Source organism: Micromonospora sp. NPDC049359, assembly GCF_044466585.1.
In the GTDB taxonomy this organism is placed as follows: domain Bacteria; phylum Actinomycetota; class Actinomycetes; order Mycobacteriales; family Micromonosporaceae; genus Micromonospora.
In genome coordinates this window covers 56,220-401,255 of the sequence record NZ_JBITMW010000002.1, presented here as the reverse complement: position 1 = coordinate 401,255, position 345,036 = coordinate 56,220, and the positions used below count along the sequence as shown (strand labels likewise).

Genomic DNA, 345,036 nt, shown 5'->3' with positions numbered 1-345,036 from the left:
CGGGGAGCGGGGAGCGGGGAGCGGGGAGCGGGGAGCGGGGAGCGGGGAGCGGGGAGCGGGGAGCGGGGAGCGGGGAGCGGGGAGCGGGGAGCGGGGAGCGGGGAGTGGGGAGCGGGGGCGGCGGTCAGGGTTTGGTGGGGGTTGGGGTTATGGCCTCCAGCACGGCGTCCACGACGCGGGCGCGGCCCTGGCCGTCCACGGCGGCCCAGGCTCGGGCGGCCAGCGCCGCCCGGCGTCGCGGCGAGCTGAGCAGCCCGTTCAGCGTTCGCGCCGCCGTCGCTCGGGCGGTCCGCCCGGGCAGCCCGGCGGCGGTCAACTCCGGCAGTTCGCCGAGGCCGGCGGCCAGGCCGTGGCGCACCACCCGGGTGTACGACTCGCGCTGGTTGTCGACCACGCAGACCAGCGCAGCGGGCGCGCCGAGGCAGCACAGTTCCCAGGTGGAGGTGCCGGCGGCGCTGATCACGAGGTCCGCCTCGGTGATCAGGGTGGGCAGCGAGCCGGTGGGCGGGACGGGACGCACGACCTGCCCCCGCCCAGGGCTGATCGCCTCCAGCTCGGCCTCGATCTCGGGTCGCCCGACGACGACCGTGAGGTCCAGCGGGTGGGCGGTGGCCAGCAGTACCCGGGTCAGCGCCGGTGCCGCGCCGACCGCGTCGGTGCCACCGAAGAAGGCGAGCACCCGTGGTCTACCGACCGTCGTGGCGGGCCGGGGCCTCGCCGGGCGGGCGGTCACGACCGAGTCGCGCAGCAGGGCGTACCCGCTGCCGGCGAGCAGCCGTCCGGGCAGGTCCGGAGGCCGCGCCCCGAAGTTCTGGTCGAGGTAGAGGTCGGCGTCCTGGCCCCGGCTGTCCCCGTCGATCACGGCGAGGGTGAGGATGCCGGCTGCGCGCAGGGCACCGGCGGCGGCCGGGTCCAGTTCGTACGAGTCGAGGACCACCACGTCGAGGTCGTGTCGTCGGGCCGCCTCGACCAGCTCGCTCGGTGACTCGGGGCCGGGGTGCAGCTTGATGCCGCGCGCGGCCAGTTCGGCGCTGGCCCAGCCGACGCGCTCGACCGTGCCGAACACCGCGACGTGGGCGCCTCGGGCCAGGAACTCCTCGGCGAGGGCCAGGCAGCGGACGAGGTGCCCCACGCCGCGCCGTGGCCCGGCGTCGCAGCGCAGCCCGACCCGTAGCGTGCTCAGGACTCCTCCAGCCGCTTCTGGCGTACGTCGGCGTTGAGCGCGCGCAGCCGGGGTTGCCCGTCGAGCCAGTCGGCGAGCTTGGCCAGTGGCACGCTGACGTCGCCGAAGTGGTCGGCGACGGCGCTCACCAGCGCCCAGTCCTGCTCGGTGTCGAGGGTCAGCCGCAGCGCCGAACGGTTCGGGGTGAGGGTGACCCCGAGCACCCGGAACAGCTCCGGATGGGTGTACGCGTACGAGGTCACGTGCACCCGGTGGTGGCCGGTGGCGAGCCGGTCCAGGGTACGCAGGGCGTCCGCGCGGATGATCTCGACGTCCAGCCCTCGGGGCAGGGTGCGCGCGATCGACGTGCTCGCGTAGTCCAACCCGGGTACGGCCCGGTACACCGAGGCCACCAGCGTGATGATCTCCGGGTCGAGCAGCGGGCAGTCGGCGGTGAAGCGCATGACCGCGTCGCCCGGGTGGGCGGCGAGCGCGCCCACGAACCGGCCCAGCACGTCGTCGACGGGGCCGCGATGGCACGGCACGTCGAGCCGGCGGCACTCGTCGACCACCGCGTCGTCGACCGTGTCGGTGCTCGTGGCGACCACCAGGTCGGCCAGGACGCCGCTGTCGCGGGCGGCGCGGACGACGCGGCCGAGCACGGACCGCCCGGCGAGCGGGCGCAGCACCTTGCCGGGCAGCCGGGACGAGCCCATCCGGGCCTGCACGATGCCGACGATCCGTGCTCCGGCGGCCGCTCCCGCGTCGGCCGTCGCATCCGGACGCGCTGCCGTGGCGGGCGGCGCCGCAGGGTCGGGCCGCGCCGCAGGGTCGGGCCGCGTCGTCGCGGGAGCGCCGCCGTCGTCGGTCACTGCTGCTCCTCCTGCTCCGTGACGAGCTGCTTCGGGGCGAGCGCCGCGCGGGCACGTCGCTTCGCGGCACGCGCACCCCGCTTGGCCAGCCGGGCGGGGGTGATGGCGAGCCGGCCGACTCGGTAGCTGATGGACCCGCTGAGCAGGCCGATCTTCGCCTCGGCCCGGCGCAGCGCCCGTTCCCGGGAGGTGAGCAGCTCGTCGGTCCACTTGGTGAGGGCCGCCAGCCGACTGATCTCCTCGCGTTGGCGCCGCCACGCCTCGCGCAACTGCTGGTAGCTGTGCGCGCCGAGCGGCGGGTCGGTCGGTTCGACCGCCTGCAGGTCGGTGGCGAGGGCCGTGCGGTGCTCGGCGTCCAGGCCGTGCAGGCTGGCCGTGATCGCCGCCTCGACCTGGACCGCCTCGGCCACCGTCGTCCGGTCCAGGTCGTGGCCGGCGAGCCCGCCGAGGACGACGGTGAGGCCGGCGACGTCGAGGGTGGACGACCACGGGTGGGCGTACCCGCCGGTGAGCAGGGCCGCCGCGAAGCGCCACAGCCCGCGGGCCAGCACCACGTCGCCGGGGAGCCGGTCGGCCGCCCGCCAGCTCGGGTCGAGTACCGCGAAGCGTTCCCCGTCGACCACCATGTTGTCGGCACTGGCCAGCGCGGCGGCGCCGGCCAGCCGTCCGTCGGCGTCGGCCTGGTCGGCGAGCCAGCCCGCGTACCCGTGCAGCAGCGCGCGCACCGTGGTCAGGTCGCGGCGCAGCGCGGCGTCGAGCAGCAGGGTGTGCAGCAGCCGCCCGGACGGCACCGGTCCGGTCAGCGCGTCGGGGTCCCGGTACGCGGCCTCGCGGCTGGCGAACGGCGCGCTCGGCGCGCGCGTGTCGGCGGTGGCGACGTGCCCCCACCGCCAGCCGGACGGGCCGTCGCGCACCTCCAGCACACCGATCCCGGGCTGGCCGGACGAGCCGGTCTGCACCAGCGCCACCGGCAGCTCCGCGTCGCCGGGGGAGTCCGTGGGCCCGCCGGGCCGGTGGGCCAGCAGCAGCCAGGCCGGCGCGAGGTCCGCGGCCCGCCCGGCGTGCAGGGCGTCCACCGCCAGCCGGGCCGGGTCCTGGAGCACCGTGGCGGGAGCGAAGGCACCGGCGCAGGCGCCGTGCAGCACCGCGTCGAACAGCCCGCGGCCCGCGCCGTGGTCGAGCTGGTCGGCGTCGAGCAGGGCCGTCGCCGTCGCGCCATCGGGGTACGCGGCCCAGCAGGCGCTCGGGCGGAGCCCGCTGTCGGTGATCCGCTGCCGGAGCTGGTCCCGGTTGGCGGGGTGGGCCGGGTCGAGCACGCCGCCGATGACCCAGGCGGAGTCGTCGCGGGCGGCGTACCAGGGGGTGGTGGCGACCAGCCGGTGCAGCCCGAGCGGGTTGTCCAGGCGCAGCAGCAGCGCGCCACCGGGGCGTACCGCCGCGACCAGCCGGGCCAGCACGCCGTCCCAGCCGAGCCGGGTGCCCTCCACCGACTCGATCGGGTCCAGGCCGGCGGCGGCGATCACCACGTCGTACGTCTCGTCGTCGGGCAGGCCGGCGGGGCCGCCCACGATGACGCGGGTGGCCCGCTGGGCGAGCACCACCGCGTCCGGGTGACTGCGCAGCAGGCAGGTCACCTCGGCGTGGGCGAGCCGGTCGAGCAGCGCCGGGTCGTGCGGGCCGGCCAGCAGGACCCGCGCGCCGGACGGCACGACGCGGGCGGCCAGCGCGGCGAGCGGCCCGCCGTCGGCCAACCGCCCCTTCGGCAGGTCGGACCAGGCCAGCATCTCGCCGCCGGGCAGGCTGATCCGGCCGGCGGGTGCGGTCTCAGTCGTCACTGTCGTCCTCTTCTTCCCCAAGGTTCGCCCAACCCAGCAGCTCGCGTAGCTCGGCCGGGGTGCAGCGGTGGTCGACGCCCAGCTCCGCGCGGGCGATCGAGACGGCGGTGGGCAGGTCGACCCTGGTGCCGTGCAGCTCCGGCCACTGCCGACGGATGCGGGCGGTGCCGCCGAAGGTCGGGTCCTCGTTGGACAGGATCATCGGGTCGCCGTAGACCGCCGGTTCGCAGCCGGCCGCGATGCCGTAGAAGATCGCGCTGGTCAGCCGGTTGGATGCTACCCGGCGGTGCCGGCGCAGCTCGGTCAGTTGCTTGTCGAGGAACTCCGGGTCGGTGTCCTTCCACCAGTGTCCCCGGTAGCCGTGGCAGATCACCCGGAACCCGGCGCGCTCGTAGAGCCGCCGGACGTGGCGCATGCCGTACTCGTGCCAGTACAGGCAGACCGTCACCGGGCCGGGCTCGGTGTCGCGGATGCGGGCGATCAGCTCCCGGTGGTCGCCCTTGACGTGCTGCCCCTCCCAGCCGTGGAACGGGTACCAGATGGTGCCCTCCCGCTCCTGCTCCGGCGGGTTGTCCGGCCGCATCGCCAGCAGGTAGGTGAACGGGGCGCCGATCACGACGACGTTGCGCCGCCCCACCGACCAGGCCCGGCGGCGGGTCTGCTCGGACCAGAGCAGGCTGGGCGTGCGGTCGGCGTACGGGTGACCCGGCGCCAGGCCGTCGCCGATGTTCCAGCCGTGCTGCACGTACCCGTTGATCCGTGGCGGATGCCGGTCGCCGAGACCGGCGTAACGGGCCAGCACGTGGGCGTGGCCGTAGAAGTGGTTCGCGTGGTGCATCAGCTTCCCATCAGGCGGCGGAACGCACCGCGCTGCCCCGCAGGATCGCGGTCAGCGCGTCGATGACGCGGTCCTGGTCGGCGTCGCTGAGTCCCGGGTACAGCGGCAGCGACAGCTGCTGGGCGTAGAACGACTCGGCCACCGGGCACGACCCGCGCCGGTAACCCAGGTCGGCGAAGGCCGGGTGCCAGTGCACCGGGATGTAGTTGACCTGTACGCCGATGCCGGCCGCGCGCATCCGGTCGTAGACCTCGCGGCGACGGCCGTCGAGCACCCGGATCGGGTAGAGGTGCCAGGCCGGCTCGGCCCACGGCTGCTGGACGGGCAGGCGTACCCCGTCCAGGTCGGCGAGCGCCTCGTTGTAGCGGGCGACGAGCGCGGCCCGGCGGGCCACGAACTCGCCGAGGCGGCGCAGTTGGCTGCGGCCCAGCGCACAGAGCACGTCCGGCAGGCGGTAGTTCAGCCCGAACTCGGGGACCTCGTAGAACCAGCCGCCCTCGTCGGGGCGGCGCAGGTCGTCGCGCTCGCGGACCATGCCCACGCCACGGAAGCGGCGGGCCCGCTCCAGGATCTTCGGATCCAGCGCGGCGACCCCGCCGCCCTCGGCGGTGGTGAGGTTCTTCGTCGGGAAGAACGAGAACGTGGTCAGGTCGGCGAGTGATCCGACCGGCCGAGCGTGGTACGTCCCGCCGATGGAGTGCGCCGCGTCGGCGAGCAGCAGGGCGTCGGTGCCCGCGACGGCCTTGCGCAGCGCGTCGTAGTCGGCCGGGTGGCCGGCGTAGTCGACGGCGGAAACCACCTTGGTACGCGAGGTGACCGCCGCCGCCGCGGCAGCCGGGTCGAGGCAGAAGGTCTCCTCGTCGACGTCCGCGAACACGATCTTCGCGCCGAGGGCGACAGCGCTGCTGGCGGTCGCCACGAACGTCATGGGCGGCACCACCACCTCGTCGCCCGGTCCGACACCGGCCGCCGCGTACGCCACGTGCAGCGCGGCGGTGCCGTTGGAGACGGCGGCGACACCTGCCGCGCCGGTCACCCGGGCCAGGTCGGCCTCGAACGCGTCGACCTGCGGCCCGGTGGTGAGCCAGTCGCCGCGCAGCACGCCGGCGACGGCCGCGACGTCGTCCTCGGAGATCGACTGCCGGCCGTACGGGAGCATCCCTGTCATGCGGTCAGGCCGAGCATCTCGCGTAGCTGCTCGACGGTGAGCCACTCGTCGTTCGTGTCCGACTGGTAGGCGAAGCCGTCCGGCACGGGCTCGCAGTCGACCGGCGGCTGGTAGCCCCAACCGGCGATGGTCGGCTGGACGATGTAGCGGTCCTTGGCGCGCAGCGTCCGCCGGCTGTCGTCCGGGGCGATCATCTCCTCGTGCAGCTTCTCGCCGGGCCGGATGCCGATCTCGTGGGTGGTGGCGTCCGGGGCGACGGCCTCGACCAGGTCGAGGATGCGCATGCTGGGGATCCGGGGCACGAACAGCTCGCCACCCTGCATCTGGTCGAACGAGTCCATGACGAACTGCACGGCCTGCTCGAGGGTGATCCAGAAGCGGGTCATCCGCTTGTCGGTGATCGGCAGGCTCTTGCCCTCGGCGGCCAGCCGGTGGAACAGCGGGACGACCGAACCACGGCTGCCGACCACGTTGCCGTAGCGCACGACCGAGAACCGGGTCGGGTGGTGCGCGGCGTAGTGGTTGGCCGAGACGAACAGCTTGTCGCCGACCAGCTTGGTGGCGCCGTACAGGTTGATCGGGCTGGACGCCTTGTCGGTCGAGAGCGCGATGACCTTCTTGACGCCCGCCTCGATCGCCGCGTCGACCACGTGCTGCGAGCCGGTGATGTTGGTGGCGATGAACTCCGACGGGTTGTACTCGGCGGTGTCCACCTGCTTCAGGGCGGCGGCGTGCACCACGTGGTCCACGCCGTGCATCGCCCGCGTGAGGCGGTGCCGGTCCCGGATGTCGCCGATGAACCAGCGCAGGCGCGGGTCGTCGCCGAGCTGCTGGCGCAACTCGTACTGCTTGAGCTCGTCGCGGGAGAAGACCACCACCCGGGCGGGGTCGGCCTCGGTGAGGATGTGCCGGAGGAAGGTCCTGCCGAAGGAACCCGTTCCCCCGGTGATCAGAATGGACGATCCATTCAACTCACTCAATTTGGTGCTCCCGTGATCGTGGATGAACCGGCGGCCCTCGGCCGGCCGACCGGGGTGAGACGCTAACGGCGGCGGGTTAACGCACCGGCGCTCGCGGGTTAACCGCTTCCCCTGCCGTCGTGAATGGCGGGCACCGTGCAGGCGAACATTTCCGACCGGCCGGGAAGCGGGCTGACCAGGGGAGATCCGGCCGCTACAGTGGCCGCGCGAGCGACCCGGCAGCCTTGAGCGCGTCGTGGTTGCCGCGTTCACCCGACATCCGCACCGCCTCGGTGCGAGCGGATCATCCCCGAGCGTCACCAGCCTGTCCGGCGTGCCCAGCGGCCGGTCCGGCCGACGGTTCAGGAGGCGTTGATGGCAATCGGCAGCGACGTGATCGAACGGCCGGCGGTCCCGGCCGGGACACCGCCCGCGACACCCGCACGCCGATGGCTGGTGCCGCTGCTGCTGTTCGTCGGTTGGGTGCTGAGCGTCGCCTGGCGCCTGTGGCTGTCGCGGCACATCGCGCTGCCCATCGCCCACACCGACGAGGACAGCTATCTGAACACCGCCCGCGCCCTCGCCGGCGGTCCGGGCGGGTTCAGCAGCGAGAACGACCTGCTGCGCCGGGTCGGATACCCCATGCTCATCTCGCCCGCGTTCCTCGGCCACCACGACTTCGCCGACAGTTACCGTCTCGTCCAACTGATCAACGCGATGGTCAACTCGACGCTGCTGCCGCTGGCGTACCTCCTGGGCCGCCGGGTGCTCCGGCTGCCCCGCGCGTCGGCGCTGCTTGCGGCGGTGGTGGCGGCCACGCTGCCGGCCACCGCCTTCTACGCCGGCGTCGCGATGATCGACACGGTGATGGCGCCGCTCGTGGTCGCCTGGCTGCTCGCCGTGCACCGCTGGATCGAACGCCCCGGGCCGCTCGCCGCGGCCACCGTGGGCCTGCTGGTGGGGTCGTTCCACCTGCTGCACTCGCGCGGTCTGGTGATCGTGGCCGTGCACGCCGGCCTGGTCCTGCTGCTGTTCGTGCGCCGCCGGATCACCCCCGTCGCGGTGCTCGCGGCGCTGCTGCCGGTGCTGGCCCTGGCGCTGGTCAACGAGGCCGGCATCCGCTTCCTCGGGGACAAGGTCTACCTGCTGGGCAGCACCCCCGGGGGCGGCACGGTCGCCGCCGTCGCCTCCGCCCAGGGGGTGGTCCGCGTCGGGGCGGCCGTCACCACCCAGCTCTGGTACCTCGTGGTGATCACGTTCGGACTGGCCGGGATCGCCTGGGCCGCCGCCGTCAAGGAGCTGTGGCGTCCGCGCCACGGTGACGCCACCCGCTGGACGATGGGGGTGGCGCTGGTCGTGAGCGTCGGGGTCGCCAGCGGCGCGTCGGTGCTCCTGGCCGGCATCACCGGCAAGCCGTTGGACGCGATCTACGGCCGCTACGTGCAGATGCTCGCCCCGTTCTGGCTGCTGGTCGGGCTCGGGGTGCTGCTCACCGAGGAGCGCCGGGTGGCGCTGCGCCGGGCGGCGGTCGCGGTGGGCCTGCTGGTCGCCGGCGGCGCGCTGGTCGCCGGTCGCCTCGCGTACGTGGCCAGCCGAGGGCACTCGCTGCGCTACGGCGGCTTCGGCGCGCCGGACCTGATGGCGTTGACCAACGGTTGGCGCGAGATGCGTCCGGTGCTCGGGTCGCTGATCGGCATCGGCGCGTGCGTGCTGCTGGTGGCCGCGGTCCGGGTGCCCCGGCTGCGGCTGCCCGTGCTCGGCGTCCTGGTCGTGGTCAACCTGCTCACCATGCAGGTGATCGACCAACGGCTGGTGCGGCCGATGGCCGCGAGCACCGCGCCGACCCCCTGGGTCGCCGACGTCGGCGTACGCCCCGGCGAGCGGGTCTGGGCCTCCACCGGTGTGCACTACATCCTGCGGTTCAACCTCAGTCACCAGGTCACCTGGACCGACGTGCGGTGGTTCCGCGAACAGCCGCCCGCCGCCGCGCAGGTGGTGTTCGCCCGCTGGGCGCCCGGCCAGCCGGACGACTGGGACGGCGCGAGGTACGGCTTCGTCCGGCTCGGCGGCAACGAACGGCAGCACTGGGCCGCCTGGCGGCGCGCCTGATTCCGAGCCCATTACCGCCCGGTGGTCACCGCGTTCCGGTGAACGATGGATGTCCACCGGGCGTACGGGTGCCTAACGCTTTACCGCCATTGCGGAAATGCCGGCGGCAATCACCGTTGGCGACGATCCTCACGCGCCAGGGAAATCGGAATGACGGTGATTTCCCGCCCGTCGGACAGTTCCTGCCGTGGCGTGCCCTCGACGAATCGAAAACGTCGGTTCATCTGCCGCACGACGGTGTTGTGCGCCAGCACCTCGCCGTCGAGCCGAGTCAGGTGCAACCCGTCGAAGGCGTACTCCACGGCCTCCCGCATCACCCCCAGCCAGGCCGGCAGCGTCTCGCCCCGCCCGGCCAGCCCGTCGGCGTCCAGGTAGAAGCCCCACGCCCCGGTTCGCGGGGCGTCCAGCCGCAGGTCGAAGAAGGTGACGACACCGCAGGGTCGGTCGTCGTGGACGTACGTCAGGACGCGCCGCGTCGGGTCGTCGCGCACCGCCGACCACCACCGGGCGTGCTCCTCGGCGGTGATCTCGTGGCTGGTCTTGCTGACCTGACGGTTGGTTTCCTGATTACGCCAGGACAACATCAGATGAACGTCGTCCGCCGTCGCTTCGCGTAGCACGTGCTCCCGCTTTCCTGTCTGAACACATCCGGTCGGAGCACCTTACCCGGGCCTACCGGGAAAGCAGTTATCCATTCGCTGGGTTGTAGACTCCGGCGCATGAACGAATTGAGTCGCGCGCAGATCCGCGACCTCATGGCGCAGGTGCTCAAGAACCAGGACAAGGAGCTGCCCGCCGACGACGCGGCGCAGCTGCGGGACATCGGTTTCCGCTCGCTGGACTTCTCCGAGCTGGCCCTGCGCGTGGAGGACGAGACGGGGGAGGAGCTCAACTTCGACGCTCCCGGCCTGCGCCGCATCGCCACCGTCGGCGACGTCCTCGACTTCCTCGTCGAGCTTTCGCAGCAGTGACCGTCGCGACCCCCCACCCGGCCACGGCGGGTCGGGAACCGGCCGGCGTCGACAACCGGCTCGTCGCGGGCGGCGCCGCGCTGACCTGGCGGACGTTGCCGACGCCGCAGCTGCCCGACCCCGCCGCGGTGCTGGCGCACTCCGCCCGGCACGCGCTCGCCGCCGCGCGACAGCACGCCGTGCACGGCACCGAGCTGCTGCTCAGCACCGCGAGTCGGGTGGACGCGACGATGCGCGCGGAGCTGGACGACGCGGGCTTCACCGTGACCCTCCTCGACGACGACGGCGCGCACCCCAGCGCGCCCGCCCGATCGCGCGTCGCCGAACCCGGCCGGCTGTGGCTGCTGACGTCCGGGTCGACGGGCCGTCCCAAGCGGGTCGGGCACACCCTCGACACGTTGACCACCGTGCGGGCCGACCAGCCGGACCGGACCTGGCTGTGCCCCTACGCCCCCGGCACGTACGCCTGGTGGCAGGTCGTGACCCTGTCGCTGACCCAGCCCGGTCAGCACCTGGTGGTCATCGAGCCGGACGAACTGGACGATTGGCCGGCGGTCGCCGCCGCGCACGGGGTCGACGCCGCGTCCGGCACGCCCACCTTCTGGCGGCGCACCCTCTACCGGGACGCCGCCGCGCTGGCCCGGGTGCCGCTGCGTCAGATCACCCTCGGCGGCGAGCCGGTGGACCAGGCGATCCTGGACCAGCTGCGCGAGGTCTTCCCCGCCGCGCGGATCTCCTGGATCTACGCGTCCTCGGAGGTCGGCGCGTCCATTGTGGTGCACGACGGGCGGGCCGGGTTCCCCGCCGAGTGGCTGGACCGGGAAACCGAGGGCCGACCCACCCTGTCGGTACGCGACGACGAACTGGTCGTCACCTCCCCGTACCACGGGGTCGGGCTCTCCGGCCCGGTCCGCACCGGGGATCGGGTGCAGGTGGTCGACGGGCGGGTGCTGATCACAGGTCGCTTGGACACCGACGAGATCAACGTGGGTGGGAGCAAGGTCTCCGCCGGTGTGGTCCGTGGCGTGCTGACCCAGCATCCCGATGTGGCCTGGGCCCGCGTCACCGGCCGCCGCGCCCCGGTGCTCGGTCGGATGGTCGTCGCCGACGTGGTCCTCGCACCCGCCGAGCACGCGGACGCCCCGCTGCCCGACGAGGCCGCGCTGGTCCGCTGGTGCGCCGACCGGCTGCCCGAGCACGCCGTGCCCCGCCGGATCCGTGTGCTGACCGAGATTCCCGTCAAGGAGACCCTGAAGAGCGATGTCTGACCCCGCCGACACCAAGCTCGTTCCCCCCAGCTCCGTGGTCCTCGTCTCCGGCGGTTCCCGGGGGCTGGGCCTGGCCATCGTCACCGACCTGCTCGACGCGGGCGTACGGGTGGCCGCGTTCGCCCGTACCGTCACCCCCGAGCTGGAGAAGCTCGCCGCCGAGCACCCCGACCGGGTGCACGTCGGTTCGGTCGACGTCACCGATTTGCGCGCCGCGCAGGGCTTCGTCCGCGAGGTGGAGCAGCGCCTCGGCCCGATCGACGGCATCGTCAACAACGCCGCCGTCGGGCAGGACTCCCTGCACGTGCACACCGCGACCGACGACATCGCCCGGATCATCGAGACCAACCTGACCGCGCCGCTGCAACTGACCCGGCTGGTGATCCGTCGGATGCTCGGCAAGGGGCTGCGGGGCCGCGTCGTCAACATCACCTCGATCTGCGCGCAGCGTGGCTTCCCGGGCCTGGTCGCGTACTCGGCCACCAAGGGCGGCATGGACGCCGCCACCCGCTCGCTCGCCCGGGAACTCGGCGGCCGGATGCTGGTCAACGCGGTCGCGCCCGGCTTCTTCGCCTCGGAGATGTCCGCCGTGCTCGGCCCGACCCAGCTCGACCAGATCGTGCGCCGTACCCCGACCGGCCACCTGACCGAGCCGGAGGAGGTCGTACCGGTGGTGCGGATGCTGCTGCGCGAGCACACCAACATCAACGGCCAGGTCATCGTGGTGGACGGTGCCGCCTCCATCTGACCTGCGCCCGGTGCCGGGACTGCTCGCCGCCGCCGAACGGCACCTACGCATCGGTACGCCCGCCGACCTGGCCTCGGCGACGACCCGCAGTCACCTCGACGACGGGCGCTGCGTCGGCTGGTACGGCCCGCCGGTGCCGGGTTGGCGAGTGGCCGTCGACGCGGAGCGCGCGAACGCCCCGGTGCCCCCGGCACTGGCCCGCCACTTCGGCGCCGCTGACTTCTGGGCCCGGTGGACCCGGGCCGAGTGCTGCTGCAAGTTGGTCGACGTGCCGATCGCGACCTGGTGGCGTCGGCACGGGCTGGGCACTCCGGTGAACGTCGCCATCCTCTGGAGCACCCTGCGGGTCGCCGACCTGGTGGTCACCGTCGGCTTCGCCCCCGAGCAGGGCGCGGGGCTGACCGGCCGCGACTGACGGCGGGGTGCCGCTGTTGTCGGGCGCCTCCTGTCGAGCTGCCCCATCGGTGGGGCGGGATGGCACCCACGGCACGCGCCCCATTTTCGGGGCAGCTCGACAGGAGGCGCACAGGGCGCTGCCGGCCGCAGAGCCGGGCACCCCGCGGCGCCGCTACCGGCGCGGCGGGGCACCCGGCCGCACAGCGGTCAGATCAGGTCCCAGCTCAGCGGGGTGCCGCGCGGGACGTCGGTGGTAAAGGTGCGGCCCAACACCCTGTCGATCTCGATCGGGGCCAGGCCGCCGGCCGGGCGGATCGACCGGACGTTCTGTGCCGTCACCGGGTCGCCGGCCCGGACGTCCTCGACCACGAACAGCGAACGGCGGAACCGTAGCCCTTCCCGCTCGGCCGGCGTCGGGCCGATCGCGGTGCCGCCCAGCGCCGCGTAGGCGCGGCCCGACTCCTCGACGAGCGCGGTCAACTCCGCCGGGTTCAGCGAGAAGTCCGAGTCCACGCCGCCATCGGCCCGGTCCAGGGTCACGTGCTTCTCGATGAAGCAGGCGCCCAGCGCCACCGAGGCGACCGCCACGCCGATACCGGGCGTGTGGTCGGAGAGCCCGACCGGCACGTCGAACGCGCCGGCCAGCACCGGCAGGCGGCGCAGGTTGCTGTCGGCGGGGGGTGCCGGGTAGGACGCGGTGCAGGCCAGCAGGACGATGCCCGCCGCGCCGCCGTCGCGCGCGGTCCGTACGGCGGCGTCGATCTCGGCGACCGTCGCCATCCCGGTCGAGATCACCATCGGCTTGCCGGTGCTGGCCACCAAGCGGATCAGCGGCAGGTCCACCAGCTCCGAGGACGCGATCTTGTACGCCGGGGCGTCCAACGACTCCAACAGCGCCACGGCGGTCGCGTCGAACGGTGACGAGAAGACCGTCAGCCCGCGCGCGCGGGCCCGCGCGAAGATCGGGGCGTGCCACTCGTACGGGGTGTGCGCCCGCTCGTAGAGGCGGTACAGGTTCTCCCCGCCCCACAGCTCGTGTCCGCCGGAGATGCGGAAGGCCGGGGTGTCGACGTCGATCGTGATCGTGTCCGGCCGGTACGTCTGCAGCTTGAGCGCGTGCGCGCCGCTCTCGGCGACCGCGTCCACGATGGCCAGCGCCCGGTCCAGGTCGCCGTTGTGGTTACCGGACATCTCGGCGACCACGAAGGGCCGCTCCCCGGCACCGACCGCGTGCGGTCCGATCTTGATTGTCGCCGTCATTCCGACCTCTGTTCCCTTACGCCCGCACCGACGTGCGGTGGTGCTGTCGTCGTCCCCCCGAACGGGTGGACGACCTGAAAAACCCCGGCACCCGCCGAACGGGTCACGGCAGGCGGCCACCGGCCAACGCGTCCGACCGTCCCGGCCTGCCGGCGGCGTGCCCGCCGTCCGGCCTGCTCGTCGAACGCGCCGCTCGGGAGGGGTCGTCGGTCGACGACGAGTCGGCGCTGGCGGTCGGGCCGGACCGTCGCCACCGTCCGGTGACCCGGTGCGCCTGCCGCAGCGCCGAGTACGCCAACCAGTCACCCCGCCCCACCAGGCGGTGCTTGAGCCCGCTGACCCCCGGCGGCATCGGATAGCCGCCGGGGGGCAGGTATCGGCGGTAGTGCTCGGCGACCCGGTGGAAGAAGGCGCGCCGCAGGTGTGGGTGCAGCCGGTCGTCGTTGCCGACCACCACCAGGTAGTGGCTGATCATCAGCTCGAACAGCTCGGCCCGCAGGCCCTCGTCCGGGTGCCGGCGGGCAACCCAGTCCATCAGCCGCTCGTACTGGCCGAACGCGTCGAAGTGCCGGCCACTGCGGGTGGAGGTGATGGCGCCCTGGCGGCCCTGCCGGTACAGGTAGCAGACCCGGTCCAGCACCGAGATCTTCTCCGCGCCGATCAGCAGCGGGTGGCTGAACGGGATGTCCTCGTACCAGCCGGGGAAGAAGCGCAGCTCCAACTCGTCGAGAAAGGCCCGGCGTACCACCTTGTTCCACGCCGTGTGCTGCACCCGCAGCAGGTGCGGCTGGTCGGCCAGGCGGGCCACGCCCGGCACCCCGCGCAGCAGGTGGCTGCTCGCGTCGACCTCCCGCCGACCGTCCTCGTGCACCCGCAGGTGGTCCAGCATGAGGACGTCGGGCTGGTGTTCACGCAGCCGGTCCAGCACCGCCGCGATCGTGCCCGGTGGCAGCCAGTCGTCGCTGTCGACGAACCACACGTACCGGCCGGTGGCCACGTCGAGGCCCGCGTTGCGGGCCAGGCCCAGACCCACGTTCTCTTCCAGGTGTACGACGCGGACGTTGTCGCGCCCGGTGGCGTAGGACCGCAGCATCGCGCCGCAGCCGTCCGGCGAGGCGTCGTCCACGGCGATCAGCTCGACCGCCTCCGACTCGCCCGCCGGGATGTCCGCCCGGACCGACTCGAGGCACTGGTACAGGTAAGCCTCGACGCCGTAGACGGGCACGACGATGCTCAGCAGCGGCGCGTGCGTCGGCTCATTGACCACGTCGCCACCTTCGACGACGTGGATGGCCAGCCCCGGAACCACACGTGGCCGCCGATGGTGAAATCCCTGAACACCCGCGAAGCGGAAGGTAAACAACGGCCGCCCGGTTCACCCGGGAGTGACCCGGTAGGGTGCCTCGGCATGACGAGCACCACCGACGCGCCGGCCGCGCCGGCCGCCCCCGCCCGGCTGCCGTCGCTGACCGGGCTGCGGTGGATCGCCGCGCTGCTGGTCTTCGGGTTCCACGCCGGGACGATGCGGATCATCGCCGAGCCGGAGTACAAGGCCGTCGTCGACGCCCTCTTCACCCTCGGCCTGTCCGGCGTGCAGTTCTTCTTCATTCTCAGCGGCTTCGTGTTGGTCTGGTCGGCCCGCCCGGGCGACTCGCGGCTGACCTTCTGGCGTCGACGGGTCGCGAAGATCTACCCGAACCACGTGGTGCTGTGGGCCGCCGCGCTGCTGGTCGCCGGGTGGTTCGCCGATCCCGTCCTGCCGGCCGTCGCCGTGGAGAACCTGCTGCTGTTGCAGGCGTGGGACCCCCGGCTGGGCTGGTTCTACAGCGTCAACACGGTGAGCTGGTCGCTGTCCTGCGAGTTCTTCTTCTACCTCTGTCTGCCGCTGGCGCTGCCCCTGTTGCGCCGGGCGCGACCCGCGGTGCTCTGGGCGCTCGTGGTCGCGCTGCCGCTGCTGATCCTCGCGCTCTGGCCGGCCCAGCATCTGGTGCCGGAGGTAAGCCGCTGGTGGTTCACCCAGATCTTCCCGCCGGTGCGGTCCCTGGAGTTCTGGTTGGGCGCGGTGGCGGCCGAGCTGATGCTCCGGGGCCGGTGGCGCGGGCCGGGCCTGACCGCCGCCACCGCGATCTTCGTGGGCACCTGGGTGGCCGCCGCGCAGTGGATCCGCGCCGAGTTGTGGACCACGCTGCTCGCCGTCGCGTACCTGTTGGTGATCACCGCGGCCGCCGACGCCGACGTGCGCGGCCGGCGCTCGCCGTGGCGCTCGCGTCCGCTGGTCTGGCTCGGCGAGGTCTCGTTCGCCTTCTACCTGGTGCACGTCCTGGTGATGACGAGCGTGCTCCGGCTCAGCGGCGACTGGGGGACCGGTTTCCGGGGTTGGCGGGGTCCGGCGGTGGTGCTCGGATTCCTGCTCGCGAACCTGGTCCTCGCCGGGTTGCTGCACCGCTGGGTGGAGACCCCGATGATGCGCCGGCTCGCGCCACGTCGCCCGGGTCGCCCGCCGCTCGTTCCCCATCAGCGCACCACCTCGTCGGCCGGGAGCGGTGACGCCGGCGTGCCGCCCGTGCCCGCCCGTCCAGACGCGCAAGATCGCGCTCGATCCTGGTTGTAGTGGTCTCGTCAGCCGAGTGAGGCCACTACATCAACGATCGAGCGCGATCTTGACCGGCGCGGTGGCACCCACCAGCGCCGGCTGACGCCACCTGGTCCACGCTGGTCGGACGGGGTCGGCGCGGCGCTGGCCGACACGCCCGTCGCCGATGCGTCCGGGCGGTCCCGACGGTAGCGTGAGGACGTGCTCCCGGTCGCGCTCACCTGTCCCCTGTGGTGGGTGGCGCGCTGGGCGGCACGGGTGCTGACCAGCCTCGCCGTGCTGTCGCTCGCCCTGGGCGCGGCCCCGGCGCTGCTACCGGCATCGACCGCCGCGGCCCCGCCGCCCATCATCGGGTCGCTCGCCCTCGCGGAGCCGCTCGGACCGTCGACCGCGGCCCTCTCCACCGTCCTCACCGACCGCGCCGCCACCGGCTCGGCCGCCACCGACAGGGTCGGCGAGGGACGAGCCGCAGAGCTTGGCGCTGACGCCTCCGCGCGGTCGGTCGAGCCGCAGCCCGCCCGGCACGGTGGTTCGGACGCGTTACCCCGCCCATTGGCGGGCGTGACCTCGGCGCGCACGGGCTCGGAGCGGCCCCTCCGCGCCGCCGGCTCGGCCAGCCGGGCCCCCCGCGCCCCGCCGGCCTAGCGGGGTCAGTCACCGGCGCGGCACGCCGTCCCGCGAGCGCCGGAGTGTGGCGCGCCGAGATCTCCATCACCGGCGACGCCGCCAGACCGAACGCCAGTCACCACACCTGACGACACACCGCCCGCACCCGCCCGTGCGGCATCCCATCGCTTACGTGCTCATGCCGAGGTGTCGATCATGGAAACCGTCGTCTTCTACCAGTTCCTGACCGAGGTGCCCCAGGCCGCCGCCATCTGGTCGGCCCTGTTCCTGCTGGCGCTGACGGTCCTCGCCGTCCTGGTGGCCCGACCGGAGCGGGACTCGCCCGCGGCCGACCCCACGCCGCCGACACCCACCGCCCGCGAGATGGCCGTCGCCGAGATGGCCGACCTGCGCCGGTACGCCGAGGAGGTGGCCGTGGCCGCCGCCCGGGCCGCGCGGACCGCCCGACGGCGGCGCGCTGACTGGCTGGTCGCTCAGGACGAGGCGCAGCGGGCCTGGACCGCGTACGACGAGGCGGACACGGCCGCCCGTCGGGTCGCCGGTGCCGGGGCGTTGCCGACACCGCGTACCCCGCACACCCCCGCCGAGTACGCGGCGAGGGAGCGCTATCTGCACCGTGCCGCCATGGCGGCGCACTGGCGGGGGGAGTTGACCATGGCTCAGCTCGGCGACGTGTTCGGGCACCGGCGCGGCTGGGACCCCCGCCGGCACCCGGTCGAGCAGGAGACGCTGCTCATCCGGGCGATCCGTGACGCGAGGCTGGCCGAGCACCGGACGGCCGCCGAGCGGGAGCGGTCGTCCTGGCGGGACGCCGAGGTGGCCGCCGAGTCGGCGCGCGTCCTCGCCGAGGAGGCGTACGTGGCGGCGGTCCGGTCGCGGCCGAGCCCGGCGTTCTCCCGGCGCACCGCGACGCGGCCGTCGCGTACGGCCCTCGTGGCACGCTGGCGTCCGGCCCGGGCCGGTTGAGCCCGATCCGTTATGTGAGGCGGGTCACCGGCGGCGGGAATCGGGCGGCGGGCATCATCGGCGGCCATTGCGCCCGCGATTGTGGCCGCGTTGTCGGCCACCTGTCCGGTTGTCGCCCACAGGTGCCGGCGGAACCCGTTGTCCCATCGAGTCACGTCAGCGGCAGAACGCGCAGAAATTGCTGGGCCAATCGATGTTTACGCAGGTGGGCGCGGCTTGGCAGAGTGCGTACCGGCCAGTACTGTCGTCCCGTCCGGTGCGGTTACCGATCGCAGGAGGCGACGCCGCGCCGACCCGCTCAATCGTGATCAACGAACCGGGGACCCACAGTAAGTCCGGGGTGAATCCGCGAGCCACGGCCCGCGGTAGGGCGATCTTCCCGCCCGAATCCGTCAGCTAACCCGGTAGGCGGTGACGGAAGGAGTTCCATCCTCGTGCAGCACCCCTCGACCCCCTTGTTGTTCCGCCGCCTCCACGGCGACGCGGTGTCCCCGCTCATCCGCCTCGTGACGGTGAGCTGACCCCCCGGGTCACCGCACTTCCCGCCCGGCCGCGCCGGGCGTTCCCCTGAGCGGCTCATCATCCGCGGGCCACCGCCCGCGCGCTGACGCCTGCCCGGATGCCGGTCGAGCCCCGGTGTGCCGCTCTCCCTGTGAACCGTGGAGGACCTCGTGAAGCACACCCTGAAGCGCCAGCTCCGTCGCCTCGCGACCGAGCGCCCGTACCAAATCGTCGCCGCCTCCGCCGCGGCCCTCGCGATCGCCACCACCGCCGGCGCCCTGGTCGCCGGCGCCGACGACGCCCCGGCCGGCTCGCGTACCCCGACCACGGTCGCCGAGATGCGCAGTGACACCGTCGCCTCCCGTGGCGAACTCCGGTCCGCGGCCCCGTCGGCGAGCGTCGCACCGAGCACCGCCGCCCCGGCCACCACCGCCGCGTCCCCCGCCGCGAAGGCCACGAGCAACCCGGACGTCACCCGGAAGCCGACGCCGCCGAAGCCGCCCGCGACGAAGGTGCTCGACTACGACTACGAGGCGCAGAACACCTACTACAACTGCGGCCCGGCGGCCACCCGCAACGCGCTCAGCGCCAGCGGGATCGACCGCACCCAGGAGGAGCTCGGCGCCGAACTGGGCACCACCGAGATGGGCACCAACTCGGCCGAGGACACCACCCGGGTGCTCAACGCCGAGGTGAAGGGCTCCCCGTACCGCACCCGCATGTTCGCGGGCACGCCCAGCCCGGCCCAGATGGACCGTCTTCAGGCCGACGTCGTCAAGGCCATCACCGATGGCCGGGGCGTGGTGGCGAACGTCGTCGGCGACGCCATCGACACCGAGGGCGGCTATCACTCCTACGGCGGTGGGCACTACATCGCCGTCGTCGGCTACAAGGACAACGGCCGTACGGTGCGGATCGCCGACTCGGCGAACGCCGCCGACCCGGCCTACTGGATCACCACGATCGACCTGGCGAACTGGATCGCCACCCGGGGTTACTCCGCCTGACCAACGCGCGACACCCCACGACGCCGCGGGCGCCGTCTCCCACAAGGGGCCGGCGCCCGCGGCGTCCCCGTGTCGGGCGCGACGCCGGTGAACGGCTCTCGTACCGGGCCGCGAACCGTGGGAGACTGCGGCCGTGGTGGATGAATCGGGTGGTCAAGCTGGCCGGGAGCCGATCCTGTTGCTGCTGCACGGCATGGGGGCGACGGGTGACGTGTGGCTGCCCTGGGCGCCACTTCTGGAGCAGCACTGGCCCGGCCGGTGGCTGGCGCCCGATCTCGCCGGTCACGGTTGGTCGGCGCCGCTGTCGTCGTACTCCTTCGAGGGTTTCGCCCAGCGGGTCGCGCAGGGCCTGGCCTCCGACGACCGCATCGTGGTGCTCGGGCACTCGCTCGGTGGCGTGGTCGGCCTGGCGCTGGCGGCCCGCGCCGCCGGTCCGCCGGTGGACGCGGTGGTGGGCTTGGGCATCAAGGCCGTCTGGGCGCCGGCCGAGCTGGCCCGTGCCGCGGACCTCGCCGCCCGCCCGGTGGGCTGGTTCACCAGCCGTACCGAGGCCGCCCGCCGGTACCTGCGGGTCGCCGGCCTCACCGGTCTGGTCCTCCCGGACCACCCGATGGTCGACGCCGGTCTGCGTCAGGTCGACGGCCGGTGGCGGCTCGCGATGGACAACGCCGCGTTCGCCGTCGGCGCGCCCGACCTGGCGGCGCTGCTCGCGGCGACCGACGTGCCGGTGGTGCTGGCCCGCGGGGAGCACGACCCGATGGTCACGGACGCGCAGCTCAAGGAGTACGGCGTACCGGTCGCCACGCTGCCCGGTCTCGGGCACAACGCGCACCTGGAGGATCCGGCGGCCGTGCTGGCGTTGCTGGACCCGTACCGCTGACCGGTCAGGCGGCTGCGGGCGCGGGTAGTTCCCGGGCCGAGGTCAGCTCGCGGCGGGCGGCGGTCAGGAAACCCTCGGCGTACGACTCGGCCGGGAAGTCGCCCAGGTAGCGGCGGCGGGTGACCCAGCGGGCATCGGCCAGCGGGTCGGTGTCCAGCAGGGCCGTGAGCACGGCGTCCACGTTGGACATGTCGCGCCGCAGCACGTAGCCCGAGCCGGCCAGTGGAAAGCGCTCGGTGAACCGGTCGCCCTCGTCACCCATGTCGGTGACGGCATACGGCTTGCCGGAGTAGAGGTAGTCGGAAATCACCCCGGAGACGTCGGAGAGCAGCGCGTCCGAGCGGTTGACGCACTCGGTCAGGCTCAGCTCCCGGGCGGCCGCGCCGAACACGTGCTGCCGGCCGGTGCGGGCGCGGTCGACGGCCAGCAGTTCGGTGAGCCGGCCCAACTGGCGTGCCGACGCCGGGTTCTGCGCCGTGTACGGATGCGCCCGCAGGATCACCGTCGCGCCACGCCCCAGCAGCCGCCGCAGCAGCTCCTCGGCCACCGGCAGCGAGCAGTAGTCGGCGTCGGCGTGGTGCCCGGTCCAGGTCGGGGTGTAGAGCACCGTCGGGTGCGCGAGGCCCCGCGCCGGCTCCTGGCGCACCTCGATCGACTCGACCTGGGGGCGGCCCACCACGACGAACTTCTCCGCCGGGATCTGTACCCCGGCGCGGGCGTACCGGTCGATCGCCGCCGGCCCGGCCACGAAGATCCGGTCGAAGATGCCCGAGACCGGGTTGGCGCTGGGCGCCTTGTCGCTGTCGCCGTGGTGCAGCTGGACGTGGGTGAGCTGGGTGAACCGGATGCAGTGGCTGTTCTTCGCCCCGTGGTTGACGTAGAAGGCCACCCGCAGGCTCGGCACCAGCGCCTCGTCCATCGCGCGCAGCGTGGGGCAGTAGACCACCGGCGCGTCGGTGGCCGCGGCGATCGGCGCGACGAACTCCGGCTCACGGACCAGCACCAGGAAGGGCCGGCCGATCCGTTCGAGGTACGGCAGCCACATGGTGACCTGGTACTCCGAGCCGGGCGGTGCGGAGAAGTAGAGCAGGAACTCCGGCTCGTGCCGGCGTAGCGCGCGGGCGACCTGCCCACCGCCGGCGGTCGGGCGGAACCGTCGTCGGGCCAGGTCCAGCGCGACCGCCCCGGCGGCGGCGGCCACCAGCAGGCTGGCGGCGAGCGCCACGACGGCCGGCAGGGTCGACGCGGCGGCGATGGCCACCACCGCGAGCAGCCCCAGCAGGGCGACGCCGAGTCGGTCAGCGATCAGCGGGGTCCAGGCGCGTACCGGCAGGTTGGCCGCCCGGATCTCCAGGTTGCCGGCGGTACGCAACGGCCCCACCAGCAGCACCAGCCCCAGCAGGACCAGCGCCGTCGCGGCCAGCGCGGGGTCGAAGCCGTCGTCGAGCCGTCGGGAGTAGCCGACCAGGACCGCCGCGGCGATCAGGGCGGTCTCGGCCACCAGGTCGGCGGCCGGTCGGATCCGCTGCTCAGCGGCCGCCGCCACCAGCGCGGCGACGGCCAGCGCGAGGCCCCACCCGGTGCTGCCGGTGAGGGCCAGCACGACGAAGGCCAGCACGGCGAGCCCGGTGCTCAGGCACCGGGCGACCACCTTGCGAACCAGGTCACCACGCATGTCGCTCCGATCGCCGCCCTCGGTGTCGCGGGGGTGCCGTCGACGTCAGTTCGTCGACGCCGCGGCCGGCGTCTCGGACCGGTCCGGGCCGGCCTGCGCCGGCACGGACGGGCCGTCGCCAGGCGCCCGGCGCACGTCGATGACCTGGCCGGTCAGGTCGGAGATCAACACGTCGAGCGAGGACTGGGCGACGGCCTCCGCGGCCAGCAGGGTGTTCTCCGGCTCCTCGCCGAAGGCCCGCGTACGCATGGGGGTGGCCGTCCGCTCCGGGTTGATGCAGTTGACCCGCACGCCGACGTCGGCCCACTCGTCGGCGAGCGCCTGGGTCAGGTTGACCAGGGCGGCCTTGGTGGACGAGTAGAGGGCGTAGCGGGCCCGACCCCGGGTGTACGAGCTGGAGGTGTAGAGCAGCAGCTGACCCTTGGTCTGCTGCAGGTACGGAAGGGCCTGCCGGGCGATGGTCACCGGGCCGACGAAGTTGACCTGCAACACCCGGTCCATCGTCTCCTCGTCCATCTCGGCCAGGGCGCCCCGCTCCAGGATCCCGGCGGTGACCACCACGTGGTCGATCCGGCCGGTCGCCTCGAAGGCGGTCGTCAGCGCGGCCTCGACGTCCTCGGCGCGCTCGACGTGGGTGCCCGTGGTGGAGCGGCTGAACGGGAAGACCTGCGCGCCGTAGCGCCGCGCCAGCTCGGTCAGCTCGTGGCCGATCCCGTAGCTGCCGCCGAACACCACGATCGTGCGGCCCGTCAGCTCCTCGGTGTAGCTGCGGTGATCGGTCAGCCGGGGCGCCTGCGCGGCCGCGAGCTGGAAGAGCTTGTCCGCCAGGTGCACGTCGACCGGGTGGGTGACCTTGATGTTCTCGTCCGAGCCGTCGATCACCTTGATCGGCGTGCCCGGCAGGTACCGCAGCACCACGCCGCAGTCGTCGGTGGCGGCGAAGTCGGGGTCGTTCTCGGCGATCCGGTACGCCTCACGGATCGTGGGGGAGCGGAACGCCTGCGGGGTCTGTCCCCGGCGGAGCCGGGAGCGCACCGGAATGTCGGTGATGCAGTCGTTCTCGTCTACCTGAATGATCGTGTCGGCGGAGGGGATGGCGACGTCGACGGCGGCGTAGGTCCACAGCGCGTTGACGCACTCGCGCACGATCCGGCCGCTGAGCAGCGGGCGGACGGCGTCGTGGAAGAGGATGTTGCAGTCGGCCGGGCCGACCGCGTCCAGCGCGATCCGGGTGGTCGCGTTGCGGGTGTCGCCGCCCTCGATGACCTGGGTGACCTTGCGCAGGCCGGCCTTCTCGACGATCTGCCGGGCGTCGTCGACGTGACCGGTCGCCATCAGCACGATGATCTCGTCGATCTCCGGAGCGGCCTCGAAGACCGCCAGGGTGTGCTCGATGATCGGCTTACCGGCGATCTTGAGCAGTTGCTTGGGGATGCCGAGGCCCAGCCGGGTCCCGGTGCCGCCGGCCAGCACCACGGCCACTGTCCGCGAGGGCCGCCACGGTGCGGGGGTCTCCGTTGCGGCGTCCGGGCCAGTGGTCTGGTCCTGCGTCATTGCCGGATCCTCACTCTCAGGGTTGCGTTAACGGAAAGTTCCGCCCGAGCGGCGACGGAATGAACCTTAACGCGCGGACCGCGCCGCCCCAACGCGGGCGACGCGGTCCTGGTTGCCGTGTCGATGCCGGTGGTTGGCCGGCACTCTACTTGCTGTTAGCGAACGCCTCGTACGCGCGGATGACCTCGTCGGTCGGGCCGTCCATCCGGATAAGGCCCGATTCCAGCCAGATCGTCCGTTCGCAGGTGTCGCGCACGGAGGAGAGCTGGTGGCTGACCAGGAACACCGTGCCGGCGCCCTCGCGCAGCTCGCGGACGCGCTGCTCGCTGCGCTTGCGGAAACCCTTGTCGCCGGTGGCGAGCGCCTCGTCGATGAGCAGCACGTCGTGCCTCTTGGCGGCGGCGATGGAGAACCGCAGCCGGGCCGCCATGCCCGACGAGTACGTGCGCATCGGCAGGCTGGCGAAGTCACCCCGCTCGTTGATCCCGGAGAAGTCGATGATCCCCGCGGCCTGCTTGGCGACCTCGTCGGGGTGCATGCCCATCGCCAGGCACCCCAGCACGACGTTTCGCTCGCCGGACAGGTCGTTGAGCAGCGCCGCGTTCACCCCGAGCAGCGACGGCTGCCCCTGGGTGTGGATCGCGCCCCGGTTGACCGGCAGCAGGCCGGCGATGGCCCGCAGGATGGTGGACTTGCCCGAGCCGTTGCTGCCGATCAACCCGATCGCCTCGCCCCGGTACGCGGTGAACGACACGCCCTTGACGGCGTGCACCTCCCGCACGTTCGGCGCGTTGGTGCGCTTGACCAGCCGGCGCAGCGCCGCCACCGGAGTGGTGCCACCGGTGGCGCCCTGGTGGACCCGGTAGATGATGTGCGCGTCGTCCACCACCACGGTGGGGATCCGCTCGGGCGTCAGCGTCGGCAGGGAGACGGTCGCCTCGTCGGCGGCCGGCAGGGAATCAACCACGGCCGTACTCCTGTTCGCCGCGCCAGAAGTAGATGTAGCCACCGATTCCGGCCACCACGGCCCAACCGGCGGCGACCAGCCAGAGCTGGGTCAGCGACTCGTTGAGCAGTGGCGCCTGCTCGAGCAGCGCGTACCGGGCCAACTCGATGTAGACCAGCAGCGGGTTGAACTGGACCAGCGTCGTCGCCCAGCCGGGCAGCCGCTCGAAGAGGCTGACGCTGTAGAGCACGCCGGAGCCGTACATCCAGGTGCGCATGACGAACGGCATGACCTGCTTGAGGTCGCTGGCCTTGGAGCCCAGCCGGGCGACCAGCAGCACCACGCCCGCGTTGAAGACCGCCTGCAACAGCAGCGCCGGCACCAGCATCAGCCAGTCCCAGGTGATCGGCTCGCCGGTGACCAGCACGATGCCGACCAGCACCACCATCGACGCCAGCAGCTGCTGGAACTGGGTCATGGTGGTCGACAGCGGCAGGCTGGCCCGGGGGAAGTGCAACGCCCGGATCAGCCCGAGGTTGCTGCTGATCGACTGGGTGCCGGCCAGGACCGCGCTCTGGGTGAAGTTGAAGATGAACAACCCGGTGGTCAGGTACGCGATGAAGTTCGGGATGCTGTTCTGTGCCAGCACCACCCCGAAGATCAGGTAGTAGACCGCGGCGTTGGTCAGCGGGGTGAGCACCTGCCAGAGCTGGCCCAGCTTGGCGTTGCTGTAGGACGCGACCAGCTTGGCGTTGGCGTACGCGGCGATGAAGTGCCGGTAGGCCCAGAGTCGGCGGCTGTACTCGACGAGGGTGGGTCGCTCACCGGCGACCCGTAGCCCGTGCCGAGCGGCCAGCTGCGCCTGGGTCAGGCCCGTGTCAGGGTCGACCAGCGCGGTGGTGGCCATGGAAATGGCACTCCGATCTTTCGTGCAGACGGGTTGCTCGCGACGATGGAATCCTAGTGGGAGTTGTGCGCGGGACGCCGCCTCGTCGCTGCGTGGACAGTAGTCCGAAACACGTCGGGACGCAACCGTACCGTCGTTGCGCTACTCTAGCGGGCGTGACCTGCGAGAAGAGTCCTCGGTGACGACCGAGAAGAGGCGCGTACCGGCCGGCGCGGCGGTGCTGCGCGACGAGATCACCACGGCCATCCGGCGCGCGCTCATGCAGGAGCTGGCCGCGGTCGGCTACGGCCGGCTCTCCATCGAGGCGGTGGCCCGAAGGGCCGGCGTCAGCAAGACGGCGGTCTACCGCCGGTGGAGTTCGAAGCTCGACCTGGTGGTGGAGATCGTCGCCGCCGCCGCACACGGCAAGCTGCCGGTGCTGGACACCGGCACCCTGCGCGGCGACCTCGCGCTGCTGTTCCAGGCCGTGGCGCACGCGCTGCGTCACCCCCTGGCGTCGCAGATCATCCCCGACCTGCTGGCCGAGGCGGCCCGTAACCCGGCCATCGACGAGACTCTGCGTCAGGTGCTGCGCGCCCGCCAGCAGGAGATCGGTGGTCGCCTGGTCATCCGCGCCGTGCAGCGCGGCGAGCTGCCCGCCGACACCGATCCGGACGCCGCCGTCGACCTGATCGTCGGCCCGCTCTACTGGCGGCTCGCCATCGCCCGGTTGCCGCTCACCGACAGCTACCTGGACAACCTGGTCGAATCCGTGGCCGTCGGGCTCGGCGCGACCGGCGTCGTACCCCGGCCGAGGGCGACGCCGGTATCCGGCTGACCCGGCCCGCGACACCACCCACGACGGGGACCTGGCGGGCCACCCGGCTCCGCTAGGCTGCCCCCTTGACACCCGGCCGTCACCGAGCCGACATCGACCTTTCGCCCCCAGATCCGCCTGACGAGAAGGACGCCCGTGGCCAACGTCGACAGCATCGCCGTCGCGCCCACTGACCCGGACCCGACGCCGCGCTCCGAGCCGGTGTCCCGGTCGGGTCAGGGCCCCGACCGTAGCCCCGCCGCCCGCGTACGCGCGTTGGTGGCCGCCGCCCCGACGCTGCTCACCGACGGGGCCGTGGTCGCGTTCGCGCTCTTCACCGTCATCTACCACGCGGCCTTCCTGGCGGATCTGCGTCCGTCGGTGACCTTCCGGATCTGGGTGGTCGCCTGCGTCCTGCTCGCCGTGGTGGCGATGCTGCGTGCCCGACGCCGCTCCGCCGCCCTCCGCGAGGAGAGCGGACCGGCCGAGCCGGTCGAGCCGACCGGGACGCGGCCCGCCGTCGACCGGCGGCTGCTGATCGGCGTGCTCGCCGCCGCCGCAGTAGCCTCGGTCAGCGCCGGAGTCATCGGCACCGGCGCCGCCGTCTCCTGGTGGATCCCGGCGGTGGCGGGCCTGCTCGCGGCGACCGGCGGGATCCTGCTGCTGCGTCGGGTCTGGCTGGACGGCCCGACGCCCACCTCGATCGCGCCAAGGCCCACGGCGGGGCAGTCGGCGTACGCGCTGGTCATCTCCGTACTGGTCGGGATCTCCTCGTTCTTCCTCGCCCGCAACACCCCGGACGACGTCTACTACGTCGGGAAGTCGGTCTGGATCGCCGAGCGGGACCTCGTTCCGCTCAACGACTTCCTCTTCTCCGAGAACGTCCTTCCGGCGATGGGTTCGCAACCCCCCATCCCCTCGATCGAGGTGTTCGACGGCGCGCTCGCCAACGTGCTCGGGATCCACGGCGCCTCGGCCACCTGGTACGTGATGCTGCCGATCATGGCGGTGCTGGCGGTGCTCGCGCTCTGGCGGCTGACCCAGCGCTGGGCACCCCGGCGGCCGGTGCTCGCCTTCACGGTCGCCGTCGCGTACCTGTACCTGGTCGCCGGTGGGGACGCCGCGCTGGGCACCTTCCACCTGCCCCGGCTCTACGAGGGCAAGGGCATGTTCGTCTCGGCCGTCATCCCGCTGATGTGGCTCTACCTGACCGAGTGGTTCGACCGGCGTACCCGGCGGAGCCTGCTGCTCATCGTGGCGCTCTCGATCACCGCCATCGGACTCACCAACACCGCCGCGATCATCCTGCCGATGCTGGTCGGGGCCGCCGGTTTCGCCATGGTGCTGGTCGGGCGCTGGAAGCTCGCCGTGGTGGCGGCGGTGGCCGCCCTCACGTACCCGATCGGGTCCCTGGTGGTGTCCCGGATCCTGCTCGGCGGCCTGAGCGCCGACGGCGCGGACGACGCCTTCTTCGACGCGGCGTACACCTACAAGCGGACCCTGCTGTTCGGCGTGGTCGGCGTGATCTCCGGCCTGGCGCTCTGGTGCGGCCCACTGCTGGCCCGTCGGCGTACGCCCGCGCTGCTCACCGCCGGCGCGACCCTGGCGCTGAGCGTGCTGTTCGTCCCCGGTGTGCTGGAGACGTTGAGCGCGCTCAGCGGCATCTCGGTCGTGCTGTGGCGGGTGCCGTGGCTGCTCGCCCTGCCGACCCTGATCGGGCTGCTCTGCACGGTTCGCGTGCCGGCCCCCACGCCGGTGCTGCGTCGTGCGGCGTCCGGTGGGATCGCGGTGCTGCTGGTCGCCTCGTTCGCGCTCTTCGCCACCCCGATGTGGTCCGCCAAGAGCTGGGTCGACGTGCACGAGCGGCCCACCTGGAAGCTGCCGCAGCAGCGCCAGTCGATCGCTTTCTGGATCAAGGGGTTGGACCGGCCCGCGGGCCTGCTGCTGGCGCCGAAGACCATCATGCGGACCTCGCTCGTCGTCACCAGCCAGGTTCGGGTCGTCCTACCGCGTGACTTCTACCTCGTCGAGTACGACCTCAACTCCCAGTTCGCCAAGGACCGGCTGCTGCTCGCCAGCTTCGCCGACGGCGCCACCACCGCGACGCCGGCGGAGTTGGCACCGGCGCTCGATCGGTTGGATGTGGGCACCATCTGCGTCTACAACGGCAACCAGTACGCCCGTGACCTGGCGCCGCAGCTCGGCTACCAGGAGTTCGCGAAGCGTGGCAAGCCCGGAGCGATGACGTGTTTCCGGCGGGTCGGCTGAGCATTCCGCCCCTGGGTCTGCCGGTGCCGCGACAATGCGGCACCGGCAGTTTCGGTGCGGTGACCGAAATGTGCGCCCGATACCCGAGCGACACCGCTGGGTGTCTTCGCGTTAAGGTCGCAGTCATCACTACCGCCCGCCGTACGGGGTGTGGATCACCACATCCGTGGCCCGCCGCTCCGGCCGCGCGGTAGGTCATGCGCGACGGGGAGTGTCATCGACGCACCACGGGCATGCGTCCACCTCGAAAATCGTAGGGAGCGAACTCGTTGTTCGGCACGTTGACAGGACGCATCGGAGTGGCCGCCCGCAGCGCGCTGCTGGTGCTGGCCTACCTGGTCATGCTCGTCGCAGGAGTCTTCGGTTGGGTCGGCCTGTTCGCCGTCGCCGGGCTGGCGGCGGTGGTCGGGGAGTTCGCCGCCGCCCGCTGGTCCCCGCCGTCGCAGCTGCTGCTGGAGAAGGTCGGCCTGAACTTCTCCTACCGGCAGCTGACCCGTGACCTGTCGGCCGTGCTGCTGGTCGCCGCCCAGGTCGAGCTCGACGGCGTCGAGTTGAGCTTCCTGCTGATCCTGCCGGCGGCGGTGTGGGTCGTCTCGGTCTTCGCGGGCGCGCTCTCCACCATGATCGACCGTCGTAACCCGCAGTCCGCCCTGGTCCGCAACATCGAGCTGGGCCCCCTGCGCTCGGCCCCCCGCCCGCCGGCCTGGGCGGCAGCCGTCGCGGGGGACCGGATGCCTCTGCTGAACCTCCTGCTGGTCCCGGCCGCGGTGGTCGCCGCCGTGCGGCACGAGCCGACGCCGTACTTCGTCGCCGCCGCTCTGACGGTGGCGGCGACCGGGGTGGTGGGCGCGATCATCGCCGTGACGTGGCTGCGCGGTCGAGGCTCCGGCCAGGGACCGCTGATGCCGGCCGTGCAGCGCTGGCTCGACACCCACCGGCCCGAGGTGGCGCTCTACTTCGCCGGCCCGGCCAAGGACGTCTACCAGGCCAACATGTGGCTCGCCCCGACCGAGGCGCTGAACCAGCGCGCGGTGGTGCTGATGCGCAGCCGGGAGGCGTTCTTCGAGCTGGCCGACACCCGGCTGCCGGTGCTCTGCGTACCGGCCGGGGTGGACTTCATGAACCTCGAACTCGGCAGCGTCCGCGCCGCCCTCTACGCCGCGAACGTCGGCGCGAACATTCACATGCTGCGCGAGCCCGGCATGAAGCACGTCTTCGTGGGGCACGGCGACAGCGACAAGCAGGCCAGCGTCAACCCCTACAGCAAGGTGTACGACGAGGTGTGGGTGGCGGGCCTGGCCGGTCGGGAGCGGTACGCCCGTGCCGGGGTGGGCGTGCTCGACTCGGACATCGTGGAGATCGGCCGGCCGCAGTTGGCCGGCGTGCACACCTTCGGGGCCGAGTCGGTGGACCGTCCGTTCACCGTGCTCTACGCGCCCACCTGGGAGGGCTGGCTCGACGACGACCCGTACCACACCTCGCTGGTGTTGATGGGTGAGCGGATCGTCAAGGGCCTGCTGGCGAGCAACCCCGGGGTGCGTCTGGTCTACAAGCCGCACCCGCTCACCGGGTCCCGGTCCAAGGCGGCCAAGGCGGTGCACGACCGGATCGTCGAGGCGATCCGCTCCGCCGGTGGAAACCCCAACGCGGCCTCCCTGGACGGCACCGCGCACGTCGTGGTGACCGGCCGTACCCCCGGGCTGTTCGACTGCTTCAACCAGACCGACCTGCTGATCAGCGACGTGTCCAGTGTGGTCTCGGACTTCGTGCAGAGTCAGCGGCCGTACGTGGTGGCCAACCCGGCCGGCCTGCCGGAGGACGAGTTCCGTCGGGAGTACCCGACCGCGCGGGCCGCGTACCTGCTCTCCGCCGACTGCGGTGAGCTGGAGAAGATCGTGGCGGTGACCCGGGCCGGCGACGACCCGATGACGGAGGCACGCCGCGACCTGAAGACCTACCTGTTGGGGCCGGCGGAGGCCAACCCGATGGACCGGTTCGCCGAGGAGATCACCCGGCTCTGCCGCTGACCGCGCACCACGTCCCGCGCCCGGCCCGACACCTGTCGGACCGGGCGCGGTCGTGTCGGCGGCGAAGGGGTGTGACTCAGTCGAGCAGGGCGGCGACCGCGTCGGCGACCGGAGTGTCCGCCGGCAACGCCCGTGCCGTCACCACCGCGCTCAGCGGCAGCGGCCCGTACAGGTGGGGGAAGAGCTGCCCGCCGCGCGACGGCTCCCAGCGCAGGGCGTCGGCCAGCCGACCCTCGTCCACGCCCAGCAGGGTGAGGCCGGTGACGCCGGTGAAGTGCCGGCGGGCCGTCTCCACCACCTGGTCGGCGGCGGAGAGGTGGATGAAACCGTCCTGGTGGTCCAGGGCCGAGCCGGCGACGGCGCCGGCGACCCGGGCGTCGTCCCACTCGACGGTCGGCAACAGCTTGTAGATCACCTCCGCAGACTACGTCGCCCACGTTTCGGCCGTACCGCCGCCGACGTCGGCCGCCGCCCGTCATGCTCAGGTTGACCCGCCGGAAGGGGATGGACGATGGCGAGCTACGACGACGACTGGACCGACACCCAGCGCGGGCTGTACGACGAGTGCTACCGGGCCGGCGGCGAGTGGGCCGAGGACCCGGACACCCCGTCGGACGACGTGCAGCACGTGATCAACCTGGCCGAGGCGGACGACGACGCCTTCGACGATGCCGAGATCGACTTTCCGCCCCTGGTCGACGCCGTCACCCAGGCCAGCGGCGTCAACGTCACCAGCGTGCCCGCCCGGCACGACGACCCCGGTTTCCGCGGCTTCACCGACGGCGTGCGGGACGCGGTCGCCGACGACACGTTCGGTCTGTAGGGCCTGACCGGAGCCGGCCCTCCCGCTCGCGGCGGCCTTCTGCCACCATTCGCAGGACGGCTGCGACGGATGGGGGCACGGTGCGGATCCTGCTGGTGGAGGACGACCGCCGGGTGGCCGCCGCGCTCTCCTCCGCCCTGACCCGTCGTGGCTACCAGGTCGAGCACGCCGCCACCGTCGCCGCGGCGCTCTCCGCCGCCCCCTGCGACCTGGTGCTGCTGGATCTGACCCTGCCCGACGGCGACGGCACCGAGGTGTGTCGGGAGCTGCGCCGGCGCAGCAGCCAGCTCGGCATCATCGCGGTGACCGCGCGGGGTGAGGAGCGCGACCGGGTCCTCGGGCTGCGCCTGGGCGCGGACGACTACGTGGTCAAACCGTTCTCGATGGTCGAGTTGCAGGCCCGGATCGAGGCGGTGCTGCGCCGGGCCGCCAATGCCGCCCCCGAGCGGCACCTGATCGAGGCGGGGGCGGTGCGCATCGACGTGGCCGCCCGCACGGTGACGGTGGCGGGGCGCGCGGTGACGCTGACCCGCAAGGAGTTCGACGTGCTGCTGTCGCTGGCCCGCCAGCCGGGGGTGGCGGTGCCCCGCGACCGCATCCTGCTCGACGCCTGGGGCACCACCTGGGCCGACCGGCACACCGTCGAGGTGCATGTCGGGTCGTTGCGCGGCAAGCTGGGCGACGCGCGGCTGGTGGAGACCGTCCGCGGGGTCGGCTACCGGCTGCGCGATGCGTGAGGGGGCGCCGTGCGCCGTCGCCTGGTGATCAGTTATCTGCTGCTGATGGTGCTCGTCCTCATCGCGTTGGAGAGCCCGCTCGCCGTCACCCTGGCCAGAAGCGAGACCGAGCGGGTGCGCGCCGACCGGCTCGCCGACGCCACCCGGTTCGCCTCGCTGGCCGGGCCGACGCTGCGCGGCGGCGAGCCCGGCCCGATCGGGGCGGAGCTGCGCAGCTACGACGAGCTGTACGGGATCGGCGCGGCGGTCGTCGACCGGGACCGGGGCATCGTCGTCGACTCGGCGAGCTGGCAGTCCACGGGGACCGCCACGGTGCTGGACGTCGCGCTGTCCGGCCAGCAGGCCAGCGCGCCGGAGTCGGTCTGGCCGTGGTCGGCGGGGCCGGTGGTGGTGGCGGTGCCCATCAACGACGGCGGTGAGGTCCTCGGCGCGGTGGTGATCGTGACCCCGGCCGGCGAGATCCGCCGGGTCGTGAGCATCTGGTGGCTGCTGCTGACCATGGCCGGCCTGCTCGTCGTGCTGGCCTGCGTGCTCACCGCGTTCGGGCTGGCCGGTTGGGTGCTGCGCCCGGTGACCGAGCTGGACGCGGTCACCCACGAGATCGCCGAGGGCGACCGGGGCGCGCGCGTGCAGCACCGGCTCGGCCCGCCGGAGCTGCGCCGACTCGCGGCCAGCTTCAACCACATGGCCGACGTGGTCTCCGACGTGATGGACCGACAGCGCGCGTTCGTCGCACATGCCAGCCATCAGCTGCGCAACCCGCTCACCGCGCTGCGGCTGCGGGTGGAGGAGCTGGGTCCCAGCCTCACCGACGCGGACGGGCGCTCCGAGCACCAACTGGCGCTGGAGGAGACCGACCGGTTGGCGCTGGTGCTCGACGCGCTGCTCACCCTGGCCCGCGCCGAACGGGAGGAGAACGAGCGGGTGACCGTGGACGCCGCCGCCGTGGCCGCGTCCCGGGTGGCCGCGTGGGCGCCGTTGGCCCGGCACCGGTCGGTCGCGCTGCGGCTGGCCACGAGCGACGCCCCGGCGTACGCGCGGACCGTGCCGACCGCTGTCGACCAGGCGCTGGACGCGCTGATCGACAACGCGGTGAAGTTCAGCGGGGCCGGCGGGGCGGTGACGGTGACCGTGGCCCGCCGGGACGGCGGGGTCCTGTTGGAGGTGCGCGACACCGGCCCGGGAATGACCGAGAGTCAACTCCGCCAGGCCACCGAGCGGTTCTGGCGGGCCCCGGACGCGCAGAACGTCGACGGCGCCGGGCTCGGCCTGACCATCGCCGCCGTGCTGGTGGACGCCTCCGACGGGCGGCTCACCATGCGAGCGGGCACCCCGCGCGGGCTGGTCGCCGGCCTGTGGTTCCCGGCCGCCGAGCCGGCGGAAGAGCCGCTGGACGGGGACGGGGACCCGGCCGCCGACCGGTGGCCCACCCCGGCGCGCTAGCGGACCGGCGACTCAGGCCGCGTGCCCGCTGCGGCGACCCGGCAGCTCAGGGCTTGGCGGCCCGGTACCAGGCGGCGGCGCCCGGGTGCAGCGGCAGCGGCGCGGTGGCGATCGCCGAGCGGGGGCTCATCCGTCCCGCCGCCGGATGTGCCGCGCCCAGTTCGGCCCGGCGCTCCATCAGCAGTCGGGTCACGTCCCGGACCAGCGGCTCCGGCAGGTCGGCCCGCACGATCAGATAGTTCGGGTCGGCGACCGTGGTCACCGGGTTAATCCCGTACACCGAGCGGGGGATGTCCCGGGAGACGTAGACCTGCCCGTAGCGGGCACGCAACGGCTCCGTCCACTCGCCCAGGTCGACGATCCGGGTGGCGCTGCGCCCGGCCAGCTCCTCGATGCCCCGCACCGGCAGACCACCGGAGAAGAAGAACGCGTCGATGCGTCCCGAGCGCAGGGCGGTCACCGAGTCGTCCAGGCCGAGCCGTTCCCGGCGTACCGCGTCGCCGCCGAGCCGGGCCACCTCCAGCAGCCGGCTGGCGGTGATCTCGGTGCCGGAGCCGGCCGCGCCCACCGAGACCCGCCGACCCCGCAGGTCGCCGACCGTACGGACCGGCCCGCCGTCGGTCGTGACCAGGTGCAGTTGGTCGTCGTACACCCGGGCCACCGCGTCCACCGAGGGGCTCTGCGTCGGGCTGGTGGGCAGCACGTCGGCCTGGGTGAAACCCAGCTCGGCGGCCCCCGAGCCGACCAGGCGGACGTTCTCCGCCGAGGCCGCGGTGATCACCACGCTGGCCCGTACCCCGGGCAGTTCGCGGTTGAGGATGGTCGCGAGGGACTGCCCGAACGCGTAGTAGACGGCGGTGGGGCTGCCGGTGGCGATCCGGATCTCCACCGGCTCGGCCGGGTCGTCCCGGCAGCCGGCGACGGTCAGGGCCACGACCAGCGCCAGCGCCGCCGCTCCCGGGCGGCGTCGACCGGCCCGAGGAGACGAGGTACGACCCACGCGGTGCACTGTGCGCGCTCCGACGGGCAGGCGCAAGCCCGCACCCGTCAGTACCGCCGGTACGGGCCTGCGCTCAGCAGACCGGGCGGCGGCCCGGCGTCGACACCGCGGCGCGCGCCGGCTCCAACGACGCGCTGTGCAGGATGCGCTCCCGGTCCGGCCCGTCGGCCACGCTCACCAGGAAACAACCGGTGCCCGGGCGGAGTACGGCCGGCACGTCGAGCACGGCCGCGCCGCGGATCAGCACGGCGGCCAACTCCCGGTCGGTGAGCCGCACACCGAGGATGTGCCGGCGCACGTGCCGCCCGCCGGCCAGCAGCGCCGACCGCCAGGCCGCCGCCGCGAGGCGGGACACCCACCGGCGGCGGGCCGGCGAGGCGCCCGGCAGGGGACCGCCCAACAGCTCCCGACGTCCCTGCCACCAGCCGGCATCCATCAGCCGGCCGTACGTGCCCCGGTGCTCCGGCGGCACCCACAGCCGGTGCACCTCGTAGCGGCGGCGGAGTCCGCCGACCGTCACCTCCTGGGTGACCGGAATGTCGAGGCGGGCGAGCAGCTGGCGCATCCGCTGCGCGGCGTCCTCCCGGTTGAACTCGACCCCCGGCGCGAGCGCCGGTGGCGGGGCGCTCGACCGGGCGCCCGTCGGAGGCGCGGTGCAGCGCAGCAGGCAGGACGCCTCGAACGCGTCGCCCAGGGTCAGCCAGTCCAGCGGGGGTGGCGTCGCCGGTGGGCGGGGCCGGTCGAGCAGGGCGGGATCGCGGGCCAACGGGGGCTCCCTCGTCGGAGTCTGGGTTCCCCTACCGTGGCCCCTGCGCGGCCGTTACGGAATGTGTCCCGCCCAGCCTTGAGCAAATCTTGCGGCTCCCGCTGCGCTACAGCTCGGTGACCACCAGATCCACCTGCCGGACCCGCCCGGCGGCGGCCGGTTCCTCCACCACGGTGTGCTTCAGCTCGCGCAGGGCGCCGACCAACTCCCGGGCGGTGCGCGGCTTCGCGCCGGTGAGGAGCAGATCCCGCACCAGCCGCCCCTTGGTCGCCTTGTTGAAGTGGCTCACGACCGAGCGGACGGGCACACCGTCGACCTCCCGCTCGTGCAGCACCCGCACGGTGACCGTCCGTTCGGCCAGCTCACCGCGCGGCGTCCAGGTGGCCGCGTACGCGCCGGAGCGCAGGTCCAGCACCGGGCCCCGACCGGCCGCGCCGGCCAGGACCGGCGTCAACTCCCTGCGCCAGTACGCCGACAGCGCCCCGACCTCCGGCAGGCGGACGCCGATCGGGCAGCGGTACGGCGGAATCCGGTCGGCGAGGCGTACCGCGCCCCACAGGCCGGAGCTGATGAGGATCGACCGGCGGGCCGCCCGCAGCGCCGCCGGTGGCAGCGTGGCCAGCTCCAGCGCCTCGTACAGCACCCCGGTGTAGAGCCGCTCGGCCGGGGCGGTCGCCGCCTCCCGCAGCCGGGCGTTGCGGCGCAGCTCGCCGCGCTGACCGTCGCTGAGCCCGAGCGCGGCCAACGCCGCCTCCTCGTCCGGCCCGGCGCTGAGCGCCACGAGCGCGTCGAGCACCCGCTCGCGGGCCGGGTTCAGCTCCGGCAGTGACAGCTTGTCCGGCGTCCACCGCCGTCCGGTGCCGGCGTCGGCCTTGCCCTCCGAGGGCGGCAGCAGGATGAGCATCGGGTCTCCTCGGACGGCGTACGGCGGCGGCCCGGCCAGCGTACGACCCGTGCTCAGCGCCAGGGCCGCACCGGGGTGTCGGGGTGGTACACGCGATAGCCACCCACCTCGCGGACCGGTGCGGCGTCGGGTCGGTCGGCGAGCAGCCGGCGCAGCCGCCGGTCCATCGGCGAGTCGACCTCCACCACGTAGCCGGGCCGCGCGGCCCGCCCGACCTGCCGCCAGTACGGCCGGTAGCGGTTCTGCCCCGGGGACAGGTCGCCGTCGAGCACCCCGCAGACCACCGCCTCGTCGGTGTTGAAGATCAGCCGGTTGCAGGTCCAGTAGTCCCCGTACACCTCGTGGGGTCCGTCGGCGCGCAGCGCGGCGGCCAACTCCCGGGCCTGGCGCTCCTCGGTCCGCGACGCGGCGGCGCCGCTGACCGCGAAGAGCACGGTGACCACCAGCGTCGTCGCGGTCAGCGCCGCCAGCACGGCGGCGGCCAGCGCGCCGGTCAGCCGGCCGAGCACGCCCACCGTGCCCCGCCAGCCGGCCACGGCCGCCGCCCAGAGCGGCCAGAGCACCGCCGGCAGCGACAGTTGCAGCACCGACAGGTAGCGGGCGTTGTCCAGCGGACTGGTCGCGGCGAGCGGACTGCGCACGTACGACAGCAGGGTCAACGCCGCCCCGACGACCAGCGCGAGCTGCACCACCGGCCCGACCCGCGCGGCCCGTGGCGTGCCCTCGGCCCGGCCGCCGCGCAGGGTGCCGGCGGCGGGCTCGCCGGGTGTCGTGCCCACGGCCCGGCGGTACGCGACGAGCGCGAGCGCCGCGGCGGCCACCAGCAGCGCCGGGTAGAGCAGTCCGAACCACTGCTGCCAGCGACCGCAGCCGTCGACCGGGCAGAGCCCGTGCGCCAGCGGCACTCCCTCCAACAGGCCGCCCCGGATCCGGTCCGACCACGGTGGCAGCGGGCCGGCCTTGGTGCTGACCTCCCGGAACACCGTCAGCGAGTCCTCACCCGGCCCGGCACGCAGGTTGTCGACGATCATCGGCGCGATCCCGACCACGAAACCCGCCACCAGCAGCAGCCCGGCCCAGCCGAGCAGTTCCCGCCGCACCGCCCAGAGCAGGGCCAGCACGGCCACCGCCAGGTACGGCAGGATCAGCCAGTCCGACCAGGCGGCCAGCCCGGCCAGCAGCCCGAACAGCGCGACGGCCAGCCGACGGTGGCGCACCGACCCGGCGGCCAGCCCCACGACGATCAGCAGCATCAGCAGCACCGCCGGTTTGACCTCCGGCCGACCGCCGACCACGGTGAGCTGGTCACGCACCACCCGCTCGGGTCCCAGCGCCAGCAGTCCGACGACGAGGACGGCGAACCACGGCGGGTAGAGCCGGCGGGTGAGCGCGTACACCAGGTAGAGGAAGACCGCGTACAGGGCCAGCATCGGCAGCCGCAGCACCGGCCAGCTCGGCCCGAAGACCGCGAGCAGGGGCGCCGCCAGGTACGACTCCAGCATCCCCATGTAGTGCTGGCCGTAGAGGAAGACGGGGTGTTCCCGGCGCTGCCCGATGTGCAGGGCGGCCAGCCCGAAGGTCGCCTCGTCGCTGTTCGACACCGGGACGGTGTACAGCGTCAGGACCAGCCGGTACCCGATGCCGACCAGCCCGAACAGCAGCGCGACGAGCGCCGGCCGGTCAAGTCGCGGACGCCACCGCCCGCGGTGCTGCTCTGGATGCGACACGACCACGCCCCCGTCGTCGTCCCGACCGGAGTGTTTCACGGACCGACGGTCGGTCGGGCCGCTTCGGCGCAGTACGACCTGGCTGGCGGGCTGCGGTTCGGACCCGCTCGCGTGGCCGTCGCCGACGACGTGTGGCAGGGTTGGCGCGTGCCACCCACACCCGCCGGCGAACTTGCCGTGCCGAATCTGCACCGGGCCGCGCGGATCGAAGACGCCGTGCACCAGCTCGTGGAGCGTCGGCTGCGCCGCACCGGCTGGCGGATGAACATCGTCGCCTACACCGGCTACGGCCGGCCGGGCTGGGTACGTGTGATGTGCCGGGTGCTGCTGGGCCGTCCGGACAACCGCCAGCGGGGTCGGCTGGACAAGGTGCGTGGCTGGCGCAGCTTCACCACCCTGCCCGCCAAGCACGTAACGGTGCAGATCGAGGCCGGCGGGGTACGGCACGAGGCCCAGGCCGACCGCAGCGGTTTCGTCGACACGCTCGTCGAGGCCGACCTGCCACCCGGCTGGGGCACCGTACGCCTCAGCGTCCCCGACGCCGAGCCCGTCGACGCCCCCGTGCGCATCCTCGACCCGGAGGTCAAGTTCGGCATCCTCTCCGACATCGACGACACGGTGATGGTGACGGCGCTGCCCCGACCCCTGCTCGCCGCGTGGAACACCTTCGTTCTCGACGAGCACGCCCGCGCCGCCGTACCCGGCATGGCGGTGCTCTACGAGCGACTGGTCACCGCGCACCCCGGCGCCCCGGTCTTCTACCTCTCCACCGGCGCGTGGAACGTCGCGCCGACGTTGACGCGGTTCCTGTCCCGGCACCTCTACCCGGCCGGTCCGCTGCTGCTCACCGACTGGGGTCCGACCGCCGACCGTTGGTTCCGCAGCGGCATGGAGCACAAGCGTTCCACTCTCGCGCGGCTCGCCAAGGAGTTCCCCGACGTGCGCTGGCTCCTGGTCGGCGACGACGGCCAGCACGACCAGGAGATCTACCGCGAGTTCGCCGCCGCCCACCCGGAGAACGTCGCCGGGGTGGCGATCCGTCGGCTGTCCCCGACCCAGTCGGTGCTGGCCGGTAGCCTGCCCGCCCCGGCCGGACGGCCGTCCTCGGGGCCGGTGGGGCAGAAGTGGCTGTCCGCGCCCGACGGCGCCGGCCTGTGGCAGCTCCTCCGCGACGCCGGCCTGGTCTGACCTCTACTCCCTCCGGCTCAGCCCGCATAGGCGAACCCCCCGGGTACCGCAGTTCGCGGTGCCCGGGGGGGGGTTCCGGCCATTCGGGTTACATCGTGTTCGGTTCTACATCAGCGTGGGCGAGGCCCAGGTGACGGTGCCGGGGGCGCCGTTGCCCGGGTAGAGGGCCAGGGTGCCGTTGCTCCTGCGACGGACCATGAGATCCATCTTCCCGTCGTTGGTGACGTCGCCGAGGCTACTCATATCGAAGTCCTTGCACTTGCCGCAGACCAGGACACGGGGACCCCAGGCCGGCGTTCCGCTGGCGGCCGTGTTGGGGTAGACCCACATGTCGCCGGTGCTGGCATTGCGCATGATCAAGTCAGTCTTGCCGTCGTTGTTGGCGTCCTCGACGCTCGCCTGATCGTACCCGCCGCACAATTCGCAGAGCATGATCCGGGTACTCCAGGTGACTTCGCCGCCTGGAGTACCGCTGCCCAGGTATGCGTACATGTTCCCGGTGCTGTTTTCTTTGACGAACAGGTCGGTCTTGCCGTCCCGGTTCACGTCGCCCAGGTCGGACAGGCCGAAGTTGAGGCATTTGCCACAGACCAGCTGGCGGCCACCCCAGACCGGGTCGCCGCTGGCGACCGTGTTCGTATAGACGTACATGTCACCGGTGCTGATCTGCCGCATGAAGAAGTCCAACTTGCCGTCATTGTTGGCGTCGGCCATGTTGAACGAGTCGTAACCGCCGCACTTGCCGCACACCACCACGCCGGCATCGAACGTGAGCGTGCCGTCCAGGTTCGTTCCGCGGCGCAGCAGCACGTCGCCGTTGCCCTGCCTGACCAGCATGTCGCCCCGGCCGTCGCCGGTGATGTCGCGGACGTTTGGTGCGATGAGCATCTGGGCGTAGTTGCCCGGCGCGGTGGCCTCGGCCGGGTTCAGAGCCCGGTCCCAGTGCTGCACGTTGCTGACCTGACCCGAGTAGTACGAACTCGGCGCGCCCTTGTAGCGGTAGTGACCGATCACGAAACGACCGGTGCTGGGCCAGGACACGGCTGCGGCGTGCTGTGCCGTGCCAGCGAGGTTGTTGTTGACGTACAGGGCCATCGTGCTCGTGGTCGCGTTGTAGGTGGCTACCAGGTGTGTCCAGACTCCGAGCTGGGCGTTGGGCGCGCTGATGGCCTGGTCGTACGCCCAGGCGTCGCTGTCGGATCGGGCCATCCCGAACCGCCAGGTGTTGTCGCTCTGCTCCTGCCAGAGGATGAACCGGGCCGAGCGCGATCCCTCCTCGGAAAGGATGATCTTTCCGGCGGTGGTGGGCTTCACCCAGGCGGCGACGCTGAACGACCTGGTGGTGTCGACCAGCACCGGACTGGCGGCGCTGACCAGGCTGCCGGTGCCGTTGGCGTCCACGCCCGTGCCGGTGGCATCGCTGTTGAGCCGCAGGTCCGGGCTGAAGAGGTCACCCTCGTGCCAGTACGCGTTGCCGGTGCCGGTGAGAGTGCTGCCACCGGTGATGTCGCCGGCGGTGGCCGCGGACGCTCCGGCCGTGCCGTCGTCGAGCGGCCAGGTGTGCTTGGCGGTGACCAGGCCCTGCGCCTGCTGGGTGGCGATGGTGGGCGTGGTGCCCAGGCCGCTCACCAGGTACGCCGTGGTCAGGCCGTTGCCGCCGACGCTCCACAGGTCGGGAGTGCCGTCGGAGTTGGCGTCGGCGGCCCGCAGGGCCAGCGACGCGCCCCGGTTCCAGTTGGTCGAGAGCGTGTACGGCGTGTAGGTGAGCTGGTTGGTGTCCTGGTTGTACGCCAGGTTCGTCCACAGGTGCAGGGCGCCGGTGCTGCTGTTCCAGAGGAACATGGCGGTGCCACCGCTGACCTGGGCGGTGGCAATCGTCCAGTTGTTCCAGTCCACGCCACCGGCCGGGGTGAGCGTCGTGGTGCTGCCCGCGTAGTAGTAGAGGCCGGCCGCGAAGGCCATCGGGTAGTAGTTGAGGAAGTACCCGTTCGTCGCGTCGCCGCTGGTGCCGATCAGGTCCGGGATGGTGCTTCCGGTCGCTCGGGAGTCGCCGGCGTTTGCCAACTGCAGCGGAGCGTTGCCGTTGCTGTCGACAAGCAGTTCGCCGGAGACGCTCACCTGGTTGTTGTACGGCTGGATGACCGAGCCGTCGCCGCTGCCCCGCAGGACGATGCCGTTGCCCGCGTTGACGCCCCCGGTGTAGTAGACGAGGACGTCCTGCAGACCGGAGCCGAAGAAGTGGCCGGAGATGGCCTGGCCGTTGTTGAAGTCGGACGGGTCCTCGTTGCCGGTGACCCCGTTGCCCCGTGCGCCGAGGTCGTTGACCGTGGTGCGTACCGCGCCGCTGTTCATGCCCGTGCCCAGCCAGAGGCCGGCGGGCAGCCCGTTGCGGGCGCCGATGGTCAGCAGGTCGGCAACACCGTCACCGGTGAGGTCCGCGTCAGCCGCCGTGTCGGCGGGATCCGCGTTGAAGGTGATGGTGGCGGTCTCGCCGAAGTTCCCACCGGTCGACAGGCTGGTCACGGCGAGGGTGTTGGTGAACCGGGTCGGCGTCACGACCACCGAGGCGGTGCCGGCGGAGGCGGAGATGCTGACCGGGGGCAGGCCGTTGAGCTGGTAGCTGTAGCTGGCCGGCTGGGTACCGGTGCTCGGCGGCGTGATGGCGAAGCTGACCTCTTCGCCGATCTTCGACTGCCCCTGCGGCTGGCTGATGTCGGGAGCGCCGGTCCGGGTGGGGTCGTAGGTGAAGCTGCAGGTCGTCGACCAGTCGCTGGACGCCCCGAAGTCGGTCGCCTGGACCTTCCAGGAGAAGCTGGTGATGGCGCCGCCCGCGGCGGAGCGCAGCGTGGCGACCGGCACGATCAGCACGCCCGTGCTGCCGGACGAGTACGTGAGCAGGTTCGGGTTGGAGGATGCCAGGGCGGTCTGCGCGGAGTCGGAGGTCTTCCAGAGCTTGAAGCTCACGCCGAGGGTGCCGCCGTCGGGGTCGGAAACCGGGGCGTACAGGTAGACCGGGTTGTCGCCGACCATCGACCCACCGCCGCAGGCGGTGCGCGGTGAGGTGGTCATGCCGGTCGGCTTGTTGGGCTTGTGGTTGAAGCGGATTTCCAGCGTGGGGCTGGTCTCCAGGAATTCCTTCCAGCTCTCATCGTCGCTGGCCTCGTTGCCGCCGATCATCCACAGGGTCCGGGTGGCCTTCTTGTTGGCGACGTCGGTCTTGATCTGGTCGGTGATGTTGAAGGACACGCCCTGGGCGCTACAGCCGCTGTAGCCGTAGGCGAAGCTCCCGGACGCGGCGAGGGGGCCCTTGCTCTGGTCCTCCCAGTAGTCCCAGCTGGCGTTCGACTTCGACAACGTCGTCGCGGGGGCGTAGACGTTTACCGTCTTCTTGGTGCAGCTCCACGACCAGGTGTTAGTGATCTTGAACGTAGCGTCGTTGATCGTCGCGCCCGTGAGGGTGCTGTACGGCACCGGGAAGTTGATGAGCGTGTTCGAGCGCTGCTCGCCGGAGTTGCCCACCTGCATCCGACCCTGCGGGTCGGGCGTGTTGTTCCAGTAGTTCGTCGACTGGTGCTGGTACGAGATGCTGGACCAGCCGGACATCCGCGGTCCGGTGACGCTCCAGTTGAAGCTGGGATCGATGTAGACCGGGTAGACGGTCGCGGCATCGGTGAGCAGCTTGCGGTCGGGCTTGAGAGCGAGCTTGCCGGGGGAGACGGAGACCCCGATGGCGGCGGTGCGAGCCGCCCGGCCCGGGGCCGCGGTCGTCGACGCGGCGCTACTGCGCCCGGTCGGGGCGGTGGTGGCAGCTGCCGAGGAGTCCCACATGGTCGGGGCCGGCGCGGTGATGACCGCATCGCCGGTGCGGTCCCGACCGCTGATGTTGCCGACCGCGTCGGCGTCGAGGGTGAACCCCTTGGCGGTGGTGGCCAACTCGAGCGTGGCCAGCTTCGGGTTCTTCGCCGCTGTCGCGTCCTTGACCACGAAGACGTGGGAGAACCCGCCTTGGGCGTTGACCGTCACGGTCAGGTCCACACCGGGAAGGACGTTGGGGTACGTCGCCGTCGGCCCGGCGAGCGTGGGGGTCGGCAGCGCGACGGGGGCGGTCAGGGTGAGTGACCGGTCGCCGCTGACCAGGTGTGCCATCGGCCCGCTGCCGCCGGCCGACAGCGTGATGTCGTGTGTGGTGGTGGTCGCGGTGACGGCGCCGTCGGCCCGCCGGTACAGGGTGGGGTCCAGTTGCTTCCAGTCGGCGCCCACGCGCTTGCGGTTCGGCACCGCGCTCTGGCTGAGCAGGATCTGGCCGTTCGGAAGGGCGGTCAGCTTCTCCGTCGAGGTGCCGGCGGCGGTCGCCTCGACCTGCTTACCGGTCCGCTTGGCCTGCGCCAGGGCCGCGTCGACGCCGAGTGCCTTCTTCGGATCGACGGCGGGCTTCGGCGCTGCCGGTGCGGCGGCGGCTGGTATGGCGAGCGGCACCGTGGCCGTGGCGATGGCGACGGCGGCCACCGCGCCCGATGCGACGGCGCGTAGGCGCAGTCGTCTCCTGATCATGTCAAGTACTCCCCGTGAGTGACGTGAGCGCGTGGGTGCGCCCGATCGAGCGGCCACAGTGAAGCAGGCGTGGCCGGCTGCGGGAAACGCCCGAGGGTCCTCGACGCCGTCCCTTTGACGTTCAGTGGAGCGCATTTGAGGGCTTTGGCGGCTGATCATCGTTACCGTGTCGTGACCTTGTGGACGGTCGGACATGAAACATTGTTCGCGCCACGGGGGTGCGCGACCCATCACCCTGCGTGGTTTCCATTTCATCGGGCAGAGGTGAGGTCTGCATGACCGTCTACGGGGGATTACGCCTGCTCACACGTCCTAGACGTCTGGCCGCGACTGTCGTGGCCATGTCTGTGGCGGCGGGCTTGTTGTCGGGTGCGCCGGCGGTGGCGAAGCCGAAGGGGCCGGAGGTGGCGAAGGCCCCGGCGACGTCGCCGGGGCAGTCGGTCAAGGGTGTGAAGCCGTTGCCGACGAGGTTCGTCACGCCGCCTGATGACGCGAAGTCGACGTACCGGCCGACGCGTACGGCGTGGCCGAAGGCCGTTTCCGCGAAGGTCGACCTGCCGGCCGCACCGCTTGTTGGGGCGCGGGGCGCGGCTGCGGCGAAGGCACGTGTGGCGGATGCGCCGGTGTGGGTTCAGCCAGCGGGGGAGAAGACGGGCCCGCGCACCCTGGCGGTGAAGGTCGCTGACCGCAAGGCCGCCGAGGCTGCCGGGGTAGACGGTGTGCTGCTGTCGGTGACTCCGGACGTAGCCTCGGGGGCGGTTCGGGTCGGCGTGGACTACGCGGGGTTCGCCGAGGCGTTCGGCGGTAACTACGGGTCGCGGTTGCGCCTGGTGCGTCTGCCGTCGTGTGTGCTGACGACGCCGGCGGCGAGCGAGTGCCGGGTGCCGTCGCCGTTGGTGTCGACGAATGACGCCGGGGCGAGGTCGGTGTCGGCGGAGGTGCCGATGACGACGGACGCGGGTTCCCGGGCGGCGGGCGGCCTGACCGTGTTGGCGGCCGTCGCGGCTGCCGGCGAGGAGGGCGGTAAGGGTGGCACGTATGCGGCCACGGATCTGAAGCCGTCGGGTTCGTGGAGCGGTGGTGGAAGTACGGGGTCGTTCACGTACTCGTATCCGATCAGTGTGCCGCCGGTGGCCTCGGATCTGGTGCCGCCGGTGGCGTTGTCGTACGACTCGGGCAGTGTGGACGGGCAGACGGCGTCGACGAACGCGCAGGCCTCGTGGGTGGGTGACGGTTGGTCCACGCCGCGTTCGTTCGTGGAGCAGACGTTCGCGTCGTGCATGGACGACCCGGGTGGCAGCGCGTCTCCGGTGAAGACGCCGGACCGTTGCTACGACGGTCCGATGCTGACGCTGTCGTTGAATGGCTCGTCGACGGCGCTGGTGTGGGACGCGGCGAAGGAGGTGTGGAAGCCGGAGTCGGACAACGGCGAGGTGATCACCCACGTCGAGAACGCCAACAACGGTTCGGGGACGTACAACACCGACTACTGGCGGGTGACGCTGCGCGACGGCACGAGCTACGAGTTCGGCCGTAACCGGCTGCCAGGGTGGGCCTCGGATAAGGCGGAGACGAAGTCGGTGGACCACACGCCGGTGTACTCGCCGCACTCCGGCGACCCGTGTTACAAAGCGGCGGGGTTCACCTCGTCGGTGTGCACGATGGCGTACCGATGGAACCTGGACTACGTCACCGACACCCACGGCAACGCGATGGCCTACTACTACGACCAGGCCACCAACTTCTACGGCCGTAACAAGGGCGCCTCGGACGAGTCCTACATCCGGGACAGCAACCTGGCGCGCATCGACTACGGCTTCACCGACGGCGGCGCGTACGGCACGGTGGCGAACCGGGTGGTCTTCAACACCGGTGACCGCTGCCTGTCGGGGACGTGTCAGCCGTTGAACTCGACGAACAAGGCGAACTGGCCGGACGTGCCGTTCGACCTGATCTGCGCCTCGGGAACCGACTGTGACGACTGGAGCCCGTCGTTCTTCTCCACGGTGCGCCTGACCTCGATCGAGGCCCAGCAGTACAACACGGCCACCAAGCAGTACGAGAAGGTCGACTCGTACGCCCTGTCGCACAGCATGCCGGCCACCGGTGACGGCACCTCGCCGACGTTGTGGCTCACCGATATCGCGCGTACCGGTCACGACACCAGCGCGGGTGGGTCCACCGAGGCGATCACGTTGCCGTCGGTGTCGTTCACCGGCATCAAGCTGCCCAACCGGGTCGACATCACCGGCGGCCTGCCGTCGTTCTACCGCCAGCGCATCGCCACGATCACCACCGAGACCGGTTCGGTGATCTCGCCGTCCTACGAGTTGCCGGTGCCGTGCACCGCCCCGGTCAGCACCGACCCGGCGGTCAACACGAAGTCCTGCTACCCGGTCTACTGGACCCCGGACGGCTACGTGAACCCGTTCAAGGACTGGTTCAACAAGTACGCCGTCACCCGCGTCACCTCGACGGACCCGACCGGTGGCGCCGCGGCCCTGTCGACCAGCTACAAGTACCTCGGCGGCGCGGCCTGGCACTACGACGAGAACGAGGTCGTCAAGTCCAAGTACCGCAGCTACGGCCAGTTCCGCGGCTACGCCAAGGTGCAGACGTTCACCGGCGACGGTGTCAACGACCGTCGGACCCAGTCCGAGACCGCCTACTACCGCGGCATGTCGAAGAACAACAACAGCATCGTGCTGAACCTGACCGACTCCGTCGGCGGCAACCACGAGGACGTCGACGAACTCGCCGGCAAGGAGTTGGAGACCACCAAGTACCTCGGCGAGAACGGCCGCGTCGACTCCTCCACGATCACCTCGTACTGGGTGTCCGGCGCCACCGCCACCCGCAGCAGGACCGGACTGTCGGCGTTGACGGCGCAGTGGGTCGCGCCGGTCAAGACGTACACCCGCCAGGCCGTCACCAGCAGCGGATCGGTGACCTGGCGTACCACCGCCAGCGACAACAGCTACGACGCGAACACCACCAGCGCCACGTTCGGCGAGCTGAAGAACACCTACACCTACACCGTGCCGGTCGACACGGCGTACAACCAGTGCACCACCTACACCTACGCTCCGGCGAACACCAGCAATAACCTCGCCGGCCTGGTCAGCCAGACCGAAACCGTGGCCGTGGCCTGCGGCGGGTTCACCCAGGGCAGCCCCGCCTCCGAACCCGGCAGCCTCAACACCCTGACCGCCCCCGGCAGCGTCAACCGGCCCGCCCAGGTCGTCAAGGCCGAACGCACCTTCTACGACGACCAGACCTTCTCCACCACGTTCCCGCAGACGAACGCCCCGTCCAAGGGCGACGTCACCCTCACCCAGACCGCCAAGGATTACACCTCCGGCGCGTACGTCTGGCAGACCACCGAGCGGTCGACCTACGACAACTACGGCCGGGTCACCGACTCGTACGACGCCAAGGGCAACAAGACCAGCAGCGGCTACACCATGAACGCCGTCAAACTGGTCACCGCCACCTCCAGCACCAACGCCGCAGGGCACGCCGGTTCCGTCACCCTCGACACGAAGCGCGGCATTCCGCTGGTCAGCACCGACCCCAACGGCGTCGTCACCACCCAGCGGTACGACGCGCTCGGCCGCGGGACGTCGGTGTGGCTGAACTCCCGTGCCACGAGCGTCGGAGCAGACTACAAGTTCGGCTACACCGTCTCGAAGACGGGGGTGTCCGCCACCACGACGGAGAAACTGACCGAATCCGGCGGCTACCAGAAGTCGGTCACCATCTACGACGCGCTGCTGCGCAGCCGTCAGACCCAGTCGGTCACCCCTGCGGGTGGTCGGATGATCACGGACACGTTCTACGACACTCGCGGGTGGACCCGCGCGTCGTACAACGGTTGGTGGGACGACGGTTCGTCGCCGGCGGTCAGCACGCCGGTGTCGGCGGCTGACTTGGGTAAGCAGGTGCCGAACCAGACGTTCACCACCTACGACGGCCTGGGCCGCGCGGTGATCGTGGCGGCGGCCAAGAACGGTGTGACCGTGTCGACGACGACTACGGTGCACGGCGGTGACCGCACCACGGTCGTTCCGCCTGCCGGCGGTGTGGTGTCCGCCACGCTCACCGACGCGCTGGGTCGGAAGAAGGAGTTGCAGGAGTACAGCGTCCGTCCCACGGTGACGACGCCGTCGGACACGTTCACCGGCACGTTCGCCGTCTCCGGCGGGACGGCGACGGTCAGCAAGTACGGCTACGACGCGCACGGCAACCAGTCGACGCTCACCGACGCCAGCAACAACGTGTGGACCTCGACGTACAACCTGCTCGGTCAGGTCGTGGCGAAGTCCGACCCGGATGCCGGTAGCAGCAGCATGACCTACGACGCCAACGGCAACCTGCAGGAGTCCACCGACGGGCGCGGCAAGACCCTGTCGTTCACCTACGACTCCCTGAACCGCAAGACCGGGGAGTACGCGTCGACGACGGCGAACCAGGCGTCGGCGAACCAGCGGGCGGCGTGGGTGTACGACAACAGCAACGGCGTCTCGGGGGTCACCAATGCGCTCGGGAAGCTGACCACCACCATCGCCTACCGCGCTGGGCAGGCGTACACCACGCAGCAGAAGGCGTTCAACGTCTTCGGTAGCTCGCTGGGCACGACGGTCACCATCCCCGCCACCGAGGGCGCCCTCGGCGGCTCGTACGCGTTCGGGCACACCTATACCTCGACGCTGGGTTTGCTCCTGACCGACACCTACCCCGCCAAGGGTGGGCTGCCCGCGGAAGTCGTGATACACGGCTACTCGCCGGATATGGATCTGCCCTGGACGCTCGGTGGACTGCACGGCTATGCCAACGGGGTCAGCTACGACGCCTACGGCCGGGTCAACCAGCAGACCCTCGGCATGAACACGAACCTGGCGTATGTCACCAACACCTACGACCCGCACACCAGCCGGCTGACCAACCAGCTCGTCACCCGCTCGACGGCTACCCCGTCGAATGTCGACGAGCAGGAGTACAAGTACGACCTGGTCGGCAACATCACCCGCAAGACCAGCAAGAGGTTGGGTGCCACCACTCCGGCGGAGACCCAGTGCTACGGCTACGACGGCCTGGCCCGACTCGCCGAAGGCTGGACCGGCACCGACGCCTGCGCCGCCACGCCCACGGACGCCAACAAGTCCATGGTCGGCAACACCATCGGCGGAGGTAGCGCCTACTGGACCAGCTGGCAGATCGACCTGATCGGCAACCGCACCCAGCAGACCGAGCACAACCTCACCGGCGGCACCGACACCAAGACCGTCTACGCCTACAACGGCAACGGTCAGAACAAGCCCCACACCCTGACCTCCACCACCACAACCGGCGGGGCAACCGGCACCACGTCGTACACCTACGACAACGCCGGCAACACCACCGGCCGCAACGCCGCCCAGGGCAACCAGACCCTCACCTGGGACGACGCCGGCAAACTCGCCACCGTGACCGGAGGCGCCAGCGGCGACAACAGCTTCATCTACGACGCCGACGGCAACCTGCTGCTGCAAAAGGAGCCCGGCAAGAACACCCTCTACCTGCCGGGGCAACAACACACCCTCAACACCAGTTCCACGGTGGTGACCGGTAGCCGGTACTACGCCCTCCCCGGCGGCGGCAGCTGCATCCGCACCGGGAGCGGCACGGCGTACACCTTCGCCATCGCCGACCACCAGGGCACCCCGTCGCTCTACCTCGACAACACCGCACAAAATCCGACCTGGCGGCAGTACACGCCGTACGGTGGCGCTCGGGGTGCTGCCGTCGCCGCACCCGACAACCATGGCTTCCTCGACAAGCCGATGAGCCCGACCGGACTCACCACCGTCGGCGCCCGCTCCTACGACCCCATCCTCGGTCGATTCATCTCCATCGATCCTGTGCAGGACGCAGCCCAGCCGCAACAGTGGAACGGCTACTCCTACGCCAACAACACACCCGTCACCTCGAGCGACCCCACCGGGCTGATCCCCACCGACTGCCTCACCCAGGCCAGTTGTCCCGATTACCGCCTCGGTGACGAAAAAGGCAACCGTAAAAACAAGGCCAAGAACTCCGATTGTTGGCCCCGTTGCTTGGGATCTCGGGATCTGACGAAGCCGCGACACTTGACACGGCCGAAACCCAATAAGCTTCGCTGTATGAACTGCAATACTGGGCCAGGTACTCCCGGAGCAGTCGAGTTTATGGAGCCCTGGCCGGGTTTGGTCCACTCAAGTGGGCAATGCCTCTCTCCGACGGCGCCCCCCTCCTGTTTCCGCACCGGAGGCTGGCTCCGAAACGATTGCGGAGTGCTGGTGAGTGACTACAACTCGGCATACGCACCGTGTCAAGTGGCCGCTCCGCGAAGGAAGCCTGTAAAGGAGGAGCCTAAGCCTTGGGGGACGTTGAATATATGCGGTGGACTGGGGGCTCAAATGGGTGCGTCCATAGCGGGGGAGCTGTGCATTGAGGTGGACCGGCATGGGCCGGGATTCGGTGGTGGATTCAAAGTTGGTACCGGCCCTAGTGCCGGCGCTGATGCAACGGTAGGCTTCAACTACTCTAACCAAGATATCGACGACAAAGGCGGGTGTAATCCTTACGGGCAGGTGACCGGAGGCGAAGGCGTTGTGGGCGGCATCAGTGGTGAGGGTGATGGCAATGGTAACTATCAAGGCGGCTTCTCTATTGGAGGGGGAGCTTCTTTCACTCCTGCTCCACCCTTCGCTTGGTCCGGTTCGAGTGGAATCAGTTGCGCAGAAGCTTTCCACCCTTTCAGTCAGTAGTGCCTGCTATCGGAAGTTAGAATATTGGAAGAGTTGAAAGCTATTGTTCGAACATTGAGGTGGCGATTGGCGGTGTGGAGCTTGCGAACTTCACTTGCGATATTGCCATCAATGGTCATTCTGGTTTTAATGGCGGGGATTGATGGTCTCAAGCAGCTAGCTGAGCCGTTGGTGTTGATCCTGTTCTTCATAGCCGCGATCGTATTAGTCATCGGATGGGTGGCGGCGATATTGCTTGCGCGTGACACCACAAGATTAGCTGTAGGGCAGTCAGGGCTTATCGATCCAGGTCGAAGCATGATTATATTGCAGCACCTTTTAAGAGACACCTGCAGCTTCCGTAACCGATAGGACAGGTACATTCCTCAACCATCGGTCTTGGGCGGCGCGGAGGCTTTCGGGCCTGTGGTCGTAGCCCCTGTAGCTAGCTCCTGGTGAGCTACTGATCGTCCCCGGCTGGGGGCTCCCCGAGTGGGGAGTCCCCCAGCCACCCGGTCAAAGCCTGAAGCCGAAAAGAAGGAGTGCTCCGCTTGGTCTCGGGCGCGAGGCCGGCAAGGCGCCCAATAGGACGTACCGTAGTGTCAGGAGTGGGATAAACTCGGCAATTGTGCTGCGGGCACCAAACGAGATGCTAACCGGCGCTGCCGTCCTGGCAGATGGTGTCTGTGTCGCGGCTTCGCAGGCGCCTGCCCTGGTCACTCGCGAGAGATGGAAAAGGGTTCAGGCCGGGCGAAGGACGCTCGGTCGCTCTATGGCGACGCTCGGCATCCCAAAAGGGCATGACACATCGGGGATGTCGAGCGTCCGTCTTGCCTATGAGCCAGCCGCTTCAGCAAGCTATTTCTTAAGCAACCAGATGACGCCCAGTGGGGGGACCTGGAGGGCCCCCGAGGCGACCAGGCCGTGCCAGGGCACGTCCTGGGCGTGCACCTCGCCCAGGTTGCCCACCCCGGAACCGCCGTAGTGGTGGGCGTCGGTGTTGAGCACCTCGGTCCAGGTGCCGCCGGCCGGTAGGCCGATCCGGTAGTCGTGCAGCGGTAGCGCGGAGAAGTTCGCCACGCACACCAGCGTCGAGCCGTCCGGGGCGATCCGGACGAAGGAGACGGTGTTGTTGGCGACGTCGTCGCCGGCGATCCACCGGAACCCGGCTGGTTCGGTGTCCTGCGCCCAGAGCGCCGGGGTGTCCCGGTAGACGCGGTTGAGGTCGCCGACGAGCCGCTGCACGCCGGCGCGGGCCGGGTCGTGCAGCAGGTACCAGTCGAGACCGCGCTCCTCGCTCCACTCCCGGTCGTCGGCCAGCTCGGAGCCCATGAAGAGCAGTTGCTTGCCGGGGTGCGCCCACATGTACGCCAGGAGCGCCCGGACGTTGGCGAGGCGCTGCCAGGTGTCGCCGGGCATCTTGCCGGCCAGCGATCCCTTGCCGTGCACGACCTCGTCGTGGCTGATCGGCAGCACGTAGTTCTCGCTCCAGGCGTACGCCAGGGAGAACGTGAGCTGGTGGTGGTGGTGCTGGCGGTAGATTGGGTCCTTCGACGTGTAGAGCAGGGTGTCGTGCATCCAGCCCATGTTCCACTTGAAGCCGAAGCCCAGCCCGCCGCCGGCGGTGGACTGGGTGACTCCCGGCCACGCGGTGGACTCCTCGGCGATCATCACGACGCCGGCGTGGTGCTTGTAGACCGTCGCGTTCACCTCCTGCATGAGCGCGATGGCCTCCAGGTTCTCCCGACCACCGTACTGGTTGGGCGTCCACTGGCCCGCCTCGCGGGAGTAGTCCAGGTAGAGCATCGAGGCGACCGCGTCGACGCGCAGCCCGTCGACGTGGAACTCCTCGCACCAGTAGAGCGCGTTGGCGACCAGGAAGTTGCGCACCTCGCGGCGGCCGAAGTCGAAGACGTACGTGCCCCAGTCCGGGTGCTCGCCGCGACGGGGGTCGGGGTGCTCGTACAGCGGGGTGCCGTCGAAGCGCGCGAGCGCCCACTCGTCCTTCGGGAAGTGCGCGGGCACCCAGTCGAGGATGACGCCGATGCCGGCGGCGTGCAGGGCGTCGACGAGGTGGCGGAACTCGTCCGGGTCGCCGAAGCGGGACGTCGGCGCGTAGTAGCCGGTCACCTGGTAGCCCCAGGAGCCGCCGAACGGGTGCTCCATCACGGGCAGGAACTCCACGTGCGTGAAGCCCAGCTCGGTGACGTACGCGGTGAGCTGGTCGGCCAGCTCGCGGTAACCCAGGCCGGGCCGCCACGAGCCGAGGTGCACCTCGTACACGCTCATCGGCTCCTGGTGCGGCCGCCGTTCGGCCCGCCGGGCGAGCCAGTCGGCGTCGTTCCACCGGTACGTCGAGTGGTGCACCACCGACGCGGTGGCCGGCGGCACCTCCGCGTACGCCGCCAGGGGGTCGGCCTTGTCCCGCCACTTCCCGTCGGCGCCGAGCACCCGGTACTTGTAGCGGGCGCCGACCCGCGCGTTGGGGACGAACAGCTCCCACACTCCGCTGGAGCCGAGCGAGCGCATCGGCCAGCCGTCGTCCGCGCCCCAGCCGGTGAAGTCACCGATCACGCGGACGCCCTGGGCGTTGGGCGCCCAGACGCTGAACGCCACGCCCTCGTCGAAGACCCGCGCGCCGAGCGCTTCCCACAGCCGCTCGTGGCGGCCCTCGCCGATGAGGTGCAGGTCCAGCTCGCCGAGGGTGGGCGGGTAGCGGTACGGGTCGTCGTGCGTGGTGCCGTCGACCTCCACCCGGTAGTCGAGCACGTTGCCCTCGACCTGCGCCTCGAAGATGCCCAGGTCGTGCACCCGCTTCATCGGGTGCCGGTCGTCGCCGACGAGCAGCGCCACGTCACCCGCGCCCCGGCGCATCGTGCGGATCGTGGTCGACCCCTCGGCGGGGTGCGCGCCAAGCAGCGCGTGCGGGTCGTGCGTCACACCGGTGATCAGCTGGTCCATCGGTCGTCCTTCGAGGCGGGAGCGGTCGGCGCGGGGCGGGACGGGCGGGTGGCAGCCGGGTGGGGCGCGGACGGGCGGCCGTCCGAGGACTGGGCGGCAGCCGCACGGGCCGCGGCGCGGGACGCCAGGGTGGCCGGCGTCGCCGCACTGCGGGCCGGGGTCGCCGCCGCCGCGGCCGGGGCAGATGGCGGGGCGGCTGAGGCAGAGGGCGCGGCGGCCGGGGGAGATGGCTCGGCAGCCGGGGCAGGTGACTCGGCGGCCGGGGGAGATGGCGCGGCGGCCGGGGCAGAGGGCGCGGCGGCCGGGGGCGGCGTCGTGGTGGCTGGGGCGGGCGGCGCGGTAGCCGGGGCGGGCGGCGCGGTAGTCGGAGTCGGGAGCGCGGTCGCCGGCGGCGCGGTGGGCGGGGACGACGGCTGGGTAGCCGAGGGCTCTGCGACGCTGGCCGGGGGCTCTCCGACGCTGGCCGGAGGCGGTGGCTCGGTGGCCGGGGTCGTCGGCGCGGTGCCGCCGGACAGCTCGTCCGGCACGTCGGCGACGGTGAGATCCGCCGGTTCGACGCCGGCCGGCTCGGGCACGGCGGGCGGCGTCGGGCGGCGGATGGTCAGCACGTGCGCCGGTTGCAGGTACGGGTCGAGCCGTACCGCGTTGCGTTGCCCCCAGTCGTAGCTGGTGCCGGTCAGCTCGTCGTACACGGTGAAGCGCTCGTGCCAGTCGAACCCGAGCGCGGGCATGTCGAGCGTGGTGTTGCCCCACTGCACCTCGCGGGAGTCGAACGAGCAGACCACGATGACCGTGTTGCCGGTCTCCGGGTCGTGCTTCGACCAGCAGAGCAGCGCCGGGTTGTCGATCTCGTGGAATTGCAGGTTGCGGAGCTGGTGCAGCGCCGGGTTGTCGCGGCGTACCCGGTTGAGGGTGGTCAGGAACGGCGCGAGCGAGCGGCCCTGCGCCTCGGCGGCGGCCCAGTCGCGGGGACGCAGCTCGTACTTCTCGTTGTCCAGGTACTCCTCCGCGCCGGGGCGGGCCACGTGTTCGAACAGCTCGTAGCCCGCGTACAGGCCCCAGGAGGGGGAGAGCAGCGCGGCCAGCACCGCCCGGATCTTGAACATCGGCGGGCCGCCGTGCTGCAACGATTCGTGCAGGATGTCCGGCGTGTTCGGCCAGAAGTTGGGCCGCATGTGGTCGGCCGACTCGACCAGTTCCTCGCAGTACTCCCGCATCTGCGCGGCCGTCGTGCGCCAGGTGAAGTAGGTGTACGACTGCGTGAAGCCGATCTTGCCGAGCCCGTGCATGATGGCCGGCCGGGTGAACGCCTCGGCCAGGAACAGCACGTCCTTGTCGACCTTCTTGACCTCGGCGATCAGCCAGTGCCAGAAGTCGAACGGCTTGGTGTGCGGGTTGTCCACCCGGAAGATCCGGATACCCTCGCCCACCCAGTGCAGCACGACCCGCAGCACCTCGGCCCGGATGCCCTCCGGGTCGTTGTCGAAGTTGACCGGGTAGATGTCCTGGTACTTCTTCGGTGGGTTCTCCGCGTACGCGATGCTGCCGTCGGCCCGGGTGGTGAACCACTCCGGGTGCTCGGTGACCCAGGGGTGGTCCGGCGCGCACTGCAACGCCAGGTCCATCGCCACTTCCAGGCCCTGCGCCGCAGCGGCCTCGATGAAGGCCCGGAAGTCCGCCGGCGTACCCAGGTCGGGGTGGATCGTGTCGTGGCCGCCCTCGGCGGCGCCGATGGCCCAGGGCGAGCCGACGTCGGTCGGTCCGGCGGTGAGCGCGTTGTTGCGGCCCTTGCGGTTGACCCGGCCGATCGGGTGGATCGGCGGCAGGTAGAGCACGTCGAAGCCCATCGCGGCCACGCCCGGCAGCCGCCCGGTCGCGGTGGCGAAGGTGCCGGAGCGCCCACCCGCTGCTCCTTCGGAGCGCGGGAAGAACTCGTACCAGGCCGAGAAGAGGGCCCGCTTGCGGTCAACCCAGAGGGTGTACGCGTCACCGACCGTCACCAACTCGCGCACCGGGTGCTCCCAGAGCAGGTCGGCGAGGGCCAACGCCGGCCCGACGCGCTGCGGTAACGGCAGATCGGTGGCGGCGAGGGCGGTGAGCGCGTCGGCGACGCTCGCGCGGTCGGCGGCCGGCACCAGGTCCGTGGCGGCGGCCAGCACCCGGGCACCCTCGGCCAGGTCGTTGGCGAGATCCTCCGGGCCCTGCCCGGCGGCGATCTTCTTGGTCACCGCGTTCTGCCACGTCAGGTACGGGTCTCCGAACGCCTCGACCGTGAAGGTCCACGCGCCGACGGCGTCCGGGCGGATCGTGGCGTGCCAACGGTCCTGGCCGGGCTCGCCGGGGCGCATCCGGGTGAACGGCCGTTTCTCGCCGTCCGGGCCGGCCCACACCACGTTGCAGCCCAGCGCGTCGTGCCCCTCCCGGTAGGCGCGCGCCGACACCGGAACCGGCTCGTCGACGACCGCCTTGGCCGGGTACCGCCCGCACGAGACGACGGGGGAGACGTCTTCGATCGGGAACCGTCCTGTCACCCCGCCAACCTACTGTGCGAGATCGGCTCGCGCGCGGCCAAGCACCCGCCCGGTGGGCACCCGACCCAAGATCCGCTCACTTTCGGGGAAACTGCTGCATCGCAGCGCGTTGAGACAGCAGTTTCCCCGAAGTTGCGCGGATCTCCGCGGCTCGGTGGGTAGAGGCGTCCATCTGACCGGCCGCTCCCGCCTTGATCCACTCGCGTTACAGGAAACCGCGGTGTCAGTGCGCGTTCGATGCCGCGATTTCCCGGAAGGCGAGTGGATCAAGACCGTGTGGCACACACGAACGGGCCAGGTGGGGGGTTCTGGAGCGCGGCCCGTGGTGGCATTCGGGCGGCGATGATCGTTGGCGCCTCGGCAGCAATGCGCTCGGCGTGTCGTACCGCTCAGCCGCCAACGATCGAGGGAGCGACGTTGTGCTCGGGCTCAGGCGGGCGGGTTCGGTGCGACGAACGAGCCCTTGCCCTGGCGAGTGACGATCCAGCCTCGCTCCTCGAGAATCCGAAGGGCGTAACGCACAGGCCACGCGCTCGACTGGTACTGCTCACGCATCTCGGCGATGGACGGCAGTTTGTCGCCCGGTTTGAGGGTGCCGCTGCGGATTGAAGCAGCGACGTCATCGATGATCTGCTCGTACAGCGGTGCTTGCGGCATGGTGGCGCCACCTCTCGTCAGCGCACCGATCTTCGCACTCTGGGTAACTCGCCGTGCATGCTCTGTTGACTGTGACGGCAGTGCCTTCTAAGTTGGGATGGGTAGGGGTTCTCTCGTCAGCAACGGAGTGCCTCCAGCCGGGGCGGGAGTGCCCGCAGGTCGCTTCCGCCCCGGGTCGATCGTCCGGTCAGCCGCCGTTCCCCAATGTTCGCCATCTCGATCGCGCTGGTCAGGAGGCACGATGTATGAACGTTCGCCGGATGGGCCGTTGCCACCGGCCAATCCCGTTGCCGGTGCGCGTCCTCGGCTGCCGGACGGGGATCAGGTGCCCTGTCCGCCGCTCCCGGCGCGGGCGTCGCTCACCCGGCGGCAGTACCTCTACGGACTCGTGATCGCTGTGGTCGTACTCCTGTTGTTTGTTCTTGGGGTCGTGCGGTGAGCGCGACGGGCCGGCGGTGAACGAGCTGCCGGTGGGTCGCCGGGTCGCCCAGTGGCGGGTGCGGCGCAACATGACGCAGCAGCAGTTCGCGGACCGGCTCGGCAAGTCGAAGAGTTGGGTGGACAAGGTCGAGCGTGGGGTACGCCGGTTGGAGCGGGTATCGAACCTCCGGGAGGTCGCCGAGACGTTGCGCATCGACGTGGAGGTCCTGTTGGCGGCACGGCCAGTGCGGCCGACTCCGGTCGTGGCCGGGGTGGACGGGGTACGGGCGGCGCTGGCCCGGTACCACCTACCGGGCGCGGACCGACTGCCGCTGGCGGAGGAGTTGCGGGCCCGGCTGGAGCATGCCGAGCAGAGCTATCGCCACGCTCGGTACCCAGCGTTGCTGGCACTGTTGCCCGGCCTGCTCGACGCGGCCCGGGAAGCACACGCGGCTCGCCCCGGCGCGACGGACGCGCTGCTGGTGTCGGTGTACGCGCTCATCGCCCTGGCGCTGGTCAAGGTCGACCAGGGGGACCTGGCCTGGTTGGCCGCCGACCGGGGAATGGCAGTCGCCTTGGCGACCCACGACCCGCAGTTGGTCGGCCTCGCCACCGTGTCACTGAGTCAGGCCCTGCGATCTCGTGGTCGACGACGATCCGCCCTGGACGCCGCGCTCGTCGCCGCGAACACATCGATGTGTCTCGGGCCGGTGACGACTCTCCGGCTGGCGCGCTTCGAGGCGTGCTACTGATCCAGGCTGCGCTCGCCGCCGCGGGTGGCAAGGACCAGGCCCGCGCACTCCGCGCGCTCGACCAGGCCACGGGGATCGCCGGCTGGGCGGTGGTCGAGGCCGCCCGAGTGGTGGCCGAGGCGTCCCTTGGCGACGTCACCACGGCCTCGGCTCGGCACGAGCGGCTGGTAACCGGCGAGGAGTGGCGGTGGCTGCCGCCCGAGCACCGTGCCGCGTACCTCCTCGATGTGGCCCGCGCCTACGCGCTGACCGGCGACATGCTTCGGGCTGGCCGGGCGCTGCTCGACGCGGAACGCACCGCACCCGGCGAGGTGCACGACCGCCCGGCGGTACGAAAGCTGGTCACGGTCATGTGGCGGTCCGCCGACGCGCCAGCCGGCATCGTTCAGCTCGCCACCACTCTCGGTGTCGCCTGACCGCCGTCACATCGTCTTCCCGTCGTCGCCGAGTACGGAGCCGACAAGTGCGTCCAGTCCCGCGTGCCACCGAGCTTCGGGCCAGTCGCGCAGGTGCTCGACCAGGTCGCTGCGGACGGCGGCGAGCAGCGCGTGGGCCAGGTAGTCCGCCGACTGTGGGCCGCGTGCCTCGGTGACGAGGCCGGCGAGCAGGGCGTGCCAGTGGTCGTACGCCTCGTTGCGGTACGGGCTGCCGCCTCCGGCGCTCTCCAGCGCCAGCGTGAGCACCCGGTTGTCGAGCTTGAAGCGCAGCATGGCCCGCAGCAGGTCGACGGCCTGTTCCGCGGCCGGCCGGGTGGGTGACACCGCGAGCGCGTCCCGCAACCGCAGTCCCCGTTGCTCGTAGAGCGCGCGGATGAGCCCGATGCGGTCGCCGAAGCGCCGGAACAGGGTGCCCTTGCCGACGCCGGCCGCGGTGGCGATGTCGTCCATCGACACCTGGTCGGGGTCGGTTGCGGCGTCGAAGAGACGCCCGGCGGCGGCCAGCACCGACTCCCTGTTGCGCAGCGCATCGGCCCGCATCGGACACCCCTCTCGCCAAACGGACTGCCGGTCCGTATAGTCGAAGCGGACCGGCGGTCCGAATCTTATCGTGGCCGTGCCGGACGACGAAAGGACGAGATCATGTCGGACCACCCCACCGCGGTGTTCCATCGCGCCATGGAGCTGCTGCTCGCCAAGGACATGGCCGGGTTCATCGCGCTGTTCGCCGAGGACGCGGTGCTGGAGCTGCCGTTCGCGCCGCCCGGCCAGCCGCGCCGCGTAGCCGGCCGCGCCGAGCTGCACGACTACCTGATCAACTACCCGGCCCTGCTCGACGTCCGCGAGATCCACGATCGAACCGTGCACGAGACCACGGATCCAGAGGTCGTCGTCGTCGAGTTCGCCGCCTCCGGTGTCGTCGTCGCCACGGGTCGGCCGTACGAGGTGCGCTACATCGCCGTGCTGACCATTCGCGACGGGCGGCTCGTGCGCTATCGCGACTACTGGGATCCGATCGCCGCCCAGGAACTGCTCGGCGGCGGCCTGGTGCGCTCATGATCCTGGTCATCGGTGGCACCGGAACCACCGGCCGCATCGTCGCCGCCACGCTCGCCGAGCGTGGTCACCCCACCCGGATCGCCAGCCGACGCCCCTCGACCGGAGGATTCCGCTTCGACTGGTACGACCCGACCACCCACCCGGACGCGCTGGACGGCGTACGCGCGATCTACGCCATCCCCCCGGTCGGCGAGGTCGATCCGGTGCCGGTCATGCTGCCCTTCCTCGAACGAGCGCGCAGCGCCGGTGTCCGCCGGGTGGTTCTGCTCAGCTCCTCGGCCATTCCGCCCGCCGGACACGGGCTGGGTCTGGTGCACGTGCGGCTGGGTGAGCTGTTCGCGCAATGGGCGGTACTGCGGCCGTCCTGGTTCATGGAGAACTTCGTCGGTGAGCAGCCGCACGCCGTCAGCGCTCGCGAGCAGGGCGAGATCGTCAGCGCCACCGGCACCGCCCGGGTCGGCTTCGTCGATCCCGCCGACATCGCCGAGGTGGCGGTGCGGGCTCTCACCGACCCGACGCCGCACAACACCGACCACCTCATCACCGGACCGGAGGCGCTGAGCTACGACGAGATCGCCGCCGTCCTCACCGAGGTCGGTGGCCGGCCGGTCGAGCACCGTGCGATCGACACGGCGGAACTGACCGCCCGCCACACCGCGAACGGCATACCGCCGGACTTCGCCCGCTTCCTCGCGAGCCTGGACACGGCGATAGCGGCAGGGGCGGAGGACCGGACGACGTCGACCGTCGCGGACGTGACAGGTCGCCTGCCCCGAACCTTCCGGGACTTCTGCCGGGACCGGCTGCGCGGCGACCGTCCCGGCTGACGCTCGATCGGCGTCTACTCATCACAAATGGCGTAGCCTCCGCTCATGATCAAACGGGTCAGGGTTGCGGTTGTCGGTGTCGGCAACAACACGTCGGCGCTGGTGCAGGGGCTGGCTCTCTACCGCCAGAGCGGCAGCCTGGTCGGAATCCGCAGAGAAATGATCGACGGGCTCGGGGTGGGCGACATCGACGTCGTGGCGGCCTTCGCCACCTCCGAGGAGAAGATCGGTCGGGACCTGACCGAGGCGATCTTCCTGCCGCCCAACAACTTCCCCCGACTGAGCTGCGACCTACCCCGAGCAGGTGTGCCCGTCACGAAGGGCCTCGTCGACGCGACCGGGGTGGGGCGGGTGGCGGCGGCGCTTGCCGAGGCGGAGGTGCTGCTCTACTCGGCGCCGAGCGGCCGGCCGGAAACCGCTCAGGCGTACGCCGAGGCAGCTCAGACGGCCGGTGTCGCCTTCATCAACACCACCTCGGACCCGGTCGCACGCGATCCAGGTTGGATCGACAGGTTCGAGGCGGCCGGGCTGCCGCTGCTCGGCGACGACCTGGCCAGTCAGTTCGGCACCTCGGTACTGCACGACGCGCTGCTGCGGCTGCTCCAGGAGCGGGGCCTCACCCTGGACAGCTCCTACCAGGTCAATTTGGGCGGCACCGAGGACTTCCGCAACCTGGTCGAGAACCCCAACACCAAGAAGCAGTCCAAGCTCAATGCCCTGTCGGGCGCGAACGGCGTCGAGGTCGCCCCGCTCGGCTACCTCCCGCATCTCGCGTCGCAGAAGGTGGCCCACCTCAACCTCGAGGCGCGGGGTTGGGGTGAGACGGCGGTGAGCCTCGACGTGAAGCTGAAGGTGCACGATCCGAGTGGCGCTGCGGGAGTCAACATCGACCTGATCCGCATCGCGGCCAGCGCGCTTAGAGGCGGGCGTGGTGGTTACCGCGCCGAGGCGACGTCGTTGCTCAAGTCCCCTCCCGGGACGGCGGTTTGAGCCCGGCGGTGAGGAGGCGTTCGATCCGGGCGTACTCGGCGGCCATCTCCGGGGTGGCGAGGACGTCGTCGAGGTCGGCCGAGGCCTGGAAGTCGACCTCCTCCACCGAGCGGATGGCCAGCTCGTAGATCTCCCCGCGCGCGTTCTCCTCCAGATAGGTGGTCCAGTGCTCCAGCGCGGTGAAGGCCGTCAGGAGACCCTGATCGAGGTCACTCTCGGCGAGAATGCCCTCGTCGATCCGTACCAGCAGCGCGCGCAGCTCCGTCGCGTCGGCCGTCGGCACGTTCTTGCGGGCGCTGGTGAGCGCCGCCCACCCGTCCTCGGTCATCTCGTCGTCGACGGCGGTGTCGAGCAGATCGTCCCGGGTCAGCCGGGTGACCGTGTCGAGGCCGAACGCGCGCAGGTCGTCGTCGCCCGCCGCGACCACGAGTGCGAGGATCGCGGCTTCGAGTTCGTCGTACCGCATGTCGTCAGCGCCCGCCGACGGAGCGGTACACGTCCAGGGTCTGCCGCGCGACGGCATCCCAGGAGAAGTGCTCGACCGCCCGCCGTCGACCGGCCAGGCCGAACCGCTCGGTACGCGCCGGGTCGGCGAGCAGCGCGTTGATCGCCGCCGCCAGGTCGGCCACGAACGTCTCCGGCTTCAGCGGCGTCCCCGACCCGTCGGTGGCCTGCTCGATCGGCACCAGCAGCCCGGTGTCGCCGTCGGCCACCACCTCGGGGATGCCGCCGGTGGCGGTCGCCACCACGGCCGTCTCGCAGGCCATCGCCTCCAGGTTCACGATGCCCATCGGCTCGTACACCGACGGGCAGACGAAGACCGTCGCGTGCGTGAGCACCTGGATCACCTCGGGCTTGGGCAGCATCTCGGCCACCCAGACGACGCCGGAGCGGTTGGCCCGCAGCTCGGCCACCAGCTCCTCGACCTCGGCGGCGATCTCCGCCGTGTCCGGCGCGCCGGCCAGCAGCACGAGCTGGGTGTCCGCCGGCAGCTCCCGGGCGGCCCGCAGCAGGTAGGGCAGGCCCTTCTGCCGGGTGATCCGGCCCACGTAGACGACGCTGGGCAGCGCCGGGTCGATGCCGAGCCGGTCGAGCACGTCGGTGCCGGAGTCCGGGGCGTACTGCACGGTGTCGATGCCGTTGTAGACGACCTGGACCTTCGCCGGGTCGATCTGCGGGTACGCGGTCAGCACGTCGCCGCGCATCCCACCACTGACCGCGATGATCGCGTCGGCCGACTCGTACGCCGTGCGCTCGATCCACGAGGAGAGCGCGTAGCCGCCGCCGAGCTGCTCGGCCTTCCACGGCCGCAGCGGCTCCAGGCTGTGCGCGGTCACCACGTGCGGCACCCCGTGCAGCAGCTTCGCGGTGTGCCCGGCCAGGTTCGCGTACCAGGTGTGGCTGTGCACCACGTCGGTGCCGGCGGTGCCGGCGGCCATCTCCAGGTCCACGCCCATGGTCCGCAACGCGGCGTTCGCGCCGGTCAGGCCGGGCGGATCGGCGTACGCGGTGACGCCCGGCTCGGTGCGCGGCAGGCCGAAGCAGTGCACCCGGACGTCGGCGAGGCGACGCAGCTCCCGGGCCAGGTACTCGACGTGCACGCCCGCGCCGCCGTAGACCTCCGGCGGGTACTCGCGGGTGAGCAGGTCGACGCGCAGCGGGGTGGGTTCCGTCATGACCCCGCACCCTAGTGCAGAAGACTCCCCGTACGAGTGGTGAAGTGGCACGCGGGTGGATAGCGTCGGGGCATGGCTGCCAAGGTTCTCGCGATCGTCCTGGCGGGTGGTGAGGGCAAGCGCCTGATGCCACTCACCACGGATCGGGCCAAGCCGGCCGTCCCGTTCGGCGGGATGTACCGCATGGTCGATTTCGTCCTCTCCAACCTGGCAAACGCCGGCTATCTCAAGATCGTCGTGCTGACCCAGTACAAGTCCCACTCCCTCGACCGACACATCACCAAGACCTGGCGGATGTCCACGCTGCTCGGCAACTACGTCACCCCGGTGCCGGCGCAGCAGCGTCGCGGCCCGTGGTGGTTCGCCGGCTCGGCCGACGCCATCTACCAGAGCTTCAACCTCATCAACGACGAGCAGCCCGACTACGTGATCGTCTTCGGCGCCGACCACATCTACCGGATGGACCCCCGGCAGATGGTGGAGGACCACATCGCCTCCGGCGCCGCGGTGACCGTCGCCGGCATCCGCCAGCCGCTGTCGATGGCCGACCAGTTCGGTGTCATCGAGGTCGGCGAGGACGGCCGGAAGATCCGCGCGTTCCGCGAGAAGCCCACCGACGCGGTCGGCCTGCCGGACGCGCCGGACGAGATCTACGCCTCGATGGGCAACTACGTCTTCACCACCCGGGCCCTGTGCGAGGCCGTGGAGCGCGACGCCGCCGACAAGAGCAGCAAGCACGACATGGGCGGCAGCATCATCCCGATGCTCGTCGAGCGGGGCGAGGCCAACGTCTACGACTTCCGCGACAACGAGGTGCCGGGCAGCACCGACCGGGACCGGGGCTACTGGCGGGACGTGGGAACGCTCGACTCGTTCTACGACGCGCACATGGATCTGATCAACGTGCACCCCGTGTTCAACCTCTACAACTTCGACTGGCCGATCTACACCGAGCAGCCGCCGTGGCCGCCGGCGAAGTTCGTCCACCAGTGGGGTGAGCGGGTCGGCCGGGCGGTCGGCTCGATGGTCTCGCCCGGCGTGGTGATCTCCGGCTCGCTGGTGGAGAACTCGATCGTGTCGCCGAAGGTCCGGGTGCACTCGTGGGCGCACGTGGAGGGCTCGGTGCTGATGGAGGGCGTCGAGATCGGCCGACACGCGGTGGTCCGACGGGCGATCCTGGACAAGAACGTGTTCGTCCCCGAGGGCGTCGAGATCGGCGTCGACCTGGAGAAGGACCGCCAGCGCTACACCGTCTCCGACAACGGCATCGTGGTCATCGGCAAGGGCCAGAAGGTCGAGCCGTGACCGACCCGCACACACCGAGGAGGATCCCGCAGTGACCCACCCCCGTGCCGGCCAGCCCGCCGAGCCCGCCGACCTGGTCGACGTGCCGCGCCTGGTGACCGCCTACTACGCCGAGCATCCGGACCCTGCGGACCCGGCGCAGCAGGTCTCCTTCGGCACCTCCGGTCACCGCGGCTCCAGCCTGCGCAACGCGTTCAACTCCGACCACATCGTCGCGGTCACCCAGGCGCTCTGCGACTACCGGCGGGAGCAGGGCCTCGACGGCCCGCTGTTCCTCGCCCGGGACACCCACGCGCTCTCCGCGCCGGCCGCCGTGGACGCCCTCGAGGTCCTCGCCGCCAACGGCGTCACCGTGCTGGTGGACAGCCGCGACGGCTACACCCCCACGCCGGCGCTGTCGCACGCGATCCTCACTCACAACCGGGGTCGTACCAGCGGCCTCGCCGACGGCATCGTCATCACCCCGTCGCACAACCCGCCGGACGACGGCGGCTTCAAGTACAACCCGACCAACGGCGGGCCCGCCGACACCGACGTCACCCGGTGGATCCAGGACCGCGCCAACAGCATCCTCGCCGCCGGGCTCAAGGAGGTCCGCCGGATCACCTACGCGCGGGCCCGAGCCGCCGACACTACCGGGGAGTACGACTTCCTCGCGCACTACGTCGACGACCTGCCGGCCGCGATCGACATCGACGCCATCCGAGCCGCCGGCATCCGTATCGGCGCGGATCCGCTGGGTGGGGCGAGCGTGGCGTACTGGGGTGAGATCGCCGAGCGGCACCGACTGGACCTGACGGTGGTCAACCCGACCGTCGACCCGACCTGGCGGTTCATGACCCTCGACGGGGACGGCAAGATCCGGATGGACTGCTCGTCGCCGAACGCGATGGCGTCGCTGATCGCCGCCCGCGCCGACTACCAGATCTCCACGGGCAACGACGCGGACGCCGACCGGCACGGCATCGTCACCCCCGACGGCGGCCTGATGAACCCCAACCACTTCCTGGCGGTCGCGATCGGGCACCTGTTCCGCACCCGCGCCCACTGGGGGCCGGCCGCCGCCGTCGGCAAGACCCTGGTCTCGTCCTCGATGATCGACCGGGTGGCCGCCGATCTGGGTCGGCCGCTGTTGGAGGTGCCGGTCGGGTTCAAGTGGTTCGTGCCCGGCCTGCTCGACGGGGCGGTCGGCTTCGGTGGCGAGGAGAGCGCCGGGGCGTCGTTCCTGCGCCGTGACGGCTCCACCTGGACCACCGACAAGGACGGCATCCTGCTCTGCCTGCTGGCCTCCGAGATCCTGGCCACCACCGGGCGCAGCCCGAGCGAGCACTGGGCGGAGCTGGCCGAGCGGTTCGGCGCCCCCGCGTACGCCCGGATCGACGCCCCGGCGACCCGCGAGCAGAAGGCCGTGCTCGCCAAGCTCAACCCGGATCAGGTCACCGCCACGGAGTTGGCCGGCGAGCCGATCACCGCGACCCTGACCACCGCCCCCGGCAACAACGCCCCGATCGGTGGCCTGAAGGTCAGCACGAAGTCCGGCTGGTTCGCCGCTCGTCCCTCGGGCACGGAAGACGTCTACAAGATCTACGCCGAGTCCTTCCAGGGCCCCGACCACCTCAAGAAGATCCAAAAAGAAGCCAAGAACCTGGTAGACCAGGCCCTGACCCAGGCCTGACCCCTCCGGCCGCGTTGATCAAGAGGTTTGCGTCACGACGCCCGGCGTGTCGTGACGCAAACCTCTTGATCACGCGGCAGGTGCGGTGGGCGCGGCAGGTGCGGTGGGCGCGGGGGGTCAGCAGGGTGGGGGGTCGGCGGGTGGGGGGAGTTCCTGGCTGCGGCGGCGGAGTTCTTCGGGGAGTAGTTCGCGGAGCTGCTCGGGGAGGAACGGCAGGTCGAGCAGGGTCATCTTCAACTGGTTGCGCTCCTGGTAGCGCAGCGGGTCGAAGCGGACCACCAGGCCGGCGTCGCGGCGGTACGAGATGTCCACCGCCCCCTCCGTCGCCGCGTCGCGGAAGACCAGACCGTCCATCTCCACGACGACCGGCGACGAGTTGGGCTGTAGCTCCAACCGGATCTTCTCGTCCGGGGAGAGCACCACGGCACGGGAGATACCGGCCATCGGCGCGGCCGGCGTGATCACCACCGAGTCCGCCGCCGGGGAGATCAGTGGACCGCCGGCCGCGTAGCTGTACGCCGTCGAACCGATCGGGGTGCTGACCACCACGGCGTCGCTGCGGTAGTAGCCGTACTGCTGGCCGTCGATGGCGAGCGTGACGCTGACGAAACCGGCGCCCGGCTGGCGGACCAGCGCGATGTCGTTGAATGCGACGACGTCGTCACCGCACACGTCGCAGGCGAGACACGCGTGCGACTCGACGGTGAAGTCCTTCGACAGCAGCCGGCTCAGCGCGTCGGGCAGTCCCGGCGGTTCGATCTCGACCAGAAACCCCAGACGACCCAGGTGTACGCCGAGCACCGGCTTCGGGTCGCGGACGGCGGAGCGCAGCGCACCCAGCATCGTGCCGTCACCGCCGATGCTGATCAACGCGTCGGCGCGGGATGCCACCTGGTCCGCCGGCACCGGTTCGACAGAGGACGGGACGCGGTGCTGGTCCTCCTCGGACACGTACAGCGTCTTGCGGTGACGCGTCGCCCACCGTTCGATGATTTCGACCACCTCGGTGACATCCCGGGTGGGGTGCAGCACAAGTCCCAGCCCCGACACCCGTCCAGCTCATCACATCGGTGCGGGGCGCACCCGGCGTACGCCGAAGGTGCGCCGACGGTCCGTGGACCGCCGGCGCACCTCGCCGCCGTCAGGGGCGGCGTTGACGGGTGAGGTGGGTCAACGAGCGGGCGACCAGGTCATCGCGGGTCGCTGGGGAGAGGCCCTCCAACCCGAAGCCCAGGTACACCGTGTCCCCGGTGACCACCACGGAGCCCTCCTCGAACGCCTGCTGGCTGCGCGACCAGTCGTTGGCGTTGCCGCCGGAGCCGGCCGGCGGCCCGGCCACCGTCCAGCCGCCCAGGTCGGCGGACTCGAACGAGGTCTCCGCCACGGTCGCGGAGTCGACAATTACCCGGGCGTCGTCCAGGAAGACCCCGAGCCCCTGGGCCCCCCAGTCCGAGGCGTACGTGATTGACACCTCGACCTGCTTGCCGGCGTACGCGGTCAGGTCGACCACGAACTCCTTCCACCCACTCGACGTCCCGGTCGCCGCGTTCCAGCTTCCGGTGCTCCCCGAGGGGGAGCAGCCCGCGCCCTGGTAGTGGGCGAGGAAGGGGTGCAGTTGGCCCCAACCCGAGGCGCAGCTCTCCCCGGTGACCGTGCTGGTCTTGCCGTTGACGTCCGGCAGTGTCGTCCAGTTGTCGCTGCCCACCTCGTGGGCCTCGACGAAGAGGAAGTCCCAGTTCTGCTCGATCTCGTACGAGGTGAAGAAGCGCAGCTCTGAGCTGGTCGCCCCGCTGAGGTCCACCGTGCGGGTGAGCCGCTTGTACGACTCGTTGGCCTGCCCGCTGTACAGGTACCACTCACCCGTACGCGGGTCGAACGGCGCGCCGCCCGGTCGGGTCCAGCCCACCGGCGCGGAGCTGGCGAACTGCGGGAACTCGTCCGGCGGCAGGAAACTCGACGTGGTCAGGAACGACGCGGTGTGCCCCTGGTTCTCCGCCGAACCGGCCGCGTTGAGCTGCCCGTTGAAGCCGGTGAACGTGCCGTCGCGGCCGGCGGCCGGGAACGGCTCTCCCTCCGGCGCGGTACCGCCGTCGCTGACGTAGGTGTGCGCTCCCAACCAGTACTGCTGGAAGTCGTTCAGCAGCGGCAGGCAGGCCGGATCGTCGGCGTTGGTGCACTCCGGCGGCGCGTCCGGGTGGTAGACGTACGAACCGTTGGCGCCCTGGGCGTACAGCGCGTACTGGCCGCTGACCAGGAGCTTGCCACCCTCGTTGAGGTAGTCCCGCACGGCCAGTTCGGTGTCCAGCGCCGCCTTGGCCGCGGTGCCGGCAACCTGGCCGGGGGAGCGCATGATCACGTCGTCGCCGGTCTCCCACACCACCGCCTTGTAGTGCGACAGCACGCCCAGCGGATGGGGCGCCTTGCGGCCCATCGCGTCGAAGTCGTACACGTCGCTGCTGCGGCCGGCGGCGCTCAACGATGCCGCGACCTCGTCGGCGTACTTGGCGGTGGTGCCGGTCTGTGTCGGGCTGAGGCCGGTGACGTCCTCCATCGCGAGGACCAGCACGTCGCCGCCGATGTCGGTGTGCACCTGGTAGGTGAAGTGTTCGCTGGCGACCACCCCGGACCGGGGTTTGTTGCCGGTGAACCAGACCTCCACCCGGTCACCCGGTTTCGTGCCGCCGACCGTGCCGCGGAGCTCCGCGTAGTAGTCGTCGTGAGTGTCGCCGTACCGTTCGCCTCCGCGCCACTCGCGGACCGCGACGGTCTTCGGTCGCCCGCCGTTGACCGTGTAGTGCATCTTCACGTTCTTCAGCGCCCGCCGGGTGATGGCGGCGACCTGCTGGGTGCGCCCGTACGAGGTGTCGAAGGCGTCCACCACGAAGTCCGGGGTGCTCCGGCCGACCACCGACACCGGCTCGTCCGGGTGCGCCGCCGACTTGGCCACGGCGAGCGCGAACGGCAGGTTCTTGCGCACCTCACCAGCGATCAACGTCTCGTCGTCGGGGAAGATGAAGCCGCTGACGCAGTCCTCCGGGCGCCACTCGTCGTCCGGGTCGACCGCCGAGGCGGCCTCACACGTGGACATCTCGGGGGTGAAGCCCAGCGCGCCGTACCGGACGGTGGCGTGGCTGTCGGTGTCACCGTTGGTCGTGTACAGCTCGGCGGAGATGTCGGGGTCGTAACCGGGCACCGCCGGGTGCGCGTCGTCCCCGGCCATCGCCTTGTAGATCTCGTCGTCCGGGCTGGGGGTGCTCACCTGCCAGCCGATCCCGTAGAGCAGCAGCTCGGCCGCCGAGTGGTAGTTGACGAAGAACTCGAACCCGACCCGCTTGAAGAGCTGGTCCAGGGCCTTGGTCTCCGGCTCCGAGTTGGGGCCCGGACCCCGGTAGGTCTCACTGTTCGGCTCCGGTGACGAGCCCTCGTTGTCGTACCCCCACTTGTAGGCGAAGTTGCGGTTGAGGTCCACGCCGTCGCCGGAGGTGATCTGCCCGTCGCCGTTGTTGTCCCGCAGGTTCTTGCGCCACAGCCGGTTGCCGGTGGTGAAGGTGAAGTCGTAGCCGTCCGGGTTGGCCACCGGCAGGAACCACAGCTCGGTCGTGTCCAGAAGTTTCGTGATCTCCCGGTCGGTGCCGTAGCTGTCGAGCACGTGGTGCATCAGTCGACGGGTCATCTCTGGCGTGATCCACTCACGGGCGTGCTGCGCGCCGGCGTAGAGCACGGCTGGCCGCTTCCCGTCCGCGACGGTCCGCGCGTTCTTGGTGACCTTCACGGCGACGATCGGCTGGCCCTGCTGGGTACGGCCGATCGTCTCCACCTTGGTCAGCTTGGGATAGCGGGCCGCCGTGGCGTTCAACTCGTCGCGCAGACCGCCCGGCTCCCCGTAGGGCCGGAACGCCGTCCAGCCCGCCGCCGCCTGCTCCCGCAGCGCCTGGGACGCGTCCTTGCCGCGCACCTTCTTCACCGACAACGGGACGCCCTGGTCGGTCAGCCGCTTCGCCTGCCGGCGACTGAGCACCGTCTCGACGGTCGTCCTGCCGGTCGAGTCGGTCTTCGCGTCGTGGCCGAGGTCGACTCCCGCCGCGCGTAGCTGGTCCCGCTGTTTCGCGTCGACCGTGCCGACGTAGACCTCCAGGCCGTCGCGGGCGCCCGGTTCGGACGGTGGCTTCGCGCTTGCCGGCGGGGTTAATGCGAGTGCGCCGAGCAGGGTGACCACGCTGGCGATCGCCAGTCGTCTCGGTCTCATCGCGCCTCCTTGGGTGAAGGACCTGTAGGCGCGAGCTTTCGGTGTGGCGTGATTGATGTCAATCGGTCGATGGGCGGGTCGTTGCTGTCCGCGTCGATGCCGGAGCCAGCTGTGACGGGTGGCGAGTCGGGTGGGAAGGCTCCGTCAGCTCGCGCCGGGGCCGACGCGGGGTGTGCGCCGGCCCCGGTTGCGACGGCGTCAGCGGGCCAGCGGGATCCCGGTGCGGCGGTCGGAGAACGGACCGGGCAGGATGCCGCAGAGCCGGGCTAGCTGGTCGGTGACCTTGTCGGGTTCGTCGAACGGGTCCAGTCCACTCACCTCGAAGGGGTCCAGGACCGGTACCGTCACGTGCGAGATCAGCGGGTGCAGCGGCCGGCGGTCCGCCTCCCCCTTGCCGAACAGGTCCTCGTGCAGCTTCTCCCCGGGTCGTAGCCCGGTGTAGACGATCGGGACCGGGCTGGCCGCCTGCTCCACCATGCGCCGGGCGAGATCGTCGATCCGTACCGGTTCGCCCATGTCGAGGACCAGGGCCTCCCCGCCGCGCCCGATGGCCGCCGCTTGGAGAACCAGATGTACCGCCTCCTGCACCGTCATCAGGTACCGGGTCACGTGCGGGTCGGTGACGGTCAGGGGCTGTCGCGCCTCGATCTGCCGCTGGAAGGCGGTCACCACGGATCCCCGGCTGCTCAGGACGTTGCCGAACCGGACGCTCAGGAAGGTGCCCGGGTACGTGGCGGCGGCGTGCGCGGTCAGCATCTCGGTGATGCGCTTCGAGTAGCCGAGCACGCTTATCGGGTTGGCGGCCTTGTCGGTGGAGATGTTGACGAAGCGGGTGACATCCCGGCAGGCGTCCAGGACGGTGAGCGTCCCCCAGACGTTGGTCTTGACCGCCTCACCCGGGTGGCGTTCCAGCAGGGTCAGATGCTTCAACGCGGCCGCGTGGAAGACGATCTCGGGGCGGCGCTCCCGCATGATGCGGCGTACACCTTCGTCGTCCCGTAGGTCGGCGAGAATGAGTTCGGGGCCGTCCAACAGCGCGCGCCCGGTGAGCGACATCTGGAGGCTGTGCAGGGCCGACTCGTCCCGGTCCAGCATCATCAGCTCACCGGGGTTGGCGCGCATGATCTGCCGGCACAGCTCCGATCCGATCGAACCCCCGGCACCGGTGACCAGTACACGTCGGCCGGTCAGCCCGTTGTCGTCCAGGGTCAGGTCGCCGACCACCTGCCGGCGGCCGAGCAGGTCGCTGATCTGGACGTCCCGTACGTCGCTGACGGTGATCCGGTGATCCACCAACTCCCGGACCGGCGGCAGCACCTTGAACGCCGCCCCCGTGCGTAGGGTCGCCTCCCGCACCTCCCGGATCAGCATGGCGTCGGCGTTCGCCACGGCGAAGATGACAGTGGTGGCGCCGGTGCGCTCGATCACCTCGACGAGGTGCTGCCGGCCGCCGAGCACCGGGACACCTGCGATGCGCAGGTCGTGTTTGCCCGGATCGTCGTCGAGCGCGCCGACGGGAAGGTAGCGGCCCTTCGGGTCGCTGAGCATCGCGCGTACCAGCCCCTGCCCGGCCTCGCCGAAACCGAAGAGGAGCACCGGGGTGGCCGAGCGGGCATCGGGTCGCATCGCGCGGTCGCGCCGGTGGCGGTGCAGAAGACGGCAGCTGAGCATCAGCAGCAGCGCCAGTGCGGCACCGATCACGGGGGTGCTGGCCGGCACTGGGCGTTCGCCCATCGAGAGGAGGGCGACGAGGACGATCGCGGCCGTGGTGGCGGTGGTGCCGGCGAGTCCACGGACTTCCTCGACGGTGCCGAGAGGCTGACGACCGGAACGAATACGACGCAGTGCGCTGACTCCGACATGCAGCACGGCGGCACCGCCACCGAGCAGTACCGCATTGACCGCTTGGTCGACGGTGAGGGCCATCTCGTACCTGGCCCAGCCCGCGACCGTGAACCCGCCGACCCAGCCGAGGGCGTCGGCGGCGAGGAAGATGGCAGTCCGACGGCGGCTCACCCTGGCCCGGCCGGTGGCTGTTGACGCCGTTGGCTCAACCCGTTGCATCTCCGGGGGCATCTACGACTCCCTGTCCTGTCCGTGGCCGAAGATGACCCAGGGCAGGTCAGGGGGCCACGGCCATCCGCTACCTGCTTAGCGGAATATGCGGCGCCGAATCCGGTTTTCACATTTCTATGACCGGTTGTCTGATTTATGGTCGGGAAGTCCGACGGGTCTACGCGCGAGGCTCGCGTCCGCAAGGGCGTTTCGCCCGGTCGGTTGGCTCGTTGGGTCAGGAGCGACCATCCGTATCTCGAAGGGGGCCCGCGCGCAATGACCTGGCCCGGGGCTGCCCTCTTCCCCGGCGGGGCGACCGGTGCGACCGAGGCGCGGACGGACCACCCACCTGGGAACAGGGCTTCGGGCGCCCACCGGGACCTCGTCGGTCGGTTGCTCCGCTGCTATCCGGTGACCGTCGTCGTGCTCGCCCCGTACGCGTTGCTGATCCTGCCGATGGCGGTCTACTACCGGAATCCGGAGACCGGTTTCATCGTCTATCTGGTCGGGCTCGCGTTGCTGGGCAGTGTCGCCGTGGAGACGATGGCCAGCCTGTTCGGCCGTCCCGACCCGCGCTGGCGCGACGGCTTCCGGCGCGCCCACGCCCGCTATCCGTGGCTGTACCCGATCGCCATCGTGGTCACGCTCACCAGCGTCGCCGCGAACTTGCTCGCGGCGTACCTCGGTCGGGGCAGCATCGTCAACCAGATCTCCGGCGATCTGTCCGACGGACCGCTCGCCATGGTGAGCACGCTCTTCTCCGGCTGGACGGCTCTGGGCTTCGCGTTGCTGGTGGCCAGCCATCTGAGCGGTCGGCTGTCGCGGACGAAGCTGTACGGCTGGTTGGCCGTCCTCGTCGGCGCGGAAATCTACGTCGCGGTACTGACGGCCCTCACCGCTCCGCTTGTCGCGCTGGTGTTCTTCATGGCGGCCACCGGGGCGCTCTGCGGCGTCTTCCGGCTGCGTTACCTGGTGCTCTGCGCGGTCGTGGTCTTCCTCGCGTGGCCGGCGGTGTTCGAGCAGCGCAACAGCATCCGGGAGGATCGCGGCGTCGCGGTGGACACCAAGGTCACCGCCACGGACCGGCTGCGGCTGGACAGCCAGCTCAGTGTGGTGGCGGGCTTCGACGTCCCGGTCGACCTGGGCCAGCCCGTGGCCACCGACTACCTGCGGTACGGGCTGGTGCCCCGGGTGCTCGATCCGGACCGTCCGGCGATCTCCACCGGGCAGCGGATCAACCAGTACATCGGCGGTGGCCCGACGTCGGCCTACACATTCCTGCTGCTGGGCAACATCTGGTTCTTCGACGGTCCGGCCGGCGTGGTCGCCGTGCACGCGTTCTGGGCCGCGGTGGCGGCGGTGCTGCTGCGCTGGCGGGGCGCACCCGGCCCGATCCGGCTGAGCCTCTTCTGCCTGGTGCTCTTCGACCCGCTGCTCTGGTCCAACACCTACCCGGACTCCACGATCAGCTTCCTGCAACACGTGGTGGCGGCGATCCCGGTCTTCGTCCTCCTGGCGCTCAGCCGCCGCTCCCTGCACGGGGCCCGCAGGCGCCCGGAGCCCGGTCGAACACCCGCGATCCCGGCCGCGCGCCGGTGACCGTACGGGTGGGCCGGCACGCGGTCGGTCGCGCCGACGCCCGAGAGGGTCCACGGACCGGACGTCGGGCGCTGCTCGCGCTCGTCGTCGGCGGGCTCTCCAGCGGCGGCAACCTGCTGCTGGCGATCACCGTGACCCGACTGGAGTCGGTCGGTGGGCTGGGCCAGTTCGCCCTGGCGTTCTCGTTCTACATCGTCGGCTCCGGGCTGGTCCGGAGCACCGTGACCGACACCGTGCTGGCCACCGGCGTTGGGGTCGCGTCGGCCTCCCGGCGGGCGATCCTGCTCGGCCTCGTCGGTGGCACCCTCGTCTGCGCGGCCGGCGTGGCATACGGCTCGCCCTACCTGCTGTTCGCGGGCCTCGCCCTGCCCGGCCTGGCCCTCTACGACTACACCAAGGCGGTCGCCGTCGGCATCGGCGCTCCCTCGGCGGCGATGGCCCAGGAGATCACCTGGGCCGCGCTCACCGGGTGTGCCGTGCTGGCCGGCCTGTTCCGGGTGATCGACCCGCCATCTGTCTTCGCCCTGTGGGGCGGCGGCGGCGCGCTGATCGGCCTGGTCGTCGCGGCCCGGCGCCGGTACGCGCTGGTGCCCGGCTGGCGCGTCGGCCGAGCGGAGACCCGCGTCGCGGTGGGATTCGGTACGCAGTTCCTGCTGACCAATGGTTCCGCGCAGCTGGCGCTGACCGCGGTGGCGCTGGTCGCCGGCACGGCGGTGGTCGGTGCGTTGAGCGCCGGGCGCACGCTGCTGGGGCCGGTCAACCTGGTGCTGTCCACGGCGGCCACGCTGGTCCTGCCGCAGTTGGCCCGCACCCGGGCCGAGTCCCGCACGGTGCGGACCCGGGCGGCTGTCCGGCTGGCACTGCTGGTGGCCGCCGCCATCGGGCCGTTGACAGTCGCGGTCGCCCTGCTGCCGGACGCGGTCGGCAGGGAGCTGCTCGGCTCCAACTGGAGCGTCGCCCGGAGCCTGCTGGTCTTGCTCGCGCTGGAGAGCCTGCTGGCCGTGCCGGCCACCATCGGCTTCGCCGGGCTGCGGATCGAACGGGCGAGCCGGCGGGCCATCGTCCTCGGCCTCCTGCTCGGCGGGCTGCGCGTGCCGGCGGTCGTCGCCGGGGCGGTTCTGTTCGGCGCGCCCGGTGCGGCCGGCGCGCTGGTCCTGTTGGCCCTGGCCAGCGCGGTCGCTTGGGGCGGCAGCTATCTCCTGCTGCTGGCCGACCGTGCGGCCGACCGTCCACCGGCGGTCCAACCGGTCTGACCGCCGGACCGGCGCCGACCCGGTCGGGCGCCGGTCCGGCGGCGGGTCAGGCGATGGTCGCCAGGGCAGCGCGGACGCGCTCCACCACGGCCTTGACCGCCGGCTCGCTCAGATCGGCGTACGTGGGCAGATTGAGGCCGCGCCGACTCAGGTCCTCGGTGACCGGACAGTCCGCGCCCGGATCGTGATGCGCCGGCAGGTCCGGGATCGGCACGAAGAACGGGCGGGTCTCCACGCCGAGCCGGGTGAGCGCACGGGCCAGCGCATCCCGGGACGTGGCGTCCCCCTCGGCCCCGACGAGGAAGGCCGCCATCCAGGGCGCGCGGCGGACCCCGGCGGCCACCGGCTGCGCCGACAGCGTCGGCTCGTCGGCCAACTGCTCCTCGTAACCGGCGATGACCCGGTCCCGAAGCGCGATGATCTCGTCCGCGCGCTCCAGTTGGGCGCAGAGCACCGCGGCGCACAGGTTCGTCATCCGGTAGTTGTAGCCGAGCACCGGGAAGTAGTACCGACGGTGCGGATCCATGCCCTGGTTACGGAGGAGACGCATCCGCTCGGCGAGGGCCGCGTCGGAGGTGGTCACGCAGCCGCCCTCGCCGGACGTGAGCACCTTGTTGCCGAAGAACGAGAAGGTCGTGACGTCGGCGAGTGAGCCGGTGGGCCGCCCGTCGAGGGTGGCGCCGAACGACTCTGCCGCGTCGGCGACCAGGAGCAGATTGTGCTGGTCACAGAGTTGCCGCAGGGCGGAGTAGTCGGCCGGATGTCCATACAGGTCGACGGCGATGACCGCCCGGGTACGCGGGCCGATCGCGGCGCGTACCGCCGCCGGGTCGACGCACCAGCTCTCCGGCAGGACGTCCACACAGACGGCCCGCGCACCGCAGTACGCCACGGCGTTGGCCGTCGCCACGTACGTCAGCGCGGGGACGACCACCTCGTCCCCCGGCCCGATGCCTGCCGCCGCCAGGACCAGGTGCAGCGCGACCGTGCCGTTGCTCGTCGTCAGCGCGGTGCCGGCGGCGCAGCGACTGGCGAACCGTTCCTCGAAGTCCCGCAGGTACGGACCCTGCGAGGAGATCCACCCGCTCCGCAGGGCGTCCAGGACGTACCGCTCCTCCAACGTGGAGAGGCTCGGTCGGGCCACCGGATAGGTGTCGTCCGCGATGCTCATGGCCCGTCACCTCCGCTGGGCGCGGCGTCGTTCGCCGCCGTGACGAAGGGGGAGCGGGGCACCGGGCCTGATCCGCCCCGCGCCGCCCAGGCGAGGACGTCCAGGTAGTCGCGGCCGGTGGCCGCCCACGTGCGAGCGGCCAGCCGGTCGTTCGCCCGCCGGGAGGCCGCGGCATAGCGCTCCCGGTCGTCGAGGAGGTGCCGGACCGCGTCGGCCAGGGACCGCGGATCCCGCGCCCGGAAGACCGCTGCCTCGGCGTGGTTGAACTCCAACTGGTCGAGCAGCGGCTCGACGTCGGCGCAGGCGACCGGGAGACCCCAGGTGAACGCCTCCAGCATCGCGCCGCTGGCCGCCTCCCAGAGCGAGGGTACGACCACCGCGTCCGCCCTCGCGTAGATGGCGTTCAGCTCGTCGAGGCTGACGAAGCCGGGAAACGACACCCGGCCGCGCAGGTCGGCCTGCGCGGCGCGGGCGAGCAGTCGGCTCGCCTCGGGCTCGACCAGCGGTCCCGGGCAGATCAGGCGGCAGTCGGGCAGCAGCGCCATCGCCTCCAGCAGCGTGGCGTGGTTCTTGTGCTCCGCGGTGGACGACGGGTAGACCAGCAGCCCCGGTTCGGGCCGCGCGTGCGCGCGTTCCGGCGCCGGCTGGAACGCCGGGGTCGGGATGAGCACGGTCCGCTCCGCGGCCTCCGGGAAGAGACGCAGGGTTTCCCGGTACGGATGGGGCCAGGTGACCACGATCGCCGCCGCGCGGGCCACGTTCTCCCGGACGACCGCCGCGAAGCCGGGGGCGTGAAACTCGGTCCGCAGGTGGCGTGTGTCGTGCAGGACGACGACCGAGGGGCCCGACCCGATCGGGGCAGAGTGGAACGGGAACAGGGTGACGTCGGTGTCGGCATGCCGTACGACCGAGCGTTGCCGGACCGCGTTGACCGCCGTGCGGACCGTACGGGAGTTGCGCACCACCGTCGGTGTCCACCTGCGCAGCAGTTGGCCGGTGGGGTTGTCGGAGCGCAGCGGCTGGGTCACCTCGGTCCAGCCGATGCGCGCGACGGGCACCTGTTCCCGCCACTGGTCCAGCGTGCCCCGCAGGACGTTCACCCGCAGCTCGCAGGAGTCGTCGGCGGCCATGCCGGTCAACAGTCCGTAGGTGAAGGCTTCCAGCCCTGCGGCGTGACCGGGACGGATGGGTGCGGCGTCGACCGCGACCCTCACCGGTCCACCCGGATCAGTCGCCCCATCCGCTCGTCCTCGAGCAGTTGCCGGTCGGCGTCGACCATGATCCGGACCAGGTCGCTGAAGAGCGTCTTCGGGGCCCACCCCAGGGCGCGCCGGGCCTTCGAGTAGTCGCCGACGAGGGCATCGACCTCCGCCGGGCGGAAGTAGGCGGGGTCCAACTCGACGTACCGCTGCCAGTCCAACCCGACCCGGTCGAACGCGGCCTCCACGAATTCGCGCACCGTGTGGCCCTCACCGGTGGCGACCACGTAGTCGTCCGGGGTGTCCCGCTGGAGGGCGAGCCACATCGCCTCGACGTACTCCGGTGCGTAGCCCCAGTCCCGAACGGCGTCCAGGTTGCCCAGGTAGAGCTTGTCCTGGATGCCGGCCTCGATCCTGGCCACCGCCCGGGTGACCTTGCGGGTCACGAAGTTCTCACCCCGGCGCGGGCTCTCGTGGTTGAACAGTATGCCGTTGGCGCAGAACATGTTCCAGGACTCGCGGTAGTTCACCGCCGACCAGTAGGCGTACACCTTGGCGCAGGCGTACGGGCTGCGCGGGTGGAACGGGGTCTCCTCGCGTTGCGGGGGTGGGGTCGAGCCGAATATCTCCGACGAGGACGCCTGGTAGAACCGGCAGCCGATGTCGGCGGAGCGGGCCGCCTCCATCATGCGCAGCGCCCCGAGGCCGGTGACGTCCGCCGTGTACGTGGGGATGTCGAAGGACACCCGGACGTGGCTCTGGGCGCCCAGGTTGTAGATCTCGTGAGGGCGGATGTCCCGGATCAGCGCCGTCAGCGAGGCCGGGTCGGAGAGGTCGCTGTAGTGGAGGAAGAGGCGGGCGTCGCCGCTGCGCGGATGGACGTCCACGTGGTCGATCCGCTCGGTGTTGAAAGAGGACGATCGCCGTTTGATGCCGTGCACCGTGTATCCCTTGTCGAGCAGGAACTCCGACAGGTAACTGCCGTCCTGCCCGGTGATACCGGATATGAGCGCCGTTCGTGACATGAAGTCCCTCTCCTGCTGGGCCAATTTCCCCCGCGCTTCCTTATATCGCTCGCGACGTCGGCGTAACTCGGGTTTCAGGTAACTGGCGGAATTTATTCTTCCCGTCCAACCTCCCAGCTCAGTGGAGAGAAGGATCAGTCACGTATCGAGCTTTCGATCGTTGGGTGAATTGATCCTGTGGCACGAGCGAGGAGTGCGGATGGTTGGCGACCCCACCCCCGCGGCGGACGCCCAGGAACGCTTCGCATCGGCTAACGCAAACAAATTCCGCGTTCTTGTCACCGCCGGCTATTTCGCTCCGGGATGGCGGGCCGGAGGGCCGGTCCGGTCCATTGGCGAAGTGCTCGCTCTGGCCAGCGACGACATCGAGACGTCGATGTTGACCCGCGACCGCGACCTCGGATGCCGCGACCCCTATCCGGGGCTCTCCGGGCGTTGGGTCCGGGTCGGCCGGACGAACGTCTTCTATCTCGGTGTGCGTCGGCCGGAGCAGTGGCGGTCGCTCTGGCGCTCGCTGCGCGCCGACCGCTTCGACCTGCTGTACGTCAACAGCGTCTGGTCGACCTTCTCCATCCTGCCCATGGCGGCGGCCCGGCTCGGGTTGCTACGGGCGGGCCGCATCCTGGTCGCCCCCCGAGGTGAGTTCGGCGCGGCCGCGCTTCGGGTGCACCGATTCCGTAAGCGGATCTTCCTGGCCGCCTGGCGGTGGATGCTGCTCGACCGTCGGGTGCTCTGGCACGCCACCACGCCGGTCGAGGCCAACGACATCAAGCGGGTGCTGCCCCGGGCGCGGATCGGTGTCGTCGCGGTCAGTCGTGGCCCCGAGCCGCAGACGGAGCCGGTCGAGATGCTCTCGACCCACCACGCGCGGCTGGTCTTCATCGGGCGGATCTCGCCCATGAAGAACCTCGACCTGGTGCTTGCCGCGCTCGCCTTCGTGCCGGTGCCGGTGCGGCTGGACATCTACGGCCCGGTGGAGGACCCGGCGTACTGGCGACGGTGCCGGGAGCGCCTGGCCGAGCTGCCCGACTCGGTCGCCGTCAGCTACCGGGGTGAGCTGCCGCCCGAGCAGGTCTGTCCGACCTTCTCCCGCTACGACGCCTTCGTCATGCCGACCCGCGGGGAGAACTACGGCAACGCCATCGCCGAGAGCCTCTCCGCAAGCTGCCCGGTGGTCTGCTCCGACCGGACACCGTGGACGGGCGTGCTGCGCGACGGCGGCGGACTGGTCCTGACCGAGCTGACCGCGGCCGCGCTGGGCGCCCTCGTCACGCAGGTGGCGACCGCCACCCCGGAGCAGCGACACGCGGCCCGGATCGAGGCGGGCGCCGCCTATCGCCGGTGGCGGGCGAGCAGGGCGCCGATAAGCGTCCTCGATCAGGCCCGGCGGGTGATCCACGACCCGGCGCATCGGGAGCCCTGTCCACTGCCCGCCCAGCGGGCCGAATCCGTCCAACTGCCACCAGGAGGCGTCAAGTGACCCGCGTGATGACCGTCGTCGGGACCAGGCCGGAGATCATCCGGCTGGCCCGGGTGATTGACGCGCTCGACCGGACCGTGGACCACACCCTGGTGCACACCGGGCAGAATTGGGATCCCTCGCTCTCCGACGTCTTCTTCAGCGAACTGGGGGTCCGCGCGCCGGACGTCTTTCTGCGGGCCGACACCCAGTCTCTCGGCAGCCTCCTGGGTGCCGTCCTGGTCGGTACGGAGAAGGCGATCACCGAGCTACGCCCGGACGCCCTGCTGGTGCTCGGCGACACCAACAGTGCGATCTCGGCGCTGATGGCCCGGCGGATGAACGTGCCGGTGTACCACATGGAGGCTGGCAACCGCTGCTTCGACCTGAACGTGCCGGAGGAGACCAACCGGTGCATGGTCGACCACATCGCCGACTTCAATCTGGTCTACTCGGAGCACGCCCGGCGCAACCTGCTCGCCGAAGGGCTGCACCCGCGTCGCATCCTGCACACCGGCTCACCCATGCGGGAGGTGCTCGACCACTACCGGCGGCAGATCGAGGGGTCCACCGTGCTGGCCCAACTCGAACTCGAACCAGGCGGCTACTTCGTCGTCAGCGCGCACCGGCAGGAGAACGTCGACCACCCGGACCGACTCCGTCGACTGCTGGAATGCCTGCGGGCGGTCCGCGACCAGTGGCGGCTGCCGCTGTTGGTCTCCACGCATCCGCGTACGCGCAAGCGGCTGGAGGCGCTCGCCGGTGACGGCCTGCACCTCGACGGTGTGGCGTTCCACGAGCCGTTCGGCTTCTTCGACTACGTGACCCTGCAACGCAACGCCCGATGCGCCCTCTCGGACAGTGGCACCGTCAGCGAGGAGGCCGCGATTCTCGGATTCCCGGCGGTGACCCTTCGCGAGTCCATCGAACGGCCGGAGGCGCTGGACAGCGGGGCGATCGTGATGACCGGCCTCGATCCGGACGGGGTCGTCGAGGCCATCCGGGTGGTGGTGGCGCAGGTGGCCGAGGGCTCGGTCGCCTGCCCGCTCGACTACCAGGTCCCCGATACGTCACGCCGGGTCGTCGACTTCATCCTGTCGACCGTGCGCCGCCATCACGACTGGGCGGGCATCCGCCGCTGACCGCTCCACCGGTCGGGCCGGCACACCCGTCACGACGACGCCCGGCGGTACGTCGCGGGTCACGCAGGCGCCGGCGCCCACGGTGGCGTCCCGGCCGACGGTCAGCTTCGGCAGGATCGCGGCAGTGGTACCCACCAGCACGCCGTCCTCCAGCCGGCAGTACCCGGAAACCGCGGCGAGCGGATTGACCGAGACGTAGTCGCCGAGCACCGTGTCGTGCCCGACCGTGCAGTTCTGGTTGAGGTGCACGTGCCGCCCCACCAGCACGTTCGTGGTGACCCGGGCGCCACCGGCGGCGAACAGTCCCTGCTGGTGGACGCAGTCGGGGGCGATCTCCGCGGCCGGATGCACCACCGTGGCCGCCGGCAGGCCGTACCGGGAGATGGTCTGGTCGGTCTCGCGGCGCAGCCGGGGGTGCCCGACGCCGAGCACCACGTGGGTGCTGGCCGGTTGGGCGGCCAGCCAACGGGTCGGACCGAGAAAGGCGACGCCGAGGCGGTGTACCGACTCGACGTTTCTCTCGGTGGGGTAGTCGTCGACGAAGCCCAGCACCCGCCAGGATGCCCTAGCGCCCGAAACGGTATTCAAAAGGCGAATTACCCCATATACCTCTCGGCCCATCCCGCCGGTGCCTACGATCACTACGTCGGTCGTCAACCGCGGCTCTCCCTCGGCTACGGAGAACGCTGGCCGCTCTCCGTCATCTGAACCGGTTACCGGTGCCGATGGTGACGGGGTGAGCGGCGGCGCCCTGGCCGATCCTCGCGCGTTCCAGGTGCGCAGACGTGCCCGCACCGACGCCGGAACAGGATTTCGGAAGGTGAGCCCAAGGTGAACGAGCTGGCAATGACGCGTGCGCCCGACAGCACCGGAACGCCGAGGAACACGGCGCGATCCACGACCACGACGGGGTACCGGGTGCTCGCCACCGCCCGCGTGTTCGAGCCGGGCTTTCGTGGCGGCGGGCCGATCCGCTCGCTGCGGTTCATCCTCGACACCCTGCCGGACGACCTCGACGTCACCCTGGTCACCGCGGACCGGGACCTCTGCTCGTCCACACCGTACCCGGGCCTGTCCGGGCGGTTGGTGCGCCGCGACGACCGCTGCGCCATTTTCTATCTCGGCGCGTTCGCGCTGCGGCACTGGGTGCGACTGGCGCGGCACGTCCGGTCCCGCCCACTCGACCTGGTCTACGTCAACAGCCTCTGGTCGCTCTTCTCGGTGCTGCCGATCCTGGCGGTGGCGCTGCGGCTGGTGCGGGTCCGCTCGATCATGCTGGCCCCGCGCGGCGAGCTCTCGCCCGGCGCGCTCGCCATCAAGGCCCGCAAGAAGCGGCTCTTCCTCGCGGTCTGGGCCCCGTTGCTGCGCCGGCTCGACGTGCGGTGGCAGGCCTGCAGCCGGCTGGAGGAGGACCAGATCCGCGCGAACATGCCATGGGCGCAGATCATGGTTAACGGCAACGAGTGCCCCATCCCGGAACAGCCGGCACCCCGAGCCGTCGCGCACGACGGGCCGTTGCGGCTGGTGTTCGTCGGCCGGATCTCCCCGATGAAGAACCTGACCAGGGCGTTGGAGGCGGTCGCTGGCGCCACCCGCCCGCTGGAGTTCGACATCTACGGTCCGCGGGAGGACGAGCAGTACTGGGCGTGCTGCCGGCGACTCATCGACGCGATGCCCGATCATGTGCGGGTCCGCTACCTCGGGGAACTGGCGGCGGACGAGGTGATGGCGACCTTCAGCCGGTACGACGCGTTCCTCTTTCCGACACTTGGCGAGAATTACGGGCACGTCATCCTGGAGAGCCTCGCATCCGGCTGCCCGGTGGTCTGCTCCGACGCGACGCCGTTCAGCGACCTGATCGCGGCCGGTGGGGGAGCGGTGGTCCGGCCGGCGTCGGCGGCGGGCCTGAGCGAGACCCTCGACCGGCTCGCTGACCGGTCCGCCGGGGAGCGCGCCGAGGCGAAGGAGATCGCGGGCCGGCGATACCGACTCTGGCGACAGCAGCTCCGCGAACCCAACGTGCTGGACCACGCCCGACAGTTCTGCGGCTGATCCGGCGGGCCGCGCCCCTGCGGCTGGCCGGGACCGCGTCACCCCGGCCGGAGCTGGTTCGTTGCAGTGGCGGGTCCGCGTGGGCGGGTCCGTCGTCCGCCACCCCGGCCGGCTCCGATGAGCGAGGACAGCAGGTGCCCAGTCGCGTTCGCACGATGGTCCGACGAGTCGCGGACCACCTGGCCGCCACCCGGAATCCCGAGGCCTTCGCGCGGTCCCTGGGGGTGAAGCTGAACGGACGGGTCCGGTTCTACGGGATCAGCCGGGCGATGTTCGGCTCGGAGCCGTGGCTGATCACCATCGGAGACAACGTCTACATCACCTCTGAGGTGCAGTTCGTCACCCACGACGGCGGCACGCTGATCCTGCGCAAGGACCACCCCGACCTGGACTGGACCGCGCCGATCACGATCGGCGACGACGTGTACATCGGTATGCGGTCGATGATCCTGGCCGGTGTCACCATCGGAAACCGGTGCGTCATCGGGGCAGGTTCGATCGTGACGCGCGACATCCCCGACAACACGGTGGCGGCCGGTGTCCCGGCACGCCCGCTGCGGACCACCGACGAGTACCTCGAACGGTTGCAGGCCAAGTCGCTGGGCATCGGGCACCTTCCCGTCCCGGAGAAGCACGAGGCGATGAAGAAGATCTACGGGGTGACGACGGTCTGAGTCCCGCCGGCCCGCTCAGGCACGCCGGTAGGCGACCCGCGGTGGCGGCAGTTGGTGCACTCCGGCGATGGTGATGGCCCCCAGTGCGCCGGTCGTCCCGGTCACCTCGTAACCGAACCGGTCGCCGGTCATCGCCGCCGAACTGGTGCCGAGATTGAGGCCGGTGGCCGCGCCGGTGCTGCTGGCCCGCAACGTGGGCGGGGTGACACCGCTGGTCTGCCACACATGCCCGTACCAGTGCCAGCCGGCGGGCAGCAGCACGGGGACACTCAGCACCGACTCCCGGACCCCGACGGAGGTGACGGCGACGTTGCCGAAGTCGGCGATCGGGCCGAGCAGGGCGGGACGACCGGTGGTCGGATCGTGGGCGTACACGCCGTGCCGCAGCACCCCCGATCCCGCGACGGTCACCTCGACGCACACCCGGTCGACCGGGGTGGGCTCCGCCAGGTACACCGGGTGCAGCAGGAGCGACTGGTAGGCGCCGGCGTAGGTCACGTTTTGGGTCGGGCCGGCGAGGGCCAGGAAGTAACTGCCGCGCGGGCAGGTCGTCCCGGGCAGTGGCCCCACCTGCGCCGGGCCGGGCTCCGCGCGCCACATGCCGTACCCGGTGGGCACCGCCATGGCGTACGAGATGCCGGCCACCGCGACCCGGTCCGGCACGGTGAGATTCGTCGGCCCCGCCGGGACCAGTAGCCGGTGGAACAGCTGCGGCGCCGCCATCTGGGTCTGGGCGACCGCCTCGACCCGTTCGATCATCACGAAGTCGTTGGCGGAGTCCGACACGACGATCTCGGTGGCCGCCGAGGGCGGCGCGAGGTAGCGCCGGTAGGCGGTGCCGGTCACTGATTCGCCGGCGTCGAGGGTGCGACCCCACACCAGCTGCGGGTAGTTCTTCTTCAGGCTGGAGGTGATGAACCAGCCCTTGGCCGTGGTGTGCCGGGACCGGATCTCCGGCACGCCGTCGGCGACCGGCAGCAGACCGACGGCGATGCCCCACTGCTGGACCTGGCCGCTGTTGACCACCCACTGGGTCATGCTGCTCGCCGGCATCAGCCGGTTCGTGAGGGTCGCCGGGGTGAAGTCGGTGAGGGCCGCGAGCGTGTCGATGTTGGCCCACACCGACCAGTTCAGACCGCCGGCCGTGCCCACGTTCGGCATGAACTGCCGGCGGGTGCCGCCGGCCACCGGGGTCAACGGACCGCACTGGGTCACCCCGGCGTTCAGCGCGAAGCGTTCCAACGCGGCCACCGTCTGCCGGACCAGCAGACCCCCCTGCGACCAGCGGTAGACGTTCGAGATGCGGCACAGGGACGGGATCCGCGACATGATCGTGGCGATGGGCGTGCCGACGTTCGCCCGAGCGGTGTCGATCATCCCCTGGTAGGACGGGATCACGTAGGACTCCCGGATGGTCAGCTCCTGCCCCGTGAACCGGCCGTCCGGCACCGGCCGTCCGTCGAGCTCGACGGTCACCGTGTGCGAGTGGGTGGCCGGACGGATCTGCACGTCGGGCGTCAGACCCGTGATCGGCACGGTCGCCGTGTGGGTCGCCCCCGAGAGGTGGGTGAGCGGCGCGGCCGGCTTGACCCGGGCGCCCTGCGCGATGCCGTCGACGATCGTGTACGGGTTGCCGAAGAGCAGGCTGTCCGCGTTGGTGATGGCCAGCAGGGTGAAGGTGCGCGTCCCGTCGGTCCACTGCGAGCCCACGTCGACTGTCGTCTTGCCGTGATTGGCGACGGCGATCTGGTTGCCGACGTTGTAGCCGTGGTTGCCGCCGACGTACGACCAGCCGGTGTTGATCGGGCAGTTGTCGTCGGCGGTGTCGTGGATCTTCGTCCCGATCGCGGACATCACCGGCCACACCTGGGCGTCGGTCGCGGTCGAAGGCACGAGGGTGACCTGGGGTAGACCCGAGTGCCACATGCCGACCATCGCCTCGGCGTACGCCAGGTTGGCCGGCATCACCAGGTCCCGCGTGCCGTCGAAGCGGGACCTGACGGACATCAGGGCGTTGGATCGGTAGACGATCAACTCGGGCATGGTCGGCACCTCCGCCGCGAACGCATGACGATGAACTTCACTGTGCGCCGCCGCGGCGAGGCTGGCCGTTTTCGGTCAGCACCCGGACAGGGTGAATTTCCCGCTGTCGCCGTCACGTGTCCCGTGTTCACTCGATGAACAGGTGATCGGCGTAAACGGGGGTTTTCATGCGCATTCTGATCACCGGCGGAGCCGGTTTCATCGGGTCCAATCTGGCTCGCGCCGCGATGGTCGAGCCCACCATCGGCGGGGTGACCGTCCTCGACGACCTCTCGGTCGGACTGCGGACCAACCTCGACGGTCTGCACGTCGAGCTGATCGAGGGCTCGATCCTGGACCCGGCCGCCCTGGACGCCGCGATGACGGGCCGCGACGCGGTGGTCCACCTGGCCGCGTTGCCCAGCGTTCCCCGGTCGCTGAGTGACCCGCTGGCCTCCCACCACGCGAACGCCACCGGCACCCTCATGGTGTTGGAGGCGGCGCGACGACACCGGGTCGCGCACGTCATCGTCGCCTCCTCCTCGTCGGTGTACGGCATGAACCCGGCCCTGCCCAAGACCGAGCTGACCTGGACCCGCCCGATGAGCCCGTACGCGGCCAGCAAGCTCGCCACCGAGGCGTACGCCCTGGCCCACCAGGCGTCGTTCGGGCTGCCGACAGTGGCTTTCCGCTTCTTCAACGTGTTCGGCCCGGGGCAGCGACACGACCACGCGTACGCGGCTGTCATCCCCCGCTTCGTGCACGCCGCGCTGCGCGACGAACCCGCGGTGGTGCACGGCGACGGGACGCAGTCGCGTGACTTCACCTACGTCGGTACGGTCTGCGACGTCATCCTGGACGCCGTCCGCCGCCGGGTACACCACCCGCACCCGGTGAACCTCGCCTTTGGCGCGCGCGCGAGCCTGCTGCGGGTCCTCGACGAGCTTGAGTGGTTGTGCGGCCGGCCGATCGTCCGCGAGTACGCGCCGCCACGCACCGGCGATGTCGCGCACTCCCTCGCCGACAACGCCGCGCTGCGTCAGCTCTTTCCGAACGTCGCACCTGTCGCCCGTGCCCAGGGCCTGCGGGCGACGGTCGAGTGGATGGCCGGTCGGTTGGACGCCGAGCGTGCCGTAGCCGCCGCGCCTCGGTGACCCGGGCAGCGAGTCGGGCCGTACCGGAGCCGCTGGCCCGGGTGCCGGCGGCCGCGCCACCGACCGGCAGCACGCTCGCGCCCGGCGAGCGGCCCTCGGCGGCGTCGAAGGATCGGGATCGCTCCGTCACGGTGGGCATCGCCGCCGCGATGGTGGCGAAGGGCATCGGCCTGGGCGCCCCGCTGGTCATCACCCCGGCCTGCTTCCGATTCCTCGGCGACCAACGGTACGGCCTCTGGATGGCGGTCACCGCCCTCACCGGGATGGCCTGGTTCGCCGATCTGGGACTGGGCAACGGGCTGCTCACCCGGCTCAGTCACCTGGCCGACGACCCCCGGCAACAGGCCCGGGAGGTCTCCAGCGCGTTCGCCACCCTCGGTGTGGTCGCGCTGGCGCTGCTCGCGGGCCTCGTGCTTGTCGTACCCGTGGTGTCCTGGGCCGCGCTGTTCAACGTCACCGACCCGGGCGTCGCCGCGGAGGCGCCCGCGCTGGTCCTGCTCTGCTTCGGCGCCTTCGCGGTCAACATTCCGCTCTCGCTGGTCCAGCGGGTGCAATACGCCCGTGGCCAGGTGGTGCAGAGCAACATCTGGCAGTCGGCCGGCGCGCTGTTGGGCATGGCGGCCGTGCTCGGCGCCATCGCCGCCGGGTGGCGACCACTGGCGGTCATCGCCTGCGCGGTGCTGGCCGTGCCGGTGACCAACCTGCTCAACTGCGTGACGTACTTCTGGTTGCAGGATCGCGGACGGCGGCCGGGCCCGAAGCTCGTGCACCGGGCCACCGCGGTCGGCCTGCTCCGGCTGGGTCTGCGGTTCTTCGCGCTCACCACGATGTCGGCGATCGCGCTGAACGTGGACAGCCCGCTCGTCGCGAACGTCCTCGGGGCGACCACGGCGGCGCACTACGCGGTGGTGGGGAAGCTGTTCGGCGTCCTCTCGATCTTCGTCGGGCTGGTCGGTATGACGGTCTGGCCGGTCAACGGCGCGGCTCTGGCGCGGGGCGAGGTTGCCTGGGTGCGTCGCAACACGCGCCGCATGGTGCTGCTCTACGGGGGAATCGTGGGGGCGGTCGGGGTCGTGCTGGTCGGCTACGGCCACCGGCTGATCGACCTGTGGGTGGGCGGCATCGACCGCAGCGAGATCCCGGTCGCGGTCCTGGTCGGTTTGGCGAGCTGGTCCCTGCTGATCGCGGTCACCTCACCGCTGATCCTGGTGCAGAACAGCATCGGGTTGCTCCGGCCGCAGTTCGTCGGCTGGGCCGCGTTCCTGCTGTTGGCGACCGCGCTCAAGGTCTGGGCGCTGCGACGGTTCGGGCTCGCCGGCCTGCCGGTGGCCGCCTGTGTCGCGTACGTGCTCACCATGTGGCCGGCCGTGTTCGTGGGGTACCGGCGGGCGGTCACCAGGGGAGCGTCGACGTGACCGGGGAGTGCCGGGTGCTGCGGGTCGTCGGCGAGCTGAACTTCGGCGGCACCGAGATGCGTACCGCCGAACTGCTGCCCCGGCTCTGGGCCGCCGGCGTCCAGGTGCACCTCGCGACGCTCAGCGACCACATCGGGCCCGGCCCGCTGGCCGGTGTGGTCCGCCGGCACGGCGGCACGGTCACCCCGATCCCGCTCGATTTCCGCTTCGCCGCCCGCTTCCTCGGACTGCTGCGGCGGCTACGCCCCGATGTGGTGCACGTCGACTGCGCCAACTTCTCCGGGGTGCTGCTCGCGCTCGCCGCCCTCCGGGGTGTGCCCGTCCGCGTCGCCCACTTCCGCGGCGACGACAACCAGCATCGCGATCTACGCCGACGTGTCTACCGCCGGGCCTTCAGACGGTTGCTGCGGGTCTTCGCCACCGACATCCTGGGCGTCTCGCCCAGCTCGCTCGCCGTCGCCTACGACCCGCGCTGGTACGACGATCCCCGCTGCCGGGTGGTGCTCAACGGACTTGACCTGGACCGGCTGCGTCGCCCCAGTCGGGACGACCTACGCGAGTTGATCGGCGCGCGCCCGGCCGATCTGGTCTGCGTCAGCGTCGGCCGGGCCTCGCCGGAGAAGCGGCGCTGGCTCCTGCCGCCGATCCTCGCCGAGTTGCGGGCCCGGGGAGTGCGGGCCCACGCGGTCCTCGTCGGGCCGGGCGACGACGTCGACGACGAGCGCGTCCGGGCGGCGGCGGTCGCCGCCGGTCTGGCCGAGCGGGTGCACCTGTTGGGCCCGCGCGACGACGTGGGCGGCCTGTTGAGCCAGGCCGACGTGGTCGTCCACCCGTCCTGCCTGGAGGGCCTGCCCGGGGGCGTGCTGGAGCCGGTCGCCCTCGGCATCGGCACGGTGGCCGCCGACCTGCCGGGGGTGCGCTTCATCAACGAGCATCTGCCCGGCGTGACCATCGTCGACACCGAGGCGGCACCGGGGCAGTGGGCGCACGCGGTGTGCGTGGCGGCGACGTACACCGAGCAGACCTCGGCCTCGACGGCGGCGGAACGGTTCGCGCGCAGCGTCTTCGCCATCGACACGGCGGTCACCACCCACCTGGCGATCTACCGCCGGTGGGTGTCGCGCCGCCCGGCGCGGCCCCAGCCGCCCGCCTTCTCGACACGGGGAGAGAGATGAACGATCAGACAACGGTGCTCGGCCGGCAGCCGCGACCGGCGGCGGGGTCGACCGCCCGCACCGCCCGGCCGCGTCCACTGCTGGTGGGCGCGTACGCGTTCCCGTACGGGGACGCCACCTCGAACCGGCTGCTGCAACTCGCCCGTTGCGCCGCGCCCGAGGGTGCGCGCACGCTCGTCGTCAACGACTGGCCGTGCGAGGTGGCCTTCCCGGCCGGGCAGCTCGGCGCGGCCGGGATCGACCTGGTCACTCTGCGGATCCGAGGTCGACACCACCTCACCCGCGCGTCGGCCCGGCTCGCCCGGCCGCTGCGGGTCCTGCGGGCCGTCCGCCGGGCGCGGGTGGGTCGCGGGGACGTGAGCGTCGTGCTGTTGCCGATGGCCCTGCTGACCCTCGGCAACTGGGCGACCCTGCGCCTCGTGCTGCGCTGCCCGGTGGTGGTGGACGCCAGCGAGCGCCACGACCGACGGCAGTTCCGCCGCGGCTGGCTCACCCCGTACTTCGTCCGGCACCGCTGGTCGACGTTCCTGGCGACCCGGCTCGTGGATCGGGCCACGGCGGTCTCCACCACGCTGGCCGACTACCTGACGGGCCACGGCCTGGACGTGCTGGTGGTGCCGCCGCAGGTGGACTGCGACGAGTTCCGGGCGCCGCAACCACCCCCGATCAGCGCGGGCCTGCGCCTGCTCTACGCCGGCACGCCCGGGCGTAAGGACATGCTCGACGTGATCCTGCGGGGGCTCAGCCGGCTCACTCCGGAGCAGCAGCGGCGGGTCAGCCTTACGATCGCCGGGGTGAGCGCGCGGGACGCCGCCGCCCACTCCGACCTGGACCTGACGGTGCTGGACGCCGTCTCGGCCGACGTGCGGTTCCTCGGCCGCGTTCCGCGCGAGACCGTGCTGACCCTCCTGTCGGAGTCGCACTTCTCGATGCTGGTCCGCCCCACCGGCGGGTACGCGGCCAACGGGTTTCCGTCCAAGGTGCCGGAGAGCCTCGCCGCCGGGTGCCCGGTGCTGCTCAACCACACGAGTGACCTGGCCGCCTACGTCCACGACGGGATCGAGGGTCTGGTGCTCGACGGCAACGGCCCGGACGACGTCCGGGTGGCCATCGAGCGGGCGTTGCGGCTGCGCGACGAGGAGTGGACGGCGATGAGCGGAGCTGCCCGTTCGCGGGCCCGGGAGTCGTTCGACCACCGTTCCTGGCGGGACCGGGTCAGCGCCTTCGTGACGGCGGGCCGGGGCGACTGAGGCGACGCCCGCCCGCCGAAGGCACGCGCCAGGGCATCCCGGGGCGGCCGTCGGCGCTGCCGGCGGGCACTCAGCGCAGCAGGACGATGGGTCGGCGCGGTGTGGCGTCGTCGAACATGCCGGCCCGTTGCCGGCGCGCCTCCGCGTGGGGCGGGTTGGCCTGAGCGGCGTCCCGGCCGGCGGGGGCCCGATCCTTCGGCAGGTGCAGCAGCGCGGCGGCGACCACGGTCCAGAACACGTACGGATAGGTCTGGCCCGTGCCGAACATGGCCGACTCGGTGACCTGGATCAGCAGGCCGGTGACGACGAGCCAGACCAGCCCCGCGTCGGCCCGCCGCACCGGGGCCCGCACCGCGACCCGCCCGGCGGCCACCAGCAACACCACCAGCGGTGGCACCGCGACGAGCCCCAACTCCAGCAGCAGCTGGAGGTAGCTGTTGTGCACCACGCTGACGCCGGCGGTCCCGAAGAACTCGTCGGCGCTGGCCAGCTCGAACAGGTGATTCCGCGATGCGTACCCGAAGCCCAGCGTGGGCCGGTTCTGCCACCACAGGTCGATGGTCGTCTGCCACATCTGGGTCCGCCCGTTGGACAGGTCGCCGCCGGTGGGGTCGGTGAAGCGCATGACGAACTGGCGCATCCAGGGTGCGGCGAAGATGGTGGGCAGCAGGTTGAGCAGGTATGCCACCAGCAGCAGGGCGGTCGCCCCGGCGGCCAGCCGGACCACCCGGCCGAGACCGTGGCGCACCACGAGCCAGAGCGCGCCGACGAGCACGGCGATCAGCGCGGTACGCGACTGGGACAACAGGAGGCTGGCGGCGGCCGGCGCCAGGCCGAGGAGCGTGACGGGCCGCCGGGACTGCCGGTGGACGGCCCAGCCCAGCGGGATCGTCAGGGCGCAGACGATGCCGAGCATGTTCGGGTTGTTGTAGAGGCCCTGGAACCGGGCGACGCTGGAGGTCGCCGCGACGAGCGTGCCGTCGACGAACCCGATGCCGAGGCTGACCACGATGGACGCGGTGAGGACCAGGTAGACCACGCGCAGGTCGGCCATCATGACCGCACGATCGGGCCATCGACGCCGGACGAGTACGTGCACCAGGGCGGCCAGGAGCAGCAGCGCGACGCCCCGCTGGAGGGTCTCCATCGGAACCACCGACCAGGCGAAGCTCACCGTGGCGAGACCGGCCATCGCCCAGAGCGCGCCGACGAACACGCTGGTCCAGGCATCGCTGCGGGCCGGCGTCCGGACCGGGAGGCAGAGGCCCCAGAGGACCAGGCCGCTGACCGCCGCGTACCGAGGGTAGAAGCTGGCGTCGACGAGCGCCGGCACGTTGGACGAGGCGCACACCAGTAGCCCCATGGTCAGGGTCAGCATCCACCGCCAGCCGTCGACCCGCCGGCTGAAGGCGAGCAGCAGCACCAGCGCGACCAACCCGGTCGCGACAAGCGGGGCGGTGATGGCGGCGACGGTGGTGACCACCACCAGACACGTCGCGACGACGAGCAGGCCCAGTTGGCCCATCCGGTTTCCCACGTGATGTCCTTTGAAGTCCGGCCGCCGGCGTTGCCCGCGGTCGTTGGGTGGACCGCCCTCAGCGAGGCAGGTCCTGTAGGCCCGGTTGGGCCGTTTCGGCAGCCCAGCGGGCCCTGGCGGCGTGCATCGCCCGGATCATGTCCGGCCAGTGCGGCGGTCGGTACCCGGTGGCCTTGGCGAGGGCGTCCGCGTTCATCGACCGGTCGCAGGTGAACTCGTCGTCCGGGACGATGTCACCGGGCCACCCGTAGACCTCGGCGACCAGGCGGAGCAGGTCGTACTTGGAGATCGGTTCGGCGGCGACGTGGTAGAGCCCGGCCAGCTCCGTCCGGGGCAGGATCACCGTCCGGAGCAGTCGGGCGAACTCGACGGTCGTCACGCCGCTGTAGATGGCCCTCGTGAAACCGCGTACCTGGCCTCGCTGGGAGAGGAACCAGTCCACGAGGGAGCGGTTCGTGTCCAGCTCGTGCCCGATGATCGAGGTGCGGAGCGTGAGCGCGGAGACCCCGCGCGCCTCACCCAGCAGCTTCGACCGCCCGTACAGGTCCGGCGGGTCCGGCAGGTCGTCCTCGACGTAGCCACCCCGCCGGCCGGAGAAGACACAGTCGGTGCTGACGTGGATCAGGCGACTGCCGAGGGGCCCGCAGGCCTCGGCGAGCAGATGGGGGAAGAGCGCGTTGAGGGTGACCGTCTGCACCGCGTCCTGCACGTCCGGCCGTTGCTTGATCACACCCACGCAGTTCACGACGACGTCCGGCCGCAGGTCGTCGACGATCTGCCGGACCTCGTCGAAGCGGGTCGCGTCGACGGCCGGGGTGATCCGGTCGAGCAGACGCGGCGGGTACCACCCCGCGCGGTCCTCGATGCTCCGGGCGACGCCGTGGACGTCGAGGTCCGCGTCGTCGCTCAGCTCCCGCAGGACAGCGTGGCCGAGCATGCCGGTGACGCCGACGACGAGGACCCGTCGCGTCGGGCGCGGCTCGTCCGCGCCGGGGCCGCTGCGTCGGCGGGGGACGAACTCCGGTCGCCGGCCACCGGTGCCGGTGCTCATGCCGTTACGACCGCCGCCGCCGCGGCCTCGACCTGCGCCCGTACCTCGGGCAGCGTCAGCAGCAGCGCCTCGATCTCCGGTACGGACAACCGCCGGGCGTTGTGCGAGTGGAAGTCGGCCATGTTGCCGCTCTCGACGTCGCCCTCCTCGAAGTAGAGGGAGTAGTTGAGGTCACGACTGTCCACCGGCACCCGAAGGAACTCGCCAAGATCCTCGACGTGGGCGAGTTCCTCGCGGCTGGCCAGCGTCTCGTACAGCTTCTCCCCGTGCCGGATGCCGAGCACGTTGAACTTCGCCGGGACGCGGAACAGGTTGCACAGCGCGGTGGCCAGGTCGCCGATGGTGCAGGCGTCGGCCTTGCGGATGAAGACGTCGCCTGGCTGGCCGTACCGGAAGGCGTGCTCCACCAGGTCGACCGACTGCGGCAGGGACATCAGGAACCGGGTCATCGACGGCTCGGTCACCGTCGGCAGGCCACCGCGCAGGATCTGGTCGATGAACAGCGGGATCACCGATCCGCGCGAGTACATGACGTTGCCGTAGCGCACGCAGCAGACCCGGGTACGCGCTTCCGGATTGTTGCGGGAGTGCGCCTGCGCGACCTTCTCCATCAGCGCTTTGGTCATGCCCATCGCGTTTACCGGATAGACGGCCTTGTCGGTGCTCAACAGCACCAGCGCCTCGACGCCGACGCGTTCGCAGGCGTCCACCACGTTCGCGCTGCCGAGCACATTGGTGCGGACGGCCTCCAGTGGGAAGAACTCGCACGAGGGGACCTGCTTCAGGGCTGCGGCGTGAAAGACGAACTCCATTCCCCGCGCGGCCTTGAGCACACTGTCGTAGTCGCGGACGTCGCCGACGTAGTAGCGGACCCGGTCGTCGCCGAGGCGGTGCCGCATCGCGTCCTGCTTCGACTCGTCCCGGCTGAGTACGCGCACCTCGGCGGCCCCGGCGTCGAGCAGTCGGGAGACCATCGTCTGACCGAAGGATCCCGTGCCACCGGTGATCAGGAATCGCCGGTCCGAAAGCGAGGAAACCACATCTTCTCCTGCCTGTTTCCCGAAGGCCATCCTCGGGATTCGGATTCTCGTCGAACGCGACCCTACGCTGGCCTTGGAGGTGTCGTGACCGCTTCCGCCAAAAGCAATTCGAGTCGCGTTCACCTCTAATGGAGCCGACAAATACGCGAGCAGGGCTCGGCGCGCCGAAGTGGTCGCCGCGCTCCATTGTCGACGCGCCGGAGCGCCCTATCGTGAAAGTCGGAAGTGGTGCTCGAAATGGTGGTATGCGTTGTCCATGGCAAAAGTTGCTCTCCATGCGGCACATACGCGCGCCGGCACCTCCGGCCCGACGACCGGTCGGGAGACACCTCGGGACGGCACCACGACGCGCCGACCGTACGATCGCTGGAAGCGGCTTCTCGACGTCATCGGCGCTCTCCTCGTCCTGTCGCTCGGCGCCCCCGTACTGGCCGTGGTGGCCCTGGTGGTGCTGGTGGCGCACGGGCGGCCGGTGCTGTTCCGGCACACCCGCCCGGGGTTGCACGGCGAACTGTTCGAGGTGGTCAAGTTCCGGACCATGCGCCACCCCGATCCGGATCGAGGGCTGGTGAGCGACGCGGATCGGCTGACCCGGGTGGGCCGCTGGCTGCGGGCCAGCAGCCTCGACGAGCTGCCGGAGTTCTGGAACGTGCTGCGGGGCGAGATGAGCGTGGTCGGTCCCCGCCCGCACCTCGTGCGCTACCTCAGCCTCTACAACCCGGAACAGGCCCGACGACACGACGTGCGACCGGGCATCACCGGGCTGGCCCAGGTGCGTGGCCGAAACGCGCTGGACTGGGACGCGAAGTTCACCTACGACGTCGAGTACGTCGACCGCCGCTCCTTCCTGCTGGACCTGCGGATCGTCCTGGCCACGATCTGGGTGGTGCTCAGTCGCCAGGGCATCTCCGCGCCGGGCGCGGCCACCTGGCACGAGTTCACCGGTAACCCACCCGCGCAGCCGACCGTCGACCACGACTCCGCCCACCGGCGATGAACCGGGTCCTGCTCCTGGGGGCCGGTGGATTCCTCGGCCGGCACATCCGGACGGCGCTGGCCGCCCACGCCACCGTCCGGTCGATCACCCGCGCCGAGTGTGACCTGGTCCGGGTCGAGCTGCGCGACCTGACCGCGCTCATCGCCCGGGAGCGACCGGACACGGTGGTGACGGCGGCCGGACGGATCGTCGGCTCCGGCCACGACTTCGTGCAGGCGCACGTGGTGGCGACCGCGAAGCTGATCGAAGCGGTGGCCGCCGCCGCCCCCGGGGCCCGCCTGATCCGGATCGGCTCGGCCGCCGAGTACGGCGCCGTGCCGCACGGCCTCGCCGTCACTGAGGAGTACCAGGGCACGCCCGTCAGCGAGTACGGGCTCAGCCACCTGGCCGCCACGCGGTTGGCGGAGCTGGCCGGCGGGGCGGGCCGACTCGACACGATGGTGCTGCGCATCTTCAACCCGGTCGGGCCCGGCATGCCGGCGGGCAACGTGCTCACCCGGGTGACCGCGATGGTGAGGTCGGCGGTCGCTACCGGATCGGAGGACATCGCCGTGGGCCTGCACGACACGTACCGGGACTTCGTCGACGTCCGGGACGTCGCCTCGGCGGTCCTCGCCGCGGCGAGCTGCCGCCCGGGGCCCGCCCGGGTCTTCAACGTGGGCAGCGGTAGGGCGGTGGCGACGCGCGACGTCGTCCGGTTGTTGGCGGAGGTGTCGGGCTTCACCGGTGACATCCGGGACGGCAGCTTCGCGCCGGACGCCGATCGCTCAGCCGCCGTGCCGTGGATGTGCGCCGACATCGAGCGCGCGAACCGGGTGCTCGGGTGGACGCCCGCACACGACCTCGGTGATTCGCTGGCAACACTGTGGCAGGCCGACGGCGACCAGCCCGCCCGTCCGGTCGCCGGCTCGGCAGCGCGGTGAAGCCCATGCGGATCGGCATGCTCAGCCAGTGGTTCGACCCGGAGCCGGGCGCGGCGGCGCTCCCCGGGATGCTCGCTCGGGCTCTCGTCCGCCGAGGACACGAGGTCCAGGTCCTCACCGGGTTCCCCAATTACCCGACCGGCGAGTTGGCGCCCGGCTACCGGGTGACCCGTCGGCTCGACGAGGTCGACGGGACGACCCGGATCCGCCGGGTGGCCCTCTATCCCAGCCATGACCGCTCCGCGCTGCGCCGGCTGGCGAACTACGGCTCCTTCGCCGCCTCGGCGCTGGTGTCCGGCACGTCGGCGCTGCGCGGCGTGGACGCCCTCTGGGTCGGCAACTCGCCGATCAGCGTCGCCCTGCCGATGTGGTTCACCCGGTACGTCCAGCGGGTGCCGGTGCTGCTGCACGTGCTGGACCTGTGGCCCGACAGCGCGGTGGCCAGCGGCTTCATCGGCACCGACCGGGTGTCCCGGATGATCGAGCGGGGGATGAGCGGCTGGTGCGGTGGGATGTACCGCAGCGCCGGCCGGGTCGCCTACGTCTCGCCCAGCGCCGCCGACCTGCTCGCCAGCCGAGGCGTACCTCGGAAGAAGCTCGTCCACATTCCGGTGTGGGCCGACGAGACGCCGAGGACGGGCGTCGCGGACCTGCGCGCCGAGTTCGGGCTCCGCGAGGACCAGGTGGTGCTGGTGTACGCGGGCACGCTCGGTGAGGCGCAGGGGCTCGACTCGCTCATCGACGCCTGCGCCCGGATCAACGATCCGCGACTGGTCTGCCTGATCGCCGGCTCCGGCACCACCGAGGAGCGGCTGCGCCGTCGGGCCGAAGAGCTGAACGCGACACACGTGCGGTTCCTGGGGCGGCTGCCCCGGGAGCGGATGCCCGCGTTGATGGCCACCGGTGACGCGCACTACGTGAGCCTGCGACCCGGCGGCATGTCGGCGTACACGATGCCCAGCAAGGTGCAGGCCACCCTCGCTGCCGGGCGGGCCCTGCTGGTCGCCGCGCAGGGGGACGCCGCAGCCGTCGCGCACGACAGCGGCGCGGGTATCACCGCCCGACCCGGTGACCCCGACTCGATCGCCGACGCGCTACGGGAACTCTGCGACCTGGGCCGGGAGAAGCTCGAGCTGCTCGGTCAGGCCGGCCGGGCGCACTACGACCGGGTCTTCTCCGTCGCCGCCGGCGCCGAGCGGGTCGAGCAGGCGCTGGGCGAGGCGGTGGAGAGCCACCGACGGCGCTGACCCGCTGCAGCACGTTTCAAAGTGGGCGGCTCGTCCAGACTGGTGGCGCGCGCGGCCACCGTCCGAGCGGGGTGAGTCGATCGCGGTCTCCGACCAGGCCGAGGCTCCCGTTGTGGCCTCGGCCTTGTGCAGCTCCCGGCCTCGACGGGGCGAGCTGTAGAGTCGCGACGGCCGGTCGGGCGAGGGAAGCACCGACCGGACCGGCGAGGGGATGGCGCGTGCTGCACCTGAGGGTGATCACCCCGGAGAGCAGGACGACGGATGTCGTCGACCTGCTCTCCGCAGAGGCAGGAGTGACTCACCTCGCCGTGCTGCCGGGTGCCGCCCGGCAACCGCGGGGTGATCTCATCCTCTGCGACGTGGTGCGGGAGAGCGCGGACCGTGTGCTGCGGGAGTTGCGGCGACTCGGCGTGGACACCAGCGGCGGCATCGCGGCCGAGGACATCGAGCTGACCATCTCCGCGGCGGCGGACCGGGCGGCGGACCGGGCGCCGGGCAGTGGCGCGGACGCGGTGGTCTGGGACGAGATTGCCGCGAAGACCGGTGAGCAGACGGAACTGTCCGGCACGTACCTCGTACTGATCGTGGTGGCCACCATGATCGCCGGCATCGGGGTGCTGCTGGACCAGCCGATTCTCATCGTCGGGGCGATGGTCGTCGGTCCGGAGTTCGGCCCCCTCGCCGCGCTGTGCGTGGCGTTGCTGCGCCGCCGGCTCGGGGTGATCGGCCGCTCGGTGCAGGCTCTCGTGGTCGGCTTCGTGGCGGCCATGGTGGCGACCGTGCTGAGCACCTGGGCGCTGACCGCCGCCGGCCTGGTCAGTCGGGAGATGCTGCTCGCCGAACGCCCACTCACCGATTTCATCTGGCGGCCGGACGCGCTGTCCTGGGTGGTCGGTCTCCTCGCCGGCGTGGCCGGGATGCTCTCGTTGACGTCGAAGAAGTCAGGCAGCCTGGTCGGGGTGCTGATCTCGGTGACGACGGTCCCGGCAGCGGCGAACGTGGCGGTGGCTGCCGCCTACGGAGTATGGGACGAAGCGGGCGGCTCGGCACTCCAACTGGTCATCAACCTGAGTGCGATCGTCCTGGCCGGCCTGCTCACCCTCGTGGTGCAGCAGGCCTGGTGGTGGGGTCTGGCTCGCCGGTCCCGTCGTCCAGCAACCGGGTGAGCAGCGTCCGCAACGGGATCGACTCGCCGTCTCGTCCACCGGACCCGACCACCAACGGTGCCGGGCTGGGTTCCGGGTCGGCGCCGAACAGCCGGGCCCGCAGACCTCCGGGCACGGTCAGCAGGTGGAACCGGCCGGCCACATCCACCGCCCGGGTCTCGGCCCGGTCGACGTACCAGCCGGTCAGCCTGGTCCGGTAGCGCCCGCGCCCGTCGTAACCCCGGGCGACCAGCCGGGTGGTGCGCAGCCCCCGCCGGGTCGCCTCGGCCACGAACCAGGCCACCAGCTTCGCCGCCTCGGCCTGCTCGGCGGCCCGCCGCCGCGCGTCCGCGTCGGCATGCGCGCGCACCGCCTGCCGCTGCTGCTCCCGCCACGTCCGGCCGTCCGGCTCATTCACGACGCCGACGGTACGCACGGGGCTCAGTCGAGCGGCCCGCAGGGTGCCCCGGGCGATCGCGGCCATCACCACGTTGGTCTAGACGTAGTACGGCAGCGCGTTGATCGCCTGCTGTAGCCCCGCGCTCGCCCCGCCTCGCCCCGCCCCGCCCTCGCCCCGCCTCCGCCTGCGTCGATCTTGCAGTTTCGGTCGTCGGAATAGGCGGAATGCCGGCTATGCCGGCGCAGAAAGTGCAAGATCGCGGCCAGGCCCGGTCGATCATGGAGTTGTGGTGCCTGGCTTGGCGTTATGCGGGCGGTTTGTCACCCACCACAACTCCATGATCGACGGGGCCGCGCGGGGTCGAGGTGGTGAACGGGTTAGGCCAGGCCGGCGCGGCGTAGGGCTTCGGCCATCGCGTCGTTGGCCGGCGCCGGTGCGCCCTGCCGCTGCTGCCCGCCGCGACCACCCTGCCCGCCACCACGACTGCCCTGGCCTTCGCGACCACCCTGCCCGCCGCCGCGACTGTCCTGCCCGCCGCGACTGTCCTGCCCGCCACGACTGCCCTGCCCGCCGCGACTGTCCTGCCCGCCGCGACCCTGCTGTCCGGCACCGCGACCGCCCTGGCCGTCGCGACCGCCCTGCGGTCCGCGCTGCGCCGGGCCGCCACGCCCCTCCTGACTCGTCCGACCACCGGCGGCCGGCTCATCCTCCAGCCGCAGGGTCAGCGAGATGCGCTTTCGGGGTACGTCCACGTCGAGCACCCTGACCTTGACCACGTCGCCGGACTTCACCACCTCACGGGGGTCCTTCACGAACGTCCGGGACATCGCCGAGACGTGCACCAGGCCGTCCTGGTGCACCCCGACGTCCACGAACGCGCCGAAGGCGGCCACGTTGGTGACCACGCCCTCCAGCACCATGCCCGGCGTCAGGTCGCCGATCTTCTCCACGCCCTCGACGAAGGTGGCGGTGCGGAACTCCGGCCGGGGGTCACGGCCCGGCTTCTCCAGCTCGGCGAGGATGTCGGTGACGGTGGGCAGGCCGAACCGGTCGTCGACGAAGTCGGTGGCCCGCAGCCCGCGCAGGATCGCGCTTCGGCCGATCACGGCGCGCAGGTCCTGCCCGGTGCTGGCGAGGATCCGCCGCACCACCGGGTACGCCTCGGGGTGCACGCTCGACGAGTCCAGCGGGTCGTCCCCGCCGGGGATCCGCAGGAAGCCGGCGCACTGCTCGAACGCCTTCGGCCCGAGCCGGGCGACCTTCTTCAGCTCGGTCCGCGACCGGAACGGCCCGTTGGCGTCCCGGTGCAGCACGATGTTCTCGGCCAGCCCGGCCCCGATCCCGGAGACCCGGGTCAGCAGGGGCGCGGACGCGGTGTTGACGTCCACCCCGACCGCGTTCACGCAGTCCTCCACGACGGCGTCCAGCGACCGGGAGAGCTTCACCTCGGACAGGTCGTGCTGATACTGGCCGACCCCGATCGAGCGAGGGTCGATCTTGACCAGCTCGGCGAGCGGGTCCTGGAGACGACGGGCGATGGAGACCGCGCCGCGCAGCGACACGTCCATTCCGGGCAGCTCCTGCGCGGCGTACGCGGAGGCGGAGTAGACCGACGCGCCGGCCTCGGAAACCATGACCTTGGTCAGGTTGAGCTGCGGGTGGCGCTTGATCAGGTCAGCGGCCAGCTTGTCGGTCTCGCGCGAGGCGGTGCCGTTGCCGATCGCGATCAGCTCCACGTCGTGCGCGCCGGCCAGCCGGGCCAGGGTCTCGATCGACGCGTCCCACTGTCGGCGTGGCTCGTGCGGATAGATCGTGTCGGTGGCGAGGACCTTGCCGGTGGCGTCGACTACGGCCACCTTCACGCCGGTTCGCAGGCCCGGGTCCAGGCCCATCGTCGGCCGGGTGCCGGCCGGCGCGGCGAGCAGCAGGTCGCGCAGGTTGGTGGCGAAGACCCGTACGGCCTCCTCCTCGGCGGCCTGCCACAGCCGCATCCGCAGGTCGGCCCCGAGGTGGATGAGGATGCGCGTACGCCAGGCCCAGCGGACCGTGTCGGTCAACCACCGGTCCGCGGGGCGCCCGGCGTCGGACACTCCGAACCGGCCGGCGATCATCGCCTCGTACCGGGTCGGACCGGTCGGTACGGCGTCGGCCTCGCCGGCCTCCTCCGACTCCATGGTCAGGTCGAGCACGCCCTCCTTCTCGCCCCGGAACATGGCCAGGATGCGGTGCGACGGCAGCTTCGGGTACGGCTCGGAGAAGTCGAAGTAGTCGGCGAACTTCGCGCCGGCCGTCTCCTGACCGTCGCGTACCCGGGAGGCCAGGCGGCCCCGCGACCACATCTGCTCGCGCAGCGTGCCGATCAGGTCGGCGTCCTCGGCGAATGTCTCGATGAGGATCGCCCGAGCGCCCTCCAGCGCGGCGGCGGCGTCGGCGACGCCCTTCTCGGCGTCGACGAATCCGGCGGCGGTGGCCTTCGGATCCTGGGACGGGTCGGCCAGCAGCGTCTCCGCCAGCGGCGCGAGGCCGGCCTCGCGGGCGATCTGCGCCCGGGTCCGCCGCTTCGGCTTGTACGGCAGGTAGATGTCCTCCAGCCGCGACTTCGAGTCGGCGGCCATGATCTGTGCTTCCAGCGCCTCGTCCAGCTTGCCCTGGCCGCGGATCGACTCCAGCACGGCGGCCCGCCGCTCGTCCAGCTCCCGCAGGTAGCGCAGCCGCTCCTCCAGGGTGCGTAGCTGGGTGTCGTCGAGCAGGCCGGTGGCCTCCTTGCGGTAGCGGGCGATGAACGGCACGGTGGCGCCGCCGTCGAGCAGCTCCACGGCCGCCCGCACCTGACGCTCGGCCACGCCGAGCTCGTCGGCGATCCGCTGATGAACAGACTGGGTCACGATCTCGATCCGCCTTCGACTCGATCCGCCCTCAAAGAGCGGGTACCGCCTGCATTCTGCCGGTCGGCCCCGACCACTGTCGCCGCGCCCGGCCGGTCGCGCCCCCGCGCCGTCCCCCCCCGCCCCCGCGTCACCGCGCCGTCCTGCCTCCGCGCCCGGGCCGGGTCGATCCCTCGACCGCCCCGGCCGGGCCTGCGCTAGCGTGGCGATCATGGAATCACCTGCGGAGCCGCGCGCCCGACGGCTCTTCGGCGGCAGCGCCCGGGCCCTCGGCGACCTCACGGCCAACCCGTTCCGTGCCGACCGGGACCGGATCGTCGGGTCGCCGTTCTTCGCCCGGCTCGGCGGGGTCACCCAGGTGATCAGCCCGGTCGGCTCCGGGCTGCTGGTGCACAACCGGCTCACCCACAGCCTCAAGGTCGCCCAGGTGGCCCGGGCCATCGCCGAGCGGTTGACGGCCGACGGCAGGTGGCGTGACCTGCTGGACAAGCTCGGCGGCTGTGACCCCGACGTGGTGGAGGCCGCCGCGCTCGCGCACGACCTCGGCCACCCGCCGTTCGGCCACCTGGGGGAGCGGGTGCTCGACCGGCTGGCCCGCCAGCGTCTCGGCCTCGCCGACGGCTTCGAGGGCAACGCGCAGTCGTACCGGATCGTCACGAGCACCGAGATCCGGGGCGCCGCCACCACCGGGTTGGACCTGACCGCCGCCGTCCGCGCGGCGATGCTGAAGTACCCGTGGACCCGGCTGGACTACCCCGACCCGCACCCGCGCCTGCTGGACCCGCCGCCGCGGGGCGCCACCCCGCCGCCGGACGACCCGGAGAGCGGCTCGTTGAAGTTCGGGGCGTACCGCACCGAGCTGGACGACCTGCGGCAGGCCCGGGAGCCGTTCGTCGGCCGCATTCCGGACTGGCAGCAGACCGTCGAGGCGTCCGTCATGGACACCGCCGACGACATCGCGTACGCCATCCACGACGTGGAGGACTTCTACCGGGTCGGGGTGCTCCAGCAGGGCGCGGTGTCCGCCGAGCTGATGGCCTGGCAGCGCGAGAGCGGGCACTTCCGGGCGATCACCGACGCGGCGCTGGCCACCTCCGCCCGACGACCCGGCGCGGCCATCGAGCGGCTGCGCCGGCAACTGCACCGCAAGGACGCCTGGGTCGCGGACGACGACGCGTTCGCCGCCGCCGTCGAGCATGTCCGCGAGGAGTTGGTGGACGGGCTGCTCGCGATGCCGTTCGACGGTTCGATCGAGGCGGAGCAGTACGTGGCGCGGTTCTCCGCCCGCTGGTCCACCCGCTTCGTCGAGGCCGTCACCGTGACCGACCAGCCGTCGGTGCGCTCCGGGCACGTGCTGCTCGGCTGCGCGCAGTGGCACGAGGTGCAGGTGCTCAAGTTCGTCCACCACCGGTTCGTGCTGGCCCGCCCCGACCTGGCCCTGCACCAGCGTGGTCAGGCCCGACTGCTGGGCACCCTGGTGGAGGCGCTGTGGGAGTGGCTGCTCGACCCGGAGGAGGAGTCCCGCCTACCTCGCCGGCTGCACGACCTGGTCGAGTTGGCCGAGGCCGAGCTGCACCCGCGTACGCCGCACCGGATCGGCCGCGCCCGGGGACGCGCGATCGTGGACTTCGTCGCGCAGCTCACCGACGGCCAGGCGGTCGCCATGCTGGACGCGCTCTCCGGTCGCTCCGGCGCGCTCTGGACCGACGCCTTCGTGCTCTGAGATGTAAGGAAGGGCACCTTGTTATACGCCAGGCGTTAACAAGGTGCCCTTCCTTACATCTCAGGCGACGGACTGCCACCAGCCGTCGACCGCCGGTGGGTCGTCGACGACCACCCGCTCGCCGGGGCGGGGTACGGCGAGCCGCACGTCCCGGGCCTTCGCCTCGGCCCACAGTCGGTTCACCGGCTCCGACCAGTCGTGCAGGGCCAGGTTGAACGTCGCCCAGTGCACCGGGATGAACAGCCCGCCGCGCAGGTCGAGGTGGGCGTCGACCGCCTCCTCGGGGAACATGTGGATGGTCGGCCAGGCCCGGTCGTACGCGCCGATCTGCATCAGCGTGACGTCGAAGGGCCCGTGCTCGGCGCCGATCGCCGCGTACCCGGCGAAGTAGCCGGAGTCACCGGTGTAGAAGACCTTGCGTCGTGCCCCGGCCACCACCCAGGAGCTCCAGAGCGTGCCGTCGCGGCGCAGCCCGCGACCGGAGAAGTGCTGGGCGGCGGTGGCGGTGATCTTCAACCCGTCGACCCGGTGCGACTCGGACCAGTCCAGCTCGATGATCCGCTCGGCGGGCACCCCCCAGCGATCCAGGTGGGCGCCCACCCCGAGCGGCACCACGAACGGCGCCGACTGCCCGGCGACCAGCGCCCGCACGGTGGGCATGTCCAGGTGGTCGTAGTGGTCGTGGGAGATCAGGATGGCGTCGAGCGGAGGCAGCTCGTCGATGCCCACCGGCGGCTCGTGCAGCCGACGCGGGCCGACCGCGCCGGACGGCGAGCAGCGGTCACTCCACACCGGGTCGAGCAGGACCCGCCGCCCCTCGATCTCGATCAGCGCCGAGGCATGGCCGTACCAGACGATGTTCAGCTCGTCGGCGGTGTCGGCGGCCGGCGACGCGCCGGGCCGCAGCAGCGGCACGGGCGCGGTGGGGCGGCGCTTCTGCTTGCCGAAGATCAGTTCCCGGACCAGGTTCCGACCCGGTTCGGCGGCGACCATCGTGCGGACGTCGGCCTGGTTGTGGAACGTGCCGTCGCGGAACTGCGGCGAGCGGGCCGCCTGCTCGGCCCGGGCCCCGGCGAGTCGCCCGCCCAGTGCCGCCGGGACGTCCCGTGCCATCCAGGCCAGGCCGGCCAGCGCGGCCAGTCCCGCCGTCGCCCGCATCCGTCGCCCGAGCGACCTCTGCCCGTCCGTGCGTTCCGTTGGCGTCATCGCCGTCCCTCCGCCGTGTCCCGCACTACACGGTAGTTCCCCCGTGCGGCTTCCGCCCCGGCGGTCGCCCGCACCGGGCCGGTCGTCCCCGACGACCGGCCCGGCAGCGGAGTCAGCCGCCGTTGCTGGGCCGCTGGAAGGTCGTCCGGTACGCGGTGCCCGCGCCCCCGAGGCGGTCCACCGCGGCGAGGACCTTCGGACCCATGGCGGCGCGCGCCCGCACCGCCGGATGGGTCGCACCGAAGTTGTCCGGGTCGGCCTGCCCGTCGGCGAACAGCGCGTAGGTGAGCACCGCAGCGCCGGACCGGTCGAAGATCACGCCGGCCTCGTGCCGGGCGTCGGCGAACCAGCCGGCCTTCGTGGCGATGCGGGCCCGATCGTCGGAGGACATGGTGCGACGGATCCCGTCGGTGAAGGCCACCGGGGAGCGCAGCAGCCCGAGCAGGTGCGCCGTCGAGGCCGGCGAGAGCAGCGTGCCGGCGACCAGGGCCCGCAGCAGGTCGTGCGTCTCCCGGGGAGTGCTGGTGCCGAGGAAGAACCGATTCGGGTTGGCGACCGGCTCGACCTGGGTGTTCGGGAAGCCCTTGGCGACCAGGATCGAGTTGATCTCGGCGGCCGGGGCGACCAGACCGCACAGTCGTACGGCGGTGTCGTCCGAGACGGTCAGCAGGTTCGCCAGCACGTGTCCCAGCGTCACGCTGCTCGGGTACGCGCCGTCCCGGCTGAAGATGCCGTCCCCACCCGGCACCACGATCGTCTCGGTCACCTCGACCCGCTGGTCCAGCGTCAGCAGCCCGCGGTCGACCTTGTCCAACACCGCCGTGGCCACCGCGATCTTGTTGACGCTGTACGCCTCGATCGTCCGGTCCTCGTCCGCCGCCACCGCGACGACCGGCGTGCCCGCCGGGTCGGCCACGCTGACGTAGGCCTGCCAGTTGCCGCCGGCCTCGGCGCTGTGACGCCCGAAGACCGTGGCGACCCGCCGGGCCGCCTGCGCGGGGGTGGTGGGTGTCGCCTCGGCGGCGCTGGCCGGAGTGGTCGCGGCGAGCACCGTACCGGCGGTGGCCACCGTACCCAGTCCGAGGGCGGTCCTGCGGTTCAGTCGGATGGTCAATCGTCTCTCCCGTCGTGGGGCGCCGGAGCGCCTGCCGGCCCCCCACGCTAGGCGAGTTGATCTATTCATAATGCCCCCGGAGAGAGTCCCGAACAGTCCCGAACAGTCTTACCCGGGCCGTCGGCGCAGCGCCGCGCCGATCGCGCCGGCCGCCGTCCCACGGAGCTGTGCCGCCGGCCCGGACACGGCCCGGGCGAGCTGCCGCAGGTCGGGCAGGTGACCGCCACGGACCGCCTCGCCGGCCGGGTTCGGGGCGAAGACCGAGCCGTCGTGCGCCGCGAGCGGCCGGCCACTGAGGCCCGCGAGCCGCATCAACGGGCCGACGAGGACGTCGTAGACGCCGGGCAGCAGCGTGAAGCCGGCTCGCAGCAGCACGTTCAGCCGCCCCACCGACACCTCCCGACGCGGACTGTCCACACAGTCGACGATGGCCCGGGCCACCCGCTGCGGCCCGGCGACCGGCGGTGGAGGGCGGCCGACGCGACCCAGGTAGTTGGCCGCCTGCTGGTAGACGGGTGTGTCCACACTGCCCGGGTTGACCAGGCACAGCCGGATTCCCGGGCTGTCCCGCAGCTCCTGCTGGAGCGTCCGGGCCAGCCCCTGCAAACCCCACTTGCTGGTCACGTACGCGCTCATGTAGGGGGCGGTGATGTGCCCGAGCACCGACCCGGTGAGGATCAACGTCCCGGCGCCGGTGGCCCGGAAGTGCCGCAGCGCCACCCGGGCCGCGCCGGCGGCGGCCAGCAGGTCCGTCCGCACCACGTGGTCGAACACCCGCTCCGGCAGCTCGTCGAAGCGCCCGTAGGCCATCACCGCCGCGGTGTGCACCCAGACGTCGATGCGGCCGAACCGTTCGATCGCCGCCTGCGCCAGCGCGTCCAGCGCGCCCGCCTCGGTGACGTCGGTCGCCACGGTCAGCACCTCGACGTCCGCGCACTCCTCGCGTACCTCGGCGAGGGTCTGCGGCGCACGGGCCGCGAGGACCAGGCGGTCGCCGCGCTCGGCGAACGCCCGCGCCGTCGCCCGACCGATCCCGCTGGTCGCGCCCGCGACCACCACGACCCGACTCATGGAGCGAGCACGACCTTGATGCAGCCGTCCTCCTTCTGCTGGAACATCTCGTACGCGCGCGGCGCGTCGCTCAGCGGCAGCCGGTGGGTACGCAGATCCTCCACGCCCAGCGGGTCGTCGTCGCCGGAGAGCAGCGGCATGATCTCGTCGACCCAGCGGCGAACGTGACACTGCCCCATCCGCAGTTGGACGCCCCGGTCGAACATCTCCATCATCGGCATCGGGTCGGCCTCGCCGCCGTAGACGCCGGATATCGAGACGGTGCCGCCGCGCCGGACCGCCTTGAGCGCGGCGTGCAGGACGGCGAGCCGGTCGATGGCGACCCGGTCCGTCATCGTCTGGGCGAGCTTGTCCGGCAGCAGGCCGACGGCCGCGTGGGCGAGCTTGCCGACCGGCGAGCCGTGCGCCTCCATGCCGACCGCGTCGATGACCGCGTCCGGGCCACGCCCGTCGACCAGGTCGATCAGCGCGCCCGGTACGTCGGACAGCTCGCGTACGTCGAGCACCTCGATGCCGTGCCGGCGGGCCAGCTCCAGCCGCTCGGGCACCAGGTCCAGCCCGATGACCCGCCCCGCGCCGAGGTGGCGGCCGATCCGGGCGCAGAACTGGCCGACCGGGCCCAGCCCGAAGACGGCGAGCGTGCCGCCGGGCGGGGTGTCCGCGTACTTCACCGCCTGCCAGGCGGTGGGCAGGATGTCGGAGAGGTAGAGGTAGCGCTCGTCCGCGCCGGTCTGCGGGATCTTGATCGGCCCGAAGTGGGCCTGGGGAACGCGCAGGTACTCGGCCTGGCCGCCGGGCACCGACCCGTAGAGGGACGTGTAGCCGAACAGCGCCGCGCCCTTGCCCTCGCTGGTCACCTGGGTCGTCTCGCACTGGGCGTAGAGCTGGCGTCGGCACATCCAGCAGTCGCCGCAGGAGATGTTGAACGGCACCACCACCCGGTCGCCGGGCTTCAGGCCGGTCACCTCCGGGCCGACCTCCTCGACGATGCCCATCGGCTCGTGTCCCAGGATGTCCCCGGGCTTCAGGTACGGCCCCAGCACCTCGTACAGGTGCAGATCCGAGCCGCAGATCGCCGTCGATGTGATCTTGACGATCGCGTCGGTCGGCTCCTCGATCCGGGGGTCGGGTACCTCCTCGACCCGTACGTCCCGCTTGCCCTGCCAGGTCAACGCCTTCATGTCCGGTTGCCCTCCCTCGGTCCTGTCTGACTGCTACCCCGGGAGAGGGGGTTGAACCGGCTTGCCGAGGGGTGTGCCTGCTTGCCGGCTCGCCGAGCCCGTCGTGGTGCCGTGATCGACTCGGGTTCCAGGAAGTCGCGGTGTGGTGGGCGCCCGGACCAGCCGACTTCCGGTATGCCGAGTTGATCTTCCCCGGGCCAGTCGCGGGCCGGGCCAGTCGCGGGCCGGGCCGGACTGGCGCGTTCGGTGGACGCCCTCAACGCCGGACCGCCGCGCCCGACGATCGGGGGCGCAGCGGTCCGGGGGTTGCCTGGGCCGGAGGGTTCAGGAGCCGGGGGTGTTGCCGCCCTTGGTGGTGGCCGACAGGTAGTCGCGGTTGAGCCGGCCGATGGTGTTCAGCGGGATGCCCTTCGGGCAGGCCACCGTGCACTCACCGGCGTTGGTGCAGCCGCCGAAGCCGGCCTCGTCGTGCGCGTCGACCATGCCGATCACCCGGGTGTAGCGCTCCGGCTGGCCTTGGGGCAGCAGCGAGAGCTGGGTGAGCTTGGCGGCGGTGAAGAGCATGCCGGAGCCGTTCGGGCAGGCCGCCACGCACGCGCCGCAGCCGATGCAGGCCGCCGACTCGAAGGCGGCGTCCGCGTTGGCCTTGGCGACCGGGGTGGAGTGCGCCTCGGGCGCGCTTCCCGTCGGTGCGGTGATGTAGCCGCCGGCGGCGATGATCTTGTCGAAGGCGCTCCGGTTGACCACCAGGTCCTTGACGACCGGGAAGGCGCTGGCCCGCCACGGCTCGATGTCGATCGTGTCGCCGTCCTTGAACTGCCGCATGTGCAGCTGGCACGCCGTGGTGCCGCGCTGCGGCCCGTGCGCGTCGCCGTTGATCATGAGGCCGCACATGCCGCAGATGCCCTCGCGGCAGTCGTGGTCGAACGCCACCGGGTCCTCGCCGGAGAGGATCAGCCGCTCGTTGAGCACGTCGAGCATCTCCAGGAACGACATGTCCGGGGACACGTCGTCGACCGGGTAGGTCACCATCCGACCCTTGTCCTCAGGGCCCTTCTGGCGCCAGATGCGCAGGGTCAGGTTCACTTGTAACTCCGCTGCGTGGGGTGGACGTATTCGAACTTCAGGTCTTCCTTGTGCAGCACCGAGGGCTCACCGGTGGCGGTGAACTCCCAGGCCGCCACGTACGCGAACTTCTCGTCGTCGCGCTGCGCCTCCCCGTCGGGGGTCTGGTGCTCGGCCCGGAAGTGACCGCCGCAGGACTCCTCGCGGTGCAGGGCGTCGATGCACATCAGCTCGGCCAGCTCGAAGAAGTCGGCCACCCGGCCGGCCTTCTCCAGCGACTGGTTCAGCTCCTCACCGGTGCCGGACACCTTGACCCGCTGCCAGAACTGCTCGCGCAGGTCGCGGATCTCGCCGATCGCCTTGCGCAGTCCGGCCTCGGAGCGCTCCATGCCGCAGTGCTCCCACATGATCTGGCCCAGCTCCCGGTGGAACGAGTCCACGGTCCGGTCGCCGTCGACCGCCAGCAGCCGCTGGATCCGGTCCTCGACGTCGGTACGCGCCTCGACCGCCGCGGGATGGCTGGCGTCGACCTTCTCGAGGGGCCCCGAGGCCAGGTAGTTGGCGATGGTGGTGGGCAGCACGAAGTAGCCGTCGGCGAGGCCCTGCATCAGCGCCGAGGCGCCGAGGCGGTTCGCGCCGTGGTCGGAGAAGTTCGCCTCGCCGATCACGAACAGGCCCGGGATGCTGGACTGGAGGTCGTAGTCGACCCAGAGCCCGCCCATCGTGTAGTGCACGGCGGGGTAGATCCGCATCGGCACCTCGTACGGGTCCTCGCCGGTGATCCGCTCGTACATCTCGAAGAGGTTGCCGTACTTGGCCTCGATGGCCTTGCGGCCCAACCGGTCGATCGCGTCGCCGAAGTCGAGGTAGACGCCGAGCTTGGTCGGACCGACGCCGCGGCCCTCGTCGCAGACGTTCTTGGCGGCGCGGGAGGCGATGTCGCGGGGGACCAGGTTGCCGAAGGACGGGTAGATCCGCTCCAGGTAGTAGTCCCGCTCGTCCTCGGGGATGTCCTTCGGGCTGCGGTCGTCGCCCTTGCGCTTGGGCACCCACACCCGGCCGTCGTTGCGCAGCGACTCGCTCATCAGGGTCAGCTTCGACTGGTGGTCGCCGGAGACTGGGATGCAGGTCGGGTGGATCTGCGTGTAGCAGGGGTTGGCGAAGTACGCCCCCTTGCGGTGCGCCCGCCAGGTGGCGGTGACGTTGCAGCCCTTGGCGTTGGTGGAGAGGTAGAAGACGTTGCCGTAACCGCCGGAGGCGAGCACGACGGCGTCGGCCATCTCGGTGGTGATCTCGCCGGTGACCAGGTCCCGGACCACGATGCCGCGGGCCTTGCCGTCGACGATGACCAGCTCCAGCATCTCGTGCCGGGCGTTCATCTCCACGTTGCCGAGGCCGATCTGCCGCTCCAGGGCCTGGTACGCGCCGAGCAGCAGCTGCTGGCCCGTCTGGCCCCGGGCGTAGAAGGTGCGCTGCACCTGCGCGCCGCCGAAGGAGCGGGTGTCCAGCAGGCCGCCGTACTCGCGGGCGAACGGCACGCCCTGGGCGACGCACTGGTCGATGATGTTGACCGAGACCTCGGCGAGCCGGTGCACGTTCGACTCCCGGGAGCGGAAGTCGCCGCCCTTGACGGTGTCGTAGAACAGCCGGTGCACGGAGTCGCCGTCGTTGCGGTAGTTCTTCGCGGCGTTGATGCCGCCCTGCGCCGCGATGGAGTGGGCCCGGCGCGGGCTGTCCTGGTAGCAGTAGGACTTGACGTGGTAGCCCTGCTCGGCCAGCGTCGCCGCGGCGGAGCCGCCGGCCAGGCCGGTGCCGACCACGATCACCGTCATCTTGCGGCGGTTGGCCGGGTTGACCAGCTTGGCCTCGAAGCGCCGCGTCTCCCAGCGCTTCTCGACCGGGCCGGCGGGCGCCTTCGTGTCGGCGATCGGGTCGCCCTCGGTGAAGAGTTCCATGTCAGGACACCAATCCGGTGAGTACGGCGAACGGGACCACCAGGTATCCGGCGCAGAGCGCCACGGCGAAGACCAGCGCGGCGGCGCGCGCCCGGCGCTCGCCCCGGGGCGTCTGCTGCCCGAGGCTGCGGAACGCGCTGAAGGCGCCGTGGCGCAGGTGGAAGCCGAGCGTGACGATCGCCAGGGTGTAGAAGAGGGTGACGTACCAGCGCTCCGGCGCGAAGTCGGCGACGACGTTGCCGTACGGCTTGCCCTCGGTCCCGACCGGGTTGAGCGTGCCGGTGGTCAGGTCCAGCAGGTGGTAGATCACGAAGAGCAGGATGATCACGCCACCCCAGCGCATGGTGCGCGCCGCGTAGCTGCCCCGGACCTTCTTGCGGTGGGCGTACTTCACCGGGCGGGCGGCGCGGGCGCGCAGCGCCAGCACGGTGGCGGCCACGATGTGGGCGACGACGGCGACCGTGAGGACGGTGCGCAGGATCCACAGGAACCAGACACCGGGCAGCAGTGGCTTGCCGATGTCGCGCAGCCAGTGCGCGTAGTGGTCGAACGAGGTCTCCCCCGTGAACACCTTCAGGTTCCCGAGCATGTGCGCGATCAGGAAGAGCACCAGCAGGATGCCCGTCACCGCCATGACGGCCTTGAGGCCGACGTTCGAGCGGATGGGCGACCGAGTTTTCGTCATTACCACGGGATCGACGCTAGGAGCACTTTGATCAGTCGTCCAATGCATCGAACTCGCAGCGTTGATAGCCATAAGCTATGTAGATGCAGCTCCATCAGCTCCGGTACTTCGTCGCGGTGGCCGAAGTACGACATTTCACCCAAGCCGCCGACATCGTTGGCATAACCCAGCCTTCGTTGAGTAAGCAAATTCACGCCCTCGAGACCGACCTCGGGGCCCCGCTGTTCGAGCGGGTAAGGGGCAACATCGCCCTCACCGCGGCCGGGGAGGTGCTCCTGCCGTTGGCGACCCGGATCCTCGCCGACGTGGAGACCGCGACCCGGGAGGTGCAGGAGCTGGTCGGCCTGCGCCGAGGGCGCGTACGCCTGGGCGCGACCCCGAGCCTGGCCACCTCGCTCGCCCCGCCGGTGCTGCGCCGGTTCCGCGACGCGCACCCCACCGTCGACCTCCGCGTCGAGGAGAGCGGTTCCCAGGACCTCGTCCGTGACCTGCTGCGCGGCGACCTGGACCTGGCGCTGATCATCATGCCGTCGCAGGGCGCCGACCCGGGCCTGCGCGTCGACCCGATCCTGCGCGAGAGCCTGGTGGTGGCCTCGGTGGACGAGGTGCCGACGGGCTCGGGGACGGGCGAGCTGCGCATCACCGATCTGCGTGACCAGCCGATGGTGATGTTCCGGGAGGGCTACGACCTGCGTGACGCCACCATCGCGGCGTGTCGGGAGGCGGGCTTCGAGCCCACGTTCGCGGTGGACGGCGGCGAGATGGACGCCGTCCTCAGTTTTGTCGAGGCGGGACTCGGCATCGCGCTGGTGCCGGGGATCGTGCTGGCCCGCCGGCCCGGGGTGCGCGGCACGCCGCTGGCGTCTCCCGGGGTGACGCGGACCATCGCGGTGGCCCGTCGCCGTGACGTGGTGCCGACGCACGCCGGCCGCGAGCTGCGGCGGATCCTGCTCGACTACGTCCAGTCCGCGATCGACCGGGGCGAGCTGCCGCCGGGTGTCGAGCCGCTGGGCTGACCCGGCCGGGGCCGCCGCCGCGAAGGGGCCGGCGGCGGCCGGGCCGGCGGGCTCAGCGGCCCTCGGCGTCGTCCATCGCGCGGTAGATCCGCTGCTCCGAGACGGGGTACGGGGTGCCCAGCGCCTGGGCGAACACGTTCACCCGCAACTCCTCGATCATCCAGCGGATCTGCCGGACAGCCGCCTCCTGCCGGCGCGCGGGCGGCAGAGCGGCGAGCAGGTCGTCGTACTCCTTGCGCACCGCCGCGATCCGGTCCTGCTGTTGGCGGTCGCGCTGCGGGTTGCCGCCGAGCCGGTCCAGCCGACGTTCGATGGCGGTGAGGTAGCGCAGCAGGTCGGGCAGGCGGGCGTACCCGGTCTCGGTGATGAAGCCGGCGTGCACCAGCCCGGCGAGCTGCTTGCGGATGTCGGCCAGCGCCGCCACCACGGCCAGGTTGCGGGTCGCGCCGAGCCGCTGCTCGACCGCGTACGCGGCGGCGAGCACCTTGCGGACCCGGTCCATCACCTCGACGACGGTGTCGACCAGGTCGGCGCGGACCTTCTCGCGCAGGGCGGCGAAGCCCTCGGCGTCCCACGCCGGGCCACCGGCGGCGTCGATCAGGCGGTCGATGGCCGCGCCGGCCGCGTCCTCGATCAGCTCCTGCACGCCGCCGTGCGGGTTGCGACTCAACGCCAGCTTCGCCTCGTTGCTCAACCGACCCTGCAGGAACCGGGCCGGGGACGGCACGGTGAGCCGCAGCAGCCGGCGGGTGCCGGCCCAGTGCGCGGCCTCCGCCTCGGCGGGGGAGTCGAACACCTTCACCCCGACCGTCGTGCCCTCGTCGACCAGAGCCGGGTACGCGGTCACCCCGTAGCCGGCGCGGACCTGCTCGATGGTCCGGGGCAGCGTGCCGAGGCTCCACTCGCGCAGGCCGGTCCGGGCGACCTCCGGCGCGGCGGCCGCCACGACCTGGCGTACCTCCTGGCGCAGTTGACGTTGCAGGGCCGGCAGGTCCTTGCCCTCGGCGACCGGCTTGTCGTCGTCGCCGAGCACCCGGAACGTCACCCGCAGGTGGGCGGGGAGCTTGCCGGGCTCCCAGGCGTCGCGGGGCACGGTGACACCGGTCATCCGGCGCAGCTCACGGGTGAGCGCGTCCAGCAGCGACGTCTCGCCGGGGGTGATCGCCGCGAGGGCGGCGCGGGCGTAGTCCGGCACCGGCACGAAGTTGCGCCGGATCGCCTTGGGCAGCGAGCGGATCAGCGCGATCACCGTCTCCTCGCGCAGCCCCGGCACCTGCCAGTCGAAGCCCTCCGCCGGTACCTGGTTGAGCAGCGGCAGCGGGATGTCCACGGTGACGCCGTCGGTCGCCGTGCCCGGCTCGAACCGGTAGGTCAGCGGCAGGGTCACCCCCTGGGTCTGCCACTCGTCGGGGTAGTCGCTCTCGTCGACACCGCCGCGACCGTCGTTGACCAGCAGGTCGCGGGTGAAGGTCAGCAGGTCGGGACGCTCGTGGCGGGTCTTCTTCCACCAGGTGTCGAAGTGCCGGCCGGAGACCACGTCGGCGGGGATCCGCTGGTCGTAGAAGCCGAAGATGGTCTCGTCGTCGACCAGGATGTCCCGGCGGCGGGCCCGGCTCTCCAACTCCTCGATCTCGCCCAGCAGTCGCTTGTTGTCGGCCCAGAACCGGTGGTGGGTCTGCCAGTCGCCCTCGACGAGCGCGTGCCGGATGAACAGCTCCCGGCTCAACGTCGGGTCGATCCGCCCGAAGTTGACCTTGCGGGAGGCGACCAGCGGCATGCCGTACAGGGTGACCTTCTCGTAGGCCATCACCGCGGCCTGCTTCTTCTCCCAGTGCGGCTCGCTGTAGCTGCGCTTGACCAGGTGCTGCGCCAGCGGCTCGACCCACTCCGGCTCGACCCGCCCGGCGATGCGCCCCCACAGCCGGGACGTCTCCACCAACTCGGCGGCCATCACCCAGCGCGGCGGCTTCCTGAACAGCGCCGAGCCGGGGAACAGCGCGAACTTCGCGCCCCGCGCCCCCAGGTACTCGTGTTTCTGGGCGTCCTTGAGGCCGATGTGCGACAGCAGGCCGGGCAGCAGCGACTGGTGCACCTTCGGGGTGTCGATCTCCTCCGGCAGGTCCGCGCCGCCCCGGCGGCCCGCGCCCCGGCCGGCGTCCGCCTCGGCCGGGGTGTCCCGCGCCGCCCGCCCGCCGCGCCGGTCGTTCTCGGCGGGGGTACGCAGCACCTGGCGCAACTGGCTGACGATGTCCTGCCACTCGCGGATCCGCAGGTAGTTCAGGTACTCCGCCTTGCACATCCGGCGGAACGCGCTGGACGACAGCTCCCGCTGCTGCTCCCGCAGGTACCGCCACAGGTTCAGGTAAGCCACGAAGTCGGACTCTTTGTCGGCGAACCGGGCGTGTGCCTGGTCGGCCTGGGCCTGCTTCTCGGCCGGGCGCTCGCGGGGGTCCTGAATGGAGAGCGCGGCGGCGATCACCAGGATCTCGGTGGCACAGCCGTTGCGCTCGCCCTCGACCACCATCCGGGCCAGCCGCGGGTCGACCGGGAGCTGGGCGAGCCGGCGGCCCAGCGCGGTGAGCCGCTTCGCCGGGTCGGTCTCGGTCGGGTCCAACGCGCCCAGCTCGTGCAGCAGGTTGACGCCGTCGGTGATGTTGCGCTTGTCCGGCGGGTCGATGAACGGAAACGCGGCCAGGTCGCCCAGCCCGATCGCGGTCATCTGGAGGATGACCGACGCCAGGTTGGTGCGCAGGATCTCCGGGTCGGTGAACTCGGGGCGGGACAGGAAGTCCTGCTCGTCGTAGAGGCGGATGCAGATACCGTCCGACGTCCGACCGCAGCGGCCCTTGCGCTGGTTGGCCGACGCCTGCGAGACGGGCTCGATCGGCAGCCGCTGCACCTTGAGCCGGCTGGAGTAACGGGAGATGCGGGCGGTGCCCGGGTCCACCACGTACTTGATTCCCGGCACGGTCAGCGAGGTCTCCGCGACGTTGGTGGCGAGCACCACGCGTCGTGAGCTGTGCGCGGCGAAGACGCGGTGCTGCTCGGCGGCGGAGAGCCGGGCGTACAGCGGCAGGATCTCGGTGCCCAGCAGGGACCGCTTCTTCTGCACCAGCTTGCCCAGCGCGTCGGCGGTGTCGCGGATCTCCCGTTCGCCGCTGAGGAAGACCAGGATGTCGCCCGGACCCTCGGCGGCCAGCTCCTCGACGGCGTCGCCGATCGCCTGGATCTGGTCGCGGACGTTCTCCTCGTCGGCGTCGCCCTCCTCGTCGCTCTCGGCGACCTCGACCAGCGGCCGGTAGCGGACCTCCACGGGATAGGTGCGTCCGGAGACCTCGACGACCGGCGCCGGACTGCCCTGGGCGTCGGCGAAGTGCTTGGCGAAGCGGTCGGTTTCGATGGTCGCCGAGGTGATGATCACCTTGAGGTCGGGCCGGCGGGGCAGCAGTTCGCGCAGGTAGCCGAGGATGAAGTCGATGTTGAGGCTGCGCTCGTGCGCCTCGTCGATGATCAACGTGTCGTACTGGCGCAGCATCCGGTCGGTCTGCAACTCGGCCAGCAGGATGCCGTCGGTCATCAGCTTGACCAGGCTGCGGTCGCTGACCTGGTCGGTGAAGCGCACCTTGTAGCCGACCACGTCGCCCAGCTCGGTACCCAGCTCGTCGGCGATCCGGTCGGCCACCGTCCGGGCGGCCAGCCGCCGGGGCTGGGTGTGCCCGATCAGGCCGTTGATGCCGCGCCCCAGCTCCAGACAGATCTTCGGCAGCTGGGTCGTCTTACCGGAGCCGGTCTCGCCGGCCACGATCACCACCTGGTGATCGCGGATGGCGGCGGCGATGTCGTCCTTGCGCTCGCTGACCGGCAACCCCACGGGGTACGCGATCGTCGGCACCGCCGCCCGCCGGTCGGCCAGCCGCTGCTCGGCCCGCGCCAGCTCGGCGGTGATCTCGGTCAGGGCCGCCTCCCGGCGCTGCGGGTCGCGCAGCTTGCGGGCGCCGTCCAGGCGTCGCTGGAGCCGGCGCTGGTCGCGGAACATCAGGGGACTGAGGCGGCGGTGCAGGTCGCGGACGGGATCGGTCGCGGCGGAGGAGGCTGGATTCTGCATGTCGTGCCCAAGGATAGGCAGCCCGGCGGCGGACCGCCCCTGGGTTACCGCGCGTGGGTGCTTCGGCGCGGGGACGGCGGTCTACAGTTGCGGCCGACGTCGAGCGCTGGGGGGCCGGGATGGAGCTGCGGGACACCGATCGAGCGCTGGTGCAGGCCGCCACGGCGGTCGCCAAACTTCGGTGCCGCAGCCGCCACCACACCGGCGCGTCGGCCGCCCGTACCGCCGACGGGCGGGTGTTCTCCGGGGTGAACCTGCACCACGACAGCGGGGACACCTGCGCGGAGTTGGTCGTCATCGGCACCGCCGCCACGCAGGGCGTGACCGAGCTGGAGACCATCGTCTCGGTCGCCGACCGGGGTCGTACGGTCGTCGGGCCCTGCGACAGGTGCCGGCCGGTGCTCAGCGCGTACTTCCCGGCGCTGCGGGTAATCGTGGGCGAGCCGGACGACCTGCGGGTGCTGCCGATCGCGGACCTGCCGGGCTGACCGCGTCAGTCGCCCGCCGCCGCCTCCAGCATCGACGCGGGGATCGGCACGCCCTCGTACCGCACGTTGCCCTCGGGCACCATCCAGCTCGCCACCCGCGCGACGAGCAGGCCGGCACGGACGGCCGGGTCGTCGGCGTAGAGCCCGCGTACCTCGTCCGGGGCGATGGAGAAGACGACGAAGCCCCGCATCCGGTCGTCGTCGGCGTGCAGGAGCGGGCCGGCCGCGAGCACCAGTCCCTGCTCCACGAGCCCTGCCTGGTGGGCCAGATGGGCGTCGCGTAGCCGGTCGATCGCCTCCGGTGGCAGCTCCGGCGGATCCGACGGTCGGGTCAGCAGGACGACCGTGTGCTGGTCGAATCGCATGCCCCACACCCTATGGTGCTCGCTGTCCCTCTTACGGGTGTTATCCGCCATCCGCCCCACTTGCCACCGTCCGCGAAACTCATTCTCTTATCGAGGTCCGATACGAGTGGAGGTGCGGCATGGTCAGCAGACGACAGGTGCTCGTGGCCGGTGCCGCCGGGGGCGCCGCGGTTCTGGTCCCGGCCGGCTCGACGGCCGCGGGCCGCACGCGCGCCGCGGCGACGGTGCTGCGCGCCGCCGACATCCCGAAGTACGTCGCGCCGCTGCGCATCCCCCTGGCCATGCCCCGGGTGGCGAACGACCCCGAGCGGGACACCTACGTCGTCGGGGTGCGGCAGTTCCGCCAGCAGATCCTGCCGCTGTCCTGGCCGCGTACGACCGTGTGGGGTTACGGCTCCACCGCCCACCCCGACAGCTTCGGCTACCCGGCGCACAGCATCGTCGCGCGGGTGAACCGCCCGGTACGGGTGACCTGGGTCAACGAACTCGTCGACCACCGGGGCGACTACCTGCCCCACCTGCTGCCCGTCGATGAGACCCTGCACTGGGCCAACCCGGCCGGTGGCCGGAACGGCCGGGACGGGCACGGCCGCTCGGACGGCAGCCGCCGTGGCTACCGGGGGCCGGTGCCCCAGGTGGTCCACCTGCACGGCGGGCACAGCACGCAGGAGAGCGACGGGCACGCCGAGGCGTGGTACCTGCCGGTGGCCCGCGACCTGCCGGCCGACTTCGCCGTCACGGGCAGCGCGTACGGCGAGTTCCGGTCCCGCTTCGCCGAGGGGTCCGGCCTGCGCTGGGCGGCGGGTTCGGCCACCTTCGAGTACGCCAACGACCAGCGGCCCTGCACCCTCTGGTACCACGACCACACGCTGGGCCTCACCAGGGAGAACGTCTACGCCGGGCCGGCCGGTTTCTACCTGCTGGGCGGCGACGACCTGCCCGACGGGGTGCTGCCCGGCCCGACGCCGGGTCACGACGATCCGCCGGACACCGACTACCACGACATCCCGCTGCTCATCCAGGACCGCAGTTTCAGCGCCGACGGCGAGCTGGTCTACCCCGGGGGTCACCACGAGGGTCCGGCGTGGACGTCGGCGTTCTCCGGCACCACCATCGTGGTCAACGGCCGGACCTGGCCCAGCCTTACCGTGCAGCGTCGGCGCTACCGGTTCCGGTTGCTCAACGGCTGCAACAGCCGCTTCCTGATGCTCAGCGTCGCCGCCCACGCCACCGCACGGCCGGCCCGTCCGGTGCTGCCGGTCTGGCAGATCGGCAGCGACAGCGGCTTCCTGCCCGAGCCGGTGGCGCACGACCGCGTCACCCTCGGCCCCGCCCAACGGGCCGACGTGATCGTCGACTTCACCGGCGTGCCCGCCGGCACCGAGCTCTTCCTCGTCAACGAGGGGCCCGAGTGGGCGTACCGGGGCGGCCGGCCCGGGGTGGACTTCGCGCCGTCCGACCCGCGGACCACCGGGCAGGTGATGCGGTTCGTGGTCACCGAGGCCACCGGCGCGGACTCCAGCGTGCCGCCGGAGCACCTGCAACTGCCCGCCCACCCCCGGCTCGGTGCGGCGGAGCGGGTCCGGCGGCTGTCGCTCAACGAGCGGATGTCCGGCCGGTCGATGGTGATGCTGCTCGGCACCCTCGACGAGCGCGGCCGGGGTCGGCCGATGCGCTGGAGCGATCCCGCGACCGAACAGCCCCTCGTCGGCGCGACCGAGGTGTGGGAGGTGCGCAACTTCACCCGCAACGTCCACCCCGTCCACCTGCACCAGGCCCAGTTCGAGCTGCTGGGCCGTGGACGGTCGGGCCGGGCGGAGCCGGAGCCGGGGGAGCGGGGATGGATGGACACCGTGCTCGCGTACCCGTGGGAGGTGACGCGGATCAAGGCCCGCTTCGACCTGCCGGGCCGCTTCTCCTGGCACTGCCACCTGCTCGAGCACGAGGACAACGAGATGATGCGGCCCCTCAACGTGCTGCCGCGCGGCGCGGCGGCGGCCGGGGACGGCGGCTCGGTGCAGGTGCCGCAGGCTGAGTCGGCGGCATCGACCGACGCCAGTTAGGTCACTTTCCGCAGGTCGGCTAAGGTTAGGCGAACCTAAGCTCGAACGTGCAGGAGTTTCGTGACCACCCTCGCCGCCCGGCCGACGCCGGCCCGCAACTCCTCCGGTGCCCGCACCGGTCGGCGGGTCGCCGTCACCGTCGGCGCCGCGCTGGTGTTGCTGCTCGCCGTACTGGCCAGTTTTGCGCTGGGCAGCCGGCAACTCGGAGTCGGCGCGGTCTGGCACGCCCTCGTCGCGCCGGACGGCAGCGACGCGAGCACCATCGTCCGGGAACTACGTATGCCGCGTACCGCGCTCGGGCTCGCCGTCGGGCTGGCCCTCGCCGTGGCCGGCGTGCTGTTCCAGGCGCTCACCCGCAACCCGCTCGCCGAGCCGCGCATCCTCGGCATCAGCGCCGGCGCGTCGTTCGGCGTGGTCCTCGCCATCTCCGTCTTCGGCATCGGCACGCTCGCCGGGTACGTCTGGTTCGGCATCGCCGGCGCGCTCGCCGCCGGCCTGCTGGTCTTCGCCATCGCCAGCCGGGCCCGCGAGGGCGCGAGCCCGGTCACCCTCGCGCTGGTCGGCGCGGCGCTCGACGCCAGTCTCGCCTCCGGGGTGTACGCGCTGCTCAGCATCGACGCCCGCACCTTCGAGGAGTACCGGTTCTGGGTGGTGGGCGGACTGGCCGGGCGGGACCTCGGCGTCACCGCCCAGGTGCTGCCGTTCGTCCTCGTCGGGCTGCTGCTCGCCGCGCTGGTGGCCCGGGGCCTGGACGCCCTCGCTCTCGGCGACGACGTGGCCCGTGGCCTGGGCCACCGCATCGGCCTGGTCCGCCTCGGCGGTGGAATCGCCGCCGTGCTGCTCACCGGCGCCGCGGTGGCCGCCGCCGGCCCGGTCGCCTTCGTCGGGCTGGCCGTGCCGCACCTCGCCCGTGCCCTGGTCGGCGCGGACCACCGCTGGACCCTCGCCGTCTCCGCCCTGCTCGGGCCCGCGCTGCTGCTCGGGGCCGACGTCGTCGGCCGACTCGTCGCCCCGCCCGGCGAGATACCCGCCGGCATCGTCACCGCCCTGATCGGCGCGCCGCTGCTGGCCGTGCTGGTCCGCCGTGCCCGGGTGGTGACCGCGTGACCGCCGGTCGTCCCGCCGAAGCGTCCGGCACCGCCGGCCCGGACCCTGCCGCTGACCCGGTCGCTGGTCCGACCCGCGCCGCGTCCGGCGCTGCTGGTCCGGCCCGCGCTGCTGCCCCGGCCGCTGGTCCGGCTCGCGTCGCGTCCGGCGCTGCTGGTCCGGCCCGCGCCGCCGATGCGTCTGGCGCGGCTGGTGCGGCCCGCGTCGCCGATGCGTCCGGCGCGGCTGGTGCGGCCCGCGTCGCCGATGCGTCCGGCGCGGCTGGGCTCGCAGCCGCGGCCGGGCTGCCCGGTGCGCCCGGCGGCACGTCCCGGCTGCCCGGCCGGTCGTTGCTGCGGGTCGGTCCGGTCAGCCTGCTGATCCGTCGCCGCGCGACGCTGGTCGCCGCCGTGCTGACCGTGCTGCTCCTGCTGGCCGTCGTGCTCAGCCTCTCGCTGGGCACCCCGTACGTCGCCCCGGCCGACGTGCTCCGGGCGCTCTCCGGCGCGGGCACCCCGTACGACCTCGTGGTTCTTGATCTTCGCCTGCCCCGGGTCGTGCTGGCGGCGGTGGCCGGCGCGGCCTTCGGCGTGGCCGGCACGCTGATCCAGAGCGTGGCGCGCAACCCGCTCGCCAGCCCGGACGTCATCGGCATCACCCAGGGCGCCGGCCTCGCCGCGACCGTGGCGTTGACCAGCGGCGCGGCGGCGGTGCTGGTGGCGCCCAGCGCGCTGGTCGGCGGTCTGCTGGCGGCGGTGCTGCTGTTCGCCCTCGGTGCCCGGCACGGGCTGGCCGCGCAACGGTTCGTCCTCGCCGGGGTGGCGGTCGCGTTCGCCTTCCGGGCGCTGACCGAGGTGGTCATGCTCACCGCCGACCCGATCGACGGCCTGCGGGCGCAGATCTGGCTGATCGGCACCCTCGCCGGCAAGGGCTGGACCGAGGCAGCCTGGATCGCCGGCACACTCGCGGTGCTGCTCCCGGTGCTGGCGTGGGCCGGCTGGGCCCTGAACAGCACCGCCCTCGACGACGACACCGCGCGCGGCGTCGGGCTACGCCCGGTGGCCCGCCGGATCGGGCTCGCCGGCACCGGCGTGCTCGTCGCCGCGATGGTCACCGCCCAGGTCGGCGCCGTCGACTTCGTGGCGCTCGTCGCACCGCAGTTGGCCCGCCGGCTGGTCCGCGCCGAACGGCCCCCGCTCGTCTGCGCCGCGCTGCTCGGCGCGCTCCTGCTCGTCCTCGCCGACCTGGCCGGCCGTCGACTGTTCGCGCCCACCCAACTGCCGGCGGGCGTGCTGACCGCCGCGATCGGCGGCCCGTACCTGATCTTCCTGTTGCTTCGTGGACGGCCACGGTCGTCGTGACGCCTGTGAGGAGTCGTGTGATGCTCTCCACCCGCGACCTGGTCGTCGGCTACGACGAGCGGACCGTGCTCGACGGGCTGACCCTGGACCTGCCCACCGACGCGTTCACGGTGATCGTCGGCCCCAACGCGTGCGGCAAGTCCACCCTGCTGCGCACGATGGCCCGACTGCTCGCTCCGCGACAGGGCACCGTCCTGCTGGACGGCACCGCCATCCGTGACCTGCCCACCCGCGACGTGGCCCGCCGGCTCGGCGTCCTGCCGCAGAGCCCGCTGGTGCCCGAGGGCGTCACCGTGGCCGACCTGGTCGGACGCGGCCGGCAGCCGTACCAGCGGTGGTGGCGGCAGTGGTCGTCGTCCGACGCCGCGGCGGTCGACGAGGCGATGGCCCTGGCCGACGTGGCCGACCTCGCCGACCGGCCGGTGGACAGCCTCTCCGGTGGCCAGCGGCAACGGGTGTGGATCGCCATGACGCTCGCCCAGGACACCGAGGCGCTGCTGCTGGACGAGCCGACGACCTTCCTCGACCTGGCCCACCAGGTGGAGGTGCTGGACCTGCTGCACCGGCTCCGCGCCGAGCGTGGCCGCACCGTGGTCGCCGTCCTGCACGACCTCAACCAGGCCGCCCGCTACGCCGACCACCTGGTCGCGATGCGCGCCGGCGCGGTGGTGGCCGCCGGCCCACCCCGGGAGATCCTCACCGCCGAGCTGGTCCGGGACGTCTTCGGGCTGGCCTGCGTCGTCGTGCCCTGCCCGGTGACCGGCGCACCCCTGGTGGTTCCCGCGCGCACCGGCGGCCCGGCCCTTCCCACCGGCTCTACTGGCGTGGGCAACTCTGCCGGCTCTGTTGCGGCCGCCGAGTCTGCTGGCGTGGGCGGCCCGGAGGCCCCTGCCGCTGTCGGGTCCGCTGCGCCGGCCGCTGACGCTGCGCCGGCCGCTGACGCTGCGCCGGCCGCTGACGCTGCGCCGGCCGCTGCTGCTGGGCCTGCTGCGCCGGCCGCTGCTGCTGGGCCTGCTGCGCCGGCCGCTGCTGCCGGGTTCGCTGCGCCGGCCGCTGGCCCTGGCGGCGCTGATTCGTCGACGGCGTCCGTACCGGACGCCCGATCCGCCGATGGCGACGCGGCCACCCCGCTCGCCGGCACGTACCCCTCGAAAGGACACTGATGCGTCGTCTCGTCGCCGCTCTCGCCGCGGCCGTCGCCCTCGGGGTCGGCCTCACCGCCTGCGGTGAGAGCGACCCGGTCGCCGGCTCCGCTACCGGGGAGACCCGGGAGATCACCCACGCCATGGGCACCACCAAGGTCCCGGCCGAACCCAAGCGCGTCGTCGTGCTCGACACCGACAAGATCGACACGGCGCTCTCGTTGGGCATCACGCCCGTCGGCGCGGCCACCGCCGGCGAGGCCAAGAGTTGGCCCACGTACTTCGGCGCGGACAAGCTCGCCGGCATCAAGGAGGTCGGGGTGCTCACCGAGCCTGACCTGGAGGCGATCAACGCCCTCAAGCCGGACCTGATCCTCGGTAGCAAGTTCCGCCAGGAGAAGTTCTACGACGAGCTGGCCGCCATCGCGCCGACCGTGTTCACCGACAAGGTGGGCATCACCTGGAAGGAGAACTTCCTCCTCGACGGCAAGGCGCTCGGCCGCGAACAGCAGGCCAAGGACCTGCTCGGCGCGTACGAGAAGCGGGCCAAGGACTTCGGCGCGACCCTCGGCGACGCCGCCGCCCGCAAGGTGTCCATCGTGCGGTTCATCCCGGGCAACATCCGGGTGTACGGCCCGGACTCCTTCTCCGGCATCGTCATCGGTGACACCGGCCTGGGCCGCCCCCAGCGGCAGTTGCTCGCCAACAAGGAGGACAAGCGCTTCGACCTGGTCAGCCCCGAGCGGATCAACGAGGTCGACGGCGACGTCATCTTCGTGACCGCGTACGGCGACAAGGCCGCCGCCGAGCAGAGCAAGGTGGCCGGCGGAACCCTCTGGAAGGGCCTCGGCGCGGTCAAGGCCGGCAAGGCGTACCCGGTCTCCGACGAGATCTGGATGACCGGCATCGGCGTCGGCGCCGCCAACAAGATCCTCGACGACCTGGCCAAGTACCTCCCCGCCACCTGACCCACCCGGGCCGCACGCCCATGATCGCGCTCGATGCAGGATGTAGTGGCTTCCCACACGAAGGGAGGCCACTACATCCATGTTCGAGCGCGATCATCGGGGCTCGCGGGAGCCTGAGCGTGATCGTAGGGCGGCCCGGACCTCAGCGAGGAACCCGTCGAAGTCGTCCCGGAGGCGCTTGGCGGTCACGTGCAGCACGATCCAGTCGCCGCCGAGCAGTCGGTTGAGCCGTCGACGGTCCCGGTGGAACTGCTCCGGGTCGTCGTGCCACAGCCCGTCGTACTCCACGGCCACCTTGAACTGCGGCCAGGCCAGGTCCAGCCGGGCCACGAACCGGCCCTGATCGGCCACGACCCACTGCGTCTCCGGCCGGGGCAGGCCGGCGAGCACCAGCCGCACCCGGGTGCGCGACTCCTGCGGGGACTCCGCGCCCGCGTCGACCAGGTCGATCGACCGCAGCAGGGATCGCCAGCCGCGTCGCCCTGCTCGACTCAACGCGTACTCGCGCAGAGCCGGCACGGTGGTCAGCCGCAGGGCCAGCAGAGCGTCGATGACGACCACCGCCTCCACCACGTCGAGCCAACGGGCCACGTCCCAGCAGGTCCGCGCCGGGCTGGTCACCGTTATCCCGGCCCGGTCCAGGATGTCGCCGGGGTCGATCTGCCCGTGGTGGACGCGGATGCCGTTGGTTGGACCGATTCGGGAGTCGGTGGACACCAGGACGTCGATTGGCGCGCCCGCGCTCGTGCTCGGACAGCCGTACAGGACCGCGGCGGCCAGTCCGGCGATGGCCGCGCCGGGCGGGACCAGCCATCGTCCGACGGCGGCGCATCTGATGGCGTGTGTGACGGTGAGCTGCGAGTCGGCGTAGACGTCGCGGAAGAGCGGTCGCCACGCCGAGCTGCGCAGGTCGTTACGGGTCAGCAGACCGCGCGACACGGCGGTGGAGCCACGGAAGACCCGACCCCGCAACTGCGGCGGCCGACGAGGAGTTCTGGGCATGGTTTCAGGCTGGCCGAAGCCCGTGGCGTCACGCTGCCCCTGTGGAAAACCACCGTCACCACGGCGGCGTCGGTGCGCGCGGTTGTCCCCATGATCGTGCTCGAACATGGATGTAGTGGCCTCCCGAGAAGCGGAGACCACTACATCTTGGATCGAGTGCGATCTTGCGGTGTGGTTAGGCGGCGGTGGACCAGATGGCGCGGAAGGCGGCGGCTTCGCCGGCCAGCCAGCGTTCGATCTGTTCGGGCTTGGCGTCGGTGGGCATGCGGTGGGCCTGACCGCGCCGGACGTCGACCAGGACCGGCTCGGCGTGCGGGAGGACCGCGTCCATGTGGCGGGCCATCAGGTGCAGCGTGGCGAGCATCGACTCCTCGCTCGGCGGCGCCTCGTCGAAGTGCAGTCGGACCGCGTCGGCGTGACCGTCGGGGTGACGTACGCCGAAGTGGGGGTTGATCTTGACGGGTAGGTCGCCGAGCATGGCCAGGGCGTCGCGGGTCTGGGCCAGGTCGAGGGTGGCCGGATCGCCGAGGGAGTGCAGCCAGGCCGTCGCGCCGGGCACCAGCGCCTGGTAGAGCGGGCGCCAGCGCGGCTTGACGACGTCGACCACACCGGCCAGGTGGGTGCCGCCGGTGTGGAAGGCGATGTCGGCCTTGAGCGCCTTGACGAACTGGCCGTGCGGGTTGAAGCCGGAGCGGCTGGCGCGCTGCTTGCGCAGACCGCCCACGAAGGTCGCCTTGGTGGGGCCGGTGCGGTCGACGTAGCGGGTGAAGCCGAGCAGGGTGGTGTAGGGCGTCAGGGGCATGGAGGTGGGCGCGGTCACGGGCGTCCTCCCAGTTCAGAAGCGCTATTAGTACATACATTCTAATCGACACCCCTGACATCGCCCAGTGAAAACGGGGCGGCGGAAGACGCGACAAAGGGGGCCGTCCGGCAACCCGGACGACCCCCTCGCGGCGACCGCTAAAGCTGACCGACGTCCGTGATCCGGACGACCGCCGCGCCGACCTCGTCCGAGGCGGCGAGGTCGACTTCGGCGCTGATGCCCCAGTCGTGGTCGCCGTCCGGGTCGTCGAAGATCTGCCGGACGGTCCACTTCTCCCGGCCCTGCTCGATCATGAGCAGCGCCGGGCCGCGGGCGTCCGGACCCACCCCGATCGAGTCGTACGCCTCGAAGTAGGGCGTCAGGGCGTCGGCCCACGCGTCGTAGTCCCAGCCGTCGGCGGAGTCCAGCTCGGCGAGCAGGTCCCAGCGGCGCAGCGCGGCCAGCTCCACCCGACGGAACAGCGCGTTGCGCACCAGCACCCGGAACGCCCGCGCGTTGCGGGTCACCGCCGGTGGCCGGTCGGTCAGGGCGGCGTGCGCCTGGGCCACCTCGGCCACGTCGGACGGGTTGCGCAGCCGCTCCCACTCGTCGATGAGGCTGGAGTCGACCTGGCGGACCAGCTCGCCCAGCCACTCGATGAGGTCGATCAGCTCCTCGGTCTTGGCGTCCTCGGGGACGGTCTGGCGCAGCGTCTTGTACGCGTCGGCCAGGTAGCGCAGGACCAGGCCCTCCGAGCGGGTCAGCCCGTAGAACTGCACGTACTCGGTGAAGGTCATGGCCCGCTCGTACATGTCGCGGACGACGGCCTTGGGGGAGAGCTGGTGGTCGGCGACCCACGGGTGACCCTGCCGGTACATCTCGTACGCGGCCTCCAGCAGCTCGGCGAGCGGCTTTGGGTGGGTCACCTCGTCCAGTAGTTCGAGGCGGGCCTCGTACTCGATGCCCTCGGCCTTCATCGCGGCGACCGCCTCGCCGCGCGCCTTGAACTGCTGCGCGGACAGGATCTGGCGAGGGTCGTCGAGGATCGACTCGATGACGCTCAACACGTCGAGGGCGTACGAGGGGGACTCGGCGTCGAGCAGCTCGATGGTGGCCAGGGCGAGGGGGGAGAGCGGCTGGTTGAGCGCGAAGTCGAGCTGGAGGTCGACGGTGAGCCGGATCCGGCGACCGGTTTCGTCCGGCTCGGGCAGCTCCTCGACGACCCCACCGGCCCGCAGCGCCCGGTAGATGGCGATGGCCCGGCGGATGTGCCGGCGCTGGGCGGCGGGCTCCTCGTGGTTGTCGGTGAGCAGGTGCCGCATCGCCGCGAACGCGTCCCCGGGGCGGCCGATGACGTTCAGCAGCATCGAGTGGCTGACCTGGAAGCTGGACGTCAGCGGCTCCGGCTCGGCCTCGACGAGGCGGTCGAAGGTGGGCTGCCCCCAGCCGATCGAGCCCTCCGGCGGCTTCTTGCGGACGACCTTGCGGCGTTTCTTCGGGTCGTCGCCGGCCTTGGCGAGGGCCTTCTCGTTGTCGATGACGTGCTCGGGGGCCTGCACGACGACCCGGCCGATGGTGTCGTACCCGGCCCGGCCGGCCCGCCCGGCGATCTGGTGGAACTCCCGGTTCTTGAGCAGGCGGGTACGGACCCCGTCGTACTTGCTCAGGCCGGTGAACAGCACCGTGCGGATCGGCACGTTGATGCCGACGCCGAGCGTGTCGGTGCCACAGATGACCTTGAGCAGACCGGCCTGGGCCAGGGTCTCGACCAGGCGGCGGTACTTGGGCAGCATGCCGGCGTGGTGCACGCCGATGCCGTGCCGGACCAGCCGGGACAGCGTCTTGCCGAAGCCCGAGGTGAACCGGAAGCCGCCGATCGCCTGGGCGATCATGTCCTTCTCGGCGCGGGTGCAGACGTTGACGCTCATCAGCGCCTGGGCGCGTTCCAGCGCGGCGGCCTGGGTGAAGTGCACGACGTACACCGGAGCCTGTTTGGTCTCCAGCAGCTCCTCGAGCGTCTCGTGCAGCGGCGTCATCGCGTACGAGAAGATCAGCGGGACCGGCCGCTCGGCCGAGCGCACGACGGCGGTCGGCCGCCCGGTACGCCGGGTCAGGTCGTCGACGAAGCGGGTGGTGTCCCCCAGGGTGGCGGACATCAGGATGAACTGGGCCTGCGGTAGCTCGATGATCGGCACCTGCCACGCCCAACCACGGTCGGGTTCGGCGTAGAAGTGGAACTCATCCATGATCACCTGGCCGACGTCGGCCTTGGCGCCCTCGCGCAGCGCCAGGTTGGCCAGGATCTCCGCCGTGCAGCAGATGATCGGGGCGTCGGCGTTGACGCTGGCGTCGCCGGTGAGCATGCCGACGTTCTCGGCGCCGAAGACCTCGCAGAGCGCGAAGAACTTCTCCGACACCAGCGCCTTGATCGGCGCGGTGTAGAACGTCGTCCGGCTGTCGGCCAGGGCCGCGAAGTGCGCGGCGACGGCCACCAGGCTCTTACCCGAGCCGGTGGGCGTGTTCATGATCAGGTTGGCGCCGGAGACGATCTCGATGACCGCCTCCTCCTGATGGGGGTAGAGGTCGAGGCCGCGCTCCTTCGCCCAACCGGCGAACGCGTCGAAGAGGGTGTCGGGGTCGGCGCTTCTCGGCAGCGCGGCGGTGAGCGTCATAGCGTGTCCATGGTGCCTGGATCATGCCCTCCGGCGCCAACCAGGTTGTCGCGTGACCCGCTCAAGGCGTTAGGAAGGGCCCCTTTTACAACGCCAGGCGTTAACAGGGGGCCCTTCCTTACCGTCGGCGGTAGATGAGATCGGCGACCGGACGGCCCGCCGTGATCGCCCGCCGCTCGAACTTCGTCACCGGGCGGTGCGCCGGACGGGGCGCGTAGCCGCCGTACGCGTCGACCAGCTCCGGGTCCGCGTCCAGGGTCTCCCGCATCGCCTCGGCGTACTCGGCCCAGTCCGTCGCGCAGTGCAGCACGCCGCCGGGGGCCAACCGGGACCGCAGCAGGGCCACGTGCGACGGCTGGATGATCCGCCGCTTGTGGTGCCGGGCCTTCGGCCACGGATCCGGAAAGAACACGTGTACGGCGTCCAGCGCGCCCTCCGGCAGGCCGCCGACCAACTCCAGTGCGTCACCGCGAGCAACCCGGACATTCCCCAGGTCAGCGCGGTCCACCAGGTCGAGCAGGTTGGCGATTCCCGGCGTGTGCACCTCGACCGCCAGATAATCTCGGTCCGGGTCGGCGGCGGCCATCGCGGCCGTACTGTCGCCCATGCCCGAGCCGATCTCCAGCACCACTGGGGCCCGGCGGCCGAAGATGGCGGCCAGGTCGACGGGCTCGTCCGACACGTCCAGACCGTAGGAGGACCAGAGCCGGTCCAACGCGTCGGTCTGCCGGCCGCTCATCCGCCCCCGACGGGGGTGGAAGGTGCGGATCGGCCGGCCGGTGGGCGGGACGGCGGCGGGGTCAGGGTCGGTGATGGTCACAGCGACCCGAGCGTACGCGACTTCGTCTGCGGATCGGATGTGATGTGCGACCGGGAATGAGAGGATCCGATTGGTACGGCAGGCCGGGCGGTCCGCTGCCCGGCGCGGTTCGACGGCGTCGAAGAGGGGGCATCGTGACAGTGACCCGCGGCGGCGTGCTCCTGTCGGTGGCGGCCATGCTCGCCATCCCTCTGTTGACCACCGCTCCCGCGCTCGCCGCCCCGGCGACGCTGGCCACGCCGCCGGCCCTCGCCACTGCGCCCGGCGGGCCGTCCGACGCCCTGTCGACCGCCTCCGACTGGCCGCTCGATCCTCTGTCGGCCGTCGCCGCACCCGCCCGGCCGCTCGACGTCCTGCCGGTTGCCGCGTCCGCGCCGCTCGACGTCCTGCCGGCTGCCGCGCCCGCGCCGCAGCCCGGAGGCGTGCCGGGTGGCGCGCCACAGCCCGCTCCCGTGGTGGACGTCTTCGTCGAGGTGAGCCCCAGCACGGTGCAGCCCGGCTACCTGGTTGGCATTCGGGCCAGTTGCCGGGACAACTCGATCGGCGCCACCGTCGTCTCGGACGCGTTCGGCGCCGTCGGCGTGCAACCGCAGGGCGGCGTGCTCACCGCCGCGCCGATGGTGCGCGAGCGCACCCGCCCCGGCAACTACCGGGTCAAGCTGGAGTGCCGCGACGGCGAGACGGCGTCGACCATGTTGCAGGTGGTGAAGACGGTGCCCTCCCCTCACCCCAGTCGAGGCCCGGCGACCGGCTTCGGTGGCAGTGCCGGGGGAGTTACCGGCAAGCTGCTGCTGCCCGGCGGTGCCGCCTTCACGGTCGCCGGCCTGGTCCTCGCCGTGGTGGCCCTGCGCCGGCCCCGTAGCGTCGCGCGCCGCTGAGCCCGCCATGGAAATCTTCCGCCCCACACCGCCGCCGGCCGGATCCCGTCCGCCCACGGGTTCGCGCCCGTCCGCCGGCTCGTGGCTGCCCGGCGATGCCCGCCCGCCCGCTGTCGCACGCCCGTCCGGCGATGCCCGGCAATCCGCTGCTGCCCAGCAGGCCGGCAGTTCGCGCCCGTCCGATGGCGCGAAGCCCTCGCCGATGTCCCGCGCGTCGCGTGTCGCCGGCGAGCGGCCGGCGGTGGCCGCCCGTCCGCCGACCGTCGTCGCTCCCCGGCGCAGCCGTCCGACGCGGCGTAGCCCCTGGTCGGTGCCGCTGGCCGTGATGCTGGTGCTGGTGGGCGTCTTCGCCACCGGCGCGGGACTGGGTCGTTCGGTCGGCCCGCTCGACCTGACCCCGGCCGGCGGCGAACGCCCGCCGCGCAGCGAGACGGTCGGGTTGTCGGCGAGCCGCCCGGTGCGCCTCACCGTCCCGGCGATCAAGGTGGAGGCGCCGGTGGCTCCGGTCGGGCAGGCGTCGGACGGCACGATCGCCGTACCGCCGCTGGAGAAGCACAACGAGACCGGCTGGTACGACCGGGGGCCGACCCCCGGTGAGCCCGGTCCGGCCGTCATCGTCGGGCACGTGGACACCAAGAGCGGCCCGTCGGTCTTCTACGACCTGGGCAAGCTGAAGCCCGGTGACCTGATCGAGGTGGCCCGCGCGGACCGGTCGACGGTGGTGTTCAAGGTCGACACGGTCGAGCGCTTCCCGAAGGACCAACTGCCCGCCGAGCGCATCTACGGGCACGAGGGCCCCGCCGGTCTCCGGCTCATCACCTGCGGCGGCCAGTTCATCGGCGGTCGCGCCGGCTACGCCGACAACGTGATCGCGTTCGCCACCCTCCAGTCGTCCCGCAAGCCCTGAGCCCGGCCGGGCTCGGCTTGATCCACACGACGTCGGTGATGTCGGGGTGTCCAGGTGGCGCTGACACCCCGATTTCGCCGAAGTCGAGTCGATCAAGCCCGGCGGTCAGGGCGTCAGGGGAACCCGCCTGGCGCGGATCGTGCGGGCGGGCGCTGGTCACCGCCCCGGCCCGACCCGGGCGAGCTGGTAGCCCGGCCGGGCGTCAGCGCAGGAAGTCCAGAAGTCGGTGGGCCGTCTCGTCGGGCGCTTCCTCGGGGATGAAGTGCCCGGCCGGTACGGGGCCGCCTCGTACGTCGTCGGCCCACTGCCGCCAGATCGCCATCGGGTCGTCGTAGAGCTTGGCGACCTGGCCGTGTTGGCTCCAGAGGAACAACAGCGGGCAGGCGATCTTCCGGCTCCCACGGTCTGCCCGGTCCTGGTCGTAGTCCAGGCTGGCCGCCGCGCGGAACTCCTCGCAGATCGCGTGCACGGTCTCGGGGTGCGTGAACTGCTCGACGTAGGCCGCCCGTACCTCGGGTGGGAAGGAGTCCTTCACCTCCGGCCAGTTCTCCAGCATGTAGTCGACGAGCACCTCGGGCGCGGCGGCGATGAACCGCTCGGGCACCGGCTCCGGCGCGGCCAGGAAGGACCAGACCCAGTAGGACAGGCTGAACGCCTTGTCGGCGCGGTCGTACACGTCGCCGATCGGCACGACGTCCAGGACGGCCAACCGGGTGACGACGTCCGGCGCGTCGAGCGCGAGTCGGTACGCGCACCGCGCCCCGCGATCGTGGCCGACCAGGTGGAACCGGTCGTACCCGAGGCTCCGCATCACCTCGATCTGGTCGCGGGCGATGGCGCGCATGCTGTACGGCTCGTGGTCGGCGCTGCTCGGCGGTGTGCCGCTGTCTCCCCAGCCCCGCAGGTCGGTGGCGACGACGGTGAAGTGCTCGGCGAGCCGGGGCGCGACCCGGTGCCACATGAGGTGCGTCTCGGGTATGCCGTGCAGCAGCAGAACGGGCGGCCCGTCACCGCCACGCCGTCCGTGGATCGTCGCGCCGGACGTGGCGATGTCGAACTCTTCGAAGCCGTCGAACATGGCCGGACGCTATCAGCGCAGATCGCCGTCGGGGCGGGGTTACGTCGAGCCCGGCAGGCCGGCAGGTGGTCAGGGCTGGGGGACCCGCAACGCCACCTCGAACTCCAGCAGGGTCGCGCCGCTGGAGACCGGCGGGCGGGGCGTCTCCCCGGGGGCGGTGGCGTGGGCGGCGCGGGCGGACCCCGAAGCCCAGGCCTGGTACGCCTCCTCGCTCTCCCACCGCGTATAGACGAAGTAGCGGGTCTCGCCGGCCACCGGGCGCAGCAGTTCGAAGCCGAGGAAGCCGGGGGAGCCCTCCACCGCGCCGGCCCGTGCCGCGAACCGCTTCTCCAGCTCGGGGCCGGCGTTCGGGGGAACCTCGATTGCGTTGATCTTCACGACTGCCATCTGCCCACCCTAGCCAGCCCCGGCGGCCGTGCGGCGGGAGCGCCGGAGGTCAGAGCCCCTCGACCGCCGGAACGAGGTCCGCGTCGACCACGATCGGCGCGTGGTCGGAGGGGCCCTTGCCCTTGCGGGCCTCCCGGTCGACGTACGCCGAGCGGACCGCGCGGCTGAACGGCGCGGAGGCGTACACCAGGTCGATTCTCATGCCCTTGTTCTGGTGGAACATCCCGGCGCGGTAGTCCCAGTACGTGAAGGGGTGCGGCCCCTTCATGGGCGTCGGCACCACGTCGTTGAGGCCCAGGTCGCGCAGCGCGGCGAGGGCGGCCCGTTCGGCCGGGGTGACGTGCGTGGAGTGGGTGAACACCGCCGGGTCCCAGACGTCGGCGTCGGTCGGGGCGACGTTGAAGTCACCGCAGACGGCCAGCGGCCGGCCGCCGGCCAGCTCCGCCTCCAGCGCGTCGCGCAGCGCCGCGAACCAGGCGAGCTTGTACGCGTAGTGCGGGTCGTCGGGCGCGCGCCCGTTGGGGACGTACACCGACCAGACCCGCACCCCGTCGCAGGTGGCGGAGATGGCCCGAGCCTCCGGCTCGGGAAAGCCCGGCTCGCCCGCGAAGCCGACGCGGACGTCGTCGAGGCCGACCCGGGACAGGATCGCGACCCCGTTCCAGCGGCCGTCACTGTGGCTGGCCACCGTGTAGCCCAGCTCGCCCACCTCGGCCACCGGGAACGCGCCGTCGGGGCACTTCGTCTCCTGCAGGCAGACGACGTCGGGACCGGTGTCAGCCAGCCATTCCAGCAGCCGGGGGAGCCGGGCCTTCACCGAGTTCACGTTCCAGGTCGCCAGGCGCATACGTCCACCCTGCCGTATCCGCCGCCCCGACGCCGCCTCACACAGGTGCCGGGTCGCCGGCACGCCGCCGGATCAGCTCCCGGGAGTGTCGCCGGGGCGGGTCTGTTCGGCCAGGAACCGTTCCAGCTCCGCGCCGAGTTCGTCGGCGGTGGGTAGCGGGCCGGCGTCCGGGGCGAGAAGGCTCCGCTCGCCGCGTCCTCGGGCGAACGCGTCGTACTGCTCCTCCAGGGCCTGGACCAGCGCGGCGGCGTCCTCGGTCTGGGCGACCTGCCGGTCGATCTCCACCCGGACCACCTCGGCGGCCGAGCGCAGGCCGTCGCCGGGCAGCAGCAGCCCGGTGCTGCGGGACACGGCGCTCAGCAGCACCTCGGCGGCGGCCGGGTACTCGGTCTGCGCCACGTAGTGCGGCACGTGGGCGGCGAAGCCGAGCGCGTCGCGGCCCTGCTCGCCGAGGCGGAACTCCAGCAGATGGCCGACGCTGCCGGGCACCTGAACCCGTTGCAGCCACGGCTCGTACCCGCTGATCAGCTCGGGACGGGTGGCGTGGGCCGTCACCCCGGTCGGCCGGGTGTGCGGGACCGCCATCGGGATCGAGTTGAGCCCGACGGTGAGCCGTACGTCGAGCCGGGCGGCGAGCCCCGCGACGGCGGCGGTGAACCGCTCCCACTGCAGGTCCGGCTCGGGGCCGGTGAGCAGCAGGAAGGGCGTCTCGTCGTCGTCGTGCAGCAGGTGCAGCTCCAGCTCCGGCGCGTCGAAGCTCTCCCAGTGGTCCTCGTTGAAGGTCATCACCGGTCGCCGGGAGCGGTAGTCGAAGAGCTGGTCCACGTCGAAGGTGGCGATCGGCCGACCCTCGAGCGAGGTGAGCAGTTGCTCGCGGGCCAGCCGGCTGGCGTTGCCGGCGTCCACGAACCCGGTGAGGGCCTGAATCAGGACCGGCTGCCCGAGGTCGGGCAGATCGTCGGTGAGCTGGTAGAGCTCGTGTGGGTCGAGCACCGGTGCGGACCTCCCTGGAATGTGCCTGTTCGGGTGCCGTCGCGACGGACAGCACTCGGTTCGGGCAACGTACCCGCCATCCTGGCGCATTCCTGCGTCGGGCGATCCGTCGCCCGCCCGGTGGGCACGATCGGACGAACCACCCGATTCCGCCGATCGGCCGATGGGCGGTTCGGCCCAAAGGCCGAGTTTGTCGATCATGTCGGGTCGCGCGGACCGATGTCCATCTCTGTCGCGGTCCGTGCCGGCCTGTACGCCCCGCCGCTTTCCTCCGGTACGCGAGGTTCGTTCCTCGGGCGGGTCGAGCGGCATCGCTCGTCCACCGGTGGCGCCTGTTTGTGTGGCGATGACCACGTGATCACCGTGCGTGATCGGGGCTTCGGTCTGCCTAGCCTCGGCTGATGCGTGACGACGGCACCCTCGACGACCCGTACGCCCCGAGTAGCCCCACTGCCGAAACAGCGGAAGGCACCTCAGCCGAACGGACAACCGCCGCGAGTCGGCTTCGGGCGTACGCCCGCGACCTGAGCGGCCGACGCCGCGCCCAGGTGGCGCTCGCCACCGGCGTGGTCTGCTGCCTCGGTCTGGCCACCGCCGTGCAGGTCCGGGACCAGGACGCCGGCGCGCAGTCGCGCGAGAAGACCGCCGGCGTCGAGCTGGCGGAGCGCGCCGAGCAGCAGACCGCATCCCGCGGGCTCGACCGATCGGCGGCCCCGTCCGCCACCCCGTCGACGTCCACCACCCCGGCCGACCCGGACGCCACCCCCCGCGCCCGCAAGGTCGCCCCGGCGAAGCCGACCCGCCCGGCGCCGGTCGCCGGTCTGGACGAGGACCAGATGGAGAACGCCGAGGCGATCGTCCGCGCCGGCCGCAAGATGGGCATTCCGCGCCGTGGCCTGGTCATCGCGGTGGCGACCGCCATGCAGGAGAGCAACCTCTACAACGTCGCCAGCGGCGTCCTGCCGGAGTCGCAGGACTACCCGCACCAGGGCGTCGGCTGGGACCACGACTCGGTCGGGCTGTTCCAGCAGCGCTCCAGCAGCGGCTGGGGTCCGGTCGGTCGGTTGATGGACCCGGAGTTCGCGACCCGGCAGTTCCTCACGGCACTCGAACAGGTGCCCGGCTGGCAGCAGATGCGCCTCACCGATGCCGCGCAGGCGGTGCAGGTCTCCGCGTACCCGGAGTACTACCAGCAGCACGAATGGCGGGCCACCCGGGTCGTCGACGCCATCGTGCCGACGGGGCGGTAGCCTACCGACCACTATGGACGGTGAGGGTTGAGCCTGTCGCGTCCCGGGTACATCCGTTGCGGGTTCGGGGTACACATGACTGAGGGATCACCGACAGGAGGACGTTATGTCTCTGATGCAGCGGATCAGCACTTTCCTGAGATCGCCCAAGGGCCAGCAACTGGTGGACCGGGGTCGGCGCGAGCTGGCCAAGCCGGAGAACCAGCAGAAGCTCAAGGGGTTGGCCACCCGCCTGTCCAACCGCCGTCGCTGACCGCGCCACCGGCCGTCCTGCCCGTACCCACCCCTGGGGAGACCCGGTGACCGACACCCCGCCCACCGGCGGTCAACCCGCCGCGCCCACCCCCGAGCCGTCGGCCGACCTGCCGGTCGCGCCGCCGGTCACGCCCGAAGGCCCGCCTGCGCGGCTGTGGGACCGGATGCGTGACGATCCGCAGTACGCCCCGGAGCACCTCGCGCTGGAGGCGGTACGCCGACTCGGGCCGGAGGCCGCGCAGTGGGCCGCCCGGGCCCGCAACGACCACCCCGGTGTCTCGTCCGACGTCCTGGCCGACCAGGCGGTCCGCAAGTTCGTCAACCTGGCCCGCCTGTCCGGGGCGGTCTCCGGCGCGGCCGGGCTGCCCGGCGCGGTCCTCGACGTCGGCGTGCTGGCCTGGACCCAGGCGCGGATGGTCCTGCACGTCGCCGCCGCGTACGAGGTCGACCCGCTGCACAGCGACCGGGCCACCGATCTGCTCGTGCTCCAGCGGGTGCACAAGGTCGCCGAGAGCGCCCGCCTGGCGCTCGGGGTGGCCGCCGGCCGGGAACGCGCCGACGCGCTCTTCGGCCTGGGCGGTCAGCGTCCGCTGGGCCGGGTCATGTTGCAGCTCGGCGTCCGGCTCGCCCAGATGGCCGGTGTGCGGGCGGCCAAACGCGTCATCGCGAAGATCGTCCCCGGGGCGGCAATCGTGCTCGGCACCTGGGCCAACTCGTCCGCCACTAAGGACCTGGCCGAGCGCTCGCGGGCGCTCTACGGTCGCCGCGGCACCGCCGTTCCGGAGCCCCGCCACCCCTGATCGGTCCGCTCGCGCGGGCGGACTCAGTCGGCCAGTCCGGAGGCGCGCCAGGTCACCTCGGCCAGGCGGTCCTGACCGCTGGCGTTGGGGTGGAACCAGTCCAGCGAGTTGAGCAGGTCCAGGGTGAAGCGCACCCGGTGCGCCGCGCCGCCGTCGTGCCGGCAGCGCGAGCCGTACGCCCGGCAGGCCGCCACCAACTGCACGTTGTACGCGTCGATCCGCTCCCGGACGGCGGCCCGGCGGGCCTTGTCGGCGGCCGCGTTCGACGTCGCGTTGGCCAGCAGCGCCGGACAGATGCCCCGCTTCCACGCGCGCGTCGCCCGACCGTCGGTGTGCCCGACCTCCCAGAGTCGGTACAGGTCGGGGATGCTCACCACCAGCACCCGGGCCTTCGGTCGACCGGTGCGCAACGCCCGCAGGCCCCGGTCGACGTCGGTACGGAACGTGGTCACCGGGGTCATCGCGTCCACCCCGCCCCGGCAGATGTCGTTGGCGCCGATCAGCACGGTGACGTAGTCGGCGCGGTCGCGTACCGCTGCCTGGGCCTGGCCTTCCAGGGCGTCGGCGCGGGCGCCGGGCCGTGCGTGGTTGTACGCCCGGCCACGGATCGCGGAGTCCTGATCGAGCAGTCGCCGGTAGTGACTGTGTACCCGCAGACCGTCCCCGGTGGACCACGAGTTGCGTTCGCAGGAGGTGAGGACCAGGCAGGAGGCGAAGCCGGTGCTGATCGAGTCGCCGAGCGCGGCGATGCCGCCGGGGCCGCCGGACGACGGCGCGCTCTTGGTGGGGCGCGGTGCCGCCGATGTGCCACCCTCGCAGGCCAGCGCCACCAGTGCGGCGAGGCAGGCCAGGGCGGCGATCCAGCGTCGAGGCATGACATCCCCTGTCTCGCAGCACAGAGCGACAGCGCGGTAACTCTATGCGCTGGACCCGGTTGGGCGGGAAGTTGCTGTCGGGTATGCGGCGAAGAGGCCTCGGACCTGCCGTCGGGATGCTACAAGTGCCGCCGCGCGTGGAGTCGTCGGCCACCGGTTAACACCCCCGATCGCGGGTAGATCGTGGGGTATGACGAGATCGCAGCCCCGGCGCGCCCGTGGCACGGTCGGGCACGCGTACAGCGCCCTCAACCTGCGGCTCACCCTCGCCAGCTTCGGACTGGTGATCATGGTGATCTTCGCGGTGCTGGCGTTCTGGGTCGGGATCGCCTGGCTCGGCGTGCTCTGCGCGATCCTCGCGGTGGTCGCCGTGGTCGATCTGGTCGTGATCCAACGCCGCCGCGCCGCCCGCCGCCGCGAGGAGCCGGGCGTACGACACTCGCTGTTCGAGTGACAGGAGAAGCGAAATGCCGCACATCGCCACCACCAACCCCGCCACCGGTCAGGTGCTCAAGACCTACGAGGCGATGTCCACCGAACAGCTCGACGCCGCCATCGAGCGCACCGATCTCGCGTACCGGCAGCTGCGCGGCACAGGCGTCGAGGAGCGCGCCCGGTGGATGAACGCCGCCGCCGACCTCCTCGACGCCGAGCGGGACGAGATCGCCCGGATCATGACCACGGAGATGGGCAAGACGTACGCCGCCGCGCAGGCCGAGGTGACCAAGTGCGCCACGGCCGCCCGCTTCTACGCCGACAGGGCCCCGGCGTTCCTCGCCGACGAGCCGGCCGACGCCGCCGCCGTGAAGGCGACCAGGGCGTTCATCCGCTACCAGCCGATCGGCGTGGTGCTCGCCGTGATGCCGTGGAACTTCCCGCTCTGGCAGGTGATGCGCTTCGCCGCCCCGGCGTTGATGGCCGGCAACACCGGCCTGCTCAAGCACGCCTCGAACGTGCCGCAGACCGCGCTGCTGCTGGAGGACGTGTTCCGCCGCGCCGGCTTCCCGGAGGGCGCGTTCACCACCCTGCTGGTCGGCTCGGACGCCGTCGAGCGCATCCTCGCCGACCCCCGGGTACGCGCCGCGACGCTCACCGGCAGTGAGGCGGCCGGGCGGTCGATCGCGCAGATCGCCGGGCGGGAACTCAAGAAGACGGTGCTGGAGCTGGGCGGCAGCGACCCGTTCGTGGTGATGCCCTCGGCGGACCTGGACCGTGCCGCCGAGGTCGCCACCACCGCCCGCTGTCAGAACAACGGCCAGTCCTGCATCGCCGCCAAGCGTTTCATCGTGCACACCGACGTCTTCGACGCGTTCGCCGAGAAGTTCGCCGCGAACATGGCCGCGCTGCGCGTCGGCGACCCGATGGACGGCGACACCGACGTCGGTCCGCTGGCCAGCGAACACGGCCGCGACGAGGTGCACGCCCAGGTGCGCGACGCGGCGGAGAACGGCGCGACGGTGCTCTGCGGCGGTGAGCTGCCCACCGGCGACGGATGGTTCTATCCGCCGACCGTCGTCACCGACCTGACGCCGCAGATGCGGATGTGGTCCGAGGAGGTGTTCGGGCCGGTCGCCGGCCTGTACCGGGTGTCGTCCTACGACGAGGCCATCGAGGTGGCCAACGGCACGAGCTTCGGGCTCGGGTCGAACGCCTGGACCAGGGACGCGGCCGAGCAGGAGCGCTTCGCCACCGACCTGGACGCCGGCAACGTCTTCGTCAACGGCATGACCACCTCGTACCCGGAGCTGCCCTTCGGCGGCGTGAAGAACTCCGGCTACGGACGGGAGCTGTCCGAGCTGGGCATGCGGGAGTTCTGCAACACCAAGACGGTGTGGGTGGGCGAGGGGGCGGCGTCGGCCGGCGCCGGCGCGCACGCCGAGTAACACCTCCGCTTGAAAGGAAGGGCCCCTTATTAGACGCGGAGCGTTAATAAGGGGCCCTTCCTTTCAAGCATCAGCGGGCGTTGTCGTGGGTAGGAGATGCGCCCATGACGACGTTCGGGTTCCACGCCTCCCACGAGCAGATCAACCCCCGCGCCCTGCTGGAAGCGGTGATGCACGCCGAGCGGGCCGGCTTCGACGCCGCCATGTGCTCCGACCACTTCTCGCCGTGGAGCGAGCGGCAGGGTGAGTCCGGCTTCGCCTGGTCCTGGTTGGGCGCGGCCCTGCAGGCCACCGGCATGCCGTTCGGCGTCGTCAACGCCCCCGGCCAGCGGTACCACCCGGCGATCATCGCGCAGGCGATCGGCACCCTCGGCGCGATGTACCCGGGCCGGTTCTGGGCGGCCCTCGGCACCGGCGAGGCCAGCAACGAGCACATCACCGGTGACGTGTGGCCCCGCAAGGACGTCCGTTCCGCCCGGCTGCGCGAGTGCGTGGACGTGATCCGGGCACTGCTGGCCGGTGAGGAGGTCAGCCACGACGGCCTCGTCCGGGTCGACCGGGCCCGGCTGTGGACCCGTCCCGAGGAGCCGCCCGCGCTGGTCGGCGCCGCCGTCAGCGTCGCCACCGCCCGCTGGTGCGCCGAGTGGGCCGACGGCCTGATCACCGTGAACGCGCCCGTTGAGCACCTGCGGGCGATGATCGACGCGTACCGGGACGCCGGTGGCCGGGGACCGCTGCACCTCCAGGTGCACGTCTCCTGGGCGCGGGAGCAGGCACAGGCCGAGGCGATCGCGTACGACCAGTGGCGCAGCAACGTCTTCGCCCCTCCGGTCTGCTGGGACCTGGAGACCGTGGAGCACTTCGACGAGGTGTCCGCCGACGTACCCGCCCAGCGGGTCGCCCAGGTGGTGAACGTCTCGGCGGACCTGGGCCGGCACGTCGGCTGGTTGGAGGAGTACGTGGCGCTCGGCTTCGACCAGATCGCTCTGCACCACGTCGGGCAGGAGCAGCGCGGTTTCATCGACGCGTTCGGCGCCGAGGTGCTGCCGAAGTTGCGTCCGGCCGGCTGATCGGGCGTCGACCACCCGCCCCCTAGGCTCGTACCCCATGGAAAGCCTGTTTCCGGTCGTCGTCTTCCTGGCGATCGCCACCCTGGGCGCGGCCTTGGCCCGCCGGCTGGGCCTGCTCGCGCCGATCCTGCTTGTCGTACTCGGATTGGCCCTGTCCTTCCTTCCGGGCTTCCCGCAGATCCACCTCGAGCCGGAGTTGGTGCTGATCGGCATCCTGCCGCCGTTGCTGTACGTCGCGGCGCTGGAGACGTCGGTGCCGGCGTTCAAGAACAACATCCGGCCGATCCTGCTGCTCGCCGTGGGCCTGGTGCTGTTCACCGCGTTCGCGGTGGGCGTCGTGCTGCATCTGCTGCTGCCGCAGGTGCCGTTCGCGATCTGCCTGGCCCTCGGCGCGGTGGTCGCGCCGCCGGACGCGGTGGCCGCCACCGCGGTCGCCCGCCGCGTCGGGCTGCCCCGCCGGGTGGTCACCATCCTGGAGGGGGAGAGCCTCGTCAACGACGCGACCGCGCTGGTGCTGCTGCGGGTCGCGACCATGGCCACCATCGGTTCGACCGTCGGCACGGCGGACGTGGCCGTGGAGGTGCTGCGCGCGACCGGCGGCGGCATCCTGATCGGCGCGCTCGGGGCGGTCGTCTTCGGCTTCCTGCACCGGCGGATCAGCGACCCGCTGCTGGACAACGCGCTGTCGTTGATCATCCCGTTCGCGGTGGTGTTCACCGCCGAGCACGTGCACGCCTCAGGTGTGGTCGCCGTGGTCGTCACCGGGCTGGCCCTCGGCCACAAGCTGCCGCAACTGCTGTCGGCGGCGTCCCGGTTGCAGACCGGGGCGTTCTGGCGGCTGGTGCGGTTTCTTCTCGAAGGGCTGGTCTTCCTCCTGGTCGGGCTGCAACTGCGGGACGTGCTGCGGAACCTCGACGAGCCGGCCGGCTCCCTCGTCCTGATCACCGTGGCGGTGTTGGCCACCGTCTTCCTGACCCGCTTCGTCTGGCTCTTCCCGGCCACCTACCTGGCCCGGCTGGTCCCTCGGATCCGCCGCCGCGACGCGGCCCCCTCCCCGAAGATCCCGATCATCATCGGCTGGGCCGGGATGCGCGGCGTGGTGACGCTCGCTGCCGCCCTGGCCCTGCCGTTGACGCTGGCCGAGGAGGAGCCGTACCCGCGGGCCCTGTTCATCTGGCTGGCCTTCGCGGTGATCGTGGTCACCCTGGTCGGGCAGGGGGCCACCCTCCCGCTGGTCGCCCGCCGCCTGAAACTGCCCCAGGATGACCCCATGCAGGACGCGTTGTCCGCCGCTGGTGTACAGCAGCAGGCCAGCCGGGCAGCGCGGGACCGCCTGGAGGAGCTGGCCGACAGCGCGCCCGCCCCCGTGGTGGACCGGCTGCGCCGGGTGCTGGAGGACCGCACCAACATGGCCTGGGAACGGCTCGGCGGCGACGAGCGGGAAACCCCTTCACAGGCGTACGGTCGGCTGCGACAAGAGATGATCGACGCCGAGCGGGACGTCTTCCGAGCTGCCCGGGACTCCGGTCGCATTCCCGAGGAGGTACTGGTGCAGGCCTACCGTGACCTGGACCTGGAAGAGTCGCTGCTGCGGCAGGAGGTGGAACAGTGAGCTGTCAGCATCTGACCGAGGCCGGCACCGCCGAGCCGCTAACCCCCGACGAGTGCGCCGACTGCGTCGCCATCGGCAACACCTACTGGGTGCACCTGCGTACCTGCCTGAGCTGCGGGCAGGTCGGCTGCTGCGACTCGTCGCCGAACCAGCACGCGAGCAAGCACTTCGCGTCCACCGGTCACCCGGTGATCCGCTCGGCGCAGCCGGGCGAGGCGTGGCGCTGGTGCTTCGTCGACGAGGAGATCGGCTGACGTTCAGTCGAGCCGGCGCACGAGCAACTGCCCCGGCCACGGCTCACGCCCCGACCGGACCACGGTGAACGGTTCGGTCGGGGTGAAGCCGCAGCCCTCGTAGAACCGGACGAGTGCCCGGTCGTCGCCGCCATAGCAGTCCACCCGCAACAATCCCAGCCCGCGTGCCCGCGCCACCTCGGCGGCGTGCTCCAGCAGTCGGGCCCCGATCCTCAGCCCGGCGTGCGCCCGGTCGGTGACCAGCAGCCGGACGTACAGCTCCGGCTCGGTGGCCGGGGGCACGTGTTCGGTGGCGTCACCCACCACCAGCGCGCCGACGACACGGTTGCCCCGCATCGCCAGGTGCAGGCCGCCACTCGTGGCCCACTGATCGGCCCGGGCGATCTGGCCGGGATCGGTGGAGGGCTGCCGCGTGCCCCACTGCCCGGTCCGGCCGCGCTCCACCAGCCAGGCGGTGGCCACGTCGAGCAGCCGCAGCACGGCCGGGGCGTCGTCGGGGCCGCCGGGGCGGATGGTGATGATCGACTGATCGTTCATGCCCGGCATCCTGCTACACCCGGCGGGTGTTCAGCGCCCACCGGGTCAGCGCCGGGATGATCAGACCCGTCACGGCGAACAGCCCGGCGACGGCCAGCCAGCCGGCCGCCCCGCCGTCGATGATGACCAGGGTCAGCAGGGCCGGGGCGACGGCTCGGGCCAGGCCGGCGAGCATCCCGTCCACCCCCTGGTACGCGCCGACGGCTCCCGATGGGGCGAGATCGTAGGCCAGCCCGGCTCCCGCAGCGGCGTGCCACAGGTCTCCGGCGGTGTAGACGGCCGTGGCGAGCAGGAGGAGTGCGACCGCCGCCGTGGTGGGCAGGGCGACCGTGGTGGCGTACAGCAGCATCGCGGACGCCAGTACCAGGCCGGCGCGGCGCATCGTCGCCGCCGCGGGGACGGCGGTGTCCGCGCCCCGGCTCAGCCGCACCGCCAGCACGACGGTCAGCAGCGTGTTGGTCAGCAGCACCGCCGACACGACGGGCGGCGGCGCTCCGGCCACGGTCACCGCCCACAGTGGCACGACGAGCGTGAGAACTGTCTGGTGCATAGCGAGCAGCGCCGACGCGCCGCTCACCACGAGGAACCGGCCGTCGCGCAGCGCTCCTCCCCGGCCCAGGACAGCACCGGTCGCGACACGTGGCATCGGCGGGTAGGCCGGCAGTCGCAGCAACAGCGCCGCCGACACCAGGTAGGTGACCGCGTTGCCGACCACCAACAGTTGGTACGCCCGGTGCGTGTCGACGGCCAACGCGAACCCGGCCAGCCCGGCCCCGACGGCGATGCCCAGGTTCGCCACGGCGCGCAGCGTGGCGAAGGCGTGTACCCGCCGCTGCGGACCAGTGACGGCCGCGACCAACGCGGCGCGGACCGCGAGGTTGCCCGAGGCCAACAGCAGTTCGAGCACCGCGACGGCCAGGAAGACCGTGAACGAGTCGACCAGCAGGTACGTCGCCCCCACCGCCGCCTGGAGGACCTGCAGCGCGGCTCGCAGCGTGCGCGGGTCGCGCCGATCCGCCAGGGCGCCGAGCGGCACGCTGGCGGTCAGCCCGACCAGTCCGGCGACGCTGAGCCCGGCACCCACCTGAACGGGGGACAGCCCCACATCCCGGGTGAGATAGAGAGCCGCCCCGGTCAGCCACAGGCCCGCGCCGACCGAGTTCGCCAGGGTCGCGAGCGCGAGAGTGCGCAGTCGCCCCGCCGGTGGTGACGGCGCGACGCCGGTGTCGCCGATGACCGTCATGGTGGCGACGTTAGGCAGGACCTGCGGAGTCGGCAGTCCCGGACGACGCGAGGCTGGTCACACCAGCAGCCCGAGAGCACTTGTCACCACGGCCTGCCGCGGTCGGCCCGGCGCGCCTCGGCCTCCAGGGCTGCCCTGGCGGCAGCTTCGGCAAGCTCCGGGGCGACCTGGTCGAGGACCCGGGTGCCCAGCTTGCGCAGCACGGTCGGCTCGAACTTGCCGGCCCACTCGATGAGGACGCCGACCGCCTTGTCGGCCGTCTCGGCGTCAGCGGCCGTGTGCACCGTCAGGACGGTCTCGCCGATGACCCGCGCCTGCTCGACAGTGATGTCTCCGTTGGCCAGCGCGGCGCGCACCCCGGGCGCTCCGGCATCGAGCGCCCCAGCGACATTGACCAGTCGGCGCGCGGTGGAACCGTCGAGCCGCAGCCGGTCCCGCAACCACACTGCCGTCGACGACGCGCCCTGCGCCCGGGGCGTGCCGCGGCCGTCCACCTCACGCACCAGCGCCAGTTGCACGGCCGCCAAGCGTTGCGCGAGCCGGTGCGCGGCGTCGAGGGCCGCGACGAGATCGTGCTCGGGGAGGGTCCACACCGCCGCGTCGAGGCAGTCGGCAACCGCCGCCTCCGCCCGCGCCAACCCTTCCACCACGGGCCGAGGTTAGAACAGGTGTACGACAATTCGGGGCTGGGTCGTGCGTCGAATGCGCCTATGATCATCGATGATCGCAGCGGGACGGGAGAGATGGGTTGATCAAGGCGGTCTTCTTCGATGTGGGCGGGGTGATTCTCGACGAGTCCCGCGAGTTCGCGGCCTGGGCGGACTGGTTCGGCGTCCCGCGGCACACGTTGTCTGCGGTCTTCGGCGCGGTCGTCGCGAGGGGCCTGGACTACCGGGAGACGTTCCGGACCTTCCGGCCCGACTTCGACCTGGAGGTCGAGCTTGCCCGTCGAGCCGCCGCCGGGCAGCCGGAGACGTTCGGCGCGGAGGATCTCTATCCGGACGCGCAAGGGTGCCTCGCCGCCCTGCGCGATCAGGGTCTGCTGGTGGGCCTGGCCGGTAACCAGCCGGCCCATGCCGAGGCGACCCTTCGCTCTCTCGACCTCGAGGTGGACGTGATCGGCACGTCGCACTCCTGGGGCGTGGCGAAGCCGGCGCCGGCCTTCTTCGACCGGGTGGTGGCCGAAGGCGGCGGCGATCCGGCCTCGATCCTGTACGTCGGCGACCGGCCCGACAACGACGCCCGTCCGGCTCAGGAGGCCGGTGTGAAGACGTGCCTGATCCGGCGCTCCCCGTGGGGGCACATCCTCGACATGCCAGCCGTGGCCGACCGGTGCCTGTTCCGCATCGACTCGCTGCACGAGCTGCCGGCCCTGATCGCCGCACACAACAGCCGAGCCGACTAGCCGCGCCCGACAGCCGAGCCGACTAGCCGTGCACACCGAGCCGTGCACACCGAGCCGCGCACACCGAGCCGCGCACACCAAGCCGCGCACACCGAGCCATGCACACCAAGCCGGAAACAGCAGGCCGAGAACAACAAGCCGAGCATGCCAGGTCGAGCGGATCAGGCGCCCGCCTCGCGCCGCTCGGCGCACGCCCACCGGGGCGCGGCCGTAGGGTTTTGCGGTGACCGTCAAGCGGATGCCCGCCGCGGAGATTCCCGTCTCTGTCGAACTGGTGCGCGGTCTGCTCGACCAGCAGCACCCCGATCTGGCGGACCTGCCGATCGAGATCCTCGCCAACGGCTGGGACAACCTCGTGTGTCGTCTTGGTGCGGAGTTGCTGGTCCGGTTGCCGCGCCGTGCCGTGGCCGCCGAGCTCATCGCGCACGAGCAGCGCTGGCTGCCGGAGCTGGCCGGCCGCCTGCCGTTGCCGGTGCCAGCGCCGGTGCGCGTCGGGCAGCCGACGACCCGCTACCCCTGGTCGTGGAGTGTCGTACCGTTCTTCCCGGGCCGGATCGTGGCGCTTTCGGCGCCCGGCGACCCCGGGGCGGCAGCGGCGACGCTCGGCGCCTTCCTGGACGCGCTGCACATGCCGGCTCCGCCGGAGGCTCCCGTCAACCCGATGCGTGGGATTCCCCTGCTCGGCCGCGCCCCGGGGGTCCTGAACGGGCTCGCGCATGTCGATCCGGCCGATCGCGCCGCCGCGCTGCGGGTCTGGGAGGTGGCCGTCGCCGCACCCGCGTGGGGTGGTCCGCCGCGGTGGCTGCACGGGGACCTGCATCCCGCCAACATCCTCGTCGACCGGGGCCGGATCAGCGCCGTGATCGACTTCGGCGACATCACCTCGGGCGATCCCGCGACCGATCTGTCCGTGGCCTGGATGCTGTTTCCGGTCGAGCCGCGTGCTGCTCTTCGGCGGGCGTACGGCCGCGCGGACGACGCGACCTGGGAGCGGGCGCGCGGCTGGGCGCTGGCCCTGTCCCTGGTGTTCCTGACGCACTCGCAGGACAACCCGCTGATGCGCGGCATCGGCGAGCGCGCCTTCCGCCTGGTGCTGGATTCGTGATGGCGGACGGGTGGTCCTGGTGGCCGCCCCCGGGGGGAAGGGCGGCCACCAGGGGTCGCGCTCAGGACAGCGAGCAGGCGTTCCCGTTGACGGTGACCAGCCCCGGGTTGGGGTTGGCGCCGCCGTTGGTCGTCGCGTTGAAGCCGAACGTCACCGTGCCACCGGGGACGATCTTGGCGTTGTACGACTCGTTCTTCGCGGTGACCGTCGCGCCGGACTGGGTGACCTTCGCCAGCCAGGCCTCCCGGACGCGCTGGTCACCCGTGAACGCGAACCGGGTGGTCCAGCCGTTGACGGCCGTGGACCCGGTGTTGCGGATGGTCAACTGCGCGGTGAACCCGGTGTTGCCCTGCCAAGCGCCGTAGTTGGCGTAGCTCACCGAGCAGGTGACGGCCGGTACGGCGCCCGCCTCGCCCTGGTCGGCCAGGAACGAGGAGATCCAGGCCAGCGCCGAGTTCCAGTTGATCGCCACCTCGTTCGTGGAGTACGAGTTGATGTCGTCGACGTAGCAGAACATCGGCTTGCAGCCGGCGAGCAACTGCGCCACGAACGGGTCCTGCAACGCCGCGTTCGCGCCACCGGCGAGGGAGCCGGCGGGCGGACGGGGCAGGTTGGCGTCGAGCTGGTGGCCGAAGATCCGGCTGTGCTGGTTCTGCGCGGCGTGCTCGCCCCAGCCGGTGACGTACGAGATGTTCAGGGCGTTGCGGCCCAGGATGTAGTCCATCGCCTGCACGGCGCCGTCGCGGTAACGGGCGTCGCGGGTCAGGTCGAAGGCGGTGGCCAGGACGATCGCGTTGTTGATGATGCTGCTGTTCGCGCCCCAGAAGTAGCTGTCGGCGTCCCCGGGCATCGGCAGCCCGTACGCCTGCCGGCGCAGCTCGGCGAGGTACGCGTCGGCGGCGGCGGTGACCGAGGCGCGAACCCGGGTCAGGTCGGCGGCGGGCAGCCCGTTCGGCACGGTGGCCAGATCGAGTCGACCCAGCGCGGCGACGCTCTGCCAGCCGAAGCCACGCGGCTCGAACACGTTGCCGGTGTGGTGCGGCGACGCGGTCAGGTCGGTCAGGTAGGTCTGCGAACCGGTGGTGAGGTACAGCTCGACCGCCGCCCAGTAGAACTCGTCGGTGACGTTCGAGTCGTCGTACGCGCCGCCGCCGGTGCCGTCGGTCGGGCTGGCGTACACCGCGGGGTGTGCCTTCGCGGCGGCGTAGGCCGTCTTCGCGGCGGTGCCGCAGCGGGACGCGAACGCCGCGTCGTACGGGGCGAAGAGTCGCGCGCACTGGGCGGCGGTCGCGGCCATGTTGAGGGTGGCGGCGGTCGACGGCGGGTGCAGCTCGCGCGGCTGCGGGTCGTCCTGCGGGGCGAGCGGCAGGCCGGTCCAGTTCTTGTCGTGGATCTTGTGGTGGACCATGCCGGCGAGCGGCTTGCCGGCCGGCACCTGCATGCGCAGCAGGAACTCCAGCTCCCAGCGGGCCTCGTCGAGGATGTCCGGGACGCCGTTGCCGCGCTCGGGCACCCGCAGGGTGCTGTCGGCCAGTCCGGCGCCGCCGTTGGCGGTGGCGGCCGTCTTGGTCCGCTCGAAGGTGTTGAGGAGCTGGTAGGTGGCGATGCCGCCGTTGACCACGTACTTGCCGTGGTCGCCGGCGTCGTACCAGCCGCCGCGCACGTCGAGGGAGTAGTCGCAGACGCCCGGCTGGCAGGGCACGCTGGTGTCGCCCTGGTTGGGGGCGACGCCGAGGTGGCCGGCCGGGCGGGCGTACTCGTCGCCGATCAGGTCACCGTCGATGGCGATGCCGCTGCGCTGGGCGTAGAAGAACTGCATCGAGTCGGAGCGCAGTTGGTTGTAGAGGGTGCCGGAGATGTCGAACGGGTGACTGGTCTCGCCGTCGACGGTGAGCGTCAGCCCCGCGCCCGGGGTGCGGTAGCTGGAGAAGTCGACGGTCTGCACGTTCTGCCCGGAGGCGGCGTCCACGCCACGCGTGGTGGTGGTGCCGCTGGCCAGGACGGCCCCGGCGGCCGAGTGGAGCTGCCAGGGCAGCGGCGTGGTCGCCTCGGTGACCACCGTGGCGTTCTTCGGCCCGCCGGGCAGGTAGCCGGCCTGGTTGACGCGGACGCGGGGCCCGGTGTCCGGCTCGTACGGCGCGGGGGGTTCGCCGCCGCGCAGCGACACGTCGTCGAGGCAGATGGTCTGCGCCTGCGCGCTGCCACCGACCTGGAAGATGAGCTGGGCGTTCTGGTTGTCGTCCGGGACGGTGAAGGTCGACTCGACGCGCTGGACGGTGCCGGTGGCGGCGGCGTCCACGGCCGCGTACGTGGTGTACGGGGCGCTGCCGAGCTGGAGCACGGCCTTGACGGCGGTGCCGGGGGTGGCGGTGATGTCGAAGCCGAGCGTGTACTCGGCGCCCGCGATCAGCGGCACGCCGTCCTGACCGATGCCGGCGTCCCACGGGTTGGCGAGTCCACCGGGGACGGCGGCGCAGAGCTGGCCGTCGGTGACCCCGAGTGAGTCGGTGCCGTAGGAGAACCACGGGCTCACGCCCGCGCTGAAGTCCCCGTTGTCGATCTGCTCGGGGGCGTCCGGTGGAGGGGCGGCGTAGGCCGCTCCGGCGCCCGCGCCGGTGAGGGCCAGGGCGGTCGCCGCGGCCAGGAGGAGGCGACGTTTGGATGGCGTCACGGGGTAGTCCTTCCGGGACGGGAGGTGAGGCAGGTGGCGGTGGCGACCTGGGAGCGCTCCCAGGTCGAAGCTCGATGTTTCCAGTGGTGGATCGTCCTGTCAATTGATCCGACTGGATGGGATCTGCCGTCCGACAAGGGCGGAGACGCGCGCCGCGGCCGAACGCGAGACGTGAGATTGGCCGCGCCACGCGCCGTCGTCCTGATCTCCTAGAGACAACTGCGCCCTTCGCCTGGCAGGCTGCCTCCCATGACCCTGAAGCTGCGCTCCGTGGGAACGAGCGACCGTGGGCTGATCCGCAGCGGAAACCAGGACGCCCTGCACGCCGGCACCTGGCTCGTCGCGGTCGCCGACGGCATGGGCGGAATGGCCGCCGGTGACCTCGCCAGCTCGCTCACCATCGACGCGGTCGCCCCGCTGGACGTGGAGACACCCGAGGACGCCCTGGTGGCCGCCCTCCAGGACGGCATCGCGTTGGCCACCGCCCGCATCCGGCAGGCGGTCGCCGACGACCCCGAGCGCCAGGGCATGGGCACCACGTTGACCGCCCTGCTCTTCGCCCGTACCGGTAGCTGCCTGGCCCTCGCCCACGTCGGTGACTCGCGGGCCTACCTGTTCCGCGAGGGTGTGCTCAAGCAGATCACCCGCGACGACACCTTCGTGCAGATGCTCGTCGACCAGGGCGTGATCACCCCGGACCAGGCCAGCAGCCATCCGCGCCGGGCCGTCGTGACCCAGGCGTTGCAGGGCGAGGACGTCTCCCCGTCGTACGCGACGATGGTGCCCCGGTCCGGCGACCGGTGGCTGCTGTGCAGCGACGGCCTCTCCAACGTCGTCCGCCCGGACACCCTGGCCGAGGTGCTCGCCGCCTACCCCGACCGGTCCGCCTGCGCCGGCAAGCTGATCGACCTGGCGCTGCACGCGGGCGCTCCGGACAATGTCACCGTCGTGGTGGCCGACGTCGTGGAGGAGTAACCCCTGCTCAGCGTCGTCGCGGCGCGGCCCGCCGGGTGGGCGTCGCCGTGTCCGGGTCTTCGGGCCACGGATGACGCGGATAGCGACCGCGTAGCTCGGCGCGGACCTGCGGATAGCCGGTACGCCAGAACGACGCGAGGTCCGCGGTGACCGCCACCGGCCGGCCGGCGGGGGAGAGCAGGTGCAGCAGCACCGGCACCCGGCCACCGGCGATGCGTGGGGCCACCGGCCAGCCGAACGTCTCCTGGAGCTTGACCGCGAGCACCGGCGCGGCCGGGTCGGCGTAGTCGACGCGGATACGTGAGCCGCTGGGCACCTCGATGCGCTCGGGCGCGAACTCGTCCAGGCGCGCGGCCTGCGCCCAGGGCAGCAGCCGACGCAGGGCCGAGGTCACGTCGACCCGGCTCAGGTCGGCCCGCCGCCGGCCGGCGGCCAGCTCCGGCCCCAGCCAGGTCGGGGCGGCGGCGAGCAGCGCCTCGTCGTCGACGTCGGGCCACTCGGCGTCGAGGTGCAGCCGGCAGAACGCCATCCGCTCGCGCAGCCCCCGCGCCGCCGGGGTCCACGGCAGCAGTCCCAGGCCCTCCTGACGCAGGCCGGTGAGCAGCGCCGCCGTGATCTCCGCCGGGTCCGGACGGTCCAGCCGCCGCGTCACCAGTTCGATCGCGCCCAGTCGGGTCACCTCCCGGGCCACCACGTCCCCGTCGGACCAGCCGACCTCCCGGCGCGTGGACAGCAGGGGGCCCGCCGCCTCCCGGGCGGTCGCCTCGTCCAGGCCGGTGGCGCGGCGGATCCGCGCCGAGGGCGCGCCGGGGCGGCGGTCCGCGACCGCCACCGCCAGCCAGTCGGCGCCGGCCAGGCCCGAACCGGCCGCCAGCTCCGCGGCGGTCCCGCCCGTCATGAGGTACGACGATCCGCCCGGCCGCCGCACCCGGGCCAACCGCTCGGGGTACGCCAGACCGACGACCAGCCCGGCGGCGAGGTCATCGGTCAGCCGCTCGCGGTCAGCGGGTACGCCGGGCCGAGAAGTCGCGGCGGCACCGGTCGGTGACGCGCTACCGGTCGGCGGTGCGGTGCCGGGCGCGGCGGTTGCCCGGACACGTCCAGAACCGGCATGGTCGCCGTCGGGGGAGCCGGCGGGCAGGGCGGCGCGCAGGCGGCGTACCTCGGCCCGCCAGCGGGCGGTGGCCCCCGCGTCGACGCCGGCGCGCAACCGACGCCAGCCGGCCACCAGGTCGTCGCCGGGGCCGGCCGCGCTCTCCTCGGCGAGGAGGGCGACCACCTCGGCCGCCCGGTCGCCGCCGACCCGGTCGGCGGCGTCGAGCAGCGCCCGGGCCAGCCGGGGGTGCGCACCGGCGGAGGCGATCGCCCGTCCCCGCCCGGTGATCCGACCCGTCGCGTCGACCGCGCCAAGTGTTTCGAGGGTGTCCCGGGCGACGGTCATCGCCGCGGCCGGTGGCGCGTCGGGCAGCGCGAGTCCGACGCCATCCGGGCTGCCCCAGGCGGCCAGCTCCAACGCGAACCCGGTCAGGTCGGCGGTGGCGATCTCCGGCTCCGGCCGGGCGGGCAGCCGCTCGTGGGTGGCCTCCGACCAGCAGCGGTAGACGCATCCGGGCGCCTCGCGGCCGGCCCGGCCGGCCCGCTGGGTGGCGGCGGCCCGGGAGACCGGCACGGTGACCAACGCGCCCAGTCCCCGGGCCAGGTCGATGCGGGGCACCCGGGACAGCCCGGCGTCCACCACCGTCCGTACGCCCGGCACGGTGAGGCTGGTCTCGGCGAGCGCGGTGGACAGCACCACGCGACGCCGGTCGTCGGTCCGGGGGCGCAGCGCCGCGTCCTGCTCGGCCCCGCGCTGACGGCCGTGCAACGGCAGCAGCGCGACGGTGTCCCGCAGGTCGGCGAGCCGCCCGGCGACCGACGCGATCTCACCGGCCCCGGGCAGGAAGACCAGCACGTCGCCGGCCTGCTCGCGCAGCGCCCGGCGGACGGTGGCGGCCACCTGGTCGAGCAGCGCGCGGTCGACCGGGCCGGCCCCGGGCGGCGCGACGGGCCGGGGCGGCGGCGTCCAGATCCGCCGCACCGGGTGCAGCGCCGACTCGGCCCGGACCACCGGGGCGGGGGTGGCCCCGCCGAGTAGCGCGGCGAACCGGTCGGTGTCCGGCGTGGCGGACATGGCGAGGAGCCACAGGTCGGGCCGGAGCGTGGCCCGGGCCTCCACCGTGAAGGCAAGCGCCAGGTCGGCGTCGAGCTGCCGCTCGTGGCACTCGTCGAGCAGTACCGCGCCCGTGCCGGGCAACTCCGGGTCGTGGTGCAGCCGGCGGACCAGCAGGCCGGTGGTGACCACCTCGATCCGGGTGGCCGGGGACACCCGCCGCTCGCCGCGTACGGCGTAACCGACCCGGTCGCCGACGCGCTCGCCCAGCAGGTCGGCCATCCGCCGCGCCGCGGCGCGCGCCGCCACCCGGCGGGGCTGGGCGATCACCACCCGGCCGTCGACCCGGTCGGCCACCGCCAGCGGCGCGAGGGTGGTCTTGCCGGTGCCCGGCGGCGCGACCAGAACCGCCGCGCCGGCCGCGTCGAGCGCGGTGAGCACCGCCGGCAGGGTGGGACGGACCGGCAGGTCCAGGGTCACGTCGGAGAGCACGGCCCAGTCTCGCACCGGGCCCCGGCGGGCTCGACGGGCCCGCCACCAACGCGAACGGCCGGGTCGCCGCCCCGAAGGGAAACGACCCGGCCGGTGTTCACACGATCGAGGACCGGGGCAACGCTGACCCGACCCTCGATCGTGAAGCCCCTAGTAGGTGCCGTCGAGCTGGCCCCGCAGCTTGGTCAGCGCCCGAGCGAGCAGTCGGGAGACGTGCATCTGCGAGACGCCGATCTGGTCGGCGATCTGCGACTGGGTCAGGTTGCCGTAGAACCGCAGGGTCAGGATCTTCTGCTCCCGCTCGTCGAGCGTGGCGAGCGCCGGGCCGAGGGCGACCCGCAGCTCGGCCAGCTCGAACTCGTTGTCCTCGCCGCCGAGCATGTCGCCCAGCTCGGTGGCCCGGTCACCGTCGCCGGTCGGCGTGGACAGCGACACCGCGTTGTACGCGCGGGCGCCTTCCAGGCCCTCCAGGACCTCTTCCTCGGTGATCTTGAGGTGGGCGGCGATGTCGGCGACCGTCGGCGAACGGCCGAGGGTCTGCAGCAGCGAGCTGTTGGCGTCGGAGATGGCGAGCCGCAGCTCCTGGAGACGACGGGGAACCCGGATGTCCCAGGTGCGGTCGCGGAAGTGGCGCTTGAGCTCGCCGATGATGGTGGGGATCGCGTAACCGGCGAAGTCGACGCCGCGCGACGGGTCGAACTTGTCGATGGCCTTGATCAGGCCGACGGCGGCGGTCTGCGCCAGGTCGTCGGTCGGCTCGCCCCGCCCGCTGTAGCGGTGGGCCAGGTGGTTGGCCAGCGGCAGCCAGGCCTCGATCGCGCGGTCCCGCAAGGCGGCGCGCGACGGGTGGTTGGCGGGCAGCGCGGCCATCGCGTTGAGGAGATCGGCGGCGCTGTCGGTGAGTGCGCGCGGGTCCAGCTTGGTGGTGCTCTTCTGCTCGGTAACCGTGGTGCTCGCCTGCTCGGTGATCGTTGACGCGGTCATGGTGGTCCTCCCTGCACCTCGTCCGCGGACAAAAATAAGGTGGCGCTTTGGTTTAGCTTCAGTTGGGCCGTTCGGGAGTCACCTTAACCTGATCGGCTCCCGGAAAGCTAGCCGAAAGGTTGATGTACTTAAGGTGTGTCGACCCACAAAACGCCCATAAGCGGCGACGATCGCGCAGGTGGCGAAGTCCCTTACCCGTTTTCGGGGCGATCCTGCGGTGTCCGATCAACCCGGCGGGTCCGACCGGTCGGTCCAGGAGCCTCCACCGACCGGTCAACATGAAATCCGACAACCGGGCAGGTGTGTCGACTATCCGTCGTTGTCCCGTCGGCGGGACCGGCCGTAGCGTCGCGGAGTAGACACCCGGTTCGGAGGCACCGTGCTAGATCCAACCGCTCCCCAGCTCGTCGTGAACAGCCACACCCTCTACTTCAGCTGGTTGCCGGCGGACCCCGACGCGGTCGCCGCCCTGGTGCCCACCGGGCTGTGCCCCCGTGCCGACCGACAGGTGTTCCTCAACCAGTACGTCGTCGAGGACGAGACGCAGACCTCCGGCTTCGGCGCTTACTCGCTGACGTACATCGGTGTCTCGCTGGCCGGCGTGGACGCTCCCGGCGGGCTCAGCCCCGGCGGCTGGTGGACCCACTACGTGGCCTCCAGTCGAATCGTCCGCGAGTACGCCACCGCGCGCGGCGCTCCCGTGCTGGCCGGCCTGACCACGATCAAGCTCAACGGCGAGGCGCTGCAATCCGAGACCGAGGCGGACGGGGTGCCGCTGATCCGCGCCCGGTGTCGGGTCGGGCAGACCGGGCACGTGATCAGCAGCGGGCACCACCGCTACTTCACCCAGCGTGACGGTCAACTGCTCAGCTCGGTCTACCCGTACGTGGCCGAGCCGGTCACGCCGTTCGAGATCGAGTCGGTGGAGTTCCTGCAGCCCCGACACCCGATGTACGCGCTGCGCCCCGCCAACCCGCTGATCATCGGCTTCGGCTACTTCTCACCGCGCTCGTCGTTCGCCTACCCGGGAGGGCTCAGCGTGCACCCGGGCGGGGCTGGCCTGCCCGAGCCGGCCCGGCCGGCTCACCAGGTGCCGGCCAGCCTCGCGCGCAGCGGCCTGCCGTCGGGGTCGTAGACCAGCCGGTACACCGGCAGCGCCCAGGCTCGCGTGAACCAGGGCAGCCGCTCCGGGCGGTGCGGGCGCAGCCGGCCGGGCGGACGCTCGCCGACCTGGCCGCCGTCGTACCACCGTTGCAGTTCGTCGGCCGCGGCCGTGATGGCCGCGACGGCGTCGGCCGGGTCGATCAGGTCGGCGTCGTCGGCGCCGTCGGGGTCGCGGTCCAGGTGCTCGCGCCAGAGCCGCAGCCGCAGGTCCCGGGCGTAGGCGCGGGCCCCGTCGCCGAGGCCCGCCGGGTCGGTGGGCGTCCGCTCGTCGCGCGTGTCGTCGAGTACGGCGCAGGACAGCTCGCTGTCGTGGGTCCAGGAGCGGCGGTTGAAGTTGTCGCTGCCGACGCTGGCCCACACGTCGTCGACCACGCAGACCTTCGCGTGGACGTAGACCGGGGTGCCGGCGTGGTTCTCCACGTCGAACACGTGCACCCGATCGGGCGCGGCGCGCTCGCACAGCGACAGCGCCTGCTCGCGGCCGACCATGTTGGGCGGCAGGGCGAGCCGGCCGTCCACGTCCGGGTGCCGGGGCACCACGGCGACCAGGTGCAGCTCCGGGTTCTCCCGCAGCGCCTGGGCGAACAGGTTCGCCACCTCGGTCGACCAGAGGTACTGGTCCTCCAGGTAGATGAGGCGGCGGGCCCGTTGTACCGCCTTGGTGTAGCCCCGGGCAACGGTCCGCTCGCCGTCCGGGGCGAACGAGTAGCGCGGCCGCACGGCGGGGTAGGTGCGCAGCACCTGGATCTGGTGCGGCCCGCACTCGGGCGGGTCGGCGGGCTGGTCGGGCAGCGGGTCCGGTCGCAGGTCCGCGCCGCGCAGCCGGTCCCGGGCGTACGCCACCGGGTTCTCCGAGTCCAACGGCATCGGGTCGGTCCAGCGCTCCCGGAAGAGGGTGTCCAGCGCGCCGACCACCGGCCCGCGCACCGCGAGCTGCACGTCGTGCCAGGGCGGGTTCGGGCCGTACCGGGAGGACATCTGCACCGGCTGGGGGTCGCCGCCGTGCGCGGCGTCGTCGCGGCGACTGTGGCACAGGTCGATGCCACCGGCGAAGGCGATGTCCCGCTCCGGGGCGTCGACGTGCCGCAGCACCACCAGCTTCTGGTGGTGCGAGCCGCCCCGGCGCACCCGCTGGTCCAGCAGCACCTCACCGCCGGCCGCCGAGACCGTCTCGCTGAGGTTGCGGTTCTCCGCCTCGCTGTAGGCCAGCACGTCCAGGTGTGAGCGCCAGATCAGGCCCTTGACCACCACGCCGCGCTGGGCGGCCTGGGCGAAGAGCTGCGCCACGGTGGGCCCGTCCGGGCGCAGCCGCTGGTCCGGGTCACCCCGCCAGTCGGTGAAGAAGAGGTGGTCACCGGCGGTCAACGCCTCCACCTCCTCGACCAGCCGGTCGAAGTACGCCGCACCGTGAATCAACGGCTCGGCGAGGTTTCCCCTGGTCCAGACGGGTAACCCAGAGACCGGGTTGGCGCGTTCCTGCGCGGTGAGGAACCACTCCTGCAACGGCACGTCCAGCCCTCCGGAGGTCGACAACGTCCTCACGGTAGGACCCCCGACGCGGGTCCGCATGCCAGGCCGCCCGACCGGTGACCTGGATGACGCCACGCGAGCAGCGACAACAGCCAAGGAGGCCACACCATGCCCCGCGAAACGACGAACCCCGTGAACGAGTACCGCGAGCCGGCGGTGGAGAGCGAACGGGGGGCGCTGGTAGCGGTCTTGGTGATGGTGATCCTGGGCGTCGCGGGAATCTTCGCGGTCTCGTAGGACGGCGCTGCGGGTCCTCCTAGCTCGGACGTTCTTGACTCGGATGTTCCTGGGTCGTACGGTTTCGGGCGTGGTCATCTCACCTTCCTCGTACTGGACGGGCCCGCTGCCCGAGGCGACTCCGCCAGCGGACCTGGCGCTGTACCGTCTGCCCACCGGCGCCTACACGACGCGAGCGGCGTTCGCCGTGACCGGAGGGTCCATCCGGGACAAGCGGGATTTCGCGGCCACCGCCGTGCTTATCGCTCACCCGAAGGGCGACCTGCTCATCGACGCCGGGTTCGGCGAGCACGTGGCGGAGCACATCACGATGCTCGCGCGCGTGGAGCGTGCTCCCCACCGGCTCGGCCGGACCGTGGCGCAGCAACTCGACGCGGCGGGCTATGACCGGTCCCGGCTGCTGGGCGTGCTCGTCACGCACGTGCACTGGGATCACGTCAGCGGCCTGGACTCCCTGCGGGTGCCGGTGTGGATCAACGAGGCCGAGATCCGCTACGGCGCCGACGACTCGCACGGCAGGGTCTTCCGCGCGGTGTCGCAAGGCCTGGAGATCCGGGAGTACGCCTTCGACGGCCCGGAGTATCTCGGCTTTCCGGCGAGCTTCGACGTCTACGGAGACGGCTCGGTGATCGTGGCCCTCGCCGCGGGGCACACCTCGGGTTCCGTCGTCGTGTTCGTCACGCTGCCCGCCGGGAACCGGTATGCGTTCATCGGCGACCTCACCTGGCAGATGGACGGCATCTCCCGTGGTGCGGAGCGCCCGTGGTTGCTGCGCCGCGTCGCCGACGTCGACGCCAAGACGGTCCGGGTCGGCCTGCGGCGCAGCATCGCCCTCAGCCGCGTGTTGCAGGTCGTTCCGGCACACGATGTCGCCGCCTACGACACCATCCCGCTCCTGCCGTCCCGGTTCCCGGCCGGGACACTGTGACCATGCCTGCCTCACCCGCGAGCCGCCCCGGTCCGACGATCGACGACGAGGCACCGCAGCGCCCCACTCTGGGGCCGGGGCCCGACTCCGAGCTCACGTGGCTGCTGCACCGGGCGGCCCAGCGGATGCACGCACTCGTCGGCGCGGAAGCAGAACGCCACGGACTGACGCTGCGCGACCACATCGTCCTCAGCGCTCTGCACAAGAGCGCCGATCTCACCCAGGTCGAACTCGGGCAAGCCCTCGGGATGGACAAGACGACTCTCACCGCTGAGATCGACCGGCTCGAGCGCATGGAACTCGTCTCACGACGCGTCAACCCGCGAGACCGGCGGGCCCGCATCGTCGCCATCACCCCGAAGGGCGACGCGGTGCGGGCGGCCATCGCCGCCGGCACCGAGGCCCGGGAGGCCGACGCGGTCCGGCCCATCCCGGCGGCCGAGGTCGCACAGCTACGACGGGCCCTCTACTTGATCATCGGCTCGGCCGAAGACCCGGGATCGTGCATCTGAACGCTTCCCCAGACGTGGCCGGCCGCAGCACCGCCGGCCGCCTCGGGTACGCCCGCAACCTCGCCGGGCCGGAGGACGAAGCCCAGAGCATGGTGGCGGCGCGAGCCGGCGCGGTCACCGCCGTCTGGCAGCAGTCCGGCCCCGATATGCCGGGCATGGCGTCACCTCACTAGCGGGCTCCACCAAAGCGCCGGTGGCCAAGTCCTGGCTTCTTCAGCGATCAGCCGGGCACCTCAACCCAGCGAGCGGCCGCGTCGAATGTGTCCATCGGGGTGGCGTTGAATGCGATCGCCGCCTCGGGCGCATGGCGATGCACCAGGTTGACCACCAGCTCGAACAGTTCCGGCTGATTGCGAACCCCGCCACCAATGACGACGCATTCCCACGGCCGGGCGCGAAGGGCAGTGGTGACGACCGCCTTCACATCGTCGCTGCCGTCGAGGCCGAACAGGCAGAACTCCGCCCCCACGTTGTGCTCGACAAATCGGGCCCGCCCGGCCTCGATCCCGTCCGCGACCGGCTTGGGGTCCCACGGTCCCGGCACCCGATACGGATCCAACCCGATCACCAGCACGCGGGGTGTGAGGGCCGTTGTGTCCACTGTCGAAGACTACGTGGCGTGCTGCGGCGTCCTGCGGAGGCATGTCCGGGCGGTGATCCACACGAGATCGCCGAAGTCGGGGTATCTGAGGCCGGTTGATACCCCCAGATCGGCGAAGTCGAGTCGATCATGCCGCAGGAAACGGTCCAAGATCTCGCTGGTGGCTGCATCCAGCAAACGCGAAAGGCCCCCGGCGCGAACCGGGGGCCTTTCGCGTGGGTCAGGGACGCGGGCCCTGGCCGTTGGTGTGCGGGATGCGCTCGGTGGGGATGACGCCGAGTCGGCCGGCCTTGAAGTCCTCGAAGGCCTGGAGCAGTTCGTCGCGGGTGTTCATGACGAACGGGCCGTACTGCGCCACCGGCTCGCGGATGGGCTGACCGCCCATGATGTAGAGGTCGAGCGCCGGGGTGTTGCTGTCCTGCGTGGCGTTCGCGCTGAAGCGCAGCGCGTTGCCCGGCCCGTGCACCGCGAGCTGGCCGGTGTGGACCGGCCGGCGCTCGGCGCCGACGGTGCCGCGCCCGCCGAGGACGTACACCAGGGCGTTGAAGTTGGGGTTCCAGGGCAGGTCGACCTGCGCGCCGGGCTGAACGGTGACGTGGCTGATGGTGATCGGCGTGAACGTGGAGCCCGGCCCCTTGTGCCCGGCGATCTCACCGGCGATGACCCGGACGAGCGCGCCGCCGTCCTCGGTGGTGAGCAGCGCCGACTCCCGGCCCCGGATGTCCTGGTACTGGGGCGGGTTCATCTTGGCCTTGCGGGGCAGGTTCACCCAGAGCTGCGTGCCGTGAAAGAGGCCGCCGCTCATCACCAGGTGCTCCGGCGGGGCCTCGATGTGCAGCAGGCCACTGCCGGCCGTCATCCACTGGGTGTCGCCGTCGGTGATGGTGCCGCCGCCGCCCTGCGAGTCCTGGTGGTCGAAGACGCCGTCGATGATGTACGTGACGGTCTCGAAGCCGCGGTGCGGATGCCACGGGGTGCCCTTCGGCTCACCCGGCGCGTAGTCGACCTCGCCCATCTGGTCGAGGTGGATGAACGGGTCCAGGTCGGTCGTCGACACCCCGGCGAAGGCCCGGCGGACCGGGAAGCCCTCGCCCTCGAAGCCGCTGGGCGCGGTGGTCACCTTGCGGACCTTGCGGATCGTGGTGGCCTTGTGAAGCTTGGGCAGGCGGGGCAGAACGAGGACGTTGTCAACGGTGATCGCGGGCATCGCGGGGCTCCTTAGCGTGTGGCGTGGGTGTCCGACGTGGTCCCGGCCGCCCGCAGGCGGCGGCCGAGCCGGTCGAAGATCCGGGTGAGGCAGGCGACCTCGGCGTCGTCGAGGTCGTCCATCAGATGGGTACGCACCGACGCCAGGTGGTGGGGTGCGGCCTCGGTCAGGGTGAGCAGCCCGGCGGCGGTGAGCACGGCTTCGCTGCCGCGCCGATCGTCCGGGCAGGGCTCCTTGCTGACCAGGCCGCGCCGCTGCATCGAGGAGATCTGGTACGTGAGGCGGCTGGGGGAGAAGACCAAACGGCCGGCCAGCTCGCCCATCCGCAGCCGTTGCCCCGGCGCTTCGGAGAGCAGGACCAGCACGTGGTAGTCGGCGAAGCTGAGATCGCTGTCGGCCCGCAGGTCGTCTTCCATCCGGGTGAACAGGCGCTGACTGGCCTCGATGTAGGCGCGCCAGGCGGCCGCTCGGGTGCTGTCCAGGCTCTCTGTCACGACCACGACACTAGCACTAGTTAAAAATTTAACTAGTGGTTTTCAGGGTTGTCTGCGTCACGTCTGTCTGGTTGCAGGCTCGCTTCGTACAGCTTTGAAGAAGGTCGTGGGTAAGCCGGCAGCGGGACCGGCGCGGAGTGTGTCAGACTCCGGCCTCGTGGAACACGTGGAGCTCGCCGCCGACGACCTGCTGTTGCGTCCCTGGCGGGACGCGGACGCCCCGGCGGTGCTCGACGCCCTGCGCGACCCGGCCATCGCCCAGTGGAACCCGCAGGGCGACGGCCCGATCGACGACCAGGTGGCCCTGCTCTGGGTACGTCGCCGGGCTGACTGGTCGGCCGGTGACCACGCCTCGCTGGCGGTGACCGACGCCGGTGACGGCGAACTGCTCGGCTCGGTGTCGCTGCACCACATCCGGCACGGCGACGCCTCGATCGGGTACTGGACGATGCCGGCGGCGCGCGGGCGCGGTGTCGCGACGCGGGCCGTCGCCCGGCTCACCGCGTGGGCGTTCGACGACCTCCGGCTGCACCGGATCGAGCTGTGCCATGCCGTCGCCAACCCGGCGTCCTGCCGGGTCGCCGACCGGGCCGGCTATCGCGCCGAGGGGACGCTACGCGAGTCGTACCGCTACGGCGACGGCCGCCGCTACGACGAGCACCTGCACGCCCGCCTGGCCACCGACCGCTGACAGCCTGGTGTAGAAGGGGCTTCGAAACGCCGAATCTCGCCTGCTTCGTCCTGGTGGGTGAAAGAGTGAACATCGTGACGACGAACCATCCGCCATCTGCGGCGGCAGACTCGGGGTACGCCGCCGCGCTGGACACGGCTGAGCGTCTGCTGGGCTTCCGCTTGGAGCGTTTTCTTGGCGCCACGCCTGGTGAGCCAGCCAACGGCGCAGACTTCAAACGGATCGCGACGGTGCACGCATTTGGCGACGTCTGGCCGCGCACCGAGCACCTGGATACACGGACGCGGGCACTGGTGTCCGTCACCATCGCGGCGACACTCGGCGTCCTGGAGCCCCTCCGTGGTCAGCTCCGCATCGCGCTCAACGCCGGCGCCACCAACGAAGAGATCGTCGAAGTCTTTCTTCAGGTCGCGGCCTACGCTGGCGTAGCACGCGCGTTCGACGGCTACCAGGTCGCGGCCCAGGTCTTCGCAGAAAACGCCGAGCGCTCAGACCCCGGTAAGTGAGGCATTCAGAGGTTGGTGGCGCCGAGACCTTGTTTACCAGGGTCTAAGACTGGCCGGTCAGCCCGAACTACGAGCCGTCTCGGCCCTGCCAGGTCGTCACGCAAGCCTCGTTGCCCTCGATGTCGGCGAGAAGGCGGGAGCGCGGGACGCGGACACGAGTCGGCCGCCGGCCGCCAGCGCGGCCTCGATCCGCCGGGGTGCCTCGTCGTGTGGGACGCAGACATCGAAGTGGATGCGATTCCGGTCCGTGCGTGGCCGATCCATCTGCTGGAACCACATCGCCGGACCCTGCCCCACCGGGTCGACGATCGGATCCTCGGGACCGTCGGCTCCCGCCTCGTCCGCGTAGCCCAGGACGGCCTTCCAGAACGGCCGCACCGCCGCGATGTCGAGCGCGTCGACAGCGATCTCCACGAGCTGGACCGAACGCGGTGCTCCCGTACCGATCTCAGGCTCGGTCCGGTGCCCGAGGTTACGCACGGTGGCGGAGATCCGATGCGCGAGGTCGATGTCGCGGGCGGTGGGCGCCGCCTGATCCATCGACTGGAGGGTCAAAACGACCCGTTCCGACCGCAGATCAGCGCGCAGGTGCCCATCCGCGTCGTCACCGCACTCCGCGACCAGGCGCCCCACCACCTCGACCGCCTCGGCCAGCGAGCCAACGGGCACCGATGTGCGGAGCGCGCCCAGCAAATACCGCCATCCCTGGTCGCTGATCGCGTCCGAGGCCGCCCGCCGGCTCAGCACCTGCTCCATATAGGCATCCTTGCACGCGGCGGCGGTGCCGGTTTGCGGACTGCGGGCCCAGTACGAATATCGTTTACGCCAGCGCGGCCGGTAAATTGACCCCATCGCCGATAGTGGAATTCTCGATATTCTGGCGACGAGCGTTGAGATCGTATGGGGGATATGGGGTGAACGAGGAAGAGGCTCAGAAAAGTACTTCACCTGACAGTTCAGCCGATGTCCCCGACGAAGTCACGTCGCCCCCGGCCGCAGGCGGCAGCGAAGGCCGGCAACCCCGCTCTGCGTCGCGGCCGTGGGAGGCCGTGGCCGCAGTCTCTGCCGCTGCCGGGGTGATCGTGGCGCTCGCCGTCGGCCTGCCGAGTGTTCTGTCGGACAGGTCTGCCGAGTCCGATCGCCCCCCGGCCGCTGTGTCCCCGACGTCGGCCCCGGCGCAGGCGCCGTCGCCCAGCCCTGCACCGCCCGTCACGATCCTCACGCCGACGTCGACAGAGGGCGCCACCGTGGAGTGTGTGAAAGACGCCTGCGCCATCGAGGTGCGCGGCAGGACGCGCGCTGCGGCTGGGCTGCATTCGTATGTGCTGATCGCGCGCGAATGTTGCCCAGGAGACACGCCGCGGTTTTACGTGCAGTGGGATTCCACGAAAGAGGTCCCCGGTGGAGACTGGGTCGCTCTGGCCTATGTTCAAAAGCCGCCCGTCAACGCAACGTTTCAGATCAAGGCGATTCTCACGACCTCCGCCGTCCGGGCGACGCCCGGAGCCGATGACCTCATTGTCTGGTCCGACGACATGGCGGAGGCCGTCGGACTCGTCGCGGAGACGCCGACGCTCACCGTGAAGGTCGCGGACGTCGTCCAGGCGACCGCGTTCTGCGACTGCTCATAGCGGGACGCCAGTTACTCGGTGACCCGGCGCAGGAACGCGGCCAGGTGGCCGGTGGTGCGGTCGATCTTCTCGGTCAGGGTGATGGTCTCGTCGATTCGCCGCCCGGCCTCCTTCTTGCCCCGTACGTAGAGCGAGCAGGCCAGGTCGGAGCAGACGTACGCGCCCACGGAGTTGCCCTGCCGGCCCTCGCGGCCCGCCTTGCGCGCGGTCATCAGCGACACGCCGTCGCCGGTGTGGGTGGTCAGGCAGAAGGAGCACATGCTGCGCCGTGTCCGCCCGGTCTGCTGCGGCGCCACCCGCAGCGCGACCCCGACGGGGCCGTCGTCGGTCTCGGCGACCAGGTACGCCCGCTGCGGCGCGGCGGGGTCCCGCCAGCCGAGGAAGTCGAGGTCGTCCCAGGGGTACGTCTCCAGATCGACCGGTACGGCCATCCGCTTCGCCTCGCCCTGCGTGACGTTGACGAAGGAGGCGCGGATGGCGGGTTCGGTGATGGCTAGCATAGGTTGTAGCCTAGCTCTCCTAGGCAACCGATTAACAAGGCTAGTTTGAGGGGTGTGGCGAGTGGCACGTGCCGGCGTGACGGTCGAGCGGTTGACCCAGGTGGCGGCCGACCTGGCCGACGAGGTGGGCGTGGAGAACGTGACAGTCGCCGCCCTCGCGCGGCACTTCGGGGTGAAGGACGCGAGCCTCTACTTCCACCTCAAGAACGCGCACGACCTGCGCGTCCGAATCGCCCTGCTGGCGCTCGCCGAGCTGGCCGACCACGTCTCCGACGCGCTCGCCGGCCGGGCCGGCAAGGACGCGCTGGTGGCCTTCGCGAACGCGTACCGGGACTATGCGAGGCGGCACCCGGGCCGGTACGCGGCCATGCAAATCGACCTCGATCCCGAGACGGCCGCCGCGAGCGCGGGTATCCGGCACGCGGAGATGACCCGGGCGATTCTGCGCGGCTACCGGCTCGCCGAGCCGGACCAGACCGACGCCATCCGGATGATGCACAGCACGTTCCACGGATTTGTGAGCCTGGAGCGTACCGGCGGTTTCCGCCACACGCCGCGCCCGACGGACGACTCCTGGGCCCGTACCCTCGATGCTCTTGATGCCCTGCTGCGCAACTGGCCGCAACCGTGACGGGCGGGCATGGCCGCCAATGGCCGCCATGCCCGCCCGCCCGCGCCTGCCCGACTCCGCGCCCCGGTCAGGACGTCGAGGTCGGCGTGACGTTCACCAGCCAGTCGGTCCCGAACCTGTCGGTGCACCGGCCGTAGCGGGCGCCCCAGGGTGACCGCGCGAACGGCACCGTGACGCTGCCGCCCGCGCAGAGCCGCTCCCAGTACCCGGTGAGTTCCGCTTCGTCGTCACCGCCCAGGGTGATCGACGGCGGGCTACCGGTCCCGTCGTCGCCGGGCTTGCGGTCCGAGCCCATCAGCACGATCCCGGACGCTCCCCGGAGAATCACGTGCGCGACCAGATCGTCGGTCGCCGCGTCGTCGGGTCCGTGCAGGTCGCCGAAAGTGGTGATCTGGAGACCGCCGCCGAACACGGACTGGTAGAACCCCATGGCTTCCCGGGCGTTGCCGGCGAAGCTGAGGTACGGGCTCACCCGGGCGGTCATCGGCCGGCCTCGGCGGCGAGCGGACGTCGCGGTGCGGTCCGCTGTCGGAGCAGGACGAACCCGAGCCCCGCCAGGAACCAGGCGGCGAGCACCGCGAGCGGCACCAGCGTGTGCGAGCCGCCGAAGTAGCCGAAGTTGTTCACCGCGCGGACGGCCGCGCCCGGCGGAAGCTTCGCCGAGATCGCCTGCGCCCAGCCCGGCAGCAGGTCGACGCCGATCGTCGCACCGCTCGTCGCGTTACCGATGGTGGTGAGGGTGAGCACGGCGAGCGCGATACCGATCGGCCCGAGCCATGCGCCGAGGGCCTTCGTGGTGAAGGCGCTGGCCGCCGACAGCAGGATGAGCGACAGGGCGAGCAGGGGGAACGGCGCCGTCAGTGAGCCGTACACCGGGCCGGCGACCGTGGCCGCGACCACGCCGATCACGACCGCGAACCCGCCCATCGCGTAGAGCCGGTGGCGCAGGCGCACCTTCGCGGTGGCGGCGGTGAGCCCCTGCGCGAGGACGAACGACGAGAGGGTGACCCCGAAGACCACGTAGAAGGCGGACAGCCCGCGACTGTCGTAGCCCGCCAGCGGGACGATGTCGTTCTCCTGGACGGTCATGCCCGCCTGCTTGCCGAGACCGGCGACGAGTTGCCGGGCGGCACCGCTCTCGCTGAACCCGCTCGCGCCGGCGTAGTCGAGGCGCAGGCTGTCGGGCGCGGCCGCGCTGAGAACCGCGACGGCGTCCCCGTCGTGGACCAGGGCGGCACCGTCGTCGACGCTGGTGACCTGGGTTACGGCGACGGCGTCGCCGAACCCGCCGTGGGCGGCGGTGGCCAGTTGCTCGCCGACGACCGCGATCGGCAGGCGGCTCGGTGCGGGATCACGTTGCAGCCCGACGTAGACGGCGATGAACGCCGTACCGATGATCAGCCCGGTGATCACCAGAGAGAGCCAGGCGGCACGCTGGGTGGTGACGGGCGTTTCCCGCTCGGTGGGTGACTCGGATGGCGACGTCATGGGTGCTTCCTCGGGTAGTGTGGTTTGAATGTCCAACCAGATGAACCGTAGCACCCCCGGTTTGAATTCCAAACCAGAGCGGGACACTCTCGCGGTGGCGCTCGACGCGGTCAACGACAGGTGGTCGCTGCACATCGTGCGCGCCCTCGCCTTCGGCGCGTCGCGGTACACCGAGATCCTGCGAGCGGTCGGCGCACCCCGGGACGTCCTCGCCGCCCGGCTGCGGAAACTGGCCGAAACCGGAATCCTGCAGGCCCGTGCCGCCGAGGACGGCAAGGTCGCCGGGTACGAACTCACCCAGAAGGGCCGGGACCTCGGTCAGGTCATCCTCGTGCTCAAGCGCTGGGGCGACACCTACAGCGATGCCGACGTGCCCCAGGTCGACTTCATCCACGACGTCTGTGGCGAGGTGTTCGTCGCCGAGGTCCGTTGCCAGGCGTGCGGCCGGCCCCTGAAGTCCGGAGAGCTGTCCCTCGACAAGGAGTCCCCCGCATGCTGACCGACCTCGAACTGGCCGACTGGCGCGAGCGGGTGGCCCGGCTCTACCTGTCCGACGTCGACCTGGCGGGATTCCGCGCCGGCCGCGACGACCTCTTCGCCACCCACCCGCAGAGCCCCATCCCGCCCGACGAACGGCCCGCCTTCCGGGGCGTGCGGTACTTCCCACCCAACCCGGAGGCCGTGGTCGAAGCGCCGCTACGGCCGGCCAGCGGTGAGCTGAGCATCGACACCGGAGGCCCGGACGGCGTCGTGACGTACCGGCGGGTGGCGGTGGCCGAGACGTCGTGGGGGCCGCTCACGCTGTGGTGGATCGAGGCGTACGGGGGCGGACTGTTCGTGCCGCTGCGCGACGGCACCTGCGGACAGCAGACGTACGGTGGGGGCCGCTACCTCACCGACACGGTGAAGGGCACCTTCGGCCGGGGCGTCGAGCTGCTGCCCGGCGACCGCGTCCGCCTCGACGCTAACTACCTCTACAACCCGAGCTGCGCGTACGACGACCGTTGGGCCTGCCCCCTCGCGCCGTCGGAGAACCGGGTCGACGTCCCGCTGCGCGCCGGCGAGTTGGCGTACCACGACTGACCGGCGAGCGGGAGAACCGGTTACGAACACCGAGCTGACAGCTTCCTGACATGCCTGCGCCAGGGTGGGGCCGAATCGGTCACACGACGGGAAAGAGGCACAGCATGGCGAGGCAGCGCACGGCGTTCCTGGTGTTCGCGGCCGTCATCGTGGCGGCGACCGCCGGATGCGACCCCGGCGGCGCGAAGACCGGTGAAGAACAGCCCGACGTCGCCACCCTCCAGACGGCGACCGCCGCGTCGCCGTCGCGGAGCGCGTCGCCGACCGTCGAGGCGCCGAGGTTCCGCCTCGACGACACCGACGCGGACCGGACCGCGAAGATGAAGCCCTACGACGACTGCCTCAAGCAGCACGGGCTCGACGTCATCGCCATCCGGCAGAAGCGCAAGCCCCCGCTCGGCGACGCCGCCCGGGAGGCCGCCAACAAGGCGTGCGAACCCCTCAACCCGCTCCCACCCTGGGAGGAGGACCCCGCCAACCCGAAGGCCCGCGACTTCACGTACGCCGTGGTCAAGTGCCTGAGGGCGAAGGGCGTGGACGTCGAGCTGTCACCCGACGGAGCGAGCTACGGCTACCGGGGAACACCCGACGACCCGGGCGACGTCGAGAAGGGCATGAGCCTCGCCCTCGTCTGTCGCCGCGAGGTCGCCAAGACCGACTACTAGCTGACCCCCCGCCCGGCGCGCGCCGATCTTGCACTTTCGGTCACTGATATGCCCGCTCTGCGCCAATGTGGTAGCGCAGAAAGTGCAAGATCGGCGGCGGGGTGTCGACGGGTCAGCGGGTCAGCGGGTCGTTGCCGGGCGTGAGCCGGGCATCTGCATGCGGCCCAGGAGCTGCCTCGCCTGGTCGGCTAGCTGCGCGTCGACAGTTACCGCGTACTGGCCGGCGCGGAGCGAGCTGGCTGAGGTGAAGTCGCGCTGCCCGCCGGTCATGGCGTGCGCGACCGCGCCGAACACGGCGCCCCAGATCGCGCCGATGACCAGTCCGACCAGGATCACCGCCAGCCAGTTGCCGACGGTGAAGATGCCGAACAGCAGGCCGATGAAGAGCCCGAACCAGGCGCCGGTGCCGGCGCCGAGCAGGGCCGCGCGGCCCGTCGTCATCCGTCCCAGCACCGTCTCGACAAGCGTCAGGTTCGTGCCGACGATGGCGGTGTGCTCCACCGGGAAGCGGTTGTCCGCCAGGTAGTCGACCACCTTCTGCGCGGACGGATAGTCCGGATACGAGCCGATCGTCACGGTGGGTGGGCCACCTTCCGGCCCGTGCCCGTCCGCGCCGGGTGTCGACGGGCGGCCTGCCGGGCCGGACGGAAGCACGTCACCACTGGTTGCGCCGGGCCGCCAGGCGGCGGTCGGCTCCGGGGCTGAGGTCATCAGCATCCTCCCTCGTCAGCCGCCCGGTTTCCCGCAAGTGCCGAGTGGTAACGCCGGGCCGGCGGGCGGGTGCCGCGGCTCGGGAGGCATGCGTGGGGACGGCCCGGGTAGGCAGCCGGGTGCAGACCGCAAAGATCAGCGACCACGGCTTCCTCGCGGACGGCCGCAGCGCGGCTCTGGTGGACCACGCGGGGTCGGTGAACTGGTGGTGCCCGGGTCGGTTCGACGCCCCGTCGGTGTTCGCGCGGCTGATCGGCGAGGACGCCGGGCACTGGTCGATCCGGCCGGAGACCGACGACTTCACCGTCGAACGCAGCTACCTCGACGACACCCTGGTCCTGCGGACCGTCTTCCGCACCGCCGCGGGCGAGGTGGAGTTGACCGACGCGCTCGCCCTGGAACCCGGCGCGCGCGAGCACGACATCGGTTACCGCTCGCCACAGGTGCTGGTCCGCAGCGTGCGGGGCCTCTCCGGCGAGGTGCCGATGCGGGTGCACTACCGGCCCCGGTTCGAGTACGGCCGCACCACGCCGTTCCTCGTCGAGCAGGACGGCGCCCTGGATGCGGTCGGCGGGGCGAGCCGGCTCACCCTGGTCGGCAGCGTGCGGCTGACCTGCGGCGACGGCGAGGCCGCCGCCGCGTTCACCGTCCGCGCCGGCACGACGAACAACTTCACCCTCGGGTACGCCCCGACCTACGACTCGCCCCGGCCACAGGTGCCCGACGCCGACCGGACCATCGCCGACACGGCCGAGGGGTGGCGCTCCTGGGTCCGCAAGCACGAGTACCAGGGGATCTACGCCGAGCATGTGCGACGCAGCGCGCTGATCGTGCAGGGCATGACGTACCGACCCAGCGGCGCGGTGGTCGCCGCCGTGACGACGTCGCTGCCGGAGGAGCTCGGCGGGGACCGGAACTACGACTACCGGTACGTCTGGGTGCGTGATTTCAGCCTGACCCTGCGGGCGCTCTGGCGGACGGCCTGCTTCGACGAGGTGCAGCGGCAGTTCACCTGGCTCGGCCGGGCGATGGGCCGGATCGACGAGGAGCCGGTGCCCATCATGTACGGGGTGCTGGGGGAGCGGGACCTCACCGAACACCGCCTCGACCAGCTCGCCGGCTACCGCGACAGCCCGCCCGTGATGATCGGTAACGACGCGTGGCGGCAGCGCCAGACCGACGTCTTCGGCGAGGCGATGGACGCGGCCTGGCTCATGCGTGACCGGCTGGAACCGTTGGAGCCGGACGTCTACCACCTGCTGCGGTCCCTCGCCGACAAGGCGGCCCGGGACTGGCCGCTGCCGGACGCGGGGATGTGGGAGGAGCGCGGGGTCGAACACCACCACGTGTCCTCGAAGGTGCACTGCTGGTCGGCGCTGGACCGGGCGGTCCGCTTCGGCGCCCGACTCGGGGAGCCGCAGGACGTGGCCCGCTGGGCGGCCGCCCGCGACAAGGTCCGTGCCGAGGTGCTGGAACGAGGATGGAGCGAGCGGGTCGGGGCGTACACCGGAAGTTATGAATCCGACGACCTGGACGCGTCGGTGCTGGTGATGCCCCTGGTGGGGTTCCTGCCGGCCGACGACGAGCGGATGCGCTCGACGATCCGTGCCGTGGAGGACAAGCTGTCCCACGACGGCCTGCTGCGACGCTGGGACGGCGACCCGGCGGGGTTCCTCATCTGCTCGTTCTGGCTGGTCTGCTGCCTGGCGCTGGCCGGCGAACGGGACCGGGCGCGCGAGTTGTTCGAGACGCTACTGGCGCGACTCAACGATCTGGGACTGTTCGCCGAGCAGATCGACCCGCTGACCGGGGAGCAGTTGGGCAACTTTCCCCAGGCGTTCTCGCACATCGGTCTGATCAACGCCGCTGGTGTGCTCAGCGACGTCGAAGAGGACTCGGCGCTGCGCAGCCTGGGCATGCCGCCCTCCTTCTTCACCCCGGCGTCGCGCTGAGCACGCGGCCCACGTCCGGGAGATGATGCCGGCATGAGGCTGGTGCTCACGGCGGACACGCATCTCCCCAAGCGGGCCCGGGACCTCCCGGAGCAGTTGTGGACGGCGGTCGAGGCGGCGGACGTCGTGCTGCACGCCGGCGACTGGGTCGACGAGTCGCTGCTCGACGCGATGACCGCCCGCGCGCGACGGCTCGTCGCGGTGTACGGCAACAACGACGGGCCGGCGCTGCGCGCCCGGCTGCCCGAGGTGGCCCGCGTGGACCTCGACGGGCTACGGGTGGCCGTGGTGCACGAGACGGGTCCGCGCACCGGCCGCGAACAGCGGTGCGCGGCCCGTTTCCCCGACGTCGACCTGCTGGTCTTCGGGCACTCGCACATCCCCTGGGACACCGTGGCCCCCAACGGGCTGCGCCTGCTCAACCCCGGGTCGCCCACCGACCGCCGCTCTCAGCCACACGCCACCTACATCGAGGCCGAGACGACCCGGGGGAGCCTTACGTCCGTACGCCTGCATATCCTGCCGCGTCGCTGACCAGCGCGCCTACTGGCCCCGGCCCGTCTCGGCCTGGAGCTCGTCGATCCGCTTGGAGGCCTCGGCCTTGGTCAGGTCGTCCGGGAGCGTCGCGTCCGCCTCCCGGGCCAGCGTGGCCAGGTACGACTCCTGGGCCGCCGTGGGCGGCTCGTCGCCGGTGACCCACTCGTCCGGGTCCTTGATCGCGCCGCGCGGGTCGGCCTGATCGTTGCTACGGTCCGTCATCCTCATCATCCTTTCTTCGAACAGGTGTGCCAGTACCCCGATTACCGCCGGTTCATGCCCCCGGACGACGCCTACGATCATCGGATGAGCGTTGACTCGGCGGGCGTGCTGGTGGTCGGGGCGGGCATCGCCGGGGTGGCGTGCGCCGTGGAGCTGACCCGCGCCGGGCTGCCGGTGCGGGTGCGCGAGCGGGGGCACGTCAGTGGCGGCCGGATGGCCAGCAAACGCTTCGACGGTCGCCCCGCCGACATCGGCGCCGCGTACTTCACGGCCAGCGACCCGGACTTCGCCGCCGTGGTCGACGAGTGGCGTGCCGCCGGCCTGGTCCGCGAGTGGACCGACACCTTCTGGGCGTACGACACGAACGGCCGGCACGAGGTGCCCGGCCCGCTGCGCTACGCCGCCCCACGCGGGCTGCGGTCGCTCGTCGAACACCTGGCCCGTCCGATGCCGGTGACCGTCGACCGGTTGGTGCTCGCCGTGGAACCCGGGCCGACGGTCGACGGCGAGGCGTACGACGCGGTCGCCCTGGCGATGCCGGGACCACAGGCGGCCCTGCTGCTCGATCCGGCCCTGGCCGACGCCACCCGCGTCGTGCAGGCGCAGACCTGGTCGCCGACCCTCGCCGCGGTGCTGCGCTTCGGTTCCCGGCGCTGGCCGACCTTCCGTGGCGCGTTCGTCAACGACCATCCGGTGCTCAGTCTCGTCTGCGACGACGGCGACCGGCGGGGCGACGACGCGCCGGTGCTGGTCGCGCACACCGTGCCGGAGTTCGCCGCCGGGCACCTGGCCCAGCCCAGCGCCGCCGGGCCGGCGATCGAGCAGGCCGTCCGGGACCTGCTCGGTCTGCCCGACGAGGCCGCCGACGTGCACGTGCACCGCTGGACGTACGCCAAGCCGACCGGCGAACCCACCGACGTCACCCACCACCTCGACGCCGACGGGATCGGCCTGGCCGGCGACGCGTTCGGCGCACCCCGTGTGCAGAGCGCCTGGCGCTCCGGCCGGGACCTCGGTCACGCGCTCGTCTCCCGCCTCGGCTGAGGAGTCCCGGCGCGCTCAGGAGTGCCCGGCGACGGCCACCGGCTGGGCCTCGGACTCGGACGGGTCCTCGGTGCGCTCGCCCTCGCGGTCCAGCAGCTGCATCACCGGGGTCGCGGCGACGCCGTGCACCACCACGGACACGAGCACCACCAGTCCGACGGTGGCCCACAGCAGCTCTGCCTGCGGGAAGTCCGCCTTCGTGGTGGCGTACGCCAGGTAGTAGAACGAGCCCACCCCACGGATGCCGAACAGCGAGATCACCCAGTGCTCCGCCGGACGACCGGGCGCGCCGCGCAGCGACAACCAGCCGACGACCGGCCGGATCAGGAAGACCAGCGCCAGCCCGACGGCCGCCGCCGGCCAGGTCAGCGGCGCGAGCAGGCCGCCCACGATCGCGCCGCCGAGCAGCAGCAACAGCACCAGGGTGAGCAGCCGCTCGACCTGCTCGGCGAAGTCGTGCAGCACCGAGTGGAACTCGTGGGTCCGCTCGGCGGCCCGGATGGCCCGCGCGGCCACGAACACCGCCAGGAAGCCGTACCCGCCGGCCACCTCCACCAGCCCGTACGCGAGGAACGTGGCGGCCAGCGCCAGGAACCCCTCGGCGTGCCGGGCCAGCCGCAACTCGCTGGGCGCCCGGAAGAACAGCTTGCCGAGCAGCCAGCCGATGAGCAGGCCGCCGCCCACCCCGACGCCGACCTTCCAGAGCACGTCGACGGTGAACCACTCGGCCATCCACGCGCGCGGGGCGAGGCTGGTCGAGGCGATGGCGATGGCCGCGTAGACGAAGGGGAACGCCAGCCCGTCGTTCAGGCCGGCCTCCGAGGTCAGGGCGAAGCGGACCTCGTCCTCGGAGTCCTCCACATCGGTCGGCTCGCCGACCTGCACGTCGGCGGCGAGCACCGGGTCGGTCGGGGCCAGCGCGGCGGCCAGCAGCAGCGCCGCCGCCGGCACCAGACCGGCCCACCACCAGCCGAGCAGCGCCACCGCCGCGATGCACACCGGCATCGCGATGGCCAGCAGTCGCCAGGTGGAGGACCACCGGGCCCAGCTCAACGGTCGGTCGATCTTCAACCCGGCGCCCATCAGGGCGACGATCACGCCGATCTCGGTGAGGTGGGTGGCGAGCTCGGGATGGGCCAGCGGGTCCGGCGTGGGCAAGCCGATCGGAAGGAGGAAGACCAGCATGCCGAGGGCGAGGAACGCGATCGGCATGGACAGCGGTCGGCGCTCCAACACCCGGGGCAGAATGCCCGCGAGCAGGGCGCCCACGCCCACCAACGCGAACGCCACATCTACCGGCTCCACGGACACCACCCTCTCGCCGCACCCGCACGGTGCGGGCAGGTGGCCACAGACCATGCCCCGCGAGACTGGTGGCTATGCGTGTCGACCCGGACGAACCGGAGTGGGGCTCACCTCGGGCGGGTGAGGGGGGAGTCCGCCAGCTCGGCCAGCAGCGCGGCCGGGTCGTCGTACACCGCCACCGCGCCGGCGCCGGCGAGTTCGCCGCGGCTCGTGCCGCCGCAGGTCAACCCGACGCACGGGATGTCGAGCTTGCCGGCCGCCGCGACGTCCCACACCGAGTCGCCGACGAAGACGACCCGCTCGGCGGCCAGCCCCGACTGATCGAGCGCCGCTTCGAGAATGTCCGGCGCGGGTTTGCTCTCCTTGGCGTCGGCCGACGACGTGACGGTGTCCACCACGTCGTCCGCGTTCAGTGCCCGGCGCAGCGCGCCCACCTCGTGCTCGGCGGCGGAGGTGGCGAGCACCACCCGCAACCCGCGCTCGGCGCAGGCGCGCAGCAGGTCCGCCGCCCGGGGCAGCGGCGTCAGCCGTTCCCAGTACTCGGTGTAGAGGGTGTCGTGCGCCTCGCGCAGCTTCGGATCCTCGTCGCGGTCCCGCTCCGGGCCGAGCAGGTGATCCAGCAGCTTGTCCGAGCCCATGCCGATCGAGCGGTGCACGGTGGCCATCGGTACCGGCCGGTCGGCTTGGCGCAGCGCCTCCCACCAGCTCACCGTGTGCAGGTACGTGGTGTCGACGAGCGTTCCGTCGACGTCGAAGAGCACCCCTTGGGGTTGTTCGTTGGCCATGGCCGCACTCCTACCCCTTCGGCGATCGGCTGACTCGCCCCGCACGGGTCGGTGGGTACGACTCAGTGTGGTTCGGCCGGTGGGACGAGGATCTCGAACCAGACCGTCGAACCGCGCACCGACGGATCGGTGCCCCAAGCGTCACTCAGCTCCTCGATCAGGCCCAGTCCACGCCCGCGACTGCTCAACGTGTCGGTACGGGCCCGGGTCACGGTGCCCCGGGTGCCGGAATCGGCGACCGAGACCAGCAGCCGCTCGGGGCTCAGGTCGATCTCCACCCGGGCGGCCGTGCCGGCGTGCAGCAACGCGTTGGTCGTCAGCTCGCTGGTGCACAGCACCGCCGCCCCGATCACCGACTCGGGCACCTGCCACTCGGTGAGTTGACCGGTCATCCAGTGCCGGACCCGGCTCGGCGCGGTCGGCTCCGCCGGCATCTCCATCGCCGTCGACCGGCTCGGCTTGAGGGCGTGCTCGACCGCCAGCACCGCCACGTCGTCCTCGGTACCGCCGGCCACCGCCGCGGTCGCCACCGCGCAGAGGGCACGAGGGTCGCTGGTGCCGGCCTTGGCCACCGCGTCGCCGAGGGCGTCCATCCCGGCGCTCAGGCTCTGCCTGCGCCGCTCCACCACGCCGTCGCTGAACAGCAGCAGGGTGTCGCCGGGCGGGAACGCGACGGTGACGGTGGTCGGTCGTCCGCCCAGTCCCAGCGGGGGAGCGGCCGGCACCTGCACGTACTCGGCGTGCGTGCGGCCGTCGGGCGCGCACCGGCGGATCAGGGGAGCGGGATGACCGGCGCTGGCCAGGGTCAGTTCCCGCCGCTCGGCGTCGATGACCCCGAACGCCACGGTGACGAACAGCTCGTGGCTGCCGGCCTCCGCGCCGAGGCTGGTCACCAACCGGTCCAGACCGGTCAGCACCGCGTCCGGCGCCGGATCGGCCAGGGCCAGCGCGCGCAGGGCCGCCCGCACCTGCCCCATCCGTGCCGCCGCCTGGACGTCGTGCCCGGCGACGTCGCCCAACACCACGCCGAGCGCGCCGGTGGGCAGCAGGAACGCGTCGTAGAAGTCGCCGCCGGCAGCGTTGCCGTCCACCCCTGGGTCGTAGCGGGCCGCGATCCGCAGCCGGGGCAGGTCGGGCAGGTGCTCGGGCAGCATGCTGCGTTGCAGCAACTGGGCGGTGCCGTGCTGGGTCTCGAACCGCCGCGCCCGCTCGGCGGCCTGGCCGATCAGCTCCGCCGCCGCGGCGAGCAGCGCGCGCTCGGCGGCCGACCAGGAGTGTGCGCCCTGGTAGCCGACCGTCAGCCCGCCCCGAACCACCGACGTGCCCAGCGGGAGCGTGGCCATCGAGCGGATCTTCTCGTCATGCCGGTCCACGGCGGTCTCGCGCAGCGGCTGGCCGTCGCGGATGAACCGGGCCTCGCCCGACCGGGCGGCCAGCGCGACGGGACCTTCCCAGTCGGCCGGCGCCCGCCGCCACAGCGGAGGCAGCCGCTCGTCTGCCTCGTCCATCAACTCGCCGCGCACCCGACGCACCATCCGCCAGCCGCCGCCACCCTCGTCGACCACGAACGCCACCCGGTCGGCGTCGAACATTCCGATGGTGTGGCGCAGCGCGACCCGGGCCACGTCGTCGAGGGTGAGGGTGCCGGCGAGCGCGGCGGCCACCTCGCTGAGACTCTGCAACTGCTCGGTGACGTGAGTGGTTTCGGCGGCCACCGTCAGGATTCCGACGATCTGCCCGTCGCTGTCGCGTACGGCCGAGTGACTGCGGGTGAAGACCACCTGTTCGGCACCGCCGTTCTCCCCGATCAGGGGGAGCGTGGACTCCTTCTCCAGGAACGGCACACCCTGGCGGTAGGCGCGCTCGATCGCGTCACCGAAGCCGGGCAGGTCCCAGACCTCGGCGTGGACCTCGGCGGCGGGTCGACCGAGGGCGGTCGGATGCTTGCTCCCCAGCAACTCGGCGTAGCCGTCGTTGTAGAGCAGGACCAGGTCGTCGCCGTACGCCAGCGCCATCGGCATCGGCGAGGCGAGGATCAGCCCCACCACGGCCCGGACCGCCGCGTCCCACCCCTCAGGTGGGCCGAGCGCGGTGGCGGACCAGTCGTGGGCGAGCACGGCTGCCGCGCCGGGGCCGGTGGATGCGCCGGGGGCCGGAATTGATGGCGTGGGGACTCGCCCGACCGTTCCTGGCATGTTCGCAGCCTAGCCGGCCGTCGCTCAGCCGCATCCGATCATGTGCGCGGGTCGCCGACACCCCCGGCGCGGTTGCTGTTCGGGCAGGTCAAGGCCCCTGTTTGTCGACTTGTCGGAAAAATGGCAGTGAGCCGCCCGGACTGCCGTACCGGTGGCCGGGTATGCGCCCGGCGCAGTCCACGCGACAGGAGGGACATCATGCTGAAAACCCTCGCGGTGCGGCAGGCCGACATCGGCGACGCCATCGCCGACACCTGGAGGTCGGTGCTGCTCTTCATCCCGAAGGCAGTGGCCTTCATCGTCATCCTCGTGGTCGGCTGGCTTATCGCCAGAGCGGTCCTCAAGATCGTGGATGCGGTGCTGGAACGGGTGCGCTTCGACGAAGCGGTAGAACGCGGAGGCATCAAACGGGCACTTGAGAGAACGAAGTACGACGCCAGCGACATCCTGGCCAGGTTGGCGTACTACGCCGTCCTGCTGTTCACCCTGCAGTTCGCCTTCGGAGTCTGGGGGCCCAACGCGATCAGTGACCTGATCCGCGGTGTGGTGGCCTGGCTGCCGCGCGCGTTCATCGCGATCGTCATCGTGGTGGTCGCGGCCGCCATCGCCAACGCCGTCCGGGATCTGGTCACCGGGGCGCTGGGCGGACTCTCGTACGGCAAGGTCCTGGCGGACCTGACGGCGATCTTCATCATCGCGCTCGGCGTGATCGCCGCCCTGAACCAGGTGGGTATCGCCACCACGGTCACCACTCCGGTGTTGATCGCGGTCCTCGCAACGGTCGCCGGCATCCTGATCGTCGGCGTCGGCGGTGGCCTGGTCAAGCCGATGCAGAACCGCTGGGACGGCTGGCTGGACCGGGCCGCCCGGGAAGCCCAGGCGGTGCAGGAGCACCGGCGGGCCGCCTCGGCGGGGCGCGGCGACATGGAGCGGCAGATGGCCGACCGTGGCGGCGACCGGACCCAGGCCATGCCCCGGGTCGACGAGCAGTCGACGGTGGCCGGCGGACGTGGCACGTACCAGTCCGGAGCGGCCGACGAAACCCAGCAGTACCGCCCGTAACGGGGCGTGATCGTGCGAGGGAGGGCGTCCACGCGGCTCGCGTGGGCGCCCTCCGCGTGCTCAGGAACGGTCGAGCGAGCGGGCCAGCGCGCAGACGGCGACCAGCCGGGCCAGCGGCCACTCCGGCGCGCTCCAGTCCACCGACCCGCGCGGTGGGGCCCACCCGTGCTCCAGGGCGGCGTCGCGTACCCCCTCGGCGTAGCCGGCGAGCGCCGCGGCCGTCAACGGCCGGCGGTCACCGTCCAGGCTGTCGCGGACGGCGGCGGCGTGCTGGTCGACCAGCGCCAGCAGCCCGGGACGCGCGGCGGCGGCCGCGAGGCCGGCGGTGCCCACGGTGACGGTGAGGGCGGCCAGGGTGGACCGCGCCGACTCGACGGCGGTCGGGGAGGCGACCCGGTTGAACGGCACACGCATGGTGACCGAGGCTAACCGACCGGTGATCGACCGACCTCGGCCGCTCGGTGCTTGTGGGTTGTGCCACCGGACGAGCGACGCTGGCCGCGAGGGTTGATCCGGCACAGACGGGGCACCAGGCACTGGACGACGCAGGACGGCGCAGAGTGTGGGAGCGGCGATGGGGCAGCGGGCGGACGGGCCGGACGAGCAGCACCGGCGGCCGGCCGGGGTGAGCGACGAGACGGTCGCCGCGCTGGGCAAGCTCAGCGAGGCGTTGGAGTGCGTCGAACGGGCCCGCGGACACCTGTACTCGCTGCACCAGCTCATCGGGCACGCCGACCTGATGCTCGACGACGCGATCGAGACGTTCCGCGCGGCCGGGCACCACCGGATCGCCGAGCGGATCGACACCGAGCTGCTGGGCCGCAACGTGATCGCCGGCCGGTGGACCTTCCAGATCGTCGAGGACTTCGACGACGGCTACCACGCGCTGTTCCGGGAGCTGGACCAGCAGGCCCGCGACGAACTGGTGGGCGGGCGGCGACACCTTTACGAGGCGGAGATGAAGGAGCGCCGCCGCACCCGGGGCCAGCCGGGCCACGAGGCCCGCCCGGACTGACACTGGACTGGCGGACGCGAATGATGGGGCCTGATGGGCCGGTCCCCGTCATTCACCAGGAGCGTTCGTGGCCCTGGCCGCCGGACTGTTGCGCCGCTTCGGCTGGTGATCGACCGGGCCAGCCAGGACCTGGGCTGGGAGGGCGCGACCCACGGCACCAGCCTTACCCCCGACCGCACGCTGAAGATCGAGCCGGGCGAGACCGAGGTGGTCGCGAGGCTGTTCGTCGCCGTCCCGGCGACGACGTTCGCCGGCACGGTGGGGGCGTTGGAGCCGTGGTTGGCCCGCGTCGAGCCGCCGGCGGTCGGGGTGGACGGTCGGGGCCGGGGCGCTGAGCGGCGGCGGTCGTGCTGGTGAGCGTGATGCCGGTGAGTCATCTAGATGACTCACCGGCATCACGCTCACCGGGGTGTTGTCACCGTCGGTCGCATGGCGTGGCGGTCGGAACGCCAGAGTTCGTCCCAGGCCGTCGAAGGCCGCGCTACATCATTCTCCACCAAGATCCTTCAAAGACACGGCCTAACGGGCCAGGCGGTCCAGGAGCTCGCCGAGCAGCGCGTGTTCGCCGGGGGTGAGGTCGCCCGGGTCGTCGCCGACCAGCGCACGTAGCGTCAGCGCGGCGCTCGCACGAGTCGCGGGGGCGTCGGTGGGGGCCATGCGCAGGACTCCGGCCAGCGCGGCCTCGCGGACACGTCCGGACAGCTCGAGATCCGGCTCTGGCTGGCTGATCAAGGTGAGCGTGATGCCGACGTTGGCGGCCAACACCTGTTCGGCGGCATCGGCCGCCGGCACCTTGAGTCGGCCCCGGGCGGCGGTCAACCGGTCGCGCAACGCGGCGTGCGCGGGAGCGGTGACGGCGCAGGGCCTTCCCGGCTCTGCGCGGCCGTAGAGCAGCCCGTAGAACGACGGGTGCTCCAGCCCGAACTGTACGTGTCTGTCCCAGCCCTCGCGCAGGTCGTTCAGCGGGTCGCCAGAGTTCTCGATCGCCGTGTACTGGGTGAAGCCGTGGCTCGCCACGGCGTCGATCAGGCCCTGCTTGCTGCCGAAGTGGTGGTACAGCGTCGGGGCCTGCACGCCGGCGCGGTCGCACACCGCCCTGGTGGACACCGTGCCGCCGCTCTCCAGCAGTTCCGCCGCGGCGAGCAGGAGTCGATCTCGTGCGTTCTGCATAGTTGCTACATTAGCTCATGTAGCGCTACATTGCTCGCTATAGCGAAAGGAGAAGTCCATGAGGACTTGGTTCATCACGGGTGGGACGCCCGGCGGGTTCGGCCTCGTCTATGCCGAGGCTGCCCTGGAGCAGGGCGATCAGGTGGTGGTGACCGCGCGTCGGCCTGCTGAGCTGCGGGAGTGGGCTGAGTCCTACGGCGACCGGGTGCTGGTCCTGCAGCTCGACGTCACCGATGCCGACCAGGTGCGTGCGGCGGTCAGGGCGGCCGAGGAGCGGTTCGGCGGGATCGACGTGCTCGTCAACAGCGCGGGCCGTGGCTGGTACGGCTCGATCGAGGGTGCCCCCGACGAGACGATCCGCCGCACGTTCGACCTCAACCTGTTCGCCGTGGTCGAGGTGGTACGCGCCGTCCTGCCCGGTATGCGGGCACGCGGCGACGGTTGGATCGTGAACATGTCGTCGGTGGCAGGCCTCGTCGGCGCGCTGGGGTTCGGCTACTACGCGGCGGCGAAGTTCGCGATCGAAGGACTGTCGGAGACACTGCGCCAGGAAGTCGAGCCGTTCGGCGTGCGCGTGCTCGTCGTGGAGCCGGGAGCGTTCCGCACCAAGGCCTTCGCCTACTTCCAGAACGAGGACGTCAACGAGACCGTCGACGCCTACCTGCCGATGGTCGAGGGCGTCCGGGCGGCGTTCGTGGACCACAACGGAAAGCAGGCAGGAGACCCCGTTCGTGGGGTGCAGGCCGTGATCAGCGCCTTGAACGCACCCGTGCCGCCGAAGCGGATCGTGCTGGGCAACTCCGGCTACGACGCCGTTGTCGCGATGCACGAGAACGCGCTCGCGGAGCTGCGCGCGAACGAGAAGCTCTCCCGTGGAGCGGACTTCTGAGCCTGTCACACACCAGGACGCGCCCGCGTCCTGGCACCCGAGAAGACTGGAGAGCGGAAATGAACGACATCACTCTGCCCAAGGCCGTCGATCACTTCATCACGGCGACCAACGCGCACGATGCGAACGAGCTGGCCGCGGTCTTCGGCGACGGGGCCACCGTGCGCGATGACGGGCAGACCTGGACCGGCGAGGCCGAGATCCGCGAGTGGATCCAGGGGCACCTGATCGACCCCAGGGTCGTGCTCACGCCGACCTCGTTCGCCCACGACCGGCTGGTGGCCTCCGGGGACGGTGATTTCCCTGGCGGGCCCCTGTCCTTCGCCCTCGTGTTCGACATCAAGGACGACCAGATCAGCGGCCTTGCGATCGAGCCCGTCTGATTCGTTGCCGGCCGGAACTGCCGCAGGGCGGTTCCGGCCGGTGACCAGGAACGGGCAGCCAGCGGCACCAGCAGAGCGCCCCTGGCCGGAAGTGCGGTTGGCCGCTCTACTCGCTGGGGGCGTTGGCGGGCCGACGACGGGCGGCGTCGTCGGCGATGATCACGGTGGCCACCATCAGCGCGACGCAGACGCTGAACAGCCACGAGTCGTCGGAGACGAGCCGGGCCGACACCGGCGCCTGGAGCGCGGCGAGCAGGAAGCCGAGCCAGGCGATGCGGCGCTGACGCGTGGAGAGGATTCCGGAGCCTTGATGCATCCCGAAATTCTTACGCGAACACGCGCGTTTGCCGTCCCCCGATCGGCCGATTCTGACTGAGCTGTCCGCTTTCTCGACCGTCCGGACACCACTTCTTGTCGCAGCGGGCGGGCGCCTTCCGACGACGGTACGGTGCGCTGCGGCAGGATGCTGTCCCATGTCCACCTCGCCCCCGCCACCCCGCGCCGCGCTGCTCCTGCTGGCCTACCTCGCGTTCGTCAGCCTCGGCCTGCCGGACGGCCTGCTCGGCGTCGGCTGGCCGTCGATCCGGGCGGACTTCGGCATCCCGACCGAGGCCGTCGGGTTGCTGCTCACCGCGGGCACCGTCGGCTACCTCACCTCCAGCGTGCTGGCCGGGTTCACGCTGGCCCGCATCGGCGTGGGCGCGCTGCTCGCCGGAAGCACCCTGCTCGCCAGCCTGGCGCTGACCGGATACGCCCTGAGCCCCGGGCTGGCGGTGATCGTGGGCTGCGCGCTGCTGCTCGGGCTGGGCTCCGGCGCTGTCGACTCCGGGCTCAACGCGTACGCCGCCGGCGCGTTCGGTCCGCGCCACATGAACTGGCTGCACGCCTTCTTCGGCCTGGGCGTGGCGATCGGTCCACTGATCATGACAGCGGCGCTGAGCGCCGGACTGGCCTGGCGGTGGGGGTACGGCATCGTGGCCGCCGCCCAGCTCGCCCTCGCCACGGCGTTCGCGCTGACCGTACGCGCGTGGCGACGCCGCGATCCCGCTCCCGGGGCGGACGCGGAAACGTCCGACACCGCCGCGCCGGTCCGGGTGCCGGTCCTGGCCACCCTGCGGCTGCCGGTCGTCTGGTCGGGGACACTGGCCTTCGCGCTGTACGTCGCCATCGAGGTGTCCGCCGGGCTGTGGGCGTTCCTGCTGCTCACCCAGGGGCGCGGCCTGACCGGCGCGGTGGCGGGCGGCTGCGTCTCCGCGTACTGGGGGAGTCTCTTCGTCGGCCGGGTGGTGCAGGGGGTGGTGGCCGAACGGCTCGGGCCCCGGCTGGTGTTGCGGGTGAGCCTGGCGGGCATGGCCGTCGGCGCGGCGCTGATCGCCGTCCCCGGCTCGGCCGTGTTGGCCGTGCTCGGCCTGGTCGTGCTCGGTTTCGCCGCCGCGCCGGTGTTCCCGCTGCTCACCCTCACCACCGCCGAGCGGGTCGGCGCGGCGCACGCGGACCGCGCCATCGGGTTGCAGATCGGTGCCGCCGGTCTGGGCGCGGCGCTCGTTCCGGCGGGCCTCGGCGTGCTGATCAGCAACGTGTCGGTACAGGCGCTCGGCCCGTCCCTGGTGGTGCTCGCGCTGGCGCTGATCGTGCTCTACGAGCTGGGCGCCCGCCGGTCGTCCGGGGACGCCGGGCGGACCGGGCCGCCCGGCGTGGACTATCCGTTGTCCGGTCCGGTACGGCCGGTCGTGGAGGGACGGTAGGCGCGCTCCGGGTCGGTCGGCTCCCGCCCCGGCGCCTCGCCGCCCCGGTCGGCCGCAGCCGGCCCGTGCCCGAAGGCGGCCTCCTCGCCGGCGTCGTTGCCGGTCACGTCGTCAGCCTGCCCGTCGATGCTGGAACCCGCCACGGCGCGCTCCAACTCCTCCAGCGGCAGCCGCTCCTCGTCCCGCCACACCCTGTCGTCCGTCATGCCATCAGCGGTACCCGGGCGCGATGATCGCAAACAGGTGCGCCGCGGCCCGGAACACGACGATGGCCGCCGGGAAACCGGCGGCCATCGTTGATCGCGTACGCCCGATCACGGCTGCGGGCGGTCCACCGAGCCACGCCAGGCGCCGGTCTCCTGACCGCGCCGCTCGATGAACGTCTTGAACCGCTCCAGGTCGCCCTTGGCGCGCCGGTCGACGATGCCGAGCTTGTCGCCAGCCTGCTCGACCACACCGTGCGGCTCGAACTCGAGCTGGAGGGTGACCCGGGTCTTGCTCTCGTCCAGGCGGTGGAAGGTCACCACACCCGCCTGCTGGGTGCCGCCGGTCGAACGCCACGCGACCCGCTCGTCGGGAAGCTGCTCGGTGATCTCGGCGTCGAACTCGCGCTTGACACCGGCGATGTCCACCGTCCAGTGGGTCATCGTCTCGGAGAGCTGCCGGACCTCCTGCACGCCCTCCATGAACTGGGGGAACTCCTCGAACTGCGTCCACTGGTCGTACGCGGTCCGCACGGGTACGGAAACCTCGACGTGTTCGGTAACGCCACTCATCGGTCAATCCTCCTTCGGCCGCTGTCTGTCGGATCGGGGGGCGATCACTACCAGCGGGTTGTCTCGTTCTTGTGGCCGAGCGCGGCCCACACCTCGGAGACCGTCTGGTACTCGGTGCCCTCGGGCAGCCGTTCCAGCGCCGCCACGATGTCGTCGGGCGCCTCGTTCTCCCGCGCGCTGGCGATGAGCACCAACCGGTCGCCGGGCAGCGCGCTCATCGAGATGAACCGGCCGAGCCGGCTGCGCTGCTCCACGTCCGTGGAACTCATCCCCTGCGGGGTGCCGGTGCGCAGGTCGCCCGCCGGGGCCGTGGTGGTCTCCGGCTGGTCCTCACCGGCCGGCTCGGGCACCCGGGACTCGTCGACCCGTGAGCCGCCGGTGCCCGGCCCCTGCACGAGGCCGCTGACCTCCTGGCTCATCTGCTCGTCGATCCTCGGTCCGTGCTTGCTGTTGCCACGCTCCATGCCTTCTGCGCTACCCGGCACCCCGCCCGGTAAACCGGCACCCGGTCACGAACCGGCCCTCGGGCCGGACATCCGGTCCCTTTCAGTCCTCGGCCGGCCTGCGTGGCGGCAGCACCGGATCGTCCGCGTCCCGCTCGCCCGCCTGCAACTGCCGGCCGCGCTGCACCTCGGCGTTGATCTGCACGCCGAGCATCAGGGCGCAGTTGGACAGGTAGAGCCAGACCAGGAACGCGATGGCCGCGCCCAGGCTGCCGTAGGTCGTCTGATAGGTGGCGAAGTTCGCGACGTAGAAGCCGAAACCGAAGGACACCACCGCCCAGGAGAGCAGGGCCACCGCGCCGCCGGGGGTGAGCCAGCGGAAACGGGGTTGGCGCACGTTCGGGGCGATCCAGAACAGCAGGGACAGCAGCACCATCATCACCAGGGCGAGCACCGGCCACTTCGCGACGCTCCACACCGTTCGCGCCAGACCACCGGCGTTGATCAGGTCGCCGACCGCGTCGGTGACCGGGCCGCTGACGATCAGAGCGAGGGCGACCACCGCGAGCAGCACCAGCGTCACGGCGGCCAGGCCGATCTGCAACGGCCGCAGCCGCCAGACCGGCCTGCCCTCGGTCACCCCGTAGATGGCGTTGGAGGCGCGGGTGAACGCACCGATGAAGCCCGACGCGGACCACAGCGCGCCGAGCAGACCGAAGCTCAGCAGCACCTTGGCGTTGCTCTGCTGGACGACCACCGAGCGGATCACCCCGACCACGCCGCCGTCGTCGTCGGCCACCACCGAACCGGCACCCACCTGCTTGGCCAGGTCGACAACCGTGTCGAGGGTCCGCTCGCCCGAGGAGACCAGGCCGACCAGGGCCACCACCACGATGGCGGACGGAAAGAGCGCCAGCACCCCGTAGTAGGTGAGCGCGGCGGCCCAGTCCGAGCAGTTTTCGTTCACGAAGTTCTGCACGCTGCGGACCAGCACCCCGCGCCACGTCCGCCAGCTCAGTTGCCGGATCCGCCGGGGAATCCCCGAACCGGTGAGTGTCGTGCCGGGATCCGTGGTCGTCATGCCCGCTCCCTGTGCCCCGGCCACCGGATGACCGGTCGTCCGGTCTGGCCTGGACCGGCCGGTACCCAGGGCGGGAAATCGACAAACCCGCTCGGCGGCCCGCCGACGCCGCTAGGGTTTGCCGCCGCGCTCGCGGGGAACGGACACAGTGACTCTGTCGATGCATCAGGAGGACGAGATGCCCGCGCGCGAGGACATGCCCAGCACGCTGCGACGCTCCTCGGACAAGGCGCAGCGCACCTGGGAGAAGACCCACGACTCGGCGGTGGAGACCTACGGCGAGGGCGAGCGGTCGCACCGTACCGCCTTCGCGGCGGTGAAGCACCAGTTCGAGAAGGTGGGCGACCACTGGGAGCCCAAGGGTCGTAAGGGCCCGAGCGACCGCCAGGCCGCCGGTGGAGGCCCCGAGCGGCGTGCCCCCACCGCCGGTGGGGTGGACGCCAACGCCAGCAAGGACCACCTGATGTCGGTGGCCCGCAAGCTGGACGTGCCGGGCCGGTCCAGCATGACCAAGTCGGAGCTGGTCACGGCCATCGAGAAGGCCAACGACCGGGCGACCCGCAAGGCTCGCGGCGACTGACCCACGCGCAGCGTGGCACGGGGCGGACGCGCCACCCCTGCGTCCGCCCCGTGCCGCTTTGACCGCTCACCACCGCCCGCCGCCGGGCGCCTCGATGTGCACCGCCTTCGTGGCCGTGAACTCGTCCAGCAGCTCCGGGCCGTAGCCGAAGCCCTGCCCGCTGGACCGGCGCGGATGCGCGGCTCCGCCCGGCGCCCCACCGAACACCGCGTTGACCTTCACGGTGCCCACCGGCAGCTCCCGCCAGGCCCGCTGCGCGTGGCTCATCGACGCGGTCAGCACCGTGGCCGCCAGCCCGTACGGGGAGTCCGCCGCACAGGTCAGCGCCTCGTCGAACGAATCGACCACCACCACCGGGGCGACCGGCCCGAACGTCTCCTCGCGTACCAACGCCATGTCGTGCCGGCAGTCGGCGACCACGGTGGCCGGGTAGTACGCGCCCGGTCCGTCCGGCAGCTCCCCGCCGGTGCGTACCCGCGCGCCGGCCGCCACCGCCGCCGTCACCTGTCCGTGCACGTGGTCGCGGTGCCGCCGGTCGACGAGCGGGCCCAACTCGGTGCCCGGGTCGCGCCCCGGCCCGACCCGCAACGCGTCGGCCCGGCGCACCAGCGCCGCCACGAAGTCGTCGGCCAGGTCGCGATGTACGTAGATCCGCTCCACCGCGACGCAGATCTGCCCGGCGTTGGCGAACGCGCCGAGCGCGGCCTGTTCCGCCGCCCACTCGGGGTCGACACCCGCGTCGACGATGAGCGGGTCGCTGCCCCCGTTCTCCAGCAGCACCTTCGCGCCGGTACGGGCAGCGGCGGCGGCGATCTTGCGCCCGGTGGCGGTGGACCCGACGTGCGCGATCACGTCCACGTCCTGCGCGGCCAGCGCCGCGCCGACCTCCGGGCCGCCGGTGAGCAGGGACAGCACGCCCGCCGGCAACGCCCCGTCCAGGGCCCGGGCCAGCAGCCAACCCGTCGCGGGCGTCCGCTCGCTCGGCTTGTAGAGCACCACGTTGCCGGTGACCAGGGCCGCGCCGAGCAGCCCGCACGAGACCGCCACCGGGTCGTTCCAGGGGGTGATCGCGGCGACCACGCCGCGCGGCTGTGGAGTCATGAAGTCCACCGCGTCGGTCGCGCCGTGCAATGTCCGTCCGCCGCGCAGCGGCGCGAGTTCCGCGTACTGTCGCAGGGTGCCGATGCCCGCCTCGACGCCGCCGCGGGCGTCCGCGAGTGGCTTGCCCATCTCCGCGGTGACCGCCGCCGCCAGCTCGTCGGTGAGCGCCGCGACCGCGTCCGCGGCCCGGTGCAGGGTCGCCGCCCGCTCGGCCGGCGCGGTCGCCGCCCATTCGTCGGCCGCCTCGCGTGCCGCCTGGGTCGCCTTGCCGACCTCGTCGGCCGTGGCGACCGGCGCCGAGGTGACCGGTTCGCCGTCCGCCGGATCACACACGACCAGCTCGCCGCCGGACCCGCCCGCGCCCCACACCCCGCCCACCAGCTGCGCAACCGTGTACATGCGGCGCTGGATGCCCGGGTCCCGGCGAGACAAACGCGTTTCGCCCGGTTGCGCCCCGGGTAGGCGGGTCGGATGACTACCACCGGCGCGCAGGGCGCGGACGCCGTCGTCATCGGCGCCGGGCACAACGGCCTGGTCGCGGCGAACCTGCTGGCCGACGCCGGGTGGGACGTGGTCGTGCTGGAAGCGACCGCCGTACCCGGCGGCGCCGTCCAGTCGGCCGAGGTGACCGCGCCGGGCTATCTGAGCGACCTCTACAGCTCGTTCTACCCCCTCGGGTACGCCTCGCCCGTGCTCAACGGCCTCGACCTGGGCCGCCACGGGTTGTCCTGGCGGCACGCCCCGGACGTGCTGGCGCACCTGCTGCCCGACGGGCGGGCCGCGGTGATCAACCGGGACCCGGACGCCACGGCCGCCTCGTTGGAACAGTTCGCCCCCGGGGACGGGAAGCGCTGGCTGAACGCGTACACGGACTGGCTCGAGGTGGCCGAGCCGATGTTGACCGCGATCACCACGCCGTTCCCGCCGGTACGCGGCGGACTGGGTCTGCTGCGCCGGCTGCGGGTCGCGGGAGCGCTGCGGCTGGCCCGCCGACTCGTGGTGCCGGTGCGCAAACTCGGCGACGAGCTGTTCGACGGCGAGGGGGGCCCGGCGCTGCTCGCCGGATGCGCCCTGCACACCGACCTGTCCCCCGAGGAGGCCGGCTCCGGCGTGTACGGCTGGCTGCTGGCCATGCTCGGCCAGCAGGTCGGCTGGCCGGTGCCCGACGGCGGCGCGCGGCGGATCACCGACGCGTTGGTGGACCGCCTCGCCGAACGCGGCGGCCGCATCCTGTACGGCGCGCGCGTCGACCGGGTGCTCACCGCGCGCGGCCGGGCGATGGGCGTACGCACCGAGGGCGGCACGCTGTGGCGGGCCCGGCGGGCGGTCCTCGCCGACGTGCCGGCGCCCGCCCTCTACCTCGACCTCGTCGGTGCGGCGGTCCTGCCGTCGCGGCTCGTGGAGGACCTGGCGCACTTCCGGTGGGACGGCTCGACGCTGAAGGTGGACTGGGCGCTCTCCGCCCCCGTCCCGTGGACCAACCGGGCGATCGCCGGGGCCGGCACGGTGCACCTCGGCGCGGACCTCGACGGGCTGACCCGCTACGCCGGCGAGCTGGCCCGGGGTGAGCTGCCCCGCGACCCGTTCCTGCTGGTCGGGCAGATGTCCGTGGCCGACCCCAGCCACTCGCCGCCGGGCACCGAGTCGCTCTGGTCGTACACCCACCTGCCGTTCCGGCGGAACTGGCGGGCCGAGGACATCGCCGAACACGTGCAGCGTATGGAGGACGTGCTCGAAGCGGCGGCCCCGGGTTTCCGGCAGCTCATCGTGGGCCGGCACGTGGCCGGACCGGCCGACCTGGAGAAGGGCGATCCGAGCCTGGTCGGTGGCGCGCTGGGCGGGGGCACCGCCGCCGCGTACCAACAGTTGTTCCTGCGCCCGATCCCCGGCCTGGGCCGCGCGGACACCCCGGTGGACCGGCTCTTCCTGGCCAGTTCGTCGGCGCACCCGGGCGGTGGGGTGCACGGCGCGCCGGGCGCGAACGCGGCCCGCGCGGCCCTGGCCCGCGACCGCGCCCTAACCGGCACCGCCTACAAGGCGGCCGTAACCACAGCCCACCGAGCGATCTACCCCCCCACCTGACGCGGTGATCAAGAGGTTTGCGTCACCGGCGGGCCGGATTCTGACGCAAACCTCTTGATCGACGCGGGGGGAGGGAGGGGAGGGGGAGGGGGAGGGGGTTAGGGGGGTCAGGGGGTGATGTTGCGGTGCTTGCTGCGTAGGCGGAACGGCATCAGGGCGCTCTCGACCTTGGTCGCGGTGGTCATCTTGGAGACGCCGTCACGCCGCTCCTCGAAGCGGATCGGGACCTCCAGGATGGTGTGCCCCAGCTTGGTGGCCAGGTAGTGCATCTCCACCTGGAAGCTGTAGCCGTTGGACTGCACCCGGTGCAGGCCGATGTCCTTCAGCGCGTCGGCCCGCCAGATCTTGAAGCCGGCGGTCAGGTCGCGGATGCGCACCCGCAGCAGCGTGTGCACGTAGAGGTTCGCCCAGCCGCTGAGCGCGCGGCGGTACAGCGGCCAGTTCTCGTCCAGCTCGCCGCCCGGCACGTACCGGGAACCGATCACCACGCCCGCCTGGGTGGAGAGCAGCGCGCCCAGCATCCCGGGCAGCGCCTCCGGCGGGTGCGACAGGTCGGCGTCCATCTGCGCCACGAACTCGGCCCCGCCCTCGAGCGCCCGGGTCATCCCGTCGACGTACGCCCGACCCAGGCCCTCCTTGCCGGCCCGGTGCATCACCTCGATCCGCTCCGGGTACTCGATGGCCAGCTTGTCGGCCACCTCGCCGGTGCCATCGGGGGAGTTGTCGTCGGCGACGAGGATGCGCAGCCCCGGCAGCGGCAGCGCGAGCAGCCGCTCGACCAGCGCCGGCAGGTTGCCCGCCTCGTTGTAGGTGGGCACGACGACTGTCAGGTGTACGTCTCGCCACGGCGACGGCAGCTGGACGGGCTCGATCATGTCGGACATCCTCGGTTTGCGGACACGGCTACCCCAGAGGGTAGCCAGTTGCCCGACCCGGATTGAAAAGGCTCCCCGTGGGTCCGGCCCCCCGCAGGTGGCGGCGCGCTCAGCGCGGGCGGCGGCGCACCACCGTCCGCGTCACTGCGGGCCCCTCTGCCGGGTGGCGATGTCGGAGAGCCGGGCCAGCGTCTCCCGGTTGCGCAGGTGCAGCACGAGGTCGTTGGCCTTGTTCCGGACCCAGCGCAGCGGACCGGCCGCGAAGTCCTCACCGAGCCGGACGCGGGTGGCGCTCCCGTCGACCGGTTCCAGGGTGAACGCGACGATCGCCTCCCCGGCCGGCCACAGCCCGGCGCGCAGCACCAGCCGGTGCGGCGGCTCGCACACCAGCACCGTCGAGGCGTCCTGCAACGAGAACGGCCACGGGCCGGCCCGGTGGTGCAGTTGGCTGCCCACCCGGGGCCACGCGTCGTCCACGTCGCGCACGTGCGCCGTACCGACCACCCAGTCGCTGTACGTCCACCCGTCGGCCAGCACGTCGAACACCTGCTGCGGGGGAGCGTCGATCACTTTCTCCACTATCGCCACTGGACTCCCATACCCCTGCGGTGACGGAGGCTAACGAGCCGGCGGGTTAGCTTCTTCCGGGCGGCGGGTAAGGCCGACCGGGGCACCGCCGGTGGCGTTGGCCCACGGCGCCGACGACGACGTTTACTCCTTCGGGCGCCGGGAACCCGCCGGCTGTGCGACAGGACCAGGAGGATCCGTATCAGCGCAGGTCAGCCCGGGTGTACGCCGGTGCTGGCCGGGTTGGTCGCGGGCCTGCCGCACCGCACGGTGGCGTCCTGTACGACGCGGTGCTGCTCGACCGCGACGGCACCCTGATCGAGGACGTGCCGTACAACGGCGACCCGGAGAAGGTACGCCCGCTGCCGGGCGTCCGCGCGGCGCTGGACCGACTGCGGGCCGCCGGTCTGCGCCTCGCGGTGGTGACCAACCAGTCCGGCCTGGCCCGGGGCTACTTCGACGAGGCGCAGATGTGGGCGGTACACGCCCGCGTCGAGGAGCTGCTGGGCGGCTTCGACGCCTGGCTGGTCTGCCCGCACGACGACGCCGACGGCTGCGACTGCCGCAAGCCGTCGCCCGGCCTGGTGCACGCCGCCGCCCGGCAGTTGGGCACGAGCGCGTCGCGCTGCGTGCTGGTGGGCGACATCGGCCGTGACGTGGGCGCGGCGCTGGCCGCCGGAGCGGCCGGGGTGCTGGTGCCGACGCCGGTGACCCGCCCGGAGGAGATCGCCGCCGCCGGCTGGGTGGCGCCGGACCTGCCGTCCGCGGTCGACGAGATCCTGCGCCGCCAGCGGGCCGTGCAGCCCGCGCGAACCGCCGACGCAGTGGGCACCGCGCTGGTGGTGCGCTCGGACTCGGCCGGGGACGTGCTCGTCACCGGGCCGGCGATCCGGGCCGTCGCGGCCGGCGCGCGACGGGTGGTGCTGCTCTGCGGACCACGTGGGCGTGCCGCCGCCGAGCTGCTGCCCGGCGTCGACGAGATCATCGAGCACCCACTGCCGTGGATCGACCCCGCGCCGACGCCCGTCGACCCGGACGACATGCGACGCCTGACCGCCCGGCTCGCCGCCGTCGGCGCGGACGAGGCGGTGGTGTTCACCTCGTTCCACCAGTCGGCCCTGCCGCTGGCGTTGCTGCTGCGGATGGCCGGGATCACCCGGATCGCCGCGATCAGCGACGACTACCCGGGCGCGCTGGTGGACATCCGCCACCGGGTGCCGGCGGGTGTCCCCGAACCCGAGCGGGCGCTCTCCCTCGCCGCCGCGGCCGGTCACCGGTTGCCGGCCGGCGACGAACCCGTGCTGCGGCTCCGCGACGACGCCGTGGCGTCCCGCCCGGCCGCTGTCGGTGACCCCGGCTACGTGGTGCTGCACCCGGGCTCGGCCGCGTCGAGCCGGGCCTGCCCGACCGAGCTGGCCGCCCGCATCGCCGGGGCGCTCCGCGCGGCCGGGCATCGTGTGCTGGTCACCGGCGGGCCCGACGAGCGGACGGTGACCGCCCGGGTCGCGGCGGCGGGCGGCACCGACCTGGGCGGTACGACCGACCTGGCCGGACTGGCCGCGCTCGTCGCCGACGCCGCCGCCGTGGTGGTCGGCAACACCGGGCCCGCGCACCTGGCCGCTGCCGCCGGCGTACCGGTGGTGAGCCTGTTCGCGCCGACCGTCCCCTTCGGGCAGTGGGGTCCCTACCGGGTGCCCACCGTCCGGCTCGGCGACGCGAGCGCGCCCTGCCGTGACACCCGGGCGGCGGCCTGCCCGGTCCCCGGCCACCCGTGCCTGAGCGGCGTCGACCCGGCCGAGGTGGTCGAGGCGGTACGGACCCTGACCGCCAGCGGTGGTGGCGTCCGATGAACATCCTGCTCTGGCACGTGCACGGCTCCTGGACGACGTCCTTCGTGCACGGCAGTCACCGCTACCTGATCCCCACCACGCCCGACCGGGGTCCGTACGGCCTCGGCCGGGCGCGGACGTATCCGTGGCCGGACAGCGCCGTCGAGGTGGCCCCCGACGACCTGCCGGACGCCGACGTCGACGTGGTCGTTCTGCAACGCCCCGAGGAGATCGACCTGGCCGAGCAGTGGCTGGGCCGGCGTCCGGGTCGCGACCTGCCCGCCATCTACGTGGAGCACAACACGCCCAAGGGCGACGTCCCCAACACCCGGCACCCGATGGCCGACCGTGATGACCTGCTCGTCGCCCACGTCACCGGGTTCAACCAGATCTTCTGGGACACCGGCGCGACCCGCACCGGCGTCGTCGACCACGGCATCGTCGCGCCGGCCGTGTCGTACACGGGTGAACTCGACCGGCTCGCCGTCGTGATCAACGAGCCGGTGCGGCGGGGACGGGTCACCGGCACCGACCTGCTGCCGCAGTTCGCCGAGATCGCGCCCCTGGACGTGTTCGGCATGGGCGTCGCGGGCCTCGCCGACCACCTCGGACTGCCCGCCGACCGGCTCACCAGCCACGACGACGTCCCGCAGGACCGGATGCACGCCGAACTTGCCCGCCGGCGGGCGTACCTGCACCTGTGCCGCTGGACCAGCCTGGGGCTCAGCCTCATCGAGGCGATGGCGATCGGCATGCCGGTCGTCGCGCTCGCCACCACCGAGGCGGTCACCGCCGTGCCCCCGGAGGCGGGGGCCCTCGCCACCCGGATGGACGTCCTGCTCGACGCCGCCCGCCGGTTCATCGCCGAGCCGGCGGCCGCACGCCAGGCCGGCGTGGCGGCCCAGGCCGCCGCGCGCGACAGGTACGGCCTCGACCGTTTCCTCGCTGACTGGGACCGGCTGCTGGAGGAGGAAGTATGCGGATCGCGATGATCTCGGAGCACGCCAGCCCGCTCGCCATCCTCGGAGGGGAGGACGCCGGCGGCCAGAACACGCACGTGGCCGAGTTGTCCGCCGCGCTCGTCGCCGCCGGGCACGACGTACGGGTCTACACCCGCCGCGACGCCCTCGACCTGCCGGTGACCGTCCGCGCCCCGGACGGGTACGACGTGGTGCACGTGCCCGCCGGCCCGGCCGAGCCGCTCGCGAAGGACGCGCTGCTGCCGCACATGCGCGAGTTCAGCCGGTGGCTCGTCGAGCGGTGGCGGGGCGGGGACTGGACACCCGAGGTGATCCACGCGCACTTCTGGATGAGCGGCCTCGCCGCGTTGACCGCCGGCCGGCAGGCCGGCGTGCCGGTGGTGCAGACGTACCACGCGCTGGGCACGGTCAAGCGCCGCCACCAGGGCGTGCAGGACACCAGCCCGGCCCGGCGCATCGCCTACGAGCGGGAGCTGGGCCGCTCGGTGGACCGGGTGGTCGCCCAGTGCCGCGACGAGGTCGGCGAGCTGGTCCGGATGGGGGTGCCCCGGAACCGCATGGTGGTCGTGCCCTCCGGCGTCAACCTCGCCTCGTTCGCCCCGCTCGGGCCGGCCGCCGACCGGGAGCCGGGCCGCGCCCGCATCCTCACCGTGGGCCGGCTGGTCGAGCGCAAGGGCTTCCAGACGGTCGTCCGCGCGATGGCGCTGGTGCCCGACGCGGAGTGCGTCGTGGTGGGCGGGCCGCCCGAGGGGCTGCTGGAGACCGACCCGTACGCCCGGCGGCTGCGGGCCCTCGCCGAGTCGTGCGGGGTCGCCGACCGGGTGCACCTGGTCGGCGCGGTGCCCCGCGAGGAGATGGGCCGCTGGTACCGCTCCGCGGACCTGCTGGTCGCCGCCCCCTGGTACGAGCCGTTCGGCCTGACCCCGCTGGAGGCGATGGCGTGCGGCGTGCCGGTCGTCGGCACCGCCGTGGGCGGCATCCGCGACACCGTCGTCGACGGTACGACCGGTGACCTCGTGCCGGCCCGCGACCCCAACGCCCTCGCCGCCGCGATCCGGGGACTGCTCGACGACCGGATCCGCCGCTTCCGGTACGCCACGGCGGCCCGCGAGCGGGCCCGGTCGCGCTACTCGTGGGAGGCCACCGCCGAACGCCTCGCCGAGGTCTACAACGAGGTCGCCGCCGTACGCCGGCCGACCCGGGTGGTGGCCTGATGCCGGCGGTCAGCCCGCTCGAGGAGCACCTGACCAACCTCGCCGCCGCACTGGACCCGTACCGCCGGTGTGAACCGCAGTTGGCGCGCTGGGGCGCGCACCTGGCGCACCGGCTGGCCGGCGGCGGACGACTGCTCGTCGCCGGCAACGGCGGCAGCGCCGCCGAGGCCCAGCACCTCACCGCCGAGCTGGTGGGCAAGCTGCGGGACGACCGCCAGCCCCTGTCGGCGATCGCCCTGCACGCCGAGACCAGCGCGGTGACCGCCATCGCCAACGACTACGGCTACGCCGACGTCTACGCCCGTCAGGTCCGCGCCCACGGCCGACCCGGCGACGTGCTGCTGCTGCTCAGCACCAGCGGCGTCAGCGGCAACCTGCTCAGCGCCGCGCACGCGGCGCGCGACGCCGGGCTCACCTCCTGGGCGCTCACCGGACCCGCGCCCAATCCCCTCGCGGACGCCTGCGACGAGGCGCTCGCCGTGTCGTCGGCCGACACCCAGGTCGTCCAGGAGCTGCATCTCGTCACCAGTCACCTGATCTGCGAGTACCTCGAGAAGGAACTGCCCGCGGCGCTGGCCGCCGTGGAGCCCGCGACGACCGGTCGGCTCGCGTCCGAGCCGGTACGCACCGGGGTCGAGGTCGTGCTCGACGGCCCGACCGCACAGCAGATCGACGCGTGAGCATGAGGAGGTAGGCGTGAGGGGACCCGTGGTGGTCGTCGGGGACACCCTGCTCGACCGGGACGTGGAAGGGGTGGTGAACCGCCTCTGCCCGGACTCCCCGGTGCCGGTGCTCGACGAGACCTCGGCCGTCGACCGGCCCGGCGGCGCGGGCCTCGCGGCGGTCTTCGCCGCCGCGCAGGGCGCCGACGTGGTGCTGGTCACCGCGCTCGCCGACGACGCCGGGGGCGCGCGGCTCAGCGCGCTGCTGGCCGCCGCCGGCGTGCGGGTCTACCCGCTGGCCCTCGCCGGCGCGACGCCGGAGAAGATCCGGCTGCGGGCCCGGGGTCGGGTGCTGCTGCGCCACGACCGGGGCGGCCCCTCCGGTGAGCCGGGCCAGCCCTCCGACGAGGTGCTGCGGGTGCTCGCCGCCGCGTCGGCGGTGCTGGTCAGCGACTACGGCCGGGGCGTCGCCCGCCAGCCCGCGCTGCGCGCCGCGCTGGCCGCCACCCGCGCGCCGGTCGTCTGGGACCCGCACCCGCGCGGGCCGGCCGCGGTACCCGGCGTGCACCTGGCCACGCCGAACGAGTCGGAGGTGCGCGAACTGGTCCCGACACTGCCCGGCGCGTCCCGGATCGCCGCCGCCTCCCAGGGTGCGCAGGGGCTGCGTCGCCGGTGGCGGGCGGGCGCCGTCGCGGTGACGTTGGGCGGGGACGGCGCGTTGCTCTGCCACGCCGGATCGACGCCGCTGGTGGTGCCCACATCGGGCAGCGCCGAGGGCGACACCTGCGGGGCGGGCGACCGCTTCGCCGCCGCCGCGAGCCTCGCGCTGGCCCAGGGCGCGCTCGTCTCCGAGGCGGTGCAGGCGGCCGTCGCCGAGGCCGCCACGTACGTGGCGGGTGGGGGAGTGGCCACGGCCCTGCCGCCCCCCACCGACGTGGTGAGCGTGCGCGGCGCCCGCCGGCCCGGCGTCGGCGCCGAGCGGGTGGGTGTCGCGGCCGTCGCCGCGCTCCTTTCCGAGGTGCGCAGCGCGGGCGGCACGGTGGTGGCCACCGGAGGCTGCTTCGACCTGTTGCACGCCGGGCACCTGGCCACCCTGCAGGCCGCCCGGCAGCTCGGCGACTGCCTGATCGTCTGCGTGAACTCCGACGCCAGCGTCGCCGGGTTGAAGGGGCCGCAGCGACCCGTGCTGCCCGAGGGCGACCGCGCCCGGCTGCTGGCCGCTCTGAGCTGCGTCGACGCCGTCCTCATCTTCGACGAGCCGACGCCCGAGGCGGTGCTGTCCTGGGTACGCCCGGACGTCTGGGTCAAGGGCGGCGACTACGCGAGCGGTGTCGGCGACGAGGCCACGCTGCCCGAGGCGGAAGTGCTGCGTCGGTGGGGCGGGAACACGGTGGTGGTGCCGTACCTGGACGGCCGCTCCACCAGCGACCTCATCGCGCGCGCCGCCGCCGGACCGGCCCTCGGCACCGACAGCGGGCCGCCACAGCCGGTCGGCATCGCCGTCCCGGTCACGACCACAGGGGAGCGGACCCGATGACCGCCACACGACCCGACGCCGGACCCGCCGTCCTGGTCACCGGCGGTTCCAGCGGGCTCGGCGCGGCGGTGGTCGCGGCGGTGGCCGCCGCCGGTGGCCGTCCACTCGTGCTGGACCGGCAGCCGCCGGTCGACGGCGTGGACTGGACCGAGTGCGACCTCGCCGACACCCGCGCCGCCGAGGTGGCCACCCGGCACCTCGCCGAGCAGGCCGGTGGCCTGGACGCCGTGGTGACGGCCGCCGGTGTGGACGTGCCGGGCCGGCTCGCCGACGTGCCGGGGGAGACGTGGGACCGGATCATCATGGTGGACCTGCTGGCCACGGCCGCGGTGATCCGGGCCGCGCTCCCGTTCCTGCAGACCTCCGCCGGGCGCATCGTCACGGTCGCCTCGACCCTGGGCGTGAAGGCGGTCAGCGATGCCACCGCGTACTGCGCGGCGAAGTTCGGCGTCGTCGGGTTCACCCGTGCGCTGGCCGCCGAGCTGGCCGGTCAGGTCGGTGTCACCCTGCTCATCCCCGGTGGCATGCGCACCGCGTTCTTCGACGAACGCGATCCGCAGTACAGGCCGGGTCCGGACGCCATCCTCAACGACCCCGCCGACACGGCCGCGGCGATCATGTTCGCGCTCCAACAGCCGCCCGGCTGCGCGGTGCGGGAGATGGTGGTGTGCGCCGAGCAGGAGACGTCGTACCCGTGATCCTCGTGCTGCGCGCCCTCGGCGTCGGCGACCTGGTCACCGCGGTGCCCGCGCTGCGGGCGCTGCGGGCCGCGTACCCGGATCACGAGCTGGCGCTCGCCGCGCCCGGCGGCCTGGCCCCGCTGGTCGACCTGGTCGGCGGCGTCGACGAGCTGGTGGACACCACCGGGCTGGACGGGCCGCTGCGGCCGGGCCGTGCGCCGGAGATCGCGGTGAACCTGCACGGGCGTGGGCCGCAGTCGCACCGACTGCTGGCCGCCGCCCGTCCCGGGCGGCTCGTCGCCTTCGCCAACGCCGACGCCGGGTTCGGCGACGGTCCGCGCTGGCGCGACGACGAGCACGAGGTGGACCGTTGGTGCCGGCTGCTCTCCTGGTACGACATCCCGGCCGACCGCCGTGACCTGGGCCTGCGCCGGCCCGACCCGGCCGGCCTGCCGGTCGGCGCGACCCTGCTGCATCCGGGCAGCAACGTCCCCGCCAAGCGGTGGCCGGCCGAGCGGTTCGCGGCGTTGGCCCGGACGCTGCGGGAGCGGGGGCACCGCGTGCTGGTCACCGGCTCGGCCGACGAACGAGGGTTGGCCGAGCGGGTGGCCGAGGCGTCCGGTCTGCCGCCGGCCGCCGTGCTGGCGGGCCGGACCGACCTCGGCGCGCTGGCCGCGCTGGTCGCCGACGCGCGGCTGGTGGTCAGCGGGGACACCGGTGTGGCGCACCTGGCGACCGCGTACGGGACCGCCTCGGTGGTGCTCTTCGGGCCGGTGCCCCCGGCGGCGTGGGGGCCGCCGCCGGACCGGCCCCGCCACCGGGCGCTCTGGGCCGGAGAGGGGGATTGGCCCAGGTGGGACGGGGTAGGAACCCACCCGACACTGACGGCTCTGCCGCTGGACGAGGTGCTGGCTGCCGTGAACGAGGTGGAGAGAGCGGTGCGGGTCTCCGGTGCGGTTACGGCGTAGCGACCCGGCTCGGCCCGGCTACGGGCGACGCCGGCGCGGCAAGGGCTGGACCTTCGTCGATCCCAGCGGCGCCGTCGTGCGCGATCCGGCCATCCGGGCGCGGCTGAACGACCTGGTGATCCCGCCGGCCTGGCAGGACGTGTGGATCGCGCCGCACGCGAACGGACACATCCTGGCCACCGGCGTCGACGCGGCCGGACGCAAGCAGTACCTCTACCACCCGGTGTGGCGGGAGAAGCAGGACGCGGCGAAGTTCGACCACATGCTGGAGGTGGCCCGACGGCTGCCGACGTTGCGCGAGCGGGTGGGGCAGGACCTCGTCGGGCGGGGACTGAACCGCGATCGGGTGCTGGCCACCGTGGCCCGCCTGCTCGACATGGGGATGTTCCGGGTCGGCAGTGACCAGTACGCGGCCGGTGACGATCCGACGTTCGGGGTGTCGACCCTGCGCCCGGAGCACGCGCGACGCCGGGGCGACTGCGTGGTCTTCGAGTTCCCCGCCAAGGGCGGTATCGAGCAGGTGCGCCGGATCGAGGACCCACAGCTGTGCGAGGTGCTGGTCAACCTGCGTCGGCGTCGCCGCAGGGCGGACCGGCTGTTCGGCTACTGGGACGGCCTCCAGTGGCGGGACGTGCGCAGCGACGAGGTCAACGGCTACCTGCGCGACGCCAGCGGCGGCGAGATGACCGCCAAGGACTTCCGCACCTGGCACGCCACGGTGCGCGCGGCGGCGGAGTTGGCCGCCGCCGACCCGGCCCGCTCGGTCACCGCCCGGCGCAGGGCGGTGGCCGCGGTGATGCGGGCGGTGGCGGAGCTGCTGGGCAACACCCCGACCGTGGCGCGCACGTCCTACGTGGACCCGAGGGTCGTCGACCTCTACCACGACGGGGTGGTGGTGCCGGTCGACCCGAGCGCCCCCCGCGAGGAGATCGAGCGGGTCGTGTTGGAGCTGCTGGAGAAGGCCTGACCGGCCCCGCCGACGATCCTGGGGGGGAAGCGACGGGGCCGGAGCCTCGGCCGGGGGCGACACCGGGCGGCCGCCCGCCGCGCGCCACGGCGGGCGCCTCGCCACGGCCCCCGTTCGCGGCCAATGCGGGCCCCGGGTACGCGGGCGCCGCCTCTGCCGCGTCGGTTGTCAGTCTGCCTGGCCCGAGTTGACTCTGGACGCCAGGTCGTTGACGTCCCGTGCCGTAACCGGATCGCCGTCGCGGCACGCCTGCGGGCTCACCCCGTACGCCGCCCGGAACGCCCGGCTGAAGTGGGCCTTGTCGCCGAACCCCCAGCGTGCCGCGATGACCTGCACCGGCTGGGCCCGCAGCGCCGGGTCGGTGAGGTCGCGCCGGCACCGGGCCAGCCGAAGGTCGCGGATGTACGCCGCCACGGTGGTGTTCTCGGCCTCGAACAGGCGGTGCAGCGTCCGCAGCGAGATGTGGTGGGCGTCCGCGATGGTCTGCGGGCCCAGCGTGGCGTCGCCCAGGTGACGGTGGACGTACGCCTGCACCTGGGTGATCAGCGCACGGCGGCGGACCTCGGTCGGCACCGCGTCCTCGGCGACCAGGTTCCGGCCGAGCAGGGTGGTGGCCAGGTCGAGGCCCACCGTGCCGAGCCGGCCGGCGTCGGCGGCGTGGTACTGCTCGGGGTGGCCGGTCACCTGGATCAGGAACTGCGCCAGCAGCGCCCCGAGCCCCTCGCTGCCGGACATCCGCCCGCCGTAGAGCGCGGCCATCCGCTTTGGCGGCAGCGGGAGCGCGGAGTGCGGGATCACCGTCGTGATCGAGGTGGCCCGGGTCCGGCCCGGCTCGCTCGCGTGGTGGCAGACGTCGTGCGGGCGCGAGGCGTCGTAGAAGGTGAACTCGCCGGCCAGGATGTCGCTGCGTCGACCGTCCTGGCTGGACGTGCCGACCCCGCTGGTGGTGAAGGCGAGGATGTACAGCTCCGGGTCCGACTGTCGGATCAGCTTGCGGGTGGCATCGAGTGAGGGGTACTGGTAGCTGACCAGTTGGATCGCGCCGAGGTCGATGAATTCGGCCCGGGCGGCGAAGTCGTCGGCGTACGGGGACTCCATCCGCAACGGCACGGACGTGCGCGCCACCAGGTCCAGCCACATCCCGAACCGCTCGGCGGGCGGCAGGACGGTCGTGTCGATGGTGTTCCTGGCCAGCACCCGCGCCCCCTCACGCCGTCCGGCGGGCGATCAGGGCCTCGACGCCGTCGAGGATCCGGTCGAGGCCGAACGTGAACTCGTCGTCCGGATCATCGTCCTGGTCGAGGACGCCGGCGTCGAGCACCCGGGTCAGCGCGGGGAAGCGGGCCGGGTCGATCAGTCGCGCCAGCATCGCGCCGTACGCCGGCATCATGTCGCCCGGCTCGACACCGGCGGCCCGGCTGCCCTCGGCGATCTGGTTGGTGAGCATCGCCTCGTTGCGCACGTATCCGGTGACCAGCAGAAGGATCGACATCTTCGCGCCCTCCGGCAACGGGGTGCCGTCGAGACAACCCAGCCCGTCCTCCATCCAGCCGAGCTGCTGGGGTGTGACGGGCGGCCCGGCGATCGGAATGTGCAGCAGCCACGGGCGCTGTCGCAGGACGTCGTGTTCGGCCCAGGCCCAGCGGGTCAGGCCGGCACGCCAGTCGTCGTCCGGCGCGGCCGGGCCCGGTGAGGGGCCGTAGCCGGCGTCCACCATGAGCGTCAGCAGGTCGTCCTTCGAGCCGACGTGCCGGTAGAGGGCCATGGTGGCGGCGCCCAGCTCCTTGGCCACCCGGCCCATCGACACGGCGGCCAGCCCGTCGGCGTCGGCGACCCGGATGGCCGCGTCGACGATGCCGGACACGGTGAGGCCCGGCCGGGGGCCCTTCGGCGCCCGCTCGCGCAGCCCCCAGGCGCTCTCGATGGCCGGCGGGAGCGCCGGGCCGCTGTCGTCTTTCGTCTCCGCCACTTTTCCTCCTTGCCCCGCCATCCTAGTTCTGCGTATGGTCTACGCATTAAAGCGTACGGCATACGCAGAAGGAGTTCTCATGACAGCGACGACCGCACCGGCGCCCCGAGCGGGCCGGCGGGAATGGATCGGATTCGCGGTGCTGATGCTGCCGCTGCTCCTCGTCTCGATGGACGTGTCGGTGCTCTACTTCGCCGTCCCGTTCATCAGCGAGGAGCTGCGGCCCAGCGCCACCCAGCAACTCTGGATCTTCGACATCTACGGCTTCGTGCTGGCCGGGCTGCTGATCACCATGGGCGCCCTGGGTGACCGGATCGGCCGGCGTCGGCTGCTGCTGCTGGGCGCGACCGCCTTCGGGGCGGCGTCCCTGCTGGCCGCGTACGCCGACAGCGCCGCGACCCTGATCGCCGCGCGCGCCGTGCTCGGCGTCGGCGGGGCCACCCTGATGCCCTCCACGCTCGCCCTGGTGCGCAACATGTTCCACGACGCCAAGCAGCGCGGCACCGCGATCGGCATCTGGACCGCCACGCTCACCGGCGGCATCGCCATCGGCCCGGTGCTCAGCGGCGTCCTGCTGGAGCACTTCTGGTGGGGCTCCATCTTCCTGATCAACATCCCGGCGATGCTGCTCCTGCTCCTGCTCGCCCCGGTCCTGGTGCCCGAGTTCCGCAACCCGGCGCGCGGCCGCTTCGACCTGGTCAGCGCGGCGCTGTCGCTCGGCACGCTGCTGCCGGTGATCTACGGCATCAAGGAGATGGCCCGCGACGGCGTCAGCGCGGCGCGGGTGCTGGCCGTCGTAGCCGGCCTGCTGGTCGGGGCGCTCTTCCTGCACCGGCAACGGACCCGGGCGTACCCCATGATCGACCTGGCGCTGTTCCGCCGGCACGGCTTCGCGGGATCGCTGGCGGTCAACCTGCTCGCGATGTTCGCCCTGGTCGGGTTCGCCATCTTCACCACCCAGCACCTCCAACTGGTGCTCGGGCTGAGTCCACTGCGGGCGGCACTGTGGAGCCTCGTACCGTCGCTCGCGGTCGGCGGCGTCGCCCCGGCCGCCGCCGCGCTCGCCCAGCGGGTCGAGCGGGCGTACCTGATCGGGGCCGGCTTCGTGATCGCCGTCGTCGGCTTCGCGGTGCTGACCCGGGTCACCCCCGAGACGCCGCTCTGGCTGCTGCTCGTCGGCGCGAGCGTGTACGCCGGCGGCCTGGTGATGGTGATGTCGCTCGTCACCGAGCTGGTGCTCGGCGCGGCCCCGCCGGAGCAGGCCGGTGTCGCCTCCGCGCTGACCGAGTCCAGCAGCGAACTGGGTGGCGCGCTGGGAATGGCCATCCTGGGCAGCGTGGGCGCCGCGATCTACCACCGGGAGGTTCTGGACGAGCTGCCGGCCGGGCTGCCGACGGGCGTCCGCGACGCGGCCGGCGAGACCCTGGGCGGCGCGCTCGCCGTGACCCGGGGACTGCCGGCGGAGGTCGGCGAAGCGGTGCTGCACGCGGCCCGGTTCGCCTTCACCGACGGGCTGCACCTCGCCGCCCTCGCCGCCATGGTGGCGATGGCGCTCGGCGCGGTGACCGCGCTGCTGACGCTGCGCGGCGTCCGGCCGGCCGACCCCGCGGCGCTGGCCGCCGAGCCGACCGAACCGTCGCTTTCGGACGCCGCCCCGGTCAGTCGTTGAGCACCTGGGCGAGTCGGTCGCGGAACCGCCGCTCGGAGTCGCTGACCGACTCGCCGCCCAGGCCCAGCAGACCGCCGCTGGACGCCGCGCCCACGACCTGGTCGGCGATGGTCACCAGCCAGTGCTTGTACGCGCCGGCCTCGCCCTCGTCCACCCGGGCGGCCAGCAGCACGGCCGCCTCACGGGCCCGCACCAGCACGTCGTCGATGTACGCCTGCGGGTCGGCGGGCGCGATGACCGGCAGCTCCTCGCCGGCCTCGGGGTCGCCGACCCGGGTCACGATCTCCCCGGCCACGGCGGCGACGAGGGGGTTGGCCGACTCCCGGCCCGCCCCGATGGACTCCAGACCGGCCGCGTTCTCCGCCATGGTCCGGCGGGTGCCGTCGGACTCGGCGGCGCTCGCCGCGGTCAGCACCGACTGCGGCAGGCCGACCAGCAGCCCCCACTCCTCGTCGGAGAAACCGAAACCGGTGTACGCCGGCTGCTCGATCACGGCAATGCCCCTTCCGCCCTGCGCTGTGTGGTCAATCGGTGCTGCTTGAGTCGATCCACCGGGCCCGTGTGGTGCCCGGGTCAGGCTAGTCGAGGGTCAGCAGACCCTGCTCGGACACCACGCGCACCGAGAGGGTCTTGTACCCGACCTCGTCGAAGAGGACCGTCATCTTGTCGTCCTCGTAGCTGAGCACCAGGCCGCGCCCCCACTCGCCGTGCCGCACCTGACTGTGCACCGGGAACGGGCCGACCGCGCCCTCGTCGGCGGTGCTGGTACCCCGGTGGCAGTTGTCGCAGTGCGCGCAGACCTCGGTCATCTGCTCGCCGAAGTAGGCCAGCAGGGTCTGCCCCCGGCAGGCGGTGGTCTCGGCGAACGCCCGCATCATGTCGGTACGCGAACGCGTCACCGTCTGCTGGCGTTCCGCCTCGGCCAGGGCGGCCGCCGCCGCGTCGACCGGCGCGGGGGAGTAGCGCGGGGCCCCGATGCGCTGGCGGGCGCGGGGCTCGGCGGCCCCCACCTGCTCCAGCAGCGCCAGGTACTGGCCCAGCTTGCGCGGTCCCAGGCCGGTGGCCTCCCGCAGTTCGGTCTTGGTGGCCGGCTTGCGGCGCAGCAGCGCGGCCAGGTCCCGCAGCTCGTTCTCGTCCGGCAGGCCGCCGCTGAAGAACCGTTGCAGGCCCACGTCCTCGGCCCGCCAGAGCAGCAGCACCCGGGCCGGTTGCCCGTCCCGCCCGGCCCGGCCGATCTCCTGGAAGTAGCTGTCCGGCGAGTCGGGCAGCGCCGTGTGCACCACCCAGGCGATGTTCGGCTTGTCGATGCCCATGCCGAACGCCGAGGTGGCGACCATGATGGGCACCTGGTCGGCGAGGAACGCCTCGTGCAGGTCGTTGCGCGCGCCGGTGGGCATCCCACCGTGGTAGAACTGCGCCGGGAAGCCCGCCTTGGTCAACTTCTCGGCCAACTCCTCGGCCGAGCGGCGGGTCGGCACGTAGATGATCCCGGGCCGTTCGTCGTCGCGCAGCAGGGCGATCAGCCGCCGCCACCGGTAGTCCTCGGTCGGGCAGTGCGCCACCTCGAGGAAGAGGTTGGGCCGGTCCAGCCCGGAGACCACCACCTCCGGATCGCGCAGCCGCAGCCGGGCGATGATGTCGTCGCGTACGGGCGGGGACGCGGTGGCGGTCAGCGCGACCACCGGCGGTCGGCCGATGCCCTCGATGAGGTGGCCCAGCGCCAGGTAGTCGGGCCGGAAGTCGTGCCCCCAGGCGGAGATGCAGTGCGCCTCGTCGATCGCGACCAGCGCCGGCTTCAGCGCGGCGACCTCAGCCATCCGGTCCGGGTTGCTCAACTGCTCCGGGGTGATGAACAGGAACTCGGCCCGCCCGGCCTGGATCTCGGCGATCGCCTCGGCCTGCTGGCCGGCCGACTCGTTCGAGCTGATCCGTACCGCCCGCAGCTCGGGACGTTGCCGCTCGTTGAGCGCCGCGATCTGGTCCTGCTGGAGGGCCAGCAGCGGAGAGATCACCACGGTCGGGCCGGGGATCAGGCTGGCCGGGATCTGGTAGATCGCCGACTTGCCGGCCCCGGTGGGCAACACCACCAGGGCGTCGTGTCGCTTCATCACCGCGCGCATGGCGGCGAGCTGGTTGGGCCGGAGCGCTTTCCAGCCGAAGAGGCTCTTCGCGGCGCGGCGCAACGTCATCGAGTGCGTGGACAGTTTCATCGAGGGCCGGAGGTACCCGAGCCCATGACCACCGAAACACTCCGTTGCGATCATGGGCTCGGGTGCGTCAGGTCTCACCGTAGGCGGGGCAGGACCTCGCGCTGGTAGAGGTCGAACAGGCCCTGGAAGTGCGGGCCGGTGTTGGCCACGTACAGCTCGTCGAAGCCGGCCTTGGCGTACTTGTCGATCATCTCCAGGTGCGCGTCGGCGCTGTTGCCGCAGACGAACGACTCCCGCACCATGTCCTGCGTGACCAGCTCGGAGGCCTGTTCGAAGTGGCGCGGCGAGGGCAGCACCTGCGACAGCTCGCCCGGCACGCCCGCGTTGGGCCAGCGCTCGTACGCGATCCGTGCGCCCTCTTCCTCGCTGGCCGCGTACGCCGCCTTGAACCCGGCCTGGCACGGCTTGTCGCCGCCGCCGTTCTCCCGGAAGCGCCGGACCAGGTCGCCGTCGGGCATGGTGCTCACGTAGCCGTCGCCGATGCGGGCGGCCAGGTCGACGGCCTTCGGCCCGAACCCGGAGACGTAGATCGACGGCGGGGTGTCCGGCAGCGTGTAGACCCGGGCGTTCTCCACCGTGTAGTGCGTGCCCCGGTGGTTGACGAAGTCGCCCCGCCACAGCTCGCGGATGACCTCGACGGACTCTTCGAGCATCTCCAGCCGCACGTCGGCGGAGGGCCAGGCGTCGCCGAAGATGTGCTCGTTGAGCGCCTCGCCGGTGCCGACGCCGAGCACGAACCGGCCGCCGTGCAGCACCGCGCTGGTCGCCGCCGCCTGGGCGATCACGGCCGGGTGGATCCGTACGGTCGGGCAGGTCACCGCCGTGGTCACCGGCAGCGCGCAGACCTGGCTGAGCGCGCCGATCATCGACCAGACGAAGGGGCTCTGCCCCTGCGCGTCGACCCAGGGATGGTAGTGGTCGGAGATCCACAGTGCCTCGAAGCCGGCCGCCTCGGCGCCGCGGGCCTGCGCCAGCAGCTCGGCCGGCGGGTACTCCTCACTGGACAGAAAATATCCGATCTTCATGGCTTCCCCTTCGGCGCGCGGTCCTGCTGTCGGGGAGAGCCGTACCCCGGTCGCGGCGGGCCACACCGGCGGGTCGGGGCCCGATCGCCTCAGCGTCGACCGAACATGGCCCGGATCGCGGCGAGCAGCAGCAGAGCGCCGACCACCAGGCCGAGCAGGCGTACGCCGGGGATGTCGGCCGGGCTCGTGGCGTCGGCCAGCGGGGCGGTGTCCATCCCCGCACTCTTCCGGGGAAGGGTCCCATCGGGCAACTGTAAGGTTTATTGACTATTGAATCGCTCGGTGTGACCATGGCAGCACCGCCTGCCCAGGGCGGTGCGCCGAGGGCGCGCGAGAGATGGGGTACGGGGCCGCATGAGCGAGCGCAACCAGCGGGTCGGCGTCACCGCGCCGGCGGGAAACGTCGACCGTTCCGAGGCGACGGCGTGACCGCGCCGGCCGGGCACCTTCCGACGTTGGCAGCCGCCGTCCTGCAACCCGGTTTCGTCGGCACCACGCCGCCGCCCTGGGTGTGCCGCTGGCTCGGCGAAGGGCTCGGCTCGGTGGTGCTGTTCGCCCGCAACGTCGTCGACACCGCCCAGGTGGCGGCGCTCACCGCGACGCTGCGCGCCGAACGGCCGGACGTCATCGTGGCGATCGACGAGGAAGCCGGCGACGTCACCCGGATCGAGTCCGCCCGGGGCAGCTCCCGGCCGGGTAACTACGCCCTCGGCGCGGTCGACGACCCGGCGCTGACCGAGGCCGTCGCCCTCGACCTCGGCATCGAGCTGGCGGCGGCCGGGGTGACCCTCGACTACGCCCCGGACGCCGACGTCAACTCCAACCCGGCCAACCCGGTGATCGGCGTCCGCTCGTTCGGGGCCGACCCGGCGCTCGTCGCGCGGCACACCGCCGCCTGGATCCGTGGCCTCCAGGGTGGCGGCGTGGCCGCCTGCGCCAAGCACTTCCCCGGGCACGGCGACACCCGCGTCGACTCCCACCACGACCTGCCGCGCATCACCGCCGACCGGGCCCGCCTGGACGCCTGCGAGCTGGCCCCGTTCCGGGCGGCGGTGGCGGCCGGCGCGCAGGCGGTGATGACCGGCCACCTGCTCGTGCCCGCGCTCGACGCGGACCTGCCGGCCACGCTGAGCCAGCGCATCCTGGGCGGGCTGCTCCGCGACGAGTTGGGCTTCTCCGGCGTGGTCGTGACCGACGCCGTGGAGATGCGCGCGGTCGCCGACCGGTACGGCTTCGCGGGCGCGGCCGTGCGGGCGCTCGCGGCCGGGGCCGACGCCATCTGCGTCGGTGGCGAGCGCAGCGACGAGGACGCCGCCCGGGAACTGCGCGACGCCATCGTGGCCGCCGTCGTCTCCGGTGAGCTGCCCGAGGAACGCCTCGCCGAGGCCGCCAAGCGGGTCGGCCAGCTCGCCGCCTGGACGGTGGCCGCCCGCGCCGCCCGCCCGAGCCTCACCCACCGGGCCACCGACGTCGGGCTGGTCGCCGCCCGCCGGGCCGTCCGGATCAGCACCGGCCCGGACGCCCCGGTCGCGCTGCCCCTGACCCGCGCCGCCCACGTGGTCGAGTTCGAGCCGCCGCGCAACATCGCCATCGGCGCGGAGACCCCGTGGGGCATCGGCGAGCCGTTGGGCGAACTGCTGCCCGGCACGACGACGGTCCGCCACGCCGAGCCCGACGTGCCCGCCGACCCGGGAGCCGACGCCGGGGACCACCCGCTGGTGCTGGTCGTCCGTGACCTGCACCGGCACGACTGGATGCAGGCGGCGGTGCGGCGAGCGCTCGCCAATCGGCCGGACGCGGTCGTGGTCGAGCTGGGTGTGCCCGCGCTGGTCGTCGGGGCGGTGCACCTGGCCACCCACGGCGCCACCCGGGCCAGCGGGCGGGCCGCCGCCGAGGTGCTGACCGGCCGGACCCGCTGACGCTACGGTTGCTCGGCGACCAGGTCGGCGTACTCGGGATGCTTGTCGATGAACGCCGCCACGAACGGGCACTGCGGCACCACCCGCCCACCCCGGGCCCGCACCTGGTCGAGGGTGCCGCGGATCAGCGCGCCGCCGACGCCCTTGCCCTGGAAGCCCGGGTCCACCTGGGTGTGCGTGAAGACCAGCACGTCGTCGCCACGCTGCAGGTAGGCGGTGAAGCCGGCCAACGCGTCGTCGACCAGGATCTCGAATCGGTTCTTGGCGGGATTGTCCTCGACGAGGGTGCTCACCGGGCCATTGTCCCAGCCCCGGCGGCAAGCACGTCGAGTTCGGCGAGCAACCGGTCCACCTCGTCCACCGTGTTGTAGTGGTAGATGCTGGCCCGCACCGCGCCGCCGCTGTCGCGCAGACCCATCGTCTGGAAGTACTCGTAGGCGTAGTAGTCGCCGGCCGACAGGCAGAACCCGGCATCGCCCAGCGCCTGCTGGGTCTGCTGCGGCGACAGCCCGGCGACCCGGAAGGAGACGGTCGGGCAGCGCCGGGCCGGCGAGCCGTAGACCGTGACGGCGGGCCGCGCGGCGAGACCGGCGAGCAGCCGATCCAGCAGCGCCTCCTCGTGGGCCTGGGCGGCGGCCAACCCGGACCGCAGCCGCGCCCGGCGGTCGCCGGTCGCGTCCGGGTCCAGGGCGGCCAGGTGATCCACGGCGGCCGTCACGCCGGCCAGCAGCGGGAAGCTCGGTGTGCCGTACTCGAAACGGTCCGGCGCGGCGTCGGCGGACGGCACCAGCTTCGCCGGGCGCAACGCCGCCCACCGGCTCGGGTCGGCCACCATCGCGGCCAGGTGCGGCCCGGACCACTTGTACGCGCTGGTGACCAGCACGTCCGCGCCGAGCGACGTCAGGTCGGTCGGACCGTGCGGCACGGAATGCACGCCGTCCACGCAGACCAACGCCCCGACCGAGTGTGCGATCTTGGCGATCGCCGGCACGTCCGGCACGGTGCCGATGGCGTTGCTGCCGGCGGTCACCGCCACCAGCCGGGTCCGCTCGCCCACCAGGTCGGCGTACTGGCCGCTGGGCAGCTCGCCGGTGTGCCGGTCGAACTCGGCCCAGCGCACCGTCGCGCCGGCCGCCTCGGCGGCCTGCACCCACGGGCGCACGTTGGCGTCGTGGTCGAGCCGGGACACCACCACCTGGTCGCCGGGCCGCCAGGTCGCGCCGAGGGTACGGGCCAGGGTGTACGTCAGCGCGGTGGCGCTCGGCCCGAGCACCACCCCGTCCGGCTCGGCCCCGAGCAGGTCGGCGACCGCCGATCGGGCCTGCGCCACCATCTCCAGCGACCGACGACCGGGCGTGAAGGCGGCGCTGCGATTGCCGACGGCGGCGCGCATGGCGTCGGTGACCGCGTCGATCACGCCGGCCGCGGTCTGCGTGCCCCCGGCGCCGTCGAAGTGGACGAAGCCCTCGGTCAGGGCGGGATAGGCGGCCCGGGTACGGGCGATGTCGAAGGCCATGCCCGGACCCTAGCCGGGACGCCGGCCACGCTCGCCCCCGCCCGGTCGTCGCGGACGTCTCGTACCCTTGGCGGGGTGACGAACCGACCCACCACCATCGGCCTGCCCCCCGTCCGCCGTGCTGCCGGCCTGGTTGCCGCCGTGGCGCTCGGCCTCGCCCTGCTCGCCGGCTGCAGCTCCCAGGGCGCCTCCACCGACTGCGGGCTGGACGCCTGCACGGTCACCTTCGAGCGGGGCGTCGAGGCGAGCGCCACCATCCTCGGCGTCGAGGCGAAGCTGGTCGGCGCCGAGGGCGACCAGGTGACCGTCGAGGTCGCCGGCGAGCAGCTCACCCTCACCACCGGCCAGCAGGCCACCGAGGCCGGCGGGTTCGCGGTCACCGTCGACAGCGTCACCGACCAGCAGGTCAAGATCCGCGTTTCCCGCAACCCGGGTAACTGACCCGCGCGGGCGGCGGTGGCCGACGTTTGGGAATCGTCGGAATCGGAGATTGTGACGCCATGTCACTCACCCGTAGCGCCGAAGCCACCGCCTCCCGGACGGCGGACAGCCGGTGGCTGGAACTTCTCGCCCGGGCCGGCTTCATCGGCTACGGCATCGTCCACCTGCTCTTCGCCTGGTTGGCGTTGCAGATCGCGTTCGGCACGTCGTCCGACGACGGCGACCAGTCCGGCGCGCTGCGTACCCTCTCGGAACAGCCGCTCGGCAAGTTCCTCGTCATCGCCGTCGCGGTCGGCCTGCTCGCCATGGCGATCTGGCAGGGCCTCGAGGCGGCGGGCGGGCACCGCGCCGAGCGGGGCAAGGAGCGGGTCATGGAGCGGCTGGCCTCGGCCGGCCGGACCATCGTCTACCTCTACTTCGCCTGGACCGCCTTCAAGGTGTTCTCCGAGGCCGGGTCGAACAGCGCCGACAACCAGGAGGCGCTGAGCGGCAAGCTGATGACCTCCACCGGTGGCCGCTGGCTGGTCGGCCTGGCCGGTCTGGTGGTCGCGGCGATCGGCATCGGCCTGGTCATCTACGGCATCCGCAAGACGTTCGAGAAGCACCTCAAGACCGGCGAGATGAGCCCGAAGACCCGCCAGCTGGCCCGTCGCCTCGGCATCGCCGGGTACGTCGCCAAGGGTGTCGCGTACGGCATCGCCGGCCTGCTGGTCATCGTCGCGGCGGTGAAGTACGACCCGGAGAAGGCCCGTGGTCTGGACGCCGCCCTGCACACGCTGCGCGAGCAGTCGTACGGCTCCATCCTGCTGACCCTGGTCGCCCTCGGCATCGCCGCCTTCGGCGTGTACTGCTTCCTCCAGTCCCGGTACCGCAAGGTCTGAACTGGTCGATACCGAGGACGTCGGGCACTATTGGGCTTTTGCCCGAAGTTCCGCCGCTCGGTCGAAGGGAAGCGCCCCACTCGTGCAGAGCTATCTCGAAACGACCGTCGCCGCGCTCGCCGCGGCGGCGGTCGCCCTCTTCCTGGTCGAGGTCGTCCACCGGATCACCCGGCGGTTCGGCCGCCGGTCCCTGTTGTTGACCGAGTTGACCGACCACGCGCACCGTCCGTTCCAGGTCGCCGCCACCGTCCTCGCGGTGCAGTTCGCCGCCCGCTTCACCACCGGGTACGCCGTCGGCGAGAGCTGGCGGCGGCTCCTGCTGCACCTGCTGGTGCTCTGTGTGATCGCCAGCGCCGCCTGGCTGGTGGCGGCGCTGTTGATCGTCGTCGAGGACACCGCGCTCGCCCGGTTCCGGGTCGACGTGCCCAACAACCGGCACGCCCGGCGGGTGCGTACCCAGGTGGTGATGCTGCGCCGGCTGACCGTCGCGGTGATCGTCATCCTGACCGTCGGCGTGATGCTGATGACGTTCCCGAGCGTGCGCGGCATCGGCGCCGGCGTGCTGACCTCCGCCGGTGTCGTCGGCGTGGTGGCCGCCCTGGCCGCCCAGAGCCTGCTCGGCAACGTCTTCGCCGGGCTGCAACTCGCCTTCAGCGACGCGGTCCGCCTCGACGACGTGGTGGTCGTCGAGGGGGAGTGGGGTCGGATCGAGGAGCTGACCCTCAGCTACGTGGTGGTCCAGATCTGGGACGACCGACGGCTGATCCTGCCCACCTCGTACTTCACCAGCAAGCCGTTCCAGAACTGGACCCGCACCGAGGCGGCGGTGCTCGGCACCGCCGAGTTCGACGTCGACTGGGCCGTGCCGGTGCAGACCATGCGCGAGGAGCTGCGCCGGCTCGTCGAGGGCACCGAGTTGTGGGACGGTCGGGTCTGCGTCCTCCAGGTCACCGACGCCACCGGCGGGATGGTGCGGCTGCGCGCGCTGGTCAGCGCCGCCGACGCGGGCAGTCTGTGGGACCTGCGCGCCCTCGTCCGCGAGCACCTGGTGGCCTGGATCCGGGACAACCGGCCCACCGCCATGCCCCGCGTCCGCACCGAACTGGGCGACGCCACCAGCAACCTGTCCTGGCAGTGGGTGCAGCCCAGGCGGCCGACCCGACGCCTCTCCGACACCGAGGCCCCCGACGACGCCCGCGTCTTCGGCGGTAGCGACGACGGCGACGCCCGCAGCGAGGCCTTCGTAGGCCCCGAGGAAACCCGCCCCTGACCCCCGTACTCACCCCGTTGTTCATGAAAGTTATTGCCTCTTGCTTCGGCGTGTCGTGGCAATAACTTCATGATCGCCGCGAATGGGTGGGGTGGGGTCTGGGGAGGTTTGGTTGGGGTTGCGCGGGGGATGTGCTGCCGGACGTCTCTGCCGTGATCGGGGTGACCCACGCCAGCTTGTCGGCGCGGCATCCCGACAACGGCGACAGGTCGCCGCACCTCGAGTTTTAGGATTGACAGGCGACGACTCCGGGCATACAGCGCGGTGATGAGGAAAGGAGGACAGCATGGCTGACGTGGCGAATGCCCGCACATCCCGCAATGGGAGCGAGCCCTCCACCGCCGAGCTGGTGCAGCGGGCCACCGAACAGGTATCCCGTCTGGTACGGGACGAACTGGCGCTGGCCCGGGCGGAGTTGACCCAGAAGGGCAAGCACGCCGGCATCGGGATCGGCCTGTTCGGCGGCGGCGGGGCGCTGGCGTTCTACGGCCTGGGCGCGCTCGTCGCCACCGCCATCCTGCTGCTGGATCTGGTGCTGCCCGCCTGGGCCGCCGCGCTGATCGTGGCGGTGGCCCTCTTCCTGGTGGCCGGCATCCTCGCGCTGGTGGGCAAGAAGCAGGTCAGTCGTGCGGTCCCACCGGTGCCGGCGGCGACGGTCCGCAGCCTCCGTGCCGACGTGGACACCGTGGCCGCCGCCGTGAAGGACAGGGGACGGGCATGACGGGCAACGGAACGGGCGACACCGAGGCCCTACGCGAGGAGATCCGCCGTACCCGGGTGGAGCTGGGCGAGACCATGGAGGCGTTGGCCGCCAAGGCGGACGTCAAGGCCCGCCTGAAGGAGTCCGCCGAACAGGCGAAGGAGCGGATGCGCGAGCAGGCGGCGCAGACCGTGGCCCGGGTCCGCGGGCAGGCCGCGCGCGGCGCCGGGATGGCCCGCGCCCAGGCGTACGACAAGGGCGGCCTGGTCCGTGAAAAGGGCGAGCTGGTTCGACGCAACCCGGTGCCGTGGGCGGCGCTCGCCGCCAGCGCGGTGGCCACCGTGGTGGTGCTGATGATCGTGCGGGGGAGGCGTAGGTGAGCAGGAGCATCGGCAAGGTCGCGTACCGGCCGGTCGGCGTGTTGTTGGGTATCGCCGCGGGTACGGTGGCCGGCGCGATCTTCCGGCAGGTCTGGAAGGTCACGGCGGGCGACGGCGAGGCGCCGAACGCCACCGACGAGGACCGTGGTTGGGGAGAGATCCTGGCCGCCGCGGCGTTGCAGGGGGCCATCTTCGCGGTGGTCCGTGCCGCCGTGGACCGGGGCGGGGCGGTCGGCGTCCGCCGGATGACCGGCCACTGGCCGGACTGACCGACGCATAGACGTCAGGCCCTCTTCCCCATCGACGGGAAGGGGGCCTTTCGCACGACTCGCAACGCCGCCCAGCGACCTGAGTCATCCGTCAGGTCACATGTCGGAGAAATTCGTCGGACAGGTCGTGCAGACTTTTTGCGTACGTGATTTGCTGTTCCACGCTGTTGCGAGATGGCGTGGGTTGAGAGAAGTCTCCTTCGTGGGGGCCGCCTCAGACGCCGCTGCTCGAAAACGGCCAATCGGCCGCACGGCGTGCACGGCCGCCAGTTTTAGAAGGAGATACACATGGCGCAGGGAACCGTGAAGTGGTTCAACGCTGACAAGGGCTTCGGCTTCATCACCGTCGACGGCGGGGGTGCTGACGTGTTCGTCCACTTCTCGGCCATCCAGACCAGCGGCTACCGCACGCTGGAGGAGAACCAGCGGGTGGAGTTCGAGATCGCCCAGGGTCAGAAGGGCCCGCAGGCCGAGCAGGTCCGTCCCCTCTGACACATCTGGCCGGCCCCCGCCGGTCAGGGCTCGTTGAAGTGAAGCCCCGTATCCCGTGCTGGGATGCGGGGCTTTCCACGTCCACCGCTCACCCGCTCGCGCCGGCGACCAGGCTGGCTTCTCACCGGCGGCGTCGTGAGCGCAGTCCCAGCCAGAGCGCCACCAGTCCGGCGGCGGCCACGATCGGGCCCACCACCACCCAGAGCGTCTCGTCGGTCATCGGGCTGCCGTCGACGTAGCCGAGGCCCTGCACCGTCCACACCGCACCGATCACCACGGCCAGCAGGCCGAGGGTGAGTGTCAGCCAACCCCTCATCGCGCACCCTCCTCGCCGGATCGGGCGGCACGCCGCCCCGGGCGTCCAGCATCGTCGTCTTGACGGCGCGACGCGAGCACCCGGGGTCGGCGGCTCACCACCGGTCGTGCACCTGCGGGCGGATCAGCTCGTCGTAGACCTCGCGTACACCGGCCAGTTGGGCGGCCTCCAGTGGCGGCAGGTCCGCCGCGGCGGCGTTGCGCCGCGCCTGCTCGGCGTCGCGCGCGCCCGGGATGACGACGGTGACGCCGGCCTGGTCCAGCACCCACCGCAGCGCGAACTGGGCCATGGTGCGGTCGGCGTCGACAAGCGGCGCGAGCCGGCGTACGGCCGCGAGCCCCTGCGTGTAGTCGACGCCGGAGAACGTCTCGCCCACGTCGAACGCCGCACCGTTGCGGTTGTAGTTGCGGTGGTCGTCGGCGGGGAACTCGGTGTGCTCGTCGTACCGGCCGGAGAGCAGGCCACTGGCCAGCGGCACCCGGGCGATGATCCCGACGCCGGCCTCGGCGGCCGCCGGCAGCACCTGCTCCAGTGGCTTGTGCCGGACGGCGTTGAGGATGATCTGGACGCTGGCCACGCCGGGCCGGGCGATGGCGGTCAGCGCCTGGTCGCAGGTCTCCACGCTGACGCCGTACCCCGCGATGGCCTTCTCCGCGACGAGGGTGTCCAGGGCGTCGAAGACCGCGTCGTCGGCGAAGACGGCGGTCGGCGGGCAGTGCAGTTGGACCAGGTCCAGGGTGTCCATCCCGAGGTTGGCCCGGGACCGGTCGGTCCACTGCCGGAAGTTGGCCATGGTGTACGCCTCGGGCCGCTGCTCGACGCGCCGGCCCATCTTGGTGGCGACGGTCAGCCCGGCGTCCGGCCGGGAGCGCAGGAAGCGGCCGATCAGCTGCTCGCTGCGGCCGTCGCCGTACACGTCGGCGGTGTCCAGGAAGGTGACTCCGGCGTCCACGGCGGCGCTGAGCACGGCCATGGCGTCGGTCTCGCTGACGGTCCCCCAGTCGGCGCCGAGTTGCCAGGCGCCCAGGCCGACGACCCCGACGGTCCGGCCGAGCCGGTTGAAGCTGCGCTGTTCCATGCCCCGAGCCTAGTGATCGGGTTGCCGGGCTGCCACGCGAGTCGTACCGTCAACAAGACGGACGTACGGTTTGGAGGCTGCGATGTGGGATCCGACGACGTACCTGCGCTACTCCGACGAGCGCTCCCGCCCCTTTTACGACCTGCTCAGCCGGATCCCCGCCGCCCGGCCCCGAACGGTGATCGACCTCGGCTGCGGTCCCGGCCACCTCACCGCCGTCCTGGCCGAACGCTGGCCGGACGCGCGGGTCGTCGGCCTCGACTCCGCGCCCGAGATGATCGACCGCGCGCGGGCCCTGCCGACCCCGGTCGAGTTCGCCGTCGCCGACCTGCGCGACTGGCGTCCAACCGGTGACGAGGACGTGGTGGTCACGACCGCGGCCCTGCAGTGGGTGCCCGGCCACCAGGAGTTGCTGCGCCGCTGGGCCGTCGAACTGCCCGCCGGCGCCTGGCTCGCCATGCAGGTCCCCGGCAACTTCGACGCCCCGTCACACCGGGCACTGCGCGAGGTCGCCGGTCTCCCGGCCTGGCGGGCCGAGCTGGCCCCGCTCCAGCGGGCCGACCCCGTCGACGACCCGGCCGACTACGCGGACCTGCTGACCACCGCGGGCTGCGCGGTGGACGCCTGGGAGACTACCTACGTGCACCTGCTGCCGGCCGATCCCGCCGCCGACCACCCGGTACTGGCCTGGATGGAGGGCACCGCGCTGCGACCCGTCCGGGCCGCGCTGGACGCCGCCGGCTGGTCGGCCTTCCGGGCCGAGCTGGGGGTACGCCTCAGCGCCGCCTACCCGGTGCGGCACGGTCAGGTGTCCTTCCCGTTCCGCCGTGTCTTCGTCGTCGCCCGTACCGGCGCCCCCGCACAGGAGAATCCGTGACCGATCTGACCACCTTCATCGCCGGTCTGCCCAAGGTGGAGCTGCACGTGCACCACGTCGGCTCCGCCTCGCCCCGGATCGTCGCCGAGCTGGCCGCCCGCCACGAGGGCAACACCCCCGTCCCGGCCGACCCGGACGCGCTCGCCAGCTACTTCGAGTTCCGCGACTTCGCGCACTTCATCGAGGTCTACCTGAGCGTCGTCGACCTCATCCGGGACCCGGAGGACGTCTGGCTCCTCACCCACGAGGTGGCCCGGGAGCTGGCCCGCCAGCAGGTCCGGTACGCCGAGCTGACCATCACCCCGTACTCGCACGTGCGGCGGGGCATTCCCGCGCCCGCGTTCTGCGAGGCGATCGAGGACGCCCGCAAGCGCGCCGCCGCCGACTTCGGCCTCGACCTGCGCTGGTGCTTCGACATCCCCGGCGAGGCCGGCCTGCCGGCCGCCGAGGAGACGCTGCGGATCGCCCTCGACGAGCGGCCGGACTCGCTGATCAGCTTCGGTCTGGGCGGCCCGGAGATCGGCGTACCCCGGCCGCAGTTCCGGCCCTACTTCGACCAGGCCCGCGCCGCCGGCCTGCGCTCGGTGCCGCACGCCGGCGAGACCACCGGCCCGCAGACCATCTGGGACGCCCTGCACGAGCTGGGCGCGGAGCGGATCGGGCACGGCATCTCCGCCGCACAGGATCCGGAACTGCTCACCTACCTCGCCGAACGGCAGATCGGGATGGAGATCTGCCCGACCTCGAACGTGCGGACCCGGGCCGTGGCCACCCTCGACGAGCACCCGCTGCCCCGGCTGGTCGAGGCCGGGCTGCTGGTCACCATCAACTCCGACGACCCGCCGATGTTCGGCACCACCCTCAACGACGAGTACGCGGTGGCGGCCCGACTGCTCGGTGCGGGCCCGGGGGAGCTGGCCGCGCTGGCCCGCAACGCGGTGACCGCGTCCTTCCTCGACCCGGCCGGCAAGCAGCGGATCATCGAGGAGATCGACGCGTACGTGGCCGACGCCCGCTGAGGTACGGGGTGAGCGGGGCGCGCGGCGGGAGCGTGGGTGTGGGGGGACCTGAGACTCCCGCCGCGCGCACGGCTCCACCGGCCGGTGGGTGCGCGGTGCGCTGGCCGGTGGAACTGGTGGGTTCGTGCACTGATCCTGTCAGCCCGCAAGCGGCTGACCGCGCTCGTTAACCTCGATCTAAGGAAGACTTGTGCCGCCGCACAGCCCCGGCCCGCCCGGCCGATCGGAGCGTGCCCATCAACCGATCGGCCGGGCGGACCTCGGCCGTCGGTCGACAGTGCTCGGTCGCCGGTCGGGCGGTCCTCGCCCGCCGGTGGACGCTCAGTCGTCGGTGGGGCGCTGGCGGGGCCAGCGACGACCGCTGCTCTTCTGATCCCGGGCGTCGCGGGCCATCCGGCCCACCAGGCCGAACCTGCTGACCTGCCGGGGCGTCGCCTCGGGGTCGGCGAGCAGCATCACCACGCTGGCGCCGCCCAACCGGGCCCGGTCGATGCTGACCGAGCCGTTCGCCTGCAACGCCACCCGCTTGGCGATGTCCAGGCCGAGCCCCGTCGAGCCCTGGTCGCTGGTGCCCCGCCGCAGCGCCCGATCCGGGTTGGCGATACCCGGGCCGGCGTCGTCGATCCGGATCGCCACGTACCCGTCGCGGCGGGACACGGCCACCTCGAACGCCGTACCCTGCGGCGTGTAACGGAAGACGTTGCCGATCACCGCGTCCAACGCGGCGGCCAGCTCGGCCCGCGGCACGGGCGCGGGGATGCGCAGTTGGGCGCCGGTCACCCGCTGCGGCCGGTTCTGGTCACCGGCCAGCGCCGCCCAGAACACCATCCGGTCCCGGACCACCTCGCTGACGTCGCACTCGGCCGGGCCGGCCTCGTGCGCCACCGCCTTGCGGGTGGTCTTGATCAGCACGTCGATCTCGCCCTCGAGCGTGACGATCGCCTGCCGGATGCGCCGGATACCCCGCAGCCGGTCCAGCTCCGCCGGGCTGAACGAGCCCACGCTGGTGTCGTCGGACTCCAGCGCCTCCGCGTCGAGCCGGAGCACGGTCAACGGCGTCCGCAGCCGGTGCGACAGGTCGGCCACCAGCTCTCGCTCGTCGGTGCGGGCCGCGTCCAGCCGGTCGGCCATCCGGTTGAAGGCGTACCCGGCCTCCGCCAGCTCGCGCGGGCCGGTCGGCTCCACGCGTACGCCCAGGTCGCCGTCACCGATCGACAGGGCGGCCTTGACCAGACCCTGGGTGGCGTCCACCGCCCGGGCGGCCACCCGGTCGACCACCAGCACCGCCGCGCCGACCATCGCCGCGCCCACCGCGAACAGGAGCAACCAGGTGCCACCGGCGCCCTCGCCCAGCGTCGAGTCCGGCACGAACACCTCGACCACGGCCGTCCGGTCACCCAGGACCACCGGGTCGAGCCGGACCACCCCGCCGTCGACGTCGGTGACCAGCGAGCGGCGGTCGGCGCGGGCCCGGTCCAGGTCGGCGCCACCGGCGCGGCCCGCGGACTCGTCCAGCCCCAACCCGTACACCACCGGCCGGACGGCGGCATCGTCGCCGCTGGCCACGACGGCCCGTTCGACCACCGCGCGGTCCGTGCTCACCGCCAACGCGCCGGTGACCAGCGCGCTGCGTCGGGCCGCCTCGGCGATCGCCTCGTCCCGTGTCTGCCCCCGCAGGCTCAACCCGAGCGGGATCAGGAACGCGAGCGCGACGAGGCTGCACATGCCGGCCGTGAGCAGGGCCAGCGCGGTCCTCAGTCCGGTGCCACCAGCCGGAACCCGACCCCCCGCACGGTGCGCAGGTAGCGCGGCTTCGCCGCGGACTCGCCCATCTTTCGGCGAAGCCAGTACAGGTGTACGTCGATGGTCTGATCCTCGCCGACCGATGGCTGCCGCCATACCTCCTCCAAGAGTTCCCGGCGGGACACTACCCGCCCGGGTCGTGCGGCGAGATACGCCAGCAGGTCGAATTCCTTACGGGTCAGCGCCAGCGGCTCCCCGTCGAGATGAGCGCTGCGCTCACCGACGTCCACCCGCAGCCCGCCGACGGTGTGCACCGCCGGCTGCACCGTCCGGCTGGCCCGTCCGGCGCGCCGCAGGACCGTGGTGATGCGGGCGTCCAGGTGCGCGCCGGTGAACGGCTTGACCATGTAGTCGTCGGCCCCGGCGCGCAGCAGCTTGACCACCGACTGCTCGTCGTCGCGGGCGGTGGCGATGATGATCGGGATGTCGGTGATGCCGCGCAGCATCCGCAGCGCGTCCGAGCCGTCCAGGTCGGGCAGGCCCAGGTCCAACACCACCAGGTCGGGCGTCTCCGCGGCGACCCGTCGCAGCGCGTCCAGGGCGGTGCCCACGGCGTGCACGGCGTGCCCCCGGTCAGCGAGGGACCGCAGCATCGCGCCGCGTACGACGTGATCGTCTTCGACCAGGAGCACGGAGGCCACGACAAGACGGTACTTGGCCTGGCAAGTTGATCGCGTTGCGACGTACCCGGGAAGCGGGCAAGCTGGTACGACGATGTCCTTCACCCTGTTCGCCGACGCTCGGCTGGCGCTCGCCCGAGACAGTCTCGCCGGCCTCTCCACCGGTGACGCGCTCGGCGAGCGGTACGCCCCGCCGGCCACGGCCGTCGTTCCCGGCGACGACGTGCCCGGCGCGTGGGCCGGCCCGTCGGCCACGGCCGTCGTTCCCGGCGACGACGTGCCCGGCGCGTGGGCCGGCCCGTCGGGCGTGGCCGATCCCGGCGCGGGCAGCCTGCCACCGGCACCGTGGTCCTGGACCGACGACACCGAGATGGCCTGCTCGGTCGTCGCCGAACTGGCCGCGGCGGGCGCCATCGACCGGGACCGGCTGGCGCTGGCGTTCGCCGAGCGCTGCGACGCGCGACGCGGCTACGGCGCGGGCGCGATGCTGACCCTGCGGCTGATCCGCAGCGGCACCCCGTGGCCGGTGGCCGCCGCGTCCGCCTTCGACGGGCAGGGCTCCTGCGGAAACGGGGCAGCCATGCGGGTGGGTCCGCTGGGCGCGTACTTCGCCGACTCCACGGCCCGCGCGGCCGCGCAGGCCCGCGCCTCGGCCGAGGTGACCCACGCACACCCCGAGGGGATCGCCGGCGCGGTCGCCGTGGCGGTGGCCGCCGCGCTCGCCGCCCGGGCCCGCCTCGACGGCCACCGACCGGCCCCGGCCCGGCTCCTCGCCGGGGTCGCCGCCGTGGTCGACGCGGGCACCCAGGTGCACCGTGGCGTACACACCGCCATCGGGCTGCTCGGCCGCCCGCTGTCCCGCGTGGTGGCCGCGCTCGGCAACGGCGCCCGGGTGACCGCCCAGGACACCGTCGCGTTCACGCTCTGGGTTGCCGCGACACACCTCGACGACTACCCGACGGCGATCCGGACCTGCGTACGCGCCGGCGGCGACGTGGACACCACGGCCGCCATCGCGGGGGCGGTGGTGGCGGCGTACACCGGGGTCGGCACCCCGGGCGGCGTCCCCGACGCGTGGCTGGCCGCCCGCGAGCCGCTACCCGCCTGGCTGCCCTGACGGCCCTGGTCCGCCCCAGGCTTGATCGACTCGGGCTCCCGGACATTGGGCTGTCCGCGCGGCTCGGATGGCGCGGTTTGCAGGAACCCGGGTGGATCAACGGGAGGCGGACACCGGCTCGTCCGCGCGGCCGGTGATCTCGGCGAGGGAAGGTGGCTCGTCGGCGCTGCCGGTCGCCTCGGCGAGCGCGGCGGCCTGGACCGGGTCGCGCCGCCGCCAACGACTGATCACCCAGCCGATCGCCGCGCCGCCGCCCAGCCCGGCCAGCAGTCCGGCGGCCAGCATTCCGTCGGCGTTGCCGGAATCCTCGTCGCCCTCCCGGCCGACCGGTGCGGGATTCACACCGCTGTCCCCGGCGGCGGGTCCGCCGGCCGCCGGCGCGCCGTGGCCGCCGTGCGCGGCCGGTCCGGCGGCGCCCGGGACCGCCGGCAGCAGCGTCAGCACCGGCGCGCGGTGGTCGCCGCCGGCATCCGCCCACCGGACGACCGTGCCGTCGGCGTACGTCTGGACGACCTCGAACGTGAGCCGCTCGGCCTGCGGCAACGGGCCCATGGACAGGGCCAGTTTGGCCGGGCCGGTCGCACCCTGGCCGACGCGGACCCACGTCACCGCCGTGGTCACGGTGCTCACCCCGGAGGAGTGGATGCCCGCGACCGGCTTGTCCAGGGTCTTGGAGTCGATCCTGGGCGCCCAGCCGTCGACCGACATCGGGTAGACCTCGGCCACCGGCGCGCCGGCCGGCAACCGGATTTCGACCTGCTTGGTCGTCGTGCCGGCGCGCTCCTCGGGCACGCTGAACTCCAGCCGTACGGCGTCGCCCTGCCGCGCCTCCGTCGGGGTGGTCGTCACGTCCGCGGCCTGCGCCGCCGCAGCGGGCCAGAGCAGCAGCCCGACCGCGGTCAGCGCGGTCACCGCCACGATCCGCCGCGGACGGCCACCGCCGTGCGTGCTCGCCATCTCGTGCCCCCATCCCTCTCGGCGCGACCGGCACCGGTTTCCGGCCACACCACGTAGTTCGGATTCGAGACGCGAAAGGTTCAACGCCGACCGTTAGGAAGGGCACCTTGCTCTACCGGAGGCGTTACTAAAGTGCCCTTCCTTACCCGATAGCATCGGCAGGAGCCGACTGCCGGCACCGTTTCGTACTGCTTGGAGGAATCACCGTGTCCGCACCCCGTACCCCCGCCGTGGCCGACCCCGTCGTCGTCGCCGCCGGGACGACGGCGGCCGACGCGGTGGCCGCGGCCGGACTGCCCGCGAACGGCCCCAAGGCGATCGTCGTGGTCCGCGACCCGCAGGGCCAGCTCCGCGACCTGGACTGGTCACCGGCCGAGGAGACCGTCGTCGAGCCGGTCAGCCTGGACTCGCCGGACGGGCTGAACGTGCTGCGGCACTCCACCGCGCACGTGCTCGCGCAGGCCGTGCAGGACGTCTTCCCCGAGGCCAAGCTGGGCATCGGGCCGCCCATCGAGAACGGCTTCTACTACGACTTCGACGTCGACAAGCCGTTCCAGCCCGATGACCTCAGCAAGCTCGAGAAGCGCATGCAGGAGATCATCAAGTCCGGGCAGCGGTTCCGTCGCCGCCGCTTCGGCAGCCTCGACGAGGCGCGCGCCGAGCTGGCCGACGAGCCGTTCAAGCTGGAGTTGATCGAGGTCAAGGGCGAGGGCCTGGACACCGACGAGGTGATGGAGGTCGGCGGCGGCGAGCTGACGATCTACGACAACCTCGACGCCAAGGAGGACAAGGTCTGCTGGTCGGACCTGTGCCGGGGCCCGCACCTGCCGACCACCCGACTGATCGGCGCGTTCAAGCTGATGCGCTCGGCCGCCGCGTACTGGCGCGGGTCGGAGAAGAACCCCCAACTGCAGCGGGTGTACGGCACCGCGTGGCCGACCCGGGACGAGCTGAAGGCGTACCTGAAGCTGTTGGAGGAGGCCGCCCGGCGCGACCACCGCAAGCTCGGCGCGGACCTGGACCTGTTCAGCTTCCCCGACGAGATCGGCTCGGGCCTCGCGGTCTTCCACCCCAAGGGCGGCATCATCCGCCGCGAGATGGAGCAGTACTCGCGGCGGCGGCACGAGGAGGCGGGGTACGAGTTCGTCAACACCCCGCACATCACCAAGGCGCAGCTCTTCCAGACCTCCGGTCACCTGCCGTACTACGCGGACACCATGTTCCCGCCCATGCAGTTGGAGGGCGCGGACTACTACCTCAAGGCGATGAACTGCCCGATGCACAACCTGATCTTCAGGGCGCGCGGGCGGTCGTACCGGGAGCTGCCGCTGCGGATGTTCGAGTTCGGCACGGTCTACCGGTACGAGAAGTCCGGCGTCGTGCACGGCCTCACCCGGGTCCGGGGTCTGACCCAGGACGACTCGCACATCTACTGCACCCGCGAGCAGATGGCCGGCGAGCTGACCACGCTGCTCAGCTTCGTGCTGGACCTGCTGCGCGACTACGGCCTGGACGACTTCTACCTGGAGCTGTCGACCCGGGACGACTCGCCCAAGTTCATCGGGGCCGAGGAGGATTGGGCCGAGGCCACCGAGGCGCTGCGGACCGCCGCCGAGACCTCCGGCCTCGACCTGGTGCCCGACCCGGGTGGCGCGGCGTTCTACGGGCCGAAGATCTCCGTGCAGGCCCGCGACGCGATCGGCCGGACCTGGCAGCTGTCCACCCTCCAGGTCGACTTCAACCAGCCGGAGCGGTTCGGGTTGGAGTACCAGGCCGCCGACGGCACCCGGCAGCGGCCCGTGATGATCCACCGGGCGCTGTTCGGGTCGATCGAGCGGTTCTTCGGGGTGCTCGTCGAGCACTACGCGGGCGCGTTCCCGGCCTGGCTGGCGCCGGTGCAGGTGGTGGGCATCCCGATCCGCGAGGACCACACCGACTACCTGCACGGCTTCGTCGCGGCGCTGCGCGCCGAGGGCATCCGGGCCCAGGTGGACGCGGGTGACGACCGGATGCAGAAGAAGATCCGTACGGCGCAGCAGCAGAAGATCCCGTTCATGGTGATCGCCGGTGACGACGACGTGGCCGCCGGTACGGTCTCCTTCCGTTACCGCGACGGCTCGCAGCGCAACGGCGTGCCGATCGCCGAGGCGGTGACCCACATCCTGGACGTGGTCGGCTCCCGCACCAACATCGGCCCGTCCGCCGCCGCGGAGTAGCGCCCGCTTGTCGCGCGCCGCGCGTCATGATCGTGCTCGATCCAGGATGTAGTGGCCTCCCGCGCCAGGGAGGCCACTACATCCATGGTCGAGCGCGATCTTCAGCCGGGAGGCGGGCTTCCCGTCGTCAGATGCCGCAGTTCGGCGCTGACCAGCCGCCGACCGCCGCCACGTGGGTGTGGTCGTTGTGGTCCGGGTAGCCGGGGCCGAGGATCTGGCCGAAGCCGTGGTAGCGGGCCTGCTGGGCGAGCCGGCAGAACGAGGGTGAGCCGACCAGGTCGACCGCGTCGCCGTACAGGTGCCGGCTGTTCGACGCCCCGCCGACCGCGCTGTTGCAGGCGTAGCTGCGGAAGCTGCTGCTGATCGCGATGGGTACGTCGCCGAGGGCGTGCCGCAGCGCCTGGAGCTTCCACATCGAGACGAGCGCGTTGGCGCGGGCGGTGCTCGCCGAGACCGCGCCGCCGGACCAGGTGCTGTTGCAGTTGTTCAGCTCGGCATAGCTGAAGTTGGCGGGTGTGCAGTCGTCGTCCTGGAGCGCGTAGAGCCGGTTGAAGGTCTGCGGGCCGGCGATCCCGTCCGCGCCCAGCCCGTACGCCTGCTGGAAGCGGATCACCGCCGATCGCGTGGCCGGGCCGAACGCGCCGTCGATGGTGAGCACGGCGGCGTAACCGGGGTAGCCGGCGACGCGGATCTGCAGTTGCCGGACGTCCTCGCCGGACATCCCCTGGGACAGCGTGCGACCCCAGGTGTAGCAGCCGTCGGCGTGCGCGGCGCTGGAGGTGAGGGTGACCCCGGTAACCGTGGTGACGGCGGCCAGCGCGAGCGCCGCGAGGATTCTGCCGATCTGACGGATCATGAAGCTCACCTTCCATTGATCTAATGAAATGGATGAATGGAAGTTTCACGGCTGAGTCTCGACTCCGTCAAGAAGTTGCAGCAGCGAGTTTCCGGTCACGGGTGTCGCGGCCCGCCGGCCCGGCTCCGTAGGATCGGCTCGTGACAGGGGCGGAGCGACACACGGAAAGCGGCGGCATGGCGGACGGCCTGGAACGGCTCTGGACGCCGCACCGGATGACCTACATCTCGGGTGAGGACCGCCCCGCCGAGGGCTACGAGAAGCCGACCGGCTGCCCGTTCTGTCTCGCCCCCGGGCTGCCCGCCGAGGAGAGCCTCGTGGTGGCCCGGGGCGAGCACGTCTTCGTCGTGCTCAACCTCTACCCGTACAACCCGGGACACCTGCTGGTCTGCCCGTACCGGCACGTCGCCGACTACACCGACCTCGACGAGGCGGAGACCGTCGAGCTGGCGTCCCACACGCAGACCGCGATGCGGGTGATCCGCAAGGTGAGCAACGCGCACGGCTTCAACCTCGGCATGAACCAGGGCGGCGTCGCCGGCGCCGGCATCGCCGCCCACCTGCACCAGCACGTGGTGCCGCGTTGGGGCGGCGACGCGAACTTCATGCCGGTGATCGGCCGCACCAAGGTGCTGCCGCAGTTGCTGCACGACACCCGCGACCTGTTCGCCCGCGCCTGGCCGTCCTGACCGCGCCGCCCACGCGGCGTCCGCGCCGGTCCGGCTAGTCGGCGCGCAGCAGCGGCAGCAGCTCCGGCCAGCTCTCCACCCGGTGTACGAGCGGCAGCAGCGCGGCGTACTCGGCTACCTGCGCCGGGCGGGGCCGGAACAGGAACCGGTACGGCACCGAATCGAGGTAGCCGAGCACCTCGAGCTTGTCGTCCACGAAGTGGGTCAGGCCGAGCCGCCGGGCAATCGGCGCCTTGGCCGGACGGGTCCGGCAGAAGTGCATCCGCTCGACCGGGATCCCGGTGCGGGCCGTGAAGTCGTGGTGCGCCAACCACTGGAGGGTCCGCCGCTCGGTGGACTCGCCGCACTTGGAGACCAGGTGCACCTCGTCGAACGCCGGCCCGAGCGCCGCGAGCGCGTCGAACGCGCCGTCGACCATGGGCGTACGCAGGTAGTGCGCGCCGAAGAAGGAGGTGTCGGCGTCGTCGTCGGCCGGCTCGATGAGCACCCCGCCGATGTCCACGCCCAGTCGTCGCATGGCGACGATCATGCCGTACGCCGTCGGCGCAGGCGTACCGCGTTTCCGCGTCCGTGGTTGCTACACCCCGGCCCGTGGAAGGTGGCACGATCGGCCGATGGCAGTCACGACACGGATGTTGGGGCGCAGCGGCATCGAGGTCAGCGCCCTCGGCATGGGGTGCTGGGCGATCGCCGGCCCCTGGGCGGAGGGCAGCCAGCCGCTGGGCTGGGGCGCGGTCGACGACGACGAATCGGTGCGGGCCGTACGCCGCGCGCTTGAGCTGGGCGTGACCCTCTTCGACACCGCCGACACGTACGGCGCGGGGCACGGCGAGCGGGTGCTGGGCCGGGCGCTCGCCGGCCACCGGGACGACGCCGTGATCGCCACCAAGTGGGGTTACACGTTCGACGAGGCGACCCGGCAGGCCACCGGCGAGGACGCGTCACCGGCGTACCTGCGGCGGGCCGTTATCGCCTCGCTGCGCCGGTTGGGCACCGACCGGATCGACCTCTACCAGCTCCACCTGGCCGACCTGCCCGTGCACCGGGCGGAGGCGTTGTTCGCCGCCTGCGAGGACCTCGTCGCCGAGGGCCTGATCCGGGCGTACGGGTGGAGCACCGACCGCGCCGACCGGGCCGCCGCGCTCGGGCCGGCCGCCCCGGGCGCCGCCGCCGTGCAGCACGCCCTGTCGGTGCTGCGTGACGCCCCCGAGGTGCTCGCCGTCTGCGACAAGTACGACCTGGCCAGCATCGACCAGGGGCCCCTCGGGATGGGACTGCTCACCGGCAAGTACACCGCCGCGTCCACGCTGCCCCGCGACGACGTACGCGGGTTGACGCCGGGCTGGCTGGAGTGGTTCCGCGGCGGCCGGCCGGCGCCGGAGTGGCTGCGCCGGGTCGGAGCGGTCCGTGCCGCGCTGACCGCCGACGGTCGTACCCTCGCCCAGGGCGCGTTGGGCTGGATCTGGGCCCGCAGCGGGCGGGCCATCCCGATCCCGGGTTGCCGTACCGTCGCCCAGGTCGAAGAGAACGCGGCGGCACTGCACCGCGGCCCGCTACCGGCGGAGCAGTTCGTCGAGGTGGAACGCCAACTCGCCGCCCTGCGCACCGCCGCCCTCCGCGACGCCGACCGCCCCCACTGGCCCCGCCCCACCCACCCCCAGACCCACCCCTGACCCACGCACCGAGCCCAGAGCGCACACCTGCCCAGCCTTCGCGGCGTGCCGCCACGTGCCGCCATGTGCCGCCGCCTGCGGCGTCGTGACGGCCCGCGCCGGCCTGGTCTGGTCCTGTACTGGTCGGGTCTGGTGCTGGTCGGGTCTGGTGCCGGCCTGGCTCTGTGCCGGCCTGGCTCTGTGTTGGCTTGGTCTTGTGTTGGCCCGGCTCTGTGTTGGCCTGGCCCTGTGCTGGTGTCGTCCTGTCGAGCTGCCCCGAATATGGGACAACCGAACAGCTCCTCGGCCCACCGCGGCCCACCCGCCATGTGCGCGCGGATGCGCGCGTCTTTGGCCGCCCTCCTCGGCTGCGATGCCCCGAATATGGGGCAGCTCGACAGGACGCGAACACCTAGGGCGCCCCTCCGCCCGGGCCCGCGGCCGCGCAGCAGTCAGGGACGGCCCGCGGCCGCGCAGCAGTCAGGGACGGCCCGCGGCCGCGCAGCCGTCAGGGACGGAGCGCGGGCGCGCAGCCGTCAGGGACGGAGCGCGGGCGATCGGGCCAGCCGAAACGCGGGTCGGCGGGAGCGGAGTGTTACGGGGTTTGCTCCTTGCGGGTCTGGTCGGCCAGGTGGGTGGGCATCGGGTCGTGGCGGACGAAGTGGCGGCGGAAGGTGCCGGTGCCACCGGTCATCGAACGCAGCTCGACGGCGTAGCGCAGCAGTTCCAGGGCCGGCACCTCGGCGCGGACCAGGGTGCGGCCGTCGGCGTCCGGGTCCGGCTCGGTGCCGAGCCCCCGGCCGCGCCGGCCGGACAGGTCGCCCAGCACGGCGCCCACCGAGCCGTCCGGCACCCGGATGGTCACCTCGTCGATGGGCTCCAGGAGGGCCGGCTGGCCGCGCTCGGCCGCGTCGCGCAGCGCCAGCGCTCCGGCGGTCTGGAAGGCCGCGTCAGAGGAGTCGACGCTGTGCGCCTTGCCGTCGACCAGGGTGACCCGCAGGTCGACCACCGGGTGGCCGGCGACCAGTCCGCGTTCCAGCTGGGCGCGGACGCCCTTCTCCACCGACGGGATGTAGTTGTGCGGGACGGCGCCGCCGACGACCCGGTCGACGAACTCGAAGCCGGCGCCCCGGGGTAGTGGCTCGACCTCGATGTCGCAGACCGCGTACTGGCCGTGGCCGCCGGACTGCTTGACGTGCCGGCCGTGCCCCCGCGCGGGGGCGGTCAGCGTCTCGCGCAGCGACACCCGCACCGGTTCGGTGTCCAGCTCGACGCCCCCGGAGCGCAGCCGGTCCAGCAGGACGTCCGCGTGCGCCTCGCCCATGCACCAGAGCACCAGTTGGTGGGTTTCCGGGTTGCGGTCCAGCCGCAGGGTGGGGTCGCCGGCGACCAGCCGGGCGAGGTTGCGGGCGAGGGCGTCCTCGTCGGCGCGGCTGCGGGCGACGATCGCCACCGGCAGCAGCGGCTCCGGCATCTCCCACGGCGCGATCAGCAGCGGGTCGTCCTTGGCCGACACGGTGTCGCCGGTCTCCGCGCTGGGCGACTTGGTGATCGCGCAGATGTCGCCGGCGACGCAGTGCGGCACCTCGCGCAGGGTGGCGCCCAGCGGGGTGTAGAGGTGCCCGACCCGCTCGTCGGCGTCGTGGTCGGGGTGCCCGCGCTCGGCCATGCCGTGCCCGCAGACGTGCACCGTGTCGTCGGGACGCAGCGTGCCGGAGAAGACCCGGACCAGCGAGACGCGGCCGACGTGCCGGTCGACGGTGGTCTTGACGACCTCGGCCACGAGTGGGCCGTCCGGATCGCAGGTCAGCGGCGGGCGGGGCGAGCCGTCCACCCCGGTGACCGCCGGCAGCTCGTGCTCCAACGGTGACGGGAACGCCGCGGTCAGCACCTCCAGCAGCGCGTCCAGGCCGACGCCGGTCTCGGCGCAGACCGGCACCGCCGGATAGAAGTGACCCCGCGCGACCGCCTTCTCCAGGTCGTCGACGAGCACCTCGGTGCTGATCTCCTCGCCGTCGAGGTAGCGGTCCATGAGGGTCTCGTCCTCGCTCTCGGCGATGATCCCCTCGATCAGCTCGTCGCGGGACTCGTCGATGGCCCGCTGGTGCTCCGGGTCCGGGTCGCGGACGTCCGCGGGCAGCCCGGCGGTGTAGTCGAAGACCCGGCAAGTGATCAGCCCGAGCAGACCCTCGGTGGAGACCCCGTCGTCGCCGAGCATCGGCAGGTAGAGCGGCATCACGTTGTCGCCGAAGACCCGCTGGCAGAGCGCGACCGTCTCATCGAAGTCGGCGCGGGGCGCGTCCAGGCGGGTCACCGCGACGGCGCGCGGCATGTCGACCGCCGCGCACTCCTCCCACAGGGCGACGGTGGCCGCGTCCATGCCGCCAGCGGCGGAGACCACGAACAGCGCGGCGTCGGCGGCCCGCAGACCGGCCCGCAGCTCGCCCACGAAGTCGGCGTACCCGGGCGTGTCCAGCAGGTTGACCTTGATGCCGTCGTGCAGCAGGGGCGCGCACGACAGGCTCACCGAGCGCTGCTGGCGTACCGCCGCGGGGTCGTGGTCGCCCACGGTCGTGCCGTCGACGACGCTGCCGGCCCGGCCGATCGTGCCGGTCGCGGCGAGCAGGGCCTCGACGAGCGTGGTCTTGCCCGCGCCGGAGTGCCCGACGAGCGCCACGTTGCGAACCCGCGCGGGTTCGGTCACCACCGGCGTGCCGCCGGCGGCCCCCTTGTCCTGATGTTTCTGCGCCATGGGGCGCACCTCCCTCAGCCGGTGGTGGGTGGCGACCGCCGCGCGAGGTGGAAGCGGCCCGGGGCGAGTGCGCGGCGATATCCTCCGGTGGTCTGCTGCCCGGTGAGAACTCAACGGGTGGACGGGTGAGCTGGCTCACCTCCCGGCTCGATCTCACACCCGTTGCCGGACACGCACAAGCCTGCCCCGGGCGGGTCGTCCGGACCGGCGTTATGGCCGGAGCTGCGCGGACCGTTATCGTGGGGACCGCCATGGCGAAGATCTTCCAAGTGTCGGCCCGCGCGGGGATGACCCGCGTCGTCGAGCCGATTGCCCGCGCCCTGCTGCGCGCGGGCGTCACCCCTAATGTCGTCACCGTCGCGGGCACCGTTGGTGTGCTCGTCGGCGCGCTCGGCTTCGGTGCCCGCGGCCATCTGGTCGCGGGCGCGTTGATCGTGACTCTGTTCGCGTTGACCGACCTGCTCGACGGGACGATGGCCCGGATGAGCGGCGGCTCCACCCGGTTCGGCGCGTTCCTCGACTCAAGCATGGACCGGGTCGCCGACAGCGCCGTCTTCGGCGCGGTGGCGTACTGGCTGGCCACCCGGGGCGACCACTCGGGCGTCGCCGCCGCGCTGCTCTGCCTGGCCGCCGGCGGGCTCGTCTCGTACGTGAAGGCCCGTGCCGAAGGGCTGGGCATGACCTGCAACGTGGGCATCGCCGAGCGCACCGAGCGACTGCTGATCGTCGGTGTCGGTGGGATCCTCACCGGCGTGGGCGTGAAGCCCGCGTTGGAGATCGCGCTCTGGCTGTTGGCCGCCATTTCGATCTTCACGGTGGGGCAGCGGATGGCGCACGTCTACCGCCAGGCCCAGCAGCTCCAGCCGGATGGCCAGGCGTGAGCGCGACCGGCGGCCGGGCCGCGTGAACCTCACCGAGCTGGGCTACCTCGCCGGCTGGCGGCTGGTCCGCGCGCTGCCCCGGTCGCTGGCGGCGGCGGCGTTCGCGGCGGGCGCGGACCGCGCGTACCGCCGCGGCGGCGGGGGTACGGCCCGACTGCGCGCCAACCTGCGCCGGGTGGTCGGCCCGGAGGTGCCCGAGGCCGAGCTGGACGATCTCGTGCGGCGTGGCATGCGCTCGTACGCCCGGTACTGGATGGAGGCGTTCCGCCTGCCGTCGTTGAGCCGGGCGCAGATCCTGTCCGGCTTCCGGCTCGACGGCGCGGAGCTGCTGGCCGCCGACGTCGCCGCCGGCCGGGGCGCGGTGGTGGCGCTGCCGCACGCCGGCAACTGGGACGCGGCGGGCGCCTGGGTGGCGGCCACCGGCTGGCCGATCAGCACGGTCATGGAACGGCTCAAGCCGGAGGGCGTGTACAAGCGGTTCCTGGCGTTCCGCGGGAAGCTGGGCATGGAGATCCTGCCCACCCACGGCGGCCCGCGTCCGGCGTTCGACGTGCTGCTGGACCGGCTGCGCTCAGGCGCGGTCGTGCCGCTGCTGGCCGACCGGGACCTGTCGGCCCGTGGCGTCGAGGTGGACTTCTTCGGCGCGAAGACGCGCATGCCCGCCGGCCCCGCGCTGCTCGCGATACACACCGGTGCGCCGCTCTACGTGGCCTCGATGTGGTACGAGCAGGACCGGGCGTGCGCGTCGCTCGCCGGCCCGCTGCCGGTGCCCGGCCCGGAGGCGGGGCCACTGGACGCGCGGGTCCGGTCGCTGACCCAGATGATCGCCGACCGTCTGGCGACGGGCATCGCCCGGCATCCGCAAGACTGGCACATGTTGCAGCGGATGTGGCTGGACCAGCGCGGCGCGGGGGGCACGGACCTGCCGGCGTCGACCTCGGGTCGGTCCTGAAGGGGGTGGCTGACGCATGCGGATCGGTATCGTCTGCCCGTACTCCTTCGACGTCCCCGGCGGCGTGCAGAACCACGTCGTGGACCTCGCCGAGACGCTGATCACCCTCGGGCACGAGGTCAGCGTGCTCGCGCCGGCCGACGAGGACGCCGACCTGCCGGGGTACGTGGTGTCCGCCGGTCGGGCGGTGCCGCTGCCGTACAACGGGTCGGTGGCCCGGATCGCGTTCGGCCCGGTCTCCACGGCCCGCGTCCGGCGTTGGCTCACCAACGGTGACTTCGACGTGCTGCACGTACACGAGCCGCTGACGTTGAGCCTGTCGCTGCTGGCGGTGCTGTCGGCGCGCGGGCCGGTGGTGGCCACCTTCCACACGGCGATGACCCGCTCGCGGGTGCTGGCGGCCGCCCAGGGCGTGCTGCAGATCGTGTTGGAGCGGATCACCGCCCGGATCGCGGTGAGCGCGCTGGCCCGCAAGGTGCAGGTCGAGCACATGGACGGCGGCGCGGTGGAGATCCCCAACGGGGTGGCGGTGGCGAAGTTCGCCGACGCCGAGCCGCTGCCGGAGTGGCCGGGGGAGTGTGGGCCGGGCACCGGCGGCACGCTGGGCTTCCTGGGGCGGTTCACGGAGGCGCGCAAGGGCTTCCCGGTGCTGCGGGACGCCTTCGTGGCGCTGGCGGCGACCCGTCCGGGCCTGCGGCTGCTGGTCGCCGGCCCGGGTGACCCGGACGACCTGTACGACCAGTTCCCGGCCGAGCTGCGGGATCGGGTGACGTTCCTCGGTCTGGTCTCCGAGCCGGACAAGGCGCGGATGCTGCGCAGCGTGCACCTGTACGTGGCGCCGAACACCGGCGGCGAGTCGTTCGGCATGATCCTTACCGAGGCGTTGGCCGCCGGCACCACGGTCGTGGCGAGCGACCTGGACGCTTTCCGGCGGGTGCTCGACGGTGGGCGGGCGGGGCGGTTGTTCCCGACCGGCGACGCGGTCGGGCTGCGGGACGCGCTGTCCGAGTTGCTCGACGATCCGGGAGCACGGGCCGCGCTGACGGCCTGCGGTGATCAGGTGGTGGCGAATTTCGACTGGCCCATGGTTGCCCGCCGTGTTCTGGAGGTATACGCAGCGGCGATCGAGGCGACCGACGGGCGGGTCATCGACCAGGAATGGGTGGGGCTGGGCTGAGCCGGAGTGACCGATGGTGCGCCTGGTGACGCCGGTGACGAGCGGCGACGCGCGCGATGGAGGAGAAACGGAGCAGCACTACGATGCCGCACATGTGGTGGGTGGTGGCCGCGAGTGTGCTCGTGGGGGTGCTTGCGGCGTACCTCATCTGGACCGCCGGCCGGGTCGAGCGGCTGCAGGCCCGCGCGGAGCTTGCGGCGCGGGCCCTCGACGCCCACCTGTTGCGTCGGGCGGCGGCCGCCGCGGTGCTGGCCGAGCGGCGGTTCGGCGTCGAGCTGTACGCGGCGGCCCGGATCGCGCTCGACGCCGTGCCGGACGAGCGGGAGGCGGCGGAGAACGACCTGACCCGGCAGCTACGCACGGTGCGGTTGGACCCGGCCGACGCGGACTGCACGGCGGTCATCGCGGCGAGCCGCCGGCTCGCGTTGTCCCGGCAGGTACACACCGACCTGGTCCGCGACGCCCGGTCGGCGCGTAGCCGTCCGCTGGTGCGGCTGTTGCGGATGGGGCGGGGTCGTCAGTGGCCGCGCTACTTCGACATCGACGATCCGACGCTCGTCGTGCCGGCGGACGTGCCGGCGGGCTGACCAGGTCGGCAGCGGTGCCGGCGGACCGTGAGCGGGGCCACAGAGCAGGCCACCGGGGGCCTGATTGGCTGTCGAAGCGGCGTTGCGCCGTGCGTAGCATTTTCGCTGCCACCGCCCGCCGCACGTTCTAGGAGCGCCGATCCGTGTCCGACACCACCGCCTCGACCACCGGTACCGCCCCCGTCGTCGGCACGGCCCGCGTGAAGCGGGGCATGGCCGAGATGCTCAAGGGCGGCGTGATCATGGATGTCGTCAACGCCGAGCAGGCCAAGATCGCCGAGGACGCCGGCGCGGTCGCGGTGATGGCGTTGGAGCGGGTGCCCGCCGACATCCGCGCGCAGGGCGGGGTGTCCCGGATGAGCGACCCCGACATGATCGACGGCATCATCTCCGCCGTGTCGATCCCGGTGATGGCCAAGGCCCGCATCGGGCACTTCGTCGAGGCGCAGATCCTCCAGTCGCTGGGCGTGGACTACGTCGACGAGTCCGAGGTGCTGACCCCGGCCGACTACGCGAACCACATCGACAAGTGGGCGTTCACGGTGCCCTTCGTCTGCGGCGCGACCAACCTGGGCGAGGCGCTGCGCCGGATCACCGAGGGCGCGGCCATGATCCGCTCCAAGGGCGAGGCCGGCACCGGTGACGTCTCGAACGCCACCACCCACATGCGGAAGATCCGCCAGGAGATCCGCCGGCTGTCGTCGCTGCCGGCCGACGAGCTGTACGTGGCGGCCAAGGAGTTGCAGGCCCCGTACGAGCTGGTCAAGGAGGTCGCCGAGAGCGGCAAGCTGCCGGTCGTGCTGTTCACCGCCGGTGGGATCGCCACGCCGGCCGACGCCGCGATGATGATGCAGCTCGGCGCGGAGGGCGTCTTCGTCGGCTCCGGCATCTTCAAGGCCGGTAACCCGGCGCAGCGGGCCGCCGCGATCGTCAAGGCCACCACCTTCCACGATGACCCGGACGTGCTGGCGAAGGTCTCACGTGGTCTGGGTGAGGCGATGGTCGGCATCAACGTTGACGAGATTCCCCAGCCGCACCGCCTGGCCGAGCGCGGCTGGTGAGCAAAACGCGGCTGGTGTGCAAAACGCGGCTGGTGTGCAAGGAAGGGCACCTTGTTAACGCCTGACGTATAGGAAGGGCACCTTCCTAACGCGGGATCGAGAGGAACGGTGCAAACGTGGCGACACCAGCGATCGGTGTCCTCGCCCTGCAGGGTGACGTCCGCGAGCATGTGGCGGCACTGACCGCGGCGGGTGCGGACGCCCGTCCGGTCCGCCGGCCGGGCGAGCTGGACGCGGTGGACGGTCTGGTGATCCCCGGCGGCGAGTCCACCACCATCAGCAAGCTCGTCGACATCTTCGAGATGCGCGAGCCGATCGACAAGCGGATCGCTGACGGCATGCCCGTCTACGGCTCCTGCGCCGGCATGATCATGTTGGCCACCGAGGTGCTGGACGGCCGCGCCGACCAGCGCGGTTTCGCCGGCATCGACATGACGGTACGGCGCAACGCGTTCGGGCGGCAGGTCGACTCGTTCGAGGCGCCGGTGGAGATCACCGGCGTGCCGGGCGACCCCTTCCACGCGGTGTTCATCCGCGCGCCATGGGTCGAGCGGGTCGGCCCGGCCGTCGAGGTGATCGGCACGGTGAGCGGCGGCCCGGCCGTCGAGGTGATCGGCACGGTGAGCGGCGGCCCGGCCGCCGAGCGGATTGTGGCGGTCCGGCAGGGCAACCTGCTGGCCACCTCCTTCCACCCCGAGCTGACGGGCGACCTGCGCCTGCACGCGTACTTCGTCGAGCTGGCACGGACCGCCTGAGCGGCCGACACCGCCGCGCGGGCATGGATCGGGCCCCCGGGCCGTTGGTCTGATGGCCCCCCGACGCCGCGCCGCTGCCCCGGGCGGGTCCCGGGTGTGACATGGCGGGGCGTGACCTCGGTAAGATTGCCGCGGTTCGGCAGGGCCGTCGCCCGGCGCGGCACTTCCCGCGGGGCCGACCGGCCGCCGGACCGCCGGATGCGGCGCGGAATCGGTGCGGCAGTCGACGCAGGCGTGCAATGACAGACGGAGGTAGAAGATGTCCGGCCACTCAAAGTGGGCGACCACCAAGCACAAGAAGGCCGTCATCGACGCCAAGCGCGGCAAGATGTTCGCCAAGCTGATCAAGAACGTCGAGGTGGCCGCCCGGACCGGCGGCGGCGACCCGTCCGGTAACCCGACGCTGTTCGACGCCATCCAGAAGGCGAAGAAGAGCTCGGTTCCCAACGACAACATCGACCGCGCCGTCAAGCGCGGCTCCGGCCTGGAAGCCGGCGGCGCCGACTGGCAGACCATCATGTACGAGGGGTACGGCCCGAACGGCGTGGCGATGCTGATCGAGTGCCTCACCGACAACCGCAACCGGGCGGCCACCGAGGTGCGCACCGCGCTGACCCGCAACGGCGGCTCGCTCGCCGACGCCGGCTCGGTGTCGTACATGTTCTCCCGCAAGGGCGTGGTGATCGTGCCCAAGGAGGGCACCAGCGAGGACGACGTCATGATGGCCGTCCTCGACGCCGGCGCGGAGGAGGTCAACGACCTCGGTGAGGCGTTCGAGGTGGTCTCCGAGCCGACCGACCTGATCCCGGTGCGGACGGCGTTGCAGGACGCCGGCATCGAGTACGAGTCGGCCGAGTCCTCCCTGATCCCCAGCATGAACGTCCCGCTGGACGAAGAGGGCGCCCGCAAGATCTTCAAGCTGATCGACGTCCTGGAGGACTGCGACGACGTGCAGAACGTCTACGCCAACTTCGACGTCTCCGACGACGTGATGGCGGCCGTCGACGCCTGAGGTCCGGCCCGGCCCTTGATCGACTCGACTTCATGAAAAGCGGGGTGTCCGCCGCGTGCGGACACCCCGCTTTCCGTGAACCGGAGTCGATCAAGCACCAAGCGTCCCGCCCACGCTGGCGTCAGCCCTCCGCCACCAGATCGATCAGGAACACCTGGTCGGGTTGGCCTGTGCACGGCTCGGCGGCGGCCTCGGCCGGTACCTCCGTGTCGTCGTCGCGGATGCCCACGCACAGGTCACCGCCCGCCGGTCGCAGGCGGTACGCGTTCGGTGCCGACCCGGTCGGTTCGAAGCGGAACAGTTGGTCCCAGGAGTCGGTGCGGCACTCGTGCTGAGGCTCGATGAGGTTCTGCCCGGGATCCTCGCGGCGCACCGTGAGGCAGCCGATCCCCTTGACCGGGTGCTCCCACCTGACGAAGTACATGCCGTCGGTCACCGGCACCAGGTAGGTCTCCGGCGGTGTGGCGCCCACGCAGGGGCGCTGGACCGCCACCTCGTTCTCGTATCGGGCGCTGCGATCGCGACCCTCGCTGATACAGAGCTGCGGGTCACGGGCGGGATGAATCCGGCTCCGACCGCTGGCCGGCGATCCCTGGCCGGTGCCGGACGCCGTTCCGTTGGCCGAGGCGCTGCCGGTCGGCGACGCGCCGACAGCGGTACGGTCCGACGTCCTGGGCCCGTCGTCGTCCGGCCACCAGAACCAGACGCCGAGACCGACCAGCAGGGTGGCCACGACGAGCAGCGCCAGCGGCCCGGGTCGGGTGAACAAGCCCGATCGCGTCTCGTCTGGGCCGACGGTCAGCACGTCGTCCGCGCGCGCTCCGAACGACGCTTCCACGGGCGGCTCGGCAGAGGCGTACGCGCCCGCGGCCAATCTGTCCCGCGCCCGCAGCCACTCGTCGACCTCGTCAGCGGCGCCGCAGGCGCGCACGAAGGCCGCCAGAACCTCGGGTCGCGGCAGTGTCGACCGGCGCAGGACGTCGGCGGCGGTGCTGCGGGCCAGCACGTCGCCCGCCGCGACCGCGCGCTGTTCCAGTTGCCGGAACGTCAGCCGTGACCGGTCCTTGAGCTGGCGCAGCAGGTCGACGAACTCGGCCGGGTCTGCCGCAGCACGCGGTCGGAGGTCCCCCGTGGTCATCGCCTGATTCTGCTGACCCCGCACGCCTTCGGGCAAGTCGTCGCGGGGTCTGTCCGAGATGGTCGGACACAACCCGGACAGACGGCTCTGAGCTGCGCGGACACCGCATTACCCTGACCAGGGCATTGTCCGCCACGACGCGACTATCTAGCGTTTTCGACGATGACCGCGACGCTCTGCGTCGTGCGAGCCGTCGGGTGGGACCGGGGATCGGTCCAAGCCCGGCCACATCAACGACACGGGGGAGATCCGATGATTGACGCTGTCCGGGATCCGGTGCCGCAGGCGGCCACGGCGGGGGAGTACCTGGTGTCACTTCGGAACGTGCGGAGGCGTTCCGGCCTGACGTACCGGGAGATCTCCCGTCGGGCCTCGGCGGCCGGGCACTGGCTCCCGCCGAGCACACTCGCCACCATGCTGGGGCGGAACACGCTGCCCCGGGAACGGACCGTCGTGGCGTTGCTCGCCGCGTGCGGCACGTCCGCGGCCGAGATCGAACGGTGGCTCGACCTACGCCGTGACATCGAAGCGCAGCTCGGCGAGCCGATGCGCCCCACCGGCCAACCGGCGCCCGACGAGCCGGCATACCCGGCGCCGCTGCCTTCCGCTCCGGTGTCCGCCGAGGCGGCCGGTCCCCGCCGGTCCACCGACCGACCACGGCCGGCGCGTCGCCGGCTGTCACTGGGCGCGCTGGCGCTGGTGGGCGCGCTGATCGTGGGCGCGCTGCTGCCCGGCGGCGACGGAATGATCCCCAGGTCGAGCGGCGCCGAATCGAGCGGCGCGTGCCCCGTCGTCCTCCGCCAGGGCATGTACGGCCCCTGCGTGCTGGATGTCCAGGAGCGGCTGGTGGCGGGTGGGTTGGGCGTACCCGTCGACGGGTGGTTCGGACCCGACACCACCAGCCGGGTGATCGCCTTTCAGGCGCTGGCCGCCCTGGAGGTCAGCGGCACGGTGGACGGGCAGGTGCTCGACGCGCTCCAGGACGGTCCGGTGTCGCCTGTCCGGTGGACGGAGAACCGGATCAGCAAGTACCTCCGGGCGAGGTTCCCGGAAGACCCGTCCGAGGCCGTGTGGCTGGCGCGGTGTCTGTCCGGGCTGGATCCGCTACGGGTGGAGGTGACCACCGACGGGTCGCGGCGCTGGGGCCTGTTCCAGTTCAGCGACATGGAGCTGTCACGGCTCGGTGTTGACCGCCGGACCGCGCTGGATCCTGGTTGGAACATCAGTGCGGCGCGCGACGTCTGGTCGCGTACCGGCGACTTCCGCCACTGGCGGTGTCTCCCGTCGTCCTGAGCGGGCGTCGCCGATGCCGTACGGGCAGGCGGGCTCGCGCAGAACGCCGGCCCGGCGCGGACATCCGCGCCGGGCCGCCGTCCCGGGTGCCGCTCAGGTGGTCCGGCGGCGGGTCTTCAGTGCGGTGTCGATCAGTTCCCACACCGCGATCCCGGCGGTGCTCAGCGCGATGATGACCGCGAGGATCTCGCGATTGTCGGCGACCGCCAGCCAGTCGAGCCGCTCACCGAGGGCCGGATTGAGCAGCCGGTCGGAGAGCGCCAGCCACACCACCGGCACCGTGAACGCCAGGTTGAGCAGCGCCTTGGTCGCGAAGAGCCGCCAGCTCCAGCGCCCGATCCGGTACTTGACGATCTCGAACACCACGTCGAGGACCAGCACGCCGATCAGCGCCGGCAGCCAGAACGACCAGAGAGCCGGGTCGAGGAGCGGGATGTTGTCGCCGTCGGTGTCGCGCACCCAGGACTGGTAGTGCTGCCACGGCAGGTAGCCGATGAACACCACCAGCATCGTCACCGTCGCGATGGTGTCGACGAGCGAGATGTCCCGGTGCGCGGGGACGTCGGGGAGCTGGTCGACGGTCCAGTCGGGCAGGTCGACGGTGGGCTGCGACCGCTCGATGAGGACGAACGTCAGGGTGAGCCAGAAGCAGATGTGCACCGCCACGTGCAGGGCGACGACGAGGCCCGGGCCGATGGCGCCGAAGCCCTTGCCCTCGACGACCGCGACGATCGCGACGACCGTGCCGGCGAGCGCCGGGATGAAGCTGAGCAGCAGCTTCAGCAGCCGCAGCCAGATCAGGTAGTAGGTCGGGCCGAGGAGTTGGAGCCGGCGGTCGGCGTAGCGGGCGGCCAACCGGTCGGGGTTGCCCAACTCGGTGAGCACCTCCCGCTCGGCGGCTGCCGCGTTCGCGCCGCCGCCCGTCCGGTCCTCGATCATGTCCTCGATGGAGGCGCGCAACTCGGTGGCGATCTCGTCGCGGCGCGGGGCGGGCACCGAGCGCAGGGTGGCGGCGAGGTAGCGATCGGTCAGGGTGTTCATCGGTCGACTCCTTGGATCAGCCCGGTGATGGAGGTCTGTACGGCGGCGAGGTCGTCCAGGAGCCGGCTCAGCATCGACTCGCCCTCGTCGCTGGTCCGGTAGAACTTGCGCGGCCGGCTCTCCTCGGTGTTCCACTCGCTGGTCAGCAGGCCCTGGTCCTCCAGGCGGCGCAGCAGCGGGTAGAGCGTGTTGGCGTCCACCGGGAAGCCGTGGTCGGTGAGCCGTTGCAGCAGTGCGTAGCCGTAGTCCGGTCGCCGGAGCGCGACCAGGCTGGCCACCACGACGGTGCCTCGACGCAACTCCTGCAGATGCGTCCGTAGAACGTCCTCGCTAACCATGTGTCACACCATACTGTGTTCCACACAGTGTTGTCTACTGAGACATCATCGTGTGTGCCAAGCCCCGCTCGGGCCGCTGGGACGTGCGGGGCGCCCGGTCGACACCGGACGCCCCGCCACCTGGTCCGACTCAGCAGGACGCGCCCTGGCGGAAGTTCCGCTCGACGAAGCTGGCCGGGCCGACCTGGAAGTAGCCGACGTCCACCGTGACGAGCCCGGGCCCGATGCCCTGGATCCCCAGCACCGCACCGGTCGCGAAGCAGAGCGATCGCAGCAGCTCGATCTCGGTCTCGGCGAGTGGCAGGTCGTAGCGGACCGCGCCCTGGCAGGCCGGTGTCGCGCCGGTCGACCGGGGGAGTCGTTCGGGGCGTACCCCTTGGTGTGGGTGGTGCGGGCGGACGCCCGCTGGTCGGCGGCGGTCGGGACGGCGACGCGGTGGGCGCGGGGGCTCGCGGAGATCGCCGGGGGTGCCGGCGTCGAACGGGTCGGGCCGGGCGGCTGGACGGGCGGCGGCGAGACGGCGTCGGCGCCGCAGGCGGCGACCCCCACGGTGGCCGCGAGGACGACGGTGAGCCGGCGGAACGATGACGGGATCGTCCGGCGCCGAGCCGTTGCCGGACCTGCCGCCAGGCCAGGTGCAACCGGGACTTCACCGTGCCCACCGGAAGGTCGAGCAGGGTGGCGATCTCGGGGTAGCTCAGCCCGAGCACGTCGCGCAGGGCCACCACCTCGGCGTGGTCGGGGTGGACCGAGTCGAACGCGTCGAGCAGATCGAGGCGGGTGCCCGCGACCACGCTGGTCCGCCGCGGATCGGCCTGATCGGGCACCGGAACACCGCCGGCCTCCAGTCGACAGCGGCGACGCAACCTGCGGTACGTGGAGCGGACCCGATTGGCGGCCAGCCGGTGCAGCCAGGTACGGAACGAGGAGCGACCCTCGAACCGGGTGATGCCGCCGGCCAGCGCCAGGAGCGTGGTCCTGGCAGGCTTCCTCGGCGTCCTGGCGGTTGGGCAGGAATCGGGCGCACAGCCGCAGCGCCTCCGGACGCACCGCGACCAGCAGAGCGTCCAGCGCCGCCGGGTCGCCCTGCGCGGCGGAGCGGGCCAGGGCGTCGAGGTCAGCGGGGTCGGGGATGCCGGCCGGGTGTCCAATGCTCGCCGGTGGCCGATCCTCAAGCGTGCGGCCGTCGGCGCTGGTCCGTCCTCGTCCGGTCCGGCACCCGACCCGGGCTACTCGAAGCGGGACACGTCCCCGGCGCCCCGGCGCAGGATCTCCGGCTCCGGCCCGGACAGGTCGATCACCGTCGTCGGCTCCATGCCGCACTCGCCGGCGTCCAGCACCGCGTCGAGCTGGTGGTCGAGCTGTTCCTTGATTTCCCACCCCTGGGTCATCGGCTCGTCCTCGCCGGGCAGCGTCAGGGTGCTGGACACCAGCGGTTCGCCCAGCTCGGCGAGCAGCGCCTGGGTCACCGTGTGCCGGGGTACGCGGACACCGACGGTCCGCTTCTTCGGGTGCAGCATCCGGCGGGGCACCTCCTTGGTGGCCGGCAGGATGAACGTGTAGCTGCCCGGCGTGGACGCCTTCACCAGGCGGAACACCGCATTGCTGATCTGGACGAACTGGCCGAGCTGCGCGAAGTCCCGGCAGACCAGGGTGAAGTGGTGCCGGTCGTCGAGGTGGCGGATCTGCCGGATCCGGTCCAGCCCGTCCTGGTTACCGAGCTGGATGCCGAGCGCGTAGCAGGAGTCCGTCGGATAGGCGACCAGGCCGCCGCCGCGGACCAGGTCGGCAACCTGCCCGATCACGCGGGGCTGCGGGTTTTCCGGGTGTACGTCGTAGTACCTCGCCATCCGTCGAGCCTAGGCCTGTCGGGTGCGAACAGGAGACGCGGACCACCCTCGGCGCGGACGGTGGAGCCGCCGAGATCACCTCGGTAGGGTAGGTGCCGGTCGGCTCCGACCACCTAGATCCACACCGCCGGGGGGCGCCACGCATGGCTGATTCGTTCGCGCATCTGCACGTGCACACCGAGTACTCGATGCTCGACGGAGCGGCCCGGTTGAAGGACCTGTTCGCCGAGGCCAACCGGCTGGGCATGCCGGCGGTGGCGATCACCGACCACGGCAACATGCACGGCGCGAACGACTTCTACAACCAGGCGATGGCCGCCGGGATCACCCCGATCCTGGGCGTCGAGGCGTACGTGGCGCCGGAGTCGCGCTACCACAAGGCGCGGGTCAAGTGGGGTCGGCCGGAGCAGAAGAGCGACGACGTCTCGGGTAACGGTGCGATCACCCACAAGACCATGTGGGCGAAGAACGCGCAGGGTCTGAAGAACCTGTTCACCCTCAACTCGCGCGCCTCCATGGAGGGGCACTACGTCAAGTGGCCCCGGATGGACATGGAGCTGATCGCCGAGCACGCCGAGGGGATCATGGCCACCACGGGCTGCCCGTCGGGGGCGGTGCAGACCCGACTGCGGCTGGGGCAGTTCGACGAGGCGCTCAAGGTCGCCGCGAGCTACCAGGACATCTTCGGCAAGGACAATTACTTCCTGGAGATCATGGATCACGGCCTCTCCATCGAGAGCCGGGTCCGCGAGGGGCTCACCGAGATCGCCCGCAAGCTGGACATCCCGCCGGTGGTTACCAACGACTCGCACTACACGCACGAGGCGCAGGCCACCGCGCACGACGTGCTGCTGTGTGTGCAGACCGGCAGCAACATCGACGACCCGAACCGGTTCCGGTTCGAGGGCGGCGGCTACTTCGTCAAGAGCGCCGACCAGATGCGCGCGGTCGACTCGTCCGAGTTGTGGCAGCAGGGCTGCCGCAACACCCTGCTGGTCGCCGAGAAGGTTGATCCGAAGGGCATGTTCGAGTTCCACAACCTGATGCCACGCTTCCCGGTGCCCGACGGCGAGACCGAGGAGTCCTGGTTCCGCAAGGAGACCTTCGCCGGGCTGGGCCGTCGCTACCCGAACGGCATCCCCGAGGGGCACGTCGTCCAGGCGGAGTACGAGCTGGGCGTCATCAACCAGATGGGCTTCCCGTCGTACTTCCTCGTGGTCGCCGACTTCATCCAGTGGGCGAAGAAGCAGGGCATCGCGGTGGGCCCGGGTCGTGGTTCGGCCGCCGGCTCGCTGGTGGCGTACGCGCTGGGCATTACCGACCTGGATCCGATCCAGCACGGCCTGATCTTCGAGCGGTTCCTCAACCCCGAGCGGGTCTCGATGCCGGATGTCGACATCGACTTCGACGAGCGTCGGCGCGGTGAGGTGATCAAGTACGTCACCGACAAGTGGGGTGAGGACAAGGTCGCCCAGATCGCCACCTTCGGCACGATCAAGGCGAAGGCCGCGATCAAGGACTCGGCCCGGGTGCTGGGCTTCCCGTACGCGGTCGGTGACCGGATCACCAAGGCCATGCCGCCGGCCGTGATGGGCAAGGACATCCCGCTCACCGGCATCTTCGACTCGAAGCACCCCCGGTACGCCGAGGCGGGCGAGATCCGGGGCCTGTACGACTCCGACCCGGACGTGCGCAAGGTGATCGACACGGCCAAGGGCATCGAGGGGCTGATCCGGCAGACCGGTGTGCACGCGGCCGGCGTCATCATGTCCGCCGAGCCGATCATCGAGCACATCCCGTTGATGCGCCGCGACGCGGACGGGGCGATCATCACGCAGTTCGACTACCCGACCTGCGAGTCGCTCGGGCTGCTGAAGATGGACTTCCTCGGCCTGCGCAACCTGACGATCATCGACGACGCGGTCAAGAACATCGAGCTGAACCACGGCCTCAAGCTCGACCTGCTGGGTCTGCCGCTGGACGACAAGGCCGCGTACGAGCTGCTGGCCCGCGGCGACACCCTCGGCGTCTTCCAGCTCGACGGTGGGCCGATGCGCTCGCTGCTGCGGTTGATGAAGCCGGACAACTTCGAGGACATCTCCGCCGTCCTGGCGCTGTACCGGCCCGGACCGATGGGCGTCGACTCGCACACCAACTACGCGCTGCGCAAGAACAACCTCCAGGAGATCACGCCGATCCACCCGGAGCTGGAGGAGCCGCTGCGGGAGATCCTGGCGCCGACGCACGGCCTGATCGTCTACCAGGAGCAGGTGCAGCGCGCCGCGCAGATCCTCGCCGGCTACACCCTCGGCCAGGCGGACCTGCTGCGCCGGGCGATGGGTAAGAAGAAGAAGGAGATCCTCGACAAGGAGTTCATCCCGTTCCGGGACGGCTGCCGCGAGCGCGGCTACTCCGACGAGGCGATCCAGGCCGTGTGGGACGTGCTGGTGCCGTTCGCCGGGTACGCCTTCAACAAGGCGCACTCCGCCGCGTACGGCCTGGTCTCCTACTGGACGGCCTACCTGAAGGCGCACTACCCGGCCGAGTACATGGCCGGTCTTCTCACGTCGGTCGGCGACGACAAGGACAAGATGGCGCTGTACCTGTCCGAGTGCCGCCGGATGCGCATCCAGGTGCTGCCGCCGGACGTGAACACCTCGGCGGGCCCGTTCACCCCGGTCGGCAAGGACATCCGCTTCGGCCTGGCGGCGGTCCGCAACGTCGGCGCGAACGTCGTCGCCTCGATCATGCGGTGCCGCGCGGAGAAGGGCGAGTACACCGACTTCTACGATTTCCTGTCCAAGGTGGACGCGGTGGTCTGCAACAAGAAGACCATCGAATCGCTGATCAAGGCGGGCGCGTTCGACTCCATGGAGCACCCCCGCAAGGGCCTGCTCGCGGTGCACGCCGACGCCATCGACGCGTACGCCGACGTCAAGCGCAAGGAGGCCGTCGGCCAGTACGACCTGTTCGGCGCCGGCTTCGGCGACGCGGACACCGGCAGCACGACGGTGATGCCGGTGATCGGCGACAGCGAGTGGGAGAAGCGCGACAAGCTGGCCTTCGAGCGCGAGATGCTCGGTCTGTACGTCTCCGACCACCCGCTGTTCGGCCTGGAACACATCCTGGGCGCGGCGGCCGACACCACGATCGCGTCCCTGGCCGAGGACGGCGCGGTGCCCGACGGGGCGGTCGTCACCCTCGCCGGCATCCTCTCCGGCGTCCAACGGCGGGTCACCAAGCAGGGCCGGGCCTGGGCCTCGGCCACCCTGGAGGACCTGGCCGGCGGTGTGGAGACGCTGTTCTTCCCGAACACCTACGAGGTGATCGGGCAGTACATCGCCGAGGACGCCATCGTGGTGGTCAAGGGCCGGGTGGACCGCCGCGACGACACCCCGCGCATCATGGCGATGGACATGTCCATGCCGGACGTGAGCACCAGCGCCACCAACAAGCCGGTCACCCTCACCATCCCGGTGCACCGGTGCACCCCGCCGCTGGTGGAACGGCTCAAGGAGACCCTGGTGCTGCACCCCGGCGACACCGAGGTGCACGTGAAGCTGCTCAACGGCGGCCGTACCACCACCCTGCGGCTGGGACCGTTCCGGGTGGCGGCGACGACCGCGCTGATGGGTGACCTCAAGAGCGTCCTCGGCCCAGCCAACGTGAGCTGACCCGCCCTCGGCCCGCCCTCGGCCCGTCCTCGGCCCGCCCTCGGCCCGCCCTCGGCCCGCCCTCGGCCCGCCCTCGGCCCGGCCTCGGTCCGCCCCGCCGATCAAGGAGTTGTGGTGGGTGGCAAAGCGCCCATAACCGCGCTTTGTGGGCACCACCACTCCATGATCGACGGGGCGGTCGGGCCAGGGTCGGGCCAGGGTCGGGCCAGGGTCGGGCCAGGGCTCAGCCCTGGTCGGGGGCGGCGATCTCGCGTAGCTGGCCGTCGGTCAGGCGAAGCCAGCGCTGCACGCCGATCTCGGCCAGGAACCGTTCGTCGTGGCTGACCACCACGAACGCCCCCTGGTACGCGGTCAGCGCGCTCTCCAACTGGGCGACGCTGACCAGGTCCAGGTTGTTCGTCGGCTCGTCGAGCAGCAGCAGTTGCGGCGCCGGCTCCGCGCAGAGCACACAGGCCAGGGTGGCGCGCAGCCGCTCACCGCCGGAGAGCACCCCGACGGGCAGGTTGACCCGGGCGCCCCGGAACAGGAACCGGGCCAGCAGGTTCATCCGCTTGGCGTCCGGCAGGCTCGGCGCGTACGCGGCGAAGTTCTCCGCCACCGTCCGGTCGGGGTCCAGCAGGTCGAGCCGCTGCGACAGGTACGCGATCCGCCCGTCGGCCCGGCGGATCTCGCCGCCGGCCGGTTCGAGGTCGCCGTTGACGAGGCGCAGCAGCGTCGACTTGCCCACGCCGTTCGCCCCGGTGAGCGCGATCCGCTCCGGACCCCGGATCACCAGGTCCGCGCCGTCGCCGCCGAACAGGTCCCGGTCGTCGAAGCGGGCCCGCATCCCCGTACCCGTGAAGACCGTCCGTCCGGCCGGGACGGTGGTGTCCGGCAGGTCCACGACGATCCGGTCCTCCTCGCGGACGGCCCGGCCGGCCTCGTCCAGTCGGGCCTTGGCCTGACCGAGGCGGGCGGAGTGTGTGTCCTGGGCCCTGCCCGCCGACTCCTGCGCGCTGCGCTTCAGCCCACCGGCGACGATCCGGGCCAGGCCGGCGTTCTTCAGGTTCTTCGAGGCGTTGCTGGCCCGCCGGTCGGCCCGTTCCCGGGCCTGCTGCATCTCCCGCTTCTCCCGCTTGACCTCCTGCTCGGCGTTGCGCAGGTTGCTCTCGGCCACCTCGCGCGCCGCCCGCACCGCCTCCGTGTACGCGGTGAAGTTGCCCCCGTACCAGTGGATCTCGCCGCGTTCCAGCTCGGCGATGCGGTCCATCCGGTCCAGCAGCTCCCGGTCGTGGCTGACCAGCAGCAGACACCCGGTGAAGTCGGTGAGCACGTCGTAGAGCTGGTGCCGGGCCGCCAGGTCCAGGTTGTTGGTCGGCTCGTCGAGCAGCAGCACGTCCGGGCGGCGCAGCAACTGCGCCGCCAGCCCGAGGGAGACCACCTGGCCGCCGCTGAGCGTGTGCAGCGGCCGGTCGAGCGACAGGTCGCCCAGGCCGAGCCGATCCAGCTCGGCGCGGGTGCGCTCCTCGATGTCCCAGTCGTCGCCGATGGTGGCGAAGTGCGTCTCGCTGGCGTCGCCGGCCTCGATGGCGTGCAGCGCCGCGATGCGTTCGGCGACGCCGAGCACCTGCGACACGGCCAGGTTCCCGGCCAGCGGCAGGGTCTGCGGCAGGTACCCGAGCAGACCGTCGACCGTGACGCTACCGCCGCTGGGCCGCAGCTCCCCGGCGATCAGCCGCAGCAGGGTGCTCTTGCCGGCGCCGTTGGGCGCGACCAGACCGGTGCGACCGCCGGGGACGCTGAAGGACAGGTCGGAGAAGACCGGAGTGTCGTCCGGCCAGGAAAAGGACAGGTTCGAGCAGACGATGAAAGCGTCAGACATGGTGAGTGACCTCGGAGGGTGGGTTGGGCGCGCGTGAGCGGCCCGACGACGAACGGGACCGGTGGAGCGACGGCATGGCCACGACGGCTGCGCCTACGCGCGCCGAACCGATGGCCGAACATGTCCGGTCTCACCCGGAGATGTCGTCGTCACCCGCCATGTCTGGTCTCCCTGGTCGTGTCACTGACCCAACTCGGCCAAGTCTAACAACGGATCTTCCGTCCGCCACCGGGTTCCGACCCCACACCGCCGCACGGCGTCGCCAGTCGACGAGCTCTGACGACGGCCTTGATCACGGTCGGGTTGATGATCCAGGCCAGGGTCTGGCCGACCGGAATCACCGAGCCCGCCACGCCCCGAGCATCGCCACGACCCCCGTGGCCGCGGCAAACACCAGCCCGAGCGACATCACCACATTGCCCGCGACAGTCCCCGCGTTCTCCGATCGGAAATTCGGCGTCAGCTGGCCGGCCGCCCACCCGCCGAGGACGATCCACAATGAGATCAGCACCGAGAACACCGGTGCCCACCAGCGCGGAACGGTGAACACCACCAAGGCACCGCACACCACGATGAAGACGATCCCCGGTGGGAACGGGGGGAACTTGCCGGGATCCGCGATCCATTGGATGAGCAGTCCCAAGATGCCCACCACCAGCCCCCACAGCGACAACCTTGTGCTTCTGCGGGCCGCCGTCACTCTCGCCACGATCGCGCTCACCGTCGAGGTCCCTCCGTCTCAGTGTCCTGTCGTCTGTCTGCATCCGCTGTCCGGGCCGGCCCGGAACCATGCACCCAGACGGCGGCGATCCCGAACGCCACAGCCGCGGCGAATCCGGCCATCTGAAGCCATCCCGCGTAGAACTGGACGGGTTCCGTCGGGGTACCGAGCCGACCCACGAAGGAGGCGTCGGAGAACCCGCCGAAGAGAAACAAGACGCCCGTCACCACCGCCAACAACGGCGTGAAGCGCCACCTGAAGGCCGCCACCATGGCGGCCACTCCGAGGTAGATCAGCGGCCCCGGCCCGTCGTAACCGGCGACCAGGCTGCGGGACTCGATAATCTCGGGACCAGCGTCGCCGATCGCCGCCACGACAAGCGCTACGCAGGTCGCGATGGCCCAGCGGCGCCGTTCCGCCTTCACCATGGATTGATCCGTCACGGCTCGACTATCCGCAGTCCAGCCGGGATTGGCGTCAGCCCACGGAAGGCTCTGGCTCTACGCAAATCTGCGTAGAGCGGCGCCCCGCTCACCGGGGCCGGTATTCAACCTCCGGGCGGCCGGGGGTGCCGTAGCGGGGGTGGCGGACGGCGCTGTCGATCGTCACCAGGTACTCCAGGTAGCGGCGGGCGGTCACCCGCGAGATGCCGGTCGCCGCGCTCACCTCGGTCGCGGACAGCCCCGCCCCGGGAGTGGACCCGTCGGCCAGCGCGGCGCGTACCCGGGTGAGGGTCTGCGCGTCGAGCCCCTTGGGCAGGCTGTGCCCGGTCGCGCCGCGCAGCGTGGCGAACATCCGGTCCACGTCGTGCTGGGCGGCCACCTCGCCGTCGGCGAGCGCCTGTGCCCGGTAGTCCGCGTAGCGGTCCAGCTTGTCGCGGAACGCCGCGAACGTGAACGGCTTGAGCAGGTAGTGCGTCACCCCGAGGGAGACCGCGGTGCGCACCACCGCGAGGTCCCGCGCGGACGTCACCGCGAGGACGTCGACGCTGCTGCCGGCCGCGCGCAGCGCCCGGCAGACGTCCAGGCCGTGCAGGTCGGGCAGCCGAAAATCCAGGAGTACGAGGTCCACGTCGCCGCCGTCGTTGGCGCGCAGGGCCGCCATCGCCGCCCGTGCGGTGTGTGCCACCCCGACCACCGCGAAACCGGGCACCCGCTCGGTGTACGCGGCGTGCGCCTCGGCCAGCAGCGGCTCGTCCTCGACCACGAGCACCCGGATGTCGTTCACGGCCGGGTCCCCGGGAGTCGCACGGTGAACAGGCTGCCGCCGGCGTCCGAGCGGGTCACCTCGGCGCTGCCGCCGTGCCGGCGGACCACCTGCCCGATCAGGGCCAGCCCGAGCCCCCGCCCGGTGCTCTTGGTGGACCAGCCGCGCCGGAAGGCGTCCGCCACCCGCTCCTTCGCCAGCCCGGGTCCGCTGTCGGCGACCCGAACCACGAGTTCGTCGTCGACGGTGCCGACGAAGACTCGCACGGTGCGCGGCGGGGGCGTACCGGCGACGGCCTCCAGGGTGTTGTCGACCAGGTTGCCGACGACGGTGAGCAGGTCGTTGGTCGGCAGCGGGCTGTCGTCGAGGTGGCAGTCCGGCTCGATCACCAGGTCCACGCCGCGCTCTCCGGCCTGCGCGGACTTGCCGAGCAGCAGGGCGGCCAGGGCCGGCTCGGTGACCGCGTCGACCACCCGGTCGGTCAGTTGCTGGGCGAGGGCGAGGTCCCGGGTGCCGAGCCGGACCGCCTCGTCGGCGCGGCCCAGCTCCACCAGCGTGAGGACGGTGTGCAGCCGGTTGGCCGACTCGTGCGTCTGCGCCTGCAACGCCTGGGTGAGCGCGCGCACCGAGTCCAGCTCGCTGGCCAGGGTCCGTAGCTCGGTCTGGTCGCGCAGGGTCAGCACGGTGCCGAGCGCCGCCCCCTCGAAGCGGGCGGTCCGCTGGTTGGCCACCAGCACCCGGTCACCGGCCAGCAGGGGCTCGTCGAGGGCGTCGCGACCGGCCGCGAGCAGCTCGGCCACCGCCGGTGGCAGGTCGACCTCGGCCACCGGCTGGTCGGTGACCGGCTCGTCGGCGTCGAGGCCCAGCAGTCGCCGGCCCTCGTCATTGATCAACGCCACCCGCCGGTCAGTGGTCAGCACCACCAGACCCTCGCGCACCGAGTGCAGGACCGCGTCGTAGTACTCGTACATCCGGGTCATCTGTGTCGGTCCCAGGCCGTGGGTCTGGCGGCGCAGGCGGCGGCTGAGCAGCCACGAACCGGTCGCGGCGAGCGCGAGCGCCGGTACCGCGACGCCGAGCAGCACGGGGAGCTGGCGCAGCAGCTTCCGGTTGATCGCGCGGGTGGTGATGCCCACCGAGACCAGGCCGACGATGCGCCCCTGCTGGTCGTACACCGGGACGACCGCGCGCACCGACTCGCCGAGCGTTCCGACGTTGGTGGTGGTGAACGCGTGGCCCGCCAGGGCCGGCCCGATCTCCCCGACGAACGGCTCGCCGATCCGGTCCAGCGTGGGATGGGAGAAGCGGGTGCGGTCGGGGGCCATCACGACCACGAAGTCCGTCCCCGTGGCCTTGCGGGTCGACTCGGCGTACGGCTGCAGGGTGCGGGCGGGGTCGGCGGTCGTGAGGGCCGCGCGGACGTCGGGGGAGCCGGCGACGGTCTGGGCGACCGCGAGCACCTCCTCCTGCGCGGCCTGGCGGGAGTCGACGCGGGCCAGCCAGACGGCGCCCGCCGCCCCGGCCAGCACGAGCAGGGTGACCACCACCGCCTGGAGGGCGAAGAGCTGCCCCGCGATGCTCCACTGCCGTCGGGCCACCTCCGGCACCTCCTCGGACTTCTCCCGGTGAGCGGTGAACAGAATGACCGCAAGGCTGTCAACGGGTGAGACGCGCTTCACATTGTCGACATGGACACCACCGCATCCACCACCACGGCGGAACCGTCGGCCCGTCGGGACCGTACCCGTTACCTGTACCTGGCCGTCATCGTGGCCGTGCTCGCCGGCATCGTCGTCGGCCTGGTCGCCCCCGATTTCGGCAAGGAACTCAAGCCCATCGGCACGGGCTTCGTCAACCTCATCAAGATGATGATCAGCCCGGTCATCTTCTGCACCATCGTGCTCGGCGTCGGCTCGGTCCGGCAGGCCGCGAAGGTCGGCAAGGTCGGCGGCCTGGCCCTCGGCTACTTCCTGACCATGTCGACCGTGGCGCTCGCCATCGGCCTGGTCGTCGGCAACCTCATCCACCCCGGCTCCGGCCTCGACCTGGGTCAGGACCTCGCGGGCGCCGGCAAGGCCGCCGCCGGAGACGAGGCCGGCGGTACGACGGAGTTCCTCCTCGGGATCATCCCGACGACGCTGCTCTCCGCGCTCACCGAGGGCGAGGTGCTCCAGACGCTGCTGGTCGCGCTGCTCGTCGGCTTCGCCGTCCAGGCGCTGGGCCGACGCGGTGAGCCCGTGCTCGGCGCGATCGCCGTCATCCAACGGGTCGTCTTCAAGGTCCTCGCGATGATCATGTGGCTGGCGCCGGTCGGCGCGTTCGGCGCGATGGCCGCCGTGGTCGGCGCGACCGGCGTGGACGCCCTCAAGAGCCTCGCCCAGATCATGGTCGGCTTCTACGTCACCTGTCTGATCTTCGTGCTGGTGGTGCTGGGCGCGCTGCTCTGGTTCATCGCCCGGATCTCGATCTTCTCGCTGCTGCGCTACCTGGGTCGCGAGTTCCTGCTGATCCTCTCGACGTCGTCGTCGGAGTCGGCGCTGCCCCGCCTGATCGCCAAGATGGAGCACTTCGGCGTCAGCAAGCCGGTCGTCGGCATCACCGTGCCGACCGGCTACTCGTTCAACCTCGACGGCACGGCCATCTACCTGACCATGGCGTCGCTGTTCATCGCCGACGCGCTGGGCAAGCCCCTCGCGGTCGGGGAGCAGATCTCGCTGCTGCTGTTCATGGTGATCGCGTCCAAGGGCGCGGCCGGCGTCACCGGCGCCGGGCTGGCCACGCTGGCCGGTGGCCTCCAGTCGCACCGCCCGGACCTCGTCGACGGGGTCGGCCTGATCGTCGGCATCGACCGCTTCATGTCCGAGGCGCGGGCGCTGACCAACTTCGCCGGCAACGCGGTGGCGACCGTGCTGGTAGGCACCTGGACCGGCGAGTTCGACCGGGAGCGGGCGGCCGAGGTCCTGCGCGGCGACGATCCGTTCGACGAGGCGACCATGCTCGACCACCACGACGACGAGGAGTCCGAGCCGCGGCGGTCCGAAGACGACGAGGCGGTTACCGCAGGTGTGAGAACCTGATCCGGAGCTTGGGAGCCCTCTGCGGTCGCCTGCTCATCGCTGACGAGGACGTGACCGCGTTGCGAGGCGAGCGGCGCGACCGCAGGGGGTTCCACCGAAGCCGACCATCTATCGGGAGGGCCGGTCCGGGAGCGCGAACGGATCCGCCAGGCCGAGCATCCGGTGCAGGTGAGTGACCTGCTCACGGGCGGGCCCGATCGGTTCGGTAGGTACGCCGCGCTGAACAGCGCGCAGCAGTCCTTCCGCGAGCGTTAGCCCGTCATCCTCGCGCGCCGCCACTGTGGTCACGATCCGTTCGCTCTCCGTCGGGTTGCTCACGAGGTCGTCCATCCTGAGGCGTCCGAAGATCTTCCTCAGGTTCGCCGCGGAGAATCCCGGAGCATCGTCGACCAGTTGCCGGATGAGCAGGCTCCGCTGCCGTGGCAGGGGCGTGAGCGCGAAGGCCCAGGCGTACTGCTCGGCCCGCATGTCGCGCCGCTGCGGATCCTGTGGCGACAGCAGTAGTTGCAGAAAGAGTGCCGCTTCGGACACCAGGAACGGCTCGCCGTCGATCTGGTGCAGACCGGGAACGCCAGCTTCTTGCCAGTACGGCATCAGGTCGTAGAGGCATTCCCGAACGTCGTGTCCGGTCTGCACGAACGCCGACCGACGCAGGGACCGCCCGATGCGGCTGTCCGCCGCGACGAACACGTCCGGCGCCATGGCAGCTACCCGACGATCAAGCGGCTGGGTGTCCGGACGGGTATCCGGTGGCCAGGGCAGCGACTCGTAGACGCTGATCTCGGCGCCGTCCTCGGGGCGTACCTCCAGGCGGGTGGGAGACACATCCAGCCGCCAGGCCACCCGAAGCGTCTGCCATATCCGCTTGCGGTCCTCGGCGTCGAGTTGGCTCTGCCACAGCAGCGCCTGCCGTCGCCAGTTGTCGACAACCGGCTCCCCGACCAACTCGACCGCGTCCACGGGGCCGTCCGACAACAGCAGCACGAAGCAGGCCAGGTTCGCCGAGAACGCCGCCTGCCGCACGGCGGCCGGTGTCCGCCGAGGTTCGTATTCGCCTCTCGTCCAGGTGGGGTGGGGGTATCCGACGTCAGGCAGGAGCTCCAGGGCCAGCTCGCGGCAGATCCCACGCCGCCGTGGGTCCAGTCGCCCGAGCATTCCCCGGCAGAACTCCCACAGCGGAGTTCGCCGGGTGATGGTGACGAATGATGTCGCCCCGTACAACGGGCCGGGATCGATCACACCCTGACGCCGTCGCTGATGGACGCGTTCTTCGGCGAGATCGACAAGGGCGGCGACAATCTGTCGGGCGGCCAGAAAATCGCCGAAGGTGGCGTGCAGGAATTCGAAGCTGCGTTCCGGTCCGCTGGTGTCCCGGGACGCTCGCGACTCGTGGATGAAGAAGAACCGACCGACCATCAGCTGGCTCATGGTGAGCGCCCGGTCGGCAGACTCGGCCGACGGCGAGCGCAGGTCTTCTTTCCACAGCAGGTGCGGGATGTCAGCATCCAGTTCGGCTTCCAGGATCACCTCACCGCTTCGGTTCAGGATGGCGATGGCGACCGCCATCAGACGGCGCCATTCCGCAGCGATCTCGTGGGCGCGTTGGTCGTCGGTGTGGCCGCGCTCCTGTTTGTCGACCTCGCGTTCGACGAAATCAGCGAAGAGTCGTTCGTAGAGTTCCACGCGGCGCATGTCGCCCTCGGCGTTCTGCAGGCCGTTGTCACCCGCGTCATAGAGCGCCAGCAGGAGAAGCAGCAGTGGCTGACTCGCCAACTCGCCATGTGCGAGGGCTGTTTCGGCGGACAACGGCCGCAACCCCCGGGCGGTGAGGCTGGCACCGTTGTGGTCGTTCCACACGTCGAGCCACGCCCGGATCTGCGGTTCTCCGAACGGTTCGAGTCGCAGCACCACGGACTTGTCCGGGAACCGCGCTCGGTCGGCGACGACGGTACGGCTGGTGACGAGCACGGCGACCGGACGGTCAAGTTCCTCCTCGCGCTGTTGGAACAGCCGGATCTGGTCGAGGTAGTCCGCGTGGTTGATCCCGGTGGCTTGCAGCAACTCGTCGAAGCCGTCCAGGATGACGACGGGCAGCGCGTCGCCCGCGCGGCGGGCGAGGTCGGGCCAGGAGACCCGTTCGCCGAGCATCTGCACGAGCGCCTCCTCAATCTGCCCCTGGATCGAGGAGTCAGCGGGAACGTTGCGTAGTTCGACTCGGATGACCAGGAAGTCGGCCGGAGGAAGCCGGGCGGCGAGAACCCTCGTCATCGCGGACTTGCCTGAGCCGGGTTGGCCCAGTACGACGAGCGGGCTCTCGACGGCGTTCGGTCCGGTCAGGTGCGCCAGCAGGAAGGCGTGGACGTCATCGAGGCGGGTGGACCGTGACCACCACGTCTCGGTGGCGGGAAGATCGTAGGGCCCGGCCACCGCGACCCGGCCGTGCGGGTTGACGTAGCCCTTGCCCAGGCTGGGAAGCACGACGTGGCGAGGCGCATGCGCGGAGGCCAGGATGGCTCGGTCCAATCCGGCCCGGTACCGCCGGCCGAGACCGGCCAGGACGGCGTCGACGGCGGTCGCAGCCGACACGGCGCGCAGATCGGCAAGCTGTCTGGACAGGTCGGCGACCGAGTCCCGCAGCAGCGCGCGGGTGGCCTCGGTGTCGACCATGCTCGCCCAGACCCCGAACTCGGGGGCCTGCGTGATGAGTGCCCGGTACGCCTGCGTATACCGGTCAATCGCGATCCGCCGTACGTCTCCTTCGATGGCCGCGATGGTCTCGGTGACCCGGTCGTCGCGTGCCTCGAAGGCGCTGAGACCGTGCAGGAAGTCCCGCAAGGCTGCCGCCGCTGATCCGAAGTAACCGCCGAGCGCGGCGATCGTCGCCTCGAAGGGTTGGTGCGGCGCGGGCATCGGAGGCGGTGTGTCGATGAGCACCCGCACCAGGTCGGCGTAGCGGTCGACGACCGCCGTCGAGGTGGTGATGGCGACCTGTTCGCCGGCGGTCAGTGCGGCATCGGCCAGGTCGACCTCCGGATGGTCGGCCAGGGCGATCTCAAGCGCCTCGTAGAAGGCGGTGACGACGATGATCGCGTGGGCGGCTACGAGACGTTGCGTGCGGTCGAAACGCCGTAGGCCAGCGATCCGCTCGTGCAGGCCGGCCATTGCCGAGTTGCCCCAGAGGATCAGTTCGCGGCCCAGGGAAAGGAGGTCGGCTCCGCCGAGGCCAGCCGCGGTCAGGCCGGCGGCAGCTACGCCGCTCGTCGCGCCGACGGCTCGTATCACGGGATTTTCCGGGCTGCCAAGCAGACGAGCCGCATCGGCATAGCACAGCGGGCGGGAGCGCATGTGCCGCACCGTAGTGCAGCGACTACGGGCGGGCAACGCCTGCCTTTCCCGCTTTGGGATGTTCCCATATCTTTTGGGAGTTGGTTGAGGGGCCGAATCCTTCAGCGGCAATCGATGCCCGATGCCTCATCTCCACTCCCGCGGTAGTTGGGCGCTCGGCCTAGCTGAATTTGAATTCATGACTAATTCGCGGCACTGCCGATATACGTGTCGGTAACGTTGCTCTGGGCGACTGGGCCAGGTCAACGGCGCATATGTATCGAATGGCGGATGGTTGTCACCGGAAGCCTTATGTGAAAAAGCCAACTGCCGCTTATTGACGGTCCCGAGAAATTGGGTGTGTAAACAACGCCCGGTACCTTCCTGACGTGCCCGATGCCCCTCGACAGGTGATCGCCGATCGTTACCGGCTGGTCCGTCCCCTCGGCCAGGGCGGGATGGGCCGCGTGTGGCAGGCCCGCGACGAGATGCTTCAGCGCGACGTCGCCATCAAGGAACTGGTGGCACCGCCCGGCCTGCGCGACGACGAACGTCGGGAGATGCGCGAACGGTCCATGCGCGAGGCGCGGGCCGTCGCCCGCCTGGGCCACCCCAACGTGGTACGCGTCTTCGATGTTCTGCACTCGGGCGGCGACCCCCTGATCGTGATGGAACTCGTCCCGTCCCGGTCGCTGCACCAGGTGCTCGAAGCCGACGGGCCGCTGCCGGTGGACCGCGCCGCGCGGATCGGGCTGGGCCTCCTGGGCGCGCTGCGGGCCGCACATCGGGCCGGCGTGCTGCACCGCGACGTCAAGCCGGCCAACGTGCTGCTCGGCGACGACGGCAGGGTGGTGCTGACCGACTTCGGTCTGGCCACCCTTCCGGGCGACCCACGGATGACCCAGACCGGGATGGTGCTCGGCTCGCCGGCGTTCCTCGCGCCCGAGCGGGCCACCGACGGCGACGTGGGGCCGGCCGCCGACCTGTGGTCACTCGGCGCCACCCTCTACGCGGCCGTCGAGGGGCGCACCCCGTACCACCGCTCGTCGCCGCTCGCCACGCTGGCGGCCCTGGCCACCGAGCCGCCACCGCCGGCCCAGCGAGCCGGTCGGCTGACCCCGCTCCTGGAAGGACTGCTGCGGCGGGAGCCGGACCAACGGATCGGCGCGGACGAAGCCGAGCGACTGCTGCGTCAGGCCGCCGCCCCCGAGACGCACTCCACCCCGGCAATGCCCGCCGTGGCCGTGCCTGCCGTGGCGGTGCCCGCGGTAGCCGTGCCTGCCGTCCCGGTGTCGGCTGCCGGCGCCCCCACCGTGCCGGTGGTCAGCGCCGATGACATGGCCGGCAACGACGCCACCGACCCGGTGTCCCGTCCGGCGATCGTGCCCGAGTTCGTCACCGCCGACGGCCCGGCCGCGTCGTCGACGGTCCACGACGAGCCGTCGCCAGGACCAGCGCGCCGTCGTCGGGCTCGGTTGATCGGGTCGCTGGCCGCCGCGCTGCTGCTCGTCCTGGTGGTGACGACGTCGCTGCGGTACGGCGGAATGCTGGGCGGTGCGGGCGTCCTCGGATCGTCGGACCCGAGCGACAACCCGAACATCGCGGAGATGCCGGTGTCCCGGGTGCTGCCGCCCGCGCCCGCCGGATGGCGCTACTACCGCGACGACCCCCGCTTCCTCGTGCCGGTTCCGGACGGTTGGCAGGCGCGCCGCGACGGCGAGCGCGTCGTCTTCCGCGAGCAGGACGGCAGCCGGGTGCTCGTCATCAACGAGCTTCGGGCCGTCCCGGCGGACCTGGTCGCCGCCCTGCGGCAGCGCGAGGACGCGGAACGCGGGCGGTACACCCAGTACCGGCCGGTCCGGCTCGCTGCGCTGCGCTACCAGGCGCGGGCCGCCGAATGGGAGTGGACGTACACCGACCGGGACGACACACCGACCCGCATGGCGAGCCGGCTGTTCGTCGGCCACAACGGGCACGCGTACTCCATCGACTGGACCACCTCCGCCGCCGAATGGTCCGCCAGCGCGCCCGTGTTCGCGCTGATCACGGATGGTTTCCAGGGCCTGCCGGCGGCGACGGCTCCGCCCCGGTCCCCCGGCCCGCCACCGTCGATGAGCGTCGGGCCGCCGGCGTCCACCGGGACCGGCAGCGGCACGACCACCGCACCGCGGAACCAGGCGCAGCAGCCGTCCGCTCCGCCGTCCCCGACGAAGTCCAGCGCGCCCGCCGGCAAGCAGATCTCCAGCTTCGCCAGTGACCGCTGCATCGACATCCAGGACGGCAACCCCTACGCCGGCGCGCGACCGCAGATCTGGGACTGCCGGCGCACCGCCAAGCAGCTGTGGACCTTCCCGTCGGACGGCACGGTCCGGTCCATGGGTATGTGCCTGGACGTCGCGGGCCACTCCACCCAGGACGGGGCCGCCGTCATCCTGGCCGAATGCTCCGGAGCGTCATCGCAGAAGTTCACCCTCAACAAGGCGTACGACCTGGTGAACACCAAGGCGGACAGATGCGTCGACGTGGTCGAATCGAACCCGGACAACGGCGCCCAGTTGCAGATCTGGCAGTGCACCGGCAACGCCAACCAGAAGTGGCGGGCCATCTAGCCTCTGGATCCTGAGCACGGCGGTGAATTGCCGCGAAACCCATCGCCCCGGGCGGGTCGCGGCGGAGAATGGTGGACCGGACAGGGGCGCTGCGACGAACCGGGGGAGCGGTCGTGCTCGGAACCAGCCTCCTCGGTCGGCTTCGCCGCCGTGACCCGGGTGACGCCGTCCTGCGGCGCGCGGCCCGGCTGACCCTGGTCGCGTCCGTCCTCTTCTACGCCTGCCGCTACGGCGTGGGCAGCCCGCTGCTCGCCACGTACGCGCTGTTCGGCACGATCGCCGCCGGGGCGTTCGCGCAACTGCCCGGCCCGGCGTCACAACGGGCGCGGATCCTCGTCACGTCGCTGCCGGCGGTCTGGGCGTTGATCGCCGCCGGCACGCTCCTGGCGTGGAACACCTGGGCGGCGGCCGGCGGGATGCTGGTCATCGGGTTCGTCGTGGCGTTCGCCGGGGTCGGTAACCCGCGACTGGTGGGTCTGGCCAGCGCGTTCCAACTCTTCTACATCCTGGCGTCGTTCCCGCCGTACCAGCCGGACAGCCTGCCGCAGCGCCTCGGCGGGGTCACCCTCGCGATCGTGCTGCTCGCCGCGGCCGAGGTGGTGCTCTGGCCCGACCCGGTGCCCGTCTCCTACCGGCAACTGCTCGCCCGAGCGGCGGACAGCGTCGCGGCCTTCGTCGACGCCATCGCCGACGCGCTGACGGCCCCCGGCCACGGTGCTCCGGACGGGCGGCGCGAGCGGGCGTACGACCTGGTTGCCGTGCTCGGCTTGGCCCGCAACCCCCGGGAGTCGGCGCCCACGGCGGCCGGAGCGCAGGATCGGGCGCTGCGGATCTCCGCGGCGGCGCTGCGGGAGGTGCTGGCCACGGCGGACCGGCTCGCCACGGACGCCCCCTCGACGCCGATCCCGGACCTGGCGGCGGCGCGGCTGCTGCGCCCGTGCGCCGACGCGATCCGGGCTGCCAGCCGTAGCCTGCTTTCCGACGCGCCCCAGGCGGGCCTGCGCGACCTGGACGCCGCGATCGGCGCGGCTGAGCCGTCGGTGGGATCGGGCCCGCCGGACGTACCCCGGATGTGCCGGGACGCGACGGCGCTGGCCCTCGCCGACCAGGTACGGATCTTCGCCCTCGGCACCCGGATCGCCGCCGGGGCGCGCGTCGACGTCGACGCCTACCCCCGGCTCTTCGAGTACGCGCGACACGGCGCGTGGACGCTGTACTGGCGACAGTTCGGCGCCCACCTCGCGCCCCGCTCCGCGCACCTGCACAGCGCGCTGCGACTGGCGGTGGCGCTGGCGGTCGCCCGGGTGGCGGCCGGGGTGCTGCACCTCAACCACGGCTTCTGGGTGCTCCTGGCGACTCTCACCGTCCTGCGCACCTCGGCCGCCGACACCCGCACCGCGCTGCGACCCGCCGTGCTCGGCACCATCGCGGGCGTGGTCGCGAGCGGCCTGCTGGTGCTCGTCGTGCAGGAGCCGGTCGTGTACGCCGTCGTACTGCCGGTCTCGTTGCTGCTGGCGTTCGGAGTCGGTCGCCTGCTCGGCCCGGTGTGGCAGCAGGCGCTGTTCACCCTGCTGCTGACCGTCGTGTTCACCCAGCTCAGCCCCGAGGGGTGGCGACTCGCCGAGGCACGGCTGGTCGACGTCGGGCTCGGCGCGGTGATCGGCGTGCTCGCCGGTGTGGCCATGTGGCCGCGCGGCGCCGGCCACGACCTACGGCACAACGCCGCCCGCTATCTGGTGGCCAGTGGGACGGCGGTCGAGCGGACCGTCGAGGCGGTGCTCGGCGACGCCCGGCCACCCGAGCACGACTTCGACCGGGTCGGCCGGCGGATGATCCTGGTCGACTCGTCCTACTGCCAGTACCACTCCGAGCGCCACGACCCACGGCGCGCTCAGCTGAACTGGGACGCCGCCCTGAGCGCCGGGCACCACCTGGTGCCCGGCGCCGAGTCGTTGCTGCGCCGGAACCCGCCCGGCTGCCTGGCCGCCTGGCCGGCGGCCGCGGCACTGCTGCGGGACACGGCCGGGCACCTGCGGTCGGCGTACGACGACCTGGCCGGCGAGGTGACGCACGGTCGGGCGGCCGGGCCGATGCCCGTACCGATCGACTGCGTCGACGAGGTGGACCGGCTCCGCCCGCTGCTCGGCGACGTCGACTCCGCTGCGGTGCGGCACCTGGTGGAGGTCGACAGGTGGCTCGCCGGGCTCGCCGACAGCCTCAGCCGGATCCACCCGGACGCCGACGCGCCCCGGCGACCCTGAGCCGGCCCGGTCAGGGGATGACGGGCAGGCCGCTGTGGTACAGGTGCTCGAACTGGCGGTGTACCCAGAGGATGCGGCCGTCCGGGCGGACGACCTTGCGGAGATCGGCGATGGTGACGTCCTGGGCGCGCAGCGCGGCGTGCAGCGTCCGGAGGGTGGCGCCCTCGGCGATGACCGGCACCGGCGGTGCGCCCGGGGCCTGCTCCGCCAGACCGGCGCTGTGGTCGTCGGCGGTGAGGTGGTCGGCGGCCTCCGCCGCGGTCTTCAGTGTCTCGTTGGCCAGCGAGACCTGCTCTTCCACGGCCTTCCACTGCTCGTCGTCGAACTCGAGTTTGAGTTCGGCCACGCCCACGCCGAGCAGGGGCTTCAGGAGCATGGAGGTTGCCTTCAGGAGCGGGACGGCCCGGACCCACCACTCCCGGGAGACGTCGATCGAGTAGACGCCGGCGTCGCGTCGGGAGGGTTCCAGGACGTGCACGGGCTGGAGCGAGTGCTCGCAGTACAACGTCAGCCGCATCCGGATGGAGGTCCACTGCGGATTGCGTAGGGAGGACTCGACGGGAGTGAGGGTGAAGAGGCGCGGCCCGTCCGCGGCCTCGTCGTTGAGCTGCCACATCAGGGCCGTCAGCCGGGCGTTCACGCCCGCGAGGTTGGCCTTGACGGTGTCGCTGAGCTCGGTGACCCGCCGACTCAGGCCGCGGACCTGCCTGTCCACCAGGGCCATGCCGTCCTGCAGCACCGCGAGCGCGTCGTGCCCGGCGTGCGAGCCGCCCAACAGCGCGTCGATGGCGGGGAAGGCATCGCAGCTGGAGACGGGACACTGCGCCACGCTCTGACCGTGCGCGTCGCGCAGCTTGACGAGCTTGTCGACGTCGAACAGGCCCGCGCCCGGGGTGGGCAGGCCGCAGCCGTGCCGGCAGGCGACGAGGGCGACTGTGGTCAGGCCGGGCCAGAACCGTTCGATGCAGTAGCGGATTTCGTCGGTGACCTGTCGCAGGTAGGTGACGGCATCCGGGCCACGGACCTGGACCTGGACACCGACTCCGGTACGCACCGTGAGGAGCGCGCGGGCGCCGTACCGGCTCTGCAGGATCACACCCTGCTGCCAGTGCACGCCCTGCAACGAGTCGGGCTCCGTGTAGCGCTGATGGTGCAGACGCACGATGAGCCGGTACATCAGCGACTCGGGAATGACCACGGGACCCGCCGGGCCCTCCGAGATCCGGCACACCTCCAGGTACTCGCGGTCGCCGGAACGAAAGTCGACCCAGGCGCTGCGCAGGTCCGGCTGCGCGGCGGGGACGAGTTGCGCGATGAGGCTCACCGGCTCGGGCGAGGCGTCGAGCGAGACCTGGTACGTCAGCTCGAAGCGCCCCATGAGCGCCAGGAACAGTCGCTGTTGTTCCCTCGTGTAGAGCGTGCCGTCGGGCGCCTGCCCGGCACCCCACAGGCTGCCGAGCATACGGTGTGAAACGAGACCGAGGGCGTCGACGGCGTCTCGACTGTCGAGGACGGCGGCGATCGCGACGTTGAGCCAGTCCGGTTGGAGGATCACGAACGCGGCCAACGCGTCGTCGTCCGCGTAGTAGATCCACTTTCCCAGGTGGTGGGCGTTGCTGGCCAGCGCCCGCGCCTGGGCAACGGTCAGTCCCTGCGCCTCGGCCATCGCCTCGAAGTCGCGGTAGTCGATCACCTGCTGACCGTCGGCGGTGACGGCCTCGATCGTTCGCTGCCAGCTCGCCGGATAGTTGCGGTGCACGTGCGGGAGCGTGCCGGCGGCCACGGAGATCGCCTCCCGCAGCGCCTCCAGCCGGTCGTCCGGGACGGCGCTGTCGACCTCGTAGAAGCCGATGATCAGGTCACCGAAGCGCTGCTTGAGATGCCGTTCGTCGATGGCGTCCGCCCGCGAGGTCGGCCCGCCGTGCGACGCGACCACGAGCACCCGGGCGTCCGGGGCCCGGTGGGCGATCATGGCGATCCAGGACTCCACCATGCCGGCCGCGACACCCGGGCGTGGTTTCCAGACGACAACGTAGACGGCCGGCGCGCTGAAGAACAACTGGTGTGCCGGCTGGTAGGCCTGCTGACCGCCGAAATCCCACCCGTTCAGGGTGATCTCCCGACCGGCGTGGGTCACCACCAGCGACTTGATGTCCATGCCCTGCGTCTGGTGACGATCCCGCCACGGCTCGCCGCGCAACGCTCCGAGCAGCGAGCTCTTCCCCGCCTCGCCGGCGCCCACGAACAGGAGCTTCGCCTCCGAAATCGGTATCCCGTCGGCGGCGACGTTCCGGAGAAACGCCAGCAGCGCTTCAGTGCCCTCCGCCTCAGCGGCCAGCACCTCGGGCGGAAGTGGGTTGTCGTCGACGACGAGCGTCCGGAGCTCTGCGAGCCGACCGATGGCGTGGGGCAGGGTGGTGAGCTGATTGCTTTCCAGGTAAAGGCCGGTGAGGGAGGTCCAAGCGGCGACGGCGTCAGGTAGCGCGGTGAGCCGGTTGCCGGCTAGGTAAAGCCCGGTGAGGGAGGTCCAGGCGGTAACGGCGTCGGGTAGCGCGGTGAGGCGGTTGCTGTCGAGGTTCAGCTCGGTGAGGGCGGTCCAGGCGGCGACGGCGTCGGGTAGTGCGGTGAGCTGGTTGCCTTCCAGGTGCAGCTCGGTGAGGGAGGTCCAGGACGCGGCGTCGTCGGGCAAGGCGGTGAGCTCATTGTTCTGGAGGTAAAGGCTGGTGAGGGCGGTCCAGGCGGCGACAGCGTCGGGCAAGGCGGTGAGTTTGTTGCCGGTCAGGTGCAGCTCGGTGAGGGAGGTCCAGGCGGCGACGGCGTCGGGTAGTGCGGTGAGCTGGTTGCCTTCCAGGTACAGGACATTGAGGCAGCTCCAGGCGGCGACCGCGTCGGGTAGTGCGGTGAGCTGGTTGTGATCCATGTCGAGCCGGGTGAGGGCGGTCCAGGCGGCGACGGCGTCGGGTAGTGCGCTGATCTGATTGTTATCCAGGTTGGACTTTGTCATGGCGGTCCAAGCGGCGACGGCGTCGGGTAGTGCGGTGAGCTGGTTGTGATTCAGGTGCAGGACATCGAGGAAGGGCCAGGCGGCGACGGCTTCGGGTAGTGCGGTGAGCTGGTTGCTGTCCAGGTGCAGGTCGGTGAGGGCGGTCCAGGCGGCGACCGCGTCGGGTAGTGCGGTGAGCTGGTTGTTCTCCAGGTACAGCCCGCTGAGGGAGGTCCAGGCGGCGACGGCGTCGGGTAGCGCGGTGAGTTTGTTGCTGGCCAGGTTCAGCTCGCTGAGGGAGGTCCAGGCGGCGACGGCGTCGGGTAGTGCGGTGAGCTGGTTGCCTTCCAGGTACAGGACATTGAGGCAGCTCCAGGCGGCGACCGCGTCGGGTAGTGCGGTGAGCTGGTTGTGATCCATGTCGAGCCGGGTGAGGGCGGTCCAGGCGGCGACGGCGTCGGGTAGTGCGCTGATCTGATTGTTATCCAGGTTGAGCTTTGTCATGGCGGTCCAGGCGGCGACGGCGTCGGGTAGCGCGGTGATTCTGTTGTCGATCAGGTTCAGCTCGCTGAGGGAGGTCCAGGCGGCGACGGCGTTCGGCAGCGCGGTGAGCTGGTTGTTGTCCAGGATGAGCCGTTCCAGGGTGGTCCAGGCGGCGACGGCGTCGGGTAGCGACGAAAACCGGTTGCTACTCAGGTCCAACAGGGTGAGGGACGTCCAGGCGGCGACGGCGTCCGGCAGCGTGTCCAGCTCGTTGCTGGCGAGATCGAGGCTGACGACCTCGGCGAAAGCCCAGGTGTCGCGCAGCAGTTCGGTGAGGTCTTCTGAGGTGAGATCGAGACCGCTCAGGTCGACATGCCCAGTGGTGGCGGCATCAATGCGCTTCCGGGCCTCGACAAGCCTGCCGTCGTCCATGCCCGAGCAGCGTAGTCTCCCGTGCACAGTCGGTACGGCCGGCGCGGTCTGCCGTGCGTCCGGGTCGCGAGCAGGGATGCCCGCTGGCAGGCCGCCGATTGCCGATTGGCCGTGGCTGACCGTCGATGACCAGGCCTAACGTCGGTGGTATGGAGATCGCGCAGGCGCAGCAGTTGTGGAAGCCGGAGCCCGGCTGGTTGAACACCGCCTCGTACGGCTTGCCGCCCGAGCCGGGCTGGACGGCGTTGCAGGACTCCCTGGCCCAGTGGCGTGTCGGCAGCACCTCCTGGGAGGGCTGGGGCGACTCGGTGCAGCGGGCCCGGACGACGTTCGCCGGTCTGATCGGGGTGCCTGACGTCGACGTGGCCGTCGGCGCGACGGTCTCCCAGATGCTCGCGCCGGTGGCGGCGGCCCTGCCGGCCGGCGCCACCGTGGTCGTTCCGGACATCGAGTTCACCTCGAACCTGTTCCCCTGGTTGGTGCAGGAGGAGCGCGGCGTCACGGTCCGCACCGTGCCGGCGGACGGGCTCGTCGACGCGATCGACGCCGACACGGACGTGGTCGCGTTCAGCCTGGTGCAGTCGTCCGACGGCGCGGTCGCCGCGTACGACGAGATCGTGGCCGCCGCCCGAGCGCACGGCGCGCTGGTGGTGGTGGACGCGACCCAGGCGTGCGGGTGGCTGCCGTTCGACGGCAGCCGGGCCGACGTGGTGGCCGTGGGCGGTTACAAGTGGCTGATGAACCCGCGCGGCACCGCGTACGCCTATCTGGCCCCCGCCCTGCGCGAGCGGCTGCGCCCGGACGCGGCCGGCTGGTTCGCCGGGCAGGACCCGCACGCCTCCTATTACGGCCTGCCGTTGCGGCTGGCGGACGATGCCCGCCGGTTCGACATCTCGCCGGCCTGGTTCAGCTGGGTGGGCGCGGCCCCCGCCATGGAGCTGGTCGCCGAGATCGGCGTGCCGGCGATCCAGGCGCACAACGTGGCGCTGGCCAACCGGTTCCTGACCGGCCTGGGCCGGCCGGCGGGGGACAGCGCCATCGTCGCCGTTGACGTGCCCGACGCGGAACAGCGCCTCGCGGCGGCTGGCATCCGGGCGGCGGTCCGGGCCGGCCGGGTCCGCGCCTCGTTCCACCTCTACTCGACCGAGGCGGACGTGGACGCGGCGCTGACGGCGCTCGTCGGCTGAGGCCGGAAGGCCGGCCGCGCCCCGCAGTGGGGCACGGCCGGCCGGCGCTCAGGAGCAGAGGACTGACATTCGGGCTCAGGCCAGGTGACCGCCGATCTTCGTGTACCCGCGCAGCAGGTCCCGGGAGATGATGAGCCGCTGCATCTCGTCGGTGCCCTCGAAGATGCGGTAGAGCCGGACCTGCCGGTACCAGCGTTCGATGGGCAGCTCCCGGGTGTAGCCCATGCCGCCGTGGATCTGGAGCACCCGGTCGACGACCCGGTTGACCATCTGCGCGCCGTACAACTTGCCCATCGACGACGCGTGCCGGGGGTCGAGGCCCTGGTCGACGGTCCACGCCGAGCGCAGGATCAGCCAGCGGGCCGCCTCCAGTTCGGTCTCCGAGTCGGCGATCATCCACTGGATGGCCTGGTTGGTGCCGATCTTCGCGCCGAAGGTCTCCCGGGTGTTGGCGTACTCGATGGCCATCTGCAGGACCCGCTCGGCGATGCCGACGGCGTGCGACGGGATGGTGTAGCGGCCCTTGCCGATCCACTCCATGCCGAGGGTGAAGCCCTGCCCGATCTCGCCGAGGATGTTGCGGTGTGGCACCCGTACGCCGTCGAAGATGAGGGACGCCGGGCCGCCCTCGCCCATGGTCTGGATGAACTCCGAGCGCCAGCCCATGGCCCGGTCCACCAGGAAGGCGGTCGCGCCGCCGTTGCGGGCGCCCTTCTCCCGGTCGGTCACCGCGACGACGATGGCGAAGTCGGCGTCGTGACCGCCGGTGATGAAGGTCTTCTCGCCGTCGAGGATCCAGTCGTCGCCGTCGCGGCGGGCGGAGAGCCGGATGTTGGCGGCGTCCGAGCCGGCGCCCGGTTCGGTGATCGCGAAGCAGGACCGGCGCTCACCCTCGATCGTCGGGATGAGGAACTCCTGCTTCTGCTCCTCGGTGGCGTGGAACAGGATGTTGTCGGCCTCGCCGCCGAAGCGGAACGGCACGAACGTGTGGCCCAGCTCTGTCCAGATCAGCGACTGGAGGACGGCCGGCAGGTTCATCCCGCCGTACTCCTCGGGGGTCGCGAGACCCCAGAAGCCGAACTTGCGGGCCTTGAGTTGCAGCTCGCGGACCTCGGAATGGTCCAGACTCGGCTGGTGGGCCCGCTCCCGGCGAAGCACCTCCGCCTCCAGCGGCATCACCTCGCGTTGGATGAACGACCGGGCGGTGTCCCGCACCGCCCGCTCCTCGTCGGTGAGCGAAAAGTCCACGATGGTCCTCCTGGCGTCGGCGCGGCCGGTCACCACTAAACTAGCGGTGTAAGTTTTGCTGAGTCCAGTCCCGCGAGGAGCGTTGTGCCCCGACCCCGCCAGCCCCGGCTCACCCGGCAGCTGATCGTCGAGACAGCCACCGCGCTGATCGACGCCGAGGGCCTGCCCGCCTTCTCCACCCGCCGGCTCGCCGCCGCGTTGAGCGTCCAGGGGCCCTCGCTCTACAACCACTTCGCCACCAAGGACGAGATCCTCGACGCGGTCGCCGACGGGGTCACCGGCGCCGTCGACACCAGCGGATTCGCCAGCCGTGACTGGGCCGCCGCGCTGCGCGATTGGGCGTGGTCGTACCGGCGGGCGCTCACCGCGCACCCGAACATCGTGCCGTACCTGGCGCAGGGGCCGGGTCGACGTCCGGCCGCCCTCGCCATGGCGGACGCGGTCTACGGCGGTCTCGTCCGCGCCGGCTGGCCACCGGCCCGCGCCACCCACATCGGCGCGGCGCTGCGCTACTTCGTGGCCGGGTCGGCGCTCGGCTCGTTCGCTCGCGGCTTCGTCGAGGATCCCGAGCTGTACGCCGCGCACTACCCGCACCTGGGCCAGGCGCACCGGCTCGCCGAGCACCAGCAGAGCGTCGACGAGGGCGCCTTCGCCCTCGGCCTGGACGCGCTGCTGCACGGGCTGGCCGCCGAGTACGACCGCGCCGTCGGCCCCCTCGGCGCGGTGGAGTCCGGGCAGTCCAGCGGGTAGCGTCCAAACTCCCAGCGCTAGTTTCATCGTCCGTCCGCCGCTGAGCCGCCCGTCGCCCACCCCCCCCGAAGGGACGCCATGGACCTCGCCGCACCGCCGTCGCCGCTCCCCGACACCCTGCGCCTCCGGCGTCACCTGCACATCGGCGGCGAGTGGACGCCGCCCGCCGGCGCCGACGTGCTCGACGTGGAGAATCCGAGCACCGGGGACACCGTCGGCCAGGTCCCCGCCGGCACGGCGGCCGATGTGGACGCCGCCGTCACCGCAGCCCGCGCCGCCTTCGCGGGCTGGGCGGCCACCGCGCCCGCGGAACGCTCCGCGCACCTCGACCGGCTGCACACCGCGCTCGCCGCCCGTGCCGACGACCTCGCCCGCACCATCGCCGTGGAGCAGGGCTCGCCGCTCAAGCTCGCCACCCGCGTGCAGGTCGGGCTCCCGCTGACGGTGCTGCGCGACCACGTCGCGCTCGCCGCCCGTCCGCCGGTCGAGGAGAGCATCGGCAACTCTCTCGTCGTCCGCGAGCCGATCGGCGTGGTCGGCGCGATCACCCCGTGGAACTACCCCCTGCACCAGGTGATGGCCAAGGTGGCGTCCGCGCTCGCCGCCGGCTGCACGGTCGTGCTCAAGCCGAGCGAGCTGACCCCGCTGACCGCGTACCTGCTCTTCGACGCGGTCACCGAGGCCGGCCTGCCGCCGGGCGTGCTCAACCTGGTCCCCGGCACCGGCGCGGTGGCGGGCGAGGCGCTCGCCGGGCACCCGGACGTCGACCTGGTGTCGTTCACCGGCAGCACCGCCACCGGCAGCCGGATCATGCGACTCGCCGCCGACCGGATCACCCGGGTCGCGCTGGAGCTGGGCGGCAAGTCCGCCAACGTGATCCTCGGCGACGCCGACCTGGCCACCGCGGTCAAGGTGGGCGTGGGCAACGCCCTGCTCAACTCCGGGCAGACCTGCACGGCGTGGACCAGGATGCTGGTGCACCGTGACCGGTACGACGAGGCGCTCGACCTGGTCGCGGCGGCGGTCTCCGGTTACCGCCTCGGCGACCCGTTCGACCCGGCCACCCGGCTGGGCCCGCTCGTCTCCGCTGCGCAGGCGCAGCGGGTACGCGGTCACGTCGACCGGGCGCTCGCCGACGGCGCGCGGCTGGTCGTCGGCGGCCCGGACGCCCCGGTCCCGGCGCGCGGGCACTTCGTCGCCCCGACCGTCTTCGCCGACGTGCGTCCGGACAGCGCGCTCGCCCAGGAGGAGGTCTTCGGCCCGGTCCTCGCGGTCATCCCGTTCGACGACACCGACGAGGCCGTGGCCATCGCCAACAACTCGCGGTACGGGTTGGCCGGCGCGGTCTGGTCCGCCGACACCGACGCGGCGCTCGCGGTGGCGCGACGCCTGCGGACCGGGGCCGTCGACATCAACGGCGCGCCGTTCAACCCGCTCGCTCCCTTCGGCGGCTACAAGCAGTCCGGCCTCGGCCGGGAGCTGGGCACGCACGGGCTCGCCGAGTTCTGCGAGGTAAAGGCGATCCAGCGATGACCGGCCCCGAGCTGACATCGGCCGCGCCGGGCGGCGCCGCCGAGCCGGCGTCCGCGCCGGTCGTCGTCCGCGCGCTGGTCGCCCGCGAACGCGGGGCCGAGCTGCGGGTCGAGCGGGTACGACTGCCCGCGCCCGGCCCCGGCGAGGTGCGGGTGACGATCCGGGCGGCCGGTGTCTGCCACTCCGACCTGTCCATGGTGAACGGCACGATCGCCGCGAGGTTCCCGCTGGTGCTCGGGCACGAGGCGACCGGGGTGGTGGCCGAGGTCGGGCCGGGCGGCGGGCTGACGGTCGGCACACCGGTGGTGCTCAACTGGGCGCCCGCCTGCCGGGCCTGCTGGTGGTGCCGACGCGGCGAGCCGTGGCTGTGCGCCGACACGACGGCCCCGACCGTGCCGCGGGGCGAGACCGAGGACGGGGTTCCGCTGCACCTGACCCTCGGTCTCGGCGCGCTCGCCGAGGCGGTGGTGGTCCCGGAGAGCGCTGTCGTACCGATCCCCGTCGGCCTGCCGGTCGAGCAGGCCGCGCTGCTCGGCTGCGCGGTGCTCACCGGCCTCGGCGCGGTCCGGAACACCGCCCGGGTGGCGTCCGGCGAGTCGGTCGCCGTCGTCGGGCTCGGCGGGGTCGGGCTCGCCGTGCTCAGCGCGGCACGCCGGGCGGGTGCCACGACGATCCTCGCCGTGGACGTGGCCGAGGCGAAGCGTGACCTGGCCCTGGCCGCCGGAGCCACCGACTTCCTGCTCTCCGACGATCGGCTCTCCAAGGAGGTGCGGGCTCGCACCGAGGGGCGGGGCGTCGACCACGCCTTCGAGTGCGTGGGTCGGGCCGCCACCATCCGGGCGGCCTGGCGGCTCACCCGGCGCGGGGGCTCGGTCACCGTGGTCGGCATGGGCGCGAAGGACGACATGGTCAGCCTCGGCGCGCTCGACATCTTCCACTCCGCCCGTACGCTGCGCTCCTCGGTGTACGGCTCGTCCGACCCGGACCGTGAGGTGCCGGTGCTGGCCGCCGAACTGGCCGACGGTGCACTGGACCTGCGCGTGCTGGTCAGCGGCACGGTCGCGCTGGGCGAGGCGCCCGCCGCGTTCGACCGGCTCGCCCGAGGCGAGGGTGCCCGCTGGGTGGTGACACTGGACTGAGCCGAGCAGGCTCACCCGCTGGCGATCTCCGGCCGGCGGCACCGGCCGGAGATCGGCTTCGCTCAGAAGGGTGGTGCGTCCTCGCCCATCAGCGCCAGTACGACGCCACCCCTTCCGCTCTTGAGGCTCTGGACGACGACCTTGCCGGTGCTGCCGTCGGGCAGCTCCAACGTGAAGGTCTTGCCGATCGCGTTCTTGGGACCATTTCCGGCGCTGTTGGCGGGACGGAAGTCGCCGGCCCACGGCCGGGTCCCACCTTTGCGGGCGGGCTCGGCGAAGAGGGCGGCGGTGCCAGGGGTCCTGGTGCCGTCCGAGGAGAGAAGCACTGAGGCGCTGCGATAGGTAGCCATATGCGCCAAGGCTATCCCGGAGTGCCGCGGTCGCGGCAGATGACGGCGCGGGTAAACGTCGACCGCCGCCGGCCCGGACGCCTTTGTCGCTGGCCGGCGGCCACCGGGGTCACGCGGCGGCGCCGAGCACCCACTGTCTGGTCTCGGCGATGAAATCGGCCGGGAAGCCGAGACGGAACCCGGTGGCCGTCTCCAGCCGCAGGGCCAGTTCCGGCGGCAGCGTGACCGCGGTGCAGCCCAGGTTGTCCCGGAGTTGTTCCACGGTCCGCGCGCCGATGATCGGCAGCACGCCGCTGCGGAGGCGGGTCCAGGCGAGGGCCACCTGCGCCGGGGTGACGCCCAGCTCGCCGGCGACCTCCTGCACGACCTGCGCCACAGTGAGGTCGCGGTCGCCGATCGTGTCCCGGCTCAGCCGCGTCCTCTCCTGCGGCGGGCCGGCGTTGTACTTGCCGGACAGCACGCCGCCGCCGAGCGGGCTCCAGGCCGTCACGGTCATGCCGTACGCCTCGGCCATGGGCAACAGTTCCCGCTCGGCGTCGCGGTTGACGAGGCTGTACGGCACCTGGAGGCCGGCGAACGGGCTCCAGCCGCGCCACTCGGCCAACGTGTTCGCGCGGGAGACCACCCAGGCAGGGGTGTCCGACACCCCGACATAGAGGACCTTGCCGGCGGTGACCGCGTCGTCGAGTGCCCGCATGGTCTCGTCGATGGGCGTGCGCTGGTCCCAGATGTGCACCCAGTAGACGTCGACGTGGTCGGTGCGCAGCCGGCGCAGGCTGGTCTCCAGCGACAGCCTGAGGTTCTTGCGGTGGCTGCCACCACCGTTGGGGTCGGCCGAATCACGGGTCACCGTGTACTTCGTGGCCACGACGAACCTGTCGCGCCGCCCGGCGAGCAGCTCGCCGAGCATCTCCTCGCTGGCGCCGCCGCGGTAGTTGATGGCGGTGTCAACGACGTTGCCGCCGGCCTCGGCGTAGGCGTCGAGGATGCGGCGGCACTCTTCGATCGGCGCACCGACGCCACCCTGTTCACCGAACGTCATCGCGCCGAGCACCAACTCGGACACTCGCAGCCCGGTCCGCCCGAACGTCGTGTACCTCATGCGAACTCCGTCGCAACGAACTCGGCAGCGACGTCGCTCAGGTGCCGGTGGGGTGCCCAGCGGTGCTCGGGCGGGTCGAGGAACTGCGCGGTGCGGTCGGTAACCTCGGTCATGCGCCCGACCATACGCCCTGTCTGGTCACAGTGTCCAGATGCTCTATCAGGTAGGCTGCGGCCTGTGATGGCCCGCCGTGACGACCCGCAGCAGAGCCGCGCCGAGCTGCGCGAACGTGTCTTGAACGCACTTCGTGAACTGCTGCGCGAACGCACTTTCGACACGCTCAGCGTGGCCGACATCATCACCGCCGCAGGCGTCTCGCGGGCCAGCTTCTACTTCTACTTCGCCGGCAAACAGGCGGTGCTGGCCGAGCTGGTACGTCGGGCGGTCGGTGCCGGTCACGAGGCCGCCCAACCGTGGGTGCAGGCGACCGCCGACCCGCGCGAGACGCTGCGAGCGGGCATCGACGCCGGTGCCGAACTCTGGCTCGCCAATGCCGCCGTGCTGCGCGCGATCGTGGAGACCTGGGCGTCCGACCCGCAGTTGCGCGAGCTGTGGCTGGGCCAGATGGCGACGTTCACCGACGCGACGGTCGCACGGATCGAGGCCGATCGTCGGGCGGACCCCGCTGTCTCGGCCCGGCTCGACGGTGTCGACGTGCACGCGCTCGCCGCAACGCTGACCTGGACCGGCGAGCGGCTCTACTACCTGGCCGCGTGCGGGGTGCCGCCGTTCGACGACCGGGCGGTGCTGGTCGACACGCTCACCCGCCTGTGGGTGTCGGCGCTGTACGACCAGCCCGTACCGACGACCGGGAATCCCTCTCGTCCTGCTGGCGGTCAGGTGGTTTGATCACGACGTCGATGCGGAGGGGGCACGGTGGGACGGAACGCGATCATCTTCCACGGCACCGGCGGTAACCCGGACGTCGTCTGGTACCGCTGGCTGGCCCGGCGGCTGGAGGCCCGGGGTTACGCCGTCGAGGTGCCGCACCTGCCGGGTGTCAACGTCGAGCCGATCGCGACGTTCCTGCCGACGGTGCTGGCCGGGCACCACTTCGACGAGGAGACGGTGCTGGTGGGCCACTCCGGCGGCGCGGCCCTGCTGCTGGCGCTCCTGGAGCACGTCGAGGTGACCGTGGCCCAGGCGATCCTGGTCGCCGGCTACTGCACCCGGCCCAACACGAGCGACGAGCCCGTCCTGCAGGAGCGCTACGACTGGGCGGCGATCCGGTCGCACGTGCGGGACATCTACTTCGTCAACTCGCGCGAGGATCCGTACGGCTGCGACGACCGGCAGGGACGCGCGATGTTCGAGCGGCTCGGCGGCACCCAGATCGTGCGCGACGACGGCCACTTCGGCGACTACGACCAGCCGTACGAGCGGTTCGAGCTGCTCGACCGCCTCATCCCCTGACGCTCGTCACATCCGCGCCCGCAGCACGTCGACCTCGCAGCCGGGCGCCGACGGGTCGAAGCCGTGCTCGGTCAGCCAACGGATCACCACCAGGCTGCGCCACGACCACCACGCCCGGATCACGTCGAGGTCGACGTCGGTGCCGTAGCCGGCCAGGACGTCGCCGAGGCGCTCCTCGTGGCCGAGCGTCAGCGTGGCGAGGTCGAACAGGGCGTCGCCCCGGGCCGCCTCGGACCAGTCGAGGACGCCGGTGACCTCGTCACCGTCGACGAACACGTGGCCCACCTGCAGGTCGCCGTGCGTGAAGACCGGCGTCCACGGCCGGAGCGCCGCCTCGGCGATGTGCCGGTTGCGGGTGACCAGGTCGGTGGGGAGAGCGCCGTTCGCGACGAGCCAGGCGCACTCGCGGTCGAGCCGCGTGGCCAACTCGTCGAGACTCCGACCGGGCCAGGGCGGCAGCGGCGCGTCGTGCAGCCTCCGTACGGCGGCGCCCGCCGCGACCCACGCCGTGGCCGGCGCGGTCGACGGCTCGCCCAGGCGGCCGAGCGCCCGCCCGCGCAGGGCGGCGAGCGCGAGCACGGGCGGGTTGTGCCAGAGGACCTGCGGGGTCGGCACGGGCGCCAGCGCCATCGCCGCCACCTCGACGTCCGCGTGATCCGGATCAGCGTCGATCTTGAGAAACACGTCCCCGGCACGTACGGTCGCCCGCTCGGAATGGGCGACGACGACCTCGATCTCCGGCACGTCGGCCATTGTCGCGGGATCGGCCGCGACCTTCGACGGGTTTTCGGTGGCGGAGTCGTTGCGGCGGGAAAATACCTAGCAGTACTATGCATCGTACTTCTAGGGTTGGACGGGAGGTCCCGTGAAGGTCGCCAAGGATCTGGTCGCCGCGTCGGCGACGCCGATGGTGCTCGGCATCCTGGCCGAGGGGGACAGCTACGGCTACGCCATCCTCCGGCGGATCAACGAGCTGTCCGGCGGTGAGCTGGACTGGACCGAGGGGCTGCTCTATCCGTTGCTGCACCGGCTCGAACGTCTCGGCTTCGTGGAGTCGAGCTGGCAGGCGGTCGCCGGCGAGCGCAGGCGCAAGTACTACCGGATCACCGACCGGGGCCGGGCCGAGCTGGCCGAGCAGCGCCGGCAGTGGGACACGGTCGTGGGCGCGCTCAAGGCGGTCTGGCACGACCGCGCGCCGCTGACGCCGCGTCCGCTGGAGGGTCTCGCATGACGGTGTACGACGGTCCCCACGAGCACGAAGGCCCGCGCGAGTTGGAGGCGCAGGTGACGCAGTGGCGTCAGTACGTGCTGCGCCGCGGGACGCTGAGCCCGGCCGACGCCGACGAGCTGGAGGACCATCTCCGCGGTTCCGTCGACGCGCTCGTCGCGGCGGGCCTCAGCGCGGACGAGGCGTTCCTGGTCGCCGTGAAACGGATGGGCAGCCTCGACGAGTTGTCCCGGGAGTTCGCCCGGGAACACTCGGAGCGGCTCTGGAAGCAGCTCGTGCTCACCGGCGACTCCGGCGCCTCGGACGCCGGCACGCGTTCCCGACGGGACCTGTGGGTGATGCTCGGCGCGGCGGCCGGCGCGGTGGCGTCGGTGAAGGTGCCGGCGCTGTTCGGGCTGACCTTCGACGGCGACGGCTCGTTCTACACGCGTAACTTCACCCTGTTCGCGCTGCCCTGGCTGGCGGCGTTCCTCGCCTGGCGGCGCCGAGCCCGGCCGGCGGTGGTCGTGGCGCTGGTGGCGCTGTTCGTCCTCGGCGCGCTGGCGGCCAACGTCTACCCGCTGGCGGGCGACTCGCAGTCCATCGTCGTCACCAGCGTCCACCTACCGATCGCGCTGTGGCTCGTGGTCGGTCTGGCCTACGTCGCCGACGACTGGCGCTCGACACGTCGACGCATGGACTTCATCCGCTTCACCGGGGAGTGGTTCATCTACTTCGTGCTGATGGCCCTCGGTGGTGGAGTGCTCGCCGCCTTCCTGTTCAACACCTTCGCGGCCATCGGCATCGTCCCGGAGGCGTTCGTCTCGCAGTGGCTCCTACCCTGCGGCGCGGCGGCCGCGGTCGTCGTGGCCGGGTGGCTGGTCGAGGCCAAGCAGAGCGTCGTCGAGAACATCGCGCCCGTCCTCACCCGGCTGTTCACCCCGCTGTTCACGGCCGCGCTCCTGGCCTTCCTCGTCGCCGTCGTCTGGACCAGCCACGGCATCGACGTCGAGCGCGAGGCGCTGATCCTGTTCGACCTGCTGCTGGTCGTGGTGCTGGGGCTGCTGCTCTACTCGTTGTCGGCCCGCGACCCGCTGGCCCCGCCCGGCGCGTTCGACAAGCTCCAGCTGGCGCTGGTGCTCAGCGCGCTGGCCATCGACCTGCTGGTGCTGTTCGAGATCACCGGGCGGATCACCGACGACTACGGCGGTACGCCCAACCGGGCGGCGGCCCTCGGCGAGAACGTGGTCCTGCTGGTCAACCTCGCGTGGTCGGCCTGGCTCCTGCTGAGCTTCGTCCGTCGGCGTACGCCGTTCGCGGCCCTCGAACGCTGGCAGACCGGCTACCTGCCGGTGTACGCCGCCTGGGCCTGGATCGTGGTCCTCGCCTTCCCTCCGCTGTTCCGGTACGCCTAGCGAGCTGCGGGACAGGAGGCGTCCGGCCAGCGCGGCGGCGAGGCCGGCGATCCCGGCCGCCGCGAAGCCGCCGGCCGGTACGGAGAGGTCGATCGCCACGCCGACGAGAGGGGACCCCAGGGCGAACCCGGCGCTCTGCGCCGACGACTGCAGACCTGTCGCCGGCGACGGAGGGTGATCCGTTGACGGACGCCGTGGAAGACGCGCTGCGTCGGATGGTCCGAGCCCCGCCCCGGGTCACTTGCCGGTGACGATGCCCGGGTTGATGCACAGGCCCGGGTTCGCGCCGTTCTTCTCGGCGATCTCCAGGCATCGGGTCACCTTGTCGACCTTCGCGTTGGTCTCGGTGATCTGCTTGGAGATCTCGGCGTTCTTACGGTCCTGCTCCAGGTTGCGGGTCTGCGCCAGCTTGTCCTGGAACGCCTTGATGTTGCCCTCGGTCTTGTCGTCGTGGTTGACCCGGGTGATGGTCACCGACAGGATGTCGACGTCCGTGGCGAGGCGGCTCTCCGCGCTGGTCTTGATGTTCGCCGCGAACGGTTTGAGGTCCACGTTGAGGTCGCCGGTGCGCGCGTCGATCTTCTCCAGCGGGTTGTACGCGGCGAACGCGTCGTTGACCGCGCTGTCGAGCTGCACGCCCACCCGCTGTCCCCGGAAGCTCACGAAGTCGCCCTTGTAGTCCATGAACTGCTTGGGGGCGTTCTCCGGTTTGACCTGCCACTCGATGAGCACCTCGACGCAGGCGTCGGCGAGCGTTCCGGTACGGACCCGGACGCAGTCGTCGCCGCCGATGTGGTCGTACTTCTGCCGGCCCGCGTCCCACTCGCCGACCTTCTGCCAGGGGGCCACCCACTTCAGGCCCGAGCCGGTCACCTCGCCGGTCGGCTTGCCGAAGCTGGTCACGATGCCGACCGAGCGGATCGGCACCGAGTGGGCGCTGGAGGCGATGCCGACCACCAGGCTGAGGGTGAGGAAGCCGAGCGCGGCGAGGGCGGCCACCCGCTTCAGCGAGCGGGCGGGGGCGACGAGCGCGGCGACGGCGCTGACGACCAGGGCGACGGCGAGGATGATCGCCATGGTGAAGCCGACGGGCATGGGGTGGGGGCCTTCCGCTGGGCTGTGTGGATCTTCACGCTAGGAGGTCCGGTCAAGTCGGGCCGCGCCGGTCGGCGTCGGCCCGCCGCCGGTAAATTCCGCGCCGGGCGCATCCGCCGCGCCCGGTCGCGGCGAACCCTGGGTAGCGAACACCGACCCGGGGGTACGTCTGTGCTGACCGATCCGATGCCGCCTGTGCTGACCGATCCGATGCCGGCCGACGCCGTGCAGACCGCGCTCAAGCGGGTCTCGCTGGCGGCCGAGGACCTGGACGGTAACCGGGTCGCCACGCTGATGCTGGAGTTGGCGGCCGAGTGGGGCGTGCCGGCGCTCTGGGAGCAGGTCTGCCAGCCGCTGCTGGCGCCGATGTCGGGGCGCGACGTCGGCGAGATCGCCGTGGAACACGCCCTGTCCGAGGGCGTCCGGGTCGGGCTGGACGTGTATCGCCGGGATCCCGGGCGGTCCCTGCCGACCGGCGGGGTGCTGCTGGCCGGCGCCGAGCGGGAGGCGCACTCGCTCGGTCTGCACGCCCTCGCCGCGGCCCTGCGGGAGCGGGGGCGTGGCTGCCTGCACCTGGGACCCGCGCTGCCGTGGTCCGCGCTGAGCGGCGCCGTGCGCCGCGCTCGCCCGTACACCGTCGTGGTGTGGTCGCAGACGCCGGTCACCGGGCGCGCGTACCGGCTGGTGCGTTTCGCCCGTGATTTCCCCGGCCTGCGCGTCTACGGCGCCGGGCCGGGCTGGATCGAACCGCTCGCCGCGCCCGCGGTCCACCTGAGCGCGCTGCCGGCCGCCGTGGCCGCCTGTCTGAACGTGCCGGAGCCGGGGGAGCGGCGTCGCGCCGAGACGTGACGCCGACCACTTCCGATACGAAACAGTTCCGTATCGTTAATGGCTGGTCGTAGTCTGTTCGCCGTTACGAGTCTGGCCCGTATCGTATTGCGGAACGGGTGCAACCGGGGGGAGAACCGGGCATGGAGCTGCACGAGAACACAGGACACCCGAGGAGGTGGGCGATCCTGGGGGTGCTGGTGATCAGCCTCCTCGTCGTCGTCCTCGACAACACGATCCTCAACGTCGCCCTCCGCACCCTGGCCGACCCGGTACACGGTCTCGGCGCCAGCCAGGGCGAGCTGGAGTGGGCGATCAACTCCTACACGCTGGTCTTCGCCGGCCTGCTGTTCACCTTCGGCGTGCTCGGCGACCGCGCCGGCCGCAAGCGCTTCCTGATGATCGGGCTGGCGCTGTTCGGCCTGGCGTCGCTGCTCTCGGCGTACGCCGACAGCCCCGCGCAGCTCATCGGCGCCCGCGCCCTGATGGGGGTCGGCGGCGCGGCCATCATGCCGGTGACGCTCTCGATCATCTCCAACGTCTTCGACCCCCGCGAGCGCGGCCGGGCCATCGGCGTCTGGGCCGGCGCGGTCGGCCTGGCCGTGGCGATCGGCCCGATCCTCGGCGGCACGCTGCTGGAGCACTTCTGGTGGGGCTCGGTCTTCCTGATCAACGTCCCGGTGGTCGTCGCCGGCGTGATCCTGGTGGCGCTGCTCGTCCCCGAGTCGCGTGACCCGCGCCCCGGCCGCGTCGACCTGCTCGGCGTCCTGCTCTCCGTGGTCGGCCTGGTGGCCCTCTCCTACGGCATCATCGACGGTGGCGAGCACGGCTTCGACCGTCCGGTGGCCTGGGGTTCGATTCTGGTGGGCATCGCCGTGCTGGCCTGGTTCGTGCGGCACGAGCTCCGCTCCGACCACCCGTCACTGGACGTCCGCCTGTTCAAGGTGCCCCGTTTCGCCGCGCCGGTGGCCATCGTCGGCCTGGTGTTCTTCGCCGCGATGGGCGTGATGTTCTTCAGCTCCTTCTACCTGCAGCTGGTTCGCGACTACAGCCCGCTGCAGACCGGTCTGCTCTTCCTGCCCTTCGCCGGGGCCCAGCTGATCTTCGCGCCGCGCAGCGCCGCGATGGTCCGCCGCTACGGCGGCCGGGCGGTCGCCGCCGTCGGGCTGGGGCTGACCGTGGTGGCGCTGGCCGCGTTCGCCTTCATCGACGCCTCCACCCCGATCTGGATGGTGCTGGTCGTCTTCTTCCTCCAGGGCGTCGGAATGGCCAACATCATGCCGCCGGCCACCGAGTCCATCATGTCGGCGCTGCCGCGCGAGAAGGCCGGCGTCGGCTCCGCGGTGAGCAACACCGTCCGCCAGGTGGCCGGCGCGCTCGGCGTGGCGGTCCTCGGCTCGGTGCTCAGCGCGGTCTACCGCAGCGACGTGGGCGACGCGCTGACCGGCCTGCCCGCCCAGGCGCAGGACGCGGCCAACGAGTCGATCTCCGGGGCGTACGCAGCCGCCGGACAGCTCGGCCCGGCAGCGCCCACGCTGATCTCGGCGGCCAACGATGCCTTCGTCACCGCCATGCACTGGGCGGCGGCGCTGTCCGCGATCGTCGCGGCTCTCGGCATGCTGGTGGTGCTGCGGTGGATGCCGGGCCGCGACGCGCTGGCTCCGGCGTCGGCGGCCCCCGCCGCCGAGCCCGAGTTGGCCGGGACGGCCTAGGTTCGGGGACGATGTCCGACATGACCTCCACCGCAGATGCTCCGCGGTCGCCCGGGCGACCGCGGAGCATCCGCGCCGACGAGGCGATCATCGAGGCGACCCTCGACCTGCTCGCCGAGGGCAGCACCATCGAGGCGCTCTCGATCGAGGCGATCGCCACCCGCGCCGGCGTCGGCAAGGCCACCATCTACCGCCGCTGGGCCGGCAAGGACGCGTTGCTGCTGGACGCGCTGCGCCGACTCAAGGGCATCATGCCGCAGCCGGCCGGCCACTCCGTCCGCGACGACCTGCTGCTGCTGGTCGGCGCGGTCGGGCAGAACGTCGACCCCCGCGCGACGAAGATCATGCCGTGCCTGGTGCCGGCGGTGAACCGCAGCCCGGACCAGTTCCAGCTCTACCAGAACATCATCGAGCCCCGGCGGCAGCTCATGCGCGAGGTGCTGCGGCGCGGCATCGACGAGGGACTGCTCCGGCCCGACATCGACATCGAGGTCACCATGGCGCTGCTCACCGGGCCGATGCTGATCCAACGCGTACTCCAGTGGAACCCGGAGCTGGACAACCGCAAGCTGCCCGCGCAGGTCGTGGACGCTGTTCTCGAGGGCATCCGCGCCCGCTGAGCCGACCGCGCGCCCTGGCCGGGGCCTGCACCGACCGCGCGCCCTGGCCGGGGCCTGCACCGACCGCGCGCCCTGGCCGGGGCCTTCTCGACCGCGCGTCGGGTCAGCCCGCCGGGGCGCGCAGCCGGTGCAGGCGCAGCGCCAACTGCACCTCCAACGCCCGCTCGGGGCGCTGCCAGTCCGCGCCGAGCAGCTGCCCGACCCGCTCCAGCCGCTGCGTCACCGTGTTGACGTGCACGTGCAGTTGCTCGGCGGCCCGGGCCAGGCTGCCACCCACCCCGAAGTACGCCTCCAGCGTCTTCACCAGCGCCGTCCCGCGCCGGGCGTCGTAGTCGACCACCGGTCCGACCGTGGTGGTGAGGAACCGCGCCACGTCCCTGTCGCCCCGGTCACCCACCGTGCCCAGCAGCAGCCCGACGAAGCCCAACTCGGCGGTGCTCGCCCCCTGACCGGCGCGGCCCAGCGCGCCGAGGGCGGTGAGGCACCGGTCCGCCTCGTGGAACGTCCCCGCCAGCGCCCCCGGCCCCGTCGCCGGGCCGCTCGCCCCGGCGGTCACCGGCCGGCCCGTCACCCGCGACAGGTCCCGCGCCACCGCGCGGGCGCTGCCGCCGGCATCCTGGCCCGGCAGCATCAGGACCACCCGACCGTCGCGCGCCGCCGCCAGGCCACCCCGCGTCGAGGCGTACGTGGTGGCCCAGGAGAGCACCCGCTGCCGCGCCGAGCCGGTCGCCGCGATCGCGTCGTCGCCCACCGTCACCAGCACGTGCGGCGCGTCCAGGTCCACCCCGAGCCGACGGGCCCGGCTGCGCAGCGCGTCGGTGTCGCGCAGCGGCCGGGCGATCAGGTCGTCCAGCAACTCGCCACGGACCCGCCCCTCCGCCTCGGCGACCGTCCGGCGGAACAGCAGCAGCAGCGCGGTCACCAGCGCGGCCCGCTCCAGGATGCGCTGGTCCGCGTCGACCAACTCGTCGTTGGGACGCAACACCAGCGCGCCCAGGTTCTCGGCGCCCGCCACCACCGCCGCGTACCACAGTGGACCACGGCGGACGCTGCGCCCCTCGGTCCGGGAAGCGGCCACCGCCTCGACGATGTCCGCCCGCTCCGGCTCGTCGATCTCGCCGACCCGGGCCAGCAGGCGGCCCTCGGCGTCCAACGCCAGCAGCGCCCCGCCCAGCACGTCGGTCACCGCCGCCGCCACGTCCTCCACGCCGCCGCCGCGCAGCACCAGCGCCGTCATCCGGTCGTGCGCCGCCGCGGCCCGCTCCACCGAGCTGCTGTGCGCCCGGATGGTGGTGTTCGCCGCCGACAACTCGGCCAGCGCCGAACGGGTCTCGGCCAGCAGCCGGGCCGTGTCGATCGCCACCGCGGCGTGCGCGGCCAGGGAGACCAGCAACGCCACCTCCTCCCGGGCGAACGGCCGGGCCGAGCGGTTGGCCGAGTAGAGCACCCCGATCGAGGTGGACCCGAGCCGCAGCGGCACCCCGAGGATCGCCACCAGGCCCTCCTCGCCCACTCCGGCGTCGATCTCACCGGTGTGGTGAAAGCGCGCGTCCTCGCCGTAGTTGGCGGTGACGTACGGCGCGCCGGACTGGGCCACCAGACCACCGAGGCCGGCGCCCATCGGCAGCCGCAACCGCTGGAAGCGGGCCGACACGGACCCGTCGGTCACCCGCATGTACGTGTCGCCGCGCTCGTCGTCGTTCAGCGTCATGTACGCCACGTCGGCGCCGAGCAGGTTGCGCGCCCGGTGCACGATCGCCCGCAGCACGTCGTCCAGGTCGCGCAGCCCGGCCAGGTCACTGACCGTGTCGTACAGGCCGGACAGCTCGGTCTCCCGGCGACGACGGCGCTCCAGCAGCGCGCGGACCCGCAACGCCACCGTCTTGGCCTGCTCCAACTCGGCCAGCCGGGCCGGCGGCACACCCGCGGCGCGCGCGGCCACCAGCGGGCCCTCGAACTCCACCGCGGCGGCCTCGCGGGCGAGCAGTTCCAGGAACTCCACCGGCGACGACATGGTCGACATTGTGCGCGGACCCACTAGTTGGCCGTCCAGCCCCCGTCGAGCGCGATCGACGCGCCGGTGATGAAGGCCGCCGGCGGGGAGCAGAGGTACGCCAGCAACTCGGCCACCTCCTCCGGTTCGATCAGCCGTTTGACGGCCGCCCGGGCCAGCATGATCTTCTCGACGACCTCGGCCTCCTCGATACCGTGGCTGGCCGCCTGGTCGGCGATCTGGCTCTCCACCAGGGCGGTCCGCACGTACGCGGGGTTGATGCAGTTGGCGGTCACCCCGTGCGCGGCGCCCTCCAGCGCCACCACCTTCGAGAGCCCTTCGAGGGCGTGCTTCGCCGAGACGTACGCCGCCTTGTACGGCGAGGCCCGCAGACCGTGCACCGACGAGATGTTGACGATCCGACCCCAGCCCCGGGCGTACATGTGCGGCAGCGCCCGGCGGATCAGCAGGAACGGCGCCTCCACCATCACCCGCTGGATGTACTCGAAACGCTCGACGGGAAAATCCTGCACCGGCGCCACGTGCTGGAGCCCCGCGTTGTTCACCACAATGTCGACGTCCACGTCGAGCGCGTCCACGGCAGCCGGGTCGGCCAGGTCCACGCCCTCGGCGCGTCCGCCGGCCTGGGCGGCCACGGCCTTGGCCGCCTCCAGGTTGCGGTCCACTACGAGCACCTTCGCGCCGGCCGCGCCGAGACGCAGGGCGCACGCCCGCCCGATGCCGCTGCCGCCGCCGGTGACCAGGGCGGTCCGACCGGCGAGGTCGACCTGTACGACGTGGGGGACCGCCACGGGTTCTGCCGTCATGGCGCAAGAAGTTACGAGCTGTGTGTCCGTCGGCACATGGGCCGGAGCCACATACTCCCGGGCAAAGCTGTGTGCCCCGCTGGGTCGTCGCTCCGTTGGGTCGTAGGCCTGGTGGGTTGCCGCTCCGCCGGGTCGCCGCGCCCCCGCTGGGCCGTCGCGCTGCCCGCTGGGTCGTCGCGCTGCCCGCTGGGCCGTCGCGCTGCCCGCCGGGTCGCCGCGCTGCCCGCCCGGCCGCCGCGCTGCCCGCTGGGCCGCCCGCAAGATCGCGCTGCATCCAGGATGTAGTGGTGTCGGCGGTGCGAGAGGCCACTACATCCAGGATCGAGCGTGACCTTGAGCCGTGCCGGCCCGGCCCGCCCGTGCCGCTGCCCGTCGGCCCGCAGACCCGTGCCGGTCGGTGGTCGTGGCTGGCGCGCGCCGTCAAGATCCGCGCGACTTCGGGGATGTTGCTGTCTCCGGCGCGGCTGAGGCAGCAACATCCCCGATCTTGTGAGGATCTTGGGCGCGGGGCGCGGGGCGCGGGGCGCGGGGCGCGGGGCGCGGGGCGCGGGGCGCGGGGCGTGTCCCGTGGGGGCGATGGGGAGGGTGGGGGTTAGGGTGTCGAACACACGTACTGGGGGAGGGGGCGGCGTGCGGGTGCTGGGGGTCGATCCGGGGTTGACGCGCTGTGGGGTGGGCGTCGTCGAGGGCGTGCCCGGCCGGCCCTGCACGCTGGTCGCCTACTACGTGGTCTACACCGATCCGGCCGACGACCTGGCGTTGCGGCTGCTGCACCTGGACCGGTCGCTGACCGAGTTGGTGACCAAGCACGAACCGGAGAGTGTCGCCGTCGAGCGGGTGTTCAGTCAGCACAACGTCCGTACGGTGATGGGCACCGCCCAGGCCAGCGGCATCGCGGTGCTGGCCGGGGCGCGGGCCGGGTTGCCGGTGCAGACGTACACCCCGAGCGAGGTGAAGGCGGCGGTGACCGGTTCCGGTCAGGCCGACAAGGCGCAGATGACCGCGATGGTGACCCGGCTGCTGCGGTTGGCCGAGCCGCCGAAACCGGCGGACGCCGCCGACGCGCTCGCCCTGGCCATCTGTCACGTGTGGCGCGGCGGCACCCGGTCCAAGCTGGCCGCCGCGGCCGACCGGGCACGACGAGGAGGAGCACGATGATCGCCAGCGTGCGCGGCACGGTGACCGCGACGGGTCCGGATCTGGCCGTGATCGAGGTCGGCGGGGTCGGCCTGGCCGTGCACTGCGCTCCCGGGACGCTCGCCGAGCTGCGGGTGGGACAGCCGGCGCGGCTGGCGACCAGCCTGGTGGTCCGGGAGGACTCGCTGACCCTGTACGGGTTCGCCGACGACGACGCCAGGGCGCTGTTCGAGCTGTTGCAGACCGCCAGCGGGGTCGGCCCGCGGCTGGCCCAGGCCGTGCTGGCGGTGCACACGCCGGACGCGGTGCGCAAGGCCATCGCCAACGCCGACACCGCCGCGCTGACCCGGGTGCCCGGGATCGGCAAGAAGGGCGCCGAGCGGCTGGTGCTGGAGTTGCGTGACCGCATCGGCCCGGTCTCGATCGGCGCCGACGGGGCCGGTGGCGTGACCGGTGGCGCGTGGCCCGACCAGGTCCGGCAGGCGCTTGTCGGGCTGGGCTGGACGGCCGGGCAGGCGGACCAGGCGGTGGCCGCCGTGGCGGAGACGATCGACGGGCCCACCCCGCCCGTGCCGGTCCTGCTCAAGCAGGCCATCCGGCTGCTGGGCCGGACCCGATGAGCGAGACCGACGGGCTCGTCTCGGCGTACGTCAGCGATGCCGAGCGCGACGCGGAGGCGACCGTACGGCCTCGGCGGCTGGCGGAGTTCATCGCCCAGGACCGGGTGCGTGACCAGCTCGACCTGCTGTTGCAGGGCGCCATGCGGCGGGGGTCGCCGCCGGACCACATCCTGCTGTCCGGGCCACCCGGGCTGGGCAAGACGAGCCTCGCCAACATCGTCGCCGCCGAGATGGGCGCGGGCATCCGAGTGACCAGCGGTCCGGCGATCGAACGGTCGGGTGACCTGGCGGCGATCCTGACCAGCCTCGCCGAGGGCGACGTGCTCTTCATCGACGAGATCCACCGGATCGCCCGACCGGCGGAGGAGCTGCTCTACAGCGCGATGGAGGACTTCCGGGTCGACGTGGTGGTCGGCAAGGGGCCGGGCGCGACCGCGATCCCGCTGGACGTCGAGCCGTTCACCCTGGTCGGCGCGACCACCCGCTCGGGTCTGCTGACCGGACCCATGCGGGACCGGTTCGGTTTCGTCGCGCACCTTGACTTCTACGCCCCGGCGGATCTGGAGACGCTGCTGCACCGTTCGGCGCGCATCCTCGGGGTGCCGATCACCCCGGACGGCGCGGCCGAGATCGCGGGCCGCTCCCGGGGCACGCCCCGGATCGCCAACCGGTTGTTGCGCCGGGTCCGTGACTACGCGGAGGTCCGCGCCGACGGTGTGGTCACCCTCGGCACCGCCCGCAAGGCCCTGACGGTGTACGACGTCGACGCGCTGGGCCTGGACCGGTTGGACCGGGCGGTGCTGACCGCCCTGGTGGACTCGTTCCGGGGTGGCCCGGTCGGGCTGTCCACCCTCGCCGTGGCGGTGGGGGAGCAGCCGGACACGGTCGAGGAGGTCTGCGAGCCGTTCCTGGTGCGTGCCGGCCTGTTGGCACGCACGCCCCGGGGGCGGGTGGCGACGGAGGCCGCCTGGCTGCATCTGGGGCGTACGCCACCGAATGGTACATTTGGGGCGGATATCCCGCCGACACCCGATCTGTTCTCCGTAGATACCGATCAGCCGTAATGTGAACGTGATCTGTGCCGCATTCGGTGTTCTCAGGTGCAGGGATTAGACTTCGCCGCGGTCTGTACAGGTTGTGAGAATCCGCCTCCGCTCTGGCACCCCCCGTGCCGGCGTGGAGGCCAATGGGAAGGCAGTAACCGTGCAATACCTTGCAGCGGGTGGTGGAGCCGGCGGCTTCACGCCGGTCCTGATGGTCGTCCTGCTCGGCGGCGTCATGTACTTCATGATGATCCGTCCCCAGCAGAAGCGTCGTCGCGACGCCGAGGCCATGCAGTCCGGGCTCGGCCCGGGCGACGAGGTCGTCACCATCGGCGGGCTCTACGGCACGGTCACCGGCGTCGAGGACGACGCCGTCCTGCTCGAGATCGCTCCGGGCGTCCAGACCCGCTACGCCCGCCCGGCCATCGCCCGGGTGGTCACCCGCGCGGAGCTGCCGAGCGAGCCGGTCACCGAGGACGCGGACACCGTCAAGGAGTGACCTCCCGCGAGGGGTCGACGGTTCCGGCGGCAAGGCCGGCCGACCGACTCCCCGGGGCACCGCGCCCGACGGGGCAGCGGACGTGACGTGAAAACTGGATAGTTGGGTCGACGCCGGGCGTCGGCACGTTCCCGTGGCCGTCGGCGTCCCCGTGCCGGCGTGTCCGGTCACTGTGTCGGCACCCCGCCGACCCAGGTCAGATCGTTGGCCGGAACCCCCGGCTCGACACTCGCCGCCGCCGCGCGCAGCGGCGCGACCGTACAGGGAGACAGGACAACCGTGGCACCACCTCAGGGACAGATGCGCCCCGGCCGGCAACTCGCCGTGCTCGGGCTCATCTTCGTCGTCCTCTACCTTCTGGTGTTCTTCGCGGGCGGTGCCAGCGGCAGCTTCAAGGACCGGCTGGAGCCACGGCTCGGCCTGGACCTGATCGGCGGCACCCGGGTCACGCTGGAGGCGACCAACTCCGTCGACGGTAAGCCCCCGACGGCGGAGAACCTCGAGGAGGCCCGCCAGATCATCGAGAGCCGGGTCAACGCGTTCGGCGTGGCCGAGGCCGAGGTGGTCACCGAGGGCAACCGGAACATCGTCATCTCCCTGCCCGGTGAGAACCGGGACCTCACCGACGTGGGCAGCGCCGCCGAGCTGCGCTTCCGCAAGGTGCTCAAGGCCGCCGACGGCAGCGGGACGGCCGTCGCGCCGCCGGCCGCCGCGCCGACCCCGAGCGCCGCGCCGCCGTCCGGCGCCCCGTCGGCTAGCGCCGCGCCGAAGGTGACCCCGTCGGCGACCGGCGCGGCGAAGGTGAGCCCGTCGGCCAGCGGTGGACAGGGCGGGATGGCGCCCGCGCCGTCCGCCAGCGCCACGCCGACCCCGTCGGCCTCCGCGAGTGCCGCGCCCTCGGCGAGCGCCAGCGCCGAGCCGGTGCCGGCGAGCATCGAGGAGCAGCGCAAGGCAGTCGAGCAGAAGGTCGGAGCCGCCGCCTGGCAGACCGCGAGTGGCCTGCAGGCCCCCGCCGACCTCAGCGCCGACCCGTCGCTGGGCGACAAGCTCAAGCCGTTCAGCACGCTGACCCCGCAAGAGGTCGCCGTCCTGCCGGCGCAGATGCAGTTCAACGTGCCGACCATCGGTTGCGCGCAGCTCGACAAGCGCCCGCCGGCGTCGATCTCCGACCCGAAGCAGCAGGTCGTGTCCTGCGAGGACGGCGCGTCGAAGTACCTGCTCGACCAGGCCAAGGTGCTGGGTACCGACGTGGACGACGCCGACGCGGTGCTCGACCAGGCCAACTCCTGGGTGGTCAGCCTCGACTTCACGGGCGACGGCCAGGGCAAGTGGACGGCGCTGACCCGCGAGGCGTTCGGCAACGAGGGCCAGGCCTGTGACGCCACCGCCCTCGGCCAGGACGGCAAGTGCCGGGTGGCCGTGGTGCTGGACAACGAGATCGTCTCCTCGCCGGAGATCCAGGGTGTGCTGACCGGCAACTCGCAGATCACCGGCCAGTTCACCCAGAAGGACGCCAGCACCCTCGCCGGTCAGCTCCGCTACGGCGCGCTGCCGGTGACGTTCGAGCAGCAGGAGGCGCAGAACGTCACGGCGACCCTGGGCGCCAGCCACCTGCGGGCCGGTCTGCTCGCGGCCGGCATCGGCATGCTGCTGGTCATCATCTACGCGTTCTTCTACTACCGGCTGCTCGGCTCGGTCATCTTCCTGAGCCTCATCCTCTCCGCGCTGCTGGTCTTCGGCGCGCTGGTGGTGCTCGGCCGGCAGATCGGCTTCACGCTCACCCTCGCCGGCATCGCCGGCATGATCGTCTCGCTCGGTGTGGCGGCGGACTCGTTCGTCATCTACTTCGAACGACTCAAGGATGAGATCAGAGAGGGTCGCAGCCCACGCAGCGCGGTGCCCCGCGCCTGGATCCGGGCCCGCCGGACGATCATCTCGGCCAACGCGATCACGTTGCTCTCCGCGGTGGTGCTCTACGTGGTCTCGGTCGGCACGGTCAAGGGCTTCGCGTTCGCGCTCGGCCTGGCCACGGTGCTGGACCTGGTCGTGGTCTTCCTCTTCCGGCACCCGATCATGACGATGTTCGCCCGGACCCGGGCGTTCCTGTCCCCGCGGGTCAGCGGCCTGGGCCGGGCTCTTCCGGCCCGCAGCCAGCAGACTCAGCCCCGCAACCCGCGCGCCAAGGAGGCCTGAGATGGCTCAAAACGGTTTGGCGAGCCGCCTCTACAACGGCGAGGCCGGTCTCAACATCGTCGGCCGCCGCAAGCTGTGGTTCGGTGTCGCCGGTGTCCTGATCCTGGTCGCGATCCTCAGCTTCGCGCTCCGCGGTTTCAGCCTCGGCATCGAGTTCGCCGGCGGTAACTCGTTCCAGGTGCCGGCCAGCGTCGGCACCCTGGACGACGCCGAGCGCGAGGTCAACTCGGCCCTCGCGACCGAGAACACCGGCGTCAAGGTCGCCACCACGCAGAAGGTCGGCGGCCCGGGTGGCGACTCGTACGAGCTGCGGACGCCGCAGCTCACCGTCGAGCAGGCCAACGCGGTCAAGGCCCAGATCGCCGAAGACCTCAACATCAACGCCAACGAGATCAGCAGCAACCAGGTCAGCGAGGCGTGGGGCAGCCAGGTGACCGAGCGGGCGGTGCTCGGCCTGGTCATCTTCATCGCGCTGGTGATGGTCTACCTGATCCTGCGCTTCGAGTGGCGGATGGCCGTCGCGGCGGTCTCGTCGCTGTTCATGAACCTGATCCTGACCGCCGGCATCTATTCGCTGGTCGGCTTCGAGGTCACCCCGTCGACGATCATCGGCTTCCTCACGATCCTGGGCTTCGCGCTCTACGACGTGGTGGTGGTCTTCGACAAGGTGCAGGAGAACACGCGGGGCATCACCGCCAACAACAACATGACGTACAGCGAGGCGGCCAACCTGGCCGTCAACCAGAGCCTCATGCGGTCGCTCAACACCTCCGTGGTGGCGCTCCTGCCGGTCGGCGGTCTGCTCTTCATCGGTGCCGGCCTGCTCGGCGCGGGCACCCTGAAGGACCTCGGCCTGGTGCTGTTCGTCGGTATGGCGGTGGCGTTCCTGACCTCCATCCTGGTGGCGACGCCGCTGCTGGCGCTGCTGAAGAACTACGACCCGCGTATCCAGGCGCACAACAAGCGGGTGCAGACCCGCCGGGGTGCGTTGGGCCGTGGTGAGGCCACCGGCAAGGTCACGCCGACGCCGGTCGACGGCGACGCGGCCGACGTGATCGACCCGGACTCGGCGGCGCTGGCCGGCGCGGCCCCCAAGGTGGGTTCGCGGCCGGCGGGCAAGCGGCCGACCGGCGCGCGGGGCGGCCGCCCCGGCGGCGGCGGTAACCGGCCCGGTGGCGCCAAGCGTCGCTGACCGGCCGGCGCGCTCACCAGCGCGAGGCGAGGGCGAAAGGAAGGGCCCCTTGTTATGCACCAGGCGATAACAAGGGGCCCTTCCTTTCGCAGCACCTGATCGGCCCGGGGCTGACCCGGGAGGAAACGCCCGAACGGCGTCCGGCATGCTGTGCGAGCAGCATGCCGGACGCCGTCGTCGTTGGAAGGGAACGCAACAGCCGTGACGGAGACCCACAGCAGCGCCCCGCGGGGGGACAGCGGCCCGGAGGCCGCCCGACTGGTGGCCAGCCGGGTGCTGGACGTGCCGGACTTCCCCAAGCCCGGTGTCCTGTTCAAGGACCTGATGCCGCTGTTCGCCGACGGAAAGGCGTTCCGCGAGGTTGTCGACGGGATCGTCGCGTACCACGGGCGGGACGCGTTCGACGTGGTGGTCGGCATCGAGGCGCGGGGGTTCGTCGTCGCGGCGGCCGTCGCGTACGCGGCCGGGGTGGGTGTCGTACCGGTGCGTAAGGCCGGCAAGTTGCCCCGTCCGGCGCACTCGGTCTCGTACGCGCTGGAGTACGGCGAGGCCACGCTCGAGGTGCACGAGGACGCCTTCACCGCCGGCCACCGGGTGCTCGTCGTCGACGACGTGCTGGCCACCGGGGGCACCGCCGAGGCGACGCTGGACCTGGTCGAGCGTGCGGGCGGTACGGTGACGGGCTTCACCGTACTGTTGGAGCTTGCCTTCCTGGGCGCCCGGGAGCGACTGACGCCGCGTCCGGTCCATGCCCTTTTGACCGTTTGATCCCTGTCGCGCTGGCGCTGGGACGGGGGTGCGCCCACGTCGCGGATCGAACGGCCGTGCCGACCGGCGGAGCCGAGGCCCGGTCAGGCCGGCCGCCCGGGGCGTCGACCGTCCGGCGGAGCGGCAGGGGACCGTCCGTGCGGGTAGCATTGCCCATTGCTGACGCCGGCGGTACACCGTCCGGCGACGCGAGACCAGGCCGGCCGACACACGGCCGGCGTGTTTCCGGCGAGCGGTGAGGAGGCCGGTGTCCCACGATGTCGTCCCTCCGGCGGAGGGCACGGTGCACCCCACAGGCGACGCTGACGGCTCGGTGACCGACCGGAACGGCGACGCGCCGGCCCGGGTGACGGGCACCGACAACGGCTCCGGCAGGGCTCCTGCCGACAGCGTGACGGCTCCTACCGAGGTCACGGCGAGCGCCGTCGAGGCGTCGCCCGGCGCGGACGGGGTCGTGGTTCCGTTCCCGACCGATGTCGACCCGTCGCCGAGCGGCGGCTTCGGGTTCTCCAACGCGCCCACCGGCCGACGGGTGCGCGCCCGCCTGGCCCGGTTCAACGCGCCCTGGCAGACCTCGCAGGTCAGCGAGGTGCTGGAGCCGCTCATCGCCAGCCACCGGGAGAACCACCCGAAGGCCGACGCACGGTTGCTCCAGCGTGCCTTCGACACGGCCGCGCGGTGGCACTCCGGCCAGTACCGCAAGTCCGGCGACCCGTACATCACGCATCCCCTCGCCGTGGCGACGATCCTGGGCAACCTGGGGATGGACACGACCACGCTGGTCGCCGCGCTGCTGCACGACACTATCGAGGACACCGAGTACACCCTCGACGCGATGCGCGCCGACTTCGGCGGCGAGGTCGCCCTGCTGGTCGACGGCGTCACCAAGCTGGACAAGGTCAAGCTGGGCGACGCGGCCAAGGCCGAGACGATCCGCAAGATGGTCGTGGCGATGGCCAAGGACCCGCGGGTGCTGGTGATCAAGCTGGCCGACCGGCTGCACAACATGCGTACCCTGTCCTTCCTGCCGGCGCCGAAGCGCGAGCAGAAGGCCAAGGAGACCCTGGAGATCCTCGCGCCGCTGGCCCACCGCCTCGGTATGAACACGATCAAGTGGGAGCTGGAGGATCTGGCCTTCGGCACGCTCTTCCCGAAGCGGTTCGAGGAGATCAACCGGCTGATCGGTGAGCACCAGCCGCAGCGCGAGTCGCTGCTGCGGCAGGTCACCCAGAAGGTCGGCACCGACCTGAAGGCCGCCAAGATCAAGGCGGAGACGACCGGCCGACCGAAGCACCTCTACTCGATCTACCAGAAGATGATCGTGCGGGGTCGCGACTTCAACGACATCTACGACCTGGTGGGTGTGCGAATCCTGGTCGACACGGTGCGGGACTGCTACGCGGCGCTCGGGGTCATCCACGCCAACTGGCAGCCGGTGCCGGGCCGGTTCAAGGACTACATCGCCATGCCCAAGTTCAACATGTACCAGTCGTTGCACACGACGGTCATCGGGCCCACCGGCAAGCCGGTGGAGATGCAGATCCGCACGTACGCGATGCACCGCACCGCCGAGTTCGGCATCGCCGCGCACTGGAAGTACAAGGAGCACAAGGGCACCCCGGTGGTCGGTCCGCCGGCGCACATCGACGAGATGACCTGGCTGCGGCAGCTGCTGGACTGGCAGCGCGAGGCCGCCGACCCGAGCGAGTTCCTGGACGCGCTGCGCTTCGACCTGTCCAGCCAGGAGGTGTACGTCTTCACCCCCAAGGGTGACGTCATCCCGCTGCCGACCGGGTCGACGCCTGTCGACTTCGCGTACGCGGTGCACACCGAGGTCGGGCACAAGTGCATCGGCGCGCGGGTCAACGGCAAGCTCGTGCCGCTGGAGTCGACGCTGTCCAACGGCGACGTGATCGAGATCTTCACGTCGAAGTCCGAGACGGCCGGCCCCACGCAGGACTGGCTGGGATTCGTCAAGAGCCCGCGCGCTCGCACCAAGATCCGCCAGTACTTCAACAAGGAGCGGCGCGAGGAGGCGATCGAGGCCGGCAAGGACGCGATCGTCAAGGCGATGCGCAAGCAGGGCATGCCGCTGCAGCGGATGCTCACCTCCGACGCGCTGATGTCGATCGCACGGGACCTGCACCTCGCCGACGTGGCCTCGCTCTACGCGGCCGTCGGCGACAGCCAGGTCTCCGCGCAGTCGGTGGTGCAGAAGCTGATGGCCGCGTACGGCGGCGAGGAGGGCGCGGCGGAGGACATCGCCGAGACCGCCGTCGCCACCCGGCCGCCGCGCAGCCGGCAGAGCAGCAGCGACCCGGGCGTGGTGGTCCGGGGCGTCAGCGACGTCTGGATCAAGCTGGCGCGGTGCTGCACCCCGGTTCCGCCCGACTCGGTGTTCGGGTTCGTCACCCGCTCCGGTGGGGTGAGCGTGCACCGTGACGACTGCGCCAACGCCGAGGACCTGCGGGCGCAGGCCGAACGGGTGGTCGAGGTGAGCTGGAAGCTCACGTCCGCCTCCACGTTCCTGGTGGCGATCCAGGTCGAGGCTCTGGACCGGCACAAGCTGCTCGCCGACGTCACCCGGGTGCTCTCCGACGAGCGGGTGAACATCCTGTCCGCGACCGTCACCACCACCCGTGACCGGGTCGCGGTGAGCCGGTTCAGCTTCGAGATGGCCGACCCGAAGCACCTGGGCCACCTGCTGGCCACCGTTCGCAAGGTCGACGGTGTGTTCGACGCGTACCGGGTCACCTCCGGCGCCTGACGCGTACCCCACACACGAGAGCGCCCGCCGGCTCAGCCGGCGGGCGCTTCGTCATCCTGGTGGGCGTCAGCCCTGCGGCGCGCTCATCGTGAGGGTCTTGATGACGACCTCCTTCTTCGGGTGGCCGCCACCGGCCTGCTGGGCGAACGCCCCGTCGTCGCCGGCCTTGGCCACGTCCTTGACGATGTCCATGCCACCGGTGACGGTGCCCAGCACGGTGTACGCCGGGTCGAGCGGCGAGTCTCCGTACACGATGAAGAACTGGCTACCGGTGCTGCCCGGCTGACCGGAGTTGGCCATCGCGATGACACCCTCCGGGTACGGCGGGCGCTTGTCGGTGGGCAGGTTCTCCTCGGGCAGCCGGAAGCTCGGGCCACCCGTGCCGTCGGTGTCCCGCCAACCCTTGCCGGTGGCGCTCGGGTCACCGCACTGCAGCACCTTGATGCCCTCGGTCACCAGGCGGTGGCACTTGGTGTTGTCGAAGAACTTCTTCTCGGCGAGGAGGCTGAACGCCCCCGCCGTGCAGGGCACCTGCGACCGGTCGACCTTGGCCGTGATCGGGCCCAGGTTGGTGTCGATCGTCATGGTCTGCACACCGCTGGCGGACTGCTGGTTGCTCGGTACCCCGACGTCCTTGATCTGCGGGGACCGCTGGTCGGCCGGCATCGCGTTGTAGACGCACTCGGACGCCCCGGGCGCCGACGCGGCGTTCTTGTCCTTGTCGTCGTCGCCGCCGAGGGTCGTGGCCAGCCAGACGGTGCCGGCGACCACGAGGACCAGCACGGCGGCGGCGCCGACGATCGCCTGCGTCTGGCGGCGCTTGCGGGCCTTGGCCGAGCGCTCGGCCATCTCCTTCTCGAGTCGGGCGCGTGCCGCCGCGCGCTGCCGCTCTCTGGTGGACGTCACGCCTGGATCCTCCTGGCTGTTTGCTGCGGGGTGCCGCTCGGGTGGGTGGGGGCGACCGGTCAGCCGGCGCTCGGGCTGCTGGCCGGGGCGCCGGAGGGCGGCGGTGCCGCGCCGGTGACCGGCTCGCCGACCGTGAGGCTCTGGATCACCACGTCGGTCTTGGGCTTCACCTTCGCCCCGGTCCCATTGTCCACGGTCGGCTGGGCGCCGATCTTCTCCACCACGTCCAGCCCGCCGGTGACCTTGCCGATCACCGGGTACTTCGGGTCCGCCGTGGTGAAGTCCTTGAAGAAGATCAGGAACTGGCTGCCGTTGGCGCCCGGCGGGTTGGAGATCATCGCCACGGTGCCCTTGGGGTACGTCGGCGGCTGTCCGGGCGCGGGGCTGGCCGAGGGCGACGGCGCGGTCGGCACGTCCTCGTCGTAGAACGAGTAGGTGGGCCCACCGAGGCCGGTGCCGCTGGGGTCACCGCAGCGTAGCGCGCCGTCGGTGGTGATCTCGTGGCACTTGGTGTTGTCGTAGAACGACCGGCTCGCCAGGTGGGCGATGCTCGCGGCGGCGCACGGCGAGCTGGTCAGGTTCAGCTCGGCGGTGATCGGCGCGCCCTGGTTGGTGGTGACGGTCATCGCCCGGGTGCCGTCGGTCGGCAGACCCTTGGTCTCCGGCGTGCCGACGTCCTTGAGGTTGGTGTTCGCCGTCGCGTCCTGCGGCGTCCAGAGGCAGGTGTCCTCCGCGGCCGCGTTCTGCTTCGGGTCGGAGTCGAACGCCCCGAGCGCCCAAGCCGAGCCGGCAACGATCACCGCGAGGACCAGGAAGGCGCCCACGCCGGCCTGGATCTGCCGACGCCGCCGCGTGGCGGCCGCCCGGCGTGCCATCTGCCGGTCGAGCTTGGCCCGCGCCAGTTTGCGCTGCCGGTCCCTGCTGGAAGCCACAGGTGCTCCCCTTTCTTCGCCTGATCGTCACCGGCGGCCGGCTCTCCCGGCCCGTCCGGGCGTCGCGTGTGCCGCGCCACACGCCCGCCAGAGTGTACGGCTAGTGACTGGGAATGTGGTGTACGAGGTCCACCCCGTCCCGAGCAGCGCTTATCGGAAGTTGTCACTGTGCCGGTCGGGGCGCGCGGGACGGACGCGGCGAACCCGCTCGGCCCGCCCGATAGGCTGCTGGCAGGACGACAGCTCGACGGAGAGGACAGCGCCCGTGCTCGTGGCCGGCTTTCCCGCGGACGCCTTCGGCACCAACTGTTACGTGGTCGCCACCGCGCCGGGGGAGCAGTGCGTGGTGGTCGACCCCGGCATCGGGGTGCTCGACCAACTCGACGCGCTGCTCGCCGAGCACCGCCTGCATCCGGCCGCTGTGCTGCTCACCCACGGCCACCTGGACCACACGTTCTCGGTGGCGCCGGTCTGCGACGCCCGCGGGATCACCGCGTACGTGCACCCCGGCGACCGGGAGATGCTCGCCGACCCGGCCAAGGGCCTCTCGGCCGACCTGACGTCGCTCTTCGGCGGCCGGCTGAGCTACAGCGAGCCGGAGGACGTGGCCGAGTTGACCGACGGCGCCACCCTCACGCTCGCCGGCCTGGAGATCGCCGTCGACCACGCGCCGGGCCATACCGGCGGGTCGGTGCTGTTCCGGCTGCCCGGCGCCGGGTCGGGCTGGGAGGCGGACGAGATCTGCCTCTCCGGCGACGTCCTCTTCGCCGGTTCGATCGGCCGCACCGACCTGCCCGGCGGCAGCATGCCGGCCATGCTCGCCAGCCTGCGCGACAAGATCCTTCCGCTGGCCGACGACACCGTCGTGCTGCCCGGCCACGGCCCGAGCACCACCATCGGCCGCGAGCGCGCCGGCAACCCGTACCTCGTCGAGGTGGCCGGCACGTCGCCGGCCGCGCCCACCCGGGGTTTCTAGATCATTCGTCCGCGCCGCGCGCGGACCCACGACACCACCGCGCCATGGGCGCGGAACCGCAAGGAGTACGCGATGAGCAAGCCCACGCCCATCTCCGGGTTCCCGGAGTGGACCCCCGGTCAGCGGATGATCGAGCAGTTCGTGCTCGACAAGATCCGCGACACCTTCGAGCTGTACGGGTTCGCCCCCCTGGAGACCCGCTCGGTGGAGCCGCTGGACCAGCTCCTGCGCAAGGGGGAGACCTCCAAGGAGGTCTACGTGATCCGGCGGCTGCACGCCGACGCCGAGGGCGCCGGTGGTGATGACCAGCTCGGGCTGCACTTCGACCTGACCGTGCCGTTCGCCCGCTACGTGTTGGAGAACGCCGGCAAGCTCACCTTCCCGTTCCGTCGTTACCAGATCCAGAAGGTGTGGCGGGGGGAGCGGCCGCAGGAGGGCCGCTACCGGGAGTTCGTCCAGGCCGACATCGACATCGTCGACCGGGACACCCTCGCCCCGCACCACGAGGCGGAGATGCCGCTGGTCATCGGGGACGCGCTACGTGCCCTGCCCATCCCGCCGGTGACCATCCAGGTCAACAACCGCAAGATCTGGGAGGGCTTCTTCCGGGGCATCGGGGTGACCGACCCGGAGGCGGCGCTGCGTACCGTCGACAAGCTCGACAAGATCGGCCCGGCGAAGGTGGTCGAGCTGTTGGCCGAGACCGCGGGGGCGAGCGAGGCGCAGGCCAAGGCGTGCCTCGCGTTGGCCGAGATCTCCGCGCCGGACGCCTCGTTCGCCGACGCCGTACGCGCGCTCGGGGTCAGCGACCCGCTGCTGGACGAGGGCGTCGACGAGCTGGTCCGGGTGGTGGAGACCGCGGCCGGGCACTCGCCCGGCCTCTGCGTGGCCGACCTGCGCATCGCCCGCGGCCTGGACTACTACACGGGCACGGTCTACGAGACCCAGCTGCGCGGCTACGAGCGGTTCGGCTCGATCTGCTCCGGCGGCCGGTACGACAACCTGGCCAGCGCCGGCGCCGTCTCGTACCCCGGTGTGGGCATCTCGATCGGGGTGACCCGGCTGCTCGGGCTGCTCTTCGGGGCGGGGGAGCTGACCGTCTCCCGTTCGGTGCCCACCTGTGTCCTGGTGGCGCTCGCCGACGAGGAGCACCGGGCGGCCAGCGACAAGATCGCGGCAGAGCTGCGTCGGCGGGGGATCGCCACCGAGGTGTCCCCGAGCGCGGCCAAGTTCGGCAAGCAGATCCGGTACGCCGAGCGGCGGGGCATTCCGTACGTCTGGTTCCCGGGGGCCGACGGCGCGGCGGACGAGGTGAAGGACATCCGCTCCGGTGAGCAGGTCACGGCCGACGCGCAGGCCTGGACGCCACCCCCGGGCGACCTCCGGCCGGCGGTGAACTGAGGGCTTCCACTGGCGCTATCGGTCGCGGGGACCTACGGTAGCGTAAGTTACGCCACCGTAGGGAGTTCTTCGTGACCGTGAGCACCACACTGAGCCAGACCGCCCTGCTCGTCGAGCTGGAGCCGGTAGTCGCGCGCAACCTGGACCGCCATCTCTCGTTGGCGAAGGAATGGTTCCCGCACGAGTACGTGCCGTGGAGCGAGGGGCGCACCTTCGACGGGCCGCTCGGTGGCGAGGCGTGGTCGCCGACCGACTCAACGATCCCGGACGTGGCCCGCACCGCGCTGATCGTGAACCTGCTGACCGAGGACAACCTGCCCTCGTACCACCACGAGATCGCCACCCTGTTCGGCCGCGACGGCGCCTGGGGCACCTGGGTGCACCGGTGGACCGCGGAGGAGGGCCGGCACGGCGTCGCGATCCGCGACTACCTGACCGTCACCCGCGCCGTCGACCCGGTGGCGTTGGAGCGGGCCCGGATGACGCACATGTCGGAGGGCTACACGAACGCCCACGGCGACGAGGTGCTGCACTCGCTGGCGTACGTCTCGTTCCAGGAGTTGGCCACCCGGATCTCGCACCGCAACACCGGCAAGGCCACCGGCGACCCCGCCTGCGAGGCGCTGCTGGCCCGGGTGGCCGCCGACGAGAACCTGCACATGGTCTTCTACCGGAACCTGCTCGCCGCCGCGTTCGAGCTGGCCCCGAGCCAGGCCATGCGGGCCGTCGCCGATGTCGTCGCCGACTTCCAGATGCCCGGCAGCGGCATCGACGGCTTCGCCCGCAAGTCGGTGGCGATCGCCCTGGCCGGCATCTACGACCTGCGCCAGCACCGCGACGAGGTGTTGCAGCCGGTGCTGCGCCAGTGGGACGTCTTCAACGTCACCGGCCTCGACGCCGACGGCGAAGCCGCCCGCGAACAACTCGCCACCCAGCTCGACGCCCTGGACCGCGCGGCGTCCCGCTTCGAAGAAAAGCGCGACGCCCGAGCCGCCCGCCTGGCCCAGCGCTAACCCCCACCTGCACCCCGTCGATCTTGCACTTTCTGTTGTCACGAATCGGGGCACAGCCCGCGTTTCGGTGACAGGAACTGCAAGATCGACGGCAAAGGGGTGGGGTTAGGGGAGGGGGAGGATCAGGCAGGTGCTGGTGGCGTGGGCTACCAGGCGGCCCTGCGCGTCCGTTAGGCGGGCTTCGGCCAGGGCCGTGCGGCGTCCGCGTTGCAGGACGGTGCCCTCGCAGCTCAACGTGCCGCTCGCGACGGTGACCGGCCGGAGGAACTTCACGTTCAGGTCCAGCGAGGTGTAGCCGACCCCGGCGGGCAGCGTGGTGTGTACGGCGCAGGCGGCGGCGGTGTCCAGCAGTGTCGAGAGAACGCCGCCGTGCACGGTGCCCAGCGGGTTGTAGTGGAACTCCTGGGGGGTCAGCTCGACGACGACCCGCCCCTCGTCGGCCTCCATGCGGGCCATGTCGAGCAGGTGCATCACCGGGGGCGCGGCCAGTTCCCCCGCGATCATCGCGCGAAGCATGTCGAGGCCGCTGCGCCGACCGACCTGCGCCGCGTTGGCCGCCGGGTCCGACCAGGTGAAGGTACGGCTGCGCGCCGGCTCCTGAGTCTGTGTCATGGACGCAGCGTCGCAGGATGTTGCTGAGTCTGTCAATGAGACCTAGCCTGGTCGGATGAGGCCCGCGGCACTGGACTGGTCGGTGGAGAACTGCACCATCGCCCGCGCGATGGAGATCCTCGGCGAGCGGTGGACCATGGTGGTGCTGCGCGAGGTGTTCAGCGGCGTACGACGCTTCGACGACATGCGGGTCCGTACCGGGATCCCCAGGCAGGTTCTCACCAACCGGCTGGCCCTGCTGGTCGAGCGGGGCGTCCTTCGTCGCGAGCCGTACCGGGAGCCCGGCAGCCGACTGCGCCACGAGTACCGACTGACGGAGATGGGCCTCGCCCTCTGGCCCGTGCTCGTTGCCGTGCTCGGTTGGGGCGACAGGTACCTGGCCGACGCCGAGGGCGCGCCGTTGCGGGTGGAGCACCGCGACTGCGGCGCCGAGGTGCGCGCCGAGCTGCGCTGCGCCGACGGGCACGAGGTGCGGGACCCGCGTGACGTGCTGCCCCGCCCGGGGCCCGGCGCGCGCCGCCGCGACCCCTGACGCCGCCGGCCGCCCATCCCGGGGCGTCACACGTGTCCGCCCGGACGAGCCGGCGTCACACGTGTCCGCCCGGACGAGCCGGCGTGGCACGCGTCCGCCGGGGCTTGCCGGCGTCGTAGACGTCCGTCGGAACGGGCGGGCCGGCGTCGCCCGCGTCCGCCTGTTGTGGCGTCAACCGCCTCCGTTGCCCGGCGCTGTCCGAAAGGGATCCGGCGGTCGTCGGGGTGTGACGGTAGATGTCCCCGAGTGTGTCGATGGTGTTGCGCCGACGTCCTCGGTGACGTTCGACGAATTCGGGCGAAACCAGATCTTGTTAATGATCTTAAGTATGTGAATACTTCAGTTCACTCGACCGGTTTTCGCAGATCGGCCGGGTTGCCCTCGGGTCAGCCATCCCCGGCCAGACCCGTCTCCCCCGCCCAGGAGGTTTGTTACATGCGACCCACGAGGTCCTCCTTCCGTGTTGCGGCGACCGTCGCCGTGACCGGAACCCTGGTCGTCGGCTCGCTCATCGGCGCACCCGCCCAGGCCGCCCCCGCCGCCTCGCCCGACGCCGGCGCGGCCCTCTCCGCTCAGCTCGGTGACCGCTCCGCCGGCTCGTACATCGACGCCAGCGGCAAGACCGTCGTCACGGTGACCGACGCCGCCGCCGCGAGCGCGGTCAGCAAGGCCGGAGCGAGCGTCCGGTACGTCACCCGCGGCGCCGCCGAGCTCAACCGGGCCACCGCCGAGCTGGAGCGCTCGGCGAAGATCCCGGGCACCGCCTGGTGGAGCGACCCGATCACCAACCAGGTGGTCGTCTCCGTCGACAGCACCGTCACCGGCGCCAAGCTGGAGCGGGTCAAGGCGGCCGCCGCGCGCGCCAACGGCGCGGTGCGGGTCGAGGCCGAGGCCGGCGTGCTGAGCACCCGGATCTCCGGTGGCCAGGCCATCTACACCGGCGGTTACCGCTGCTCGCTGGGCTTCAACGTGCGCAGCGGCAGCACCTACTACTTCCTGACCGCCGGGCACTGCACCAACCTCGGCAGCAACTGGTACTCGAACTCGAGCCAGACCAGCCTGCTCGGCACCCGTACCGGCACCAGCTTCCCGGGCAACGACTACGGCATCGTGCGGCACAGCAACTCGGCGAACGCCGCCGGTAACGTCTACCTCTACAACGGCAGCTACCGGGACATCACCGGCGCCGGCAATGCGTCGGTCGGCCAGTCGGTGCAGCGCTCCGGCAGCACCACGGGCCTGCGCAGCGGCTCGGTGTCGGCGACCAACGCCACGGTGAACTACGCCGAGGGCTCGGTCTCCGGCCTGATCCGCACCAACGTCTGCGCCGAGGGTGGCGACAGCGGTGGCTCGCTCTTCTCCGGTAGCACCGCGCTCGGCCTCACCTCCGGCGGCAGCGGTAACTGCCGCACCGGCGGTACCACCTTCTTCCAGCCGGTCACCGAGCCGCTGAGCGTCTACGGCGTCAGCGTCTTCTGATCGACGTACCGCACGCGGGCCGCCGGGGCACTCCGGCGGCCCGCGTCGCGCGTGCGGGTCGGCTCACGCGAGCCGGTCGGGCCCGTCCGTCGGCAGCAACGAATCCGGGGGTACGACACCGGTCGTCGGCACCGACGGTCCGACTGGCGTGGTGCCGGCGGCGGCCCACGCGAGATGCGCCCGGCGCGCCGAGAGCACCGCCAGCAGCGGCCAGAGCGAGACGCCCACCGCCGTCACCCGTTCGGCCAGGCCGGTCCGGGATCCGCTGGTCACCTCGAACGCGAACCAGCCGAACAGGGCCAGCAGCACCAGCGTGGCGCTCAACGCCACGCCGCGCCGGAACGCCCAGGGCGGTTGCGGCGTGCGTGGATGCGCGGCGTCCGGGCCACGCGACAGCCGCAGCGCCGACCCGGCCGGCCAGAGCGCCAGCGCCAGGACGGCGATGGTCGCCACGATGCCGTGGCTGAGCGAGCCGCCGACCGCCGGTCGGGGAAAGGCGACGAGCGCGATGGTGGCCACGCCGCCGACGGCGAGCAGGAAACGGCTGGGTAGCCCGGCCGCGTGCAGCACCGCGGCGGTCGCCAGGTAACAGCACCCGAGCAGCACCAGGGCACTGATCATGATCCAGGCGTCGGTGGCGTCATGCCCGGCCAGTTCGCTGATGGTGTCGCGGATCGGGTCGTACCCGGCGGGTTGCCGGGCGCCCGCGACCGTCCAGCCGCCCACCAGCAGCACCGGCGCGGCGACCGCCGTGGCGACGCCCCAGTTCGGTACGGCGCGCATCAGGCCACGCTAACCGGCGTCGGGGCCCGCTGCCCGGGGTTCGCCGGCTCGTCCACCAGCGAATCGGGCCGGGCTGCCGGGTGCCCCCCAGCGGGCCCGGCCACCCCTGACAGAATGCGGGGTGAGGACTGTTCCACGATGAGGAGTTGCCAGCCGTGATCCGTACCCACAATGCCGGAAGCCTGCGCGCCGCGGACGCCGGCTCGACGGTGACGCTCGCCGGGTGGGTGGCCCGCCGGCGCGACCACGGCGGTGTCATCTTCGTCGACCTGCGTGACGGCTCCGGCGTCGTGCAGGTGGTGTTCCGCGAGGAGGACGCGCACGCGCTGCGCAACGAGTTCTGCGTGAAGGTCACCGGCGAGGTGACCCGCCGCCCCGAGGGCAACGAGAACCCCGACCTGCCCACCGGCGAGGTCGAGGTGACCGCCGCCGCGCTGGAGGTGCTCTCCGAGGCCGCGCCGCTGCCACTGCCGGTGGACGACCAGGTTGAGGCCGGTGACGACATCCGGCTCAAGTACCGCTACCTGGACCTGCGCCGCAGCGGCCCGGCGAACGCGCTGCGGCTGCGCTCGCGCGCCAGCCAGCTCGCCCGCGGCGTGCTGCACGAGCGGGACTTCCTGGAGATCGAGACGCCGACGCTGACCCGGTCGACCCCGGAGGGCGCCCGGGACTTCCTGGTGCCGGTGCGGTTGCAGCCCGGCAGCTGGTACGCGCTGCCGCAGTCGCCGCAGCTCTTCAAGCAGCTGCTGATGGTCGGCGGCATGGAGCGGTACTACCAGATCGCCCGCTGCTACCGCGACGAGGACTTCCGCGCCGACCGGCAGCCGGAGTTCACCCAGCTCGACATCGAGATGTCCTTCGTCACCGAGGACGACGTGATCGACCTCGGCGAGGCGATCGTCTCGGCGCTCTGGCAGGACCTGGCCGGGCACGAGATCACCCGACCGATCCCGCGGATCACCTGGCACGACGCGATGGCCCGGTACGGCTCGGACAAGCCGGACCTGCGCTACGGCGTCGAGCTGACCGAACTGACCGACTACCTGCGCGGCACCGAGTTCCGGGTGTTCGCCGGGGCGATCGACGCGGGCGGCTACGTCGGCGCGGTGGTGATGCCCGGTGGCGCGGCCCAGACCCGCAAGGAGCTGGACGGCTGGCAGGACTGGGCCAAGGCGCGCGGCGCGCGGGGCCTGGCGTACGTGGTGCTGGACGCCGAGACCGGCGAGGCGCGCGGACCGGTGGCCAAGAACCTCTCCGCCGAGCACCTGGGCGGGCTCGCCGACGCGGTCGGCGCGAAGCCGGGCGACGCGGTCTTCTTCGCCGCGAGCACCACCACCCGTGAGGCGCAGGAGCTGCTCGGCGCTGCCCGGGTCGAGATCGCCAAGCGCTCCGGCCTGATCGACGAGAGCGCCTGGGCGTTCTGCTGGGTGGTCGACGCCCCGATGTTCGAGAAGACGGACGAGGGCGCGTGGACGGCCGTGCACCACCCGTTCACCTCGCCGAACGCGGAGTGGGTGGACCGGTTCGAGGAGGCGCCGGACCGGGCCCTGGCCTACGCGTACGACATCGTCTGCAACGGCAACGAGATCGGCGGCGGGTCGATCCGTATCCACCGGGGTGACGTGCAGAAGCGGGTCTTCGACCTGCTGGGCATCACCCCGGAGGAGGCGCAGGACAAGTTCGGCTTCCTGCTGGAGGCGTTCAAGTACGGCGCCCCGCCGCACGGCGGCATCGCGTTCGGCTGGGACCGGGTCTGCATGCTGCTGGCCGGCGCGGACTCCATCCGCGAGGTCATCGCGTTCCCGAAGACCCGGGGCGGCTTCGACCCGCTGACCGGCGCGCCCACCCCGATCACCGCCCAGCAGCGCGCCGAGGCCGGCATCGACGCCAAGCCCAAGCCCGCGCCTGCGGCCCACACCGGCACCGCCGGCCCGGCCGCCCCGGTGGCCGACCCGGTCTGACCCGTCCCTGTTTGGTTGATCAAGAGGTTTGCGTCATCATCGCGGCGCGAGATGACGCGAACCTCTTGATCAACGGGGGAGTGGGCCGGGATGCGGGTGCTTGTCGTCGGGGGTAGTGGGTTTCTCGGGCGGGAGGTTTGTCGGCGGGGCGTACGCGTGGGGCTTTCGGTCGTCGGGACGTTTCACTCCGGTGAGATCGGGGTGCCGGGGGTCGCGGCGCGGCGGTTGGACGTGACCGACCGCGCCGCCGTGCGCGCGCTGGTCGCCGAGGTGCGGCCGGACGCCGTGGTCGCGACCCCCTACCGGTACGACGACTGGACGGTCACCGCCGACGGTGCCGCCCACGTGGCCCTCGCCGCCGCCCAGGTGGGTGCCCGGCTGGTGCACCTGTCCAGCGACGCGCTGCACGGCGGCCGACCCCAGCCGTACGCCGACGACGTGCCGCCCAGCCCGGTCAACGCGTACGGGGCCGCGAAGGCGGCGGCCGAGACCGCAGTGCGCGCGATCGATCCCGGTGCGGCGCTGGTGCGTACCTCGCTGATCCTGGGGGAGGGCAGCAAACAGATCCAGCTCTGCCGCGACGCGCTCGCCGGGCGGGCCGTCCTGTTCACCGACGAGGTCCGGTGCCCGGTCGACGTCACCGACCTGGCCGACGCCGTGCTGGAGCTGGCCCGATCGTCGTACGCCGGTCTGCTCAACGTGGCCGGTGTCGACGCGGTCAGCCGGGCCGAGCTGGGCCTGCTGGTCGCCGAGCGGTTCGGGCTGGACGCGACAGGACTGAAGACCACCATGGCCGCCGCCGTCGGTGTCGTGCGCCCCAGCGGCGTACGCCTCGACTCCGCCCGCGCCGCCGGCCTGCTGCGGACCCGCCTGCGCGGGGTACGGGAACTCCTCGCTTGACATCGTGCACACTTTCTATGCACAACTCTTGTGCATAGAAAGTGTGCAGAGATAGTGTGCAGTCATGGCGAATGACGAAGCGACCCCGCAGCCGACCCCCCGGGAGGTGCGGATCGACAAGCGGCAGGTCCGGGTGCTCGCGCACCCGCTGCGGATGCGACTGGTCGGTGCCCTGCGGGTGAACGGGCCCGCCACCGCCACCACCCTCGCCGAACTTCTCGGCACCAACACCGGCGCGACCAGCTACCACCTGCGCCAACTCGCCGAGGTCGGGCTGGTCACCGAGGATCCCGACCGGGGCAGCGGACGGCAGCGCTGGTGGCAGGCCGCGCACGACGTCACGAGCTGGGAGCCGAGCGACTTCGACGACGACCCCGACGCCCGTGCCGCTATCGAGTGGATCCAGGGCGACCAGGTGCGCCTCCTCGTCGAACACGCCGACCGCTGGTTCGCCAATCAGCACGAGTGGTCCCCCGCCTGGCGGGACGCCTTTGGCATGGGCGACATCTTCCTGACCGTCCCGCCTGAGCGGCTGGAGGCGCTCAAGGCGGAGGTGTGGCAGGTGCTGGAGCGGTACCACCGCGAGGCCGAGTCGGTCGACGCGGCCGAGCCCGCCGACCCGCAGGCCCGCCCGGTGCAGGTCTTCCTGGCCGCCTATCCGCTGCTGGACGGTCCCAAATGAGCGTGAGGAGTGAGTCGGGTTTGCGAGCCCCGCAGTCGCGAATGGAGGTGACGTCGTGAGCGCGCTCACCGTACGCCAGGTCCGGCGTCGCTACCTCACGCTGTACGGCCTGCGCTGGCTGCCCACGGGCCTGCTGATCCCGGTGCTGATCCTGCTGATGCAGGAGCGCGGCCTGTCGCTGCCGCAGATCGGCCTGGTCAGCACCGCGCAGGGGCTGCTGGTGCTCGCGCTGGAGCTGCCCACCGGTGGATTCGCCGACGCCCTCGGGCGCAAGCCGGTCCTGCTCGCCGCCGGGGTTCTCAACCTCGCCTCCCTCGCGGTGTTCGCGGTGGCCGACTCGTTCGCGCTGTTCTTCCTGGTCTGGGCCCTGCAGGGTGTCTACCGGGCGCTCGACAGCGGCCCCCTGGAGTCCTGGTACGTCGACGCCACGCTGGCCGCCGACCCGCAGGCCGAGTACGAGAAGGGCCTCGGCTACGCCGGCACCGTCGTCGGGATCGCCATCGGCGGCGGGGCCCTGATCAGTGGCGGACTGGTCGCGCTCGGGCCGCTCGGCCCGGTCAGCGCCCTCACCGTGCCGGTGCTGGCCGCGCTCCTCGCGCAGGCGGTGGCGCTCGGCGCGTTGCTGGTCCTGCTGGTCGAGGAGCGCCCGACCACCGGTCTGGCGGCGGTGCGCGCGTCGGTGACGCAGGCCCCCCGCATGATCGGCCAGGCGGTCGGCCTGCTGCGCCGATCCCGGGTACTGCTCGCATTGGTGGCGGTGGAGCTGTTCTGGGGCTTCGGCATGATCACCTTCGAATCGCTGCTGCCGGTCCGGCTCGCCGAGGTGGTCGGCGACCCGGAACGCGCCGCCGCGCTGCTCGGCCCGGCCAGCTCCGCCGCCTGGATCGCCAACGCGGCCGGCGCGGCGCTCACCCCGCTACTGCTGCGCTGGCCCGGGGCGGCGCCGGGCGCGGCCCTGCTGCGCATCCTGCAGGGGGCGACGGTCGTCGGGATGGGACTGCTCGCCGGCCCGGTCGGGGTGCTCGTCGCCTACCTGGCCTGCTACGCCGTGCACGGCGCGTCGAACCCGCTGCACAGTGGCCTGCTGCACCGCCAGGTCGACGGCCCGTACCGCACCAGCGTGCTCTCGCTGAACTCGATGATGGCGCAGCCGGCCGCCGCGCTCGGCGGAGTCGTGCTGACCGCGCTCGCGGCCAGCACCAGCGTGGGTACGGCGATGGTGGTCGGCGCGGTCGTGCTGGCCGTCGCGGCCCCGCTCTACCTGCCCGCCTGGCGGGCCGACCGGCGGGCAACCCCCGTCGCCGAACCGGTCACGATTCCCGTAGCCGCCGATCGATGAGGGGGAGGGGCCGCCGGTCCTGGACGGGTGGCCCCTTCCGGTGCTTTCAGGTGAGGCGGATCGAGGCGAGCGGGAGGGTGTCGGTGAAGCCGAGCCGACGGTAGAGCCGTATCGCGCCGACATTGCTCGGATAGACGCCGAGCCCCACGGTGTCGTAGCGGGCCAGCAGAGCCCGAGTCATCCCGGCGGTAAGCGCCGCGCCAAGGCCGCGACCCCGCTGGTCCGGGGCTACGGTCAGACCGGCGAGGAAACCGATCTCGCCCTGACTGCGATCCGCCCCGCATGCCACCAGCCGGTCGCCGGCGCGGATGCCGTACCAGGCCACCACGCGTGGATCGGTCGGGCGGGAGGTGGTGCTCGGAAACGCCTCGTCGATCAGCGCCTCCATGGCGGGGCGGTCGCTGTCGGTGAGCCTTACGACCCGCTCCTCGTCCGGCTGGAGCGGCGGCGGCGTCGAGGTCCAGTGGAAGACCCAGTCCCGGTGTTCGGTCACCGACAGTCGGTCGGACATTTGTTCGCGGTCGTGCTGGGGCAGGTGCAGCCGCTGGCCCGGGAGCAACGTCCCTCCGGCGACCAGCGCGACACACATCTCGATCGCCGGCTCGGGCGGGCCGATCGCGCAGCCGGCTGACCCGTGCTCGGGCGGCAGCAGCCACAGCACGGCCCCCTCGCGCCGGTAGCCGCGCGCCGACGGGCGGCCGCCGAGCGCGTGTCGGGCGAACGGGTGGTGGCCGGCGGCGGCCAGGATGGCGGCCCGGTCGTGGAGCACCTGGTCGTCGACGATCATGCAGTTCAGCCTAGGTGTCGGCGTACCGGCAACCAAGCCGGGCTGGCGATGCGCCCCGCTCGACGGCCGGTGTGTCGTACCGCGCCGCCAAGATCGTCACAACGTCGGGGATGTTGCTGCTTCAGCGGCGCCGGAGGCAGCGACTTCACCGAAGTTGCGCGACGGGGCCGGAGCGAGGTGAGCGGCGACCGGCCGGTGGGGTACGCAGCAGATCCACGGTGGAGATTGGCGGGTCGACCGATTGGGTACATCACGCGCCGACCTACTGGGAACCCCCACCGGAGGACCGATATGCTCGCCATTCTCGCGGCCATCGTCTTTGGCTTCGCCCTGCTGATCGACCTGTTCGACACCAACTTCGGCGCGCCCGACCTGTTCAACTGGAACACCCTCGTACTCATCGGCCTCTTCCTGCTCGCGCTCTACCTGGGCGGCGTCGGCAGCGGGCCGCGCGGCGGTGGTGGCGGTCGCTGGTACCGGGGTCGTCGCCCCGGCCGTGGCTGACCGAGACCGATCAGCGGTGGCCCGGCCCGTAGCGCGATTCCGGCGTCTCGGGTCGGGCCCGGTACTGTCTTCGTGATGGAGTCCGACGCTCTCTTCTCCCTCGGTGCCCCCACCGGGTCGCGTGGCGCGCCCGAGGGTCCCGCCGGTGTAGACGGCTTCACTCCGGTAGCGGACGATTCGCCCCTGCCTGTCCGCATGCGACCCGCGAGCCTGGACGAGCTGATCGGGCAGGACCACCTGCTGGCCCCCGGCGCGCCGCTGCGGCAACTGGTCTCCGGCGGTGCGCCGATGTCGGTCATCCTCTGGGGTCCGCCCGGTAGTGGCAAGACGACCATCGCGCACCTGGTGGCCGGCGCGACCGACCGCCGTTTCGTCGCCATGTCGGCGCTGTCCGCCGGCGTCAAGGACGTCCGCGCGGTGATCGAGACGGCCCGTCGTCAGCGCCGTTCGGGCGGCCCGCAGACGGTGCTGTTCATCGACGAGGTGCACCGGTTCAGCAAGACCCAGCAGGATTCGCTGCTCGCCGCCGTCGAGGACCGGACGGTCACGCTCCTCGCGGCGACCACCGAGAACCCGTACTTCTCGGTCATCTCGCCATTGCTCTCGCGGTGCGTGCTGCTCACCCTGCAACCGCTCGACGACGACGCCGTACGCGGCCTGCTGCGCCGCGCGGTCGCCGACGGGCGCGGCCTGGGCGGCGCGCTCACCCTGGCCACCGATGCCGAGGACCATCTCGTCCGGCTCGCCGCCGGTGACGTCCGCAAGGCGTTGACCGCGCTGGAGGCGGCGGCGGCCTCCGCCACGGCCCTCGGCGCCGGGCGCATCGACCTGGCCACCGCCGAGCAGGCGGTCGACGTGGCGGCGGTGCGGTACGACCGCGACGGCGACGCCCACTACGACGTGATCAGCGCCTTCATCAAGAGCATGCGCGGCTCGGACGTCGACGCCGCGGTGCACTGGCTGGCCCGGATGCTGGTCGCCGGGGAGGACGCCCGGTTCATCGCCCGACGACTCGTCATCTTCGCGAGCGAGGACGTGGGCATGGCCGACCCCACCGCGCTGAGCGTGGCCACCGCCGCCGCGCACGCGGTGGAGTACGTCGGCCTGCCCGAGGTGCAGCTCAACCTGGCCCAGGCCGTGATCCACCTGGCCACCGCGCCGAAGTCGAACTCGGCCACCACCGCGATCGGCGCTGCCATCGCCGACGTACGGGCCGGGCGGGGCGGTCCGGTGCCCCGGGGTCTGCGTGACGCGCACTACGCCGGCGCCCGCGGGTTGGGCCACGGCACCGGATACCGCTACCCGCACGACGACCAGCGCGGCGTGGTCACCCAGCAGTACGTCCCCGACGACCTGGTGGGCGTCGACTACTACCAGCCCGGCCCACACGGGGCGGAACGGTCCGTGGCGACGCGGCTGCCGCTGCTGCGCCGGATCGTGCGCGGGCTGCCGGTCCCGCCGGCCCGCCCGGAAAGTCCGCCCGCGACGGCCGGACCGGCCGCCACGGCCGCGCCGGCCGCCGGGGATTCGGTAACGCCGCAGCCGGGGACGGCGCTTGCTGGTCGGAACGGCCGGGCGGTCACGGGTGTGGATGGTGCCGCTACGACGCAGGACGGCGGCACGAACGCCGCAGGAGAGGGTCAACAGTGAGATCGCGTGGTGCCGACCGCCCCGACGAGGGCCCGGACGAGCGGCGTGATCCCCGCGCCAAGGGCCGCCGCTGGGGTCGAGGCCGAGCCGAGGCCGAGCCGGAGGAGCCGGTAGCCGGCGAGGAGTTCGGCTGGATCGACGACCTGCGTTCGGCCAAGCAGCAACGGGGCGAGCTGGGCCCGGACGGGGTTCCGGTTGAGCCGGTGCCGCCGCGTGCCGGCGTGCCGACGCCCCCGGACGCGCCCCCCGGCCCGCGCCGGCCGGACACCGAGGCCGCCGGGGCGCGCCGAGGTGTCGACGGACCCTGGCCCGGCGAGACGCCCCCGCCCGGTCGCCGCCCGGACGCCCGCCCGCCCGCCGACCGGGCGCCGGTTGAGCGCCCGCGTGAGCTTGGGCCGGCCGGCGTCTCCGGTCCGCCGTCGCCGCGCGGCAACCAGCCAGTTCCCGGCGTCGACCCGCGCGCCGCCGCGGGCCCGCGTACGCCGCCGTCCGTCCGTCCGGGCGGCGGTGACCCGGCCGACCCCGCCGGCCCCCGACCGAGGGGCGGCGCTCCGGCCGGCCCCGCGCGAGCGCGTCCGACCGTCGGGCCGTCCGGCCCGCCGCTGGGGGCACCGGCCGTGGGCGCTGCGACCGGCCCCCGTCCCGAGGTCCCCGCGCCCGCCGGCCGGGCGGAAGCCGCGCCGCCACTGCGCCGGCCCGACGCCGTACCGCCGGGCCGTCGACCCGCGCCCGAGCCGGGCGCGGGCGGCCGGCCGCTCAGCGGTGACGGCCCGCAGCCCGGACGTCGTACGCCCGAACCGGCGCGGCCCGCCGGTGGCGCTGCCCGCTTCGACGGACCCGTGACCGGTGTCGCCCCGCAGGTCGCCGACGGACTGCGACCCGACCCCGCGATCGCCGACGACCCGCGTACGGCCCGGCGTCGTCCCGGGCCGGTCGACCCGGGCGCGCCGGAGCCACCCCGCCCCGCCGGGGGTGGTCACCGTCGTGCCGCCGAACCGGACGAGCCGGCGGTTCCCCGCACGGGCAACGCCCCGCCGCTGCCCGACGCGTCGCCCAGCGGCGCTGTCCCCACCGGCGGCCCGGCCACCGACGGCACCGGTCGCCGTCGGGCGGTCCCCGACGAGCAGGACCGACGCGCGGCGACCGGCGGTGAGCCGCAGCCGGAACGCCGGGACCGTCCGGAGCGGCCGGCGGACTGGCTGCGTCAGGCCGGCCGGCTGCCGCACACCGACCCGGGCCTGCCGGTGGTCAACCGTCGAGGGGCCGGCGGGCAGCCTGCGGAGCGGCCCGCCGGCCGCCGTACCGGCCCACCGCCCGCCGGTGACCTGAACGACCGCTCCGGTGCTCCACTCGCCGTACCCGATCCGGCCGCGGAGCGGGCCACCGGCCGCCGGGCCGCCGGGCCGCCCGCCGACCCGGGCGCGGACGCTCCCACCGGCCGCCGGGCCGCCCGCGCCCCGGAAACCACCGGCGAGCACCCGAGCGGTCCCGTGCCGCAGCCGCCGGCCCCGGGGGAGCGCCCGGTCGGCCGTCGGAGTGCTCCGAGCACCGCCCCGGACCCGATCAACCGTCGTCGCCGCCCGTCGGCCGAGCCGGCTGCCGAGGGGCGGCCCGGCCCGGCGGGCGAGCGCGGTGACGACTCGTACGCCGGTCCGCCCGGCGGCGGACGACCCGGGCCCGGCGCGCCCGTGCGCGGCGTCCGCTCCGGCCCACCCGGTGGCCGGGCCCGGCTTGCGCCCGACGACGCGCCGGTCTCCGGCGCCGGCCGCCGTGGGACCGATGGTCCACCCCGGCCCGGCGTGGCCCGCCCCGACGGACCGGCGCGCGCGGCGGTGCCGCCGGGCGCCGGTCCCGACAGCCCGCCCGGTCCACGCGGGGACGGCCCGCCCCGGTCCCGCCCCGAGGGTCCGGGCCGCGCCGCGGTGCCGCGGAACGCCGATGGTTCCGCTCGCGCGGCGACGCCGCCGGGCGTCGGTCCGGACGCCGCGGCCCGCGCCGCTGTCCCACCCGGCGTCGATCCGCAGGGTGCGGCTCGTGCCGGGGTACGACCTGGCGTCGGTCCGGACGCGCCACCCCGACCTGGTACGGCCCGGCCCCGCCCGGATGGTCCGGCTCGCGCGGCGGTCCCGCCGGGCGTCGGTTCGGACGCCGCGCCCCGACCGGATGGCCCGGCGCGTGCCGCCGTCCGCCCCCCGGGCGTCGCCCAGCCACCCGGTGGCGACGTTCGGACGGGCGTCGAGCAAGCCGGCCCCGGATCACCCGCGACCGCGCGTGCCGCCGCCCCACGTCCGGCGGACCGCGCCGCGGGCCGGGCGCTGCCGCCGCCCCGCGAGGGCGGCCGTCCCGAGCCCAGCGGTGTCGCCCCGGTGCCGCCGTCCGGTCGTACCGGCGAACCGGTCGCCCGTGCCGCGGTCGTGCCGCCGGGTGCGGCTGGCCCGGTGGACCGGCCACCGTCCGAACCGGTCGACGGGCCGGCGCTGCGCGCGGCCGGCGACGTCGCCGACGACGAGGACGCGGCCCCGGGCGCCCGCTCCGAGCAGCACCGGCAGTCGCGCGAACGACGCCGGCTGCGGGTCGCCGTCCTGGCGCTGGTCAGCATCGTGCTGCTCGGCGCGGTGCCCCTCTTCTTCGGCCTCCGCACCCTCAGCAGGGACCCGGTGTTCGACAACCTCGACCAGCTCAATGTGCCCTCATGGGCCGCGACGAAGACGGTCGACGACGTCAGCGGCAGCCGTTGGTGCCTGCTCGACTGTCGGCTGCGCGAGCGCACCGTCACCTCCGAGAAGTCGCCGGAGGAGACGGCGAAGGTCTACGAGGAGGCGCTGCGCGGCGATGGTTGGCGGCCGTGGAAGGTGGGCCGCTGCCCCGAGCAGGAGACCAAGGGCAGTTACACGTGCTGGCGTCAGGACGAGTTGACCCTCGACCTGTGGGTGCGCGCGCCGGCCTGCGTACCGCCGCCGGTCGACGGGGAGCCGGCGATCGTGCCGTCCCCCGAGCCGTCGGCCGCTGCGGGGGAGTGCGCCGGCTCGTTGGTGTCGGTGAAGGTGCGCAACGCGATCGACGACGAGCGGACCAGGCCGCAGCCCAGCACCGATCCGTCACTGACCGGGGAGGATCCGTTCCCGACGGTCAGCGGGGATCCGCTGGGCGATGTGACACCCTCACCGTCCTGAGCCGCTCTCCATCACGGACGGTAGGGTCTGGGGCTGGCGGACGCGCCGGCCGGCGACGGTTCGGTGGGTTCGGTGGGCACCACGGTTGTGCGTTCCGGGGACGTCGGGTCCGGCGGAAATCTGCTTGAGGAGGAGACGCGTGGGCGACATTCTGGCGGTCGCGGCGCTGATCGCGGCGAGCGCGTTCGCGGTGCTGGTGCTCATCCTGACGCTGCCGATCCTTCGGCTGCGGCACACGGTGGACGCCACCACCCGGATGATCAACGACCTCAACGACCGGACGGGACCGCTGCTCGGCGACGTCAACACCACGGTGAAGAACGTCAACGTGGCGCTGGAGCAGGTGCAGACCTCGCTCGACGGTGTGAACCTGCAGTTGGCGAAGGTCGACACGATGACCAGCCACGCCCAGAACGTCACCGCCAACGTCGCCAACCTGGCGACGGTGGTCTCCGCCGCGGCCGCGAACCCGCTGGTCAAGGTGGCCGCCTTCGGCTACAGCGTGCGCCGGGCCGCCGCCAGCCGCCGGCACGCCGAGACCGAGCGCGAGGTGCGCGACACCATCAAGCAGCAGCGGCGGGCCGCCCGGCGCGGCAACCGTTGACCGACCCGGCCACAGGAGGTAGCGCGACATGAAGCGGTTGTTCTGGCTCGGCATCGGCGTGGCCGTCGGCGTGGTGGTGGTCCGCAGGGCGACCCGGACCGCGCAGGCGTACACCCCGGCCGGCATCGCCAGCTCGTTGTCGGAATCCGCTGGCAGCCTGGTGGAGTCGGTGCGTAGCTTCGTGGAGGACGTGCGGGTCGGGATGGCCGAGCGCGAGCAGGAGATTCACCAGGCGTTCGTCCAGGGCGAGGCGTTCGACGACCAGTTCGCCGAGCTGCGGGAGTCCCCGCGGATCGGCGATAGAGAGATTTTTCCGGAGGAACACCAGCGATGAAGACGGCGGAGATCAAGCGGCGGTACCTCGCGCACTTCGAGGCGAACGGCCATGCCGTGGTGCCGTCCGCTCCGCTGCCCGCCATCAGCGATCCGAACCTGCTGTTTGTCAACGCCGGCATGGTGCAGTTCGTGCCCTACTTCCTGGGCCAGCAGACCCCGCCGTACCAGCGGGCGGTCAGCGTGCAGAAGTGCATCCGCACCCCGGACATCGACGAGGTCGGCAAGACCAGCCGGCACGGCACGTTCTTCCAGATGAACGGCAACTTCTCCTTCGGCGACTACTTCAAGGCCGGGGCGATTCCCCTGGCGTGGGAGTTGTCCACGAAGCCGATCGCCGAGGGTGGCTACGGGCTTGATCCGGAGCGGATCTGGCCGACCATCTACCTCGATGACGATGAGGCGTACGAGATCTGGCGGTCGGTGGGTGTGCCGGCGGAGCGGATCGTGCGGCGCGGCAAGGCGGACAACTTCTGGTCCATGGGCATCCCCGGACCGTGCGGTCCGTCGTCGGAGCTGTTCTACGACCGCGGCCCGGAGTACGGCGCCGAGGGTGGTCCGGCGGTCGACGAGGACCGGTACATGGAGTACTGGAACCTCGTGTTCATGCAGTTCGAGCGGGGACCGGGTACCAACAAGGAGGACTACCCGATCCTGGGTGACCTGCCGGCGCAGAACATCGACACCGGCATGGGCCTGGAGCGGATGGCCTCGATCCTGCAGGGCGTCGACAACCTGTACGAGATCGACGAGGTACGACCCATCCTCGCCCGGGCGGCCGAGCTGACCGGCAAGCGGTACGGCGCGCACTCCGGGCACGTGGCGAGCGAGTCGCACCCGGACGACGTCCGGCTGCGGGTGGTCGCGGATCACGTGCGCACCGCGCTGATGCTGATCGGCGACGGCGTGACGCCGAGCAACGAGGGCCGCGGGTACGTGCTGCGGCGGATCATGCGTCGGGCGATCCGGTCGATCCGGCTGCTGGGCTGGCAGGACCGGGCGCTGCCCGAGCTGCTGCCCGTCGCGCGGGACTGCATGGCCCCCTCGTACCCGGAGCTGGCGACCGACTTCGACCGCATCGCGCAGTACGCGTACGCGGAGGAGGAGGCGTTCCTGTCGACCCTGCGCGCCGGCACGACGATCCTGGACACGGCGATCGCCGAGACCCGTACGGCGGGTGGCACGGCGCTGTCCGGGGCGAAGGCGTTCCAGCTGCACGACACGTACGGCTTCCCGATCGACCTGACCCTGGAGATTGCGGCCGAGCAGGGCCTGAAGGTCGACGACGAGGGTTTCCGCCGGCTGATGGCCGACCAGCGGACCCGGGCCAAGGCGGACGCGCAGGCGCGCAAGACCGGGCACACCGACGTGTCGGCGTACCGGTCGGTGCTCGACGAGGGCGGCCCGGTGACGTTCACCGGCTACAGCGAGGTGGCCCGCGAGTCGCGGGTGCGGGCGCTGCTGGGCTCGGACGGCCCGCGCGCGGCGGCGACCGAGGGTGAGCTGGTCGAGTTGGTGCTCGACACGACCCCGTTCTACGCCGAGGGCGGCGGCCAGCAGCCCGACCACGGCCTCATCACGGTCGGCGACGGCCAGGTCGAGGTGCTCGACGTGCAGCAGCCGGTGCCGGGCCTGATCGTGCACCGGGCCCGCGTCCTCCGGGGTGAGGTGCACCCCGGCGACACCGGCTACGCCGAGATCGACACCACCCGGCGGCGGGCGATCTCCCGGTCGCACACGGCCACCCACCTGGTGCACCAGACCATGCGCAACTTCCTCGGCGAGTCGGCCACCCAGGCGGGTTCGTTGAACGCGCCGGGCCGGCTGCGGTTCGACTTCAACACCCCGACGGGTGTGTCGCCGACCGTCCTGCGCGACGTGGAGCAGCAGGTCAACGAGGTGTTGCTGGCCGACCTGGAGGTGCACGCCTTCATCACGTCGCTGGACGAGGCGCGGCGGATCGGCGCGATGGCGCTCTTCGGCGAGAAGTACGGCGAGGAGGTGCGGGTCGTCGAGGTGGGCGACTACGCCCGGGAGCTGTGCGGCGGCACGCACGTGGCCCGCTCGGCGCAGCTCGGGCTCGTGAAGATCCTCTCCGAGTCGTCGATCGGCTCCGGCGTACGCCGGGTCGAGGCGCTGGTCGGCATGGACGCGTTCGGCTTCCTGGCCAAGGAGCACCTGCTGGTGTCCCGGCTGGCCGAGCTGTACCGGGTGCCCAACGACCAGGTCGCCGACCGGGTGGAGCAGACGGTCACCCAGCTCCGGGACGCGGAGAAGGAGCTGGAGAAGCTGCGCGCCCAGTTGGTGCTGGGTGGGGCGGGCGCGCTCGCCGCGCAGGCGAAGGACGTGCGCGGGGTGGCGTACGTGGGAACCGAGGCGCCCGAGGGCGCGGCCGGCAACGACGTACGGACCCTCGCCCAGGAGATTCGCGGCAAGATCGACCCGGCGCGGCCGGCGGTGGTCGCCGTGGCGGCCCGGTCGAACGGCAAGGCGTCGTTGGTGGTGGCGGTCAACGCGGCGGCCCGCAGCCGGGGCCTCACCGCGTCGGACCTGGTGAAGGCGGCGTTCTCCGGGCGCGGCGGGGGGAGCCCCGACCTGGCCCAGGGTGGCGGTCTGCCCGCGACCGAGGCACCGAACCTGCTGCTCACCGTCGAGAAGGCGATCACCGAGGCGTGATGGACGGTCAGTTTCGACCAGGGCGGACCGAATGGTCCGCCCTGGTTCGTCGACAGCACAGGGGTGACCCACGGTGAGCGACTTCACACGGGGAGTTCGCCTCGGTGTGGACGTCGGTCAGGTGCGCGTGGGGGTGTCCCGCTCGGATCCGCACGGGGTGCTGGCCACGCCGCTGGTGACCCTCGCCCGCGATCTCACCGCCGCGCCGGAGGCGGTGCCGAGCGACATTGCCCAGCTCGCGGCGTTGGTAGCCGAGCACGAGGCGGTCGAGGTGGTCGTCGGGCTTCCGATCAATCTGGCCGGCAAACATGGCCCGGCCGCGCTCAGCGTCACGGCGTACGCTGACCGGCTGGTCAATGTGATAGCGCCGGTCCCGGTAACGCTCACCGACGAGAGGATGTCGACCGTGGTCGCTTCTCGTAGGCTTGCCGAGCGTGGCGTTCGTGGCAAGCGTCAACGTGCGGTTGTCGACCAGGCGGCCGCGGTGGAGATCCTGCAGAGCTGGCTGGACGCGCAGCGGAGGCGGACGTAATGATCGACGATCTGGACCTTGGGTTCGACGAGCCGGAGCGGGGTGAGAAGGGACGGCACCGACGCGGCTTCCGCAACAAGCGCAAGGGAGGCTCCGGCGGCGGCCGGGGCAAGACCTTCCTGGCGCTGTTGATGGCCCTGGTCCTGTTGGGCACCATCGGTGGTGGCGCGTACTACGGGTTCGACCGGATCCAGAACTACTTCGTCACGCCCGACTACGACGGTGCCGGCTCGGGCGAGGTGCTGGTCGACGTCAAGGCCGGTGACAGCGCGACCGATGTCGGCGCCACGTTGTACGAGGCCGGTGTGGTCAAGAGCGTCAAGGCCTTCATCGAGGCGGCGGACGGAAACTCGCGTAGCAAGAACCTCCAGGTGGGTCGCTACAAGGTCAAGAAGGAGATGAAGGCGTCCGAGGCCCTGCTCCTGCTGCTCGATCCGAAGAGCCGGGTGGTGAACGGGGTGACCATCCCGGAGGGGATGATCACCTTGGCGATCTATGACGAGCTGGCCAAGGCGACGAAGATTCCGGTCGCCGAGTTCAAGGCCGCCGCGAAGGACCCGGTCAAGCTGGGGGTGCCGGCCTTCTGGTTCAACCGGGGAGACGGCAAGAAGGGGCCGAAGAGCCTGGAGGGCTTCTTGTTCCCGGCGACGTACGAGCTTCCGCCGAAGGCGACGGCCGCGGAGATCCTGTCGCTGATGGTGGACAAGTTCCTCGAGGTGACCGAGCAGATCAAGTTCGTCGACACCGTCCAGGAGAAGCGGGGCATCTCCCCGTACGAAGCCTTGATCGCCGCCTCCATCGCGCAGGCCGAGTCGGTCAACCACGTCGACTTCCCGAAGGTATCCCGGGTGATCTACAACCGGGTGTACACGGACAAGTACCACTGCAAGTGCCTGGAGATCGACAGTGCGATCAACTACTGGTTGCGGTTGCAGGGCAAGGACCCGAAGGACTCCGACGTCCTGAAGGCCAGCGAACTCAACGATCCGAAGAACCCGTACCGCACCCATGGCGCCAACGGCCTGACCATCACGCCGATCAGCAACCCGGGCGAGGACGCGCTCAAGGGCGCGATGGACCCGCCGGTGGGCGACTGGATCTACTTCATGACCGTCGACAAGAAGGGCACGATGGGCTACGGCTCCAACGACGCCGACTTCCGGAACCTGCAGCGACAGATGTGCCGCAACGGCGTGCTCAGCGGCGAGAACTGTTAGTGAGGGCCGCCGTGGTCGGTGCGCCGATCGCGCACTCCCTCTCTCCGGTGATCCACAACGCCGGGTACGCCGCCGCCGGGCTGACCGGGTGGTCGTACACCCGGATCGAGTGCGGGGCGGCGGAGCTGCCGGATCTGGTCGCCGGCCTGGGCCCGGAGTGGGCCGGACTGTCGGTGACCATGCCGGGTAAGGAGGCGGCGCTCGCCGTGGCCGACGCCGCGTCGCCGGTAGCCGTCGCCGTCGGCGCGGCGAACACGTTGGTACGCCGTGCGGACGGCACGTGGTACGCGGACAACACGGACGTCGGTGGCATGGTGGACGTGCTCACCGAGGCCGGGGTGGTGGCCGGCGCGGCGGTGACCGTGCTCGGCGCGGGGGGTACGGCCCGCGCCGCCCTCGCCGCCGCCGCGCGGTTGGCCTGTTCGTCGGTCATCGTGGTGGCCCGTCGGGCCGAGGCGGTGGACGAGTTGCGACCGGTGGCGGCGGCGTTGGGTGTCGCCCTGACCGCCGGCCGTTGGGCCGATGCGCAACGGCACGTCTCGGCCGCCGACGTGGTCGTGTCCACCGTGCCGAAGGGGGTCGCCGATCCGCTGGCCGGCGGTGCGACCTGGCGGCCCGGCGCGGTGTTCTTCGACGCGCTCTACGACCCGTGGCCGACGCCGATGGCGGCGTCCGCCCGCGCGGCCGGCCTGCGGGTGGTGTCCGGACTGGACCTGCTGCTGGCGCAGGCGGTGGGTCAGTTCGAGCAGTTCACTGGCGTGACCGCGCCATTTACGGCGATGCGGGAAGCTCTGGTGGCGGCCCGCCGCTGACAATTGTGGCGGATCAGTGGCGCAATCGCTGGAATTCCGTCGGCCGTGCCGCGATTCGAATTCAGACAGACTTCGGGCGCTGTTCAGGTAGGCGAATGATTGATGCCGGTGGCCCTCGAAAATCGACCTGAGTCCATCCTAGCGGCCGGTGCTCTGGCGCGCTGCCCCGTTGCGGCATCGTGGCGGATTCTCTTCGTCGGTGGTCGGCATTGATGGCGCGTCATCCCTGGTAGAGGTGCGTGTGCAACTCAATGGAGAACCCGCTGGGGATCACCTGCAATCGCGGTGACGGTGACCGATCTGCCCTAGCTGCGACGTATGGGCGTCACTTTATAGACGATTAATCGGGTAGCCGAACTGCTTATCAGGCAACGCAAAGTAATGATTGACGTGCGGCAAGTATCTCTCCTACGGTTCGATCACTGTCGTTTTCGGACTTGGAGGTCCGTAGGTGAGTCATGCCTTTTTCCGAGGTGGAACACGTGCCACTCGACGATTGGCGGTCGCCGCTTCGCTGGCCCTGGTGGCCGGTACGCTGCCGACCCTGACCGGGCCGGCGGTCGCGGCCCCGGTCGCCGCACCAGCGCCGGCGTCAGGTCCCGACACCAGTTGCGCCGACCAGCAGCCCGACGAGGCCGCCGCGGTGGACGCCGCTCGCCGGTGTGCCAAGCGGGTGGAGAACCTCGCCGCCCGCAGCGAGACGCAGGATGTCTTCGTCAACCCCGACGGCACGTCGACCGCCCAGGTCTATGCCGGCCCGATCCGGATGCGGGACGCGGGGGGTCAGCTCGTCCCGATCGACCTCACCATGCGTGCGGAGGCGGATGGTTCGGTCGCACCGGTCGCCCACCCCAACGGTCTCAAGCTTTCCGGCGCGGTGGGCGCGGGCGAGCACGACCTGCTGAGCGTCGGAGTCGGCGCGCACCGGGCCGCGATCGGTTGGACCGGCGCGCTGCCGAAGCCGGTGCTGGCCGCCAACCGCGCGACGTACCCGGAGGTCCGGCCGGGTGTCGACCTCGTGGTCGAGGCCAGCCGTACCGGCGTGCGGCAGTACCTGCTGGTCAAGAACCGGGCCGCCGCCGCCCAGGTGGCGTCGGTGCGGCTGCCGGTACGGGCGAAGGGCCTGGTGACCACCGGCGACGGCGCCGGCGGTCTGCGCTTCGCCGATGACAAGGGCCGCATCGTGGCCACCTCGGCCACCCCGGAGATGTGGGACTCGTCCGTCGACCCGGCCAGCGGCGGCCCGAAGCGGCTGGTCAAGATCGCCGCCAAGCAGACCGCGCGGGCCGGCGCGATGGACCTGGCGCTCACCCCCGACCAGGCGTTCCTCGCGGACCCCGCGACGGTCTACCCGGTGATCGTGGATCCGTCGATCAATCCGGTATCGCCCACCTTCGCGACCTACGTGAAGTCCGACGACACCGTGACCCGCTCGGGTGCGAACGACATCCAGATCGGCAAGGCCTCCGGGGCCAACCCCGGAGTCGCCCGAGGGTTCGTCCACTGGGGCACGAGCGCGCTGCGCGGCAAGCAGATCACCTCGGCCACCGTCTACTTCTGGAACTGGTACTCCACGACCTGCTCCGCGAAGTCCTGGCAGATCTGGTCCACCGGCGCGGCCAGCTCCGGCACGCTCTGGACGAACCAGCCGGCGTGGAACTACCAGGAGGCCTCCTCCACCGCCACCAAGGGTCTGAACAGCACCTGTGACGACGGCTGGGTGAGCATCACCGGCACCAGCTTCTTCCAGCGGGCCGCCACGGCCAACCAGGCCACCGCCTACATGGGGATCCGGGCCACCAGCGAGACCGATCCGGACAGCTGGAAGCAGTTCCGCTCCGACGACGCGGACATCCAGAGCGAGGTTCCGTACGCGGTCGTGAACTACAACAGCTACCCCAACGCGTTGGACCCGACGAAGCTGCAGCCGGGCGACGCGAGCGAGACCGAGACGCGGACGCCGACCATGAAGGGTGTCTTCAGCGACCCGGACGGCGGCAGCGGCCGGGTCGACTTCGAGATCTACGACCGCAGCGGGTCGACGCTGGAGGTCTCCGGTTCCGGCGGCAGCGTCACGAACGGCAGCGAGTCGAGCTGGACGGTGCCGTCCGGTGAACTCGTCGCCAACACCACGTACAAGTGGCGGGCTCGCGGCCACGACGGCAGCGTCGCCGGGCCGTGGTCGAGCTGGCGGTTCATGACCACCTCGGACGGCTCGCCCACCGGTGAGCAGGGCCGGTTCTCCTTCCAGGACCAGGACCTGACCGACCGGTTGCAGCTCAAGGTGAACGTCGCCAACGGCAACCTGCTGCTCAAGGGTACCGACTTCAACATCCGTGGCACCGGCACCGACCTGGTGCTGGACCGCTACTACAACTCCCGGTCGACGGCCACGTCGACGCTTGGTAAGGGCTGGGTGCTCGGCACCGGGCAGGACGTGAAGGTGACGTTCTCCAAGACCGACCACGCCACCGCCGACATCACGTACCAGGCGCCCACGGGCTTCACCGCACGGTTCGTCAACGACGGCACCAACTCCTGGCGGACCCCGCCGAGCCTGGACGCCAAATTGACCCGTAACACCAGCACCGGGGAACTGCGGCTGAAGTTCGACAAGAGCGAGGGCAGCTTCTACTTCGCCGACGCGACCGGCCGGCTGCTGCGCACCCAGGACAAGAACAACAACAAGATCACCTTTGGGTACGACGGCTCGGGGAACGTCACCACCGTCACCGACACCCAGAGCCGGGTGGTGACCCTGTCGTACACCTCGGGTCGGTTGACCTCGATGACCGACTCGACCGGACGCCGGGTGAGCTACACCTACAACTCGGACCAGAACCTGAACACGGTGACCGACACCGCCAACGGCGTCACGGTCTACGAGTACACCGGCGATCGACTTACAAAGATCATCACGCCCGAGGGTCGGGTCACCAACCTCGGCTACGAGCCCGACACCTCCCGGATGCTCGACTACTTCGAGTTGACCAACCCGGGCGGCACGCCGGCCGAGGCACGGTGGCTGCTCACCTACTCCACCGGCAAGACGGAGGTGACCGACCCCAACGGGTACGCCACCGCCTCGACCACCGATGGCATCACCACCCACACCTACGAGACCCGCGACCGGGTCACCGAGGTGAAGGACGCCCTCGGCCACAAGCGGGCCAAGAAGTACAACGCCAACGACAACGTCGAGACCACCACCGACTCGCTGACCAACACCACCACCTTCGGGTACGACGCCAACACCAACAACATGACGTCGGTCGGCATCGCCACCGGGGCGAAGTCCACGATGTCCTACAACGACACCTCGCACCCGAACTCGGTGAGCGGGTCGACGGATCCCCAGGGCAACACCAACGCCTACTCCTACGACGCCGCGGGCAACAAGACCGGCACCGAGAGCTCGCAGTATCCGGGGCAGAAGATCGACGAGGCGGAGCACAACTCGAACGGCACGGTCAAGTGGCGCGAGGACGGCAAGGACGTCCGCACCAACTACACCTACGACGCCAAGGGCAATCTGACCCTGGTGGACAACCCGGGCCCGCTGGGGGACATCACCATCCTGCCGGACGCGCTGTCGCGCATGCTCGAACACACCGACGGCAAGGGTCAGAAGACCCAGTACGTCTACGACCAGCTGGACCGGGTCGACAAGATCACCTTTAAGGGCGCCGTCGTCGTCGACTACACCTACGACAAGGACGGCAACCTCACCCAGGTGGCCGATCCGACCGGTGCCACGACGTTCGGCTACGACAGGTTCGGCCGACCCAGCAGCAAGTCCGTGCCCGGGGCGACGCCGATCGGGTACGAGTACGACCGTAACGGGAACATGACGAAGTACACCGACGGCGGCGGCTCGGTCACCTATGGCTACAACGCCGTGAACCTGGTGACGTCGCTGCTGGAGCCGGGTGCGTCCACCGCGGTGACCTTCACCTACGACGAGAACAACCGGCGGCGGTTCATGTACCTGCCGACGTCACCGCGGATCACCGTGGAGATGAAGTACGACAAGTCCGGCCGGCAAACCTCGATCACGGCGACCAACGACAGCACGTCGGCGAAGCTGTCCTCCTTCACCTACGACTACAGCAAGACGGTCAACGGGGTCACGACCGACACCGCCCAGCGGCAGAAGGTCACCGACCTGTCGGGAACGACGACGTACACCTACGACAAGCTGAACCGTCTGACGGGTGCGTCGGGTGCGCTGTCGCGCAGCTACGACTACGACGAGAACTTCAACCGCACCTCCAAGACGGAGAGCGGCACCACCACGTCGTACAGCTACAACGACGCCCACCAGTTGACGTCTGCGGCCTCGACGACGTACTCGTACGACGCCAACGGCAACACCACCGGCTCGTCGTCGGGCTGGGCGTTCTCCTACAACACGGTGAACAACCAGACCACCTCGATCACCAAGCCGGGCGGGACGGCGTTGACTCCGCTCACCTACGGCGGCGCGGACCAGACCGAGCGGCGGGGCGCGGGCTCGACCACGTACGTCAGCTCGGCCCTGGGCGTCGCCTCGGCGAAGGCCCCGGCGGGCTCCGGTGGCACGGTGACCGCGAACTCGACGGACCCCGCGCCGGGGACCTCCGACTACTACACCCGGGACAACGCCGGTTCGCTGATCGGTTTGCGGGCCAACGGGGTGCGGTACTACTACCTCGTCGACGGCCTCGGCTCGGTGGTGGGTCTGGTGAACGGAAGCGCTGCGAAGGTCAACTCCTACAGCTACGACCCGTACGGCATCCAGCTGTCGGCGTCGCAGCAGGTGTCGAACCCCTGGCGGTACGCGTCCGGTCACCTCGACGGCGCGACCGGTCTGACCAAGTTCGGTGCCCGCTACTACGACCCGGGTCTGGGTCGGTTCACCCAGCGGGACCCGTCCGGTAAGGACCTGGCGTACAGCTACGCGTCCTGCAACCCGGCCAACAACACCGACCCCACCGGACTTGCGACCGACGCGGAGGCCAACGACGCCTTCGCATTGATCGGCGGGGCCATCGCGGGTGTAGCGATCGGTGGGTTTGCGTCAACCCTCGGCGCGCCGGTGCTAGCCGCGTGGGCCATCGGAGGGTGTGCTGCTGGCGCAGTCGGTACGCTCATCTCCCAAAAGGGCGAGTCAACATGGAGTGGCGTCGCGCTGAACTGCTTCGCGGGTGCCGTAGGCGGGCTGATCGGCGGGGTTTTCTCCAAAGGCGCGAGAGCTCTCTTCTGATGATCCCTTCCGCCGGAGGTCTTGATGTCGGTCCTGGTGCTCCTCGCCATAGGTGCCCTCAGCGTCCTGGTGCTGATTGCCGCGCTCGGGTACGGCTCGCTCGGTTGGCCCATCGTGGCGGTCATGGCCCTGTTGGCTGTGGTCGTGGTCGTCCAGGTGTGGCGGAGAGTCCGCTCCGGTGTGTTGCGGCCGCAGGGAAGTGGCGGGCAGTATCTGCTGCTGGGCGGCTTGGTTACGGCCGTGTGGCTGGTGGGAGCGGTCTTGTACCTCACCTCCGACCTCTCGGTGCCGCTCTACGCACTGGCGTTGCTCCTCGTCCCGTGCGTGACCTTCCTGATCGCGGGGCTACGGCAACGCCGTAGTTGACGATCGGGACCTCCAGCCGCCGTTGCCCGGCTGACACGATTTGGTGACGCCCAGGAGCGGGGTGGGTGGGGCTCGAGATCGGAGTCCCACCCACCTGCCCAGCGGACCGCCCCGGTGTCTTTCTTAGCTCACGGTTAAGACGCGCTTACGGAAAACTGTCCTACCGACGGTGTGCCCTGGTCATCGATACGCTGCTCACGGTTATCGCACCAGACACAGGGAGTTCTCCTTGACCAGGCACGGACTACACCGCATCACCCGGTTCCGCAACGGCCCCCGGCGCAAGGCGATCGCCATCGGCGTCGTCGGCGGCTCGGTGGTGGCCGGCATCGTGGCGACCATGATGCCCCTGTTGGCCAGCGACGACCTGTCGATCCGCGCGGTGGCGGACACCACCGCGACGATCGTCTCGCAGGACGGTGACAACTCCACCAAGGGGACCCTGGCGACCTGCCCGGCGCGCTGCGACGGAAACCCGCGCGGTGGCCGGGAGGCGGTCGTCGAGTTCGCGGTGACCACGCTTCCCGCCGCCGCCGTCAACGTCCGGGCGACCCTGCGCATGAACACCTGGCAGCAGTTCGCCGCCACGGTGACCGCGCACGCCTCGTCGGTGAGCGCCCGCGAGGCGCGACCGGCCCCGGCGAAGGCGGGAACCGTGTTGGACTCGGTGACCGGTGTGGCCAAGGGCGTCAACGAGTGGGACGTCTCCAAGCTGGTCACCGGAAACGGCACCTGGACGGTGTCGCTGGCCCAGACCGGCCTGGAGACCCGCGTCTACTGGGCGTCGGTCGAGAACCGCAACGCCGACCTGCGGCCCAGCCTGGTGATCAGCTACGACCTGGGTAGCGGGCCGACGTCGGCGCCGACCACCCGACCCGCGCCGACGCCCACGGTCGCGCCGACCACCGCCGCGCCCCGGCCCACGCCGACGGTCGCGCCGACCCGTACGCCGACCCCGACCCAGAGCCCCACCCTCCCGTCCGGCAAGTGCGGCCAGGTGTCCGACACGCTGGTGCCCTCCTGCGGCGCCTGGTGGGGGATGTACTCACCCGCCAACGCCGGCAGCGGCTGGGACCACGGCAAGGCGATCACCGACGTGGAGGCCCAGGTCGGGCGCAAGTTCGACATCGTGCACCGCTACCACGACTTCTCCAACGCCGGCAGCAACGGCGCGTTCCCGGACGACTACGAGCAGGACCAGATGCGCCAGGGCCGGCTGATGTTCTTCGCCTGGGAGTCGCGCGACTTCTCCGCCGGTACGACGCTGAAGTGGTCCGACATCTACAGCGGCCGACAGGACGCCACCATCGACGCGGTCGCCGGTCGCATCCGGGCCGCCAAGGTGCCGGTGTTCATGGGCTTCGACCACGAGCCGGAGGACGAGCCGGGCAAGGGTAGCGACGCCGACTTCGTCCGCGCCTGGAAGTACGTGTACGAGCGGTTCGCCAAGGCGGGCGCGGACAACGCCGTCTGGGTGTGGACGATGATGGGCTGGTCCGGGCACTACTCGCGGTACGCCGGTCTCTACCCCGGCGACCGGTACGTCGACTGGGTCGCCTACGACCCGTACAACTTCCACGTCTGCAACGGCAGCACCGTGTGGAAGAGCCCGAGCACGACGATCGGCGGCTTCTACGACTGGCTCGACGAGAACGGCATCGGCGCGGGCAAGCCCCGGATGCTCGCCGAGTTCGGCACGAACTTCGACGCCAAGGACCCGGGCGCGAAGCAGCGCTGGTTCCAGGAGTTCCCGGCGGCCCTGAAGGCGCACCCGAAGATCAAGGCCGCCATCTACTTCAATTCGCCGGGCATGACGACCCGCACGGCGACCTGTGACATGACGATGAACCACGACGCCTCCGCCGTGGCCGGGTTCAGCCAGGCCGGCAAGGACGCGTACCTGCGGCAGCCCACCGGAGGGAGCCGCTGAAACGTGTGACCACACTGTGAACACAGCCGCCGTTCATCGGAGATTCACCAGCTGATCTTCCGGCGTTCTGTCGGCTAGCAGATTCACGCACCGCCCAATCGGCGGATGCGCCTACCAGGCTGGGCGAGGCACGCTACCTCGGGTTCTCATCCATCTTGGAGGCGTAGCGTGCCCACACTCTCGCACTCATGGCGTTTGTCAGGACGACGTCGTACCCGGGCGGGGGTGGTCGCGCTGGCGGTCCTCGCCGCGGTGCTCAGCGCCCCCACGGCCTCCTCGGCGGCGGTGGTGCCGGTCCCCGGGACCGCGACCCTGGTGTCCGCGAATCCCACCGACCTCACCCCGCACGCCCGCGACGGTGAGACCCGCGCCTTCGCGCAGGTCGGCAACACCGTGTTCGTCGGCGGCAGCTTCACCCAGCTTCGGCAGACCGCCACGTCCGCGTGGATCACCCAGCGTTACCTCTTCGCGTACGACCGCACCACGGGCGCGATGTCCACCAGCTTCCTGCCGGTGCTCGACGGCGCGGTCAACACGCTGCTGGCGGGGCCCGGCGGCACGCTGATCGTCGGCGGCGCCTTCAAGAACGTCAACGGGGTCTCCCGCAAGAACCTGGTCGCGTTGAACCCGAGCACCGGCGAGATCATCGACAGTTGGGTGGGCCGCTCCGACGGCGGCACCGTCCGGGATCTGGCGCTGTCGGGCAACTGGCTCTACGTGGCCGGCGCGTTCAACTGGCTCAACGGCACCGCACACGCCGGTCTCGGCCGGCTGAACGCGACCACCGGGGCGATCGACCCGACCTTCTCCGTCGACGCCACCGTCGGACGGCACGGCACCACCTCGTACGTCTGGACCATCGACGTCACTCCGGACGGCAACACCCTGGCCGTCGGCGGCAACTTCACGCTCCTCAACGATCTGCCGCGTAACCAGATCGCGCTCGTCGACGTGTCCGGCACTCCGGCGGTGCTGGACTGGAGCAGCGAGAAGTACGTCGCGCCGTGCGCCGCCCCGACGACCTTCGTGCACTACGTGCAGGACATCAAGTTCGGCGAGGACGGCACCTGGTTCGTGGTCGGCAGCAACGGCGGCACCGGCTGGCCGAGCGCGTACTGCGACGCGCTGGTCCGGTTCGAGACCGCAGCCCGGGGCACCGGCCAGCTGGGCACCTGGGTCGACTTCACCGGCAACGACACCATCACCTCGGTCGAGGTGGCCGACAACGTCATCTACCTGGGCGGGCACTTCCGCTGGTTGAACAACCCGAACGCCAGCGACAACGCCGGCCCCGGCGCGATCGACCGGCTCGGTATCGGCGCGGTCACCCCGGCCACGGGTCTGCCGGTGAACTGGAACCCGCGGCGCAGCGGCAGCGCCTCGATGCCGTCCGGCACCACCGCCTGGGGTTCGGCGGTGCCGGTGCTCTGGCGCGGCTCGGACGGTCTCTACTTCGGCCACAACTCGGACGGCATGGGCGAGGAGTACCACGGGCGGCTCGGCATGTTCCCGCTCGCCGGCGGTCGCACCTTCACGGCGAAGAACCCGCCGAGTGGCAGCAGTGGCAACCTCTACCTGGGCACCGGCGCGGGTGAGGTGTCGAAGGTGCCGTTCGACGGCGTGACGCTGGGTACCCCCACCACCGTCAGTCAGCCGGCCTACACCGCGTCCGGCGCCACCTGGCGGGTGGACGACCGGATCTACTGGTCGCACACGGTGGCGGGTACGCCCACCGGCAGCCGGATCGACGTCTCGCTGTTCAACGGCGGCGCGATCGGTTCGTCGTGGGAGGCGTCCGGCTACAACGACTGGTTCAACCCGGCGAACCTCACCGGCGCCTTCTACCTCGACGGCCGGCTCTACTACACCCGTACCGGCGCCAACAGCCTCTACTACCGCTACTTCGAGATCGACGGCAGCTACCTCGGCGCGACCGAGTTTGCGCTGCCGACGAGTGGTGTCACCTGGTCGGGCGTGCGTGGCATGGCCTGGGTGGACGGTCGGATCGTCTACGGTGCCACAGACGGCGGGTTGCGCAGCGTCCCGTTCGACCCGACGGCCGCGCCGACCGCGGTGGTCAACGGCACGGCGACGACGCTCATCGCCGCAGCGACGCCGGAGTTGTCGTGGTCTGTCCCCTCAATGTTCTTCTCCGTGCAGTGATGGTCGACCGTTCGTAACGGAGGATCGGTAGATTGTTCACGTCGGGTCGGCGGCGGTACCACCGCCGCCGGCCCCGCGATGTGGGGGAGGGGTCGTTGGTCGGCGGCGCTGGATTCCGCGCGAAACGCGCGGTCCACCTGGTCTTCGCGCTCAAACGTGCCTGGTACGGGTTGCGCTATCGGCGGCTGACCCTCGGCCGGGACGTGCAGATCCGCGGCCGGATCCGGCTGCGTCGGGGCGTACGGGTCACCATCGGCGACCGCACCCGCATCAACAAGCTGGTCCGCTTCGCCGGCCCCGGCGAGGTACGGGTGGGCGCCGACTGTCTGCTCAACGCCACCTGGATCGGCACCTGGACGTCGGTGACGGTCGGCGACAGGTGCCTGTTGTCCGACTGCGAGCTGCTCGACAACGACTTCCACAACCTGCCGCCCGACCAACGGCACGCGCCGCCCGGCCCGGCCACCCGCGCGCCGATCGTGCTGGAGGACAACGTCTGGGTCGGCGCGCACGCCCTGGTGCTCAAGGGGGTCCGGGTCGGCCGGGACAGCGTCGTGGGCGCGGCCTCGGTGGTGCGCACCGACGTGCCACCGGGCGTCGTCGTCGTGGGCAATCCTCAACAGACGGTGAAGAAGTTCCATGACTGATGCCACGCCCGCCCCCTGGCCACCCGACTCGTCGAGCTCCGGCGGCGCCCGCGTGGTGACGCTCTCCGACCTGGTGCGGGTGCCGATGCACCGGCTGCGGCTGGTGGTCGCGGTCGCCCTGGTCGGCCTGCTCGCCGCCCTCGGCTACGTGCTGCTGGTCCCGGCGGCGGTGACCGCCCGAGCGGTCGTGGCGGTCCGACCGGTGGTCACCGACGCCTTCACGCCCAGCGGCGCGGGCGCCGACCGCGCCGTCAACATGAACGTGGAGAGTGGCCTCGCCACCGGCACCGAGGTGGTTCAGCGGCTCGCCGACGCCGTCGGTGGCGAGCCGCGCGACGTCCGCAACGCCCTGGAGGTCGAGGTGCCGACCGGCGGGCAGATCCTGCGCTTCACCTACCAGACGCACGACGCGCAGCGGGCCGTGCAGGGCGCCAACCTCGCCGCGCGGTCCTACCTCGACGTGCGGCGGGCCATGTACGAGCAGCAGCGCGCCGAGATGCTGCGCTCCTACGACGCGAGCATCGCCAAGGTCGTCGCGCAGCAGACGGCGGTGCAGAAGCGCGCGAGCAGCGCCAAAGGCACCGCCGCCGGTGACGCGGCGCTGGCCGAGCTGTCCGGCCTCAACAACCAGCTCACCCAGCTCAACACGGCCCGCACCGAGATCGCCGCGGTCGACGTCAACCCCGGCTGGGTCACCCAGACCGCCGAGCGGGCGCTGGTGACCTCCGCCGGGCACCGGCCGCTCTACCTGGTCGCCGGCCTGCTCGGCGGCGCGCTGATCGGCGTCGTGCTGGCGTACGCGTGGGAGTCGGCGGACCGGCGGGTCCGCTCGGTCACCGACGGCCGGGACGCCACCGGCCTGCCGCTGCTCGGCACGGTACGTCGGCCGCCGTTTCGGGGTAGTCCCCGGGCGGTCGACGCGGACATCCGCTACGTGGCGATGGCGGTCGCCGAGCGGGTACGCCAGCCGGCCCGGGTCGCGCTGGTCACCTCCCGCGAGGACGTCACGGCGCTCACCGCCGGGCTGGCCGTGGCGCTTGCCGCCGACGGTCGGGAGGTCTTCGTCGCCGACGACAGCGGCCGCGTCGAGCGCCTGCGTGCCGCCGTCCTCACCGACCGGGGGCGGCTGCCCCTCGACCCGTCCCGCCCGCTGGTGCCCAAGCCGCGTCCGGCCGGCACGCCGACGGCCAGCGGTGCTCCCGCCGATACGCCGGCGACTCGGCGGCCCTCCCCGCACCCGCCCGGCAGCCGCCCGTCCACCGACCCGGACGCGACGCTCACCCTGCCCCGGGTGGCGTCCGCCCGGACCGACAACGGCCGTCCGGCGTCGGCGGACGAGGTGACCGTGGGGGTGGGCAGCGTCCGCTTCGGCACCTGGCGGCAGGGCGCCGACCACGGGCTGGTGCTGTTCAACGCGCCACCGGCCGAGTCCGACGAGCGCGGCGTCGCGGTCGCCCGACAGGGCAGCGCGGTGGTGGTCATCGAGCGGGACCGTAGCCGCCAGAGCGACCTGCGGCGGCTCGTGGAGCGGCTGCGCGCCGCCGGGGTCACCCCGCTGGGCTTCGTCCTCACCCGCAACGGCCGGGCCTGATCGGTGTCGGTCACCCGCGCCCCGGCGACCGAGCCGCCACCCGGTGACACGCCGGCCGCCGCCGCAGTGACGCTGCCGACACCGCCACCCGCGCGGCTGCCGCTCTGGCCCCTGGCGTCGATGTTCGGCCTCGTGCCGCTCTGGTGGGCGCTCGGCGCGTTCTACCTGGGCTGGTCGCTGCTGGGCGGGCTGCTGCTGGCGGTGCTGCTCACCCGGGGCCGGGTGCCGCTGCCCCCGGTGGCCGGCATCTGGCTGTTGTTCCTGGCGATCGTGGTCGTCAGCGCCACCCAACTGTCCTCACCGGCGTCGCTGCTGACGTTCGCCCTGCGCCTCGCCTTCTACCTGACCGCGCTGGTGGTCGGCGTCTACGTCTACGCCGCCGCCCGGGAACGTGCCGACCTGGTGGCGGTGCTCACCCCGCTCTGCGCGTTCTGGTTCGCGCTGGTGGTGCTGGGCTGGCTCGGGGTGCTCGTGCCGCGGTTCGCGCTGGCCACCCCGATGGAGGTGCTGCTGCCCGCCGGCGTCGCCCGTACGCCGTTCATCCAGGACATGGTGCACCTGACCACCGCCGAATACAGCCCCCGCTCGCTCAACCCGATCTACCGGCCCGCCGCGCCGTTCGCGTACACCAACAACTACGGCAGCGCGTACGCGATGACGTTGCCCTGCGTGGTGGCGTACACCATGTTGCGCCGTCGCGGGCTGCTGCGGTGGGCGCTGCTGGCGTCGTTGCCGCTGTCGCTGGCCCCCGCGTTCCTCACCCTGAACCGGGCGATGTTCCTGAGCCTCGGCGCGGGGCTCGCCGTGCTCGGAGTGCGGGCCAGCCTGCGGGGCAACATCCGCGTCGCCGCGTCCATCGTCGGCGTGGTCGTGACCGGAGCTGTGGCCACGCTCTTCATCCCCATCACCGAGTTGATCAACAACCGGGTCGACTCCAGCGACACCAACACCGACCGGTTGTCGCTCTACACGGAGGTGATCCGCCGCGTGCAGGACTCGCCGTGGCTGGGCTACGGCGCTCCGGTGAACGTGGACACCGTCTCCGCCGACGCGCCGATCGGCACGCAGGGGCAACTGTGGATGGTGCTGTTCAGTCACGGCGTACCGGCGCTGCTCTGTTTCCTGGGCTGGTTCGTGGCCGCCGCGGTGGTCTGCGCGCGGGCGACGTCGGCGGCCGGTCAGTGGTTGGCCGTCGTGCCGGTGGTCTGCCTCGTGCAGATCCCGTTCTACGGCATGGCCAACCAGAACCTGACTGTCGCGTTCTTCGCGGTCGGCTTCGCCATGGCGCTCACCGAACGCGAACGCGCGCCCCGCCCGCACCGATGGCATCCGCCGCTCGTCTCCACCACGGCGGTGCCGGCATGACCGCCGCCACCCGACCGCCGGCCGACGCCGGCCGGGACGGCCCGCAGCGCGCCGCCGCGGACACCGGCGCGGTCGAGACGCGCCGCAGCGCCCGCAGCGGGGTGGCCGGGTTGCTCGGCGCGGCCGTGAGCGGCCTGTTCGGGTTCGTGCTGGCCGTGGTGATCACCCGGGGGTACGGAACAGCCGGCGCGGGTGCGTTCTTCGCCGCGATCGGCGTGGTCACCGTGGCCACCGCGGTCTGCACGCTCGGCGCGGAGACCGGCCTCATGTGGGCGGTGCCCCGGCGGCGGCTCGGCGTCCGGGGTGACGCGGCCCGGGTGCTGCCGGTGGCGCTGATCCCACCGCTGCTGGCCGGGTTGGTCGTCGCCGTCGCGGGAGCGCTGAGCGCCGACGCGCTCGCCCCCCGCCTGCTGCGCGGCTCGGGCGACGCGGCGCACGGGTTGCTGACGCTGACCTTCGCCGCCGTGCCGGTGGTGGTGGCGATGACCCTGCTGCTGGCCGCGTTGCGCTGCGTCCGGCCCATCCGCGCGTACGTCGGCGTCCAGTTCCTCCTGCTGCCGGTGGCCCGCCCCGCGCTGGTCGGCGCCGCCGCGCTGGCGAGCGGCGGGCTGCTCGCCGGCATGACCGGCTGGCTGGTGCCGGCGGCGCTGGCGTTGCTGGCCTGCCTGGTGCTGGTGGCCGGGCCGCTCGGGTTGGGACGGGGCGCGGCGCTACGGCCGACCAGGTCCGACTGGTCGACGTTCTGGCGCTTCGCCCTGCCCCGGGCCGCCTCGGCGGCCATCGACGCGGGCAGCATGTGGGTGGGGGTGCTGCTGACGTCGGTGCTGGCCGGACCGGCCGACGCGGGCGTGTTCGGCGCGGTGGGCCGCTACGTGCTGGCCGGTCAGCTCGCCATGCAGGGACTGCGGGTCGCGGTGTCGCCGCAGCTGTCCCGGCTGCTCGGGCGCGGCGAGCGGGCCGCCGCGGCGGCCGTGCACCGGCAGTTGACCATCTGGGGGCTGGTGCTGTCCTGGCCGGTGTACCTGCTGCTGGCGGTGTTCGCGCTCGCGTTCCTGCAGTTGTTCGGCCGGGAGTTCACCGCCGGCGTGCCGGCGATGACGGTGTTGGCGCTGGCGATGTTGGTGAACACCGGCGTCGGCAACGTGCAGAGCCTGCTGCTGATGGGCGGACGCAGCGGCCTGCACCTGGTCTCCACGCTGGCCGGGCTCACCGTGACCGTCTCGCTCGGACTCTGGCTGATCCCCGGTCACGGCGCGACGGGCGCGGCGCTGGCGTGGGCCGCCGGCATCGCCACCGAGAACCTCACCGCGGCCGGCTTCGCCCGGTCGGTGGTCGGCGAACCGCTTGTCAGCAGGGCGACGCTGTACGCCGCGGCGGCCACCGTCGGTGGGGTGGGCGTCGCGGCGGCGGTCGGCGTGCTCGCCGCGGGGCGTGGCCTGCCCGGCCTGGCGGTGGCGCTCGCCGTGCTGGTGGCCGGCTGCGTCGGCTTGTTGACGTTGCCCCGGGTGCGCGCCGGCATCCGGGTGACCATGAGGCAGATCCGTGGGTCCGACGAGGCGGCCACGGCCGCCGGGCCGGCCCCGGCATCGACGAGAGGTAGGTGAGGGCCGTCGTGGCGTCCATCCGTGACCGGGTCAAGCAGTTGGTGCCGACCCAGGTGACCACCCGGGTGAAGGATTCCCTGGTCGACTACGGGGTGCGCACCAGTGACCGGCGACCCCTGCCGGACTTCTTGATCATCGGCACCAAACGGGGTGGCACCACCTCGCTGTGGAACTACCTCATCCAGCATCCGCTGGTGCCCCGGCTCTTCCCCGCGTGGAACACCAAGTCGGCGCACTACTTCGAGGAGCACTGGGGTCGCGGCGAGGCGTGGTACCGCTCGCACTTTCCGACCGAACGGCATCGCGAGGCCCTCGCGAAGCGGCACGGCGGGCCGGTCCGCGTCGGCGAGGCCGCGCCGCTGTACATGTTCCACCCGCTCGCCGCGCAGCGGGTCGCCGCGCTCATGCCGACCGTGAAGCTGATCGTGCTGCTGCGTGATCCGGTCGAGCGGGCGTACTCGCACTGGAAGGAGCGTCGTACGCACGGCATCGAGCCGCTGGACTTCGCGGAGGCGCTGGCTGCCGAGCCGGAGCGTACGGCGGGGGAGCGGGAGCGGCTCATCGCCGAGCCGGAGGCGTTCAGCGAGGCGTACGACTGGTACACGTACCGGGCGCGCGGGCGTTACCTGGAGCACCTGGAGCCGTGGCTGGACCGCTTCGACCCGGCCCAGATCCTCTTCCTGCCCAGCGAGGACCTGTACCGCGACTCCCGGGCCACCTACCGACGCACCCTCGACTTCCTCGGGCTGCCCGCGTACGACCTGCCGAACTTCAAGGTCTACAACGACCGGCGCTCGGCCCCGCTGGAGCCGGCGGTCCGCGCCGAGCTGACCGACTACTACCGCCCGTACAACGACGCGCTGCGCGAGCGGCTCGGGTTGGACCTCGACTGGGCGGACCGGGCGGCGTGACGACCGGGGTCACCCCGGCCACGGACCCCCGTTCGCGGACGGACGGGCTGGGCTGGGTGAGCCGTGCGGTGTTCCCGGACGACCGGGTCCACCTGACGGTGGGCGGCGCGGTGCCGGCCGGGCTGCGGGCGGTCGCCCGGTACGCCGTGGTGCCGTCGGTGGCGCGGGCGCGGTTCTTGGTGCCGCTGGGCGCGCCCCGGGCCGGCGCGGCGTCGCTGCTGGCGTACAACGCCTTGCGGCCGCCGAAGGTGCGCGCGTTCCGGGCGGCGCTCGGTGGGCTGGCCCGACTGGGCGGGGCGGGCCTGGCGCTGTTTCCGACGCTGACCGTGTCGGTGCCGGTGGGGGCGCCCGTGGCCGACCTGGTGCTGAGCGAGCGGCTCGCGGCCGCGTTGGGCGGTGCGCCCCTGCTGGCCGCGTGCGGCGTTCGTCCGCCGGACCCGAACGCGAAGCCCACGCTGCAACTGTTCACCGTCGACGGTCGTCCCCGCGGCTACGCGAAGATCGGCTGGAACGACGCCACCCGTGCCCTGGTCACCGCCGAGGCCGCCGCGCTGCGGGCGCTGAGCGGCGTGGCCGGTGTGCCCGACCATCCGGCGCCGCCCGGGCTGCTCGCCGAGACGGCGTGGGCCGGTCAGGCCGTCGCGGTGATCGAGCCGCTGCCGCCGGACGTACGTGGAGTGCCGGCCGACGACCCGCCGCGGATCGCGGCGTTGCTCGCGGTCGCCCGGCGGGGCGGCGAGCCCGGTGTGCCGCGCCCGTTGGTCTCGTCGACGTTCCTGGCTCGACTGGCCGCCCAGGCGGAGGGGGCCGCCGGGGCCGGGTCCGCCGGGGCGCGGGCGGTGGCGGCGGTCGCCGCGCTGACCCGCCGGCACGGCGACACGACCGTCGAATTCGGTCACTGGCACGGCGACTGGGTGCCGTGGAACCTGGGCACGCACGACGGCCGCCTGGTCGCCTGGGACTGGGAGCACAGTGGTCCGGACGTGCCGGTCGGCTTCGACCTGGCGCACGACGCGTTCCAGCGGTCGCTGGTGCTGCGCGGCGAGCCGGCCCAGGTGGCCGCCGCGGCCGTGGACGCGTACCTGGGGCGACACGGCGGGCGGCTCGGCCTCGACGCGACGCGGTGCGCTCTGGTGGCCGACGCGTACCTGCTGGAGATGTGGCTGCGTACGTGGCGACTCGCCGACGCCGGCGCCGGGTGGAACCGGGCGCTGCATCCCGCACTGTTGGACGTCATTGAGAAACGACATAGCGAGTGAACAGGAGAATTCCCGACGCCGGGGACGCGTCAGAGAGTGACCGCATAACGGCAGGTCGTGACGGTGGTCGATGGGGTGTGAGGTCGACAGTGGGCCTGAGCACGCCGAAGGGAGATCGTCGCCTCGTCCGGTCGCGCTATTCAACGACCAGAAAACCTGTGATCTGCTTCTGCCTTGCGTGAATCGGAATTCCAAGCGAACTTGTGGGGAGTCGCGTGGACACGAACATCGACGACGAGTCGCCGGTGCTGCTGCTGGTCGGATCCAGCGGCGGTCACCTGGCCCAACTTCTCGCTCTGCGGCCCTGGTACGAACGGTGGCGGCGCTGCTGGGTCACCTTCGACACCCCGGAGGCGGTGTCGCTGCTGACCGGTGAGGACCTGGTGCCCGCGTACCACCCGACCACCCGCAACGTACCCAACCTGCTGCGTAACGCGCGGCTGGCCTGGCGGGTGCTGCGGCGTCGGCGGGTCGCCGCGGTGGTCACCACCGGCGCGGGGGTGGCCGTGCCGTTCGTGGTGCTGGCCCGCCTGCGTCGCATCCCGACCGTCTACATCGAGGTGTACGACCGGATCGACACCCCGACGCTGACCGCTCGGCTCTGCCGCCCGTTCCTGTCCGCGATGCTCGTGCAGTGGGACGAGCAGCGGCGGCAGTACCCGGAGGCAACCGTCGTGGGGACGCTGCTGTGAGCGGGGAGGCGGACACCGCGCGCCGCGACGCCGTCACCGAGCCGTCCCGGCTGCCGCGTCAGCGCGACACCACACCCGTCGAGCAGCCCCGGCTGCTCGTCGCGGTCGGCACCGACAAGCACCCCTTCGACCGGCTCGTCGACTGGCTGGCGCAGTGGCACGCGCAGGCCGGTCCGGTCGGGCTGACCGTGCAGCACGGGCACACGGCCGCGCCGACCCTCCCCGGCGCGGTGCCGTTCCTCGGCCACGACGCTCTGCAACAGGCGATGGCCGACGCCGACCTGGTGGTGTGTCACGGCGGCCCGGCGACGATCCTGGAGGCTCGCCGGCACGGTCACCTGCCCATCGTGGTGCCCCGGGACCCGTCGCGCGGCGAGCACGTCGACGACCACCAGCAGCTCTTCGCGCGCCGCCTCGGCGCAGCGGGGCTGGTGGCGCTCTGCGAGACCCGCGAGGAGCTGCACGACGCGCTCACCGCCGGCCAGGCCGACCCGTCCCGGTACGCGGTGCAGGCCGACCCGGCCGCGCACGAGGCCCGTCTCGCGGCGGTGGCACGGGTCGGGCAGATCGTGGACGACCTGGTGGCCCGGTCGAGCCGGCGCCGACCCCGCTGGCGGACCTGGCCGCGCACCGGCCAGCCGACGAAGGAGACCCGATGACCGACCAGCCGAGCGTCAGCGTCGTGGTACCCACCCGGGACCGCCCCGAACTGCTGCGCGCCGCCCTGGCCGCGATCATCGCCCAGGAATATCCGGGCACGATCGAGGCCGTGGTCGTGTTCGACCAGTCCACCCCGGACGAGTCGCTGACCGGCCTGGCCGGTCCGGGCCGGACGGTCCGGGTGATCGCGAACGGGCGCGCGCCCGGACTGGCCGGCGCGCGCAACAGCGGCACCCTCGCCGCCGAGGGCGAGCTGGTCGCGTTCTGCGACGACGACGACGAGTGGCTGCCCGGCAAACTGGCCGCCCAGGTGCAGGCGTTGACCGCCGACCCGAGCGCCGAGTTCGTCTGCTGTGGCATCCGGGTCAGCTACGACGGGCACACCGTCGACCGGGTGCTCGACAAGGACCGGATCACCCTGGACGACCTCCTGCGGGACCGGCTGACGGAGCTGCACCCGTCCACCTTCCTGATCCGGGCGACGGCGCTGCGCGACGGCTTCGGTCTGGTCGACGAGGAGATCCCGGGCAGCTACGCGGAGGATTACGAGTTCCTGCTGCGCGCCGCCCGCAGCGCTCCACTGATCAACCTGCGGACGCCGTCGGTGCTGGTGCGGTGGCACAAGCGGTCGTACTTCGCGCAGCGCTGGGACACCATCTCCGAGGCGTTGCAGTGGCTGCTGCGGCGTTACCCGGAGTTCGCCGGGCAACCGGCCGGCGAGGCCCGGGTCACCGGGCAGATCGCCTTCGCACGGGCCGCCTCCGGCGACCGGCGCGGGGCCCTGCGCTGGGCCCGGCACACGCTGCGCCGCAATCCTCGCGAGCCCCGCGCCTACCTGGCGCTGGCGGTCGCCGGCCGGATGGTCCGGGCCGACTCGGTGCTGCGCACGCTGCACAAGCGCGGTCGGGGCATCTGATCCGTCGTGCGAAGCCGCCCTGCGGACGGTCGTAGCCACCCTGCGGACGGTCCCGGCCGTCCGCAGGGCGGGACGCGACGGGCAGCGCGACGTCCCCGTCGCGCGTCGTGACAGACTGACCGCTGTGTTGCGCTGGTTGACTGCAGGTGAATCGCACGGCCCCGCCCTCGTCGCGCTGCTGGAGGGGGTGCCGGCCGGCATCGAGGTGAGCACCGCCGAGATCGCGGGCGAGCTGGCCCGCCGCCGGCTGGGCTATGGCCGTGGCGCCCGGATGTCGTTCGAGCAGGACGAGGTCGAGGTGATCGGCGGACTGCGGCACGGCCTCACGCTGGGCAGCCCGGTGGCGATCCGGGTCGGCAACTCCGAGTGGCCCAAGTGGCAGACGGTGATGGCCGCCGATCCCGTCGATCCCGACGAGCTGGCCCGGCAGGCCCGCAACGCGCCACTGACCCGCCCCCGGCCCGGCCACGCCGACCTGGCCGGCATGCAGAAGTACGGCCACACCGACGCGCGGCCGATCCTGGAGCGCGCCAGCGCCCGGGAGACCGCCGCCCGGGTGGCCGTCGGCACGGTCGCCAAGGCGTTGATCCGGCAGGCGCTCGGCATCGAGATCGTCTCGCACGTGGTCGAGTTGGGTCCGGTGGCCGCGAAGCCCGGGCTGCGTCCGACCCCGCAGGACGCCGACCGTATCGACGCCGACCCGCTGCGCTGCCTCGACCCGGACGCTAGCGCCCTGATGGTCGCCGAGGTCGACGCCGCGAAGAAGGCCGCCGACACGCTCGGCGGCGTGGTGGAGGTGCTGGCGTACGGGGTGCCGCCGGGCCTGGGCAGTCACGTGCAGTGGGACCGCAAGCTCGACGCCCGACTGGCCACCGCGCTGATGTCCATCCAGGCGATCAAGGGCGTCGAGATCGGCGACGGGTGGCAGCAGGCACGCTCCCGTGGCTCCGAGGCGCACGACGAGATCATTCCGTCGGCCACCGGCGTCCGCCGCGTCACCGACCGGGCCGGCGGGCTGGAGGGTGGCATCACCACCGGCGAGCCGCTGCGGGTGCGCGCCGCCATGAAGCCGATCTCGTCGCTCAACCGGGCGCTGGCCACCGTGGATGTCGTCACCGGCGAGCCGGCGACCGCCATCAACCAGCGCTCCGACGTCTGCGCCGTGCCCGCCGCCGCGGTCGTCGCCGAGGCGATGGTGGCCCTGGTGCTGGCCGAGGCGGCCACCGAGAAGTTCGGTGGCGACTCGGTCGCCGAGATCCGCCGCAACGTGACCGGCTACCTCGACGCGCTGGTCATCCGCTGATGGCGCCGGTCGTCGTCCTGGTCGGGGTGCCCGGCTGCGGCAAGACCACCGTGGGGCAGGCGCTCGCCGCCTCCCTCGGCGTGGAGTTCCGGGACACCGACGCCGACATCGAACAGATGGCCGGCAAGAACATCCCGGAGATCTTCATCGACGAGGGCGAGGAGCACTTCCGGGCCCTGGAAAGGGCGGCCGTGGCGGCGGCGCTGGCGTCCGGCACGGGTGTGCTCGCCCTGGGTGGCGGCGCCGTCCTGGCCGAGGAGACCCGGGCCGCCCTGGTGGGGCATCGGGTCGTCCACCTGTCGGTGGAGCTGCCCGACGCGGTGAAGCGGGTGGGGCTCGGCGCGGGCCGGCCGCTGCTGGCGATCAACCCGCGAGCCACCCTCAAGCACCTCATGGACCAGCGCAAGCCGCTCTACGCCGAGGTGGCGACCGACACGGTGGTCACCGACGGCCGTACCCCGGCGGCCGTCGTCGCCGAGGTCGCCGCCCTGCTGCCACGCTGACCCCGCCCCGCCCCCGCCCCGCCCCCGCCCCGCCCCGCCCCGCCCCGCCGCGCGATCTTGCAGTTGCTGCGCCGACGTACCGGGGCATTTCCGGTATCTCGACAACCGCAACCGCAAGATCGGCGCGTGGTCAGGCTCGGGCGACCAGGTCGAGCACGTCGGCCAGCGCCTTCGGCTCGCTGAGCATCGGCCAGTGCCCGGTGGGCAGCTCGTGCAGCTGGCCGTCGGCCAGACCGGTGAAGAACGGGTGCTCCTCGTCGATCATCTGGCGCACCACGGCCAGCGGGAAGGTGCTCGCGACCAGCGCGGTCGGCACCGGGCGGCCACCCGTGCGGCGTACCGGATCGGTCGCGGACCGCAGGGGCTGTGCGGTGGCGCGCTCACGCAGGAGGGACAGCATCGACTCGTCCAGGCCGGCCAGGTTTGTCGGGTCTGCCGCCGGGTCCCAGGCCGGCGGTGGCAGCAGGTGGCCGTCGCCGATCGCCGCGCGCAGCCGCTGCTGTTCCTGCGGCGGCACGGTGTCGAACTGTGCGGTGCCGTCCGGCAGCGGTCCACTCTCCACGTAGACCACCCGGGCGATCCGGTCCGGGATCCGGTCCGCCGCCTGGGCGACCGGCATGCCGCCGCCCGAGTGCCCGACCAGCAGCACGTCGTGCAGATCCTCGACCTCGATCAACCGGACGATGTCGGTGGTGTGCGTCTCCAGGCTCACCTGCGGCCCGGCGAGGTGGTGGCGCTCGGCCACCCCGGTCAACGTCATCGGGTGCACGTCGTGCCCCCGCGCACGCAGCAGGCCGGTCACCTCGCGCCACGCCCAGGCACCCAACCAGAACCCCGGCACCAGTACGAACGTCGCCATCCGTCACTCCTTCTCTCGGCTACCGACCGACCGTACGATTGAATTCGGACAGGATCCGCCCGGTTTGGAGGAGTGGCCCGTGTCTCATCCCGCCGGCCGGGTGCTGGCCCTGCTTGAGCTGCTCCAGGCCCGGCACAAGGCGACGGCCGGCGACCTCGCGAGCCGGCTCGGTGTGGACGAACGGACCGTGCGCCGCTATGCGGCCACCCTGGTCGAGCTGGGCATCCCGGTGCTCGCCGACCGGGGCCGCCACGGCGGCTACCGGCTGCATCCCGGGTACAAGCTGCCGCCGCTGATGCTCACCGACGACGAGGCGGTGGCCGTGCTGCTCGGCCTGGTCGTCGCCGAGCGGGTCGGGCTGGCCACCGAACTGCCGGCCACGGCGACCGCGGCGGCGAAGATCGGCCGGGTGCTGCCGGCGGCGCTCGCCGACCGGCTGACCGCACTGCGGGAGCACCTCGGCTTCACACTGCGGCGGCCCGAGCCCCAGGCGCGACCGGCGTCGGGCACCCTGCTGGCGCTGGCCACGGCCGCCCGGCGGCGGCAGCGGGTGAGCCTGGACTACCGCTCGTGGCGCGGTGAGCGGTCGCATCGTGACCTCGACCCGTACGGGCTGGTCTTCCACGCCGGCCGCTGGTACGTCACCGGTCACGACCACCGGCGCGGGGAGGTGCGCACGTTTCGACTGGACCGGATCGGCGCCGTCACGCCCGGCGCGGAGACGTTCACGGTGCCGGACGGCTTCGACGCGGTGGCGTGGCTGACCCGGTCGCTGGCCGGTGTGCCCTATCGGCACGAGGTCGAGGTGCTGCTGGAGACCGATCTGGTCGCCGCCCGGCGGCGGATACCGGGCAGTGTGGCCGAGCTGACCGCCAGCGGCGACGGTGTGCTGCTGCGGGCCCGTGCGGAGAGCCTGCCCGGCATGGCCGCGCTGCTCGCCGGCCTGGGCTGCCCGTTCACCGTGCGCCACCCGGACGCGTTGCGCGCCGCCGTGGCCGAGCACGCCCGTCTGCTGGCCGACTGGGCCGCCCGGCCAGCAGGTGGACAGACGCCCTCGCCACGCCGTCCGCTGGACTAGGCTGCCGGCGATGGACGAGGTGACCCGGATTCCGGTCGGCGGCGAACGACCGTACGACGTGCTGGTCGGACGCGACCTGCTGGGCGCGCTGCCGGGGCTGCTGCCCGGCGCGACCCGGGCGGCGGTGCTGCACACGCCCCCACTCAAGGCCCTGGCCGACGCGCTCGGTGAACGGCTGCGCGCGGCGGGCGTCGACCCGCTGCCGATCGAGGTGCCCGACGCCGAGTCGGGCAAGCAGATCGACGTGGCGGCCGCCTGCTGGGACCGGCTCGGCGCGGCCGGTTTCACCCGTACCGACGCGGTGGTCGGGGTTGGCGGCGGCGCGGTGACCGACCTGGCCGGCTTCGTCGCGGCCTGCTGGCTGCGCGGGGTGCGCTGGGTGCCGGTCGCGACCTCCCTGCTGGGCATGGTGGACGCGGCCGTGGGCGGCAAGACGGGGATCAACACCGCCGCCGGCAAGAACCTGGTGGGCGCGTTCCACCCGCCGGTGGGTGTGCTCGCCGACCTGGCCACCCTCGACAGCCTGCCCGCCGTCGACCTCGCGGCCGGGTTGGCCGAGGTGGTCAAGTGCGGGTTCATCGCCGACCCGGTGATCCTGGATCTCGTCGAGCGTGACCCCGCGGCGGCCACCGATCCGCGCGGGCCGGTCAACCGGGAGCTGATCGAGCGGGCCATCCGGGTCAAGGCCGACGTCGTCGCCGGCGACCTGCGTGAGTTGGGTCTGCGGGAGGTGCTCAACTACGGCCACACCCTGGCGCACGCGATCGAGCAGAACGAGGGCTACCGCTGGCGGCACGGTCACGCGGTCGCGGTCGGCCTGGTCTACGCGGCCACGCTGGCCCGGCTCGCCGGCCGACTGGACGCCCCGACCGCCGACCGGCACCGGAGCAGCCTGACCGCGCTCGGCCTGCCGGTGAGCTATCCGGCCGAGGCCTGGCCGCGGCTGCTGGCCACGATGCGGGTGGACAAGAAGGCCCGGGGCGCCCGGCTGCGGTTCGTGGTGCTGGACGGGCTGGCCCGCCCGGCGATGCTGGAGGGCCCGGACGACGCCCTGCTCGAAGCCGCCTACCGCGAGCTGGCCACCCCGTGAGCGTGCGGAGTGAGCCGGTTTTGCGAGCCCCGCAGTCGCGAACGGAAGAAAGCGCCGCATGAGGGTGTACGTGCTGAACGGGCCGAACCTGGGTCGGCTGGGCACCCGGGAGCCCGCCGTGTACGGCTCGACCAGCTACGCCGACCTGGTGGCGCTCTGCGAGGCCACCGGTCGGGAGCTGGGACTCGACGTCACGGTCCGGCAGACCGACGCGGAGCACGAGCTGCTCGGCTGGCTGCACGACGCCGCCGATGAGGGTGCCGCCGTGGTGCTCAACCCGGCCGCCTGGTCGCACTACTCGTACGCGGTGCGCGACGCCTGCGCCATGCTGCGTGGGCCGCTGGTGGAGGTGCACATCTCGAACATCCACACCCGCGAGGAGTTCCGGCACCATTCGGTGATCTCCGCGGTGGCGACCGGGGTGATCTGCGGTCTCGGCATTGACGGTTATCGTCTCGCGCTGCACCATCTGGCCACCCGCTGAACGGTCGCCCCGAGCGGGGGCGGCCCGATTCGACGCAGCTAGTAGACTTCTGGGGTCTGTCCGCCAATTGATGATCAAGGCAGGAAATGGCCTCCACCAACGACCTCAAAAACGGCCTGGTACTCAACCTTGACGGCGAGCTCTGGTCCGTCGTCGAGTTCCAGCACGTCAAGCCCGGTAAGGGTGGTGCGTTCGTGCGCACCACGCTGAAGAACGTGCTGTCCGGGAAGGTGGTCGACAAGACCTTCAACGCGGGCACCAAGGTCGAGACCGCGACCGTGGACAAGCGCACGATGCAGTACCTGTACGCCGACGGCGAGGACTTCGTCTTCATGGATCTGGAGACCTTCGACCAGATCACCGTGCCCGGCGGCACCGTCGGGGAGGCAGCCAACTACCTGCTGCCCGAGGCGGAGGCGACCGTCGCCACCCACGAGGATGTGCCGCTCTACATCGAGCTGCCCACCAGCGTCGTGCTCGAGGTCACCTACACCGAGCCGGGTCTGCAGGGGGACCGCTCGACCGGTGGCACCAAGCCGGCGACCGTCGAGACCGGCGCCACCGTGCCGGTTCCGCTGTTCATCACCACCGGTGAGAAGATCAAGGTCGACACCCGCGACGGCCGTTACCTCGGCCGCGCCTGATGGCTGAGGGTCCCAAGCAGCAGATGCCGGCGCGCCGCAAGGCGCGCAAGCGGGCGCTGGACGTCCTGTACGAGGCCGATCTGCGGGATCGCCCGCCCGTTGAGGTCCTGGCCGGTTACCTTCAGCGCATCGAACAGCCCCGGCCGGAGCACCTTGGCTACGCCGTGGGGTTGGTCGAGGGAGTCGCCGAGCACCTCGACCGGATCGACGAGCTGATCGCCAGCTACGCCGAGGGCTGGACTCTCGACCGGATGCCGGTGGTCGACCGCAACCTGGCCCGGATCGCCGTCTACGAGCTGCTCTACGTCGACGAGATCGACGACGCGGTGGCGATCAGCGAGGCGGTCGAGCTGGCCCGGCAGATGTCGACCGATGATTCGCCGCGCTTCCTCAACGGTGTGCTCGGCCGCATCGCCGAGTACGCCACCCGCTGAGCCGACGCGAGCACCGCGAACGAGAAGGGCC

The 345,036-nt window shown here is 72.0% G+C and carries 296 protein-coding genes, 5 pseudogenes and 1 riboswitch; of the genes and pseudogenes, 175 read left to right on the top strand and 126 right to left on the bottom strand.

Translation table 11 applies throughout. The features are described 5' to 3' along the window. Positions 1 to 124: 124 nt before the first annotated feature. From ACIBTX_RS08000 to pseB, 6 genes are all read right to left on the bottom strand, one after another. A complete protein-coding gene (locus tag ACIBTX_RS08000) occupies positions 125 to 1,183 on the bottom strand; it encodes a PseG/SpsG family protein (protein ID WP_396832277.1) in 1,059 nt (352 codons plus the stop codon). Continuing rightward, a complete protein-coding gene (locus ACIBTX_RS07995; RefSeq protein ID WP_357171593.1) occupies positions 1,180 to 1,902 on the bottom strand; it encodes a glycosyltransferase family protein in 723 nt (240 codons plus the stop codon). Before ACIBTX_RS07995 ends, ACIBTX_RS08000 begins: the two co-directional genes overlap by 4 nt. A gap of 128 nt (positions 1,903 to 2,030) precedes the next feature. Next, positions 2,031 to 3,869 carry a class I SAM-dependent methyltransferase gene (locus ACIBTX_RS07990; RefSeq protein ID WP_396832221.1) on the bottom strand — a complete coding sequence of 613 codons (1,839 nt, stop codon included), beginning with the start codon at positions 3,867 to 3,869 and terminating at the stop codon, positions 2,031 to 2,033. Then, a complete protein-coding gene (locus ACIBTX_RS07985; protein ID WP_357120130.1) occupies positions 3,859 to 4,707 on the bottom strand; it encodes a hypothetical protein in 849 nt (282 codons plus the stop codon). Before ACIBTX_RS07985 ends, ACIBTX_RS07990 begins: the two co-directional genes overlap by 11 nt. A gap of 10 nt (positions 4,708 to 4,717) precedes the next feature. Next, entirely contained in the window at positions 4,718 to 5,875 is a 1,158-nt protein-coding gene (locus ACIBTX_RS07980) for an aminotransferase class I/II-fold pyridoxal phosphate-dependent enzyme (protein WP_357120127.1), read from the bottom strand. After that, entirely contained in the window at positions 5,872 to 6,855 is a 984-nt protein-coding gene (gene pseB / locus ACIBTX_RS07975; protein WP_357120124.1) for a UDP-N-acetylglucosamine 4,6-dehydratase (inverting), read from the bottom strand. The genes ACIBTX_RS07980 and pseB overlap by 4 nt, the downstream gene beginning before the upstream one ends. A gap of 354 nt (positions 6,856 to 7,209) precedes the next feature. On the opposite strand from pseB, the gene ACIBTX_RS07970 reads away from it, so the two are divergent. Next, entirely contained in the window at positions 7,210 to 8,943 is a 1,734-nt protein-coding gene (locus ACIBTX_RS07970; protein WP_396832220.1) for a hypothetical protein, read from the top strand. Positions 8,944 to 9,053: 110 nt separating this feature from the next. On the opposite strand, the gene ACIBTX_RS07965 is transcribed toward ACIBTX_RS07970, so the two are convergent. After that, positions 9,054 to 9,563, bottom strand: coding sequence for a GNAT family N-acetyltransferase (locus ACIBTX_RS07965; protein ID WP_355050343.1), 510 nt, complete (start codon positions 9,561 to 9,563; stop codon positions 9,054 to 9,056). 99 nt (positions 9,564 to 9,662) lie between these two features. Between ACIBTX_RS07965 and ACIBTX_RS07960 the strand changes: the two genes are divergently transcribed. The 4 genes from ACIBTX_RS07960 to ACIBTX_RS07945 are packed head-to-tail and all read left to right on the top strand — an operon-like array spanning position 9,663 to position 12,345. Next, complete coding sequence (locus ACIBTX_RS07960) at positions 9,663 to 9,914, top strand: acyl carrier protein (protein ID WP_357120118.1); 252 nt, start codon at positions 9,663 to 9,665, stop codon at positions 9,912 to 9,914. After that, the gene (locus ACIBTX_RS07955; RefSeq protein ID WP_363661121.1) at positions 9,911 to 11,182 is read left to right on the top strand and encodes an AMP-binding protein; all 1,272 of its coding nucleotides are present in this window, start codon (positions 9,911 to 9,913) and stop codon (positions 11,180 to 11,182) included. Before ACIBTX_RS07960 ends, ACIBTX_RS07955 begins: the two co-directional genes overlap by 4 nt. Beyond that, positions 11,175 to 11,930 (top strand): SDR family NAD(P)-dependent oxidoreductase, encoded by a 756-nt coding sequence (locus ACIBTX_RS07950; RefSeq protein WP_357120112.1) that lies wholly within the window; start codon positions 11,175 to 11,177, stop codon positions 11,928 to 11,930. The genes ACIBTX_RS07955 and ACIBTX_RS07950 overlap by 8 nt, the downstream gene beginning before the upstream one ends. Next, positions 11,914 to 12,345, top strand: a complete 432-nt coding sequence (locus ACIBTX_RS07945) for a hypothetical protein (protein ID WP_396832219.1) — start codon at positions 11,914 to 11,916, stop codon at positions 12,343 to 12,345. Before ACIBTX_RS07950 ends, ACIBTX_RS07945 begins: the two co-directional genes overlap by 17 nt. 188 nt (positions 12,346 to 12,533) lie before the next feature. Here the strand turns inward: ACIBTX_RS07945 and pseI are convergent, their stop codons facing one another. Both pseI and ACIBTX_RS07935 read right to left on the bottom strand, forming a co-directional pair. Further along, positions 12,534 to 13,586: a pseudaminic acid synthase gene (pseI, locus tag ACIBTX_RS07940; RefSeq protein ID WP_357120106.1), complete on the bottom strand. Its 1,053-nt coding sequence runs from the start codon at positions 13,584 to 13,586 to the stop codon at positions 12,534 to 12,536. A 103-nt stretch (positions 13,587 to 13,689) separates the two neighbouring features. Beyond that, on the bottom strand, positions 13,690 to 14,853 hold the full coding sequence (locus ACIBTX_RS07935) for a glycosyltransferase (RefSeq protein WP_357120103.1): 1,164 nt from the start codon (positions 14,851 to 14,853) through the stop codon (positions 13,690 to 13,692). Positions 14,854 to 14,994: 141 nt separating this feature from the next. Here ACIBTX_RS07935 and ACIBTX_RS07930 point away from each other — a divergent pair, with 141 nt between their 5' ends. The 5 genes from ACIBTX_RS07930 to ACIBTX_RS07910 all read left to right on the top strand — a co-directional run bounded on the left by ACIBTX_RS07930 (position 14,995) and on the right by ACIBTX_RS07910 (position 20,160). Beyond that, positions 14,995 to 16,197 (top strand): acyltransferase, encoded by a 1,203-nt coding sequence (locus ACIBTX_RS07930; protein ID WP_357171549.1) that lies wholly within the window; start codon positions 14,995 to 14,997, stop codon positions 16,195 to 16,197. Positions 16,198 to 16,380: 183 nt separating this feature from the next. Next, on the top strand, positions 16,381 to 16,824 hold the full coding sequence (locus ACIBTX_RS07925) for a hypothetical protein (RefSeq protein ID WP_363661120.1): 444 nt from the start codon (positions 16,381 to 16,383) through the stop codon (positions 16,822 to 16,824). Positions 16,825 to 17,001: 177 nt separating this feature from the next. Continuing rightward, entirely contained in the window at positions 17,002 to 17,772 is a 771-nt protein-coding gene (locus ACIBTX_RS07920; protein ID WP_357120094.1) for a hypothetical protein, read from the top strand. Between the two features lie 285 nt (positions 17,773 to 18,057). After that, positions 18,058 to 18,198, top strand: a riboswitch (cyclic di-AMP (ydaO/yuaA leader). 233 nt (positions 18,199 to 18,431) lie between these two features. Next, entirely contained in the window at positions 18,432 to 19,280 is an 849-nt protein-coding gene (locus ACIBTX_RS07915) for a C39 family peptidase (protein WP_357120091.1), read from the top strand. A gap of 133 nt (positions 19,281 to 19,413) precedes the next feature. After that, the gene (locus tag ACIBTX_RS07910; protein WP_396832218.1) at positions 19,414 to 20,160 is read left to right on the top strand and encodes an alpha/beta fold hydrolase; all 747 of its coding nucleotides are present in this window, start codon (positions 19,414 to 19,416) and stop codon (positions 20,158 to 20,160) included. A gap of 4 nt (positions 20,161 to 20,164) precedes the next feature. Here the strand turns inward: ACIBTX_RS07910 and ACIBTX_RS07905 are convergent, their stop codons facing one another. From ACIBTX_RS07905 to ACIBTX_RS07890, 4 genes are all read right to left on the bottom strand, one after another. Continuing rightward, complete coding sequence (locus ACIBTX_RS07905) at positions 20,165 to 21,835, bottom strand: CDP-glycerol glycerophosphotransferase family protein (protein WP_396832217.1); 1,671 nt, start codon at positions 21,833 to 21,835, stop codon at positions 20,165 to 20,167. A gap of 45 nt (positions 21,836 to 21,880) precedes the next feature. Further along, complete coding sequence (locus ACIBTX_RS07900; protein ID WP_357120082.1) at positions 21,881 to 23,389, bottom strand: bifunctional cytidylyltransferase/SDR family oxidoreductase; 1,509 nt, start codon at positions 23,387 to 23,389, stop codon at positions 21,881 to 21,883. Between the two features lie 145 nt (positions 23,390 to 23,534). Then, entirely contained in the window at positions 23,535 to 24,344 is an 810-nt protein-coding gene (locus tag ACIBTX_RS07895) for an ABC transporter ATP-binding protein (protein WP_357120787.1), read from the bottom strand. A gap of 4 nt (positions 24,345 to 24,348) precedes the next feature. Next, positions 24,349 to 25,242, bottom strand: coding sequence for an ABC transporter permease (locus ACIBTX_RS07890; protein WP_357120079.1), 894 nt, complete (start codon positions 25,240 to 25,242; stop codon positions 24,349 to 24,351). A gap of 217 nt (positions 25,243 to 25,459) precedes the next feature. Between ACIBTX_RS07890 and ACIBTX_RS07885 the strand changes: the two genes are divergently transcribed. The 3 genes from ACIBTX_RS07885 (at position 25,460) to ACIBTX_RS07875 (ending at position 30,333) form a co-directional block, all read left to right on the top strand. Further along, positions 25,460 to 26,059, top strand: coding sequence for a TetR/AcrR family transcriptional regulator (locus ACIBTX_RS07885; protein WP_396832276.1), 600 nt, complete (start codon positions 25,460 to 25,462; stop codon positions 26,057 to 26,059). Between the two features lie 135 nt (positions 26,060 to 26,194). Further along, complete coding sequence (locus ACIBTX_RS07880) at positions 26,195 to 28,306, top strand: DUF6077 domain-containing protein (protein WP_357120076.1); 2,112 nt, start codon at positions 26,195 to 26,197, stop codon at positions 28,304 to 28,306. Positions 28,307 to 28,575: 269 nt separating this feature from the next. Continuing rightward, complete coding sequence (locus ACIBTX_RS07875; RefSeq protein WP_357120072.1) at positions 28,576 to 30,333, top strand: CDP-glycerol glycerophosphotransferase family protein; 1,758 nt, start codon at positions 28,576 to 28,578, stop codon at positions 30,331 to 30,333. A gap of 76 nt (positions 30,334 to 30,409) precedes the next feature. On the opposite strand, the gene ACIBTX_RS07870 is transcribed toward ACIBTX_RS07875, so the two are convergent. After that, entirely contained in the window at positions 30,410 to 30,748 is a 339-nt protein-coding gene (locus tag ACIBTX_RS07870) for a DUF952 domain-containing protein (protein WP_357120068.1), read from the bottom strand. Positions 30,749 to 30,844: 96 nt separating this feature from the next. On the opposite strand from ACIBTX_RS07870, the gene ACIBTX_RS07865 reads away from it, so the two are divergent. The 3 genes from ACIBTX_RS07865 to ACIBTX_RS07855 all read left to right on the top strand — a co-directional run bounded on the left by ACIBTX_RS07865 (position 30,845) and on the right by ACIBTX_RS07855 (position 33,336). Continuing rightward, positions 30,845 to 31,156, top strand: a complete 312-nt coding sequence (locus ACIBTX_RS07865; RefSeq protein ID WP_355050324.1) for a hypothetical protein — start codon at positions 30,845 to 30,847, stop codon at positions 31,154 to 31,156. Positions 31,157 to 31,236: 80 nt separating this feature from the next. Beyond that, positions 31,237 to 31,893 (top strand): response regulator transcription factor, encoded by a 657-nt coding sequence (locus tag ACIBTX_RS07860; protein ID WP_396832216.1) that lies wholly within the window; start codon positions 31,237 to 31,239, stop codon positions 31,891 to 31,893. Between the two features lie 9 nt (positions 31,894 to 31,902). Next, positions 31,903 to 33,336, top strand: a complete 1,434-nt coding sequence (locus ACIBTX_RS07855) for a sensor histidine kinase (protein WP_396832215.1) — start codon at positions 31,903 to 31,905, stop codon at positions 33,334 to 33,336. Positions 33,337 to 33,382: 46 nt separating this feature from the next. Here the strand turns inward: ACIBTX_RS07855 and ACIBTX_RS07850 are convergent, their stop codons facing one another. The 4 genes from ACIBTX_RS07850 to ACIBTX_RS07835 form a co-directional block, all read right to left on the bottom strand. Further along, a complete protein-coding gene (locus tag ACIBTX_RS07850; protein WP_396832214.1) occupies positions 33,383 to 34,345 on the bottom strand; it encodes a TAXI family TRAP transporter solute-binding subunit in 963 nt (320 codons plus the stop codon). A gap of 64 nt (positions 34,346 to 34,409) precedes the next feature. Next, positions 34,410 to 35,102, bottom strand: coding sequence for a hypothetical protein (locus tag ACIBTX_RS07845; RefSeq protein ID WP_357171556.1), 693 nt, complete (start codon positions 35,100 to 35,102; stop codon positions 34,410 to 34,412). A 106-nt stretch (positions 35,103 to 35,208) separates the two neighbouring features. Continuing rightward, positions 35,209 to 36,006 (bottom strand): peroxide stress protein YaaA, encoded by a 798-nt coding sequence (gene yaaA, locus ACIBTX_RS07840; RefSeq protein WP_357397741.1) that lies wholly within the window; start codon positions 36,004 to 36,006, stop codon positions 35,209 to 35,211. A gap of 53 nt (positions 36,007 to 36,059) precedes the next feature. Further along, positions 36,060 to 37,733, bottom strand: coding sequence for an ArnT family glycosyltransferase (locus ACIBTX_RS07835; RefSeq protein ID WP_396832275.1), 1,674 nt, complete (start codon positions 37,731 to 37,733; stop codon positions 36,060 to 36,062). Between the two features lie 147 nt (positions 37,734 to 37,880). On the opposite strand from ACIBTX_RS07835, the gene ACIBTX_RS07830 reads away from it, so the two are divergent. Next, the gene (locus ACIBTX_RS07830; RefSeq protein WP_357120051.1) at positions 37,881 to 38,921 is read left to right on the top strand and encodes a phosphatase domain-containing protein; all 1,041 of its coding nucleotides are present in this window, start codon (positions 37,881 to 37,883) and stop codon (positions 38,919 to 38,921) included. A gap of 105 nt (positions 38,922 to 39,026) precedes the next feature. On the opposite strand, the gene ACIBTX_RS07825 is transcribed toward ACIBTX_RS07830, so the two are convergent. After that, positions 39,027 to 43,472, bottom strand: a complete 4,446-nt coding sequence (locus tag ACIBTX_RS07825) for a LamG-like jellyroll fold domain-containing protein (protein ID WP_396832213.1) — start codon at positions 43,470 to 43,472, stop codon at positions 39,027 to 39,029. Positions 43,473 to 43,852: 380 nt separating this feature from the next. Between ACIBTX_RS07825 and ACIBTX_RS07820 the strand changes: the two genes are divergently transcribed. Next, complete coding sequence (locus ACIBTX_RS07820) at positions 43,853 to 50,260, top strand: RHS repeat-associated core domain-containing protein (RefSeq protein WP_396832212.1); 6,408 nt, start codon at positions 43,853 to 43,855, stop codon at positions 50,258 to 50,260. A gap of 837 nt (positions 50,261 to 51,097) precedes the next feature. On the opposite strand, the gene glgB is transcribed toward ACIBTX_RS07820, so the two are convergent. The 3 genes and pseudogenes from glgB to ACIBTX_RS07805 form a co-directional block, all read right to left on the bottom strand. Further along, a complete protein-coding gene (glgB, locus tag ACIBTX_RS07815; protein ID WP_357120039.1) occupies positions 51,098 to 53,200 on the bottom strand; it encodes a 1,4-alpha-glucan branching protein GlgB in 2,103 nt (700 codons plus the stop codon). Positions 53,201 to 53,682: 482 nt separating this feature from the next. Continuing rightward, positions 53,683 to 55,731 (bottom strand): annotated as a pseudogene (locus ACIBTX_RS07810) (maltotransferase domain-containing protein); the annotation flags it as partial. Between the two features lie 429 nt (positions 55,732 to 56,160). Then, complete coding sequence (locus ACIBTX_RS07805; RefSeq protein ID WP_355618591.1) at positions 56,161 to 56,388, bottom strand: winged helix-turn-helix domain-containing protein; 228 nt, start codon at positions 56,386 to 56,388, stop codon at positions 56,161 to 56,163. A gap of 455 nt (positions 56,389 to 56,843) precedes the next feature. Here ACIBTX_RS07805 and ACIBTX_RS07800 point away from each other — a divergent pair, with 455 nt between their 5' ends. Continuing rightward, positions 56,844 to 57,560, top strand: a complete 717-nt coding sequence (locus tag ACIBTX_RS07800) for a helix-turn-helix domain-containing protein (protein WP_396832211.1) — start codon at positions 56,844 to 56,846, stop codon at positions 57,558 to 57,560. Continuing rightward, complete coding sequence (locus ACIBTX_RS07795; protein WP_396832210.1) at positions 57,551 to 57,976, top strand: hypothetical protein; 426 nt, start codon at positions 57,551 to 57,553, stop codon at positions 57,974 to 57,976. The genes ACIBTX_RS07800 and ACIBTX_RS07795 overlap by 10 nt, the downstream gene beginning before the upstream one ends. Before the next feature lie 6 nt (positions 57,977 to 57,982). Here ACIBTX_RS07795 and ACIBTX_RS07790 read toward each other — a convergent pair whose 3' ends face one another. Further along, a complete protein-coding gene (locus tag ACIBTX_RS07790) occupies positions 57,983 to 58,537 on the bottom strand; it encodes a helix-turn-helix domain-containing protein (RefSeq protein WP_357120031.1) in 555 nt (184 codons plus the stop codon). A 102-nt stretch (positions 58,538 to 58,639) separates the two neighbouring features. On the opposite strand from ACIBTX_RS07790, the gene ACIBTX_RS07785 reads away from it, so the two are divergent. Genes ACIBTX_RS07785 through ACIBTX_RS07775 form a run of 3 tightly spaced genes read left to right on the top strand, consistent with a single transcriptional unit; the run spans position 58,640 to position 60,873 of the window. Continuing rightward, positions 58,640 to 59,056, top strand: a complete 417-nt coding sequence (locus ACIBTX_RS07785) for a nuclear transport factor 2 family protein (RefSeq protein WP_357120028.1) — start codon at positions 58,640 to 58,642, stop codon at positions 59,054 to 59,056. After that, positions 59,053 to 59,883, top strand: coding sequence for an NAD-dependent epimerase/dehydratase family protein (locus ACIBTX_RS07780; protein WP_357397728.1), 831 nt, complete (start codon positions 59,053 to 59,055; stop codon positions 59,881 to 59,883). Before ACIBTX_RS07785 ends, ACIBTX_RS07780 begins: the two co-directional genes overlap by 4 nt. A 45-nt stretch (positions 59,884 to 59,928) precedes the next feature. After that, positions 59,929 to 60,873, top strand: a complete 945-nt coding sequence (locus ACIBTX_RS07775; RefSeq protein WP_396832209.1) for an inositol-3-phosphate synthase — start codon at positions 59,929 to 59,931, stop codon at positions 60,871 to 60,873. Here ACIBTX_RS07775 and ACIBTX_RS07770 read toward each other — a convergent pair. Both ACIBTX_RS07770 and glgA read right to left on the bottom strand, forming a co-directional pair. Next, positions 60,845 to 61,339 (bottom strand): hypothetical protein, encoded by a 495-nt coding sequence (locus ACIBTX_RS07770; protein WP_357171564.1) that lies wholly within the window; start codon positions 61,337 to 61,339, stop codon positions 60,845 to 60,847. The genes ACIBTX_RS07775 and ACIBTX_RS07770 overlap by 29 nt on opposite strands. Before the next feature lie 4 nt (positions 61,340 to 61,343). Continuing rightward, positions 61,344 to 62,549 (bottom strand): glycogen synthase, encoded by a 1,206-nt coding sequence (gene glgA / locus ACIBTX_RS07765; protein WP_396832208.1) that lies wholly within the window; start codon positions 62,547 to 62,549, stop codon positions 61,344 to 61,346. 72 nt (positions 62,550 to 62,621) lie between these two features. Between glgA and glgC the strand changes: the two genes are divergently transcribed. Next, entirely contained in the window at positions 62,622 to 63,854 is a 1,233-nt protein-coding gene (gene glgC, locus ACIBTX_RS07760) for a glucose-1-phosphate adenylyltransferase (protein ID WP_278138510.1), read from the top strand. A 31-nt stretch (positions 63,855 to 63,885) separates the two neighbouring features. After that, positions 63,886 to 65,529, top strand: coding sequence for a phosphoglucomutase (alpha-D-glucose-1,6-bisphosphate-dependent) (gene pgm, locus ACIBTX_RS07755; protein ID WP_396832207.1), 1,644 nt, complete (start codon positions 63,886 to 63,888; stop codon positions 65,527 to 65,529). A 117-nt stretch (positions 65,530 to 65,646) separates the two neighbouring features. Here pgm and ACIBTX_RS07750 read toward each other — a convergent pair whose 3' ends face one another. The 3 genes from ACIBTX_RS07750 to ACIBTX_RS07740 form a co-directional block, all read right to left on the bottom strand. Then, on the bottom strand, positions 65,647 to 66,570 hold the full coding sequence (locus ACIBTX_RS07750) for an NAD(+)/NADH kinase (RefSeq protein ID WP_396832274.1): 924 nt from the start codon (positions 66,568 to 66,570) through the stop codon (positions 65,647 to 65,649). Between the two features lie 100 nt (positions 66,571 to 66,670). Next, positions 66,671 to 69,775, bottom strand: coding sequence for a M14 family zinc carboxypeptidase (locus ACIBTX_RS07745; protein WP_396832206.1), 3,105 nt, complete (start codon positions 69,773 to 69,775; stop codon positions 66,671 to 66,673). Positions 69,776 to 69,973: 198 nt separating this feature from the next. After that, complete coding sequence (locus ACIBTX_RS07740) at positions 69,974 to 71,851, bottom strand: nucleoside-diphosphate sugar epimerase/dehydratase (RefSeq protein WP_357120003.1); 1,878 nt, start codon at positions 71,849 to 71,851, stop codon at positions 69,974 to 69,976. 390 nt (positions 71,852 to 72,241) lie between these two features. Here ACIBTX_RS07740 and ACIBTX_RS07735 point away from each other — a divergent pair, with 390 nt between their 5' ends. Both ACIBTX_RS07735 and ACIBTX_RS07730 read left to right on the top strand, forming a co-directional pair. Continuing rightward, entirely contained in the window at positions 72,242 to 73,429 is a 1,188-nt protein-coding gene (locus ACIBTX_RS07735; protein WP_357120000.1) for a hypothetical protein, read from the top strand. Further along, a complete protein-coding gene (locus ACIBTX_RS07730) occupies positions 73,426 to 74,682 on the top strand; it encodes a hypothetical protein (protein ID WP_396832205.1) in 1,257 nt (418 codons plus the stop codon). The genes ACIBTX_RS07735 and ACIBTX_RS07730 overlap by 4 nt, the downstream gene beginning before the upstream one ends. Before the next feature lie 46 nt (positions 74,683 to 74,728). Here the strand turns inward: ACIBTX_RS07730 and ACIBTX_RS07725 are convergent, their stop codons facing one another. The 3 genes from ACIBTX_RS07725 to gmd are packed head-to-tail and all read right to left on the bottom strand — an operon-like array spanning position 74,729 to position 78,077. Beyond that, positions 74,729 to 75,853 (bottom strand): DegT/DnrJ/EryC1/StrS family aminotransferase, encoded by a 1,125-nt coding sequence (locus tag ACIBTX_RS07725; protein ID WP_357393200.1) that lies wholly within the window; start codon positions 75,851 to 75,853, stop codon positions 74,729 to 74,731. Then, a complete protein-coding gene (locus tag ACIBTX_RS07720) occupies positions 75,850 to 77,067 on the bottom strand; it encodes a glycosyltransferase (protein ID WP_357393198.1) in 1,218 nt (405 codons plus the stop codon). The genes ACIBTX_RS07725 and ACIBTX_RS07720 overlap by 4 nt, the downstream gene beginning before the upstream one ends. Beyond that, on the bottom strand, positions 77,064 to 78,077 hold the full coding sequence (gmd, locus tag ACIBTX_RS07715) for a GDP-mannose 4,6-dehydratase (protein WP_357171568.1): 1,014 nt from the start codon (positions 78,075 to 78,077) through the stop codon (positions 77,064 to 77,066). Before gmd ends, ACIBTX_RS07720 begins: the two co-directional genes overlap by 4 nt. Positions 78,078 to 78,417: 340 nt before the next feature. Between gmd and ACIBTX_RS07710 the strand changes: the two genes are divergently transcribed. Both ACIBTX_RS07710 and wecB read left to right on the top strand, forming a co-directional pair. Then, positions 78,418 to 79,557 (top strand): glycosyltransferase family 4 protein, encoded by a 1,140-nt coding sequence (locus ACIBTX_RS07710; protein ID WP_357393196.1) that lies wholly within the window; start codon positions 78,418 to 78,420, stop codon positions 79,555 to 79,557. Beyond that, the gene (wecB, locus tag ACIBTX_RS07705; protein ID WP_357171570.1) at positions 79,554 to 80,678 is read left to right on the top strand and encodes a non-hydrolyzing UDP-N-acetylglucosamine 2-epimerase; all 1,125 of its coding nucleotides are present in this window, start codon (positions 79,554 to 79,556) and stop codon (positions 80,676 to 80,678) included. The genes ACIBTX_RS07710 and wecB overlap by 4 nt, the downstream gene beginning before the upstream one ends. On the opposite strand, the gene ACIBTX_RS07700 is transcribed toward wecB, so the two are convergent. Further along, a complete protein-coding gene (locus tag ACIBTX_RS07700; protein ID WP_357171594.1) occupies positions 80,607 to 81,320 on the bottom strand; it encodes an acetyltransferase in 714 nt (237 codons plus the stop codon). The genes wecB and ACIBTX_RS07700 overlap by 72 nt on opposite strands. Positions 81,321 to 81,509: 189 nt before the next feature. On the opposite strand from ACIBTX_RS07700, the gene ACIBTX_RS07695 reads away from it, so the two are divergent. Beyond that, positions 81,510 to 82,730 carry a glycosyltransferase gene (locus ACIBTX_RS07695; RefSeq protein ID WP_357171571.1) on the top strand — a complete coding sequence of 407 codons (1,221 nt, stop codon included), beginning with the start codon at positions 81,510 to 81,512 and terminating at the stop codon, positions 82,728 to 82,730. A 155-nt stretch (positions 82,731 to 82,885) separates the two neighbouring features. After that, entirely contained in the window at positions 82,886 to 83,404 is a 519-nt protein-coding gene (locus ACIBTX_RS07690) for an acyltransferase (RefSeq protein ID WP_357119977.1), read from the top strand. A gap of 15 nt (positions 83,405 to 83,419) precedes the next feature. On the opposite strand, the gene ACIBTX_RS07685 is transcribed toward ACIBTX_RS07690, so the two are convergent. Continuing rightward, positions 83,420 to 85,447, bottom strand: coding sequence for a hypothetical protein (locus ACIBTX_RS07685; RefSeq protein WP_396832204.1), 2,028 nt, complete (start codon positions 85,445 to 85,447; stop codon positions 83,420 to 83,422). 167 nt (positions 85,448 to 85,614) lie between these two features. On the opposite strand from ACIBTX_RS07685, the gene ACIBTX_RS07680 reads away from it, so the two are divergent. Genes ACIBTX_RS07680 through ACIBTX_RS07665 form a run of 4 tightly spaced genes read left to right on the top strand, consistent with a single transcriptional unit; the run spans position 85,615 to position 90,420 of the window. Continuing rightward, positions 85,615 to 86,580 carry an NAD-dependent epimerase/dehydratase family protein gene (locus tag ACIBTX_RS07680; RefSeq protein ID WP_396832203.1) on the top strand — a complete coding sequence of 322 codons (966 nt, stop codon included), beginning with the start codon at positions 85,615 to 85,617 and terminating at the stop codon, positions 86,578 to 86,580. Beyond that, a complete protein-coding gene (locus ACIBTX_RS07675) occupies positions 86,577 to 87,995 on the top strand; it encodes a lipopolysaccharide biosynthesis protein (RefSeq protein WP_396832202.1) in 1,419 nt (472 codons plus the stop codon). Before ACIBTX_RS07680 ends, ACIBTX_RS07675 begins: the two co-directional genes overlap by 4 nt. Then, positions 87,992 to 89,170, top strand: a complete 1,179-nt coding sequence (locus tag ACIBTX_RS07670) for a glycosyltransferase (RefSeq protein WP_357171573.1) — start codon at positions 87,992 to 87,994, stop codon at positions 89,168 to 89,170. Before ACIBTX_RS07675 ends, ACIBTX_RS07670 begins: the two co-directional genes overlap by 4 nt. Then, positions 89,167 to 90,420 carry a glycosyltransferase gene (locus tag ACIBTX_RS07665; RefSeq protein ID WP_357119962.1) on the top strand — a complete coding sequence of 418 codons (1,254 nt, stop codon included), beginning with the start codon at positions 89,167 to 89,169 and terminating at the stop codon, positions 90,418 to 90,420. Before ACIBTX_RS07670 ends, ACIBTX_RS07665 begins: the two co-directional genes overlap by 4 nt. 70 nt (positions 90,421 to 90,490) lie before the next feature. On the opposite strand, the gene ACIBTX_RS07660 is transcribed toward ACIBTX_RS07665, so the two are convergent. Genes ACIBTX_RS07660 through ACIBTX_RS07650 form a run of 3 tightly spaced genes read right to left on the bottom strand, consistent with a single transcriptional unit; the run spans position 90,491 to position 94,048 of the window. Next, entirely contained in the window at positions 90,491 to 91,957 is a 1,467-nt protein-coding gene (locus ACIBTX_RS07660; protein WP_396832201.1) for an O-antigen ligase family protein, read from the bottom strand. A 58-nt stretch (positions 91,958 to 92,015) separates the two neighbouring features. Continuing rightward, on the bottom strand, positions 92,016 to 93,008 hold the full coding sequence (locus ACIBTX_RS07655; RefSeq protein WP_357119956.1) for an SDR family oxidoreductase: 993 nt from the start codon (positions 93,006 to 93,008) through the stop codon (positions 92,016 to 92,018). After that, positions 93,005 to 94,048, bottom strand: coding sequence for a polysaccharide biosynthesis protein (locus tag ACIBTX_RS07650; RefSeq protein WP_357119952.1), 1,044 nt, complete (start codon positions 94,046 to 94,048; stop codon positions 93,005 to 93,007). Before ACIBTX_RS07650 ends, ACIBTX_RS07655 begins: the two co-directional genes overlap by 4 nt. A gap of 256 nt (positions 94,049 to 94,304) precedes the next feature. Between ACIBTX_RS07650 and ACIBTX_RS07645 the strand changes: the two genes are divergently transcribed. The 4 genes from ACIBTX_RS07645 to ACIBTX_RS07630 all read left to right on the top strand — a co-directional run bounded on the left by ACIBTX_RS07645 (position 94,305) and on the right by ACIBTX_RS07630 (position 98,381). Then, on the top strand, positions 94,305 to 95,045 hold the full coding sequence (locus ACIBTX_RS07645) for a sugar transferase (RefSeq protein WP_396832200.1): 741 nt from the start codon (positions 94,305 to 94,307) through the stop codon (positions 95,043 to 95,045). Further along, positions 95,042 to 95,968: an NAD-dependent epimerase/dehydratase family protein gene (locus ACIBTX_RS07640; RefSeq protein WP_396832199.1), complete on the top strand. Its 927-nt coding sequence runs from the start codon at positions 95,042 to 95,044 to the stop codon at positions 95,966 to 95,968. The genes ACIBTX_RS07645 and ACIBTX_RS07640 overlap by 4 nt, the downstream gene beginning before the upstream one ends. A gap of 5 nt (positions 95,969 to 95,973) precedes the next feature. Continuing rightward, positions 95,974 to 97,215 carry a glycosyltransferase family 4 protein gene (locus tag ACIBTX_RS07635; RefSeq protein ID WP_357119943.1) on the top strand — a complete coding sequence of 414 codons (1,242 nt, stop codon included), beginning with the start codon at positions 95,974 to 95,976 and terminating at the stop codon, positions 97,213 to 97,215. 218 nt (positions 97,216 to 97,433) lie between these two features. Then, positions 97,434 to 98,381: a DUF389 domain-containing protein gene (locus ACIBTX_RS07630; protein WP_357119940.1), complete on the top strand. Its 948-nt coding sequence runs from the start codon at positions 97,434 to 97,436 to the stop codon at positions 98,379 to 98,381. Here ACIBTX_RS07630 and ACIBTX_RS07625 read toward each other — a convergent pair. Continuing rightward, positions 98,311 to 98,778 carry a hypothetical protein gene (locus ACIBTX_RS07625; RefSeq protein ID WP_357119937.1) on the bottom strand — a complete coding sequence of 156 codons (468 nt, stop codon included), beginning with the start codon at positions 98,776 to 98,778 and terminating at the stop codon, positions 98,311 to 98,313. The genes ACIBTX_RS07630 and ACIBTX_RS07625 overlap by 71 nt on opposite strands. A 359-nt stretch (positions 98,779 to 99,137) precedes the next feature. Beyond that, a complete protein-coding gene (locus ACIBTX_RS07620) occupies positions 99,138 to 101,645 on the bottom strand; it encodes a Tex family protein (RefSeq protein WP_396832198.1) in 2,508 nt (835 codons plus the stop codon). Between the two features lie 211 nt (positions 101,646 to 101,856). Between ACIBTX_RS07620 and ACIBTX_RS07615 the strand changes: the two genes are divergently transcribed. Then, a complete protein-coding gene (locus ACIBTX_RS07615) occupies positions 101,857 to 103,368 on the top strand; it encodes a dGTP triphosphohydrolase (protein ID WP_357119931.1) in 1,512 nt (503 codons plus the stop codon). A gap of 60 nt (positions 103,369 to 103,428) precedes the next feature. Here ACIBTX_RS07615 and ACIBTX_RS07610 read toward each other — a convergent pair whose 3' ends face one another. From ACIBTX_RS07610 to ACIBTX_RS07580, 7 genes are all read right to left on the bottom strand, one after another. Beyond that, a complete protein-coding gene (locus tag ACIBTX_RS07610) occupies positions 103,429 to 104,574 on the bottom strand; it encodes an MBL fold metallo-hydrolase (RefSeq protein WP_396832197.1) in 1,146 nt (381 codons plus the stop codon). A gap of 112 nt (positions 104,575 to 104,686) precedes the next feature. Next, positions 104,687 to 105,688, bottom strand: coding sequence for a serine hydrolase (locus ACIBTX_RS07605; protein WP_396832196.1), 1,002 nt, complete (start codon positions 105,686 to 105,688; stop codon positions 104,687 to 104,689). A 108-nt stretch (positions 105,689 to 105,796) separates the two neighbouring features. Beyond that, positions 105,797 to 106,759 (bottom strand): SDR family NAD(P)-dependent oxidoreductase, encoded by a 963-nt coding sequence (locus ACIBTX_RS07600; RefSeq protein ID WP_396832195.1) that lies wholly within the window; start codon positions 106,757 to 106,759, stop codon positions 105,797 to 105,799. Then, entirely contained in the window at positions 106,756 to 107,940 is a 1,185-nt protein-coding gene (locus ACIBTX_RS07595; RefSeq protein WP_357119920.1) for a zinc-dependent alcohol dehydrogenase, read from the bottom strand. The genes ACIBTX_RS07600 and ACIBTX_RS07595 overlap by 4 nt, the downstream gene beginning before the upstream one ends. A 324-nt stretch (positions 107,941 to 108,264) precedes the next feature. After that, positions 108,265 to 109,026: a succinate dehydrogenase/fumarate reductase iron-sulfur subunit gene (locus tag ACIBTX_RS07590; protein WP_357119917.1), complete on the bottom strand. Its 762-nt coding sequence runs from the start codon at positions 109,024 to 109,026 to the stop codon at positions 108,265 to 108,267. Continuing rightward, complete coding sequence (locus tag ACIBTX_RS07585; protein WP_357119914.1) at positions 109,023 to 110,960, bottom strand: fumarate reductase/succinate dehydrogenase flavoprotein subunit; 1,938 nt, start codon at positions 110,958 to 110,960, stop codon at positions 109,023 to 109,025. Before ACIBTX_RS07585 ends, ACIBTX_RS07590 begins: the two co-directional genes overlap by 4 nt. A 1-nt stretch (position 110,961) precedes the next feature. Next, the gene (locus ACIBTX_RS07580) at positions 110,962 to 111,645 is read right to left on the bottom strand and encodes a succinate dehydrogenase cytochrome b subunit (RefSeq protein WP_357119912.1); all 684 of its coding nucleotides are present in this window, start codon (positions 111,643 to 111,645) and stop codon (positions 110,962 to 110,964) included. Positions 111,646 to 111,728: 83 nt separating this feature from the next. Between ACIBTX_RS07580 and ACIBTX_RS07575 the strand changes: the two genes are divergently transcribed. After that, positions 111,729 to 112,661, top strand: coding sequence for a LysR family transcriptional regulator (locus ACIBTX_RS07575; RefSeq protein ID WP_357119909.1), 933 nt, complete (start codon positions 111,729 to 111,731; stop codon positions 112,659 to 112,661). Positions 112,662 to 112,713: 52 nt separating this feature from the next. On the opposite strand, the gene hrpA is transcribed toward ACIBTX_RS07575, so the two are convergent. Beyond that, the gene (gene hrpA, locus ACIBTX_RS07570) at positions 112,714 to 116,766 is read right to left on the bottom strand and encodes an ATP-dependent RNA helicase HrpA (protein ID WP_396832194.1); all 4,053 of its coding nucleotides are present in this window, start codon (positions 116,764 to 116,766) and stop codon (positions 112,714 to 112,716) included. A gap of 119 nt (positions 116,767 to 116,885) precedes the next feature. Here hrpA and ACIBTX_RS07565 point away from each other — a divergent pair, with 119 nt between their 5' ends. Next, positions 116,886 to 117,254, top strand: coding sequence for a cytidine deaminase (locus tag ACIBTX_RS07565; RefSeq protein WP_355050269.1), 369 nt, complete (start codon positions 116,886 to 116,888; stop codon positions 117,252 to 117,254). Between the two features lie 5 nt (positions 117,255 to 117,259). Here the strand turns inward: ACIBTX_RS07565 and ACIBTX_RS07560 are convergent, their stop codons facing one another. Next, on the bottom strand, positions 117,260 to 117,619 hold the full coding sequence (locus ACIBTX_RS07560) for a YciI family protein (RefSeq protein ID WP_357119903.1): 360 nt from the start codon (positions 117,617 to 117,619) through the stop codon (positions 117,260 to 117,262). Positions 117,620 to 117,738: 119 nt separating this feature from the next. Between ACIBTX_RS07560 and ACIBTX_RS07555 the strand changes: the two genes are divergently transcribed. From ACIBTX_RS07555 to ACIBTX_RS07535, 5 genes and pseudogenes are all read left to right on the top strand, one after another. Continuing rightward, positions 117,739 to 119,682 (top strand): multicopper oxidase family protein, encoded by a 1,944-nt coding sequence (locus ACIBTX_RS07555; RefSeq protein WP_396832193.1) that lies wholly within the window; start codon positions 117,739 to 117,741, stop codon positions 119,680 to 119,682. A 60-nt stretch (positions 119,683 to 119,742) separates the two neighbouring features. Further along, a complete protein-coding gene (locus ACIBTX_RS07550) occupies positions 119,743 to 120,789 on the top strand; it encodes an iron ABC transporter permease (RefSeq protein WP_355050266.1) in 1,047 nt (348 codons plus the stop codon). Next, positions 120,786 to 122,129 (top strand): FecCD family ABC transporter permease, encoded by a 1,344-nt coding sequence (locus ACIBTX_RS07545; RefSeq protein WP_396832192.1) that lies wholly within the window; start codon positions 120,786 to 120,788, stop codon positions 122,127 to 122,129. Before ACIBTX_RS07550 ends, ACIBTX_RS07545 begins: the two co-directional genes overlap by 4 nt. Before the next feature lie 5 nt (positions 122,130 to 122,134). Beyond that, a pseudogene (locus tag ACIBTX_RS07540) lies at positions 122,135 to 122,938 on the top strand (ABC transporter ATP-binding protein); the annotation flags it as partial. Between the two features lie 353 nt (positions 122,939 to 123,291). After that, positions 123,292 to 124,239 carry an iron-siderophore ABC transporter substrate-binding protein gene (locus ACIBTX_RS07535; protein ID WP_357119894.1) on the top strand — a complete coding sequence of 316 codons (948 nt, stop codon included), beginning with the start codon at positions 123,292 to 123,294 and terminating at the stop codon, positions 124,237 to 124,239. A 93-nt stretch (positions 124,240 to 124,332) separates the two neighbouring features. On the opposite strand, the gene ACIBTX_RS07530 is transcribed toward ACIBTX_RS07535, so the two are convergent. The 4 genes from ACIBTX_RS07530 to trmB form a co-directional block, all read right to left on the bottom strand. Further along, entirely contained in the window at positions 124,333 to 125,241 is a 909-nt protein-coding gene (locus ACIBTX_RS07530; protein WP_357119891.1) for a hypothetical protein, read from the bottom strand. Between the two features lie 175 nt (positions 125,242 to 125,416). Further along, positions 125,417 to 126,061 carry a hypothetical protein gene (locus tag ACIBTX_RS07525; protein WP_357119888.1) on the bottom strand — a complete coding sequence of 215 codons (645 nt, stop codon included), beginning with the start codon at positions 126,059 to 126,061 and terminating at the stop codon, positions 125,417 to 125,419. A gap of 140 nt (positions 126,062 to 126,201) precedes the next feature. Beyond that, the gene (locus ACIBTX_RS07520) at positions 126,202 to 128,715 is read right to left on the bottom strand and encodes a DUF3516 domain-containing protein (RefSeq protein WP_357393160.1); all 2,514 of its coding nucleotides are present in this window, start codon (positions 128,713 to 128,715) and stop codon (positions 126,202 to 126,204) included. A 118-nt stretch (positions 128,716 to 128,833) separates the two neighbouring features. Next, the gene (gene trmB, locus ACIBTX_RS07515) at positions 128,834 to 129,535 is read right to left on the bottom strand and encodes a tRNA (guanosine(46)-N7)-methyltransferase TrmB (protein ID WP_396832191.1); all 702 of its coding nucleotides are present in this window, start codon (positions 129,533 to 129,535) and stop codon (positions 128,834 to 128,836) included. A 131-nt stretch (positions 129,536 to 129,666) separates the two neighbouring features. Here trmB and ACIBTX_RS07510 point away from each other — a divergent pair, with 131 nt between their 5' ends. Together ACIBTX_RS07510 and ACIBTX_RS07505 are read left to right on the top strand one after the other, a co-directional pair. Next, the gene (locus tag ACIBTX_RS07510; protein ID WP_396832273.1) at positions 129,667 to 130,413 is read left to right on the top strand and encodes a hypothetical protein; all 747 of its coding nucleotides are present in this window, start codon (positions 129,667 to 129,669) and stop codon (positions 130,411 to 130,413) included. Positions 130,414 to 130,615: 202 nt separating this feature from the next. Beyond that, complete coding sequence (locus ACIBTX_RS07505; protein WP_396832190.1) at positions 130,616 to 131,320, top strand: class F sortase; 705 nt, start codon at positions 130,616 to 130,618, stop codon at positions 131,318 to 131,320. A 202-nt stretch (positions 131,321 to 131,522) separates the two neighbouring features. Here ACIBTX_RS07505 and ACIBTX_RS07500 read toward each other — a convergent pair whose 3' ends face one another. The 4 genes from ACIBTX_RS07500 to ACIBTX_RS07485 form a co-directional block, all read right to left on the bottom strand. Continuing rightward, positions 131,523 to 132,398 carry an alpha/beta hydrolase gene (locus tag ACIBTX_RS07500; protein WP_357119881.1) on the bottom strand — a complete coding sequence of 292 codons (876 nt, stop codon included), beginning with the start codon at positions 132,396 to 132,398 and terminating at the stop codon, positions 131,523 to 131,525. Positions 132,399 to 132,467: 69 nt separating this feature from the next. Continuing rightward, positions 132,468 to 132,785 carry an antibiotic biosynthesis monooxygenase gene (locus tag ACIBTX_RS07495; RefSeq protein WP_355050256.1) on the bottom strand — a complete coding sequence of 106 codons (318 nt, stop codon included), beginning with the start codon at positions 132,783 to 132,785 and terminating at the stop codon, positions 132,468 to 132,470. 49 nt (positions 132,786 to 132,834) lie between these two features. Then, complete coding sequence (locus ACIBTX_RS07490) at positions 132,835 to 133,632, bottom strand: exodeoxyribonuclease III (RefSeq protein ID WP_357119878.1); 798 nt, start codon at positions 133,630 to 133,632, stop codon at positions 132,835 to 132,837. Positions 133,633 to 133,704: 72 nt separating this feature from the next. After that, positions 133,705 to 134,625: a PAC2 family protein gene (locus tag ACIBTX_RS07485; protein ID WP_355050254.1), complete on the bottom strand. Its 921-nt coding sequence runs from the start codon at positions 134,623 to 134,625 to the stop codon at positions 133,705 to 133,707. A 401-nt stretch (positions 134,626 to 135,026) separates the two neighbouring features. On the opposite strand from ACIBTX_RS07485, the gene ACIBTX_RS07480 reads away from it, so the two are divergent. From ACIBTX_RS07480 to ACIBTX_RS07470, 3 genes are all read left to right on the top strand, one after another. After that, a complete protein-coding gene (locus ACIBTX_RS07480; protein ID WP_357119875.1) occupies positions 135,027 to 135,875 on the top strand; it encodes a peptidase M23 in 849 nt (282 codons plus the stop codon). A gap of 106 nt (positions 135,876 to 135,981) precedes the next feature. Next, entirely contained in the window at positions 135,982 to 136,128 is a 147-nt protein-coding gene (locus ACIBTX_RS07475; protein WP_355237852.1) for a hypothetical protein, read from the top strand. Between the two features lie 46 nt (positions 136,129 to 136,174). Continuing rightward, positions 136,175 to 136,930 (top strand): EcsC family protein, encoded by a 756-nt coding sequence (locus ACIBTX_RS07470; protein ID WP_396832189.1) that lies wholly within the window; start codon positions 136,175 to 136,177, stop codon positions 136,928 to 136,930. Between the two features lie 23 nt (positions 136,931 to 136,953). Here the strand turns inward: ACIBTX_RS07470 and ACIBTX_RS07465 are convergent, their stop codons facing one another. Then, on the bottom strand, positions 136,954 to 137,805 hold the full coding sequence (locus tag ACIBTX_RS07465; RefSeq protein ID WP_396832188.1) for a GDSL-type esterase/lipase family protein: 852 nt from the start codon (positions 137,803 to 137,805) through the stop codon (positions 136,954 to 136,956). Positions 137,806 to 137,995: 190 nt separating this feature from the next. Between ACIBTX_RS07465 and ACIBTX_RS07460 the strand changes: the two genes are divergently transcribed. From ACIBTX_RS07460 to ACIBTX_RS07440, 5 genes are all read left to right on the top strand, one after another. After that, positions 137,996 to 138,259 carry a DUF6343 family protein gene (locus tag ACIBTX_RS07460; RefSeq protein ID WP_357119866.1) on the top strand — a complete coding sequence of 88 codons (264 nt, stop codon included), beginning with the start codon at positions 137,996 to 137,998 and terminating at the stop codon, positions 138,257 to 138,259. A 13-nt stretch (positions 138,260 to 138,272) separates the two neighbouring features. Next, positions 138,273 to 139,688, top strand: a complete 1,416-nt coding sequence (locus tag ACIBTX_RS07455; RefSeq protein ID WP_357119863.1) for an NADP-dependent succinic semialdehyde dehydrogenase — start codon at positions 138,273 to 138,275, stop codon at positions 139,686 to 139,688. 104 nt (positions 139,689 to 139,792) lie between these two features. After that, positions 139,793 to 140,758: a TIGR03885 family FMN-dependent LLM class oxidoreductase gene (locus ACIBTX_RS07450; RefSeq protein ID WP_357119860.1), complete on the top strand. Its 966-nt coding sequence runs from the start codon at positions 139,793 to 139,795 to the stop codon at positions 140,756 to 140,758. A gap of 37 nt (positions 140,759 to 140,795) precedes the next feature. Continuing rightward, positions 140,796 to 142,370, top strand: coding sequence for a Na+/H+ antiporter (locus ACIBTX_RS07445; protein ID WP_357173380.1), 1,575 nt, complete (start codon positions 140,796 to 140,798; stop codon positions 142,368 to 142,370). After that, complete coding sequence (locus tag ACIBTX_RS07440; RefSeq protein WP_357119854.1) at positions 142,367 to 142,624, top strand: UBP-type zinc finger domain-containing protein; 258 nt, start codon at positions 142,367 to 142,369, stop codon at positions 142,622 to 142,624. The genes ACIBTX_RS07445 and ACIBTX_RS07440 overlap by 4 nt, the downstream gene beginning before the upstream one ends. A gap of 3 nt (positions 142,625 to 142,627) precedes the next feature. Here ACIBTX_RS07440 and ACIBTX_RS07435 read toward each other — a convergent pair whose 3' ends face one another. The 3 genes from ACIBTX_RS07435 to ACIBTX_RS07425 all read right to left on the bottom strand — a co-directional run bounded on the left by ACIBTX_RS07435 (position 142,628) and on the right by ACIBTX_RS07425 (position 145,054). Continuing rightward, positions 142,628 to 143,161 (bottom strand): GNAT family N-acetyltransferase, encoded by a 534-nt coding sequence (locus ACIBTX_RS07435; protein ID WP_396832187.1) that lies wholly within the window; start codon positions 143,159 to 143,161, stop codon positions 142,628 to 142,630. A gap of 13 nt (positions 143,162 to 143,174) precedes the next feature. After that, entirely contained in the window at positions 143,175 to 144,404 is a 1,230-nt protein-coding gene (locus ACIBTX_RS07430; RefSeq protein WP_396832186.1) for an MFS transporter, read from the bottom strand. Between the two features lie 83 nt (positions 144,405 to 144,487). Beyond that, complete coding sequence (locus tag ACIBTX_RS07425; RefSeq protein WP_396832185.1) at positions 144,488 to 145,054, bottom strand: DUF222 domain-containing protein; 567 nt, start codon at positions 145,052 to 145,054, stop codon at positions 144,488 to 144,490. A gap of 98 nt (positions 145,055 to 145,152) precedes the next feature. On the opposite strand from ACIBTX_RS07425, the gene ACIBTX_RS07420 reads away from it, so the two are divergent. Both ACIBTX_RS07420 and ACIBTX_RS07415 read left to right on the top strand, forming a co-directional pair. Continuing rightward, positions 145,153 to 145,809 (top strand): HAD family hydrolase, encoded by a 657-nt coding sequence (locus tag ACIBTX_RS07420; protein WP_396832184.1) that lies wholly within the window; start codon positions 145,153 to 145,155, stop codon positions 145,807 to 145,809. Between the two features lie 223 nt (positions 145,810 to 146,032). Further along, complete coding sequence (locus ACIBTX_RS07415) at positions 146,033 to 146,914, top strand: aminoglycoside phosphotransferase family protein (RefSeq protein ID WP_396832183.1); 882 nt, start codon at positions 146,033 to 146,035, stop codon at positions 146,912 to 146,914. A 61-nt stretch (positions 146,915 to 146,975) separates the two neighbouring features. On the opposite strand, the gene ACIBTX_RS07410 is transcribed toward ACIBTX_RS07415, so the two are convergent. Continuing rightward, positions 146,976 to 149,585 carry a glycoside hydrolase family 9 protein gene (locus ACIBTX_RS07410; RefSeq protein WP_357173389.1) on the bottom strand — a complete coding sequence of 870 codons (2,610 nt, stop codon included), beginning with the start codon at positions 149,583 to 149,585 and terminating at the stop codon, positions 146,976 to 146,978. Positions 149,586 to 149,834: 249 nt separating this feature from the next. Here ACIBTX_RS07410 and ACIBTX_RS07405 point away from each other — a divergent pair, with 249 nt between their 5' ends. Further along, positions 149,835 to 150,560 (top strand): protein phosphatase 2C domain-containing protein, encoded by a 726-nt coding sequence (locus ACIBTX_RS07405; RefSeq protein WP_357119833.1) that lies wholly within the window; start codon positions 149,835 to 149,837, stop codon positions 150,558 to 150,560. A gap of 7 nt (positions 150,561 to 150,567) precedes the next feature. On the opposite strand, the gene ACIBTX_RS07400 is transcribed toward ACIBTX_RS07405, so the two are convergent. Together ACIBTX_RS07400 and ACIBTX_RS07395 are read right to left on the bottom strand one after the other, a co-directional pair. Continuing rightward, on the bottom strand, positions 150,568 to 153,201 hold the full coding sequence (locus ACIBTX_RS07400; RefSeq protein WP_396832182.1) for an ATP-dependent RNA helicase: 2,634 nt from the start codon (positions 153,199 to 153,201) through the stop codon (positions 150,568 to 150,570). A 150-nt stretch (positions 153,202 to 153,351) separates the two neighbouring features. Continuing rightward, entirely contained in the window at positions 153,352 to 154,185 is an 834-nt protein-coding gene (locus tag ACIBTX_RS07395) for a SigB/SigF/SigG family RNA polymerase sigma factor (protein WP_357119831.1), read from the bottom strand. Between the two features lie 379 nt (positions 154,186 to 154,564). Between ACIBTX_RS07395 and ACIBTX_RS07390 the strand changes: the two genes are divergently transcribed. Beyond that, on the top strand, positions 154,565 to 155,320 hold the full coding sequence (locus tag ACIBTX_RS07390) for a hypothetical protein (RefSeq protein ID WP_357119828.1): 756 nt from the start codon (positions 154,565 to 154,567) through the stop codon (positions 155,318 to 155,320). Here ACIBTX_RS07390 and ACIBTX_RS07385 read toward each other — a convergent pair. Then, entirely contained in the window at positions 155,269 to 156,858 is a 1,590-nt protein-coding gene (locus ACIBTX_RS07385) for a phospholipase D-like domain-containing protein (protein ID WP_357393208.1), read from the bottom strand. The two genes, ACIBTX_RS07390 and ACIBTX_RS07385, sit on opposite strands and share 52 nt — an antisense overlap. Positions 156,859 to 156,987: 129 nt before the next feature. On the opposite strand from ACIBTX_RS07385, the gene ACIBTX_RS07380 reads away from it, so the two are divergent. From ACIBTX_RS07380 to ACIBTX_RS07365, 4 genes are all read left to right on the top strand, one after another. Next, positions 156,988 to 157,116, top strand: coding sequence for a hypothetical protein (locus ACIBTX_RS07380; RefSeq protein ID WP_355050233.1), 129 nt, complete (start codon positions 156,988 to 156,990; stop codon positions 157,114 to 157,116). A 70-nt stretch (positions 157,117 to 157,186) separates the two neighbouring features. After that, complete coding sequence (locus ACIBTX_RS07375) at positions 157,187 to 158,044, top strand: MBL fold metallo-hydrolase (protein WP_396832181.1); 858 nt, start codon at positions 157,187 to 157,189, stop codon at positions 158,042 to 158,044. A 2-nt stretch (positions 158,045 to 158,046) separates the two neighbouring features. Next, on the top strand, positions 158,047 to 158,556 hold the full coding sequence (locus ACIBTX_RS07370) for a MarR family winged helix-turn-helix transcriptional regulator (RefSeq protein WP_357119822.1): 510 nt from the start codon (positions 158,047 to 158,049) through the stop codon (positions 158,554 to 158,556). Between the two features lie 14 nt (positions 158,557 to 158,570). Continuing rightward, a complete protein-coding gene (locus ACIBTX_RS07365; protein WP_396832180.1) occupies positions 158,571 to 158,729 on the top strand; it encodes a hypothetical protein in 159 nt (52 codons plus the stop codon). A gap of 47 nt (positions 158,730 to 158,776) precedes the next feature. Here ACIBTX_RS07365 and ACIBTX_RS07360 read toward each other — a convergent pair whose 3' ends face one another. From ACIBTX_RS07360 to ACIBTX_RS07350, 3 genes are all read right to left on the bottom strand, one after another. Beyond that, positions 158,777 to 159,157, bottom strand: a complete 381-nt coding sequence (locus ACIBTX_RS07360) for a hypothetical protein (RefSeq protein ID WP_396832179.1) — start codon at positions 159,155 to 159,157, stop codon at positions 158,777 to 158,779. 220 nt (positions 159,158 to 159,377) lie between these two features. Beyond that, a complete protein-coding gene (locus tag ACIBTX_RS07355; protein ID WP_396832178.1) occupies positions 159,378 to 160,364 on the bottom strand; it encodes a pirin family protein in 987 nt (328 codons plus the stop codon). An 11-nt stretch (positions 160,365 to 160,375) separates the two neighbouring features. Further along, a complete protein-coding gene (locus ACIBTX_RS07350; protein ID WP_357119813.1) occupies positions 160,376 to 160,858 on the bottom strand; it encodes a MarR family transcriptional regulator in 483 nt (160 codons plus the stop codon). A gap of 157 nt (positions 160,859 to 161,015) precedes the next feature. Between ACIBTX_RS07350 and ACIBTX_RS07345 the strand changes: the two genes are divergently transcribed. Next, on the top strand, positions 161,016 to 161,549 hold the full coding sequence (locus tag ACIBTX_RS07345) for a GNAT family protein (RefSeq protein WP_357173401.1): 534 nt from the start codon (positions 161,016 to 161,018) through the stop codon (positions 161,547 to 161,549). Positions 161,550 to 161,614: 65 nt separating this feature from the next. Next, positions 161,615 to 162,055, top strand: coding sequence for a carboxymuconolactone decarboxylase family protein (locus tag ACIBTX_RS07340; protein WP_357119807.1), 441 nt, complete (start codon positions 161,615 to 161,617; stop codon positions 162,053 to 162,055). Positions 162,056 to 162,151: 96 nt separating this feature from the next. Here the strand turns inward: ACIBTX_RS07340 and ACIBTX_RS07335 are convergent, their stop codons facing one another. Then, entirely contained in the window at positions 162,152 to 163,003 is an 852-nt protein-coding gene (locus ACIBTX_RS07335; protein ID WP_396832177.1) for a VOC family protein, read from the bottom strand. Between ACIBTX_RS07335 and ACIBTX_RS07330 the strand changes: the two genes are divergently transcribed. Beyond that, the gene (locus tag ACIBTX_RS07330; RefSeq protein ID WP_363660906.1) at positions 162,970 to 163,686 is read left to right on the top strand and encodes a hypothetical protein; all 717 of its coding nucleotides are present in this window, start codon (positions 162,970 to 162,972) and stop codon (positions 163,684 to 163,686) included. The genes ACIBTX_RS07335 and ACIBTX_RS07330 overlap by 34 nt on opposite strands. Before the next feature lie 11 nt (positions 163,687 to 163,697). On the opposite strand, the gene ACIBTX_RS07325 is transcribed toward ACIBTX_RS07330, so the two are convergent. Next, on the bottom strand, positions 163,698 to 164,186 hold the full coding sequence (locus tag ACIBTX_RS07325) for an FBP domain-containing protein (protein WP_357119799.1): 489 nt from the start codon (positions 164,184 to 164,186) through the stop codon (positions 163,698 to 163,700). A 61-nt stretch (positions 164,187 to 164,247) separates the two neighbouring features. Here ACIBTX_RS07325 and ACIBTX_RS07320 point away from each other — a divergent pair, with 61 nt between their 5' ends. After that, on the top strand, positions 164,248 to 164,817 hold the full coding sequence (locus tag ACIBTX_RS07320) for a WHG domain-containing protein (protein WP_357119796.1): 570 nt from the start codon (positions 164,248 to 164,250) through the stop codon (positions 164,815 to 164,817). A gap of 67 nt (positions 164,818 to 164,884) precedes the next feature. On the opposite strand, the gene ACIBTX_RS07315 is transcribed toward ACIBTX_RS07320, so the two are convergent. Continuing rightward, on the bottom strand, positions 164,885 to 165,301 hold the full coding sequence (locus ACIBTX_RS07315) for a VOC family protein (RefSeq protein ID WP_357119793.1): 417 nt from the start codon (positions 165,299 to 165,301) through the stop codon (positions 164,885 to 164,887). Further along, on the bottom strand, positions 165,298 to 166,305 hold the full coding sequence (locus tag ACIBTX_RS07310; RefSeq protein ID WP_357173413.1) for a hypothetical protein: 1,008 nt from the start codon (positions 166,303 to 166,305) through the stop codon (positions 165,298 to 165,300). The genes ACIBTX_RS07315 and ACIBTX_RS07310 overlap by 4 nt, the downstream gene beginning before the upstream one ends. A gap of 61 nt (positions 166,306 to 166,366) precedes the next feature. Between ACIBTX_RS07310 and ACIBTX_RS07305 the strand changes: the two genes are divergently transcribed. The 3 genes from ACIBTX_RS07305 (at position 166,367) to ACIBTX_RS07295 (ending at position 168,053) form a co-directional block, all read left to right on the top strand. Then, positions 166,367 to 166,804 (top strand): helix-turn-helix domain-containing protein, encoded by a 438-nt coding sequence (locus tag ACIBTX_RS07305; RefSeq protein WP_357119787.1) that lies wholly within the window; start codon positions 166,367 to 166,369, stop codon positions 166,802 to 166,804. Continuing rightward, positions 166,801 to 167,388: a DUF1684 domain-containing protein gene (locus tag ACIBTX_RS07300; RefSeq protein ID WP_357120762.1), complete on the top strand. Its 588-nt coding sequence runs from the start codon at positions 166,801 to 166,803 to the stop codon at positions 167,386 to 167,388. The genes ACIBTX_RS07305 and ACIBTX_RS07300 overlap by 4 nt, the downstream gene beginning before the upstream one ends. A 104-nt stretch (positions 167,389 to 167,492) precedes the next feature. Continuing rightward, positions 167,493 to 168,053 (top strand): hypothetical protein, encoded by a 561-nt coding sequence (locus ACIBTX_RS07295; RefSeq protein WP_396832176.1) that lies wholly within the window; start codon positions 167,493 to 167,495, stop codon positions 168,051 to 168,053. 120 nt (positions 168,054 to 168,173) lie between these two features. Here ACIBTX_RS07295 and ACIBTX_RS07290 read toward each other — a convergent pair whose 3' ends face one another. Further along, on the bottom strand, positions 168,174 to 168,764 hold the full coding sequence (locus ACIBTX_RS07290) for a general stress protein (RefSeq protein ID WP_357119781.1): 591 nt from the start codon (positions 168,762 to 168,764) through the stop codon (positions 168,174 to 168,176). Positions 168,765 to 168,883: 119 nt separating this feature from the next. Here ACIBTX_RS07290 and ACIBTX_RS07285 point away from each other — a divergent pair, with 119 nt between their 5' ends. Both ACIBTX_RS07285 and ACIBTX_RS07280 read left to right on the top strand, forming a co-directional pair. After that, positions 168,884 to 170,716 carry a glycoside hydrolase family 15 protein gene (locus ACIBTX_RS07285; protein ID WP_357173418.1) on the top strand — a complete coding sequence of 611 codons (1,833 nt, stop codon included), beginning with the start codon at positions 168,884 to 168,886 and terminating at the stop codon, positions 170,714 to 170,716. Between the two features lie 33 nt (positions 170,717 to 170,749). Further along, positions 170,750 to 171,250: a metallophosphoesterase gene (locus ACIBTX_RS07280; RefSeq protein ID WP_357173421.1), complete on the top strand. Its 501-nt coding sequence runs from the start codon at positions 170,750 to 170,752 to the stop codon at positions 171,248 to 171,250. A gap of 9 nt (positions 171,251 to 171,259) precedes the next feature. Here ACIBTX_RS07280 and ACIBTX_RS07275 read toward each other — a convergent pair whose 3' ends face one another. Further along, the gene (locus tag ACIBTX_RS07275) at positions 171,260 to 171,475 is read right to left on the bottom strand and encodes a DUF3072 domain-containing protein (RefSeq protein ID WP_357119772.1); all 216 of its coding nucleotides are present in this window, start codon (positions 171,473 to 171,475) and stop codon (positions 171,260 to 171,262) included. Positions 171,476 to 171,580: 105 nt separating this feature from the next. Between ACIBTX_RS07275 and ACIBTX_RS07270 the strand changes: the two genes are divergently transcribed. After that, the gene (locus ACIBTX_RS07270; protein ID WP_357173864.1) at positions 171,581 to 172,519 is read left to right on the top strand and encodes an FAD-dependent oxidoreductase; all 939 of its coding nucleotides are present in this window, start codon (positions 171,581 to 171,583) and stop codon (positions 172,517 to 172,519) included. 15 nt (positions 172,520 to 172,534) lie between these two features. On the opposite strand, the gene ACIBTX_RS07265 is transcribed toward ACIBTX_RS07270, so the two are convergent. The 3 genes from ACIBTX_RS07265 to ACIBTX_RS07255 all read right to left on the bottom strand — a co-directional run bounded on the left by ACIBTX_RS07265 (position 172,535) and on the right by ACIBTX_RS07255 (position 176,804). Further along, positions 172,535 to 173,824 carry a cation:proton antiporter gene (locus ACIBTX_RS07265; RefSeq protein WP_396832175.1) on the bottom strand — a complete coding sequence of 430 codons (1,290 nt, stop codon included), beginning with the start codon at positions 173,822 to 173,824 and terminating at the stop codon, positions 172,535 to 172,537. A 107-nt stretch (positions 173,825 to 173,931) separates the two neighbouring features. Next, positions 173,932 to 174,609 (bottom strand): HAD family hydrolase, encoded by a 678-nt coding sequence (locus ACIBTX_RS07260; RefSeq protein ID WP_355053431.1) that lies wholly within the window; start codon positions 174,607 to 174,609, stop codon positions 173,932 to 173,934. Positions 174,610 to 174,671: 62 nt separating this feature from the next. Next, positions 174,672 to 176,804: a SpoIIE family protein phosphatase gene (locus ACIBTX_RS07255; RefSeq protein WP_396832174.1), complete on the bottom strand. Its 2,133-nt coding sequence runs from the start codon at positions 176,802 to 176,804 to the stop codon at positions 174,672 to 174,674. Between the two features lie 198 nt (positions 176,805 to 177,002). Between ACIBTX_RS07255 and ACIBTX_RS07250 the strand changes: the two genes are divergently transcribed. Beyond that, positions 177,003 to 177,866 carry a hypothetical protein gene (locus ACIBTX_RS07250; RefSeq protein ID WP_357119761.1) on the top strand — a complete coding sequence of 288 codons (864 nt, stop codon included), beginning with the start codon at positions 177,003 to 177,005 and terminating at the stop codon, positions 177,864 to 177,866. Positions 177,867 to 177,926: 60 nt separating this feature from the next. On the opposite strand, the gene ACIBTX_RS07245 is transcribed toward ACIBTX_RS07250, so the two are convergent. After that, the gene (locus ACIBTX_RS07245) at positions 177,927 to 178,280 is read right to left on the bottom strand and encodes a DUF6401 family natural product biosynthesis protein (RefSeq protein WP_357119758.1); all 354 of its coding nucleotides are present in this window, start codon (positions 178,278 to 178,280) and stop codon (positions 177,927 to 177,929) included. 160 nt (positions 178,281 to 178,440) lie between these two features. Between ACIBTX_RS07245 and ACIBTX_RS07240 the strand changes: the two genes are divergently transcribed. Beyond that, the gene (locus ACIBTX_RS07240; protein ID WP_357119755.1) at positions 178,441 to 178,881 is read left to right on the top strand and encodes a hypothetical protein; all 441 of its coding nucleotides are present in this window, start codon (positions 178,441 to 178,443) and stop codon (positions 178,879 to 178,881) included. Positions 178,882 to 178,980: 99 nt separating this feature from the next. Next, positions 178,981 to 179,214, top strand: a pseudogene (locus ACIBTX_RS07235) (hypothetical protein); the annotation flags it as partial. A 186-nt stretch (positions 179,215 to 179,400) separates the two neighbouring features. Here the strand turns inward: ACIBTX_RS07235 and ACIBTX_RS07230 are convergent. Further along, positions 179,401 to 180,051 carry a TetR/AcrR family transcriptional regulator gene (locus ACIBTX_RS07230; protein ID WP_357119752.1) on the bottom strand — a complete coding sequence of 217 codons (651 nt, stop codon included), beginning with the start codon at positions 180,049 to 180,051 and terminating at the stop codon, positions 179,401 to 179,403. A gap of 58 nt (positions 180,052 to 180,109) precedes the next feature. Here ACIBTX_RS07230 and ACIBTX_RS07225 point away from each other — a divergent pair, with 58 nt between their 5' ends. Further along, entirely contained in the window at positions 180,110 to 180,940 is an 831-nt protein-coding gene (locus ACIBTX_RS07225; protein ID WP_357119749.1) for an SDR family NAD(P)-dependent oxidoreductase, read from the top strand. A gap of 59 nt (positions 180,941 to 180,999) precedes the next feature. Beyond that, the gene (locus ACIBTX_RS07220; protein WP_357119746.1) at positions 181,000 to 181,323 is read left to right on the top strand and encodes a nuclear transport factor 2 family protein; all 324 of its coding nucleotides are present in this window, start codon (positions 181,000 to 181,002) and stop codon (positions 181,321 to 181,323) included. A gap of 106 nt (positions 181,324 to 181,429) precedes the next feature. On the opposite strand, the gene ACIBTX_RS07215 is transcribed toward ACIBTX_RS07220, so the two are convergent. After that, positions 181,430 to 181,639 (bottom strand): hypothetical protein, encoded by a 210-nt coding sequence (locus ACIBTX_RS07215; protein ID WP_357119743.1) that lies wholly within the window; start codon positions 181,637 to 181,639, stop codon positions 181,430 to 181,432. A 157-nt stretch (positions 181,640 to 181,796) separates the two neighbouring features. Here ACIBTX_RS07215 and ACIBTX_RS07210 point away from each other — a divergent pair, with 157 nt between their 5' ends. Continuing rightward, a complete protein-coding gene (locus tag ACIBTX_RS07210; protein WP_357119740.1) occupies positions 181,797 to 183,068 on the top strand; it encodes an MFS transporter in 1,272 nt (423 codons plus the stop codon). Here ACIBTX_RS07210 and ACIBTX_RS07205 read toward each other — a convergent pair. The 4 genes from ACIBTX_RS07205 to ACIBTX_RS07190 all read right to left on the bottom strand — a co-directional run bounded on the left by ACIBTX_RS07205 (position 183,023) and on the right by ACIBTX_RS07190 (position 185,368). Beyond that, complete coding sequence (locus tag ACIBTX_RS07205) at positions 183,023 to 183,274, bottom strand: hypothetical protein (RefSeq protein WP_355053421.1); 252 nt, start codon at positions 183,272 to 183,274, stop codon at positions 183,023 to 183,025. The two genes, ACIBTX_RS07210 and ACIBTX_RS07205, sit on opposite strands and share 46 nt — an antisense overlap. A gap of 108 nt (positions 183,275 to 183,382) precedes the next feature. Continuing rightward, positions 183,383 to 183,844 (bottom strand): SRPBCC family protein, encoded by a 462-nt coding sequence (locus ACIBTX_RS07200; RefSeq protein WP_357119737.1) that lies wholly within the window; start codon positions 183,842 to 183,844, stop codon positions 183,383 to 183,385. Positions 183,845 to 183,891: 47 nt separating this feature from the next. Continuing rightward, positions 183,892 to 184,308: a DUF2795 domain-containing protein gene (locus tag ACIBTX_RS07195; protein WP_007458076.1), complete on the bottom strand. Its 417-nt coding sequence runs from the start codon at positions 184,306 to 184,308 to the stop codon at positions 183,892 to 183,894. Positions 184,309 to 184,390: 82 nt separating this feature from the next. Continuing rightward, a complete protein-coding gene (locus ACIBTX_RS07190) occupies positions 184,391 to 185,368 on the bottom strand; it encodes a YihY/virulence factor BrkB family protein (protein ID WP_396832173.1) in 978 nt (325 codons plus the stop codon). A gap of 178 nt (positions 185,369 to 185,546) precedes the next feature. Between ACIBTX_RS07190 and ACIBTX_RS07185 the strand changes: the two genes are divergently transcribed. After that, positions 185,547 to 185,948: a ChaB family protein gene (locus tag ACIBTX_RS07185; protein WP_357119731.1), complete on the top strand. Its 402-nt coding sequence runs from the start codon at positions 185,547 to 185,549 to the stop codon at positions 185,946 to 185,948. A gap of 66 nt (positions 185,949 to 186,014) precedes the next feature. Here ACIBTX_RS07185 and ACIBTX_RS07180 read toward each other — a convergent pair whose 3' ends face one another. Further along, positions 186,015 to 187,448 carry an aldehyde dehydrogenase family protein gene (locus tag ACIBTX_RS07180; RefSeq protein WP_396832172.1) on the bottom strand — a complete coding sequence of 478 codons (1,434 nt, stop codon included), beginning with the start codon at positions 187,446 to 187,448 and terminating at the stop codon, positions 186,015 to 186,017. Between the two features lie 72 nt (positions 187,449 to 187,520). Here ACIBTX_RS07180 and ACIBTX_RS07175 point away from each other — a divergent pair, with 72 nt between their 5' ends. Then, a complete protein-coding gene (locus ACIBTX_RS07175; RefSeq protein ID WP_357119725.1) occupies positions 187,521 to 189,131 on the top strand; it encodes an NAD(P)/FAD-dependent oxidoreductase in 1,611 nt (536 codons plus the stop codon). 107 nt (positions 189,132 to 189,238) lie between these two features. On the opposite strand, the gene ACIBTX_RS07170 is transcribed toward ACIBTX_RS07175, so the two are convergent. Then, a complete protein-coding gene (locus ACIBTX_RS07170) occupies positions 189,239 to 190,006 on the bottom strand; it encodes a polyprenol monophosphomannose synthase (protein WP_355053415.1) in 768 nt (255 codons plus the stop codon). A gap of 141 nt (positions 190,007 to 190,147) precedes the next feature. Continuing rightward, positions 190,148 to 190,594: an SRPBCC family protein gene (locus tag ACIBTX_RS07165; protein ID WP_357119722.1), complete on the bottom strand. Its 447-nt coding sequence runs from the start codon at positions 190,592 to 190,594 to the stop codon at positions 190,148 to 190,150. Positions 190,595 to 190,749: 155 nt separating this feature from the next. Between ACIBTX_RS07165 and ACIBTX_RS07160 the strand changes: the two genes are divergently transcribed. Genes ACIBTX_RS07160 through ACIBTX_RS07125 form a run of 8 tightly spaced genes read left to right on the top strand, consistent with a single transcriptional unit; the run spans position 190,750 to position 199,410 of the window. Continuing rightward, positions 190,750 to 192,423 (top strand): HAD-IIIA family hydrolase, encoded by a 1,674-nt coding sequence (locus ACIBTX_RS07160; RefSeq protein WP_396832171.1) that lies wholly within the window; start codon positions 190,750 to 190,752, stop codon positions 192,421 to 192,423. Beyond that, positions 192,420 to 193,394, top strand: coding sequence for a glycosyltransferase (locus ACIBTX_RS07155; protein ID WP_357119716.1), 975 nt, complete (start codon positions 192,420 to 192,422; stop codon positions 193,392 to 193,394). Before ACIBTX_RS07160 ends, ACIBTX_RS07155 begins: the two co-directional genes overlap by 4 nt. Beyond that, positions 193,379 to 194,596: a glycosyltransferase gene (locus ACIBTX_RS07150; protein ID WP_357119713.1), complete on the top strand. Its 1,218-nt coding sequence runs from the start codon at positions 193,379 to 193,381 to the stop codon at positions 194,594 to 194,596. The genes ACIBTX_RS07155 and ACIBTX_RS07150 overlap by 16 nt, the downstream gene beginning before the upstream one ends. Next, entirely contained in the window at positions 194,593 to 195,276 is a 684-nt protein-coding gene (locus ACIBTX_RS07145) for an SIS domain-containing protein (RefSeq protein ID WP_357392893.1), read from the top strand. The genes ACIBTX_RS07150 and ACIBTX_RS07145 overlap by 4 nt, the downstream gene beginning before the upstream one ends. Positions 195,277 to 195,292: 16 nt before the next feature. After that, positions 195,293 to 196,795 (top strand): PfkB family carbohydrate kinase, encoded by a 1,503-nt coding sequence (locus ACIBTX_RS07140; protein ID WP_363661007.1) that lies wholly within the window; start codon positions 195,293 to 195,295, stop codon positions 196,793 to 196,795. Then, positions 196,792 to 197,493, top strand: a complete 702-nt coding sequence (locus ACIBTX_RS07135) for an SDR family oxidoreductase (RefSeq protein WP_396832170.1) — start codon at positions 196,792 to 196,794, stop codon at positions 197,491 to 197,493. The genes ACIBTX_RS07140 and ACIBTX_RS07135 overlap by 4 nt, the downstream gene beginning before the upstream one ends. After that, entirely contained in the window at positions 197,490 to 198,443 is a 954-nt protein-coding gene (locus ACIBTX_RS07130; RefSeq protein ID WP_357120753.1) for a glycosyltransferase family 9 protein, read from the top strand. The genes ACIBTX_RS07135 and ACIBTX_RS07130 overlap by 4 nt, the downstream gene beginning before the upstream one ends. After that, positions 198,427 to 199,410, top strand: a complete 984-nt coding sequence (locus tag ACIBTX_RS07125) for a DNA topoisomerase IB (RefSeq protein ID WP_357119704.1) — start codon at positions 198,427 to 198,429, stop codon at positions 199,408 to 199,410. The genes ACIBTX_RS07130 and ACIBTX_RS07125 overlap by 17 nt, the downstream gene beginning before the upstream one ends. Before the next feature lie 168 nt (positions 199,411 to 199,578). On the opposite strand, the gene ACIBTX_RS07120 is transcribed toward ACIBTX_RS07125, so the two are convergent. After that, on the bottom strand, positions 199,579 to 200,607 hold the full coding sequence (locus tag ACIBTX_RS07120; protein WP_357119701.1) for a helix-turn-helix domain-containing protein: 1,029 nt from the start codon (positions 200,605 to 200,607) through the stop codon (positions 199,579 to 199,581). A gap of 10 nt (positions 200,608 to 200,617) precedes the next feature. Continuing rightward, positions 200,618 to 201,379, bottom strand: coding sequence for a TetR/AcrR family transcriptional regulator (locus ACIBTX_RS07115; protein WP_357119698.1), 762 nt, complete (start codon positions 201,377 to 201,379; stop codon positions 200,618 to 200,620). Positions 201,380 to 201,458: 79 nt separating this feature from the next. On the opposite strand from ACIBTX_RS07115, the gene ACIBTX_RS07110 reads away from it, so the two are divergent. Continuing rightward, positions 201,459 to 203,048 (top strand): MFS transporter, encoded by a 1,590-nt coding sequence (locus ACIBTX_RS07110; protein WP_357119694.1) that lies wholly within the window; start codon positions 201,459 to 201,461, stop codon positions 203,046 to 203,048. Here the strand turns inward: ACIBTX_RS07110 and ACIBTX_RS07105 are convergent. The 4 genes from ACIBTX_RS07105 to ACIBTX_RS07090 all read right to left on the bottom strand — a co-directional run bounded on the left by ACIBTX_RS07105 (position 203,038) and on the right by ACIBTX_RS07090 (position 206,498). Continuing rightward, positions 203,038 to 203,541, bottom strand: a complete 504-nt coding sequence (locus tag ACIBTX_RS07105) for a hypothetical protein (protein ID WP_355053404.1) — start codon at positions 203,539 to 203,541, stop codon at positions 203,038 to 203,040. The genes ACIBTX_RS07110 and ACIBTX_RS07105 overlap by 11 nt on opposite strands. 85 nt (positions 203,542 to 203,626) lie before the next feature. Continuing rightward, positions 203,627 to 205,258 (bottom strand): ATP-dependent DNA helicase RecQ, encoded by a 1,632-nt coding sequence (locus ACIBTX_RS07100; protein ID WP_357173456.1) that lies wholly within the window; start codon positions 205,256 to 205,258, stop codon positions 203,627 to 203,629. A gap of 74 nt (positions 205,259 to 205,332) precedes the next feature. Continuing rightward, a complete protein-coding gene (locus tag ACIBTX_RS07095) occupies positions 205,333 to 206,283 on the bottom strand; it encodes a TIGR03557 family F420-dependent LLM class oxidoreductase (protein WP_396832169.1) in 951 nt (316 codons plus the stop codon). A gap of 89 nt (positions 206,284 to 206,372) precedes the next feature. Then, the gene (locus ACIBTX_RS07090; protein ID WP_355053401.1) at positions 206,373 to 206,498 is read right to left on the bottom strand and encodes a hypothetical protein; all 126 of its coding nucleotides are present in this window, start codon (positions 206,496 to 206,498) and stop codon (positions 206,373 to 206,375) included. Positions 206,499 to 206,708: 210 nt separating this feature from the next. On the opposite strand from ACIBTX_RS07090, the gene ACIBTX_RS07085 reads away from it, so the two are divergent. After that, complete coding sequence (locus tag ACIBTX_RS07085) at positions 206,709 to 208,202, top strand: glycoside hydrolase family 3 protein (RefSeq protein WP_396832168.1); 1,494 nt, start codon at positions 206,709 to 206,711, stop codon at positions 208,200 to 208,202. A 2-nt stretch (positions 208,203 to 208,204) separates the two neighbouring features. Here ACIBTX_RS07085 and ACIBTX_RS07080 read toward each other — a convergent pair whose 3' ends face one another. After that, positions 208,205 to 208,495 (bottom strand): GNAT family N-acetyltransferase, encoded by a 291-nt coding sequence (locus tag ACIBTX_RS07080; protein ID WP_357119681.1) that lies wholly within the window; start codon positions 208,493 to 208,495, stop codon positions 208,205 to 208,207. After that, positions 208,492 to 209,718: a cysteine desulfurase-like protein gene (locus ACIBTX_RS07075; protein WP_357119678.1), complete on the bottom strand. Its 1,227-nt coding sequence runs from the start codon at positions 209,716 to 209,718 to the stop codon at positions 208,492 to 208,494. The genes ACIBTX_RS07080 and ACIBTX_RS07075 overlap by 4 nt, the downstream gene beginning before the upstream one ends. A 75-nt stretch (positions 209,719 to 209,793) precedes the next feature. Here ACIBTX_RS07075 and ACIBTX_RS07070 point away from each other — a divergent pair, with 75 nt between their 5' ends. From ACIBTX_RS07070 to ACIBTX_RS07040, 7 genes are all read left to right on the top strand, one after another. Further along, the gene (locus ACIBTX_RS07070) at positions 209,794 to 210,159 is read left to right on the top strand and encodes a hypothetical protein (RefSeq protein ID WP_357119675.1); all 366 of its coding nucleotides are present in this window, start codon (positions 209,794 to 209,796) and stop codon (positions 210,157 to 210,159) included. A 59-nt stretch (positions 210,160 to 210,218) separates the two neighbouring features. Beyond that, positions 210,219 to 211,040, top strand: coding sequence for a DUF1206 domain-containing protein (locus tag ACIBTX_RS07065; protein ID WP_357119673.1), 822 nt, complete (start codon positions 210,219 to 210,221; stop codon positions 211,038 to 211,040). 82 nt (positions 211,041 to 211,122) lie between these two features. Next, positions 211,123 to 212,310, top strand: coding sequence for a mechanosensitive ion channel family protein (locus ACIBTX_RS07060; RefSeq protein ID WP_357119669.1), 1,188 nt, complete (start codon positions 211,123 to 211,125; stop codon positions 212,308 to 212,310). Between the two features lie 286 nt (positions 212,311 to 212,596). Then, positions 212,597 to 213,031, top strand: coding sequence for a phage holin family protein (locus tag ACIBTX_RS07055; RefSeq protein WP_357119666.1), 435 nt, complete (start codon positions 212,597 to 212,599; stop codon positions 213,029 to 213,031). Then, positions 213,028 to 213,390, top strand: a complete 363-nt coding sequence (locus ACIBTX_RS07050) for a DUF3618 domain-containing protein (protein WP_357119663.1) — start codon at positions 213,028 to 213,030, stop codon at positions 213,388 to 213,390. Before ACIBTX_RS07055 ends, ACIBTX_RS07050 begins: the two co-directional genes overlap by 4 nt. Continuing rightward, positions 213,387 to 213,659 carry a DUF4235 domain-containing protein gene (locus ACIBTX_RS07045; RefSeq protein ID WP_007458126.1) on the top strand — a complete coding sequence of 91 codons (273 nt, stop codon included), beginning with the start codon at positions 213,387 to 213,389 and terminating at the stop codon, positions 213,657 to 213,659. The genes ACIBTX_RS07050 and ACIBTX_RS07045 overlap by 4 nt, the downstream gene beginning before the upstream one ends. A 288-nt stretch (positions 213,660 to 213,947) precedes the next feature. Beyond that, positions 213,948 to 214,151: a cold-shock protein gene (locus tag ACIBTX_RS07040; protein WP_011905669.1), complete on the top strand. Its 204-nt coding sequence runs from the start codon at positions 213,948 to 213,950 to the stop codon at positions 214,149 to 214,151. A gap of 121 nt (positions 214,152 to 214,272) precedes the next feature. On the opposite strand, the gene ACIBTX_RS07035 is transcribed toward ACIBTX_RS07040, so the two are convergent. Both ACIBTX_RS07035 and ACIBTX_RS07030 read right to left on the bottom strand, forming a co-directional pair. Further along, positions 214,273 to 214,467 (bottom strand): hypothetical protein, encoded by a 195-nt coding sequence (locus ACIBTX_RS07035; protein ID WP_357119660.1) that lies wholly within the window; start codon positions 214,465 to 214,467, stop codon positions 214,273 to 214,275. A gap of 94 nt (positions 214,468 to 214,561) precedes the next feature. Then, a complete protein-coding gene (locus ACIBTX_RS07030; protein WP_357119657.1) occupies positions 214,562 to 215,545 on the bottom strand; it encodes an aldo/keto reductase in 984 nt (327 codons plus the stop codon). An 82-nt stretch (positions 215,546 to 215,627) separates the two neighbouring features. Between ACIBTX_RS07030 and ACIBTX_RS07025 the strand changes: the two genes are divergently transcribed. Both ACIBTX_RS07025 and ACIBTX_RS07020 read left to right on the top strand, forming a co-directional pair. Next, positions 215,628 to 216,422, top strand: a complete 795-nt coding sequence (locus ACIBTX_RS07025) for a trans-aconitate 2-methyltransferase (protein WP_396832167.1) — start codon at positions 215,628 to 215,630, stop codon at positions 216,420 to 216,422. Beyond that, positions 216,419 to 217,441, top strand: a complete 1,023-nt coding sequence (locus ACIBTX_RS07020) for an adenosine deaminase (RefSeq protein ID WP_357119649.1) — start codon at positions 216,419 to 216,421, stop codon at positions 217,439 to 217,441. The genes ACIBTX_RS07025 and ACIBTX_RS07020 overlap by 4 nt, the downstream gene beginning before the upstream one ends. 321 nt (positions 217,442 to 217,762) lie before the next feature. On the opposite strand, the gene ACIBTX_RS07015 is transcribed toward ACIBTX_RS07020, so the two are convergent. Together ACIBTX_RS07015 and ACIBTX_RS07010 are read right to left on the bottom strand one after the other, a co-directional pair. Further along, a complete protein-coding gene (locus ACIBTX_RS07015; protein ID WP_357119646.1) occupies positions 217,763 to 219,166 on the bottom strand; it encodes a HAMP domain-containing sensor histidine kinase in 1,404 nt (467 codons plus the stop codon). A gap of 29 nt (positions 219,167 to 219,195) precedes the next feature. Then, on the bottom strand, positions 219,196 to 219,885 hold the full coding sequence (locus ACIBTX_RS07010) for a response regulator transcription factor (RefSeq protein ID WP_074318485.1): 690 nt from the start codon (positions 219,883 to 219,885) through the stop codon (positions 219,196 to 219,198). 73 nt (positions 219,886 to 219,958) lie between these two features. On the opposite strand from ACIBTX_RS07010, the gene ACIBTX_RS07005 reads away from it, so the two are divergent. Continuing rightward, entirely contained in the window at positions 219,959 to 220,981 is a 1,023-nt protein-coding gene (locus ACIBTX_RS07005) for an ADP-ribosylglycohydrolase family protein (protein WP_396832166.1), read from the top strand. A gap of 96 nt (positions 220,982 to 221,077) precedes the next feature. On the opposite strand, the gene ACIBTX_RS07000 is transcribed toward ACIBTX_RS07005, so the two are convergent. Then, a complete protein-coding gene (locus ACIBTX_RS07000) occupies positions 221,078 to 221,938 on the bottom strand; it encodes a DUF1775 domain-containing protein (RefSeq protein ID WP_363661002.1) in 861 nt (286 codons plus the stop codon). 206 nt (positions 221,939 to 222,144) lie between these two features. Between ACIBTX_RS07000 and thrS the strand changes: the two genes are divergently transcribed. Beyond that, the gene (gene thrS / locus ACIBTX_RS06995; protein ID WP_396832165.1) at positions 222,145 to 224,154 is read left to right on the top strand and encodes a threonine--tRNA ligase; all 2,010 of its coding nucleotides are present in this window, start codon (positions 222,145 to 222,147) and stop codon (positions 224,152 to 224,154) included. Between the two features lie 127 nt (positions 224,155 to 224,281). Here thrS and ACIBTX_RS06990 read toward each other — a convergent pair whose 3' ends face one another. Beyond that, a complete protein-coding gene (locus ACIBTX_RS06990) occupies positions 224,282 to 225,010 on the bottom strand; it encodes a D-Ala-D-Ala carboxypeptidase family metallohydrolase (RefSeq protein ID WP_396832164.1) in 729 nt (242 codons plus the stop codon). 176 nt (positions 225,011 to 225,186) lie between these two features. Between ACIBTX_RS06990 and ACIBTX_RS06985 the strand changes: the two genes are divergently transcribed. Next, a complete protein-coding gene (locus ACIBTX_RS06985) occupies positions 225,187 to 225,699 on the top strand; it encodes an HIT domain-containing protein (RefSeq protein ID WP_357120750.1) in 513 nt (170 codons plus the stop codon). 34 nt (positions 225,700 to 225,733) lie between these two features. Here ACIBTX_RS06985 and ACIBTX_RS06980 read toward each other — a convergent pair whose 3' ends face one another. Next, complete coding sequence (locus ACIBTX_RS06980) at positions 225,734 to 226,216, bottom strand: hypothetical protein (RefSeq protein WP_357119630.1); 483 nt, start codon at positions 226,214 to 226,216, stop codon at positions 225,734 to 225,736. 97 nt (positions 226,217 to 226,313) lie between these two features. Here ACIBTX_RS06980 and ACIBTX_RS06975 point away from each other — a divergent pair, with 97 nt between their 5' ends. Further along, positions 226,314 to 227,372, top strand: coding sequence for an aldo/keto reductase (locus ACIBTX_RS06975; protein WP_357173488.1), 1,059 nt, complete (start codon positions 226,314 to 226,316; stop codon positions 227,370 to 227,372). A gap of 574 nt (positions 227,373 to 227,946) precedes the next feature. Here the strand turns inward: ACIBTX_RS06975 and ACIBTX_RS06970 are convergent. Next, a complete protein-coding gene (locus ACIBTX_RS06970; RefSeq protein WP_396832163.1) occupies positions 227,947 to 230,103 on the bottom strand; it encodes an elongation factor G-like protein EF-G2 in 2,157 nt (718 codons plus the stop codon). 251 nt (positions 230,104 to 230,354) lie between these two features. Here ACIBTX_RS06970 and pgsA point away from each other — a divergent pair, with 251 nt between their 5' ends. The 7 genes from pgsA to ACIBTX_RS06935 all read left to right on the top strand — a co-directional run bounded on the left by pgsA (position 230,355) and on the right by ACIBTX_RS06935 (position 236,528). Then, entirely contained in the window at positions 230,355 to 230,984 is a 630-nt protein-coding gene (gene pgsA, locus ACIBTX_RS06965; RefSeq protein ID WP_355053455.1) for a phosphatidylinositol phosphate synthase, read from the top strand. Positions 230,985 to 231,006: 22 nt separating this feature from the next. Next, positions 231,007 to 231,936, top strand: a complete 930-nt coding sequence (locus tag ACIBTX_RS06960; RefSeq protein WP_357120747.1) for a phosphatidylinositol mannoside acyltransferase — start codon at positions 231,007 to 231,009, stop codon at positions 231,934 to 231,936. Positions 231,937 to 231,952: 16 nt separating this feature from the next. Then, positions 231,953 to 233,113 carry a glycosyltransferase family 4 protein gene (locus tag ACIBTX_RS06955; protein WP_357119619.1) on the top strand — a complete coding sequence of 387 codons (1,161 nt, stop codon included), beginning with the start codon at positions 231,953 to 231,955 and terminating at the stop codon, positions 233,111 to 233,113. Positions 233,114 to 233,196: 83 nt separating this feature from the next. Beyond that, the gene (locus ACIBTX_RS06950; protein ID WP_357119615.1) at positions 233,197 to 233,700 is read left to right on the top strand and encodes a hypothetical protein; all 504 of its coding nucleotides are present in this window, start codon (positions 233,197 to 233,199) and stop codon (positions 233,698 to 233,700) included. A 143-nt stretch (positions 233,701 to 233,843) separates the two neighbouring features. Continuing rightward, the gene (pdxS, locus tag ACIBTX_RS06945; RefSeq protein ID WP_357119612.1) at positions 233,844 to 234,761 is read left to right on the top strand and encodes a pyridoxal 5'-phosphate synthase lyase subunit PdxS; all 918 of its coding nucleotides are present in this window, start codon (positions 233,844 to 233,846) and stop codon (positions 234,759 to 234,761) included. Positions 234,762 to 234,877: 116 nt separating this feature from the next. Then, on the top strand, positions 234,878 to 235,516 hold the full coding sequence (gene pdxT / locus ACIBTX_RS06940; protein ID WP_357392863.1) for a pyridoxal 5'-phosphate synthase glutaminase subunit PdxT: 639 nt from the start codon (positions 234,878 to 234,880) through the stop codon (positions 235,514 to 235,516). A gap of 259 nt (positions 235,517 to 235,775) precedes the next feature. Next, on the top strand, positions 235,776 to 236,528 hold the full coding sequence (locus tag ACIBTX_RS06935; protein ID WP_139587604.1) for a YebC/PmpR family DNA-binding transcriptional regulator: 753 nt from the start codon (positions 235,776 to 235,778) through the stop codon (positions 236,526 to 236,528). Between the two features lie 121 nt (positions 236,529 to 236,649). Here ACIBTX_RS06935 and ACIBTX_RS06930 read toward each other — a convergent pair whose 3' ends face one another. Beyond that, complete coding sequence (locus tag ACIBTX_RS06930) at positions 236,650 to 237,666, bottom strand: helix-turn-helix domain-containing protein (protein ID WP_357119605.1); 1,017 nt, start codon at positions 237,664 to 237,666, stop codon at positions 236,650 to 236,652. Between the two features lie 252 nt (positions 237,667 to 237,918). Between ACIBTX_RS06930 and ACIBTX_RS06925 the strand changes: the two genes are divergently transcribed. Further along, a complete protein-coding gene (locus ACIBTX_RS06925; protein WP_357119602.1) occupies positions 237,919 to 238,959 on the top strand; it encodes a peptidoglycan-binding protein in 1,041 nt (346 codons plus the stop codon). Positions 238,960 to 239,052: 93 nt separating this feature from the next. On the opposite strand, the gene ACIBTX_RS06920 is transcribed toward ACIBTX_RS06925, so the two are convergent. The 4 genes and pseudogenes from ACIBTX_RS06920 to ACIBTX_RS06905 all read right to left on the bottom strand — a co-directional run bounded on the left by ACIBTX_RS06920 (position 239,053) and on the right by ACIBTX_RS06905 (position 242,188). After that, the gene (locus ACIBTX_RS06920; RefSeq protein ID WP_357119599.1) at positions 239,053 to 240,000 is read right to left on the bottom strand and encodes a permease prefix domain 1-containing protein; all 948 of its coding nucleotides are present in this window, start codon (positions 239,998 to 240,000) and stop codon (positions 239,053 to 239,055) included. Continuing rightward, entirely contained in the window at positions 239,997 to 240,338 is a 342-nt protein-coding gene (locus tag ACIBTX_RS06915; RefSeq protein ID WP_110564981.1) for a PadR family transcriptional regulator, read from the bottom strand. Before ACIBTX_RS06915 ends, ACIBTX_RS06920 begins: the two co-directional genes overlap by 4 nt. A gap of 665 nt (positions 240,339 to 241,003) precedes the next feature. Then, positions 241,004 to 241,489: pseudogene (locus ACIBTX_RS06910) on the bottom strand (RNA polymerase sigma factor); the annotation flags it as partial. A gap of 78 nt (positions 241,490 to 241,567) precedes the next feature. Next, positions 241,568 to 242,188 (bottom strand): L-threonylcarbamoyladenylate synthase, encoded by a 621-nt coding sequence (locus ACIBTX_RS06905; RefSeq protein ID WP_357173502.1) that lies wholly within the window; start codon positions 242,186 to 242,188, stop codon positions 241,568 to 241,570. Positions 242,189 to 242,331: 143 nt separating this feature from the next. Here ACIBTX_RS06905 and dnaE point away from each other — a divergent pair, with 143 nt between their 5' ends. Beyond that, complete coding sequence (dnaE, locus tag ACIBTX_RS06900; protein ID WP_357119591.1) at positions 242,332 to 245,862, top strand: DNA polymerase III subunit alpha; 3,531 nt, start codon at positions 242,332 to 242,334, stop codon at positions 245,860 to 245,862. 223 nt (positions 245,863 to 246,085) lie between these two features. On the opposite strand, the gene abc-f is transcribed toward dnaE, so the two are convergent. The 5 genes from abc-f to ACIBTX_RS06875 form a co-directional block, all read right to left on the bottom strand. After that, the gene (gene abc-f, locus ACIBTX_RS06895) at positions 246,086 to 247,723 is read right to left on the bottom strand and encodes a ribosomal protection-like ABC-F family protein (RefSeq protein WP_357119588.1); all 1,638 of its coding nucleotides are present in this window, start codon (positions 247,721 to 247,723) and stop codon (positions 246,086 to 246,088) included. A 337-nt stretch (positions 247,724 to 248,060) separates the two neighbouring features. Next, positions 248,061 to 248,444 carry a hypothetical protein gene (locus tag ACIBTX_RS06890; protein WP_357119585.1) on the bottom strand — a complete coding sequence of 128 codons (384 nt, stop codon included), beginning with the start codon at positions 248,442 to 248,444 and terminating at the stop codon, positions 248,061 to 248,063. Continuing rightward, on the bottom strand, positions 248,441 to 248,872 hold the full coding sequence (locus ACIBTX_RS06885; RefSeq protein ID WP_357119582.1) for a hypothetical protein: 432 nt from the start codon (positions 248,870 to 248,872) through the stop codon (positions 248,441 to 248,443). The genes ACIBTX_RS06890 and ACIBTX_RS06885 overlap by 4 nt, the downstream gene beginning before the upstream one ends. Before the next feature lie 103 nt (positions 248,873 to 248,975). Continuing rightward, on the bottom strand, positions 248,976 to 249,671 hold the full coding sequence (locus tag ACIBTX_RS06880; RefSeq protein WP_357119579.1) for a response regulator: 696 nt from the start codon (positions 249,669 to 249,671) through the stop codon (positions 248,976 to 248,978). Then, a complete protein-coding gene (locus tag ACIBTX_RS06875) occupies positions 249,668 to 251,248 on the bottom strand; it encodes an ATP-binding protein (protein ID WP_396832162.1) in 1,581 nt (526 codons plus the stop codon). Before ACIBTX_RS06875 ends, ACIBTX_RS06880 begins: the two co-directional genes overlap by 4 nt. A 90-nt stretch (positions 251,249 to 251,338) precedes the next feature. Between ACIBTX_RS06875 and ACIBTX_RS06870 the strand changes: the two genes are divergently transcribed. Next, positions 251,339 to 252,727 (top strand): cation:dicarboxylate symporter family transporter, encoded by a 1,389-nt coding sequence (locus tag ACIBTX_RS06870; RefSeq protein WP_357173511.1) that lies wholly within the window; start codon positions 251,339 to 251,341, stop codon positions 252,725 to 252,727. Positions 252,728 to 252,835: 108 nt separating this feature from the next. Here the strand turns inward: ACIBTX_RS06870 and ACIBTX_RS06865 are convergent, their stop codons facing one another. Further along, the gene (locus tag ACIBTX_RS06865; protein ID WP_396832161.1) at positions 252,836 to 256,072 is read right to left on the bottom strand and encodes an NACHT domain-containing protein; all 3,237 of its coding nucleotides are present in this window, start codon (positions 256,070 to 256,072) and stop codon (positions 252,836 to 252,838) included. Between the two features lie 368 nt (positions 256,073 to 256,440). Between ACIBTX_RS06865 and ACIBTX_RS06860 the strand changes: the two genes are divergently transcribed. Both ACIBTX_RS06860 and ACIBTX_RS06855 read left to right on the top strand, forming a co-directional pair. Continuing rightward, complete coding sequence (locus ACIBTX_RS06860; RefSeq protein WP_396832160.1) at positions 256,441 to 258,660, top strand: ricin-type beta-trefoil lectin domain protein; 2,220 nt, start codon at positions 256,441 to 256,443, stop codon at positions 258,658 to 258,660. A 113-nt stretch (positions 258,661 to 258,773) separates the two neighbouring features. Then, positions 258,774 to 260,921 (top strand): FUSC family protein, encoded by a 2,148-nt coding sequence (locus tag ACIBTX_RS06855; protein WP_357173514.1) that lies wholly within the window; start codon positions 258,774 to 258,776, stop codon positions 260,919 to 260,921. Positions 260,922 to 260,931: 10 nt separating this feature from the next. On the opposite strand, the gene ACIBTX_RS06850 is transcribed toward ACIBTX_RS06855, so the two are convergent. After that, the gene (locus ACIBTX_RS06850) at positions 260,932 to 264,819 is read right to left on the bottom strand and encodes a leucine-rich repeat domain-containing protein (protein ID WP_357119561.1); all 3,888 of its coding nucleotides are present in this window, start codon (positions 264,817 to 264,819) and stop codon (positions 260,932 to 260,934) included. 149 nt (positions 264,820 to 264,968) lie between these two features. On the opposite strand from ACIBTX_RS06850, the gene ACIBTX_RS06845 reads away from it, so the two are divergent. Further along, positions 264,969 to 266,006, top strand: a complete 1,038-nt coding sequence (locus tag ACIBTX_RS06845) for an aminotransferase class V-fold PLP-dependent enzyme (protein WP_357392851.1) — start codon at positions 264,969 to 264,971, stop codon at positions 266,004 to 266,006. A gap of 75 nt (positions 266,007 to 266,081) precedes the next feature. On the opposite strand, the gene ACIBTX_RS06840 is transcribed toward ACIBTX_RS06845, so the two are convergent. After that, a complete protein-coding gene (locus tag ACIBTX_RS06840) occupies positions 266,082 to 267,254 on the bottom strand; it encodes an acyl-CoA dehydrogenase family protein (protein WP_357119555.1) in 1,173 nt (390 codons plus the stop codon). A gap of 84 nt (positions 267,255 to 267,338) precedes the next feature. Here ACIBTX_RS06840 and ACIBTX_RS06835 point away from each other — a divergent pair, with 84 nt between their 5' ends. The 3 genes from ACIBTX_RS06835 (at position 267,339) to ACIBTX_RS06825 (ending at position 270,676) form a co-directional block, all read left to right on the top strand. Then, positions 267,339 to 268,004: a TetR/AcrR family transcriptional regulator C-terminal domain-containing protein gene (locus ACIBTX_RS06835; RefSeq protein WP_357119552.1), complete on the top strand. Its 666-nt coding sequence runs from the start codon at positions 267,339 to 267,341 to the stop codon at positions 268,002 to 268,004. A 78-nt stretch (positions 268,005 to 268,082) separates the two neighbouring features. Beyond that, positions 268,083 to 269,537 carry an aldehyde dehydrogenase family protein gene (locus ACIBTX_RS06830; protein WP_357119549.1) on the top strand — a complete coding sequence of 485 codons (1,455 nt, stop codon included), beginning with the start codon at positions 268,083 to 268,085 and terminating at the stop codon, positions 269,535 to 269,537. Next, entirely contained in the window at positions 269,534 to 270,676 is a 1,143-nt protein-coding gene (locus ACIBTX_RS06825) for an alcohol dehydrogenase catalytic domain-containing protein (protein WP_357119546.1), read from the top strand. The genes ACIBTX_RS06830 and ACIBTX_RS06825 overlap by 4 nt, the downstream gene beginning before the upstream one ends. Before the next feature lie 62 nt (positions 270,677 to 270,738). Here ACIBTX_RS06825 and ACIBTX_RS06820 read toward each other — a convergent pair whose 3' ends face one another. Continuing rightward, positions 270,739 to 271,026 (bottom strand): hypothetical protein, encoded by a 288-nt coding sequence (locus ACIBTX_RS06820; RefSeq protein WP_355053485.1) that lies wholly within the window; start codon positions 271,024 to 271,026, stop codon positions 270,739 to 270,741. A gap of 109 nt (positions 271,027 to 271,135) precedes the next feature. Then, a complete protein-coding gene (locus ACIBTX_RS06815; RefSeq protein WP_357119541.1) occupies positions 271,136 to 272,128 on the bottom strand; it encodes an aldo/keto reductase in 993 nt (330 codons plus the stop codon). 180 nt (positions 272,129 to 272,308) lie between these two features. Between ACIBTX_RS06815 and ACIBTX_RS06810 the strand changes: the two genes are divergently transcribed. Both ACIBTX_RS06810 and ACIBTX_RS06805 read left to right on the top strand, forming a co-directional pair. Next, positions 272,309 to 272,977, top strand: coding sequence for a TetR/AcrR family transcriptional regulator (locus tag ACIBTX_RS06810; protein ID WP_396832272.1), 669 nt, complete (start codon positions 272,309 to 272,311; stop codon positions 272,975 to 272,977). 27 nt (positions 272,978 to 273,004) lie between these two features. Then, positions 273,005 to 273,541, top strand: a complete 537-nt coding sequence (locus tag ACIBTX_RS06805; RefSeq protein WP_357119539.1) for an alpha/beta hydrolase — start codon at positions 273,005 to 273,007, stop codon at positions 273,539 to 273,541. Between the two features lie 6 nt (positions 273,542 to 273,547). Here ACIBTX_RS06805 and ACIBTX_RS06800 read toward each other — a convergent pair whose 3' ends face one another. Continuing rightward, complete coding sequence (locus tag ACIBTX_RS06800) at positions 273,548 to 274,294, bottom strand: phosphotransferase family protein (RefSeq protein WP_396832159.1); 747 nt, start codon at positions 274,292 to 274,294, stop codon at positions 273,548 to 273,550. Between the two features lie 112 nt (positions 274,295 to 274,406). Between ACIBTX_RS06800 and ACIBTX_RS06795 the strand changes: the two genes are divergently transcribed. Further along, positions 274,407 to 274,772, top strand: coding sequence for a PadR family transcriptional regulator (locus ACIBTX_RS06795; RefSeq protein ID WP_357119532.1), 366 nt, complete (start codon positions 274,407 to 274,409; stop codon positions 274,770 to 274,772). Continuing rightward, the gene (locus tag ACIBTX_RS06790) at positions 274,769 to 276,163 is read left to right on the top strand and encodes a permease prefix domain 1-containing protein (RefSeq protein ID WP_357119529.1); all 1,395 of its coding nucleotides are present in this window, start codon (positions 274,769 to 274,771) and stop codon (positions 276,161 to 276,163) included. The genes ACIBTX_RS06795 and ACIBTX_RS06790 overlap by 4 nt, the downstream gene beginning before the upstream one ends. A gap of 237 nt (positions 276,164 to 276,400) precedes the next feature. On the opposite strand, the gene ACIBTX_RS06785 is transcribed toward ACIBTX_RS06790, so the two are convergent. Then, a complete protein-coding gene (locus ACIBTX_RS06785; protein ID WP_357119525.1) occupies positions 276,401 to 277,258 on the bottom strand; it encodes an SPFH domain-containing protein in 858 nt (285 codons plus the stop codon). Between the two features lie 186 nt (positions 277,259 to 277,444). Between ACIBTX_RS06785 and ACIBTX_RS06780 the strand changes: the two genes are divergently transcribed. The 3 genes from ACIBTX_RS06780 to ACIBTX_RS06770 all read left to right on the top strand — a co-directional run bounded on the left by ACIBTX_RS06780 (position 277,445) and on the right by ACIBTX_RS06770 (position 280,418). Continuing rightward, positions 277,445 to 278,107 carry a transcriptional regulator gene (locus ACIBTX_RS06780; RefSeq protein ID WP_357120740.1) on the top strand — a complete coding sequence of 221 codons (663 nt, stop codon included), beginning with the start codon at positions 277,445 to 277,447 and terminating at the stop codon, positions 278,105 to 278,107. 122 nt (positions 278,108 to 278,229) lie between these two features. Next, positions 278,230 to 279,798 (top strand): MFS transporter, encoded by a 1,569-nt coding sequence (locus tag ACIBTX_RS06775; protein WP_357119522.1) that lies wholly within the window; start codon positions 278,230 to 278,232, stop codon positions 279,796 to 279,798. A gap of 11 nt (positions 279,799 to 279,809) precedes the next feature. Next, the gene (locus ACIBTX_RS06770) at positions 279,810 to 280,418 is read left to right on the top strand and encodes a TetR/AcrR family transcriptional regulator (protein ID WP_357119519.1); all 609 of its coding nucleotides are present in this window, start codon (positions 279,810 to 279,812) and stop codon (positions 280,416 to 280,418) included. Positions 280,419 to 280,521: 103 nt separating this feature from the next. On the opposite strand, the gene ACIBTX_RS06765 is transcribed toward ACIBTX_RS06770, so the two are convergent. Together ACIBTX_RS06765 and ACIBTX_RS06760 are read right to left on the bottom strand one after the other, a co-directional pair. Then, the gene (locus ACIBTX_RS06765) at positions 280,522 to 282,441 is read right to left on the bottom strand and encodes a helix-turn-helix domain-containing protein (RefSeq protein WP_357119516.1); all 1,920 of its coding nucleotides are present in this window, start codon (positions 282,439 to 282,441) and stop codon (positions 280,522 to 280,524) included. A 14-nt stretch (positions 282,442 to 282,455) separates the two neighbouring features. Further along, a complete protein-coding gene (locus ACIBTX_RS06760) occupies positions 282,456 to 283,238 on the bottom strand; it encodes a 3-hydroxybutyrate dehydrogenase (protein WP_357119513.1) in 783 nt (260 codons plus the stop codon). Between the two features lie 630 nt (positions 283,239 to 283,868). On the opposite strand from ACIBTX_RS06760, the gene ruvC reads away from it, so the two are divergent. From ruvC to ACIBTX_RS06720, 8 genes are all read left to right on the top strand, one after another. Further along, entirely contained in the window at positions 283,869 to 284,396 is a 528-nt protein-coding gene (gene ruvC, locus ACIBTX_RS06755; protein ID WP_357134893.1) for a crossover junction endodeoxyribonuclease RuvC, read from the top strand. Beyond that, positions 284,393 to 284,995, top strand: coding sequence for a Holliday junction branch migration protein RuvA (gene ruvA / locus ACIBTX_RS06750; RefSeq protein WP_355053641.1), 603 nt, complete (start codon positions 284,393 to 284,395; stop codon positions 284,993 to 284,995). Before ruvC ends, ruvA begins: the two co-directional genes overlap by 4 nt. Then, positions 284,992 to 286,059, top strand: coding sequence for a Holliday junction branch migration DNA helicase RuvB (gene ruvB / locus ACIBTX_RS06745; RefSeq protein WP_357175774.1), 1,068 nt, complete (start codon positions 284,992 to 284,994; stop codon positions 286,057 to 286,059). The genes ruvA and ruvB overlap by 4 nt, the downstream gene beginning before the upstream one ends. 139 nt (positions 286,060 to 286,198) lie before the next feature. Continuing rightward, positions 286,199 to 286,537 (top strand): preprotein translocase subunit YajC, encoded by a 339-nt coding sequence (yajC, locus tag ACIBTX_RS06740; RefSeq protein WP_357134887.1) that lies wholly within the window; start codon positions 286,199 to 286,201, stop codon positions 286,535 to 286,537. A gap of 279 nt (positions 286,538 to 286,816) precedes the next feature. Further along, the gene (secD, locus tag ACIBTX_RS06735; protein ID WP_357175771.1) at positions 286,817 to 288,730 is read left to right on the top strand and encodes a protein translocase subunit SecD; all 1,914 of its coding nucleotides are present in this window, start codon (positions 286,817 to 286,819) and stop codon (positions 288,728 to 288,730) included. A 1-nt stretch (position 288,731) separates the two neighbouring features. Then, positions 288,732 to 289,922, top strand: coding sequence for a protein translocase subunit SecF (secF, locus tag ACIBTX_RS06730; RefSeq protein WP_357134885.1), 1,191 nt, complete (start codon positions 288,732 to 288,734; stop codon positions 289,920 to 289,922). 201 nt (positions 289,923 to 290,123) lie between these two features. Beyond that, positions 290,124 to 290,690 (top strand): adenine phosphoribosyltransferase, encoded by a 567-nt coding sequence (locus ACIBTX_RS06725; protein ID WP_357133529.1) that lies wholly within the window; start codon positions 290,124 to 290,126, stop codon positions 290,688 to 290,690. Positions 290,691 to 290,937: 247 nt separating this feature from the next. After that, positions 290,938 to 293,457 carry a bifunctional (p)ppGpp synthetase/guanosine-3',5'-bis(diphosphate) 3'-pyrophosphohydrolase gene (locus ACIBTX_RS06720; RefSeq protein WP_355053635.1) on the top strand — a complete coding sequence of 840 codons (2,520 nt, stop codon included), beginning with the start codon at positions 290,938 to 290,940 and terminating at the stop codon, positions 293,455 to 293,457. Between the two features lie 66 nt (positions 293,458 to 293,523). On the opposite strand, the gene ACIBTX_RS06715 is transcribed toward ACIBTX_RS06720, so the two are convergent. Both ACIBTX_RS06715 and ACIBTX_RS06710 read right to left on the bottom strand, forming a co-directional pair. Next, positions 293,524 to 294,363, bottom strand: a complete 840-nt coding sequence (locus tag ACIBTX_RS06715) for a peptidylprolyl isomerase (RefSeq protein ID WP_355053634.1) — start codon at positions 294,361 to 294,363, stop codon at positions 293,524 to 293,526. Positions 294,364 to 294,422: 59 nt separating this feature from the next. Continuing rightward, entirely contained in the window at positions 294,423 to 295,295 is an 873-nt protein-coding gene (locus tag ACIBTX_RS06710; RefSeq protein ID WP_357133515.1) for a peptidylprolyl isomerase, read from the bottom strand. A gap of 265 nt (positions 295,296 to 295,560) precedes the next feature. Here ACIBTX_RS06710 and ACIBTX_RS06705 point away from each other — a divergent pair, with 265 nt between their 5' ends. The 3 genes from ACIBTX_RS06705 to ACIBTX_RS06695 all read left to right on the top strand — a co-directional run bounded on the left by ACIBTX_RS06705 (position 295,561) and on the right by ACIBTX_RS06695 (position 298,685). After that, entirely contained in the window at positions 295,561 to 296,271 is a 711-nt protein-coding gene (locus ACIBTX_RS06705; RefSeq protein ID WP_357133513.1) for an MBL fold metallo-hydrolase, read from the top strand. Between the two features lie 72 nt (positions 296,272 to 296,343). Next, entirely contained in the window at positions 296,344 to 297,672 is a 1,329-nt protein-coding gene (gene hisS / locus ACIBTX_RS06700) for a histidine--tRNA ligase (protein WP_357175765.1), read from the top strand. Between the two features lie 71 nt (positions 297,673 to 297,743). After that, the gene (locus ACIBTX_RS06695; RefSeq protein ID WP_357133509.1) at positions 297,744 to 298,685 is read left to right on the top strand and encodes an acyl-ACP desaturase; all 942 of its coding nucleotides are present in this window, start codon (positions 297,744 to 297,746) and stop codon (positions 298,683 to 298,685) included. A 105-nt stretch (positions 298,686 to 298,790) separates the two neighbouring features. Here the strand turns inward: ACIBTX_RS06695 and ACIBTX_RS06690 are convergent, their stop codons facing one another. Then, positions 298,791 to 299,297: a PaaI family thioesterase gene (locus ACIBTX_RS06690; RefSeq protein WP_357133507.1), complete on the bottom strand. Its 507-nt coding sequence runs from the start codon at positions 299,295 to 299,297 to the stop codon at positions 298,791 to 298,793. A gap of 55 nt (positions 299,298 to 299,352) precedes the next feature. Here ACIBTX_RS06690 and ACIBTX_RS06685 point away from each other — a divergent pair, with 55 nt between their 5' ends. Together ACIBTX_RS06685 and ACIBTX_RS06680 are read left to right on the top strand one after the other, a co-directional pair. Further along, entirely contained in the window at positions 299,353 to 299,829 is a 477-nt protein-coding gene (locus ACIBTX_RS06685; protein ID WP_357175763.1) for a helix-turn-helix domain-containing protein, read from the top strand. A 435-nt stretch (positions 299,830 to 300,264) separates the two neighbouring features. Continuing rightward, complete coding sequence (locus ACIBTX_RS06680) at positions 300,265 to 301,308, top strand: S1 family peptidase (RefSeq protein WP_357175760.1); 1,044 nt, start codon at positions 300,265 to 300,267, stop codon at positions 301,306 to 301,308. A 63-nt stretch (positions 301,309 to 301,371) separates the two neighbouring features. Here ACIBTX_RS06680 and ACIBTX_RS06675 read toward each other — a convergent pair whose 3' ends face one another. Next, a complete protein-coding gene (locus tag ACIBTX_RS06675) occupies positions 301,372 to 302,091 on the bottom strand; it encodes a DUF998 domain-containing protein (protein WP_357175757.1) in 720 nt (239 codons plus the stop codon). A 155-nt stretch (positions 302,092 to 302,246) separates the two neighbouring features. On the opposite strand from ACIBTX_RS06675, the gene aspS reads away from it, so the two are divergent. The 4 genes and pseudogenes from aspS to ACIBTX_RS06655 all read left to right on the top strand — a co-directional run. Then, positions 302,247 to 304,052 carry an aspartate--tRNA ligase gene (gene aspS, locus ACIBTX_RS06670; RefSeq protein WP_357133499.1) on the top strand — a complete coding sequence of 602 codons (1,806 nt, stop codon included), beginning with the start codon at positions 302,247 to 302,249 and terminating at the stop codon, positions 304,050 to 304,052. A 90-nt stretch (positions 304,053 to 304,142) separates the two neighbouring features. Further along, positions 304,143 to 304,952: a sugar nucleotide-binding protein gene (locus ACIBTX_RS06665; RefSeq protein ID WP_357133497.1), complete on the top strand. Its 810-nt coding sequence runs from the start codon at positions 304,143 to 304,145 to the stop codon at positions 304,950 to 304,952. Between the two features lie 64 nt (positions 304,953 to 305,016). After that, a complete protein-coding gene (locus tag ACIBTX_RS06660; protein ID WP_357133495.1) occupies positions 305,017 to 305,634 on the top strand; it encodes a helix-turn-helix domain-containing protein in 618 nt (205 codons plus the stop codon). A 55-nt stretch (positions 305,635 to 305,689) separates the two neighbouring features. Continuing rightward, a pseudogene (locus ACIBTX_RS06655) lies at positions 305,690 to 306,931 on the top strand (MFS transporter); the annotation flags it as partial. A gap of 88 nt (positions 306,932 to 307,019) precedes the next feature. Here the strand turns inward: ACIBTX_RS06655 and ACIBTX_RS06650 are convergent. After that, entirely contained in the window at positions 307,020 to 307,760 is a 741-nt protein-coding gene (locus ACIBTX_RS06650) for an N-acetyltransferase (RefSeq protein ID WP_357133493.1), read from the bottom strand. A gap of 291 nt (positions 307,761 to 308,051) precedes the next feature. Between ACIBTX_RS06650 and ACIBTX_RS06645 the strand changes: the two genes are divergently transcribed. The 24 genes from ACIBTX_RS06645 (at position 308,052) to ACIBTX_RS06530 (ending at position 340,416) form a co-directional block, all read left to right on the top strand. Then, positions 308,052 to 308,264, top strand: a complete 213-nt coding sequence (locus ACIBTX_RS06645) for a hypothetical protein (RefSeq protein ID WP_357133491.1) — start codon at positions 308,052 to 308,054, stop codon at positions 308,262 to 308,264. 75 nt (positions 308,265 to 308,339) lie between these two features. Next, entirely contained in the window at positions 308,340 to 309,914 is a 1,575-nt protein-coding gene (locus tag ACIBTX_RS06640) for a replication-associated recombination protein A (RefSeq protein ID WP_357133489.1), read from the top strand. Between the two features lie 2,477 nt (positions 309,915 to 312,391). Further along, positions 312,392 to 313,087 (top strand): hypothetical protein, encoded by a 696-nt coding sequence (locus ACIBTX_RS06635; protein ID WP_357133527.1) that lies wholly within the window; start codon positions 312,392 to 312,394, stop codon positions 313,085 to 313,087. A gap of 139 nt (positions 313,088 to 313,226) precedes the next feature. Continuing rightward, a complete protein-coding gene (locus tag ACIBTX_RS06630) occupies positions 313,227 to 313,691 on the top strand; it encodes a DUF948 domain-containing protein (protein WP_355053620.1) in 465 nt (154 codons plus the stop codon). A gap of 28 nt (positions 313,692 to 313,719) precedes the next feature. Next, a complete protein-coding gene (locus tag ACIBTX_RS06625; RefSeq protein WP_355053621.1) occupies positions 313,720 to 314,025 on the top strand; it encodes a hypothetical protein in 306 nt (101 codons plus the stop codon). Then, a complete protein-coding gene (alaS, locus tag ACIBTX_RS06620; RefSeq protein WP_357175754.1) occupies positions 314,022 to 316,700 on the top strand; it encodes an alanine--tRNA ligase in 2,679 nt (892 codons plus the stop codon). Before ACIBTX_RS06625 ends, alaS begins: the two co-directional genes overlap by 4 nt. A gap of 73 nt (positions 316,701 to 316,773) precedes the next feature. After that, on the top strand, positions 316,774 to 317,232 hold the full coding sequence (gene ruvX / locus ACIBTX_RS06615; protein WP_357175751.1) for a Holliday junction resolvase RuvX: 459 nt from the start codon (positions 316,774 to 316,776) through the stop codon (positions 317,230 to 317,232). Next, on the top strand, positions 317,232 to 318,449 hold the full coding sequence (gene mltG, locus ACIBTX_RS06610; protein WP_357133482.1) for an endolytic transglycosylase MltG: 1,218 nt from the start codon (positions 317,232 to 317,234) through the stop codon (positions 318,447 to 318,449). Before ruvX ends, mltG begins: the two co-directional genes overlap by 1 nt. Then, positions 318,449 to 319,261: a shikimate dehydrogenase gene (locus ACIBTX_RS06605; protein ID WP_357133480.1), complete on the top strand. Its 813-nt coding sequence runs from the start codon at positions 318,449 to 318,451 to the stop codon at positions 319,259 to 319,261. Before mltG ends, ACIBTX_RS06605 begins: the two co-directional genes overlap by 1 nt. Before the next feature lie 496 nt (positions 319,262 to 319,757). Beyond that, positions 319,758 to 324,506, top strand: a complete 4,749-nt coding sequence (locus ACIBTX_RS06600) for an RHS repeat-associated core domain-containing protein (RefSeq protein WP_396832158.1) — start codon at positions 319,758 to 319,760, stop codon at positions 324,504 to 324,506. A 24-nt stretch (positions 324,507 to 324,530) separates the two neighbouring features. Beyond that, a complete protein-coding gene (locus ACIBTX_RS06595) occupies positions 324,531 to 324,872 on the top strand; it encodes a hypothetical protein (RefSeq protein WP_357133476.1) in 342 nt (113 codons plus the stop codon). Between the two features lie 229 nt (positions 324,873 to 325,101). After that, positions 325,102 to 326,802, top strand: a complete 1,701-nt coding sequence (locus ACIBTX_RS06590; RefSeq protein WP_357133474.1) for a glycosyl hydrolase — start codon at positions 325,102 to 325,104, stop codon at positions 326,800 to 326,802. 225 nt (positions 326,803 to 327,027) lie between these two features. Further along, on the top strand, positions 327,028 to 328,965 hold the full coding sequence (locus ACIBTX_RS06585; RefSeq protein ID WP_396832271.1) for a hypothetical protein: 1,938 nt from the start codon (positions 327,028 to 327,030) through the stop codon (positions 328,963 to 328,965). Between the two features lie 95 nt (positions 328,966 to 329,060). After that, the gene (locus tag ACIBTX_RS06580; RefSeq protein WP_355053064.1) at positions 329,061 to 329,612 is read left to right on the top strand and encodes an acyltransferase; all 552 of its coding nucleotides are present in this window, start codon (positions 329,061 to 329,063) and stop codon (positions 329,610 to 329,612) included. Then, positions 329,605 to 331,203: a lipopolysaccharide biosynthesis protein gene (locus tag ACIBTX_RS06575; RefSeq protein WP_396832157.1), complete on the top strand. Its 1,599-nt coding sequence runs from the start codon at positions 329,605 to 329,607 to the stop codon at positions 331,201 to 331,203. Before ACIBTX_RS06580 ends, ACIBTX_RS06575 begins: the two co-directional genes overlap by 8 nt. Before the next feature lie 120 nt (positions 331,204 to 331,323). Then, positions 331,324 to 332,568, top strand: coding sequence for an O-antigen ligase family protein (locus ACIBTX_RS06570; RefSeq protein ID WP_357133525.1), 1,245 nt, complete (start codon positions 331,324 to 331,326; stop codon positions 332,566 to 332,568). Then, positions 332,565 to 334,172: a lipopolysaccharide biosynthesis protein gene (locus ACIBTX_RS06565; RefSeq protein WP_357133467.1), complete on the top strand. Its 1,608-nt coding sequence runs from the start codon at positions 332,565 to 332,567 to the stop codon at positions 334,170 to 334,172. The genes ACIBTX_RS06570 and ACIBTX_RS06565 overlap by 4 nt, the downstream gene beginning before the upstream one ends. A gap of 8 nt (positions 334,173 to 334,180) precedes the next feature. Continuing rightward, on the top strand, positions 334,181 to 335,083 hold the full coding sequence (locus tag ACIBTX_RS06560) for a sulfotransferase domain-containing protein (protein ID WP_357133523.1): 903 nt from the start codon (positions 334,181 to 334,183) through the stop codon (positions 335,081 to 335,083). Then, positions 335,080 to 336,342 carry a hypothetical protein gene (locus ACIBTX_RS06555; RefSeq protein WP_396832156.1) on the top strand — a complete coding sequence of 421 codons (1,263 nt, stop codon included), beginning with the start codon at positions 335,080 to 335,082 and terminating at the stop codon, positions 336,340 to 336,342. Before ACIBTX_RS06560 ends, ACIBTX_RS06555 begins: the two co-directional genes overlap by 4 nt. Positions 336,343 to 336,557: 215 nt before the next feature. Next, positions 336,558 to 337,034, top strand: coding sequence for a UDP-N-acetylglucosamine--LPS N-acetylglucosamine transferase (locus ACIBTX_RS06550; RefSeq protein WP_357133463.1), 477 nt, complete (start codon positions 336,558 to 336,560; stop codon positions 337,032 to 337,034). A 92-nt stretch (positions 337,035 to 337,126) separates the two neighbouring features. Then, complete coding sequence (locus ACIBTX_RS06545; RefSeq protein ID WP_357133521.1) at positions 337,127 to 337,693, top strand: glycosyltransferase; 567 nt, start codon at positions 337,127 to 337,129, stop codon at positions 337,691 to 337,693. Next, positions 337,690 to 338,610, top strand: coding sequence for a glycosyltransferase family 2 protein (locus ACIBTX_RS06540; protein ID WP_357133460.1), 921 nt, complete (start codon positions 337,690 to 337,692; stop codon positions 338,608 to 338,610). Before ACIBTX_RS06545 ends, ACIBTX_RS06540 begins: the two co-directional genes overlap by 4 nt. A 124-nt stretch (positions 338,611 to 338,734) precedes the next feature. Continuing rightward, on the top strand, positions 338,735 to 339,913 hold the full coding sequence (aroC, locus tag ACIBTX_RS06535; RefSeq protein WP_357133458.1) for a chorismate synthase: 1,179 nt from the start codon (positions 338,735 to 338,737) through the stop codon (positions 339,911 to 339,913). Further along, on the top strand, positions 339,913 to 340,416 hold the full coding sequence (locus tag ACIBTX_RS06530) for a shikimate kinase (RefSeq protein ID WP_357133456.1): 504 nt from the start codon (positions 339,913 to 339,915) through the stop codon (positions 340,414 to 340,416). The genes aroC and ACIBTX_RS06530 overlap by 1 nt, the downstream gene beginning before the upstream one ends. Positions 340,417 to 340,546: 130 nt before the next feature. On the opposite strand, the gene ACIBTX_RS06525 is transcribed toward ACIBTX_RS06530, so the two are convergent. Further along, positions 340,547 to 341,275, bottom strand: coding sequence for an alpha/beta fold hydrolase (locus ACIBTX_RS06525; RefSeq protein ID WP_396832155.1), 729 nt, complete (start codon positions 341,273 to 341,275; stop codon positions 340,547 to 340,549). Between the two features lie 79 nt (positions 341,276 to 341,354). Here ACIBTX_RS06525 and ACIBTX_RS06520 point away from each other — a divergent pair, with 79 nt between their 5' ends. The 5 genes from ACIBTX_RS06520 to nusB all read left to right on the top strand — a co-directional run bounded on the left by ACIBTX_RS06520 (position 341,355) and on the right by nusB (position 345,005). Further along, positions 341,355 to 342,353 carry a YafY family protein gene (locus tag ACIBTX_RS06520; RefSeq protein ID WP_357175737.1) on the top strand — a complete coding sequence of 333 codons (999 nt, stop codon included), beginning with the start codon at positions 341,355 to 341,357 and terminating at the stop codon, positions 342,351 to 342,353. 10 nt (positions 342,354 to 342,363) lie between these two features. Further along, complete coding sequence (gene aroB / locus ACIBTX_RS06515; RefSeq protein WP_357175734.1) at positions 342,364 to 343,443, top strand: 3-dehydroquinate synthase; 1,080 nt, start codon at positions 342,364 to 342,366, stop codon at positions 343,441 to 343,443. Positions 343,444 to 343,501: 58 nt separating this feature from the next. After that, the gene (gene aroQ, locus ACIBTX_RS06510; protein ID WP_357175731.1) at positions 343,502 to 343,927 is read left to right on the top strand and encodes a type II 3-dehydroquinate dehydratase; all 426 of its coding nucleotides are present in this window, start codon (positions 343,502 to 343,504) and stop codon (positions 343,925 to 343,927) included. Positions 343,928 to 344,013: 86 nt separating this feature from the next. Then, a complete protein-coding gene (gene efp, locus ACIBTX_RS06505) occupies positions 344,014 to 344,571 on the top strand; it encodes an elongation factor P (RefSeq protein ID WP_355053076.1) in 558 nt (185 codons plus the stop codon). Between the two features lie 23 nt (positions 344,572 to 344,594). Next, complete coding sequence (gene nusB, locus ACIBTX_RS06500; protein WP_355243328.1) at positions 344,595 to 345,005, top strand: transcription antitermination factor NusB; 411 nt, start codon at positions 344,595 to 344,597, stop codon at positions 345,003 to 345,005. The last annotated feature ends 31 nt before the right edge of the window (positions 345,006 to 345,036 follow it).

Coding starts and splice junctions, on each gene's coding strand:
- ACIBTX_RS06820 (WP_355053485.1), bottom strand. CDS start 271,026: ATGGCTACCTATCGCAGCGCCTCAGTGCTTCTCTCCTCGGACGGCACC.
- ACIBTX_RS06845 (WP_357392851.1), top strand. CDS start 264,969: ATGGAGATCGCGCAGGCGCAGCAGTTGTGGAAGCCGGAGCCCGGCTGG.
- ACIBTX_RS07150 (WP_357119713.1), top strand. CDS start 193,379: ATGCGGATCGCGATGATCTCGGAGCACGCCAGCCCGCTCGCCATCCTC.
- ACIBTX_RS07255 (WP_396832174.1), bottom strand. CDS start 176,804: ATGCCAGGAACGGTCGGGCGAGTCCCCACGCCATCAATTCCGGCCCCC.
- ACIBTX_RS06870 (WP_357173511.1), top strand. CDS start 251,339: ATGGACACCACCGCATCCACCACCACGGCGGAACCGTCGGCCCGTCGG.
- ruvB (WP_357175774.1), top strand. CDS start 284,992: ATGAGCGAGACCGACGGGCTCGTCTCGGCGTACGTCAGCGATGCCGAG.
- ACIBTX_RS07655 (WP_357119956.1), bottom strand. CDS start 93,008: ATGAGCACCGGCACCGGTGGCCGGCGACCGGAGTTCGTCCCCCGCCGA.
- ACIBTX_RS07015 (WP_357119646.1), bottom strand. CDS start 219,166: ATGTGCAGCCTCGTCGCGCTCGCGTTCCTGATCCCGCTCGGGTTGAGC.
- aroB (WP_357175734.1), top strand. CDS start 342,364: ATGGACGAGGTGACCCGGATTCCGGTCGGCGGCGAACGACCGTACGAC.
- ACIBTX_RS07775 (WP_396832209.1), top strand. CDS start 59,929: ATGATCAAACGGGTCAGGGTTGCGGTTGTCGGTGTCGGCAACAACACG.
- ACIBTX_RS07205 (WP_355053421.1), bottom strand. CDS start 183,274: ATGACGGACGACAGGGTGTGGCGGGACGAGGAGCGGCTGCCGCTGGAG.
- pgsA (WP_355053455.1), top strand. CDS start 230,355: ATGGCGAAGATCTTCCAAGTGTCGGCCCGCGCGGGGATGACCCGCGTC.
- ACIBTX_RS07890 (WP_357120079.1), bottom strand. CDS start 25,242: ATGGCCACCACCGCGCTGGTCGACCCTGACACGGGCCTGACCCAGGCG.
- ACIBTX_RS07195 (WP_007458076.1), bottom strand. CDS start 184,308: ATGGAGCGTGGCAACAGCAAGCACGGACCGAGGATCGACGAGCAGATG.
- ACIBTX_RS07500 (WP_357119881.1), bottom strand. CDS start 132,398: ATGTTCGACGGCTTCGAAGAGTTCGACATCGCCACGTCCGGCGCGACG.
- ACIBTX_RS06800 (WP_396832159.1), bottom strand. CDS start 274,294: ATGGCCGACGTGCCGGAGATCGAGGTCGTCGTCGCCCATTCCGAGCGG.
- ACIBTX_RS07585 (WP_357119914.1), bottom strand. CDS start 110,960: ATGGAACTCTTCACCGAGGGCGACCCGATCGCCGACACGAAGGCGCCC.
- ACIBTX_RS07905 (WP_396832217.1), bottom strand. CDS start 21,835: ATGCGTGGTGACCTGGTTCGCAAGGTGGTCGCCCGGTGCCTGAGCACC.
- ACIBTX_RS07190 (WP_396832173.1), bottom strand. CDS start 185,368: ATGACGACCACGGATCCCGGCACGACACTCACCGGTTCGGGGATTCCC.
- pseI (WP_357120106.1), bottom strand. CDS start 13,586: ATGACGGCGACAATCAAGATCGGACCGCACGCGGTCGGTGCCGGGGAG.
- ACIBTX_RS07030 (WP_357119657.1), bottom strand. CDS start 215,545: ATGGAACAGCGCAGCTTCAACCGGCTCGGCCGGACCGTCGGGGTCGTC.
- ACIBTX_RS06920 (WP_357119599.1), bottom strand. CDS start 240,000: ATGAACACCCTGACCGATCGCTACCTCGCCGCCACCCTGCGCTCGGTG.
- ACIBTX_RS07050 (WP_357119663.1), top strand. CDS start 213,028: ATGACGGGCAACGGAACGGGCGACACCGAGGCCCTACGCGAGGAGATC.
- ACIBTX_RS07745 (WP_396832206.1), bottom strand. CDS start 69,775: ATGAGACCGAGACGACTGGCGATCGCCAGCGTGGTCACCCTGCTCGGC.
- ACIBTX_RS07560 (WP_357119903.1), bottom strand. CDS start 117,619: ATGCGATTCGACCAGCACACGGTCGTCCTGCTGACCCGACCGTCGGAT.
- ACIBTX_RS07450 (WP_357119860.1), top strand. CDS start 139,793: ATGACGACGTTCGGGTTCCACGCCTCCCACGAGCAGATCAACCCCCGC.
- ACIBTX_RS07090 (WP_355053401.1), bottom strand. CDS start 206,498: ATGGACACCGCCCCGCTGGCCGACGCCACGAGCCCGGCCGACATCCCC.
- ACIBTX_RS07250 (WP_357119761.1), top strand. CDS start 177,003: ATGCTGAAAACCCTCGCGGTGCGGCAGGCCGACATCGGCGACGCCATC.
- ACIBTX_RS07155 (WP_357119716.1), top strand. CDS start 192,420: ATGAACATCCTGCTCTGGCACGTGCACGGCTCCTGGACGACGTCCTTC.
- ACIBTX_RS07185 (WP_357119731.1), top strand. CDS start 185,547: ATGCCCGCGCGCGAGGACATGCCCAGCACGCTGCGACGCTCCTCGGAC.
- ACIBTX_RS07580 (WP_357119912.1), bottom strand. CDS start 111,645: ATGACGAAAACTCGGTCGCCCATCCGCTCGAACGTCGGCCTCAAGGCC.
- ACIBTX_RS07095 (WP_396832169.1), bottom strand. CDS start 206,283: ATGAAGATCGGATATTTTCTGTCCAGTGAGGAGTACCCGCCGGCCGAG.
- ACIBTX_RS07280 (WP_357173421.1), top strand. CDS start 170,750: ATGAGGCTGGTGCTCACGGCGGACACGCATCTCCCCAAGCGGGCCCGG.
- ACIBTX_RS07825 (WP_396832213.1), bottom strand. CDS start 43,472: ATGATCAGGAGACGACTGCGCCTACGCGCCGTCGCATCGGGCGCGGTG.
- ACIBTX_RS07110 (WP_357119694.1), top strand. CDS start 201,459: ATGACAGCGACGACCGCACCGGCGCCCCGAGCGGGCCGGCGGGAATGG.
- ACIBTX_RS06770 (WP_357119519.1), top strand. CDS start 279,810: ATGTCCGACATGACCTCCACCGCAGATGCTCCGCGGTCGCCCGGGCGA.
- dnaE (WP_357119591.1), top strand. CDS start 242,332: ATGGCTGATTCGTTCGCGCATCTGCACGTGCACACCGAGTACTCGATG.
- ACIBTX_RS07535 (WP_357119894.1), top strand. CDS start 123,292: ATGCGTCGTCTCGTCGCCGCTCTCGCCGCGGCCGTCGCCCTCGGGGTC.
- ACIBTX_RS07565 (WP_355050269.1), top strand. CDS start 116,886: ATGGAGCTGCGGGACACCGATCGAGCGCTGGTGCAGGCCGCCACGGCG.
- secF (WP_357134885.1), top strand. CDS start 288,732: ATGGCTCAAAACGGTTTGGCGAGCCGCCTCTACAACGGCGAGGCCGGT.
- ACIBTX_RS07240 (WP_357119755.1), top strand. CDS start 178,441: ATGGGGCAGCGGGCGGACGGGCCGGACGAGCAGCACCGGCGGCCGGCC.
- alaS (WP_357175754.1), top strand. CDS start 314,022: ATGAAGACGGCGGAGATCAAGCGGCGGTACCTCGCGCACTTCGAGGCG.
- ACIBTX_RS07780 (WP_357397728.1), top strand. CDS start 59,053: ATGATCCTGGTCATCGGTGGCACCGGAACCACCGGCCGCATCGTCGCC.
- ACIBTX_RS07310 (WP_357173413.1), bottom strand. CDS start 166,305: ATGACGTCGCCATCCGAGTCACCCACCGAGCGGGAAACGCCCGTCACC.
- ACIBTX_RS06660 (WP_357133495.1), top strand. CDS start 305,017: ATGGCGAATGACGAAGCGACCCCGCAGCCGACCCCCCGGGAGGTGCGG.
- ACIBTX_RS07035 (WP_357119660.1), bottom strand. CDS start 214,467: ATGAGGGGTTGGCTGACACTCACCCTCGGCCTGCTGGCCGTGGTGATC.
- ACIBTX_RS06950 (WP_357119615.1), top strand. CDS start 233,197: ATGCCGCACATGTGGTGGGTGGTGGCCGCGAGTGTGCTCGTGGGGGTG.
- ACIBTX_RS07380 (WP_355050233.1), top strand. CDS start 156,988: ATGCCCCGCGAAACGACGAACCCCGTGAACGAGTACCGCGAGCCGGCG.
- ACIBTX_RS06885 (WP_357119582.1), bottom strand. CDS start 248,872: ATGGTGAAGGCGGAACGGCGCCGCTGGGCCATCGCGACCTGCGTAGCG.
- ACIBTX_RS06830 (WP_357119549.1), top strand. CDS start 268,083: ATGGACCTCGCCGCACCGCCGTCGCCGCTCCCCGACACCCTGCGCCTC.
- glgC (WP_278138510.1), top strand. CDS start 62,622: ATGGCTGCCAAGGTTCTCGCGATCGTCCTGGCGGGTGGTGAGGGCAAG.
- ACIBTX_RS07920 (WP_357120094.1), top strand. CDS start 17,002: ATGGAAACCGTCGTCTTCTACCAGTTCCTGACCGAGGTGCCCCAGGCC.
- ACIBTX_RS07135 (WP_396832170.1), top strand. CDS start 196,792: ATGACCGCCACACGACCCGACGCCGGACCCGCCGTCCTGGTCACCGGC.
- ACIBTX_RS07740 (WP_357120003.1), bottom strand. CDS start 71,851: ATGCCCCCGGAGATGCAACGGGTTGAGCCAACGGCGTCAACAGCCACC.
- ACIBTX_RS06675 (WP_357175757.1), bottom strand. CDS start 302,091: ATGCGCGCCGTACCGAACTGGGGCGTCGCCACGGCGGTCGCCGCGCCG.
- ACIBTX_RS07005 (WP_396832166.1), top strand. CDS start 219,959: ATGTCCTTCACCCTGTTCGCCGACGCTCGGCTGGCGCTCGCCCGAGAC.
- ACIBTX_RS07985 (WP_357120130.1), bottom strand. CDS start 4,707: ATGCACCACGCGAACCACTTCTACGGCCACGCCCACGTGCTGGCCCGT.
- ACIBTX_RS06760 (WP_357119513.1), bottom strand. CDS start 283,238: ATGACGGCAGAACCCGTGGCGGTCCCCCACGTCGTACAGGTCGACCTC.
- ACIBTX_RS07790 (WP_357120031.1), bottom strand. CDS start 58,537: ATGCGGGCCGATGCGCTGCGCAACAGGGAGTCGGTGCTGGCCGCCGCC.
- ACIBTX_RS07260 (WP_355053431.1), bottom strand. CDS start 174,609: ATGGCCAACGAACAACCCCAAGGGGTGCTCTTCGACGTCGACGGAACG.
- ACIBTX_RS07075 (WP_357119678.1), bottom strand. CDS start 209,718: ATGGCCTTCGACATCGCCCGTACCCGGGCCGCCTATCCCGCCCTGACC.
- ACIBTX_RS07245 (WP_357119758.1), bottom strand. CDS start 178,280: ATGCGTGTGCCGTTCAACCGGGTCGCCTCCCCGACCGCCGTCGAGTCG.
- ACIBTX_RS07445 (WP_357173380.1), top strand. CDS start 140,796: ATGGAAAGCCTGTTTCCGGTCGTCGTCTTCCTGGCGATCGCCACCCTG.
- ACIBTX_RS06975 (WP_357173488.1), top strand. CDS start 226,314: ATGGCAGTCACGACACGGATGTTGGGGCGCAGCGGCATCGAGGTCAGC.
- ACIBTX_RS07200 (WP_357119737.1), bottom strand. CDS start 183,844: ATGAGTGGCGTTACCGAACACGTCGAGGTTTCCGTACCCGTGCGGACC.
- ACIBTX_RS06825 (WP_357119546.1), top strand. CDS start 269,534: ATGACCGGCCCCGAGCTGACATCGGCCGCGCCGGGCGGCGCCGCCGAG.
- ACIBTX_RS06925 (WP_357119602.1), top strand. CDS start 237,919: ATGATTGACGCTGTCCGGGATCCGGTGCCGCAGGCGGCCACGGCGGGG.
- ACIBTX_RS06540 (WP_357133460.1), top strand. CDS start 337,690: ATGACCGACCAGCCGAGCGTCAGCGTCGTGGTACCCACCCGGGACCGC.
- ACIBTX_RS07225 (WP_357119749.1), top strand. CDS start 180,110: ATGAGGACTTGGTTCATCACGGGTGGGACGCCCGGCGGGTTCGGCCTC.
- ACIBTX_RS07680 (WP_396832203.1), top strand. CDS start 85,615: ATGCGCATTCTGATCACCGGCGGAGCCGGTTTCATCGGGTCCAATCTG.
- ACIBTX_RS06905 (WP_357173502.1), bottom strand. CDS start 242,188: ATGGCGAGGTACTACGACGTACACCCGGAAAACCCGCAGCCCCGCGTG.
- ACIBTX_RS07665 (WP_357119962.1), top strand. CDS start 89,167: ATGAACGATCAGACAACGGTGCTCGGCCGGCAGCCGCGACCGGCGGCG.
- ACIBTX_RS07690 (WP_357119977.1), top strand. CDS start 82,886: ATGGTCCGACGAGTCGCGGACCACCTGGCCGCCACCCGGAATCCCGAG.
- ACIBTX_RS07395 (WP_357119831.1), bottom strand. CDS start 154,185: ATGACCGCGTCAACGATCACCGAGCAGGCGAGCACCACGGTTACCGAG.
- ACIBTX_RS06665 (WP_357133497.1), top strand. CDS start 304,143: ATGCGGGTGCTTGTCGTCGGGGGTAGTGGGTTTCTCGGGCGGGAGGTT.
- ACIBTX_RS07555 (WP_396832193.1), top strand. CDS start 117,739: ATGGTCAGCAGACGACAGGTGCTCGTGGCCGGTGCCGCCGGGGGCGCC.
- ACIBTX_RS07230 (WP_357119752.1), bottom strand. CDS start 180,051: ATGCAGAACGCACGAGATCGACTCCTGCTCGCCGCGGCGGAACTGCTG.
- ACIBTX_RS06530 (WP_357133456.1), top strand. CDS start 339,913: ATGGCGCCGGTCGTCGTCCTGGTCGGGGTGCCCGGCTGCGGCAAGACC.
- efp (WP_355053076.1), top strand. CDS start 344,014: ATGGCCTCCACCAACGACCTCAAAAACGGCCTGGTACTCAACCTTGAC.
- ACIBTX_RS07180 (WP_396832172.1), bottom strand. CDS start 187,448: ATGTACACGGTTGCGCAGCTGGTGGGCGGGGTGTGGGGCGCGGGCGGG.
- ACIBTX_RS07805 (WP_355618591.1), bottom strand. CDS start 56,388: ATGCCGCAAGCACCGCTGTACGAGCAGATCATCGATGACGTCGCTGCT.
- ACIBTX_RS06980 (WP_357119630.1), bottom strand. CDS start 226,216: ATGCGACGACTGGGCGTGGACATCGGCGGGGTGCTCATCGAGCCGGCC.
- ACIBTX_RS07785 (WP_357120028.1), top strand. CDS start 58,640: ATGTCGGACCACCCCACCGCGGTGTTCCATCGCGCCATGGAGCTGCTG.
- ACIBTX_RS06625 (WP_355053621.1), top strand. CDS start 313,720: ATGAAGCGGTTGTTCTGGCTCGGCATCGGCGTGGCCGTCGGCGTGGTG.
- ACIBTX_RS06565 (WP_357133467.1), top strand. CDS start 332,565: ATGACCGCCGCCACCCGACCGCCGGCCGACGCCGGCCGGGACGGCCCG.
- ACIBTX_RS07495 (WP_355050256.1), bottom strand. CDS start 132,785: ATGGCAGTCGTGAAGATCAACGCAATCGAGGTTCCCCCGAACGCCGGC.
- ruvA (WP_355053641.1), top strand. CDS start 284,393: ATGATCGCCAGCGTGCGCGGCACGGTGACCGCGACGGGTCCGGATCTG.
- yaaA (WP_357397741.1), bottom strand. CDS start 36,006: ATGCTCATCCTGCTGCCGCCCTCGGAGGGCAAGGCCGACGCCGGCACC.
- ACIBTX_RS07405 (WP_357119833.1), top strand. CDS start 149,835: ATGACCCTGAAGCTGCGCTCCGTGGGAACGAGCGACCGTGGGCTGATC.
- ACIBTX_RS06690 (WP_357133507.1), bottom strand. CDS start 299,297: ATGACACAGACTCAGGAGCCGGCGCGCAGCCGTACCTTCACCTGGTCG.
- ACIBTX_RS07615 (WP_357119931.1), top strand. CDS start 101,857: ATGGAATCACCTGCGGAGCCGCGCGCCCGACGGCTCTTCGGCGGCAGC.
- ACIBTX_RS07025 (WP_396832167.1), top strand. CDS start 215,628: ATGTGGGATCCGACGACGTACCTGCGCTACTCCGACGAGCGCTCCCGC.
- ACIBTX_RS07930 (WP_357171549.1), top strand. CDS start 14,995: ATGACGAGCACCACCGACGCGCCGGCCGCGCCGGCCGCCCCCGCCCGG.
- ACIBTX_RS07530 (WP_357119891.1), bottom strand. CDS start 125,241: ATGCCCAGAACTCCTCGTCGGCCGCCGCAGTTGCGGGGTCGGGTCTTC.
- ACIBTX_RS06955 (WP_357119619.1), top strand. CDS start 231,953: ATGCGGATCGGTATCGTCTGCCCGTACTCCTTCGACGTCCCCGGCGGC.
- ACIBTX_RS06985 (WP_357120750.1), top strand. CDS start 225,187: ATGGCGGACGGCCTGGAACGGCTCTGGACGCCGCACCGGATGACCTAC.
- ACIBTX_RS07465 (WP_396832188.1), bottom strand. CDS start 137,805: ATGCCTCGACGCTGGATCGCCGCCCTGGCCTGCCTCGCCGCACTGGTG.
- ACIBTX_RS07575 (WP_357119909.1), top strand. CDS start 111,729: ATGCAGCTCCATCAGCTCCGGTACTTCGTCGCGGTGGCCGAAGTACGA.
- ACIBTX_RS06525 (WP_396832155.1), bottom strand. CDS start 341,275: ATGGCGACGTTCGTACTGGTGCCGGGGTTCTGGTTGGGTGCCTGGGCG.
- ACIBTX_RS06790 (WP_357119529.1), top strand. CDS start 274,769: ATGACGGTGTACGACGGTCCCCACGAGCACGAAGGCCCGCGCGAGTTG.
- ACIBTX_RS07040 (WP_011905669.1), top strand. CDS start 213,948: ATGGCGCAGGGAACCGTGAAGTGGTTCAACGCTGACAAGGGCTTCGGC.
- ACIBTX_RS07295 (WP_396832176.1), top strand. CDS start 167,493: ATGGCGAGGCAGCGCACGGCGTTCCTGGTGTTCGCGGCCGTCATCGTG.
- glgB (WP_357120039.1), bottom strand. CDS start 53,200: ATGGACCAGCTGATCACCGGTGTGACGCACGACCCGCACGCGCTGCTT.
- ACIBTX_RS07770 (WP_357171564.1), bottom strand. CDS start 61,339: ATGCGGTACGACGAACTCGAAGCCGCGATCCTCGCACTCGTGGTCGCG.
- ACIBTX_RS06765 (WP_357119516.1), bottom strand. CDS start 282,441: ATGTCGACCATGTCGTCGCCGGTGGAGTTCCTGGAACTGCTCGCCCGC.
- ACIBTX_RS06645 (WP_357133491.1), top strand. CDS start 308,052: ATGCTCGCCATTCTCGCGGCCATCGTCTTTGGCTTCGCCCTGCTGATC.
- ACIBTX_RS07480 (WP_357119875.1), top strand. CDS start 135,027: ATGCGTGACGACGGCACCCTCGACGACCCGTACGCCCCGAGTAGCCCC.
- ACIBTX_RS06865 (WP_396832161.1), bottom strand. CDS start 256,072: ATGCGCTCCCGCCCGCTGTGCTATGCCGATGCGGCTCGTCTGCTTGGC.
- ACIBTX_RS07610 (WP_396832197.1), bottom strand. CDS start 104,574: ATGACGCCAACGGAACGCACGGACGGGCAGAGGTCGCTCGGGCGACGG.
- ACIBTX_RS07520 (WP_357393160.1), bottom strand. CDS start 128,715: ATGACGCTCACCGCCGCGCTGCCGAGAAGCGCCGACCCCGACACCCTC.
- hrpA (WP_396832194.1), bottom strand. CDS start 116,766: ATGCAGAATCCAGCCTCCTCCGCCGCGACCGATCCCGTCCGCGACCTG.
- ACIBTX_RS07355 (WP_396832178.1), bottom strand. CDS start 160,364: ATGCCCGCGATCACCGTTGACAACGTCCTCGTTCTGCCCCGCCTGCCC.
- ACIBTX_RS06575 (WP_396832157.1), top strand. CDS start 329,605: ATGACTGATGCCACGCCCGCCCCCTGGCCACCCGACTCGTCGAGCTCC.
- ACIBTX_RS06640 (WP_357133489.1), top strand. CDS start 308,340: ATGGAGTCCGACGCTCTCTTCTCCCTCGGTGCCCCCACCGGGTCGCGT.
- ACIBTX_RS06935 (WP_139587604.1), top strand. CDS start 235,776: ATGTCCGGCCACTCAAAGTGGGCGACCACCAAGCACAAGAAGGCCGTC.
- ACIBTX_RS07725 (WP_357393200.1), bottom strand. CDS start 75,853: ATGAGCATCGCGGACGACACCTATCCGGTGGCCCGACCGAGCCTCTCC.
- ACIBTX_RS07600 (WP_396832195.1), bottom strand. CDS start 106,759: ATGAGTCGGGTCGTGGTGGTCGCGGGCGCGACCAGCGGGATCGGTCGG.
- ACIBTX_RS07595 (WP_357119920.1), bottom strand. CDS start 107,940: ATGAAGGCGTTGACCTGGCAGGGCAAGCGGGACGTACGGGTCGAGGAG.
- ACIBTX_RS07475 (WP_355237852.1), top strand. CDS start 135,982: ATGTCTCTGATGCAGCGGATCAGCACTTTCCTGAGATCGCCCAAGGGC.
- ACIBTX_RS06785 (WP_357119525.1), bottom strand. CDS start 277,258: ATGCCCGTCGGCTTCACCATGGCGATCATCCTCGCCGTCGCCCTGGTC.
- ACIBTX_RS07685 (WP_396832204.1), bottom strand. CDS start 85,447: ATGCCCGAGTTGATCGTCTACCGATCCAACGCCCTGATGTCCGTCAGG.
- ACIBTX_RS06775 (WP_357119522.1), top strand. CDS start 278,230: ATGGAGCTGCACGAGAACACAGGACACCCGAGGAGGTGGGCGATCCTG.
- ACIBTX_RS06850 (WP_357119561.1), bottom strand. CDS start 264,819: ATGGACGACGGCAGGCTTGTCGAGGCCCGGAAGCGCATTGATGCCGCC.
- ACIBTX_RS07960 (WP_357120118.1), top strand. CDS start 9,663: ATGAACGAATTGAGTCGCGCGCAGATCCGCGACCTCATGGCGCAGGTG.
- ACIBTX_RS07490 (WP_357119878.1), bottom strand. CDS start 133,632: ATGCGCCTGGCGACCTGGAACGTGAACTCGGTGAAGGCCCGGCTCCCC.
- ACIBTX_RS07170 (WP_355053415.1), bottom strand. CDS start 190,006: ATGATCGAGCCCGTCCAGCTGCCGTCGCCGTGGCGAGACGTACACCTG.
- ACIBTX_RS07950 (WP_357120112.1), top strand. CDS start 11,175: ATGTCTGACCCCGCCGACACCAAGCTCGTTCCCCCCAGCTCCGTGGTC.
- mltG (WP_357133482.1), top strand. CDS start 317,232: ATGATCGACGATCTGGACCTTGGGTTCGACGAGCCGGAGCGGGGTGAG.
- ACIBTX_RS07100 (WP_357173456.1), bottom strand. CDS start 205,258: ATGAAACTGTCCACGCACTCGATGACGTTGCGCCGCGCCGCGAAGAGC.
- gmd (WP_357171568.1), bottom strand. CDS start 78,077: ATGTCACGAACGGCGCTCATATCCGGTATCACCGGGCAGGACGGCAGT.
- ACIBTX_RS06915 (WP_110564981.1), bottom strand. CDS start 240,338: ATGGTTAGCGAGGACGTTCTACGGACGCATCTGCAGGAGTTGCGTCGA.
- ACIBTX_RS07065 (WP_357119673.1), top strand. CDS start 210,219: ATGTCACTCACCCGTAGCGCCGAAGCCACCGCCTCCCGGACGGCGGAC.
- ACIBTX_RS07435 (WP_396832187.1), bottom strand. CDS start 143,161: ATGAACGATCAGTCGATCATCACCATCCGCCCCGGCGGCCCCGACGAC.
- glgA (WP_396832208.1), bottom strand. CDS start 62,549: ATGACGGAACCCACCCCGCTGCGCGTCGACCTGCTCACCCGCGAGTAC.
- ACIBTX_RS07290 (WP_357119781.1), bottom strand. CDS start 168,764: ATGACCTCAGCCCCGGAGCCGACCGCCGCCTGGCGGCCCGGCGCAACC.
- ACIBTX_RS07325 (WP_357119799.1), bottom strand. CDS start 164,186: ATGCTAGCCATCACCGAACCCGCCATCCGCGCCTCCTTCGTCAACGTC.
- ACIBTX_RS07505 (WP_396832190.1), top strand. CDS start 130,616: ATGTCCCGCGCGTCGCGTGTCGCCGGCGAGCGGCCGGCGGTGGCCGCC.
- ACIBTX_RS06780 (WP_357120740.1), top strand. CDS start 277,445: ATGCCGCCTGTGCTGACCGATCCGATGCCGGCCGACGCCGTGCAGACC.
- aroQ (WP_357175731.1), top strand. CDS start 343,502: ATGAGGGTGTACGTGCTGAACGGGCCGAACCTGGGTCGGCTGGGCACC.
- hisS (WP_357175765.1), top strand. CDS start 296,344: ATGAGCAAGCCCACGCCCATCTCCGGGTTCCCGGAGTGGACCCCCGGT.
- ACIBTX_RS07645 (WP_396832200.1), top strand. CDS start 94,305: ATGGCAAAAGTTGCTCTCCATGCGGCACATACGCGCGCCGGCACCTCC.
- ACIBTX_RS06680 (WP_357175760.1), top strand. CDS start 300,265: ATGCGACCCACGAGGTCCTCCTTCCGTGTTGCGGCGACCGTCGCCGTG.
- ACIBTX_RS07455 (WP_357119863.1), top strand. CDS start 138,273: ATGCCGCACATCGCCACCACCAACCCCGCCACCGGTCAGGTGCTCAAG.
- ACIBTX_RS07370 (WP_357119822.1), top strand. CDS start 158,047: ATGCCTGCCTCACCCGCGAGCCGCCCCGGTCCGACGATCGACGACGAG.
- ACIBTX_RS07635 (WP_357119943.1), top strand. CDS start 95,974: ATGCGGATCGGCATGCTCAGCCAGTGGTTCGACCCGGAGCCGGGCGCG.
- ACIBTX_RS07900 (WP_357120082.1), bottom strand. CDS start 23,389: ATGACGCAGGACCAGACCACTGGCCCGGACGCCGCAACGGAGACCCCC.
- ACIBTX_RS07215 (WP_357119743.1), bottom strand. CDS start 181,639: ATGCATCAAGGCTCCGGAATCCTCTCCACGCGTCAGCGCCGCATCGCC.
- ACIBTX_RS06970 (WP_396832163.1), bottom strand. CDS start 230,103: ATGGCGCAGAAACATCAGGACAAGGGGGCCGCCGGCGGCACGCCGGTG.
- ACIBTX_RS07865 (WP_355050324.1), top strand. CDS start 30,845: ATGGCGAGCTACGACGACGACTGGACCGACACCCAGCGCGGGCTGTAC.
- ACIBTX_RS06810 (WP_396832272.1), top strand. CDS start 272,309: ATGGCCCGCCGTGACGACCCGCAGCAGAGCCGCGCCGAGCTGCGCGAA.
- nusB (WP_355243328.1), top strand. CDS start 344,595: ATGCCGGCGCGCCGCAAGGCGCGCAAGCGGGCGCTGGACGTCCTGTAC.
- ACIBTX_RS07315 (WP_357119793.1), bottom strand. CDS start 165,301: ATGACCGCCCGGGTGAGCCCGTACCTCAGCTTCGCCGGCAACGCCCGG.
- ACIBTX_RS06685 (WP_357175763.1), top strand. CDS start 299,353: ATGAGGCCCGCGGCACTGGACTGGTCGGTGGAGAACTGCACCATCGCC.
- ACIBTX_RS06595 (WP_357133476.1), top strand. CDS start 324,531: ATGTCGGTCCTGGTGCTCCTCGCCATAGGTGCCCTCAGCGTCCTGGTG.
- ACIBTX_RS07220 (WP_357119746.1), top strand. CDS start 181,000: ATGAACGACATCACTCTGCCCAAGGCCGTCGATCACTTCATCACGGCG.
- ACIBTX_RS07970 (WP_396832220.1), top strand. CDS start 7,210: ATGGCAATCGGCAGCGACGTGATCGAACGGCCGGCGGTCCCGGCCGGG.
- ACIBTX_RS07175 (WP_357119725.1), top strand. CDS start 187,521: ATGACTACCACCGGCGCGCAGGGCGCGGACGCCGTCGTCATCGGCGCC.
- ACIBTX_RS06650 (WP_357133493.1), bottom strand. CDS start 307,760: ATGATCGTCGACGACCAGGTGCTCCACGACCGGGCCGCCATCCTGGCC.
- ACIBTX_RS06815 (WP_357119541.1), bottom strand. CDS start 272,128: ATGAGGTACACGACGTTCGGGCGGACCGGGCTGCGAGTGTCCGAGTTG.
- ACIBTX_RS06570 (WP_357133525.1), top strand. CDS start 331,324: ATGTTCGGCCTCGTGCCGCTCTGGTGGGCGCTCGGCGCGTTCTACCTG.
- ACIBTX_RS07275 (WP_357119772.1), bottom strand. CDS start 171,475: ATGACGGACCGTAGCAACGATCAGGCCGACCCGCGCGGCGCGATCAAG.
- ACIBTX_RS06990 (WP_396832164.1), bottom strand. CDS start 225,010: ATGATCCGTCAGATCGGCAGAATCCTCGCGGCGCTCGCGCTGGCCGCC.
- ACIBTX_RS06930 (WP_357119605.1), bottom strand. CDS start 237,666: ATGACCACGGGGGACCTCCGACCGCGTGCTGCGGCAGACCCGGCCGAG.
- ACIBTX_RS07640 (WP_396832199.1), top strand. CDS start 95,042: ATGAACCGGGTCCTGCTCCTGGGGGCCGGTGGATTCCTCGGCCGGCAC.
- ACIBTX_RS07460 (WP_357119866.1), top strand. CDS start 137,996: ATGACGAGATCGCAGCCCCGGCGCGCCCGTGGCACGGTCGGGCACGCG.
- ACIBTX_RS07000 (WP_363661002.1), bottom strand. CDS start 221,938: ATGGCGAGCACGCACGGCGGTGGCCGTCCGCGGCGGATCGTGGCGGTG.
- ACIBTX_RS07430 (WP_396832186.1), bottom strand. CDS start 144,404: ATGACGGTCATCGGCGACACCGGCGTCGCGCCGTCACCACCGGCGGGG.
- abc-f (WP_357119588.1), bottom strand. CDS start 247,723: ATGTCTGACGCTTTCATCGTCTGCTCGAACCTGTCCTTTTCCTGGCCG.
- ACIBTX_RS07210 (WP_357119740.1), top strand. CDS start 181,797: ATGTCCACCTCGCCCCCGCCACCCCGCGCCGCGCTGCTCCTGCTGGCC.
- ACIBTX_RS07980 (WP_357120127.1), bottom strand. CDS start 5,875: ATGACAGGGATGCTCCCGTACGGCCGGCAGTCGATCTCCGAGGACGAC.
- ACIBTX_RS07055 (WP_357119666.1), top strand. CDS start 212,597: ATGGCTGACGTGGCGAATGCCCGCACATCCCGCAATGGGAGCGAGCCC.